Origin of the sequence: Citrobacter sp. C6_1 (assembly GCF_014596835.2) — a bacterium.
Lineage (GTDB): Bacteria > Pseudomonadota > Gammaproteobacteria > Enterobacterales > Enterobacteriaceae > Citrobacter > Citrobacter pasteurii.
In genome coordinates this window covers 2,127,804-2,589,176 of record NZ_CP115031.1, presented here as the reverse complement: position 1 = coordinate 2,589,176, position 461,373 = coordinate 2,127,804, and the positions used below count along the sequence as shown (strand labels likewise).

The window sequence follows — 461,373 nt, the reverse complement described above, 5'->3', positions numbered from 1 at the left end:
GTTTATCACCTCCGCGTGGGGGCTGGGTGAGATGGTGGTGCAGGGGGCAGTGAACCCGGATGAATTCTACGTGCACAAACCGACCCTGGCGGCCAACCGTCCGTCAATCGTGCGTCGTACAATGGGCTCTAAGAAAATCCGCATGGTTTATGCGCCGACTCAGGAGCATGGCAAGCAGGTTACCATTGAAGACGTTCCGCAGGCGCAACGTGACATTTTCTCACTGAGCAACGAGGAAGTGCAGGAGCTGGCGAAGCAGGCGGTGCAAATCGAGAAGCACTACGGTCGTCCGATGGACATCGAATGGGCTAAAGACGGTCATACCGGCAAGCTGTTCATTGTACAGGCTCGTCCGGAAACCGTACGTTCTCGCGGCCAGGTGATGGAGCGTTATACGCTGCATGCGCAGGGTAAAATTATTGCTGAAGGTCGCGCCATCGGTCACCGCATCGGGGCTGGCCCGGTAAAAGTCATTCATGACATCAGCGAAATGAACCGTATCGAGCCAGGCGATGTGCTGGTTACCGACATGACCGACCCGGACTGGGAACCGATCATGAAAAAAGCGGCGGCGATCGTCACCAACCGCGGCGGTCGTACCTGTCATGCGGCGATTATTGCCCGTGAACTGGGAATTCCGGCGGTTGTTGGCTGTGGCGATGCGACCGAACGCATGAAAGACGGCGAGAAAGTCACAGTCTCCTGTGCGGAAGGCGACACCGGCTACGTGTATGCCGACATGCTGGACTTCAGCGTGAAGAGCTCCAGCGTGGAAACCATGCCGGATCTGCCGTTGAAGGTGATGATGAACGTCGGTAACCCGGATCGAGCTTTTGACTTCGCTTGTCTGCCAAACGAAGGTGTCGGCCTGGCGCGTCTCGAATTTATTATCAACCGTATGATTGGCGTGCACCCACGTGCACTGCTGGAATTCGATGATCAAACGCCGGAACTGCAAAACGAAATCCGCGCGATGATGAAAGGGTTTGATTCACCGCGTGAATTCTACGTGGGTCGTCTGACGGAAGGGATTGCGACGCTGGGTGCGGCGTTTTATCCAAAGCGCGTCATCGTGCGCATGTCGGACTTTAAGTCCAACGAATATGCCAACCTCGTCGGCGGTGAGCGTTATGAACCGCATGAAGAGAACCCGATGTTGGGCTTCCGTGGTGCGGGGCGCTATGTTGCGGATAGCTTCCGTGACTGTTTTGCGCTGGAATGTGATGCCGTAAAACGCGTCCGTAACGACATGGGGCTGACTAACGTGGAAGTAATGGTACCGTTTGTTCGTACCGTTGCCCAGGCGAAAGCGGTCGTGGAAGAGCTGGCACGTCAGGGGCTGAAGCGCGGCGAGAACGGGCTGAAGGTAATCATGATGTGTGAGATCCCATCCAACGCCTTGCTGGCTGAACAGTTCCTCGAATATTTCGACGGCTTCTCTATCGGGTCTAACGACATGACACAGCTGGCGTTGGGTCTGGACCGTGACTCTGGTGTGGTTTCTGAACTGTTTGATGAGCGTAACGACGCGGTGAAAGCGCTGCTGTCGATGGCGATTCGTGCAGCCAAGAAACAGGGCAAATACGTGGGTATTTGCGGTCAGGGCCCATCTGACCATGAAGACTTTGCGGCCTGGCTGATGGAAGAGGGGATCGACAGCCTGTCGCTGAACCCGGACACTGTCGTACAGACCTGGCTAAGTCTGGCTGAACTGAACAAGTAACATCATGCCTTATCCGGCCTATTCAACGTAGGCCGGATAAGATGCGCTAGCGTCGCCATCCGGCACTTTATCCTGCAACACTCTCCACGCTCAAACGCTGAATAATATCCTGACGCAGTTGGTATTTTTGTACTTTACCGGACGCTGTGCGCGGTAATTTCTCCACAATCACAATGTGCTCAGGGTATTTGTACTTTGCCACCCGCTTGCGACTAAAAAAGGTTACCACTGACTCCAGTGACAGCGAATGATGCGGCGGTTTTAGCACCACATAGGCACATGACCTTTCACCTAAGCGTACGTCTGGCATCGCGACAACGCAGGCATCGTGAATGTGGGGGTGCTGCAATAAAATATCCTCAACTTCGCGGCTGCTGATGTTTTCTCCACCGCGGACAATGATATCTTTTTTCCGTCCGGTGATTTTGATGTACCCCGCATCGTCCATCCGGCACAAATCGCCGCTGTAATACCAGCCGTCATTATCCAGCGCACGGGCGGTGAGTTCAGGTTCATCAAGGTAGCCCATAAAAACATTGGGCCCGCGGGATGCCTCTTCTCCTTCCATACCCGCAGGCAACGTGTTACGTGCCTCATCGACGACTTTAATTTCCACGCCGGCTGCGGCATATCCGTCGGTGTTCATCATGCGGGAAAGCGAATCATCCAGATTGACCACCGCGTGCGGCGAGCTTTCTGTTGAGCCATAGACGCTTAAAAGTTTAATGCCGAGCTGCTGACAATCGCGGGCTATTTTTTTCGGAATAGTGGTGCCGCCGCATAAGAAAAAGCGTAACGACGAGAGATCGTAGGGATGTTTTTCCACGCTACACAGCATGTCATAGACGAACGGTGTGGCGCCGAGTACGCAGGTACAGCGCTGTTGTACCAGCAATTCGAGACAGGCGGCTGGGGTGAAAATATCTAACAATACGCTGCGTGCGCCAATTAAAAACGGTGCGGTCACGCCATGTAAAAAACCGGTAGCATGGCCAAGTGGCGCGGGCATTAAAAATACATCCAGCCAGGTGAGATTAAGACGGGCACAATAGGCGCGTTCACTGGCCAGGATGTTGTTGTGGGTCAGCATTACCCCTTTGGGCATCCCCTCTGTTCCGGAGGTAAACAGCACCGCAGCCAGCTCATCGGCATGCACACTAATTGGCCGGGTTAATGGTGGTGATAAAAGAAGCTGGCTGAGTGGCAATGAGTCTGTCGCGGGTGCCAGCTTATCGACGGCAACAATCTGTTGCAGATGCGGCAGCTGGTTTTGCAAGGGCAGGATCAGATCTACCGGCCGGGTTTGTTTAAACAGCGTAGGTGCGAAAAAGATCTTTGCCTGGCATTTGTTCAGTACCCATACCAGCTCGGCTTCGCGCCAGGCAGGAAGTAGTGGTACGGAAACCGCCCCGGTTTTCAGACAAGCCAGGTAGATAAGGGTAAATTCACACCAGCCGGGCAGTTGAAAGGCGACGCGGTCACCTGGCTGGATTCCGCAGGCTAACAACCAGGTCGCCAGACGGCTGGCTGCACTGTCGAGCACGGCGTAGGTGTATGAATCGCCGTGATTATCGACCACAGCGATTTTATCCGGCATCGCCTGGGCGGTTTGGCTCCAGTAATCACCCAGCGATGCATCCCCCCAAAACCCTTGTTGTCGATAAGCTTCCCGACGTTCGGCATTAAACGTTAATGTGACACTCATGAGCTATTCCCTGGATAATTTCGGTACACGTCCTGCCGGATAACAGAAGTGCTGTCTCCGGCGTACAACAGGCGATACGTGTTAGCCGTAACGGAAATCCACACCAAATGTCCCAGCCGGGTATTCCCATTGTTCGAGGATAGTGGAACCGCACAGCACCCGGCAGGTACCACATTCCAGGCAGCCTGCGGAATCAAAATGAATATTTCCACTTTCGTCCTGTTTATACAGTCCAGCGGGGCAGGCATTCAGCAGTTTGCGAAATTCTGTCATGTCAGGATGTTCGGCAAGGATGATGTGCGGATGCCCCTCATCGACATTGAATTTGTTAACGCCCAGTTTGACGTCAACATTTACGGTGTTGTCCTGACTCATAGTGCGGTTGCTCCCTTGATGCCGTCTTTCAGTAAATTTATCAGCCCAATCTGCTTCGCGTGGGATAAAATGGTCTTGCGAATTGGCTGGTTTGGACTGCCATCAACGGTGAACATATCGCTCATGATATCGGCCACCATACGGGGATACTGGGTGAACAGGCGTGGGTTTTCCATCAACGCGGGGATCTTACGGAAATGCTGTAAATCACGCATCACACAACCCTGTGCAAGGGTGCGTTTGTAGTCCATCAGGCTGTTGGCTGAATAATCCTGGCGTTCTTTTGCCGCAATGGCCGTCTGTGCTGCGGCTTCTGCGGAGGCTATCGCCAAATCCATGCCACGCACGGTGTAGCCCAGGTTCAGACAAAAACCGGCGGCATCGCCGACGATCATCACCCCGTCATCAACCAGCTTCGGTACCATCGCCAGGCCGCCTTCCGGCACCATGTGCGCGGAATACTCCAGCAATTCACCGTCGGCGATCAGTGGGCGAATAGTGGGGTGCTGTTTAAAATCTTCCAGCATTTGCGGAATGCTTTTTGTCGCATGCCCGATATCGCCCAGACCACATACCAGTCCCAGAGAAACGGAGTCTTTGTTGGTGTACAGGAAACCTCCGCCCATCAGGCCATTAGATGGCGAACCGGCAAACAACCAGGCGGCACCTTCATTTCCTGATAGATTAAAACGATCTGCAATGACTGCTGGCGGCAGGCCGATCAGTTCTTTCACGCCAACGGCATAATGATGTGCTGAAGAGGGCGGTACCATTCCCAGTGAACGTCCCAGCATGGAATTGACACCATCAGCAAGGATAACGATATTGGCCTCCAGGATATCGTCACCCGCCTGCACGCCAGTGACTTTGTTGCCTTCCCGGATCAGGGAATCGACGCGAACGCCCGGAATAAACTGAGCCCCGGCCTGTTCAGCTTTTTCCATCAACCAGGGATCGAGTCTGTTGCGCAATACGGTATAGGAGTCCTGCGCTGGGGTATTTTCTTTTTCACGATGGAAATCTAGGGTGACAGCACTTTCTTCAGTCAGGAAAGAGATTTTTTCGCGGGTCACTTTCCGTTCGACAGGGGCCTCCTCTGCAAAGCCGGGCATAATGTGCTCCAGGCTATGCGTGTAGAGTCGTCCTCCGGTCATGTTTTTGCTGCCAGCACTGTTTCCGCGCTCAATAACCAGCACGTCCAGCCCAGCCTGGGCCATCACGTAACCTGCTACCGCACCCGCCACGCCAGCACCGACCACAATGGCATCAAATTTTTCATCTGACATGTTCTTTGCTCCTTTCCCGCCGCGAATGCAGCGGGATATGTGCGTTAAATGTGGCCGTTAGCGACTGAGCTGTTCGATAAGGGTCGGGACGACTTTGTAAATGTCACCAACCAGACCGTAATCGGCGTAGTTGAAGATCGGGGCTTTTTTATCTTTATTGATGGCGACGATGATCTTCGCGCCGTTCCCGCCGACCATATGTTGAATTTGCCCTGAGATGCCCAGTGTCAGGTACAAATCTGATTTCAATAGCACCCCGGAAACGCCAATATAGCGTTCGCGCTCCATCCAGTTTTCACCTTCGGCAATAGGGCGTGAACAACCCACTTCGGCACCCAGAACGGCGGCAAGATTGCGTACCATCTGCAGATCGCTCTCGGCCACCAGGCCACGACCGACGCCAACCACACGTTTAGCTTTGCTGAGATCCACGCTGCTGAGGGATTTGGCCCGACGTTCCTGGCAAACAATCTCATGAAGTGGTGTGATATACGGTGCTGAGACGACAGGGCAAGTGTGCGCAGGATGGGCTTCTACTGGTTCAAACATGCCAGGGGCAAGCGTGATAATCGCCAGCGCGCTATTCAGTTTTTCTTTACCGAATGCCAGGCCGCCATACATACGGTGTTCTGCAAACAGCGCACCTGCATCGAGAGTGACCGATGTGGCGTCGTTTACCATCGCCGCATTGAGTTGCATGCTTAACCGCGCGCCCAGTGATTTTGCGCGTTTAGACGCAGGCATCAGCAACAGGCCGGTGTGCGCTTGCAGTAAGGCTGAGACAGTCTCGGCGTAGTTTTCAACACGCTGCAGTCCACTGGCGTGTTCGAGCACGATGATGTCATCGGCACCCAGCGCTTTCAGCTGATCGGCCTGTTCGTTGCCCTGCACAATAAGGTGTACCTGCTCGCCCCACTGGCGGGCACCGGTCATTAATTCCGCATAGCGTTCTACGTTATCGCTAAACACCCATACGTTGGCTAATTTACTCATGATGATTGTTCTCCGTTGGGCTTAGTTCAGGGCTTTTTTCAGATGTTCGGCCAGTTCGGCAATGGCTTCTGCTGAGTCATTTTCCAGAATGATGTGCTTACGTTCGGTCTGTGGTGGAACGCTAAGGCTGACTAATTCCGCCAGCGGTGACGCTGGCGTCCAGCCAATATCGCTGGCCTGCCAGTGGGTGACGGTTTTTTTGCCGGCACCAAGAATGGCTTTCATTGACGGAATCCGCGGTGTATTGATATCTGAGGTTACGCACAGCACGGCGGGGAGCGGCAGTTTAATCACTTCAACTTCGTCTTCCAGTGTACGTTCAACCACAATGCGCTCGCCGTTACGTTGGATGTGGCTTACCGCGTTAATCACGGGAAGCTGCAGGAGCTCACCAACCAGTAAACCGACCTGTTGTGCGTAGACATCACCGGACCCTTCCCCGAACAGCATCAGATCGAATTCAATTTTTTTAGCCGCACAAGCCAGTGCCTGGGCGGTATCGCGCGGCAGCGCGTGCTCCAGTTGTGGATCCTGCACCATAAACAGGCTATCCGGACCGCGGGACAGCACGTCTTTACGTACTTTAGAGTTTTGCAACAAGGAGCCGCCCACCGTTAAGGCGACAATCTCATCGCCTTCAGCGGTAAGTTGTGTGGCGGCTTCAATCGCATTCAGATCAAATTGACTGATTTTGGCATCGGCCCGATCAAAGTTAAGCGAGCGCTCTGGGGTAACAACAATGTCCTGTTCTTCAGGCACCAACTTAAAGCAGGTTATTATTTTCATGGCATCTCCAGTGAGTCACGTTCGGATAATGACGGTGCGCGTCATTATCGGCAGTAGGGAAAATTTGACTGAAAATAGTGTGCGGCAGAGTGGAGCCTGTTTTCGACGGGGCAATCTGTTTTCATTCCCAACAATCTTGCAGAAAAATATGCAACGGAGATGCGGGGGTTCTAAGCGAGGGGTAAAGATTGTGTACGCGAGATTACACAGTGAAAACAGTAAATGAGGGTGTAATTGAGAAACGCATCCTATTTTTAAGCGATATTTGCCCGCATTTGTTTCTGATATGTAAATTGTTAATGTTGAATTAATAACATTTATTCTTTTCAATTAGGATAAAACGTAAATAACGCATGCTAACAGCGTTCTTGAGCAAGAAGTGTCATCTTGCAGATGGCGCAAATAATTTTGTTTCGCTTGGACAGAATATCGTTGTATAACGTGGTTAATCGTTATCATTTAACACTATTAATTTTCCGCATATTTACCATCTAAAGGTGGAGGCTGTCATGTATCAACGATGTTTTGATAATGCCATGGAAACCCTTTTTGAGCAGGGGAAGACCCCCAGATTTTCGCGATTCGTCATCAGTGATGATCCTAACTGGGAGTCTGGTCACCATGTTCATGACAATGAAACAGAGCTTATCTATGTCAAAAAAGGTGTCGCGCGATTAATCATTGATTCTTCACTGTACGTCGCTCACGCCGGGGATATTGTGGTGATAGAACAAGGGCGGTTACATACCGTCGCCTCGGATAGCAGCGCGCCTGCCACGACCTACACCTGTGCACTGGATGGTTTTCGTTTCAATGGTTGGCAGGACAATCAGTTGTTGCAGTTACATTCGTGTCCGGTCATCAGCGTCAGCCAGGGAAAGGAGGTTATTAAGAGTATTTTTAATGAACTGAGTATTATGATACCGCAGTGTAAAAATAATCTGTCATCCTCTGCCTATGATGCCTTTGCCTACGCATTAACCGTCTTGTATTACGAAAACTTTAAAAATGCTTATCGTTCGGAGCAGGGGTATATTAAAAAAGACGTGTTAATTAAAGATGTTCTGGTGTATTTGAATAACAACTTTCGCGAAAAAATCACACTTGATCAGTTGTCTAAAAAATTTCGAGCCAGTGTGAGTTATATCTGTCACGAATTCACTAAAGAATATCGTATTTCGCCGATTAATTATGTTATTCAACGGCGGATGACGGAGGCAAAATTTTCGCTGACGAATACGGAGGCGTCGTTAGCGGAAATCTCGTGGCGGGTAGGGTATGAAAATGTTGATCACTTTGCCAAACTCTTTCAGCGACACGTAGGCTGTACTCCCAGCGATTATCGTAAGCAGTTTAAAAATAATCTGACTGAGCAGGACTGCCTGCAGCCGGAAGTCTGATTTTCTGGCGTAAGTCCGGATAGCGTTTATCCGCTATCCGGATGACAGAACGGCTTACTTGTTTTGATAATCTTTCAGGATCTGACGTCCGGCGACGTAGATCATGATTTCATCGGTGCCACCGCCAATGCGTTCGCAGCGCACATCACGCCAGAACCGGGATACACGGGCTTCATCGGTATAACCCAGACCACCCATTATCTGAATTGCGTCGTCGATAACTTCCATCGCTGTGCGCGCACAGTACAGTTTTGCCAGCGCCGCACTGGTACGCAGTGATTGTTCCTGATCGGCCTGCCAGGCGACTTTCAATACCATATTGCGCATGTTTTCGATTTTAACCGCCATCAGCGCCAGTTTTTCCTGGATCATCTGGTTATGACCAATCGGTTTGCCAAAGGCGATACGCTGGTTGGCGTAACGTGCGGCATCCTCGAAAGCGCATTCGGCAAAGCCGGTGCTGCGTGCTGCGTTGATCAATCGCTCCATTTCGAAATTGTACATCACGTTGAGGAAGCCCATACCCTCTTCGCCGACCATATCACTTTCGTCAACTTCAACGTCATCAAGATAGACTTCGCAGGTACTTAACATGTGCCAGCCGATTTTGTGCAGCGGATTAACTTTGATGCCGGGTTTCTTCGAATCCACCCACCACAGGGTAAAGGCTTTCTTCGGATCTTTCGGCTCGGGATCGCGAGCCAGGACCAGCATATACGGGTACTCTTTGGCACCGGTAATAAAGGTTTTTTGCCCGTTAAGGTACACCTTGCCGTTTTTGCGGGTGTAGCTGGTGGTGGCGCTGTTGTTATCTGAGCCAGCTCCCGGTTCGGTTAACGCCAGCGCATAGGCCGGATCGCCCGTTTCCATGGTGCTTTCAGCGGTTTTACGTAGTTGCTCCGCGGAGCCAAAACGGCGCATACTGTGGATACACTGACCGTTAGTGATCAGAAAGGCAGGCGCACCACATTTTGAGACCTCCATCAGCGCCAGCATTTGCGTGACGTAATCTGCCGGAATGCCACCGAACTCTTCCGGAACGCCCAGCATCGAAATGCCGTTATCCGCAAGCGCGCGCATAAATTCTTTAGGGTAGGTGGAGGTTTGATCGCAGGTGCGGAAATATTCTTCCGGGAAATTACTGGTGATCAGTTCCCGAATGCTGGCAAGCAGCAGTTCTTGTTCTTCAGTTAATGAAAAGTCCATCAGGGTACTCCTTTTAATTGGTGGCGTCGGGCAAAACAAAACCCATCGTGGCATCGATAAATAATCTTTCGTCCATCAGTTTCAGGTCTGGAGAAATAACGGGGGTGAATTCCATTTTGTCCAAAATGTCTTCTTGTACAGAAACACCTGGGGCAATTTCCACTAAATGGAGACCATCTTCTTTTAACGTAAATACGGCGCGCTCGGTGATGTAACGCACATCCAGTCCACGTTCGAGGGCAATTTTTCCACTGAAGGTAATTTCAGGTAATTCGCTAACGAATTTCTTCACCCGACCTTCCTGCACGATATTCAATTTGCCGTTGGCAACATCTGTTTTCAGACTTCCGGCTGTCAGGGTGCCGCAGAAAATAATTTTCTTCGAGGTGGCGCTTATATCAATAAAACCGCCAGTGCCCATGATCTTGCCATTGAATTTATGCACACCGACGTTGCCGTGCTGATCGACTTCGGCGAAACTTAAATAGCACACATCCAGGCCGCCACCGTGGTAGAAGTCAAACTGGGAGGTCATGTCCAGAATAGCGCGGGTGTTGACGTTGGCTCCAAAAGCGATGCCCTGCGAGGTAATACCGCCGATTGGCCCGGTTTCAACCGTCAGTATGAAATCATCGGCGCAGCCTTCTTCACGCGCGACGAGACCAATACCATCGGCAATTCCAACGCCAACGTTACCCACTGCACCTTTGCGCATTTCGAACAGCGCACGTCTGGCTACCAGTTTACGTTGGTTAAGCGGTAGGGCAGTTTGCAGGCTGTCATCAAGGATGAAATCGCCTGAAATAAAGCGGTTAACCGGCGCTCCGGCATACAGCTGAGTCTGTTCAGGATCGATAACGACGATATCCACCAGATAGCCAGGGATCCGCACGGCTTTAGGGTGCAGTGTGGCTTTCTTCACCATTTTTTGTACCTGCATCATGACGATGCCGCCGTTGTTATGCACGGCCTGCGCGATGACCAGCGCATCGAGATACATCACTTCATCTTCAAAGGTGGCGTAGCCTTCGCTATCACAGGTGGTGGCGCGAATAAAGGCGATATTCGGCGCAATGGCTTTGTAGTAGAGATACTCTCTGTTATCAATTTCTACCAGTTTGATTAGATCCTCGGTGGTCACTTCATTGAGTTTGCCACCTTGTTGGCGGGGATCGACAAACGTGCCAATACCGATATCACTCAAAATACCTGGCTGATGGGCCGCAGAGGCTCGCAGGGTTTGAGTTAATACGCCTTGTGGATAGTTGTAGGCGGCAATTTTATTTTGTTCCGCAAGGTCGGATATACGTGGGGATTGTCCCCAGTGACCGCACAACGCCCATTTAACTAAACCTTCCTGTGCCAATGGACTAATACCCCGGTCTGCGCGGTCGCCCAGTCCTGTCGGGCTAATTAGCGACAAATTACGTGGGGATTGGCAATTTTTATATTTCTCGGCTAATGCATTAATTAATGTTGTGGCTTCAAGTATCCCACCGCCAGCGCCTAATACGCAGAGGGTGGCTTCATCCGGAATATAATCAATTGCGTCAGCTGCAGATAATACCGGTACCCGACCATTTAGACGTGTTGGTCTTGAAAGTTTCATATAAACTCCAGGTTATATTCGTGCGAATGCCTATCGCTATATTCGGTAATAGTGTTTTGTGCTATTTGAAAATATTTAATCGTCTGCCAGATATTCGTGGTAAAACGAATATCTGGGGCAGGGCATTATTTATTGCAATTTAAAAATATTCGGCTATTAAGCCTGGTGTAATATTGTCAGAACGGTGCGTAGATCGGTTACGGAGATTTGTCCTGGGGCCGAGGCTTTTTTCACCGCACCAAACGTCGCCGCTGAGCCGAAAACTTCGCCGGACAGTCGTGAGATCACACCGGTTTTCGCCATTGACATGGTAATAATTGGGCGGTCGGCGTAGCGTTCCTGCATCTCCAGCGTTGCGCTAAGCAATGTCAGCACATCCGTTTTGCTTTGCGGCATCAACGCGATTTTGGGAATATCTGCACCAAGTTCCTGCATTTTACGCAGTCGCTGGACAATATCATCGGCCGCAGGTGTCTTGTGAAAATCATGGTTCGACATAATAACGAAGACATTTTTCGCGTGCGCATGCTCGACGGTTGCTTTAACCAGGTCATCACCGGTGAAAAGCTCCAGGTCGATCATATCCACCAGACCGCTGTCCACTGCTGCGCGGTTTAATGCAATATAGTTTTCGACGGACAGCGCCTGTTCACCCCCTTCCTGTGCACTACGGAAGGTGAACAGCAACGGTTTATCCGCCATCACATCACGGATCGCACGTGCGGCTTCCAGTACTGCGTCAATGGAAGCGACATCTGCGAAATGGTCAACACGCCATTCCAGGATGTCGAAATCCGCTTCGCGATAGGCCAGTGCTTCGCTTTTTACCGTTGAGATGTCTTTACCCATCAGTGAGACAATGATCTTCGGCGCACCCTCGCCAATCACGAGGTTTCTTACGGTTACGGTTTTCATTGATTACCCTTTAACTATTCACAAATACTGCCCATCAGGCTGCAAAACCCATAACCTGTTTGACATACTCCAGCGGGAAATCTTTCCCGGTCCAGAGCTTGAACTGCTCAGCCCCTTGCCACAACAACATGCCGTAACCATCAATCGTTTTGCAACCGGCATGTTGTGCTTGTTGCAACAACCTGGTCATATGCGGGTTATACACACATTCGGTCACCAGCAGTTCCGGGCGAAGCAGGGAAACGTCAGTCACAATAGATTCGTTATCCAGCGGTTTCATGCCGACTTTCGTGCCGTTGGTCAAAATATCCGCGCTGGCGAGTGCCTCGGCAAAAGCCTGGCGATCGGCAAGGTCGATCACGGTGACAACGCAGTCGGTGTTTTCATTAACACGTTTAGCGAATGCCTGCGCCTTTGCAAAGAACTCATCTTTACGGTTAAAGATCTTAATTTCTTTGATGCCTTCAATGGCTGCCTGAGCGCCAATGGCTGTAGACGCGCCGCCCGCGCCCAACAGTACCATGGTTTTACCTTTAATATCGAAGCCGCTTTCTTTAATCGCGCGAATATGACCGGTGCCGTCGGTGTTGTAACCACGCAGGTAGCCATCATCATTAACGATGGTGTTGATTGCGCCAACCAGTTTGGCGGCAGGTGTTAATTCATCAACGTATTCACAGGCCAGCTGTTTATTGGGCATGGAAACCCCGGTGCCGCGCATTTTTAACGCTTTTAAACCGGCAATTGCATTAGCAAATGTTGAGTTATCGACTTCAAATGCCATGTAGGTAAAAGGCAGACCCGCTTTTTCTAATGCTTTATTTTGCATTTCAGGGGACAGACTGTGTCTGATAGGGTAGGCCATCAGACCAATCAGTTCATATTTTGCAGTTACGTCCATTTGATACTCCTTCTAAACAATTTATTGAAAATAACGTTCGCCCAACCGCACATCATTTTGGGGGATATTAAATACGCGGTAATAGCGAATAAAGACGATGATGGCGGTGGTGAATGCCAGCAGAGCAAATGCAAGGTCCAGCAAAATGATGTATTGCAGGCCGATGTTAGAAAGGTATCCGGTGATCAGTGGGATAATAAAGTTGGCTACACCACCCATCATCATATAAACACTGGTGACTTTGGCTTTGCTCTTCGGGAAAAACTCCGACATCACTGAGACACCGAGCTGTAAAATACCGCCAGCAGCAGAGAAGCCAATCAGAAACGATCCTGCGTTACAAACCAGTGGAGAGGGATACAAATAAATGACCGCAGCGGTAATGCTTGCCAGACCAGCATTAAAAACGTTAGCCCAAATGGGGCGAACCATTTTCTTCAGGAGGGCTGCGAAGATGAATACGCAGACCAGCGATCCCATGCTGTAGTAAGAGATGGTTTTTAGTGCGTCAGTTTCTGCCATACCAGCAAATGCCATAGCATATTTCGGCATCCAGACCACGATGACATAAAAGGTTGAGAATGCGGCAACCCCAAACAGCACGGAAGCGACACCTTCCAACCAGACCAGGGGTTTACTGTTCATTTGTGGCAGATCTTTGGCGAGACCCGCGTCCACCATCTGGCTGGGAAAGCGACTTTTTAACAGCATCAGGGTGATGATCACGAACAGTACACCCGGGATGATGACCGCATAGCCGTACCAGACATGGTTGAGCAGCATGGTACTGACGATGATGGGGTAAATCATCTGGCCAAACGACACCATGGCTTTAACCAAAATAACCGCCGAGCCGGATGCTTTAGGGAAACATTCCATTAACGCCGGATAACCGCCGGTATCCAGCGCTGAATTTGCTACGCCGACGCATACCGCCAGAATAAAGGCAATCATCAGATTGGGGCTGGCGGGAATACCGAAGAAGAACAGCATATATAGAATAACGCCTAACAAAATGATAGCCCGACGACCGAACTTATCTGAGAGAACGCCAAAGAATAGAATACTGACCAGTCGACCAAGACCAATACCGGAAATTAGATAGGCAATCCCTGCATTATCGGTTGAAAATTTTTCAGCCAGGGATGTCATGTTTTGCGCCAGTGTGATGACGCTAATACCGTGTAAAAAATAACTTAAATAAATACAGGTTATCGCCAGAAGAAATGGCGTGTTAAAGGTCTTTTTCTGAGACATTTTTTCACAACTCCTTGCGGATTTTAAAATTATTCTGTGCTCGTCGGTGTAGTTTAAATTTCGGCGACCTTGTGATTAATATACCGGGCAGTAGTTATTGTACCTACATAGCATGGCGTTTAAATTACCAGGTATATTGCATATCAAACTGTGAAACCTAATTCGTCAGACCGACGTTTTGCCGTTATTTTAATAATCCGTCAAATTATTTTGCAGAAGAGGGGAACAATATTGCATCCGCGTTATTGTGCGAGTGGTGCCATGTTTAACTGACGCTTTGCTGCAAGCCGGCTGCGATAACCAATAAACAGTGCCAACAGGAAACCGAGCGCAGCGATACCCGCATCAAACCACATGATGTGCGCAATACTGGTTTCGGAGAGCCTGGCGGTTATCAGTGGGATCGTGAAGGTCGCGATACTGCCCGCGCTGTAGTAAATACCGGTAGCTTTACCTTTCGCCTGCGGAAAGCGAGCGGCCATTAGCGTTAGACCGATTTGCACGACGCCTCCGGCTGATGAGAACCCGATGACAAAGGCGAATGTAATCACGACCCAGGTCGTTGGATGCAGGCAAACCGCCAGCAGCGCGACAAAGGAGATAAAGGTGTACAGCATCAACAGAGACGTTGCACGACCTGCTTTTCTCGCCAGAGGAGCAGTAATGAATACGCACAGCAGCGAACCGCAGGTGTAAATACTTAATAGCTTGATAGATAACGTATACGGCATATCAGCGACAAACTGACCATACTGTGCCAGCCACTGGCTAACCAGATAAAATGTGGCCATCGAGATATAGCCATACAGGGTGTAACTCCCCAGATCGAGAAGGGAACAACGATGCCCCGGATGAATAGGTTCCTGTAAAGCGGATGATGGCGTGATGGAATGCTTCGGCCCCGGATGTGCAGGGAAACGGCAGCGGAACAAAAATATGCCGTTGACCGCCATAATTCCCGCCGCCAGCAAGAAGGACCAGCCAAACCAGAGTTCAGCCCACACCAGCAGGCTGATAACCATCGGCAACAGAAATTGGCCGCTGGACACAAAGGCTTTAATCAGGATATTGGCGGTGCTGGGCGAGCGGGGGAAAGCTTCCATCAGGCTGGGGTAGGTTCCGGCATCAAGAAAACTGTTTGCCATTCCCGCTAAAAAACCAAAGGCGTAGGCAATCACAATGCTGTGAGTATTGATGATGCCAAAAAAGAAGATGAGGTAGCAGATCATGCCAAAAATGATAAACGGTCTGCGGCCATAGCGATCGGAGAGCATGCCTGCAACTAATAAGACGCTTAACCGACCGATACCAAGGGAGGAGATGACAATCGACACCCCCGCTGCATTGGTTTGCCACTGCTGTTCAAGTGAGGACATATTGAGGGACATCAGAATGACCCCCATACCGTGTACCAGGTAATTAAGGTACAGCCCTATCGCAGTGGAGAAATAGGTATTTTTCATAATGTGTTACTCAGCGAAGAGGCTAAATGGATATTGTTTTTTGTGTCGCGTAGGGCGTGTTAGCCTAAATAGTATGCAGACTGCGCATGAGCGAGGGCATAATGTCGGGGGCCCGTGTTGCAACGTAGTGGTGGCGTGATGACCGCCTAACACAAACGCTCGAGGTTGTGTGCATAGAGCTCCACTGCAGCAGATTGGTAGATTTTCCAGTCGAGAAAATGGTCGTGGTGATAAACTGCCTGAAAAGAAACCAGATCGGGGAAAAAACGCATTGTGTTATTACCAATACGATTATTTATTTTTTCGATGATCGCGTTAATTCTTAACTTTCTCTTTGCTTTCATTTCTGCACAAATGCGCGCGATGTTTTCCGGGATTTCTTTTTCCCCACTTTCCCATTGTTGCCAGGCAACAATGTCGCCATCACGCGCGATATACGCGGCGCTTTCTTCCACCGTCATAGCAAAAATATGGCGGATAGCCTGCAATTCTAATGCGTTCATTATTTCATCACTTCATAAAAGACGGTGGAATAGTAATAGCATTGTTGTGGATATTTCGGCTTGAAGAGAGTCACAGTATCTTGTGCAATATTATTTGTTATTAATCTGTGAAGTTGGTGCATTTGGCGTGAGAGTGAAATAAAACAATTGGCTAGCTGATGTGATGTAGGTCGTTAGGGGACGTGGAAATGCAGGACAAAAAAAAGCCCATCGTGGGAGATGGGCAAAGACTACACACAGCAATTCGTTGTTTCACTCAGGGGATTTCCATGCTTATAAATCAAAGTGTTGATCTAAAGCCTTGGGGTAATAGTAGGCATGCTGGTTTTTCACGTCGATCAGATTCATCCCAATAGTTTAAAAACTGTAAAGAATTTGCGACATAAATGAGTACTCCCACAGCGCTGGGATTGGGTTTCGTTCGGGGAGCTGTGATGTGTTTATCAGCAATATTAAACAATCAGGCGGCAATGTTGCCGCCTGATGCTGTATTACTTATTACTTTCGATTTCAGCGATTTCTTCGAGGATTTGTTCCGGGTCAGTGCCCGGTGCAGGGGCTTCATTGACCCATGCGGAGAACAGGCGCCATGAAACAGCCAGTACCACTGGGCCGATAAACAGACCAATCATACCGAATGCAATCAACCCACCGATAACCCCGGAAAGAATAAGGATCAGCGGCAAATCAGCCCCCATACGAATCAGCATGGGACGAATAACGTTATCCAGTGTTCCGACCACGCCACTCCACACCAACAGCACCGTGCCCCAGGTAGAATCACCTGTCCAGTAAAGCCAGATAATGGCCGGAATCAGCACCGGTAAAGGCCCCAGTTGCACCAGACAGGAGAGGATCATCAACACCGCCAGTAGCGTAGCGTAAGGTACCCCCGTTACCGCCAGACCAATACCCCCGAGGACGGCCTGCACCAGCGCGGTGACGACCACGCCTAATGCAACCGCACGAATGGCCTGTGCTGCCAACAGGATTGCAGCGTCACCGCGTTTCGATGCAAGACGGCAGGCGAAGTGGCGAATGCCTAGCGCCACCTGCTCACCGCGCCAGTACAGCAGGGCGCTGAATAGCAACATCAAGCCACAGTGCATCATAAAGCGGCCAATATGCGCGGCCTGACCAACAAACCAGGTGGTTGTGGTACCGATATAGGGACGAACCTTAGCCATGATAGCCGAACCGCCCATATCCAACAGGCTGTGCCATGCGCCATAGAGTTTGGCACCCACCAGAGGAATACTGTTTAACCACGTCAGATCCGGCAGCGTCATATCACCGGCGGTCACTGCATGGATCAGAGGACCACTGCCATCAACGATGCTGTTGACCAACAGGGCGATAGGAATAATGAATAACAGAACTAACAACAGGGTCATCACCAGCACGGCGAGTGAACGGCGTCCCCACAGCAATTTTTGTATACGTATCAGGATGGGCCAGGTCGCAATGACCACCGTACCTGCCCAGGCAAAACCGAGAATAAAGGGTTGCACAATCCAGAGACAGGCCACAATCATGATGGCTAAAAACAGCACCGATAGCAGCACTTGTGCAATATCCCTGGGCTGACGGAAATTTACCATAAATACTTTTCACCTTTGTCTTTGCGTCAGAACGTTGACGCGACGTGAACACGTTAATCACACTCTATAATGATGAGCAATTTCAGCGGTTTTGAACAGGCGGATTCTGCCTGTAAATCTGCTGAGCGTATTAGAAAAAAATGTGATACAACAAACAAAGCAACACGCAAACGATTAAATTCACAACACAGACCGCAGGAAAGGGTCACTATAATGATTCCACAAATTTCTCAGGCGCCAGGTGTCGTTCAACTGGTGCTCAATTTTTTGCAGGCGCTGGAGCAGCAAGGGTTCACGGGCGATACGGCAACGAGCTATGCCGATCGTCTGACAATGTCGACGGATAACAGTATCTATCAGCTTCTGCCTGATGCCGTGGTTTTCCCTCGTTCGACGGCTGATGTGGCGCTTATCGCCCGGCTGGCGTCAGAACCGCTCTTTTCGTCGTTGATTTTTACCCCTCGCGGCGGCGGCACAGGCACCAATGGGCAGGCGCTTAATCAGGGCATTATTGTTGATATGTCCCGTTACATGAGCCGCATCATTGAAATCAATGTGCAGGAAGGTTGGGTGCGGGTAGAGGCGGGGGTGATAAAAGATCAGCTTAACCAATATCTGAAACCCTACGGCTATTTCTTTGCGCCTGAATTGTCCACCAGTAATCGGGCGACGTTGGGGGGAATGATCAACACCGACGCTTCCGGGCAAGGTTCGCTGGTCTACGGTAAAACCTCCGATCACGTGCTGGGTATTCGCGCGGTATTGATGGGCGGGGATATTCTCGATACCCAGCCGATGCCGGTTGAATTTGCCGAAATGCTCGGTAAAAACAATACGGCGATTGGGCGCATCTATAAGACGGTTTATGAACGGTGTCGTGAGAACCGACAGTTGATCATTGACAAGTTTCCAAAGCTCAATCGCTTTTTAACCGGCTACGACCTGCGGCACGTCTTCAATGATGAGATGACCGAGTTTGATTTAACCCGCATCCTTACGGGTTCCGAAGGTACGCTGGCATTTATCACCGAAGCCCGCCTTGATATCACGCCGCTGCCTAAAGTTCGGCGACTGGTCAACGTCAAATACGATTCGTTTGACTCTGCATTGCGTAATGCGCCAGTGATGGTGGAAGCGCGCGCGCTGTCGGTCGAAACCGTCGATTCAAAAGTGCTTAATCTGGCGCGTGAAGATATTGTCTGGCACTCCGTCAGCGAATTGATTACCGATGTCCCGGATAAAGAGATGCTCGGGCTGAATATCGTCGAGTTTGCTGGTGACGATGAAGCATTAATTGATTCTCAGGTCAGTGCGCTGTGTGAACGTCTGGACGGGCTAATTGCCCGGCAGGAAGCCGGCGTAATTGGCTGGCAGCTGTGTACCGAACTAGCTGGTGTCGAGCGCATCTACGCCATGCGGAAAAAGGCCGTTGGTCTGCTGGGTAATGCCAAAGGCTCTGCGAAGCCGATTCCGTTTGCCGAAGATACCTGCGTACCGCCGGAACACCTGGCCGACTATATTGCCGAGTTCCGTGCGCTACTCGATAGTCATGGCCTGAGCTATGGCATGTTTGGTCACGTGGATGCCGGGGTGCTGCACGTCAGACCCGCGCTGGATATGTGCGATCCGCAACAAGAAGTGCTGATGAAGCGCATCTCTGATGATGTGGTGGCGCTGACGGCCAAATACGGTGGTCTGCTATGGGGCGAACACGGGAAAGGTTTCCGTGCTGAGTACAGCCCGGCGTTCTTTGGCAAGGAACTGTATCGCGAACTGCGCAAAGTGAAGTCGGTGTTTGATCCGCAAAACCGGCTCAATCCGGGGAAGATTTGCCCTCCGGAAGCCATCGATGCGCCAATGATGAAAGTGGATGCGGTTAAACGTGGGACTTACGATCGTCAAATCCCGCTGGCCGTTCGCCAGGAGTGGCGTGGGGCAATGGAGTGTAACGGCAACGGGTTATGCTTTAACTTCGATGCCAAAAGCCCGATGTGTCCTTCGATGAAAATTAGCCTCAATCGCATTCACTCGCCAAAAGGGCGGGCAACGCTGGTACGGGAATGGTTGCGTCTGTTGGCCGATCGTGGGATCGACCCCGTGAAACTGGAAAAAGAGTTGCCAGAAAAACGTGCCAGTTTACGTACGCTAATCGCCCGAACCCGGAACAGCTGGCATGCACGTAAGGGCGAATATGATTTCTCGCATGAAGTGAAAGAGGCGATGTCCGGGTGTTTGGCATGTAAAGCCTGTTCTACGCAGTGCCCGATAAAAATTGACGTTCCGGAATTCCGCTCGCGCTTTCTGCAGCTGTATCACACGCGCTATCTGCGCCCGCTCCGCGATCACATGGTCGCCACCGTTGAGAGTTATGCACCGCTGATGGCGCGCGCACCTAAAACGTTCAACTTTTTCATCAATCAACCACTGGTACGTAATCTGGCTAAAAAACACATCGGCATGGTGGATTTGCCGCTGTTGTCTGCGCCATCATTACAACGACAGCTGGTCGGGCATCGTTCGGCCAATATGACGCTGGAACAGCTTGAAGCTCTCAGCAAGGAGCAAAAAGCACGTACGGTGCTGGTGGTGCAGGACCCGTTCACCAGCTATTACGATGCACAGGTAGTGGCTGATTTCATCCGACTGGTAGAAAAATTGGGTTTGCAGCCGGTGCTGTTGCCATTCTCGCCTAACGGCAAAGCGCAGCATATAAAGGGCTTTTTAAACCGGTTTGCGAAAACGGCGAAAAAGACCGCTGAATTCCTCAACCGGGTGGCAAAGCTGAATATCCCGATGGTCGGTGTCGATCCGGCGCTGGTGCTATGTTATCGCGATGAATACACGCTGGCGCTCGGCGAGCAGCGCGGTGATTTCCATGTCTTACTGGTCAATGAGTGGTTATCGGCTGTACTGGCGTCACAACCGCCGGTCGCTATCGGTGGTGAACCGTGGTACTTCTTCGGGCACTGTACCGAAGTGACCGCTCTGCCGGGAGCGCCTGCACAGTGGGCCGCGATTTTTGCCCGTTTTGGCGCAAAGTTGGAAAATGTCAGCGTGGGGTGCTGTGGGATGGCGGGTACCTATGGCCACGAAGTGAAGAATCACCAGAACTCTTTAGGGATCTATGAGTTATCATGGCACCAGGCAATGCAACGATTGCCACGTAACCGTTGTCTGGCTGCCGGGTATTCATGTCGCAGCCAGGTTAAACGCGTAGAAGGCACGGGCGTTCGCCACCCATTACAGGCATTACTGGAGATTATAGGATGATCTGGAAACGTGAAGTCACACTCGAGGCGCTCAACGCCATGGGTGAAGGAAATATGGTAGGGCTGCTCGATATTCGTTTTGTGCATATCGGCGACAATACTCTGGAAGCCACAATGCCTGTGGACCATCGCACCAAACAACCCTTTGGTTTGCTGCACGGCGGGGCGTCTGTCGTGCTGGCTGAGAGCATTGGCTCGGTGGCTGGATACCTGTGTACGATGGGCACTCAAAAAGTGGTGGGCCTTGAGATTAACGCCAACCACGTTCGTTCTGCACGTGAAGGGCTCGTCAGAGGGGTGTGCAGCCCTGTGCATACCGGTTCACGTCATCAGGTGTGGCAAATCGAGATCTTCGATGAGCAGGGTCGGTTATGCTGCACCTCGCGACTGACGACCGCTATTTTGTGATGCATGTTGAGTTTGGTCATTATCTGCGCAGGTAATGGTGTTATACTGTGCAGGTTCTGAACACAAGCGAGGATGATATGTCTACCCAATTAGACCCGGCCCAACTGGCAATAGAATTTTTACGTCGTGATAAAACCGATCTTTCACCGGCTCAGTACCTGAAAAGATTGAAACAATTAGAGCTGGAGTTTGCCGATTTATTAACGCTCTCTTCGACTGAACTGAAAGAAGAGATCTATTTTGCCTGGCGCCTGGGCGTTCATTGATTCCGGTATGCCTGTCGTAATAAAAACCCCGACACATGTTCGGGGTTATTTTTTGCCTTAAATCTTGTTTACCACTTCATCTCACCGGTATTCACTTTCGCACTCAGTTCCAGAGAGCTTTCGTCTGCAAGGCCCGGCCATGCCGCGGTCATGGTTTTAATCACATAATCCGAACCTTTCTTCGCCTCTAATGCCTGCTCAAACGACTGCAAATAATCCTGAGTGAAGCGAATCGCTTTATCACCCGCCGGGCGTTCACCAATATAATGACCCGGGACCACCTGGGTGGGCTGTAAGCTCTGCATTTCGCTCAGTACGTTACGCCATGCACTACGCTGTTCTGCAGACTGAGTATCTGCCGTCCAGACGTGTATACCGGAAGCCACGCCTGTGCCGCCAATAATGGCCCGATTCGCCGGGATCCAGACATACGCCGCATAGTCATTAGGATGGCGTAATTCCAGCGTTTCGCCATCAACCGTAAATTGTGTTTGCGTGGTGGCCTGCGGTACGGTGAGCGATGTTGGCGCGCCATCTTTCATCTGTGGGCCCCAGAACTGTAATTTGGCTTCTTTGGTGGCACGAATATGATCCACCACGTGCGGCGTAGCCAGCACGTTGACGCCGGGGAAGGCTTTGACGAGTGGCTCAAGGCCAAAATAGAAATCCGGATCGCCAGACGTGATCACAATGGCTTTCAGCGTCTTACCGCTGGAGCGAATCATCTGCACCAGCTTTTCGCCATCTTTGGTGCTGAACTGGGCGTCAAACAAAATCGCCTCTTTGGGGCCAGACACCAGCGTCGAAGAGACCGGGAAAATACCCTTCTCCTGCGGATTATAGACATCCAGCTGTAGTGGAGCGGCAAATGCCGAAGAGGCAAACAGGGGTAACAGCATAGCCAGTGTATTGATTTTCATAACGGGGAACCTTGTGCAGGATATTGTCTTTTGATCGTTCCCGTATTTTAAGGAAATTCGGATCTGTTAGAATTCCCATATCAGGACATGCTGAGTTTCATAAAACGATCGGATGGGATGCAATGGACAGAGTGATGGCGGCAACGGTATTTAACCATATCTGTGATTTGGGCAGTCTGAGCGCCGCTGCACGTGCGTTGGGGCTTTCCCGACCCATGGTCAGTCGTTACCTGGACGAAATGGAGAAATGGGCGGGCGCAAGGCTTATCCACCGATCGTCGCGTCGCTTAACGATCACGCCAGCGGGTGAAGAGGCATTAGCAAAGACGCGTTCTCTGGCGCAACTTTCGCTGGATATCGGTGCTGCCAGCGCCGCGCAAACGCCCAGTGGCACGCTACGGGTGGCGTGTGCACATTTTACTGCCCTGCATATTCTGGCACCGGTGCTGCCCGCATTTCTTGCTCGCTATCCTGAACTCCGCATTGAAGTTGAGATCAACAATCAACCGGTAAGCCTGGTTGGGGAGCGTATCGATGTGGCGATCCGCATCACGGAAAATCCCGAACCCGGAACGATTGCCCGGCGCTTAGGGGATTGTGAATCGGTGTTATGTGCCTCCGTGGATTATCTTAACCAGCATGGCATCCCAAAAAACGTCGACGATCTTGCGCAGCATAATTGCCTTTATTACAGCGGGTTCGCCGGAAAGTCATGGCATTTTCTGGATGCGCAAGGGCAAGCCGTCACTGTGGCCATTAAAGGTAATTTAAGCGCCGGTATCTCGTCACTGCTATGTGAATCCGCCCTGGCGGGGATGGGGATTGCGTTGGTTCCTGAGCAGGAGGCGAGAGAAGGGCTGGCGCAGGGGAGATTAATACGACTTCTACCCCAACTACAGCCTAAACGCCTGCCGATTTATGGTTTATATCTTTCCCGCGATCACCAGCCTGCGGGGTTGCGACTGTTGCTGGATACACTGAATAAGACACAGTGCTAACGATGTGATTGAGCGTGTTTATAAAATAGTCAAAGCGCAATTTGTGTTAAAAAAATTTTTTCAGTGTATGAGATTCTTCTTATCGCCCCTTCAAGAGCTAAGCCATTGTGAGTGCCGGAGATAAGCGCCGGATGGGGTCGGAACCCTTAAGTCTGCCAGCATAGCAAGCAGACTTAAGGGTTTTTTATGGCCCACATGCGTTTTGAACCGCATTGCTCCCCGTAGTCATCCCCACCTATCCCTTAAATAGACATTATCTATACATCTTTTAGCATTTCACCTGCCGGAACGATTACACATTCATAATCTATTATTAATCAATGTATTGAATAAAAAAATCCATCCCTGTTAACCCTCGCCGCAGGGTCTATGCTTAATAAAAGTCGTCAAAAATGGCGGTTAACCCGAATGCCCCTGCTGTTGAGGGGTTGAAGTGATAATCATTATCACTAACATGGTGTTATAGCTTGAAAGCTAATGACTCGAGGTAACCCTATGGAATTGCATTCAGGAACATTCAATCCCAACGATTTTGCGTGGCGCGGGCTGACGTTAACGCCTGCGGCAGCGGCGCATATCCGTGAACTGGTGGCAAGGCAACCCGATATGTTGGGCGTGAGGCTAGGCGTGAAACAAACCGGGTGCGCGGGATTTGGCTATGTGCTGGACACCGTCAAGCAACCTGAGAAAGACGATCTGCTCTTTGAAACAGAGGGCGCCAGACTTTATGTCCCGTTACAGGCGATGCCGTTTATCGATGGAACTGAAGTCGATTTCGTGCGTGAAGGATTAAATCAGTTATTTAAATTTCATAACCCGAAAGCCCAGAACGAATGCGGCTGTGGCGAAAGCTTTGGGGTATAGGCGGTACTATGTCTCGTAACACTGAAGCAACTGACGATGTCAACACCTGGGCTGGCGGGCACCTCAATTACAAAGAGGGGTTCTTTACCCAACTCAAAACCGATGAACTGGCGAAAGGGATCAACGAAGAGGTTGTACGGGCAATTTCGGCAAAACGAAATGAACCCGACTGGATGCTGGCGTTCCGTCTGAATGCATTTAACGCGTGGCTGACGATGGAAGAACCACACTGGCTAAAAGCGCACTATGACAAACTGAACTACCAGGATTACAGCTATTACTCTGCACCTTCTTGCGGCAACTGTGATGAAACCTGTGCCTCTGAGCCGGGAGCAGTGCAACAAACGGGCGCGAATGCGTTTTTAAGCAAAGAGGTTGAAGACGCGTTCGAGCAGCTTGGCGTGCCGGTCCGTGAAGGCAAAGAAGTGGCGGTGGATGCCATTTTCGATTCGGTGTCAGTCGCGACGACCTACCGCGATAAGCTGGCGGAACAGGGTATTATTTTCTGCTCGTTCGGCGAGGCCATCCACGATCATCCAGAACTGGTAAAAAAATACCTCGGTACCGTCGTCCCGGGGAATGACAATTTCTTTGCCGCGCTGAATGCGGCGGTGGCATCGGACGGCACGTTTATTTATGTGCCGAAGGGTGTGCGTTGCCCAATGGAACTGTCGACCTATTTCCGTATCAATGCAGAAAAAACCGGACAGTTTGAACGCACGATTCTGGTGGCGGATGAGGGGAGTTACGTCAGCTATATCGAAGGTTGTTCGGCGCCGGTACGTGACAGTTACCAGCTGCATGCGGCGGTGGTTGAGGTGATCATCCATAAAGATGCTGAGGTGAAGTATTCAACGGTACAAAACTGGTTCCCCGGCGATGGCAATACCGGCGGCATCCTGAATTTTGTGACTAAACGTGCGCTGTGCGAAGGCGAAAACAGCAAAATGTCATGGACGCAGTCAGAGACCGGTTCAGCCATTACCTGGAAATACCCGAGCTGTATTCTGCGCGGTGATAATTCGATCGGCGAATTCTACTCCGTTGCGCTGACCAGCGGGCACCAGCAGGCCGATACCGGCACCAAGATGATCCACATCGGCAAAAACACCAAATCGACCATTATCTCGAAAGGGATTTCCGCCGGACATAGCCAGAATAGCTATCGCGGCTTAGTGAAAATTATGCCTACCGCCACTAACGCCCGCAACTATACCCAATGTGACTCAATGCTGATTGGTGCGGACTGTGGGGCACATACCTTCCCGTATGTTGAGTGCCGTAACAACAGCGCTCAGCTTGAACATGAAGCGACGACCTCGCGCATTGGTGAAGACCAACTGTTCTACTGCCTGCAACGTGGCATCAGCGAAGAAGATGCTATTTCAATGATCGTCAATGGCTTCTGTAAAGACGTGTTCTCTGAGCTGCCGCTGGAATTTGCCGTGGAAGCGCAAAAACTTCTCGCCATAAGTCTTGAACACAGCGTCGGCTAAAATTTAAGGAAAGCACATGTTAAGCATTAAAGATTTACAGGTCAGTGTGGAAGAGAAGGCGATCCTGCGTGGGCTGAGTCTTGAGATTCGCCCCGGGGAAGTACACGCCATTATGGGGCCGAACGGTTCCGGGAAAAGCACGTTGTCTGCGACACTCGCCGGACGAGAAGATTATGCAGTCACTGGCGGGACGGTTGAATTTAACGGTAAGAACTTGCTGGAACTGTCACCGGAAGACCGTGCCGGTGAAGGCATCTTCATGGCATTTCAGTATCCGGTGGAGATCCCCGGCGTCAGTAACCAGTTTTTCCTGCAAACGGCACTGAATGCCGTGCGCAGCTACCGTGGCGAAGAATCGCTGGACAGGTTTGACTTCCAGGATCTGATGGAAGAAAAAATTGCGTTGCTGAAGATGCCGGCAGATTTACTCACGCGTTCGGTCAACGTCGGTTTCTCCGGCGGTGAGAAAAAGCGTAATGACATTTTGCAAATGGCGGTGCTGGAGCCTCAGTTGTGCATTCTGGATGAGTCGGACTCCGGGCTGGATATTGACGCGCTGAAAATCGTGGCAGATGGCGTGAACGCATTGCGTGACGGAAAGCGTTCGTTTGTTATTGTCACCCACTACCAGCGAATCCTCGACTATATCAAACCCGATTACGTCCACGTTCTCTACCAGGGGCGCATTGTGAAGTCCGGTGATTTTACGCTGGTTAAACAGCTGGAGGAGCAAGGGTATGGCTGGCTTAGTGAACAGCAGTAACGTGCTCCAACAGTGGCATCATCTGTTTGAAGCGCAGGGTGAGCGTCGCTCACAGCATGCGCAACAACACCTGCAACAGATGTTGCGGCTGGGGTTGCCGACGCGTAAACATGAGGACTGGAAATACACGCCGCTGGAGGGTTTAACCAACAGCCAGTTTGTCAGTCATGTCGCTGAGATAACGTCAGCCCAGTGTGAAGCATTGGCGCCGGCAATTGATGCCATACGACTGGTATTTATCGACGGGCAGTTCTGCCCGACGCTGAGCGACCGCATGGACGGCAGCGGCTTTGACATTACCGTTGATGATGCGCGTCAGACGCTACCGGCCGCCATCCAACCGGAAGTCTTTCTGCACCTGAGCGAAAGCCTGTCGCGTAGCGTCACGCACATTCAGGTGAAGCGTAATCAGCGCCCCGCGAAACCGCTGCTGCTGCTGCACATTACCCAGGGGCTGGCGGGTGATGAGGTGAATACCGCGCACTATCGCCACCATCTGGAGCTGGCGGAAGGCGCAGAAGCCACCGTTATTGAACACTATGTCAGCCTTAGCGAGCTTCGTCATTTCACCGGCGCACGTTTAACCATGAACGTGGCGGTAAATGCCCATTTGCACCATATCAAACTGGCGTTTGAGAATCCGGTTAGCCACCATTTCGCGCATAACGATATCCAGGTAGGGGCAGATGCGACGGCGGTGAGCTACAGCTTCTTACTCGGTGGTGCGGTATTACGCCATAACACCAGTACCCAGCTTAATGGGGAGAACAGCACGCTGCGCCTTAACAGCCTGGCGATGCCGGTGAAAAATGAAGTTTGCGATACCCGAACCTGGCTTGAACACAATAAGGGGTATTGCAACAGCCGCCAGTTACATAAAACGATTGTCAGCGATAAAGGCCGGGCGGTGTTTAATGGCCTGATTAACGTGGCGCAGCATGCCATTAAAACTGATGGTCAGATGACGAACAATAATCTACTGCTCGGTAAACTGGCAGAAGTGGATACCAGGCCGCAACTGGAAATCTACGCTGATGACGTGAAATGCAGCCACGGGGCGACGGTAGGGCGGATCGACGATGAACAGATGTTCTATCTGCGTTCGCGTGGGATTGGTCAGCAGGATGCCCAACAGATGATTCTCTACGCGTTTGCCGCTGAGCTGACGGAAGCCCTGAGCGATGAAACGCTGAAACAACAGGTACTGGCGCGGATAGCCCAACGTCTGCCGGGAGGCGTAGCATGACATTTCCCATTGAAAAAGTGCGGGCCGATTTTCCGGTTCTGACGCGTGAAGTGAATGGTTTACCGTTGGCGTATCTGGACAGCGCGGCGAGCGCGCAAAAACCCAATCAGGTGATTGATGCTGAAGCCGAGTTTTACCGTCACGGCTATGCGGCGGTCCACCGTGGGATCCATACGCTGAGCGCTCAGGCCACGGAAAAAATGGAGAATGTGCGCAAGCTCGCCTCGCTGTTTATTAACGCCCGCTCCGCTGAAGAGCTGGTGTTTGTCCGCGGTACGACGGAAGGGATCAACCTGGTGGCAAACAGCTGGGGCAGCAGCAATGTGCGGGCGGGTGATAACATCATCATCAGCGAAATGGAGCACCATGCCAACATTGTTCCCTGGCAGATGCTGTGTGCCCGCGTCGGGGCTGAACTGCGCGTTATTCCGCTCAATGCCGACGGGACGTTGCAACTGGAAACGCTGCCGACGCTGTTTGATGATCGCACGCAACTGCTGGCGATTACCCACGTATCTAACGTGCTGGGCACGGAAAACCCGCTGCCGGAGATGATCGCGCTGGCGCATCAGCACGGCGCAAAAGTGCTGGTAGATGGCGCACAGGCGGTTATGCATCATCAGGTGGATGTGCAGGCACTGGATTGCGACTTTTATGTCTTCTCCGGGCACAAGCTCTATGGACCCACCGGTATTGGCGTGTTGTATGCCAGAGAGTCGCTGCTGCAGGAAATGCCACCGTGGGAAGGCGGTGGCTCGATGATAGCAACCGTCAGTCTGAGCCAGGGAACGACGTGGGCTAAAGCCCCCTGGCGTTTTGAAGCCGGAACGCCAAACACCGGGGGCATTATTGGGCTCGGTGCGGCTATTGAATATGTTTCAGCGCTCGGGCTGGCAGAAATCAGTGAATATGAGCAGTTCATGATGCGTTATGCATTGGAACAGTTGGCGGATGTGCCGGATTTAACAATCTACGGCCCGGAAAACCGTTTAGGCGTGATCGCCTTTAACCTCGGCAAACATCACGCGTATGACGTCGGTAGCTTTCTTGATAACTATGGAATTGCTGTGCGTACGGGGCATCACTGCGCTATGCCGTTGATGGCTTATTATCACGTTCCCGCGATGTGCCGGGCTTCTATTGCCATGTATAACTCCCATGAAGAAGTGGATCGCCTGGTGACGGGACTCAAGCGTATTCATCACTTGCTGGGATAACAGGGAGGCATTATGGCTGCGCTACCGGATAAAGAAAAACTATTGCGTAATTTTCTGCGTTGCGCTAATTGGGAAGAGAAATACCTGTACATCATTGAACTGGGTCAGCGCCTGCCGGAATTAAATGCCGACGATCGCTGCCCGGAAAATAGCATTCAGGGATGTCAAAGTCAGGTATGGATTGTTATGCGGCAGAATGCTGAAGGTATTATTGAATTACAGGGCGACAGTGATGCGGCAATTGTGAAAGGACTTATCGCCATCGTCTTCATTTTGTATGACCGGATGACGGCTCAGGATATTGTGAATTTTGATGTGCGTCAGTGGTTCGAAAAAATGGCGCTCGCACAGCATCTCACCCCTTCACGTTCACAGGGGCTGGAGGCGATGATTCGGGCTATTCGCGCCAAAGCCGCAACTCTTAGCTAAACTGATAAAACACGTCAACTTTCAGACCGACCTGAAAGCGTTCGTGTAGAACAACGCAGTGACTCGTAGGCCGGATCGGGCGCTCGCCGCCGTCCGGCAAAAACGCCAGGGGGGTGAGTGAGTATGAAACGCGCGTCTGTTATTACGTTAATGCTAATCGGCGCTTACAGCGCTATTCAGGCCGCATGGGCGGTCGATTATCCGTTGCCTCCGGCGAATAGCCGTCTTGTGGGGCACAATCAAACCTACACCGTGCAGGAAGGTGATAAGAATCTCCAGGCGATAGCCCGGCGTTTTGACACCGCTGCCATGCTGATCCTTGAAGCCAATAACACTATTGCCCCCGTCCCTAAACCCGGAACGCTGATTACTATTCCCTCGCAATTATTGCTACCGGATGCGCCACGCGAAGGCATTATTGTGAATCTGGCGGAACTGCGTCTGTATTACTTCCCGCCGGGAGAAAATAGTGTTCAGGTATTCCCGATTGGTATCGGTTTGCAGGGGCTGGAAACGCCGGTGATGGAAACCCGGGTTGGGCAGAAAATACCCAACCCGACCTGGACGCCTACACCGGGCATCCGTAAACGCTCGCTGGAGCGCGGCATCACATTACCGCCGGTAGTGCCAGCCGGGCCAAATAATCCGTTAGGGCGCTTTGCACTGCGTCTGGCGCATGGAAACGGTGAATACCTGATCCATGGCACCAGCGCACCCGACAGTGTTGGTCTGCGCGTAAGCTCTGGTTGTATCCGTATGAACGCGCCGGATATCAAAGCGTTGTTCGAGCAGGTGCGACCAGGTACGCCTGTCAGAGTGATCAACGAGCCGATAAAGTACGCCGTCGAGCCAAATGGTATGCGCTATGTTGAGGTGCACAGGCCATTGTCACCGGAAGAGGAGCAAAACGTTCAGACCATGCCCTATGTTTTACCGGTAGGTTTTAATCAGTTCAAAGGGAATAAGGCCGTCGATAACAGTCTGGTTGAGAGAGCACTGTATCGCCGTGCGGGTTATCCCGTGACCGTTAGTGCCGGGCAGACACCTGTTGTTGCCAACGGACCAGATGTGAAGTCAGCGCAGAATGGTGCGCCAGGGGAGGATGTGCAGATGCGCACAACGCAGTAACAGGGAAGGAAATAACGGGCAAAAAAAATGGCGCACAATGTGCGCCATTTCTATTACACAGATACTATTACTTACGGTATTTAGTAGCTGCGTTGTCCAGACGCTGGTTAGCGCGAGCTGCGTCATCTTTAGCAGCCTGAACGTCGGAACGCATTGCGTTCACGTCGTTGCTCAGCTGGTCAACTTTAGCGTTCAGAGTCTGAACGTCAGAAGACAGCTGATCGATTTTAGCATTGCTGGAGCAACCTGCCAGCAGAGTAGAACCCAGGATTACCGCGCCCAGTACCAGTTTAGTACGATTCATTATTAATACCCTCTAGATTGAGTTAATCTCCATGTAGCGTTACAAGTATTACACAAAGTTTTTTATGTTGAGAATATTTTTTTGATGGGAATGCACTTATTTTTGATCGTTCGCTCAAAGAAGCATCGAATTGGGCAAAAACAGCTAAAAACCCGAGAGAAAACAGAAAGCTTCCATCGGATTCATCTTAGATAATCTCGGATTGGATAGTGAAATCCGATTTGATTTTTTATTAATTGTGGCTATCGATAAAATAAAAAAAGCGCCGCAAGGGCGCTTTTTAAGCAAATTAATTCGCGATGGAATTATTACAGCACGTGAACAGATGCCGTATTGGTCGTGCCGCTCGGAACCAGTGCGCCGGAAACCATCACTACAACGTCGCCTTTCTGAGCCAGACCGCTTTCCAGAGCAACTTCTTTGCCCAGACGGTAGAAATCATCGGTAGAGCTGATTTCTTTAACAACTTGTGCAACAACGCCTTTGCTCAGCACCAGCTGACGCGCGGTAGTTTCATTGGTGGTCAGCGCCAGGATGGTGGCATCCGGGAAGTATTTACGCACAGCACGTGCAGATTTACCGCCCTGAGTTGCGACGACGATCAGCGGCGCATCCAGTTTTTCTGCAGTTTCAACCGCGCCACGGCAAACGGCTTCGGTGATGCGCAGTTTGCGGCTGTCGTTGTTGAAGTCCAGACGGCTGGTCATCACACGGTCGGTACGTTCGCAGATGGTGGCCATGATGGTCACAGCTTCCAGCGGGTATTTGCCTTTCGCGGACTCACCAGACAGCATAACGGCATCGGTGCCGTCGAGGATGGCGTTCGCAACGTCGCCGGCTTCAGCGCGGGTCGGACGTGGGTTTTTGATCATGGAATCCAGCATCTGGGTCGCAGTGATAACGACCTTACGTGCACGGATACATTTCTCGATGATCATCTTCTGCGCGAAGATAACTTCTTCAACCGGGATCTCAACGCCCATGTCGCCACGAGCGACCATGATGCCGTCGGATGCTTCGAGGATTTCGTCGAAGTTGTTCAGGCCTTCCTGGTTTTCAATCTTGGAGATGATCTGGATGTTTTCGCCGCCGTGAGCTTTCAGGTGCTCACGGATTTCAACGACGTCAGAACGTTTACGGATAAAGGATGCCGCAACGAAGTCAACACCTTGCTCACAACCGAAGATCAGGTCCTGCTTGTCTTTTTCAGCCAGTGCTGGCAGGGCAATGGAAACGCCTGGCAGGTTAACGCCTTTGTTTTCGCCCAGATCGCCGTTGTTCAGCACTTTACAGATAACTTTGTTACCTTCGATAGCGGTAACTTCCATACCAATCAGGCCATCATCAACCAGTACGGTGTTGCCGACAGACAGGTCTTTAGTGAAGCCTTCATAGGTAACAGCAACGATTTCGTTGTTGCCCACAACAGATTTGTCGGTAGTGAAAGTGAAAGTCTGACCCGCTTTCAGAGAAACGTCGTTGCCGCCTTCCAGCTTAATGGTACGGATTTCCGGACCTTTGGTGTCGAGCAGAATAGCGGCTTTTTTACCGGTTTTGCTCATGACGTTGCGCAAATTCTTGATGCGCTGACCGTGTTCTGCGTAATCACCGTGGGAGAAGTTCAGACGCATGACGTTCATGCCCGCGTCCAGCATTTTGGTTAACATCTCTTCGGATTCGGTTTTCGGACCGATGGTGCAAACAATTTTCGTCTTTTTCATGACAGTCTTAGTCTTTAAGTTGAGAAGGATATGGAAATCTGGCTTCCATCGCGCACGGATGGAAAGCTAAACCTGAGTTACGAAAGTTGTGATGCCTCGCTCTAAGGATAGGTGACATCGAAAGAGCGTGCAGAGGAATGTGTGCTTGCGTTTCAGCCCAACGGGATGGTGAATTTTGTAGTCGTTGAGTTTTACAGGTCAATGTGCTGAAACCATTCAAGAGACAATTGGCGCGCATTATACGCTGAAAATTATCAAAAAGGAAAATGGAAACAGCGTTTCAAAAGAGTTCTGTGCAGTTTCACAAGAAATATTCACTAATTTGTTCATAGGTATGGATAAAGAGGTCGTCCACCGCCGAGGTTTGTTGCGCAACAGCCTGCATTTGTCCTCTCAGTTGAAGGTTATTCGGTCATCCTGGCTCGAATGTCTTCATATTCCTAAAAGTTATATCAAATTCGTTTTAATTCATTTTAAAAACCAATCTCGCTGATTACACTCATTTGGACATCCATACTGCTAAACAGCCAAAAGCACTAGCAGGATAACAATAAGCAGCAGCGGATACCCAAACGACATGATTGTCCTGAAAAATATTTCGAAAGTGTTTACGCCAGGCAGGCTTTCCATTACCGCTGTCGATGATGTCAACCTGATGGTTGAGCAGGGGCAGATTTACGGAATTATTGGTTACAGTGGGGCGGGAAAAAGCACCTTAATACGTTTGCTTAATGGTCTGGAAAAACCGACCTCCGGCAGCGTAACGATTAACGGCCAGGATATCTCCGCCGCCTGTGGGGAATCGTTGCGTCAGGCACGGTTGAAAATCAGCATGGTGTTTCAGCACTTTAATTTACTGTGGTCACGCACCGTCAGTGAAAATATCGCTTTCTCTATGCAAATTGCCGGTGCGCCGAAAGCGATGATTAAGGCGCGAGTGGCCGAGCTGATTACCCTTGTCGGTCTGAGCGGTCGCGAAAATGCGTATCCATCGCAGCTCAGTGGCGGCCAAAAGCAGCGCGTAGGGATCGCCCGCGCGCTGGCGAATAATCCTGATGTACTGCTCTGTGACGAGGCTACGTCAGCCCTGGATCCGCAAACTACCGATCAGATCCTCGATTTACTGCTCGATATTAACCGTCGCTTCAAATTAACCATCGTGCTGATCACCCATGAAATGCACGTAGTACGCAAGATCTGCGATCGCGTGGCGGTCATGGAAAATGGCAAAGTCGTTGAAGAAGGCGACGTGCTTAGCGTCTTTACTCATCCGCAGCAGGCGATCACCCGACAGTTCGTTCGTCAGGTGAGTCAATACGCCGAGGAAGACGAATTCAACCCGCAGCTAGCCAGCGAACTTGGCGGCGTGGTGATCAAGCTTACGTTTACCGGGCAACGTACGCATCGGCCAGTGGTGGGTGAATTGACCCTACGCTATGGCCTGCCGTTTAACATTTTACACGGCAAGATGACGCAAACCGCACAAGGCGCTTTTGGTCAGCTCTGGGTGCACGTTGTGGCCTCTGAGGAACAATTGAACAATATTTTGGCCGACCTGCGCCAGAGCGACATTGAAGGCGAGGTGATTCAACATGGCTGAAGAACTTTTCCCGCATCTGAAGTGGGAACAACTGCTGGCAGCAACCCAGGAAACGCTCTACATGACAGCCCTTTCAGGCGCAGCGACCTTTATCTTGGGCATCGCGCTTGGTCTGGCATTGTTCCTGACAGCACGCGGTGGACTGTTTCACAATCGCGCGGTGTATAGCGGTATTTCGCTGGTGGTGAATATCTTTCGCTCGATCCCATTCATCATTTTGATCGTGCTGCTGATCCCGTTTACCAAAGCGATGGTCGGCACCATTCTCGGCGCCAATGCCGCGTTGCCTGCGCTGATCGTCGGTGCTGCGCCGTTTTATGCACGTCTGGTCGAAATTGCCCTGCGTGAAGTTGATAAAGGCGTTATTGAAGCGACGCGTTCGATGGGCGCACGTCTGAGCACACTTATTTTTCGGGTTTTACTGCCGGAATCCTCTCCTGCCTTGGTGTCCGGCATCACCGTGACGCTGATTGCGCTGGTTAGCTACAGCGCGATGGCGGGGGTCATTGGCGCCGGTGGTTTAGGGAATTTGGCCTATCTGGAAGGATTCCAGCGCAACCACAGCGACGTCACGCTGGTGGCGACAGTGACGATTTTGCTCATTGTTTTCATCATCCAGCTTTGCGGCGATGTGATCACCTCTCTGTTAGATAAACGCTAATAAAATACGGAAACCATTATCATGAAAAAATCACTGACGTTACTTGCCGCAGCAACCTTAAGCGCCCTGAGCTTTGCCTCGTGGGCAGATACGCTGACCGTTGGCGCGTCCAACGTGCCGCATGCGGAGATCCTCGAGCAGGCTAAGCCAATACTGGCGAAGCAGGGGATTGATCTGGAGATCAAACCTTTCCAGGATTACATTCTGCCGAACACCGCGCTGGCTGGCCGTGAGATTGACGCTAACTACTTCCAGCATATTCCGTACCTGAACAGCGTGATTAAAGATCATGCTGGCGATAAAACGTATGATTTCGTCAGCGCTGGGGCGATCCACATTGAGCCGATTGGTATTTATTCGAAAAAAGTGAAATCGCTTAAAGATTTGCCGGAAGGTGGCAAGGTCATCATGCGCGATGCGGTATCTGAGGAAGGCCGTATTCTGTCGATTTTCGAAAAAGAGGGCGTGATCAAACTGAAGCCGGGCGTAGATAAAGTGACCGCGCGCATTAGCGACATTGTTGAGAACCCGAAAAAACTGCAGTTCCTGCCTAACGTGGAAGCGGCGCTGTTACCGCAGATGTATAACAATGAAGAAGGGGATGCGGTGGTGATTAACGCTAACTACGCCATCGACGCCGGGCTGGATCCGGTGAAAGATCCGATTGCCGTTGAAAGCGGTGAAAACAACCCGTATGCCAACATCATTACCGTGCATCGTGGTGACGAGAAGAAAAAGGATATCGTGGCGCTGGTTGATGTGCTGCACTCCGAAGAGATCCAGGACTGGATCCGTACCAAATATAAAGGCGCGGTGATCCCGGTTAATAACTGATCCGCTTTTTGCTGAGTGGCGTATGAACGGTAACACATTGATGATGTCAACGATTGGTGTGTTGACCAGTTCATACCAGATGGACCGGAACGCTGATGTCTATCGATCCGGTTAACCATATGGCTGGATAGTTGATCAGATATATGGGGCATTGAAATAAAAACTATAAAGGGACTCTGATGGAGTCCCTTTATTTATTCAAGTATGCCATTATCACCAATGCAATAAATGAAATTGCTACGGATATATTAAAATAATGAGTTATCACATAAATTCTTGTTAATTTTTTCGGTAATGATTTTATAAACTTCACATCGCAAGGGTTGGAACTATCTAAGGCCTTTTTATTGAGTATCAAGGGGCTTGTGATAAAATTCGTTTTTATATTATAACCAGTTAAAAAAAATGGTGATGATTTATAAAATAGTATGGTGTTAAATGGCAATTCGCCAAATTCTTTCTTATATAAACCACATATTACATAAAAATTCTTATTGCCAATAAACATTAATATATACATGATTATGACACTGAAAACAACTATTCCAGTTAAAATTAATATGATTAATCCATTGTTAGTCATATACTTCCTTATTATTTAACCATGGCAGAGGAAGCTAATTAATTGCTTCTGATTGGGTATTAATTAGTAGTGTTATATATTGATTCACCTATAAATGTCCCTCCTTCTTCGCCAGCCTTACCAACTCCAAATGATGTTATTGCTGGTACAACAATTTGGCAAGCTAAAGCTCCCACGCCTCCCTCTGTAGCACTTATAGCAGCCAGTACAATTGAACAGACGGCTGTCGATGTTCGTTTAATGGCAAAGTTAAATGCTACCGGAGCAGCTAACCCGCCAGTAAATTTACCAATTTCAGTGTAAGCCGTTTTTTCACAATCTCTACCAATTGTACAGGCATCATAAATAGAATTAGCACCATTCAATGCTGACAAGACAATACCAACTTTATTGAATGTTTTCATCAACTTTACCAGTTTTGCTGATTTTTCTATATAAGTTGCGTAACCTTCAATATCGTCAACCCCGGTCTGATTCCATTTATGAATAATAGACGATGACGACAATATCAGTGCTTTTTTTATATCATCATACTGAGCAAGACCAATATGCTCTCTAAATATTTTTAAAAATATCCCATCCAGCTTTTTGAATAATTGCCTACGTTCTACAAAAAATTGCTCGCCAATTAACATACCACGCGTTGCATATTGATTTTTATATGCATCCTGAATTTGCTTTAACGTACTTTCAATTTCACCAAAATATTTTTCTGACATATCACTAAGAATACCACCATAGTCAGAACCATATGAAGTAAACATGTCTATTGCATGTCTGTTTTGATACAAAAACCTTGCTTCATCTAATGTTAATGGTTCCAGCGCATTATCAATTTTATCTCTGGCTTTCTCGATATGTTTGATTTGATCTGCATCCTGTTTTTCTGGATCTGCAATAATTAAAATTGAACCCGGTTTTTTCTTCATGTCTGGATTTAATTTTTTATATAGTTCGCGCGTTCCCTCTGGCGGATTAATAAAAATATAAGGTTCATATGATGATGGTGTGGCCCCGTAAGGTAATACGCAAAATCCAGCATCTACAGGTTCGCGTGACGGTTCATCTTCATCTTCATCTTCTTCTACTGGACAGGATGGCCCCGGTCTCATAGTTAGCGGGGGTGGTGCGTTCTGTGGCGCTACAGACGCTACTCTGGTTACTGGTTGAGGAGCGGAGACAATTTTGCTTTCGTAATCGTATGACGCATAAATATACGAGTTAATAAATCGACATCTACACAAGCATGTTCCAACACTATGCGCAGTTCCGGCAGCACTTCTGCCATGAATAAAGTAACCAGGTTGTCCCCCCACTATTTGGTAAAGTTGTTTATCTGAGCCACATATATAGTGATCACCTTCACAAGCGGTTGGTTGCCCATTAATAATATGATTTGCACAACCAGTAACAATAGTTCCTCCACACGTTGTTTTATCGCCAACGATTAAAAAATATGCGCGTCCCATTTGCGTACTCCTTATTTTATTAAATTTAAATTCTCTGGGTTACAAAAAATCCATGAGTTTTCCCAGGTTGCCATATAAACACAATCATCTATTCTACTGGACTCCTTTAGTTTTATTCTATTGTATGCAATTAAACTTTGTTCTTTCAAATAATCAATATCATAACTACACAGTGATTTAGTATGATTTATGAAATCAGGAAATCTTTTTCTCCATATTTTACAAAACTCATCTGTTATCTTTTGAGGAATTTGTAATATTGGATGTTCGCTATCCTCAGTTATAATTCCAGGGTTATATTTGGCTGGGATTGTTACTTGAGCTAAATGATAATTTGAACTGATAATTTCATGCTCTTTATTAGCCCACAATCCGGCATGTAATAACAAATAATAATCGTCGGTTTTTTTAATCTGCTGATTATTCATCATCATTTCTTTAATATTGAAATCATCTAATGGATATACATCCCATTTTTCATTAAACCTCTGTGCTAAATATGTTGAATAAAATGCCGCGTCCATTTTTGAATAAAATATAGAAATGCCTTCAATATTCTTATCGTATTTTCGCCATAACGGCTCTAACATCTTTTCATTCTTATGTGTAGTCTTATTATGTATTCCAGTGATCCGACCTAAAACCCATAATTCATGCTCGCTTATGTACTGACAAACTTCTCTATTGCTTTGATAGAAATACATTTCAGAAACTTACTCATCGGTTAAAAGAACAATGAAAAACTAATTTTTATATCAATTATGCGATTCCTGTAGCATAAAACATAAAAAAGCCTGAATCTTTTTTTGAATAATTCAGGCTTTCAATAATTAATTTAATTAAATTTTATTTATGAATGCGTTATAATTTTTTTCCGATGCTTTTATTAACATGATTAACGATTTATACGCTCAATTCTCGCTGGCAACCCCTGACGCACAGCGGCTCCTGAAACCCAATCCAGCCAGGTGTTAGCAACCTTTCGTGTCGGATCCGCAAAGCCCAGATCGTTGATATTGATTCCCGACGTTATCTTTTTATCAAACGGCATCGGCTCACCGTCGAGCGTATGCTGCGCAGCGCCCATCTCTTTATGTCCATAGCCATGCTCAATCGCGATTACCCCAGGCATCACGCCATGCAGTAAGCTGATTTGCGCTTCAACCTGACCGCCAGGTGTGGTGATACGCACGATATCGCCGTGTGCTAAACCATACCGCTTGCCGTCCTGCGGATTGAGCGCCACCAGATTAACCGGCTTCAGATGATGCAGGCGCGGGATCACGGCCGACGCACTGGACATGGTATTGGATTTAAAGGAAATCAGTTTCAGCGGCCACTCTTGTTCCGGGAACAACTCCTCGACCGCACGTCCATCAGACAGGCGCGAAGGATACCAGGCTGGGCAGCCGCTGTAACGCTCGCCGGTAATCGCATGGCGGTGCGCGGCGACGTTCGCATTCCAGATTTGTAGCGGCTTTTCCCACACATTGCCGACACGGTTATCGACCCGCCCGCTGTTATCCGGCGCAAAACGCCCGCCGCGGGAATAGATAAACGCCACCCGACTGATTTCATCTGCTTTCAGCGTTTGGGCGAGCACCGGCAAGATTCGTTGCACCCCAGTCAGCGCGATATCATCTTCCCGCGCCTCTGCAACTGGCGCTTTACCCATAAAGGCAATGTTGGCGGCCAGCCGCAGATAATAATCTTCGGCGCGGTTGAGCGGATACTGATTGCCCTGCGGGTCGGTAATGGCATTGTCACCAAAGCCGGGGAGGCCAATGCGTTTTGCCACCGCGATGCAGAAAGCCTCCATCGAGGCCGGTTGACCGTCTGCGGTATTGCTGGTTGCGGCTCTGACGACCGGCCAACGCGCGGTGGTGGCTTTGCTGGCGACACCCGCCCATGGCGCACTGAATCCCCAGCTTTCGAAGTTATGGGTATCCGGCACGATGTAATCAGCGAGCGCCGTGGTTTCGTTCATAAAGGCGTCAATCGCGATAAACAGCGGTAGACGCGCAGGATCTTTGAGTTTCTCTTCCGCTACGCCGCGCAACCCTGCAATGCCGTAGAACGGGTTGGTCATATTGGAGATCCAGGCTTTCAGCGGATAAGGGTAACCTTCCAGTGCTGAAACCAGTAATTCGGTAAGCTGGCCTGCGACAAACGGATACCAGGGCGCTTTGGCCGGGAAGGGCGACTGCCCGGCGGCGACTTTGTTGCGGTACTCTTCGGAAGACTCATAGGCTGTCTTGCTGCGGGCGATGCTCAGACCTTTAGGTTTCACCCTCCCGGCAAAACTGTCCATATTGTAGCGCGGGCCGTCAGTTGCGCCGTTGAACTTACCGCCGCCGACGAACACGCCGCCTTCGAGGCTCAGGTTCCCGATCAACGCATTGAGCATCATTACCGACCAGGCATTATAAAAACCGTTACCCGCCATCATCCCGCCATGGGTGATCACTGCTGCTTTTCGTCCGTGACGGGTGAAAGCATCGGCCAGCGCGCCAATGTCTGCCTCAGAAACACCACACTGCTGGCTGTATTGCGCCATTGACAGTTTCTCAGCGGATTCTTTAAGACACTGGAAGCCACTTTTTACCGTGACCGTTTGCCCCCCGGCCAGCGTGACTTCACGGGAGATGAACAGTTGGGCACGTTGGCAACTGCTGGCGGCGACGATCTCTCCGGCTTCGTTAATGACTGTTGGTTCGTTGGCGGCGTCTGCGCGTAAATGCGCCAGCGTTAAATGCTGACCGGCGAGCGTTGGAATTTCATCGGTAATGACCAGATGGGTGGCGTTGGTCCAGCTTTTTTCCCCGGCCTGCTTCATGGCCTGTACGTCAGGAATAGCCAGGTAATCAGCGTTATAGCGCTGCTTTTCAATTATCCAGCGGATCATCCCCATCGCCAGTGCGGAGTCCGTCCCTGGGCGTACGGGCTGCCAGTGTCCACGATCGTCGGCAAGCACTGTCGTTAGCGGTAGGGCTGGTGCAACCACAACATAGCGGAAGTCATCACGTAAACGGGCGCTGGCGAGCTGGCGAGCCTGGCGTTTAAACGGGTTGCCGGATTGTGCTGGAGACGTCCCCATAAACAACGCAAATTCGACATTATCCCAGTCGGGTTTTACATGGGTATTTTTATCCAGATCGCCCATCAATGCGCCAGATCCGGCACGATAGGCCAGACCACAGTATGCGCCATGGGCACCGAAGTTTTTGCTGCCGAAACTGTTTAGGGCAAAGCGACGCAAAAATGTATCACGTCCTTCATCACTGGTATTGGTGACCAGTAGCTGATTGGATTTTGGGCCGAAACCAGGGTGTCGGGCATCAATCGGCGTATCGGGATCGTGGATCGCCCGCAGACCGTCAACGTGCCCTTCGCCAAACAGATCGCCGCCTTCCACCACTTCTTTGATCAGTTGCTCAAAGCTGATGCGCTGCCATTTGCCTTCCCCACGTTTACCCACGCGTTTCATCGGCTCCAGAATGCGCAGCGGGCTGTACAGGCCTTCAAGTAAGGTGGCGCCACGGGCGCAGGCAGTGGAGCGGGCATCAAGGCCGGTTTCGCCCGCCAGTTGTTCCATCGCGGCGGCAAAGGGAACAGAGGAGTCAATGTGGTGTTCGTGAGATAGCGGATGGTACGGGTTGCCCGCAATACGCAACACTTTGCCTTGTTCGTTATCAACACGGACACGCACGCCACATTGCGTCCAGCAGCCGAAGCACTGCGTCATGGAGATAACCTGCTGCGGGTTCTGTTGCCAGCGCGTTTGGGCATGTGCTTCGGGGATGAGTGCATTACCAAAGATACGGTTGCGGGTTATTTTTCCTGATGTTCCGTCAAGCAAACCATCAATCGCACGCTTTGCCACGTCCCGATAACTCAGGCCGAAGGTCACCATGCCCCCGACGGCTAGACCGACTTTAAGCCACTGACGACGAGTTAAATTAGCCATGTTGCATTCTCCTTGCGATCGCGTTCAAGGCTTCACGAACCATAATGATCAGTGCGACCCACAGGCCAAAAGTGCCAAGAATAGCCAGCCAGCCATCTGTGCCACCGGGCAGGGTATAGGGGTTAAACTGGGCGTTAAATTTCGGTACGGTCTGTACCTGAATGAGTAATGTCCAGCGCATCAGCCAGCACAATGCCATTGCACTTATTGCCAGCGAAATACGAAATGGCAGTGATAACGGATGGCGTAACGCCAGAGCGCAAAGACCCAGTGAGATAACCCAAAGTGCAATCCAGCCGTTGGCGTAATGCCGCGCGGAAGCCGCCACATCCAGCCACTGGCGAATTGCTGACCCCGATAGCGTGTTGCCACTTGTCCATACCACCACCACGATAGCCAGCGCGCACAGCGTGACTATCTGTCCCCATGCCAGTTTGCGCGGTAATGTTATCCCTGCGGTTTTCACCGTGGCGATAAGCAGAGCAAGGAATGTTTGCAGGGCACTGAGGAACATCGCTACCGGGAAGGCGTAGCTGAACCAGATCGGACGCGCCTCGACAATCGAGACCTCGCGACCGGTATAGACCAACAGTCCAATCGCCGATAGCGCACTTCCCACGGCCAACCATTTAGTGACGCTGTAACTTTTTGCGGTTAATCGCGTAATCTGCTGTGCTATAAACCACAGCCCTAAAAACCCGGTGAACAGCGGTAAAAATAGCGCCCCCCACGGCATCCATGACCATGGCGTCGGAAAGGCATAGAAATGCCAGACGCGTGCCGTCTGGTGTAAATCAGCGGTTAGCGCCAGCGGTGCGGTAATCGCGCAGGTCAGGGCGATTAACAGCGTCAGGTTTTCCAGTTCCGGCGCCTCTTGTTTGCGCCAGTGAAGCACGCAGGCAAACAGTGCGGCGCAGGCGGCAATGCCGATAAAAAAGAAATATTGCACAGCCCAGGGTAACCAGCTTACGTCCTGGGGATGCGTCAGAACCTCTTCGATAATCAGGGTAGGGTTCATTTAAACCTCCTGCCAGAGCGCGGGCTGGGCACGCCCCATTAATGGTGTCACAAAGGCCTCATCCAGGCCCAGATAGAACACGTGCGGCGAGGTGCCACTTTCCGGTTTCAGGACCTTGATGGCGTCATGATGTTGCTGCAGCATTTGAGAAATCCGGCTGTGTGGATCCTTTATATCGCCGATGATGCGTGCGCCGCCAACGCACGACTCCACGCAGGCCGGGAGCAGGCCCGCTTCCAGTCGATGAACGCAAAAAGTGCATTTATCGGCGGTTTGCGTTTCATGGTTGATAAACCGTGCGTCGTATGGGCAGGCCTGCACACAGTAGGCACAGCCAACACAGCGCGTGTTGTCGACAACCACAATGCCATCTTCGCGTTGGAAGGTGGCCTGTACCGGGCAAACGGGGACGCAGGGGGGATTATCACAATGGTTGCACAGGCGCGGCAGCAGGACGTTGGTGACGCTTTGCTGGCCTTCAAGTTGCACCTGATATTGATTAACGTTGGTACGAAACTCACCTTGCGGCGTCTGGTTTTCAATCGCGCAACTCACGGTGCAGGCCTGGCAGCCGATACACCGACGCAGATCGACCAGCATGCCGTAGCGATGCTGAGGTGATCCTTCATGCCGCTCAGGCGAAAAGGGAAACTGGGCCTGTGCCAGGGGAACCAGTGATGCGCCAGCGGTCAGGACGCCAAGTTGCTGGAGAAACTGCCGTTTACTGCTGTCCATATTTTCTCCCGTCACGATGCAACAACGAAACATTGGTCACGCCGTTGATTGCGTGTGATGAATAAAGAACCTCGATGATTTACAGTGTAAAAATCGTGACGGGGAGTACTCTATTGTGGTTAACCACATACCCGGCTAGTTGTTGATCTAAAACAACATAATTGACAGGGATAATTCAGTGGGATGTAACATCGTTCGATGCCTGACGGTATTGGCCTCCGTGTGGATGCTCAGCAGCGTGGCGTGGGCAGATTCGTGGAATGTGGGTGTTTTGGCGATGCGTGGAGAGGTCTCTACACGTACCCACTGGCAACCGCTGGAAACCCTGTTAAATCAGCAAATTCCGGGTGAACAGTTTCATATTCAACCGCTGGATCTGCAGCAGATGCAGGAGGCGGTTAACCGTGGAACCGTCCAGTTTGTGGTCACCAATCCTGCACAATTCGTGCAGCTAAACAGCCATGCCGCGCTTCGCTGGCTGGCGTCATTACGCTCCACACGTGGTGGAAAGGCAACCAGCAACGTGATTGGCAGTGCTGTCCTCGTCAGGCGCGACAGCGGGATTGGGAATGCACACGATCTGATTGGTAAAACGGTAGGTGCCATTGATGCCCAGGCATTTGGCGGGTATTTGCTGGGATACAAAGCACTCAGTGATGCTGGCTTGCGCCCTGAGCGTGATTTACGTCTGACGTTTACCGGTTTTCCTGCCGATGCCTTGCTGTATTTATTACGTGAAAAAGCGGTTCAAGCGGTGATTGTGCCCGTGTGTCTGCTGGAAAAAATGGATGAAGAAGGGCTAATCCGCAAAGCGGACTTTAGGGCTGTGATAACCTATCCAACGTCAATTCCTTGCGTAACCAGCACGCCGCTCTATCCTGACTGGTCGTTTGCTGCCTTGCCCGCGGTCAGTGATGAACTGGCCGATCGTGTCACGCGGGTACTGTTTAATGCGCCACAAAACGCCGTCTTTCGTTGGGGCGCGCCGGCCTCGACCCGCGAAGTAGAAGCCTTGCTGCGTGATGTCCGTCAGCACCCACAGCAGCGCCAGTTGTGGCTGGATGTCAAAAGCTGGTTTATTCAACATCGTCTGGCCATGGGGGCGGCGGGTATCGTCCTGTTGTTGCTGACGCTCAATTACATCTGGGTCATGCTGTTGGTCCGCCGGCGCGGAAGACTGCTTGAGCGTAATAATGTGCTGTTGCGCAAACAGGAACAGGCGCTGGAAACCGCGCGTCAAATGAGTGTGCTGGGGGAAATGACGTCCGGATTCGCTCATGAACTCAACCAACCGCTTTCGGCTATCCGCCATTATGCCCAGGGCAGTCTGATTCGTCTGCGCGGCCAGGATCAGCAGCATCCGTTGTTACCCGCCCTTGAACAGATTGACGTGCAGGCGCAGCGGGGTGCCGATACGCTACGCAATTTACGTCAGTGGGTCAGTCAGGCGCAGGGAAATCCGGTGATGACCGACGACTGGGAGCCCATTAACGTTCATGATGCGATCCATCATGTCTGGCAGTTATTACGCATGGCACAGCAATTCCCGACGGTAGCGTTACAAACGCAGGTCGACAATTCGTTTACGGTTACGCTGCCGACCGTTTTGCTGGAGCAGGTTCTGGCTAATCTGGTACTAAACGCGGCCCAGGCCGGGGCGAAAACGGTGTGGTTCTCAGCGTGCAGTGAGGAGCATGGTGTGCGCATTCTGGTGCAGGATAACGCCGGAGGGATCGACGATGCGCAGTTATATCAGGCATTCCAGCCCTTTATGACCACCCGCAAGGAAGGTATGGGACTCGGGCTGGCCATTTGTCAGCGACTGGTTCGCTATGCAAATGGCGACATTAGCATCAAAAATCACCCAGCACCTGACGGTCTGGTGGGCGTAGTGGTGACATTACATTTTAAGCAAATACAGGAAGGAGGGCGTCGTGGCAATAATTCATCTGTTGGATGACGATGTAGCGGTTACTCAGGCCTGTGCATTTTTACTGGAAAGTATGGGGTATGAGGTACGTTGCTGGGAGCAGGGCGAAACGTTTTTGGCTCAGGCCGATCTGCACCAGGTCGGCGTATTGCTGCTGGATATGCGCATGCCGGTACTGGATGGACATGCCGTGCATGAAGCAATGCGTCAGCGCGAGAGCACCCTGGCGGTGGTATTCCTTACCGGGCATGGTGATGTGCCCATGGCGGTTGAACAAATGAAGCGCGGAGCCGTAGATTTCTTACAGAAGCCGGTTTCAGCCGCGCCGCTACAGGCTGCGCTGGAAAATGCTGTGCAGGCCTCGGCAGCGGCTTTTTCGCGACAGGAAATTGTTGCTTGTTATCAGCAATTTACACCGAAGGAGCGAGAACTGGCGAATCTGGTTGCAAAGGGATTGATAAATCGGGAAATCGCCGATGCCATGAATATTGCCGTTCGCACGGTTGAAGTGCATCGGGCGCGGGTGATGGAAAAAATGCGGGCCGGAAGCCTCGCCGAGCTGGTAAATCGACTTCAGCGGATCCAGTAAAATTGTGACATTTATTTGATTTTCATTGGATTTTGTCTAATTCGCCAGAGTGATATATGCTGTGGGTTTGAGTTAATGACGAGCGGGTGAATATGGGAAATCAGACCAAAGACGACGAGCTGTACCGCGAGATGTGCAGAGTAGTCGGTAAAGTAGTGCTGGAAATGCGCGATCTGGGGCAAGAGCCTAAGCATATCGTCATTGCTGGCGTACTGAGAACAACCCTCGCCAATCAGCGTGTGAAGCGCAGTGAGTTAGAAAAACAGGCCATGGAGACGGTGATTAAAGCATTGGCCGGTTAATCCATAAAAGAGGGCGGTAGAATTATTCTGCCGTCCTCTTATTTTAATCTTCGTTATCTTCCAATAAATATAATTTAGTTCGGTCACTAAAATTACAAATTCCGTTATATATTTTATTGCATATCGATTGGTATATAACACAATATTTGTGATTGCACTCCCAAATATTTTCATGCATATGAAATGTTATTTCAATCTCGCTTAATGATAATAAATATCACTCAACATTAATTATTTTCCTTCCGATTTTTAATTGATAACGATCAAGGTTACAGGGGGGGAATAACCACATTATTTATTCACCTAACCCTAAAGGATTATACCCGAGTTTAGGGTATGGATTGATTCAGTTTAACCACCGTCATCTGTGCGATCAGGTTAGGGCAAAAATTCACGTGTTGTTGGCAACATTTATGGCCGATTTGACCTGATCTGCATTCATTAAAATTAGCCTGGATCTGTTGCTACTACAGCGTTTGCGAAGAGGATGCGAAATAAATGAACCAGGTTGATCGTCCATTTTTAGATTGTGGTTTAACGCGGCTTGAGTTTCTGCGTATATCAGGGAAGGGTCTGGCAGGATTAACGATTGCCCCAGCTCTGCTATCCCTTTTGGGTTGTAAGCAGGAAGATATCGATAGCGGCACCGTCGGACTTATCAATACGCCGAAAGGGGTGCTGGTGACTCAACGAGCCCGCTGTACTGGCTGCCACCGCTGTGAAATTTCCTGTACTAATTATAACGATGGCGCTGTTGGCACCTTTTTTTCCCGCATCAAAATTCATCGTAACTACTTCTTTGGCGATGATGGAGTCGGGTCCGGTGGCGGGTTGTACGGCGATTTAAACTATACAGCAGATACCTGCCGTCAGTGTAAAGATCCCCAGTGCATGAAAGTCTGCCCGATTGGCGCAATTACCTGGAAACAGGAAGACGGTTGCATTGCCGTAGATCATAAACGCTGTATTGGCTGCAGTGCCTGTACCACGGCCTGCCCATGGATGATGGCGACCGTTAATACCGTAACGAAGAAATCCTCAAAATGTGTTTTATGCGGGGAATGCGCTAATGCTTGTCCGACTGGGGCATTAAAAATTATTGAGTGGAAAGATATTACTGTTTGATGGATAGCAGGGCTGCCTGATACGCGTCATTTATTGCCAGAAAAATCGCAGTTTTTGAATAAAAGAACTGCCTGAAAGGTGGCGAGTATATCTATCGGACCTTCTTGCAAAGGAAAACATGATGGCTAATGGTTGGACAGGTAATATTTTACGGGTCAATCTCACCACGGGTAATATCACCGTTGAAGATTCCAGTAAATTTAAGAAATTTGTCGGTGGGATGGGCTTTGGCTATAAAATTATGTACGACGAAGTTCAGCCAGGCACTAAACCTTTTGATGAAGGAAATAAACTGGTTTTCGCGACCGGGCCGCTAACCGGTTCAGGCGCACCCTGCAGTTCTCGTGTCAATATCACCTCATTATCGACATTTACCAAAGGCAATTTAGTGGTCGATGCCCATATGGGCGGTTTCTTTGCCGCACAAATGAAATTCGCGGGTTACGACGCCATTATTATCGAAGGGAAATCACCTTCTCCGGTTTGGATCAACATCAAAGACGATAAGGTCAGCATCGAAAAAGCGGACTTCATATGGGGTAAGGGTACGCGCGCAACCACAGAAGAAATTTGCCGTATCACCAGCCCGGAAACCTGCGTTGCAGCCATTGGTCAGGCGGGTGAAAATCTTGTTCCGCTTTCCTGCATGATTAACAGCCGTAACCACAGTGGCGGGGCCGGTACTGGCGCAGTCATGGGGTCGAAAAACCTGAAGGCCATTGCGGTAGAAGGGACCCAGGGGGTCAATATCGCCGATCGCAAAGAGATGAAGCGGCTTAATGACTACATGATGACCGAACTTATCGGCGCCAACAATAACCATGTTGTGCCGAGCACGCCGCAGGCCTGGGCTGAATACTCTTCACCTAATTCGCGCTGGACGGCTCGCAAAGGGTTGTTCTGGGGCGCTGCGGAAGGTGGGCCAATCGAAACGGGGGAAATTCCACCGGGAAACCAGAATACTGTCGGTTTTCGTACCTATAAATCCGTATTTGATCTCGGCCCGGCCGCTGAGAAGTACACCGTCAAAATGAGTGGCTGCCATTCATGTCCAATTCGCTGTATGTCGCAACTCAATGTTCCCCGTGTGAAAGACTTTGGTGTGCCGAGTACCGGCGGAAATACCTGCGTGGCGAACTTTGTACATACCACTATTTTCCCGAATGGGCCGAAAGATTTTGACGATAAAGACGATGGGCGCGTCGTAGGAAACCTGGTTGGCCTGAACCTGTTTGACGATTATGGCATCTGGTGTAACTACGGGCAGTTGCACCGTGACTTTACTTACTGCTATTCGAAAGGTGTTTTTAAGCGTGTGCTGCCAGCAGAGGAGTATGCAGAGATCCGTTGGGATCAACTGGAGGCAGGCGATCCGAACTTTATCAAAGATTTCTACTATCGACTGGCGCATCGCGTAGGCGAACTTAGCCACCTTGCGGATGGCTCGTATGCCATTGCTGAGCGCTGGGATCTGGGCGAAGAGTACTGGGGTTACGCGAAGAACAAACTGTGGTCGCCGTTTGGTTTCCCTGTTCACCATGCGAACGAAGCCTCGGCGCAGGTGGGGGCGATCACCAACTGTATGTTCAACCGCGACTGTATGGCGCATACCCATATCAACTTTATCGGCTCCGGTTTACCGCTGGCGCTACAGCGTGAAGTGGCGGGCGAACTGTTTGGTTCACAGGATGCATACGATGAAACCAAAAACTACACCCCGATTAATGCCGCCAAAATCAAATACGCCAAATGGACGCTGCTGAAAGTCTGCCTGCACAATGCGGTTACGCTGTGTAACTGGGTCTGGCCAATGACAGTTTCGCCACTGAAGAGCCGAAACTATCGCGGAGACCTCGATCTGGAAGCGAAATTCTTCCAGGCCGTAACGGGGGATGAAACAACTCAGGCGAGTCTGGATTTGGCCGCGGAGCGCATTTTTACCCTGCATCGTGCTTATACAGTCAAGTTGATGCAAACCATGGATATGCGTAATGAGCACGACCTGATCTGCTCCTGGGTGTTCGATAAAGATCCGAAGATCCCGGTCTTTACCGAAGGGACCGACAAGATGGACCGGGAAGATATGCGTCAGTCGCTTACGATGTTCTATCAGGAAATGGGCTGGGACCCGGCGTTGGGCTGCCCAACTCGCGACACCCTTCACCGCCTCGGCCTTGAGGATGTGGCAGCCGACCTGGCTGCACACAATCTGTTGCCGGCGTAAGGAACGCAGATGACGTACGTGAGTAACGACCTGGCCGCTGCAGAGAATGTGCATGGTGACGACGTGGATAGCCAAAAGAGACAGTGGCTGCACGCGTTACGCCAGCCTGCCGCACACCGGAGTTCGTCATTAATTCAGGAACCCACCACCCCGGAGTCGATAGTGGCGGATTTTATCCGCCAGCATTCTGCTTCAGGTCAACTGGTGGCACGCAGCGTGTTTCTGTTGCCACCTTATTCGGTTCCTGAAAGTGACCTGGCGACGCTGCTGGACACGATGTGCCAGCACGCATCCGACGCAGATATTATCTGTATCCAGGGCTCAGAGGATACCTACTTCTACTCGACGCAAACCATGACGGCAAACTATGCCGGGATGTGTGTGCAGGTGGTGGAAAATGATATCTGCCATGCCATTGCAGAAGCGGTACGTTTTGACTGCCAAACGTATCCTCGCCCCTATAAGGTCGCCATGCTGGCGCAGCCGCCATACCACTTTGAACCTGAGCAGGTTACGGCGGCGCTCACGGCAATGGAAACGCATCCTGATTATGCAGACATACGTGCTGTGGAATCGTCGAATGCGGAACCTTATCTGTTTAGCGAGCGCTTTATGAGTTACGGCAAAGCGTATGGCCTGTGCGAATGGCTTGAGGTTGAGCAGTATCAGAACCCCTGAATTTTTCAGGTTGATGTCATGGAACGTGTGGACGATCACTGTCACAGCATTAGAGGATAACCCGATGTCCTTCACCCGACGAAAATTTGTCATTGGCATGGGGACGGTGATTTTTTTCACCGGCCCAGGCCAAAACCTGTTAGCGAGTACGAAGAGTAATAAAAACGTTCGTTATGTCATGATCCACGACGAATCATTGTGCAACGGATGTAATATTTGCGCCCGAGCGTGCAGGAAAACGAATCATGTTCCTGTTCAGGGGAGTCGTTTATCGATAGCCCATATCCCGGTAACGGATAACGATAACGAAACGCTGTATCACTATTTTCGTCAGTCCTGTCAGCATTGTGACGATGCCCCCTGTATTGAGGTGTGTCCTACCGGTGCTTCCTGGCGAGATGAAAACGGGATTGTGCGAGTCGATACCTCTCGTTGTATCGGCTGCAGTTACTGCATTGGCGCATGCCCGTATCAGGTACGCTATCTCAATCCACAAACCAAAGTGGCGGATAAATGCGACTTCTGCGCCGAATCACGTCTGGCGAAAGGTTTCCCGCCAATTTGCGTCAATTCTTGTCCAGAACACGCGTTGATTTTTGGCCGTGAGGACAGCCCGGAAATTCAGACCTGGTTGCGGGAAAACAAGTACTATGAATATCAACTTGCAGGCGCCGGGAAGCCCCATCTGTATCGTCGGTTCGGTCAACATTTGATTAAAAAGGATAATGTATGAACGCGTCGCAGAATGCCGAACAGTTTCACGCACAGCTTGCGCAGTACGTCCCAATGTTTTCGCCGGATTACTGGCCTGTCTGGTTGGTTTTCGCCGGGTTAATGCTGGTGGGGATGTGGCTGGTGCTGGCACTCCACGCAATGTTGCGCTTACGTTCAGCGAATAAAGCGTCCGCAGGACACGGAGAGAAGGTCTATTTATACTCGAAAGCTGTCCGTTTGTGGCACTGGTCGAATGCGCTGTTATTTCTGTTGCTGCTGGCCAGCGGCCTGATAAACCATTTCACCGCTGTCAGTGCCCCAGTGATGAAAAGCCTGCTGACTGTGCATGAGGTTTGTGGCTTTTTGCTGCTTGCCTGCTGGATTGGTTTTGTCCTGATTAACCTTATTGGGGGGAACGGTCATCACTATATTATTCAGCGTCAGGGCTGGATCGGCCGGGCGCAGAGGCAGACGCGATTTTACCTGTTTGGTATTATGCAGGGCGAAGCGCATCCATTCCCGGCATCAACGCGTTCGAAATTCAATCCGTTACAGCAGGCGGCGTATGTCGGCGTGATGTACGGTTTGCTGCCGCTACTGCTGATCTCCGGGTTGCTATCCTTGTACCCACAGGTTGTGGGCGATCTGTTCCCTGGCGTACGTTACTGGTTGCTGCAGGCGCACTTTGCGCTGGCTGTCGTGAGCGTGTTTTTCATTTTTGGACATCTTTATCTCTGCACTACAGGACGCACACCGGGCGAAACCTTTAAGTGCATGGTGGATGGCTATCACCGGCATTAAGAGATGATGATTACGCGTGGTGACTTACGGGCCTGGCGCGTCGGGCCCGTGATGTATCGCTGGTTTCTGCGTGCGTTTCCTGAGGGAGGCAGCTATGCGGAGGTGCACCGTGCACTCCAGCAGGAAGGGTATAGTGACTGGGCAGATAGCCTCGTGGAATACGGCTGGTCAAGATGGCAGGATGAAGAGAATTTTGTCCAGCAGGATATCTGTGCGATGGGCCGTGTTGTCTGCCCGCAGACGGCAGACGACAACGGTAAACAATTGGCGAGCGCGGCTGATGGCGACAGTCTCGGTAGCGCGGGCGATAACATTAAAATCGTCAGCGCCGGGTACGCCGCGCAGATTGCCAGTGCAGGTTACAGCGCACGTATTGGCTGCGTGGGTTATAACGCTCATGTTGCCAGTTCCGGTGAGCGTGGCCGTATTGCCATCGCGGGAAACTCCACCCGTGTCAGTAGTGTGGGAGGCGGTACACGCATGGCCAGCACGGGTATGCGGGTGCGCATCAGTTCGCTGGGCGACAGAAGTCGTATCGCCAGCAGCGGTGATTTAACCCAGATAGCCAGTTTTGGCGCAGAGTCGAAAATCGCCAACTGCGCGGACAACGTGCAGATCATGGCCAACGGAGAAAACACCGTTATTGCCAGTACTGGCGTGGTCGATTCAATAATCCTCGGCCCCGGCGGATGCGCGGCGCTTGCCTATCACGACGGTAAGAGAATGCGCTTTGCGGTGGCTATTGAGGGTGAAAATAACATTCGCGCAGGGGTGAAGTATCGGCTCAACGAAGACCATCAGTTTGTGGCATGTTGAGCCGTGTTGTTATTTCAACGCGAACCGACGCTGAGTGATCTTCTCCAGGCTAAAACACAGCAGGTAATAGACCAGTCCGGTAAAGACAAAAATGGCAGCCGGGTAAATTTGCACCCGGCTGTTAACCTGACCCGCAACCGTCGTGAGTTCAGGCACGTTGACGATAAACGCCAGCGACGTGTCCTTGAGCAGCCCGATAAAAATCCCCGTTAGCGAGGGGAGTACGTTGCGCAGAACCTGCGGCAACAGAATTAACCCGAGCGCCTGGAGCGGACGAAACCCCTGAACGATGGCCGCATCATACTGACCGCCTGGCAGCGCAGTGATACCCGCGTACACAGAATGCATCACCGAGGCGGCGGTAAACCAGGCCAATGCCAGCGTGACGGTTATGGCTCCCGGCAAATCACTGCCTGTGAGCATGGGCAACAGATACCACATCCAGAAAATCACGAAGATTAACGGAATACCACGAATAAACTCTGCCCAGATAAACAGCCCCTTACGTATCGCCCCAGGAAAACGCCAGGCACAGCAGGCGAGTGCGATCCCGGCGGGAAGCGCCAGTGCCGCTGCGCCAATCGCCATCAACAGCGTGAGCAGAACGCCCCCCGGTTGCCCCTCTGCGATCCGTCCCCACAGGAGGTAGTCCAGATTGTCGGTAATAACCGAAATATTAGCGATCATGCAGTAGGCTCCTGAAACGGAATATGCGTGTTTTACGCGCCAACGGTTTACCTGCTGCAGACACAGGGCCAAGACGGGTTAACAACATCCCCAGAACAATACCGGTCAGCAGGTAGAGTGCCGTGCCGACGGCAAAGGCTTCCAACGCATGGGCGTTATAGCTTTCAATTTGCCGCACCTGGTACGTCAGTTCGGCAAAGCCAATGCCGCTGGCCAATGAAGACAACTTCATCAGATTAAGATATTGCCCCACGATCGGCTGCCAGGCATTTGCCAGCCCCTGAGGGAGCAGGATGTGACGAAAAGTCGCCCATGACGAAAACCCCTGTGCTATGGCTGCCTCGCGCTGCCCGCCAGACACAGCCTGCAAACCGGAGGCTACCTCTTCGACCAGAAAGGCCGAGGTAAAGACACCCAGCCCCCATGCGGAGCAGAGAAACTCCGGTGTTAACCACCAGACATCCCCCGGCAGAATGGACCAGGAATGTTCCGCATTAATGAAGGTAATCACGTCGCGAGGAAGAAGATTCCACGCAGCGAAGTACCAGAACATCAGTTGAACGAGTAAAGGGGTATTGCGAAAAACAGAGACCCACACGCTGACCATGGTGGTCGCAAAGCGCTGTCCTGTCAGGCGCAGGCTGAGCAGAAAGATGGCAAACACCGTGGCGAGTACCACGCCGGCTAGCGTGACCCAAAGCGTGGTCAGAAAACCGGAGATTATCCATTGCAGAGGTTGCCCGCTCAGCACCCCCTGCCAGTCCATTGCATGCATTATAACGATGACTCCTGGTGTAACGGGTCGAGCACTTTTTTCAGAAAACGTTGAGTCCTGGGGTGCTGAGGGCGAGTGAAAAACGCCGCAGGAGGCGCGACTTCGAGAATATCGCCGCCATCAATAAACACCACACGATCGGCAATCTCCCTGGCGAAATGCATTTCATGGGTCACGACAATCATGGTGATACCGCTATGAGCCAGACTCTTCATGACCTGCAACACTTCGCCGATCATTTCTGGATCCAGCGCGGAGGTGGGTTCATCGAACAGGATGATTTGCGGCGAGGAGGCCAGTGCGCGGGCGATAGCAACACGTTGTTGCTGTCCGCCGGAAAGTTGGGCGGCATACGCATCGGCTTTCTCGGCCAATCCTACCTGTTCCAGCAGTTCAAGTGCCCGTTGCTCAGCATCCACTTTTTTCCAACCGTGAACATATTCCAGCGCCAGCGTGATGTTCTGCTGTGCCGTCAGGTGGGTGTAGAGATTGAATTGCTGGAACACAAAGCCAATTCGGCTGCGGAGCTGACGCAATGCGGAGCCGCGCAGCTGACCGATCGGTTTGTCATCAATAAAAATATCGCCGCCGCTCAGTGACTCCAGTTGGTTTATCAGGCGAATAAGCGTCGACTTTCCTGAGCCAGAAGGCCCGAGAATGGTGACGACTTCGCCCGGTTCAACCGACAGGCTGACACCGTTAAGCACGGTATGATTGTCATAGTGTTTTATGACATTACGCAGTTCAACACGTGCCTGGCGCAGATGCGTAAAATCCGCAGCCGAAGCTGCGGGACGATTAAAAAGGCCTGTGAGCATATTACTTCGCTTCTATTTTGAAGGCGCGGGGCTGCGGATTTTTGGTTTGCGGACCAAACCAGACATCATAAATTTTGGCTGCCTGACCGGTAGACTCGAGCTTTAACAGCTCGTCGTTCACGGCTTTCAATAGCGCAGGTTCACCTTTTTTCACTCCCACACCAATTTCTTCTTTGCTCAACAGGTCGGGCAAAATTTTGAAATTTGCTTTATCCGGTGCACCGCCTAACAACCCTGCCAGAATGGTGCTGTCCTGGGTGATCGCCTGGACATTACCATTACGCAGGGCGGTTAATGCCAGCGGAATATCGTCATAGGCCAGCACACGTGATTGTGGAAAACGCTGATGCAACGCCTGCTCACCTGTCGTCCCTTTCACCGCACCGATACGAGCCTTACTGTAGTCATCAAGCTTATCCGGCGATTTTGCCGGAACGAGGAATTGCTGTCCGGTAACGAAGTAAGGGGCGGAGAAATCGATAACCTGTGCACGCTCAGGTGTAATAGTGATATCCGCTACGATTAAATCGGCCTTACCGGACTGCAATAACGGTATACGGTTAGCCGGATTGGTGGCGACCAGTTCCAGTTTAACGCCAAGTGATTTAGCCAGCGCTTCTGCGAAATCAACGTCGTAGCCGACAATTTTATGCGTTTTTGCATCAATAGAGCCGAACGGTGGATTGGCGTCAAAGGTGGCGATTTTAACCACGCCTGTGGCTTTGATATCGGCCAGTTGATCGGCCTGAGCGTATGACGCGGCAATGCCTGACGCCAGCAGGACACTGAGTGCCAGCCATGTTTTTTTTGTGCTGTGAATCGTCGTTGCCATCATTTTCTTTGAATCCCTGTTGTTTTGGTTTGTGCTTTTTACGCTCCCATAACTTGCGGCGGTGACCAAATAAGAAAAAATTCTTATCTATATACAAAATGATATTAGTGAAAGAGGTGTTAATTACGGGTGAAAATAATGAAAAATCGAAATGCAAAATAGTGCACAACGTTGGCAAAAATTCGCATTTCATTTTTTACGCATTCTGCGTTGGAATACGTTGTGTCCAACAGACAGAGAAGGCGGAGAAGATGAATGGGGTTAAATATCTTTGGTTGCGTATAAAGAATCGACATCCACAGACTCTACAACATAGTGCGGAACGAAATCTTCAGCGTGTTGTGGAGTCTGTTCTTCCTGTCGCCAGCCTGTATGGGGTGGATATCGCCAACATTGATCCGGAGTGGTTCCGTGATAAAACAACACGCTGAACTTCGCCAGACGCGCGAAGTGTACTGGAATGAAGTGTGCAAAATAATCAGTAATACTACTGAATCCTAATTCTGACCGGTAACATACATCAAAACAGGTTGCGTGATAATTTTAACGATCTCTATTATCTCATTGTCGTTGCCCGTGAACGTAGTTTTACCCGCGCCGCAGCGAAGCCGGAGAACGGCTTATCAACAGTATCAGTCCGCGTTTCGATGACATTGCAACGGATCTACTGGCATTAACTGATATTCGTCAGCGTGTGGCGGGTAATATCCGTCTGACGCTCGGGGAACATGCGTTGCAATTTTTCCCGGTTATTACCTGTACTATCCCAGCCGTAGACAACATACCGCAGCCTTTGCACAGTTGATTGAGGCGTTGCGTTATACGGCGTGAAGCACAGGCTGACTAAAAAAAACCGGCATTGCGCCGGTTCAGAAATTAGATTTTGCAGGCATCGCCGCAGTCATTATCAGCAATAATTTCCTGCGCTTTTTTGTCAGCATCTTCCAGACGTTCAGCATTACGCTCTTGCGCTTCTTCCAGTCCATCAAAGACCAGATTATCGAGATCAATTTCCATCATTCACCTGCTCAGGTTCAGCGTTTAACACCGTTCCATTATATTGCAAAAATGTTGCTGAACAGCAGCGATTATTGCTACTAAGCACGTTCTTATACCAGGTCAGCGTATTTTTCCGGCAGCGTCTCCCACAGATGGCGGTTCGCGGCGCTGAGAATAATATTGCGCATATATTCCCTGGCCGTCGCGCCTTGACGCAGGCGTATTGCTTCCAGCAGCAGACGGTGCTGCTCAACCGCATGCTCGGTTTCCCATACCCCGTCTTCAATCGCGGCCAGATCGCGGGCAGTTACGTTGACGGCGTTGGGCTCAAACATCAGACGGGTGACAACCAGTTGCCAACGTAGCAGGCCTGGTGTTTCCGCCGCTCATGGGACGGTTGAAAGATCTGACAGGAAATTATGATGTGTCTTTGGTTATTGTTGCGTTTGCCCTGGTGAGTGACGGTGGGTTGGCACTGTACGTTCTGTTAATGTTTCCCTCGCGTAACTCGCGAGTCGCTGGAAAAGAAGAAAGCCTGCGTTAACTCAAAAATCGTCGTTTCCACTGATGCGTACCTGGGCAGAAACACTCATCCGGAGGGTATCAACCATCTTACCCCTCACCCCTGAAAACCTCTCATAATTCACCTTTTGTGTTAATTAAATGTTAATAAATTGAGGCGTATCCTTGTTTATTCAGGAACGTGATGTGCGATTTGTTTTAACAAATATGCGACAAAATGACTATACATATAACTTAATATCTTTTATACATTAATTGTTCAACCCTGCGACTATTCCACAAAAGAGAAAGCAATATGGAACAGACACCTGATAAGAAAAACGATAATTTTCAAAAAGATGGCAAAGAACAGTTCAACCGCTCGATCGGGCTTATTTCAAATTTTGCGTTGGGTTTTACCTACCTGTCGCCGCTTACCGCTGTTTATTCGCTGTTCGCGTTGGCAGTGACGCTGGCGGGCCCCCCCGCTGTGTGGTGGATTTTGATCGTCGCGTGTGGGCAGTTGTTAGTCGCCCTGGTGTTTGGTGAGGTTGCGTCTCAATATCCGATCACCGGGGGGCTGTATCCCTGGGCGAGAAGGTTGTGGGGTAAGAAATATGCGTGGATCGCCGCCTGGATCTACCTGTGGGCGCTGGTGGTGACGATTACCTCGATCGCGGAATACACATCAACATTTGTGGAATCACTCTTTCATTATGGCCAGACACCCGCCACCATGCTGGTGACCTCCGTCTTGCTGCTGCTCTTGATGATGGCCGTTAATATGTCCGGGACAAGGAATCTGGCGAGGGTCGCCAAAATTGGTTTCTGGTGTGAAATCGTCAGCGTGATTGCGCTGGGTATTTACCTGCTAATTTTCCACCGTTCACAGCCTTTCTCCGTCATCTTTGATTCGATGGGGGTACTGGCGCATGACGGAAGTTATTCCACCGCCTTTATGTCTGCCGCGTTGATGGGCCTGTTTATGTTCTTTGGCTTTGAGGCGTGCGGTAACGTGGCAGAAGAGGTGCAAAATCCAAGCAAAAAAATTCCGGTAGCCATGGTTTTAAGTATCGTGTTTGGCGCGATCTCCGCCATTATTTCCGTCATGGGCTATCTGTTGGCGTCACCGAACCTGGTAAGTATCGTGAATGGTAAAACCGCCGATCCGATCCCGGCAATCCTCAATGAAGCGCTGGGGGAAACCGGTGCGACGGTCTTTATCGTCGTCGCGATTATCGCGATGCTGTCGTGCATTCTGTCTCTGCAAGCGGCATTAAGTCGTCTTATCTATTCTTTCTCCCGCGACAGAATGCTGCCGGGCAGCGAGTGGATGGCCAAAATTTCTAAAAATGGTGTCCCGGATAATGCCATGGTCGTCAGCTGCGTGTTGCCGGTTATCATTTGTGTCTGGGTCTATTTCCAGCCAGATAACTTATCGCGTATCACCGCATTTGCTGTGATCGGCATTTATATTTCATTCCAGATGGTGGTACTGGCCGCGCTGCGTCAACGCCTGAAAGGCTGGAAACCCGCCGGAGAGTGGACGATTGGAGGTTGGGGGGTGATTGTAAACGTGCTGGCATTGGCTTACGGTCTGTGTGGGATCTGGTTACTGGCACAGCCTGCTGACAGCAGTGATTTCATCGATCGGTGGACAGTACTGTTTGGTCTGGCGATTGTGGTAGGTTCAGGATTGATCTACATGTTCCTTACCCGACCGTTTGGCCGCTCGGCTGCACCGGAAAACGATGCTATTGCCTACGCCACGAAGCTCAATATGGGGCAGGATAACTAAAATTAAGGGCCTTCGGGCCCTTAGTTTCGCACGTTTTGCGCGCCGGATACGACGCTGGCATCCTTATCCGGTAACGCTCAGTCTTGAATTGACTATTTCTGGTAGTGATAAAGGATAAAGTAGTCGCTTTGATACACCACCGTGCTGTGCGCAGGTGACAATAATTCACCGACGCGAAAGCGCGGCCAACTGGAAAAGATGATCCGGTTTTCCAGATTGGTCAGAATGACATAATCAGGGTGAGGGCAGGAGAGCAGTTCGGCTTCTATCTGGCTGACCAGCAGATCGACGGCGGCGACGCCGAGGAACTGATCATGGTAGTAAACCGGAACCGCTGAGGTTAGGGTATAGGAGATGTTACAGATATAGTCGACATACGGGCCATGGATGTACGCTTCACCTGCCGGAGGCGAATGCTTAAACCACTCAAAGGTTCTGAAATCCAGCCGCTGTTGCGTCGCCTGATCCAAATCCAGATGTGCCTGACTCAATCCATTATCTTTTTTATACCACCATTCCAGCAGCCAATATTCTTTGCTGGTTGCTGTACTCTCAATATGGCTGGCGAAACCTGCGCCCGAACAGTAGTGATTGTTGTTCAGTGTGCTCTTGATGTGTTGCTGAACCGTTGATCTGACAGCGGGGTCGAGGACAACTTCGGCTGAGCCCTTTTGCACACCGGCAATGGCCTCGTGAATGCTCCTCGCCAGCGCAACGGTAGACTCTACGGTAGAGACGGTAATATCATCAATTTTACGGATTAATGCGCTTAAGGATGTCGAAGAGCTCATGATCTGTCCTGCCTTCACTGATTGTCAGTTCGAGTTATATTTCAGCTTTTTTTCAATAAGGTAATAGGTAAACGTGTCGATGATCTGCGTGGCGTACTGGACTGACCCGGTCTCGTTATGGGCGGCTAGCGCGTCGGCCAGCGCCGAATAAAGCGCAATAATTTCCGCATGAATATTGTCGGCGCGATAGAGTATTGCCACCAGTGATGCCCACTCGGCCTGGACCTGAAGCTCCTGGTTGGCCAGCCGTGCCGAATGAGAGCTGGCCGCAATTGCCAGCAAACAACGCATATCGGCCTGAGTCATTAGTTCAGGTGAGTCGGCTTTCCTCAGCACGTCTACAAACTCGCGAAATTTGGCAATATCCGCCGCGGTCATGCGTCTGGAGGCTAACCTGGCGCTGTGGCTGATAATGGCGCAATGCATTTCGCCTAAATCCGAAAGGTAATCGGTACTGATCGATTTAAACGGATGCAGGGCGCTATTTTTGCCATCAATATTCTCGCAAACGAAGCTCCCGCCATTACGGCCACGAACCGTATGGATAAGATTATTAGCCCGAAGCGTATTGAGCGCTTCTCTGATAGTGATATGTGAGACACCCATCATTTTTGCCAAATCGGTTTCATTGGGCAGCTGTTCTTTTGGCTCCAGCAACCCGGTAATAATGGCGTTTGAAAGGCGCTGCACTATTTGGTCTGAACGACTGACCTGCCCGATAGGCGCAAATATGACCGCATGAGTAATCATAATCTTTTCTGCACTCAATTCCCTGAAACAACGACCATTTTTAACACATGCCCGCGGGGCACGAAAGGTCAGAATGGCCGCGTTATTTTACCTGCCCATGCGCAACATCGCTGCACAGGCGGATGTGTGTCCCGATAGCGTCAAAACGCACTGCGCGCTGACGATGAAAAGCCTTACCCTGAAAATGTAAAATTTAAGTTAAAAATGCGAGGTTTATCATAGTGTCAATGTTGCGCATTTGAAAAACTTTTACAATATATATATTACATAAGATTCTTTATGTATTAATTGGCGGGAGACAAGCATGAGAACCCTGAAGCATTTTATAAACGGGCAATATGTAGCGGGTAACACAGAAGACATGTTTGAGCTGGTGAGCCCGGTTGACGGTGAAACGTACGCGTTATCGCCTAATGCCGGTGCGACTGAGGTGGAGCTTGCCTACTTGGCGGCCGCGGCGGCCTTTAACACGTGGAAGAAATCGACACCAGCCCAGCGGCAAAAAGCACTGCTGCAACTGGCGGATGAGATAGAAAAAAATGTTGAACGACTGGTCAACGCGCAAAGCCAGGAAACCGGTCAATTGCGTCATTTTATCGAAAAAGAAGAGATCGCAGCCTCGTGCGATGCGATCCGTTTTTTTGCCGGCGCAGCGCGTTGTCTGGAAGGGAAGGCCGCCGGAGAATATTCCGCCGGGTTCACCTCAACGATTCGTCGTGAGCCGTTGGGCATTGTGGGACAAGTTACACCGTGGAACTACCCGTTTATGATGGCAGTGTGGAAGATTGCACCGGCGCTGGCCGCAGGCAATACGGTAGTTTTAAAACCGAGCGATACCACCCCGGTAAGTACGCTGCTCCTGGCTGAACTGGCGGCACCCTTATTTCCGCGCGGGGCGTTTAACGTCGTGTTGGGCAAGGCCAGTACTGGCTCGCTGGTGGTTTCTAACCCGACGGCTTCATTGGTGTCGATTACCGGTTCGGTACGCGCGGGTCTGCAGGTTGCGGCATCAGCAGCAGCGAACCTGACAAAGGCCCATCTTGAACTGGGTGGCAAAGCGCCCGCCGTTGTGTTTGCTGATGCCGATATGGACAAGGCGATTACTGCCATCACAACCGCAGGATTTTTCAATGGCGGACAGGATTGTACTGCCGCCACGCGCATCCTGGTGGAAGATTCTGTCTATGCGACGTTCCTGGAAAAACTGATCCAAAAAACCAAAAGTATCAAGTTTGGTCCTCCGCAGGATCAGGATGCGTTATATGGCGCTCTGAATAGCAAAAACCAGCTTGAGCAGGTGAAGGGGTTTATTGAGCGTTTACCTGCACATGCGAAAATTGAAACAGGTGGTCATGCGGGGCCTGGACCGGGTTTCTACTTTGAGCCAACGATAATTTCCGGCCTGCATCAACATGATGAAGCCATCCAACACGAAGTGTTTGGCCCGGTAATGACCATCCAGTCGTTTTCTGGTGATGAAGACGCGTTGCGCAAGGCGAATGATGTGGAATATGGCCTGGCCGCGAGCGTCTGGACCTGCAATCACAGTCGCGCTCAGCGTTTCAGTATTGATCTCGATTTCGGCACCGTATGGATTAACAGTCATATTCCTCTGTGCGCCGAAATGCCGCACGGTGGATTCAAAAAATCCGGCTACGGAAAAGATCTCTCCTCTTATTCGCTCGATGAGTATACCCGGGTGAAACATATCATGTGTGATATTTCCGAATAACAGGTAATACGATGAAAACATTAAAAATAGCCGCACTTTCATTGGTGATGTTCTCAGGATTCAGCCTGGCAGAAAGCTCACCGCTGAACACGGTAAAAGCGTATATGGCAGCATGGAATGCGCATAATGCGCCGCTGGCTGCCCAGTACCTGGCGGATGATGCCGTTTATTACGATGCCGCCGCAGGAGAGCCGGTAACCGGTCGGGAAAAAGCTGAAAAAGACGTGATCGGTGCATTTATTAAGGCGGTCCCGGATCTGACCTGGAAAATGGTCGGTAAACCTGTCGCTGATGAAGATACCGTGGCATTTCGTTGGGAGTTCTCGGGTAAAAATAGCGGTGAATGGGCGGGAAGCCCGCCGACAAATAATCCGATCAAATTTGAAGGTGTCAGCTATATTCATGTTAAGGCAGGAAAAATCACCTGGCAGGGTGATTATTATGACGCTAAAAAACTGGATGAAGAGCTAAAGCCAGTGAAGTAGTCGGCGGTATCCTCCTTGTATCTGCGAGGGGGAACCTCTCATTTGTAGTGTTTTTTAGGACAATGTGTCAGTGGCAAAAGGACAAAGTTAATGGCAATTACCCGACGTGATTTTCTCAACGGCGTGGCGGTGACTATCGCTGCGGGACTGACCCCTCTGGATCTGGTCAGAGCGGCAGGAAAGGGGCACGAATTTATTGATGGAAGTTATTATCCGCCGGCGTTAACGGGGCTACGCGGTAACCATCCGGGGTCGTTTGAAATGGCCCATGCGTTAGGCCGTGAACATAAGCACTTTGATTTAAGCACTCTGCCCATCGAGGAAGAGTACGATCTGGTGATTGTGGGCGGTGGTATCAGCGGACTGGCCGCGGGTTGTTTCTGGCATGAACTGGCCGGGAAAAACAGCAAGGTGCTGATCCTCGATAACCATGATGATTTTGGTGGTCACGCCAAACGCAACGAATTCACCTCAGCAGGCAAAAAACTTATCGGATATGGCGGGAGTGAAGCTTTTCAGTCACCCGCGCATAATTTCAGCCCCGAAGTGAATAAGCTGATGGAAACCGTCGGCGTGAGCGTCACGCGGTTGAAAAAGAGTTTTGACGTTAATTTCTATCCCGACTGGCAGCTTAGTCGCGGCGTCTTCTTCGATAAAAAGAATTTTGGTGAGACGAAAATAGTCAGCGGCGATCCGGGGCGTGCGGTATCCGATGATATTCCGCCGGATCGGCTCAATGGCCGGAATATCGAAGACTTTATTAACGACTTCCCCTTGAGTGAGGAAGATCGTAAAGCCCTGATCGATCTGCATGTGCATCCGGTTGATTATCTTGCTGGGATGACGGTTGATGAGAAAACGGAATGGCTGGATACACACAGCTATAGTGAGTTTCTTTCCACCAGGGTCGGTTTAAGCAAAATGGCGTTGCTCTATTTCCAGCAGCGTTCCAACGATTTCTTTGCCATCGGTATTGAAGGCATATCCGGTAGTGATGCTCGTGCGTGCGCATTGCCGGGAATGGAAGCGTTAGGGCTGCCGCCGCTGGACGGTGAATCGCTGGCCGACCTCGAAGAGCCATATGTCTATCATTTCCCGGATGGCAATGCGGGTCTGGCACGGTTGCTGGTCAGACACATGCTGCCGGACGCGCTGCCGGGCAATACCATGGAAGATTCTGTCCTCGCCAGACTGGATTATGAAAAGCTCGACCTGCCGGAAAATACCACGCGTTTACGCCTGAACAGCACGGTGATTAATGCGGCAAACGTGGAGGGGGGCGTTGCCGTCACCTGGCTACGCGATGGCAAAATGCATCGCGTGCGCGGTAAGAACGCCATTATGGCGGGCTATAACATGATGATCCCGTATCTGGTACCGGAAACGCCAGAGCAGCAGCAGGCCGATCTCAAACTGAACGTGAAGGCGCCGCTGGTGTACACCAATGTGGTGGTCAAAAACTGGCAAGCGTTTAAGCAACTGGGGGTTCATGAGTTTTATTCACCGGCCGCGCCATACAGCCGAATCAAGCTCGACTATCCGGTCAGTATCGGCGGATATCAACACCCGGCCTCGCCGGACGAGCCAATGGTAATTCATATGGTCTATGTGCCCACGTATCCCGGCAGTAATCTGTCCGCGAGGGAGCAGTTCCGTTTGGGACGCGCTTATTTGCTGGGGACTACGTTTGCCGCGCATGAAGAGATGATCCGTTCTCAGTTGCAGGAAATGTTTGGTTCAACCGGTTTTGACAACCAGCGGGATATCGCGGCCATTACTGTTAACCGCTGGGCGCATGGTTATGCGTATTACGCTAATTCACTGTTCGACGATATGGAAAAAATGCCGGAGATTATTGAGCGGGCGCGTAAACCAATCGGACGTATTGCTATCGCTAACTCTGATGCTGACTGGAGCGCTTATGCTCATGCTGCGATCGATCAGGCATGGCGCGCGGTTAATGAACTCAAGGATATGGGGTGATCTATGCGTAATGTAACCGTTCTAATCACCTGCCTGTTTACCGCTTCTGTCTCGGCCGCTGAATCTAACGGTGAGTACATCGCGAGGATTTCAGACTGCGTGGCATGCCATACCGCGGAAGGCGGCGCAGCGATGGCGGGAGGCAAGAAGTTCCCCACGCCGGTTGGTGATATCTATTCGACGAATATTACCCCGGATAAGACTCACGGTATCGGTAACTATTCTTACGACGATTTTGAGAAGGCCGTGCGCCAGGGGATTGCTAAAGACGGTCATCCGCTGTACCCGGCGATGCCTTATCCTTCTTACTCGAAACTGTCCGACGCAGATGTTCAGGCGCTGTATAGCTATTTCATGCATGATGTTAAGCCGTCAGCAGAGCCCAATAAAGAGAACGCTATTCCCTGGCTGATCTCGGCCCGCTGGCCGCTGCATATCTGGAATTGGTTGTTTACCGATGCACCGACTGCCGCTGTTGAAGACAACAAAGCGGATGATACGGCAGCGCGGGTAAAACGGGGTGCTTATCTGGTGGAAGGTCCGGGGCACTGCGGGTCATGCCATACCCCGAGAGGGATGGCGATGAACGAAAAAGCCTATACCAATGCCGATGCTGAGTACCTGAGCGGGGCGATGATCGACGGCTGGTATGCGCCATCGCTGCGGGGAACCGGGATGTCTGAGCAGGCGTTAACGTCATTGCTGCTGACGGGGAAAAGCAAACATGCTGCAGTATCGGGATCGATGTCTGAAGTCGTCAGCCAGAGCACACAGTATCTGACGGACGAAGATGCCACGGCGATTGCGCAGTATCTGTTGAGCCTGAAAAGCGCGAAGACGGAATCGGCGCGTACGGCAGCCGCTACGGCCTCCTGGTCGAATTCGCCGGAAGCGGGTAAAGTGACCTATAACCGCTACTGCTCGACCTGTCATGGTCTGGAAGGGAAAGGGACCGATGATAATGCACCTTCGCTCATTCACAACCCGTTAGTGATGGTAGATGACCCAACGCCGTTGTTCAGGGTGATTGCCCACGGCGCAGAAACACCGACGACACGGGGGAATGTCTCTTTTAAGATGCCAGCCTATGGCGGGTTGCTCAGCGACAGCGAAATGCGCGATGTGATCAATTACGTGCGTAAAAGCTGGGGTGAAGGTAATGGTGAGGTTAGCCAGGAAGATCTGTCCGGGATTAAAAAAGCCTCACATTAATCTATGCAATGATGCCGGATGGCGCTGCGCTTATCCGGCCTACGAATTACGCATTTTTGTAGGCCGGATGACAGTGCTTACTCGGTGTTTATCCTGATAATACCCGCCAGTCGGGTAAACGCCGCAGCCATCTCATGTTCTTCAATACTGGCAAAGCCCAGCAGCAGACCGCTGCGTTTTTCTTCTTTCACGTAGTACCGTGAAAGCGGGCGAACCAGAAGACCTTGTGCGTTGGCCTGTTGGGCCATGGCGCTATCATCAGTACCCACAGGTAGCTGTAAAATCAGATGTAGTCCGGCGTTGCTGCTGTAAGGTCCCAGATAATCCTCACCAAGCTGGCTGATGATGAGCTCTACCAACGTATGGCGTCGGCGGCTATATAACTGGCGCATTTTACGGATGTGCGCCGCATAGTAACCCTCACGAATAAACTCAGCCAGCGCCGCCTGAATCAGGAGATGACCACCACGATAGAGATCGTTATGTACCTTCATCAGTGGGGCGGCAAGCGGTTTGGGTATCACAACGTACCCGAGCCGCAGTGCCGGATAGAGGGTCTTGCTGAAGGTGCCGATATAGATAACCGGAGCATCTTCTTCCAGTCCCTGCAATGACGGGATGGGTTGGCCGGAAAAACGAAACTCGCTGTCGTAGTCATCTTCCACAATCCAGCTGTGCGTTTCACGAGCCTGATAGAGTAGCTGCCGTCGTCGACCAAGGCTCATTACCGGGCCAAGCGGATATTGATGTGACGGTGTCACAAAAATAAGTTTCGGCGCAGGTTCGACGCAAGCAGGCGGAACCATGCCTTGTTCATCAACCGGGATGGCCGAAAAGTTGACGGCATTGATGCGCAGAATGTTTTTTATTCCCCAGTAACCGGGTTCTTCAATCCACGTATTATCGCCAGGATTACACAACGAGCGGGTTACCAGATCCAACGCCTGGTGAATACCCTCGGTAATCAATATTTGATCTGGCGTACAGCGCACGCCGCGTGCGGTGCGCAGATAATCCGCCAGCGCTTCTTTCAGTTCAATCAAACCACCAGTGGCATCGTAGGTGAGAAACTCCGGGCGTAGCCGCCTTGCCAACCGATCCTGAATCTTTTTCAGTGCGCGATGCGGGAAAGAATGCACGTCCGGTACACCAGGAATAAAAGCCCCCCACTGGCGAGGGCTGGCGCTGGCATGCCCTAGCAGTTCAAGGCTACGGGAGGACAAACTGGCGTGGTCTTCACGTGTCGCAGGTGAAACCGGAGGTTTATTAGGGGCCAGACCGAGATTGTCCAGCACGCTGTCGGTCACAAATGTACCGCTGCTGGTGCGCGCGGAGATATAGCCTTCGGCCTGCAACTGCTCGTAAACCCGCAGGACAGTATTCCGTGATAACGCCAGCTCACTCGCCAGGTCGCGTGAAGGGGGCATGCGGGTAGCGGGTTTCAGGCCCCCCTCAAGGATGCAGCTACAGATGGCGGCATACAGGCGACGATGCAGCTTCTCGTCAGTCTGCTGGCTAAATGCATGCTTGATCACATCTCCGGCAAGTGAACGCATTTGGATCCTTAAAATAAAACGATTTGGCTCTCGATTAAAGTACCAGATGGCGTCTAAATTTAAAGGGTAATTCAACCAATTGTGTCTATGGACAAGGTGTAGAGAATGAACAATAAAAACCTGCAACAACGTCGTCTGGATGCCACCCCACGTGGCGTGGGTGTGATGTGTGATTTTTATGCCCAGTCGGCTGAAAACAGCACGATTACCGATATTGAAGGCAATCAGTATATTGATTTCGCCGCCGGGATTGCCGTGCTGAACACCGGGCATCGCCATCCGCGTCTGGTGCAGGCCGTTGAAGCGCAACTGCAAGCCTTTACCCATACGGCTTATCAGATTGTTCCCTACGAAAGTTATGTATCGCTGGCGGAGAAAATCAACGCCGTGGCGCCAATTGACGGTAAGCGTAAAACGACATTCTTTACCACCGGGGCTGAGGCCGTGGAAAATGCGGTTAAAATTGCCCGCGCTCACACCGGTCGCCCTGGCGTTATCGCCTTTGGCGGTGGTTTCCACGGGCGGACATACATGACGATGGCGTTAACCGGCAAAGTGGCGCCATACAAAAAAGGTTTCGGCCCGTTCCCGGGGTCCGTTTACCATGCGCCGTATCCTTCTGCGCTGCAGGGGATTTCAACTGCAGACTCGATTAAAGCGATAGAGCGTTTGTTTAAAGCGGATATCGATCCGAGCCAGGTCGCGGCGATTATCTTCGAACCCGTCCAGGGTGAAGGCGGCTTTGTTGTCGCACCGGCGGAATTTGTCGCGGCAATTCGCCGTATCTGCGATGAGCATGGCATCGTGATGATTGCCGATGAGGTGCAAAGTGGGTTTGCCCGCACCGGGGAGCTGTTTGCGATGGATCACTATGCTGATAAAGCAGACCTGATGACCATGGCAAAAAGCCTTGCGGGTGGGATGCCGTTGTCGGGTGTCGTAGGCAAAGCCGATATTATGGATGCGCCCGCGCCGGGTGGACTGGGAGGGACTTACGCCGGGAACCCGCTATCGATTGCGGCAGCTCATGCGGTACTGGATATTATCCGTGATGAAAAGCTGTGCCAGCGTGCGGCAGCGCTTGGCGAGCAACTGCGTGCTGTGCTGACCGATGCGCGTGCAGTATGTCCTGAACTTGCCGAAGTGCGGGGATTAGGCTCGATGATTGCCGCTGAATTCTGCGATGCGGCCACGGGTGAACCCAGTGCTACCGCCGCGCAGCGCGTGCAGAAAAAAGCGCTCGAGCAGGGGCTGCTGCTGTTAACCTGCGGCCAGTATGGCAACGTGATCCGCTTCCTTTACCCACTGACTATCCCGCAGGATCAGTTTGCAAAAGCGTTAGAGATAATCAAAACGTCGATGAAGTAATTTCGTTCAGCACCGATCGTGTGTAAAGCCGACAGTAGCCATTACCGTCGGCTTTTTTATTGTCGCCAATTCGTCAGTTCCCATCGTTATATATTTACATATATATCGATTGGGCCTATTCTATTCATCATACAAATATAATAAACGTGCCCCGCAAGAGAAGGCGCTTGTGTTAGCGACCGCCAGTCTTTCTATCTAACGAATTGAATCAACACATGTTAAATTGCAAAACCACCCCAATTGCCTCCGGGTTGCTGACTTTTTCTTGCCTTGCTGCCCCCCTGTCGGCCCATGCTGATGACACCATTACCGTTACTGCCTCCGCGCCTGCTCAATCTTCTTTCCCCGGGCAGGAGCCTGCGGCGGCTGAAAAAAAGGCGACGATCGGTAGCCTGGGCCAGCGAGAGTTAATTGATGTTCCGTGGTCGGTACAAACACTGTCGAAAAAAGTGATTGATCAGCAACAAATCAAAGATGTTAAGGATGTTTATCGCTACATACCGTCCGTGCAGGGAGAGGGTGTTCGACCACAAACCCGTGGCATGCAAGGGAGCGTGGTGCAAAACCATATGATTGATGGGCTGAATGCCGTTTCCACCACCGAATATCCGACAGAGCAGTTCCAGAATATAGACGTACTGAGCGGTATCGCGGGTTCACTGTACGGGTCAGCCAACCCGGCGGGGATGTTTAATCTGGTCTCGAAACGCCCTCTGGATATGCCACTGCATCGGGTTACCGTAGGGCAAGGTACAGGGTCAGGAACGCTGGCATCACTGGATTTCAGCGGGCCTGTCGACGCGGGAGATAGAGTGAAGTACCGCCTCAACCTGATGAATGATGAAGGGCGCAGTTACACCACTGATAGTCATGTTCGCCGACAGTACGCGGGATTGGGCCTGGATTTTCAGCTGACCGATAAAACCGTGCTGGAGAGTAATTTCAGCTATTACCATTATTACGAAAAAGGCATGCCGGGCAGCTTTGCGCTGGCAAAAGGCGTGCAGTTTCCTTCGGCATTCGATCCGACTAACAGTAAATATGGTCAGTCATATGCAGGTCATGATGATGAAACGACCACCGCGGACATGCACATCAAGCATGATTTTGACGGTAACTGGATGCTGGATCTGGGGGCCTTACACCAGGTTGCTGACCGTGAATCGACGGCGGTAACCAACACCCTGACGGATAATTGGGGTCACTACACCACCACGACCTCGAATTCAGCGGCCAGTCGCTTTACGATCAACAGCTATTTAGCGAACCTGACCGGCAACATTGATTCCGGCTGGTTGACGCAGGATATCGCGACCGGAATGCGCGGATTTGTATGGAAAAACTATAACCCGAGAAATGGGGGAACCTTTACGCTGGGGCATTCTTCACTTGATCAGCATCCCGACTATCCGCGCCCGCCTTATCCTGACTTTACTAATCGCTATCATTCGGCGACCACTACGCAGCATGCATTTCTGTTAAGCGATACGCTGCATTTCACTCCGCAATGGAGTTTATTGCTGTCTGGTAGCGAAAACCTGTTTACCGTCAGCAATTATAACAAATCCGGTCATGAAACCAGTCGCCAAAAGGATAACGGCATGAGCGGCTCCGCCAGCCTGATGTATAAACCGGTTGAGAACGTCACGCTGTACACCACCTGGGCTGACAGTTTGCAGCAGGGCGATACCGCACCTGCCGGGGCCAGCAACGCAGGACACGTACTGGATCCGTATCGCAGCCATCAGGTAGAGGTGGGGGCAAAATATGCGCCCGTCAAAGATCTGCTGCTCACCGCGGCGCTATTTGAAGCAAAACGTCCCTTCGCTTATACCAACGACAACGGCGAATTTGCTCAGGACGGTACGCAGAAAAACCGCGGGCTGGAACTGATGGCCGATGGGCATATCACAGAAAATTTACGGGTGTTAGGGGGAGCCGCCTGGTTGGACCCCATGCTGCACAATACTGCCGCCAGTAGTGCAGATGGCAAGCAGGTTGTCGGCTTGCCACGCTTTACCTCGAATGTGCTGGCAGTCTATAGCATTGAACAGGTTCAGGGACTGGATGTGGATGCCAACGTGCATTACGTCGGACGTCGGGCTACCGATAACGCGAATGACACCTGGGTAGGCAGTTATACCACGGTGGATATAGGTAGCCGTTACGCCACCAGACTGTGGAACACACCCACGACTTTCCGGTTTGATATCACTAACCTGACCGACCGCCGCTACTGGACCAATATTGTCCCCGGCGCGTTGACGGGTTATACGGGGGCCGGGGCGGCCAGTGCGCAACTTGGCGCCCCACGTCAGGCGCAGATTTCTGTTCAGGTAGATTTTTAAGGATTGCTGATGAAAACGTGCCACACATGGTTGCTCTGTGTGTGGCTGGCGTTTCCCGCCCTGGCCACGCGTCAGGTTGTGGATGATGCCGGTCACACTGTAACCGTCCCCACACAAGTTCAACGTATTGCGGATAGCTGGTTTGCCCATCACTCGGTGTTGATGACGCTGGGGGCGGGACGTCAGATTGTCGCCACCGTCAACCATCCACAGAGCCAGCCGTGGATGTTCAAAATAAACCCATCGCTGAATCAGGCCTTACAAATTCACGGGACGTCATTCAATAGCGAGGCACTGCTGGCTCTGCATACCGATGTTCTGTTTGTCGCAAAGGGCAAGGGGGATGCGCAGAGTTACAACCAGGCGGGTATCCCGACGCTGGAAATGGCATTTACTGATTATCCTTCGATGGAAAAGTCAGTCACGACCACGGCGGACGTGTTAGGCACGGATCAGGCTCGCGCCAGGGCGGTGGCATATAATCAATTTTTAACCCGCACTATTGCGGATGTTCGCGCGAAAACGGCGACATTAACGGAAAATCAGCGCCCGCGGGTTCTGCACATTCAGTCGCTGAACCCACTGAAAGTCGACGGTAGAAACACGTTGATTGATACCTGGATTGCGCTCTCTGGTGGGCGGAACGTCGCCGGGGAAGTGGGCGGTAACATGAAAGAAGTCTCACCCGAGCGGGTGCTGTATTGGCAGCCGGAGGTGATTATTCTCGGGGCGGGATGTGGCGATATTGCCAGTTCACCTTATGCAGCGTTGTTCAAAGAGCTTAACGCGGTGAAACAGGGCAAAGTCTGGCGCAATCCGGCGGGCGTCTTCCCCTGGGATCGCTATGGAACCGAAAGCGCGTTACAGCTGCTGTGGGCCGCGTCAACGCTGCATCCAACACTGTTTAGCGGTCTGGATATGGTTAACGTAACCCGCGATTTTTACCGCCAGTTTTTTGATTATTCGCTTAGCGAGGCGCAGGCGATGCGGATTTTAGCCGGGCTACCCCCTCAGGGGTAAAGCGGGAAGCGCTGACGGGCAAATGCAGGCCAGTTCAGGGCTACACGCTGTATTTGCCGTGACGGCATGTGTAGCGGTATACCGTGTCTGGCGATATTGGGTTGCCAGTCATTTCGTTATATAATTTAATGCATATCGAATTTTTCTCAGTCCAGATGGTATCTATGTTAACTCTTCGCTCTTTTGTGCTGGTTTGCGCCAGCATGTTTTTTGCCTTTTCCGCACAGGCGGATCGCACTATCACCGATCAGCTTGGGCGTCAGGTCACGATCCCTGACCATATCGATAAGGTGGTTGTGCTGCAACACCAGACGCTGAATATTCTGGTGCAACTGGATGCTGCGCAGGATATCGTCGGCGTGATGTCGAGCTGGAAAAAACAGCTTGGGCCAGAGTTTGCCCGGTTTATGCCGACAATAACTACGCTGCCTACGCCTGGTGATCTCACCAGCGTGAATATCGAAAGTTTGCTGGCGATTCATCCGCAGGTAGTGTTTGTCGCCAACTATGCGCCCGCCGAGATGATCCAGCAGATTCAGAATGCCGGTCTCCCGGTGGTGGCTATCTCGTTACGTCAGGATATTGCCGGGCAACAGAATAAAATGAACCCGACGATGGCTGATGAAGAGCAGGTCTACAACGAAGGCTTAAAGCAGGGGATCCGCCTGATTGCGGATGTGGTAGGGCGTAAAACGCAGGCGGAAACGCTGATCAATTACGTCTTTACGGCGCGAGCAAAATTCAATGCGCCAGTTGCTGCCATACCGGAAGCGCAAAAGGTTCGCATTTATATGGCTAACCCTGACCTTATGACCTACGGTTCCGGGAAATACACTGGCCTGATGATGCAACATGCGGGTGGGTTAAATGTGGCGGCGGCCAGCGTGAAAGGTGCACGTCAGGTGGCGCTTGAGCAGGTGCTGGCGTGGAACCCGCAGGTGATTTTTGTTCAGGACCGATATCCGCAGGTGGTCACAGAGATCCAAAACGATCCTAACTGGCAGGGTATTGATGCGGTGAAAAATCATCGTGTCTGGTTGATGCCTGAATATGCCAAAGCCTGGGGCTATCCGATGCCGGAAGCGTTGGCAATAGGTGAGCTGTGGATGGCCAAAAAACTTTACCCGGATGCCTATAAAAATGTCGATGTGGATGCGCAGGCGCAGGATTACTATCAACGTTTTTATCGTGTGAACTGGCAGTCTGATGCTGCTAAGTAAACGGGGTTTCCCCCTGCAATCGTTACTGATAGCAGGGGTATTGGTGCTGGGGGTCAGTTCGCTGTGTCTTGGACAATATCCGCTGTCGCTACGTGAAGTGTTTTATCAACTCACCCATTTTGGCGATGCGCAGGGTATTGCCAGTCAGGTGATATGGACAGTCAGACTACCGCGTATTCTGATGGCGTTGCTGGCGGGGGGGGCGCTGGGATTGTGCGGCGCTACCTTGCAAGGGGTGTTTCACAACCCATTGGTCGACCCGCACATCATAGGCGTAACCTCGGGGGCGGCCTTCGGCGGGACGCTGGCCATTCTGCTGGGCCTTGAGCCGTGGCTGATGATGGGTTCAACCTTCTTCTTCGGTCTGGCGGCGCTCATTCTGGTGTATGCCATTGCGGCCTTACAAGGGCTGGAAAATACGCTGGTGCTGATCTTGTCTGGCATTATTTTAAGTGGTTTCTTTGCCGCGTTGGTGAGCCTGATTCAATACCAGGCCGATACGGAAGAAACCTTGCCGAACATCGTATTCTGGCTGCTGGGCAGTTTTGCCACGGCTAACTGGCATAAAGTCCTGTTGCTGGCGATCCCGGTATCCATTGCGGCGACGATATTGTACCAGTTGCGCTGGCGGATAAATCTGTTATCGCTCAATGATAAAGATGCTAAAGCGCTGGGCGTGGCGGTGGTTCCGCTGCGGCGTAGCGTGCTGGTATGCTGCGCGTTTTTAGTTGCTGCTCAGGTGGCGGTCAGTGGCAGCATTGCCTGGGTTGGGCTGGTTATTCCCCATCTTGCGCGGCTGCTGGTGGGAGTTGATCATCGTCGCTTGCTCCCGTGTGCTTTTTGGATGGGGGGCGGATTTATGATTGCGGTCGATGATATCGCCCGCACCCTGATGCATGCGGAAATACCGCTGGGGATCATCACCGCGTTGCTCGGCGCACCGCTGTTTACCTTCTTACTCATTCGTACCAGTCGTCGGGGGAAACAATGACATCTGTTGCGCTCAGCGTGAATCAGCTTAGCTATGGCTATCGCTCTCCGCTGTTTGCCCCCCTCACTTTTCAGTGCCAGAAAGGCCAGATCTGGGCGGTGCTTGGGCGCAACGGTCTGGGTAAGAGCACGCTGCTGGATACGCTAACGGGCACGCGACCCGCGCTGGGCGGGAGTATTGACGTTCATGGGGGCATAGGCATTGTGGCCCAGCATTGCCATCTGCCGTTTCCCTATACGGTGAGCGACGTGGTGTTGATGGGGCGGGCGCAGCACGTAAAATTGTTTGCTCAGCCCAGCCGTCAGGATCAACGACGGGCGGAGCAAGCGTTGGAACAGCTAAACATTGCGCATCTCGCCGCCACATCGTTTAGCTCACTTTCTGGTGGTCAGCAGCAACTGGTGATGATTGCCCGTGCTTTGGTTACGGAATGCCAGACGCTGTTGCTTGATGAGCCATGTTCAGCGTTGGATCTTGCCAATCAGCAGGTCGTGCTGCAGCTCATCAGCGATTTGGCACACCGGCAGGGCTGTAGCGTGCTTTTCTCGACGCACGATCCGTTGCACGCCTTACAGATTGCAACTCATACGCTGCTGTTGCTTCCTGAGGGAAAATGGCTGGCAGGGCCGACGGACGGCGTGGTGACAGAAGACAATCTGTTCCAAGCCTATGGCCTGCCATTGAGAAAATTCAGTGTGGAAAACTATCAGACTCCGTTTATTGCGCCGCTGTTTGCGATCAACCGCTAACAGGCAAGAATCCGGCGGCGGTCAGGAATGCCTGACCGTCGTGGGCAAGCATAAATTTAACCAGTCTCATCACCTCTTCAGAAGCATCGAGCACCGCCAGTTGGTATTCACACAAGATGTTCTGTTCAGCAGGAATAGCAACGTAGCGAACATCGGACGGTGAACCGAGTGCTTTTGCATAATGTGCGTAACCAATAAACAGATCGGCCAACCCCTGGCGAAGAAGCCAACAGCTTGCCAATTCGCCAGGCGGGATGCTGAGCGTATCGCGGCCACCAACCAGTTGCAGGGCGCGTGTACGAAGCTGTCGTCCAAGGCCCGGCTCCAGTGCATCCATGTTGTCGAAAAATGCCCAGGTATAATCACCGGAAGGGTCGCAGCCCGGTGTGGATGTGCCAATACGCAGCGCCGGGTCGCGGAGTAAATCCAGCCACTCACCGCGCCGGTTGGTGACCAGACCCAGTTGATTCCAGCACAGTGTATGTGTGGAAACGGCCTGGTGTGTGTCCAGTAGCCGTTGCGGATGTGCCCGATTTGCACTGGCGAACAGTGCGCACGGTTCCCCGGCTTCAATACGCTCGCGCAGCAAGCCTGCCGGGCCATAGCCGACGTTGACCTCAATGCCGCTAAGGCGGGTGAACTGCTTGAGCAGTGGGGTAAATGCCAGTCGTAAACTTCCCGCAGCAAGCAGGGTGATTGAAGAGGGCATAATATCTGATCTCTGGGCTATGGCGGTTATGTGAAGAAGATGAATGGTACGCTCTGCACAAGGGATTTTGAAGGCATCTGATGATGCCATTTCGCTGGCATCATTTGGTGTTGTATTCACTTTCAAAGGGTTATTTGATCCAGCGTGCGGGGGGATGCTGACGCTGTCTTTTTTTTGTTCGATGCTTTGACCGTAATGAAAGATCCTGAACGGGAACGGAAGAGGGCATGCGTACAGGGGGAAGACAAATGACAATCTTGTGTGAGACCTGCGGAATGTCCTGTGACGATACGCAAGGGGCTATAACGCATTATAACGTTGTTACGCCTGGGCGGACATTTTGCGGGGGGGAGTATTATGCATATTGATGATGGGGTGGGGATAATCCTTGTGGGCGATATTCTGCAGGTCGCTCCCGGTGCGGATGCAGTGTCGTTTATGTGGAGCTACCCCAATATGCTGCCATTGCCGGCAAGCGCGGTTATCCACATTATGCGCGCGTTACAGGATGTCAGATTCGACCGACTCTATGGCGCGTTTGAAGGTCAGGATATTAAATCCAATGTCAGACAGATTGTGGTGCGATCGGTGCAGAAGTATCTTGCTTGTCTGCGCAAAGAATAAGATGTGTTTCAGGAGAACGTTTGAGAATTTTCTAAGCTAAAAGGCACCAAATCAAAGGGATATGATTTGGTGCGTCCGAGTGGACTCGAACCACCGACCCCCACCATGTCAAGGTGGTGCTCTAACCAACTGAGCTACGGACGCAAATGGTGCGTTCAATTGGACTCGAACCAACGACCCCCACCATGTCAAGGTGGTGCTCTAACCAACTGAGCTATGAACGCAACGTTGTAGGTGACAACGGGGACGAATATTAGCGGCACAGACCGAATGAGGCAAGAGGGAATTAGCATTTTTCTGCATGTTTTCACGCGATTGCAGAGTAATTAAGCAAGTTGATTATATTTTGTTGATTTTGCAGCGTGTTTTTTATTCAGACAGCGAACTGGAGCATACCAGGGTCGGTTTGAATTACAGGGGCGCTCAGACTTTAAGCGCTGTAAGGATAGTGGTTTCTATTTTCTCTGGGGTAGTGAAAGGGGGAAAACGCTCGAGCGGCTTGCCGTCACGCCCGATCAGGAACTTAGTAAAATTCCACTTGATCCGCCCACCCAGCGCGCCGGGTAATTCGTCTTTCAGGTAACGAAATACCGAGTGCGTAGCGGCACCGTTGACTTCCACTTTCTCAAACATCGGGAAGCCCACACAGTAGTTGATGTGACAGGTTTGCGCAATTTCGTCGGCTCCACCGGGCTCCTGATTACCGAACTGGTGCAGGGCAAAACGAATGAAGCGCATTTGCGCTGGTTTATTCTCGATGATGGCTGTCGCGGCAGTGGATTGGGTAGAAAACTGATTCAAGAGGCGATGAACTTTTGCGAAGAACAGAAATTCTCTGCGGTTCAGTTATGGACATTCCATAATTTATATTAACCAACCTGATGAGCGTTCCATTCGTCGCGCGTGATTTCCCAAAGTTCAGAATCCAGCAAACCGCTGACATACTCTTTCTTTTCCGTCTTGATAAGCCGCATGCCGCTACTGTCTGAAATACGTTTGGAACGGATATTGAGAGAGGCTTTCGGCGCACGCAATACCGTCTTATTTAACGTATTAAACCAGTAATCCGTAGCGACATTACTGGCCTCACGCATAAAACCCTGACCCTGATATTCCGGATCTAACCAAAATCCACGGTTATTATCCTCAACGTCATAAAGGCAAATTAAACCTATGAGAGCGTCAGGGGCCTCACGGAGTCTGATAGTCCAGATCCACGCAATCCCTTTTTTCATATCAGGCAGGGCAATGTTATTGACGTAATTCTCCGCACCGTTATCAGGATAGGGCCAGGGTACTGAGGAAACCATATAGCGAACTATCTCCCAGCGTGGATAAAGTACCTGAATCTGCGAGGCATCTTCGGCTTCTAATGGTTTTAACAGCAAGCGTTCTGTATGGAGTTTTGGTATTTTCATATGCGCTTTTCCTACAAGAGCAAGATAAGAGAATCAATGTGGGGAGGATTTTGAAAAAATATTAATAACCAGAACCCCAGCACAAATAAGAAGCATGCCTGCGATCGCCGGAAAATCAAGTTTTTGCCCACTTACCAACCAGCTCAAAAGGCTGATTAATATGATTCCAGCACCTGACCAAATTGCGTACGCAATACCTGTTGGAATGGTCGACAGAGTCTGGGAGAGAAGATAAAAGGCCGTGCAGTAGCACACAATAGTTGCTACAGATGGCCATAGGCGTGTGAATCCGTCAGAGAACTTCATCAGGGTTGTACCTATGACTTGTATTAGCTCAGACCTGATCTGACAGTTACCGGTTATTTATACAGGTATCTGTCAGATTACATCTGGCTTAAATTTTTCTCAGCCCAGATGCGTTTTCCATCAAGTAATGTTTCCATTGGCGTCCGCCCACAGCACATTTTTCCCTGATGAGTTCGCTCATTATTATAATAAGCCAGCCATTCATCAAGATCCGTTTGTAATGTATCGAGAGCACCATACAGTTTTTTGCGGAACGTTACCTGATAAAATTCCTGCAATATTGTCCTGTGGAACCGCTCGCAGATACCGTTCGTCTGCGGGGACATCGCTTTCTTTTTCGTATGGTCGATATCATTTATCGCCAGATAAAGCTGGTAGTCATGCTGTTCCACCTTACCGCAGAACTCTGTTCCTCTGTCGGTCAGTATTCTCAGCATCGGCAGCCCCTGAGATTCATGAAATGGCAGCACACGATCATTGAGCAGGTCAGCCGCTGTAATTGGTGTTTTAGTGACATAGAGCTTGCAATGGGCAACTTTAGAGTACGTATCAACGAACGTCTGCTGATAAATACGCCCGACGCCTTTCAGGTTACCCACATAGAACGTGTCCTGTGAGCCCAGATAACCCGGATGAGCGGTTTCAATTTCGCCACAGGCCTCGTCATCACTTTCTTTTCGTTCCAGTGCGACTATCTGTGCGTCGGTCAGTTCGATGCCATCACGCGCCACTTTTTCTTCCAGCGCTTTCAGACGTTTTTTGAAGTTCTCAAGGCAGTGTCTCAACCAGACGGAACGGACACCACTTCCGGAGATGAAGACGCCTTGTTTGCGCAGTTCGTTGCTGGTCTGGTGCTGACCATGTGCCGGGAACGCAATGGCGTAATCCACCACGGTGTTTTCAGTGGCATCGTCTGTCCGATTTTTGAGATTGGGCGCACGTCGGCTGCGGTTAATCAGTGCATCCACGCCACCTTCATCAACCAGTTCGCGATAACGGTAAAATGTATCGCGTGAGACGCCCATGATTTTACAGGCTTTCGATACATTACTGAGTTCATCAGCCAGATTGAGCAAACCGGCTTTGTGTTTGATGACGGGATTGTTAGCATGAAGCATGAGAGTTACCTCGTGTTTTGTATAAGGATTCGACACCCATATCAAAACCGGTAACTCTCAACCTTTCAAGGTCCAGTGTCAGATCAAGTCGCGACTAATACGCCAAATCCGCAAATTGAATACGTGGCCTGGCAATAATGTTTCCTGCGATTGAATATGAAACCACTATGTTCGAATTTTTTTCTTCAATCAATGTTTTACTAAACAATGGTTGACACTCTGGTTTAGCCATGTTCTTAATGGATTCGAATAATTTATCGAACTTATCGAACTTATTGAAATTATTGAAATTATTGAAATTATTTGTTTCCAACAACATTATCTCACTCAACTTTTTTGCTGCTTCACGCTGATTATCTTCGCTAAAATTGTCACGTATTAAACTAGTATCAAGTAGTTGCTCAGTTTCTATACTTGTTCTACTTAGATTTGCCCCGGAAAGGTCAGCATTACTCAAATCCAAATCGCTCATATCAAGTTCGCTTAAATCTTCCCCTGATAGATCGAGGCATCCCGTATCAATATATTTTTGTCCGGCTTCTGATAGGTTGTTTTTATCCAGAAAATATATGGTGCTAAAATATCTGGCTCCTGATATGAACTGCGCTTCACTTAATTGTAATTCTAATTGTTCAGATACGTTTTCTTCACTAATCTTCAGTGAGTATGCTCCATCCGTGTCCTTGGTTATACATAGTTCATATTCACCTTGTAGCGATTTTTCTGACTCATCAATAGTGAATCTAATAGACATGCCGGAGTTATGAATAATACTGTTCAGTGTTTTTCGCGGGGATATACCCTCTGAAGCCAAAGAACGCGAGAGACTATTGATGACAGACTTAAGCCGCTTCTCCCCTGAGTCTTTAATTCCCAAAGTAAAAATGTACTTCAGACACTCGCCTACGCCATGCAGTTTAGTTGCTTCTTTGTGCAATGTTTTATCATCTGGGCTCATTGCAGCGTTTACCAGTATATCCATATGTTTTTGTGCTAAAGCATTAATGTTGTCCATTGACATCTCCTTATTGATTGGTTTATCGCTAAGGCGATTCTCTTACTAAGAGACAACGAAAAATATCAAAAAGTGCTCCGGTTTGGCATTAATTTATATTGAATGCATCAATGAATTGATGCATTCAATATAGATTCAATATCTATATTGAGTTTTGATTCTCAGTACCGACAAATCGCTATTAGTGCGCGCCGCCGCCACTCCCTGCACCGAATGGCGGTTTGGCAAACCATACCAGGCCGAGTAGCACGAGGAAAATCCCTGCAGACATCCAGAAGATTTCGTTAGCAGAAATAATCAGGCCCTGGTGAGTAATGCCAGTCAGTTAAGCAACTGACTGGCCCTTTTTGTGCACAGAAAACCCCCAGCCAGGCTGAGGGTTCCGTAAAGCTTTCAGCTTTGGGCCAGTTATTAAAACCCCTTTTGATTTGTTAAAACATCTTGCGGTCTGGCAACTGCAAAAGTTCAACAAGAAATCAAAAGGGGGTTCCAATGGGGGAGGAGAAGAGCTTAGCGCACACCCGATGGAACTGTAAATATCACATAGTTTTTGCGCCCAAATACCGAAGACAAGCATTCTACGGGGAGAAACGCAGGGTGATATCATGCAGGGAATCACCTTGCTTATACCTGTCCCAGATAATCGTTTTCTGCTCTGGCGTGTAGTAAATACGCGTTCTTCGTTTCATGGCAACGTCCCCCTCGATTAAGGATAGCGTTGCATCGACCCGTTGAACTCACAGCACAAAGCGGGCATTCTAAAACAAGTTGATGTGCTCATCGTAAGCGTTCAGAGCCAGTCAGAAAGACACAGCGGCACAGTTCCCGTTTCGTTTAGCCGAGGTTTGCTTCATACGACCTGTACAATCTACATTATCACACACATCGGTCTGCCAGATATCGGCTCGGGATGGATCTCCGTTTCCACGCTGAATACGCTTCTCAGCAATCCAGGATTCATCACTGCTTCCGGTGTGCCTTGTGCCATCACATGTCCGTTGGCCATGACCACCAGATGATCACAGTATCGGCTTGCCTGATTAAGGTCGTGCAGCACTGCGACTACCGTTTTTCCCTGACCTCGGAGTGCGCCCATCAACCGCATCAGTTCCACCTGATGATTGATATCGAGATAGGTAGTTGGCTCATCGAGCAGGACAACGGGCGTATCCTGCGCCAAGACCATCGCCAGAAATGCGCGCTGGCGTTGGCCGCCAGAAAGATCGGTTAACCGTCTGTCGGCAAGATGATGGATTTGGGTCTGGCTCATGGCAACATTGACCCGCGCATTGTCTTGCGCACAAAGACGCCCCCAAAGTGGTAACCACGGGTTGCGGCCGTAGGATACCAGTTCTCGGACGGTGATCCCCTCTGGCGTTAAATGATGCTGCGGCAGCAGTGCCAGCCTGCGGGCAAGCTGGCGCGATGAGAACGTATTGATGGGATTGTCGTCAAGAAATACGGTGCCGGACTGCGGCATTAACAGCCGTGAAAAACAGTTTAACAGCGTCGATTTCCCACAACCGTTAGGGCCAAGTAGGGCAGTAATCTTGCCCACAGGCAGTGTGAGTGATACGCCGTCTAATACCTTGGTTGTACCGTAACTGATCGTCAGTTTTTCCGTTCGTAATGTCATTTATCGCATTCTCACAAGCAGCCAGACAAACCATGGCGCGCCGATAATGGCGGTCAGCACGCCAGCTGGAAGCTCCAGCGGGGGATGAATAATTCGCGCCAGCAGGTCGGCCATCACCAACAGTAACGCACCTGTCAGGGCCGAAACGGGCAGCAGCCAGCGATGACGTCCACCGGTAATGCTGCGCACCATATGTGGCACCACGAGACCAATAAAGCTAATCGGACCGCAGACGGCCACGCCCGTAGACGTCATGGCGACAGCCAGTAGCAAAGCCCGAAACCGGGTGCGCGACACCGACACGCCGAGCGTGGTCGCGCGCGCATCACCCAGCGCCAAGAGATCGAGATTGCGGCAAAAACTCAGGCTCAGCGGCAGAAACAAAATCAGCAGCGGGACGGCAACCTTCACAAAGCTCCAGTCACGACCCCATAAGCTGCCGGTCAGCCACAGCAGGGCGCTGTTCACATCCTGTGGGCGCGAGAGCATCAGATAATCCGTCAGGCTGGCCCAGCAGGCAGAAAGCGCGACACCTGTGAGCGCCAACTTCACCGGCTGGCTGGTGTTCGCCAGCATTTTCAGCAAGATCAGGCCCGTCATACCGCCGGCAAATGCCAGTAGTGGCAGTGCAACCACCGGCAGGGACGGTAAGAGAAGCAGAGTGCCCACAGAGGCAAAACTGGCGGCATGGTTTACGCCGAGAATATCCGGCGATGCCAGAGGGTTACGTACGATCCCCTGTACCAGAACGCCTGCAACCGCGAGGGCGGCACCCACAAACAGCGCCAGTAGTAGTCGCGGCAGGCGGTATGCCGTTAACACGTAATGATATTCGAGTCCGGTCTGCCAGTCGGTTATCAGGGCGCGAAAGGGAACCGAGATCACCCCCATTTGCAACGACAGTACCGAAATTCCTGTCAGCGCGAGGGCGATGAAAATGACTATCGTAATTTTCATCCGCGCCTCCTGACCAGCCAGACAAAGCAGGGCGCGCCAATCAGCGCCAGCACGGCTCCCGCGGGCAATTCGCCGGGGAAGGACAGTGCCCGCGCCAGAACATCCGCCAGTAGCATCAACGTGGCGCCCAAAAGCATGCTCATCGGCAGCACCTTGCGTAGATCGAATCCCACCCAGAAGCGAGCCAGATGCGGCATCAGCAGACCAATAAACGCCACTGGACCCGCCACACTGACGCAGGCGCCGACGAGAAGCAGCAACAGAATATTGATGATCAAACGTAGCCTGGGCAGATTGACCCCCAGCGTGCGGGCGGTGCTATCGCTGACGTTAAGCAGATTCAGTTGATTAGCCAGCAGCAACACCACCGGTACAGCAATCGCCACCATCGGCAAAAGCTGCCAGAGTTCCTGCCAGCGTGCGTGGGATACGCCCCCCGCTAGCCAGTAAAAAATACCGTAGGCGTGATCTTCAGACAGCAGCAGGGTGATACGGGTCAAGGCCATACAAAAAGCCGAGAAGGCGATACCCGCAAGGATCAGTTTGTTTTTGTCTTGGGTATGGCGAAATCCACCGCCTGCGGCCATCACCAACAGCCAGCTTATGCCGCCGCCGCAGGCGGCGATAAAGGCGATGGAGTAACCCGTAACGGGTGTTGGGCTGACGGCGCTGGTGAGCGCCATCGCCAGCGCCGCGCCGCTGTTTATGCCGAGCAATGACGGGGAGGCCATTGAATTATGCGTCAGGGTCTGCAGCAGCGTTCCCGCAAGAGCCAGGCTAGCGCCGATCAAAATGGCGACCAGACTTCGCGGCAGACGAAGGTTTTGCACCAGCGCATGTGCCAGCGTCGGCGTAGAGTCGGGCAGCAAGGCACGAATCGAGTCAACCCCAGAAATAGGAATGGCCGAGTAGCAAAACAGACTCAGCCAGAAAACAACGATAAGCGCGGCAAGAGGAAGCCCCCACTGCAGCGCTGGGTGTCTGAGAACTGTCATTTCACATCAGATAAAGGCTGGTGATGAAAGATTTTTACCGTGTCGCTGGCAATACGTTCGGCCGCAAAAATGCCGCGCATTCGCGCCCAGGCGTTACTATCGACCGAAGCCGTCTGCTGTTTTTGCACAGCCGTTAATATCTGCCATAGCGGGTCTTGCTGCCAGCGTTTCACGATGCTCTCTTCGCGATAGTGTGCGACTAACAACCATGCAGGATTGACTGCCAGCAACTGTTCCAGACCAATGGATGGCATCGACACACCGGCCTTCATCGCGGGCACCGTCAGCCCAAGAGCGGCCAGGACACTCCCGGTATAGGTATCACGCGTGTGCAGATTGAACTGCTGTTCACGGGATGTGCCGAACAAGACCAGCGTGCCTTTTGGCAACTCGCTGGCCCACTTTGACATCCGTTGTTTGTGTTGCTCCAGGCGTGATTGCATCTGTGCCTTTTTGCCGACAACGTCGCCGATGATGGTCGCAGACTGCAGATTTTCAGCATAGGTTTCATTACGAGACTTAAGCAGCAGGACCGGTGCGATTTGCCGCAAGGCGTTGCAAATCCCCGCATGGCGGCTGCTATCGGCAATGATCAGATCCGGTTTTAGCATACTGATGGCTTCTAAACTCGGCTGCGCACGGGTGCCAACAGACTGCCAGGTTTTCAGATGGGCGCGAACCTCTGGAAGAATGCGCGTCGCATCATTATCGTCGGCAATGCCGACCGGACTGACATCGACGGCGGCCAGCGCGTCTGCAAACGACAGTTCCAGCACCACTATCCGCTGTGGCGTTTTATCAAGCGTAAAAATGCCGTGCTCATCCTGTACCGTGGTGGCAAAGGCGTGGCCTGTGACAAGCAGCAGGCCTGCAACAAGAACTCGAAAAAATGTGAACATGGGTGCTCCTGAAAGCCGGGTGGCGCTTCGCTTACCCAGCCCACAAAACAGCATGCAGGCCGGGTAATCGGGGATTAGAACTTCAACGATCCCTGCATGTAGAGTGTGCGCGGCTGGCCGGCGTAAATGCCTTTGTTGTTGTCGTCATAAGAGCGGGTAAAATATTCTTGGTCGAAGATATTTTTCACACCAAACGCAAGGTTCAGATCTGCCATCTGCGGACCGAAGTCATAGGCTATGCGCGCGCCCCAGAGCATGAAACCAGGGATCCGGCCGGTGCTGCCGTCGGCGCTCTCTTTAACGGTGTTGGCGTTATCCGCAAACTGGCTGGACTGGAAATCGCTGTTCAGGTTGAAGGTCCAACTGCCCGGTTTATAGTCCACGCCCAATGTGCCTTTGTGTTTCGGCGAGAACGGCACTTGGTTGCCGTAGGTGTCGCCTTTCTCGCGGATCTCGGCGTTCACATATGCATAGCTTGCGTAGACGGAGATGTTGTCGAGGACTGGCGTCAGCGTGCCAAGGTCATAGCGAGCCTGAGTTTCCAGTCCGGTATGGCGCGTTTTACCGCGTGCGGTCACGGTATCGTTGAGCTGGTTGGAGTCGTACTGATTATTAAAGTTAATCAGGAACAGCCCCATTTCTGCCGTCAGCGCACCATCGTCGTATCGGGTTCCGAGCTCCCAGGTTCGCGCTTTTTCCGGTTCCACATTGCCGCTTTGCACAGCCTTGCCAATTTGGCTGTACTGTACGGTGCCGAACGAGCCTTCAGTGTTTGCATAAAGATTCCAGCTATCAGTTAGGTGATAGAGCACGTTTAGCGCTGGAAGCGGGGCGTTATAGCTCACTTCCTCGTGCGTACGTTTAATGGCGTTGTTTTGGTATGACTCGATATGTTCAAAGCGTATACCCGGCGTGATGGTCCAGTTACCCACGTCGATTTTGTCATCCAGATACCACGCGTGCGCTTCGGTACCGGAACGGGTGTCGCGATCGTAAGGGCTGGCGCTGGTCGGCAGCTGTCCGCTGCTGGTGGTGGTGTAGTAACGCATTTCATGCGTCGATTCACTTACATAGCGGTAGCCGACGCCCACTTCGTGCGCGGAAGAGCCAATCATAAAGCTCTGGCTGTAGCGCGGTTCAATGCCTCGCACCCAGTAGTTACGCGGTGAAAGGGTGGTACGTTTGCCTTGTTCTAAGTAGCCGCTGCGTAGGGTTTCGGTGTAGAAGCCCTGAATGTTGAATTTATGCTGGTTATCCGGCTGGAACTGATAGCCAAGGCTTGCCAGCTTGCGACGACCCCAGAAGCGATCGTTCGGACGCGTGGACTGCCAGCGGTCGGCGTCGTAATCTGCGCGGGACAGGCCGCCGGGCATGTCGGCTTCGCCGTCATAGTATTGCAGCAGGCTGTTGAAAGTGTGCACCTCGTTCGGCGCATATTTACTTTTCAGCATCAGGTCATCGATGCGCGTGGCGCTATGCTCGCGCCAGTCGCTGCCGCGGGTGCCGGAGTAAAGCAAGGCAGTGCCAAAACCATTATCCGCCGTGCCGCCCACCATCAGGTTATGCGTCTCTTTCGGATTATTTTGCGAAGAAGTTGGGCTAAGCTGCCCTTCCATACCTGCTTCGATACCGAAGTCTTGAGGAATGGCGCGGGTGACAAAGTTCACCACACCCCCCACGTTTTGTGGCCCGTAACGCACCGCGCCACCGCCGCGTACCACATCGATGGCGTCCATATTTCCGAGCGAAACAGGCGCCAGTGAAAGCTGCGGCTGACCGTAAGGGGCAAACGGCACCGGAATACCGTCCATCAGCACCGTTGAACGGCTGGCAAGGCGCGGGTTCAGACCGCGAATACCAAAGTTCATCGCCAGGTCGTGGCTGCCAGTCCCGTTGTTTTCCGGGGCGGTGACGCCAGGGATACGGTTGAGCACTTCGCGCATGGTCGTCGCGCCGGTTTTGGCGAAATCCTCACGGCGGATAACGTCACGTGCGCCAGCATGTTCGAAAACGTCATTTTCACGCGCGTCGCCCAGCCAGTCGCCCACCACGGTCAGGGCATCTTCTTTCGGTGCGGGCTCCAGCGTCCAGCTGTTATTGCCCAGCGGTTTTACCTGCAGGCCGCTGCCGCTCAGCAGATGTTGCAGACCGGTTTCGACATCGTAGTCACCGTGAAGGCCGTTGCTCTGTTTGCCGCGTGTCAGGCTGGCGTCCACCGACAGGGTAATTCCGCTGTGTGCGGCATATTGGTTAAGCGCCTTGTCGAGCGCACCTGGGGCAATATCAACCTGCGCTGCGAAGGTTGATAACGAAAGGCCGGCCAGTGGCAGCAGGCACAGGCGAATGGCATTAACCAAAGGTGTTGTTTTGTGCAAAACGCGTGAATGCGTCATACCTTCTCCATCATCATTTTTGTTGTGTTCAGCTATGAGTCGAACGAGAAGGGGAAAATGGACAATAAAAATGAGAATTATTTTTCTTACAACGCTGAGATATTGACCCAGTATCGTGTAACTGACTGAATTTTAACTGGAAGAGTCTGAGCAATAACATTCAGAATTGCATCGGTATTTTTCAGTGGGAAAGTCCCGCTCAGGCGCAGTCCCGCCACTGCCGGATCACAGCGCAGCACACCGTTGCGATAACGGCTCAGCGTGGCAATGACCTCACCCAGCGGTTTATCACTGAAACTCAGAACGCCCTGTGTCCAGACTGCGCTTTCATCATCCGATGTGGCGATTTCAGCAAATTCAGACGCGCTAAACTGCAGGCCCTCGCCAGCGTTGACGATACGTTTTTCCTGCGGATGATTTGCCAGGCGGACTTCAACAGCATGCTGCTGTACGGCTACGCGCGTGATGTTATCGTGCTGAAAGACAGTAAATTCTGTGCCTAATGCGGTGAGCTGACCCTGGAGCGTCATCACGCGGAAAGGTCGCAGTTGGTCGTCTTTGGCTGTAACGATGGCAATTTCACCGTACCAGAGGTGGACGGTACGCTGATGCGCATCAAAACGAACATCAGCGGCGCTTTGTGTGTTGAGCGTCAGCAGTGAACCATCTTCCAGCCGCTCATGGCTGACCACGCCTTTAGCTGTGCGGTAGTCGGCACGCAGACCTTCACCGGCCTCAGATTGCCAGAGCTGCCAGCCGCCGCCCACGCCAAGCAGTAACAGCAGCCCTTTCATGACGTGACGACGGGTTAGGTGCGTATCATGCAGCGCCCGGCTGGCGACATCGCCCGGTACATGGTTGAGCTGGTTGCGTAGGTTTTCAACCTGTTGCCATGCCCACTGATTGTCTTGGTCTAGCTCATACCATTGTTGCCAGCGAGCTTCCTGCTGCGGACTAACGCGATCGCCGCTCAATACCGCATACCAGTGTGATGCTGAGCGCAATGCCTGACGGCGAGAATCGGAGATAGCAGCGTTCACAAGCCGTGCTCCAGACGAAACAGCAGACAATGTTCGATAGCCTTTGCCACATACTTTTTCACCGAGCTGACGGAGACGCCGAGCTTAAGCGCGATCTCGCTGTATTTGAGCCCCTCCAGTTGCGAAAGCAAAAACGCTTCGCGTCTTTTTCCGTTCAGGCCGTCAAGCATGCTGTCGATGAGTTGCAGGGTTTCGAGCTGGCTCTCACGTTCCTCGGGCGAAGGCGCGAGATTTTCCGGCATCAGCGCCAGCATCTCCAGATAGGCTTTTTCCAGCGCGTTTCGACGAAACAGGTCGACCATCACCCGTTTGGCAATAGTACACAGGAAGGAACGAGGGTCACGGACAGTCTTGAGCGAGTCACTGCCCATTACCCGTAAAAATGTGTCCTGGGCAATATCATCAGCATCAAAGGCAGATTGGAGTTTGCGCGTCAGCCAGCTTTTCAGCCAGCCGTGATGTGCGCCATAAAGCGACTCGAGCGTGAAGCAAGCGGTAGTAGTGGCGCGGTCAGACATGCGGATTGCATCAAAAGTTAATTATCACGCGGCTACATTAACATGAGAATGGTTATCATTACAATTGGAAATGAAATGAGATAAAAATGACATTTTAAAGGGGTTATGATTTTGGCATTAATAGCATCCCTTAATGGCTACATACGGCGCTGGCTTTACGCTTACAGCATATGGATATGATCTGTGCAGCATTCCGCTTCCAGGATTCGTACGTTTTTCCACTCGCACAGCTTTCTTAAGATGCTGCCTATCGCCCTGCGTTTCTCCCCGTAGAATGCTTGTCTTCGGTATTTGGGCGCAAAAACTATGTGATATTTACAGTTCCATCGGGTGTGCGCTAAGCTCTTCTCCTCCCCCATTGGGACCCCCTTTTGGTTTCTTGTTGAACTTTTGCAGTTGCCAGACCGCAAGATGTTTTAACAAATCAAAAGGGGTTTTAATAACTGGCCCAAAGCTGAAAGCTTTACGGAACCCCCAGCCTGGCTGGGGGTTTTCTGTGCACAAAAAGGGCCAGTCAGTTGCTTAACTGACTGGCATTACTCACCAGGGCCTGATTATTTCTGCTAACGAAATCTTCTGGATGTCTGCAGGGATTTTCCTCGTGCTACTCGGCCTGGTATCGGTTTGCCAAACCGCCATTCGGTGCAGGGAGTGGCGGCGGCGCGCACTAATAGCGATTTGTCGGTACTGAGAATCAAAACTCAATATAGATATTAAATCTATATTAAAGGCATCTATTCATCGATGTCTTCAATATGAATTAATGCCAAACCGGAGCACTTTTTGATATTTTTCGTTGTCTCTTAGTAAGAGAATCGCCTTAGCGATAAACCAATCAATAAGGAGATGTCAATGGACAACATTAATGCTTTAGCACAAAAACATATGGATATACTGGTAAACGCTGCAATGAGCCCAGATGATAAAACATTGCACAAAGAAGCAACCAGACTGCATGGCGTAGGCGAGTGTCTGAAGTACATTTTTACTTTGGGAATTAAGGACTCAGGGGAGAAGCGGCTTAAGTCTGTCATCAATAGTCTCTCGCGTTCTTTGGCTTCAGAGAATATATCCCCGCGAAAAACACTGAGCAGTATTATTCATAACTCCGGCATGTCTATTAGATTCACTATTGATGAGTCAGAAAAATCGCTACAAGGTGAATATGAGCTATGTATAACCAAGGACACGGATGGAGCATACTTACTGGAGATTAGTGAAGAAAACGTATCTGAACCATTAGAATTACAATTAAGTGAAGCGCAGTTCATATCAGGAGCCAGATATTTTAACACCATATATTTTCTGGATGAATGCAACCTATCAGAAGCCAGACAAAAATATATTGATACGGGATGCCTCGATCTATCAGAGGAAGATTTAAGCGGACGTGATATGAGCGATTTGGATTTGAGTAATGCTGACCTTTCCGGGGCAAATCTAAGTAGGACAAGTATAGAAACTGAGCAACTACTTGGTACTAGTTTAATACGTGACAATTTTAGCGAAGATAATCAGCGTGAAGCAGCAGAAAAGTTGAGTGAGATAATGTTGTTGGGAACAAATGACTTCGATAGGATCGATGAATTATTCGAATCCATTAAACACATGGCTAAACCAAAGTGTCAACAATTGTTTAGTAATAGATCGGCAGAATATGGTACGACCATGCACGCTTCATATTCAATCGCAGAAAACATTATTGTTAGTCTTTACAAAACAATATATACATATGAATGGGAGATAAAGGGTGGTGAAGGAGAGGCCATAGAAATACACCACAAAATACACCACAGCCCCGAATAAATATCCTCCGGCATAGCCGGAGGGAGTATTAGAAATTCTATGTCATTCCAGTAATATACAAACAAAAAGGAATGACACATGTCCCAGCCCTTCGATTTCGATAAAGCGCTTAAGGCCCTCCAGTCCGGCCAGGCATTAACGGGTAAGGATGGTATCTTAACGCCATTAATTAAACAGTTAACTGAAGCTGCTTTGTCTGCTGAACTTGACTCCCATCTGGCTTCGGATGTGGAGGCTAACCGTAAAAATGGTTCAGGCAAAAAGACCATTAAAGCCCCGACCGGCAGTTTTGAACTGGCAACCCCGCGCGATCGTAACGGCACTTTTGAGCCACAACTGGTGAAGAAGCATCAGACCACGCTGTCCGATGAGATCGAACGCAAGATCATTGTATTGCCCGCGCTTGCGCTCCCCATCTCTCCTGAGAGTCATAGATCCCATTGGCGATGGTTTAATTGCCTGCACATTCGCAGGCAATAGCACAATAAAATTACGCCAACGGGATGTCTTCAAGGCGGAAATAAACGGTGAGTCCATGCTTATGTGCGACATCGATGTCCATATCAGCACCTTTAGAAGCGCCTTTAATACGGTAAATCGCATCACATTTGGTGATAAGTCGATGGGCAACGGGGTAGATCATAGATTCGCCGATTTCATCGTCAATAGCCGCAGAACCGGCAGCTTTTGCCAGTGGTAGTGCCAGCCATTCGCCGATTACAGGAATGTGTCCTCTTTGATATACCGCTAACGCTGCATCTTCCAGGCGAGCAAGATTCGCATCGATAAGATTTTGTTTTCCATCCGTACCGCTACGGTAGGGACCAGCAATGAGAATAAGTTGTTTCACAAAGAGAACCTCACAGAATGTTTTTCAGCGCAATGTGATAAAGCAACATAATGGTTTTGCCATCGACGATAAGACCACTTTCAATTGCGGCAAGTGCGCTTGCAAGCGGCCACTCAAGCACTTCGATATCTTCTCCTTCAGCCGCAATTCCACCACCGGCACCTGTCTTGTCGGCAGCATCATATTCCGCGATGTAAAAATAGAGCTTCTCCGTGACCGAGCCTGGGCTCATGTACGCCTCGAAAACCTTCTGTACGCTGGATACACGAAAACCGGTTTCTTCTTCAACTTCGGCTTTGATCCGTTTTTCAGGAGCCATGTTGTCAAGAAGACCTGCAGCTGTTTCAATGAGATAGCCATCGTGACCATTTATAAATACCGGAAAACGAAACTGACGAGTTAAGATCACTGTTTTCCTGTCACGGTTATAGAGCAGTATCGTGGCTCCGTTGCCGCGATCGTAAACTTCACGACTTTGGCGCTGCCAATCACCGTTTCTTCGTTGAATATCAAAAGTGTATTTTTTTAAACAATACCAGTCATCGGATAATGTTAGGTTATCGACGATGCGTATTTCTGCACGTTTAGGTTGCATGAAGACTCCTTGATCCGTAGAGTTGACATCATAATCAGCACTATCGTGCAAATACAAGTATAAACATGCATAAACAGGAACGGTCACATGCTCGCTCATCAACGTAAACACCTTATTCTTGAACAACTGCAGGTTGAAGGGCAGGTCCAATCGAAAAATCTGAGCGATCGATTTGGCGTTTCAGAAGACACCATTCGACGGGATTTACGTGAGCTTGCCGCAGAAGGGCGATTGCAGCGCGTTCATGGTGGTGCTTTGCCATCGTCTTCAGCTGTTGCGACATTTTCCGAGCGTAAATCATTAAAAACAGATGTGAAAATGAAGATCGCGCGCAAAGGCACTGAACTCATTTCTTCGGGACAAGTTGTTATTGTGGATGGTGGCACGACCACATCAGAGCTGATTGCCTGTCTGCCGGAAGATCTGCATATTACCGTGGTGACACACAGTCCCAGCATTGCACTGGGGTTGGTCGATAAACCCGAGGTTGACGTCATTTTGATCGGTGGCCGACTGTACAAACACTCCATTGTCAGTGTAGGGGCGGCCGCTATTGAAGGCATAGGCAATATTCATGCGGATATTTTCTTCATGGGGGTAACGGGTATTCATCCTGAAGCGGGATTAACCACGGGTGATTATGAAGAAGCGTGCATCAAACGTGCATTTTCCGGCAGAGCGGCGGAAACGGTCGTACTGGTGTCGCCGGAGAAGGTCAACGCTGCGTCATCGTTTGTCATCGGTGAGATAGGGCTAATCAATACTATCGTGGTTGATAGTGAAACCGATGATAATTGGCTAAGGAGTATTGAAGGAAAGGGCATCACCATTATCAAAGCGTGATTCTCTGTTAATCGAACATGAGAAATCGCATAAAGAACAGATACAGCCACGCCAGTACACTCCAGCCGATCAGTAACTGTCGCAGATAGCCCAGCACTGTAAGAATCACGTTTTCCATCGTTTTTTCGTGAGAGGGCACATATTTGTAAAGTCGGAGGGAAAGGACAACGAATAGGGGATCTTTGGGAAGGATCTTACTGACTATGGCATTAGTTGGGGTAGGACTAGCGACCGCTTTGAGCGAGAAGCGGACGTCAAAATCATGGCGATAGAGATGTTATGCCACATTAGACATAACATCCCTATTGCGCTCTTGAAGTCAGGCCTGTGAGGTGTTCCCTCACCATATCCGTTAACTCGAAAATACAATCGAGATGTGTACTTCCTGCCACAATTCGACTGATTACATTCGGATTGCAACAGTTCCTGAGAAACTCATCCATTCGGCTAACATTAAACAGTTCATCATGCTCAGCAAGCAGGATTGTTACTGGAATAGAGATCTCCTTAAGTTGCCTTTGGGGATTACGAGGGGTAAGGGCGTTAGCCATATTAACGCTGTATGTCTGAACAAAGTCAGGCCTCGCATTGATAACCTCACAGGGGAAGTTAAGCCTCACTCCAGCACGACGGCCATACAGAAAACCTCCACTCATTGCATTGATTATGAAGTTCAAACGGTTTATCGATGCAAAGGGGGAGGAGAAATCGCGGTTCAGATCAGGAGGTGAAAAAGGACCCAATGCTGGAGCGAGTAAGATCAGGCTTTCAACAATCCTCGATGGAGAGTGTCGAGTAAAGTAATTTATCAGCATGCCGCCACCACTGGAATGGCCAAGCAAGTGAATTCTGGCATCAGGAAAAGAGGTTCGGACATAATCAATGACGGAATCTACATCCCGCCAGATTTGATCAGGGCTGGAAGCTTCCCCCCGGACACCGGCCGAACGACCATGCCCACGGATATCGACGAGAAAAATACAGATGGGCAGAGCGTAACTCAACTGTCGTGCAAGAATGTCGTAGCCGGCGTCAGAGTTTACCCCACCACCATGGTAGACAATAAGAACCTCATCATGAGAGGCCATTGGCTCGTACACCCGGAGATATAAATCATTAATCCGACTTTCGGTGATGTTCTCAGAATGGGGTAACGAGGCGTTAAACTGCTCATAGCGCTCGACAAAGCGGGTGAAGTCAATCACGTCCTAAATTCCTTATTCAATAAGATTCACTATCTGTGAATTTGTGACATGAAGCATGCACCATATTCTGTAGGCACGAGAGACTTTTTAACATAAGACTACTTCCGTCACCGCCGCAGGCGTCCTTAGTACGATCTTACCTTAAGGGGTTTGCTTCCTGCACCTTATATCCCCAGTCTAGATCCCCGATAAACAGCCATGATGATTCCGGAGTGCCTGCACTGCTATGTAGTGGGATCTTTTCTCCACCGAATAGTGCATGTATATGTTAGAAATGTCCGCTTCTGGCACGAAGCGGACGGGGGCGAGGTACTGAGGGGCTGCTTTGAGCGAGTAGCGGACGTCAAAATGATAGTGGCGGCACATTCTGCCAAATTAAACATAACACCCAAGCAGCGAACCACTCATGAATTTGCATCAAAATAAATGAAACGAGAAAAAACAATATGCTATAATAAACATAAATAACAACAAGTTAAAGGAGATTTTTTGTTTGCTTACGAATGGGCTTTCTTTGATAAGAACGGCAATAGGCTTCCCTCGATAGTAACAACCGAACAGCGGACTTATGCTGCAGGTGATGTTAAACACTACAATGGCAAAAACTATAAAATTGTTTACAGGATCATTGATCGAGTGACTACAGATAGTGACCTTAACATTGCTGTTGAAGTTTGATATTTACCACAACGCTTCTTGCCCAACGGACATAAGAAAGCCCGCATAGTGCGGGCTTTTCGTTTTTTGCCTGATAATAGTAAAACCTGTGAAAGTTAATACTATTCCTTACCTGACCGCGAACGACAAGGCTTACAAAGGCTCTGCGGCGCCAGATTACCGTTGAGCATTCTAAAACCAAATTTAGCCTCAAGTTCTGAAGCATTCTCGGCCACGGTATTATCTGGACACCCCTGACCGTTGCGGCAATGGTGAGGCATTTCAATAACATTTGCGTTACTCATTAATTCCACCTCTTTTAAATTTTATTTTGACTTCGCCTACATTTTCGGCACCACGATTGGTTAGAGATTCTTCCCTGAATACTTCTGACACCGAATTGCTCATCAATCTCTTCAAAAGTTGAAGCTATCAGACCACAACAAGGACATTGATGCGGTAACTGAATGCTATTTTTTGGCTCCAGCCGTAGTTTAATTTCCGCCATTAAGACCTCTGTTGGAACAGCAGACAGATTGGGTATGACCTCGTTCCTTTCAACAGAAGAATCAATGTAGGAGGCCAAACATGCTCGGGTCTCTTCACTGAAACGATTACTACTTGTTCCCCTGGCAATAGAGCCAAGAAACTCTGGAGAAATACGCCCAATACGTTCGCTAAATGACTTCCATGTCAAATTCAGACGCAACTTTTCGTCTTTCAGGTAGTCCTGCAGCTCGCTTGTTGCTACATAAACCCCATGCTCAACTTCAATGAAAAATTTACTCATCTTAACCACCATGGTTTGCCAATAACAAACTAGCAAACTGAAATTAATCCTACTTTAAAACATCTTTGTTGGCAAGTGTTCAGATATATATTCGAAACTGCAACAAGTGTTATGACCTCCAATTTTCCATAGCATCTCTCACCCCCACCCAGAAAGGCCCTTAGCGCGCTTTTGCGGCGAACAGGGCGTTTCTGACAGCTTTTTTCCGCCCAAATCCTGAAAAACATCCTTCATAACTCCAGCATGTCAGCATGACTATGTAGTTAGATCCGTTTTCCATGGATTAGTGCATGCAGCTGTCGGAAATGTCTGCTTCTGGCACCACGGCGAATCCGCAGAGATACTCCTTCAAGAGCGAGAGGCTATTGGCATCTCTCTCGACATTTTCTCTGGAAGCAACCAACTCCGTGAGCGTGTGTTGAGCGAATGGGCACCCTATGAAGGCTCAGTGGAACAGATCAATGAGACCGAAGCCACGGCGACACTGACGAATCTTGAGTCTGGGCAATCAGCATTCCTAACAGGCATACCACAACGCTATCTACAAGAAGAGTCGGCGATTCAACACGACCTCTTCAACTGGCCTGGAATGACTCCCATGCATCAAGCCGGGGTATCTATATTCGAGCAAGGTGGGCGCAGGCTGCAAGTCAACTACGCGAATCGGAACGACCTTGAGCACACGCTTGGGGTAGATCTGATTTACTACAACGAACCGTACGAGCTGTTCGTTCTAGTTCAGTACAAACTGATGCGTGAGGAAGGCGATCGGGTCTTGTATCGGCCCGATGCACAGCTTGCTCAAGAGTTGGTGAGGATGGATGACTTTTATAACTTGACCCGATCTGCCGCCGCAATCCGATCACACAACGAATACCGCTTGAGTGACGACGGATTCATGGTGAAATTGGTGCCAAATAAGGGGCTTAGACCTGCATCTGGCGAACTGATAAAGGGCATGTATGTACCGCGTGAGTACATGCATTTTCTCTTAGGCCCAAATGGTCCGAAAGGCCCTCAGGGCGGCTCCCAGATCACCTTCGAAGGAGCGCCCAGGTACCTTACGAACTCGCAGTTCGCAGCGAGCGTCAATGCAGGCTGGATTGGCTCCCGAGGAGTCCAGTCGCAGACTGTTAGAAACATGATTCAAAGCTTCTATGAAACGGGCAAAGCACTCGTGGTCGCTTATGAGTCCGAGTGACTAGCCAAGACCGTGCTGCCTGCAAGTGACCAACCCTTCAATCGAAAGAGCGTAGGCCGATTGCTTTCATACGTCGAATTCGACTAGGCGAACGATAGCACCTGGCACAGGGCTGCTGTTGCAGCCCTGACAACCTTAGACTTCAATCGATTCAGAGATCTCTAACGCATCATCTACTTCAATGCCCAGATAACGGACTGTGCTTTCCAGTTTCTTATGGCCCAACAGAAGTTGGATCACCCGAAGATTCTTGGTTTTCTTGTAGATCAGGTAAGGTTTTGTTCTTCTCATGGAATGTGTGCTGTAAAGCGAATCTTCGAGACCAAGCTTTTCTACCCACCCATGAAAAATTCGGTTGTATTGCCGGGTAGATATGGGCTGGTTAGTTCCGACTCGAGACCGAAACAAGAAGTCTTTACTATGCAAATTGCCAAGCTTTATCAATGCAGCAACAGCTTCTCTTGTTCCTTTGGTTATCTCAAACTGCACAGGGCTACCGGTTTTCTGTTGCAACACCGTAGCTCTGCTTGAAACAGAGCTACCATATGCAACATCAGATACTTTGAGTTTTACCAGGTCACAGCCTCGTAGCTTACTGTCCAAGGCCATATTGAACAGAGCTAAATCGCGCGTTTTACCTTCCAGTTCAAGCCGGATTCGGATCCCCCAGATATGAGATATCTGAAGTGGTCTTTTTTGGCCGATGATACGGTCTTTGTTCCACGGTGACGTGTTCATACTCAAATCTCCTGCAATGTGGGAGATTTGAGTATGGTTGTCCCTTATGAGCGATCAGAGGACGTTCCTAATTCCTTTAAACAATCATCCAGGGAGGATATGATAAAAATATTCAGCTATAAAGCCTAAAGGGAATGGACATGACATTGTTTGAGGAATGTAAGGACCTTCTCAAGACAGATTTTAATGTTATGGAAGGGGATGATTTGAGTGCGGTAATGGATATTTTTCTTCAATATCCATGGTATAGCGGTGATCTCAAATGGTCGGAAATGGACTTTAGCGATTATGAACCTAGTCATGAGATGTTTAACGTGAGCGACTTAGGCAATGAAACTGTATTTGTCGTAGCGGATGATGCGAATGTGCCCGTGTTCAGAACCCATCTACAACTCATTGTCGATAATATCTACGATGTCATCGCCCTGTCACCTAAACTATTTATTTTTAACGATAAGATAATGATTAAGCCTTTATTCCCTCATGATCTTATAAGGGTTGGTCTGCGAAAGTGATGAGTAAAAATGCTAACCAGCTCCCCGTTGCTCAACTAAGACTGTTGTTCTCCACGTCCGCTCCTGCTATGGAGCGGACTAACTGACTGAGCAAAAGTTCCGCTGTGAGCGAGCCGCGGGGTTCGCAATGCATACTTATAACAAAATGCCTTGAGACATAGAGAGCTGGCCACCTAAATACAAACCAGGACTAGTCAGGTATGATGATTTTAATTATGTCTTCGTGCTAAATTAAATTATATTGCAAAAAGACAACTTAAGTAACTGGTGTTTGGAAATATAAGTACTTTTACCTAGTCATAATCATATGGAATTGTACCAATTTTGGGAGAATCGGCAAATGTATTTTTTTCGAAAGATACAAATCCTGGTCTATTAATTGTACTACCTCTAGAGGTATCATAGTGAACCGATAATATGCTTTGAAGTATTCTCTGCAACGTGATATGAGGTCTTTTTGTACAATCCACACCCACATATTGAGCATGACCTTCTACAGTCGTGTTGTCCTTTCTAAGTTTAAATATACAAGTCTTATTTGCAACTATAACTTCGTTAATAAGAGTGGAAAAAGACCCTCCATTCTCCTTTGAAATGCTTGAGAATATTTTCGCATTGAGACCTCTCAATGTTTTGATGTCACTATCAAAAGAAAAAATAGCTGTGTGAGGCGTTCTCTTTTTATTTCCAGAGCATAAGGTGGCAGCATCTCTTAATGCTTTAACCTCATGGTGAATGTCATTTGTCTTTAATTTCTTTTTTACGGATATTATACTCACAACACCTTCAGGTGGGACAATACAGAATTCTTCAAATTTTTCATAGATTGGATAATTGGCAACATCATACACTATAATATCTAATTGCCTTGAATGACGATCTGGAAAGTTTTCAACACGAGTATTATCCTCAATTCCTGTTTTAGTTGAGGGGCTAAGAATAAATCCAGACATGGCTTTTAGATTAGAGGGAAGATGGCTATTAAGAAACGATCTTAACAAGGATTCAATATAACGTCCTTCCTCACCTCGGTGATAAGCGCCTTTGGAATTTGTATTAGGCAATAAAGTTTCTATCACACGATATCTTTCCATGATTTCTTTAGCTTCAATATCAAAAAAATTACGAACTCTTAGACCTTTGCTATTTTTTTCCACAGTGTGTTACTCCTTTCAAAAAAGTGGTTAATAATATCAAATTATAAATCGTCCATTTCACTCAATGTGACTATACAAAGAGTGGGATACGAAAGCAATAATCATTCAAATTGATTCGTATAAAATATAAATCCCCAGACATAACTTAGATAGTTTTGCCTTTATTAATAATATTGACCTTCTCCCCTTAGATTGACACAGTATAGAGTTAGAACATCAGCTTCTGGCACAAAGCGGATGGACATATGTGGAATGTTCGCTATGAGTGGAGTGAGGGAAAAGTTGATGCTGCGCAACATATCATCCCATAATGATTGAAAGGTAACGACACCAGGCGTATCAAAAGAGACGGCAACTTTGCCATTCTTTAAGGAAACAGATATATGGCGGACAGAAGACCTCTTAATCCAGGCGTAGTTGTTCCTAAACCCGGCGGTGGTACGCAGCCCCGTGATCGTAACAATGATGGTAGAGTTCGAGAAAAACGCTCGGATGCCGGGAAGCCGCGCAAATAATGACAAGCCGCCTCAGGGCGGCTTAATCCGCCATACCGTGTTGTCTAACCGGTGCCTGTCGCACCAGTAGGCTCTGAACGTTTTGAGATAACAACACCTAACTTTGCAGATACGCATCGTCAGTTCAGTAATGAGCGTCCAGAAGACATTCATAATTAGGTCGCCATGGATGTCGATAACATCGCCGTGTGTCAATCAACGGAGAACAGGTCAGGCGCGCTATGTTATTTTTGCTATAAGTGAATATTTCCTTATTTAGTTCCTTTCAATACAATACGTTAAGTCAGTTTTCTGTATCTCGATTGAGGTTATTATTTATTTTCTTTATAGCAGACCAATACATACCCTCAAAGTTATCATCAATCACATCAATTGTAATAACCTCAACACCGAATGCCTCAAGCAGTCCTTTTTTTTCATCACTGATAGTATGAGTGTAAAAATATATTTTGTTATTAATTGTTGCTTCAGATGAAAAACGGGCTCGCTTATTTAGCACCCACCATATGTCAGTCTCGCTATAGTCTAATGAAAAGCCGATAATGTGTACATTGCTTGAGAAAAATAGATCCACCCATGATGTGTGACAAAATGAAGCATCTCTAAGTTTTTCTAACATCGGTTTAACAGAAACGTCAGCGCCATTAACTTTATGTGAGTAGTTGCCTTTAACATAAGCATCGATTTTGCTCACTGAACCACAATAATGATCTAAACCAAGCATAATAGATTTGGGGTTGTCTATTTCACCATGTATATTCCACAGGAATTTTGAATTATTCTGTGATTCATACATTCGTTTTCTTCTCAAGCTATAAATTTCCTCTGAACTTAGCTTTACTGGCGAAATATCAAGCGCCTTTTCTAAGGCGTAATCATAATTAGTAGTAAGATAATGCTTAAAAGGTAGCGATGCTAACTCCTCAAGAACATCATTTGACCCTTGCTCTCGTAGTTCGTTAGCTATAACATTTTTTATTTCAAGCTCATCTTTTTTTTCGCTTCTATCTGGCGCATGTTTTTCTAGATAGATTCGCTCATACACCATAGTGTTTGGCAACTGGCCGCTTTCGAACTTATTGATACCTTTTATGTTATCGAGTAAATTACTCCAGGTGACGTGATTTTCAGAAAGTCTGTTTATTCCATTACCAAAAAAAAGAGTGTTTGTCATATGTACCATTTGATTTTAACTCGTAAAATATATTGTTGATTTTTTGTGCTAAACTCATTCACGATCATTGTTGCTCCTTTGTCGAGTGAAGAGTTCAAGTGCTCGTTCGTAATTAATTTTATGTTTTCCGTGTGGTGTCGCCTCGATGAACATCCGCATCTCCTGAGGAGAGAAAGAGAATTTCCTCGGCAGTTTTAGCTTTCTTTTTACTGTTCCATCCGCAGAATTACACTGACCACAAATTAGTGTTTCAGGAAACCGAGGCTCTCCTAAGTTCATGTAATCATTAGAATGGTCGTGATGTTTGTGCAATGCAGCAACCCAATCCATAAAGGCGTCAGGCGTATTCGGGAACCGGAGGGTCCATCTCATGATCTGAAATTTGCTGCGTCCACATCCTGGGCAGATCCAAGAGTCTCCCGTTGCTTTCCAGAGTTTATGATAATGGAGTCCTGTATGGTTCAGATATTCTTCATATGTAGGCGTTTTTTTCATGAAAATTTCACGTGCTCCACTCTACGGCACTTCTGCAGTTAGGGTGCTATTCAGGATGGCTTAATCTATATCAATAGCCCATATGTGAACACAATTATGACGACTCCAGAACCGTCCTAATTTATCATCTATTATGGCTATACACTCGATGACATCGAGCAAGACGGGCCTCTTTGCTACCAATAGAAACCCACAAGACTATAAATTGCAGCTCTTTCCGGGCAAGGATTTGTCCCGGGTTAACAATACGCATCCTACTAGTCAGTGGGTTTTTCACATAGGTAGCGAATAGGTATAGCAAAATTTTATGTTGGTTTCACTATAGCTATACAAATCGACCACTGAAACAATCGCATCTGTATTGGACGCGCTTGCAAAGGCAGCTTCCCTTACCAACAACCATACCGTTTGCCCTGGAGGCAGCGCGGGTGTAAAACATGGCGCACTTTAAACAGCTATGTTTCGGAAACAGCCCCATCACTCCCTGCATATGTGCTCTTTGTAAAGCAAACCATGTGTCCATCTGAAAAAATCGGTGTGCACCTGCCTGAATGATTCGCTAGCGAAAAATTAAACGCGAATACCACGAAGTACATTAAGCAGAGCGGGCTCACGCTCAATAAGCCACAGCATTTTTTATGCAATACCCGAGGGTACGCGCCGCTGTTGTTCCCAGCTACGAATCAAATCGACACTGGTCCCCACAACCTCAGCAAATTCTGCCTGCTTCATCCCCTGAATCGCCACGGGTTTAACAGATACCTCAGAGTCAATTAAGATGACTTAAAGAGAGGTTACCATGAGTGGTTAGCGTTATACCGAAGAGTTTAAAATCGCAGCAGTCAAACAGGTTGTTGATTGCTGTCATTCTGTTTCCAGCGCTGAAACACATCTCGATATGGCCATCCACAGCCTTTACGCATGGTTATCCGGTTCGATAATGCGTCAGCTTTTATTAAGAGCTAGCTTCTGAATCGTCCGCTTTTGGCACTAAGCAGTCGTAAGAGGCGGCACTGTTTTTCACGTGAGATTTGATTAGTTGAAGGTCATAAGTACGGATGATCAAATCGGTGATGAGAATGTGATGTGCAAAAGGCAGGCATACAACAACTCGAAGACTGAACAATGTGCGATGGCTCGAAATGGGCTACGGGAGTATGTATATGAGGGCTGAATGACCTGTGTGGTTATGGAGCGGTTTTACCACACTTGAGGGCGTGATTTCGGGGGCATTTTTAGGGCGGGGACATAAAAAGGGACACACTAATAACTGCTATACCCTGGTATTAACTGTCCCTGCAGTTTCTTATCATACTGATTTATATATATTTTAGTTTTAGGCTGATTGTTTTTTTCTGTATAATTGCAGAGTAATTAAGCAAGTTGGCTATGTTTTGTTGATTTTGCAGCGTGTTTTTCGCGCAAAGGGCGTGACAGGGTGCATGTGGGCGGTGAGTCAAAACACCGAAGCACAGTGCTGCGACTCCTCAACGTTACCCTTTTGCTGATTTCTTACTCTGTGTTCGATCGGATGAAATAACAATGGCTATGCCAGTCAGAACGATCAGTGTGCAAACCAGAATTCTCAAATCAGGCAATTCGCCAAGAAATAGCACCCCACCTACCGCAGCAATACAGGGCACGCTCAACTGCAGCGTGCTGGCGGTTGCGGAAGACATAGTGGCAACAAGTTGGTACCAAAGTACGTAAGCCATACCAGAAGCCAGCCCGCCGGAGAGCAGGGCAAGGATGACGCCGTTGGCGTCAGTATGCACGGGCTCCTGCCGTACCAAACTCAGGATGAAAATAACCGGAAGGCTCAGAATGAAATTTCCTGCAGTCGTCCCGGCAGGAGAGAGGATATTTTTCCCACGCACAGAGTAAGCTCCCCATGCCAGGCCTGAAGCAACCATCGTCAGGGCGGGTATAAAAGGGGGAGCGGTTGCGCCAGGGAGCAGCAGCATAATGATCCCCCCGATGGCAATAACGATCCCGGTGGCTTTGTATCCGCTAAGTGTTTCACCTTTTATTAATCCCCAGCCAATCATGCAGATCTGCACTGCGCCAAACAGCAGTAATGCGCCTGTTGCGGTATTGAGCTGAACATACGCGATTGAGAAGAATAATACATAGGCACACAGCAACAGGGCATCGATGATTTTCCAGCGTATTTCTTTCAGTTTCCCCCGGGCTATATGCCAGAAAAACAGCATTGCTGCACCACCGAGTAATCTCAGAACGCTGAATGTCTCAGGATCCGAATATCCATTCTTTAAGGCGATACGACAGAGGATAGAATTGGCTGCAAATGCAGTTAGCACCAAGAGAACCAGCAACAGCTTTTTCATACCCATCCTTAATGTTGACGATCTGTTGCAGAGTACAGAGTGAGTACATCAGGACAGACATGCTACCGCTGCTTTCGCTTATAATCCAACACGATAACGTTGCGCAGGGGGCTGGCGCTATCCCTCATAGCGGAGGTATTTAATATCACACTGGTGATGAAGTAAGTTTTAAAGAATCCCCGGCAATATGGGAGATTTGAGTACGGTTGTCCTGCGTGAGCGTGACGTGGACACCTGCACGGCGAAGACGGGTGCCCGACTTGTGTTGAAGGGTCAGGTTACTTAATTCGTTTCCCGGTATCGTCGATTACTTTTTCTCCATCCTCTTTGGTAAAAGCGCTTTTCTGACCTTCAGGTAGAATATCCAGCACAATTTCTGAAGGACGACAAAGACGTGTGCCAAGTGGTGTCACGACCACCGGCCGATTAATCAGGATCGGATGCTGAAGCATAAAATCAATCAACTGCTCATCAGAAAATCTGTCTTCACCAAGCCCCAACTGCTCATAAGGTTCAACGTTCTTACGCAGCAATGCGCGTACTGAAATACCCATATCTGAAATCAGTTTGCTAAGTTCATCACGAGTCGGGGGCGTATCCAGATAATAAATAATGGTTGGTTCGCTACTGCTGTTACGGATCATCTCCAGCGTGTTGCGCGAAGTGCCACAGGCCGGATTGTGATAGATGGTAATGTTGCTCATATCAGTATCTCATTACAAAGTGACAGAGAGCCGCCACGCCAGCGCGGCCAGAGTGACGAAAAGCACGGGCAGAGTCATGATTATTCCCGTGCGGAAGTAATAACCCCAGGTGATGGTCATGTTTTTCTGTGCCAACACATGAAGCCACAGCAGGGTTGCCAGACTGCCTATTGGGGTGATTTTAGGACCTAAATCGCAGCCAATCACATTGGCATAAATCATCGCCTCTCTGACGATGCCGGTCGCGGCACTTCCGTCAATGGACAATGCACCAATTAGCACCGTCGGCATATTGTTCATCACAGACGACAGGAAGGCTGTCAGGAAGCCGGTACCAAACGTGGCAACCCATAAACCTTTGTCTGCCAGCATATTGAGTACGGCAGAAAGATACTCAGTGAGTCCTGCATTACGCAGGCCATAAACGACCAGATACATACCCAGCGAGAAAATCACAATCTGCCAGGGTGCCCCGCGCAGTACTTTCCCGGTATTAATGGCATGGCCACGCTTTGCTACCACGAAGAGCACCGTAGCCCCAACGGCTGCTATCGCGCTAACAGGGATCCCCAGCGGCTCCAGAACAAAGAAACCGACCAGCAGAAACAGCAAAACAATCCAGCCCGCCCTGAACGTCGCAGGATCTTTAATCACACTGGCAGGTATTTTTAGCAGTGAAACGTCATATCTGGCTGGAATATCGCGGCGGAAAAAGAGGTGAAGCATGACCAGCGTGGCCGCTATGGCTGCAAGGTTCACAGGAACCATCACGGAGGCGTACTGTGTAAAGCCCAGACCAAAGAAATCCGCCGAGACAATATTGACCAGGTTGGAAACAATCAGCGGCAGGCTGGCGGTATCAGCGATGAATCCTGCAGCCATGACAAAGGCCAGGGTCGTCGCCTGGCTGAACCCCAGTGCGAGCAGCATCGCAATCACAATCGGCGTTAATATCAGTGCTGCACCGTCATTAGCAAACAGTGCAGCAACAGCAGCGCCAAGCAGCACTATCCAGGTAAACAGCAGGCGACCACGCCCGTTACCCCATCGGGAAACGTGCAGCGCGGCCCATTCAAAGAAACCAGACTCATCGAGCAGCAGGCTGATGATGATCACCGCAATGAATGCCGCTGTTGCGTTCCAGACGATATTCCAGACTACAGGGATATCATGAATGTGGATAACCCCCGTTCCCAGCGCCAGTACGGCTCCGATACTTGCGCTCCAGCCAATGCTGAGTCCTCTGGGCTGCCAGATGACGAGGATCAGCGTCAGTATAAATATACTCCCTGCCAAAATCATTTCAGGTTCCTTTATATATGTTTATATGTATATGATAAATTTTTCAGCATGATGTGCAGGCTGATTTTGACAGCCATTTACCTACATCGTCTCTCAGACACTGCCAGGTCGTCGTGATCGTCTCAGCCGCCCATGCTGGCATGTGGGGGGACAGGCGGTAGTGAATCCATTTGCCTTCCCGGCGGTCAAGCACCAGCTCTGCTTCACGCAGAATGGCCATGTGGCGAGAGATCTTGGGCTGTGATTCAGTGGTAGCCGCGCATATATCACATACGCACAGTTCGCCAGACTCCCGGAGAAGCATGACAATGGCGAGGCGGGTTTCATCCGACAGGATTTTAAAAAGCTGAACAGGCTGTAGCATTATTCACTCCGTTCCCTTTAGAATATACATATGGTAAATCATATGTATTTATTTTGAAATAACCAGAGTATTCTGGGGGAGAAATAATGGAACACTTTCCTGCACTGAACGCTGATTGCTTCGATAAGCAGATTTCTGAACGCCTGTAGATCCAGGAACCGCCACGCATTCTGATTCTGTATGGCTCGGTAAGAGAGCGTTCTTACAGCCGTTTTGCAGCAGAAGAAGTGGGTCGCTTACTGACGGCGATGGGAGCGGAGGTCAGGCTGTTTAACCCCTCAGGTTTACCCCTGCCGGATCCCCAATCAATCATCAATTGCCAAAGCCTGGCAGGAATTCGATGAAAACGGGCGGATGAAACCTTCGTCCTGGTATGATCGTATCGTCGATGTCACCGAGGAGTTGTTTAAAATCACGCTGCTGCTCAAGGGGCAAACCGGTTATCTTGCCGATCGCTACAGTGAACGAAAAGAGAGCCATCAGGAGCTTTCATCCCGCGTCAATCAGGAAAGAATATAGCGACCTTTGTTGCTGAACTCAGAAATGTCCGCCCCTGACATGAAGCGAGTGCATGATGAACGCTTTGAGCGAGGTGCAGAAGCCCTGTCTCACTCCAAAAATGGTATTGTTCTATCAGCCACGCTCATAACGAGGTTTTATGAAAATCAGAAGGTTCAAAAATGGAGATGAAAATTCGTTATTTAGCGTATTTTTATCTTCTGTACATACCCTCGCATCCCACTACTACACACATGAACAAATAGATGCCTGGGCCCCATCAGATATCGACCCGGATCACTGGACCAATCGCATGAGGGCACTACGTCCCTTTGTTGTTGAAGTGGGTAGTGAAATAGCTGGATATGCGGATGTTCAGCCCAATGGGTACATTGACCATTTCTATGTCTCGGGAGCCTATCCGAGACAGGGAGTAGGGACGCTACTGATGAACCGCATTCATGAAGAAGCCAGAGAATGTGGTATGGGTGAACTTACTTCAAATGTCAGTAAGGCTGCGGAAGCGTTCTTTCTACGACACGGCTTTCATGTCGTAGAACGAGGTTTCCCTGTGTGTCGTGGCGTGATACTACAAAATGCACTGATGCGGAAATATTTGGCGAAACAATAGAACACTGACTGAAGACCGTCGAACTGATTATGTGAGTATCGTACCAGACCCTGACAATCACACTTCACCGCGAATATTGCCAGACTGCTCATGTAAACATCCCGTATAACCCTGCCATGTGATTTTAGATATCTTGACTGAATGTGTCGTAATGTTCGCAACATCCGCTTATGGCACAGGGCTGCTGTTGCTGTCCTGATAACCTTAGACTTCAATCGATTCAGAGGTCTCTAACTTGTCCATTCTTTATGCAGTAACGCATAGATGCATGTGTCGTCATACTTTGCCTTACCATCCTCGTCCTCAAAGGAGACAAACTCTTTTAAACACCCTTCATGTCGCATATGCAAACGTTCACAGAGTTTTTGAGAGGCCAGATTGTAAACTTCTACCCAGGCATACAAACGCCTGGCATCTTTTACTTTAAATAAATAATCAAACAGTGCAGCAACTGACTCGCTCGCATATCCCTGACGTTCATAACGTTGATTAAAATGCCAGCCCACTGACCAGGTATTGCCGTCTGGCTCGTTGCTATTGTCTGCAAAAAGATGGCCGATCAACTCATCAGTTTCTTTTAAACAAACGGCAAACTGTCCTGGTTCACCGGCCCGCTTAGTCACTTCTGCCTCCGCCTCGGCTATCGAATGTAGTTTTTCCTCATTAAAGCAGGGTACACGTGGTGTAGAGAGATAATCAAAAAGTGCTGCTGCATCTTTTTCCTTAAAAGACCGAATAATTAATCTTTGGGTGAAAATGATGTTCATAGTGTCCTTAACTGTTGAATACCAGCCAGTCAAGCGTTAAGTAAGCTTGTAGCTGGCTGGGCGTATAATTGTTATTAGCCGTTCCGGCTATTATCCTTGCGGCCTTTTCGCATTTCAGTAATTCGGGTAATCACCACGAAAAATACCGGAACGAAGAAAATTGCCAGTAACGTTCCGCTAATCATCCCGCCGAATACACCAGTACCAATCGCATGCTGCGTGCTGTCGCTGGCTCCACTGGCGAGCATCAGCGGAACAACGCCTAATGTGAAAGCCAGAGACGTCATCAGTATTGGCCGTAAGCGTTGTTTTGCTGCCGTCAATGTTGCATCAATAAGGCTCTTTCCTTCTTTCATTAATTGTCTTGCGAACTCGATAACCAGAATCGCATTCTTGGCGGAAAGTCCAATCAGGGTTATCAGGCCCACTTTGAAAAAGACGTCATTCGTCATATTCGCAACGGATACGGCCAGCACGGCACCGAGCAGTCCCAAAGGAACAACGAGCATGACCGCGAAGGGAACGGACCAGCTTTCGTACAGAGCAGCCAGCACCATGAATACCACCAGTACCGAGAGCACAATAAGACCTGGAAGCTGTGATGCGGACTCCTTTTCCTGTAACGAACTTCCCGCCCACTCACCGGCGAACCCCGGAGGTAAGTGCTCAGCCAGCTTGTCTATTGCCGCCATTGCAGTACCCGACGATTTTCCCTGTGCGGCACTCCCGGTTATGCGTATGGCAGGATATCCCTGATAGCGTATCAGTTGCTGTGGTGCAACATTCCACGAAAGCGTCACAAAAGTGGATAACGGAAGCATCTGTCCCAAACGATTTTTGACAGACAAAGCCAAAAGTTGTTCTGGTTGCATTCGGTAGGGAGCATCCGCCTGGACGATAACCTGTTGAACCCGGCCATTATTGGTATAGTCATTAACATAATTGGAACCTGCTGCAACGGAAATTGTTTGATTTATCTCATCAAACGACACACCCATGGCCTCCGCTTTTTCCCTGTCGATATGCAGGGCAAGGCTTGTTCCCTCACCAAGCCCATCAATATAGACATCGGAAAGGTGAGAATTATTATTTGCCTGCATAATAAGCTTATCGGCCGCCTGCTTGAGTGCCTGATAGCCTTTCCCGCCTCTGTCCTGCAAATAGTAAGTGAACCCGGATGATGTTCCCATATCAGAAATGGCCGGAGGCAGCAGGCTCATCGTTACGGCGTCCGGCACGTTTGCCATTTGGGCCTGAATATAGTCGGCTTCCTCTTGCGCCGTGGTTCCTTTGCGTTGCCTCCAGTCCTTGAGGGTGGTGAATGCCATGGCCGAGTTCTGGCCTGAGCCAGAAAAACCGAATCCCAGAATCATAATGTTACTTTCTACCGCCTGCCGGTGGGCGATTTCCTCTTCAAATGTATCGACGACCTTAAGCGTCCGCTGCATCGTGGCATCAGAGGGAAGCTGGATTGAGGACATAAAATAGCCCTGATCTTCATCGGGTAAAAATGATGAAGGTAAGGAAGACAGACCGGCAAACAATGTCAAACATAATGCAGCGTAGATCATTATCACACGGCCAGTACGCTTCAGAAAACAGCCCAGAGCAGTGGTGTAAAACGAAGTCAGACGATAAAAGTGAGCGTTAAACCACGCTGAAAATGCGCTGCTTTTACCCTGATGTCTATCATGCGGCTTGAGCAGGGTTGCACAAAGCGCAGGGGTTAACGTCAGCGCCAGGAATGCCGACAGTAAAATGGATATCGCCATCGAAATGCTGAATTGTTGATAAATAATACCCACGGATCCGCTGGCAAAGGCCATAGGGATAAATACCGCAGTGAGTACTAGCGTAATGCCAATGATGGCCGGCGTAATTTCCCGCATCGCTTCTCGTGTCGCTTCCAGCGGAGACATTTTTTGGTCTTCCATCAGTCGTTCGACGTTCTCTACCACAACAATTGCATCGTCAACAATAATCCCGATGGCCAGCACCATTCCAAACATGGTTAAAATATTGATTGAATAACCGCTTAATAGCATGACGGTAAAGGTGCCGAGTAGCGCCACAGGTGCCACAATCGCTGGAATAAGCGTGCAGCGTATTTTGTGAAGGAAAAGCAGCATAACGAAAAAGACCAGAACCATAGCTTCAACAAATGTCTCAACCACCTTCAATATCGATAGCTTTACGAACGGAGCCGTATCGAAAGGCACGGTGAATGCCATTCCCTCGGGAAGTACACCGGACAATTCTGTTAAGCGCGCGCGGATACCCGACGCGGTACTAATCGCATTTGCACCAGGAGAAAGCTGAATAGCTGCCGCCGTTGCGGGGACGCCATTTTCACGGATTCCAAATGCGTAACTTTGTAACCCGGATTCCACGCGGGCGACGTCTGCCAGCGTCAGCCGGGCGGCGGAGACCTGTGATTTAATCGTGATATTGCGAAATTCTTCAACCGAAGAGAGTTGTCCTTTTACCGTTATAGGATAAGTCACACTTTGCCTGCTAGTCGCAGGTTCATCTCCGGTTCTGCCCGGTGAAACAATCACGTTTTGTTGACTGATGGCACTTAATACATCCGTAACAGAGAGCCCATAGCTGTGTAATTTCATCGGGTCCAACCATATGCGGAGCGCCTTTTCTCCGCCAAAAAGCTGGACTTTACCTACACCAGGTACACGCCGAAGTTCATCAGTAACATTCCTGGCAAAATAATCGCTTAAGTCAGCTTCCTGATATTCTCCGTTTTGAGATTTTAATCCCACCATCATTAAAAATCCGGAATTAGCTGCCTCAACATTGATCCCATTCTGTCTTACCGGCTGCGGCAAGCGAGATTCCACAATCTTAATTTGGTTTTGCAGATCCATCTGGGCGAGTTTGATATCGGTTCCAGGTTTGAAGGTTACGGTAATTGACGCCATCCCCGTCGTGTCGCTGGAGGATTCGAAATAGAGTAAATTGTCAACACTCGCAATTTCACGCTCGATTAAAGACACGACGGACGTGTTCATTACGTCCGGACTCGCGCCAGGGTAACTGACTGAAATGATAATACTCGGTGGAGCAACGGCAGGATATTGCGCAATCGGTAAATGAGGAATAGACAATATTCCTGTCAGGACAATAAACAGCGCGATAACCCATGCAAAAATGGGGCGATCAATAAAAAAATGCGGCATCAGATGTACTTCCAGTCAACGTACGAATGGTCAAAAATCAACATGTATTACCTGATAAAGAGGCCTCATCGTCTGTTGAGACCCGCTTGCCGATCTCCCTGAGCTGGGAGAATTTTTCCAGGAGATGTGGGGCGTCATCCAGGCTGGTTGAAAACATCCACATATACGTCATGACGGAATAAATATGTCCGGCATTAATTCCAGATTCCAGGCTCATCCTGATAATGGCCATGGAAAAGAGAGCAGAAACCAGAATGCCTATGGATAAATATCCCCATGCCTCTCTGTCGGATAGCACCACACGCAGGCGGGCAAGCGTGTCATAGTGTCTTTTCAGAGCTCCAAATGATGCCTTATGAACATAATCGACCTCTTTTTCGAGGCGATTATTAAGACGCCGATATAATGTCTCGTTTTTATGGGCATAGTCGGAGACGAAGCACATCAGTATTGCCACGATGATCAAACAAATTATTCCTGTCCAGAATTCAATCCATAACAGCATTATTGCTGCTCCGAAAAGGGATATGATCGAGGTGATCAATACAGACAGGTGCAGCTCGAAGAAATCCACGAATTCTCGTGATAGCGATACTCTCGCAGCAATAGTCGAGTGATTAAGTGAATATTTTCGCTGGGCTAATACTACAGTCACAGCAAGACTGGCGTAGATACGTGCAAACGTTCGCGTATCTACACTACGTCTGGCGACCCCCATGCACCACATGAACAGAACCATCAGACCATAAAGGACCGCACGTGACATCTGACCTGCCAGGATGGCATTTATCGCCATGCCCGCCAAAACGGGGTAGAGCAGGAATGCAACGTTTTCAGCAATAACCAGCATGAAAGTAATGCACAATTTCTTTCTGTGCCGCCAGGCGAGTCTCTTAAGCGAGATAGCAACCCCGGGAGCCGTAGGTTTGTTGGTGCCTTTATAAATCATGATAAATGTGTCTTAAGCATTGGAGTGAAAAAATATTCTGCCGTTGGTTTATTATTTCAGTTAAGTAACACCAGACGGCATAATAGAGCCGTCATATAAGACATGCGCTAAGTGTAACGTCATGATGTCAATCGTGAATGGATGTTTTATGGAGGATATGTGTACTCACTCCTGAAGATGTGCATTATGCTGACAAGGCATAAGATCAAATCATTCTTATACATAAACACACAGGTAGTCCGCAAAAGAAAACCAATAAAAAGCATTCATAATAAAAAATAAAATCATAAATGTCTGGCAAAGTATTTAAAAGAAGATGTAATGCAGTGATGGTAAATATAAATAGCAAAATCAGACCTAATGTTACTGCAATAAGGTTTTTTAAAACCCCTGGTTTTTTCTGAATAATAAATGATAATGCAGAAATGATTATCAAAACACGAATCAGTAAGGATGAAGGTATAGTTGATTCTACTTTTTCATTGATTGCACGCACAAAATAAAGCCAGGGAGATAATAACCCACATGTAACCATTAAAAATAAAAATGAGGCCATCAAATTCTCACGTCGGAAAATAAATTTAGTCAGCGTCATAGCGTTCCTTACACAACAGTACATGTTGCATGTAACTTTCAACCTGGTCGTATATTATCGCTTAACGATGTTGATTAATTATTTATGGAAAGTGTAGTGAATATGGAGGAAGTGGCCGGTTAAGTTCATAAAAATTTTGTGATGAACTTTTTCAAAAAGTATCTGTCAAACCGAACTAATCTGAAGCTAAGGTTTATAATTGAGTAAAAATCATTATGCATGACAATATAAGAGCCTTTTAGGGTAAAATGCATATTGTCATCAGTACTGTGGAAGAAAATATGAAAAGCAACAATCTGATTATCGTAGCAGAAGACGATGATGACATCTCCGCCATACTGACAGGCTATTTAAATAAGGCTGGCATGAAAACCTTAAGAGCCGAAGATGGTGAGCAGGCAATCAACCTTACCCGTCTAAACAGGCCTGATCTCCTGTTGTTGGACATCAACCTGCCCGTGTACGATGGCTGGAATGTTCTGACAACGTTAAGAAAGGAAACCAACGTACCGGTCATTATGGTTACAGCACTGGATCAAGACGTTGATAAACTGATGGGCTTGCGGCTCGGGGCTGATGACTATGTGATAAAACCCTTTAATCCCTCTGAGGTTGTCGCCAGAGTTGAAGCCGTACTTCGCAGAACAAGATCGGTTGCAGAGCCTACACATTCGCGGCCCTTAAGAACACCTTTTCTTACAATTTATCCTGATGAATTTTACGTTGAAATCGCGGTCCAGGGTGGGGTTTCCTCGCCGGTATTAACTACCACTGAATTTAAGCTTCTAACCTATTTGGCCAGAAATCCAAGGAAAGTATGTTCACGTGATGAGTTACTCGATGCGTGTTTGCCTGAGGGGGATTCGCTCGATCGCACCGTAGACAGTCATATGAGCAAACTCCGGAAAAAGCTTGAACATGCCGGACTTAAAGGTATTCCTGAAAGTATCAGAGGAATAGGCTACCGCTTGGGCGACAAAAAATGAACAAAGAAACAATTCTGAGCCGCCAGATATTGACATATATGCTGTCGTTAACATTCGTTATTATTGCAATTGCTGTCCTGGGCTCCTACTTATTTTATAGTTTCTTGATTGACTACCTCCCGGGAGGGATAAACGCTGGAGATGAAGATGATATGACCTTTCTTGACTGGATATGGATCTTGATCGCTTCATTGACCAGTCTGCTTGTTTCACTATTTTTTACCGTAAAACTATCTGCAAGAATATTAAATCCCCTGAATGATGTGGCATACAGCCTTAAACAAATCTCTCAAGGAAACCTTAGTGCAAGAGCGATTAGCAGCGGTTCTCAGTTGGGGGAAATGAATAAACTCGTTGATGATTTTAATGAAATGGCGGAGAAGTTACAGACGCTGGATGTTCAGCGGAATTTATGGAATGCTGCTATCGCGCATGAACTCCGAACACCAGTTACTATTTTGCGGGGCAGGCTTCAGGGGCTGGTTGATGGCGTATTTGAACCAGAACCGCCGCTCTTTAGAAATCTCCTAAAACAAACTGAAGGTCTGACTAACTTAATCGAGGATCTTCGTGTTGTGAGCTCCTCAGGAGGGGCCGAATATTCCTTGATGCTCAGCGAAGTCGATCTCGCGGCAACGATCTCCAGTGCACTTGATACTTTTTTGCCTGATTTCGAAAAGAATGGCTTCAACATTGTTACTGAGCTTAGCTGTCAGCGTTGCATCTGCGATCCATTACGCATTATTCAGTGCCTCACCGTTCTTTTTGACAATGCCTTAAAGTATTCCACCTCTCAAACACTTTTAGTGAAGAATGGTATTATGGGGAATGATAATTTTATCCTCATTCAGGACAAAGGACCTGGAATTCCTGAAGAACTCCAGAAGTCCTTATTCCAGCCTTTCCAGCGAGGAGAATATGCTAAAAATATTAACCCCGAGGGTTGTGGTTTAGGATTGTCGGTAGTAAAAGCCATTATGCGCGCCCACGGCGGAGACGTTAGCTACAGTGTAACTCAAGAAAATGGCTCGCTTTTCAAACTGTCATGGCCTACTTCAGGACATTAATAAACAGGCTCAAATGAGCCTTTTTTAGCAAGAGACAGATCCCACATACTGCCGAGTTTAGCGTCCCAAATTTCTGGGGTGATTTTAAGTTTGCCTCTATTGGGACTTAATGTTATTTCGCTGAAATAGATATCTTCTCCTTTAAGCATAAGATCGACACGGCAATAGTCTATTTCTTTTGCTAGCTCCTGGGCAGCAATAACGGATTTATGAAATGATTCGGGTTCATCTACTGGCGTTGGAGTATTTGGGTACTCCATCTGAAAGGGTTGTAAATTCCATGCTCTGTCATAGACATTAATGAATCCGCACCCATTGCTGTCAGTAAAGTCAGCCTCAATAAAACATGGTATACCGTGAAAGCAGTGTATCCTTAACATTTCAGGAGTAACGTTCCTGTTTCGATTGGAAAACAGATCCAGGTACATTTCGCAGAGAATAACAGGATATATGTTTTTATACTGCCATTCTCTAGTTGTATAATACATATTCTTTTTAAGTGATAATTTTAATTTTTTTATAGCCTTAGTGGAATCAAACGCCGATTTTTCTGTACAGATAACGGCGCTACCGCTGTCATGATTGCATTTCAAAACAAATTTAGGAGGTAGTTTATCGAAGTCGATATCTTCAACGCGACGATAAACACCAATCAATGGAACAAGCTTAACTAAACTTGTGCTTCTATTCACATATTCCCTGACAGCAAGTTTATCAGCCAATGTTGTAAAAAATGGATTGTGTTCGAATATGAGACGATGACAAATCTTCTCATTAAGCGTTAATGGATTAAGTAGGTCTGGATAGCGCCCCGAAAGTTTATGAAGTCTTTTCGCATGAAATGAAATATCTTTGGTGAAAATTGTTCTGCATTTTTTGAGTAAATACTCAATGTGTTTAATGTGGTAATTTATTTTACTCATAACTCCTCCATTCAGTTCGGTAATTCTGACAGAGGATTATTGATTTATATTTAGCAAATTATGGAGAGTATATGGACCGATATGCTTCTTTATTAACAGAAATTAATCAGGGACATTGCCCGCTCCTGGCACGAAGCGGGCCGCCTGAAGCGCCGCAAGATCTGCTATGAGCGAGGAGCGGAAGTTCGTAATTATTACCATAATAGACGAGTCAATAATATTATCCTCTCATACCTAAACGGAGACGGGTGAGTCTTGCGGATCTGACTTCTGTTCGTATCTCAATAAAAAAGGTCTCAGCGTTCCTTCTCTTCAATCCAGGCAATCAGCTCGGCGAGCCTCTTTTCAGAAAACACGGCTATACCATGTTCGGTGAGTAGCGATGCGGCGATTCCCATTCCTGACTTACGCTGGCCGCTGAATGAACCGTCATAAATGAATTGGCTACCGCATGTTGGACTTCCGTCGGTCAGCAGCGCAGCGGTACAACCTGACTCCTGAGCGGTACGTAACGCCAACCAGGCGGCAAGCTGATAGTGCTCAGTTACATCTTGTCCAGTAATTTCAAGTATTCTGGCCTGAGCCTGCACTGCGTCCTTACCCTCAGCAGAAACAATCTCAGCAGGAGGGCGTGGAATTGGCAAGCCGGCGGCCAGCTCAGGGCAGTGGATCACGAGACGCTGCTCTTTATGCCAGCGCTGCAACTGATTGGTCATTTGCGCTTTCTCGCTTCCGTCATAGCGCACTTTGAACCCCACAAGACAAGCACTCACCAGTATTTTATTTATCATCGTTATCGTATATTATGGGGGCTGGATGCCTAGATTATAACACCTCGCTTTTTATATAGACATGCCTAATGCAGTACCAGCGGGCAGTGGACTTTACAATAGTTGGTTGCGCAATGATTTAATTATCGTTAAATTAGTATGAATTTCAATTAATAGATGTCCGAATGATATTTTTCGATAAATAGCATCGAGGCATGAAAAAAGCAGCGTCAAGCAATGTGGGATAGGTATGTATGACGGTAATCCAGTTCATTCAGAGAGTGAACGTAAGTCTTTCCTGATACCCCAATCCGCTGGCTGTTGATCGTTTAAGTTACTTTGAAACTAAACTAGAATCACTTAATTAATAAAGCAGGATCAACTCTTCAATTATTTTTTTGGGGTTAATTATGAGAGCGCTGAGCGTATATGATGCAATCTCTTCCAGCTCTTTTGGCTCGATAAAGTGCATCATCAGCCGCAGTAATGACTTCAGAAGAAGAGTCCTTTTTCTGTTTGATTGCCACTCCAATGCTTAGAGTGATACTAATACTGCCTTTGTCCTCATCTGAAACCGATGTTTTTATCTTTCTAATGAAGTCCTCAGCATTAGTATCGTCGAAAATTACAATTGCAAATTCTTCGCCACCAGACCTGGAAATAAAAACCTTATCGTTTATATAATGGCTTAGCGTCAATCCTATGTTTCTCAATACATTATCCCCGGCCCCATGACCATATATATCATTGATACTTTTAAAATGGTCAATGTCTGCAATGCATATCATTCCCGCCCTGTTTTCTATCTCTCTGAGTTTAACGTTCAGATGCCGTCTATTTGGTAATCCTGTCAATTCATCTGTTAATGAAAGGTGAACCGCAGATTTATAATTATGATTGGCGTATGATATGAATTTATTAAACGAATAAATAATCATAAGCATGGCTGGGGCGTATAGAAGAGCTGCTATTACAGATGCTATATCTCTCTCTATCAAATTAAGACCTCCAGCCATAGAAGCCAGAGATGAATTCAAAAGCAAAAACAAACTAATTCTTAAAGTTAGTAAATGCCTCTCTCTAGAGTGGATGTTAAACGACTTCCTAATAAACCATGCGGTTACTATTATAGTACAAGTATTTATAAAGAAATAAAAGTTTAGCTTTGATATGTCACCCATGGCCAACGAGAGAGCAATAATTAGCGTAACCATAAAACCGGTATAAATGACTACCATCCGGTAAAGAAGACCTTTTGGGGATTCAACCTCATGAATTAGTTTGTCGTGTATCTTAAAGCTCATCATGCAATCCTGATTTAGTTCATGGGGTGATAGTACCACGTAATCATTCATGATGGTGATGGTTTATGCTGTTCAGGTTGCAGGCTCAGTTGCTGTAAGTGAAGAGACTAGTTGTATAAAAGCGCGACGTGATTAGCAGATTTTTTCTAATTTCTACAAATTCCACATATAAATCATCAAATTCTAGCGAATACTGAACGATAGCTGTTAGATGACTAAGTTGCAGTGTAAACAATTCCTTCCAATAATGTATAAGTCTTCATCACATGAACAAATTCACTACCTATAGGCTATTGAATGTCATTACCTCTAAAAGAGATAAAAATCATTTGACCTAATAACGGCAATAGTATTCATATAAAGATATTGCACTGTTTTTATTGAGTTACTAAGGCTAAAATTTAGCATTAAACGCTTTTAGTTAGGATATTATTCTAAATTCTCTCCAAAGTCCGCTGTTGGCGCTCAGGAAATATTCAAACCATCATGTTTGGCGCGAATCAGCATCATTCTGGGCTGTCATGTCATTCCGTCCAGTCGAATCAGGCTGTGGCAGGTTATCTCAGTAAAAACTGAATCAGCTGAACAAAGATATACACTGCCGCAGTCATGTGTATTGCCCGTCCTCCCCACCTAAGATATCGCCATTCATGACGTTCTCTAGCGTCGGCTTCTTCAATGGCGGGGTCAGAATGCTTTATTTTCTTTGTCCTGAATTCATTCATTACCCACAAAACAAGAATAACGGTAATGACGGTTTTCTGAAGTATGAGATAATCCACAAAGAGTGACTCCCACCTGCTCACTGATGCAAGCAGAATAGATGAACGATCTCCACGTAGCAACCAATTAATTTAGGGGTCTTATTCATTTTAGCCCTTGCTGGACGTTGAGGTGATTCTGTCTATCGCAGTTTCATCGAATGCTGATACGCGGTCGGTAGTGCGAAATATCTGACAGGTTGCTGTGAGCGAACAGGAGATGAATGCTTAAAGCCTTCTGAACTCTATAAAAGTAAGTTTTTTGGCAGACACCAGGACCAGAGCAGTTGTTACTTCTCTGGAAAATGTGAGTTGTGGATAAGGAAATGTTCAATCGAATCGACTAAACCGGGAGCTAATGGTAGCGCTGGTTCAGCGTATGAAGAGATATTCGCCTTGCGATCGTCCGAAGTAACCTCTTTCATAACATGGTTCATATTGGGTAGTAGAACCAGGGATGCTTGAGGATTCGCGGCCTTAAGCATTCTTGCATCCGTTTCTTCCACCTGGAGATCTCGTTGTCCTTGTAGCACTAACACGGGTTTGGAAATGGTCGAAATGAGATGACTTGGATTATATGAAAACGCATTGATCAAAAATCCCTGAACCGAAGGATTAAAGAGATTTTGTAGTGCTGGATGAATATTCGTTGTATCCACCCTCCGGCGATGCTCCAGAGCATCAATTATCGGCAGCGCTTCATTTAATAACAACGCGTTTGCCGGATTAGCTTTAAGTTGTCCCCTTAACACCTCGCCCATCGGCCTCCCGGGCATTGCGATAAGAACCACACCGCATACATCCTGTTCTTGAGCCGCGGCAAGTGCGACTACGCCTCCTTCGCTGTGTCCTAAAACCCAAACACAGGAAGTTTGCATTTCACGTTTAAGTACTTTTAGCCAGGAACGAACGTCGTCAACATAGTCAGCAATCGTCACCGCATTGGCATCTTCCACGGCCATTACGCTAGCGAACATTCCACGTTTATCGATACGAAGTGTTGCAAAGCCTTTCGCAACAAGGGCTTCAGCAAGAAGTCGGTAAGGTGATGCATTCACACCAAGCGGGTTGTTTCCATCCCGATCAGTCGGGCCGGAGCCTGGAACGATAAGAACAATGGCAGTTGGTTTTGAACTTGGAGTGAGCAACGTACCTTTTAAAGGACCCTTTGGGCCAGTGGCATCCAGGGTGGTTTCGGAAAAAGTCACCGGTGCTGCGGCCAAACTCACAAATGGACAAGCGCTCAAAAGTGCAATGGAGGTTGTAATGTTCATCGATGATTTTCCGGTAAAACTCAGAGTACCTGTCGATTTATATTATAAACATGACCTGCTCTCAATTGATTAATTCATCAGTGGCATTAGCAACATCCGCTTCTGGCACCAGGCAGACAATTCAAATGACAAAAATACCTAGATTTCAAGTGCAGCCAGGATGACAGTTTCCATTTTCTCCGGGGTAGTGAACGGCGCAAAACGCTTTAGCGGCTTGCCATCGCGTCCGATCAGGAATTTTGTGAAATTCCATTTTATCCGCCCCCCCAGCATGCCGGGCAACTCGTTTTTTAGATAACGGAATACCGGATGCGTAGCGGCGCCGTTAACCTCCACTTTTTCAAACATCGGGAAGCTTACACCGTAGTTGATGTGGCAGGTCTGCGCGATTTCGTCGGCGTCGCCGGGTTCCTGCCTACCGAACTGGTTGCAGGGGAAACCAAGCACTACCAGTCCGCGAGCTGCGTACTTTTTGTATAGTACTTCCAGACCTGCATATTGTGGCGTGAAGCCACAATGGCTGGCGGTATTTACCACCAGAACCAGCTTTCCAGCATAGTCAGCCATAGGGATACGCTGGCCGTCCAGGCTGGTGGCTGTTAGTTGATAAAAGGTGGTCATAGCGAACTCCTCAGAGCAGGACCTGTCAGACATCGGCATAGCCATACAGCACGGTGCTGCTGGGGCAAGTGAGAAGCGGAGGTGAGTCCGCTCGGTTTAGTGCTGTCAGATTCAGTACCTAATGCTCCAAATCTTCGCGAGTGGGTCCTTGAAAGTAAAGGGTACTAATATGGCAACTCCGCGGTTGAGTCAGCACAAAACGAATTGTTTCCCAGACAGAACGTCCATTCATTAGATGCTCTCCCATTCTGGATTGAGTGTCGACAAGAGGATCTAACCCGGTCAATTCAAAATCCGGTGGGTATAACCCGGTTACCCGGATATTTTCTTTGGATAACTGTTTCGACAGTTTAGTTGTAAAACCACTCATCCCGTGTTTACTGGCAAAAAAAGCGGGATGGGCAATTGAATCCGTAAAATTCGGAATGCCGCATACAGATATAATCGAAACGATGTCAGCACTGTCTGAGCGCCTTAATCCTGGAAGCAATGCCTGTGTTAGTAGAATTGAACCTGTCAGGCCTGAGCTGACGGTATTGTAGATTTCTGAGTCCGGTTGTTCGTCTAAGGTCCCTGACAACCACTGAGCAGCATTGAGGAGTAGAATGTCGATGGACCTGTCTATATCTAAGAGTTGTGAAGCAAACTGAGAAATAGATTCAGGCTGGGTTAAATCACACAGATACCCTTTGGCAACACCACCTTCAGCGGCGATGATGCTGCAGGTTTTGTGAATATCCTCAACCCGCCGGGCAGAAAAATCCACGTTGACGCCTTCTCGAGCCAACCAAACGCACAACGCCTGACCAAATCCTCCGCCGCCGCCGGTGATAACGGCTCTTTTACCTTTCAACATAACGATGCTTCCCTTTCGTGGTGAGTTTGTGTCGCTGGATATATAGCATGGTGATACGGGGTCACATCTTCCCGTTAGTGCCATTTACGGCGGGATAAAAATAGCGGTTTGCATGCGTGAAGGGGGCTCATCCTGGTCGTTGCTTTCAACCTTGTCCCGCGAATGGTGCCAGGTGTCGGGTATCTAAATGGCTGGATCCGATATTTACAATCAGTTGGATAGCACTTAATCACAGCGTCATGTTCCACGTGATGCGGGTACAATGCGGCGCAAAACAGAGTCATCCCTCCCGGTGATTATTCTCCGCCGGGAGGGACACCAATCCAGATTAAAATACCGACAATCCCAATCCTTGTTTTACTTCTCTTAGTGTTTGCTGCGTGATGTCGTAGGCCTGCGCGCTGCCTTTTTTAAGCATCGCCATCAGCATACCTTTATCCTGAATATAGGTTGCCCGACGCTCACGCATGGGCGCGATGAGTTCTTGCAGGCACATTTCCAGCTCATTTTTGCATGCCCGATCACCCAATCCTCCTTGCTGATAATGCGCTTTCATTTCTGCGACTTTGGCTTTATCCGGGTGAAAAGCATCCAGGTAGCTGAACACGACATTACCCTCAATTTGCCCCGGATCGGACACTTTTAGGTGGTTAGGATCAGTGTACATTGCGCTGACGGCGCGATGGATAGTCTCTTCACTTGCTGACAGGAGCAGCGTATTACCGAGTGATTTCGACATCTTGGCGTTGCCGTCAATACCAGGAAGACGACTGGTTTCGCTTAACATAGCTTTACAGTGATGCAGAACGGGGGTCGGTAACAGGCTATTCATCTTGTGCACGATTTCATTAGTCTGTTCGATCATCGGCAACTGATCGTCGCCGACGGGAACCAGACTGGCTTTGAATGCCGTAATATCTGCTGCCTGGCTGATGGGGTAAACCAGGAAACCGACCGGCAGCGAACGGGCGAAACCTTTTTGCGCAATTTCATTTTTGACCGTTGGGTTACGCTCGACGCGAGCCACGGTAACGATATTCATATACAGCGCGGTGAGTTCAGCAAGGGCAGGTAGTGCCGATTGTAAACAAAGGGTGGTGAGTGAGGGATCAATACCTGCAGCGAGATAATCGGCCAACACTTCGGGTATGTTATTTTGGATCTTTTGTGGATTGCTGCCGTTATCGGTCAGACCTTGCAGGTCTGCTACCAGAACAAACTGCTGATAATCGTGTTGCAGTATCGCGCGTTGGCGCAGGGAACCTACATAGTGGCCAAGATGCAGTGGCCCAGTAGGGCGGTCGCCGGTTAGGATGATGGATTTGTTGTTCATAGAAGACTCCTTAAGCATAAAACCGAAAGGGGTCTCAAAATGCAAATAACCGCCTTTCGGCGGTTATTTAAAAATGGATAAACACATTCTGACCGCCTTTAAGAAGGCAGCCACCAACGTTTGTGGTTAAAACCGTTGCAATCGTGTTTTATATTCATCAGTTCAACATATCACTACCAGGAGTAGAGGTAAAGTAATGCTCTGCCCACCCGGAGGGGTCAAGAAGTACCCGTCTGGGTTTACGCACCGCTTGTTAGCTCGCTTCCAGCATCCCAAAGCTCACTATGCGGGAACGCCCCAGCTCTTTTGCGCGATACAGCGCGACATCCGCGGCACGTAACAGGTTATCGCTCTGGGCGTGCTGCGGGTAGCTGGCAACACCAATAGACACATCAACGTGACCGATATCAGAGACGCCAAAGCTGAGCGTCAACTCGCGTACGCCGTTGTAAATGTCCGTCGCGAAGCGATTGGCCGCCTCTTCATCCATACCGGCAAGCAGAACCAGAAACTCTTCACCACCGTAGCGGAAGGCCATTCCGTGGTCGTGAACAACGCGCTGAATAATTGCTGCGATACTTTTTATCACCCCATCACCTGCCTCATGACCAAAACGGTCGTTGATGCTTTTGAAGTGATCGATATCGATCATCAGGCAACTGATCGGTTCCTGGTTGTGGACAGCCTGACTCATCTGGGTGCGCAGAGTGTCTTCAAGGTGATGGCGATTGCGCAGACCTGTCAGTGGATCATAAAGCGCTTTTTCCAGTAGTGCATCGCGCAGACGTTGGTTAGCTAATGCCAGTCCAAGTGCCTCGGCCATCAGCTCCAGATAAGCACGGGAAGGGGCAGAATTGTCGCTGAGATTCTGGAATGAGAGCAGGCCGATGGCTTCCCCCTGGGCGATCAACGGTACGCACAGGGTATGATCCTGACACGACTCAGGCAGGTGGTAGCAGGCGATATCCGGCTCACCTTGCACGGGAGGATGACTTTGCCCACGGCGCACTGCCCAGCAGTCATCCGGATGGAAAGGGTCAGTTTTGCCTTGCGGCGAAAGCCACTCGGCGGCACAGCGCATGTGCCAGGCTTCCCGATCAAGAATGTAGAGCCGTCCGGCAACGCCAGGGGCAATGTTCGGGGCAAAAAGCTGCGCAACATTGATTACATCGGCAAAGTTTTCGCAGCCCTGTAAACGCTGGGTCATACGCGCCAACAGTTCACGGATTGCCCAGTCGGCATCCCGCTCTTTCTCCAGCCGCTGCCGCGCCAGGCCGTTCTCACGAAAAATACGAATGGCTTGCGCCATATCGCCAATCTCATCAATCTGATTAAAGTTAGGCGTTTCTACGGCATAATCCTGCGATGCGAGACGATGAACCACGTCGCTCAGACGCACAACCGGACGCAATACGCGGCGTTTCAAAATAAAGCCGAGGACAAACAAAAACAGCAGTGCGGTTAAACCGACCATAACTTCGGAGAGCGTACGCAGTATGCGGGAGGTCCTGGTGGCATCGTCAATGCTGTTACGTACACGGTTATCGAGCAACTGCCGGAAATGATCTATCCGCACCTGCGCCCGTTCCAGTTCCTGTTCGTAGGCTTTGCCGTAGAGCAGGGTGATTGCCTGTGACGTTTCTCCGCGGGCCATACTGGCGAGCGCGGTTGCTTGCTCTTCCTGCAGCGCATCGACAATTTGTAATCCTTCATGCAGCAGCGCCAGCTCTTCACCTGTTGCGCCGAAGTCCTTTAATTTTGTTAACCGCTGCTCAACCGCTTTTAGCGACGACGCCTTCTGGCGATAGGTATTCAGTGCATCTGGATCTTTGGCGATCACGTACTCGCGAGCTAAATCGGACAGTGACCAGGCATCGAGCTCCACCTCTTCGGTTAGCTGATCAAATTTATATCGCTGCTCTACCACCTGACGTTCAGTATTGTCTGCTCCGGATGCCATCAGCATAACAACGCCGGAGGCAATGGTCAGGCATACCGTCGCACTGTAAGCCCAGTTGGTGATTGTGGCTATTCGCACTTTTTCGTTCCTTCTGCGACGATTAATGAATAAGCATGATTGAAATTATAGGAAACGTATGATTTTGCGTGAAAACAAAAGGCGACCCGCGGCCGCCCTTTGTTATCGTCATGCCATCATAAATCTGGAGGGTTTTTTCCTTCTTCCATGAAGGCTTCATCGATACCTTCTACGTTGCCCTCATGGTCACGTCCGGAGAACAGATTCCAGCTCGCCAAAAACAGTGCAGCGATCAGTGGGCCAATCACAAAGCCGTTGATACCGTAAATCTCCATCCCGCCGAGGGTGGTAATCAATATCAGGTAGTCCGGCATTTTGGTGTCTTTTCCTACCAGTAGCGGACGCAGAATATTGTCCACCAGTCCGACAATAATGACGAAGAATCCGACAATAAACAGTCCTTGCCACAGTTGGTGGGTGGCAAAGAGGAAAATAGCCGCAGGGACCCAGACTATCGCCGAGCCAACCGCAGGCACCAGCGAGAGGAATGCCATTAGCGCGCCCCACAAGATGCTACCGTCGATGTCGACAATGGCGAAAGCAATGCCGCCCAGCGTGCCCTGTACAACAGCGACAACCGCCGTGCCTTTGACAGTCGCCCGCGTGACACCCACGAATTTGGCAAACAAGTGCTGCTTGGCAAAATCAGACAGCGGTAAGGAGTCCAGAATCTGACGCACCAGATACGGTCCATCCTTCAACAGGAAAAACAGCAGGTACAGCATGATGCCAAAGCTGATGGCGAAACCGAAGGTTCCTTTACCAATCAGGAAAGCACTGCCTGCGAGGTACTCTCCGCCCTGGAGCGCAATGTCGGAGAGTTTTTTCTGGATCTGCGCGACATTATCCAGATTGTGTTCTGCGAGGAACCCTCTGGCCCAGTCAGGAAGATACGAAAGAATAGAACTGACCACTTCCGGAAACTGCGTATCGTTTTGCTGCAACTTGGTGTAAACCACATTCAGTTCGATTGCCAACGACGACAGGATCACCATCAGAGGAATAAAGACAATCAAACAGATAATACCTATAGTGATTAACGATGCCAGACCGTTACGTTCGCCAAGCGCACTGCGCAGTTTGTTTTTTACCGGATTAAAGATAGTCGTCAGAATTGCGGCCCACAAGATTGCGGAGAAGTAGGGGGACAACACGTCGAAAAACGCCCAGGTCACGAGGGCAAGAATGAAAATGAAGAAACCTTTGGTCAGTCCGTTAAATCGCATTAGTGAATCCTGTAACTGAGAAACAGTCTCGACTATAGAACTGTTCAGCAGAATTACCAACTGTGGATGTTGATTCCGGCTTAACGCCGCCTTGATGATCAAACAGTGAACTCAGAGCAAAAAATTGCCCCGTGTTGGAAAGATCCAATGCCAGTATGTATAGTACAAAAACGGCTGCTGCATAACGCTATAGGAATGCTTGCCAGAATGCCCTATCTTTGAAGTAATGAGTTTCTTATTTATATTTAAAATACGGCATGCTGATGTTAATGATAATGACAGATAACACAGTCGAGCCATTAAAACCTTCAGTGTAGAGTGCGCAGGGTGAAGTAATGCCGAATAAGCATATAAGCCCCAATACTAGCTGTTTTATTGCAGACATGACGATGGCCGAAGAAAACTGGATGGTTAATGATAATTATTTGTTCAAGATATACAAATGGGAAATATGTGTATTAATGTACACGTTGACCTGAGTCTCACAATTCATATCGGGTATTTAATAGCGGTTCTGCAAAAAAATAGCATGGCATTTATCATATGTTCAACATTATCTCATCGAAAGCAGACAATTTCGAATACCACTGTATTGGGTTAATTATCGTCCATCATGCAGCGAGTTGATTCGCCAGCCAGTTGAAAATTCGTTATGATCCACCCCCACTTTTTAGTCTGGTTGTCTGATGTCTACGATTCTCGATACCTTTGTTGCTCCGCCGTGCCATGACGAAATAGAAATCCTTTACCAGGATGAACATCTGCTGCTTATCAATAAACCCAGTGGGTTGCTGAGTCTGTCGGGGAAAAATCCGCAAAATCTTGATTCGGTGCACTATCGTCTGGTACAGACATACCCGGGCTGTACGCTGGCGCATCGGCTTGATTTTGGTACTTCGGGTCTGATGGTCGTTGCACGCAATAAAGCAATCAATGCTGCGCTCTGTCAGCAGTTCAGCCAGCGCTCGGTGACTAAGGTGTACAGCGCATTGTTATGTGGACACCTGAAACAGGATGACGGTGTGATTGATGCTGCCATTGTCAAAGATCCAGCACTGTTTCCGTTGATGTCGATTAGTGCCAATAGCGGTAAACCTGCGCGTTCCCGTTTTCGGGTGATTGAGCGCTTCAATCAGCTACTGAAGGACGGAAGGTCACTGCCCCTGACGCGGGTGCAACTGATGCCGGAGACCGGACGAACCCATCAGCTACGTCTTCACTGTCAGCATTTGGGTCATCCGATCTGGGGCTGTGATCTTTATGGTGGACGCGAGTGGCCAGGCACGGAGCAGACGTCACGGCTGATGTTACACGCCAGCGAACTGCGGCTGGTACATCCCATCAGCAAAGAACAAATCAACGTCTGCCATGCCAGCCCATTTTAACTCGGCGGCTATTACGGTGTTATCGTGCTGCACGTTGCAGAATGACGGCTGACGGCTGGCGTTGCAGAAAACGCATCCGCAGCATCATCAGCACCGCGGCAGAGGTCAGGCCAATAATAAAGCCCATCCAGAAGCCCGCTGGCCCCATGCGGTCGACGACCAGATCGGTGAGCGCAAGAATATATCCACTTGGCAACCCCAGCACCCAGTACGCTGTGAAGGTGATAAAGAAAATGGAACGCGTATCTTTATAACCACGCAGGATCCCGCTGCCAATAACCTGAATTGAGTCCGAAATCTGGTACACGGCAGCCAGTAACATCAGTTGTGCAGCCAGTGTGACAACTTCAGGATTATTGTTGTAGAGCAGGGCGATGTGCTCGCGCAATGTGACGGTGAAAATGGCGGTCATCATCGCCATACATACGCCGACACCTAAGCCAGTTCTGGCAGCGGTCTGAGCATCCAACGTTGATCCCTGACCCAGGCGGTATCCCACACGAATGGTGACGGCAGCCGCTAAAGACATCGGCAAGACAAACATTAATGAGCTGAAGTTCAGCGCGATCTGGTGTCCGGCCACGTCGACAATCCCCAGCGGGGAGACCAACAGCGCCACCACGGCAAACAGCGTGACTTCAAAAAATAATGCCAGCGCAATGGGCAAACCCAGCTGTACCAGGCGTTTCATCACCGCGATGTCAGGTTTCTGGAAGCCACGCTCATTACGGATATCACGCATTGATCGGGCGCGTTTTACGTAAGAAAGCATGGCGGCAAACATCACCCAATACACCGCTGCCGTTGCCACACCGCAGCCTACACCGCCCAGTTCTGGCATGCCCAAATGGCCATAGATGAAAACATAGTTAACCGGAATGTTCACCAGCAGGCCGAGAAAACCCATTACCATTGCCGGTTTGGTCTTGGCCAGGCCTTCGCACTGGTTACGGGCAACCTGGAAGAACAAATATCCGGGCGCACCCCATAGCAGCGCGCGCAGATAGCCAACGGCTTTGTCGGCCAGTGCAGGATCAATGTTATGCATAGAGCGGATAATGTATCCCGCATTCCAAAGCACAATCATAATCAGAACGGATACGATCCCCGCCAGCCAGAAACCCTGACGTATTTGGTGAGCAATGCGATCGCGGCGCCCGGAACCGTTAAGTTGCGCAATTACTGGCGTCAGCGCCAGCAACAGCCCGTGACCAAACAGAATTGCGGGTAGCCAGATGGACGTACCAATCGCAACGGCTGCCATGTCCGTCGCGCTATATCCGCCGGCCATCACGGTATCGACGAATCCCATTGCGGTTTGAGCGATTTGCGCAAGAATCACCGGAATTGCCAGAGCTAATAACTGACGCGCTTCACTTACATACTTTTGCACGTGTACACCACTATATTGTTGTTATTTGAGAGACTAAAAAAGCCGCCTTATATGGCAGCAAGGAGAAAATGCAGGGGAAATTTCAGTCTATTGTAGCGAGGAATCTGTATTTCTCCAGTGAAAAAATAGGCGGGAGTGGCGCATTGCTGGCAACCTGATTTTCCACCTGCTATTGTGCACAGCAGAGATGTCTTAATTGAGTTCAGGAGTTACAGGTATGTTTACGGGTATTGTGCAGGGCACCGCGAAACTGGTGTCGATTGATGAAAAACCAAATTTTCGCACACATGTAGTGGAGTTACCTGAATACATGTTGGATGGGCTGGAGACCGGCGCATCGGTGGCACACAACGGCTGTTGTCTGACGGTGACCGAAATTAACGGTAACCAGATAAGCTTCGATCTGATGAAAGAGACGCTGCGAATCACCAATTTGGGTGACCTGAAAGTCGGGGAGTTGGTCAACGTTGAACGTGCGGCAAAATTCAGCGATGAGATCGGCGGACATCTGATGTCAGGCCATATTATGACTACCGCTGAAGTATCCAAAATCCTGACCTCTGAAAATAATCGTCAGTTATGGTTTAAAGTTCAGGATCCGTCGCTGATGAAATATATCCTGTACAAAGGATTTATCGGTATTGACGGTATTAGCCTGACGGTAGGCGAAGTCACACCGACACGCTTTTGCGTGCATTTGATCCCGGAAACCCTGGAACGTACGACGCTTGGCAAGAAAAAACTGGGTGCGCGAGTCAATATCGAAATCGACCCGCAAACACAGGCCGTTGTTGATACGGTTGAACGTGTATTGGCCGCACGTGAAAGCGCTATGAGTAATGTTACTGGCGAAGCGGGCGTTTAAATCGGAATAAAAAGCCCCCGGTAGTTCGGGGGCGATGCTGTCTAACGGGGAACACGGAGCCCGTGTTCAACGCCACGAGAGAACACAACCTGCCACAGCTGGATGTCGCGCGCGCGAAATGCGCCAGCACACGCATTCAGGTAATAACTGAACATCCGTTTAAAGCGTTCACTATAGTTGTCGGCAATTTCTGGCCAGGTGGTCATGAAACGCTCATGCCAGGCCATCAGGGTGGTATCGTAATCCGCACCAAAGTTATGCCAGTCTTCCATCACGAAATGTGGCTCGCTGGCGTTGGCAATCTGACGAACTGACGGTAAACAGCCGTTCGGGAAGATGTATTTATTGATCCACGGATCAACATTATTGTCGGTTTTTTTAGAGCCGATGGTATGTAGCAAAAAAAGACCGTCTTGCTTTAAATTACGGTCAACAACGTCAAAATAGGTGTTGTAATTTTTCGGTCCCACATGCTCAAACATACCGACGGAAACGATACGGTCAAACCGGTCATTGAGGTCACGGTAGTCCTGCAGCAAAATCGTGACATCCAGCCCTTCACAGCGCGTCTGCGCCATTTTTTGCTGTTCTGCCGAGATAGTCACGCCAGTCACGCTCACCCCGTATTGTGACGCCATGAACTGGGACAAGCCTCCCCAGCCGCAGCCAATATCGAGTACGCGCATACCTGGTTTCAATTGCAATTTCTCGGCAATCATTTTTAACTTCGCCTGCTGGGCAGATTCCAGGGTATCGGCATCTTTCCAGTAGGCGCAGGAATATTGCATGTAGGGATCAAGCATGCGGGTAAAGAGATCGTTGCCAAGATCGTAGTGTTCCTTGCCAACGACCCAGGCACGTTTTTTGGTTTGTAAATTAAACAGACGGGCCGTTGCGATACGTAGCGTATCTCTGAAGTGGCGGGGGAGTTGGCTTTCAAGACCTGCACGCAGGACTTTGTTAAAAAACATATCCAGCCGATCGCATTCCCACCAGCCGTCCATATAACTTTCACCTAAACCCAACGATCCTTCCTGTAACACGCGTCTGAAAAAGTCGGGGTTTTTAACGCGAATATCTGCCGGTGCCGGGCCATTAATGGTAATGCCTGCACGGCTCAATAACTCATTGGTGATTCGGTACCAGTCATCATCCGGTACGCTGACGTCTTCTATACATGATGAACTCATAGCTTCTCCATCACTGGTCGGTGATCAGAACCTTAAAACAGCGTAGACGCTTTTTTGGGCTTTGTGAGAAATCTCACGGATTTAATCCGCGAATCTATAATCCGACGTAGAACAGAGGAAGGGAGAAACCCTTGCCGAAAAGGCCATCCATGGAAAAACGGGAACCTGCTTGTTCCCGTTACTCTATAAATCTTATCGTTTTATTAACAACCGAAAATTAGTATAGGCCTGAATTTTTGGCTATTCAACCGATAATTGTTAGCGGACTAACTAAGTGCCCACGGCAATGATTAATGTGACTCGCCGTGTGCAATTTGCGCGCTCTCATCCGGCAAGGATGTGTTCTCAGCCTGTGACTGCATTTTGTACCCTACGGCCGCCAGTAGCACCGTAGTCAGCATCACGCTGGTGGTGGTGAGCAGCGGGGTGGCGATCAGCCAGGAAACTACAAGGCTTGCCAGGAAGCATAGCCCCAGTTGCAGCGTATTCTGCAATGCGGCTGCGCGTCCTGTCGCCTGCGGGAACGGCCGTAATGCCTGAGCGACAACGATAGGGTAGATTGCCCCGTTGGCAATCGCCATCACGCAGAATGGGATCAGGATTTCAGCCAGAGCAACATGGTGAATAAAGCCGGTCGCCCAGGTCGCTACGACGCTAATGGCATACAGGATAAGTAACCATGGCAGCAGCTGGCGACCCTGCCATTTTTGCAGTGCCGCGCGGCAGCCGTAACCCCCGATCAAAAATGCAATAGTTTGCGGAACATAGCTCAGACCAATCACTGCCGGGCTGTAGCCCATTTCGCTGAGGATGAACGGGGAGCCCGTCAGCCATGCGAAGAAGCTCGCGGAACAGGCGGCATAAATCAATACGTTCCCACGATAGATTTTCGAGCGCAGCAGGGTGGCGAATGTCAGTTTATCCTGGCTGTCGTCGCGCGCTTTAGTCGTTGGTTTTAAGCGCAGAGCCGGCAGCATCAGGATCAGGGTAATCGCAAAAAGGGTGGCAAAAATGGCCTGCCAGGAAAAATGTACCAGGATCCAACTGCCTAATAACGGTGCAAGTGCAGGAGACAATCCAACCAGCGGCATAATGGTGGCAAAGATACGGTTTACTTTTTGTGACGAATAATAATCGGTGACCAGCGCCTGCCAGATAACCGATGCCGCACAAACCCCAACGGCCTGGACAAAGCGTAGTACCAGCAGGCCTGTGGCGTTTTCAACCCACAGCATGCCCAGACTACCCAGAGCAAAGATAGATAAACCCAGCAGCAAAATCGGTTTGCGACCATAGTGGTCGGAGAGTGGCCCCCACAAAAGTTGTGCGACGGCAAATCCCGCTAAGAACAAACTAAGGCTGGCACTCACGGCAGAGGCGGGTGTCTGTAAATCGGACTGAATTGCGGCGAAGGCGGGCAGATACATATCTGTTGCCAGAAAGCCGAGCACGCTAAGACCCGCCAGCCAGACTAAAAACCCTTTCCCAGGTTGCATCATCATTTCTCTTTTTTAAGCAGTAGAACAATGCCGCTGAGTGTAGTGAGTGAAATTCTTGCTGTGAAACGCTAATATTTGTTTACTGATTTCAAATTTTTTGCAGGCAGAATATGTGGTCGGAATATTCACTTGAGGTGGTTGATGCGGTGGCGCGCAACGGTAGCTTTAGTTCCGCAGCTCAGGAGTTGCACCGCGTACCTTCGGCGGTAAGCTACACTGTGCGTCAACTGGAAGAATGGCTGGCTGTGCCTCTTTTTGAACGTCGTCATCGGGACGTGGAATTAACGCCTGCTGGCGCGTGGTTTTTAAAAGAAGGCCGGTCTGTTATCAAAAAAATGCAGATCACCCGTCAGCAATGTCAACAAATCGCCAATGGCTGGCGAGGACAACTGGCGATTGCGGTAGATAATATTGTGCGTCCAGAACGGACCCGACAGATGATTGTGGATTTCTACCGCCATTTCGATGATGTAGAACTTCTGGTCTTTCAGGAGGTGTTTAATGGCGTCTGGGACGCGCTTTCGGATGGTCGCGTGGAGTTAGCTATCGGAGCAACGCAGGCCATTCCGGTAGGGGGGCGCTATACGTTCCGGGATATGGGAATGCTGAGCTGGAGTTGCGTGGTGGCCAGTCATCATCCGTTGGCGGCAATGCCAGGACCGCTCAGTGACGATACGTTGCGCAACTGGCCATCGCTGGTACGCGAAGATACGTCCCGCACACTGCCGAAACGTATTACATGGCTGCTGGACAACCAAAAACGCGTCGTTGTGCCTGACTGGGAATCCTCGGCTACCTGCTTGTCAGCCGGACTCTGTGTCGGGATGGTGCCGACGCATTTTGCAAAACCGTGGATCGATGGCGGTAAATGGGTGGCGTTACAGCTGGAAAATCCGTTCCCGGATGCCGCTTGTTGCCTGACCTGGCAGCAGAATGATACGTCGCCTGCACTGAGCTGGTTACTGGACTACCTGGGGGATAGTGAGACGCTGAATAAAGAGTGGCTGCGGGAGCCGGATGAGGCTCCCACACAACAGTCTTAACGACGATAATCGCGGAATGGACCGTCGGCAACGGAACGACGCTCTATCAGGCGTGGGTGCACCTCGATAGACTGCGACTCTTCACGTTTATTCACGATTCGGTCTAACAGCATGTTGAAGGCCGTTTCACCCAGTGAATCTTTTGGCTGATGGATGGTTGTCAGCGCAGGGGTGAAGTAACGGGCGTTGCGCACGTTATCGTAACCGATAACTGAGATATCCTGCGGTACGCGCAGCCCCATCTCGTCTGCAGCACACAGCGCACCCATCGCCATAATATCGCCACCACAGAATACGGCGGTTGGGCGATGCGACTGGGAGATGATTTGCTGCATAGCGCGGTAGCCGGATTCAGGTTCGAAATCACCCTGCACAATCCAGTTTTCGGGGACTTTAATCAGCGCTTCTTCCATCGCTTTCATGAAGCCAGCCAGGCGGCCTGCGCCGGTATTACGCTCCATAGGTCCCGGGATCACGCCGATCTCACGATGACCGCGTTCAATCAGATACCGGCCCGCCATGTAACCGCCTTCGAAGGCGTTATCAATGACGGTATCGGTAAAGTCGGCTTTGGCCTCGCCCCAGTCCATGACCACCATCGGGATATGGCGATACTCTTCGAGCATGGAAAGCAGTGATTCCGGATACTCTGAACACATTACCAACAGGCCATCAACGCGCTTTTGCGCCATCATCGACAGATAAGCCTGCTGTTTTTCGAGACTGTTCCAGGCGTTGCCCAGAATCAGCGTGTAGCCTTTCTGGAAACAATTTTTTTCAACTGCCTCAATAATTTCAGCGAAATAGGCCGCTTCGCTGCTGGTTGCCAACAAACCGATCGATTTGGTGTGATTCACCTTCAGGCTACGCGCTACTGCGCTCGGAGAATAGTGCAGTTCTTTAATCGCTGCCCAGACAGCGTTGCGCGTTTCTTCCGCGACAAAGCGCGTTTTGTTAATTACGTGTGATACGGTTGTAGTGGAAACGTTTGCTCGCTTCGCTACATCTTTAATAGTTGCCATTACATCTCACTCCAGACCATATCCTAAGCTCCTGAGAATACTCCAGGTAAACGTTTGCCTTCACACACCCTCAACGCAACGTCAGGGTTGCGGCACGCCGGGAAAACGACACGGAACGTCAGGAAGGGGTCAATGGCCGGTACGCTAATCAAGTAAGCGTGGAATTTTGTCTGATCTTAACGAAAAGGGGAAGAGTTAAAAGCAGTTATCAATATAAATCGTGAGAGATTTTTGCTTTCAAGTGTGTAAAAATGCGCAATATCACTTTTTGTGTGGGAATAAAAAGGAGAAAACTTGATGAGCACCGATCTGAAATTTTCGTTAGTGACGACCATAATTGTTCTGGGCCTGATTGTCGCGGGTGGCCTGACTGCAGCACTGCACTGATTTCCCCCGAGGGAGTTCGCTCTCCCTCATCCTTTCTGCTTACCTTTTTCGTCCTATTTTTTGCAAATAAGCAAAAGTCTTTTGCAGTTTTGTTAACTTTATTAATTTTGCGATCAATGTCATGCTTTTGACTCTTATGATGTGTCGTGCCAAGGCTCGACGTTACGGAGTCGATAGATGAAAATAAATTATCCTTTACTGGCGCTGGCGATCGGAGCGTTTGGCATTGGCACCACCGAATTTTCTCCCATGGGATTGTTACCCGTCATTGCCAAAGGCGTGGATGTTTCAATTCCGGCAGCAGGGATGTTAATCAGCGCGTATGCGGTAGGCGTGATGGTTGGCGCACCGCTGATGACATTACTTCTGTCCCATCGTGCGCGTCGCAATGCGCTTATCTTCCTGATGGCCATTTTTACGTTGGGTAATGTGCTTTCGGCGATATCTCCGGATTACACGACGCTGATGCTGTCGCGCATTTTGACCAGTCTTAACCACGGGGCATTTTTTGGCCTCGGTTCGGTTGTGGCGGCAAGCGTTGTCCCCAAACATAAACAGGCCAGCGCCGTTGCGACGATGTTTATGGGGTTAACTATCGCGAATATTGGCGGTGTTCCCGCGGCAACCTGGCTTGGGGAAACCATCGGCTGGCGAATGTCCTTTATGGCGACGGCGGGACTGGGTGTTATCGCGATGGTCAGCCTGTTCTTCTCGTTACCGCAAGGCGGGGCTGGTGAGCGCCCTGATGTGCGCAAAGAACTGGCGGTGTTAATGCGTCCACAAGTGGTGTCAGCTTTACTGACGACCGTTCTGGGGGCCGGTGCGATGTTTACGCTTTATACCTACATCTCACCCGTGCTGCATAGCATTACTCATGCTACGCCGGCGTTTGTCACCGGTATGCTGGTGCTGATTGGCGTTGGGTTCTCTATCGGTAACTATCTGGGCGGTAAACTGGCTGACCGTTCGGTTAACGGTACACTGAAAGGCTTTTTACTGTTGCTGATGATGATTATGCTGGCGATACCTTTCCTTGCTCGTAATGAGCTGGGTGCGGCCGTGAGTATGGTGGTGTGGGGCGCAGCAACGTTTGCGGTGGTTCCGCCGCTGCAGATGCGTGTGATGCGCGTTGCCAGCGAGGCACCTGGATTGTCATCGTCAGTTAATATTGGCGCGTTTAATCTGGGGAATGCCCTGGGAGCGGCGGCTGGTGGGGCGGTAATTTCCGGAGGGTTGGGCTACAGTTTCGTACCGGTAATGGGGGCGATGGTGGCAGGGCTTGCGCTACTGCTGGTCTTTGTCTCGGCAAGGAAACAAGCGGAAGAAGTCTGCAACGCAACGAATTAAAAACAAAAACGCAGAAGGGAATCCCTTCTGCGCTGTCATTTTATGCTGCGAAGTTTTTCGCAACAAATTCCCAGTTCACCAGTGCCCAGAAGTGTTCCAGGTAGCCAGGACGGGCATTACGATAATCGATGTAGTAAGCATGTTCCCACACGTCAACGGTCATCAGCGGCGTCGCGTCAGTCGTCAGCGGTGTACCTGCGTTGGAGGTGGACACGATAGCCAGTTTGCCATCCGTTCCTTTTACCAGCCAGGTCCAGCCAGAACCGAAATTCTTGATAGCGGCATCGGTGAATTGAGCTTTGAAGTCTGCAAAGCTGCCAAAGGAGGCGGTAATCGCTTCGGCCAGTTTACCGGTCGGCTCGCCACCTGCGTTTGGTGCCAGGCAGTTCCAGTAGAACGTGTGGTTCCATACCTGTGCAGCGTTATTGAATACACCACCTTCAGAGCTACGTACGATCTCTTCCAGTGATTTACCTTCAAACGCGGTGCCTTTAATCAGGTTATTCAGATTAGTCACATAGGTTTGATGGTGTTTGCCATAGTGGTATTCCAGCGTTTCGGCAGAAATGTGCGGTGCCAGAGCATCTTTGGCATACGGTAATGCAGGTAATTCGAACGACATTGCTTCTCTCCTTATTATTTATATTGAGTACACACAATAGCCTCATTGTGAGTAAGGATAGGGTAGCAAATTGAAAGGTTATGCAAAAGAAGAACTTACCCTACAGCATATTCTGTAGGGTAAGTTTTTAGCGAATTGTTTTCGGCGTCATCACACGGCGAGCGCCCACGTAGTGGCGTTGCCAGTAATCTTCGCTCAGAGAGGTTATTTGAATTTCCTGACCGCTGCGTGGAGACTGGATAAATTTACCATTGCCGACATAGACGCCAACGTGGTCGGCGGTACCGCGACCTTGCGTGCGGAAGAAGACCAGATCACCGTTTTTCAGTTCACCACGTTCAATCGGCGCAGCGTCGCGCAGGTGATACATTTCATTAGCGGTACGCGGAATGCGGAATTTCACCAGATCTTTGTATGCGTAATAAACCAGCCCGCTGCAATCAAAACCGGTTCTGGGTGAGGTGCCCCCCCAACGGTAAGGTTTGCCGATTTGGTTCATCAGGGTAGACATGGCGGTTTTGGTCGCTTTCTGTACTTTCACTTTATGTACATCAGCAACGGCTGTTGGCGCAGTCGTCTTCACTTTTACACAACGTGGCTTATGACCTTTGCGCGGGGTACATTTTTCAGTCCAGATGACGGCGGGAGGGTGCATTGCCGCTGTTTTACTGCGACGGTTTGCTGTTTTCGTCGATTTTGCCGGAGTCGCTGTGCGTTTTTTTGAGGAGGAAGCCGTTTTCGTACTGGTTTTACTGGTGTTTTTTGTCGCCGTTTTCTTGTTGGTTTTTGTTGCTTTTTGGCTGGCTGTTGCGCTTTTCTTTTTATCTACCGTCTTGACGGTGTGGGAAGCGGTAGGTGTCGCCCTGGCCTGCTTGGAAGCATGAGCCATAGGCGTAAAAGGCAGTGTGGTAAAAAGTAAAGCACAGAGCGTGATCGAGATTCGGTTTATCCGCGCCACTGAGCAGTCCTCTGGTAAGGCAGGTCTATCGTGCCTGCGTGTGATTTTCAAAACTTGACGATTCTAATCTATAGAAAGAGGGAAAGTTAATAGCTTTTTTCGTTTAAAACTACGTTTCGTAACCGACCGCAAAAAAAAACAGCAATTCAGGGCGTAATTGGTGAACAGATAATCAAATCCACAGGCTTCATGCGGATAAATGAGATTGTGAATGCAACTTTTAACGACAGGCGATAAAATAATATCGCGTAATGAAAATGTTATTTTCCGTTACCTGCCTGACCCGCTACAATGCAGACTACTGCCGTAAAAGAAGTTTAAGGAAGCAAGATAATGAGCACCACTATCGAAAAAATCCAGCGCCAGATCGCTGAAAACCCGATTCTCCTGTACATGAAAGGTTCCCCAAAACTGCCAAGCTGCGGTTTCTCTGCTCAGGCAGTGCAGGCGTTGTCCGCCTGTGGTGAACGTTTTGCTTATGTTGATATTCTGCAGAACCCGGATATTCGCGCCGAGCTGCCGAAATATGCCAACTGGCCGACTTTCCCACAGCTGTGGGTTGATGGTGAACTGGTAGGCGGCTGTGACATTTTAATTGAAATGTACCAGCGCGGTGAGTTGCAGCAGTTGATTAAAGAAACTGCGGCGAAATACAAAACCGAAGAGCCGGACGCTGAGTAATTTTAGCGGAAATAAAAAAGCGACCTGTGATGGTCGCTTTTTTTATGCCGCCGTTACGCCTCTTCGGGCACTGGCAGAGGCCAGCCGCCGAGGCGTTTCCAGCGGTTAACAATTTCGCAAAACAGTACGGCCGTCCGTTCGGTATCATACAGCGCCGAGTGCGCCTGATTCCCGTCAAATTCCATTCCTGCTGCCAGACAGGCTTTTGACAGTACTGTTTGCCCCAACGACAGGCCGCTTAATGCCGCCGTATCAAAGGTGACGAAGGGGTGAAACGGATTACGTTTGAGCGAGGCACGTTCTGCTGCGGCCATCATGAAACTGTGGTCGAAAGTAGCGTTATGCGCCACCATGATCGCCCGATTGCAGCCGCTGTCTTTAATCCCTTTGCGCACCATTTTGAAGATGGCGTGTAGTGCGTCATATTCGCTGACCGCACCACGTAGCGGATTGTTAGGGTCAATACCGTTAAAGGCGAGGGCTTCCGGCTGTAAATTCGCCCCTTCAAACGGCTCTACGTGGAAATGTAACGTCATGTCCGGCATCAGCCAGCCTTGTTCATCCATTTTCAGTGTGATGGCGGCAATTTCAAGCAGCGCATCGGTTTTGGCGTTAAATCCTGCTGTTTCGACATCAATGACGACAGGATAAAAACCACGAAAACGGTCACACAGACCGGAAAGTTGAGCGTTATCGGACATCTGGGTCTCTTAATACGGGAAAATTGCAGCGCGTATTATGGCAAAATGATGAGTATAAAACTACGGGCACAGACGATCTGCGCCCGAGGGGAGGTTAGTCGCCCAGGCCGCGGCCGGCGTCTTTCTCTTCGATCAGCTCAATTTTGTAACCGTCCGGATCTTCAACGAACGCGATCACTGTTGTGCCGCCTTTTACCGGGCCCGCTTCACGCGTCACGTTACCGCCGTTTTGACGAATACGTTCACAGGCCTGTGCCGCGTTATCTACGCTCAGGGCGATATGACCGTAGGCTGTGCCCAGCTCATACTTATCGACACCCCAGTTATAAGTCAGTTCGATCACCGCTTCGCTGGTTTCCGGGCCGTAGCCGACAAAGGCCAGAGAGTACTTGTATTCAGGGTTTTCGCTGGTACGCAGCAGCTTCATGCCCAGCACGTTGGTGTAAAACTCGATGGAACGCTGCAGGTCACCCACGCGCAGCATGGTATGAAGTAAACGCATCTTTTTCCCCTTCGAAAATGGCTAATACATTCAAAATGTTGTTTTAGTATAGCGGCGTTATAACGCCGCTATCAATGGCAGAACTGAGTTTGTGAGGTTACAGGGTAGGATAATCGGTATAGCCTTCAGCACCGCCGCCGTAGAAACTTTCCGCACGCTGTGGATTGAGCTCGGCTTTACGCTGTAGACGGGCAACCAGATCCGGGTTAGCAATGTAAGCACGACCAAAGGCAACAGCATCGATCAGACCTTTCTCGATCAATGATTCGGCTTTCTCTGGCGTATAGGCGCCCGCGCCAATAATCGGACCGTGGAAACGCGCGCGAACTTTCTCGCGAAACGCGTCTGAATACGGTTCTCCGCCAGCCCAGTCTGGCTCGGACATATGCAGATAAGCAATGCCGCGCTTGCCCAATTGTTCGATCAGGTACAGAGCATCAGCCTCTTCATTCGGGCCGTTGTCGACGTTCTGGAACGAGCCGATAGGGGAAACACGGATACCAATGCGATCGGCACCCCATTCTTTAATACCTGCATCGACGACTTCCAGTACCAGACGAGCACGGTTTTCAACGCTACCGCCGTATTGATCGGTACGCTGGTTTGAGGTTGGCGACAAGAACTGGTGCAGTAAGTAACCGTGAGCAGAGTGCAGCTCAACCAGGTCAAAACCGGCTTCACGCGCATTGGCAATCGCCTGGCGGAAATCATTCACGATGCCTGGGATTTCTTCGGTTTCCAGCGCACGTGGCATTGAGGTATCGGCACGTGTGGCCAGTCCATTTTCATCGCGCAGAGAAGTTCGGGTCCCGGCACTGATGGCGGACGGCGCAACCGGAGCCTGACCGTTTGGCTGCAGGCTGGAGTGGGAGATACGCCCGGTATGCCACAGCTGAACGGCAATATGGCCCTGCTCAGCGTGTACAGCCGCCGTAATCTTTTTCCACGCAGCAATTTGTGCATCACTGTGCAAACCTGGCGCTCCGGCATAACCTTTCGCTTGCGCTGAAATCTGTGTAGCTTCGCTAATGATCAGCCCTGCACTGGCACGTTGGCGATAGTACTCGGCCATCAGCGGAGTAGGGATGTCGCCCGGCTCAATGCTGCGCAGACGCGTCAGTGGCGCCATGAATACGCGGTTCGCTGCCGTAATGGCGCCCACTTTCAGTGGGGAAAACAGTTTTTCAGATGACATGTGGCACTCCTGAATAGACCGGTCGTCTAGTAATAAGGGAAATAAAAACGCCTGTTAAACGGCAGGCGTTGTAATGATGGTTTTAACGTGAGCCAGCGCGTTTTCCAGCGGTGTGGCACTACGTGATATTTTGGCCTGCAGGTTGGCGCCCAGCCACAGCGCATACAGCACCTGTGCCTGCTGTAACGGCTCGCCAACAAAGGACAGACAGTGATTGCCCCGACCTTTCTCCAGCGCCTGCGCTAACAGTGCAATAATGTGCCGCGCGCCTTTATCCATCGCCGTGCGCATATCCTCTGATAGATCGCACACTTCGGCAGACAGCTTAACGGTTAAACAGCCGCTGATAATCCCGTGCTGGCTAAACTGGTTCAGGGTTTCCTGATAGTAGGCCAGGATGCGGTCGCGGTAATTCCCCGCCCCTGTGTCAAAATGCGTAGCCAGTCGCTGATGATAGGCCGCATAGTGGCGTTCCAGCATCGCGACGCCGAACGCTTCTTTAGAGCGAAAATAGTGATAAAACGAACCTTTAGGAACTTCAGCGGTTTTCAGTAGTTCGCTTAAGCCCATGCCGGTGAAGCCGCGCTGCATACACAGCAGTTCGCCAGTCGCCAGCAGATGTTCGCGTGTATCGTGTTCAGTGACTTTGTTCATGGGAAGAAGTGTAATAGACCAGTCGGTCTAATGCAATAGCCCTTGCGAGAAATTCAGTTAACGTCTTCAATAAGTATATCAATCTTACTACAGGAGGGGATGTGGCCGAACAGCTGGAGTTTTTCCCCGTCCAGAGCCCATGCCGTGGAATATGTCAGTCCGACGAACGCGGCTTTTGCCGTGGCTGTTTTCGCAGTCGGGATGAGCGTTTCAACTGGCAAAAGATGAGCGATGCCGAGAAGCAGGAAGTGCTGCGGCTTTGTCGCCAGCGCCTGGTGCGTAAATTACGCGCAAACAAATCCAACCCGCCGGAAGAACCGCAACAACCTTCACTCTTTTAACAGCGTAATTGCGTATACTCGATGCACATTCACTTATAAGGAAGCTGCTATGGTTCAGCGTATTACTATTGCGCCGCAAGGCCCGGAATTTTCGCGCTTTGTGATGGGGTACTGGCGTCTGATGGACTGGAATATGTCCGCGCGTCAGCTAGTCAGCTTTATTGAGGAGCATCTCGATCTCGGTGTCACGACAGTCGATCATGCGGATATTTATGGCGGATACCAGTGTGAGGCGGCGTTTGGCGAGGCGATGAAACTGGCGCCGCACCTGCGTGAAAAAATGCAGATTGTTACCAAATGCGGTATTGCTACGACGGCGAAAGAGGAAAACGCGCTGGGTCATTACATCACTGACAGCGCCCATATTATTGCCAGTGCCGAACAGTCTCTGAAGCTGCTGGCAACCGATCGTCTTGATCTGCTGTTGATCCACCGCCCCGATCCGTTAATGGATGCAGACGATGTGGCGGAAGCTTTCAAGACATTACATCATAGCGGTAAGGTGCGCCATTTTGGTGTCTCTAACTTCACGCCATCACAGTTTTCACTGCTGCAATCGCGATTACCCTTTACCCTGGCAACCAATCAGGTCGAAATTTCACCTGTGCATCAACCTCTCCTGTTGGATGGGACGTTAGATCAGCTGCAACAACTGCGTATCCGCCCAATGGCCTGGTCTTGCCTGGGCGGTGGGCGTCTTTTCAATGATGACGCCTTCCAGCCGCTGCGTAATGAACTGACCGTGATAGCAGAAGAACTGAATGCGCAGTCCATAGAACAGGTAGTGTATGCGTGGATCCTGCGTCTGCCGTCGCAGCCACTGCCGATAATTGGCTCGGGGAAAATCGAACGTGTGCGTGCTGCAATTGAATCAGAGTCATTGAACATGTCTCGCCAGCAGTGGTTCCGTATTCGTAAAGCGGCGCTCGGTTACGACGTGCCTTAATCACGTATTCAGCGTTCTGTCGTTCAAATTTATGTCACTGGATTACACTTATCAGTCAGACACCTGGATGACGGAGGTTGTATGAAACGTTTGAGTTTAGCCATCATCACGTTATTGGCCTGTGCAGGTGCACAGGCTGCCAGTGAGAAAGTGGTGATGAATCTGGTGACGTCGCAGGGCGTTGGCCAGGAAATTGGTACTGTCACCATTGCCGAATCCGCAAAAGGGCTGGAGTTTACGCCTGATCTTAAAGCACTGCCGCCAGGTGAACATGGTTTTCATGTGCATGCTAACGGCAGTTGCCAACCCGCTATCAAAGAGGGTAAAGCCTCGGCAGCAGAATCGGCTGGCGGTCATTATGATCCGCATAAAACTGGCAAGCATGAAGGTCCGGAAGGCGCAGGCCACATGGGCGACCTGCCATTGCTGGTGGTAAATAACGAAGGGAATGCGACAACGCCGGTTGTTGCACCGCGGCTCAAAACGCTCGACGAGGTAAAAGGTAAGGCGCTGATGATCCATGTGGGCGGCGATAATATGTCCGATCAACCGAAAGCGCTTGGCGGTGGCGGAGCGCGCTACGCCTGCGGGGTTATCAAGTAATCAACGGCTTAGCGTACCCGGCGGCGGCGCTTGTTCGAGCTGTGAAAGCGAGCAGTGTAGCCGCCAGACAAGCGCAGACAGTTCTTGTGCGGCAGGTTGATGATGGTGGGCGACCGTATCGCAGATGCGCTGGAGTTCATTAAGCGTGGCATTCAGCGGACGTTGCTGCACGCCACGTTCACTCATCACGTCGCGGAGCAGCGAGATACACACGTCTCTGACGCGAGCGAGCGGATCTGAACGCGCCTCCCAGGTGCGCAGTTGCCATACCACGTGTGAGCAGTTCAACAAAACCACCCCCCAACGCAATAGCCAGCGTCGTGCCAGCGCGTCCTGACTATTGCTAAGCTGGCTGACATGATGATAGGTCAGTGACTCAAACTCATTTTCACTGAGTGACGGATGGCGGCTAAGTTGATCGACAAAGTTACGCCGTAACGCGCGAATATGACGGCGGCCTTTTCTCGCATCAGAACCTGGCCGCAGAATGGCAAAAGCCAGCCACGACAGCGCGACGCCCGCGATCTTCGCCGTATTGTCATTCAAAAAACCTGCAAAATCATAGACGGGAGGATTGGTCACCGCGATGAACGATCCCATAAAAACGATCAGCTGTCCCCAAAGCCCCGCCAGTTTCGGCATCTGTAATTTTAACAACTGCATGGTGGCAAGCAGCGGGAAGAGAAACAGAATGAACTGCCAGAGATCGGTAATTTGTACCATCAGACCGAATTTCACCACAAAACTGAACAGCGATAGCAGGATCAGCGTGCGCATCAGCAAAGAGAGTGATTTGAAGGGGGCCGCTACGGCGGAATACAACACGCAGCTGATGGCGGCAAGCGTCAGGGCCCCGGAGCCTGACTCCCATTGTGCGCCAATGCTCCACGCGCCGATCGCCATCAGCGTAATGAAGGTACGCAATCCGCTCCAGAGAGCCTCCGCGTTATCGGTATGACGGGCAAGACCCGGCGTACGCTCAACATTGATAGTATCGACCGTGGCACCCTTTTCCAGTAAGCGCAGATAATGGCTGTTTTTCAGATAGATACGGCAAAAATAGCGCAGACGCTGCCAGAAGGCGACGTGCCGATAGTCATGCTGATCGACGGGGCACAGCGGGGCGATAATCCGCGCGACGGCGTAGCTGTCGGTGTCGGGTTTTACCAATGCGCTCAGCAACTGCTCGATGACATCCCGGGTATTTGCCGGGGGATTGGGCCAGTTCAGTAGCATCCGCCGCAGACTGGAAATTACGCTGGTCAACCGCAACTGTTGGTGTAACAACGCATTGAGCAAGGTATTTTGACGGCGAAAACGGTAGTGGCTCCAGAACGCCTGAATACGTAGCAGATTCATTGTCAGGATTTGGCCGATCACCCCTTCATGGGCGGTGCGGATAGCATCTGTAGTTTCTGGCTGCCAGAGTAAACTGGCATGCTCCAGCAAACGTGCATGCATATTTTTCAATGCGGTCAGCAGCGTGGTGCCATCGGATGTACTGGGCAGGATCATCATCATCAAGCCACCACAGAGGATCCCGACGATGACTTCGCACACACGTGCCTGGGCGATATCCCACAGTTGCGTAACCTCTGTAATATGCACCATTGGAAACGCAATAATCGCCGCGGTATAGCCTGCCAGTTGAAAAGCGTAGGCCACGTTGTTGGTGAAATGCGCGCACGCCCAGGTACAAAAACCGATCCAGACTGACATGCTCAACAGAAACAGCCAGGGTTCATTGAGGGTATGGCCGGCTATAATCAATGCGGCCGTTGCACCAAGTAAACTGCCCGCGATACGCCCCAGGCTTTTGCTTATCACGCCACCAACGGTTGGAAAACTGACTACCGCTGCTGATGTCATCGCCCAGTAGGGTTCGTCCAGATTGAGGTAATAGGCGAAGGTTAGCGCCAGACACATCGCAATGGTATTACGCAGCGCGTAACGCCACTGTCCGCTCGTGGCTTTAAACCACGGCAAACTGGCTGGTGTCAGGTGGGGCAGTTTCATTTTTGCTGACCGATGGACACGCTACAGGTTGTCCCCGAAACCAGCGTAACATCGTGCGGAAGGGTATCAAATTCGATACGAACGGGAACCCGCTGCGCCAGACGAACCCACGGAACGTTTGGTTTAATGTCAGGAACCAGACCGGAATTACTTTCCACACTCTGATCATAAATAGCGCGACCAATGCTGGAAACGTGACCCTGTAACTTGATGTTGCCGCTGTAGAGTGTGATTAGTGCAGGTGCCCCGTCTTGAATGTGGCGTAGCTTGGTTTCTTCGAAATACCCCATGACATAAAAAGAGTGACTGTCGACCAGAGCAAACAGCGGTTTACCCGTTGAGGCGTAGTCTCCGGTACGGGTTGATAGATTGGTGACCCAGCCTGTGACAGGGGCTTTGACTACCGTTTGTGCCAGTTGCCACTGGGCATAGCGCAAGCTGGCCTGGGCTGTGGCAAAGGTCGCCTGCATGGCTTTTACATTGAGTAGTGCGCTGTCCAAATCTTCTGCTGAGATGAAATTTTGCGACAAATTGCGGCGACGTTTGGCTTCATTATCGGCTTTGGTCAGATCGGACTGTGCTTTAGCCAACTGAGCCTGTGCGTTCAGCTCAGCAATTTGGAAAGGGGTCTTGTCGATAACAAAAAGAACATCGCCTTTGTTAACCAGTTGATTATCTTTAATGTTGAGTTCACTAATGCTGCCAGAGATTTGCGGTGTGATGCTGACCTGTTCAGCGCGGACTTTTCCGTCACGCGTCCACGGCGATTGCATATAGTAATTCCACATCCACCACCCGGCGAGGACGGCAATGACAGCGACTATAATAGTGGAGAAGTATTTAACGGTTTTAAGCGACATAATCACCACGCAATCAACATGACAAAGGCCAGACACACGCAAAGCGTAAAGAGGGACAGATCCATTAACAGGGGATGCCAGATTTCGCCAGAATAGATCCAGTCGCGTAGCAGGCGATGAACAACCAGCCAGAGGATAAATCCTGCAACAAACGCCTTGAATATAGGGGGGAAGTAGACAGATGCTCCGATCATTAAATCTTGTAGGGGCAATCCTGTTGCATTAAACATAAACTTCACGGGCAAAATCCTTGGCGAAAAGAGCGTTGCTATAGGTTTAGCAAAAAAAGGGACAATGTGTCTCTGTAACGCATAATGTCTGAAAAAATGTCATCCGGTAAGCAAATTTGGCAATACATTTGTTTTGGGAATACAAATGCTGCACACTATTCTAAAATCAGCACAATAACTTAGCAAGCTAATTATAAGGAGATGAAATTGGAATCGCCATTAGGTTCTGATCTGGCACGGTTGGTGCGCATTTGGCGTGCTCTGATTGACCATCGCCTGAAACCTCTGGAGTTGACGCAGACGCATTGGGTTACGCTGCACAACATTCATCAGTTGCCACCGGATCAATCACAGATTCAACTGGCTAAGGCGATTGGTATTGAGCAGCCTTCATTGGTGCGTACGCTCGACCAGTTAGAAGAAAAGGGACTCATTTCACGACAGACTTGCGCCAGCGATCGTCGGGCAAAGAGAATCAAATTAACGGAGAAGGCCGAACCGCTGATTGCTGATATGGAAGCGGTTATCAACAAAACGCGCGGCGAAATTTTGGAAGGGATTTCAACTGAGGAGATTGATCTGCTGATAAAACTGGTCGCCAGACTGGAACACAATATCATTGAACTGCAGTCGCAGGGATAAAGCGATCAAAACGACGTGTGGCCAGAGGCTGACCACACGTGAATTCTATTAACGTGGAGACACGGTAACCTGGCTACCATTGTTAGCCATAACAACGCGCTGACCCGCAGAGAACTTGGTCGCACCCTGCTTCTGAACCACCATGATGGTATTACCGTCATCCTTACGAATTTCCAGTTCTACGCCCTGGGTTTTATTCATCGCGCCTTGTACGCCCTGGCCTGCTACGCCACCAGCAACCGCACCTGCAGCTGTCGCTAATGAACGACCGGTACCGCCGCCTACGGTGTTACCGAGGAACCCACCCAGCACAGCACCACCAATAGCGCCAATCACGTTTGCGTCGTCACCACCCTGGATTTGCACCGGACGAACATGAACAATCGTACCGTAGGTAACGTTCTGAACTTGTTTCGCTTCGGATGCGGTATACACGTCACCTGAAAGGCTATCATTGTTAACGCAGCCCGCTAAAGATACGCCCATTAATGAAACAATCAGCACACGTTTAATCATTTACAAATCTCCTTTGTCACCACGAAACGCTAATAAAGCACTCCTCATGGCTAAATTATATGGCATTTGTGAGTCTAAGGTCACATGTTCTACTGGAACAATATGAAAATCTTAACCGAAATCGGGTTAACCGAGTATAAACGAATCATTCATCACGGTGATGGAATTTAGCGGTTACTGGAAAGATTAACCTGCAAAAATCATCAAGGAAGCATGGAATTAGTCGACACTTTATGGTGGAGTGTCAAGGCTAATTTGCTAAAAAGGATGACGTATGAAATCGGGCCGTTTTATCGGAGTGATGTCTGGAACCAGTCTTGATGGTGTGGATGTTGTGCTGGCGGCGATAGATGAAACGATGGTTGCGCAGCAGGCAAGTCTGACATGGCCCATCCCCGTTCATGTAAAACAGGCCATTCTGGATATTTGTCAGGGGCAGCAACTGACGCTTTCCCAATACGGTCAACTGGACACGCAGTTGGGGCGTTTGTTCGCTGATGCGGTGAACGCGTTGCTGCAGCAGGAAAAATTAAAACCGCAGGATATTGTCGCGATCGGCTGTCATGGGCAAACCGTGTGGCATGAACCGACAGGAGTTGCGCCACATACGCTACAAATTGGTGATAACAACCAGATTGTAGCGCGTACCGGGGTAACGGTGGTCGGCGATTTTCGTCGGCGCGATATCGCGTTGGGTGGACAGGGGGCACCGCTGGTTCCTGCTTTTCACCAGGCGTTGCTGGCGCATCCAACGGAACGCCGGATGGTGTTAAATATTGGTGGTATTGCCAATCTGTCTCTGCTCATTCCAAAACAACCGGTTCGGGGGTACGACACCGGTCCGGGCAATATGCTGATGGATGCGTGGATTTGGCGGCAATGTGGCCAACCTTATGATAAAGATGCGCAGTGGGCCTGCTCGGGTACAGTGATTCTGCCGCTGTTGCAAACGATGCTTAACGATCCGTATTTTTCTGCACCAGCGCCAAAGAGTACGGGGCGCGAATATTTCAATTATGGCTGGATTGAACGCCATCTGGCGCAGTTTCCGGGAATTAGCCCACGAGACGTACAGGCGACGTTGGCTGAACTGACGGCCGTGACGATTTCCGAGCAGGTCCAGTTGAGCGGTGGGTGTGAACGGTTGATGGTATGTGGCGGCGGTAGTCGCAATCCACTTCTTATGATGCGTCTGGCGGCGCTGCTGCCGGGTACGGAAGTGACCTCCACCGATGAAGCCGGGATCAGTGGTGATGATATGGAAGCGTTAGCCTTTGCCTGGCTGGCGTGGCGTACACTCGCGGGACTGCCGGGCAACCTGCCTTCTGTGACTGGCGCGTCTGAGCCCAGCGTTTTAGGGGCTATTTTCCCCGCCAATCCACGAACTCAGAGTTAACTGAAATTATTTCAGGCGCTATACCGATAAACTAGGGATGTTAGGGAGGGTGTTTTTGCCCTCCGGGACCAGGAAAGTCTTCAGGATATGGCTATGAAAAAACTGTTATTAGTGTGTCTGCCCGTATTGCTTACCGGTTGTAGTGTGTACAACCAATTTGTCGAGCGTATGCAAACGGATACGCTCGAATATCGCTGTGATGAAAAACCGCTTACCGTAAAATTGAATAATACCCGACAGGTGGCGAGCTTTGTTTATGATAATCAACTATTGAATCTCAAACAGGGCGTGTCGGCATCGGGTGCACGCTACACAGATGGTATCTACGTCTTCTGGTCTAAAGGAGACAGCGCGACGGTCTATAAACGAGACAGAATTGTGCTGAATAACTGTCAGTTACAGAACCCGAAGCGTTGAGATTTTCACCTGGGCGGCGCACAATAGCGTCACCCACTGACAATCCGTAGCCCAACATCATGTCTGATAACGACGAATTGCAGCAAATCGCGCATCTGCGCCGTGAATACACGAAAGGCGGTCTTCGCCGCCGCGATCTTCCCGCCGAACCCCTCGCGCTGTTTGAGCGCTGGCTGGGGCAAGCCTGTGATGCCAAACTGGCAGACCCTACCGCTATGGTCGTCGCAACAGTCGATGAAAACGGTCAGCCGTACCAGCGAATCGTGTTGCTCAAACATTATGATGACAAAGGGCTGGTGTTTTATACCAACATGGGCAGCCGTAAGGCGCACCAGATCGAGAACAATCCGCGCATCAGCCTGTTATTCCCCTGGCATACGCTGGAACGGCAGGTGATGGTCATCGGCAAGGCCGAACGCTTGTCCACGCTTGAGGTGGTAAAATATTTCCACAGTCGCCCGCGCGATAGCCAGATTGGCGCCTGGGTTTCTAAGCAGTCCAGTCGGATCTCCGCACGCGGAATTCTGGAAAGTAAATTTCTTGAGCTGAAGCAGAAGTTTCAGCAAGGGGAAGTTCCGTTGCCGAGTTTCTGGGGCGGCTTTCGCGTAAGCATTGAACAAATGGAGTTCTGGCAGGGTGGCGAAAACCGTCTGCACGACCGTTTTTTATACCAACGTGAAGATGACGCGTGGAAAATTGACCGTCTGGCCCCCTAAAGATGCAAAATTCTTGTTTTAAGCGCTGGTGCTGATGAATCCGGCGCTTTATTCTATGTCTCTTTCGCATCAGGCGAAAAGTCGTGTACCGGCAAAGGTGCAGTCGTTTTATACATGGAGATTTTGATGGCAAGCAGTAACTTGATTAAACAATTGCAAGAGCGGGGGCTGGTGGCCCAGGTGACGGACGAGGAAGCGTTAGCAGAGCGACTGGCGCAAGGCCCGATCGCGCTCTATTGCGGCTTCGATCCTACCGCTGACAGCTTGCATTTGGGGCATCTGGTTCCATTGTTATGCCTGAAACGCTTCCAGCAGGCAGGCCATAAGCCTGTTGCGTTGGTAGGCGGTGCAACGGGTCTGATTGGCGATCCGAGCTTTAAAGCCGCCGAGCGTAAACTGAATACTGAAGATACCGTGCAGGAGTGGGTGGATAAAATCCGCAAACAGGTGGCACCGTTCCTCGATTTCGACTGTGGCGACAACTCGGCGATTGCTGCGAACAACTACGACTGGTTTGGCGGTATGAATGTACTGACTTTCCTGCGTGATATCGGCAAACATTTCTCCGTAAACCAGATGATCAACAAAGAAGCGGTGAAGCAGCGTCTGAACCGTGACGATCAGGGGATCTCCTTTACCGAGTTTTCTTATAACCTGCTGCAAGGTTATGATTTTGCCTGCCTGAATAAACTGCATGGCGTGGCATTGCAAATTGGCGGTTCTGACCAGTGGGGTAACATTACCTCTGGTATCGATCTGACCCGCCGTCTGCATCAGAATCAGGTATTTGGCCTGACGGTTCCGCTGATCACTAAAGCTGACGGTACCAAATTCGGTAAAACGGAAGGTGGCGCAGTTTGGCTGGATCCGAAGAAAACCAGCCCATACAAGTTCTACCAGTTCTGGATCAACACGGCTGATGCGGACGTATATCGCTTCCTGAAATTCTTCACCTTTATGGACATTGAAGAGATCAATGCGCTGGAAGAAGAAGATAAGAACAGCGGTAAAGCGCCGCGTGCCCAGTATGTTCTGGCTGAGCAGGTAACGCGTCTGGTTCACGGCGAAGAAGGTTTAGTGGCGGCGAAACGCATTACCGAAAGCCTGTTCAATGGCAACCTGAGCGACCTGAGCGAAGCGGACTTCGAACAGCTGGCGCAGGATGGTGTACCGATGATCGAAATGGACAAGGGTGCTGACCTGATGCAGGCGCTGGTGGATTCTGAACTGCAGCCTTCTCGCGGTCAGGCGCGTAAGACCATTGCGTCGAATGCGGTCACCATTAATGGTGAGAAACAATCTGACCCGGAATATTTCTTCCAGGACAGTGATATTTTGTTCGGACGCTACACCTTACTGCGCCGTGGCAAAAAGAACTACTGTCTGATTTGCTGGAAATAAGTAAAAGTCAGCAGGGGCGTGGGAAACTACGCCCCTTTATTTTTTTAGGGTTGTGGTAAGTAAAATGAAGAATATCCTCGCCATCCAGTCCCACGTTGTTTTTGGCCATGCCGGCAACAGTGCTGCCGAATTTCCGATGCGTCGTCTTGGCGCGAATGTCTGGCCGCTCAACACAGTTCAGTTTTCTAACCACACGCAGTACGGTAAATGGACCGGCTGTGTTATGCCGCCCAGTCACCTGACTGAAATTGTTCAGGGCATTGCTGATATCGATAAACTGCAGACCTGCGATGCGGTGCTGAGTGGTTATCTGGGATCCGCTGAGCAGGGTGAGCATATTCTGGGAATTGTGCGCAAAGTGAAAGCGGCAAATCCTCAGGCGAAATTCTTTTGCGATCCAGTGATGGGTCATCCTGAAAAAGGGTGCATCGTGGCGCCTGGCGTTGCGGAATTTCATGTTCGTCACGCACTTCCGGCCAGCGACATTATCGCGCCAAATCTGATTGAACTCGAAATTCTGTGCGAGCATGCGGTTAACAATGTTGATGAGGCGGTGATGGCGGCCCGTGAACTGATTGCTCAGGGGCCGGAAATTGTGCTGGTTAAGCATCTTGCCCGTGCAGGCATGAGCGCAGATCGCTTTGAGATGCTGTTGGTCACCGCTGATCAGGCGTGGCATATCAGTCGTCCGCTTGTTGATTTTGGCACACGCCAACCGGTTGGCGTTGGTGACGTCACCAGTGGCTTGCTGTTGGTTAAACTGTTGCAGGGAGCTTCATTGCAGCAGGCGCTGGAGCATGTGACTGCGGCAGTGTACGAAATTATGATCGCCACCAAAGAGATGCAGGAGTATGAGCTGCAGGTGGTTGCCGCACAGGATCGTATCGCCAGGCCTGAACACTACTTTAGCGCCACTCAGCTGTAATCAATATGCAATGGCGCTCACGCTTATCGGGCCTGGGGTTGACTGTAGGCCGGGTAAGCGCAAGCGCTACCCGGCAACAACAATTAATTTAATCCTTCCGCTTTAAGCGCTGCGGAAACTGCCGGACGCTCAGCCATGCGCGCCATATACGCTTCGATATGGCTTAATCCTGCCATATTCAACTTAACCGCATACGCCCAACGCAGCACGGTAAACAGATAGGCATCAGCAATGCTGAAGCGTGCGCCGCAAATCCACGGGTTGTCTTTCAGCGATTCGTTCACATACTGCATTTTTTTCTCAAGTAATGCACGTACGGTTGGTTTGTACTCCTCTGGCGTATCCGGGCGGAACAGTGGGGTAAAACCTTTATGTAGCTCTGTAGCGATATAGTTAAGCCATTCGATAGTTTTGTAGCGGGAGAGACTGCTGGTAGGAGCCAGGAGATGACGGTCTGGAACGGTGTCTGCCAGATATTGCATGATGGCGACGCCTTCGGTCAGTAGTGTACCGTCATCCAGCAACAGGGCGGGAACTTGTCCTTTCGGGTTTACCGCGAAAAAATCGTCGCCGTTTTCCAGACGTTTCTTCATCAGATCAACACCATCCAGCGTGAAATCTTTACCGCTCTCACGAAGTGTGATGTGGGAAGCAAGAGAACAAGCGCCCGGTTTGTAGAACAGTTTCATCGGTAACTCCTTTTGGCTGAGGTATACCGTATGGTAGTGCTACCTGGAGCAAAAAAAAAGCCGCTAACAACAGTTAGCGGCCTGAAATTAAGTTTCCCTGAGAATTACGCTGTTGCGGCCTTAGCGGCTTTCTCACTGACGTCATCGTCCTGAGTCATACGATTCAGTTTTGGCGCCGTCAGCAGCATCAGAACAGCGATAACCGCCGTTGCAACACCAATCTGCAGGAACACGCGACCGTAGACTTCGAGGGACATCAACGGATCGGTCACATTCTCCGGAACCGCCATCATGTTAGCCACGTAACCACCGATGATGTTGGCACCGGCAGTGGTCAGGAACCAGCTACCCATAATAAAGCCCATCAAACGTTGTGGAACCAACTGTGCCACCATCGCCAGACCCAGACCAGAAATCATCAGCTCACCGATACTTTGCAGACCGTAGCAGATGATCAGCCAGTTAACGGAAACGATGCCAGCATCGGTCGCGAATTTGGCACCCAGCGGCAGGATCAGGAATGCGCCTGAGCACAGCACCATACCAATTGCAAACTTGGTCGGCATCGGCAGAGTGTCGCCCATCTTGTTATAGATAGCAGCAAGAATTGGGCTACCGATGATGATCCAGAACGGGTTCAGTGCCTGATACTGTTCCGGTTCGAAAGCAATACCCAGAATAGAGTGTTCAACGTTACGAATCGCAAAGAAGTTCAGAGACGTCGGCATCTGGCTGTACAGCACGAAGAAGATAATGGCTTCCAGCATCAGAATGAAGGCGACGATCATTTTACGACGTGCAGCACCCTGCATAGAGAACGCTTCTTTCGCAAAGATAACCACGATACCCATGGCGATAACACCCAGAACCATACGGGCAATGCCCTGGTTGTGCAGCAGCCATGTTGCAATCGCGATAAGCACCACAACACCTGCAATGGTCAGCAGCAGGTTGCGGAAGTTGATGGGTTCAAAGTCAGGCTTGGAACCGTACTGTTTAACCCAGCGCTGGCAGAATGCGAAGTTAACAACGGTAATTAGCATACCCACGACGCTCAGTGCGAACGCGGTGCTCCAGCCGTAACGCGCAGCCAGCCACGGCGTTGCCAGCATCGAGAAGAATGAACCGATGTTGACGGACATATAGTACATGGTAAATGCACCATCAAGACGCGGGTCATCTTTGGCATAGCAGGTAGAGAGCAGAGATGATGGGTTTGCTTTAAACAGACCGTTACCGACCGCGATGGCCGCCATGCCCATATAAACGATACCCGCATCGTGACCAGACCATGCAACCAGCGCATAACCAATGGCCAGGACAACGGCACCCAGCATAATGACGCGTTTTGTACCCAGAACTTTATCACCTAACCAGCCGCCAATCGCAACCAGACCATATACCAGGGCGCTAAAGGAGGAGAAAAGGGTGATGGAATCCGCTTCTGACATGCCCAGTTGTTTAACCAGGTAGACGGCCATAATCCCTTGCAGGCCGTAATAACCAAAACGTTCCCACAGCTCAATTGAGAAAATGAGATAGAACGCTTTTGGTTGTTTGAAGGCGTTTAAACTGACGCTTTCTGTTGGTTTATTGTTTGCAGTAGACACTTTTACCTCTTTTTTTACATCCCATATCAACGGGGGTGTTCAGGTACGTGATGAGTCAAGTTCATCCGTCCGATTGTTATAGTGGGAGGGGAAACGGCAAGTAATGTTCACTATCTTGACCATTCAGACAAGTGGTTTGTAATAATCTGTTACATATATCATGACTGGTGAAATCGTCGGGGCATAGAAATGTTATCCAGCGTTAAATTTCTTCATTTAGAAAATGGCAGGTTTTTACACTGTTTAATTACGGTAAAAACTGCAATGTGGCGATATGTTCTGCTATTTGCGGTTGAATCCAGTGATATAGGCCATTATCTGAAAAATAGCTAGTGTAATGTTTTGTTTAGAAACTGCTCAATTAGGTCATATGATTGTCATATTAACTAAAAAATAAATATTGTTTAACATTGTGTTGGCTGGGTGATCTTGATCACGTATAGATAGAAATTTCTATTACTAAAAAAACGATTAACCTGCTCAGGTGCTAATTCACAAGAATATTACATTAGAGATGGGTAATTGGATGGCATCATTGTCGGGAAAACTATCGCGAGGGAGTGCATAACTAATCGCTATGTATGCGAGGGGCAAAGAGGATGCCCCGGCAGCATCAGATATCAACTTTCTCTTTGAATTCGCAGAGATCTTCGATGATACAGGAACCACAACGTGGCTTTCTGGCTATGCAGGTGTAGCGACCATGAAGAATCAACCAGTGATGGCAATCGACTTTAAATTCACTGGGGACGACTTTCAGTAGCTTTTCTTCTACCTGCTCGACGTTTTTACCTGGGGCAAATTGTGTACGATTACATACCCGGAAAATATGGGTATCTACAGCAATGGTCGGCCAGCCAAAGGCAGTATTCAACACCACATTCGCCGTCTTGCGCCCAACGCCGGGCAGGGCTTCTAATGCAGTCCTGTCTTCCGGAACTTCGCCATTGTGCTGTTCCAGTAAAATGCGGCAGGTTTTAATCACGTTCTCCGCTTTGCTGTTAAACAAACCGATTGTCTTGATGTATGACTTAACACCTTCGACGCCGAGTTCCAGCATCGCGGCGGGCGTATTAGCGACGGGGTAAAGCTTAGCCGTTGCTTTATTGACGCTGACATCGGTGGCCTGAGCGGAAAGCAAGACAGAAATCAGCAGTTCGAAAGGCGATGTAAAATTAAGCTCGGTTGTCGGATGCGGATTGTTATCACGCAGGCGTGTGAGGATTTCCAGCCGTTTTGCTTTATTCATGACACATTCCCTGTTTCACCAGCCGGACTGTCCGCGACAGCCGCCTCGGCACGGCGTTTCTTCATTTTCTCATCAATCAGATACTTAACAGCCAGCATTAAGCCCAGACCAATAAACGCGCCTGGTGGCAGCATGGCCAGCAGAAACGGCGTATCAGTATGGAAAATCTCAACACGCAATACTTTGGCCCAGCTACCCAACAAACCGTCTGCGCCATCAAATAGTGTACCGTTACCAATTATTTCACGCAGCGATCCGAGAACAAACATGGCGCCGGTCGCCCCCATGCCGATGGAAAAACCATCGAGTGCAGATAATGCAGGGCCTTTTTTGGCGGCGAAGGCCTCAGCACGGCCCACGACAATGCAGTTGGTCACAATCAAGGGGATAAAGATACCCAGTGATTGATACAGGCCAAAGGCGTAGGCATTGATCAGCATCTGCACCGCACTCACCACGGAGGCGATGATCATGACATAAATGGGAATACGGATTTCGGGCGGTGTCCAGCGGCGCAGCGCTGAAATCGTCAGGTTGGTCAACGTCAGGACGAGCGTCGTCGCGAGTCCCAGCCCCAGCGCGTTAGTGGCGGTAGAGGTAACGGCCAACAGCGGACACATCCCGAGTAACTGCACAAGCGCGGAGTTATTTTTCCAAAGCCCCTGAACAATAACGTCTTTAATTTCGCTCATGGTTATTCTCCACAGGCGCTAAGTTGAGGAATTTGCGCAGGCAGCGTCTGCGCAAACAGGCCTGCACGTTTCACTGCATTAACCACTGCCCGGGGAGTAATGGTCGCGCCGGTGAACTGATCAAAATCGCCGCCATCTTTTTTCACCGCCCAGTGAGGGTCATTCTCTGCATTAATTGTTTTGCCGCTAAAATGGGTGATCCAGTCAGACAGACGTAACTCAATTTTATCACCGAGTCCTGGTGTTTCGTGATGTTCCGTCACCCGCGTACCCAGCACAGTACCGGTAAAATCGACACCGACCAGCAGTTGAATCGCCCCGGAATAACCATCGGGGGCCGTGGCCTCCAGGATTGCCGCAACCGGACGGTCGTCCTGGCGAGCAATATAGACACGATGTGTACCTTTACCTAATGCCTGAGCATTCACCAGATAGCAACTTTCTGGCAGATTGTTATTGTAGCGATCGCCAGGCAGTACCTGATCAAACAACGCCTTTTGCTGCAGGGCCGCTTGTTCATCAATGGTAGACTTGGTTAACTGATTAATCGCCGCCGTTAACCCTGTAGAGCCCGCGGCAAACAGTGCCAGAGTGATACCGTGTTTACGAATCGTTTTCAGCATACGTTGTCCTTAGCGATGTCCGTACACACGAGGACGGGTGTAATAATCAATCAGTGGAACGGTGATATTCGCCAGTAACACGGCAAAGGCCACGCCATCAGGATATCCACCAAAACTACGAATCAGCCAGACCAACAGACCCGCAAGTGCGCCAAAAATCAGGCGACCACGGTTGGTTGTCGAGGCCGTAACGGGGTCGGTAAGAATAAAGAATGCACCCAGCATGGTGGCACCGGAAAGCAGATGCAGCTGCGGTGATGCCAGCGACGCTGGAGAGAAAAACCAGCCTAACGTTGAACAAACGGCAAGCGACAGCAGAAAACTAACCGGGATGTGCCAACGAATCGCTTTTTGCCATAACAACACGATGCCGCCCGCCAGCCAGGCAAGGTTAACCCACTGCCAACCTGCGCCCGCGAGCATGCCGCTGTAAATCGGATACTGCATCACCTGTTCAACAGTATGTCCCGCGTGCAGGGAGGTCTTAAAGGTGTCCAGCGGAGTAGCCTGACTGATGCCGTCGATCCCTATACGGAGCGTGTTCATATCACCGCCGCCAGCGGTATGTCCGGTAAAGATAACGTTTAAAGCATCAAAAAATCCGGGCACCGTAGCGGCAATTTCATGCGGTGGCAGCCAGCTTGTCATCTGCACCGGGAATGAGATCAACAGAACAACATAACCAATCATTGCCGGATTAAATGGATTCTGACCAAGACCGCCATACAGCTGCTTGGCAATGATAACGGCGAAGACGGTACCCAGGATCACCATCCACCACGGAGCCAGGGGGGGAATACTGACGGCAAGCAGCAACCCTGTAAGCAGGGCGGAGTTGTCTTTCAGGATCGCGGCAACGGGCTGTTTACGTAGTTTAAGCACGCCCGCTTCGGCGGCGATGGCGCTGACCGATGCCAGCGCTATCTGGAACAATGTACCCCAGCCGAAGAACCACCATTGAGCGGCAATCCCTGGCAATGCAGCAATCAGAACCAGCATCATGATACGCGATGTTTGGCGCTGGTTATGGGTATAAGGGGAGCTAGCTATTCTGAATACCATTTATTCCTCGTTTACAACCTGCTGCTGTGCGGCTTTCTTGGCCTGAGCGCGTGCAATAGCGGCCGCAACGGCAGCTTTGCGCGGATCAACCGGTTCGACAGATTCCGTGGTGGCTTGTTGCTCAAGCTTGCGGGCTTTGGCGCGGGCAATAGCGGCTTCGACGGCGACTTTGCGCGAGTCAACCGGCTCGGCTGTTTCCGTCGCTGGTTGCTGCTCAAGCTTGCGGGCTTTGGCGCGGGCAATAGCGGCTTCGACGGCGGCTTTGCGTGGATCCGTACCCGCGCTGCTGCCTTCATCTTTTGACGAATTTTCACTGCGTGCGGCGCGAGCCTGCGCTTTTCGCGCTTCACGTGCGGCAATCACTGCGCTGTTGTCAGGTTGTTCACCCGCCTGGATTACAACCGGCTGCATAGCCTGGGCCTGTTTCTCTTTCACGCGAGCCAGCGCGGCGGCGATGGCATCATGATCTTTCGCTGCAGGCTGTACAACTGCGCTTTTATGCCGTTCAAGACGTGCCGCTTTTTCACGCTCCAGTCGGGCTTGTCGGGCCTCAAAACGGGCTTTTGCTTCTGCAGCGCGTTTTTCTTCCTGACTGATGGCATAAATCTCAGCCTTTTCCTGGCGGAAGTACTGCACCAGAGGAATATTGCTTGGGCATACCCATGCACATGCGCCGCATTCAATGCAGTCAGCAATGTTGTGGGTTGTCGCTTTATCATGCTGTTGGCCTTTACTGAACCAGTAAAGTTGTTGCGGCAGAAGATCGGCAGGGCAGGCATCGGCACAGGCGCTACAGCGAATACAGCCTTTTTCTTCCTGCGGTTCCCCCATTTCACTGGCAGAGGGCGCAAGCAGGCAGTTGCTGATCTTCACAATAGGGACATCCAGCCAGGGCAGGGTAAAGCCCATCAGCGGACCGCCCATGATCACCATCTGGTCAGTAGCAGGACAGAAACCTGCATCGTTGAGCAGGTGACGAACAGGTGTACCCAATCGCGCCCAAACGTTGCCCGGGCGGCTGACTGCTTCGCCCGTTAACGTGACCACACGCTCGGTGATTGGCTCGCCATCAATAACGGCCCGCTTGACAGCATAGGCAGTCCCCACGTTTTGCATCAGCACCCCGATATCGGAGGAACGTCCACCGTGAGGAACCTGCTTGCCGGTCAGGATTTGCGTAAGTTGTTTGGCGCCGCCTGACGGGTATTTCGTGGGGATGACTCGTAAGCTGATATCGTGAGAATCAGCCAACACTGCGCGCAGCATGGAGATAGCCTGCGGTTTGTTATCTTCAATACCCAGCAGGACTTCGCGCGGTTGAAGAATATGTGCAAGTATGCGGATACCTTCGACCACCTGGGCCGCGCAATCTTGCATTAAGCGGTCATCGGCGGTGATGTAGGGTTCACATTCAGCGGCGTTGATGATCAGTGTTTCAATTTTATCACCGCCACCCTGCAATTTGACGCCAGTTGGAAAACCTGCGCCGCCGAGTCCTGCAACACCGAATTGGTGAATACGGGCTATGAGCTCCTCGCGGCTGCGGGCACGATAATTTGCCCAGCCGTCACGCTCAATCCAGCGATCTTCGCCGTCCGCATCAATGATGACGCTAAGTTCAGCTAAAGCCGAAGGATGCGCGGTAGAGTGCGGGGCAATGGCAACAACGGTGCCGGAGGTCGGGGCGTGTACGGGCAACATTCTGCCGCGCCCACGGGTTAGCGCCTGACCACGCAGCACGGTGTCGCCCACATTGACACACAGTTCACCTTCAGCGCCAATATGCTGCTTCAACGGAATAATAAAGCGCGGAGCCAGCGGAACCTGCCGCAGCGGTGTCCCGTTAGACTGGGTTTTCATTTCAGGTGGGTGAATGCCGCCATCAAAGTCCCAGATTTTATTTTTTCTGAATGCGGAGAATAACTTAAGCATGTTGTTCCACAGGAATGATGCGCACAGGAATAGTGTTTAAATCCCACTTCCAGCTGTCAGGTGTCTCGGCTACCGGGCGTAATTCGATACATTGGGTCGGGCACGGATCAACGCACAAATTGCATCCGGTGCACAGATCGCTCATCACCGTGTGCATGGCACGCGTAGCGCCCACGATGGCATCGACCGGGCAGGCCTGAATGCATTTTGTGCAGCCGATACAGTTATTTTCATCAATCACCGCCAGCATACGAACGGGGGTAGCGTCCTGCTCATCACCATCAATAGGTTGCGGATCGACGTTCAACAGGGTCGCAATTTTTAGCATCACCGCTTCGCCACCAGGGGCGCATCGGTTGATTTTTTCGCCCTGACAGCCAATAGCTTCAGCATAAGGACGGCAGCCCGGATAACCGCACTGCCCACACTGGCTTTGCGGGAGAATTTCATCAATTTTCTCCACGACTGGATCATCCTCGACGGCAAATCGACGAGAGGCATAACCCAAAATAGCGCCGAATGCCAGACCCAGCAGACTCACTGCGGCAACGGCAATCCAGATAGCATTCATTACAACTTCACCAAACCACTAAAGCCCATAAAGGCCAAAGACATTAAACCAGCGGTAATCAGCGCAATTGCATTACCGCGGAACGGGGCAGGAACGTCTGCCACGGCGAGGCGTTCGCGAATTGCGGCGAACAGAACCATCACCAGTGAGAAGCCGACGGCGGCAGAAAAACCGTACAGCGCCGACTGTAAAAAATTATGCCCGAGGTTGATGTTCAGCAACGCTACACCTAATACCGCACAGTTAGTGGTGATCAGCGGTAAGAAGATCCCCAGCAGGCGATACAGCGCAGGGCTGGTTTTGCGTACAACCATCTCGGTAAATTGCACCACCACGGCGATGACCAGAATGAAGGCCAGCGTGCGCAGGTAGATGAGATCGAGCGGGATGAGGATCCAGGTGTCAATCAGCCATGCGCAAATGGATGCCAGCGTCATTACAAAGGTCGTGGCGAGGCCCATACCCATTGCGGTTTCCAGTTTTTTGGAAACGCCCATAAAGGGGCATAAGCCCAGAAACTTGACCAGTACAAAGTTATTGACCAGTACAGTTCCGACAAACAGCAGCAGGTAATCAGTCATTTTTCGGCCTGAAATAAAAAAGCCGCCTATTATCTGACAATCTACAACAGGCGACAACAGGTTAACTGTAGGGTTATTACGGATTCACAAACGTCGTCTTAACGCGTTGCGAGCGTTTGAAATAGGGTACCAACAGCGCAGCCGCCAACAAAGGGAACAGCAGTTGACGCACGGCAAACGCATCCGGAACAGGTGAGAATGCAAACGCTTTAATTGCCAGTAACACCGAGATCAGCAGCCATACAATATAGTGTTTTGGCACACAGGCTCTGCGTTTGAAAAACGCGATGGTCAGCCACAGCGTGTAGTACCACATGGCGATAGCGGTAATAAAGGAGACGCCCCATAGCAGCAAATTCGTCGTACTTTGCTCGCTCAGCGTGTGGAATGTCTGCGGTGTGGCCAACGCAGTGACATACAGCAGTAACGCCAGCGAAGCACTTAACAACGCGACTAACAGCCAGGCCAATGGCCCGAGTAGCCAGCCTCCGATACGTTGTGCCGGTGTTGTAGTCATTTCATCTCCAGGTTTACACGCGCGAACAGACATGCCGTTCATTTTGGGGCAATTATTATAAAGCTTTTAACGCCAGGCGCTACTTTCTTGTTTATTGCACGTAATGCCAGACGGACTTGGGCACCTGACCGACATCGAACAGGCGGCCTCCCGAAATGAGCTCAGCACGGCGGTGGTCTGCAGCGCGATACATATTGATAATGTCGCTATCGTCAGTAAGTGTGTAGTTAAGATGATCGAACAATTTTTCCAGACTTTCTAGCGAACTGATTTTGCGGAATTTTAATAAGTAATCCTGAACAGTCATAAAAGGCAATCCATATTAATAAAATAATACTAACGGAGTAGTAAATATTAAAAAACAACCAACGTTGTACAGGTAAACGCGAATTTGCGCGCAAATGTAAGAAGAGTTTTCAACCCTGTGGGAAACCTGGCGCTATTCTCGCCTGCGGAAAGGGTAACGCGCTTCACGATCGCAGGCAATACGCGCTGGAGCGGGATGCGGCATAATTCGCTTTTTTTTGACAAAAATTGATCTTTTACAGCCCTACCCAGCAACTATCGCGGAGTTAACTGCCAGGCTATAACGGGCTGCGTATATTTATTTTTTCTGTACTGCAGCGACGGGTTCCGGTGGTTGGTAGTTGTCAATATGATTGGCAACACCCAACAGGATCACGGAGACCACGAGAACAATCCAACCTGTTAACTCAATAAGACGATTCATTACTGACGACATTTGCTTTGATTTATCCATAAACACAGGTAGCAAATGTTACTTATCAATAAATAATACAGCAAGAGCATTGGGAACGATTTCGATGACTTTTTCGCGGCAAGTTAACTCTAAGTGGCATATGTTTGACTTAAGTTAAGCAACAACCTTTGTAGCGCAAAGGTTATTAAACTATTGTGGCGCTACTATCTATGGTGTGAAATAGGCCAGATCTGAATTGAGAGGCAAAAACATGAGTGACAACATCCGCGTTGGGCTAATCGGTTACGGTTATGCCAGTAAAACTTTCCATGCCCCCCTGATCGTGGGCACTCCGGGTCTGGAACTGGTAGCGGTGTCCAGTAGTGATGAAACAAAAGTGAAGGCGGACTGGCCTTCGGTGGCGGTTGTTACTGAGCCTAAACACCTGTTTAACGATTCGAGTATCGACCTGATTGTGATCCCTACACCCAATGATACACACTTCCCGCTGGCGAAAGCGGCGCTGGAAGCAGGTAAGCATGTGGTTGTTGATAAGCCTTTCACTGTGACACTGTCACAAGCACGCGAACTGGATGCGCTGGCCAGAAGCGTAGGGCGCCTGCTTTCTGTCTTCCATAACCGTCGCTGGGACAGCGATTTTCTGACGCTGAAAGCCTTGCTGGCTGATGGCGCGTTGGGTGAGGTGGCTTATTTTGAATCTCATTTCGATCGCTTCCGCCCGCAGGTCCGTGACCGCTGGCGTGAACAGGGTGGCCCGGGGAGTGGTATCTGGTATGACTTAGGGCCGCATCTTTTAGATCAGGCAATTAACCTGTTTGGCTTGCCCGTGAGCCTGACAGTCGATCTGGCGCAGCTCCGCCCGGGGGCGCAGTCGACAGATTACTTCCATGCCATCCTGACGTATCCGCAGCGTCGCGTGATTCTGCACGGAACGATGCTGGCAGCCGCAGAGTCTGCTCGTTATATCGTTCATGGATCGCGTGGCAGCTATGTGAAGTATGGTCTGGACCCACAAGAGGAACGTCTTAAAAATGGTGAGCGCCTGCCGCAGGAAGACTGGGGTTATGACATGCGTGATGGTGTACTGACACGCATTGAAGGTGATGAGCAGGTGGAAGAAACCTGGTTAACCGTTCCAGGCAATTATCCGGCTTACTATGCGGGTATCCGTGATGCGCTGAATGGTAACGGCGAGAACCCGGTTCCAGCCAGACAAGCCATTCAAATCATGGAACTGATTGAGCTGGGCATTGAATCGGCGAAACACCGATCGACGCTGTGCCTTGCCTGATAATGTCAATGCCGGATGTCGAGGCATCTTATCTGGCCAACAATGCAATGTCGGCCAGATAAGCGTTAGCGCCATCCGGCAATAAAGCCATTACGCTGCGGCGACTTTCTCACGCAGTGCTTGTTTCTCTTCATTGCTCAGGAACGCCATTTCCAGGCCATTTATTTGCGCCTGGCGAATCTGTTCACGCGTCAATCCTGCAGCCGGGGCGGCTACGGTGTACTCGTGAATAATATCCACGCCCTGAACCGCCGGATCGTCCGTATTCAGACTCGCCAGCACACCATGCTCAAGGAACGTTTTCAGCGGATGCATCGTCAGTGAGGCGACGGTACTGGTTTGAATATTCGATGTCAGGCAGGATTCAATGCCGATACGCTGCTCGGCGAGAAAATCCATCAGGGCGCGATCTTCGACGGCTTTTACGCCGTGGCCAATACGCTCTGCTCCCAGTTCTCTGATCGCTTGCCAGATGCTTTCCGGACCTGCCGCTTCACCTGCATGAACTGTGATATGCCAGCCAGCGTCGCGTGCACGGTTGAAATGGGACAGGAACAAACTGCCTGGGAAACCGAGTTCATCGCCGGCTAAATCCAGTGCTGTGATGTGATCACGGTGCGCTAACAGTGCATCCAGTTCCTGCAGACAGGCAGCTTCGCCGAAAGTACGGCTCATGATTCCAATTAAACGGGCTTCAACGCCGAAAGTCTTACAGCCTTCGCGTACGCCTGCAATAACGGCTTCAACCACACCTGCAACGGGGAGTTGATGCGCCATAGCCATGTAGCCTGGAGAAAAGCGTAGTTCAACGTAATGCAGACCATTACGTGCGGCATCCTCAATATTCTCAAATGCGACGCGACGGCAGGCATCCAGCGATGCCAGCACTTTGACACCCCAGTCAAGCTTTGACAAAAAACTGACCAAATCAGGTTCAGTTGACGTTACCTGCACGTGAGGGATCAGCGTTTCAATTGTTTGAGCAGGAAGCGTTAAATTAAACTGACGACCAAGATCCAGGATCGTTTGGGCACGGATGTTCCCATCAAGGTGGCGATGGACGTCGGTTAAAGGAAGGGAAGTATCAATCATGGTCGCACTCATGTTTTTAGGTAAAGTGCGCCGTATTATAAGAATAAATCGGGATAAAAATCTATGTTGCGCAATGATTAATTTCATTGCGCAACTTTAGTTAGCGCAGAGAGCGCAGGGCGTTAATTAATCCCTGAACGCCTTTCTCAAGTTTTGAACGGGGACATCCGGTATTCAGGCGCACAAAACCGTACCCTTCCTCTCCGTAAGTCGATCCCGGCATGATCGCCACTTTTTGCTGATGGATAAGCGCATTTTGTAACGCCTGGTCATCAACCTTGAGCGGACGTAAGTCTATCCAGGCCAGATAGGTGGATTGTGGGATCTGCCAGTTAAGTTCAGGGAACGCAGTATTAAGTTCATCAGCAACGTAATGCAGATTGCCGGCAAGATAATCCCGTAAGGCATCCAACCAACGCTCACCTTGCTGATAGGCGGCAATATGTGCGGTGAGTGCCAGCACCGCAGGAGACGACAGTCCGTCGCGTCCCTTTAGCGCACGGAGATAATCGTTGCGGCTATTGGCGTCTTCGATGATCCCATACGCGCCGGTTAATGCCGGGATATTGAAACTCTTGGAACCGGATGTGAGCAGCGCCCAGCTGTCGCGCGCGACGTTACTCCACGGAATGTGCGGCTGTTCTCCCCATACCATATCCATATGGATTTCATCGGAAATGACGTTGACACCATGTCGCTGGCATAAGTCAGCCATGGTTTCCAGTTCCTCGTGCGTCCACACTTTGCCCGTTGGATTTTGTGGGCTACACAGCAGAAGAATTTTACTCTCTGGCCGTGACAGAGCGGCCTCCAGCTTTGCCATGTCGCAATACCAACCGTCGCTCCGCTTTTCCAGACCGACGGGAAGCACTGTGCGCTGGTTGCCTTCGATGGCCTTGTAGAATGCATCGTAAGCTGGCGTATGGACAACGACCGCGTCGCCCGCAGACGACCACTGGCGGATGAGTTCTGAGACCATATAGATAACGGAGGGGCCATATACCAGCGATTGAGGATCGATCCGGGTATTGTGACGAGTTTGAAACCAGTGGCTAATGGCCGCCAGAAATTCGTCATTTTTCCAGCGGCTGTATCCTAATACACCGTGTGACAGGCGCTGGGTCAGCGCCTCCAGAATGCAAGGGGCCGTAGCAAAATCCATATCAGAGATGGTGAACGGCAGCAGATCGGCAGTGCCAAAACGGTCAGCGACATAATCCCACTGGGTGCACCATGTTCCCTGCCTGTTCACAACCTTTGAAAAATCAAACATGTTGTTGTCCTCACGCCTGTACTGTATTCATCAGAACCGCGATTTCGTCTTTCACTGACTGGACCTGCGGGCCAATAACGACCTGAAGGTTATGTTGATTGAGCTGTACCACGCCAATGGCCCGGTTGTCTTTCAGTGCCTGGACATTTACGCGTGACATATCTTTGACCGACAAACGCAAACGCGTAATGCAGTTATCCAGACTAACGATATTCTCCGCGCCACCCAATGCCGCCAGAATTGCCGGGACATTGTAGCCAGATTTACCGGGTGTGCCTGCCATCACTTTCTCAATATTGCTGGCAACATCGACATCACGGCCCGGGGTCTTCAGATTAAAGCGGGTGATCGCGAAGCGGAAGATAACGTAGTACACCGCAAACCAGATGGCCGCGACAACAGGGACCAGGTACCACTTGGTGGACAACCCGTGCAGGATCCCGAACACCACGAAGTCAATCAGGTTACCGTCTGTGTTGCCGATAGTCACACCGAGTACCGCCATCACGGTAAAGCCGAGGCCGGTCAATAAGGCGTGGATCACGTACAGAACTGGGGCAACAAACAAGAACAAGAATTCCAGTGGTTCGGTGGTACCGCCAATGACGCAGGCAATCAGACCAGAAATTAATAACCCTTTAATTTTATGTCGATTCTCAGGACGAGCACAGTGATACATCGCTAATGCTGCACCCGGCAAACCGCCGAGGAATGCCGGCATTTTGCCCTGAGACAGGAAGCGTGTTGCGCTTTCAGAGAAGCCTTGCGTGGTTGGGCAACTCAGCTGCGCCTGGAAAATAGTGAGTGCGCCACTGACGCTATGACCACACACTTCCTGGGTACCGCCCGCTTCAGTAAAGCGAATGAGGGCCACCAGAATATGGTGCAGGCCAAAAGGCAGCAGAAGACGTTCGCCGGTACCAAACAGCATCGGACCAAATTCACCTGCGCTGTTGATGATATTGCCGAGCCCGGTAATACCCATCGCAAATACAGGCCAGATCAGAGGGATAACTAATCCAACCAGCCCCATGACCAGTGAAGAGATGATAGGGACAAAACGGGTGCCGCCGAAGAAAGCCAACGCATCCGGGAGGCGAATGTTATGGAAGCGCTCGTGCAGCATCCAGACAATGATCCCAGCGATGACTGCACCGAGGATCCCGGTGTCGATCGACTGGATCCCCAGTATGTTTTGTATGTTATTGGCCTTCAGGATTGCCGCATCAGTGGTAGGTAAAATCCCTTTCGCCGTCAACCAGAAGTTAACGGCAAGGTTCATGACCGCATAGCCAACAAACCCAGCAAATGCCGCCACACCTTTGTTCTCGCGTGCCAGACCGAGAGGAATAGCAATACAGAACATCACGGGTAAGAAACTAAATGCGAAAGAGCCGACTTTACTCATCCAGGTAAAAAGAGCCTGAAGCACCGGGTTACCCAATGCGGGGATCAGCGTTAAGACATCGTGACTGCTTAACGAACTGCCGATCCCCAACATGATCCCGCAGAAGGAGAGCAGAGCCACGGGCAACATAAAGGTTTTGCCCAACTGCTGGAAAAATTCCCATAACGTTATTTTTGGTGTGGTTCTCGTCGTCATCTAACGACTCCTCGTGAAAGCTCGGTGACTAATGATGGCGAGAAGATAAAACGTTTTACCTAATTTTAGTGCGGTATAAATCACATTATCGAATGATAATACAGCGTATAACTATAACCGATTGATAAAACGTTTTATCTGTCACGTTATCAGGGAGTTTTCTGTTTTTATGGCTATAGCCAAAAAAATAACCATCCATGATGTTGCGCTGGCTGCCGGGGTTTCGGTCAGTACAGTCTCATTGGTGCTTAGTGGAAAAGGGCGTATCTCATCCGCAACCGGGGAGCGGGTAAACGCTGCCATTGAGCAGTTGGGGTTCGTACGTAATCGTCAGGCATCGGTGCTGCGTGGCGGTCAGAGTGGTGTGGTCGGGCTGATTGTACGCGATCTGTCTGCGCCATTTTATGCTGAACTGACGGCAGGCCTGACGGAAGCATTAGAAGCACAGGGTCGGATGGTCTTTCTTTTACACGGCGGCAAAGACGGTGAGCAATTGGCTCAGCGTTTCGCAATGCTACTTAATCAGGGCGTGGATGGCGTAGTCATTGCAGGTGCAGCTGACAGCAGTGATGCGCTGCGACAGTTGGCTGAAGAAAAAGGGATTCCGGTAGTATTTGCCTCACGAGCCAGTTACCTGGATGACGTCGACACGGTCCGACCCGACAACATGCAGGCAGCACAATTGTTGGTTGAGCATCTCATTCGGCACGGCCACCAGCGCATCGCGTGGCTGGGTGGGCAGAGTTCTTCTTTAACCCGCGCAGAGCGTGTCGGCGGCTATTGTGCGACGCTGCTAAAATATGGTTTACCGTTTCATAGTGATTGGGTTCTGGAGTGTTCATCCAGTCAAAAGCAGGCTGCCGAAGCCGTTACTGCACTGTTACGCCGTAACCCGACGATCAGCGCCGTAGTGTGTTACAACGAAACCATCGCTGTTGGCGCCTGGTTTGGTCTGATGAGAGCGGGGCGTCAGAGCGGCGAAATTGGCGTCGATCGCTATTTTGAACAGCAAGTTTCACTGGCTGGATTTGCGGATGTGGCGGAAAACGCGCTGGATGATATTCCCATTATCTGGGCCAGTACCCCGGCACGCGAAATGGGTTATACCCTGGCTGAACGTATACTGCAGCGCATTGGTAATGATGACAGCCATTCCCGCAATCTGACGCTTTCCGCCCGACTGGTCACGCAGAAGTAGCTTGCCGAAATCAAAAGCCCGATAAGCGGTATTATCGGGCTTGGTTCAGAGAAGAATTACTGTTGTGGAACTGCCGGAACATCCGGTTCGCCAAGGGTCGGCATACCGAACATACCAACAAACTCATCCAGCGGCATTTTCTGCCCGTTGAGCGTTACCTGGCCATTGGTGTACTGCAGGCTGGAGCCGATGGTGTTGTCCTGCATCGTGGTAATGCGGAACATCTGCCCCATCGCAGCCAGACCATTGACCTGCTGTTTCGCCAGACCCGCGGCTTGCTCCTGCTGATAGCCTTCAATTTTGGCTATCTGTGTCATGAACTCAGTCGCCATATCCACAGGAATAGTCAGCTTCGCGTCCAGTGATTTGACGGAACGATCCACTTCCTGAGCCAGCGTTTGTGGCTCTTCTTTGGTCGCGGTTGGATCTTTGAGCAGCAGCGACAGGTTAAACGTCGTTTCGCCTTTCGCATTTTTCCAGCTTAACGGCGCAATGGTGATTACCGGTTCACCCTTCATCAGAATAGGCAGCGCATTAAAGAACGCTTCCGTGACTTTCTGCTGATACAGCTCTGGGTTTTGGACGACATCAATCTGCGACATCAGCGCCTTGGTTTGGGCACTGTACTGCTGGCTGAACTGATGCAGGGCTTCACCGTCAATCTGACCCACTTTCAGCGTCAGCTTACCGCTACCCAAATCCTGACCCTGTAATTTAAGGCTGTTCAGGGTGTAATCCAACTGACTGTTCACGGTTTTTCCATTGTTAATCAGATCGGATTTACCATCAATTCCCATCCCTTCCAGCACGGCCAGCTCTTTGCCTTCGACCGATATCGACAGCTTATCGAGTGCCAGCTTTTGGTCGCCGATGCGTTCACCAAAACTGGCGACGCTGCTGGACCCTTCGGTTGTCAGGTTATTAAAGGTAATTTGTACCTTCTGATCGTATTCGTTGACTGCATTAACCTGACCGCTTTGCGCAGTGCCCGTCAGGGAAACCGCGTTACCGTCTTTATCTGCGGTGAACTGGAATTCGCCACCGCTAAAGGCCACTTTTTCGTCGCCTTTCTCGTAGTTCAACGGTTTGAGGGAGAGATCGGAACGGGTGTCGCCACTATAGCTAATACGGGAGTTGATGACGAAAGGAGACTCGCCTTTGGCTATATCAAACAATGGCTTAGTGACATCGTTATTCACCAGTGTGGTTCTCACCGAAGCCATAGCAGGAATGAGGTTCAATGACTTAAGCTGGGTTAACGGGAAGGGGCCGTGATCCACCGTTTCATCCAGAACGATAGTTTGGCCTGCTTTCAGCCATGCGTTTTCCTGTCCGGCGATGGGTTTCACTACCAGTTGCAGTTGGCTATTGAACACGCCGCGCTGGTAGTTTTGATAACTCAGTTCAATTCCTGCCTCAGGTGAGTAGCGTTTGATCTGATCATTTGCCTGCGTCACCATCTCGGCGAGATGCGTTTCCAGTTTCTTTCCGGTGTACCATGCGCCGCCCGTCCAGACGATACCCAGCGCAACCACCACACCCGCAGCTACCAGCGATTTTTTCATTTCGATATCCATAAAATAAAACCAGGCGTTTGAAGACGCCTGGAGGAGTGACATGTTTTTAACTCTCTACTAGCTTAGCAAGAGTTGTTAAAAATATCAGTATCTTGCTAGAGCTTGTTGTAAACACGCGCTAAACGGCCGACGCCGCTGACACTTATTGGCGATTCATTCGCACTAATAAATACGGATTCCCCCGGTTTTAGTACCAGACGTTGATCGCCTTTGCTCAGTAGCGCTTCACCTTCTATGCAGAACAAAATTGCCGCGCTGTGCTGGCTAATTACGGCTTCCCCGGCGGACAGTTCATGCAGGGAGAAGGCGAAATCATCAACCGGGATCGGGAAGTCGAGTTCACCACCGGTTTTGACCGGCGTGGTCAACAGTTGGTTCGCCGGTTTTGCGACAAATTTAACGTTGGCCACCAGCTCCGGAATATCGATATATTTCGGTGTCAGCCCTGCACGCAGCACGTTATCTGAGTTTGCCATGACCTCAAGTGCCACACCTTGCAGATAGGCGTGCGGCGTTTCGGCGAACAGGAACATCGCTTCGCCAGGATTTAGCTTCACCACATTCAGCAGCAGTGGGGAGAAAAGACCGCTGTCGTTCGGGTAGACATCAGCGATAAGGCGAATAGTCTGCCACGGTTCGCCTTGCTGGCTGTTAAGGGCTGATTTCAGTATTGCCAGTGCATGCGATTTTTCCTGATCCTGCATATTTAACAGGCTGGCGAAAAGGTAGCTCAGGCGCTCGGCACCGGGTTCCTGCAAAAAGTGAGCAATGGCAGGATGCGCGCCCGCAACCGGTTGTAACAACGCAACGATGTCAGAGAACTCGCGAAACGCATTCATCGCCAGGAATGGCGTCAGGGCAAAAACCAGCTCTGGCTTGTGGTTCGGATCTTTGTAGTTACGCTCAGCGGCATCCATTGGGATCCCGGCTGCGTTTTCTTTGGCGAATCCTATCTCAGAGTTGTGTTTGTTCGGATGGACCTGAATCGAAAGGGGTTGCGCGGCGCAGAGCACTTTAAACAGGAAGGGCAGTTCGCCAAAGCGTTTTGCTACGGCATCGCCTAACAGTGCGGATTTATCGTGCTCGATAACATCGCGCAGAGCAACGGGTTGGCCATCGGCCCCTTGAACCTGCGAGCTGCTTTTCGGATGAGCCCCCATCCACAGTTCGGCCATTGGCTGCTGGGTTGGGTTGGCAATGCCATAAAGTTCCGTTAACGCAGTTTTACTTCCCCAGGCGTAGTGTTGCACTGAGTTGATCAGTTTTTGCATTATCAATGCCCTGTTTCAATGTTGAAAAATCTCTGGCTATTAAACCAAGAAACCCCGGACGAAGTAACCTGCACGTGCAAAAAGTCGTACTAGTCTCAGTTTTTGTTAAAAAATTGTGTAGGATATGGTGACTCGCTTTTAATACCCTGAGTAATTCTGGTTGCAGAAAGCCATACCTTCTACAACCCGATCTGCGGCAGGGAAGCAGGGCAATGGAACATCTGCCCAGAGAATAACCAGACCGAGCAGTAAGTGAGAGCACAATGTCAAACAAACCCTTTCATTATCAGCATCCTTTTCCCCTCAAAAAGGATGATACCGAATACTATCTGCTGACCAACGACCATGTTTCCGTTGCCGAATTTGAAGGGCAGGAGATTGTCAAAGTTGCGCCTGAGGCCTTAACTTTGCTGGCTCGCCAGGCGTTTCATGACGCATCGTTTATGTTGCGACCTGCACATCAGCAGCAGGTTGCAGACATTCTGCGTGATCCGGATGCCAGCGAAAACGATAAATATGTCGCCCTGCAATTCCTGCGTAACTCTGATATCGCGGCAAAGGGCATCCTGCCAACATGTCAGGACACTGGCACGGCGATTATCGTGGGTAAAAAAGGACAGCGTGTCTGGACCGGCGGCGGTGACGAAGCGGCGCTGGCGCGTGGGGTTTATAACACCTACATCGAAGATAACCTGCGCTATTCACAAAACGCCGCGCTGGATATGTACAAAGAGGTGAACACCGGTACCAATCTGCCAGCACAGATTGACTTGTATACCGTCGACGGCGATGAATACAAATTCCTGTGTATTGCCAAAGGCGGCGGTTCGGCGAACAAAACCTATCTGTACCAGGAAACCAAAGCGCTGCTCACGCCTGGCAAATTAAAAAATTACCTGGTGGAGAAGATGCGTACGCTGGGAACCGCAGCTTGCCCACCGTACCACATCGCGTTTGTGATTGGCGGAACGTCCGCAGAAGCCACGCTGAAAACGGTGAAACTGGCTTCGGCGAAATACTACGATGAGCTGCCGACCGAAGGTAACGAGCACGGTCAGGCATTCCGTGATGTTGAACTGGAAAAAGAGTTGCTGATTGAAGCGCAGAACCTTGGTTTAGGTGCCCAGTTTGGCGGGAAATATTTCGCGCACGATATCCGTGTGATCCGCTTGCCGCGTCACGGCGCGTCGTGCCCGGTTGGCATGGGCGTTTCTTGTTCAGCGGATCGTAATATTAAAGCCAGGATCAACCGTGAAGGGATCTGGATTGAGAAGCTCGAACACAATCCTGGCAAATATATCCCGGAAGAACTGCGTCAGGCAGGTGAAGGCGAAGCCGTGCGCGTCGACCTGAACCGTCCGATGAAGGATATCCTGGCACAGTTGTCGCAATATCCGGTTTCTACCCGCTTGTCGCTGAATGGTACGATCATCGTTGGACGTGACATAGCGCATGCGAAACTGAAAGAACGTCTGGATAACGGTGAAAGTTTGCCGCAGTATGTTAAAGATCACCCAATCTATTACGCCGGACCGGCAAAAACGCCGGAAGGTTATGCATCTGGCTCGCTTGGTCCAACCACTGCCGGTCGCATGGATTCCTATGTTGATCAGCTTCAGGCCGCGGGCGGGAGTATGATCATGCTGGCAAAAGGAAACCGCAGCCAGCAGGTTACTGACGCTTGCCATAAGCATGGCGGTTTCTACTTAGGCAGCATTGGCGGGCCAGCGGCTGTGCTGGCTCAGGGCAGTATCAAGAGTCTGGAGTGCGTGGAATATCCCGAACTGGGGATGGAAGCCATCTGGAAAATTGAAGTGGAAGATTTCCCGGCGTTTATCCTGGTGGATGACAAAGGGAACGATTTCTTCCAGCAAATTCAGACGTCGCAGTGCGCACGCTGCGTTAAGTAACGTCAGCCGCCCTACGGGGCGGTTTTTTTTACCGCACGAACCACCAAACGACAGTTTTTTCCTCGTTAATACTCATAAGACCAATGCAAGTGGGCAATGTCGAAACATAACCTAATCAATCGTTAATATAAGGAGCAGGTAATGGTAACGGTACGCCGCGAGAATGATTCAATGGGTGCGATCGATGTTCCGGCCGATAAACTCTGGGGCGCGCAAACTCAACGATCGCTGGAGCATTTTCGCATTTCAACAGAGAAAATGCCGGTCTCGCTGATCCACGCGCTGGCGCTGACTAAGCGGGCCGCTGCGAAGGTTAACCAGGATTTGGGGTTGCTGGCTGCGGAGAAAGCCTCCGCCATCATGCAGGCTGCAGACGAGGTGCTGGCAGACAAACATCGTGATGAGTTTCCGCTGGCTATCTGGCAGACTGGCTCCGGCACGCAAAGCAATATGAATATGAATGAGGTGCTGGCAAACCGGGCCAGCGAATTGTTGGGTGGTGTGCGGGGGATGGAGCGAAAAATACATCCGAACGATGACGTCAACAAAAGCCAAAGTTCAAATGATGTTTTTCCCACGGCAATGCATGTCGCCGCGCTGTTGGCTTTGCGTGAGCATCTGATCCCTCAGCTGAATGTGTTGACCACCACGTTACGTGAAAAATCGCATGCCTTCGCCGACATTGTCAAAATCGGCAGAACCCATTTACAGGATGCGACGCCCCTGACGCTGGGCCAGGAAATCTCAGGCTGGGTGGCAATGCTGGAACATAACCTGAAGCATATTGAACATAGTCTGCCGCACGTTGCTGAACTGGCGTTGGGCGGTACGGCGGTAGGGACCGGGCTGAACACCCACCCGGAGTATGCCGGGCGGGTTGCGGATGAACTGGCTGCGTTGACTTCTGCACCTTTTGTTACCGCGCCGAATAAATTCGAAGCGCTAGCCACCTGTGATGCACTGGTACATGCCCACGGTGCGCTCAAAGGCCTGGCTGCATCGCTGATGAAAATCGCCAATGATGTACGCTGGCTGGCATCCGGTCCGCGCTGCGGCATTGGTGAAATTTCTATTCCTGAAAATGAACCGGGCAGTTCCATCATGCCGGGTAAGGTTAACCCGACACAATGTGAAGCCCTGACTATGCTGTGCTGTCAGGTCATGGGTAACGATGTTGCCGTTAATATTGGCGGGGCTTCAGGGAATTTTGAACTGAACGTCTATCGCCCGATGGTTATCCACAACTTCCTGCAATCGGTTCGCCTGTTGGCTGATGGTATGGAAAGCTTCAACGAACACTGTGCGACAGGGATCGAGCCAAATCGTGAACGCATTGATCAGTTGCTCAACGAGTCACTGATGCTGGTAACCGCGCTAAACACCCATATCGGTTACGATAAAGCGGCTGAGATTGCTAAAAAGGCGCATAAAGAAGGACTGACCTTAAAAGCGTCAGCCCTGGCGCTGGGATATTTAACCGAGGCCGAATTCGACAGTTGGGTCCGCCCGGAACTGATGGTCGGTAGCATGCGACCAGGTCGTTAATCCGCTACATACAGGTGCAGCCGTGGGATAATCAGTCTTAACGGTTGCGCCTGAGGTTTAAAACGGTGCTGAACATTATCAGCATCGTAGTTCAGTAATCCTCCGATATCCGGCACCGTCATGCCGTTTTCGTTATTTATTAGCGCAATTAATGGCGTCGGGCAGGCATATTGCACCTGTTTTTGCTGCCCTTTGTACCAGACACGAGCGATGGGTTGTACTTTGACCGGGCGTTTGATCTTCAATTTTGCCTGCTGTGGCAGGGCAGCAATGTCCTGATATTCGCGCTCAAGCCTGGCCTGCCACTCTTCGCGAGTCCACGGATGCACGCTGCGCGGTGATGTCAGGCTCTTTTCCAGTTGTTGCAGTACCTCATCACGTGTCAGGTTCTTAATAATATGCTTGTTGGCCCAGCCAAATCGCAGGGTAGCCGGATCTCTGACGACCGTTAGCGTTCGATAGGCGTTCAACGTAATCAGCCCCGGCAGGTGGCGGTGCACCCATTCAAAACGCGCCGCCGATGGCAGACCAGAATCTACGGTGACAATACGCTCAAAGGTGGTTTTAAGCTGATTAATACGTTGTATTTGCTCTTCCAGCACGGCTTGTGTGCCGGTATTCACCTGATAGCAGAGTACCCCCGGCAGGCGGACAGCCGCTTTGCTACTGCGATTCTCGGACTGCTGTTGAATAAACAGGTGGCGAAAGTGGCGTAGTGCCAGGGTTTCCGCCTCTTTACCCAGGTGCTGTTTAACGTCGATGGTTTCCAGTGGCGCGTGTTCTGCCTCTTTCACCACCTCCGGCAAAGAGAACACGCGAGCAACCAGCAGCGTCTGCTGTTGCAATTGCCCGGTGAGGTGTGCCAGTTGTTGTTCCATCTGGCGAAAGGTTCCGTTTAAGCGTTCGACAAGATCATAGCGAGCCATAGGTTTACCATTTTAGTTACAACATACTTTTTTATAGCACAAGACACTCAGCCTGACCACCGAGCGGTGTAGGTCAGGCAGCTGAAAATTCAGGTATGTTATGCCAGACAGGCCAACTGAAGGAGAAGCGGGCACCACCCAGTTCACTTTCATCACAGATCACAGTACCGCCCATAGCCAGAGCGATGGAGTGGACGATGGCGAGGCCAAGTCCGCAGCCACCTGTCGCCCGGTCACGGCTGGGATCCAGACGTACAAACGGTTCAAAAATTTGCTCGCGCGCAGCTGGCGCGATGCCGGGGCCATCATCTTCGACGATCAGCGTTGCCTGACTCCCATTGAGTTGCAGGCTGGCTTGCACAGTAGACTGGCAGTAACGCAGCGCGTTGTTTAATAAATTATCCAGCACACGCTCCATCAAACGCATATCCAGCGCGCCGTAGTCTCCGATCTGAAGATGGCGCAGGCGTACCGAACGATCGGGATTGACGCTTTGTACATCTTCCAGATGGGTTGTTAGCCACATGGGCAGGTCCGGAACACTGAGTTTTAGCTCATTTTGCGGCCGATCCAGACGAGCATAGGTGAGCAATTCTTCAATTAACGCTTCCAGTTGACCAATATCGCGGTTTAGCGCCTGCGATTCCTGCTCGGTGAGGTTATCGCTCATTTCCAGCCGATAACGTAAACGTACCAGTGGGGTACGAAGCTCATGGGCAATGCCGTCTATCAGCTGTTTTTTACTGGCAATCAGGGCATTGATATTGTCTGCCATTTGGTTAAACGCCACGCCCAGACGCTCAAAGCTTGATCCGCTGTCAAAGTGCAACCGCTCATTAAGATGCCCTTCACCAAAACGCTGCGCAGCGGCCTCCAGTCTGAGCATCTCTTGCCAGTGTGGGCGCATCCAGATCAGCACAGGGAAGGCCAATGAAATAGCAATGAAGGCCATCAGCGCGACGTCCAGCAAGCGCATCTGGTGCAGGAAATAGAGATAAGGTACCGGGCCGACGGCTAGTACATAGTGGCTTCGCGGAATCCGTTGAATAAAGGTGTACTGATCGTCGAGCGCAACGATATCGCCTTCCCGCAAGCGCTGCATGGTGGGAGCATCCAGATGGTATTTATTCAACGATTCTACACGAAGATCAAAAGACAGATTTAAATCCATCTCTTTCAGGGTTTTCCCCCAGTCACGCGGTGGGATTTCGCGTAATTCGCTGCGCATCAGGTACAACGAGCTTTTCATCAAGTCGTCGAGCGACTGTCTGCCTGCACGTTCTGCGGTGAATTTGTACACCAGGCCAACCAGCAGGGTCATCACCAGAAAACAGACAAACAACAAGAGATAAAACTGCACAAACAGCTTTTTCATCAAAATCACCAGACGCTCAAAGGGTTAGCAAATCTCATCGAAAATGTGCGGATGCGGATAACTTTCCGAATGCCATCAAACACACTCAGTGGAGCAGATTACACTGTATCCACTATTTCTGCATTGCCATGCTCCGCTCGGCGCTTTGGCATGTATGACGTATAATGCGGCTTTGATGCATTCTGATCTATTCCACAACGAATAAAATGAACCTCAATCGTTTCTGTTACTTGCTACTGATTTTGGCTGCGTCAGGCAGTATGTTCACCTCACATTCCTTTGTCATGTGGTGCCTGCTTGCTAATGTTTTGACGCTGGTGATTTACGGCGCAGATAAAATGGCGGCGCGTAAGGCCTGGCACAGAGTGCCAGAATCCACTTTGCTGGTGTTTGGCGTGGTGGGCGGGTGGCCTGGTGCGATTGCGGGCCAACAACTCTTTCGCCATAAAACACAAAAACAGCCATTTAAAACCTATTTCATAATCAGTATCTTACTGAGTGTTTCAGCGATGGCAGCTGTTTATTGGCTCTTTGCATTTTCATCTTCCTGAGCATCAATCACGAGCATTAAAAACAGCGGAGACAGGATGATATGAAGATCTATATTATCGACCAGAATGGCGATTTAGCCTTACAAAACGGTCGCAGTATTGTTGTTGAGTTTGCTGATGGCAAATCGCTTGAACTGGCTGGTAGCCCACAACCGTTACCGGAGGGAATCCCTGACGGGATCCATATTTGGGGCGGCAGAATTCCGTATCAAACGTCAGAAGAAGTGAAGACCTCGCAACTGGATTTCAAACCGGTAGCGGCCAATGGCATGATTGTTTCACCGCTCCCGATCAAAGAATCTGATTTCTGTATAACAGGGATGTTTATTGCAGATGATGACGGTTCTCTGCAACTGCTAAAAGTGAGCAGGGTGGTTATCGCGCTTGATAATGGCAAAACCCTGGAGTTCATGGAACATTATGCCAACAATGGGCTGCTGGTATGGGGAGGACGTGAGCCCGATCTGCAACGTCCTCTTGAAGAAGTTAAGCAAAGAACCGAGAGCCTTGGATTGTATCTACTGGCAGGCAACGTTGTTCATGTATTTCCCTATAAAGTGGAGTAACAATATGTTTTATCGCCTCAAGGTTCAATCAAATAAGAGGCCGCATTGGATAAATCTGTAGTCAATGGCTGGCTATCGATCCCAAAGGACTGGTGGGTGAGCGCGGGTTTGATTACGCCAATATCTTTACCAATCCGGATCTTGCCGATCCCGCCAGGCCTGTCGCCATTGAGCCTGAAATATTCACGCAACGCGTGAATATCGTGCGCGAAACTGCCGGGATAGAACGGCAACGTTTGTTGATGTGGATTATTGCCTGGTGTGGACTATCGTCCGCCAGGTTTATGCAAGAGGGGGACAGTGCGACGGTCCCCCTGCGTGTCGCAGAGTTAGCGATTGCGGAACTCGCCTCAGGTAGTCATCAACTTTGATCTACGACACTGGGCTGGTAATTCTTAAGGGTTATCATTAGTCTGGTAAACGTTTTAATAATCAATCAGTGAACGGTGGTGTGTTGGTGAGTTCAAATTTAACGGGCCGTGAACGATGAGCCCATTGCTTTCATTATTAAAAAAACGCCCGAACATTCTTTTGTTGATGGTTATACTCATTGGGGCAAACATCGTCGCGTGGCTATGGGCTTTCACCGCGTTTAGCAACAACACTTCGTTACTGGCGCTGAGCCTGATCGCGTGGTGTTATGGTTTGCGTCATGCAGTCGATGCCGACCATATCGCCGCTATCGATAACGCGACGCGAAAGCTCATGCAGCAGAACAAACGAGCCCTGACGACGGGAGCCTGGTTTTCCCTCGGGCACTCCACCATCGTCGTGCTGGCAAGCATTGGTATTGCTCTGACCACCAGCGTGTTTAAGCAGCATATGGTATGGTTTCAGAATATTGGTGGAATTATCGGAACCACCGTTTCTGCCGCATTTCTGCTTATTCTGGCTACCATCAACCTCATCATTTTCTGTCAGGTCTGGAAGGCGTTCCGCCATCTGAAACGTTCCGGTATTTATGATCTCTCCACGGAAGATGCCACGGTTTCAGGTCCGCTGAATTGGCTATTCCGCTCAGCCTTCAGGTTGGTTGGGAAAGACTGGCACATGTATTTTGTTGGTTTCTTATTTGGCCTGGGCTTTGACACCGCGACTGAAATCTCGTTATTGGGCATATCGGCTTCAAGCGCCTCCAACGGGATGTCTGTCTGGTCCATTTTAGTATTCCCGGCGCTGTTTACTTGCGGTATGGCGCTGATTGACTGCCTCGACAGTATTCTGATGGTTGAGGCCTACGGATGGGCGTTCAATAAGCCGCAGCGTAAGCTCTATTACAATATGACCATTACCGGGACTTCCGTGATCGTTGCGCTATTTATTGGCGGAGTGGAGGCGCTGGGGCTTCTTTCGCAGGCGTTTTCACTGCAGGGAGGGTTGTGGGATGCCGTCAGTGATTTGAGTGACCATATGGGGAATGTCGGGTTTGCCATTATTGGCCTCTTTATCGGCTGCTGGATTATTTCTGCAGTAAATTACCGTTGGAAAAAATACGACGGACTGACGTTTAGTTAATGCAAAAAAGCCTTCCTGTTCACAGAAGGCTTTAATCATACAGAAAGACTGACTAACTCGCGTTGACGCGTTGCGGTTCTTCAGTTCGCTTGTTCAGGAACCTGTTTGCCAGCACGCCTGACATCATAGAACCATTCACGTTTAATGCCGTTCTGGCCATATCGACAACAGGCTCGATGGCGATGAAAATCCCCACCAGTGCGACCGGGAAATTAAGCGTTGAAAGGACGATCAGCGCAGCGAATGTTCCGCCGCCGCCTACGCCAGCAACGCCGATAGAGCCCAGCGCAATTGCAGGCAGCATGGCGAGTAGAAAATGAACCGATAGCGGATCAATCCCAATTGTTGGCGCAATCATCGCTACCATAATGGCAGGGTAGATCCCTGCGCAGCCGTTTTGACCCATGCTTGAGCCAAATGAGGCCGCGATATTGGCAATTGTATTTTGCACGCCAAACTTTTCCTGAGCGGAAATAGCCAGCGGAATAGATGCCGCACTGCTGCGTGAAACAAATGCAAAGGTTAATACCGGCCAGACGGTTTTAAAATAGTGAACAGGATTATTGCCACTCAGCACCAGTATTAGCGCATGAACAATAAACATCACCAGAATTGCAAGATAACAGGCGGCGATAAAGCCTAACAGACTGGCAAATTGCTCCAGGCGATATGCTGAAAATACGCCAGCCATTAATGCCATCACGCCATAAGGGGTGAGGGCAATAACGATGCGTACCATCTTCATCACCCAAATCTGAATGGCGTTAATGCCAGCACTTAATTTTTCACCTTCTTGCGGGGCGTCTTGTTTGACCTTTAATAATGCCACGCCAGCCAGTAGCGTGAAGATAACTATGCCAATAACGGAAACGTTTCTGGCGCCAGTCAGGTCGAGAAAAATGTTGGTAGGTATCAGCGATGTAATTAGTTTTGGCAGCGAAATGGCAGCCGTTTTACTCACATCATCAGCCGTCAGCGTGGACTGCATATGAACAAACGCGCTGGCGTCCAGACCTAATACATGCGCTGTCAGTAGCCCAACAAATCCGGCAATCATCACCAGACAGAGCATACATCCGACGATGGTTAATGACATTTTCCCAATGCCTGCATTGTTTTCAAGCTTATTAATGGCCGAGAGAATAGAGATGAATATCAGCGGAACCGCAACCAGCTTCAGTAAATTCACATAGCCGTTGCCAATAACGTTATACCAGTCGATAACCGTTTTACTGTCGTCAGTTGCAATGAGATGCAGGGATAAGCCGATAATGGCACCTAAAAAAATAGCGATGAAGACACTTTTTGAAAGGGAGTGATTTTTTTGGTTGATTCTGAAAATAGCCCATGAACAAACCAAAAAAAACGCGATATACGCGAACGTAACGAACATAGTGTAGCCTCTTGCCTCATTCAGCACCTGAAATGCCGGAAAGAGAGTTGTCATTGCGAAATAAACCTATGAACCCTAAGGGTTCAGGACCGGAACGGATTATAGGGAGCGAGGAGGTGAGCGGCCATACAAAAAATGTGTAATGGAACTGGATGGCGTTTGTATGCCTGTTATGTAGCCGATTGCATGTGACAGTGTAACGTGAAAGGGTGAGTTTGGCCGATCAACGTGACCGGCCCGGCGGATTACTTCTGAGTCTCGTCGTCCCAGGCGTGCGGCGCGAACAAATAACCTTTGTTGCGTACCGTTTTGATTCGGTAGGGTTCCGTCGCGTTATCGAGCAGTTTTTTACGTAACCGGGAGATCGCGACATCCACGCTGCGATCCATGCCGTCATAACTTACGCCGCGCAGATTCTTTAGCAACGCATCGCGGTCCATAATCTGCCCGGCATGGGTTGCCAGTTCCCAAAGTAACTCAAAATCCGCCGTAGAGAGGGCGACTTGTTCACCGCCGAGCAGCACAGACCGATTTGTTGGGTCAATGGTCAGGGTGCCAAAACGCAGCGTGGTGTGTGGGGTGATGGTGGCAGCCTGAATCCCTTTAGCCTGGGCTGAATGTTCGTTTTGGCGTAAATGCAGGCGCAGGCGAGCGAGCAGCACCGCCGGTGGTGTGGTTTTCAGGATATAATCGCAGGCACCCATTTCGAGGGCCAGAATATGGTTCATGTCACTGTCCAGCGAAGTCAGCAGGACAATTGGACCTTGCCAGCGCCCACGCAAATCACGGCAAATAGTCATACCGTCCTTACCTGGAAGCATAATATCTAACAACACCAGATCGGGTTGCACTTGCAGAATTTTCACTTCGGCCAAATCACCACGAGGTTCAACGATAACCTCAATATCATGCCGGGCCAGATAGGCCGCAATCAGCGAACCTACTTCGGGATCATCTTCAACAAATACGATGGTGTTCATATCATTCATTTTGAATATAAAACGCCAACATACACCGCCATCGTTTTTCCTTCCATTAATCTTTTCTAAACGAGAACGCTTCCGTTATGCTAGAGGCTGATGTTATTGATGTGTTAAGGCAAAACGATGGGGCTCGTAGTAAAAGCGGCGCTGGGCGCGCTGGTAGTGGTGCTGATTGGTTTACTGGCTAAAACAAAGAATTATTATATTGCGGGGTTAATTCCACTGTTCCCGACCTTTGCGCTGATAGCTCACTATATTGTGGCCAGTGAGCGTGGAATAGAGGCATTACGTACAACTATCGTCTTCAGCATGTGGTCGATTATTCCCTATTTTGTCTACCTCATTTCACTGTGGTACTTCACTGGTTTTATGCGTTTACCCGTCGCGCTCATTGGCTCGGTAGTCTGCTGGAGCCTGAGCGCGTGGTTGCTGATCTTTTGTTGGATAAAACTGCACTAGCGCAGGTGGCGACCACCGTCAACGGCAAAGCTGCGGCCGGTGACAAAGCAGCTGGTAAACAGGTAGTCTATTAAATCAATGACTTCTTTTTCACCGGGCGCTGTTTTCATCAATGATTTATTCAGCGCCTGCTGACGATATTCTGCATCGTCACCCTCGTTAAACAGGATTAGCGAGGGGGCGATTGCGTTAACTTTCACTTCCGGAGCCAGTTTGCGGGCGAATGAACGGGTCATGTTATCCAGAGCAGCTTTACTGGCAGCATACGCAATATGCTTGTCACTGCCGCGTTCTACGACGTAATCAGTAAAATGGATAATATCGCTGGCTGCATGCCCATGTCCGCGCAGCAGGCCTTCCAGCGCGTGATTAAGCAGGTAAGGGGTATTCACGTGGATCTGCATCATACTGGACAGCACCTCAGAAAGCGGTAGCCCCGGTTTTTCGGCAAGCCAGGCGCTGGCATTATGCACAATAGCGCGTAAACCTTCGGTACGGGCTTTCACTTCCCTGGCAAAAGCGAGTACACCTTCGTCGGTCGCGAAGTCAGCCTGAATACACAGTGCACCCGCCTCTTGCAGGCCATCAATCGCCGGGTAGTGTGTCCGGTAGCTGACGATCACTGGCTGCTTTTGATTCAGAAAATGCCACGCGATGGCGAGACCGATGCGACGGCCCCCTCCGGTGATAAGTATTGGCAAAGCGGGCTTTTTACCCATCGAGTTCTCCATGAGTCGCAAACGATGGGTCAACTATTTAACCCATCAGCATCCAGGTCGCTGGAACAGCTGCTACAAGAAGCAGGCCGATCAAAGCCATTTCCTGGCGTTTTAATACGTTGTCATGCGCGTGAGTTTTGCGGGCATAAAGGAAAACCAGCAACCCCGGAGCATACAGCACCACGGACAACAACAGGTGCATCGGACCTGACGCGTACAGTAACCATAAGCCATAAATGCATGCACCGACACCAACAGCCTGATGAATTGGGCGGGTCGCTATTTTCAGCAAAAATGCGCCGACGAGGAAATAGGGCACCAGAATCATCTCTGAGGCAATAGTCAGCAACGTATTGTAGTCAGAACCTGTGAGCCAGATCAGCACCAGACAGACCTGTACGCAGATGTTAGTCAGCCACAGTGATGCAGAAGGCGCACCTTGCGCATTCTGACGGGCAAAAATACGCGGGAATGCTTTGTGCGTGGATGCCAGAAACGGGACTTCCGCCGCCATAATCGTCCAGCTCAAATAGGCGCCACAGACAGAGACAATCAAACCCGCGGCGATAATGATTTCGCCCCATGGCCCCATCATTTTAACCATCAGGCCAGCCATTGATGGGTTGCGGATTTCAGCCAGTTCCGGGCGAGCGACCACGCCAAGAGAAAGCAAGGTCACCAGCAGGTAGACGCCAAGAGCGGCAAGTACTGCCAGCAACGTCGCGCGCCCGACATCGCGTTTGTTCCGCGCCCGCGCGGACACCACGACAGCGCCTTCCACACCGATAAACACCCACAGGGTGATAAGCATGGTGTTTTTAACTTGCTCCCAGACAGGAACACCCAGTTTCACACCGGTAAAGTCCAGGCTAAAGGTGTCGAGCTTAAATAACATAAATGCCAGAACGATAAACAGGCCAAGCGGCAGTAGCTTCGCCAGCGTCGCCACCAGATTAATGCTGGCGGCTGTCTGTACACCACGTAACACCAGAAAATGCACGACCCACAGCAGTACCGATGCGCCAACAATAGACTGCCAGGTATTCCCGTCGCCAAACAGACGCAACGCAGGTGTATCGGTAAAGAAGCTAAGTGCGGAAAAGACGATAACCAGATAGGAAACGTTAGCGATAACGGCGCACAGCCAATATCCCCACGCGGAACAGAAACCGATCAGCTCTCCGAAGCCTTCACGCGCGTAGGTAAAGATACCGCCGTCCAGTTCCGGGCGGATACGCGTCAGGATAAGCATGGCAAACGCGAGCAGCAGGATCCCCGCACCCGTAATCGCCCAACCAATCAATAACGCTGCCGGGCTGGCTACCGCAGCCATATTTTGTGGCAGGCTGAAAACACCGGCACCAAGCATGGAGCTTAGAACCAGCGCTGTCAGTGCGCTCAGACCCAATTTCTTTTCCATTTGTATCCAGTTACAAAAACGAGAGTGAGAGAATAATTATTTTGGCAAATCGCATAAAAATGGTGAAAGCGACTCAAGGCGCGGGATTTTACGGAGAGAAGACAACGCATGCAATGGGGATAGGCAGATTTGTGACTAAAAATGCTAAAGGCGGCATAAAGCCGCCTTTTATTGTTACAACTGTCTGTTACTTATACAGGTCGGCGCTGATGGTCATGTTGTTACCACGTTCCGACCACTGGCGGGTAATGTGGTAGTACTTGGCACCTTTTTTCGCTGCACGTTTCGCAACCTGGTAAGATACTTCGGTCATGTTGCCATAGTTACCGGTGAACTTGATGCTGTCGAACGGCACCATCATCGCGGCGGTAGCTTTGTTCAACTCTTCAACTTTAGTACCGTCAGGCAGGGTGACAGTGTAACGTCCGCCTTTAGTTGACTGAGTTTCGAAGAAACGACCCACTTCGGCACTCGGAGACGCGGTTGTTGCCACGCCTGGGATTTCAACTTTCTTCGCGGCTTCGCCGCCGGCTGCTAACGCGGCACGTCCGGCATCAGAATCGGCAGGGATCGCATCAGGGCTTTGAACAACACGTTTTTTCGCATCTTCTTTGTAGATGAATGCGGTAATACGTTGGTTACCCCCCTGGTTGGCATCAACCTGGCGTACGATATAAAAAGAGTAAGCCCCTTTTTCTTTCGCCACTTTGGTGATGGCATCATTTACTTCAGGCTGGCTGCGGTAGAAACCCTGAACCGTAACGGTATCGAAAGGTTCAATCAGAACAGCCTGGTCTTTCGGTAATTCCATAACGCCGTTGATGACGCGATTTTTGGTGACTTCTGCTTTTTCAGCGTCGGCTTTATAGATATCGGCGACGACGCGCCAGTTACCGCCACTGCCAAAATCTGAGGTATCAACAACATAAAAGGAGGCTGCACCGTCTTTATCTGCACGACGGGATACGGCGTCTACCGCATCACCGATAGCATTAAAACGACCGGTAACCACAATGCGGTCATAGGGTTTCAGGGCCGCTGCTTGCTCCGGCGTCAATTCTGTCGCTGCATTTACAGAAAAAGCAGTCGCAGAAAGAAGAGCGGACGCCAGGAGAGTGTTCTTAAGCTTCATAAAAATAATCCTTCGCCTTGCGCAAACCAGGTACTGGTATTGTTATTGACTAGAAACGTGGCTGATTATTGCATTTAAATTGTGTCAGTGTCTGCGTGATTTTTCACTCATCGTGCCACCCATGCTAACAACATCGATAACATTTAGTGATATGTCTAAAAATTCGGCATTTGGCGGCTAAAACTGATAAAGCAGTTGAATTTTATAAGTTAATTTAATGTTAATCAATTGTTCTATGGTGGCGCTTAATCATGTTTTGCCGCTTCGCTTGAGCGAATTATCAGCCTTTGCGGGCTATTTAAAGGGCATTATCCCTGCTTGCGAGTGAATTCATTCCTGTTTTGCAAATTTCATAATAAATACTGTTTTTTGGCGCTAGATCACAGGCGTCATTTTCAGTAGCTTATACAGAGTTTGTTACTGTTTTATTTTATTGAGGTAACACTGAGCTCTCTCGGGAGTGTGCGCATGCCTCTTGCGAACATTGATAAACCATCATCAAAAATACAGATGGAAGGGAACATTATGCGAATTGGCATACCAAAAGAACGGTTAACCAATGAAACCCGTGTTGCAGCCACACCGAAAACGGTTGAGCAGCTGCTGAAGCTGGGTTTTAGCGTCGCGGTTGAAAGCGGCGCAGGTCAACTGGCTAGTTTTGACGATAAGGCGTTTGTGCAAGCAGGCGCAGAAATTGTTGACGGGAATACTGTCTGGCAGTCAGAGATTATCCTGAAGGTCAATGCGCCAGAAGCGTTTGAGATTCCGTTGCTTAATCCGGGTACCACGCTGGTGAGTTTTCTCTGGCCTGCGCAGAACCCTGAACTACTGCAAAAACTCGCAGAGCGAAATGTGACGGTCATGGCGATGGATTCCGTGCCGCGAATTTCGCGCGCGCAGTCACTGGATGCCTTAAGCTCGATGGCCAACATTGCCGGGTATCGTGCAATTGTTGAAGCGGCACATGAGTTCGGACGGTTCTTTACCGGGCAAATTACCGCGGCGGGTAAAGTGCCTCCTGCCAAGGTGATGGTGATCGGTGCTGGCGTGGCGGGATTGGCCGCTATCGGTGCGGCAAACAGCCTCGGGGCGATTGTTCGCGCCTTTGACACACGCCCGGAAGTAAAAGAACAAGTTCAGAGTATGGGCGCTGAGTTCCTCGAACTGGACTTTAAAGAAGAAGCGGGCAGCGGCGATGGCTACGCCAAAGTGATGTCCGAAGCGTTTATAAAAGCGGAGATGGAACTGTTCGCCGCTCAGGCAAAAGACGTCGACATCATCGTTACCACCGCGCTGATCCCGGGGAAACCAGCGCCGAAACTGATCACGCGTGAGATGGTTGATTCGATGAAGCCCGGCAGCGTGATTGTCGATCTCGCCGCGCAAAATGGGGGTAACTGCGAGTATACCGTTGCCAATCAGGTGACCACCACCGAGAACGGCGTCAAGGTTATCGGCTATACCGATTTGCCGGGTCGTTTGCCGACTCAGTCTTCACAATTGTATGGCACCAACCTTGTCAACTTGCTGAAACTGTTATGCAAAGAGAAAGACGGCAACATCACCGTTGATTTTGACGATGTAGTGGTGCGCGGCGTGACAGTGGTTCGCGATGGTGAAATTACGTGGCCTGCACCACCCATCCAGGTTTCTGCTCAGCCACAAGCGGCGCCTAAAGCTGCACCTGCACCACAGGAAGAGAAAAAACCTGCATCCCCATGGCGCAAATATGCGCTGATGGCGTTGGTGGTGATTCTGTTTGGCTGGCTAGCCGATGTTGCGCCAAAAGAGTTCCTCGGACACTTTACGGTGTTCGCTCTTTCTTGCGTGGTGGGTTACTACGTGGTGTGGAATGTCTCGCATGCGTTGCATACCCCGCTGATGTCCGTGACTAACGCTATCTCCGGGATCATCGTCGTGGGGGCATTATTACAAATTGGCCAGGGCGGCTGGGTGAGTTTCCTGAGTTTTATCGCGGTGCTTATTGCCAGCATTAATATTTTCGGTGGCTTCACCGTGACTCAGCGCATGCTGAAAATGTTCCGGAAAAACTAAGGGGTAACATATGTCTGGAGGATTAGTTACAGCTGCATACATTGTTGCCGCAATCCTGTTTATTTTTAGTCTGGCGGGGCTTTCCAAACACGAAACGTCTCAACAGGGTAACAACTACGGCATCGCCGGGATGGCGATTGCGTTGATTGCCACGATTTTTGGCCCGGATACCGGCAACGTCGCCTGGATTCTGGTTGCAATGATCATTGGTGGCGCAATTGGTATTCGTCTGGCGAAAAGAGTCGAGATGACCGAGATGCCGGAGCTGGTGGCGATTCTGCACAGCTTCGTCGGTCTGGCAGCCGTACTGGTTGGTTTCAACAGCTATCTGTATCACGATACCGGTCTGGAACCGATCCTGGTGAACATTCACCTGACTGAAGTGTTCCTCGGCATCTTTATCGGTGCAGTAACCTTCACCGGTTCTATCGTGGCGTTTGGTAAACTGCGCGGCAAGATCTCATCTAAGCCGCTGATGCTGCCGAACCGCCATAAATTGAACCTGGCGGCGCTGGTGGTTTCTTTCCTGCTGCTGGTGGTGTTTGTTCGTACCGAGAGCGTGGGCCTGCAGGTTCTGGCGCTGCTGGTGATGACCATTATCGCACTGGCGTTTGGTTGGCACCTGGTTGCATCCATCGGTGGGGCCGATATGCCGGTCGTCGTCTCTATGCTGAACTCCTATTCAGGATGGGCAGCAGCAGCGGCAGGCTTTATGCTGAGCAACGATCTGCTGATCGTTACGGGTGCGCTGGTCGGTTCCTCGGGTGCGATCCTGTCTTACATTATGTGTAAGGCCATGAACCGTTCTTTCATCAGCGTTATTGCGGGTGGGTTTGGTACTGACGGTTCCTCAACCGGTGATACCGAAGAAGCAGGTGAACATCGCGAGATTAATGCTGAAGATACCGCTGAAATGCTGAAAAACTCGCATTCTGTGATTATCACCCCGGGCTACGGTATGGCGGTGGCGCAGGCGCAGTATCCGGTGGCGGAAATTACTGAGAAACTGCGCGCCCGTGGTATCAAAGTCCGCTTTGGTATTCACCCGGTAGCAGGGCGTTTGCCTGGTCATATGAACGTGCTGTTGGCGGAAGCCAAAGTGCCGTATGACATCGTGTTGGAAATGGATGAGATCAACGATGATTTCGCCGACACCGATACCGTTCTGGTTATTGGCGCGAACGATACGGTGAACCCGGCAGCGCAGGATGATCCGCGCAGCCCGATAGCCGGAATGCCGGTGCTGGAAGTGTGGAAAGCGCAGAATGTTATCGTGTTCAAACGCTCAATGAACACCGGTTATGCAGGTGTGCAGAACCCGCTGTTCTTTAAAGAAAACACCCATATGTTGTTTGGCGATGCCAAAGCCAGCGTGGATGCGATCCTGAAAGCGCTGTAACCGTCAGCAAAAACTGAAACGGCCTCTGCGGAGGCCGTTTTGCATTTTACTCTTTGTTGAGATCGCTCAGTAGTACGGCAATGTTTTGACCGCCATTGGTTTGCTCAAGCGCGATTTTCACAATGATGGTTAGCGGAACAGAAAGCAGCATCCCAACAGGGCCGAGCAGCCAGCCCCAAAAAATCAGCGACAGGAATACCACCAGCGTAGAAAGTCCCAGCCCACGCCCCATGATGCGGGGTTCGAGGATATTGCCGAATACCAGGTTAATCACAAGATAACCAGCCAGCACGAGCAACGCGTCGTAAAAACCACTGAATACCAGTACCTGAGCAATAGGGGGAATCGCTGCCAGCACCGAACCGATGTTAGGGATATAATTCAGGGCAAAGGCCAGTAGTCCCCAGACAAACGCGAAGCGGACATCCAGTGCGGCAAGCATGCCCCAGGCAGCCAGGCCGGTGACGATACTGATGGCGGTTTTTAGCACCAGATAGTGTGAGACACTGTCGATAGCGCGTTGGATTGCGGCCATTCCCTCAAGAGGGCGGCTCATCATTTGTTTTAGTTTTCCGGGGAGTTGCGGTACTTCCAGCAGCATAAAAACCACAGTCAGCAACAGTAGAAATATCGAGGACATCGCATTAGAGAGTTGTGTCAATAAATTGGTGACCAGCGTCATCGCAGCGTTCGGATCGACATATTTCACCAACTCGTCTACGGAAACACCGATCCCCGCACGTTGTAGCCACGGTTCGATATTTTTCAGTGGGATAACCAATGACGAACGATATTGCGGCAGTGTCCGTGCCAGCTCATTTAAGGATGTACCTAAATAAGCCAGAAGCAGCACCATTAGCATGACAATAATAACAACCAGCAATGACACGGCGAATACACGCGGTATGCGGAGCTTAACCATGCGCTGTACTACGGGATTAAGCACGACGGCGATAAATAACGCCAGAATAAACGGTACGATGATATCGGCGGCAAATCGGATACCGGTTAAAATGATAACCAACATGCCAAGCATAATAACTATTTTTAGGCCGTTAAGCGTGATGATCGGTTTTGCCATGTGAATCCCTGAGTTTTTTATCAATATAATAATGTGATCTGCCTCGAGCCGTTATAACAAAAATCAAACGAGCCGGGTAAAGAAGTGAAAAGATTTTGAGTTCGCATTGAACCTATGATACAAATCATCTGTGTTTAACTACCGAGGACAATTATCATCCGCGATGATGAGAAGCAACACTGCGGATAATTGTAATATTATGGACAATACGTTCAGGATGTTTTTGCGTTTACCTACACTTCTTCGTACCTCCTCCACTTTCTTGCTTGCGGGTGAGCAACACTGGCGCAACGCGCTTTAGTCCCTTCTTCTGCCTGAGCTGGCGTTATGCGCTGAGCTATCTGATTCTATTTTTTGGTTTACTGCATGCAGTAGGCCCAAAGGACTATATTCTCAAGCAGGAGAAGCATCATGTTTTACTGGATATTATTAGGTCTGGCCATTGCGGCTGAAATTACCGGTACGCTGTCAATGAAATGGGCCAGCGTAGGCCATGGTAATGCGGGCTTTATTTTAATGCTGGTAATGATCGCCTTATCGTATATTTTTCTCAGTTTTGCCGTTAAAAAAATTGCCCTTGGTGTGGCCTATGCCTTATGGGAAGGTATCGGAATTTTATTTATTACGTTGTTTAGCGTGTTGTTATTTGACGAAACCTTGACCACGATGAAAGTTGCTGGACTGGTCTCGCTGGTGTTAGGCATTGTGTTGATCAAATCGGGTACACGCAAGCCGGCAAAAGCGAGGAGGGAGGTGACCCATGCAGCAGTTTGAGTGGGTTCACGGCGCCTGGCTTGGAATGGCCATCGTTCTTGAAATCGTTGCTAACGTCTTCTTAAAATTTTCCGATGGTTTCCGCCTTAAGGCTTATGGCGTGTTGTCGCTGGTGGCGGTGTTAGCGGCCTTTAGTGCGCTGTCCCAGGCGGTAAAGGGGATCGACCTTTCTGTCGCCTACGCGCTGTGGGGAGGATTCGGGATCGCCGCAACGTTAGCCGCAGGATGGGTGCTTTTTGGTCAGCGCCTGAATAACAAAGGCTGGATTGGCGTCGCCTTGCTTCTGGCCGGAATGATAATGATCAAACTTGCCTAATCTACGTGCTGCCCGCAAACGTGGGCAGCATGCGTCATCCTTTCGCCAGTGCTTCTAGTTTATCGCGAAAACCCGTCACAGAAATGGCGCGATTATCCGCCCGCCAGCGATCTTTTGCTGCTGGAGCGGAGCTTTGCACACCAATCAATTGCCAGCCTGAATCTGTCTTTAACATCAATGGGGAGCCGCTGTCGCCAGGGAGCGTATCGCACTGATGCGACAAGACTGTATTTTGCGCCCAGCCAGTTACCGCGCAATCCTGATGCGTGTACAGGTCATCCAGGTGATCTTCCGGGTACCCCGACTGAGTCACTTTACGGTCCGCAGCTTTTAGCGCAGCGGTTAACGCGGCTTTATCACCGTCAAATAAAGGTAGCGGCGTGATCCCGGAGGGGGGATAACGTAACACCACGAGACCAAAATCCCACGGGGCTGCAGAAGGTGGGACAATCCAGCCGTCACCATCTGCTTTTAAACGCTTGCCGAGAGAGGGATCAACCCGTCCTTCAATGCCGTGAATTTCATAGCGCCAGATACCCTTTTTCGACACAAAACGTAGCGCGACGGCTTTATCCGGCTTGCCTTTTGGTGGGGTGAGTAAGCAGTGCCCGGCGGTCAGGGCCAGGTGGGGTGAAATGAGCGTAGCCGTACACAGGTTACCGCTGGCGGTTTCCAGTTGCCCGATAGCGTCCCACGGTGATTGCGTTGGGTCAGTCACCCTCACACGATCGTCATGACCAAAAAACAGCGTTTTTATGTTATCGGCTTCAGCAATGGTCGTTGCAGGCTGCTCCGCGTGTGCAACGACAGGAAATAGACAAATTGAACCCAGTAATACCGCAATGGTTTTATGCATATCACACTCTGGTGGGGAATTATGATTATTAACAGCAAACCCTCAGTTAATACTATAGACGGGACGGCGGGAAAGTGGGAGTAAAATCAGAGAACTACACTCAGGAAAGATAAAAATGCATGGCGATAAGAGCGCAAATTATCAGGGTAATAAGAATGAACTCAAAGCGGTAATGTGACACCATTTTACCCTCCGAAAAGCGGCGCTAAATCAGTCTGATTTAGCGCCGTATGCTATGGCGTGGGGGACGCCATGGTTGCTACAGATGTTTTATGCAGCCGGTTGAGCAGCTGGTTTAGCGGTTTCGTGTTTTACTGCTTTTTTGGTGTGTTTTTTAGCAGCCTGAGCTTTCTGCTCTGCGGCTGGTTTAGTTGCTGCTTTTTTGGTGTGTTTTTTAGCAGCCTGAGCTTTCTGCTCTACAGCCGGTGTAGCTGCGGATTTTTTAGCGTGCTTTTTAGCGGCCTGTGCTTTCTGCGGAGCTGCTTTGTGCTGTTTTTTATGATGAGTGGTTTTTGCCGGTGCGGCTTTCGTGGTCGCAGCCGCAGCCGCAGCCGCAGTCGGAGCGGTAGTAGCAGTTGTTTCAGCAGCAAATGCAGCGGAAGACAGACCCATAGCAGCGGCAACAACCAGAGCTAATACTTTTTTCATTCTCATACCCTCGATTTGGTTTTTCATTCAACCCCACTGCGGGGCCGTTGAAATAACTATATCGCTGTAATCTCTGGGCTTCCGTGAGTCATTGGTTTCGGCGTGTAACCGTTTGTACAATGACTCACGGTATACGATTACAGATAGCGGGCTTCCAGATGGGCGCGGAAATAGCGGCTGCTCAGCGGCTCTCCGGTTGCCTGGGTAATGAGCTGTTCGGTCGTGAAACGACTGCCATGTTGCCAGATATTCTGGCGCAACCAGTCAAACAAGGCGCTAAAGTCTCCTTGCGCAATGGCGTGGTTTAAGTCTGGCAATGCACGGTTAGCTGCACTGAAAAGCTGGGCTGCATACATCGCCCCCAATGTGTACGAAGGGAAGTAGCCAAAACCACCATCGGTCCAGTGGATATCCTGCATACAGCCGTTACGGTAGTTCCCGATCGTAGAAAGCCCTAACCAGGCCTGCATTTTTTCATTCCACAAGGCAGGAATATCATCAACCTCAATGTCGCCGTTAATCAACGCACGCTCAATTTCATAACGCAGGATCACGTGAGCAGGATAGCTAACTTCGTCAGCGTCAACGCGGATAAAGCCCGGTTTGACCTGCTGGTTCCAGGCGATGAAATTGCTTTCCTCAAAGGCGGGTTGATCGCCAAAATGCCGGGTTACTGCGGGAATTAACCGTTTCAGAAACGCCGGGCTGCGGCCTAATTGCATTTCAAAGAACAGGCTCTGAGATTCATGGATGGCGGTTGATCGTGCCAGAGCAATAGGTTGTCCTGCCCAGTTCTGAGGTAAATTTTGCTCATAACGCGCATGACCTGTCTCATGAATGACGCCAAATAACGCGCTGAGCAGTTCGTTTTCATCATAGCGGGTGGTAATCCGGACATCTTGCGGTACGCCACCGCAGAACGGATGTGCACTGATGTCCAGGCGCCCCGCGGTAAAATCAAAACCTAACTGCGCCATGGTTTCAAGACCCAGCTCACGCTGAACTGCAGTCGGGAAGGGGCCTGTCGGGGCGATAAGTGATTGCTGTGATTGTTTTGCCACCACCTTATTGAGCAATTCGGGTAGCCAGCTCTTGATGTCGGCAAAGAGAATATCCAGCCGGGCGCTGGTCATCTCTGGTTCAAAGACATCCAGCAATGCGTCGTAGGGCAAACATCCTTTCGCTTCTGCACGCAGTCGGGCTTCTTCGCGGCTGTACTTAACCACCTCTTTCAGGTTTTCAGCAAAACCTTCCCAGTCATTGGCAGGGCGTTGGCTGCGCCAGGCATGTTCGCAACGACTACCCGCCAGTGATTTCGCTTCTACCAGTGATTCGGGTAGCAAGGACGCTTGATGATGTAGCCGTGACATTTCGCGCAGATTGGCCTGCTCGACATCGTTCAGGTCTTCCTGCTGTGCGGCGGCGATCCACTTTGCCACGTTGGCATCGGTTAACAGTTGATGTTCAAGCACGCTCAGTTCAGCCAGCGCTTCACCCCGGGCTTTGCTACCGCCAGGCGGCATCATGGTAAACATGTCCCAACTGGCGATTGCCGAGAGGTGGGAAAAGCGAGAGAGGCGCTGGAACGTGCGGGTAAGTTGATGGTAATTATCACTGTTACTCATTTTTTGTTCTCGTTCTGTTGGACCAGATTTCAGAGTCTAACGCGATTTCGCAAATTAACCCATTCATCATAGGTGATGGGAATTTTGGTAGCTTGTAAATGATAATGATACTTTTTATCATGATTGTGTGTTGTTCAGATAACGAGAACATTTCATTTTATCCAAGGAGCAGGTGTGCAACAGGAAGTCAGTAGCGAATATATCGCAAGGACAAAAGCGGTGGCTGGTTGTTTCTCTATGTTTTTGTTGATGTTCGGCCTCACATTTTCCCCATTATTTTTCCCTGCCAGTCACGACTTGCTCGCCAAAGGATTACTTTTCCCGCTGCTGTTTACACTGGAATTCGTCGTCCTGGTGCCGTTGTATTACGTTTTCTTCAGAAAAAGAGACGGTCTCGGGAAAGGAACATTCAACGCCCGGTGGTTTGCCATATTGTTTGTTGCGCTGCTGATTGTGCAGCTAGTCCTGCCCTGGGTATTGGGGATCAGAAAGACCGAAGAATGGGTGACAAGCCAGGTCTCACTGAACAGCTACGCGCTTTGGTTATCCAGTCTAACGCTGATATTGCTTGCACCCGTGTATGAAGAAATCATCTTCAGGGGCTGCCTGTTCAATGCCTTCCAGTACTGGTTCAATAATAAAACAGGATTGTCGTCAGTGGTGGTGTCGGCTATTTTCGCCGTGATGCATACACAGTATGTGGATCTGAGAACGTTATTGTTGTTGTTTATTGTGTCCCAGGTTTTGATCCTGGCGAGGCTGAAAAGTAACGGTTTACTGATGCCGATTATGCTACATATTTTGATGAACGGTACGGTAATTGCTCTGCAGATTAGCGCCCAGACGTTTATGTTATCGTGAGATGTTTATAATGCCCGGTCTTCGGGCATCATTGATTATGCGTGCAGACGTTGGTGCAAACGGGCACCAACCAATAGCGCCAGCACCAACATCAGTGCGATAAACCCGCCCACGCCATTCCAGCCATAGCTATGCCAGAAAACACCCCCTAGTGTACCGGCAATGCTTGAGCCCAGGTAATAGCTGAACAGGTACAGTGAAGAGGCCTGGCCTTTAGCGCGTTTGGCTCGCGGTCCGATCCAACTACTGGCAACGGAATGCGCCGCAAAAAAGCCGGCTGAAAAGAGCAACATACCGGCAAAAATCAGCCATAACGAGGTAAACAGAGTCATTATTAGCCCGAACAACATCACGCCTGTCGAGAACAACATTACCGGGCCGCGCCCATAACGGGTGGTCATGGAACCGGCTTTTGGTGAGCTCCAGGTGCCGGTAAGATAAGCCACAGACAACAAACCGACGACAGCCTGGCTCAGCGCCCAGGGGGACAGCATCAGACGGTAGCCGATGTAGTTAAACAGTGTGACAAACGACCCCATCAGCAAGAACCCTTCTGCGAACAACAGCGGAAGTCCTCTGTCACGCCAGTGCAAACGGAAGTTGATAAATAACGTTTTAGGCCGTAACGATGTTGGTCTGAAGTGCCGTGATTCCGGTAAGATCTTCCAGAACATTAGCGCGGAGGCGAGGGCAAAGCAGCCAATAGCCGCCAGAGCGATTCGCCAGTTAAAAAAGTCAGTAAACACGCCGCTAATCAAACGACCACTCATACCACCAATCGAGTTTCCGCTGATGTATAAACCCATTGAGAATGCAACAAAGCTCGGGTGAATTTCTTCACTCAAATAGGTCATTCCCACGGCCGCTACGCCGCTCAGTGACAGTCCGATCAGCGCACGCATGATTAAAATACCGTGCCAACTGGTCATCATTGTAGAAAGCAGCGTACAGCAGGAGGCCAACAGCAGCGCGGTTACCATTACCGGTTTACGCCCTATGGCGTCGGAAAGTGGGCCGGTAAACAGTAAGCCGATTGCCAGCATGGCCGTTGAGATGGAAAGCGAAATACTGCTGCTGGCAGGCGATACGCCAAACTCATGCGACAGCACGGGCAGTATGGGCTGTACGCAATAAAGAAGGGCAAATGTCGCCAGACCGGCAGAAAAAAGCGCCAGCGTGACGCGCATAAAAGGGGATGTACCGCGTTTAATAAAACCATCCGGCACAGTGACTATCTGTTCGTCAACATCGCTCGCCGGAGCGGTATCGACAGTAGTTGTACGACTCACTTAAAATCCTTGCTCAATCATTTGCATCTATACCCTGCGTATTTCAAGCCGCGCAATGCGACGTGAAATCCATGGGGTCTACAGGACCAGCCTTAAGAGTATGAAAATCACAATATTCTGTCTAATATATTAATAATCTCAAATAATATTTTATAAATATGAATATTGAACTGCGTCACCTACGTTACTTTGTGGCAGTTGCGGAAGAGCTGCATTTTGGTCGTGCAGCGGCACGACTGAATATTTCGCAACCTCCGTTGAGTCAGCAGATCCAGATCCTCGAACAGCAGGTGGGTGCACGGCTACTGGCGCGGACTAACCGCAGCGTGGCGCTTACCGCTGCCGGAAAACAGTTTCTGGCGGACAGCCGGCAAATCCTGGGGCTGGTAAATGAGGCTGCCGCCCGTGCTGAACGATTACATCTGGGAGAGTCAGGGGAACTGCGCATCGGTTTTACGTCATCAGCCCCGTTTATTAAGGCAGTGTCCGATACGCTGTCTTTTTTTCGCCAATGCTATCCTGCGGTGCATCTGCAAACCCGTGAAATGAATACGCGCGAGCAAATTGCCCCGCTCAACGAGGGAACACTGGATTTTGGGCTCCTGCGCAATACGCAACTACCGGACACGCTGGCGCGGGAGGTCATTTTGCATGAGCCGCTGATGGCGATGATCCCACGCGCACATCCTCTGGCGCAAAAGCCGATGGTGACGCTGGCGGAGCTGGCAAACGAGCCGTTTGTCTTTTTTGATCCGCATGTTGGAACGGGGTTGTATGACGATATTCTCGGCCTGATGCGCCGTTATGATCTGAAACCAACCATCGCCCAGGAGGTCGGTGAGGCGATGACCATCATTGGACTGGTGGCAGCAGGGTTGGGGGTTTCCATTTTGCCAGCCTCTTTTAAGCGGGTGCAATTGTATGAAATGTGTTGGATCCCTATTGCCGAAGACGATGCGGTCTCCGAAATGTGGTTGGTGTGGCCGAAGCATCATGAACAAAGCCACGCAGCGCAACGTTTTCGCCAGCAGCTTTTAGCCGCGGTGCAGCGCGGTTAATTTAGTTTAAAAACGGTCGAAAATGTGCAGTAAATCACAAGGCTAAGCAAAAAGTTGACGGAAGCCATTGAAGTGCTTCACCATAGTCTACAGATTATTTCGGAGCGCGAAAATAAAGGGAGTAAGTGGTGGTTGCTGATAGTCAGCCTGGGCATATCGATCAAATTAAGCAGACCAATGCGGGCGCGGTTTATCGTCTGATTGATCAGCTGGGACCGGTATCGCGTATTGATCTCTCTCGCCTGGCACAATTGGCACCTGCCAGTATTACCAAAATTGTCCGAGAAATGCTGGAAGCGCATTTGGTGCAGGAGCTGGAAATAAAAGAAGCCGGTAACCGCGGACGTCCGGCGGTTGGGCTGGTTGTCGAAACAGAAGCCTGGCATTACCTTTCTATTCGTATTAGTCGTGGCGAGATTTTCCTGGCGCTGCGCGATCTGAGCAGCAAACTTGTGGTAGAGGATTGTCTTGAAATGGCGCTGATCAGCGAGACATCGTTACTGGAACGGGTTGTTGCGCAAGTCGATCAGTTTTTTATTCGTCACCAGCAAAAACTCGAACGCCTGACTTCCATCGCAATTACATTACCCGGCATTATTGATACCGAGAACGGTATCGTACATCGTATGCCGTTCTATGATGACGTCAAAGAGATGCCGCTCGGCGAAACGCTGGAGCGGCATACCGGCGTGCCGGTATACATTCAGCACGATATCAGCGCCTGGACCATGGCCGAAGCGCTGTTTGGTGCATCACGCGGGGCGCGTGATGTTATTCAGGTGGTCATCGATCACAACGTGGGTGCAGGGGTGATCACTGATGGTCATTTACTGCATGCAGGCAGCAGCAGCCTGGTCGAAATAGGTCATACGCAGGTGGACCCTTACGGCAAACGTTGCTACTGCGGTAATCATGGGTGTCTGGAAACGATCGCCAGCGTCGACAGCGTGCTGGAACTGGCGCAGGTGCGACTGAAGCAGTCAATGAGCTCCTCTCTGCACGGACAACCGTTGACAGTAGACGCACTGTGTCAGGCGGCCATGCAGGGCGATTTATTGGCGAAAGATATTATTAACGGCGTTGGAACTCATGTCGGTCGTATCCTGGCCATCATGGTGAATTTGTTCAACCCGCAAAAGATATTGATAGGATCTCCACTCAGTAAAGCCGCTGACATTTTGTTCCCGACGATTGCTGACAGCATTCGTCAACAGGCGCTTCCGGCCTACAGCCAGCACATTGTTGTCGAAAGTACGCAATTTTCTAATCAGGGGACGATGGCGGGGGCAGCCCTCGTGAAAGACGCGATGTATAACGGTTCTTTGTTGATTCGTCTATTACAGGGTTAACATTTTTTAACTGTTGTACGAAAAATTGCGCTATCTCAAGCTGGTTCTGGCCGTCATACCTTAGACTTTCTCCACTGTTTTATTTTCCTGACTTATATTTTCAGAGCATACGGTGGAGTTAGTGATGCTGAAGCGTTTCTTTATTACAGGTACAGACACTTCTGTTGGGAAGACCGTGGTTTCCCGCGCATTACTACAAGCGTTAGCGTCAGGGGGTAAACGTGTGGCGGGTTACAAACCCGTCGCCAAAGGCAGCAAAGAGACACCGGAAGGTATGCGCAATAAAGATGCACTGGTGCTGCAAAGCGTGTCATCCATCGAACTGCCGTACGAGGCGATTAACCCTATCGCGCTGAGCGAAGACGAAAGTAGCGTGGCACATAGCGGTCCTGTTAACTACACCCTGTTATCCAATGGACTTGCCAGCCTGAGTGAGAAGGTTGATCACGTTGTTGTTGAAGGCACCGGTGGCTGGCGTAGTTTGATGAACGATCTGCGTCCGTTATCGGAGTGGGTGGTACAGGAGCAACTCCCGGTTCTGATGGTGGTGGGTATTCAGGAAGGCTGTATTAACCATGCCATTCTTACCGCACAGGCGATTGCCAGTGACGGGCTGCCGTTGATTGGCTGGGTAGCGAACCGTATTAACCCAGGATTGGCGCATTATGCCGAAATCATCGACGTGCTAAGCAAAAAATTACCGGCACCGTTGATGGGGGAATTGCCTTATTTGCCACGTGCAGAGCAGCGCGAGCTTTCTCAGTATATTCGTCTGTCAATGCTCGGCAGCGTGTTGTCTGTAGATAGAGTCATGGCGTAACGTTCGCGACAGCACTGACGCCACGACGCAAGCAAGCAACAGGCCGGGGAGCAGTCGATACTCCCCGGTCATTTCACAGACCATCAATGTCGACATAATGGGAGCATGGGTCGTCGCCGCCAGCAGTGTGGCCATTCCTGTTAAACCCAACAGTACCGCTATTTCATCCGTCCCCGGAAGCCAGAATCCCCATACCCGACCCAGTAACATACCGATCGATAAACCGACGAACAGCGTTGGTGTAAACACGCCGCCGGGTGCTCCTGAACCGCTACTGGCGAGTACGGCCAACAATTTGCAAATGAAAATCCCACTGACGACGGCGAGCAAAGGAGGAGAGAGTAAATACGATTGTACCACGCTGTAGCCGTTGCCCCACACCGCAGGCGTAAGTAGCGACAACAGGCCAACGATCAGCCCGCCCAGGGCTAACTGGCCTGGTGGTGCGAGTTTTAAGCGTAAAAAGCCGTTGTGGCTGGTGGTCATAAGCCACATAAAGAGAGGTCCGCAGAGACCCGCTAACAGGCCAGTACTGATAATCATCACATATTCCAGCACATGCAGTTCCCGTGTCAGATGAACGGTATACAGCAGCGCGTTGCTGTCGCTAAGCGCATTGGTGGTTAACAATGCGACGACGGCGGAGACAACCACCGGCCCTAATGAGGCGAGGATCAACGTGCCAAACAGCACTTCGGCAATAAATAAGCTACCCGCCAACGGAGCGTGATACGCACCAGCCATACCCGCAGCCGCCCCGCAGGCAATCCATAATTTCCATTCCGAACGCGGTGTGAAGCGTTGTGCGAAGCATGAGGCCGCCAATGCGGCCAATAAAATCATTGCTCCTTCACGACCAATGGCGCTACCGCTCGCCACCACCACCAAAGAGGCCAGCGATTTCACCAGACTTGCGCTGACGTCGAACTGTCCGTCAGTCTGCAGGGCTTCCATATAATCTGTGGGGGCCTGTGGGCGTAAGCGATTAAATTTTTGCCAGCCCCAGAGCAAAAGTCCAGCCGCCAGACCACCGAGCGCGGGTGTCAGCATGCGTCTGAACGGCGGCAGATTTGTCGCGGCGTTGACCAGACTTCCCGTATCGTTACTCAGGAACAGCCATTCAAGCAATTGCATCGCATGACGAAATCCTGCAACGGCCAGGGCTGAAAGGATACCAATCAGTGCGGCGATCAGTAGACGCCGAAACAGAGTACGCAGATCAGGATAAGCATGTAAACGATGCATGGGTTGCCAGACAGGAAAATTCAGACGGCCTATTTTGCGGGTAATTAGCCGCAGAAGCAAAAGCTCAGCGTGCGAAACTCAGTGGGAAATGGGCAGGAAATATCCTGCCCGTGGGTGACATTAACGGAACAATGGTTTATCTGCCACTGGAACTAATAACTGCGACTGCCATTGCGCCAGCGTCAGGCGTGACAGTTTACCCAACGCCTGGTAGAATGGATGGTTTGCCTTCTCGATAAAAACGTCGAGGAAGCGAGCCGACCATGGCAGCAGATGCCAGGCCAGCAATTGTTCACATTCGGTGTGGCGGCCATTTTCGGCAAGCCAGGCGGTTAGCAGTAACAGCGAGCCAAAGTGATCTTCTGGCTCATTCTGTTGCAGCGCAAACTGAATGCCGTTGTCGCGCATCCATTGACGTAACGCCAGCGTGGAATCACCAAACAACACGTTTTCGCGATCCAGCCAGACCGAACCCCAGGGAGGGGATGGCAAAGCGTAGGGGCCGATAAACAAACGTTGCCAGGCTTGTGGGAGCGTTTCATCGCTATCTGTCTGCATCTGTGCAGCCAGTGGCGACAACGTAGCATCCGGCAGCGGCCACTGTGCTTGCCAGCCATCAGCTTTTAACGCACTGACCATCGCAGATGCTTCAGCGCTATCTGGCGCATAGTAGAACAATGCGCCCAGAACGCGCGCAGCGGTTGAAAAGTTGTCACATTGTGAAAAATGGGTCATGCAAACAATCCTGAACAGTGCGGGTTGCCCCGCACCCGAGAGTTAACCTGCAACAGCCATTCCGACTGTCATATGCAAACCATAAAATAAACCACGACCAATGATTTCACCGGCCAGGACTAAAATTAAACCTAACGCCAGCCCAGCGGCATGCGGGTCTTTACGGCGGATAAGCGGGCATATCCAGCACCCAAGACCTGCGGCCAATAAGACGATGCGCCACACCTGTAAGCGGCCGTAGTCAGGTACCAGCGCATTGGCGAATTGCACCGAACTGTGGATTGTGCCGAGGGAAAGTCCCTGCAGGACAATCACACCCGCACTAACCAGCAACGCCAGCACACTTATCCCCGCGAACACGTTGGCATTAAAAGGAACACCAGCCGCACGCAGTAGCAGACCGGCAAAGAGTGGCCCGCTCAGAAGCATGGTCATGAAAAAGGCCACCGTAGTGTAACCATTATACCAGGTCGGGACGGTATCTATCTGGTAAACGTTAGTCATCGCCCAGACAAACACCACACCCAGCAGCATGCTTACCAGCAGCCATATTTTACCTAATACAGCAGGCATTTTACCGAGAACAGCGACCAGCCACCATAAACCACCGACGGCAAAAAATAGCGAACCGCTGGCAATTTCATTACTTAGCGCTGACTCACCGACTCTGTTCAGCGAATTAAATGCGCGTAACGGAGACCCCAAATGCATAACCGAGGCCAGGAATGCGATGCCCATTACCAGCCAAAGAAAAAACATACTGCGAACAATGCGCTGCCTTACAACATCGTCTTTGGCGGCAAACCAACCCAGCCCACTGACGATTAGCGCGCCTGCCACGCATTGGCCCAGAACCGTGAACAGTACCAACGGCCATTCATGCCATCCATTTCCCATTTTAGACCTCCTTCGGATTAGCCAGATAACCCGTGGTATCCCCGGTCGGGCGGCTATTGGCATTTGGTTTGATGACGATGCTCGGTTTGGTAAAGTGCGCGCCAGGGAGCGGCGCAACCGCGGCCAGGGTGCCGTGTTTTTTACGGAGTTCCTCTATCGGGCCGAAGTCCAGCGCACGCAGCGGGCAGGATTCGACACAGATGGGTTTCTTACCCTCAGCAACACGTTCATGACAGCCATCGCACTTGGTCATGTGTCCTTTGGCGGCATTGTATTGCGGTGCGCCATACGGGCAGGCCATGTGGCAATAGCGACAGCCAATGCACACGTCTTCATCCACGACCACAAAACCATCTTCACGTTTGTGCATCGCGCCGCTTGGACACACCTTGGTACAGGCCGGGTCTTCACAGTGGTTACACGCAATGGAGAGGTAGTAGGCGAAAACGTTCTGGTGCCAGACACCGTTATCTTCCTGCCAGTTACCGCCTGCGTATTCGTAAATACGGCGGAAACTGACGTCCGGCGTTAAATTTTTGAAGTCTTTGCAGGCCAGTTCGCAAGTTTTACAACCGGTGCAACGGGCGGAGTCGATAAAAAATCCGTATTGAGTCGTCATGGATTACACCTTACGCCTTTTCAACCTGAACGAGATTACTGTGGGATGGATTCCCCTTCGCTAACGGAGAAGGACGATGTGACGTGAGAATGTTAATAGAGCCACCGTGATCGATCTGGTCACCAAACATATCAGCATTGAGCCATGCGCCCTGGCCGATGGCTGTCACGCCGGGCAAAATACGCGGTGTGACTTTTGCGGCGATCAGCATCTGACCATTGCTGTTAAACACCCGTACCGTATCGCCGTGATGAATGCCACGTGAACGAGCATCGACGGGGTTAATCCAGATTTCCTGCGGGCATGCCTGTTGTAGAACATCAATGTTGCCGTAGCTTGAGTGAGTTCGCGCCTTATAGTGGAATCCGGTGAGCTGTAGCGGATACGTTTTGCGTTTGGGGTCGTCCCAGCCGTCAAAGCCTGGCGCATAAGCCGGTAGCGGATGCACAATCTCGTCTTGTTTGAGTTCCCATGTCTCGGCAATGGTGGCCAGTCTTTCAGAGTAAATCTCAATTTTTCCTGATGGCGTTTTCAATGGGTTTGCCGCGGGATCTTCGCGGAATGAGCGGAAGGCGACATAGTGTTCCTCCGGGCATTTTTTCTTGAAAATACCGGTCGTTTTCATCTCTTCGTAATCCGGCATTTCCGGGTTACGTTCTTTGGTTTTGGCATGCAGATATTTCACCCACTCGTGTTGGGTGCGGCCTTCCGTGAATTTTTGATAGACGTCCGGGCCCAGGCGTTTAGCGACTTCACTTAACATCCAGTAGATGGGTTTTCGTTCAAATTTAGGTGAGGTAGCGGGCTGTCCGAGGATCACATAGCCCATATTCCCGGCGGACTCATGTGAAATGAGGTCTTCCTGTTCAGTAGGCATCAGATCCGGCAGCAGGATGTCGCAGTACTTCGCCGATGCGGTCATAAAGTGCTCAATGCCGACAATCATTTCGCACTTACTGTCATCCTGTAAAACGTCATGAGTATGAGCAATATTGCCATGCTGGTTGATGAGCGTATTACTGGCATAGCACCAGATAAACTTGATAGGCACATCCAGTTTATCTTTGCCGCGTACACCGTCGCGGGTGGCTGTCATTTCTGCGCCATGATCGATAGCATCCGTCCAGGTGAACACCGATATCTGTGTTTTGACCGGGTTCTCTAACATGGAGAACCATTCAACGCCCAGATCCCAGGTCCCTTCACGCATACCGGAGTTACCGCCGTTAATTCCCACGTTTCCTGTCAAAACAGAGAGCATGGTGATTGCTCGGGCTGTCTGTTCACCGTTGGAATGGCGTTGCGGTCCCCAGCCCTGACAGATGTAAGCAGGTTTTGCCGAACCGATTTCACGCGCTAACTGGATGATTTTGTCTGCAGGGATGCTGGTAATCTGAGATGCCCATTGCGGTGTTTTGGCAATTGCGTCCGGGCCGTCACCTAATATATAGGCCTTGTAGTGCGCATTACGCGGTGCGCTGGCGGGGAGAGTGGTTTCATCGTAGCCGACGCAGTATTTATCAAGGAAAGGTTTATCAATCAGATCTTCTGTGATCAGCACCCAGGCGATTGCGGCGGCCAGTGCAGCATCCGTCCCTGGGCGAATAGGCAGCCATTCATCTTCACGACCTGCGGCGGTGTCGTTGTAGCGTGGATCGATAACGATCATTCTGGCATTTGACCGCTCACGTGCCTGCTCGACATACCAGGTTACGCCACCGCCGCTCATACGCGTTTCGGCTGGATTATTACCAAACATCACAACCAGCTTTGTGTTGGCGATATCGTCGGGGCTGTTACCGTCGTTAGCACCAAACATGTATCCCATGGCGGCGCTGATTTGTGCGGTGCTGTAACTCCCGTAACGGCTTAGATAGCCACCACAGGAATTCATCAAACGGTAGGGGACGTTGGAGTTCGTGATATTACCGCCATCCACACCGGTACCGTAAAGAACGTGAACGGCTTCATTACCGTAATCATGCAAGATACGCTTCAGATTGCCGGCAACGGTATCCAGCGCTTCATCCCAACTGATACGCTCGAATTTACCTTCACCACGTTTACCAACGCGTTTCATCGGGTATTTGAGGCGGTCAGGGTGGTTCATACGACGGCGAATCGAACGACCACGCAAGCAGGCGCGAACCTGGTGGTTACCGTAGGTATCATCACCGGTCGTGTCAGATTCAACCCAGTAGACTGCATCATCTTTCACATGCAGACGTAAAAGGCAACGGCTGCCGCAGTTAACCGTACAGGAACTCCAGACAGCCTTATCTTCAACAGGTTGCACTGATTGCTGTACTGCAGCAGCAGCGGCACGAATACCAAAGGGTAGTGACAGGCCACCGGCAGCAAGTGCCAGTGAACCTATAGCCGAGGATTTCACTAACGTCCTGCGGCTAATACCTCCATATTGCTCATCTTCAGACATAACCCACTCCATTGTAATTGTCGTTATATATATTGTTTTATAACGAAATAACTAGCTTGCTAACAATGAAGTTGAGTCTACCTATTTAGAGGTAAATCTTATTAATGCATATCAAACAGGAGTGACCCTCCGCGAACGGAGGGTAAAATTTATTGCGGCTCAGCCACGTGACCGTCCTGAGAAGGGCTACTGTTTGCGGGCGCGTTACCGCTGTTGGTTCGGGTATAGAGGATCTTGTGCGTATCATTAGCACAATGACCGACCACCAGTGAATCAGGCTGATCGGCCTGATCATTAGGAACAATATTCAACGTGAAACTGGATTCCGCGACACCATTATTAATAATGCGCTGTTCGATATCACTCTTCACGCGCTCACATGACGCGGGCGCCGCCAGGATCTGCGGGGAAGCGACCAGTAATAAGCTCGCGGCAATTCCTGTTATGTATTTCATCATCAACTCCTTTCGTGATCGACATAAACTAAGATTAGCATTTCTGGTGTAAATAACTGTATTTGCTAATATGATTGAGAATTATCTTCTTATCCCGGTGAAAAATGTGAAGAAACAGACCCTGTTAGGTTTCCTGTGTATCGTGTTGGTTGGGTGTGATAACGCCAAAGGGCTGGTGTCCTTTACGCCGGAAATGGCCAGCTTCTCCAATGAATTTGATTTTGATCCGCTACGCGGCCCAGTGAAAGATTTTAGTCAGACACTGCTCAACGACAAAGGCGAAGTGACTAAGCGCGTCACAGGTACGCTCTCACAGGAAGGCTGTTTTGATACGCTGGAATTGCATGATGTCGAAAATAATACGGGTATGGCATTAGTGCTGGATGCGAACTTCTATCGGGACGCCGAAACGCTGGAAAAACGGATCCGTTTACAAGGGAAATGCCAACTGGCGGAACTGCCTTCGGCGGGGGTAGTGTGGGATACCGACGATAACGGTTTTGTTGTGTCCGCCACGGGAAAAGAGATGAAGGTGCAGTACCGGTATGACGCGGAAGGCTACCCGCTCGGTAAAACCACCATCAGTAAGGACAATACGCTGCAGGTTGAGGCTAAACCGTCAGTCGATCCATTGAAAAAACTGGATTACACGGCAGTAAGCATACTGAACGATCACCCTTTAGGTAACGTCAAACAAACCTGTAAGTATGATTCGTATGCTAATCCGGTCAACTGCCAGCTGGTTATCGTTGACGAAAGCGTAAAGCCGGCAGTTGAGCATCATTACTCGATTGAAAACACCATTGATTACTACTAACCGCTTTTACTGAGCGGTAGGTTGTAACAGGCTGGAACCCGGTGTTTTGTGATCGGCCAGATATTGCTGTTGGAAGATACACATACGGATAGTGTTGCGGTATTGGCCGTTGATAAAGAATTCATGAATCAGCTCGCCTTCGACCATAAAGCCGAGTTTACGGTAGATGTGGATAGCTTTTTCGTTCTCTTTATCAACGATCAGATACAGCTTATACAAGTTGAGTACGGTAAAACCGTAATCCATCGCCAGCTTTGCCGCGCGCGTTGCCAGTCCTTTGCCCTGATAATCAGGGGAAATAATGATCTGAAATTCAGCCCGGCGGTGCACATGGTTTATTTCAACCAGCTCCACCAGCCCGGCTTTCTCACCGTCACACTCGACCACAAAACGGCGTTCACTTTGGTCGTGAATGTGTTTGTCATACAGGTCTGACAGCTCAACAAACGCTTCGTAAGGTTCTTCAAACCAGTAGCGCATGACGCTGGCGTTGTTATCAAGCTGATGGACGAAACGTAAATCTTCACGCTCCAGCGGGCGCAGCTTTACACTGAGGGCGCTTGCCATATCGTATCCTTTCAATATCTTCTGGTGAGCACAATGATTATGGGGCAACGGTGCGGCCAGTGCGGCGATCGAGACAACGCAGGGTGTTAGGCTCCCAATACGCATTCAGGTTCGCGCTTTGTTCGCATTTATCACGGTTATCAAAAGCAGCGTCGGCTTTGTCCCACTCTTTCTCTGTACGCTTGTTGACTTTCTGACGCAACTGACGCGTATCGTTCCATTGTTCCTTTTCCATTGCAGCCTGTTGACGACTTTGCGCACTGTCCCCGGACTCTATGACCAGTTTACTGGTTTCAGCAAATACGGAAGAGGTGTACACGGCCGCCGCCAGCGTCAGCATGGCCGTCAGACACAGGCGTTTGGTCAGTGTAATTTTCATGGCGAATTCCTTTAATGAGAAAGGGAAAAAAACGATAAAACAGGGTTAAATTCTACACTATTCCTGCGCTAGGGCATACCCACTGGGCGCATATGGATACGTTGGACATATTCTGTCGTATTATGGTTAAACCGAAGGTAACTGAATAACTCCAATGCTTAAGACAACATTACTTTTCTTCGTCACCGCGTTATGCGAAATCATTGGCTGCTTTTTACCCTGGCTCTGGCTTAAGCGTGGGGCGACGGCCTGGTTGCTGGTTCCCGCTGGGGTGTCATTAGCGCTGTTCGTCTGGTTGCTGACGCTACATCCGGCGGCGAGCGGGCGGGTATATGCCGCGTATGGTGGTGTCTACGTGGTGACTGCACTGCTCTGGTTACGCATTGTCGATGGCGTAAAACTGAGCCTGTACGACTGGTCCGGCGCGTTAGTGGCACTGTGTGGGATGTTGATCATCGTGGCCGGATGGGGGCGCGCATAGCGCCTTTTTTGTGATCGGTGAGCGCTTTTTTGATCTTTATACTTGTATGGTAGTAGTTCAGTTGGGTAAATTTCCTGCATCACAAGAAGAGATGTAAGGATTAAAAAATGAAGATTGTCGGGGCTGAAGTTTTTGTTACCTGTCCAGGACGTAATTTTGTCACGCTGAAAATCACGACAGACGATGGGATCACCGGATTAGGGGATGCCACACTAAACGGGCGTGAATTATCCGTGGCGTCCTACCTGAAAGATCATGTGTGTCCACAGCTAATTGGACGTGATGCGCATCGAATTGAGGATATCTGGCAGTTTTTTTACAAGGGGGCTTACTGGCGTCGCGGCCCGGTAACGATGTCGGCGGTTTCTGCGGTGGATATGGCTCTGTGGGATATCAAAGCGAAGGCGGCGAACATGCCGTTGTACCAGTTGCTGGGGGGCGCATCGCGCGAAGGCGTCATGGTGTACTGTCACACAACGGGTCATTCCATTGATGATGTGCTGGAGGATTACGCGCGTCATAAAGAGATGGGATTTAAAGCGATCCGTGTGCAGTGTGGTGTACCGGGGATGAAGACCACCTACGGTATGTCTAAAGGTAAAGGCCTGGCCTACGAACCGGCGACCAAAGGCCAGTGGCCGGAAGAGCAACTGTGGTCGACGGAGAAATATCTCGATTTCACACCGAAATTGTTTGAAGCCGTCCGCAACAAATTTGGTTTTGATGAACATCTTCTGCATGACATGCATCACCGCCTGACGCCAATTGAAGCGGCCCGTTTTGGCAAAAGCATTGAACAATACCGTTTATTTTGGATGGAAGATCCTACTCCGGCTGAAAATCAGGCGTGCTTCCGCCTGATCCGCCAGCATACGGTCACGCCGATTGCGGTAGGGGAAGTGTTCAACAGTATCTGGGACTGCAAGCAGCTTATTGAAGAACAGCTGATCGACTATATTCGCACCACTATTACCCACGCAGGCGGTATCACCGGTATGCGTCGTATTGCTGATTTTGCCTCACTTTATCAGGTGCGCACGGGTTCTCATGGACCTTCCGATTTGTCGCCAGTCTGCATGGCCGCTGCGCTGCATTTCGATCTGTGGGTACCAAACTTCGGGGTGCAGGAATATATGGGGTACTCAGAACAGATGTTGGAAGTGTTCCCGCATAACTGGACCTTTGATAACGGCTATATGCACCCAGGTGACAAACCCGGTCTCGGTATTGAGTTTGACGAAAAACTTGCAGCGAAATATCCGTACGATCCCGCATATCTGCCGGTCGCCCGTCTTGAAGATGGCACGCTGTGGAACTGGTAAGGAGTGATTTGCTATGAAAAGTATTTTGATTGAAAAACCGAATGTGCTGAATATTGCCGAGCGACCGGTACCTGAACCCTCAGCAGGCGAAGTCCGGGTAAAGGTGAAACTGGCGGGAATTTGTGGTTCTGACAGTCATATTTATCGTGGACACAATCCATTTGCACAATACCCGCGCGTGATTGGCCATGAGTTTTTTGGCGTGATTGATGCAATAGGCGACGGTGTTGAGCCTTCGCGAATGGGGGAGCGGGTGTCCGTTGATCCGGTCATCAGTTGCGGACATTGTTATCCCTGTTCAATTGGTAAACCTAACGTTTGTACATCGCTGGTGGTGCTGGGCGTGCATCGTGATGGCGGTTTCAGCGAGTACGCTGTCGTGCCGGCGAAAAATGCCTGGACGATCCCCGATACCGTGCCCGATGAACATGCCGTTATGGTCGAACCGTTTACCATCGCCGCAAACGTAACCGGGCAAATTAATCCGACAGAAAACGATATTGCTCTGATTTATGGCGCGGGTCCTATGGGGCTGACCACCGTACAGGCACTTAAACGTGTCTATAAAGTAAAAACTGTGGTGATTGCCGACAGAATCGATGAACGATTGGGTATGGCAAAGCAGTGCGGTGCCGACTGGGCAATCAATAATAGTCAGCAATCGTTGCAAGATTTCCTTGCGGAAAAAGGGCTAAAACCGACCATCATCGTGGATGCGGCTTGTCATCCATCCATTTTACAGGAGGCTATCACGCTGGCATCGCCAGCCGCGCGGATTGTTTTGATGGGCTTCTCCAGCGATCCTTGTCAGATTGTTCAACAAGGCATTACCGGGAAAGAACTTTCAATCTATTCTTCAAGATTAAATGCCAATAAATTCCCGGTAGTTATTGATTGGTTGGTCAAAGGACTTATCGACCCTAATAAACTCATTACCCATACTTTTGACTATCACCACGTTACCGACGCAATTGAATTGTTTGAGAAAGATCAGCAGCACTGCTGCAAAGTTTTACTCACATTCACTGAATAATATTAATAACTGCGAGTAAGTGGTACGCATCTTACCTCTTAGAGATAGCCAATATGAATCAAGAAAAACACGAAAGGTCAACGAAAGATCTGGTGAGAGCAGCCGTTTCAGGATGGTTAGGGACAGCTCTCGAATTTATGGATTTCCAGTTATATTCATTGGGTGCCGCACTGGTATTTCATGAAATATTTTTCCCGGAACAATCTGCCGCGATGGCACTCATTCTGGCAATGGGTACCTACGGTGCGGGATATATTGCTCGTATCGTTGGAGCATTTATATTTGGCAAAATGGGCGACAGCATTGGACGTAAAAAGGTGCTGTTTATTACCATTACCATGATGGGGATCTGTACAACATTAATAGGCGTACTGCCAACGTATGCACAAATCGGTATCTTTGCGCCCGTATTACTGGTGACGCTGCGTATTGTGCAGGGTCTCGGTGCAGGGGCCGAAATCTCTGGGGCTGGTACAATGCTCGCTGAGTACGCACCAAAAGGAAAGCGCGGTATCATTTCCTCTCTTGTTGCAATGGGAACTAACTGCGGCACATTAAGTGCTACTGCAATCTGGGCCGTGATGTTCTTTGCCCTTGATCGTGAGGAATTGTTAGCCTGGGGTTGGCGAATTCCGTTTCTGGCGAGTGTAGTGGTTATGGTTTTTGCCATCTGGTTGCGAATGAATCTCAAAGAAAGTCCAGTATTTGAGAAAGTTAATAATGAGGAAAACGCACCTGCATTGAATAACCCGTCAGAAAATACGCTGGGTGCAATGTTTACCAGTAAATCTTTCTGGTTGGCAACCGGCTTACGTTTTGGACAGGCGGGTAACTCAGGTCTAATTCAGACTTTCCTTGCCGGATATTTGGTGCAAACATTGTTGTTTGATAAATCAATACCGACAGATGCCTTAATGATTAGTTCTGTGCTTGGTTTTATTACAATACCCTTACTAGGGTGGTTGTCAGATAAATTTGGTCGCCGTTTACCATATATAATTCTGAATATATCTGCAATTATTCTTGCTTATCCAATGTTATCGATTGTTGTAGATAAAACGTATAGCCCCGGCGTCATTATGACAGCGCTGATTGTTATTCATAATTTTGCGGTGCTGGGATTGTTCGCACTCGAAAATATCACCATGGCTGAAATGTTCGGTGCGCGTAATCGCTTCACCCGAATGGCAATTTCAAAAGAGGCCGGTGGATTGGTGGCCGTTGGTTTTGGTCCTGTTCTGGCCGGTATTTTCTGCAACATGACAAATTCCTGGTGGCCGATTCTGGTGATGGTTATGGCTTACTCGCTCATTGGTTTGGTTTCAGCATTGCTAATGCCTGAAGTGAAAGACCGTGATTTGAGTGTACTGGAAGATGCTGCGGAAGTGAGCAAAACCGAGACGGTTCGTGCTGGAGCCACTCAGGCTGGCTAGTACGGACAGGGTATGGTCAGGTCTGAACTGATGGCCTGATCATGCTATTACACAGCTTTAAATGATGTCATACCAATCATAGAAAGTTTAATGCAAATCAAAACATACAACCATACAGGCGTTACTCTGAGACAATCCTGATTTCATTGATAAGTAGGTCATACAATGCAAAACAAGCTCTTAGCGGCAAAGGCTGCACTTCCTGGCTACGATCGTACAAAACTGGTTCCGCGTATTGTTCATCTGGGGTTCGGTGCTTTCCACCGTGCACACCAGGGGGTATACGCTGACATTCTGGCTGCAGATCACAATAGTGACTGGGGATATTGCGAAGTAAACCTGATTGGTGGAGAGCAGCAGATTGCTGATTTGAAACAGCAAGATAACCTGTACACCGTTGCGGAAATGTCTGCGGATGCCTGGACCGCAAGAGTTGTTGGCGTGGTTAAAAAGGCGTTGCATGCGCAGGTTGATGGTCTGGAAGCTGTACTGGCTGCTCTGTGTGAACCGCAGGTGGCGATCGTTTCCCTGACCATTACTGAGAAGGGGTATTGCCATTCTCCAGCAACCGGACAATTGATGCTGGATAACCCGATGATTGCCGCCGACCTGCAAAACCCAAAACAGCCGAAGACCGCGCCGGGTGTGGTGGTTGAAGCATTGGCTCGCCGTAAAGCCGCTGGTTTAGGTGCGTTTACCGTGATGTCCTGCGACAACATGCCAGAAAACGGCCATGTGATGCGCAATGTTGTCACTGCGTATGCCCGGGCGGTGGATGCTGAGCTGGCGGCATGGATCGAACAACATGTGACGTTCCCGTCAACAATGGTTGATCGTATTGTCCCGGCGGTAACCGCAGATACGCTGGACAAAATTGAACAACTTACCGGGGTACGCGATCCGGCTGGTGTGGCATGTGAACCGTTCCGTCAGTGGGTCATTGAAGATAACTTTGTCGCTGGGCGTCCAGAGTGGGAAAAAGCCGGGGCTGAACTGGTGGCAGATGTTATCCCGTTCGAAGAGATGAAGTTGCGCATGCTTAACGGCAGCCACTCTTTCCTTGCTTACCTCGGCTACCTGGCAGGATATCAACACATCAACGACTGCATGGGTGATGAGAACTATCGTGTCGCTGCCCGCGCGTTGATGCTGCAGGAGCAAGCGCCAACATTAAAAGTGAAAGGGGTGGATCTCCAGCATTATGCCGACTTACTGATTGACCGCTATAGCAACCCTGCGTTGCGCCACCGTACCTGGCAGATTGCCATGGACGGTAGTCAGAAACTGCCGCAACGTATGCTTGACTCTGTGCGTTGGCATATCGTGCACGGTAGTGGTTTTGATCTGCTTGCACTCGGTGTGGCGGGTTGGATGCGCTATGTCGGGGGCGTGGATGAGCAGGGACAAGCCATTGAAATTAGCGATCCGTTGCTGCCAGTGATCCAGCAAGCGGTACAGAACAGTCACGAAGGTGAAGATCGTGTGCAGGCACTATTGGCAATTGACGCTATTTTTGGTGATGAACTGCCGCAAATTGAACTGGTTAAAAAGCGGGTTACAGAAGCGTACCTGACTTTGCTGGCGGAAGGCGCGAAGGCAACGGTTGCGAAATATGCTGCGAAATTACAGTCAGTAAGATAACGCGTTATGTCGCCATCCGGCTTTAACGACAGCCAGATGGCGCATTGTTTTTGGCATTCACACCAATTAGTTCATGCCTAAACGAATCAGTTCGAGGGGGGCATATTTGCCTTCACATCCTTCGATTTCCACTGTTTTACCGCGGCGGATTTGCTCAGCGGTCAGGCCGTCGGTGTCAATGGCTGTAATACGGCCGGTGAGTCCGCTGTCACTAATCATGACGCGGCTGCCAGTGGTGATTGCGTTGCGGTTACGATCGTATGTTTTCATGGTGTTTTCTCCTTTCCAACTTACCGTCAAAGCCCGTGGGCTTTTAGTCCCACGTAACGGGCGCAATATAAATACGCTTCTCGATAATGATTTTTTTTGTTTTCGATCAAAATCACAGCTTTTTTTATAGGGATATGCAGGAGAGGGGATCTTTCGGGGAAACTCACCTCAGTGAGAGGTGAGCTACGTATTAGTCTTCGCTAAACCAGTCGCTATTTTCCTGACGAATAAGCTGAACAGATTCGCTAATTTCCTGTAGATGCAGCATCATTGCATGCCCGACGGCATCGCCATCATGCTTTACTAGCGCCGCAAAGATATCATGGTGCTGACGAAGTAGCATTTCAGGTGGGGAGACGTGATCCAGACTCATATAGCGTACACGGTCAATCGTGGCTTTAATATTCTCGACGGTGTCCCAGGCAAGCTGGCAATCAGCGATTAATGCCAGTTTCTGATGAAATTCATCATCAAGCTGGAAGAAATCGTTGAGCTGTTTACGGTCAATGGCAATGCGTTGCTGATGCAGGTTTTGTTCCAGTTGATAGCACTGGTTATCGGTGATCATCGAGGCGGCGCGGCGGGCCACGGCACACTCAATGGCCTGACGTACAAAACAGCCATTTTGCACCTGCGACAGCGAGATCTTATTCACGTAACTGCCACGTTGTGGACGGATCTGAATCAAACCGTTTTCTGCCAGTTTGATGAATGCCTCTCGTACCGGCTGGCGAGACACGTTAAAGCGTACGGAAACCTCCTTCTCCGACAATGGCGTACCGGGCGCAATCAGACAATGCACGATATCGCTGCGAAGAATACGGTAAATCTGTTGATTTACCGGCTGTGTAGGGTTGAGCTGCGTTTCTACGGTCATTCATTCTTACTTATTAAAGAGTTAACCCGGCTATTTTATCACTTATTGAGCGCTTTCTATACCCGGCACAAGGCCGGGTATCTCATTTAGCTTCGATGCACGCTAAGCCCGGCAAAAGACTGGGTGACTGGCATCATCTCAAGGGTATTGATATTGACATGAGCCGGTAACGAAGCAACCCACCATACGGCTTCAGTGACATCTTGCGGAGTCAGTGCAGTGGTATTTTCGTAGGTTTTACCTGCTTTATCATCGTCGCCTTTGAAACGCACATTAGAGAACTCGGTACCGCCAACGAGTCCGGGTTCAATGTCGGTAACGCGGATTGCTGTGCCGTGTAAGTCTGTACGCAGGTTCAGACTAAACTGACGAACAAACGCTTTGGTTGCACCGTACACGTTCCCGCCAGCGTACGGCCAACTACCGGCGGTAGAACCGATATTAATAATGTGGCCGCGGTTACGCTCGACCATGCCAGGCAGAACGGCACGAGTCATATAAACCAGGCCTTTGTTGTTGGTATCGATCATGGTTTCCCAGTCATCGACATTCGCTTTGTGGGCTGGCTCAAGACCCAGCGCCAGACCGGCATTGTTGACCAGAATATCGATATTGCGCCATTCGGCAGGCAGGGCGTCCAGCATCTCTTCAATGGATGCGCGATTGCGTACGTCAAGCTGGGCGGTATACAGATTATTGCCCAGTTCATCTTTCAGTTCCTGCAGACGTTCCTGGCGGCGTCCGGTGGCAATAACTTTATGCCCACTCTCAATAAAACGACGCGTAATACACTCACCAAAACCTGCTGTTGCTCCGGTTACTAAAACGATCATCTCACTGTTCCTCAACGCTTTTTATGTAGTACTACCATAGCACGTCATTTCTGTTCAGAGCTATTCCTGCTTAACGAGATTGCGGTCGAATCCTGGGAGGCCTACTCTAGTAAACAAATCGTTTTCAGGAGGAAAAGATGTCGTTAACAAATCCTTTTTTGCACCACAGCACATTACCTTACCAGGCACCGCAATTTGATCAGATTGAAGATTGCCATTATCGGCCCGCGTTTGATGAAGGTGTGAAACAAAAACGCGCTGAAATAGCGGCGATTGTGCAAAACCAACAGACTCCTGATTTCACAAATACGTTGCTGGCGCTTGAGCAAAGTGGGGCGTTGTTGACGCGCGTCAACAGCGTTTTCTTTGCGATGACGGCAGCGCATACCAACGATAAGCTGCAGCGTCTTGACGAGGAATTCTCCGCCGAACTGGCCGCGCTGGCCAATGATATCTATCTCAATGACGCACTTTTTGCGCGTATAGATGCCGTCTGGCAGCAACGCTCTTCGCTGGCGCTGGAAGGTGAATCATTGCGTCTGTTGGAGGTGGTTCACCAACGCTTTGTGTTGGCAGGTGCGCGTCTTAATGACGCCGACAAAGCGCGTCTGAAAGCGCTAAATACGGAGTCGGCGACGTTAACCAGCCAGTTCAATCAGCGTCTGCTGGCGGCGAACAAAGCGGGGGCACTGGTCGTGGATGATGTCCGGCAACTTGACGGACTCAGCGCAGAAGAAATTGCCGTTGCGGCGCAAGCCGCCAGCGACAAAGGACTTGAGGTTCGCTGGGTTATCCCACTATTGAACACCACACAACAACCGGCACTTGCTGCGTTACGCGATCGACAGACACGAGAAAACCTGTTTACCCAGGCATGGACGCGAGCGGAAAAAAATGATGCCAACGATACCCGCGCTATCATTAAACGGCTGGTGGAGATCCGCAGAGAGCAGGCAACATTACTGGGTTTTGCGAATTTTGCAGCCTGGAAAATTGCCGATCAGATGGCGAAAACGCCAGAAGCGGCACTTTCTTTTATGCGGGCGATCGTGCCCGCTGCACGTCAACGCGCGCTGAATGAGCAGGCTGAAATTCAGAAAGCGATTAATCAGCAACAGGGACAATTCGAGGTTGAGGCCTGGGACTGGGCATATTATGCCGAGCAGGTGCGTCGTGAAAAATATGCTCTTGATGAAGCTCTGCTTAAACCTTACTTTGCCCTGGATACGGTGCTGAATGAAGGTGTTTTCTGGACGGCAAACCAGCTATTTGGCATTAAATTCATCGAGCGTTTTGACATCCCTGTTTATCATCCGGATGTACGGGTTTGGGAGATTTTCGATCATGATGGCGTAGGACTGGCGCTATTTTATGGTGATTTTTTTGCCCGTGAATCAAAAAGCGGTGGTGCCTGGATGGGAAATTTTGTTGAGCAATCTCTGCAAAATGAAACCAGACCGGTAATTTACAACGTCTGCAATTATCAGAAACCTGCTCAGGGCCAACCCGCCTTGCTGCTGTGGGATGATGTCATCACATTGTTCCATGAGTTCGGACACACGTTACATAGTCTGTTTGCCAGCCAACGGTATGCAACGCTGTCAGGCACGAATACTCCGCGTGATTTCGTCGAGTTCCCGTCGCAGATTAACGAACACTGGGCGAGTGATCCGCAGGTTTTCGCGCGTTATGCTCGCCATGTTGAAACAGGTGAAAAAATGCCCCAGCCATTGCTGGAGAAGATGCAACGGGCCAGCTTGTTTAACAAAGGCTATGATATGACGGAGCTTCTCAGTGCTGCATTGCTGGATATGCGCTGGCACAGCCTGGAGCAGAGTGTGTCATCGCTGTCAGTTGATGAGTTTGAGCAGCAGGCCCTGGCTGCGGAAGGATTGGATCTGCAGGCTGTACCACCGCGTTATCGCAGCAGCTATTTTGCCCATGTCTTCGGTGGTGGCTATGCCGCAGGATATTACGCTTATTTATGGACGCAAATGTTGGCCGATGACGGCTATCAGTGGTTTGTAGAGCAGGGCGGGTTGACCCGTGAAAACGGGCAGAAATTCCGCGAAGCGATTTTGTCCCGTGGTAACAGCACTGATTTAGCTGAGCTTTATCGCCAGTGGAGTGGCCGCGACCCCAAAATGGAGCCAATGCTCAAACACCGTGGTTTGAGCGCTTAAGACATTGTCAGCCAAAAAGTTAAACCGGGCGCGATGCCCGGTTTTTAGCGTGATTTTTTCTTCCCCAAAATGTGAAATGGATGAATGACGATGAGGTTGCCAACAAAGGTCGAGCTGATTTCATTCTGCTTTGCTGTTACCTGGGTTATTTGGTGTGCATGGGCAGACAAAATCACTCATGACACGTACCTTTTTGACGGGGTGCTTTATAAGTCAGTTATTATTGGAATCGCCTTTCTGCCAGGCGTGTTCATGGCCTGGCGCGTGTACCTAAGAAATAAGTACGTAGCAGATAGGGTTAAGCGGCTTTTTGGCGTTTTCCTGACCGTTACGATGTGCCTGAGTTTTACTTTTTGGAACGTTCCAGAATTAATAATGATTTCATCAGCTAATCAGCATGTGAGTGATAATTTCAGATTCAAGATGAAATACCCCATTCAATCTGGAGGAAGAACCCGGTCATGTAAGGCTCGTGTTATCTACTATGACACATATCTGAAGCGTGAAATCGCGCTCTGCCACTGGGATGATGCTCCCTCTTTTTTCTATAAGGATTATATTCGGGTTGATAAGTTGATTTCAGGTATGGGCGGGCAGATTCTTTACCACGAAGCCGTTCATTGAGGAAATCGTCTTCAAGTGTCACATTTCATGCGGTTAATATTATCGTCGTTTTTTGCGATTTAACTCAGAGGTGTTTTGTTTCATTAAATATAAAACAAGAAAAATAACATCCATTCTATCATATTGATTATCAAGGTTATTTTGATTGCGGGTTAATATATTATCATGCAAGGTGATTTTTGTTCGCTTTCTTTAATATTAATTACTATTAAAAAATTTACATAAGTTTTCCTTTTTGGCGCTAAAATGCCCATGTCTAAATGTTCATACAGGGAAGGAAACCGTGATGATCAGAAGAACGCAGGAAATAGATGTAATTTTAATCGAACTTAACAAATCAATTGATGCTCATTATAAGTGGCTAGTGAAAATGTTCCGCTGTGTGGTGTCATCAGATGTTACTCAGCCTGATATTTCGGGCGATGACTCTCACGCTATTTGTCAATTTGGGCAGTGGCTCAAAGACCATCCACAGCACGATGATGATGAATGCAGTTATGTCAGCAATATTCACGCGACACATGAAAAAATGCATTTGTTAGGCAAGGAATTGCTATTGGCAATCGTGGAAGAGCGTAGCCATTCATGGCATTTCGACAGTTTCCAGGATGCGTTACTGGCATTTACGTCTGCGGTCATGGACTACAAAATATATTTACTGACTATCCGCAGTAATATTGATGTGTTAACAGGTTTGCCAGGCAGAAGAATGCTTGATGAGTCGTTTGATCAGCAGTTACTCGATGCTGAGCCGCTTAACCTGTACATATTGTTGCTGGATATCGACCGTTTTAAACATGTTAATGATACCTACGGACATCTGGTTGGTGACAGGGTGTTGCGCAGTCTGGCGTCAAATTTATTAGCATGGACCCGATATGATGAGGTTGCCTATCGCTACGGTGGTGAGGAATTTATTGTCATCATCCGAACCAAAACGGACGAGCAGGCTTGCCAGGCAGGGTTGCGTCTTTGTCATCTGATTGGCCAGAAAAAAATCCCTTATCCAGAAGGCGAAATCGGCATAACGGTAACGGCTGGCATTACCAGAGTTCAACAGGGTGAAACGCTGGACAACGGGCTTGGACGTGCTGACAGAGCCATGTATGAAGGGAAACAGACCGGCAGGAATCGCTGCATGTTTATGGATGAAAAAGAGGAAATCACGTTAGTTGGCACCAATGATCAACTGACACCGCGCGTCAGAGCGTGAATTTTATCAGCGTAGATCTGCTGTAGTTACGTTTCGTTTAACTTCCATTGTGGTTGTCAATGATATGTTAGCTGACTATCCGTTATCTTCGCAGGGAATTGTCAGATAACGTATAAAGCAAAACACAAATCTATCCATGCAAGCATTTACCGCTGGTTTCTCCGGCGGTTTTTTTTATCTGTAATTCAGAGAAATGATTCAGGGAAGGGAAGCCGGTAAAAAAATGGCCCCTTGTGCAGTTACGCGACAAGGGGCCGGTTCGGTGCAGGATTATCTCCGTTCATCAATCATCCCATCTGTGACTAAAATACGCGGCCAGGAAACCGGAAAATAAAATAATTCCCAGAACAGCCATAAAAATATTCATATTACCCAGCATAGTAAATGCTCCTTTATCTATGAGTTTCCTCTCTTACCTTAATTTCACCTCGTTAATGACTATAGTAGCAATTTGAACTTAAACAAAGAGTGAACTGTGTGAATATTTCGTCTGAAATGTAAGATTTTGGCTTTTTCTCGTCGAAGAAAATAAATAAAAGTGACGAAACAGGCGCACCCATCGGCAAATAATCATAATTTTATCTTGTAATCCGCTGCAATTACCGGGTTGTCCGGACACAGGATGTTGCACGTTTATAATGCAACACTGTGTCATGGTGGTTCAATTCTTCGCTCTTGCCGTCATGACGACGCATTCTTTCTATCTGTATTTTATTGGCGATATTTATAGTTTATTGAATTATATGATTTTTTCATATCTGGCACTGTTTTTGCCTTATCCCTTCTGAACACCCTTAATTTGCACCGTTTTGTCTTTCCGGCTGCACCGGAGCTTTCAGCAAATCTACTTTCAGGAGTGAAACTATGCAGCGTCGTACATTATTAAAAGCCTTTGCTCTTTCTGCCTCTGTGGTGGCTATGGGGATGAGTTTTAGCGTTCAGGCCGCCGACACCATTAAAGTTGGCATCATGCATTCGTTGTCCGGGACAATGGCTATTTCTGAAACGCCGCTGAAGGATGTGGCGTTGATGACCATTGATGAGATCAACGCCAAAGGCGGTGTACTGGGGAAAAAACTGGAGCCGGTAGTGGTCGATCCGGCGTCAAACTGGCCGCTGTTTGCCGAAAAAGCCCGTCAGTTGCTAAGCCAGGACAAAGTGGCGGTGGTTTTTGGTTGCTGGACATCGGTTTCGCGCAAATCTGTATTGCCGGTATTTGAAGAGTTAAACGGCCTGTTGTTTTATCCCGTGCAATATGAAGGTGAAGAGATGTCACCTAACGTTTTCTATACTGGCGCCGCGCCCAACCAGCAGGCTATTCCGGCGGTTGAGTATCTGATGAGTGAAGACGGTGGTAGTGCAAAACGTTTCTTCCTGCTGGGCACCGACTACGTCTATCCGCGAACAACCAATAAAATTCTCCGTGCCTGGCTGCATTCAAAAGGCGTTGCGGATAAAGACATTGAAGAGGTTTATACCCCGTTTGGTCACAGCGATTACCAGACCATCGTCGCCAGCATCAAAAAATTCTCCGCAGGGGGGAAAACGGCGGTGGTATCTACCATTAATGGCGACTCTAACGTTCCGTTCTATAAAGAACTGGCTAACCAGGGTCTGAAAGCGACCGATGTTCCGGTTGTTGCGTTCTCTGTTGGAGAAGAGGAGTTGCGCGGTATTGATACCAAACCCCTGGTAGGCAATCTTGCGGCCTGGAACTATTTTGAATCCGTTGATAATGCCACCAATAAGCAATTTATCGCTGATTATCGCGCCTATGCGAAAGCGCACAAATTGCCGAATGCTGATTCTGTGGTCACGAACGATCCGATGGAAGCCACGTATGTTGGCCTGCACATGTGGGCGCAGGCAGTTGAAAAAGCCGGAACGACGGATGTCGATAAAGTTCGCGCAGCCATGGCGGGGCAATCATTCGCGGCACCTTCTGGCTTTACGCTGACAATGGATGCAACGAATCATCACCTGCATAAACCCGTCATGATTGGCGAAATCGAAAGTAACGGTCAGTTTAACGTGGTATGGCAAACGGATGCCCCGGTCCGTGCCCAACCGTGGAGTCCGTATATCGCCGGGAATGATAAGAAATCTGAGCAGCCCGTCAAAACCGCCAGCAACTGATCTTACGCCCTCCTGTGGGAGGGCCCAATTTTGGAGAACGCTATCATGAAAGCCATGCGCTTTATTCGTGGCGTGTTGTTGCTGACGTGGCTTTTGCCGTGGATAGCGCAGGCAACAGATGCCGATACCTTCGCCGCGGCCAGTCGGACACAGCAGGCGACATTACTGGAACAATGGGCGATTAACCCCGATGTTCAGCGTTTACCTTTGCTTAATGCCCTGAGTGGCGAAAACCTGCTGACCGATGACGTTAAAAATGCGTTCACGATGAAAGGTTCACGTGTGCAATCTCTGGGGGCGGCGAGCACACCCAGTGGCGAATTAAAAAAAATCCGCCTGACTAACCGCCTGCGTAACCTGGTGGCTGGCACATTGGCTGTTCATCAGTTGTTAAGTGACAGTGTCACTTTTAGAATGGCTGCTGCCCGGACATTACAACGTGAAGCACTGCCAGTGATGCTGCCATTTTTGCAGCAAAGGCTAATGCAGGAGACGGATGCTGGCGTGAAATCCACCCTCGCGGTTGCTCTGGCAAACCTGCAACTGAACAGCACTTCGCCCGATATCAGACGCCAGGCCATCGAATTGCTGGGCGCATCCAATGATCCTGAAACACAAGCGCGATTACAGCCTTTCACCCAGGTGGAACATGAACCCGATGCGCGCGTACGCGCTGCCGCCAGCGAAAGCCTGAATACCATCGGACATCGAATGAAGGTTGGAGAGCTGCTTGGCCAGGCGTTTATGGGATTATCGCTGGGGTCTATTTTATTGCTGGCGGCGCTGGGGCTGGCCATCACCTACGGACTACTCGGCGTCATTAATATGGCGCACGGTGAAATGCTGATGCTTGGCGCTTACTGTACCTGGATGGTGCAACAGCTGATGAGCCAGTTTTTCCCGCAGTGGTTAGCCTTTTATCCGCTGATTGCGCTGCCGGTTGCCTTCTTGCTGACCGCCGCTATTGGAATGCTGCTGGAACGCACTGTGATCCGCCATTTGTACGGACGCCCACTTGAAACGCTACTGGCAACATGGGGGATTAGTCTGATGCTGATCCAGTTGGTGCGTATGACCTTTGGTGCGCAAAACCTCGAGGTAGCTAACCCGGCGTGGCTGTCGGGTGGTATTCAGGTCTATGCCAATTTGATTTTGCCGTGGAACCGGATTGTGGTGCTGGGATTTGCCATTCTGGTGCTGTTCTTCACGTGGTTGTTGCTGAATAAAACCCGTCTGGGTATGCGCGTGCGGGCGGTGACGCAAAACCGCAGCATGGCTGACTGCTGCGGCGTTCCCACGGGGCGCGTGGATATGTTGGCATTTGGTTTAGGCTCCGGCATTGCCGGACTTGGGGGCGTGGCGCTATCGCAGTTGGGCAACGTGGGACCAGAACTGGGGCAAAGCTACATCATTGATTCATTTTTGGTGGTGGTGCTGGGTGGCGTTGGACAGCTTGCCGGGAGCGTCGCGGCGGCGTTTGGTTTGGGGATTTTCAACAAGATTCTCGAACCGCAGGTTGGGGCCGTCCTCGGCAAAATTATGATTCTGGTGCTGATTATTCTGTTTATTCAAAAACGTCCGCAGGGGCTGTTTGCGCTAAAAGGGAGGGTCATTGACTGATGACGATGCCAATGACATTAACGCTGGCGCGCAAAGCGCCGCGTATTACCTGTGTGCTGGGACTGACTTTACTGCTGGCACTGATTATTCTGCCATTTCTCGCGCTGTTGCCTACGGATCATCCGCTGGCGATATCTGTCTGGACACTGACACTGGTTGGGAAAATTCTCTGTTATGCCATTGTGGCAGTTGCCCTGGATCTGGTGTGGGGATATGCCGGAATGCTGTCGCTGGGCCACGGTATTTTCTTTGCGCTGGGCGGTTATGCGATGGGGATGTACCTGATGCGCCAGGCATCTGGTGAAGGGGTGCCCGCTTTTATGTCGTTCCTGTCGTGGACTGAACTTCCGTGGTTCTGGTGGGGAACGCAGCATTTCCTTTGGGCGATGGTACTGGTTGTTATGGTGCCAGGCTTGCTGGCGTTGATATTTGGCTGGTTTGCCTTCCGCTCAAAAATCAAAGGTGTCTATTTCTCCATCATGACGCAGGCACTGACCTTTGCCGGTATGTTGTTGTTCTTCCGTAACGAAACCGGGTTTGGCGGTAATAACGGATTTACTGGTTTTACCACCATTCTGGGATTTTCGGTGACGGCGACCACGACACGTATTGCGTTGTTCCTGGCGACCGTTGTGCTGCTGACTCTGGCGCTGTGGCTAGGGTGGGCGCTGGCTCGCAGTAAATTTGGCCGTATTTTGACAGCCGTTCGCGACGCTGAAAATCGGTTGATGTTCTGCGGGTATGACCCAAAGGGCTTCAAACTACTGGTGTGGACGCTCTCTGCTGTCCTGTGCGGACTGGCGGGGGCGCTGTATGTTCCGCAGGTGGGTATCATTAACCCCAGTGAAATGTCACCCACCAACTCAATTGAAGCTGCGATTTGGGTCGCACTGGGTGGGCGCGGTACATTGATTGGCCCGGTGTTTGGCGCGGTACTGGTGAATGGCGCTAAAAGTTGGTTTACCGTCATCATGCCTGAATACTGGCAACTGTTTCTCGGCCTGATTTTTATTGGCGTTACGCTGTTTTTGCCTCGTGGCGTGATTGGTCTGTTTCGCAAGGGAGACAAATAATGCAGCCAGATGAAGGGCTTTTTACCCGCCAGATGCCGGGCGATCGTTTTCGCAATCAAACAGATCCCGTGCTCCAACTGGAAAAAATAAACGTTAACTTTGATGGTTTCCAGGCGCTAACGGATTTGACGTTCAATATTGGGGTTGGCGAGTTACGCTGCGTAATTGGACCCAATGGCGCGGGAAAAACCACGTTGATGGATGTCATCACCGGTAAAACGAAGCCACAAAGTGGGCGGGCGATTTACGATCAATCCATTGATTTAACTTCACTCGACGCCATCGCCATTGCTCGCCAGGGCATTGGTCGCAAATTTCAGAAACCGACCGTTTTTGAAGCGTTGACGGTGGAAGAGAACCTCGAGTTGGCGATGAAAAATGATAAATCCGTTTGGGGTTCCTTACGGGCGTGTTTATCGGGAGAACAGCGGGATCGCATCGATGACATGTTGACGCTGTTGCGACTGAGTAACGAACGCGCCCGTCGTGCCGGACGCCTTTCCCATGGACAGAAACAATTTCTGGAGATTGGTATGTTGCTGGTGCAGGAGCCGCATTTGTTGCTACTGGATGAGCCGGCTGCCGGGATGACGGATGCCGAGACGGAATACACCGCTGAACTGTTTCGCCAGCTTGCCGGAAAACATTCTCTGATGGTGGTTGAGCACGATATGGGGTTTGTTGAGAGTATTGCTGATCACGTCACGGTATTGCACCAGGGGCGGGTACTGGCCGAGGGGAGCCTGCGCGATGTTCAGGCCAATGAGCAGGTGATTGAAGTGTATCTCGGACGCTAAGGAGTGCTGATGCTACAGGTAAATGAACTAAATCAATACTATGGCGGCAGCCATATCCTGCGCGGCGTGAGTTTTGAGGCGCGTATCGGTGAAGTAACATGTCTGCTGGGGCGTAATGGGGTTGGCAAAACGACACTGCTGAAGTGTCTGATGGGTCTGATTCCAACCCGCAGTGGCAGCGTTATCTGGCAGGGTAAAAACATTACTCTCCGTAAGCCACATCAGCGGGTGCAGGCGGGGGTAGCGTATGTGCCGCAGGGCCGCGATATTTTTCCTCGCCTGACGGTTGAAGAGAATCTGTTGCTGGGACTCTCCCGGTTTTCAGCACAAGAGGCAAAACGTGTACCGGATGAAATTTATGCGTTGTTTCCGGTATTACAGGAGATGAAATACCGGCGGGGCGGTGATTTGTCGGGCGGGCAACAGCAACAGTTAGCTATTGGCCGGGCGCTGGCCAGTCGCCCGCAGTTGTTGATCCTCGATGAGCCAACAGAGGGGATCCAGCCTTCGGTGATAAAAGAGATTGGCCTGGTTATCAGCCAACTGGCCCATCGTGGTGATATGGCTATATTGCTGGTGGAGCAGTTTTATGACTTTGCCGAACAGCTTGCAGACAAATACCTGTTAATGTCGCGAGGAAGCATTATTCAACGCGGATCAGGTGAAAATATGGCAGCAGAAGGTGTGCGTGGGTTGGTTGCCATTTGAATCAGGCGACAGTGCCGTTTTGGCACTGTCGCAGTAATTTTCAGCAGACTACCGGCTGGCTCCAGGGTTTGGCGCGCATGCCTTTTATCATTAACGTCCAGGCAAGGACAATCGCCACCATTAGTGCGACAAACAGTGACCATGGGGGCAGTGTGGTCAGGATGACCCCGCTGACTAATGGGTTTACCGCCGCGCCAAGCCAGCCCAGTGACTGGGCGGAAAAGTAACTGGCTTTCATGCCTGCCGGTGCGATGTTGTCGATCAGCATGTATTCACCCGGCGCGTAGATGACCTCGCCAATGGTGAAAAAGGCGGCTGAAATCCCCCAGAACAGCAGGCTGTTGCCAGAGAAGGTAAAACCGACCAGACCGATAACAAAAAAAAGTGTACCCGCAGCCATCAGAGGGCGGATGTTTGCAGACGTCAGTCTGCGTCCGACAGCATATTGCAGTGATACCACAATTGCCGCGTTGACGGGCAGGACGACCGCCACCACTTTCTCAGCAAAATCGCCATCGGCAACCACCATCACGTACTGAGAAATACAGGATGCAAATGCACCACCGACAAACGAGGCCAGAAAAGCAGACAACGTAAACCAGCATAATGCTTTATCGCGCAGCAAAACCGAGGGTGACCATACTGTCGCGTTCAAACCTTCAGAGGGGATTACGGAGCGTTTTACCCATGTCTGGATAAACACCAGCGGGAAGGCTGAACATATGGCCGCCAACCAGAACGGCAGGTTAATGCTTTGCATGACCAGTAGCGTGCCCAACGGTGGGCCAACGGTCCAGCCGATGTTCAGCACGGTGTAGTTAAGTGAGAAAATCTTTGTTTTGGTGGTGGCTGAGAGGTTATCGGCAAACCAGGCTTTCAGCACGGTTGCAAACACGGAGTAGGCACAGTTGATCAGCGCGAAGAGCAGCACCACCACCACCACGTTATGCACCAGTGGAATCGCTATAAAGCCGCAAGCAAAGCCCGCGATCGCCAGCAGCATAAAGCGTTTTTTTTCAAATTTATCGGCCAGGATGCCGAATCCAAGACTGAAAACGACGCCAATAGTCAGTGCTACTGTCATTGCATAACCGATCAGATCGACACCCAGGCCATACTGACGACTGAGGTAAATCGTCATGAATGGTAGCGTAGCTCCGCGTCCAATGGTTAATAACAAAGATGACGCGAGTAACGCGAGAGTGGACCTTCTCAGTGAGATATTCATTTTCCTGCCCGACAGTGCATGTTGTTATGTTTTTTTTAGATATCAGAAACAAATAGCATGCTAAAAGTGTGATGTACACTCAATAAGTTGTCTGAAAATGCCCTGTGTGGCCTACCTGAATTAATGATCTGTTACGGTACAACGATTTCCGTTACCTTAACTTGTTTACAAAAATTTAATATTTGTAGGGGCGGTGGTATGTCGCGTAAAGATGGGTTGCTGGCGTTACTGGTTGTTGTAGTTTGGGGGCTGAACTTTGTTGTCATTAAGGTAGGGTTACACAATATGCCACCGTTGATGCTGGCAGGCTTGCGCTTTTTACTGGTGGCGTTTCCCGCAATTCTTTTTGTTGCCCGCCCGAAGATCCCGCTCTCGCTGTTACTTGGCTATGGCCTGACCATCAGCTTCGGTCAGTTCGCTTTTCTGTTTAGCGCCATCAAGTTTGGGATGCCTGCCGGTCTGGCATCGCTGGTTTTACAGGCGCAAGCGTTTTTCACTATCGTGCTGGGCGCGTTCGCCTTTGGCGAGCGTTTGCAGGGGAAGCAACTGGTCGGTATCGCGCTGGCAGTGTTCGGTGTGCTGGTATTGATTGAGGCGAGTCTCAATGGACAACATGTCGGTATGCTTGGCTTTATGCTGACGCTGGCGGCGGCACTGAGTTGGGCCTGCGGCAATATCTTTAACAAGAAAATTATGCAGCATACTTCGCGTCCAGCGGTCATGTCGCTGGTGGTGTGGAGCGCGTTGATCCCAATTGCTCCATTTTTCCTGGCCTCATTACTTCTCGATGGCCCAACGCAAATAACCCAAAGTTTGGTGGCGATAGATTTGACGACCATCCTGTCGCTGGTTTATCTGGCGTTTGTGGCGACCATCGTGGGTTATGGCATCTGGGGTTCTTTACTCGGACGTTATGAGACCTGGCGTGTCGCACCGCTGTCGCTGTTGGTGCCAGTAGTTGGCCTGGCGAGCGCGGCCGTGCTGCTGGATGAAACGTTAACCGGGCTGCAACTGCTTGGCGCGCTGTTGATCATGGCGGGGTTGTATATCAACGTGTTCGGTTTTCGCTTGCGCAAGATTGTGCAGGTGAGGGGTTAAAAAAAAGCCCCGCAGTGACGGGGCAAAATAATTACAGGCTGTGCATATTGTAGTAAGGCACGCCTAATTCATCGGATTTATCGCTGCCGGCACCCATATGATTAAAATCGAACGGAGATTGATCGTGCGCAGGGGGCATAATCATCGCGTCGCGATTATTTTGCGTTGTCGGTTGCGGGGTTTGTTCCGCCATGCTCTGGCCCGACACAACAAGCAGCAGGGCCAGCATCGCATAAGACAGAAGTTTCATGATTTCCTCGGTTACGTCGTTAACTGGCGATTAGCAATTGCATTGATTGAGCGGTAGCAAATACCGGGATTCGCCATGCATATTCGTCATCCGATATTTATGCGGCGGTACATCAAAATAGTTCTTGAATGTCCGGGTCAACGTTTGCTGAGACTCAAAACCGTAACGCTCTGCAAGATAGAGGATCGGTTCGTTACTCTCTTTCAATTTTTGCGCTATTTCAGTCATTTTACGGCTACGGATATATTGACCTAATGAATGGCCGGTTTCTTTTTTGAACATCCGCTGCAGGTGCCATTTGGAGTAACCTGAACGCTCAGACACTTTTTCCAGCGAGAGTGGCGATTCAAGGTTATTTTCGATCCAGTCCAAAATGCTATGAATAGTGATTGTGTCAGTATTGCGTCTGGACATCGTCATACCTCTTTCTGTTTACGGCAGGACTTTCTTAAGCAAATGCTCAAGCGTGGTGACTTCATCCGCCGTTAAGTTTTTTGTTAGTTCCTGGTGCAGGTCTTGCCCTACTAATTGATGACACTGCTCGCAAATTGCTGCGCCGTGCTCGGTGAGTTTCACCAGCACACCGCGCTTGTCATGTGGATTCGGAAGCCTTTCTATCCAGCCTTTACAGGCCAATCTGTCCAGCATCCGCGTCAGGGCGCCAAGATCGACAGACAGCACTTTTTTCAATTCGACAGGGGTAATGCACACCGCACAACGGATGGAGCAGAGCACCTTAAACTGCGATGCCGTGATATCCAGCGGTGACAAATAGTCGTTTAATAAACGATCTTTTTTCTGATTAACCATGTAGATCAAACGACCCAGTGGGATGATTTCATTGAACAGATCACTGGTGCTTTTCACAATGGTTGCCCTGGCAAGTAGTTAGTCACGGCTGATATTATTGCTTAGGCAAATATAAGTCAAATGAATGAGTAGCCGCATGCCACGTTTTGCTAAAACATCAGGAACGCGTTACGCATAGCGTGTTTTTAACGTTCTGATCCGTAGGGGTTATGCGTAAAGAAAACAAATGAATCCTTACATCGACAACATGGCTTAACCCTGGAGTTTGCCCTTATACTTGCCGTTGACGAAAAACGCACAGGAAAGATGACATTATGATGGACTTGTTTAAAGCAATAGGACTGGGGCTGGTAGTCCTGTTACCGCTGGCAAACCCGTTAACCACCGTGGCGCTGTTTCTCGGCCTTGCTGGCAACATGAACAGCGCAGAGCGTAACCGTCAGTCATTAATGGCGTCTGTCTATGTATTTGCCATTATGATGGTCGCGTACTACGCCGGGCAGGTGGTAATGAATACGTTCGGGATTTCGATTCCCGGGTTGCGTATTGCGGGCGGGTTAATCGTTGCGTTTATCGGCTTTCGCATGTTGTTCCCTCAGCAGAAAGCGCATGATTCTCCGGAAGCGAGAAGCAAATCCGAAGAACTGGAGGACGAACCGACGGCTAATATTGCCTTTGTTCCGCTGGCCATGCCGAGTACTGCCGGCCCGGGGACGATTGCCATGATCATCAGTTCTGCCTCTACCGTGCGGCACGGCACCGAATTCCCGGACTGGGTGATCATGGTTGCACCGCCCATTATTTTTGCTGTCGTCGGGGTTATCTTGTGGGGATGCCTGCGCAGTTCTGGCGGAATTATGCGGCTGGTGGGGAAAGGTGGGATCGAAGCTATTTCCCGTCTGATGGGCTTCCTGCTGGTGTGTATGGGTGTGCAGTTTATTATTAACGGCGTGCTGGAAATCATCCAAACCTACCATTAAACAACGTGCCCGGTATGTCTACCGGGCTCTTTTCTTATTGCTGCTGTGGTTGCTCTTCCAGCGTTACCGGCCATTTGCGGAAAATAATCACTGACCAGATCAGCGCTGCAACGGCAGGGAGTGCACCGACGTAACCAATCGTCGACATCGACCAGTGCAGACTTACCTGATTTCCCACCAGTGCCCCCGCGCCAATACCAATATTAAAGATACCGGAGAACAGCGCCATTGCGACGTCAGTGGCATCCGGAGCCAGCGCCAGTACTTTCACCTGCATTCCCAGACCGATCAACATAATGGCGATGCCCCAGAAAATACTCAGGACAGCCAGATGCATTTCGCTGTCAGCGGCGGGGAGTAACAGCACCAGGCATATCGTCAGCAGGGCAATGGCGCTGCTAATCAGTACAGAGGCGTGTTGATTACCCAATTTCCCGAATATGATGCTCCCGACAATACCCGCGCCACCCAGAACCAACAGTAACACGGTGGCAAAGTTTGCGCTCAGCCCGGCGACGGTCTGCACAAAGGGTTCGATATAGCTATAGGCCGTATAATGCGCGGTGACCACGATCACCGTCAGCAGATACAGGCTCATCAACGCCGGACGGCGAAATAACACCGGCAGACTTTTTAATGAACCGGAATGCTCACTGGGTAATTTGGGCAGGAGCTTAATCAGGCAAAGCAGGGTAATTAGCGCGCCCATACCGATGGCAAAGAAGGTGGTGCGCCAGCCAAAATACTGGCCGACGATGCGTCCGATAGGCAGGCCTAATACCATCGCCAGCGCGGTGCCGGTCGCAATCAGACTGAGTGCCTGCGCGCGTTTCCCGGCCGGAGCAAGGCGGATCGCCAGCGATGCAGTGATCGACCAGAAAATGGCGTGTGCGAAAGCAATACCAATACGGCTAATAACCAGCACGGTAAAATTCCATGCCAGGAAAGAGAGTACGTGGCTGGCGATAAACACGACAAACAGGCAGATCAGCAGCTTGCGGCGTTCTACCTGACTGGTGAGCAGCATGAAGGGCAGCGACATCAGGGCCACCACCCAGGCGTAGATCGTCAACATGATCCCAACCTGCGCGGTCTGCATATTAAAACTTTGCGCGATGTCGGACAGCAACCCGACCGGGACAAACTCAGTGGTATTGAAAATAAAACCGGCAATAGCAAGCGTAACTACCCGTAGCCACGCGACCTTACGGGAAACAGTGTCTGTTGTCATATGTATAAATCGGGTTAGCTGCGAAAAGGAGAGGTGGCGATCTTAAAACGTTTACTGGTGAAAATACAATCATTTCGTGATTAAGATCACGCTGCTTTGCGGATGATAATGCGGTGCGTTACGACAAAAAATAAAGCCGGTCAGTACTACTGACTGACCGGAGAATACCGTTACCAGAGCGAGTTTAGTGCAGCTGCGCTTCTTTCATGCACAACGCCTCATGCTCATTGTCGATGATTGGCTCAACTTTACCCATCAAAAATAGATAGTTCAAAATTCCCAGAACCACCAGTGCGGCAGAGAACACCAGCGCCCAGGTAAAGGAGCCAGTGGCTGCAACAATGGCTCCGGTAATAATTGGTCCTACCGCGCCCCCCATATTGGAGACAGTATTCTGTAACCCTGCAACAATCGATACGCTGTTTTTAGGCGCAACGTCACCCGGTAGTGCCCAGACCTGCGAGGCGGCAACCGTGGTGCCTGATTTCGCCACGCACAGTAAAAACACGGTCATAAACACGGAATCAGTAAAAGGGGCAAAACCAATACATAAAGCCATTAACAGACCGATTGTCAGGAATAATTTTCTAGTGGCAGTCAGCGACAGGATCCGCTTATGTACCATACGGTCAGAGGCCCAGCCGGCAAAGACTTCTATCACCATCCCACATAATAATGGCAGGGCGGCAACCATCCCCATTTTGATAAAATCCATTCCTTTATCTTTTACCAGATAAGTGGGTAGCCAGGTAATAAAGAAATAGGATGTATAGTTGATGGTAAAGAAACCGATACACATTGCCCAAATATTACGGTAGCGTAACAGTTTATACCAACGCATCGGTAATACGGATTTGTCGCCATGTTTTTGCTTTTGCCCTTCGCGAATATGTTTAATTTCGCTTGTACTGATCCTTTTATGGTCTTCCGGGTTTTCTGTATAAATAAAATACCAGGCAATGACCCAAAAAATGCCTACACCACCAATAATCAGAAATGTCATCCGCCAGTCAAACTGGTAGATCATCCAGACAATAAGCGGCATCGCAACGGCACCGCCAAATTTAGAGGCACTGTCAAATAATCCTGAGACGGTGGCCCGCTCCCGATCCGGGAACCAGCGCGCAGCGATCCCTGCATTGCTTGGATAGGCGGCGGCTTCACCGACGCCCAGAGCGAGTCTTAATGCGAGTAGAGATTTAAATCCAGTGGCTAAACCCATCATTGAGGTGGCGATTGACCACCACGCGACGGCAAAACCCAGACCTTTTTTCTGACCAAAACGGTCTGCAAACCATCCTGCCGGTATTTGCAGTAAAGAATATGACCAGAAGAACGCCGCCATAATAAACCCCATCATTTCAGGATCGAGTTTTAGCTCATCAATGAGGTGAGGTGCTGCAGCCGATAATACCGTCCGGTCAATATAGTTAATTGCAATAGCAAGCCACATTAATCCCGCAATCCACCAACGAATTCGGGATTTTTCTGCAAAATTATTCATATATCTGGCCCATGGTAGATGTTCATTTTTATTATTGTGGAAAGGGTAGGGTTATCTCCACAATGTTATAATCCGTTCATGATGTTTTTAGGTTTACGCTGATGAATGACATGTTCAATGATGTTATAAACGCATTGCTCGCCTATATTGCTGATCGCGCCCTCGGTATATCCTGCAATATGTGCCGTAGGGATGAAATTATTGAGCGCAAATAAGGGGTGTGAATTGCACGGTTCTTGTAAAAAGACATCGGCGGCAGCACCCTTAATGACACCCTGCGTGAGAGCCAGAAAGAGATCCTCTTCATTAACGACACCACCGCGTGAAACGTTAATGAGATAACTAGTGCTCTTCATTTTTTTCATCTGTGCTAAATCAAAGAGATCTTTGGTTTCTGGCGTCAGCGGAGTGTGTAACGTGATGAAATCACTTTGTTCTGTTAGTTCATCGAGCGAAACGTATTCAATGTGATTATCTGCGGCGAACTGTGCATCCTGCCATGCGTCGTGAGCCAGTACGCGCATATTAAAGCCGCGGGCTCGCAGTGCAACCTGTTTACCGATGTTACCTAACCCAATAATGCCAATCGTTTTTCCATATACATCGGAGGCGAAGATCCGTGGCCAGTTTCCCGCGCGGGTTTGTTCAATCGCGTAGGGAAGCTGACGCGCACAGTTAAGGATCAGGGAAAACGCAAAGTCTGCGACGGCATGTTTATTGGCATCCGGCACATTGGTAACAAAAATACCTTTTTCACGCGTGGCATTGAGGTCGATATTATCGACGCCCACGCCGTGTTTGCAGACGATTTTCAGATTCGGTGCCGCAGCTATTAGTCCGGCATTAACATCGGTAAAAGCGACGATCATTGCCACTGTCTGTTCCAGATGAGGTGCAAGCGCTTCTAAACCGGCATCTGCAGGAAGCATGATTAATTCAAGTCCGGCGTCGTTAAGCAGTTTGATCGGTTGCTGATCGTATTTGGCAAATGAAGGTGATGTACAGATGACGTTCATAATACAATCCTGTTAGTTAAGCGGCGTTGCCGCCGCTGTAAAAGTGTCTATCGTAAATAGTTATTGATAATTTGCTGAATCTGGCGTTCCTGATGAGCATCAAACGTGACAGCGTAACGGCTTGCGCCTACCTCGTGCCCCATGATTTGCAATGCTTTTTTGACTGCGGCGGGCGAGAACGCCACTTTATAGAGCTCGGTTCGCAAACCTGTGACGCTTTCCTGTGCTTCATGCGATCCGACAACATCACCGGCCTTGAATCGCGCCCAGATAGCGTTAATTTCTTTTGGCGCTACGTTCGCCAAACCGGAAATACAGGCTGAACAGCCATCAACAAATCCCTGATGAATGAGTGAATCTGGACCATTCAGCACATCAAATCCCTCGATATCTTTAACTGCATCCAGGAAGCCGCTAAGACTTTCATAACTGCCGGCACTATCTTTGATCCCGATAATGTTCGGGTGTGCCGCCAGCACTCTGGCTGTTTCCGGTTCAATGGTATTTCCCGTACGTGCCGGAATGTTGTAGAGAAATACCGGTACCGATAGCGCGTCGGCAATCGCGGTATAGTGAGCTATCAGTTCCTGTTGTTTGAGCGGAACAAAATACGGGGTAATCACCGATACGGCATCGACGCCCAGTTTTTCTATTTGCTTGCCGAGACGAATGGTTTCACGGGTAGAGATTTCACCAATATGCGCCACTACGTTCGCCCGCCCGGCAACTTCCTCAACGCAGGTGCGGGTCACTGCTATTTTTTCTTCCTCGTTAAGCACAAAAAACTCACCGTTTGTGCCGCCGCAGAAAATACCGTTTCCGGCATTTAACTGGCGGTTTACCTGGTTTCTCAGTTCTTTAAGGTTAAGCCCGCCGTCGTGGTCGAACGGGGTGACGATTGCCGTCAGTACACCACAGATTTTCTTACTCATGATTCACTCCTTTGGTATTCAGTTCTGGAAACAGAGTTTGATAAATGGCCTGAATATCCTCATGGCTCACCTCGCAGGGAGCATTATTCATCAGGCGTTTTACGTTCAGCGCGGCATCGGCCAGTGCGGGAATATCAGTAGACGGTACACCAAGCGTTGCCAGGTTATCGGGCAGGCTCAGTCGTTTCACAAGCGCGGAGAAGTATTCCACCAGCGCGAAAGATTTTTCTTCGGCACTCAGAGTGCGATCGTCATCAGGCAACAGATCCCAGACCTGAGCGAATTTGTCTACCACATTAGGACGGATAGCTTTCATGCAAGGTGCTAACAGAATCGCGTTGGCTACACCATGAGGCAGGTGATAACGCCCCCCGAGCGGGTAAGAAAGTGCATGGACAAGATGAGTTCCGGCATGATTAATCGCTACTCCGCCATAATAGGACGCCCACAGCATTTCCAGTTTAGCCAGCAAATTGTTCGGTTCATTAACCGAAGTTTCGATGTTCTTCAGCAATTTCTGTAACCCGATGAGCGCCGCGTTATCGCTTACCGGATTGGCCACAGTAGCGGTAAAGCACTCAATCAGATGACATAACGCATCAATTCCGGTTGATGACGCAATATGCGCTGGCATGCTGGTAGTCAGTTCAGGCAACAGGGCAACGTAATCTGGTAATAGCACCGGAGCAATGATCCCGACCTTGGTGTTTTGTTCCGGGATTGCCAGAATCGCATTGGGCGTCGCTTCAGAACCCGTACCCGCAGTGGTAGGGATCAGCACTGAAGCTACGCGGTGTAGCGGTTTCTCGCCTGCCAGCATGGCGTCAAGAGAAGGGGATTCGGGATGACATAGGACGGAGAGCAACTTCGCCACATCCAGTACGCTGCCACCGCCAATACCTATCACCATCTCTACGTTAAGACCTTTAACGCTTTCTAACAGTGTCGCAACGTCATGATGACCCGGCTCGGCAGGTACGTTATCAATAAGTGTTACCTGGCGGCCATCGTTACTTAATAAGGCGCGGATATGCGCCACTGCGTCCAGCCTGACGATATTGCTATCCGTCACCAGTAACAGCTGGCGTTTACCTGCCAGTAACGGCTCCAGTGCGGGGATAGCATTCGAACCGCTAATCACGGTGCTATTGATTGTTGCCACAGCATTCTCCTGTTGTTCGAGTGATTGAATTCGCTCACTGAGGTTCAGGAACGATTGCATCATGGGCTAAATTTATAATTTATCTCGGAACTGAATAACTTGAGCTTGCTCACATTTAATCAAATGTGATTGAATATAATCATTATCAATATTCAACAACCCGGAGCATGGATGAGTAGACATGTTGTAAGACCCCAGATCCTTGTCATTGCTGATGACTTTACGGGGGGAAATGATGCGGGAGTGAGTCTGGCGCTGACGGGAATGACGGTGAACGTCGCTTTCACATTGCCCTGTGCCGATGATGCAGATGTGCTGGTCATCAACACTGATAGTCGTGCTCTGGAGGCAGAGCAGGCCGCCGCCAGAGTAAGTGAGCTGGCGCTTGCGAGTCAGTCAGGTCCTCAGACGCAATGGCTCAAGAAAATGGATTCAACATTGCGTGGAAACCCAGGGGCCGAACTGGACGCGTTAATGCGGATTACAGGTAAAAAGCGGGCCATCGTGGCACTGGCTTGTCCCTCAGCAGGGCGAACCACCGAGCAGGGGCAGTGCCTCGTTAACGGTATTCCCGTAACGCAGACTGAATTTGCCAGCGATCCGAAAACGCCGGTCAATAGCGCCGATATCTGTGAGGTGTTACAGGCGCAAACCGCCATTGCGTGTCGGGCCATGTCCCTGAACGACTATCTGCAGCACCTCAGAGAGCCTGCTGCGAAAACGCCACAAATCTGGGTGGTGGATGCCCGCACGCAGACCGATCTTGATGTCATTGCTACGGAAGCGCTGATGCAGGAGGAACCGCCGCTGCTGGTGGGGTCTGCCGGGATCTGTGACGCGCTGGCCCGCCATGTCCGGACACCATCCTCACAGTGCTTACTGGCGGTAGTGGGTTCAATGAGTGAAATCGCTCAACAGCAGATTGCTGCAGTGTGTCAGGACCCGCGGGTGGAGACTGTATTCATTGATATCGAAAATATCTTCAGCGGCATCCTGACAGAGTATGTGCAGCGTATCGCCAGGGTTCTCATCTCAGGTAAACACTGCATCGTTCATACCTGTCCCGACAGCGAATCACGCCATCATATTCCAATGCTGTGCGCGCGCCTGGCGATGAGCCGCGCGCAGCTCGGTGAAACAATCTGCCAGTTTCTTGCACAGCTTACCCGCCAGGTGCTGCAGGAAGTCTCGCCTGGAGCGCTGTATCTTTCCGGCGGTGATGTCGCAATGGCGATCGCAGATGCGCTGGAGGCAACAGGATTCCGTATTACCGACCGTGTGGCCCAGTGTGTGCCGTACGGTCATCTTGCCGATAGCTACTGGCAACGCCCGGTTATGACAAAAGCAGGGGGATTCGGTGACGAAACCACTCTGCGTCAGGTTTTAAATTTCATCGAGGAGAAAATGAGTGAATAACACGATAGCGGTAACCATGGGCGACCCGGCAGGTATTGGACCGGAGATCATTATTAAATCGTTGGTGGAGGGAGAACTGTCTGGCGCGCCGGTCGTCGTTGTGGGTTGTGCACAAACGCTGAGGCGCATCCAGGCATTAAATGTCACGCCGCCTGTGGAACTCCGGGTGATCGATAACGTAACCCAGGCACAATTTGCCCCTGGTGTTATCAACGTAATTGATGAACCTCTTGCCGATCCTACCGCTCTTCAGCCGGGCGTAGTGCAAGCGCAGGCGGGCGATCTGGCCTATCGCTGTATTAAGCACGCCACCGCGCTGGCGCTCAGCGGGGAAGTGAAAGCCATTGCCACTGCGCCGCTGAATAAAGAAGCACTGCACATGGCAGGACATCATTATCCCGGCCATACCGAACTGCTGGCGCAACTGACCAACAGCCAAGACTACGCGATGGTGCTGTATACCGAACAGCTTAAAGTGATTCATGTCACCACGCATATTGCACTACGTAAATTCCTTGATACGCTCAGTGAGCAGCGAGTGAAAACAGTCGTTCAGGTCGCAGATGATTTCCTGCGTCGTGTCGGGTTTGATAATCCACGTATTGCGGTCGCAGGCGTCAACCCCCATGCCGGTGAAAATGGCCTGTTTGGCGAGGAAGAGATAACGATTGTCGGACCCGCGGTGCAGGCAATGCAAGCGAAAGGGTTGAATGTTACGGGACCCTGTCCACCGGATACGGTATTTATGCAGTGCCACGAAGGTATGTATGACATGGTGGTGGCGATGTATCACGATCAGGGCCATATTCCGCTAAAATTGCTGGGATTCTATGATGGGGTGAATATCACCGCCGGATTGCCGTTTATTCGCACCTCTGCGGACCACGGTACGGCGTTTGATATTGCCTGGACAGGTAAAGCCAAGTCTGAGAGCATGGCCGTGTCCATCCAGTTAGCAATGCAAATTACGCGGGATTAAAATGAAGGGATATAATCGGTTAGAACAGATTATGGATTATCTGAAAGGGCATAATCTGGCGACAGTTGAGCAGCTTGTTGCTGTGACTCAGGCCTCTCCGGCGACCATTCGTCGCGACCTGATTAAACTCGATCAGGAAGGTGTTATCAGCCGTACTCACGGCGGTGTGACGCTTAACCGGTTTATCCCTTCGCAACCGACCACGCATGAGAAAATGCAGCGTAGCCTGCTGGAAAAACAGGTTATTGCCAGCGCGGCGGCAAGTCTGGTGAAAGCCGGGGACGCCATTGTCCTGGATGCGGGAACGACGATGATTGAACTGGCGCGCCAGCTTACTCATTTGCCGTTGCGCGTCATCACCAGCGATCTGCACATTGCGCTATTTCTTTCTGAGTTCAAGCAAATTGAAGTGACGATCATCGGGGGGCGTATTGATGACTCCAGCCAGTCCTGTATTGGCGAACACGGGCGAAAACTGCTGCAAAATGTGTGGCCGGATATCGCGTTTCTAAGCTGTAACGGCTGGGACCTGACCCGCGGGATCACCGCACCGACGGAAGAAAAGGCCGGTCTGAAGCGCGACCTGATTGCAAACGCCAAACGTCGCGTACTGCTGGCAGACAGTTCAAAATACGGTGCATGGTCACTTTTCAACGTCACACATCTGGATGCGTTAACGGATATCGTGACCGATGCGCGACTCAATGAAGAGGTACGGCAGCAGCTTGAGCAACTGCCTTGCCATCTGACGTTCGCCAGTTAATCCGCATTTTGCGACAGCTGAGGTTCCAGTATCTCAATAAATGCTTCCAGCTGTCGCGTCATCGCCCCCCGACGCCAGACCAGCCACGTATTTAACCAACGCCAGTTTTCACTTAGCGGCCAGGCATTGACCTGATGGTGGCCGGGCATGCTTTCCAGCATAGAACGTGGAATCAGCGCAATTCCTGCGCCGGCAATCACACAGGCCAGCATGCCGTGGTAGGACTCCATTTCATGGATCGTGCCGGGCATCGCGCGATCGGCGTGAAACCAGCTTTCAAAGTGGCGGCGATAGGAACAGTTGGCGCGAAAGGCATAGATATTGTAACCATTCACATCGCTGGCTCGTTTGATGGGTGGGTGCCCGTGTGGGGTGACAATCATCATCTCTTCACGGTACACCGGCATTCCTTCAAGACCTGGATGGGTAATAGGGCCATCAGCAAAAGCGGCGTTCAGCGTACCGTCCAGCACACCGTCCAGCATGGTACCGGACGGTCCTGTTGCCAGTGCAAACTGGATTTTAGGGTAGCGCTGATTATATTCGGCAAGTGTGGCCGGAATACGCACGGCGGCTGTACTTTCCAGCGACCCCAGAGAGAACAATCCCTGTGGTTCATCACCAGCGACCACCATCCGCGCTTCTTCTACCAGCGCCAGGATCCGCTGGCTGTAACGCAAAAAATTGTGCCCCGAGGGAGAAAGCCGCAGACGTTGATTTTCACGAATAAACAGATCGACGCCAAGGTCAGCTTCAAGCTGGCGAATACGCGTGGTGAGATTGGACGGCACGCGATGCACCTTCGCCGCTGCCTGCGTGATGCTGCCGGTCTCTGCGACGGCATTGAACATTTCCAGTTGCGTCAGATCCATAATTTTCTCTATTCGTGAACGGAATGGTTAATATTATTCATTTTTCAGAAAGAGTAAACCTGCGCATGATATAACCATACCTTGCGAGAAAGAGAGGCACTTATGACCATCACAGCAGCAACACATGCTATTTCCGTTGACCCGACCAGTGGCGAAATGCTGACGGCAATGCCGTGGGCCAGCGCCGATGAGATTACCCACGCGCTGAATCTGGCGGCGACGGGATTCCACGCATGGAAACACACGACCGTCGCCCATCGCGCACAGATGTTGCGCCGGGTCGGACAGGCGCTGCTTGAACGCGCCGAAGAGATGGCGCAGTGTATCTCGCGCGAAATGGGTAAGCCCGTCAGGCAGGCTCGTGCGGAAGTGGCGAAATCTGCGGCATTATGTGACTGGTACGCCGAACATGGGCCAGCGATGCTCAGTACCGAGGCCACGCAGGTTGAGAATAACCAGGCCGTTATTGAGTACCGTCCCCTGGGGACTATTCTGGCGATCATGCCGTGGAACTTTCCGCTCTGGCAGGTTATGCGCGGCGCCGTGCCGATTTTGCTGGCCGGAAATGGCTATCTGTTAAAGCATGCACCGAATGTCACCGGTTGTGCCGCGATTATCGCCCAGGTGTTTAGCGATGCGGAAATACCGGCTGGGGTATATGGCTGGGTGAATGCCGATAACGCCGGGGTGAGTCAGATGATCAATGACCTGCGTATCGCGGCGGTAACGGTGACGGGCAGCGTTCGTGCTGGTGCTGCGATTGGCGCTCAGGCCGGTGCTGCGCTGAAGAAATGCGTGCTTGAGTTAGGCGGTTCCGATCCGTTTATCGTGCTTAATGATGCAGACCTTGATTTAGCCGTCAAAGCAGCAGTGGCAGGGCGTTATCAGAATACCGGGCAGGTTTGTGCCGCAGCGAAACGCTTTATTATTGAACAGGGCATTGCCGCAGAATTCACCCGACGGTTTGTTGCGGCAGCCAGCGCACTGAAAATGGGCGATCCGCTAAATGAAGAGAACGATCTCGGCCCAATGGCTCGTTTTGATCTGCGGGATGAACTGCATCAGCAGGTTGAAGCCTCACTGGCTCAAGGGGCGCGCTTACTCCTCGGCGGGGAAAAAATAGCCGGTCAGGGTAATTACTATGCCGTGACGGTGCTGGGTGATGTTACGCCGGAAATGACGGCATTTCGCCAGGAACTGTTTGGCCCGGTTGCGGCGATTACCGTCGCGAAGGATGCTGAGCACGCATTAGCACTGGCTAATGACAGCGAGTTCGGCTTGTCGGCCACGTTGTTTACTGCGGATGAGGCACTGGCGCAAAATATGGCGGCCCGTCTGGAGTGTGGTGGCGTGTTTATTAATGGTTACAGTGCCAGTGATGCTCGCGTTGCTTTTGGCGGCGTGAAGAAAAGCGGTTTTGGTCGTGAGCTTTCTCACTTTGGTCTGCATGAGTTTTGCAATGTGCAAACCGTCTGGAAAAACCGTCTCTGATAGCCCGGGTGCCTCTGCAGGGGCACCCGTCTTATTTCTGCAATAAATTTGTCATTTACTCTGCGTACACTCGCGCCTAACGCTTTGATACAGAAGAGTAATATGAACATAACGCAAATTTTTCGTCGCCTGATTCCCCGTCAATTTGGTCTGTTAACCGGTATCATTTGTATTATTGCGCTGTTCTCTGTTTTGCAGATTGCATCTTCGCTTATGCTCTCAGTTTCTGTCAGGGACGCGCAGATTAATGAACAGCATAATCAGCAGGTGCTTTTACAACAGTCGAAGATCGATGAAGCAAGGGTGGCGTTGTTATCTGCCAGCGACTTACTTAATCGTGCTGGCGTTTACTTTATGCAGGATGCGGCTACCGGCTCGGAAGGGAGCTGGCGCCCGTTAATGGAAGAGGCTCAGCATGCGTTAACGCAGTCAAAAACGGCATGGGATGCCTGGCTTGCAATGGATCCGCATCAGCCTCCCGACTTGATGGAGAGCTATCGGCGTTTTTATAGCGGTATTCAGGAGCAGGCCGATGGATTAATGCAATCCAATAGCATTGATGCGTTTTTTGCCGTGCCTGTGCAGGCGTTTCAGACAGACTTTAATGAAAATTATGCACGTTTTCAGCAAGACAGTTTCCAGCAGACGGAAAAAGGGCGAGAACAGCTGTTGACCAGTCTTGAACGTTTACAGCACCTCTTTTTATTTATTCCTCTTGTGCTGGTGGTGATTGCGGTACTGGTCTGGCGCAGTATGTCCCGCTGGGTAATCGCGCCGCTGAGACGACTGATCGATCATATTGATGTGTTAGCGGCTGGCGATCTTTCCCGCCCCGCACCGCAAGTGAGCCAGTTTAATCGTGAAGTAACACAACTGAGCTCACGTATCGACGCAATGCAGCAAGGGCTTCGAATGCTGGTACAGCAGGTGAATGATGCTACGACCTCCATGGTGGGAAATATCACTCAGCTTACGCAAAGCAATAAACAGTTATATCAGCAATCCGCGAAACAGAGCGATGAGCTAAATACGGTGACTTCGCATATATCGTTTCTGGAAACACATGTTGAGGATAACAGTGGGTTTGCTCAACTGGCGAATCAACGCGCCGTGCAGGCGCGGGATATTGCTGCGGGTGGCGATCGGATGATGGCAACGGTAAATGCATCGATGCAGGCGATTGTTGCCCGTTCATCAGAGATGCGCGGGATCATCTCACTGATTGACAGCATCGCGTTTCAGACCAATATTCTGGCGTTAAATGCGGCGATTGAAGCTGCGCATGCTGGTGAACAAGGGCGTGGATTTGCGGTTGTTGCAAAAGAGGTTGGCTTGTTGGCGAGAAAAAGCAGTCAGTCCACGCAGAATATTCAGGCGCTGATTCATCATTCATTAGCGGGAATTGACGAGGGATTTCATGCGGTGAACGGACTGGATGACAACTTACAGCAGGTTATATCGCTGGTGGAAAATCTTGGTGCCTTATTGAATGATATTTCTGCTGCGACGATGAATCAAGGAACCCGTATTCACGAGTTGACCAGTCAGCTTCAGGCTCTGAATAACGAAGCCCGTCAGACCAGCGATCTGGTGAACGCCGCGTCTGATTCCTCCCTACAGTTACACCATGAATCTCATCAGCTTATGCAGGCCGTGGCCAGATTCCGTCTTCCGGCCTGACGCGGTGTATTTAGCTCTGTTATACTCGCAGGCCTTTCATACCTGCGAGCAAGGAGCATGTTGTGGCCAGGGCCATGGACAATTCAATTTTAGAGACCATTGTGCAGCAGGTTCGTCCGCTGATTGGTCAGGGAAAAGTTGCCGATTATATTCCTGCATTAGCCTCCGTCGATGGCTCAAAACTGGGTATTGCCATTTGCACCGTTGATGGTCAGCACTATCAGGCGGGGGATGCGCAAGAACGTTTTTCTATTCAGTCGATTTCAAAGGTGCTTAGCCTGGTTGTCGCAATGCGTCATTACGAGGAAGACGAGATCTGGCAACGTGTTGGCAAAGATCCTTCTGGTCACCCGTTTAACTCGCTGGTGCAGTTGGAAATGGAGCAGGGTATACCGCGTAATCCCTTTATCAATGCCGGGGCATTGGTGGTTTGCGATATGCTGCAAGGTCGCCTGAGCGCGCCACGGCAACGAATGCTGGAAGTGGTACGTGCATTAAGCGGCGTTTCAGATATTGCTTATGATGCGACGGTTGCTCGCTCTGAGTTTGACCATTCCGCCCGCAACGCGGCAATTGCCTGGCTGATGAAGTCCTTTGGCAATTTTCATCACGATGTGACGACCGTTCTGCAAAATTACTTTCACTACTGTGCGCTGAAAATGAGTTGCGTGGAACTGGCGCGGACCTTCGTGTTTCTGGCTAATCAAGGGAACGCTTTCCATCTCACCGAGCCGGTAGTCACGCCGATGCAGGCGCGGCAGATTAACGCGCTAATGGCGACCAGCGGTATGTATCAAAATGCCGGGGAGTTTGCCTGGCGGGTAGGTCTGCCGGCGAAATCGGGTGTCGGTGGTGGCATTGTGGCGATCGTGCCGCATGAGATGGCGATTGCGGTCTGGAGTCCGGAGCTGGATCCGGCAGGGAACTCGCTGGCGGGTATTGCGGTACTGGAACAATTAACTCAACAGTTAGGACGCTCGGTTTACTGATGAACACGCTCGACCCGCTTTTTGCCCGACTGGCGAAATCGACTTTCCGATCGCGGTTTCGTCTCGGTCAGAAAGAAAGACAATATTGTCTGGAAAAAGGTGCGCCGGTCATTGAACAACATGCGGCCGATTTTATTGCTAAGCGACTGGCTCCCGCGTTCCCGGCCAATGACGGAAAACAAACGCCGATGCGCGGACATCCGGTGTTTATCGCTCAACATGCCACGGCGACGTGCTGTAGGGGATGTCTGGCCAAATGGCATGATATACCTCAGGGGCAACCGTTGAGCGAGCAACAGCAACGTTACGTTGTCACTGTTATCTACCACTGGTTAGTGCTGCAAATGAATAAGCCATAGATAACATAATCCTATGATTCGACTCCTTGTGTTATGTAATTGTTAATTGCAGTATGAAGGGGTCAATCTAAGGAGACTAAATGGCTACCCACACCCCCTGCTTTATACTGAGCGCGGAACAGATCCTGTCGAGAATCGACGAGCTTAGTGATGTCCTTGAACAGTGCGTGAACGATGGCGCATCTGTCAGTTTTATGCTCCCTTTTAACCGCGATAAGTCACGGCCTTTTTGGACGCGTGTTGCACAAAGTGTCTCTTGTGGAGAACGCATTGTTCTGGGGGCTGAAAATGCGCAGGGGACGCTTGTTGGAACCGTTCAGCTCATTATCGATCAACCCGAAAACCAGCCTCATCGTGCAGACGTTGCCAAACTTCTGGTTCATACCTCCGCACGGCGGTGCGGGATCGCCCGGGAATTGATGAATACACTGGAAATTTGCGCACATCATGAGGGGAAAACCCTCCTGGTTCTTGATACGTCTACTGGCAGCGCCGCAGAGTTGTTCTACCACAATTGTGGATGGCAAAAAGCAGGGGTAATCCCTGGCTATGCAAAAATGCCTGATGGAACACTGGCCGGGACCACACTTTTTTATAAAACGCTCTAATTTGTCACCGGGCATTGATCAAAACAGGGTTTCATTGTATTAAAGTTTGCTAACCTATTAGACCAATTTAATCAGGTTGTATGACTAATCATAAAGGGAACCCATTGTGCAAACACTAAATCGTCGCGATTTCCCCGGTGCTCAGTATCCTGAACGCATTATTCAGTTTGGTGAAGGAAACTTCCTGCGCGCCTTTGTTGACTGGCAAGTTGATCTGCTGAATGAACATACCGATCTGAACTCTGGTGTGGTCATTGTTCGTCCTATCGAAAGTACGTTTCCGCCGTCACTGAGTACCCAGGATGGTCTCTATACCACCATCATTCGTGGTTTGAATGAAAAGGGCGAGGCCGTCAGCGATGCCCGTTTAATTCGTTCGGTTAACCGCGAAATCAGCGTCTATAGCGAATACGATGAGTTCCTGAAGCTGGCGCATAATCCTGACATGCGTTTTGTTTTCTCTAACACCACGGAAGCGGGTATCAGCTACCACGCGGGTGATAAGTTTGATGATGCGCCGGCTGTGAGTTATCCGGCCAAACTGACCCGACTGCTGTTCGAACGCTATAGCCATTTCAACGGTGCGCTTGATAAAGGCTGGATTATCATTCCTTGCGAGCTGATTGATTACAATGGTGAAGCGCTGCATGAACTAGTTCTGCGTTATGCTCAGGAATGGGCGTTGCCGGAAGCATTCGTACAGTGGCTGGACCAGGCAAACGCATTTTGTTCTACGCTGGTGGACCGTATTGTTACCGGTTACCCACGTGACGAAGTTGCGAAGCTTGAAGCTGAACTGGGTTATCATGACGCGTTTCTTGATACCGCAGAACACTTCTATCTGTTTGTTATTCAGGGGCCAAAATCATTAGCCACTGAACTTCGCCTCGATAAATACCCGCTGAATGTTCTGATTGTTGATGACATCAAGCCGTATAAAGAGCGTAAAGTCGCCATTCTCAACGGTGCGCACACAGCCCTGGTACCGGTCGCCTGGCAGGCAGGGCTTGATACCGTGGGTGAAGCAATGAATGATGCTGAAATTCGCGCCTTCGTTGAGAAAGCAATCTATGAAGAGATTATTCCGGTGCTGGATCTGCCGCGTGATGAATTGGCGTCATTTGCCAGTGCAGTGACCGGCCGATTCTGCAACCCGTACATTAAGCATCAGTTATTGTCGATTGCGCTTAATGGCATGACCAAATTCCGCACCCGTATTCTGCCGCAGCTGTTGGCAGGGCAGAAGGCCAGTGGCCAATTGCCGCCGCGTCTGACATTCGCCCTGGCAGCCTTGATTGCTTTCTACCGTGGTGAGCGTAACGGTGAATCTTATCCGGTTCAGGATGATGCGCATTGGATGGAGCGTTTTCAGGTGTTGTGGGCTCAGCATCGTGACCGCCAGATTACTACCGAAGCGCTGGTCAACGCGGTATTGGCCGTAAAAGAGCATTGGGAACAGGATCTGACACAGGTTTCCGGACTGGTCGAACAGGTTTCTGCCGACCTGGATTCTATCCTGGCGAAAGGCATGCGCGAAGCGGTTAAGCCACTGTGCTAATACGTTAACCCGGTTCAGGCCGGGTTTTTTTATCGTCCTTATTTTTAGTTACAACATACAATTTAATTTCTAAAAATGGAGCATGTCTGTAGCTTCAATGCACACTATGGTCAGCAGGAAAAGATGTTTAGATAATGTTGCTATAAGCTTGCAACATTGATCGCGATCACGTTTAATGTCCCGGCTTTCACATTTTCCGAAGATAACCATGATCGTTCGCCCCCAACAACACTGGCTACGCCTGATATTCGTCTGGCATGGCTCAGTATTATCGAAAATCTTTTCACGCTTGCTGCTGAATTTCCTGCTCTCCATTGCTGTTATCATCATGCTGCCATGGTATACGATGCTGGGTATCAAATTTACTCTGGCACCGTTCAGCATTCTTGGTGTCGCAATTGCAATCTTCTTAGGCTTTCGTAACAACGCCTGTTATTCGCGCTATGTTGAAGCCCGACATTTGTGGGGGCAGTTGATGATTGCTTCCCGTTCACTTCTGCGTGAGGTGAAAACGACCTTACCAGACGATGCTGAACTGGGGCAGTTCGTTCGTTTGCAAATCGCATTTGCCCATTGCCTGCGTATGACTTTACGTCGACAACCGCAGGCGGAGCCCCTGGCAAAATATCTCAGCGAGAGCGATTTACAGACCGTTTTTGCGTCTCAATCACCGGCCAACCGCATTCTGCTGCTGATGGGGGAATGGCTGGCCGTTCGCAGACGAAATGGGCAGCTATCTGATATATTATTTCACAGTTTAAACAACAGGTTAAATGATATGTCAGCAGTGCTGGCAGGTTGTGAGCGTATCGCGAACACACCCGTTCCGTTTGCTTACACCTTAATCCTGCATCGCACGGTATATCTGTTTTGCATTATGTTGCCGTTCGCGTTAGTGGTGGATTTACACTATATGACACCGTTCATCTCGGTGCTTATTTCCTATACCTTTATCTCGCTCGATACGCTAGCCGAAGAACTCGAAGATCCGTTTGGTACAGAGAATAATGATCTGCCACTCGATGCGATTTGTAACGCGATTGAAATCGATTTGCTGCAGATGAATGATGAAACCGTTGTGCCGGCGAAACATATGCCAGATAAGCATTACCAGCTGACATAACATCCGGTAGAGCTGGTAGCACGACCAGCTCTTATTGTTTCACTGAAGGAGTAGGTAAGACTTGATACGCCGGTTAGTGCGGCTTTAGCCGAATTCTCTTTGCCACCACGCAGGCTGCATATCGGTAAATGAATGAAACTCGGGAGCCAGATCTTCATCATTGGGGTCATCAAAAACGCCCGCTAATAGTGCTATTACCGGAGCATCATCAATAGCACCAACTGAACTTCCACATTGAGGGCAAAAAGCGCGACTGGAGGTTTCTGAAGAACGCCAGGTAGTCGGTTTACCCGCTTTTCCCGTCCATTCTACATTTTCAGCATTAAATTCAATCCAGACGACGGTTGGTGCACCGGTATGCTTGCGGCAAATATCGCACGAGCAGGTATGCGAATTATTAGGGCTCGTCGCGGTAAAGCGAATAGAGCCACACAGACAACCGCCAAGGTAGACTTTAGACATGACAACCCCCGTCAGTAAACGTTCTCAGACACTAGCAGATGACTGGCTGCATCACTAGATCTTCATCGTAAAAAGGCGAGGGCGCGCATGGGGAATTTACAACAATTATCAGCCCCTGGCATAAAGAGGCTGATACCTGGAGGTCAGTGATTAAGAATTGTGTCTGGCAACGATAAACAACCGCGGAAACGCCAGCAGTATTTTCCCATTCTCTTGCAGCGGATATTGCTCCTGCAGCAATGCATGATAGCGCGCCAGATAGCGATGTTGTTCGCTTTCACTCAGATCCTGCAACCAGGGACGCAACCCCGTAGAACTCACCCAGTCGATAATTGACTGGTGTGAATCCATAACGTGATAGTAGGTTGTACGCCAGATATCGACATCGCAGCCCATGTCAGTCAAAATATCATAGTACGCATGCACTCCGGGAAGAGGTGCACGGCCGCGATCGGGGTAACCCAGTTCATAGGCGACTTCACGCATCAGAACATGCGTTGGCTCCAGCCAGTTATCCGGCATTTGTACTGCCAGTACGCCTTCTTTCCCCAGCAGAGAGACCAGGTGGGGAAACAGCTGATAGTGGTCGGGAACCCATTGCAAAGATGCGTTTGCATACAGCAGATCGACAGGCTCTTCTGTCTGAAATGCGCTAATATCCGCTTCGATAAAATGACAGCCCGGCAATGCGTTGCGCGCTTCGCTCAGCATTGCCGGTGAAGAATCCACGCCAGTTGTTTGCGCTGATGGCCAACGTTGATGTAGCAATGCGGTGCTGTTACCCGGGCCGCAGCCGAGGTCGACGACTGAACGGACATTCTCCAGCGCGACTCTGCTGAGCAATTCAGCTGCGGGCCGCGAACGTTCGGTTTCATATTGCAGATAGAGCGAAGGGTTCCAGTCAGCCATGTTTTTGTATCCTGTGTGCGATGAAATAGTATGATTCTGAGCCAGCAATTTTCATTACGCCCTCAGAATCAGTGATTCTTGTTCCTTCCCAACATAGCAAGTGTAGCTTTAAAGGGTAAAAACAGGACAAATCGCATTACAAAAGATAATAATTCATAATCTTTCTTATACTTCTTTTGCTTTCTCTTCAGGATCGCGATCTCTCTTTGGGCATTCAAAAAACTCTTGATATAACATTCACCATTATTATGGTTGTCGATAAAGTCATCACCGTAGTTGCTTTCATAGAGGCTTATGCAGTATTTTATTTTTTTCTTAATAGACTCAATATCATCAAATTGAATCCAATATTCAGATAATAAGTATGCTATCAACTTCTCCTGGAAAGCAGACATGGTACTGTGTTTATCATTCAAAAATATCGCATCGAAATCTTCTAACACTTCAATTTTATGTGTGGCTTCGTACCATTCGCTTCGGCCAAAGCAATAAACTGGTTTACCTAAAATCAAGGCCTCAATGCTTGTGCCAGAATTACATGCGATAACGGCAGAACTCCCTTCAATTAATTCGTGGATGTTAGCATCAACAGACAAAACATTTTCGTTGGTTGCTAATAGATATGCAATCTTGGCATCAATACCTCTGGATTTACACATCGGATGGCGTTTGATTACCAACGTTCGATTTGTCTTTTTAGCCAATGCCGCAACATAGTCTAATGCCCCCATGGCGCTGATGTTCTCATGATCGGTAACCGAATCAGAGTTGATCTGCATGGGGAAAAACAGGTAATCCGAGGGGAGAGCAACGTGGTTATGTGGCTGTTGATGCTTGGAGAGTTTTGTCTCCCTGAAAAAATCCCGCTTCTCGGCAATGATATTTTTGGCACTGTCGTGATCTATTTTATTTATTTTATCGATATATGAACTGAAGTTGACACAAATATCTGCCCACCCCGAATATCCATTTTCATCTACAGAGTACAACCCATATATAGGTGATTCTTTTATCGAGAAAACATTTTTGTCATTATTATATGAGTGAAAGGAGAATGTAATGGATTCTTTAATTGCCAGTCTTTTAAGACCATAACAAGGGAAATTAGCTGGATTCAGTATTACCTGTAATTGTTCATCATGGAGACAAGATATAAAATTACCAATAAATTGTCGATGAATGCCTTCACTCTTACCGAGCCATTGTGGTAAGTCAAAGTAAAAACGGTTTAAATCATTCATCATAACTCCAGGTGATTAATGTAAATAAAACTTTGGGTCAGGTTAAGCTTTATTTAGTCGTCGGCCGCCCGCTAAACAGTAACGATTATCATTAAAAATGCAGATATCGCATTATATTATTTTCAGAGGAACAATACAATCCGGTACTTTTGAATCGAAGTGGAGACAGAAGGGCATATCGACATATTCAGAAACAAGTATGCTGAATAATATATTTCCCCACATCAACAACTTTATTTGTATCAGGGGCAACATTGAGTACTATAAACCGCATTTGTGGGCAAAACAGTTCCAGGCTTTTTTTACTGCATTCCGTTTGTAACCATTTATGACTGCCACTTTCGGTTTGTACCAGATTGAGGTTTGCATCCTTACTGCACACAAAACCATCCACAATTGCTTTTTGCCTTGCAGCATCCAGATTCAAGCCAATAACTTTTAGCTCATCGACGTCTTTATCATGTGAACTGGCAGAGACGCGGGTCAACGCACAACCAGCCAGCGTGAATGAAAGAATCAATAGAAACGCGACGCGTAAGATAGTGTTGTTATTTTGATGAACATGGATAGTTCTTTGCATTGTGCTGTAGGGTCCGTTGCTGTGAAATTCCAGGGGCACAGGTTTGTGTCGTACCTTGGTTGTACGCGAGAAGGACTGAGTGAGCAATTACAACGTCAACGATTTGACGTATGCGTAAAGTGTATGGTTTGAATGGTAGTCGGTGAACAGCATAAATCCAGGAACAAGCGCTGTTATGCGTTATCAACGACCAGAACAATGATGAACCCAAAATGCCAGGTTTCACTTATCACTATGTAAGTGCGCATAATGTATATTATGTTAAATTGAATTTATCCCGTATTACCGCAGTACTGTATCGTGAAGCAGATCGTCCCCTAACCCTTCCAATACCGAGTGCAATCTCGGCGGCCTAACCTTGACAAAACACCGACGGTGACCGGCTGGTGTAGAACTGCCATGTACTGTTATTGAGTCGCATTATGCTGAAATAAAACGGCTCTTTCGGTTTAAGGTAAAAATCTGGCAGCGTTCTTGCTAACAATGGGTGAATGTTAGTTCCGCCGGAACTTGAGGCGACATTTCCAGACTCCATAAAGTAATCATTATCTTTGCGGGTAAAGGTAAACCAGACATTTTGATTTACCGCCTGATTTTCACCGTTTTTATCAGTTATTTTTCCACGTAAAATAGCCACTCCATGGTTGCCATTAAAAACGTATCTAACTGAAATATCACCACGAATATCTGGATACTCCATTATTAATACTCCGGAACAATCGAAATGCGACCGTTGCCAGTTTTGTATTGCCATCGTGGCTGCAATTGTCAACGCTACTGCTAAAATGATGCCAATACACCATTTTATATTACGTCCCCACATGTCTGGACTCCATGAAATAATAATGAGTAACACAGTCATTATCCTGCCAACGGCTAAATTGCTTTCGACAAGTTAATGCGGAGATCCGCGGAAAATTAGGATACAACGAGAGATAAATCCAGGGATAGCTCTGACAATCCAGCATGCCGGCTTTGATAAACTGTTGGTGCTGATCAAATTTAAGCACATCCTGGTTGGCGTACCAGTGACATCCCTCCCCTACGCTTAAAGGCACATAACGGCTGAGTCGGGGATCAAACTGTGCCTCCCAGGTAACTACTGCGGCTATAAAGCAACAGACGAACCCCGCCAGAAGCCAGCAAAGAGTGCGCATACGCAGTGATTTTTTCGCTGTTTTTACCGACGATAACGATGCTGTTACGGGTTGATCGCTGAGCGGGTCTTCTATCTTCTGTTCCAGCACTTCCAGTTGTGGCTCAAGGCGGATCCCGACTTTCGGTACGGTTACGATAAGTTCTTCATTCAGGCTAAGTTCTTTAAATGCGCGACGCAGCAAGGAGATATTCTGATAGAACGTATTATTGGTGACCTGCGCACCGTTAATATACCAGACATGCTCAAAGAAATAATTACGTTCAATAACCTGCCCCTGTTGTTGAATTAATAATAGTAAACAACGGGTTGCCGGATTGCTTAATGTTATACGTTTGGTCTCATCTGATTTCGCGTAGAGTACGTTCCGCTCTGGCCAGAATACAACGGTACTGTTAAGCAAAAACACGTGTGCCATTATGTTCCCTGAATATGGATTTTTGTCAATTTAGCTGGAGCGAGCACTGCCAGCGTTAATTTACGACAGTTGAAAACCCCCAACGATTTCCTTCATCGTTAATCACAGTAAAGTTTATCTTATTATTCAGCATTTCAGGAGGTGCAGACTTAAAAATTACCTGCCGGGAACGCGGTGAAACCACTATTCCAGTTATGGAATAGTCTCCTGAAACTACATTAGCCAGAGATATGTTCCAGGAACTCTGATTAACAGCGTAAATCCCCCCGCTTTCATGGTGAAAACTTAGAAGATTGATGCTTTTTTCAGTCAACACGCCTGTATTTTTCGGTCTCCATAGGACTTTTAGCTGATTTCTTAACGTTAAGCGCACTTTTTCACCAGTTGAGCTATTTTTCGCTTCCGCTGGAACCTGGTACACGTTGAGCCAGAATAGCGACTCGCGATCGTTGGCAAGCTCCGTACCGGTTGTCATGATCTTTATCTCGCGTTGTTCACCGGGGAGAATTTTTAGCACCGGGGGAAGCACGATAAAAGGCGAGCTGGCCTGGGATGGCCCTTTCTCTGGTGTGCCGTCATCTACCCAGCTTTGAACCACCACCGGATAATTTCCGTCGTTGACCAGCATTACCGTGCGTTGAGTCTCTCCGTGGTTGAAGATGACCCGAGTCGTACTGATGTTAACCGCTGCCTGCACGCCAAATGCCAGCATCCAGAGGCTACTGAATACGTAATAAAACTTGTACATGTGACTGGTAGCTCCCCGCCGTTAGCGTATCCGCGCCAAAACTTGCCAGACGAGCTTCGAAGCTTTCGCTGTAGTAATTGACGCCATCCTGGCTGCCATTTTGCAGCGTATTACTGCCAATGACCGGCATCCAGCCGCCTTCGCTGCCGCTACCGACAGTAGATACCGCCATAAAATTCACTGGACTACCCGCCCGGTAAACACGCACGCCAACGCCGCGAGCTCGACCGGGGGTACCGTATTGCGTATCCAATAGCCAGGTTACGGTTTTACCGGTAATCAAATTAAAACCCCAGGCGCTGTTAACGCTGCTTTCCGGCGCAAGAAGCCCCATTGCGACATTGCTCTTCCCGGTCGCCACACCCGAAACCACCGTTGATTCGCAGGCAAATCCTATCTGGAAGGGAGCTGAGGAATATTCCCCCTGCCTGAGCTGAGCCACGGAAATTGGTGGCAAATGCACTACCGGCGTAAAATCGGTGACCTGACACATTGCCGCACGTTTGACGAAGATCCCGTTATTGTAAAGGCTGATCACTGACGGCCAGTCATTCGCCCAGCCAGCCCAATTTCCTCCACGGTGCGGCTGACCTATCTTGATACCCCACGAAGTTGTACCTGGCGCACGAAAAACCACGTAAGCATTGGGATTCACATAGCTATTGTAAGTAGCAGACTGCGCCTGGTTGGCGTAATAGCGTGTATCCAGCGTTTTGATCAATTCGGCGCTTATCGTCGAGAAGTTCTTGGCCTTAATCAGGAAGTTGCCATTGGTGTCGAGATCCAGGTTTTCCAGTGGGCGTTGCTGCCAGCTGTCGGTAAAGACGCTGCCTGTTGCATCGTGCGTCAAGCGTAATGCGACGTTTTTCATTATGGTCAGATACGCGCCAGGTACATCCGTTGCTTCATACCAGCCAGCCACGGTGTCATCACCGTTAGTTGACCAGGCTTCATAGAGTTGCCCGGCGGTGTCCGGTGTACAACGGAAAAATACCTGCTCAGGATCGTAACCGCCGCCTTTATGGGCATAAGTGGTAAAAGGGATCCCGCCGCTGGAGGTCAGGATCGTCCCTGCCGGCTGAAAACTGCTATTACTGGTGATATCGACAGACTTACTCAATCCCGGCAATAACCCGTTCCAGGCATCGTTGCCGCCGCCGGAGCGCCAGTCATTGGCAATGCCGTCCGTACTTGCACTAAGCCTGTGCGTGCCTTGTGCGCCATTACTTCCTGATTTATATGGATAAATAATGTATTCACAGGCGGCCTGTATCTGACAAGAAAACAGCGCCAGCACCAGAAAAAATAGTCTCATGAGCGCCCTTTTGTTACGCAAGTGACCGTTAATGCAATTAACGGTTCTGTACGTTGTTGTTGGTTAAGTTTCCACGGCAACGAACAATCACTGCTTTCCAGCATCAATAGTCCCTCTTCGTCTTCAACGCGGGCATATACCTGGTTCGCCTGGGCAACCATCCCGACTACACGACCTCGACCGTCGGTCACTGCCGCTCCCATCGGTAACGTCACGTCACTCTTCACAGTGATGAGTAACGGATAGCCAGAGAGCGTTGCAAAACGCAGTTTTACTGCGGCCCCTGCCATTGGTGCAATGCGCCGTTGACTCTCCTGAAGCTCTGCGTTGGTGTTCATTCCGCTACCGTCGAGAGTCACATTGTTATAACGATAAGGTGTCAATGAGGGAACCAGCGCATAACCCCCACTGTTCACAGTTGCACCCTGTCCGCCCCCTACTCTGGCTCCCACAGCGCCTGGCGCTTCCACCAGGGCAAATGTGTCGCCAACCCACGGGCCGGCCACAATGCCATGGCGATGTACAACGAGCGCCCCGCGTACCCCTGCAGACCATTGCTGATAGTTTTGTGACTGTGAGACGCTGCCGTTTAGCGTGCCGAAAGCCGTATTTTTTTGCAGTGAACCACCCCAGTCGGTCACGCTGTTTGACTCACCTTGCCCCTGTTGCCAGCCAGTGGACAGCGCGTAATTAAGGGTTTCATCCTGATCAAGCACACCAGACAATGCCAACTGCGCATTGCGCCCAGCCTGTTGAGCCTGACTCGCCGACAGCGCCAGCGTATGCTCACGTTCGCCTATACCCAAAGGCATTGAGACGGTAAGCGTTGCCATGTTTTCTTTTTGCACCTGTGAACGGTCACCGTTACGCCACCAGGTGTCCTGTCGGCTGAATGACATACCTAACGTCATTCGTCCAAAGGTGGTGTTATACCCAGCCTGCAACTGAGTGCTGCTGCCACGGTCACTGTAGTAATCCATCATTGATCCCGACAGCCATAGGTTTCCGTAGCTGCTCAATGTTTGGTTCACCGTAACGGTAAACTGGTTTTTTTGACGCAGCGTATCCGAGCGCCACTGCGCGTTGCTCCCGCTGACGCTTCGCTCACCCAGAACGTCACCGTAGTCACGATATCCTTCTGTGGAATAGCGATAACCCGCCAGCGCGACGTGAGTTCCTGTCGGAGTGAACGTTTTGCTCCAGTTGGTTTGCAGCCGCCAGCCACTCATGGTTTGAGAAGCAATCCGGGCCCGCGAACCGGTAACATCGACACCCAAAGCGCCCATCGACGTTGCCAGAACGCCTCCCATCAGCAGTGCCTGATAGTCGTCGCCGATCCGCAAAGCGCCATTTGCAGTCAGGAGATTCGTCATCCCGCGCTCCAGCGTGAAATCGGTAAACAGACCATCGGCGGCGCTGTAATCCCGGGTCTTACCTGCCACCAAACCGTAGCGCCAGATGCCGGGACGCAGTGATAAAGGTACGCTGGCGTATGGCACGGTATAGCTACTCTTTTTGTTATCGGCGCCGGTGATTTCAACTTGTAAATCACCGTCCCAGGCTGTATTCGGCAAATCATCAAGTACAAAAGGGCCTTGTGGTACGCTGGTTTCGTAAAGCGTTCGACCATTCTGCTTGACCACAACGCGTGAAGGTGTAGATGCCGTACCACGAATTTCTGGGGCATAGCCGCGTCGCGACTGTGGCCACATTCGTTGATCGGTTTCCAGTTTGACACCTGTAAACGCCATACTGCCAAGCAGATTTCCCGAGGTGTAGCTTTCGCCTACCGTCAGTAAACTTTCCAGAGATGCGACAGGATGTTGAAGCCAGGTTTGCAGCGCATCCCAGCGTTGGCTTTCTCGATTGCCATCGCGCCGCCAGTTGGCAGACGACTGTTGGCGAAATTGCCAACTCCCCATGTTGAAGCCGCTGCTCAGTCCCAGCCAACCATAATCACTTTGCTGACCGTTATTTTTATTGTGATAGGCGTGCAGATTGTAGTTACTGAACAACACGCTCTCGCCGCTTTGCCACTGCGACGGCGGTACATAATCCATGGGGGTACGTTTTAATGCCGCCTGAGGAACGCTGAGATTCAGACGCAATAAGCTCTGGTCAAAATCCCAGCGTCCACCGCTGATCCGAGCTTCAGGGGCGAAGCAATCCTGCCCTTGTTCCGACGCTGCTGTTACGCCCTGTTCATCCCAGAATTTCGCCGGAAGACAGGGTTCGGTACGTCCAGCTGTATTCTGGCGAAACAACACATCATCCCGCCCTACATACCGTCCATTGAGCCAGATATCCACGCTATAACGTCCCGCGACCACCGCATCCGGATCGTTGAGCATTGCCAGGCTTTTTTCGTAACCACTCCCAAGCAACAATGTTTCGTCAAAGGTGTAATCGCTGGCAAAAACAGGCATCGCAGCGGGCAAAAAAAGCCACCACCAGCGTGGATTAGTTTCGGACATTGTCCTGCTTCTCCAACGCCACGCGCCCGCTTAATGAGGCTCCCTGATCGTTAATCCAGCGCATTTGCGCGTCGTTCAATTGCGAAATTTTTGCAGGCCACGACATCGTCGCCCACGGTGCGATTGTTTCGCTCTGAATGCGCTGTTTTTTTCCCGCACCGCTGACGTCAAGTGACGAAAGCGCGAGATAGAAACCACTGTTATTACGTAAATGCAGCCTGCCATTCTGCAGCCAGACCCGGCTGGTATTCGCCATCTCCAGCGGCGAACCCACCAGCCCCTCGGGTCTGACCAATACTTTTACGCGGCTACGCACCAGCACCAGTAGCTGGTTATCGGTTTGCGCATCCTTATTTATGGGCGGGATCTGAATGAAGTTAAACCACCATAGCGATTCCCTGTCCTGTACGACGGGTTTACCGATGTAACGCAGCCGAACAGTTTGCCCCGCGTGGGCAGCCATCCGAAAGACCGGTGGCGTAGTGACAAAAGGAGCGGCCGCAGTTTGTGGTACTGATTGTGCATCGCCATCATCAAGCCAAACCTGAACGACACCAGGGACGTCGCCGCGATTAGTTAATTGCACACTGATTTCCCGGCTGTCTGCCGGATAGATTATCCGGTTGCCGGTCATCACTATGCTTGCCTGCACGCAGAAGCACATCATCATTCCAGCTAAACCAATAGCCAATCCTTTCATCACGCAGATCTCGCTTACAAATAGGAAATGGCGTATTGCACAGTGCCGACAACTGTCCCGGCGGTTGCCCCACCGTTCGGGCTAAAATACTGCACGGCAAAGTCGTGCTCACCGGACGTATTTCCGGCTGCAACGGTGATTCCTGCAACCGGAGTTCCAGTACGCAAATCAATAGGCGTAGTGCCCGCGCTATCGGTCAGCAGTTGTAATTCAACATTTTGCGCTGTACCCGTATTAGCCAGGTTTCCGCGCTCGGTCATATTATTTGCAACAAACACAGTTTTAATATCCAACGCATTAGCATCAACAGTACAACCAGTAACGCCGAGGGTGAATGTTGTCAGGCCTGCTGAAGATGATGCAGCCGCGAGATCGCTTTTCGCAACAGACGGCAGTAATACGACCGGCCGTGCATTTACACCGTTAACCGTGACTTCGCAAGTTTGTTCGGTCACTTCGCCTTTAAAGGTGATGGTATTTGCTGAATCAGCATACGCTATTTGCGCAAATAATAACGCAAGGCCACCAACCGCAAATATGTAACTGGTATGAGGATTATTGATTTTCATATTGTCTGTCCTTAATTAATAAATACATCGGTATCGTAATAAATAATGCAATAGCCCCTCTCCGCTGAGAGCGGAGTATTTATTGAGGGATACAGCGACGCCAGTAATGTCTTATGACTCCGTAGGATTAACCCTACGATGACTGCTAGTTTAAGAATAATCCCAGAGATTAAAACCTTTGTTTTCTCAAATCATATTAGGTCGGTCTTAAATAAGATCTAAATCTCGATGTTTTCGATATAACTCATTGTTTATATTAATTTTTATAGCTAGCGGTAATTTCCCTAAGAAAAATTTTCTTAACCTGAATTAAACACGATAAAGACCATGTTCATCACAGGTTAATGCAGCCATAGCCAACCTTGTGACCGTTTAGTCTTAAAGTTAACCTTCGTTATTACCCGTGTTCGTCCTGGTGTTAACATAAACTTGCCGGGGTTAATTCAACCTGGCAAAGTAGCACATAATTTTAAGATGAGAGGAATATTTAACCGAGATAACGTTATATTTTCCTCATAAATTGAAGCTTCAATGCAGTCTACTCAGCGTTGTCTTCGGTGTAAAAATAAATTGCCCCCCCCTAATGTAAAGAAATGAAAATACAATCTTATTCATAGAAAAGTATGAGTGAAGTCGGCAAAGGAAAAACCATAGTTATGATCATCACAGAAATGTAATGTGAGAAAAAAACAACACATCTAACCCTTACTACGCTCAAACTTGCGACGCAGCAGACCTTGAATATGCCTGATAATTCAAGAGAGCAAGTGTGTCTTTTGCACACCAATAGCAAATTTTTAAACCTGCGAATACATTATTTCGCGATGTGAATATCCGCGAAGATGACGCTAAATACGTCATTGATAATCTGAGTGTTTTATTAAATGGAGTTGTACAAGCAATAACAACCAAGCACTAAATACGACTCATTCTCACATGTTTTTTATAAACATGAGAACGAATGATGATAGCTAATACAAGTAAAGATAGGGGTAATAACTTATGGCCTCACAATATGACTTTACTGTCACCCTGCACGATCTTGCTTTTATTCTTAAGCAGATCAAAATATCCGAAGCGGCAACTAACCCAGACGGGAGCGTTAATGCTGAAATGCTTCGGGAATTAGTCTCCAGTCCACTCTTGCCCTATGGACTTCGCACGGTAGATGGTTCATGGAATAACCTTCTACCGGGCCAGGAGTTATACGGTTCAGCCGATCAGACCATGCCAAGGTTAACAGCTTTAAACTGGCAAGATGCGGATCAAATGACCAGTTATATACAGATTGGCGGCATGGTTATTGATGCCGACCCACGAATTATTAGTAATTTAATTTCAGACCAGACGACCTCAAACCCGGCCGCACTTGAGGTTTTTAACGCATTAAAAGATGCGCCCGGCGGCGGGACTGTTACTGGGGATGGCAGCTTATCCATTCCCAATCAGTCTCCCGATATCGGTCTCTCCCCTGCGTTTAATGGCTGGATGACCTTCTTTGGCCAGTTTTTCGACCACGGTCTGGATTTGATACCGAAAGGAGGCAACGGTATTGTTTTCATTCCGCTCCAGCCCGATGACCCTTTATATGTGGAGGGGTCGGATACAAACTTTATGTTATTAACCCGGGCGACAGTTGATGAGAATCGAGAGACGGTAAACCTTACAACCCCCTTCATCGACCAAAACCAAACCTACACCTCCCATCCTTCACATCAGATTTTCATCCGCGAATACGTCATCATTGATGGGAAACCTGAGCCAACGGGGAATCTGTTAGGCGGCGCTAACGGAGGACTGGCGACCTGGGCTGACGTTAAAAACCAGGCTGAAACCCTGCTTGGCATTAAGCTTACCGATCAGGATGTTTTTAATGTTCCTCTGCTGGCGACGGACCGTTACGGTAATTTGATTTTAAGTGAAAATGGCAAGGTGCAGATTGTTACGACTGCCGGGCTGGTAGAGGCTAATGGCGGTTTGTTACCTGAGGGGACGTTCCGCACCGGTCATGCGTTTCTGGATGATATTGCACATACTGCCGCACCCAAAGCGGGCCTGCTGGCAGATGATGACAGTGCTATCGGCGGCGAAGGACCACAACCTGCAGGAACTTATGATAACGAACTGCTCGACCGTCACTTTATTACCGGCGACGGGCGTGGGAATGAGAATATTGGCTTAACCGCGGTGCATGCCGTTTTTCACAGCGAACATAACCGCCTGGTTGAACAGTATAAAACCACGCTGCTGGAAACCGGTGATATCGATCTGATTAACCAGTGGTTGATGCCGAATCACCAAATCACAGAATTACCTGCCGATACCTCTACTCTGGTCTGGAACGGCGAATACTTATTCCAGGCCGGTCGCTTCTCCACGGAAATGCAGTATCAGCACCTCGTGTTTGAGGAATTTGCCCGTACAGTACAACCCGCCGTCGATCCGTTTGTCTTCTCCAACACAGCGGATATTAACCCTCAGATCTTTGCCGAGTTTGCGCATGTGGTTTACCGTTTCGGGCATTCAATGCTGACAGAAACCGTGGCGCGTACCGACATTGATATGCAAAGCGGCGATCTCGGCCTGATTGCCGCGTTCCTGAATCCCGTGGCATTCAATGACATCAACGGCGCTACCGTTACTGACGATCAGGCCATCGGCGCGATTGTGCGTGGTATGACGCGTCAGGTGGGCAACGAAATTGATGAATTTATTACCGATGCCCTGCGTAATAACCTGATCGGCCTGCCGCTGGATTTAGGCGCGCTTAACATTGCCCGTGGTCGCGATACAGCAATGCCAACGCTAAACCAGGCTCGCGAGCAGTTCTTTGCCTTGAGCGGTGATAGCCAACTACGGCCCTATACCAGTTGGGCTGACTTTACCACCTACCTGAAAAACCCGGCCTCGATCATTAATTTTATGGCCGCTTACGGTCAGCATGAGCTGATCCTCAATGCCACCAGCCTTGAAGGTAAGCGCGCGGCGGTGAACTTCCTGCTGTTTGGCGACGCCAACAACGCCCCACCTGCGGATGCCATGGATTTCTTCAACAGCACCGGTGCGTGGGCAACCAAAGAAACCGGACTGAATATGGTCGATTTCTGGATTGGCGGGCTGGCCGAGCGCAAAAATGAATTTGGCGGCATGCTGGGGTCAACCTTCAACTTTGTTTTTGAAACGCAAATGGAAATGTTGCAGGACGGTGACCGTTTCTACTATCTGAGTCGCGTTCAGGGTCTGAACATGCTCAATGAACTGGAAGCTAACTCGTTTTCCGCGCTGGTAATGCGTAACAGCGATCTCGGCGACGCGGATTCCTCTCACCTGCCCGCCAATCTGTTCCAGACGCCGGACCATATTTTTGAAGTGAACCGTGTGTTGCAAACGGAAATCGATCCGAAATGGGGGAATCCGCTGAAGGATCTGCTCTCGCCGCTGCTGGTGCGTCGCGATCCGGGGGCTGATGTGGATGGCGATGGCTTTGCCGACGGTGGGTATCTGAAATATACCGGCGATGGGCATGTGGTTCTTGGCGGTACGGCAGGCAACGATACGTTAATCGGGGGGAAAGGCATCGACAGCCTGTGGGGCGACGGCGGTGATGATCGTCTGGACGGTGGTGATGAAGCGGATGTGGTTCACGGCGGCGACGGTGACGACATCATTACTGACACCGGTACGCCCGTGGGCGATGCCGACTTCCTGCACGGCGATGCCGGACACGATGTCATCTTCTCCGGTAACGGGAACGATCTGGTCTTTGGCGGCAGCGGCAGCGACTTCGTGGTGGTCGGCGAAGATGCTCAGGAGGTCTTCTCGGGGCAGGATAACGACTTTGCGCTTGGGGGATCGGGCGCTGATTTCCTGATGGGCAACGAAGGAGACGACTGGCTGGAAGGTGGCGACGGATTTGACACCCTCGCCGGAGACAACTCAGAGCTGTTTTTCAACAGTACCATTATTGGTCACGACGTTCTGAATGGTCAGGGCAACGACACTGACTACGATGGAGAAGCCGGTGATGACATTATGGTTCAGGGCGCGGGTATTCAGCGCAATAACGGCATGGCCGGTTTCGACTGGGCTATCCATAAAGGCGACCCGAACGCAGCAAACTCTGACCTCGGGATCCCGATTTTCGTCAACCAGCAGGAATTTATTCTGCGTGACCGTTTCGACCTGGTTGAAGGACTGTCCGGATGGAAACACAACGATATCTTAACCGGTACGGAACAGCCGCTCGGTACGGCACCGGTTCAGGGTGTTCCCCTCTCCAACAATCTCACCCAGGAGGGGGCTGACAGAATTGACGGCCTGCAAGCCATTCTCGGCGTAGAACGCTCGGCGAATCCGAACGCGGTACTGCTGAACCCTGATGATGGTAGCGATATTTTACTCGGCGGCGGCGGTAGCGACCGCATTATGGGTAAAGCGGGGAACGACATCATTGATGGTGATGCCTGGCTCAACGTTCGTATCGCCGTTACCGGCATGGCGGGACTCACCAGCGCCGAAGGCATGGCCGAACTGAAGTCGTACATGCTGGCTGGCACGCTGAAACCCAATCAGTTGTCGATTGTGCGAGAAATCCTTTATGACGGTGATGGCACTGAAACTGATGTGGCAGTCTACCGCGATATCAGTAGCAACTATGCCTTTACCCGTATGGTAGACGGTAGCCTGCGCGTCGATCACGCCACGCCTGATGCCGCGCTGAACCTTAATGACGGCATTGATCGCCTGCTGAACATCGAAAAACTGGAGTTTGGCGATGGTCAGCAACTGTGGGTGACGGCGCAGCAAGCGACGGGCGATCTTACTATCAGCAATCCTAACCCTTCGGTGGGCGACCTGCTGCGCGTCAACGTAGCAAATTTGCTGGATGGTAATGGGCTGGCAGCGGATGTCGCCATCACCATGACCTGGCAGGCATTCGTCAATGGTCAATGGCGGGATCAGGCGACCGGCGTGGAGTTCAGAGTGCCTGGCGCTATTCAGGGCGCGCCGCTGCGCGTAGTTGCCAGTTTTAACGACCGCATGGGCGATGCTGAAACGCTGGTGTCGGCACAAACTCAGTCAATCCTACCGCGAAATCAGGCTACCACCGGTGCGCCGGTGATTAATGACCTTACTCCGACCGAAAGCCTGACGCTGACCGCGGTGGTTTCGGGAATTGCTGATGCCGACGGTCTGAGCGGCGGTAATTTCACGTATCAATGGAGAATGAGTACCCCGACCGGGTTCGTCAACATTAACGGCGCGACATCTGCTACCTATACACCGGGCCAGGCTATGGTCGGTCGGACGCTGCAGGTGGTGGTTACCGTCGTCGACGATGAAGGCAATCCCCCTGTTGTTCTGACGTCGACCACTACTCAGCCTGTGGGTGATCTGATTGTCGGGAACAACGGCGCTAACACGCTCGTCGGTACAGCATGGAGCGATATTCTGCGCGGTGAAGGCGGGAATGACACCTTGCTGGGCGGTACCGGTGACGATCTGCTCGTCGGCGGTGCGGGTAACGACAGCCTGTCTGGTCAGGCGGGGCAAGATATCCTGCAAGGCGACGCGGGTAATGACACACTTGATGGCGGGCTTGGCGCCGACAGCATGACCGGTGGCGCGGGTGACGACACCTACATTGTTGATGATTTCGGCGATGTGGTTATCGAAGGTGTGAATGGCGGTACAGACATTGTGCGCACCAGTCTCAGCAGCTACGACCTTACGGACAACGTGGAAGAACTGGTCTTTATCGGCAGCGGCAGTTTTATCGGCACCGGTAATGCCATTGCAAACACCATTACGGGCGGTTCCGGCAATGACTATCTGTTCGGTATGGGCGGGAATGACCAGCTGTTTGGCGGGATCGGCAATGACTTCCTCGATGGCGGAGATGGCGCTGATAACCTGCAGGGTGGAAACGGCAACGACGTCATGATTGGCGGGGCGGGCGCGGATACCCTTTCCGGCGGTAGCGGCGACGATATTCTCAATGGTCAGGAAGGTAACGACATTCTGGACGGTGGTACCGGGAGCGACATCTTCGCCTTTGGGGCCAACTTTGGGCAGGACCGAATTACCGGTTTTGACAGTAACCCCAACGGCGGGCAGGACTTCCTTGATCTCGTCTTGTTAGGTATCAACGCGGGTAATTTTGCCAGCAGCGTGTCTATTACCGGAAACAATGGCAACACCATTGTGACTATCGGTACAGACACCATCACATTGGTGGGCGTCAATTCGACCACCGTGAATATTGGTGACTTTTATCTGGAAATGCCCACTACCCTTGCCAGCAACAATGGCAATAGTTCATTGATCGTATAAGGAGAAGACTATGTCGCGCCAGCATACGCCAACAGAACTGAATGATGCATTAAAAGGAACGAAACCCACTTTTCTGATGCTGTTGTTTTTTAGTTGTGTGATTAATCTGCTTATGCTGGCGCCGGCAATTTATATGCTACAGGTTTACGATCGCGTGCTGGTCAGTAAAAATACCACCACGCTGCTAATGTTAACCTTATTGATTGTCGGCCTGTACATTGTTATTGCCCTAATTGAATTTGCCCGTGCGCAGGTCATGGTCAGGCTTGGCAACCGGCTGGATATCAAGCTGAGCCAGTTGGTTTTTAACGCGGCATTTAAAAGAAAGATCGCCACCGGCGATAACAATCCGGCACAGTCTTTAGCCGAATTGGATCAGCTCCGTCAGTTTCTTTCCGGGAATAGTCTGTTCGCCTTGCTGGATATTCCCTGGACGCCGATATATTTATTCATCGCTTTTCTTGTTCACCCTCTGCTGGGATATCTCTCACTCGGCGGAATAACGCTATTATTCATTCTGACGCTGGTGTCTGAAATCTCAACCAAACGTCCAATTCAGCAGGCACACGCCTTAACCATTAACAATGCCAGTAAACTGAATAAACAGCTGCAAAACTCCGATGCCATTGAAGCGATGGGAATGCTCTCAACCCTGAAGTCGACCTGGCAGGAACAGCATAACAACGTGCTGGCGCTACAAACTCAAATTGCCGACAAAACGGCCGGATTAAGCAGTCTCAGCCGTTTTGTGCGGGTGTTGCTGCAATCCATTGCGCTGGGCGCTGGCGCTCTACTGGTGATCGGCGGCCATATTACCCCGGGCCTGATGATTGCCGCGTCGATTATTCTGGGCCGCGTCCTCAACCCGGTGGAACAGGTTATCGGCAGTTGGAAGCAGTTTGTGCAGTTTCGTGGCGCATGGCATCAACTCTCAGCCCTGTTGAAAGAGTATCCGGCACCGAAAGAGGTTCTCACCCTGCCTCGTCCGAACGGCAACATCAGCGTTGAAGGTGTTTTCGCGGCGGCGCCGGGCCAGTCTTCACCACTGCTGCGTAATATCTCATTCCAACTGGAACAAGGCGAAGTGCTGGGGATTATCGGCCCCTCGGCCTCAGGAAAAACATCGCTGGCAAAAGTACTGGTTGGCGTCTGGAAGCCGTTATCCGGCAAGGTCAGATTAGACGGGGCAGATATTTGCCAGTGGGATAAAGCACTACTGGGCCCGTCAATTGGCTACCTGCCGCAGGATGTTGAACTGTTTGATGGCACCATCGCGCAAAACATCGCCCGCTTCACGAAAAATGACAGTGAGTTGATCGTCGCTGCCGCGCTGCTGGCGGGCGTGCATGACATGATCCTGCGTTTGCCGCAAGGTTACGACACCCTGCTTGGCGCGGGAGGATACCAACTCTCCGGGGGGCCGCGGCAGCGCATTGGCCTGGCCCGCGCCGTATACAACAACCCGGCGTTTGTCGTGCTGGATGAACCGAATGCCAATCTTGATGATGCAGGCGAGTTTGCGCTCGTAAAAGCCATCAATATCCTGCGTACGCAGGGACAAACCACCGTTATTATCTCGCACCGGCCCACGCTGCTTGGCGTGGTCAATAAGGTCTTGTTGCTTAACGATGGCGCGATACAGGAGTTTGGTACCCGCGATCAGGTTTTCGCCCATTTGCGTCAGGCCAACATATTGAAACCGGTGGCAACGCCGTCTTCACCCACGACTGAACAGCAACGCGAGGCCTGATGATGAAAAAGAAACCTGACAACGTGGCCTCTGCTGACGTAGATACCAATATCTGGTCGCCGATTATCCGGGGCGTGATCGTTATTGTGCTGGGTGTCGGCAGCTTCATTCTCTGGGCAGTACAAGCGCCGCTGGATGCGGGCGTGGTGGCTGATGGTACGGTAACCGTATCGAGTAACCGAAAAACGATCCAACACCTGAGCGGCGGTCGGGTAACGGATATCTTTATTAAAGAAGGCGACGTTGTGAAGAAAAACCAGGTTCTCGTCCGGCTGGATAAAATGCAGCTCGAAATGCGTTTCAGCGCGTTAAATGCGCAGTATATTTCAGCCAAAAGCATTGAAGACCGCCTGTTGGCAGAACGCGATGGACTGGAAGCGATCGGCTTTAATACGACGCTGACGCAGCAGTTCTCCGGCAATAAGCGACTGGCCGAAGTCAGAAATCTGCAGGCCAAACTTTTCGAAACGCGCCGCAAAACCATTCAGGACGAACTTTCAATGATTCAGGAGACGCTCGATGGTCTGGTAGGACAAACGGATAATCTCAATAAAATAAAAGGTTATCGCGATCGCCAGTTCAATCTGATTAACCGGGAATTAGGCGCTATTCGCGCGCTGAGTGAAAAAAACTATTATCCCAAAGCGCAATTACTGGTGCTTGAGCGCGAGGCGGCAGAAATATCCGGCAGCGTTTCAGAAGACATCCTTAACATTGCCAAACTGAAATCCCAACAGAACGAATTAAAAATTAAAGCGTACCAGGTGCGTCATCAATATCTGCGTGAAGTTGAGTCTGAACTGACGGAAAACCAAAAAGAGGTGGCGATGCTGGAGGATGAACTGGTGTCTACCCGTCATGAACTGGATAACACTGAGATCCGCTCGCCGATTAACGGCGTGGTGCTGGATGTTAAGGTCAGCACCGTTGGCGGCGTCATTCAGCCCGGCGAACATCTGATGGATATCGTCGCCGCCGGCCAGCCGATGCAGATTGATGCCAAAATACCGGTACATGCCATTGATAAGCTCGCTCCGGGATTAACTGTAGATGTGTTGTTCCCTGCCCTTAACCACGCGCTGTTACCGTCGGTTCCGGCCCGAGTTTTGACTATCTCGGCGGATCGTTTAACTGATGAGGCCACTCAACAGCCATACTACCTTGCTGAAGTTCAGGTCTCAGCGGAGGGCGCGCGCTTGCTGGGCGATTACAAAATTAAAGCGGGAATGCCTGCCAGCGTGACGATCAAGACCGGTGAACGAACCCTGATGAGTTACCTGTTTAAACCGTTAATTGCCCGTCTGGAACTGGCCTTTAAAGAGTATTGAACCCTCCATTGCCGGTATGGCGTTCGGCTTACCGCGCCATGCCGGTTTCTGCCATTGCTGGCAGCTTTGCTTTCTTGTAACCTTCTTGCCGTCGCACTACTGACAAAATCTGGAACCACTGAACTGGACTTCATATGAATGCTCATATTTCTAAAGACCCTTTGCATGGCGTAACGCTTGAAATGCAGGTCAATGCACTGGTTGATCGTTACGGCTGGGCTGAGCTGGCGCAACGCATTAATATCAACTGTTTTAAAAATGAACCGAGCGTTAAATCCAGTCTGAAGTTTCTGCGCCGTACTCCGTGGGCGCGGGCAGAAGTTGAAGCGCTGTACCTTGATTCTCTGGATGACCTGGCCTCAAATAACACCACTGAACAGGCCATTGATCCCTGGGCTAACAGCCGCAACAAGAAGAAATAAGAGCCAAATCTGATGTCTGCATCCGGTTTTATTTCAGGAAATTATAAGAAAAAACTGGCGGATTTACTCGCCCGTTCCCGCGCCAGGTTGCCGCTAACCAACATGAAATGGTTCGCGCTGCTGGTAGGTAGTATGTTGCTGCTGGGCAGTTGTTCTTCACAGCCGCCGGGATCTAAGGTCACCCCACAGCCTCCGGTAAACAAACCACAGCAGAGCAAAGAGCCAGTGCGCGGTATCTGGTTGGCAACGGTTTCGCGTCTGGACTGGCCGCCGATTTCATCTGTCAACATCAGTTCGCCTGCCGTTCGCATCAGCCAACAGCAAAAAGCGCTGACTGACAAGCTGGACAATCTGAAACGTCTTGGTATCAACACCGTTTTTTTCCAGGTGAAGCCTGATGCCACCGCGCTATGGCAGTCTAAAATCTTGCCGTGGTCTGATACTTTGACGGGAACGATTGGTCAGCATCCGGGGTACGATCCGCTCCAGTTTATGCTTGATGAAGCGCATAAACGCGGCATGAAAGTTCATGCATGGTTTAACCCCTACCGCGTATCCGTGAACACCAAACCTTCGACAATCACCGAATTAAACAACACGCTGTCACAGACGCCTTCCAGCGTTTATGTTCTGCATCGGGACTGGATCCGCACTTCGGGCGAGCGTTTTGTATTAGACCCCGGTATTCCTGAAGTGCGCGACTGGATAACCAGCATCGTGGCTGAAGTGGTTGAGAATTACCCGGTTGACGGCGTGCAGTTTGATGATTACTTCTATACCGAGTCTCCCGGGTCTGCGCTCAACGACAGCCAGACTTTCAGACGATACGGCCAGGGATTCGCTTCCAAAGCAGACTGGCGGCGTGATAACACGCAACGCCTGATCGTCCAGGTTTCACAAACCATCAAGAAACTCAAGCCTGAAGTCGAATTTGGCGTCAGCCCTGCGGGCGTATGGCGCAACCGTTCGCACGATCCGGCGGGGTCCGACACGCGCGGCGCGGCAGCGTATGATGAATCGTACGCCGATACCCGTCGCTGGGTGCAACTGGGTCTGCTGGACTACATCGCCCCGCAGCTGTACTGGCCCTTCGCCCGCGATGCGGCGCGGTACGATGTGCTGGCAAAATGGTGGGCAGATGTCGTGAAATCAACCAACACCCGCCTGTATATTGGGGTGGCGCTGTACAAAGTTGGCGAGCCGTCGCGAAAAGAACCAGACTGGACGGTTAAAGGCGGCGTACCGGAGTTGAAGAAACAGCTCGATCTGAACGAGTCTGAACCGCACATTAACGGCACTATTCTGTTTCGCGAAGATTACCTTAATCAACCGCAAACGCAGGAAGCAGTAACTTATATTCGCAACCGTTGGGGACGTTAATGGTTGCCCTCTGGTCAGTTTAACGAGGAAATGTAGCGGGGAAATTTTTCCCCGCTCAGGCAGACGTCTTCAGTCCGTGTAGCGACTGTCTCTGCATCACCGGGACATTAACCTGCGGACATTATCATTAATCTGTTTCTGTATCGTATTCAGCGTAGTTTGTGTTATCTGATCGGCGTATTTATCTTTGGCTGTAACGCTTAGCGCTGTTGCATGGTGGCAGATCTTGTCGATTATGGCGTTTACATGCTCAGCTGATAGCTCAGCTTCCTGTACGCCAAGCTGCTGCAGGTGCTTTCTTTCGATATCCAGCGCTTCTCCCAGCACGTCCATTTGGTGATACCCGCCGGGCCCTTCGCACCAGGTCACGTCGTAAGCCGGAGCCAAAGTCCAGTTTCCTGCGGCTGACATTAAATAGGCAAAGTTTTTGGGATGGTCATCGCGGTTGTTAAATGCCACGTTGAAAACCACGCGTTCGAACGCTTTCGCTTTTTCTCTGACATCATTGGTACAAATCTGCGTGGCGCGCAGAAAATCCCGGTAATCTAAAGCACCGGGTATCTGGTAATTTGCACCGGTAAATGCCGCCAGGCTCTGCATAGGAATACGGACCGACTGGTCACGGTCGAAACGGCGGGTAGCAAATGCCGCCTGCCCGTCAGGCAGATTAAAATACGTTGTATCGGGCGTGGTAATCCCACATTGCCGCAAACACTCAGCATACACCGCTTCGATGGCACATACCTCAGCATGCTCATGTCTGGCAGGGAATTTAATCAACCAGCTTTCGCTCCCCGGGAGGGGCGCAGTGGTGAACTTTGACGTGACACTGTCACGATAAAGTAACGCTTTTGGCCTGGCCCCTTGCGGTGAGCCGCCCATCTGGAGCAGTTTTTGCAAGAATTCCCCGCCTTCGCCGCTCAGGACTTCCTGAACCTCAGATGCCAGTTGTTCGAGAGGAACATCCTCTTTTGAAAGCGTCTCAACATCTGACTGAACAGGCCGGAACGTCATAGCGCCCATTGCGTTATTACCGACCCAGGTTAACCTCTCCAGAGGACCTATGCGCGCTGCGTTGAGTCCACGGCGTTTAAATAATCGATCCATCAACAGCATACCCCAACCATCAGGTAGCGAATCGTACACGGGTCCAGGTAATCCCAACTGATGAGCCGGGAAATCCCTGCGTAAACGAGGACCGTTCAGCGGTAACGTTAGCCGGGACAGCTCCAGCCCTTTACGTATAGCGTCTTCACTGTATTCAAAGGCGATCAACGGGCGTCCGGTCAGGGCCGTGGAAGACACCAGTTTTCCCCACAACCATTGTTCACCCCAGCCTTCATAAAAGACATCGACTTGTTCAGGCATCAGGATTTTTCCTTTTCACCCGCTGACGTACCGCGCTCTTCTCGTAACGCAAAATATCATCCAGACTGTCGATCCTGGGTTTGAATAAGCCCTCCAGCGCGTCACCATAGCCTAACACCATCGCGACTTTGACCAGATTCTCAAATCCTACATTTTTACCTGCTTCCAGATTCGAAACGGTATTTACACCGACACCTGAACGCGCGGCAACATCTGCCTGCGTCATTTGCTGCGCGAGCCGTTCCTTACGCAATCTGTCGCAAAGTAGTTTGACGATATCGGCTGCTGTATTGAGCGTTAAATCCATAATATTGGCTCTTATTGGGATAAACACGACCTTACACCCAATATTATAGAGTTAAGTGGGGAATGATTCAAAGTGTTGTAAGACACAATAAAGAGGAGTTAAATCGATAAATCACGGTTAAGCCACATTATACTGGAGTTATCCGGGTGCAATGTTTGCACCCGGACATCGTGTCGTTATCAGGCCACTGAAGGTTCAGGCAATCTGAATGACGAGACCAGCAACGCCAACTGCTCCGCCTCTTCTTTCAGCACCTGGGTTCGCGTGGCGGCATCATCAATCAACGATGCGTTTTGTTGCACGGTGCTGTCCATTTCGGTAACGGCGAGCGTGACTTCGGAAACACCCTTACGCTGCTCCTCACCCGCGACACGGATTTCCCCCATCAGTTGGCTAACCTGACGCACGTTGTTGACCAGTTCTTCCAGGCGCTCACCTGCATTGTGGATTTGCTGACTGCTGCTGCCAACATGTGAAACGGACTCATCGATCAACGCTTTGATTTCCTGGGCTGCAGTGGCACTGCGCTGTGCCAGGGTACGAACTTCAGATGCGACAACCGCAAATCCTCTGCCTGCATCCCCCGCTCTGGCGGCTTCAACGGCGGCGTTCAACGCCAGAATATTGGTCTGGAATGCAATGCTGTCGATGACGGCTACAATTTCCACCATTCTACCGGACGAGGCACTGACGTTATCCATTGTCGAAATCACCCCCTGCATCACGTCGCCACAGCGATTCGCCGTTTGCGCAGTGTTGTCGGAAAGTTCATCTGCCAGTTGCGTGTTGCTCGCATTTTGATGCACGGTCGCATTTAACTGTTCCATCGCCGCCGAGCTTTCTTCCAGCGCGGCCGCCTGCTGAGTTACCCGTGAAGAAAGCTCCATGTTACTGTCGGCCAGGCTGACGGCGTTATTGGCTACCACCACGCTACTGCTTCTGACGGTGATCAGAATGGCGGAAATTTTATCGACGAACAGGTTAAACGCTTCGGCGATGGCTGAAATCTCATCTTTGCCACGAACATCCAGACGACGGGTAAGATCACCCTCTCCCTGCGCGATGTCATCAAGAGCCTGACGAGTATCATCGAGACGTGAAATTAGTCGACGAACCACCAGCCATGACCCTACCAGCAACACGGTCATAATCGGGATCAGCACTTCCAGCACATCCTGCATCATGACTTTAGCGAGGCCAACGATGCGCGTTTCCGGTGTCACCAGCCCTACGACCCAGCCAGTATCAGCCATCGGAAACAACATAACGCGTGACGGGGCATTCAGTACGTTGTCGCTTTCCAGCGTAATGGTTTTCACGCCATCAGTCGCGCGCAGCGATTTCAGCCCTGCTTCTACCGGGGCCAGCCAGTGTGCGCTTTGCGCCAGATCGCTAAAGGTTTTGTATTTTGTCTGATCGGCCTGGGGGAAATAGAGGATCTGCCCCTGTTTATCAACCACAAATGCGTAGCCACCGGTGCTGTTGCCCTGCTGCTGCATAAAGGTCGCAACGTTATCCAGACGAATGTCGGTGGTAGCTACACCGGCAAACTTGCCGGCTAATTGATACGGAATACTGCACGTCACCATGTTCACGCCGGAACTGGCATCCTGATAAACATCAGACCACAGGCAACTGTTCTGTGAGTGACCTTTAGCATGCTGATACCAACTTTCATTGTGATAACCGGCAGATCCTTCGGCATTATAATCATTCGAAAAATCAAGCTTGCCCTCAGCATTGCGCGCCCAGAAAAAGCTACGTTTCTCTACTCCCGCGGTGAACGCGTTTGGCTCCGGCCAGATCCCGCCGCCGGTAATAATTGAGTGGCTGTCTTCGCCAATCAGGTGTGGAACCACGCTTTGATACAAAGACTCATCATTAGGTAGTACTTCGGCCAGTCGTGACAGACTGACGGTTTCGCCCTCGATACGAGAGAGCACAGTACTCAGTTGACGGGTTAAACCTTGCCCTGTTTCTTCTATCAGGGCGGTATTGATTTCAACGACGCGCGGCTGACCACGCCAGAGCATAATTGCAACAATAACAAGGGTTGTCACCGCAAGCAGCAGGATGCCGCCAATGGTTAACCGCGTTGAAATACGAGTAGGATACCAGGCCATACAAACTCCTTCTGCAAAAGGCTAACTTTTACCCAGTATCGGCACAGGAGTTTATATCTTTATAACGTTTTCTTAAGTATTACAAAATAAATAAGTGACGTTGTCACAAATAGCAAAACCCAGCACTCTGACTGGGTTTTAATACATAGTTAATCTTATTTAGATAATTCTTTTTTGATTTCTTCTTTTATTTTACTTAATTCACTTTGCGGATGTTTTTTGCAAAGTTCAACGGTCAGAGGCACAGCCGTAGTGATGGTTTCGTTATAGTCAACGAAATCGCCGCCTTTGAAGTCTTCGTCTTCATTCAGCACCCAGAAAGCAACCGGAGCCATAGTTTGCGGGTTCAAATCAATAAACTCCTGGCAGCTCATGCCTTTCGGAGTGACTTCAGTTTTAGCGTTATCAGTTGCTGCATTGACGCTTACACTGGTTAACAGCGCTGCGACCAGGATGCCTGCTGTAGAAAGGGAGAATTTATTCATTGTAGTACTCCATTTATAATCCAGATAATATCTACACTTGCGCTTTAAACCGTTAATGTAGTTCGCAAAAAATAATACTCCCACCGTCAGAAGAATAAATCTTACGGCCATCGATATGGCTGAAATTTATATTTCACATTACTGATTCTGATGTCTGATAAGAAATGTTGCACACAATGTGATCGTTACGACGAAATCAGCAGATTCATCCCTCACTTACCCTACCTTTGCACCAAAACTGAACTACGCTGCACAAATGTTGATCATTGGTTAATGAAAATTGATATTTTTTAACAAAGAACCCCGACGCAGCGCTGTCGCTGACCTGGCACGCGTCCTGCATTGTTAATCCGGTAACAGTGACGCGGTATCTGACAAACAACTAACAGCGAGATGGTAATGACATCAAAACCTGAGTTATTTGCCCGCATAGAACAGACCTTTAGCCAGCTAACGCCCAGCGAAAAGCGCGTTGCCGGTTGGTTGTTAGCGCACGCTGCACAGATCCCTTTTGAAACGGCAGACGGCATCGCGAAAGCAGCAGGAACCAGTGGCATTACCGTCGGGTGTTACCTGCGTAAACTCGGGTTTCGTAACCTGGAAGATGCGAAAGCCAGCCTGCGTGAAATACCCGCTATTCCCTATCAGCCATGGGGAATGAACGAGCGCCTGGACTCCTGGCACCAGCAGCAAAATCTACCTGACCGCGTACAACAGTCGCTGTTGCTGGAGATTGACGCTATCACCCACGTCTACCAACTGGCGCAAAGCGAGACATTTTTACGTATTGCGCAGCAATTGGCGCAGGCAGAAGCCGTTTATATCCTTGGCATCCAGTCCACCCGCGGGATCGCCAACGCCTTTTTTAGCCATCTGGAATATCTGCGCCCGAAAGTGAGTTACTCCGAAGGGCTTTCCGGTAGCTGGGTTGAGTCGCTGAACTCGGGATTTAATCAACCTTATGTCGTGATCACCGATACGCGCGCTTACTCGGCGACATCCCGACTATATTGCCGCGTTGCCAGTGAGCGCGGCATTCCTCTCGCGTTAATTACGGATGTATGGTGCCCCTGGGCCAGAGACTATTCCATTGATTTACTTCAGGTGAAAACGGACACCGGGCACTTCTGGGATTCGCTTGCTCCGGTGAGTTGCCTGTTCAATTTATTACTCTCCGCGGTGGTGGCGCAACTGGGCGACTCCCTCGCGGGACGCCTGCAAACAAATCGCCAGTTACAACAACAATTTGGTCAATTCGAACAATAAACAGGAAACGTGCTATGTCAGATACCCCAGAACTGGTCGATTTGTCGGTGATATTCCCGTCACTGCATATCGATCTGAAATACGCTACAGCCGATAACATTACCGGTGCGCCTATCTACAAGGAAGCGCGCTGCCTGCTGCATTCCGAGGCCGTCACTGCGCTGGCCAAAAGCATCAGCATCGCGCAGCTGGCGGGTTTGTCATTGGTGGTGTATGACGCGTACCGCCCACAGCAGGCGCAGGCGATACTGTGGAATGCCTGTCCGGATCCGCAGTATGTGGTGGATGTGGCGATCGGCTCGAATCACAGCCGGGGTACGGCCATTGACGTCACGCTGATGGACGCTCGCGGTGATGTTCTCGATATGGGAGCCGGTTTTGATGAAATGCATGACCGGTCCCATGCCTGGCACCCTTCAGTACCTCCGGCTGCGCAGCGTAATCGGCTGCTGCTCAATGCCATCATGTTCGGCGGCGGTTTTGTCGGCATCAACAGCGAGTGGTGGCATTTCGAACTGCCGAATGCCGCGCGTTACCCGCTGCTTGACGATCAAATGGCTTGTTACACTGTCACGTCCATAACAACACAACATCCCCTTTAATTCTGGAGCCTGGTTATGAAGACTACACCTGCGTTAACCTCTTTTTTTCGCCCCGCTCTGTTAGCTGTTGCGCTGGCGGTCGCTTTGCCTGCCGCGCAGGCCGCCGTCCCTAAAGATATGCTGGTTATCGGTAAAGCCGCCGATCCACAAACGCTCGACCCCGCTGTAACAATCGATAACAACGACTGGACGGTGACCTATCCCTCATATCAGCGTTTGGTTCAGTACAAAACAGAGGGCGGCAAAGGTTCCACAGAAGTTGAAGGTGATTTGGCCAGCGGCTGGAAAGCGTCTGATGACCAAAAAGAATGGATCTTTACCCTGAAAAGCGACGCAAAATTCGCCGACGGCACGCCAGTGACCGCTGATGCGGTAAAACAATCTTTTGAGCGCCTGCTCAAGATCGGTCAAGGGCCGGCTGAGGCATTTCCGAAAGATTTGAAGGTTGAGGCTATCGATAACAATACGGTGAAGTTCACCCTCAGCCAGCCGTTTGCGCCGTTCCTGTATACGCTGGCAAATGACGGTGCCTCAATTATCAACCCGGCGATCTTAAAAGAGCATGCCGCTGATGATGCCCGTGGATTTCTGGCACAAAATACGGCCGGGTCTGGTCCCTTCATGTTGAAGAGCTGGCAAAAAGGACAACAACTGGTACTGGTACCCAACCCACATTATTCCGGCCCTAAACCCACATTTAAACGCGTATCGGTCAAGATCATCGGAGAAAGCGCTTCCCGTCGTTTGCAACTGTCCCGTGGCGATATTGATATCGCCGATGCACTCCCTGTTGACCAGCTTGCTGCTCTCAAACAGGAAGGTAAAGTCAACGTGGCGGATTATCCCTCGTTGCGCGTGACTTATCTGTATCTGAATAACAGTAAAGCCCCGCTCAATCAGGTGGATTTGCGCCGCGCCATCTCGTGGGCCACCGATTATAAAGGCATGGTAAATGGGATCCTCAGCGGTAACGGCAAACAGATGCGTGGTCCTATTCCTGAAGGGATGTGGGGTTTTGATGACAAGGCCATGCAGTACAGCTTTGATGAAGCGAAAGCAAAAGAAGCATTAGGTAACGTTGCCAACAAACCCGAAACCCTGAGCTTCCTGTATTCCGATAATGATCCTAACTGGGAGCCAATTGCACTCTCCACTCAGGCCAGCCTCGGCAAGTTAGGCATTAAGGTGAAACTGGAAAAACTGGCGAATGCCACCATGCGCGATCGCGTCGGTAAAGGTGACTATGACATTGCCATCGGTAACTGGAGCCCGGACTTTGCTGACCCGTACATGTTCATGAACTACTGGTTCGAGTCGGATAAGAAAGGCTTGCCGGGTAACCGTTCATTCTATGAAAACAGTGAGGTCGATAAGTTGCTGCGTAGCGCGCTGGCCACCACCGACCAGGTCGCCAGAACCAATGATTACCAGCAGGCGCAAACCATCGTCATTGATGAAGCGGCTTACGTCTATTTATTCCAGAAAAACTATCAGTTGGCGATGAATAAAGACGTCAAAGGTTTTGTCTTCAACCCCATGCTGGAACAGGTCTTTAATATCGCCACCATGAGTAAATAAACCACATTAATGCGGAGCCGATTTGGCTCCGCAAGGGGAAGCCAATGACCTTCTGGAGCATTTTACGCCAGCGATGCTGGGGACTTATCCTGGTGGTTGCCGGTGTCTGTGTAATCACTTTTATTATTTCACACCTGATCCCGGGCGACCCCGCACGGCTGCTGGCCGGCGATCGCGCCAGTGATGAAATTGTCGAAAATATTCGCCAACAGCTGGGACTGAATCAGCCGCTGTATATTCAGTTTTTCCGTTACGTCAGCGATATTTTTCAGGGTGATTTAGGCACATCCATTCGCACAGGCCGTCCGGTGCTGGATGAACTGCGCGTATTCTTCCCTGCCACTCTTGAATTGGCCTTCTGCTCTCTGCTGCTGGCGCTGATCATCGGTATCCCGCTGGGTATTTTGTCTGCTGTCTGGCGCAACCGTTGGCTCGACCACCTCGTCCGCCTGATGGCGATCACCGGTATTTCGACCCCGGCATTCTGGTTGGGCCTCGGTGTTATCGTGTTGTTTTATGGCCATTTGCAGATTTTACCCGGCGGCGGACGGCTCGATGACTGGCTCGATCCTCCCACGCACGTCACCGGTTTCTATCTGGTTGATGCGCTGCTGGAAGGCAACGCCGAGGTCTTTTTCAATGCACTGCAGCACCTGATCCTGCCGTCGCTGACGCTGGCCTTTGTACACCTGGGCATTGTCGCCCGACAGATTCGCTCCGCCATGCTGGAACAACTGAGCGAAGATTATATCCGCACCGCGCGTGCCAGTGGTTTACCGGGTTGGTACATCATTTTGTGCTATGCGCTGCCGAATGCGTTGATTCCGTCAATAACCGTGCTGGGTCTGGCCCTGGGCGATCTGCTCTATGGTGCGGTACTGACCGAAACGGTCTTTGCCTGGCCAGGCATGGGCGCCTGGGTTGTGACCTCCATTCAGGCGCTCGATTTCCCGGCAGTCATGGGATTTGCCGTGGTGGTCTCCTTCGCCTATGTGCTGGTTAACCTGGTGGTGGATTTGCTCTATCTGTGGGTAGATCCTCGAATTGGACGTGGAGGTGCACAGTGATGCTCACACAAGAAACGCCAGCGGCCCCGCAGAGCGCCCGCCGTCGCACGGACTGGGCCAAACTGTTCTGGATGATGAAAAGCAGCCCGCTGACGGTGATTGGCGGCGCGATTATTGTACTGATGCTACTGTTAATGGTGCTCTCTCCGTGGATCACCCCTTACGATCCTAACGCCATCGATCTGACTGCACGCCTGTTGCCACCGTCGGCCATCCACTGGTTTGGCACCGATGAAGTGGGTCGTGATCTGTTCAGCCGCGTCCTGGTCGGAAGTCAGCAGTCAATTGTTGCCGGTCTGGTGGTGGTGGGTATCGCTGGCGGGCTGGGCTCGCTGTTGGGATGCCTGTCTGGCGTGATGGGTGGACGTGCCGATGCGATCATCATGCGTATGATGGATGTTATGCTGTCCATTCCTTCGCTGGTACTGACAATGGCGCTGGCCGCCGCATTAGGGCCAAGCCTGTTCAACGCCATGCTGGCGATTGCGATTGTGCGTATTCCTTTCTATGTACGCCTCGCGCGCGGTCAAACGTTGGTCGTTCGTCAGTTTACTTATGTACAGGCCGCGCGAACCTATGGTGCATCACGCTGGCATCTGATCAGCTGGCATATTTTACGCAATTCACTTCCCCCGCTGATTGTGCAGGCATCACTGGATATTGGCAGTGCGATCCTGATGGCCGCCACGCTCGGATTTATTGGCCTCGGCGCCCAACAACCCAGCGCTGAATGGGGCGCAATGGTGGCGATTGGTAGAAACTACGTGCTTGACCAGTGGTGGTATTGCGCATTTCCTGGTGCCGCCATTCTGATTACCGCCGTGGGCTTTAATCTCTTTGGTGATGGTATTCGCGATCTGCTGGATCCGAAAGCCGGAGGAAAACAGTCATGACACAACCTGTCCTGGAGATCGAGAATTTACATCTGAGCTTCCCCGGTTATAAAGCGGATGTGCATGCGCTGAATCATGTGTCGCTGCATATCAACCGGGGTGAAATTGTCGGCGTGGTTGGTGAGTCTGGCTCAGGGAAATCCGTCACAGCCATGCTCGCCATGCGTCTGTTACCCGAAGGAAGCTATCGTATCCATCAGGGGCGCGTTACGCTGTTGGGTGAAGATGTTTTAACTGCCAGCGAAAAACAAATGCGCCAGTGGCGAGGCCAGCGCGTGGCGATGATTTTCCAGGAGCCGATGACGGCGTTGAATCCAACACGTCGAATCGGCCAACAAATGGTGGAGGTCATTCGTCATCATCAGGCATTGAGCCGCACAGATGCCCGGCAGAAAGCCATCGCGTTACTGGAAGAAATGCAAATCCCGGATGCCCCGGAAGTGATGTCCCGCTTCCCGTTTGAGCTTTCTGGTGGTATGCGTCAGCGCGTGATGATTGCGCTCGCGTTTTCCTGCGAGCCAGACCTGATCATTGCCGATGAACCCACCACCGCGCTGGATGTCACGGTACAGCTTCAGGTATTGCGGCTACTGAAGCTTAAAGCGCGGGCCAGCGGTACCGCCGTGTTGTTTATCAGCCATGATATGGCCGTCGTCTCGCAATTGTGTGATCGGTTATACGTTATGTATGCCGGGAGCGTGATTGAAAGCGGCCCCACGCAAACCGTTATTCAGCATCCCACGCATCCCTACTCTATTGGCCTCCTGAAATGTGCGCCTGAGCACGGTGAACCGCGTGCTTTGCTCCCCGCGATTCCGGGTACCGTACCGAATTTAACCTGTTTACCTGTCGGATGCGCATTCCGCGATCGCTGCTTTGCCGCGGGGCCTCGCTGTGAACAAACACCTGATTTATGCAGCCAGGGCGGTGCGGATCAGCAATCCGCCTGCTGGTACCCACAACTGGAGACGACACATGTCTGATATTTTACTGGATCTGCAGGATGTTCATATCAACTTCCCCGCGCGGAAAAACTGGCTCGGCAAAGTAACAGAGCGGGTGCATGCACTCAATGGTCTGGATTTACAAATCCGCCAGGGAGAAACGCTGGGGATTGTTGGCGAATCCGGCTGTGGTAAAAGTACGCTGGCACAACTGCTGATGGGGATGCTTAAGCCAAGCCAGGGGCACTATTCCTGCGGTGGTGGCAAACAACACAACGGTATGCAAATGGTCTTTCAGGACCCGCTTTCATCCCTGGACCCGCGCTTGCCGGTATGGCGAATAATCACTGAACCGGTATGGATCCAAAAGCGTAGCCCTGAACGCGAACGCCGCACCCTGGCCGAGGATTTGGCTCGACAGGTAGGGATTCGTCCGGAATACCTCGATCGCCTGCCGCATGCCTTTTCCGGCGGACAGCGTCAGCGTATTGCCATCGCCCGCGCGCTGTCATCGGAGCCGGATGTGATCGTCCTTGATGAGCCGACGTCGGCACTGGATATTTCAGTACAGGCGCAAATCCTCAATCTGCTGGTTGCATTGCAGGCACGCCGGAATCTGACTTTTGTGCTGATATCGCATAACGTATCGGTCGTACGGCATATGAGCGACCGTGTGGCGGTGATGTATCTTGGGCAAATTGTCGAGCTGGGCGATGCGCAGCAGGTTCTCTCGCATCCGGCGCATCCTTACACCCGTCTGTTGCTGGATTCGGTGCCTACAACGGGTACGCCGCTGGCTGAGGATTTGGTCCTGCGTAAAACCGAACTCCCCGGCAACAGGACGCTACCACAAGGGTGTTTTTTCCGCGACAGATGCCCGCTGGCAACCCACGGATGTGAAAAAAAACAGACATTACTGAAAAATGAAGCCGGACGTGAAGTTCGCTGTTGGCGCGCCATTGATGTCTGTTGACTGCGCATTTTCAGGCGAGATACGCCTTTTTCAGCGCATCCACCAGCATTCCCGACGCGGTTGATAATTTATGGTGTGCCGAACGCAGCACCCCGATCCGCCGCTGGATCACGGGACCGTCAAGCGCTATACAGGTTGCGCCAAGTTCCGTCATTTGTGTTCGACACAGTGCGGGAACTGCGCTGCCGCCTAATCCGTTTGCCACCATACGACCAACGGTCACCAGTTGATGGCTTTCCAGCGCTACGTCCAGCGAATGTCCGCTTTGCACCAATTGCTCTTCCAGCATCAGGCGCACGGCAGATGGGCGTTGCAGCGTAATAAAATCCAGCGTCAGCAGTTCGCGCCACGCAATACGCTCTCGCCCCGCCAGCCTGGACGTTGGCGGGACGATCGCCACAAAACGATCGACACCGAGCGGCGTGAAGTGCAGTTGCCCTGAATAATCAGGCTCGAAGGCGATCCCCATCTCCACCCGCCCTTCACTCACCATTTCAATGACCTGTTCGTTTATGACATCGTGAACCGTCACGTTAATACCGGAATAGCAATCCCGAAAGGTTTTCAGTACCTGTGGCAGGACGTTAGCCGCAAACGAAGGCATGGCAGCAATGGAGATTTTACCGCGTTGCAGTGTAAAGCGCTGACGCATCGCTTCTTCCGTATTCTCCCAGTCCGCCAGCAGTTGTCGCCCCATATTCAGCAGCGTTTCGCCCTCCTGCGTCAGGGTCACTTTGCGGGTGGTTCTCAACAGTAACGCCCCGCCCAGCGAGTCCTCCAGTCCTTTAATCGCCAGGCTTAATGCGGGTTGCGACATATTCAGCCGTTCACTGGCATGAGCAAAATTCAGAGTGTGAGCTACCGCTAAAAACGCGCGTAACTGTTTGATGCTCATTCCCATTTCGCATTTCCTTAACCTATTGAATACCTTTAATTAACATTAAATTGATAAAAAAACCCAATGAGTGAGTCACAAATTTAAAATTAACAAATCATTTTTCACCCCCAATGATGTCGGCAAGGACAACTGGAGGGACAAGTGTATGGCTGGACTGGATAAACGGGTCGCCACGTATCAACAGGCGTTGGCAGGGCTGACCGACAATATGACGCTGCTGGCGGGCGGTTTTGGCTTATGCGGCATTCCTGAAAACCTGATTGCCGAAGTACGCCGTCGGGAGGTTCAGGGACTGACCGTCGTCTCAAACAACTGCGGCGTGGATGGTTTTGGCCTTGGTGTGCTGCTGGAAACACGTCAGGTACGTAAAGTGGTGGCGTCCTATGTTGGCGAAAATGCGCTGTTTGAAAAGCAGGTACTGAGCGGTGAACTGGAAGCCATTCTGACCCCACAGGGCACGCTGGCTGAGCAGTTACGTGCCGGTGGCGCAGGGATCCCGGCGTTTTTCACCGCCACGGGATACGGTACACCCGTCGCCGAAGGCAAAGAGGTGCGTGAATTTAACGGCCGTCCTTACATTATGGAGCAGGCGATTACCGGTGATTTTGCGCTGGTTAAAGGCTGGAAAGCTGACTGGTACGGCAATGTTATTTATCGCCACACCGCACAGAACTTTAATCCACTGATGGCCGCCGCCGGACGTATTACCGTCGTGGAAGTCGAAGAAATTGTCCCTCCCGGCGAGCTGGATCCCGCCGCAATTCACACCCCCGGAATTTTCGTAAACCGCATCATTCAGGGGCAGTTTGAAAAACGCATTGAACAACGCACCCTGCGCCAGAAAGGAGCCTGACCATGTTAACACGTGAACAAATGGCAATGCGTGTCGCTCGCGAACTGCGCGATGGTTATTACGTCAACCTTGGGATTGGTATTCCCACTCTGGTGGCGAACTACATTCCAGATGGCATGGACGTCATGTTGCAATCAGAAAACGGTTTGCTGGGTATGGGTCCGTTCCCCACGGAAGATGAAATTGATGCTGACATGATCAACGCCGGGAAACAGACCGTGACGGCACGTAAAGGCGCGGCGATTTTCGACTCGGCGCAATCCTTCGCCATGATCCGTGGTGGTCACGTTGATCTGACGGTGCTTGGCGCATTTGAGGTGGACACCAATGGCAACATTGCGTCGTGGATGATCCCCGGAAAGATGGTCAAAGGCATGGGCGGCGCAATGGATCTGGTGGCCGGGGCTGACAACATCATTGTGGTGATGACGCATGCGTCCAAAAACGGTGAGTCCAAGCTGCTCCCCGCCTGCACCCTGCCATTAACCGGCGTGGCCTGCATTAAACGCGTGCTTACCGATCTGGCGCTACTGGAGATCGCCGATGGCGCGTTCATTCTGCGTGAGCGTGCGCCGGGCATCAGCGTGGATGAGATTGTCGCCAGAACAGCCGGCAAGCTGATCGTTTCCGGAAACGTCCCCGAAATGCAATTCAACTGAGGAGCTGACCATGCAGGATGTTGTTATTGTCGCCGCAACGCGCACCCCGATTGGCAGTTTTCATGGCGCGTTGGCACCGCTTTCCGCCGTTGAGTTAGGCTCGATGGTGATCCGTTCGCTATTGGAAAAAACCAACCTGGCGCCTGAGCAAATTGATGAAGTGATCTTAGGTCAGGTTCTGACGGCAGGTTGCGGCCAGAATCCGGCCAGACAAACGGCGTTACGCGCAGGACTGCCGGCAACCACGCCGGCGTTAACCATTAATCTGGTGTGCGGCTCGGGCCTGAAGGCGGTGCAACAGGCGGTGCAGGCTATCCGGTGTGGTGATGCGGACATCGTCATTGCCGGAGGTCAGGAAAGCATGAGCAATGCGCCCTATTTTCTCGACGGCGCACGCTCGGGTCTGCGTCTGGGGCATGCCAGTCTGAAAGACAGCGTGGTACACGACGGGTTGTGGGATGCGTTTAACGACTACCACATGGGCATTACTGCTGAAAATCTGGCAGATAAGTTTGTTATCAGCCGCGAACAACAGGATGCCTTTGCCCTGCGCTCCCAGCAAAAAGCGGCTGCCGCCATGGAAGCCGGTCGGTTTATGGCAGAAATCACGCCGGTCAGCGTTCCGCAGGGTAAAAAACCGCCGCGCGTCATGAACCATGACGAACAGCCTCGCCCGGATACTCAGGCCGAGAAGCTGGCGCAGCTCAAGCCAGCGTTTCGCCCAGGTAATGGTACGGTCACCGCCGGGAACGCCTCATCAATCAACGACGGCGCGGCGGCGGTGATGCTGATGAGCGCTACCAAAGCCGCAATGCTCAACCTGCCGATACTGGCCCGGGTCGCGGGTTACGCCGTTTCCGGTGTCGACCCGGCCATTATGGGCATGGGACCGGTAGAGGCCTCGCTCCAGTGTCTGAAACGCGCCGGGTGGACACTCAATAACGTTGATCTTATCGAAGCTAACGAAGCCTTTGCCGCACAAACGCTGGCGGTTGGCGAATCCCTGAACTGGGACTGCAACAAAGTTAACGTCAACGGTGGCGCGATAGCGCTGGGTCATCCGATTGGCGCCTCTGGCTGCCGCATTCTGGTGACCCTGCTGCATGAAATGGCGCGCCGCAACGTCTCCAAAGGGCTGGCTACGTTGTGCGTAGGCGGCGGTCAGGGCGTAGCGCTGGCGGTAGAGCGTTTGCAGGAGATCTCTGATGCAAAGTAAACATATCTGCGTATTGGGCGCGGGTTTAATGGGCGTCGGTATTGCCACCCACTTCGCCCGTTATGGTCACGATGTCTGGCTGTATGACACCGATAGCGAACGAATGGCTGAAATTAGCGCCGTTGCCAGCGGTATCCTGGATGAACTGATTACCACCGAACAGTTTGCCGCAAACGAAAAAGAACGGGTTGTGAGTCGTCTGCACGGCACGACCTCGCTACAAGATATTGCTGCGTGCGGGTTACTGATTGAAGCTATCCCGGAGCGGCTCGGGCTCAAGCACGCGTTGTATGCGCAACTGGAAGAACTGATCGCACCGGAGGCCGTCATTGCCAGCAATACCAGCGGCCTGCCGCCTGATGCGCTGGCAGAAAAGCTCGCCCATCCTGAGCGGCTTCTCATCGCCCATTTCTGGCACCCGCCGCATTTTATTCCGCTGGTCGAAATTGTCCCCGGCACGGCCACCAAAGCGGAATATCTGCGAGAGCTGCAACAGCTGCTGCTCTCGATGCAACTTGAAGCCGTCGTGCTTGACCGCGCCGCACCAGGGTTTGTCGGTAATCGCCTGCAATTTGCGCTGCTGCGTGAAGCATTACATATCGTAAAAAGCGGTATCGCCAGCGCAGAGGTGGTGGATCAGGTCATGCGTGCCTCGCTCGGTCGCCGCTATGCGATGGTCGGTCCGCTGGAGGCGGCAGATATGACCGGACTTTCTACGGTGCAGGACATTTGTCGACATCTGCTCCCGGAACTGGCAACCGGTAGCGACATGATGTCACTTGTTGCTGACAAGGTTGCCAACGGCGACATCGGCTTACGCAGTGGTCAGGGCTTTTATCGCTGGGATGATTCGCGCAAGGAATACATCCAGCAACGCCGTGAACATCAACTGCGCTTTGCCCTGAAGCCATAACGTCTCTTTCTGTACCCCACTATAATAATAAGGAGTCATGATGAGTGTATTAATCGCCCTGGCAGCGCTGGGCTTGCTGATGCTGGCAGCCTATCGCGGATACAGCGTTATCCTGTTTGCCCCCATCGCGGCATTAGGTGCTGTATTGCTGACCGAACCCAGCGCCGTTGGCCCTGCCTTCACCGGCCTGTTTATGGAAAAAATGGTCGGTTTTGTGAAGCTTTACTTCCCGGTATTCTTGCTGGGAGCGGTGTTTGGCAAGTTAATTGAACTATCCGGTTTTTCTCGCTCGATCGTTGCTGCTGCCATTAATATTCTCGGGCGACGTCATGCCATCCCGGTCATTGTGCTGGTATGTGCTCTCCTGACCTACGGCGGCGTGTCACTGTTCGTGGTGGCGTTTGCGGTGTATCCGTTCGCGGCTGAGCTGTTCCGGCAAAGTAATATTCCCAAACGTTTGATCCCGGCAACCGTGGCGCTGGGGGCATTCTCTTTCACCATGGATGCCCTACCCGGCACGCCGCAGATCCAGAATATTATTCCGACCAGCTTCTTCGGAACTAACGCCTGGGCCGCGCCGTGGCTGGGGCTGATAGGTTCCGTGTTTATCATCGTAGTCGGTCTGGTTTATCTCGAACGCCAGCGTCGTAAAGCGCAGGCCAGGAACGAAGGTTACGGCAATGAACTGTTAAATGAGCCGGAAACGCCGGATAACATTAACCTGCCAAACCCGATTATTGCCATCTCGCCGCTGATCCTGGTTGGGGTATTTAACCTGCTGTTTACCCGCTGGATCCCGCAGTGGTATGGCGCAACGCATCAACTGGAGCTTCCGGGTCTTGCCAAACCGATTACCACTGAAGTGGGGAAAATTACGGCTATTTGGGCGGTAGAAGCTGCGTTGATCTCTGGGATCTTGCTGGTGGTGGTGTTCGGCTATCGCAACATCAAAGGTCGCCTGGCGGAAGGCAGCAGAACGGCGGTTGGCGGCGCTATCCTCGCAGCGATGAATACCGCATCAGAATACGGTTTTGGCGCGGTTATCGCCGCCCTGCCAGGATTCCTGGTGTTGTCAAAAGCACTGGCGGCCATTCCCGATCCGTTACTCAATGAAGCGATCAGCATTACTATGCTCGCGGGGATCACCGGCTCGGCATCCGGCGGGATGAGTATTGCGCTCGCGGCGATGTCTGATACGTTTATTGCTGCCGCGCATGCCGCCAATATTCCACTTGAAGTCTTCCACCGCGTGGCATCAATGGCCAGTGGTGGTATGGACACTCTGCCGCATAACGGGGCGGTAATTACCCTGCTGGCCATTACCGGCCTCAGTCATCGTCAGGCGTATGGCGGGATTTTCGCCATTACCATCATTAAAAGTCTGGCCGTACTGTTTGTCATCGGCGTTTTCTACACCACCGGAATTGTTTAAGGAGAATCATCATGAACTTAACGGGAAAAGTTGCCCTGGTTACCGGCTCTACCAGCGGTATCGGATTAGGCATCGCGCAGGTGCTGGCGCAGGCGGGCGCGACGCTGATCCTCAACGGATTTGGTGATGTCGATGCCGCCAAAGATGCCGTTGCGCAATATGGCAAAACGCCAGGCTATCATGGCGCTGACCTAAGCGATGAAGCGCAAATCGCTGACATGATGCGTTATGCCGAAAGCGAATTCGGTGGTGTGGATATTCTGGTCAACAACGCCGGGATCCAGCATGTTTCACCTGTAGAGACTTTTCCGGTTGATAAGTGGAACGCGATTATCGCCATTAACCTCTCTTCTGTTTTTCATACCACACGCCTGGCGCTTCCCGGCATGCGTACGCGTAACTGGGGACGCATCGTTAATATCGCCTCTGTTCACGGCCTGGTGGCGTCAAAAGACAAATCCGCTTATGTGGCAGCCAAGCATGGCGTGGTGGGTTTAACCAAAACTATCGCGCTGGAAACCGCCCAGACGGGAATCACCTGTAATGCACTGTGTCCCGGCTGGGTATTGACCCCGCTGGTCCAGCAGCAGATTGACAAACGTATTGCCGAAGGGGCTGAACCCGATGCGGCGCGTGACGCTCTGCTGGCGGAAAAGCAACCGTCGCGCGAATTCGTTACGCCGGAACAATTAGGTGAGCTGGCGCTGTTTCTGTGCTCAGACGGCGCGGCGCAGGTGCGCGGCGTCGCGTGGAATATGGATGGCGGCTGGGTAGCGCAATAGTGACATTGGCCGGATAAGACCCCGTCGTATCCGGCACATACTCATTAAGACTTCAGTTGATAATCTAGTGTAATTTCCGCGTTCAGCACTTGCGATACCGGGCAACCAGCTTTCGCTTTCTGGATGATCCCGTCAAATGTGGCGGCATCTATCCCCGGGACACTCACCTGGCTGTGCAACGCCACTTTGGTGATAGCAAACCCGGCATCCACTTTATCCAGAGAAACGTCGGCTGTAGTATCAATGGCATCTGGCGTAAAACCTGCTTCACCCAGCATGAGCGAAAGCGCCATCGAGAAACAGGCTGCATGGGCCGCGCCAATCAACTCTTCAGGGTTAGTGCCTTTGACGCCTTCAAAACGTGTATTAAATCCATACGGTTGCTGGTTAAGTACGCCACTTTCTGTCGACACGGTCCCTTTACCCCGTTTGATGTCGCCTTCCCAGTGTGCCTGACCTTTCTTATGGATAGTCATTACCGCTCTCCTGTGTTGTCATCGGAGTAACAAGTATAGGCCTCATGGGGAAATGCATGCTCCTTAATTGAAAGTTCTGCATTTACTGCTTACGCATTGACCTTTCAGATAAAATGACCGACCATCCAGAGAGCCGTTAGTTTACTCATCGGCTTTTTGTCAGGTTGTATTTCGTCCGTTCTTACGCGGGCTCGCCCTTGAAACCAGTAACAGGATTAAGGAGTTAGAATGAAATCGAACCGTCAGGCCCGTCATATTCTTGGACTGGACCACAAAATCTCCAATCAACGTAAAGTCGTGACCGAAGGCGACAAATCCAGCGTGGTCAACAATCCTACCGGAAGAAAACGCCGCGCTGACAGCAAGTAGTTTCCCGCACGACATACTGATTAACGAGATAAACACCATTGCAACCGCAGTGGTGTTTTTGCTTATAAAACCCCTTAACCTATTCACAATGCTTTATACTTCGCCCGTTTCCCTGGCGGACAGGCCCTATACGATCATAAGAGTGCCAGGGACGGTTATTCAAAAAAGAGTGAGTGACATGGAAAACGAAACTAAAAAACTGCGTTCCCTTTACATCCCTTACGCTGGCCCGGTACTGCTGGAATTCCCTCTACTGAATAAAGGGAGCGCTTTCAGTGTGGAAGAACGCCGTAACTTCAACCTGCTGGGGTTACTGCCGGAAGTGGTCGAGACGATTGAAGAACAGGCTGAACGTGCCTGGATCCAATATCAGGGCTTCAAAACCGAAATCGATAAACATATTTACCTGCGCAACATCCAGGACACTAACGAAACCCTGTTTTATCGACTGGTGCATAATCACCTTGATGAGATGATGCCGGTTATTTATACCCCAACGGTAGGCGCGGCCTGTGAGCGTTTCTCTGAGATCTATCGTCGCGCCCGCGGCGTGTTTATCTCTTATCAGAACCGCCACAATATGGACGATATCCTGCAAAACGTTCCTAACCACAATATCAAGGTCATCGTCGTCACCGATGGGGAACGTATTTTGGGTCTTGGCGATCAGGGGATCGGCGGGATGGGTATTCCAATCGGTAAACTGTCGCTGTATACCGCGTGTGGCGGGATTAGCCCGGCTTACACCTTGCCGGTGGTACTTGACGTCGGGACCAACAACCAGCAATTGCTGAACGATCCGCTGTACATGGGTTGGCGTAATCCGCGCATCACCGATGATGAATACTACGAATTTGTTGATGAATTCATCCAGGCCGTGAAGCATCGTTGGCCAGACGTACTGTTGCAGTTTGAAGATTTCGCGCAGAAAAACGCCATGCCGCTACTGACCCGTTATCGTGATGAAATTTGCTCGTTCAACGATGATATTCAGGGCACCGCTGCGGTTACCGTCGGTACGTTGATTGCGGCCAGCCGTGCGGCGGGTAGCCAGTTGAGCGAGCAGAACATCGTCTTCCTCGGGGCAGGTTCCGCTGGTTGCGGGATTGCCGAGCAGATCATCGCGCAAATCCAGCGTGAAGGTTTAAGCGAAGAAGCTGCGCGTCAACGCGTGTTCATGGTCGATCGCTTCGGCCTGTTAACCGATAAAATGCCCAACCTGCTCTCTTTCCAGACCAAACTGGTGCAAAAACGCGAAAATCTTCAGCACTGGGATACGCAAGAAGATGTGCTGTCTCTGCTCGATGTTGTTCGCAACGTCAAGCCGGACATCCTGATCGGCGTTTCCGGACAGGTTGGCCTGTTTACCGAAGAGATCATTCGCGAAATGCACAAGCATTGTCCGCGTCCGATCGTTATGCCGCTGTCTAACCCGACTTCCCGCGTAGAAGCCACGCCGCAGGATATTATCGCCTGGACCGAAGGTAACGCACTGGTTGCGACCGGTAGTCCGTTCGCACCGGTAGTGTGGAAAGAGAAAACTTACCCTATCGCCCAGTGTAATAACGCGTACATCTTCCCGGGTATTGGCCTCGGCGTGATTGCGTCTGGCGCCTCGCGCATCACCGATGAAATGCTGATGTCGGCCAGTGAAACGCTGGCACAGTATTCACCGCTGGTGCTCAACGGAGAAGGACTGGTGTTACCGGAACTGAAAGACATTCAGACCGTGTCCCGCGCCATTGCGTTTGCCGTCGGTAAAATGGCCCAGCAGCAAGGCATGGCGGTGAAAACGTCAGCCGAAGCGCTGCAACAGGCAATCGACGAGAATTTCTGGCAGGCGGAATATCGCGACTACCGTCGTACTTCCATTTGACGGTTTGCCCGGCGGTGCACTGCCGCCGGGTGTTCAACACTTGCGCAATCCAGTAACTTGCGATTACACTTTCACCATTGATTAACATTCGGGAAAAATAAAAGGAGGATACTCATGCTGTACTGTGAACGTTTTATCGTTTCACATGCTTTTGGCGATCGCCAGTGCTCAAGCGTTATCGGTATCGTGCTGCGATAACTTCTGCTTGAGCGAAGCTAACGTCTAAATCCCCTTCTCTCGGGCTTACCGGGTTATCGTCAGCGATGTTTGACGAGGCGTTTTTACGCCTGTAACTCTTGAGTAAGCAACAATGAGCACATTACTAACCGCACAATCCTTACACGTTGATACGGCAGTCGGCACCCTGTTCGACGATCTCTCTTTTACCCTGAAAAAAGGCGACCGCATTGGGCTAATCGGTTACAACGGCTGCGGAAAAAGTACGCTGTTAAAACTGCTTGATGGCACAATCGCCCCCACCAGTGGCACCATTGCACAGGCGAATCACTGCCATCTCGCGCGTGTAGAACAACATCTACCTGACGATATACTGCCTCTTACGCTGCAGGAAGCCGTTCTCGCTCAACTTCCTGAGCATGAGCGTGCGGCTCAACAATGGCGGGTTGAAGCACTGCTTGCCGAAATGGGTTTCACGCCAGAGAATTTATCTCTGACAGCGCAAACGTTGAGCGGTGGCCAGCACACACGCTTGCTATTAGCGCGGGCGCTGATGCGTAATCCTGACCTGCTGCTGCTGGATGAACCGGGTAACCATCTGGATTTGCCGACATTGCTGTGGCTGGAGCAGTTCTTACAGAACTGGTCTGGCAGCTTCGTGGTGGTGTCCCATGATCCACAACTGCTTGATGCCGTCACGCAGGGAACCTGGATCCTGCGCGATCGCACACTGTACGCTTTTGATCTTCCCTGCAGCGCCGCTCGTCAGGCTCTGGTTGAGAGAGATGCCAGCGATGCACTGCGCTATAAGGCGGAACAAAAGGAGATTGATCGCGTTACCGCCAGTGCCAAACGACTGGCAACCTGGGGGCGGGTCTACGACAACGAAGATTTGTCCCGCAAAGCGAAGCAGATGGAAAAGCAGGTGCAGCGCCTGAAGGATGTTCAGACGGAAGTGACTGCAGGAAGTCAGTGGACACTAACATTGCAGGGTGATGCCCTGCGTGCCGACCGTCTGCTGGAAATGACAAACCTGTCGGTCGCACCAGCCCCTGATGCCGCGACGCTATTTTCCATCGCCGGGATCAGGATAAAAAGTGGCGACCGGGTGGCAATTGTTGGGCGTAACGGCTGTGGGAAATCATCGTTGCTACGGCTTATCTGGCAGCAGTATCAGTCGCAAATGGCATCGCGTTCACTGGTGTTGCACCCTCGCGTCACACTGGGGTATTACGATCAGACGCTACACCAGCTCACAGATGACGACACGTTGTTTGATACGCTCGAACCGTTTGCTCCGCAGCCTGATGTTCGCAAGATGGCGCTGATAAGCGCGGGCTTCCCGTGGATTCGTCATGGGCAGAGGGTCAGTACATTAAGCGGCGGAGAGCGCTCCCGGCTGCTGTTTGTGGGGCTGACGCTTGCGCGCTATAGCCTGCTGATGCTCGACGAACCGACCAACCATCTGGATCTGGAAGGTAAAGAGGCGCTGGCAGAAACGCTGCAAAACTACAACGGCGGCGTGTTGCTGGTCAGTCATGACCGTCAGCTCATCCGCCAAAGCTGCAATCGCTTCTGGTTTATCGACGAAGGTGAGCTTAGCGAATGGCACGATCTGGACGCGGTCAATGCGCGTATTCGGGAAACATTCACAGAAATCAATATTCCCAAAACGGTGGTCGAAGCAAGAGTCGAAACAGGATGTGACAGTGATGAAGTACTGGCGCAACTCCTCGATCTTGAGCAACGTCTGGCCGACGACCTCGCACGCAAACCAAAGCATCAGAAACCGCAGTTACAGGCGCAATGGCGTAAGGAGATTGAGCGTCTGAATTCACAACTGGAGTAAAACGAATTGCCGGACAACGGCGTTATGCCCTGTCCGGCAGATCTTGCGTGGCACTTTCCAGATATTCCCCTTCTCGCTTTTTCGCTTAGCGTATTCGCCGCATAATTTTGTAAAACATAGCGATTGATGTTGCGCGCAGCGGAACATTGGTGATGGTGTTCCTCTTGAGGGAACATTGATTACGAGGATTATCATTGATGAAAATGACAAATCATCCCCGCCCCGGGGATAAAGCGTCGATATTTCCCGGCTTCGACGTCTGGTAATACAGTGATAAAAAAATGGCGCTACGTCGGTAGCGCCATTTTTATCAGCAGAACGTTAATGGGTTATTGTAACCCTTCCTCGTTCTCTTTTTTGGCTTCGGCCTTTTCGACGTCACGATACCAGCGCGGGTGGTGTTTCTTCGCCCAGCGACGGCTCACTTTCCCTTCGACCATGCCCTTAATCGAACCTTTCACCCAGAATGCCATATACATATGGATGAGGATCGCGTGCATCAGAATAATGCCCGCCGCAGCATGGATTAACAGGCTGTAGCGTACAACCTGCATCGGGAAGAACTGCGCAAAGTATGGACGCCAGATAATAATGCCGGTAATCAGCAGCACGAAAATCATGCTCATGATCGACCAGAACATCATTTTCTGACCGGCATTGTACTTACCGACATCCGCCACTTTGTGTTCATTGCCCTTCAGCACTTCCACAATGTTTTTCAGCCACGGAATATCTTTCTTATCCGGGATGTTGTGGTGAACAAAGCGCACAAACATGAACATCAGCGCGACGAAGATCAGCAAACCAAAGAAGGGGTGCAGAATACGCCCCATCTGCGGCGTACCGAAAGTTTGCGTCAGCCATTGCAGGGTCGGGAAGAAAAACGAAATCCCCGACAGCGCCACCAGGAAGAAGCAGATCACCACCGTCCAGTGACAGGCGCGGTCGATAAATTTCGTGCGCACAATCATTTTCGACTTACTCATGATGATCCTCCTCGTCGTCGTCCACTTCCTTATTCGGGCCGATGCCAATGTAGTGGTAAATCAGCCCGGCGAAGGTGGCGATAAATCCGGCAGCAGCCAGCGGTTTCAGCGCCCCTTTCCACAGATTGATCGAGGTATCGATCTTAGGCTCTTTCGGCAGACCGTGATACAGCTCCGGCTGGTTGGCATGATGCAGAACGTACATGACGTGCGTGCCTCCCACACCTTCCGGGTTATAGAGACCGGCATATTCATAACCACGTGCTTTCAGTTTTGCCACTCGCTGCTCGCCCATTTCCAGCATTTCCTGCTTAGTGCCGAAATGTATTGCCCCGGTTGGACAGGTCTTCACGCAGGCAGGTTCCTGCCCAACGCTGACGCGATCCACACACAGCGTACATTTATACACGCGGTTATCCTCTTTATTGAGGCGCGGAATATTAAATGGACACCCAGCAATACAGTACCCGCAACCAATGCAATGCTCTGACTGGAAATCAACAATCCCGTTGGCGTACTGGATGATTGCCCCGGCAGACGGGCATGCCTTCAGGCAGCCCGGATCTTCACAGTGCATACAACCGTCTTTACGAATCAACCACTCCAGCTTGCCGTTCTGTTCGGTTTCGGTAAACCGCATGACCGTCCAGGACTTAGCGCTGAGATCGGCGGGGTTGTCATACACCCCGACGCAATGACCCACTTCATCGCGGATATCATTCCACTCTGAGCAGGCCACCTGACAGGCTTTACAGCCTATACAGGTGGAAACGTCGATCAGTTTCGCGACTTCGGCTTTGTAATCACGGGCCTGAGGTGGCGGCGTGATGGAGTTTGTTGCGGACCTTTTGATGATGTCCTGCGTTTCCATAGACATATATTCGCCCCCTTACGCCTTCTCGATGTTAACTAAAAACGCTTTGTATTCCGGCGTTTGCGAGTTTGCATCACCGACGTTCGGCGTCAGGGTGTTGGCGATAAAGCCTTTCCGCGCGACTCCTTCAAAGCCCCAGTGGATCGGGATCCCTACGGTTTCAACCTTCTGACCGTTGACGTTCAGGGTTTGCAGACGACGGGTGACCACCGCAACCGCGCGAATAAATCCGCGTTTGCTGCTGACTTTCACGTAGTCGCCGTTGCCGATACCTTTTGCTGACGCCAGCGTTTCGCTGATTTCCACAAACTGCTCTGGCTGGGCAATCGCATTCAACAATGCGTGTTTGGTCCAGGTGTGGAAATGCTCGGTCAGACGATAGGTGGTTCCGACGTATGGGAAGTCCTGCTTCGTCCCCATGCGCAATGCATCCGCCTCGTACAGACGCGCTGCCGGGTTGGAGATCACGTTCGGGTGCAGCGGGTTAGTACCCAGCGGCGTTTCCATCGGCTCGTAGTGTTCCGGGAACGGCCCTTCCGCCAGCTTATCGATGGCAAACAGACGCCCCAGCCCTTCCGGCTGCATGATAAACGGATTGGTGCCACTGCCCGGTGCGGCGTTGTTGAAGTCAGGGATATCGTTACCGGTCCACTTAGTACCGTTCCACTGGATCAACATCCGTTTCGGATCCCACGGTTTACCCTGCGGGTCTGCCGAAGCGCGGTTGTACAGTACGCGACGGTTCAGTGGCCATGCCCATGCCCAACCCAGCGTATTACCCAGACCTGATGGGTCGGCGTTATCGCGGTTAGCCATTTGGTTGCCCTGCTCGGTCCAGCTACCGGTATAAATCCAGCAGGAGGATGACGTTGTACCGTCGTCACGCAGGAGCGCAAAGCTGTTGAGCAACTGACCTTTTTTCGCCACCAGCACGCCATTGGCATCATAGAGATCTTCCAGCGCATAGCCGTTGTTCTCTTTGGCCACTTCCGCGGAATGCGGTTCGTCCGGTAGCTTATAGTTCCAGCTCATTTTCAGCACCGGCTCTACAGCTTTACCGCCTTCAGTGCGATACATTTCGCGCAGACGATGGTAAATACCGGCCAGAATTTCGCCGTCATTACGCGCTTCACCAGGTGCATCCTGACCTTTCCAGTGCCACTGCAGCCAACGGCCAGAGTTAGCAATCGAGCCGTCTTCTTCTGCAAAGCAGGTGGATGGCAGACGGAAAACTTCAGTCTGAATCGACGCCGGATCGACATCGTTGGATTCGCCGTGGTTTTGCCAGAATGTGGACGTTTCTGTGACCAGCGGATCAATAACCACCAGATACTTCAGTTTGCTGAGGCTCTGTACCACTTTGTTTTTGTCCGGGAAGGACGCAACCGGGTTAAAGCCCTGACAGATGTAGCCAGTGACTTTCCCGCTATCCATCATGTTGAAGTATTTAATGACGTCGTAGGACTGATCCCACTTCGGCAGCCATTCAAAGCCCCAGTCGTTTTCTTTCTGCGCCGCATCGCCGTAGAAAGATTTCATCAAACTGACGAAGAACTTCGGATAGTTACCCCAGTAGTTCACCTGGGAGGCCAGCGTCGCTTTTGGTGTATTGGCAGCCAGATAGGTTTGCAGATCGGTCTGCTTTTCTGACGGCAGCATCAGATAACCGGGCAGGCTGGTCGATAACAGACCTAAGTCGGTTAAGCCCTGAATGTTGGAGTGACCGCGTAATGCGTTTACACCGCCACCGGCCATCCCCATGTTACCGAGCAGCAACTGGATCATCGCCATGGTGCGGATGTTCTGCGCCCCAACGGTATGCTGCGTCCAGCCCAGCGCGTACAGGAAGGTCGTGGTACGATCGGCTGTACTGGTGGAGGCCAGCACTTCACACACTTTCAGGAAGTCGGCTTTCGGCGTACCGCAGATGTTTTCCACCACATCCGGCGTATAACGGGAAACGTGCTGTTTGAGCAAGTTCCACACGCAACGGGGATGGCTTAAGGTTTCATCGCGTTTTGCGTAGCCATTTTCATCGAACTGGTAGTTCCAGGACGACTTATCGTATTGACGTTTTTTGGCGTCGTAACCGCTGAACAGACCGTCTTCAAAAGCAAAATCATCCCGCACCAGCAGGCTGGCGTTGGTGTAGTGCTTAACGTATTCAGCATTGATTTTGTTATTTTCAATCAGATACAGCAAGACACCGGACAGGAACGTAATGTCCGTGCCGGAGCGAATCGGCGCATAGATATCCGCCACCGACGCTGTACGGGTAAAACGGGGATCGACAACAATCAGCGTAGCATCATTGTTGTTTTTAGCTTCCATCGCCCAGCGGAATCCCACCGGATGTGCTTCAGCGGCGTTACCGCCCATCACCATTACGACGTTAGCGTTTTTGATATCAACCCAGTGGTTGGTCATCGCACCGCGACCAAATGTTGGAGCAAGACTTGCTACCGTTGGTCCGTGTCAGACGCGTGCCTGGTTATCTACCGCCAACATGCCGAGTGAGCGCACGAATTTTTGCGTCAGCATGCCGGTTTCATTACTCGCCGCAGATGCACACAGCATCCCGGTTGAAAGCCAGCGGTTTACCGTCACGCCCTGCTCATTCTTCTCAATAAAATTGGCGTCACGGTCTGCTTTCATCAGTTTTGCGATGCGGGAGAAAGCTTCATCCCAGCTGATGCGTTGCCATTTGTCGGAACCGGGAGCGCGATATTCCGGGTAGCGTAAACGATTTTCGCTGTGCACGTAATCCAGTAATCCTGCGCCCTTAGGACAAAGTGCCCCGCGGCTCACCGGATGATCCGGATCCCCTTCGATATGATAAATCGACTCTTTGGCGTTTTTTGCTCCATCACCAAGGCTATACATTAATAGCCCGCAACCTACGGAACAGTATGTGCAGGTGTTTCGGATCTCTTTTGCGCGTAACAGTTTGTAGTTTCGCGCCTGAGCCAGTGCCATTTTGGGTGCAAAACCCAGTGCGGCCACTGTTGTTCCCGCCATACCGCCCGCGCAGATTTTAAAGAATTGTCTGCGGCTGACGTCCATTGCTTTCCTCTTTTTTACAGGGGTTCGTACAAGACATCTTTCACCTTGCCCCAGCGCGGCAGTCTGAAAGATGACATGTACAACTTCGCGACGAAACTAACAGCTATATCCATATTTTTTTTGCGTCAAATCAATAACGAAACGGTTCCGCTACTAAATAGTGCAGTTTGTGTAACCTGTGTACCTACAAGGGGTTAGCTAAAAGCTAATTAGTTAGCCTGTGCTGACGTAAAAGTGCTATAAATTTCAGCTTCATTTTTGCCAGGACGACGGACAGACAAACAGCATGACAAAACAAAAAGCAACGTTAATCGGGCTCATCGCCATTGTGCTGTGGAGCACGATGGTGGGGTTGATTCGTGGGGTAAGCGAAGGTCTCGGGCCAGCGGGGGGCGCAGCGATGATCTTCTCGCTAAGCGGCCTGCTGCTGATATTTACCGTCGGATTTCCAAATATTAGAAAAATACCTGTTCGTTATTTAATCGCCGGTAGCGTGCTTTTTGTCAGCTATGAAATTTGCCTGGCTTTGGCATTAGGTTATGCCGCTACCCGACACCAGGCAATAGAAGTAGGAATGGTCAATTATCTCTGGCCAAGTCTGACGATTTTGTTTGCTATTTTATTTAATGGTCAAAAAACAAACTGGATGATAATTCCAGGATTAATGCTCGCATTGACCGGAGTCTGCTGGGTTTTAGGTGGCGAGAACGGTCTAAATCCAGGTGAAATTATCAGCAACATTGCCAGTAGTCCGCTGAGTTATTTTCTCGCATTTTTGGGTGCTTTTATCTGGGCAACGTATTGCACCGTCACTAATAAATTTGCGAAAGGCTTTAACGGCATCACCGTTTTTGTTTTACTGACAGCGACAAGTTTGTGGGTCTACTATTTTATGACGCCACAACCAGAAATGGTTTTCAGCACACCGGTGACCATTAAGATGTTCACGGCTGCATTAACGCTAGGATTTGCCTATGCAGCATGGAATATCGGAATTTTACACGGTAATGTCACTGTCATGGCGGTAGGGTCTTATTTCACTCCAGTGCTTTCCTCTGCACTGGCTGCTGTATTGCTCAGCGCCCCGCTGTCGTTCTCGTTCTGGCAAGGCGCGCTGATGGTCTGTGCTGGCTCGCTACTGTGCTGGCTGGCAACACGTCGGGTATAGAAATCAGGCCGGGTTTCTGGCATAGAGATAAAACCCGGCTACACTCTGGTCAGTTAACGGATAATAATTGTACATTTCGCTTGTGTTTTATGTTTTTATTTGTTTAATTAAATGTTAAGTAACTGGTAATTAATCAACAGCCGAAAATATTATATGTTTACCTATAACCCTCCGGTTGTATATATTTTACATGGGTTACTAACGATTAGTAAACCATAACCAGCACAATAGTCCCCGCCGAAAATATATTCTTCCAAAAGATCACATATTAATATTAATATAATCAGCTGTATTATGTAGATCTAGATCACACAAATTCAAATATTCCGCAATATTATGAAACTTATTATTGAACTAATACCACATCGTCATTTAAAAATAGTTCGTCATTGATGAACGGCCTCGTTTAGCAATGGTTTAGGAAACACACCAAGAAAAAATTATAAGGATTATTTATAATGAAACTTAAATTAGTTGCAGTGGCAGTGACTACCCTGTTGGCAGCGGGTGCGGTAAACGCAGCTGAGATTTATAACAAAGACGGTAACAAACTGGATCTGTACGGTAAAGTTCACGCTCAGCATTACTTCTCTGACGATACCAGCAGCGATGGTGACAAAACTTACGCGCGTCTGGGCTTCAAAGGCGAAACTCAGATCAACGACCAACTGGTTGGTTTCGGCCAGTGGGAATATGAATTCAAAGGCAACCGTTCTGAAGATCAAGGTTCCGAAGCAGACAAAACCCGTCTGGCATTCGCTGGCCTGAAATTCGCTGAATACGGTTCTTTCGACTACGGTCGTAACTACGGCGTAGCCTATGACATCGGCGCATGGACTGACGTCCTGCCAGAATTCGGTGGTGATACCTGGACCCAGACTGACGTCTTCATGACTCAGCGTGCTACCGGCGTTGCAACTTACCGTAACACTGACTTCTTCGGTCTGGTTGAAGGTCTGAACTTTGCTGCTCAGTATCAGGGCAAAAACGACCGCAGCAACGACGTTGAAGCGAACGGTGACGGTTTCGGTCTGTCTTCTACTTATGAATACGAAGGCTTCGGCATCGGTGCGACTTATGCGAAATCTGACCGTACTGATGACCAGATGCGTAATGGCAACAACGAATTCTACGCTTCCGGTAAAAACGCAGAAGTATGGGCTGCTGGCCTGAAATATGATGCGAACAACATCTACCTGGCAACTACCTACTCTGAAACCCGCAACATGACCAAGTTCGGTAAAGTAGACGGTATTGCTAACAAAGCGCAGAACTTTGAAGCTGTTGCTCAGTACCAGTTCGACTTCGGTCTGCGTCCGTCCATCGCTTACCTGAAATCCAAAGGTAAAGATCTGGGTGTTTACGGCGACCAGGATCTGGTTGAATACATCGATCTGGGTGCGACCTACTACTTCAACAAAAACATGTCTACCTTCGTTGATTACAAAATCAACCTGCTGGACGACAACAAATTCACTTCTGACGCACGTGTTAGCACTGACAACATCGTAGCCGTTGGTCTGAACTACCAGTTCTAATTTTGTTGTAAGTTGAATACAAAGCCAGTCCATCCAGGGCTGGCTTTTTCTCTTGATGTAGACTCGGTCATAAGGAGTATGCCGTGCAGACGTTCACTGGTCGTTGTCTTTGCGGACAGAGTCATTTTACCGTAAACGTCGAAATGCTTGATGTCTATGCCTGCCACTGCACGCTGTGCCAGAAATGGTCCGGTGGTGTCGCCATGTATCTGGAAGCCAGCGGTCATCCACTACTTTCCCCTGATTCAGCAGAACCTTCGCACTTTCCCTCATCAACGCGCGGAGAACGTTTCTTCTGTTCCGGTTGTGGATGCCCCTTGTGGTTTACGCTGACCGATAGCGATCGTTACTTTATTCCGTGGACATTGCTGGAGCTGAATGAGGTGGATCGTCGCCGTCTGATTCTGGCGGCTGAAATCTATACCGAAACACAGCCTGCGTTCTGGCGGTTGACGGGGCAATACGCTCGCCTGAGTGGAAAAGAAGTCGAAGCGATGGATTACCCCTGTCATTTAGCTCACTAGTTATTGACGGTTCACTTTTGCCAGGCTGAACCACATCCCTACCGCTAATACGATAAGCATGCTGCCAGCGCTGCTCAACGCCACGCTGTGTGACCAGGTAAATGCTTCTCTGGCAGCTGCAAGCAACGCGTCGCTAAGAGACGGCGAGAGTGAATGTGCTAATTGCACCGCCTCACCCATTGACGATGCAGCACGTTCCAGCTCCTGCGCATTGAGGCCGGCAGGCGGTAGAATCGACGCGGAAAAACTACGGCTTAGCAAGAGACCAAAAATCGCGATCCCAAGACCGGCCCCCAGTTCATAGGCCATGGTTTCGATAGCCCCCGCAGCAGCGGCTTTTTCAGCCGGGGCTGCCGCCATAATGGCCGCCGTTGAGGCCAGTAGCGCACTGGCGGCACTGAACCCCAGTAACGCCATTAATATCCAGGCCTGGATCTGCTGAGTGCTGAAATCCGTCATTGCCAGACCGTAGAAACTGACTGCACTCAACGCCATACCTGCCGTTGCCACGCAGCGCAATCCCAGCCGTGAAACCAACATACCGGCAATCGGGCCGCTGAAGCCACTCGCCAGCATGACGGGGAGCATAAACAGCCCCGCCTGATACGGCGTTAAACCGTGAACAAACTGTAATTCCTGGGCCATCAACAGCTCAAATCCCACCAGGGTGATCATCGCAGTCATCGCCATTACCACGCCGCTTAAGATAATGCGATGGGTGAACAACCGCATATCAATCATCGGACGTGAGGCCGCGAGCTGAATACGAACAAATTTCCACAGCAGCACTGCTCCGGTTAACAGCGTCAATACGATAACCCCGGTCGCCATATGCCCTTTTAGCGCCGTTTTAGCACTGTAAACCAGCAGTAAAATCGCCACGATCAACATAATCGCATGGCCAAAATTTAACGACTGCTCGCGGCGTCCGGTCTGGCGTGGCACGTAACGTGCGGTCAATGTCATCACCACCAGAACAATGGGCACATTGATTAAGAACACTGAGCCCCAGTAGAAATGCTCCAGCAACATACCACCGACTAAGGGACCAAATGCCGCACCGCCGGAACCGACGGCAGCCCAGACGCCAAGCGCCATATTGCGATGACGTTGTTCAGCAAAGGTGGCGCGAATACCTGCCAGCGTCGCCGGAACGATCATCGCCGCACCAATGGCCAGCACGGCCCGGGTCGCGATTAGCCATCCGGCACTGTGAGCAAACGCGGCAGCCAGCGAAGCCAGACCAAATAGCCCACCACCCAGTATCAGCAAGCGTTTAAAACCGATGCGATCGCCCAACGCCCCCATCGGTAACACCATACCGGCCATCACCAGAGAATAGATATCAATGATCCACAGCAGCTCGTTACCACTGGCACCCAGCGTCATACTCAGCGTGGGCGCGGCAACGTGCAGCACCGTTGCATCAATCGCAACAGGGATGTAGACCAGCACAATAATCACTAACGTTAACCACTGACGAAACATAAAATTCCCTTCGAAACTGAAACTGGACACATGTCCAGCTTCAGCGATCCTACGGAAAATTGAACACATGTCCAACTTTTTGTTACACTGCGTGCTAAACGGGTATGGGAGGAACGATGAGCTATCTGAATCGGGATGAACGTCGGGAAGTAATTCTGCAGGCGGCAATGCGCGTGGCGCTTGAGGAAGGATTTACCGCTATGACAGTGCGACGTATTGCAACGGAGGCTCAGGTGTCCACCGGACAGGTACACCACCACTTTACTTCAGCCGGTGAGTTAAAATCCCTTGCTTTTGTGCAACTGATCCGTACCCTCCTGGATGCCGAACAGGTCAGTGCAAACGCCAGCTTTCGTGAACGGCTTCATGCCATGTTGGGCAGCGAAGACGGCGGATTCGAACCCTATATTAAACTGTGGCGTGAAGCGCAGGTTCTGGCGGATAAAGATCCGGAAATCAAAAGCGCTTACCTGCTGACCATGCGGATGTGGCACGAAGAAACCGCCGCTATCATCGCTCAGGGACAGAAAGCCGGTGAGTTTTCTTCACGCCCGGATGCTGCCGATGTGGCCTGGCGTTTAATTGCCCTGGTATGCGGTCTGGATGGCATCTATGTATTAGGCATTGAGGAAATGGCCGATCCTGCGTTCGAGCGCCATTTGGATCGTATGATTACGTTAGAGTTAGTTAATTGATGTTATAGATGAATTAATAATACATCTTTTATATTTACAATTGGTAACACTTAAGCAACGTGTAATTCCCTCATCACGCCGCGTTATTGCGCTTTTTTATCTATTCTTTCAGTCAATATTCCCAAAACTTTTCAATAGTTTCTAAAAAGAACCCGCGCGGCGCTGTATGCGTTTATTTCTTTTTCATGAACGGCATGTGCATGGAGAATAATATGTCAGCATCAAATGAGAAAAATAATCGTTATCTTTTAACTGACTGGAAACCGGAAAACCCTGCCTTTTGGGAAAATAAAGGTAAGCACATTGCCCGAAGAAACCTATGGATATCAGTGAGTTGTCTGTTGCTGGCGTTCTGCGTCTGGATGTTGTTCAGCGCCGTGGCCGTCAATCTGAATAAAATTGGTTTTAATTTCACCACCGACCAACTGTTTTTATTAACCGCACTGCCTTCTCTTTCTGGCGCAATATTGCGTGTCCCCTACTCCTTTATGGTACCTATATTTGGGGGGCGCCGTTGGACCATTTTTAGCACCATTATTCTGGTCATTCCCTGCGTTTGGCTCGGATTTGCCGTGCAAAATACCGCTACTCCGTTTGGCGTATTTATTATTATTGCGCTGATGTGTGGCTTTGCGGGGGCTAACTTCGCCTCCAGCATGGGCAATATCAGCTTTTTCTTCCCGAAAGCGAAACAAGGTAGCGCGCTAGGTGTTAACGGCGGTCTCGGTAACCTCGGCGTCAGCGTGATGCAGTTAATCGCGCCGTTAGTCATTTTCCTGCCCCTATTTACCTTTTTAGGGGTACAAGGCGTACCGCAGCCTGATGGCTCTTTACTGTCACTGGCAAACGCCGCATGGATTTGGGTTCCGCTGCTGCTGCTCTCAACGCTGGCTGCGGGCATGGGAATGAATGACATCGCCAGTTCGAAGGCCTCAATCGCCTCTCAGCTACCGGTCCTCAAACGCTTTCATCTGTGGCTGTTAAGCTTGTTGTACCTTGCCACTTTCGGTTCGTTTATCGGCTTTTCAGCCGGTTTTGCCATGTTAGCGAAAACCCAGTTCCCTGACGTGAATATTCTGCAACTGGCGTTCTTCGGCCCGTTCATCGGCGCACTGGCACGTTCGGCGGGCGGTGTGATCTCTGACAAGTTCGGCGGTGTACGGGTCACGTTAATCAACTTCATCTTTATGGCGCTGTTTAGTGCCTTGCTGTTTCTTACTCTCCCCGGCTCTGGCGAAGGAAACTTTGTTGCCTTCTACCTGGTGTTTATGGGCTTGTTCCTGACCGCTGGTCTGGGAAGCGGTTCGACCTTCCAGATGATTGCGGTGATCTTTCGCAAAATCACCATTTACCGGGTGAAGCTGCGCGGTGGTACTGAAGAACAGGCTCAGCGTGAAGCGGTAACCGATACCGCAGCCGCCCTGGGATTTATCTCTGCAATTGGCGCTGTCGGGGGCTTCTTTATCCCCAAAGCGTTTGGTTCATCGCTGGCGCTGACCGGTTCTCCGGTAGGCGCCATGAAAATATTCCTCGTGTTTTACATCGTCTGCGTGCTGGTGACCTGGCTGGTCTACGGCCGTAAATCACAAAAAAAATAGTCATCCTTTGGCCTGTGCAGGCAACGTTATTCGAAGCAGGAGTTATGTCATGAGTAAACTGTTAGATCGCTTTCGCTACTTTAAACAAAAGGGTGAGACATTTGCCGAGGGGCACGGGCAAGTGATGCACACCAACCGGGACTGGGAAGACAGCTATCGTCAGCGCTGGCAATTCGACAAAATTGTGCGCTCTACCCACGGCGTTAACTGTACCGGCTCATGCAGCTGGAAAATCTACGTCAAAAACGGACTGGTGACCTGGGAAACACAGCAAACCGACTACCCGCGTACCCGTCCTGACCTGCCAAATCATGAGCCTCGCGGCTGCCCGCGCGGCGCCAGCTACTCCTGGTATCTGTACAGCGCCAACCGCCTGAAATATCCGCTGGTGCGTAAACGTCTAATCGAACTGTGGCGCGACGCCCTGTCCCGCCAGCCCGATCCGGTGCTGGCCTGGGAATCCATTATCAACGACCCGCAAAAATGCCAGAGCTACAAGCAGGTACGCGGTCGCGGCGGGTTTATCCGTTCCAACTGGAAAGAGCTTAATCAGCTGATTGCCGCCGCCAACGTCTGGACGGTAAAAACCTACGGCCCGGATCGCGTGGCCGGATTCTCCCCCATCCCCGCAATGTCGATGGTCTCTTATGCCGCAGGTACACGCTATCTCTCGCTACTGGGCGGAACCTGCCTGAGCTTCTATGACTGGTACTGCGACTTACCGCCTGCATCACCGATGACCTGGGGCGAGCAAACCGATGTTCCGGAATCCGCCGATTGGTATAACTCCAGCTATATCATCGCCTGGGGGTCTAACGTGCCGCAGACCCGCACCCCGGACGCGCACTTTTTTACTGAAGTACGCTACAAAGGCACCAAGACGATTGCCATTACGCCGGATTACTCTGAAGTCGCCAAACTCTGCGACCAGTGGCTGGCGCCCAAACAAGGGACGGACAGCGCACTGGCGATGGCAATGGGCCACGTCATCCTGAAAGAGTTTCACCTCGACAACCCCAGCGATTACTTCCTCAATTACTGTCGCCGCTATACCGACATGCCAATGCTGGTGCTGCTGGATGCCCGCGAAGATGGCAGCTACGTGCCTGGTCGCATGATGCGCGCCTCAGACCTTGTCGATGGTCTCGGCGAAAGCAACAATCCGGAGTGGAAAACGGTGGCGTTTAACAGCAACGGTGAACTGGTCGTGCCGAACGGTTCGATTGGCTTTCGTTGGGGTGAAAAAGGGAAATGGAACCTGGAGCCGCTGGCGGCTGGCGCGGAAACAGAGCTCTCCCTTTCGCTGCTTGGTCAGCATGATGACGTGACCGGCGTGGCATTCCCCTATTTCGGCGGCAACGAAAACCCACATTTTCGCAGCGTGAAGCAGGAGCCGGTGCTGATTCGCCAACTGCCGGTAAAACATCTTACCCTCGCCGATGGCAGCCGTTGCCCGGTGGTGAGCGTCTATGATCTGGTACTGGCAAATTACGGCCTCGACCGTGGTCTGGATGATGTTCATAGCGCACAAGATTACAGCGAAGTGAAAGCCTACACCCCGGCCTGGGGCGAGCAAATTACCGGCGTGCCACGCCGTCATATCGAACAAATCGCCCGTGAGTTTGCTGATACCGCGCACAAAACGCATGGACGTTCGATGATCATCCTCGGGGCGGGCGTTAACCACTGGTACCACATGGACATGAACTACCGTGGGATGATCAACATTCTGGTGTTCTGCGGCTGTGTCGGACAAAGCGGCGGCGGCTGGGCACACTATGTGGGTCAGGAGAAACTGCGGCCGCAAACCGGTTGGTTACCGCTGGCCTTTGCGCTGGACTGGAACCGCCCACCGCGTCAGATGAACAGCACCTCGTTCTTTTACAACCACTCCAGCCAGTGGCGCTATGAAAAACTCACCGCTCAGGAACTTCTCTCTCCGCTGGCCGACGCGTCGAAGTTTAGTGGGCATTTAATTGATTTTAACGTGCGTGCCGAAAGGATGGGCTGGTTGCCGTCCGCGCCGCAGCTAAACCTCAACCCTCTGACCGTCAAGGCAAAGGCAGAACAAGCGGGGTTGTCTGTGGTGGAATACACCACGCAGGCGTTGAAATCGGGTGATATTCGTTTTGCCTGCGAGCAGCCGGATAGCGGCAAAAACCATCCACGCAACCTCTTCGTCTGGCGCTCTAACCTGCTCGGCTCCTCCGGTAAAGGGCATGAATACATGCTCAAATATTTGCTGGGTACCGAAAGCGGGATCCAGGGAGAAGCGCTCGGTTCAAGCGACGGCATTAAACCTGAAGAGGTTGAATGGCAGTCTGCAGCGATTGAGGGCAAGCTCGATCTGCTGGTGACGCTCGACTTCCGCATGTCCAGTACGTGTCTGTTCTCCGATATCGTGTTACCTACCGCCACCTGGTATGAAAAAGACGATATGAACACCTCGGATATGCATCCGTTTATTCATCCGTTGTCAGCGGCGGTCGACCCCGCGTGGGAATCGAAGAGCGATTGGGAAATTTATAAAGGCATCGCCAAAGTCTTCTCCGAAGTTTGCGTCGGGCACCTTGGGCAAGAGACGGATGTGGTATTGCAACCGCTGCAACACGACTCCCCGGCAGAACTGGCACAGCCGTTTGACATTCAGGACTGGCGCAAAGGCGAATGCGATCTCCTGCCGGGGAAAACAGCGCCGAATATTGCCGTTGTGGAACGTGACTACCCCGCCACGTACGAACGTTTCACTTCGCTCGGCCCACTCATGGATAAGCTCGGCAACGGTGGGAAAGGCATTGCGTGGAATACCCAGGCGGAAGTCGATTTCCTCGGCAAGCTGAACTACACCAAACGCGAAGGCCCGGCAAAAGGCCGACCGCTGATTGACACCGCGCTGGATGCCTCGGAAGTGATCCTCGCCCTGGCGCCGGAAACCAACGGACAGGTGGCAGTGAAAGCCTGGGAGGCCCTGGGCGCGATGACCGGACGCGACCATACGCATCTGGCGTTGAACAAAGAAGACGAGAAGATTCGTTTTCGCGATATCCAGGCACAGCCGCGCAAAATTATCTCCAGTCCGACCTGGTCCGGCCTGGAAAGCGAACATGTCTCCTATAACGCAGGCTATACCAACGTCCACGAACTGATCCCATGGCGCACCCTGTCCGGTCGCCAGCAGCTGTATCAGGATCATGCGTGGATGCGTGCGTTTGGTGAAAGTCTGGTGGCGTATCGTCCGCCTATTGATACCCGCAGCGTCAGCGAAATGCGCGAAGTTCCGCCTAACGGCTTCCCGGAAAAAGCGCTCAACTTCCTGACGCCGCATCAGAAATGGGGGATCCACTCAACCTACAGTGAAAACCTGCTGATGCTGACGCTGTCGCGCGGCGGCCCCATTGTCTGGATCAGCGAGACCGATGCCAAAGAGCTGGGCATTGAGGATAACGACTGGATTGAAGCCTTCAACGCCAACGGCGCGCTCACCGCGCGTGCGGTAGTGAGCCAACGCGTGCCGCCGGGAATGACCATGATGTATCACGCCCAGGAGCGAATCATGAACATCCCCGGATCCGAAGTCACCGGGATGCGTGGCGGGATCCACAACTCCGTCACCCGCGTCTGCCCGAAACCCACGCACATGATTGGCGGCTATGCGCAACTGGCATACAGCTTCAACTATTACGGCACGGTCGGCTCTAACCGCGATGAGTTCATCATGATTAGAAAAATGAAAAATATTAACTGGCTGGATGATGAAGGTCGCGATCAGGTACAGGAGGCGAAAAAATGAAAATACGCTCACAGGTAGGCATGGTTCTTAATCTGGATAAGTGCATCGGCTGCCACACCTGCTCCGTCACCTGTAAAAACGTCTGGACCGGGCGTGAAGGGATGGAATATGCGTGGTTTAACAACGTTGAGACCAAGCCGGGCATTGGTTACCCGAAAAACTGGGAAGATCAGGAAGAGTGGCAAGGCGGCTGGGTTCGCGATGTCAACGGTAAGATAAGACCGCGCCTCGGCGGCAAGATGGGCGTGATCACCAAAATTTTCGCCAACCCGGTGATCCCGCAAATCGATGATTACTATGAACCGTTTACCTACGATTATCAGCATCTGCATAGCGCGCCGGAGAGCAAGAATCAGCCCACCGCGCGTCCGCGTTCGCTGATAGATGGTAAACGGATGGACAAGATTATCTGGGGTCCAAACTGGGAAGAACTGCTTGGCGGCGAATTTTCAAAACGTGCCCGCGACCGTAACTTCGAGAAGATGCAAAAGGAGATGTACGGTCAGTTCGAAAACACCTTCATGATGTATTTACCGCGCCTGTGCGAGCACTGTCTGAACCCAAGCTGTGTCGCCACCTGCCCAAGCGGTGCTATCTATAAGCGTGAAGAAGACGGCATTGTGCTGATCGACCAGGACAAATGTCGCGGCTGGCGTTTGTGCATCAGCGGTTGCCCATACAAAAAAATCTACTTTAACTGGAAGAGCGGTAAGTCAGAAAAATGCATTTTCTGCTATCCGCGTATTGAGTCCGGTCAGCCGACGGTGTGTTCAGAAACCTGCGTCGGGCGTATCCGTTATCTCGGCGTATTGCTGTACGACGCCGACCGCATCGAGGAAGCAGCAAGCACCGAGCATGAAACCGATCTCTACGAGCGCCAGTGCGATGTGTTCCTCAACCCGAACGATCCAGCGGTGATTGAAGAAGCGCTGAAACAGGGGATTCCGCATAACGTTATCGAAGCGGCCCAACGTTCACCGGTCTATAAAATGGCGATGGACTGGAAGCTGGCGCTACCGCTGCACCCGGAGTATCGCACCCTGCCGATGGTCTGGTATGTGCCGCCATTGTCACCGATTCAGTCAATTGCTGACGCCGGTGGACTGCCGCACAATGGCAACATTTTGCCTGCGGTTGAGTCGCTGCGAATTCCGGTTCAGTACCTCGCCAATATGCTTAGCGCGGGCGATACCGGCCCGGTACTGCGCGCGCTAAAACGGATGATGGCGATGCGCCACTATATGCGTTCGCAAACCGTCGAAGGTGTCACGGATACCCGTGCGATTGAGGAAGTGGGCCTGAGCGTTGAACAGGTTGAGGAGATGTACCGCTATCTGGCCATCGCCAACTATGAAGACCGCTTTGTGATCCCAACCAGCCATCGCGAAATGGCGCGTGATGCCTTCCCGGAGAAAAACGGCTGCGGCTTTACCTTCGGTGACGGCTGCCATGGCTCAGATACCAAATTCAACCTGTTCAACAGTAGCCGTATTGATGCCATCGACATCACCGAAGTACGCGATAAAGCGGAGGGTGAATAATGCAAATCCTGAAGGTTATCGGCCTGCTGATGGAATATCCCGACGAGATGCTATGGGAGTGCAAAGACGACGCGCTGGCGCTAGTGGCCAGCGATGCACCCATGCTGAGCGATTTTAGCCAGGCGCTGCTCAATGCGCCGTTACTGGATAAACAAGCCGAATGGTGCGAAATCTTTGACCGGGGTCGGGCCACCTCTCTGCTGCTGTTTGAACACGTGCATGCCGAGTCCCGCGATCGTGGCCAGGCAATGGTCGATCTGTTGGCGCAGTATGAAAAGGTCGGGCTGCAACTTAACTGTCGCGAACTGCCGGATCACCTGCCGTTGTATCTTGAGTACTTAAGCGTGTTACCGGAAGCGGAGGCCAAAGAAGGACTGCAGAACGTCGCACCGATTCTGGCGTTGCTTGGCGGGCGCTTAAAACAGCGCGATACGCCGTGGTATCAACTGTTTGATGCGCTGTTGCTGCTTGCCGGAAGCCCTCTTTCAAGTGACAGTGTCACTAAACAAGTTGGCACGGAAACGCGCGACGATACCCGACAGGCGCTGGATGCAGTCTGGGAAGAGGAACAGGTGAAGTTTATCGAAGATAACGCCACCGCCTGTGACAGTTCACCGTTACAAAACTATCAACGACGCTTTAGCCAGGACGTGGCACCTCAATATGTCGACGTCAGCGCGGGAGGTCCGAAATGATACAGTACCTGAACGTCTTTTTTTACGATATCTATCCGTACCTGTGCGGTACGGTGTTTATCCTCGGCAGTTGGCTACGCTACGACTACGGGCAATACACCTGGCGCGCGTCTTCCAGCCAGATGCTGGACAAACGCGGCATGGTGCTATGGTCAAACCTGTTCCACATCGGCATTCTGGGGATCTTTTTCGGACACCTGTTTGGCATGTTAACGCCGCACTGGATGTATGCCTGGTTTCTACCGATTGCGGTAAAACAGCAGATGGCGATGATTGCCGGCGGACTTTGTGGCGTGCTGACGCTGGTGGGTGGCGCGGGTCTGCTGGTGCGGCGACTGACTAACCCGCGCATTCGCGCAACCTCCTCGACCGCCGATATTCTGATCCTCTGCGTTCTGCTGATTCAATGCATCCTCGGTTTAACCACTATCCCGTTCTCTGCACAGCATCCTGACGGCAGTGAAATGCTAAAACTGGTCGGTTGGGCGCAGTCGGTGGTGACCTTCCAGGGCGGTGCGTCTGCGCATCTGGATGGCGTGGCGTGGATTTTCCGTGTGCATCTGGTTCTGGGGATGACCATTTTCCTGCTGTTCCCGTTCACCCGACTAGTCCACGTGTGGAGTGCGCCGTTTGAGTACTTTACCCGCCGTTATCAGATAGTGCGTTCGCGCCGCTAATTTTCTCTGCTGCCCGGTAGCGCTTGCGCTTACCGGGCCTGGATCGCTATCCCGCTTTTTGTACGTTATGATGCTTCTCCATCCCAGGGAGAACGCTAATGAAACCACAGGTTTATCACGTCGATGCATTTACCTCGGTACCCTTTCGCGGCAATTCAGCGGGAGTGGTATTGCATGCTGACGGATTGAGTGACGCCCAGATGCAGTTGATTGCGCGTGAGCTGCGTCATTCGGAAACTGCTTTTCTACTGACCAGTGACGACAGCGATGTTCATATTCGCTACTTCACGCCAACGGTCGAAGTGCCCATCTGTGGGCATGCTACCGTCGCCGCACATTATGTACGCGCCAACGTGTTGGGGCTGGGTGATACGACCGTCTGGCAAACGTCACTCGCCGGTCGTCATCGGGTCGATATTGAAGCGAGTGACAATGACTATCGCATCAGTCTTGAACAAGGCATACCTGGATTCGAAGCTCCGCTGGAAGGTGCTGTACGTGCCGCGATAATCGATGCACTACACCTGAGCGAAGACGATATGCTGCCCGGATTACCCATTCAGGTAGCCACCACCGGACACTCTAAAGTAATGATTGCGCTGAAGCCTGAGGTGGACCTCGACGCCCTTTCCCCGGATTTGCCTGCCCTGACCGCTATCAGCCAGCAAATTGGCTGTAACGGGTTCTTCCCTTTTCAAATTCGCAAGGGCGAAAACGCCACCGATGGCCGCATGTTCTCGCCCGCTATTGGTATTGTGGAAGATCCGGTTACCGGCAATGCCAACGGTCCAATGGGCGCGTGGCTGGTTCAACATGGATTGATGCCGCATGACGGGAAAACGCTACGTGTTCAGGGGCATCAGGGCCGTGCGTTGGGACGCGACGGTATTGTTGATGTGACGGTGACTATCCGTGATAACCAGCCAGAGAAAGTGACGATTTCCGGCTCTGCCGTGATCCTGTTTCACGCCGAATGGGCGATCGATTTTTAAATCTTCACGTAGGCCGGATAAGGCGATAACGCCGCATCCGGCATGACTTCCGATGCCCCTATTTCCCCGCCTCCGGATGCGTGTCAAACGCCGCCATGACCGTCGCCAGCTCATCCGGGGTAAACCCATGCTTCACGTCATCTACACCCAGTCCAAACCGTTCCTGCAACAGCGTATACAGGCTGGCGACGTCAGGCAGATTAATCTGCTCTACCGCGTGACCATCCTGATAATGAGTAAAGTGGAAATTGGTCAACGTCAGCTTGCCGCCGTCGGGTAAATGGCGACACATCAGCAGATGGTGGCGGAAATGCGACTGCGGCCAGTGCGCGGACCAGAAATTGCCCATCAGATAATCGCTGTGATGTTGCACCACCAGATCGAATCGGTACATTGATTGCCAGTGATCGTGATGGCGGAACTGCAGGATCCAGTCGTCCCCCTCCTGAACCAGGCGATATTCGCCGTGTGGCGTTTGCTGCTCAATGTCGGCCTGCAGACGAATCGGTGCCGTCAGCGTTTGTCCGCCGAATCCAACGTCGGCGATCCACTGTTCACCCTGCAATTCAACCAGTAACAGACGATGCGTGCGCGGCGGCAGGCTTGACGGATTCGCCAGCACCACGCGACCGAGCAGGCTGCGTACGTTAAAACCGATTTCGCGTAGCGCCCGCTCAAATACCCCATTTTGTTCAAAGCAATAGCCACCGCGGCGGGCAGTAACCAACTTCTCTTCAAGGGACAAATCGTCAAGCTGCATTTCGCGCGGCAGCAGCACATCAAGATTTTCAAAGGGTATGGCACCGTTATGCAGTAAATGCAGCGATCTCAACGTTTCAATGTCAGCGTTGGGCACATCTGACCAGCCAATACGGGCAAAATAAGCGTTTAAAAAAGGCGTCATACGGGATTCCTGTTTGTTGAATGTTGTACTTATAACGCATTTTTACTTTTACGCCGTCGATTTTGTGCGTTGTTCACCCCGGCGAGGCGACAAAATCGCTAATCCCGTTACTATCTATGTTTATTGTGATGTCATTTTTATGTTGTCGAGGAGTCGCTATGAGTCATTTTCGTCCGGTTGAATTACAACACGCCAGCCGACTGCTTAATCACGGCCCCACCATTTTGATAACCAGCCGTGATGCGAATACAGAACGGCGCAATGTGATGGCGGCCGCGTGGTCAATGCCCGTGGAATTTGCCCCACCGCGGGTGGCCATTGTTGTCGACAAGACCGCCTGGTCGCGCGAACTGATCGAGCGTAGCGGTCAATTTGGTATTGTGATTCCAGGGGTTGCCGCGACAAACTGGACCTATGCCGTCGGGAGTGTTTCTGGCCGAATAGAAGATAAGTTCAACTGCTACGGCATTCCGGTGGTCAACGGCCCGGTATTGGGATTACCGCTAATAGAAGCCAAGTGTCTCGGCTGGATGGAATGCCGCCTGCTTCCTGCCACAGCGGCCCAGGACAAATATGATACCTTGTTTGGCGAAGTGGTTTCTGCCGCTGCCGATGAGCGGGTATTTGTGCAAGGACGCTGGCAGTTTGATGATGGCAAACTCAATACCTTGCATCACCTTGGCGCCGGAACGTTTGTCACCAGCGGGAAACGTATAACAGCGGCTGAATAATACGGGCGCAATAATCGCCCGTTCTCGTTCACATGCTGTAGCCGGGTTTTTTAATCAACGTGTCCATCTGCGGTGCGATTTCCGCATCCCACACGCCCTGCCACGCGTCAGGCTCAATTTCATTGAGCGCTACGCTGACCGAGCTGTCTTTGCTTTGCAAATGACGAATAATGACCTCGGTAATATCCGCCGCCAGCGCGGTTTTTTGTTCGTTGGTAAGGGAGCGAGGAAAACATTTGATATCGACGTGCGGCATAGCAGATTCCTTAATGTTTTGGGATGCAGGTAACTTATGCGGACTCTCGTTCAACCAGGTGAAATCCGACATCAATAATATCGTCTTCACGCGGGATTTGTTCGATACGATCGGCAAGCAGCGAGGCCGCGCGTTGTCCAATGGCCCGTCGGTCGACGCTGATTGTGGTGATAGCAGGCCGGTTACTGGCGGCAAAATCAAGATCGCCAAAACCGATAACCGCTAGCTCCTGCGGCACGCGTAAACCACGGCTTTCGGCTTCCATAATCGCCCCCTGGGCTAAGGTATCTGAGCTACAGACAATGACATCAAAAGTGTGATCAGCCAATAGCTGCGTCAACCCGCTGCGCCCCAATGCCAGAGAAGCCGGAAGCGGGACATCTACCTGTGCGTCAGCCGCAATACCATGACGTCTCAGCGCATCGCACAGTCCTTGTTTACGCTGGCCGGCCCGGCGATCGGCTGTCCATAGCAAACCGGGACGGCGATAACCTTTTTTCAGCAAATAGTCTGCCACCGCCTGACCCACTTTTTCATGTGAAAAACCGACCAGCATATCGATGGGCGTTGGCGTTAAATCCCAGATCTCCACCACCGGAATGGCCGCATTAAGAATCACCTTTTTCAACTCGACGGTATGATGGATACCGGTGAGCACGACGCCATCCGGGCGGCGAGAAAGCAGCGTCGCCACCAGCTCAGCTTCAGTTTGCGGCGTGTAACCTGATACGCAGAGCAAGATGTGGTATCCGCGTTCAGCCAGTTCATCGCTTAATGACTGGATGGTATCGACAAACATATTGTTATTAATTTGCGGGACAACCACGGCGATAAGCTTGCTGCGACGCGACGCCAACCCCCCGGCCAGCGCGTTGGGGATATACCCCGTGGCGCGTACCGCCTGCATCACTTTTTCCACCGTTTTCGGGCGCACCAACTGCGGGCTATTTAGCGCTCTGCTCACCGTCATGGGTGACAATCCTGCAGTACGGGCAACATCTTCCAGCGTGGGTGCTCGCGGAGGTCTGGCGTTTTTCACTGTCGATGCCCTTGTCAAAAATCGCTGATTTACCCTGGCATTATTCATCATGATTTCGGCTATTGCCAGCGCCCCTCCACCATAGCACAGAGAAAACAGCAGCTTAGCGTATTATTACCAAACAAAATGATAGCGCCATCATATAACGTTGTGCATTTTCCCATAAAGTATTGGAATGTGATGCTGTTTGCAAGTTTCCGTCCTTTCATCTCTATATTTGTGAGCAATTGTTCAAATCACAATCAATTCACTGGCGCACTGATTGCGCTAACACTAAAAATGTTAGCGCAATCATTTGTTATCACCAGGAGAAAATACTATGTCTTTAAGCGCTAATTCCGATGCCGTGACCTATGCCAAATCGGCCAATGGAAAAACCGCGGCAGAAACTGGCGACCGTATCGAGTGGGTCAAGCTGTCCCTGGCTTTCCTTCCTCTGGCAACACCGGTAAGCGATGCCAAAGTGCTGACCGGTCGCCAGAAACCCTTAACCGAAGTTGCCATTATCATCGCCGAGATCCGCAGTCGCGACGGATTCGAAGGCGTTGGATTTAGTTACTCCAAGCGGGCTGGCGGCCAGGGAATCTACGCGCATGCCAAAGAAATTGCCGATAACCTGTTAGGCGAAGATCCAAACGATATCGACAAGATCTATACCAAGCTGCTGTGGGCTGGGGCTTCCGTAGGGCGCAGCGGCATGGCGGTTCAGGCTATCTCCCCTATCGATATCGCCTTATGGGATATGAAAGCCAAGCGTGCAGGGTTGCCGCTGGCAAAACTGCTGGGTGCGCATCGGGACTCCGTACAATGCTACAACACCTCCGGTGGGTTCCTGCATACGCCGCTGGATCAAGTACTCAAAAACGTGGTTATTTCACGTGAAAACGGTATTGGCGGCATCAAACTCAAGGTCGGTCAGCCAAACTGCGCCGAGGATATTCGCCGCTTAACCGCGGTACGTGAAGCGCTGGGTGATGACTTCCCGCTGATGGTTGATGCCAATCAGCAGTGGGATCGGGAAACCGCCATCCGCATGGGACGTAAAATGGAGCAGTTCAATCTGATCTGGATTGAAGAGCCGCTCGACGCCTACGATGTAGAAGGCCACGCTCAACTGGCCGCCGCACTGGATACCCCGATTGCTACCGGTGAGATGCTGACCAGCTTCCGCGAACATGAACAACTGATCCTCGGCAATGCCAGTGATTTTGTGCAGCCCGATGCGCCGCGTGTGGGCGGGATTTCTCCGTTCCTTAAAATTATGGACCTGGCGGCAAAACACGGACGCAAACTGGCTCCCCACTTCGCTATGGAAGTTCACCTGCATCTGTCCGCCGCTTATCCGCTTGAGCCATGGCTGGAACATTTCGAATGGCTGAACCCGCTATTTAATGAACAGCTTGAGCTGCGCGACGGGCGGATGTGGGTATCTGACCGTCACGGTCTGGGGTTCAGCATCAGTGAACAAGCGCGCCGCTGGACGCAATTAACCTGCGAGTTTGGTAAACGTCCTTAATTGACTTTGGCGGGTAAATAACACCCGCCCTCTTCCCCTACAGAAACGCTCTCAACCTTATGAAAGGAGTGGGTGATGAACACAATAATAAAGCGCACAAAAGTGCGTTACGGCATTCTGATATTTCTGTTTCTTGCCACCGTATTTAATTACGCCGATCGCGCGACGTTATCCGTGGTGGCTCCGATAATGAGCAAAGAATTAGGTTTTGATCCTGAAGCAATGGGGCTGGCCTTTTCCGCTTTTGGTATTTCTTATGTCATTATGCAGTTGCCTGGCGGCTGGCTACTTGATCGTTACGGTTCTCGTCTGGTTTACGGTTGCGCCCTGATTGGCTGGTCGCTGGTGACCATGTTCCAGGGCACAATTTATCTGTACGCCAGCCCACTGGTCGTATTGATTATCTTACGATTACTGATGGGGGCCATTGAGGCTCCGGCCTTTCCGGCCAACAGCCGATTAAGCGTGCAGTGGTTTCCGAATAACGAACGCGGTTTTGTCACCTCAGTTTATCAGGCCGCGCAATATATCTCGTTAGGGATTATTACGCCGCTCATGACGATTATTTTGCATAATCTCAGTTGGCACTTTGTTTTTTATTACATTGGTGCGATTGGCGTTATTCTTGGCATCTTCTGGCTGGTGAAGGTCAGAGATCCTATGCATCATCCAAAGGTAAACCAACAGGAAATTGACTATATCCGGGAAGGCGGTGGTGAACCGTCACTGGGCAATAAAAAAGAGCCGCAAAAAATTACCTTTACGCAAATTAAGAGCGTCTGCGTCAATCGCATGATGATTGGCGTTTATATCGGGCAGTTCTGCGTGACGTCAATTACCTGGTTCTTCCTGACCTGGTTTCCTACCTATCTGTATCAGGCTAAAGGCATGTCGATCCTCAAAGTGGGATTTGTCGCCAGTATTCCTGCTATTGCCGGTTTTATCGGTGGATTATTAGGTGGCGTGTTCTCCGACTGGCTACTAAAACGCGGCTACAGTCTGACTGTCGCCCGTAAGCTGCCGGTTATCTGCGGAATGTTACTTTCCTGCGTCATCGTTATTGCCAATTATACTTCATCAGAATTTGTGGTTATCGCCGCGATGAGTCTGGCGTTTTTCGCCAAAGGCTTTGGCAATCTGGGATGGTGCGTACTCAGCGATACCTCACCTAAAGAGGTGCTCGGCATTGCTGGCGGCGTATTCAATATGTGCGGCAACATGGCAAGTATCATTACGCCGCTGGTGATCGGCGTGATTCTGGCGAATACCCAGTCATTTGATTACGCCATTCTGTACGTTGGTTCGATGGGGCTGATTGGCCTGATTTCTTATCTGTTTATCGTGGGGCCGTTGGATCGTATTACGCTGACGCCTTCTGCTGCGTAATTTAAACTTATGGCGATAGTTCGCCCGCTGTTCCGGGAATTGCACTCCTGCGGAACAGCGTTTTTTTATTCAAATAATCTTATTGCTTTTCAGGACAGTACGCAGCCGCGGGATTTGACAAACTGCGTCCGCGATGGCGCTAATATTCGGCGTATTATCCTGGAACCAGTCATGTCCGGGCCCCCAGGTGCGCATAACGGCAATATAAACGTCCAGCAACGTGAGCTGCTCGCCGAAGGCGTACGGCTCGGCGCTTAACTGCTCGTTCAGCCACATATAAAGAGATTTACGGTACTCAATACAGCTCTTTTTCAACTGCGCCGGAGCATCTGGCGCCCAGCGTTCGGGATAATCAGCATAGGTAAACGTGGGGTAGACATTTGCCACCAGCCAAATCAGCAGACGCTGAAACTGTTGGCGTTCGGTGCGGCCAACGGGTGGCGCAAATTCAGGACAACGATCGAGTATCATCAGCGCGATCGCCGCCGTTTCCGTCATCACATTGCCATTTTCCAGTACCAGTGTGGGCACCTGGCACAGCGGATTCATTTTTTCTAGCAATGCCCGCGAAGGCCCGTCGCTGTCAAAGCCGTCCACATTAATAAACGTGTAAGGGATCTCCGCCAGTGTAAGCATCACTTCACTGATGGCCGATCCCCAGCCCGGCACCCCATAGACTTTCATCATGCTGCAACCCTCAATGTTAAAACCCTAAGTGTAGAGCAGCATGCGTGAATCTATGCAGTCATCATTATTACTCTCATAATAACAATATCCGTGCCAGAACCAACATCAGGAGAATAAGAGATGCGTTCGAGTATGTTTGAATACATGAGCATTTTTGTGCAGGTCGTGGAGCAAGGGGGATTTGCCAAAGCCGCCGATGTGTTACACCTGCATCGCCCTGCTGTAACCAAAGCGATTCAACATCTTGAAGATGATTTGGGCGTAAAGCTGCTTAACCGTACCACCCGCAAAGTGAGTCTGACGGATGAGGGCGACGCTTTTTATCAGCGCACAAAAATATTACTCGGTGATGTTGATGACATCATGGCCTCTTTCTCCCCCACTCGCCCTCCGCGCGGAAAACTCAGGGTGAATGCCCCCCTGTCGCTGGCGCATTCTGTATTAGTCCCGGCCCTGAACGATTTCCAGTCGCGTTACCCGGATATTGAGATTGTCCTCACCTCCACCGACCGCAGAATCGATCTGCTTGCCGAAGGTATCGACTGCATGATTCGCATTGGCGAGTTACAAGACTCTTCTCTGGTTTCACGACGGCTTGGCGAGGTAAAAATGGTGACATGCGCATCCCCGGACTATTTGCAAAAACACGGCGTACCGCAGACGCCAGAGGATTTATCCCGACATCAGGCACTTAACTTTTTCAGTGAACGTCATCGTGAAGCGCTGGAATGGTCCTTCGTCCGTGAGGGTGAAACCGTGTCGTTCATCCCCACAGGTCACATCAGCGTTGATAACTCCGACATCCTTTTGACAGGCTGTTTATCCGGACTCGGTATCATCCGCGGTGTACACGCGGTACTGGCTCCCTGGATCCAGTCGGGCAAGCTCGTTGAGGTGCTGGGTGACTATGCGGGGGAAGCAAAACCCGTTTCCGTGCTCTACCCGGACAGGCGTCATCTTGCCCCACGCGTGCGGGTGTTTATTGACTGGCTGTGTGCGCTTTTTACTGAGCAAAAACCGCGCCTGCAGGGATTATTACAATCTGAGTAATAGTTAAGTTCCGCAACGGCGGTTTTTCACCCTCATCTGAGCCGTTAAATTGTGCAGACCCAATACAGAACAATTTACAGAGGTTTGCTATGTCAAAGGTCGTGGTTTTTAATCAACGAGGTGACGCTGAGGTTCTGACACTCCAGGATATGCCGGTTCCGGCTCCTCGTGCGGATGAAGTTCAGATACGCGTACGCGCAATCGGCATTAACCGGGCGGAAATTATGTATCGTACCGGCCAGTATATTTACCAACCCAAATTCCCGGCGCGTCTGGGCTATGAGGCTTCCGGCGTTGTTGAATCCGTGGGAGACAACGTGCGTGAGTTTGCGCCCGGCGATAGCGTCAGCGTCATCCCGGCGTTCAGCTTCCATGAGTATGGTATGTACGGTGAAGTCGTCAATGCTCCAGCCCACGCTGTCGTAAAACATCCCGAGAATCTTAGCTTCGAGGAAGCCGCGGCGAGCTGGATGATGTATACCACCGCATTCGGCGCGCTGGTGGAATACGGTGATATTAAACCCGGCGATAACGTGTTGATCAATGCCGCTTCCAGCAGCGTCGGGCTGGCAGCGATACAGATAACCAATATGCTCGGGGCAAAACCGATTGCGATGACGCGTACCAGTGAGAAACGTGCCCAGCTTCTGCAACTTGGCGCGGCAGAGGTTATCGCCAGCCAGGAGCAGGATCTGGTGGCGGAGATTAACCGGATCACTGACGGCAAAGGCACCCGCGTGGTCTTCGACCCGGTCGGTGGCCCTGGCGTGGCAAAAATCGCCCAGGTGATGCCTGCCGGCGGACTCTTTTTCCAGTATGGCTCTCTTGATGCGCGTGATTTATCGATTCCGGTAATTGAGATCCTCGGTCGCCATCTGACCTTTCGTGGTTATGAGATTTTCGAAATCACTACGGATCCGGAAAAACTGTCACGTGCGAAACGGTTTATCGTTGAAGGACTGCAATCCGGTCAGCTCAAGCCACTGATTGATAAAACCTTCGCTTTTGATGACATTGTCAACGCGCATCAGTACATGGAAGCTAACGGTCAGGTGGGCAAAATCGTCGTCACCCTGTAACCCCTGTGCGGCACAGCCTTGTGCCGCAAATTACCCTCACAGCACTTTCGACAAAAACTGCTGCGTGCGCGTATGACGCGGATGATTCAGCACCTGCTCGCTGCTGCCCTGTTCGACGATTTTGCCATCAACCATAAACACCACCTGATCCGCGACTTCCCGGGCAAAACCAATCTCGTGCGTCACCACCACCAGCGTCGTGCCGGACTTTGCCAGCGCTTTGATGACATCCAGGACTTCGCCCACCAGTTCAGGATCGAGTGCGGAAGTCGGTTCATCAAACAGCATCACGCGCGGATTCAACGCCAGCGCACGAGCGATGGCAATACGCTGCTGCTGTCCGCCGGACAGGTGACGCGACCAGGCATCGGCTTTATTTCGCAGCCCAACCGCATCAAGCAGCGTTAATGCCCGTTCGGTAGCGGCTTTACGCGATGCCAGCCCGTGGGCTATTGGCGCTTCAATCAGATTTTCCAGCACCGTCAAATGCGGGAACAAATTAAAGTTCTGAAACACATAGCCCACGTTGACGCGCTGGCGCAGGATTTCAGCTTCTTTCAGCTCATACAGCTTGTCTCCCTGCCGACGATAGCCGATATAGTCGCCATCGATTTGAATAAAGCCTTCGTCAACGCGCTCAAGATGGTTAATGGTTCGCAATAAGGTAGATTTCCCCGACCCCGATGGCCCGAGAATCACCGTTACCGTACCGGGAGGGATCTCCAGCGACACGTCATCGAGCGCTTTATGGCGACCGAAGTACTTGCTGACGCCGGTAATGGAAATATGGCCTTCAGGCGAGTGGGACATGGACGGTCTCCTGCGACGAAATTTGACGGTCGCGTTTAACTGCGCGACTTACCCGGGCGGTGTTAATAGCGGATCGTCGTTCACTGCGTGCCAGCGCGCGTTCAACCAGGTGCTGAATTAATGACAAAACGCTGGTGATCACCAGATACCACACGGCTCCGACCATCAGCAGTGGGATCACCTCCTGGGTGCGGTTGTAGATCATCTGGATGGTGTAAAACAGTTCCGGCATCGCCAGCACGTAAACCATCGCCGTACCTTTCGCCAGACTGATAATTTCATTGAACCCGGCAGGCAAAATGGTACGCAGCGCCTGCGGCAGGATTATGCGCAGCGTACGCCTCCAGGCCGGTAAACCCAGCGCGGCTGCGGCTTCGTACTGACCATGATCAACCCCAAGAAACCCGCCGCGAATAATTTCTGCGGTATAAGCACTTTGCACCAGCGTCAGACCTACCACCGCAGTGGAAAACTGACCCAGTACATTGATGGTCGCGAAACTGCCCCACTGAACGTTGGTAAACGGAATGCCAATCGCCAGCGTGTCGTACAGATACGAGAAGTTATACAAAATGATCAGCACCACGATCAGCGGCAACGAGCGAAACAGCCAGATGTATCCCCATGCCAGGCTATTCAACAACCAGGATGAGGAGAGCCGGGCCAGTGCCAGCAGGCCACCGAACATGATACTCAGCAGCGTGCCGATGAGCGTCAGCAGCAGCGTTTGTCCAAGACCAGACAAAATCACCGGATCGAAGAACCAGCGGGCAAACACGCCCCACTCCCAGCGCGGATTAAACGCCACCGACTGGACAATCACCGCCAGTACAAACAGGGCAATAATCGCCCCTACGGTGCGCAGCGGATAACGTGCCGGGACGACTTTGATGGTTTCCGTCGTTTTCATCTTTTCTCCTCAGGCAATTCTCGCCTGACCGGCGACAGTCAACAGTTTGGTAAAGCGCAGCCGTCCGTCAAACGGTGGCTGGCTGTACTCTTCGGGATCCCGCGCAATATCAAATTGCGGATCGTAGCCCTGACTTAAGTACAGCTGAACCGCCTCCGGCTGACGAAAACCGGTGGTCAGGTAGATACGACTGTAGCCTGCCAGTAGCGCCCGTCGCTCCAGTTCCTGTACCACGCGTGCCGCCAGCCCCTGCTTACGCAGGGTGCTCTGGGTCCAGATACGTTTAATCTCAGCCGTGTCCTGGTCATAAGGTTTGTAGGCTCCGGTAGCAATAATCTTGCCGCCGCGCTCCAGCACCACAAAGATCCCCTGCGGCGCCAGATACCATTCGGTTAGCTCCACTTTAGCATCACGGGAAAAATAATCACCATAGCGGGCGGCATACTCACCAAACAGTCCGTTAAGGATTGGCTGCAGTTCTGCCGCTTCAGGCGAAACAACGCGGAATTGATCGCTCACGTAGCCCCCTTAGTCGCCTAAACCAGCCGGATTGATTTCAGATTGCGGAATGCGTTCCACGCCTTCGCCCCAGCGGTTCAGCACCTTGTCATAGTCGCCATTGCCGATCACACCGTTGAGCGCGGTTTGTACCGGCAGAACCAGACCGCTGTCTTTTTTCAGCGTCACGGCAATATGTGCCGCTTTTGGCCAACCGCCATCAACGCTGCCCACCAGTTGCGTTTTGCCGTTGAGCGCAGCTTTCCACGCGCCGATAACGTTAGGACCGAAATAGGCATCGGCACGACCTGACTGTAGCGCCAGCGTCTGAGCAGCATCATCTTTGGTATACACCGGCGTAAATGCGGGCAATCCTTTCTTCAGGTTCTCTTCGTTCCACGCCAGCAGGATAGCTTCCTGGTTCGTCCCCGAACCGACGATGATACGCAGACCGGCAATATCTTCCGCCTGCTCTATTTTCTTCAGCTTGCTGCCGGTTTTGACGTAAAAACCAAGGGAATCTTTCCGATACGTCGCAAAATCGAATTTTTCTTTGCGCGCTTTGGTGACGGTAATATTGCTGATCGCGGCATCATATTTGCCGGAAGCCACACCCAGCGGCCAGTCCTCCCATGAGGTGGGCACCACGTTCAACTCCAGCCCCAGGCTGTCGGCCACCAGACGTGCGATGTCCGCTTCGCTGCCGATGAGCGTTTTATTATCATCGGCAAACACGGTCAGCGGCGGCTGGCTCAGCCCGGCGATAGCGACCGTGAATTTACCCGGTACAGCAAGGTGCAGGTTGGTGGGCAACTGTGCAATCGCCTGCGGATTTTTTGCTGTGTTGATCGGCGTTTTATTGGCCTCCAGGCTCACGCCGGTACCGTTGATGGTGACGTCATTTGCCCAGACTGTCGCGCTGAAAGCCAGTGACAGCGCAAGAAGTAGTGATTTTTTCTGCATAGCGTTTTTCTCTTATTGTGTGAATTGATTTGCAGGTGTCGCTAATCCCAGGCTTGCGCGCAGAGTCGTACCGGGATAGTCGTGGCGAAATAAACCGCGCGCCTGAAGCACGGGAATAACCTGTTCGACAAACCGTGGGAAGGTATCTGGCGTGCCCCCCTGAATGATGAAACCATCGGCGGCTTGCTCCTCGAACCACTGCTGCAGACCATCAGCAACCTGCGCCGGTGTTCCGCTAAAACGTGGACGTGGACTGGCAGCTTCCTGCGCCACCTGACGCAGGGTTAATCCCCGTTCCCGCGCATTGCGCTTGATCTCGTCAGTGGTACTGCGAAAACTGTTTTCCCCGAGGGTGCCAAGATCCGGGAACGGTGCGTCCAGCGGGTACTGGCTAAAATCATGATGTTCAAAATAGCGTCCCAGGTAATTCAGCGCGTCGGTGATGGAGACCAGCACGGCGGTGGTTTGATATTGCTGTTCAACGTCCTGTTCGCTGTCGCCCACAATAACGCTGACACCCTGGAATATATGCAGTTGATCGGCATGTCGCCCGCTAGTTTCGAGCTGGCTTTTTACATCCTGATAAAACGCTTTGGCCTCTGCCAGCGACGCCTGATGAGTAAAAATAGCGTCAGCATGCTGCGCAGCTAATTTTTTACCATCTTCAGATGCCCCAGCCTGAAATATAATTGGTCGTCCCTGCGGCGTACGGCCAATATTTAAGGGGCCGGCCACCTGAAAATAATCACCATGATGATTGAGTGTGTGCAGCTTTTGGGGGTTAAAGAATTCACCGCTCGCTTTATTACGGGTAAACGCATCGTCTTCCCAGGAATCCCACAGGCCTTTCACCACCTGTAAATATTCATCGGCAATGCGATAACGCTGGGCATGTTCCGGGTGCTGCGCCCGCGAATAGTTTTTTGCCGAGCCTTCCAATGGCGTTGTCACCACATTCCACCCGGCGCGCCCCTGGCTGAGATGGTCCAGGCTGGCGAACTGCCGTGCGGTCGTAAATGGCTCGCTGTATGACGTCGATACCGTGCCCACCAGTCCCAGATTTTTGGTTATGCTCGCCAAAGCGGATAATACCGTGAGCGGTTCAAAACGATTTAAAAAATGTGGAATTGATTTTTCATTAATATACAGTCCGTCGGCGACAAAAATAAAATCCAGCTTTCCTTTTTCCGCAATAAGCGCCGTCTCTTTGACAAAATCAAAATTAATGCTGGCATCGGCCTGAGCCTTCGGATGACGCCATGCGGACATATTTCCCGATGCGCCATGCAGAATCGTGCCGAGCCGTAGTTGTCGATTTCCAGCCATAATAATCCCTACCCAACAGGTAAATTAAAGGTGTGCGAATGCCGTTTTTGCTAAATGTACAAAATAGTGTGCGGCAGGTTCAATTAAACGTTCGTCTGGATTAAATCCCGGATGATGTAATCCATATTCACTGGCGCTGCCAATACTGACAAATGCGCCGGGCGTATTTTGCAGATAGACGGCAAAGTCTTCTCCGCCCATATGCAGGTCGGCATAGTGCGTGGTGTAACCGGAGTTTTTTGCCACTTCGTTAGCAATCTCTGCCCAGCGTGAGTCGTTCACCAGTGCGGTCGGTCCCGCATGCCAGATTACGTCGATTTGAGCGCCAAAGGCGTGGGCAAATCCGGCTGCGATATCGTTGACCCGATTTTTAACCTGCTGCTGCACCTGCGTACGGTGCGTCCGGAGCGTTCCTTCCAGCTCAACGGACTCAGGCAGCACGTTCCATGTATTTCCGCCCTGAATGCGGGTGACGCTGAGCACGACTGAATCCAGCGTGTTAACGTCGCGACTGGCAACGCTTTGCAGCACCGTTACCAGCTGACTGGCGAGCAGGATGGCATCTTTGCCTTCATGCGGACGCGCCGCATGTGCGCCCTTGCCATTAATGCGCAGCACGAAGCGATCGACATTGGCATAAAATGCGCCGCCGCGTGTGGCAAAATCACCTACCTCCAACCCGGGCTCGTTGTGCATGCCAAAGATCGCGGCCACATTTTGCAGGGCTCCGGCGCGGATCAGCGTTTTTGCGCCGCCGAAACTCTCTTCAGCTGGCTGAAACAAAATACGCACGCGTCCCGGTAGTGTGTTTTCTTCCTGCTTAAGTAACAGTGCGGCGCCGAGCATCACGCTAGTGTGAACATCGTGCCCGCAGGCGTGCATCACTCCCGGCGTGAGGGAGCGAAACGGCACATCGGCGCTTTCTTCTATCGGTAACGCATCGATATCCGCTCGTAGCGCGATGACATCTTCTCCCTGACCGATTTCGGCAACCACTCCGGTTTTCAGATTGAACGGCAATAGAGTGACATCTGCAGCATGCAACCAGTCACGAATACGCGCTGTTGTCGCCACTTCCTGGAGAGACAGCTCCGGGTGCTGATGTAGCTCGCGACGCCAGTCGATAAGCTGTGAGGCTAATGACATCAGACAACCTCCATCGTGCTATGGGCTTGCGCTAACAGGCGTAACGATGTCAGGCGCGCCTGACCTTCGGCCACCGGCGTATCGATAATGAATTCATCAATACCGTATTGCACCTGCAGTGAACGCAGTGTTGCCACCACCTCCTGGGCACTACCCTGCAGTAACGCCTGCTCACGCCGGGCAATTGTTCGTGGTGCGCTGCCCGCCTGCGCGGCGAAAGCCAGCGCCTGCTCTTCGCTGGCGACGGTGACGCGTTGTCCATCCTCCAACTCGACGCCCCAGATTTGTACATCTTCCGCCAGTTGCGCAGCCATATCACTGCTGTCAGCCACAATAACCTGCACGGCGACAATCGTTGGACGTGAACTGTTGGCCTGCCAGAAGCTCAGGACCTCATGCAGTAACGCTTTATCGCCGTTCAGGTGCGCCGCGAAAATAAAGTTCCAGTCAGACTCTGCCGCCAGGCGTGCACTTTCTACGCTCGCGCCCAGCACAAATCTTTGTGGAGGTGCAGGCGGGAGCGGTGTCGGGAATACCGTCTGCCCGCTTTCTGTCCCGGTCAGCGCCAGCCAGGCGTTCAGCTGAGCAAGCTGATCAGCGAAACTGCCTTTTTCTTCCTGATGAAGACCCAACTGCAATGCCTGCGTTGACAGCGGTAAGCCGCCTGGCGCTTTGCCAACCCCAAGATCGACACGTCCCGGCGCCAGTGAGGCCAGAAGATTAAAGTTTTCCGCTACTTTGTAGGGGCTATAGTGTTGCAGCATGACGCCACCAGAACCCACGCGAATGCGCTGGGTTTGTCCCAGTATCCAGGCGATCACCAGTTCCGGTGATGGGCTGGCAAGTTGCGGCGTATTGTGATGCTCAGCTATCCAAAAACGATGATATCCCCACTCTTCTGCGCGTTGTGCCAGGCGCAGCGTGCGGGCCAGTGCGGTTGCGGCAGTTTCACCTTCCCCGATGGGGCTTTTATCCAGAATACTCAGGCGGTATGACATGTTGCAGGCCTATATTTGTTAACATGTCAGTATTATTAAATTATCAAATAACCATATAGAAACATTTAATTCACATTTGCTCAGCTAAAAAACAGATAACCAACCCCGCAGCAGTCAGGGATAACCTTCATACCAACAGGAATCAAACTTCCGGTTTTGAACGCGGCACAATGCAGAAAAAATGACTTGTATTTGCATACTACAAAATATAATAGGTTTTTTATTGATACTGGAAAGACGGCAACATCCTTTTCGTTTGATTTATTTTTACGCACGCGTTCAGCAATTAATTTAATTTAAGTCAGACTAAATACCTGCCTGTGTTATGCGCTTGTATTAATTGTTTCATTTTTATGAAAGAGACATGGATTCCACGCATTAATTTTTTTATTTTAAATACTTTCACAGAACTGATGATTAGTAGAGAATGCAGCGTTTCTTATTAAAATGGTTTAAAACAGCTTTTTAATATCCCCTGGTATTATTACGGGGATCTTTGTATGAATTATACATACCATCATGGGGCCTTTATGAAAAGTAACATGCCCGTTACACAAATTGAGCACACACTTAACGGTAAAGCGACGCTGCTATCGACGACAGATAAAGAGAGTCATATTACCTATGCAAACTCCGCGTTTATCGATGCCAGTGGTTTTAACGAAAGTCAATTAATGGGTGAACCGCATAATATTATTCGCCATCCGGATATGCCTCCAGCTGCGTTTGCTGACATGTGGTACACGTTGCAGCAGGGTGACAGTTGGACAGGAATGGTGAAAAACCGGCGTCAAAACGGTGACCACTACTGGGTACGCGCCAACGTCACGCCCGTTTGGCACAATGAAAAGTTAACGGGTTACATCTCAGTGCGTACTGTTCCTTCGCGAGACGAAATATCTCAGAGTGAGCAGTTGTATGAAAAAATAAATAATCAACAACTTAGCGGGTTCCGTCTTTTTAAGGGTATTATCATTCGCCGTGGCATATTGGCATGGACGTCAATGTTTAAATGGTTGAGTATTAGTCAACGCGTCAATTATGCTTTGGGAGTAGTTACCCTGATCTCTTTGTTATTAATCTTCGCCCCCGTAAATCACTTTATTCAATCCGGCGGTTTACTGGCGTTATTTCTGTTATTTGCCATTTACCTTAAGTACCAAATTTGTCAGCCAGTTAATACACTATTGACTCAAATGAAGAAAGTCGTATCCGGGCGAAAACCCGATAACTGCCATTTAAATCGCGTAGATGAAATCGGCATGTTAATGCGACTGGTTAATCAGTCCGGACTTAATCTAAATTCACTGGTTGATGACGTCAGTACGCAAATATCCGGGATTCAGGCCATCAGCCAACGCGTTTCTAAAGAAGGTATCGCGCTGCATACACGTTCTGAAGAAACATCCGCGGATCTTCAGCAAACCGCTGCCGCCATCGAAGAAATTGGTAGTGCAGTGCAGCAAACTGCAGAGACGGCGGCGCATACCATGACGATGGCCGATAAAACCAGCACCAATGCCGCTGAAGGCGGCGATATTATGAAACAAACTATCGCCATGATGCAGGCGATCTCTCGTGATAATGGTCAGATTGTCGACATTATTGGCGTAATTGATAGCATCGCCTTCCAGACAAATATTCTGGCGCTCAACGCGGCTGTTGAGGCGGCGCGTGCCGGAGAGTCAGGGCGTGGTTTTGCCGTCGTGGCCGCGGAGGTGCGCAATCTTGCGCAACACTCTGCATCAGCGGCAAAAGAGATCAAACAGCTTATTGAGAAGAACGTCGCTAACGTCAATACCGGTGTAAAAATGGTTGAACAGACAGAAACGCATCTCACCGGGATGATCAGCGATGTATTACAGATGTCGATGATGATTAAAGACATTAGTCTGGCAACGCGGGAGCAAACCCAGGCGCTGGATCTGATTAATGATTCCATTTCGCGTGTTGGTACTATGACGCACAATAATGCCGAGATGGTGGAGCGTGTCACTGACGCGACTGCCGATTTAACGCAGCGCTCATCGCGATTGCAGCAAGCCGTGCAGGTCTTTGGCGTGTCGGCATAAGGCAAATAGCGCTCATTCTGCTGACGATCAGGATGAGCGCATTCCTTCGCATTTCCCCACCGCCTCTATTTTTACTGAATCGAGTCCACATCCCGTCAATTCAGGTCACAGAACCCTCCCACTTCCCCGTGTCCAGGCTTTGCGTCACTTCTCAATTGAATGTAGGATGCTCGGCCGACAGTTTTCCCACGGTAACACAATGAAGGGTAACGCTGTTTTCGCTGCTGCTGCTGCGGCAAAAAGGATTTTGTAAATTAGTCAGGTTAACAGGAAACGTAATGAACACACACAACACGCAAGCCGCGGAACAACACGCGGCGAAACGACGCTGGTTGAATGCTCACGAAGAGGGGTATCACAAAGCGATGGGTAACCGGCAGGTACAAATGATCGCCATTGGCGGTGCTATTGGTACCGGGTTATTTTTAGGGGCTGGTGCACGTTTACAAATGGCCGGACCGGCTTTAGCACTGGTCTATCTGGTCTGCGGTATTTTTTCATTCTTCATTCTGCGGGCCCTCGGTGAACTGGTTTTACACCGCCCTTCCAGCGGCAGCTTTGTCTCTTATGCCCGCGAATTTTTAGGTGAGAAAGCGGCCTATGTGGCTGGCTGGATGTACTTCATCAACTGGGCGATGACCGGAATCGTGGATATCACAGCCGTGGCCTTGTATATGCACTACTGGGGCGCATTTGGTGATGTACCGCAATGGGTGTTTGCCCTCGGCGCGCTGGCGATTGTCGGCACCATGAACATGATCGGCGTAAAGTGGTTTGCGGAGATGGAGTTCTGGTTTGCACTGGTCAAAGTGCTGGCTATCGTTATCTTCCTGGTCGTCGGGACTGTCTTTTTAGGCTCGGGAAAACCGCTCGATGGTAACGCCACGGGCTTTCATCTGATCACCGACAACGGTGGTTTTTTCCCACATGGCCTGCTGCCAGCGCTGGTACTGGTACAGGGCGTCGTCTTTGCATTTGCTTCCATTGAACTGGTAGGCACTGCGGCGGGTGAGTGCAAAGATCCGCAAACGATGGTGCCAAAAGCGATTAACAGCGTTATCTGGCGAATTGGCCTGTTCTATGTGGGTTCAGTGGTGTTGCTGGTCATGCTGTTACCGTGGAATGCCTATCAGGCAGGTCAAAGCCCGTTTGTTACCTTCTTTTCCAAACTCGGCGTTCCCTATATTGGCAGTATTATGAATATCGTGGTGCTTACCGCTGCGCTTTCCAGCCTCAACTCGGGTTTGTACTGCACTGGCCGTATTTTGCGCTCAATGTCGATGGGCGGTTCTGCGCCAAAATTTATGGCCAAAATGAGCCGTCAACACGTACCTTATGCCGGGATACTTGCCACGCTTGTCGTGTACGTCGTCGGGGTTTTCCTCAACTATCTGGTGCCTTCGCAGGTGTTCGAGATCGTGCTTAACTTTGCCTCGCTGGGCATCATTGCATCGTGGGCCTTCATTATGGTGTGCCAGATGCGTCTGCGTCGGGCCATTAAAGATGGCAAAGCGGCAGACGTTCACTTCAAACTGCCCGGTGCGCCGTTTACGTCCTGGTTAACACTGTTGTTTTTACTGGCTGTGCTGGTGCTGATGGCGTTTGACTATCCGAATGGGACCTACACTATCGCCTCATTACCGCTGATTGCCATTCTGCTGGTCGCTGGCTGGTTTGGTGTACGTAAACGCGTCGCGGAAATCCACCGTACCGCGCCGTAACGCTTTAAGGTAGGTCAGATTTCTGGCCTACCCGTTTGAGCGACTTAGTTTGCTTCAATTAGCTGAGCAACATCATTGCTGTTAATTTCCCGCGCATTCCCGTCCTGATCGGTATAGCTGGTCATTCCCGTATCTTTATCCAGTTTTGGTTTACCCTGGGTGGTAATCGTTTGTCCGCTTTTCGTCGTCATGACGTAATCGGTGCTACAGCCAGCCAGCGTAAACAGCATTACGCCCGCACAAAGACAGATTAATGGCTTTTTCATGGTATTCCCGTGTTATTCAGTTAGCCGTTGAGGGCGTAGTGTAAGTCCCTGAAGTTTGTCAGGCTACCGATGGGATGTAACGAGGCGTATCGTGGAGTATAGAGAAATGACAGGAGGGGTTGCCCCCTCCGAATAATTACAGGGCGATACGAATAACATCGTCCGGTTGAGTCGCTTCCTGCTCGCGTGTGGATTTCTGTTTCACACTTACGTACAGGGTTTTGCCATCGGCAGAGAGCGCCAGGCTGTTTGGGAACGTCGGGGTATCGAAGGTTTTAACCACTTTATAGCTTTTCGCGTCGATCACGCTGACTTTACCGGCCTGACGGTGGGTTACATAGGCTTCATTGCGTGTCGGGTTGAACAGTACGGCCAGAGATTCCGGTGCGGCAACTTTTGCCAGCACGTTGCCGTTACGGGTGTCGACTACCAGCACTTCTGCCGCTTTAGAGTCAGTGACAAATGCGCGGTTACCCGCCGTGTCCAGGCTCAGGTTAATGAAGAAGTGCTCTTTGCCATCGTCCAGCAGCTTTTTGCGGCTGAGGACTTTGTTAGTGGCGGTATCGATGGTAATGAATTCACCATCGGCATTGGCGGTATACAGGCGTTTAGCCTTGCTGTCGACGGCCAGCGCGGTGCTCATTTTACCGGTATTTTGAATCGTGTCCTGAAGTTTGACCGTCTCACCGTCCACAACCCAAATCACGCTCTCCTTACCAATTCCGCTGATGTATACCTTGTTGGTGGCGTCATCAGCGACCAGTTCACGAGGCTGCAGCGGACGGACGTCTTCAGAACGTTTACGCGCATCCAGTACCAGGCGCCCTTTCACCTCACCGCTTTTCGCATCAATCGCCGTCACCGCGCTATTCACGGTATTACCAAACCACAACGTTTGCGTCGCGTTATTGATGGTCGCGCCAAACGGTTTGAGATCGTTATGAATAACCTGAGTCACTTCAAGCGTAACCGGATCAAGACGGTAAACTATCCCACCTTTATCCAGCTTACGACTCTGCGAGGTGGCCAGCCACAGTGCGTTTTCCTGCTGGCTGTACGCCATTTCGTAGGCGCCTTTACCTACGCCTTTGCGCAGCAGTTCTTCCGCAGCCTGCGTGCTAAATGATGATGCAACCAGCAGTGAACCTAACAGTAAAGAACCACGCAGACGCGGTGAAAACAGATGACGTAAAGACATGACGACTCCCTTAGATAAATTCATTTGTTACTGCTTCACATAGCTTCAATGAGCAAAATCATAGTTTTGCCTTTTAAGAATGAGAATAGTAATCATTATTTATCGCAAAGTGGAGTGTTTATTCACTTTCGGTGAAAACCTTCTTATTTTCTCCATGAATACTCGCTTGCGGCGAAATCAATATTCAAACAGATTGGCTCGACAACGCTTGCCGTATGGCGGCGTTGATGCCAAATCTGGCCTACATTTGACACACTATATAGCACTATGTAGGCCAGATAAGCGAAGCGCCATCAGGCAGTTACCCTCTTTAACCTCGCCGCATCACTCTTCAGCAAGGCGAATTACGACCTTGCCAAAGTTTTTCCCGGTCAGCAGACCGATAAAGGTCTCCGGTGCATTTTCCAGCCCCTCTGTGACCTGCTCGCGATAGTGGATCTTGCCTTCCTGAACCCAGCGCCCCATTTCTCGCTGAAATTCATGAATACGGTGACCATAATCCTGACCAATGATAAAGCCCTGCAAGCGGATGCGTTTTTTCAGTAACGTGGCCATAAGCAGCGGTAAACGGTCTGGCCCCGTCGGTAGTGATGTGGCGTTATAACCGCTCACCAGACCACACAGCGGAATACGCGCGGAGGTGTTGAGTAACGGCAAAACGGCATCAAAAACTTTACCGCCGACGTTTTCATAATAGATATCGATACCTTGCGGACAGGCTTGTGCCAGTTGGAGTGCGAAATCAGGGGCATGATGATCAAGGCAGATATCAAAACCCAACACGTCGGTAGCATGGCGACATTTCTCTGCTCCACCAGCCACACCAACGACCCGACAGCCCTTCAGCTTGCCGATCTGGCCCACTGTTGCGCCAACAGGTCCGGTTGCCGCAGCAACAACCAGTGTCTCACCGGCTTTGGGCTGACCAATATCCAGCAGCCCCATATACGCCGTAAAGCCCGGCATACCCAGCAGACCAAGCGCCCAGGAAGGATGCTCAGGGTGATCGCCTAGCTTTACCAAATCAGAACCCTTTGAGATGGCGAAGTCCTGCCAGCCGCTATAGCTCAACACCCATTCACCGGGTTTAAAATCCGAATGATTCGATGCCACGACCCGACTGACCGTGCCGCCCACCATCACTGCGCCAATCTCAACCGGAGGCGAATAAGACGGTTCGTCGCTCATACGCCCACGCATATAGGGATCGAGTGAGAGGTAGACGTTACGCAGTAACACCTCTCCGTCACCGGGCGGCGTGATGGCCTCTTCTTCAAGACGAAAGTTACCGGGAACCGGTGCGCCATGCGGGCGTGACGCCAGAACCCAGCGACGATTGCGTTGCATTTGTTGACCCATTGATGTTCTCCTCAGCTTTTGGCATGAATCCATCAATAGTAGACGTGCTATCTCTGTGATGCTTTCACATTAATTGCCAGCGTGGTTTAACCGCACAACCAGATAAACGCAGGACTGCGCGGTTTCATTGATAAACCGACAGTCGTTTGGTGGACCCAGCTCCAGGCAATCCCCGGCTTTCATTTCATGGCGTGTATCACCTTCCACAAACACCAATTCTCCCTGCTGCAACCAGAGAAGTTGTCGGGCCTGCACGTAGGAAGCGGCGGGCATCGGGATATCACTGCCAGCCGGTAATTCGATTTGCACCAGATCGATAGGCAGATCGCTGCGCGGAGAAACATGGCGGCGTAAATAGTGGCTTTGCGGATCGTGCCAGATCGGCTGATCAGCGAAGCGCAGCAGCTTGCCCTCCTGCATTTCAGCTCGGGCAATCAGCATAGACATGCTGATACCAAAGGCGCCGGAGAGCCTACCCAGCAGCGTGGCCGTTGGGCTGCTTTCACCGCGCTCTATTTTATGGATCATCGCCCGCGACACGCCCGCGCGCTCGGCAAGTTCCGTCAGTGACCAGCCGCGAGATTCCCGCTCAATGCGAATTCTTGCAGCGATCCGTTGATTTATGCTGTCTTCAATAGTATTCATATTGTAATACTATAGTGAACAAGCCCTGAGGTTCAACATGTCAATTCGATTTGCCAGTAAAGAAGACTGTGCCGCTATTGCCGAAATCTACAACCACGCGGTACTGCATACGGCGGCTATCTGGAACGATCAAACGGTCGATGCCGAAAACCGGATTTCCTGGTACGAAGCCCGTCAGTTGATGGGCTATCCGGTGCTGGTAAGTGAAGAGAATGGCGTGGTTACGGGATACGCCTCTTTTGGCGACTGGCGCAACTTTGACGGTTTCCGTCATACCGTCGAACATTCCGTGTACGTACACCCGGAACATCAGGGAAAAGGACTGGGGCGCAGGCTGCTCAGCAGACTCATTGAAGAAGCGCGCGCGTGTGGCAAGCATGTCATGGTGGCAGGAATTGAATCGCAAAATCAGGCATCGCTCCACCTGCATAGCACGCTGGGCTTCAATATTACCGCGCAGATGCCCCAGGTCGGGACTAAATTTGGTCGTTGGCTGGATCTGACCTTTATGCAACTGCAGTTAGACGACCGCAGCGAACCGGATGCCGGCAGATGAACCAGACGCTGACTCTCTCCTTTCTGATTACCGCAGGTATTGGTCTGGTGGTGCAAAATACCTTGATGGTGCGCATTACCCAGACGTCCTCGACAATCCTTATTGCTATGTTGCTTAACTCACTGGTCGGGATCGTCCTGTTTGTCAGCATACTGTGGTTTAAACAAGGTGCGGCAGGGTTTGGCGAACTGGTTTCCAGCGTGCGCTGGTGGACATTGATCCCGGGTTTACTGGGGTCGTTCTTTGTTTTTGCCAGTATCAGCGGATACCAAAACGTAGGCGCTGCCACCACCATCGCGGTGCTGGTCGCCAGCCAGCTTATTGGCGGTCTGGTGCTGGATATTCTGCGTAGCCAGGGTGTACCGCTTCGCGCGCTGGTGGGTCCGGTATGCGGTGCGATATTGCTGGTTGTGGGTGCCTGGCTGGTGGCAAGACGTTCGTTTTAATTGCCTGATGGCGCTTTGCTTATCAGGCCTACAGAACGCCGGATAAGGTGTGAACACCGCCATCCGGCAAGGAAATATCAAAGAATAGAGCCGCCTTTGGTCAACTGCTCACGACGCGCTTCCATATCTTCTTTATGCTGGCGCCCATGATGTGCAATTGCCGTACGCAAACGTTGTTGCTGGGTGTAACGATCTTCCCGGCTCAGCGCAACATCATCGCTCAGTTCAATCAGCAATTCATTCATATGCGTAATGACGCTGTCTTCAATGGCGGCATCAACACGTGCGCTGACCTCATCCAGATGCGACATACTCCCTCCTTAACTCATTAATTTAATTTCGCTTTTGAAAAATCACTGCCCATCAGGCTAACGCTGTATCCGCTGACGTTGCTGCGTGTGGCATAGAAGGTTTTACCATTCGCCAGCGCAATCCACGGAGCCTGCTGATAGAAAATTTCTTGCGACTGCTGGTAAAGTGCGGCGCGCTCTTGCGGTTTGCTTACCAGTTTCGCCTTTTGAACCAGCGAATTATACTCTTTATCACACCAGCGCGCGGCGTTTGATCCGGTTTTAATGCTGTCACAACCCAGCAGAACATCGGCAAAGTTATCCGGGTCACCGTTATCTGACATCCAGCCAAACAACGCAGTATCGTGCTCGCCTTTACGCATCCCGGAGAGATATTCTCCCCATTCCCAGGAGACGATTTTCGCCTTCACACCAACTTTTGCCCAGTCACTTTGGATCATCTCGGCAATACGACGAGAGTTCGGGTTATATGGGCGCTGCACCGGCATAGACCACAGCGTCGCTTCAAAACCGTTTTCCAGCCCCGCTTTCTTCAGCAGTTCTTTCGCTTTCTGCGGGTCGTAAGCGTAATCTTTCAGATCTTTATTGAAGCCCATCATATTCGGCGGGATTGGCGATTTCGCCACCGTTCCGGAACCTAAAAAGACCGCGTTAATAATGGCTTTTTTATCTGTCGCATAGTTCAGCGCCTGGCGCACAAGTACGTTATCAAACGGCTTTTTCTCCGTATTAAACGCCAGATAACCGACGTTCAGCGCTTCGACCGAATGCAGCGTCAGATCCTTGTTCTTTTTGATTTCTTCAAACTGCACCGGTGCTGGCGCGGGAATAATCTGGCATTCGTTGGTTTGCAATTTCGCCAGTCGCGTCTGTACGTTTGGTGTGATGGAGAAAATCAGATGTTTCGTTGGTACCGCACCATCCCAGTAGTTCGGGTTGGCCAGATAGCGGATTTGTGAATCCTGCTTGTACTGTTGCAAGACATAAGGCCCGGTACCAATCGGCCAGTTATCGACGTTTTCCGGCGTGCCTTTTTTCAGCATCTCGTCGGCATATTCTGCCGAAAGAATAGAGGCAAAATCCATTCCCCAGTCAGCAAGAAATGCAGCGTTGGGTTCGTTCAGAACAAACTGAACGTGATAATCATCAACCTTCTTAACCTCTTTGATCAGTTTGTCCAGGCCAACATCGTTGAAATATTCATAGCTACCCTGTGAAACCTTATGGTACGGATGATCGGCATCTTTCTGGCGTAATACTGAGAAAACGACGTCATCAGCATTGAAATCACGTGTAGGTTTAAAGAACTTATTACTATTGAACTTCACGCCCTGACGCAGGGTAAACGTGTAGGTCTTGCCGTCGGGGGAAATTGTCCACTCCGTTGCCAGAGACGGGACAGGGGTATTTTTGACCGGATCGAAGTTGATCAATCGGTTGTACAACACCTGTGAACTGGCGACAAACGACGGACCTGAACTGGCTATTTGGGGGTTAAATGATTCCGGGGATGCTTCAGAACAGTAAACGATGGTATCAGTACTGGCGGCATATGCAGCGCCTGTTGGTAAGACAGCGCTGAGTGCCAGCGCGAGCAGCGTTTTCCTTGCAATCATGGTTATAAACCTTCTTCTTTTGTTATTTACTCGTCTATCAGAGCATAGCTGGCAAAGCCGCACTAATAACAAATCTCTATCAGGTTATTCTAATCTGGCGGGTTTCGCTGATTAATTCATCATCGCAGGTGAAATAATTTACCTTAAGTCTTTTTCAAAACGTCAAGATTTTTCCTAATACTCTATGCCATGAAAATTCGCCCCTTTTTGCCTCTCTTCCGACGTTTGCTTACTTTTATTCCCCGTAAAGTAGATGTGTGAAGAAGTCTAAGGGGCAATTACGTGGCAAAAACTCTCTTGCGCAGCGGCAATTTGGATGACTATCAGGCCGTGGGTGGCGGTGGTCAGGCCGTGTTTGATTCAGCACTACAAATTCGTGAAACGCTTCGTCTGCGTAAACAACAGGCGATGGCGGATTGTCTGGCAATCCCACAAGTTAACGACAGTGGCGATCGGGTGGACTGGTATTCCCCGGTGGAAGGAAAGGCTGTCGCGTGGAAAGCCGCTGATGAAGATGCGCGTTTTCGGGCTCTGCGCTATCTGTCCAGTACGCTGGAGAATGCCGCGGCCCTGAGTCGGAAAAGCCTGCAATCGGGTAAAACTGCTCTGCAACTGTTTGGTTCACTACTCGACAAAGCCATCCAGTTTCCAGGTGAGAACCACGTGTTCCTGGTTGATGGCAAACCCGTCATTACGTTCTGGGGCTTCGTCAATCTGAATGAAAACACCCGTGACGATGTACTCGATTGCCTGCGTCATACCGACGTTCCCCCGGTTGTATTGGCACCTGAACCGGAGCCGGAAGTCGAAGAAATCCCGGCGGAAATCACTTTCGCCGAGGCCGATACCCCGCTGCTGACAACAGCTATTGAGCTACCGAAACCCGCTGAACCCGAACCACAACCCCCGGTCATTGTCAGTGAGCCAGAGATCGTGCCGCGGCCAGTACAGCGTAAGTCCACGCGGCGCCTGCCGCTGTGGAGCCTACCCGTTGCTGCAGCAGTGATTGCCGCCATTGCAGGGCCGCTATTGTGGAAACAACACACGGAATCTCCCGCACCTGCGGTTGCCCCCATTGACGTTGCAAAGGTAGACAGTAAGCCGCTGCCTGAACTAACACCTTCACTACCGCTACATCGGGCTGACGTTATTCCACCAGTGAAAAAAGAGAAGCCCGTAGAAGGACCGGTGGTGATAGCCGCCATCCCGAAAGATGCGCTGGTGATGGATGCCAACCAGATGAAGGCAGGTACAACACGTTTTCTTAACGGCAACTGGCGTGTGCTGGTCGATATAAAAGATCCGATCAGCGGTAAAGCCCCGTCGCTGCGTTATCAAATCCAGGCCAATAAGGGTACTGCGCGCGTGGTGCATGGCGACAATATCGTTTGCCGCGCCGAAATTTTCTCTGGTCTGCATCAATCGGGCGAATTAATGATTAAGAGTCGCGGGAATGCCCGTTGCACGGACGGTTCGCGTTACCCAATGCCTGAAATCACCTGTAAAGCAGGAACAAACGACGTCGCAGCTTGTACCGCACGTTATGACGAACACGCGGAAATCCCATTGACGATCAAAAAGATAGGTGCCTGATTTTATGTTGGTGAATCTGTGTGATTACAAACAGAGCGTAACGCTCATCGCCAATAGCGGTGTGCAATTTCTGGATTTTGGGCTGACACCACAGGAATCTGCGCACCACGGTCGTTTTGTTCGCAAAACGGCAAACGGTCCCCTACTGCGTCTGGATTTTGATCTTGCGTCGGGACGCTATACCCTGCCGGGCAATACCGGCGGCCAACCCGAAGTAGTGAAACCGGAAAGCACGCAGACGCTGCATTATTCTCTGGACGTACTTGACGGTGTCTGGTTGCCGCTGCCGTTCCTGCGTTTTAACCCGCCCCGCACCTTTGTTGAAGGCCCGGATAACTGGGCGCGCGTCCAGGTGCGAAAACTCGCGCAGCCGGACAGTGCCGGCAATACTCACCGTGTCACGGTGGCGCTGGACTGTCAGTTGACTGAAGCCCCGGCAGCATTGACGCCAAATGAGAACGATCTGCTGAATGGCACGCGATTTGCGCTGGCCTGGCACGATAATGAGATCGCAGATTTCCTCGACCAGACGTGGATTGATGGCTGGCTACGCGAGTCCTTTTTGCAGCACGTCACACAGCAAGAAGACCGTTCAGAGCAGGAGATCCAACAAGCTCTACGAAACTTTGAATACCAGGCGCACTGGCTGAATTTGTTGACCCTGTTAGGCGAACAACTTTCCGTCCCGGAAGTGAAGTTGGTGACCCATACGCTCAGCACGCCCGCTATTCCTGTCGATCTCATTCTGGATATTGGCAATACCCACACCTGCGGCGTGTTGATTGAAGATCATGGCGATGCCAATGACGGTTTGCGTCAGACGGCTGAATTGCAGGTGCGTTCATTAAGCGAACCACAGTTCCTCAACGATCCACTGTTCACCAGTCGACTGGAGTTTTCTGAGGCGCGCTTTGGTAAGCAACATTTCTCCGTTGAGAGCGGCCGCGATGATGCTTTTATCTGGCCGTCGATTGTCCGCGTTGGGGATGAAGCCCGTAAGCTGGCGATGCAGCGTATGGGAACGGAAGGCAGTAGTGGGATCTCCAGCCCACGTCGGTATTTATGGGATGAAACCCCCGTTTTACACGACTGGCGCTTTAGCCAGATGAACGGTAAAACGCAGCGCGAGCCGCTGGCTACCGCCTTCCCGCTGATGAATCTGATGAACGATGACGGTCAGCCGCTGTTCAGCCTGCCGCAAGATGACCGGCTGCCGGTGTTCTCACCACAATACAGCCGCAGCACGCTGATGACGCATATGTTGTGTGAGATCCTGGCCCAGGCGCTGGGACAAATTAACAGCGTAGCGACACGGCTGCGTCTCGGGTTCCCGGCCTCTCCACGCCAGTTGCGTACGCTGATCCTCACTCTGCCGTCAGCCATGCCAAAACAGGAGCGCGAGATCTTCCGTCTGCGTATGTTTGAGGCCATTGCGCTAGTCTGGAAAGCAATGGGCTGGCACCCGCAGGACGAGGATTTTACCACCCGCAAACAGCAAGAAAAGAGCGTCGTTCCCGTACCTGAGATCCAGATGGAGTGGGATGAGGCCAGCTGCGGACAGTTGGTTTGGCTGTACAACGAAGCGATTTCACACTATGACGGGCATACAGAATCATTCTTTAACGCCCTTGCCCGTCCGGACCGCCAGCCAGAACCCGGTGAAGTTAAAGGTCGAGCATTGCGCGTCGCCTCCATCGATATTGGCGGCGGCACGACGGATATGGCCGTGGTCCATTATCAGCTGGATGACGGCGTTGGGGCGAATGTCAAAATCACCCCGCATCTGCTGTTTCGTGAAGGCTTCAAAGTCGCCGGGGATGACATGTTGTTGGATGTCATACAACGCTGCATACTGCCCGCCCTGCAAACCCGCTTACAACAGGCTGGCGTGACCGATGCCGCCGCCCTGCTGGCCACACTGTTTGGTGATTCCGGGAGAATCGATACTCAGGCTATTTTGCGACAACAAACCGCGTTGCAGCTCTTTATGCCACTGGGTCATGCGGTGCTCAGTGCCTGGGAGCAAAGCGATATTAACGATCCCGTAGCGGGGTTGCATGCTACCTTTGGCGAACTGCTTTCTCAGCGTCCGACACGCAATGTGATGAACTATATCCAACAGGCTATCGATCATGCATTGCCGTCTGGTTCACCGGCTTTTGATGTGCTGAGCGTTCCGTTGCAGGTGCAGTTCAGACAGTTGCAAGAAGCACTGCTGGCAGGGCAATTTACCCTGACATCCCCTCTGCACGCCGTTTGTGAAGCGATTTCCCACTATCGTTGCGATATTTTGTTAGTCACTGGCAGACCCGCCTGTTTGCCAGGGGTTCAGGCGCTAATCCGCCATCTGCAACCCGTTCCGGTCAACCGCATGATCTGGATGGACAGCTATCGCGTACATGAGTGGTATCCGTTCAGCCAGCAAGGGCGTATCGGCAATCCAAAATCTACCGCTGCCGTTGGCGCGATGCTGTGTAGCCTGGCGCTGGATTTACGCCTGCCGCGCTTTAATTTTAAAGCTGCGGATATCGGCGCGTACTCGACGGTCCGCTACCTTGGTGTACTGGATAATACGGTCAATACGTTGCGCGATGAGAATATCTGGTATCACGACATCGATCTGGATAAACCTGGAGCAAAACTGGATACCCGTCTGCACTTCCCACTGCGCGGCAACGTGACGCTGGGCTTTCGCCAGTTAGCAAACAGCCGCTGGCCAGCCACCCCGCTGTATACGCTGAGCATCAATTCTGCTGAGCTGGCAAAAACGATTGCCGGTGACGGTGTATTAAATGTACGGCTGCAACTGCGCGGCGGCAGCAAAGAGACAGGGCCGGAATTTTTCGTTCTCAGTGATGCCTGGCTACAGGATGGCACGCCCGTTGCCGCCAATGCCCTAACGTTAAAACTGAATACACTGGCAGATCGTCGCCATAGCGGCAGCCATTACTGGATTGATAGCGGGAGTGTGTACCTGAAATGAGTAAGATGTTTAACACAGCACAAGCCGCCATCGAATGGGTGAATGACACACGCCAGCGCGCAGCGCGTCTTGATGATGAGGCGGATTCCCTGCTCGCTCAGCTCACCATCGCCGCGGTTACTGAGTCTGCGCTGAACACGGCGTTTTCATCGCGTGGCTGTGTGGGTCTGTACGGTCATTCACAGCCAGCAAAAGCACATCTGTTGTCCGCACTGTGCAGCAACACTAGTGGGAAATTGAATATTGCTACACCGGATCGCAGTTTTGATTACTTTTCGCATATCAATCCGGGCCATGCGCCGACCAATATGGCGATCCGCTTTACGCGTGAAGACAATCCCGTTGATAGCGAATGGCCTCTGCGCCTGCACCTGCTGAGTGAAGCGGAACTGGTACAGCTGTTTATCACGCAGTTTTGCGCAATGCCTGACAGCCGCCAGGTTGAAAAATCGATTATTGAAGCCCGGTTAGAAAAATGGCAAACGCTGCGTCAACGTCATCCGGTTCAGGGCATCACGGCACATGACGTAGCCGCTATCGGCCGTTTCTGGCGATCTTGTGTTCCTGCGAACCAGCAGCAAATTGATGATGCGCTATGGCATCAATTTGCTACGTTGCTGCCGGCGCTGGATCTGACCACCCGCGCTCACGCCTGGGCGCTGTTGTGGGGAGAACAACCAGAGCTAACGCAGCAATGGCTGGCATTAGCGCATACTTTGCAACAAACCGGACAGGCGCACGAGCTAGCCGCACCGCTGAGTTTGTTGGTCGATCATTTTGGCTTGCCTGCCGAAAGCTTCCTGACCCAGGTCGCATTAACCGGGAACGACGCGCAAAGCGATGTGGTGGTTCATCCTGTTGCAAACCATCAGTTGCTTAACGCGGTCAGTCTGTCGCTGGAATCGCTGGCGCTGCTGACGCGTGAACTGGTGCTGACTGTCGAAGACTCGGTGTTGGAAAACGTCGACCTGCTCGATATTCCCCTCGCACCGGATGCCCACCCCAACCCGCTGTGGCGGGCCAAATTAGGCTGGATGTTGGAACATTACCGCCAGCATCTGCAACCCGATGTCCTGCTGATCTGCAACGCAGTGTCTTCACGCTCGCAGACACCGGCCATCACGCGTAAACTGATGAGCTGGGCCAACGATACCCAACCCGTACATGATGCGGCGTTACCGGGGGTTGTGTGGGCCATTACGCCACAAGATGCTCGTTTTAGCACACAGCAAAACCTTGATGAGGCTGTGCAGCAATTAATGGGCAAGCCCGGGTTGCGCTGGGGGACATTGCAGGCACTGGATAAACACAGCCTGTTGCGCCTTGCTGAATGGCTGTCGCAAGCGACATCCGCTCAACAACGCCAGTCGCGATTAACGTCCCTGCATGAACAACATCAACAACGTGTTCGTGAGGCGCTGATGAGCTGGCTTAACGACAGCGAAAGCATGCCAGACTCCAGCGAGACAGTGATCCGCCAGCTTCAGGCCCAGGCAGCAAAGCATGGTGAACTCCTGGAGGGGTTACTACCACCGATGCGCTGCTTTGAGTCGTTGCTGCGAATCCAGCAGCCGCGTGAAGAACAAGTCAGTGGACTCTTTAATGAAGAGATTGACCTGTTTGCCGACGTCCGGGAACCGTCGCATGCATCCGAAAGCAAAGAGACCGGGTACCAGGCGCACAAAATGTGGATCAACCATGTGCGTCAGTGGTGTCGTGATGACAATAATGCGCGCCGATTGCGGCTTGATCCGCGAACGCTTAGACAGGTAGCCGACATTCTTATCACCACCAGCTATCGGCTGGAGATGCCTCAACGCCTTCAGCAGATTATGCAGCGAGAGAATGTCTGCGGGGCGCAGTTACACGCCGATATCGGTGATTTTATTACCTGGCTCGGCTACGCTAACGTTGCAGAGGCTCAACGCCCTGCCAGCAGGATCCTCAAGGGTGCGGCTATTTTCAGCGCGCCAGTACAACAACCGATGTCGCGCCTGACTCAATTGGATGAGCAGCCGCAGCACGGTGCAAGCCGACACGTTTACGACTGGCTGGTTGCGTTGTACACCCGTGCGAATGAAAACGTGGGATACCAGCATCCTCTGGACGTAACCAAAGACGACAGATTGCGATTAGTCGCTCTGCTGGCCCCCTGAAACGGCACTGACAACGCCATCAGAAAAGAGAAAACAGGAGTGCGACGGGAAAGCTCATCGGCCATGTCGCCCCGACTAATACCGCGCTCAGAAAGCGAATACGTTTTTTATCACGCGACAGAAACCAGGTGGTAATGGCCGCAATTGCAGCCATTACCGCATAAAAAACCAACATTTTTTGATACAGAGACATTTAGGGCATCCAGGCCAGAAGAGAAAATCGCGCGCAATATGCTCTTTTTTATGACCCACATCAAGTTTTATTCATTTATTTAAGAAAGCCGGCTAAATAACGGCCCACTTTCAATATGTTCAGATTTCGTACTATTGCGGATAGCTATAAGCCGTACTATACACAAAGGGGTTAAAACGAAAGGTGGCAAAAATGAATGTTTCCAGTAAGACCGTGGTGCTGATAAATATATTTGCTGCTGTAGGACTTTTCAGCCTGATCTCCGTAAGGTTCGGCTGGTTTGCTTGATGTGACTCTTTTTGATGAATTGCAGCGCCTGCTGGCAGAGAGAAAATCTTCTCTCTGCCATTAGTAAACGATCTTCCCACTCCATCACTGCCCGGTAAATTATCCTTAATATGTAATACCCCTAATCCTTCTGCGGCATTATTCCCCCGTGATAGCGGGTCGGTGTTGTACCTGTTAGCTGCCGAAAAAACACGATGAAAGCACTGGCGCTAACAAATTCCAGCTGTTGCGCCACCTGGCTGATTGCGTCACCCTCCGCCATCTCCATCGCTTTTAACAGCCTGAATTGCTGCCGCCAGGTCTGATAGTTCATCCCTGCATCCCTGATAAAGATGCGGCTGATTGTCCGTTCGCAAGCACCGGCCAGGCGGGGCAACTGATTCAGTCGGGGCGGTAACGCCCTGTTGAATACTATGCTATTCAACTACTACAGCCTGGCCCCGTTTCTTTTCGGACAGTTAGGATGGGTTAGCGGGTATCGTGCAGCAACCGGGACTGGTTCTGACTATCTGTGCGTTCATCGCCTGGCTATGTAGCCTGTGCCATCGTTAGAACAATCACCTAAATAATCAGGCCCCGACATTGTGCCGGGGCCTGATGGTGGGCAAATTAGCCTGACCTCGCGGATATTTCCAACTTACCGCCGTCCGATGGCGACGAGGCCAGTGGCGCGCATAGTATAGCGACACGTTTATCGATATTTAGCTATCCGTGCCCCCTTTTACCGTCCGCGGTTTATGACATTACTCATGCTTGATCATGACATGGCGAATTACCGTGTAATCTTCCAGTCCGTAGACCGACATGTCCTTGCCATAGCCTGATTGTTTTTGTCCCCCATGCGGCATTTCACTCACCAACGTGAAGTGGGTGTTGACCCAGGTACAGCCATACTGCAGGCGGGCGCTCAGTCGGTGCGCGCGACCAACATCCCGCGTCCAGACTGACGATGCCAGTCCATACTTCGAATCATTAGCCCACGCCAGAACCTGATCTTCATCATCAAAGACGGTAACACTGACCACCGGACCAAAGACTTCACGCTGCACAATAGCATCTTCCTGTTTCGCGCCCGCCAGCAACGTTGGCGCAAAATAGTAGCCTGAACCCTCCACTTTTTTGCCGCCGGTGATGACCTTGACGTGTCCGAGCGCTTTCGCGTCATCGACCGCTTTGGCGACCCGGTCAAGATGCGCCTGTGAGCTTAACGGTCCCAGTTCTGTCGTTTCATCATTCGGTGCGCCAATTTTCAGGCTGGCAACTGCGGCGCCGAGTTTTTCGACCAACGCATCATAGATGCCTTTTTGCGCGTAGATTCGACAGGCAGCAGTGCAATCCTGTCCGGCGTTGTAATACCCAAAGGTCCGTACACCACTGACCACCGCATCAAGGTCAGCATCGTCAAAAATAATCACCGGAGCTTTCCCGCCCAGTTCCATATGCGTGCGTTTAATCGAAGGCGCAGTATGCTGGATAATATGTTCCCCGGTCACAATTGAACCGGTCAGTGAAACCATACGTACTTTTTCATGGCCGGTCAGCGGGTCGCCCACTGTTTTACCACGGCCAAACAGGACGTTAATCACTCCTGCCGGGTAAATATCTTTCGCATATTCCGCCAGTTTAAGCGCCGTCAGCGGGGTAATTTCTGAAGGTTTAATCACCACGCAGTTACCGGCGGCCAGCGCAGGAGCCAGCTTCCATGCCGCCATCATTAGCGGATAGTTCCAGGGCGCGATGGAGGCCACCACACCCAGCGGATCGCGACGAATCATGGAAGTATGCCCTTCCAGATATTCCCCGGCGGCCTGTCCTTGCAGGGTGCGCGCAGCCCCCGCGAAGAAACGGAAAACATCCACGATGGCCGGAATTTCATCATTAAGCACACAATGTAGCGGTTTACCGCAGTTGAGCGATTCCAGCTCCGCGAAGGTTTGCGCGTTATCGGCGATAGTGTCCGCCAGTTTCAGCAGTAGCTCGGAGCGGACTTTCGGCGTAGTTTGCCCCCAACTGACAAATGCGCTGTCGGCTGCACGTACCGCAGCATCAACCTGCGCGGCTGACGCCTCAGCAATCTCCAGAATAAGTTCACCAGTGGCAGGGTTATAAACTGGTTGCTTTTCACCTTCACCGCTGACCAGCTCACCGTTAATCAGTAATTGATGTTGCATAGCAATTTCCCATATCGTCGTTTATTTACCGTTTCCGGCGACGGTGTCGCCTTCACGCGTTAGCCACCAGGCCCCTAAAATTGGCAGTGTTGTTACCAGCATTACCAGCAATGCCACAACGTTGGTAACAGGCACATCTCGTGGGCGACCCAGTTGATTGAGCAGCCACAGAGGAAGTGTTCTTTCATGTCCGGCGGTGAACGTTGTCACGATGATTTCATCAAACGACAAGGCAAACGCCAGCATGCCCCCCGCCAGCAGTGCTGATGCCAGATTGGGCAGCACGACATAACGAAAGGTTTGCCAGCCGTTGGCGCCAAGATCCATAGACGCTTCAACCAGACTCCATGAGGTGCGGCGAAAACGCGCCACGACGTTGTTAAAGACAACCACCACGCAAAACGTCGCATGGCCCACCACGATCGTGAGAAAACCCGGTTCCAGATTGATGGTCTTAAATGCCGTCAGCAACGCCAGACCGGTAATAATTCCCGGTAGCGCGATCGGCAACAGCAGCAACAGCGATATTGCGCTTTTACCGAAAAAGTCCCTGCGCCATAGCGCAGCCGCCGCCAGCGTACCCAGAACCAAAGCGATTGCTGTCGACAACGCGGCGATTTTAAGTGACAACGTCACTGATTCAAGAATATCGCTACGCTGCGCCGCCACGCTAAACCAACGCAATGTCAGTCCCTGCGGCGGAAAACTAAAAGCAGCCTCCTCTGTATTAAAAGCATAGGTGCCGATGATGAGGATGGGAAAGTGCAGAAAAAGAACTCCTCCCCATGCAGCCAGTTTGAGTAACCAGGGTGCGCGTTCAGAGTGCATCGAAAGCTCCCAGACGCTTCACGAACGCCAGATACAGTGCAATTAAGACAATGGGCACCAGAGTGAATGCCGCCGCCATTGGCATATTGCCGATAGCCCCTTGTTGCGAATACACCATGTTGCCGATGAAATATCCCGGCGGCCCCACCAGTTGCGGCACAATAAAGTCACCCAGCGTCAGTGAGAAAGTAAAGATTGAACCGGCGGCTATACCGGGTATTGCCAGCGGGAAAACCACATAGCGGAAAGTTTGACGAGGACGCGCGCCCAAATCAGCCGATGCCTGCAAAAGCGAGGGTGGAAGCCGTTCCAGAGCAGCCTGAACCGGCAGGATCATAAAGGGAAGCCAGATGTAGACAAAAACCAAAAAGCGCCCTAATCCCGATGTTGACAGCGTATTACCGCCGACAGCCGGCAAGGTGAGGAAAGCGGTCAACAGTGGCTCCAGCCCGAGATGGGTTAGAAACCACTGCGCCACCCCGTCTTTCGCTAACAGCAGCGTCCACGCATAGGCTTTGACGATATAGCTCGCCCACATCGGCAACATGACGGCAATGTAAAAAAAAGCTTTCATTTTGCCACTGGTATAGCGCGCCATATACCATGCCATCGGGAACGCCAGAATGGCGCTGGCAATCGTCACCGCCACCGCCATTGTCAATGTTCGCACAATGATGTCGTAATTAGCCGGATTAAACAGCGCCTGCAGATTCGCCAGCGTCAGGTCTGGCGTCACCGACATGGTGAAATCGTCGAAGGTGTAAAATCCTTGCCACAACAGCGTCAGCAGCGAGCCAAAGTAGACGATGCCAAACCACATCAACGGCCCGAGCAGCAGTAAAAACAGCCCAAGCCCTGGATTACGCCAGAAGAACCCTGAGATACGGTTCAGCTTTGTCGGCTGTGCTGGCGAATGTATGACGTTCATAGCCATTCACCTCTCCTCAACCAGCGGTACCATGACATCGCGTGACCACGAGGCCATCACCTGCTGACCCGGCGACAGCGTCGACGGCAGCAGTTCTCCCGTCAGGTTCGCCTGGCTCACCAGCAACTTTTCACCGCCAGCAAGTTTCAGCTCAAAACGCGTCGCCGCGCCCTGGTACTGCACCGCCTGAATGATACCCCGAGCCTGAACCTCGCCCGCCATATCATTTAACCGAATGTGTTCCGGGCGCAGCGAGAACATCCCCTGTAACCCACAGACGTTTGCCGACATCGCTTCGTCAAAGACGTTTGACGTCCCCACAAAACTTGCCACAAACGGTGTCCGTGGACGCATGTAGAGTTCTCGTGGTGAATCCACCTGTTCAATGCGACCGTTATTAAACACCGCTACCCGATCGGACATCGACAGGGCTTCCCCCTGATCGTGAGTGACAAAAATGAAGGTGATACCCAGGGATTGCTGTAACTTCTTCAACTCAAGCTGCATCTGTTCACGTAGCTTGAGATCCAATGCCCCGAGCGGCTCATCCAACAGCAGGACGCGTGGCTCATTAACCAGCGCCCGGGCAATCGCTACACGCTGACGCTGTCCACCAGAGAGTTGTGATGGTTTACGCTCATGGACAAAGCCGAGCGCAACCTTGTCTAACGCTTCTCGCGCCCTGGCATGGCGTGTCTTTTTATCAATGCCTTTGACCATCAGCCCGTAGGCAACGTTGTCGAGAATCGACATATGCGGGAACAGCGCGTAATCCTGAAAAACCGTATTGACGTCCCGTTCCCAGGGCGGTAATTCACTGGCTTGCTTACCAAAAATTTTAATTGAACCGCCCGAAAGCTGCTCAAAACCGGCAATCAGGCGCAGACAGGTCGTTTTGCCGGAGCCGGATGGCCCCAGCATAGAGAAAAACTCACCATCATTAATTGCAATACTGACCCCATCAACTGCACGGACATCCCCGTACAGACGCGAGACATTATGAAATTCCACTGCGTACGTCATAAAACCCCCAGCGGAATTAGCGACCGCCCATAATGGCGATGTAATCCTGCGTCCAGCGACTGTAAGGAACGAATTTTCCACCTTCTGCGATTGGCGTTTTCCAGAAAGCAATTTTGTCGAAATAGCTATAGCCGTTGGTTTCACAGCCTTTTTCGCCCAGCAGCGGGCTGGCTTTACAACCTTCAGGGACGACCGGCAGAGATCCAAACCAGGCAGCGACATCGCCCTGAACTTTCGGGGTTAATGACCAGTTCATCCATTTGTAAGCACAGACAGGATGTTTTGCTTCGCTATGCAGCATGGTGGTGTCAGCCCAACCGGTGACGCCCTCTTTCGGGAAAACAGTGGCGATTGGCTGGCCTTCTGCTTTCAGGGCGTTAGCCTGATAAGGCCAGGCGCTTGATGCCACCACACCTTCGTTTTTGAAGTCACTCATTTGCACAGTGGTGTCATGCCAGTAGCGATGAATCAGGGCGTGCTGATCGCTCAGGACTTTGATGACCGCCTGATACTGTTTCTCGGTGAGCTGATAGGGATCGGTGATACCCAACTGCGGCTGAGTGGCTTTGACGAACAGCGCCGCATCGGCGATATAGATCGGGCCATCGTACGCCTGGACTCGCCCTTTATTGCTTTTACCGTCAGGCAGATTTTGTGCAGCGAATACCACGCTCCAGCTGTCCGGCGGCGTTGGGAAGGTTTTGGTATTATACATCAGCAAGTTGGGCCCCCATTGATACGGAGTGCCGTAAACTTTCCCACCGACGTTAAACCATTCCCCTTTGACCACACGCGGATCGATAGTTTTCCAGTTTGGGATAAGCGCAGGATTTATAGGCTGGACACGTTTGCCCATAATCAGGCGCAGTGAAGCATCGCCAGACGCCGTCACCAGGTCATAGCCGCCTTTCGCCATCAGGCTCACCATTTCGTCTGATGTGGCCGCTGTTTTAACATTGACGGCACAACCGGTTTCCTTCTCAAACTGCGAAACCCAGTCATATTGTTTATCGGTTTGTCCGCGTTCGATATAACCCGGCCAGGCAATAATATCCAGGCGCCCTTCCGGTTTATCTAATGATGTTGGGGGTTCGGCTGCATGGGCTGTCATCAGCGTCATACTGAGTGCACACAAGCTACTGAGGGCAAATTGCTTGCTCATAACGTCTTACTCCTGTCGAAAAAATATTGAGCGGCAGCCTTGCCGTAAATATATGTCCTTTCCTAAAAATAGTCGGGGTGTTGAAAGCGTTCCTGCTGGCGCAAGGAAATTTAATCAGGTTGTGAGCTAACGCTCATTACGCCACGGGTTATAGCAAGGTGATTTAATCTTCTGGAGTATAGACAAGGAGTTAGGTGCCAGGGTGGCACCAGGAAGAACTATTGATATTTCGTATGGTGGCACCTGATATAAATAACATCAGGGTTTAACCTCCACTATTTCTAAAATAAGAATGCGCTATTCTTTTATATTGAATAGCACATTCAGTTTTATTTCATCATCTCGCGAATTAATTTTCCAAGCTGCTTAACCGCCTGTTCTTCGCGTTCACCCCAGTGCCATGCGGTATTAAAACGAAAGAAACGTGACCATGTCCCCGAGGTTGAAAACATCTTGCCTGGTGCGATGCTGATGTGGTGCGCCAGCGCCTGGGTACTGAGCTCTCCCGCATCCAGCGGTTCTGGCAGTTCGAGCCACAGAAAATAGCCGCTGTCGTTATGGTGTATTTTGACCTCCGCCGGAAGATGACGCAGCAACGTTTGCCAGGCCTGCTGTTTGCGTTCCGCCAGCTGACGACGTAGCCGTCGCAAATGCGCGTCATAACGCCGGGTCGACAGGTAGTCCACCAGCGCAAGCTGCATTGGGGAACTGGTGGATAAGGTGCTCATCAACTGGAGTCGCTGAATACGACGGGCATGTTTCCCGGCAGCAACCCAGCCGATGCGAAAGCCGGGGACCAGACATTTCGAGAAGGATGAACAGTGCAACACCCTGTCCCCTCGATCCCAGGCTTTAGCCGGCAGTGGTTTCTCCCGGCCAAAATAGAGTTCGCTGTAAACATCATCTTCAATCAGCATCACATTGTATTTTTCCAGTAATGCGACCAGATGGGCTTTTTTCTGTGCGCTAAGCGTAAAACCCAACGGATTTTGGCTGTTGGTCATCAGCCAGCAGGCTTTGACCGGGTACTCCTGTAGTGCCTGTTCCAGTGCGACAAGGTCGATTCCGTCCTTCACGTCGGTGGCAACAGACAACGCCTTCAGGCGCAATCGCTCCAGAGCCTGTAATGCCCCGTAAAAACACGGGTTTTCGACAATCACCCAGTCTCCCGGCTCAGTGACCGCCTGCAGGCTCAGGTTAAGCGCTTCAAGTGCGCCGGTGGTGATCACAATTTCATCCGGGGAAAGGGTCATTCCCTGTTGCGCATATCGACGGGCAATAGCATGACGCAGTTCATCATTTCCCGGCGGCAGGTTTTCGATAACGCTCATGGCGGTAGCCGTTTTACTCACCTGAGCCAGCGAGCGATTAAGCTGCTGAAGCGGAAATAAGCGCGGATCGGGGAAAGCGGATGCAAACGGCATCACGGAAGCATCACGACTGGCCTGCAGCATGTCAAAGATGTAGGTGTTGATATCCACGGCTTCATCACGCATGACCTGTACCGGCGGCACGGCGGCTTCGCGTTCGGGGCGCGCGGCAACATAATAGCCCGACTGCGGCCGGGCGATGATCCGCCCCTGACTTTCCAGCAGTTGGTAGGCATGCCCCACAGTCATAAAACTCATCCCGCTGCTTGCCACCTGCTCGCGCAAAGAGGGCAACCGATCGCCTGGTTGCCATACGCCAGACGCGATTTGATCGCGAATTTGCTCCGCCAGTCGCTGGTACTTTTTCATTTTTCGTCCTGATTACCGGTGTCGGTGACAATCACTGTGTATATCAGTTTACATAATCAGGGTGTTTTTTATAACTGTTATAGTTAACAGTTTTACAACATCGTTAACGCCAGCTCTTTGCCTAAGGCGCGCGCAGCAATCTGTACGGCATCAATTTTTGTCGTGTGCTTTAAATCAAATAAACGGGTGATCTCCTGCTTAGGTCTGCCGATCCTGTTCGCCAGTTCCTGTTGGGTGATTTTTGATTCAAGGAAGGCATTCAGCAAAAGAACCTTAGACGCAACGCTCAGCGGTATTTCCACGTAGTCATCTTCAGCGCCAACCGCCGAGGGGAGAGGAATCGCCTCGTTGTCGTCGAAATAGAATTCAAAAGCGGTAATCAATGCCGCCTGCGCGGCCTGCAAAGCGTCATGGCGGGTATTTCCCTGAGTTAATGCTTCCGGAATATCCGGGAACGAAACCACAAACCCACCTTCCACTGCCGGTGTTAGAGTAACGGGATAACGCATAGGTTTTTCAAAATCTCTCATATAATCAACCTTGTAGTGATGATGATTACAGTAAGTCGAGCTGCTTAATAATCGCTTTTCGCAAGGCTTCTTTTATTTCATCACCTGGATGTCTGGGCATAACGCTACGCCTTCCCTGATATCTCAGTTTCAGATGATTTGAGCCGTTTGTAACAGCGACTCCCTGAGATTCAAGCCAGCGTCTGAACTCACTTTGCTTCACTGCGCCTCCCTGTAGTCTATTATATACACAAAGTAAACATTTATGATTACCTTTTAATTACCTTGCTACTAATATCGCAAAATAACTCACGTGGGGAGGACGCAATTCAATAACAGGAATCCAGCTTCCAGATTTCATATCAGTCTGGCCAACCTATAACAGCAGCACAACTGTTATGGTTAAAAAGAACTGTTCTGTTTCTGCCCCACATTTCGCCTGGGGCTTAGAATTGCGCCAAATCAATTTTGCCTGCGGAGTTAAGCATGTTCGGTCTTGACGCGTTTCACCTGGCGAGGATCCAGTTCGCGTTTACGGTGTCCTTTCACATCATTTTTCCGGCCATTACCATCGGCCTCGCCAGCTATCTGGCGGTGCTGGAAGGTCTCTGGTTGAAAACCAAAAATCCGACCTGGCGTTCGCTGTATCATTTCTGGTCGAAAATATTCGCCGTAAACTTTGGTATGGGCGTAGTGTCCGGGCTGGTGATGGCTTATCAGTTCGGCACCAACTGGAGCGGTTTTTCCGAGTTCGCCGGAAGCATCACCGGGCCGCTGCTGACCTATGAAGTGTTAACCGCCTTCTTCCTCGAAGCGGGCTTCCTCGGCGTAATGCTGTTTGGCTGGAACCGTGTGGGGCCGGGACTTCACTTCTTCGCCACCTGTATGGTTGCACTGGGTACCATTATTTCTACTTTCTGGATACTGGCCTCCAACAGTTGGATGCAAACACCGCAAGGCTATGAAATCGTTAACGGCCAGGTCGTTCCCGTCGACTGGTTCGCCGTTATTTTCAACCCTTCATTCCCATATCGTTTGTTGCATATGTCCGTTGCCGCTTTCCTCAGCAGTGCGCTGTTTGTCGCAGCGTCAGGGGCATGGCATTTATTACGCGGGAATAACACTCCGGCTATTCGAGCCATGTTTTCGATGGCGCTGTGGATGACGTTAATCGTCGCCCCGTTGCAGGCATTGATTGGTGATATGCACGGGTTGAATACGCTGAAGCATCAACCTGCCAAAATTGCCGCCATCGAGGGGCACTGGGAAAACCCGCCCGGCGAACCCACTCCGTTGCTACTGTTCGGCTGGCCGGATATGGCGCAAGAGCGCACCCGCTATGGGCTGGAAATTCCGGCGCTGGGTAGTCTGATCCTGACCCATAGTCTGGATAAACAGGTCCCGGCGCTAAAAGAGTTCCCTAAAGAAGACAGGCCCAACTCCACCATGGTGTTCTGGTCATTTCGCATTATGGCGGGGCTTGGCATGCTGATGATCCTGTTGGGTACATTCGCCTTGTGGTTACGTTACAAGCAACGCCTGTATACCTCACGTCCCTTCCTGCGTTTCGCGCTGTGGATGGGACCGTCTGGTCTGATCGCTATTCTGGCCGGTTGGGTCACCACTGAAGTGGGTCGTCAGCCGTGGGTGGTTTACGGTTTGCAACGCACAGCGGATGCGGTTTCCGCACATGGTGATTTGCATATGAGCATCAGCCTGCTGGCCTTCTTTGTGGTTTACAGTTCGGTCTTCGGTGTGGGTTATAGCTACATGATTCGCCTGATCCGTAAAGGGCCACAGGAAGATGATCCGACCCTCCCGCCAACTGGCACACCTGCACGGCCGCTTTCTGCTGCTGTCCTCGATTCTCAAGCTGAGGCACATCGCTAATGGGTATTGATTTATCAGTTATCTGGTTCGTTATTATCGTGTTCGCCACGCTGATGTATATCGTGATGGACGGCTTTGATCTCGGGATCGGTATCTTATTCCCCGCCATTCAGGATGCTGATGACCGCGATGTGATGGTCAACAGCGTCGCACCGGTATGGGATGGGAATGAAACCTGGCTGGTACTGGGCGGCGCAGGATTGTTTGGTGCATTTCCTCTGGCCTATGCGGTCATTGTCGATGCACTGACGATCCCACTCACCCTGATGCTGATTGGCCTGATTTTTCGCGGCGTTGCCTTTGAGTTTCGTTTCAAAGCCACACCGGCACACCGACCGTTCTGGGATAAAGCCTTTCTGGGCGGTTCAATTCTTGCCACGTTTACCCAGGGAGTGGTCGTGGGTGCGGTCCTCAACGGATTTTCCGTTACTGGCCGCAGCTACAGCGGCGGTCCGTTTGACTGGCTAACGCCTTTCACGCTGTTTTGCGGGCTGGGACTGGTGGTGGCTTACGCCCTGCTGGGGGCAACATGGCTGGTGATGAAAAGCGAAAAACCGCTACAGGATAAAATGCGCAGTGTGGCAAAAAAACTGCTGCTGGCGATGTTGGCTGTCATTGCCATTATCAGCTTGTGGACGCCGCTTGCGCACAGTGCGATTGCCGATCGTTGGTTTAGCCTGCCAAATCTGTGGTTCCTGATGCCGGTTCCGCTGCTGGTCGCACTCATCAGTCTGTTGCTGTGGCGTTCTCTGGGCCAGCAACATAGTCATGCCCCGCCATTTATATTGACGCTGGGTTTAATTTTTCTCGGTTTCAGCGGGTTGGGGATCAGCATCTGGCCACATATTATTCCGCCGTCTATTACCCTTTGGCAGGCCGCGGCGCCGACGCAAAGCCAGGGCTTTATGTTGGTGGGAGCGCTGCTGATTATCCCTATCATTCTGGTGTACACCTTCTGGAGCTACTACGTTTTCCGCGGCAAAGTTCAACATGGTGAGGGGTATCATTGATGCAACAATCTATCTGGAAACGCCTGATGTGGCTGGTCATTCTCTGGGGCGGCAGCGTGCTGGCCCTGGCGGCCGTCGGTTCATTCTTTCGCTTACTGATGACGGCGGCGGGATTTAAGTCCTGATTTTACCCCTGGTAACAACCGGATCGCGCGGCGCTTCCCGGTTGTTACAAATCCTAATGCAGACTAAACAAAAATGTAAAAAACATCGAATTGGCAAAACAGAGATTGCCATTAACCCGATTAAAATATTGAATAGTCACATGGCGAAATTATTGCCGATTCCACAGCTAACGTACCAGAGGGTGCATGATGTTTAAGAAAGGGTTAACGGTGTTATTGCTTGCCAGCGCGCTTTTCTCCGGCCAGCTTTTCGCTACTCATCAGGGACATGAATATCTTCAGGTACAGGATGCCGATCATTTGTTACGCCACACGGCAGACAGCGATGAGCTGAGGGTGACGGCGGAAGAATCCGCCGCCGATCTACGCGAACACCATCACTGGCAAAAATCACGCAAGCCAGATACACACCTGAGTTAGCCCTTCCGCTTCGGCAGTGTTTTCATCAGCTCATCAGGGCTGACAGAAGCCACTACGCTGCCCGGCAATGGCATTTTCAGAATGTGGTGTTTCATCTTGCCGATAACGTGCATTTCGCACGGTCGGCAATCAAATTTCAGCGTCAGCACTTCATCGCCATTCACCAATTGCATCGGAGTGGCTTTCCAGCTTTTGATATTCCCTTTTGCCTGTTTCGGACACAGATTGAATGCAAAACGCAGGCAGTGCTTGGTAATCATCACCGGAACATCGCCCTTTTCTTCATGCGCTTCATAGGCTGCATCAATCAACTGGACGCCATAACGGTGGTAAAACTCACGCGCTTTATGGTTATAGATATTGGCCAGAAAACTCAGATGCGTCTGCGGATAGACCGGCGCCGGCTGGGCAACGGGTTTACGACTGCCGCGTCGGTAGTTTTCCAGACGCGCGGTATCCAGCATGTCGATGGCTTCGCGGCGCAGTTGGTTGAGTTGACCATTCGGAACAAACAGCGCCCCCGGCAGATTCACCTGAATGTCGCGGGCGTAGTACAGCGTCTGTCCAAGTTTTGCCAGACCATCCTGCAAGTTACTCAACGCTTTTTCTGCATTGTTCGCTTCTTCAAACTGACCATCCAGCGTATGGGTGATACTCACACCATCTTCACTGGTTAGCGTCAGGATCAATTGTTCCTGCCAGCCGCCCAATTCAATATCAACCGCGACACGGCGTTCGCTGGACGTCTTAGTTAGCGCCTGCTGCCAGTTATGATCGAGATTGCGATTGAGCGGATGGTGCGGCCGCACTTTGTGCAGGTCCGTTGGCATTTCATTTGGCCATACCCGATAACGATTATTCCCCGTTTTCTCTACAGTATTGGCACGGAATCCAACCACATCACGCTTAATCAATACGTTCAGGCCATCCCCGTTTGCCAGTGGTTCCGACACCTCGACATCAAGATAATCCTTCGCCACCTTCAGTACCTCACCCACTGGTAAGCCAATGAATTTAGGTGAGTCGAATGCACCGATGTCGCCTTTACGGGCATTTACAAAATAGTCAGTGCTGCCGCGGTGGAAGGTTTTCTCTGTAGATGGCGTGAAGAAATGCTCAGTGCGACCTGCGGATGAACGTGCCAGATCGCCGCGTTCTTCGATGATGGCATCCAGTCTCTGCCGATAATGTGCAGTGATGTTCTTCACATAGCTCATGTCTTTGTAGCGCCCTTCAATTTTGAAGGAACGAACTCCGGCATCAATCAACGCACCGAGGTTGGCGGTCTGATCGTTATCTTTCATCGACAGCAGGTGTTTTTCATACGACACCACCCGGCCCTGATCGTCTTTCAGGGTATACGGTAGTCGGCAGGCTTGTGAACAGTCACCGCGGTTAGCGCTGCGCCCGGTTTGCGCATGAGAGATATAACACTGGCCTGAATAAGCAACGCATAACGCACCGTGGATGAAAAACTCGATAGTCGCGTCCGTCGCCTGATGAATCGCGTGAATCTGCTCAAGACTCAGTTCGCGCGCCAGTACAATCTGCGTGAATCCGACGTCAGAAAGAAACTTCGCCTTCTCGACGCTGCGAATATCACACTGGGTGCTGGCATGCAGTTCAATCGGCGGGATATCCAGTTCCATAATCCCCATATCCTGCACAATCAGCGCATCAACGCCGGTCTGATACAACTCGGTAATTAACCGCTGAGCAGATTCCAGTTCATCATCATGCAAAATCGTGTTCAACGTCACAAAGATCTTCGCCCCATATCGATGAGCGAATGGCACCAGTTCAGCGATATCTTTCAGGCTGTTACTGGCGTTGTGACGCGCACCAAAACCCGGGCCGCCAATGTATACGGCATCCGCGCCGTGCAAAATGGCTTCGCGCGCAATGGCGGTATCACGAGCCGGGCTTAACAATTCAAGGTGATGAGGTTGCTGGCGCATACAGTTGTTACCATCCACAAGCGGTAAAAATGGCGGCTATTGTAGTCAGAAGCGCGGCATTTCGGAATAGTTTTCCCGATTAACCACGTGGGTAATGGATCAAGGAGTGAAAGTGAACCGTCTGTTCGCTGCTGTTACGGTAACTATGTGCAGTATCACCCGCAAAACGGACACCCTCACCCGATTTGATGGTTCGCCACTGCCCATCAATGCACATATCCAGCAGACCACTAATCACCACTACGTGCTCAACCACACCGGTTTCATGCGGTGTAGATTCACTCAACGCCCCCGGTGCCAGCAATATTGAAAAATGGTCAAAGCAGAGTTGTGGATCCCACGGAAACAGCGGTGTCACTATCATTGCCTGCTGTTGGGGATCAAAAGTCGCGGTGCCTTCTGACTCTGGTGGTGAAATAAATGTCGAAAACGGCACGTTCAGTCCGGTGGCAATTTTCCATAGCGTCGCCACTGTTGGGCTGGATTCATTGCGTTCTATCTGCCCCAACATGGCTTTGGATACCCCCGTTTCTTCTGCCAGACGCGACAGACTCCATTCCCGCTGATGACGTAATGTCCGGAGCGTGGTAGCCAGATAGTGGGTTAAATTGTCCATTGTCGCCTTCCTCTATCTCCTGTTTCTGCCCATCAGCTTATCACTTGTACGCTATAACGCACAGTGCTACAGTAAATGACCGTTATAACGCACGCGGAGTCGCTATGCGCACATTATTAATCCCTTTACCCACCGTTTTATCGGGTTTTGTTGCCGTGCTGGTCGGCTATGCCAGTTCGGCAGCCATCATCTGGCAAGCGGCGATAGCCGCAGGCGCAACGACCGGGCAGATTGCGGGCTGGATGACCGCGCTGGGAATCGCGATGGGCGTGAGTACGCTGGCATTGTCAGTGTGGTATCGTGCTCCCATCCTGACTGCCTGGTCTACGCCCGGTGCTGCGCTGCTGGTTACGGGTCTGCAGGGCGTGACCATTCAGGATGCTATCGGCGTTTTTATTGTGGCTAACGCGCTGATAGTCCTGTGTGGTGTGACGGGGTTGTTTGCACGTCTGATGCAGATAATCCCACACTCACTGGCATCGGCAATGCTGGCTGGGATCCTGCTGCGTTTTGGTTTGCAGGCATTCAATAGCCTTAATAATGAGCTTATCCTGTGCGGCAGCATGCTGCTGGCGTGGCTGATGTTAAAAGTTGTCGCGCCCAGGTACGCCGTCATTGCTGCCATGCTGGTGGGTATCGCCATCGCACTGCTAAAAGGTGACATTGTCACTTATAACATTAATTTATCTCCGGTGATGCCTGAATTCATCGCCCCCCACTTTTCTCTAGCACACAGTATAAGCATCGCATTGCCGCTCTTCCTGGTTACCATGGCGTCACAAAATGCTCCTGGCATTGCCACCATGAAAGCATCAGGTTATTCCTTGCCCGTTTCACCGCTGATTATTTTCACGGGGCTGCTGGCGTTACTGTTTTCTCCCTTTGGCGTCTACTCCATCTGTATTGCCGCCATCACCGCCGCAATTTGCCAAAGTCCGGATGCGCATCAGGATGCCCGGCGACGCTGGTTAGCCGCTGCTGCTGCCGGGATTTTCTACCTTCTGGCCGGAGTGTTTGGTGGGTCGGTAACCGGATTGATGGCCGCTCTGCCGGCAAGCTGGATCCAGATGCTGGCTGGCCTCGCCTTGCTCGGAACGATTAGCGGTAGTCTGTATCAGGCATTGCTTCATGAAGCGGAGCGAGATGCTGCCATCGTCACCTTTCTGGTTACTGCCAGTGGTTTGACCTTATTGGGGATTAGCTCTGCGTTCTGGGGATTAATTGCCGGAGGGATATGTTATGCCGTGCTGAGATTATCGCGACGCACGTAATTGCGTTGGTGTCTTGCCCGTCACCTGCTTAAACCGGTTGCTAAAATGGCTTGCTGAACTGAATCCACAAGCCATCGCGATATCCGACAAGCTACGTGAAGAATAACGGACCAGTTGCTGCGCCAGCGCCATACGACGCTGCATAACATACTGGTGCGGGGCCATATTCATCGACTGGCGAAACATTCTGGCAAAGTGGAAATCGCTCAGTGCCGCTTCACCTGCCAAATCGCTGAGGGTCATTGGGTAGGCCAGATGCGCGTCAATATAGGCCAGCACATTGCGCAATGTGGCTGGCGCAAGCCCACCCGTTACCACCGGCGGCCGCCATTGAACGTTGCTGTAATGTTGAATCAGATGCGTCAGCAACAGCGAAGATGCCGCGCTGAGCGTTAGGTGATTAGCCGGCTGCTGCCAGTCATTACCCAGTAAAAACTGGCGATAAACCGCCGTGATCCCCGGATCGCTGCCGAACGTATGTTCGTCCAGCGTGAAGCTGTAAGGGCTTTTGTCCCAAACTTTCTCACCCACTTCCCGTAGATGCGCGTCGGTACAATAAAGATGTACAAAGGAGAGATCGTCACGAATATCCCAACTGGATTCGCTCTCTTTCGGCATCAGGCAGAAGCGATCCGGGCCGCCGCCGTTTTTCCAGCCCCCCGCCGTCTTGTGATAACTCTCGTAGCCATCCGCAACATATAGGCTGAGCGTGTGGTGATCGCAATACTGGGTAATGGTGTCGCGTTTGTTTGACCACGCCGCCAGCTGAATCCCTGAATGTAACGCAACCGACTCATGCAGCACGGCATTATGTTTGCGTAAGTTTTCAAAGGCACCGTAGGGCTGAGACATACCATCACATTCAGAATAGGTTAGCAGGCTTTCAGTCTATATCAGCAACATGTTGTTCACAGCCTCCTTTTCATGTTTGCGAGAAAAAAGCGCAAGATTTTGCAAGTCGACCGCAAACCGATGAAAGCCCCCTACCGCCAGGCGTGACACAGTGTGGGTCTGATTACAAAAATGAGAGAGTTGTATGAACGCACTGTTGTACTGTCTGGTCGTCGTTATTTGGGGAACAACATGGATTGCGATTTATTTGCAGCAAGGCCCAGTTTCTGCGCCAGTTTCTATCTTTTGGCGTTTTGCCGTTGCCAGCTCGGTGATGATCCTTATCCTGCTGTTCAGCGGCAAATTGCGTAAACTCTCCCGACGCGACCACCTGTTTTGTCTGTTACAGGGCGGGTGTGTTTTTTGCTTCAATTTCTGGTGTTTTTACACCGCCGCAGCGTGGATTAATACCGGCCTGGAGTCGGTGATTTTCTCGATGGCCGTGCTGTTCAATGCGGTGAATAGTTTTATCTTTTTTGGGCAAAAACCACTGGTACGCTTTTATTTCGCCGCGGCGCTGGGGTTGACGGGTATCATCACCCTGTTCTGGCAGGATTTGCTCAACAGCGGGTTCAACCATTCGCTGCTGCTGGGTATTGGTTTAAGCGCTCTGGGGACGTTTGGTTTTTCCCTGGGCAATATGATAAGCCTGCGTCATCAGAAAAAAGGGCTTGAGGTGATGACCACCAACAGCTGGGCCATGCTGTATGGTACGCTACTGATCGCCGTCATTGCGCTGGTGCGCGGGGACAACTTCACGCCGCAGTGGACTTTCAGCTATCTTAGCGCGCTGTTATATCTGGCTATTTTTGGCTCGGTAATTGCTTTTGGCGCCTATTTCACGCTGGTAGGACGCATCGGTCCGAGTAAGGCGGCCTACAGTACGCTGCTTTTCCCGCTGGTGGCGCTCACGCTGTCAACGCTGTATGAAGGATACGTCTGGCAGGCTAACGCAATTGCTGGATTAGTGCTGATTTTGCTGGGTAATCTGGTGATGTTTGCACGCCCGGAGGCGTTAATGGAGAAACTACTGTACCGTCGTCGGACGGCATAAAAAAAGCGCACCATCCAAAGATGGTGCGCTCAGCGTTACTGTTTTTTGTTGACATCAAACATGGAGGCATCTGTCGCCATGTCATCAACAACTTTCTTCAACGTTTCGAACGCCATCGGCGTACTCTCGTTGTTCAGGTCCTTGCCTTCACCCTGACGTACCACTTTAATCACCGGCTTATTAGTTGCCGCATCGATCAACTCACCTTCAAAATAGAGGTGAGTATCCATGGTACGGTGACCTGTCGCCATTTGTGTCCCCGCGACGAGTAACGCAACCGGGACCACTTCATAGAACTGCAGCCCTTCCTTGCTGGTTGCAACACCGGTAATTGCGCCACGGAATATCAGGCTACGCGGGCCGGGGGTCGTCACCAGAGGTTTACGTTTACTAATGGCGGTTTTCATTTGCGTATTGGTATAGCTCAACAGTTTATCCAGCACCTGTTGCCCAACCTGAGTCGTTGGTTTAGGAATCGGATAATAGGTTATCGGGTTATACACAATACTGTCATATTTGGACTCATTGAAGTTGGGATCAACCCAACGCAGCACAGGCAGTCCTGTTGCCGATTTAGTTTCCTTCAGACCAGAGTAATCTTTCAAAAAACCTGAATATTTATCTGGCTGCGTTATTTTTGACGCACAGCCTGATAACGCCAGTAAACCCGTAAGCACTGCAACTTTAAATAAAGTTTGAGCACGCATGGAACGATCCCTTAGTATTTGCAGATATGCATCTGAAATAGTAGCAAAAGGAAATCATTTTAGATGTGCGAAAAATGGTAAGCGCCGCACAATTTTATTTCTGCGCTCAGCACAAAAAATGCTGAACGCAGAGCGTGGGCCATCAGCCGATTTTGCGGGCCAGCATGGTCGCAAAACGCAGTTTAATACGATTTCCGTTTTCGTCTGTACGATGCAGTTCGCCCACGTCTTCGTTATATTTCAGCAGTTCCCATCCGCGGTAATAGTCGCGTAATTCCCCCGCTTTAAACGCGAACGGGAAGCCAACGGTGCACGGGAAATCATCGGTATCCATCGCCGCAACGATTAAGTTATATCCACCCGGTTTCGTGCAACGCTGCATATTATCGATAAGCCCCGGAATAGTTTTTGCTTCGAGGAACATCAGCACTACGGTAGACAGGATAAAGTCGTATTCACCATCAAAACTCAACGCATTAAGATCCGCGACGCTCGCCTGCAGATGAGTCAACCCTTCGGCTGCTTTGATACGCTCAAGGTTAGCGATGCTCATGGGATTTTTATCCCATGCTGTCACGTCATAGCCGTTTGCCGCAAGGTACAGGCTGTTACGGCCATTGCCGCAGCCCAGGTCTAACGTTTTACCTGGTTTAACAATTTTCGCCGCTTCAACGACATCGGAATGCGTACGGGTTAAATCGTATTTCTCAGTAAAGTAGTTTTCGTCGTAAAGGGTCATTATTTATCCTCAGATTTCAGTAATGCAGCACGCTCCGTGCGGATGAGTAGTTTTCCCTGCATCAGCAATGCAAACGTACGTACCAGTAATAATGCAATGATAAAATTGGTAAAAATAAACAGTGGGATCGACAGCGTATGAAAAAATCCTGATTCGCTACCGTGTCCCAGATGTAGCCCCGTTGTCGCCAGAGCCGACACGCCAAACGAGATGCTCCAGAAAGACGCATTAAAGGGCTGAGACAGATACCACGGCATGAGGCGTAGCATAAAAAGAAGTTGCAGCAGACCATAGCCGAACAGCATTTTCGCCAACGTATCGCCCTCGCCGCCATTGACGCTAAGCCAGGCGCTGCAGGCGACCAGCGCAGGCGCCAGTTGAATGCCAAGTGAAGTACGTAATACCGTTGGCAGCTCGCCGCAACTGCGTAAACGTTGCAGGATCACCGGCTCCAGGCTGAGCCAGGAAAATACCCCTGCCCCCAAAAACACCAATCCAGCGTCGTTGAAACCCAACGCACCACAGGCCATTGCGCTAATAAAGTTATTGGCGACAGTCGGCAGATACAGCCCCGGCGTGGTGGCTTCTTCTGGGTGCTCCCCGCGCCATAATCCCGCGGTTTGCCACGCCGCGTACACCAGTTGGATAACGACCCCAATGCTGAACAAGCCAAGCGCCAGCGGTCGACACCAGGGAACAAAACCAATCGCGACCAGCATGGTTGTGGCCGGAAACAGACTGACAAAGCTACTCATCACCGGATGACGAATCTCCGCCAAAACGCTATGCGGAAAACGCAGTAAGCGACTAAAAAAGGCCAGCGTCAGCAGCCCCCAAATGACCATTGCGAGGATGATCAGACCGTCGCCGATCCAGTGGCTCACAGACCACACCTGGCTGGCATAACGCCACGCAAATCCCATCCCTATGATGCCCAGTACCATGCCAAAATAACCAGCAGGAAGATTGAGGACCTGTTCACTCTGCTTGTTCTTACTCATTTTGTTTATTTTTTAAAGTATATTTGAAATGCATTTTATGGAATTTACGCTGATTTAGCCAGTACGGAAAACTTTGCTACGTTTAACTAAGGTGCGCAACACGGAAATGAGCTATGACCAAATACCGTCTGAGCGACGAACCTCGCTCCTTCAGTTACCAGGATAATGGCAACAAAAGAAGCGTATTACTACGCCAGATAATTGCACTGTTTGATTTTAATGATGTTCCGGCTGGCACGCATGGTGGCTGGATTGATAATGAAGCCGTACTGGCGCAGTGTGGTGATTGCTGGATTTACGATGAGAACGCGATGGCATTTGCGGGGGCAACCATTTCTGGAAATGCCCGCATTACGCAGGCCAGCGTGATCAGAGATGGCGCTCAGATTGGCGATGCCGTATGGATAGATCGGGCTGAAATTAGCCATGGCGCGCAAATACGTGACAATGTCACCATTCAGGATTCTGTTGTACGTGGCGAATGTTTTTTGTCGGGTGATGCACGTATTCTGGGAGGCTCCGAAGTCATCGCCGCTAAAGGGTTAACCCGTGAAAGTGACCAGCCCCTACAAATATATGATCGCGCAACCGTAAACCATTCACGCATTGTGCACCAGGTGCAGATCTATGGCGATGCAACCATTGACTACGCTTTTATTGAACACCGCGCCGAAGTTTTTGATTGTGCTCACATCGAGGGTAATGAGGAAAATAACGTTTGGATCTGCGATTGTGCGAAGGTATACGGCAACGCCCGCATCATCGCTGGTACCGATGAAGATGCGATACCGACCCTGCGCTATAGCTCACAGGTGGCTGAGCATGCAGTGGTTGAAGGTAACTGTATCCTGAAACACCATGTGCTGGTCGGGGGACATGCAAAATTACGCGGCGGGCCACTCTTGCTGGATGGTCACATCCTGATTGAAGGCCACGCCTGTATTCTGGGTGAAGTGCTGATCGAGCATCATATTGAGATAACCGGGCAGGCCCACGTTGAAACCTTTGATGGTGATGCAATCCATCTGCGCGGGCCAAAAGTGATCAACGGCGAACAGCGTATTACGCGCACCCCCCTCGCCGGTTTATTCTGAATCGCTATCAATGATGCGAGCATAGAGATTCACATCATGGTAATCACCATTGAGGAACTCTGCCTGCTTTAAACACCCTTCCAGCTGAAAACCGTTGCGCAGCGCCACCTGGTTACTTTCCTGGTTATCCACACGGCATTTAATAATGAACCGACGGATCTCGCCACGCTGCGCATAATGATGAATCAATGCCTGTAGCGACCGTGACATAATGCCCTGTCCCTGATGAACTTCATCCAACCAGTAGCCAATGTAAGCCGCTTTATTCAGCGGTTCTATTTGGTTAAATGAGATAACGCCAACCACTTCACCTTGTTTGAAGATAAGGAACATTTTGGCGTAGCCACGCTGGTGCAACATCATATTCCCCTGCACATTCTTACGCGTATCGTCCTCAGATTCGACAAGCTGCGGCCAGTTCAGCGACCGCTGGAGCCAAACTTTATTTTTGAGCACCAGTTGATGCAAAGGCGTGACGTATTGTTCTTCTACTGCCCGCAGTTCCAGCGTGTCACTGACGGTAATAATTTCTGACATGTTTATCTCCTTTGCGATTGTAAACGGGGGATATCTGACTGGCAGTAGCCGATATTAATCTGTTTAGCACCGAGAATGTCATATTTTTATGCTGTAACAGCAATCACTTAGAAACAATCTCTGGTGCGGAAGCCGTTACTCTGGATGTCCGGTTATCCCATATCTGGATAGGCCGTAATGATGACAACAACACTTTCATTCTATTGCTAAGGAGCAAGCATGGCAGCACCTTTGGGTCGTTTAGCACTTATTCCGCTTTTACTGATTACCGCCTGTCACCAACCCGTCCCCACCACGCAAGCGGGTCCTGTCCCCTTTGCCGTTAACAAACAACAGGTTGTGGATAATACCACGCTGGAAATTTCCCGTAGCGCGCTGGAATATAACATTCATAAAGTTCAGCAACTGCTGGGAGACAAAACCCGGATGTGCGCCATTCTTAAAGGCGATGCGTATGGCCACGATCTCTCACTGGTTACGCCGGTGATGATGCAAAACGGTGTGCAGTGTATTGGCATCGCCAGCAACGAGGAGATTAGCATTGTTCGTCAGTCAGGCTATACATCGCAGCTAATGCGCGTTCGTAACGCGACGGAAAAAGAGATGCGCCAGGCGGCAGATTTTGATACCGAAGAGCTGATTGGCAATCTGGATATGGCTAAACGTCTGAGTGCAATTGCCCACGAGAAAGGGAAAACGATTCGTATCCATCTGGCACTGAACTCTGGCGGTATGTCACGAAACGGTCTGGAAGTCAGCACCGCGGCAGGCCTGGAAGAGGCCCGCGGCATTTCCATGTTACCCGGTCTGAAAATTGTTGGCATCATGTCGCATTTCCCGGAAGAAGATGCGGCGGTGGTAAAACGCGATCTGGCCCGTTTCAATACGCAATCGGCCCAGGTACTCAAAATTACCGGGCTTAAGCGCGAAGATGTCACCTTGCATGTCGCGAATACGTTCGCCACCCTGACCGTTCCTGAATCCTGGCTCGACATGGTGCGTGTTGGCGGTATTTTTTATGGCGATACCATTGCCAGCACCGAATACAAACGCGTCATGACGTTTAAATCCGCAATCGCGTCGGTAAACCATTACCCCAAAGGAAATACCGTCGGCTATGACAGAACCTATACCCTTAAACGTAATTCCGTTCTTGCCAATATTCCGACGGGTTATGCTGATGGCTATCGTCGTGTGTTCAGTAATGTGGGGCACGTATTGATCCACGGCCAGCGGGTTCCGGTGCTGGGTAAAACATCCATGAATACCGTGGTTGTTGATGTGACCGATCTACCACAGGTTGCCTCCGGCGATGAAGTAGTGTTATTCGGTAAACAGGGAAATGCGCAGGTGAGCGCAGAAGAAGTCGAAGAAATTAGCGGCGCGCTGTTCACTGAAATGTCGATCCTCTGGGGGGCGACAAACAAACGCGTGATGGTCGATTAACGCCTAAAACAGGAAGGGCTTCCTTTTCTCGCTGGAAGCCCTTTTACACAGTGAGCACAGTACTATTTAGCTCTCACTGACACTCTCTCTTTGCAAAATTTTGAGCAAATCTTCCTTCAGGTGGAGTTTCTGTTTCTTAAGACGAACAATGTCCAAACTGTATCCCCGACCATCCGAACCTTCCAGTCTGGAAATCTCATGATCAAGGCTGTTGTGTTTTTCGAATAAGGACAGAAAACGAGGATTCTCGGATTTCAGTCGGGAAATAAGGTCTCTGTATTCTGGAAACATACTTTCTCCCTGTTAGTGGACAAGAACGTGTAGAAGAAATACACACCTTCAGCTTATCGGTTTGAGTCAGGGAAAAATGCGAGCAGGATCGAGTAAATAGCGTACAGAGCTTTTTAAGAAAATGACGAATATGGCTCCCCGTCAGGAGAGCCATAAAGGTGAGGATCAACGCATCTCGCGGTCGTCAACGTACTGGCGTTTATCCGGCGCTGGCGGGAAGTACTGATACAGCCAGGTTTCACTGATGGCATTGCCCTGACAACGCAGGAACATACGCATATCTACCGGATCGGTTGAGTCAGATGTCGGATACCAGTCAAACTGGATCCGGTAGCCATCGATAGGTTCAACGTAGAGGATCTCAATCTGTTTCGCTTCACCACTCGAAAGCGTAATTACCGGTTCAATACCTTTCGGCGCGGCGGCTTTTAAATCGCCACCGACGAAATCAACGGCAAAACGTCGTGCCCATTTTTCCGGGTAGTGCTCGCCCGGCGCCCATCCTTCCGGGAAGCCGCCCATGCCTGTACGGGTCGCCATCACGCGAGCCAGCGGCGAACGCACCGGCGGCTGAGCGCTCCAGTACAGACGGTATTTGAATTCCAGCTCATCGCCAGCTTTGATCTTCTTCTCCGGCTGCCAGAAGCAGACGACGTTATCCAGCGTTTCACCGGTCGTCGGGATCTCCATTAAGCCAATGGTTCCCTTGCCCCACTGGTTACGTGGCTCGACCCACAGGCTTGGGCGCTTGTTGTACCAACCCATGATGTCCTGATAGTGGGAGAAGTCACGATCCAACTGCAGCAGGCCAAATCCGCGCGGGTTGTTATCGGTATAGGCATTAAACTGCAGTTTTTGCGGGTTATTCAGCGGACGGCAGATCCACTCGCCATTGCCTCGCCACATAGCCAGACGGTCGGAATCATGAATTTGCGGGTGAATGGTGTCACACATCCGGCGTTCATTGTTACCACAGCTGAACATGCTGGTCATCGGCGCAATGCCGAGCTGCTTGATGTCTTTACGCGCATAGACATGATTCTGCACATCCATGATCACCTGCGTTTTCTCACAGTGGATCACAAACTTAAACGCGCCGGTTACGCTTGGGCTATCGAGTAGTGCATAAACAGTAAATGAAGTGGCACCCGGTTTAACCGTTTCGAACCAAAATGCGGTGAAGTCCGGAAACTCTTCTTTGCTGTCGGTATACGTATCAACCGCCAGACCACGCGCCGACAAACCGTACTGATAGGTGTCATCTACGGCGCGAAAATAGCTGGCTCCCAGGAAGGACACTACGTCACGACGGGCCAGTTCAGGCGCTTTGAACACGCGAAAACCGGCGAAACCGAGATCAGTTTGCCCTTCCAGCTGTTTGGTATCCACACCGGCATCGTTGTACTTGAAAAGCTCCGGGCGGAAGTGGATCTCACGCGCCATATGCGTACTGTCATCAACCGAGAACATGCGCACGCGGCGACGAAAACCCATGCCTACATGGAAGAATTGCGCGTCAAGCTGACGATTTTCAACGTTGTTCCACAGTGACTGTTCTGCGTCGTACTGAATACTGTTGTAAGCCTGCGGCGTTAGTTTAGCCAGCGTATCCGGCAATGCGCGCGGCGAGCCGCCCCAGGGTTTCTGTGCTAAATCATGGGCCATCGATTGCAGAACGGAAAAATCAAAACGTACGGTTTTTCCGTCTGCAATGTCAGACTCTGCCGCATAGGCAGCGCGGGAAAAGAGTGATGCAATACCACTGGTTCCGCACACGGCGGCCACTGCCATTGAACCTTTAATAAATCGTCTGCGATTCATGCCTGAAAGTGAGTCCTTCTGGTCGTGTAAATGGTCCCGCGCCGGTCAAAATCTGCGGCAAGAGAGTGCACATTTCTGACCGCCCACTCTAGACAAAATTCATTAATAATCCAATTGTTGGTCGCCGATTATCTGTACAAAATCGAAAATATTTTATGTCGATGAGAACAGGCCGAATTCCATGTAAATTCAGTTAAAGTAAACCACACCGCCGTTTACTGCGTTCTTCTGCCTCCTGATACAACGCAAACTCATCATATACTGCGCAGCCCAGCGCCTGTTCAAAGGCATCGCGGCTGGCATTACCGTGGCTGCGCGCCTGCGTTTCATTACCCAGATTAGACTGGAAAATCCCTGCGGCGCTCACCGGCAAGAAATCTTCGTAGGTGATAGGCTGAGCAACCAGCCAGCCCCGCTCGATGAGCGGCTGCGGGTCGTCATCCGGGCGAATAGCCTGGCGATGCGCTTCGCCCGACGGCGTCAGACGATAACGAAACCAGGCAAGTCCTTGCTGGCGCAACAGAAACTCGCTGTCCGGAAACGCCTTAAACACGTCCTGAAGATGCAACTGGTGCGTCAGGTTATCTTTCCCCGTCCCCGCTTTACTCAACAGTTCGTCGTACAACTCCCGGCCTTTTGGCGTCAGCGCCACGCCGCGCTGTTCGATTTCGCCAAAACGTGCCGTGTGAGTTCCACGCATTTCGCCGGCAAACAACACCGGTTCTTCCAGCGCCTTAAAGCTGGTCTGACGCAGCAAGATGGGCACCTCGCGCCGTGGTGGGCCTTCAATGAGAATTTTCGGTGTAATACCGCACTCCGGCATCATCGACTGTACCCGATCGATATCCAGCGTGCGCGGCGTCAGGTGATTGATATGGCAACCGGGAAAACAGACCACATCGGCAATCAGCCGATGCTCGTTATGCAAGGCATGATACGTTTGTTCATCTACGGTGGCGTGTTGATGCCAACGGAACGTTTCCAGCGCCTCATGCACAAACTCTTGCGCCTGCGCCTGCGTAAAACTGCCGTGCGCATCAAACTCATCCAGCAATTCGTGACAACGACGCGTGAAAATATCACGCTTTGCGAGGATCTCCGCGGCCTGCTGGCGCAACACCACGTTCTCGATTAATTCGAGGCGTAGTAGTGACGTAAATACCCGAAACGGGTTGCGCGAAAGCGAGGCATCATCGATGGGTCGAAACGCCGTGGAATGGACGGGGACGCCGGCCTGGGAGAGATCGTAATAGCTGACCGGATACATCCCCATAATGGCAAACATCCGCCGCAGTGTAGACAACTCCTGCGCAGTACCGACCCGAATTGCCCCATGGCGTTCAACATTGAGCCGCGCCAGTTCATCCGCATTAGCCAATTTTTCATGTAGCGTCGGATTATTTTCCAGTACCGCCAGATTCACATCAGCGACAAGTTCCAGCAACGTGCCATACTGCGGGACTTCCTGCTGGTACATTGCTGACATAGCCTGCGAAAATTGTTCCCGAATCTCATCTGCCGTGATGGTGTTCGCCATAATGTCATGCCTCCAGTGAATATTACCTGGAGTGTAGAGAACACCGCTGACTCCGGTGGGAAGAATTTACAAACTGTGATCCCGCATAAATTCCCCCCACCCACCGGGCAGTGAACTGAAGCTTACTGACGTGGTTTTAAATGACTTTCCAGCCATGGCAGCATCTGTTTTTTACGACTGAGCATGCCTTCGACCTTGCAGGGTTGCGGTAACTCTGACAACTCAGATCCAACGAACCACAGGCTGGTATCGCCAAGATTGATGTCCGTCAGCATCAGTACCACCAGCGCAGCCTGATTTTCCTCAGCATAACGGGTCATCTCCTCGCGGAGATCGTCCAGCACACCGTCAACCTGGCGCAGTGCATACAGCTCGAGTTGCGCCACGCAGACTTTATGCCCATGAATGGTGAACGTTTTAATGTCTTTATGCAGCAGCTCACGGGCACTCATGCCTTCGACGCTGGTTTTGGCCGACAACAGATCACGGCTAAAAGCGTCCAGATCCACACCCGCTTTTTGGGCCAGCTCATCCACAGCCTGGCGATCGTCTGGGGTCGTTGTCGGAGAACGGAGCGTGACAGTGTCACTCAGCGCAGCGCCCAGCAGTAAAACGGCCTCGGCGGCAGATAACTGGCTGCGCTCATCTTCCGTCATCAGTTGCCACAACAGCGTCGCACTGCTGCCAACAGGTTTGACCCAGACCTCTGGAGGAAGACGAGTCACTAATCCGCCGAGTCGATGATGGTCGATGATACCGACGACATTGCTCTCAGACAGCGATTCCGGCCCCTGAGCAGGCTCAGTGAAATCGACCAGCCATACATCAAGATCGGTCAGCGGAAACGTCAGCCGCTCAGGCATTGCCAGCCCTGCATGCGCAAAGATAAATTGCGTTTCGCGGTTCGGTTCGCCCAGACGCCATGCCGTCGCCTGCTGGCCGCGTAAAGTAAGCCAACGCGCCGTCATGGCGGCAGTACAAATGGCATCGCTATCGGGGTTAAGGTGCCCTATTACATGTATCATCAATCAGTGCCTTGTGAAGAGAAGGGTTCAAAAGCCAACAATAACGAAAGTATATCGACTGGACACATTCCCTTCCATGATCCCACCACCCCGCCATGATGCTGTACAAAACATAAGCAAAATAAATCAGTTGTAAGTAAAACGCGTTAAATGTTAATAATATTTTGCTATCAAGTTATCAAAAACAAACAACTTCACTTGTCACCAATACGGCTCTGTTTTTAACATCGCTTATGGAAAAAAATGTTCTGTTCAATCAGCGCATTCGCTTGCGCCATCTTCATACCTTTGTCGCCGTTGCCCAACAGGGAACGTTGGGACGTGCGGCCGAAACCCTTAACCTGAGTCAGCCAGCCCTCTCCAAAACGCTGAACGAACTGGAGCAACTAACCGGTACCCGACTCTTTGAACGCGGTCGCCTTGGTGCACAGTTAACATTGCCCGGCGAGCAGTTTCTTACCCATGCGGTAAGAGTGCTTGATGCACTCAACACTGCCGGACAGGCATTAAATCATCGTGAAGAATCTCAGAATGATGTCGTGCGTATTGGTGCCTTGCCAACAGCTGCATTGGGTATTCTTCCGGCTGTCATTGGCTCGTTCCATAAGCAGCAAATGGAAACCACGCTGCAGGTTGCCACCATGAGTAATCCCATGATCCTGGCGGGTTTAAAGTCAGGAGAAATTGATCTCGGCATTGGGCGTATGGCCGATCCGGAATTGATGGTCGGTCTGAACTACGAACTGTTATTTCTGGAATCGCTCAAACTTGTCGTGCGCCCTAACCATCCATTGTTGCAAGAAACCATCACGCTGAGCCGGGTGATTGAGTGGCCAGTGGTGGTTTCGCCGAAAGGAACCGCCCCTCGCCAGCACGCAGAGGCATTGTTGCAAAGTCAGGGCTGTAAAATGCCGTCGGGTTGTATTGAAACGCTGTCAGCATCGCTCTCCCGTCAACTGACGGTTGATTACGACTATGTGTGGTTTGTCCCTTCAGGCGCGGTTAGAGAAGATCTGCGCCAGGCAACGCTGGTGTCATTGCCAATTCCCACCCATGGTGCGGGTGAGCCCATCGGTATTATTACTCGTGTCGATGTGCAACTCTCTCAGGCCGCCCAGATACTTATCGCCGCAATACGCAAAACCGTACCTGTTTAATCGTATTGATGATTGGGTCTGTTATTACCGGCAGGCCCAACCCATGTAAATGTTCAATATATGGACGATAAAACCGTCATAGAACACAGCCAGAAGCTGTATTTTTCCTTACAAGCAAATTAAGCAATACTTATTATCAATGGTATCTCTATCGAATAATGGCGGATGAAATCCCCTACTCAAGCTTACATTTAAAAATTTTCTTTTAGAATTCAATGAGACATAAAAAACCAATCCAATTAAGTTAATACCACAATACATCAAATAATTGGTTATTACCTCTAAACAAACTCTTAAAAAACACCAACCACAACTTCACCCGCTATTCAGTCATAATCTCACGTCATATAATCTTTTCACCATTTAATTTGTTATTAAGGAAAATAACGTGAAATTTGTTAATTGTTTAAGTGCCGCAGCGCTTCTGGTCGCAGGGGCTGCTTTTCAGGTACAAGCGGCTGGTTCTGACTCTGCAAACATTGATTTTGCAGGAAACATTACATCATCAACTTGCGATGTCAGTATTGATGGTGTTTCCGCTTCCAAAGAAGTCAAACTGCCAGATATCACTGTTCCTGCGATGCAAGCAGCTGTCAGCAGTCCTGCGATGAAAACCAAATTTCAGATCACCGTTAAAAACTGCGCCACTGAACCAGCGGGCGGTAAAGTAAAAGGGCAATTTTCAACCTCCGGTAATTACAACAGCACCAGCAAAGCATTGTTAAATACTGCAGCAGGAGACAAAGATGCGGGTTTCCAGGTAGAAGATACCGCAACCAGTACCATTATCGATTTTACATCAGCCACACCGCAATCTGAAGCCGCTTATAGTTCCACCAACGGTGCTGAATTTAATTACACCGTCGGTTATATCTATTCAGGCTCTGGTACGCCGACTGCTGGTGTAGTGAAAGCGAATACCACTTTTGTAACAACCTACCCTTAACAAGTTGTATAAGATCAAGAGTAGTTAATAACTCTGCTGCAACTTTTAATTCAAGGTTGCAGCCATTTACCAAGATATAAATGATATGATTCCAAAAAACACATTCAGATTAATTATATTTTCTGCCGCTATTTCGTTTAGCTATTCGTCAGTCGCCAGTATCGTGATTAACGCTACGCGTGTCATTTACCCTTCCGACGCGAAAGAGGCACTCATTAAAATGGTGAATCAGGGGCAACAACCTTTATTAGTCCAGTCCTGGTTAGACGATGGTCATGAAGATGTTGATCCGCAAACCTTAAACGTTCCTTTTATCGCCTCCCCCCCGGTAAGTCGGGTCGATCCTAAACAGGGACTGACCGTACGCTTAAACTGGGACGGTCAAGCGTTACCCACCGATCGCGAAAGCGTGTATTGGTTTAATGCACTTGAAATCCCCGGCAAAAATAAAGATGCCGCCAAATCGAATCAACTGCAGATAGCGCTGAAAACCCGCATCAAAGTATTTTATCGCCCGGCATCCCTTCCAGGTTCGGCGGATGACGCAATCCAACATCTGAAATGGAGCCTTGCTAACCAAGGGAAGCAAATTTGGGCGACGGCGAAAAATGACTCTCCTTATTTTGTTTCACTTGTTGGCGCTAACATCACTTCCCGGGGGAAAAAATACAAAATTGAGCCCGACATGGTCGCCCCTTTTTCCAGCGCCAGCTATGAAGTGAAAACGCTCACCACCTCTCGTCTTGAATCCGTTTCATGGACAGCAGTCAATGATTACGGGGCTAACGTTGACGTAACGGATAAATAAAAAACACGTGCAAGGATTGCTCTATGTCGATGTCAAAACACCGATTAGCGACCTCGGTATGGGTATTGCTGGTTATTTGTCAGACAGGATTTGCTGACGATAATTACATTGAATTCAACGATGACTTTATCTTCAGCAATGCAGGTAAAAAATCGACAATCGACGTGTCACAATATGCGCGCGGCAACCCGGTGAAACCCGGTATTTATACCGTCTCCGTTTGGATTAACGGTGAGCAACAGCAAACTGCAAAGATCCAGTTTATTGATAACCACACCCCGAATGCGTCTCCCTGCCTGACTCGTGAGGTGCTCGATGAAGCAAACGTTGATGTAAGCAAACTCCCCACGGCAGATGCGGACGAAGGTGAATCGCAATGCTATATACTGGCGGATTATTACCCCTCATCCAGCGTGAGTTACGATCCTAATTCACAGATCCTGATACTCACAATTCCGCAGCTGTTTCTCGTCAGCTACCCCGCGGGTTATGTCAACCCCGCACGTTGGGATGCCGGTATTCCTGCTGCAATACTGAACTGGAGCTTCAGTGGCTACCACAGTGAAAACGACGGTAGCGCCTCTGACAGTGGTTATCTGGGGCTCGGCTATGGTCTCAATCTGGGAGCATGGAGGTTACGCTCCAGCGGCGCGTTGAACTGGGCAAAAGACGATAGCGCGACCTGGGACAACTACGACCTCTATTTGGCTCGCGATTTACCCCCTCTCCGGGCACAAATGGAACTGGGCCAGGTCACCTCTCGCAGCGAAGTCCTGGATAGTATCGGCATTAAAGGCGTACATCTGTATAACGACAAACGCATGGATCCACATGACGGTCGCTACGTTCCAGTCATCAACGGCGTGGCTAACAGTAATGCCAAAATTACCGTACGACAGCAGTCGCGCATCATCTATGAAACCACCGTTCCCCCAGGTCCTTTTGCTCTGAAAGATTATTATGTGGCAATCAACGGCGCTGACCTCGACGTTACCGTGGAAGAAGCTGATGGGTCAAAACGGTTATTCACCGTACCGTATGCCTCTGTTGCTCAGTTAATGACCAAAGGTGAAGTTGACTGGGATTTTGCCGTTGGGACATTAGACAACGATGACAACAGCGATTCTCCCTGGGTGCTCACCACTAACGGTAATTATGGATTGAGCGATATTTTCACGCTGTATGGCGGCATACAGTCAATGGAAGAAGACTATCTGGCGGGGATGCTGGGTCTGGCGATGAATACGCGTCTTGGTGCTATCGCAGTCGATGTTATCCACTCTCGCGCTTCACTTGAAGATATTGGCACTCTGCAGGGGCAGAGTTACCGTGTAAGCTACAGTAATGTGCTGGACGCAACACAGACCAATTTCAGCTTTAGCGCCTATCGATACAGCACCAAAGATTACCTCTCGCTTAATGACGTCATCTCTTTGCAAAATAGCATCGATAGTTATAGCGACGATCACGATACTAACCGTAACGATGCGTATCGCAACAGCTACAGCCATTCCAAAAATGAGCTTCAGGCTAACGTCAATCAACCTATCAACCTTAACGGCGAAGATTACGGTTCATTTTATCTCAGCGGCACCTGGACGAGTTACTGGGGTAGCTCAGACAAAACGTCTCAGTATTCGCTGGGCTACAGCAACACTTTCCGCTCCATCTCGTGGAATATCTCGCTGCAGCGCAGTTATAACGAATGGGGCGATGAAGATGACAGCCTGTACGTTGGGTTGAGTATTCCTTTTGGTAGCAACGCTCAAAACGATCAACCAGCCTTCTCCAGTCTGAACCTCAGCGCCAATAGCGACTTTAGCGGCAACAACGGTTTCACCAGTACGGCCAGCGGCAACAGTAGCAACAATAAATGGAACTACAGCCTCAGCACCACCGCTAACCAGGCCAGTCAGGGAGAAGACACCTATTCCGTCAGCGGATATTCCACCTATAACGGTGCGAATGGAGCAACCAGCGTTTCCGCTACGGTCGATAAAAATCATAACCAGCAGTATTCCCTAAACAATAACGGCGGTGTGCTGTTGCACAGCGGTGGATTGACGCTCTTACCGGGTAATGTCAACGCACAAAGCGCCATCGCCCTTATTGAAGCGCAAGGTGCCGATGGCGCGACCACCACCAATGGATATGGCGAGATTGACAGTGCCGGATATGCAGTTGCCACCAGTCTTTCGCCTTATGCCGAGAATACCGTCGGGCTGGATCTCAGCACCATCAAGGCGGACGTCGAAGTGAAAAACACCTCCGCCGCCGTGGTTCCGCGCGATGGCGCCGTGGTGAAAGTCACCTTCGCTACTCAGCAAGGTCAATCAGTGTTCGTCACGCTCAGACGTAGTGATAACAGTTTCATTCCATTGGGCGCGAACATTCTCAATGAACAGGGAGAATCCGTTGGCGCAATGGGTCAGGCGGGTCGCGCCTTTTTACGCGGTATCGAACAACGTGGCAACCTGAAGGTTATTTGGGGAAGCGACGCGGCAAGCTACTGCGATGTAACCTACCAGATCCCTGACGCACCCGCGATGATCGGAAAATCAATTCGTCTGGAGACGTTAGTTTGCCAGATGCCAGGAGCCGGGAAGTAGCTTATGCGCCAGGTAATGTTTTTTTCTTTTCTATTATGCTGCCCGCACCTCTTTGCAGCGGATGTCGTGGTTAACTTTAAGGCCAATTTGCTTGCGATGACCTGCACCGTCAATATTGTTGTCGGCTCAGGCAAAGCGGTGAACCAAACCATCGATTTTGGTGTATTAACCCGCGCAGAGCTGGAGGCTCAGGGCGCTAATACGCTGAAAAATTTTTCGTTGCAGTACAGCAACTGCACGATTGGCTCCAGTACAAACCAGACGGTTACCTGGATAAAAACGGGAATTAAGGCCTCTTCGTTGTACAGCGGTTATCCAACCGAACTCAAGGGGGGAGATAACGGAGCCGCAGCGGTTTTGTATCGTTCTGGCTCCCCAAATTCTCTGTTGATCCTCAATAGCAGTACGCCGCTTGACTGGACCTCGACTGAGCGCACCAATAAAACCCTGAATCTGGTCTTATCTCTGCGTCCGACGTCTTACTCAACCACCGCGACAAGTGGCACCTTCAACGGTTCGTTGACGTTCACTACCACTTATCAGTAGGAGCCGCCATGAAATTTATCCCAGCAGTCTTATTGCTGATATCCACGCCGCTTTGGGCCGCAATCAGTACCAATACCAATGTATTAACGGTTAAGGCGGAGCTGGTTACCGGTAGCTGTGACATCACCGCCTCCGACGTTAATTTAGGTGATGTGGAGGCGAGTGAATTCGCCGCTGGCGGTGCATGGGCGAACTTATCGGCCACCGCAGTGGGCAACGTACCGACGCAACCGCTGAAGGTCAGCGTACGCTGTGACTCCGGTTCCGTCGCCAAAACGTTAGTACTGAGCTTTAAGCCGCAAAAAGCGCAACTCACTGGCAACCAGATATTCCCGAATGAATATACCGGTCCGATGACTGCGGCTGGAAACGTGGGCGTAGTAGTCTTTGAGGGGAGGACAAGCCCTGCTTATATTAATGTGCTTAATAAAGATAATACTTCCGCCGTCAATATTGTTAACTATAAAGGCTCAACCACCACCTATTCTGATATCACCTTTCAGGCTCGTTTTCAAAAAGTGGACTCAGCAAAAACGGTCACTCCAGGTGGCGTATTAAGTCAGGTGCAAATCAGCGTGAGCTACAAATAATGGATAAACAGCAGGTTAATATGAGTACGATGATTTCACGATCAATTTCTTTAGCGGCATTGCTGTTGAGCGGAATTTATTCATATCAGGTGCAGGCTGTGGAGTGTATTTTTGAAAAGATTAATACCAGCACGATAAGCGCGGGAACGTTAGCCGTGAATAGTTATAACCCATCCCGTACAACACCCGTGCTATTGGGGACGCTCAGTGCGGGCAACTATGCTTACTTAAACTGTAGTACAGGTAATGATGGTTCTGATTTTTATGGAAAGTCCACAACAACAAGTGGTACGCAATCCGATAGTTATACCAGTACCAGCGGTAGTACAAAATATAGCTACAATAGAGTTTTTTTTCCAACAAGCATACCCGGGATATATTATAACATTTACATAGCTAATTCTATTAATGCTAATTATACAGCTTATATTCCATCTAATACGAGTTGGACACGTGAGATCGATAATGCTGAAAATGGAGATTTTCCTGTTGGATTATACATCGAAGTTTGGCAACGTGGGGGGGTTTCCTCAATAGGTAATGGTGAAGCGCATCCGGTCATAAATGGTGAAATAGGCAGGTTTAAAGCAGGGAATGAAAATGTAAGTAGTCAACAGATTATCGCCACAGTAAACGCATCTTCATTCACCGTAAAATTCGCCGCGCCAACCTGCAATTTGTCCGTCTCTCCTGCCACCATCGATTTTGGCGATGTGGGTAATGACAAACCACGAAAAACCTTCACCTTGAAAAATAGCAACTGCGTTAATGCTTCAGGGGTTACCCTTAAACTGACGTCGGCCAAAGCGACTTATGATAATAGCGGATTGTCTATTCTCGCCAATACCACGACTGGCACCTCAGCAGCGGGCGGACGGGGAGTGGCGGTTTCTTACGAAGGTTCGCCCCGACAATATCTGTCGGCGAATGACACAAATTCTTCAGTGACCATCGGCTTTGGTTCCATCGTAACGGCGAAAGATATCACCATGGCCGGATTACTCATCTGCACCTCCGTCAGCAATAACAGTACCTGCGATGACTACACCCCTGGTGCGTTCACCGCAGCGGGAACGATTAGTGCCACGTACAAATAGATAGTAAATCCGGTAATACAAAGGATCGTATTACCGGATGGCTGGCCTGTCAGAATGTTTCCCAGTTATCCGTATTTACCGTGTTTGATTTTGGCAGTGAAACCGATGGATTAACGGCAGGTGTAACGCGTTTAATTGCGCTTGTCCCGGTTAAACGGAATGTGCCGACGGCTTCCGTTAAGCGTGCGGCCTGCTCTTCAAGAGAGGCCGCAGCGGCTGATGCTTCTTCAACCAGCGAAGCGTTTTGCTGCGTGACCTTATCCATCTCTGAAATCGCCTGGCTCACCTGGACGATACCCCGGCTTTGTTCATCAGAGGCCGCCGCAATTTCCAGCATAATGTCGGTGACGCGTTTTACCGCATCGACAATATCCGTCATCGTATTGCCTGCCGCGACCACTTCTCCGGATCCCTGGTCAATCAGTCGGACTGATTCGCTGATCAATCCTTCTATCTCTTTTGCCGCCTGGGCGCTGCGGCTTGCCAACGTACGCACCTCACTGGCTACGACGGCAAACCCTCGCCCCTGTTCTCCAGCCCGCGCCGCTTCGACCGCTGCGTTCAGCGCCAGGATATTGGTCTGGAAGGCAATGCTGTTTATAACGGCGGTAATTTCGGAGATTTTCTTCGAACTTGTTGAGATATTCCCCATGGTTTTAACCACGCCAGAGACCATCTGACCGCCCCGACTGGCCTTGCCGGAAGCATCTTCCGCCAGCGTGCTCGCATGATGCGCGTTGTCGGCGTTTTGCTTCACCGTAGCCGTCAGTTCTTCCATGCTGGCCGCCGTTTGTTCAATCGCCGCGGCCTGTTGTTCAGTACGTGAAGAGAGATCGGTATTGCCCGCAGAAATCTCACTGGTACCGCGGTAGATTTCTTCCGCCCCCTGACGAACCGTGCCCACCGTTTTCCCCAGCGAACGCTGCATTGTTTGCAGATGACGGCTCAGGCGACCAATTTCGCTGCGCCCGGTTGGTTCCTCCGGCATCGTCAGATCCCCTACTGATATTTGCTCAATGCGCTGGGCCGCGCGTAACAGAGGATGAATAACGGTACGGCGCAGAACAATGAACGTCATCAGCGTCAAGGCCAGCGCCAGAATAAATGCACCCAGCATAAAGGCCATGCCGAGTTGCGTACGCTGGTGAGCCTGCTCACTAAGATGGTTCGCCCTGGCGGTACGAATGTCGATCGCCTTTAACAACACCTTGTTGTAAGCAGAGTCCAGCGGTCTGGCCTGTTCATTTTCATGGTTGATGATCGCCTCGAACATGCCGTTTTTAGCGTACTTCAGCATAGGCTGTAAGCCGTCGATATAGGCTTTGAAATTGGCACTCAGTTCAGCGTCTAACGCCTCACCGGCAGTGGTTTTCACCGCACGCGCCATATAGGTATTAAAACCGTCCTGCGATTGCTTAATACGTTTTTCTGCCTCGGCAATATTGGCTTTCATGTCATCCATTTCAGCAATACGGCTCGCCGCACCAGCATGGATCATGTTGATACGCGCGGTGCGTAAGTGGTTAGAGCTGTTAGATAACCCCATCCGAACCTGAATCTCATCGGTTACATCGCGCTGATCGCGATCGGCCTGCATAAGAAAATAACCTGCCAGCCCGGAACTTAAGGCGAACAGCAGAAGGATGCCACCGAGAATGGAGGAAAACAGCGGAACCAGCCGGATTTGATGCAGAAAGCCCAGTTTATGCTGGGCTTGCATCGATGTAGTGTTGTCCATGACCGTCGACTCTCTTGTAGGGTTTATGCGTGAAAACACGCCCGTTAGATAGTCATCGGCAATCCGGGAAGTTTACTTACCGTGAAAAGCGCCGGATTCGTCACACTTTCACAACATAATTCTAAAAAATTCAGGAAAGTGCCAGCGGAGAAATCCGCTGGCCAATGAATCAGTTATCACCAAAATGGATAACGGTACGGATGGATTTACCCTGATGCATTAAATCGAACGCTTCGTTAATCTGCTCCAGCGGCAGGCGATGCGTAATAAACGGATCTAGCTGAATTTTTCCGCTCATTGCTTCTTCGACCATACCCGGCAACTGGGTACGCCCTTTTACGCCGCCAAACGCGGAACCGCGCCACACGCGACCGGTCACTAACTGGAACGGACGTGTTTTGATCTCCTGACCGGCACCCGCCACGCCAATAATGATGCTTTCGCCCCACCCTTTATGGCAGCACTCCAGCGCCGCGCGCATCACGTTAACGTTGCCGATGCACTCAAAGCTAAAGTCCACGCCACCGTCGGTAAGTTCGACAATCACATCCTGCACCGGTTTATCGTAATCGTTCGGGTTGATGAAATCGGTCGCACCCATTTCACCCGCCAGCTTGAATTTTTCCGGGTTAGTATCAACGGCCAGAATACGCCCGGCTTTCGCCTGTACCGCGCCCTGGATCACTGCCAGGCCAATACCGCCCAGGCCAAATACGGCTACGGTATCGCCTTCCTTCACTTTCGCGGTGTTATGAACCGCTCCGATACCGGTGGTCACGCCACACCCCAGCAGACACACTTTATCCAGTGGAGCCTGCGGGTTAACCTTCGCCAGCGAGATCTCTGCGCAAACGGTGTATTCACTGAAGGTACTGGTACCCATATAGTGATAGATGGGTTCGCCGTTATACGAGAAGCGTGTTGTGCCATCCGGCATCAGGCCTTTGCCCTGGGTAGCACGTACGGCCTGACACAAGTTAGTTTTGCCAGACTTACAGAACTTACACTCACCACATTCTGCGGTGTACAACGGGATCACATGGTCGCCCGGTTTCAGACTGGTGACGCCCTCACCCACTTCAACCACAATACCCCCGCCTTCATGACCGAGTACCGCCGGGAACACCCCTTCCGGATCGTCGCCAGAGAGCGTAAAAGCGTCAGTATGGCACACGCCGGTGTGGGTAATTTTAACCAGCACTTCACCTTTCTTTGGCGGTGCGACGTCGATTTCGACAATTTTTAACGGTTGGCCGGGGCCAAATGCAACTGCTGCACGTGATTTCATTTGTCTCTTCCCATTATTGCGAGGTGATGGTGTTATTTTAGATAAGCACGCAGAAGATGGCCGATTTCAGCCATGCGCACAGCACGCTGGTCTGGGGTAGTCTCCCCGCTGACCAGTTCATCTTTCAGATGGATCTCAACCATTTCGCCCATCAGGCCATTGGATGCGCCGCGCACGGCGGCAATTTGTTGCAGGATCGCCAGACACGGTTCGCCGGATTCCAGCGCGCGCTCAAGCGCATCAACCTGACCGCGGATACGGCGTACACGGGTGAGAATGCGTTTTTTATCTTCAGGTGAATGCGGCATACGCCCTCCAAATACTATAGGGGGGTATACTATCAGAATTTTTATGTAATTGTAAAAAATTGACATCTGTTCAGCATTAAGCGTATCCAGATACCTCCATCAGTTTATCGCTGTTACGCCGCGGGAGGTTGTCGTCAAAAAGATTCAGTTCACCGTACGTATTGGCAACCAACCTGACATGATCAATTTTTGATCAATCCATACGCCAGGCTTACAGCACTAATACTCTCTCACGTCAATAACCACTAAAAGTTAATGGTTTATAAAACAATTTAACCTTACAATAACCATACTTTTTCATGTCTTAAGTTTAAGCTGGAGAAAAAAATGGAGCTCAGCCGGAGGCAGTTCTTTCGAATCTGCGCGGGCGGTATGGCAGGAACAACTGTTGCATCTCTCGGATTCTTATCATCTTTTTCCGTTCACGCGGAAACCCGTCAATACAAACTCTTAAAAGCAAAAGAGACACGTAATAACTGTACGTACTGCTCAGTAGGCTGCGGCATGCTGATGTACAGCCTTGGCGATACAGCCAAAAACGTCAAAGAAAGTATCTACCATATTGAGGGCGATCCGGATCATCCGGTGAGCCGTGGATCGTTGTGCCCTAAAGGCGCTGGCGTGCTGGATTATATTCATAGTGAAACCCGTCTGCAGTATCCCGAATATCGTGCACCGGGTTCGGATAAATGGCAGCGTATTAGCTGGGATGATGCGATTAATCGTATTGCCCGACTCATGAAAGATGATCGCGATGCCAACTTTATTGAGAAAAATGCTCAGGGCTTGACCGTCAACCGATGGTCCACCACGGGCATGCTATGTTCCTCTGCGGCAAGTAATGAAACCGGGATCCTCGACGGTAAATTTACTCGCGGATTAGGTATGGTCGCTATCGACTGTCAGGCACGGTTATGTCATGGCCCCACCGTTGCGGCTCTTGCACCAACGTTTGGACGTGGTGCGATGACCAACAACTGGGTCGATATTAAAAATGCCAACGTAGTGCTTATTATGGGCGGCAATGCCGCTGAGGCACATCCGGTAGGCTTTAAATGGGTGGTCGAAGCGCAAACTAAAAACGACGCCACCGTGGTGGTGGTCGACCCGCGCTTTAACCGTAGCGCCGCCGTCGCCGATCTGTATGCGCCAATACGCGCTGGTTCCGACACCGCATTCCTGCTCGGTGTAATCCGTTATCTGCTGGAAAACAACCAGGTGCAGCACGACTATGTGCGCCATTACACCAACGCCAGCCTTATAATACGTGATGACTATCAGTTCAATGACGGTCTGTTTAGTGGCTACGACGACAAGAAACGCCAGTACGATAAATCGAGCTGGTTCTATCAGCTTGACGAACAGGGTAATGCCCTGCGTGATGAAACATTGGCTCACCCACGCTGCGTGTGGAATTTGCTCAAAAACCACGTCGAGCGCTATACCCCGGAAATGGTTAACCGGTTGTGTGGGACATCCGTGGCGGATTTCAATCGTATCTGCGAAATTCTCGCCAGCACCAGCGTGCCTGACCGCACCGCCACTATCCTGTATGCGCTGGGTTGGACTCACCACTCCGCCGGGGCACAGATTATTCGCGCCGCCGCTATGCTCCAGTTGCTACTGGGCAATATAGGCATGGCGGGCGGTGGTGTTAACGCCCTACGTGGCCACTCCAATATTCAGGGCTATACCGATCTTGGCTTGTTGTCAACGAACCTGCCGGGCTATATGCCGCTGCCGTCGGAAAAACAGCCAGACTACCAGACCTATATTTCGCAAATCACGCCACCTGCGCTAGGCGTGAATGAGGTCAATTACTGGCAAAATACGCCGAAGTTCTTTGTTAGCATGATGAAAAGTTTCTGGGGCGACAATGCAACAGTAGAAAATAACTGGGGCTACGACTGGCTACCTAAATGGGATCGCCTGTATGACGTCATGACCCAGGCCGAATTGATGCTCGAAGGTAAGATTAATGGTTACATCGTTCAGGGCTTCAATCCGCTGGCGGCGTTTCCGGATAAAAACAAATCAACGCGCGCGCTTTCAAAACTGAAATATATGGTGGTTATCGATCCGCTGGTCACTGAGTCGTCCAATTTTTGGCAGAATCATGGCGAGATGAACGATGTAAACCCGGCAGATATTCAGACCGAAGTTTTCCGCCTGCCCTCTTCCTGCTTTGCTGAAGAAAATGGTTCAATCGCTAACTCCGGGCGTTGGTTGCAGTGGCACTGGGCTGCGGCAGAACCACCAGGTGAAGCCTTACATGACGGGAAGATCCTTGGGCGTCTGTTTATGCGCCTACGCGAGCTGTATCAACAGGAAGGGGGAGCGAATCCGCAACCCTTGTTGAATATTGCCTGGAATTATAAAGATCCATACGACCCACACCCAGAAGAGATTGCGCGTGAAGCTAATGGCCAGGCGCTTGAAGACCTTTATGATGACAAAGGCCAGCTTATAGCCAAAAAAGGCCAGCAGCTCAGCAGTTTTGCACAGTTGCGCGATGACGGCTCGACCAGCAGTTTCTGCTGGGTCTACTGCGGAAGCTGGACAGAACAAGGCAACCAGATGGCCAATCGCGACAACAGCGATCCGTATGGTCTGGGCTGCACACCGGGCTGGGCGTGGTCATGGCCTGCCAACCGCCGTATTCTCTACAATCGTGCTTCGGCCGATCCATCAGGAAAACCGTGGGATCCCAAACGAGCCCTGCTGCATTGGGATGGCAAAAAATGGGCCGGTATGGACGTAGCCGACTACGGCCAGGCCGCGCCGGGCAGCAACGTTGGTCCGTTTATCATGAACCCGGAAGGTGTAGCGCGTCTGTTCTCCATCGACAAAATGAACGACGGACCATTCCCGGAACATTACGAACCCATTGAGTCGCCTATTGGTACCAACCCGCTGCACCCGGATGTTGTATCCAGCCCGGTTGCGCGTATCTACCATGACGATATCGCCAATATGGGTAAAGCGGATGCCTTCCCGTACGTCGCCACAACTTACTCCATTACTGAACTGTTCCGCCACTGGACCAAACATGCGCTGATCAACGCCATCGCTCAACCCGATCAATTCATCGAAATCGGTGAGGCGCTGGCGAGCAAAAAAGGCATTGCGGCAGGTGATACGGTGAAAGTGATGTCGAAACGCGGCTTTATCAAAGCGAAGGCGGTGGTCACCAAGCGTCTGCAAACGCTGACGATCGATGGTAAGCAGATCGATACTATCGGTATCCCTTGTCACTGGGGCTTTGAAGGCGCTACACGCAAAGGGTTCCTCGCCAATACGTTAACGCCATCGGTGGGTGACGCGAACTCGCAAACACCGGAGTATAAAGCGTTTCTGGTCAACATCGAGCGAGCGTAAGGAAGGGAACTCATGGCTATGCAATCACAAGATATTATTAAACGCTCGGCGACGAACAGCATCACGCCGCCGCCCCAGGCGCGGGATTTCCGTGCTGAAGTGGCGAAACTAATTGATGTCACTACCTGTATTGGCTGTAAAGGCTGTCAGGTCGCCTGCTCAGAGTGGAACGATATTCGCGATGAAGTGGGTTACTGCAACGGTGTCTACGACAACCCGACCGATCTCAGCGCTAAGTCCTGGACGGTGATGCGCTTTAGCGAAACCACCCAGAACGACAAGCTGGAATGGCTGATCCGCAAAGACGGCTGCATGCACTGCGCCGATCCCGGCTGTTTGAAAGCCTGTCCATCCGCTGGAGCAATCATTCAGTATGCCAACGGGATTGTCGACTTTCAGTCCGAGCACTGCATTGGCTGTGGCTACTGCATTGCTGGCTGCCCGTTCAATATTCCGCGACTTAATCCCGAAGATAACCGGGTCTACAAATGTACGCTGTGCGTTGACCGGGTCAGCGTGGGCCAGGAACCGGCCTGCGTGAAAACTTGTCCGACCGGTGCTATCCAGTTTGGCACCAAAAAAGAGATGCTCAATGTGGCGGAAACTCGCGTGGCGCAGTTGAAAAAACGCGGCTATGCCAATGCGGGCATCTACAACCCGCAAGGGGTCGGCGGCACCCACGTGATGTATGTACTTCATCACGCGGATCAACCATCGCTGTACCACAATCTGCCGGATGAGCCAAAAATCGCCGCACCAGTGAACCTCTGGAAGGGGATTTTAAAACCACTCTCCGCCGCCGGATTTATCGCCACCTTTGCCGGGCTGATTTACCACTACGTGGGAGTCGGCCCAAACAAAGAGACGGATGATGATGAAGAGGAGAACGGTCATGAGTAAAAGCAAAATGATTCTGCGCACCAAATTCATCGACCGTGCTTGTCACTGGACGGTGGTAATAAGCTTCTTCCTGGTGTCGCTTTCCGGTATTGCGCTGTTCTTTCCGACGTTGCAATGGCTCACCGAAACCTTCGGTACACCGCAAATGGGGCGAATTCTACATCCGTTTTTCGGGGTGATGATTTTCATCGTGCTGATGTTTATGTTCGTCCGTTTTGTACACCACAACATTCCCGATAAACAGGACCTCCCCTGGATTAAAGGGATCGTTGAAGTACTTAAAGGCAATGAGCATAAAGTTGCTGATGTGGGGAAATACAACGCAGGGCAGAAAATGATGTTCTGGAGCATCATGAGCCTGATTCTGGTATTACTGGTTACCGGCGTTATTATCTGGAGACCCTACTTTGCCCATTATTTCTCAATTGACATAGTTCGTTGGAGTTTGTTAATCCACGCGACAGCAGCCATTGTGCTGATCCACGCCATTCTGATCCATATGTACATGGCGTTTTGGGTAAAAGGTTCAATTAAAGGTATGATCGAAGGGAAAGTGAGTCGACGCTGGGCGAAGAAACACCATCCTCGCTGGTATCGTGAGGTTGAACTTACTGAAGAAAAAGCACCGGAATTAGAGTCTAAATAAAATCAATAAGACCGCTGTTATTCAGCGGTCTTATTCTCTCAATTGTCCAGCGATATGCAGCAGCGCTGCGAGAGCTGAGTATCAGGCGAATTCAATAATGAACCAACCCTACCCCACGCGCAGCAAATCACTGTATCTCGTGGTATAACGCGGCGAAAGCATGTCTCGCTTCATCGCCCACGGTTGCTGTATCCCTTGTCCGGCAAAGTAGATCGTTCCTTTCCCCTTTTCAGCATTAAGCGTATCCAGCACGTTCATCAGTTTATCGCTGTTACACCGTGGGCGGTTGTCATCAAAAAGATTCAGTTGAGCAACGCCAGAGCTAAAAAAATCCCCCAGCATAACGCCCGCTTTCTGATAACGCAGTCCCGCTCGCCAGATGGCATCCAGGCTGCGCGTTGCTGCTGCAATGATTTCCCGACTATCCTGAGTTGGCGTCAGCAGTTTTATCGACGCGCTGTTACCGTAATAAGGTTCATTCAGAACAAACGGACTGGTTTTGATAAACGTAGAGATAAACCGGCAGTACTGGTGCTCTCTGCGCAGCTTCTCCGCGGCACATGAAGCATAAGTGCAAATTGCCTCTCTCATCGCGTTGTAATCCGTGAGTTTTTCACCAAACGATCTTGAGCAGATAATTTCCTGCTTATCTGGCGCAAACTCCTCCAGCGCCAGACAAGGTTCACCACGCAATTCCCGGACGGTTCGCTCAAGCACGACGTTGAAATGTTTACGAATGAAGCGAATGTCGGTATCCGCCAGCTCGAGAACCGTTTTAATGCCCATAGAATCCAGTCTCTTGCTGATACGGCGTCCGACACCCCAGACTTCATCAACCGGAAGTGCGGCCATCAGCTTACGCTGACGTTCCATATTTGAAAGATCCACGACTCCACCGGTTTGCTCCTGCCACTTTTTGGCAGCATGATTCGCCAGTTTAGCCAGCGTTTTGGTCTGGGCAATGCCAACCCCAACCGTGAGACGTGTTTTCTGTAAAATAGTTGCTCTGATTTCCCGACCAAAATCCGTAAGATCCCGGCAGTTTCGCACGCCCGTTAAATCGCAAAAGGCTTCATCAATACTGTACATCTCCACGCGCGGCGACAACTCCTCCAGAATCGACATCACCCTGCTGCTCATATCCGCATACAATTCGTAGTTCGAACTGAAACAGAACACGCCATAGTGCCTGAACAGATCTTTCTGTTTGAAATACGGTGCGCCCATATTAACACCAAGCGCTTTTGCCTCCGTGCTACAGGCAATGACACAGCCATCGTTATTTGAAAGAACGACAACGGGTTTGCCCTTCAGATCGGGCCGGAATGCCGACTCACAGCTGGCATAAAATGAATTAACATCCACCAGGGCAAACATAATCAGCCCGCGGCTTTAACGATAAATGTCACCACACCAAATATATCCAGCGTGTCCTCGCTGCTAATCATGATCGGCGCGTAGGCGCTGTTCTCTGGCTTCAGCATGATAACTGGGTGTAATTGCAGACGTTTAACAGTGAATTCGCCCTCAATAGCGGCAATAACGATGTCTCCATGGGCAGGCTTTCTGGCGCTGTCGACAATCAGCAAATCGCCCTCGCCGATCCCCGCGCCCCTCATGGAGTCGCCAGATGATTTAACAAAATAGGTTGCGCTGGGATGCCGTACCAGCAGGTCATTGAGGTCAATACGTTTCTCAACGTAGTCCTGTGCCGGAGATGGAAAACCGCAAGGCACAAGATCGCTAAATAGCGGAAAGTGTTTAATTTCGCGGCGTTCCGCAGGCTGGAAAAACAACATGATAATCTGCCTCTCATTAACTGTATTTATATACAGTAGTTTTAATAAGGACAGCGATCAAGTATCAAATGTGGCGAATTGAGCGTTGTTTAACCATCTTGTCGATAAGCTTTTATGATGTCTGGAAAAATAAGCGGCTAAAAAAATGCCCCACATTTGCGGGGCATTACCTCAGGAGCGTTTTCGCGGCATCATGCGCAACAACGTATTGTCCTTCCAGAAATAGTGATGCATCAGGGCAGCAGCAGCATGCAGAGCAATGACAAAATAGCCCAGGTTGGCCAGCGTCACGTGCCAGGACTTCAGCATATCCACTAAATCAAAGTTGGCCTCTGCCGCATGCGGCATAACGATGCCAAATGCAATCCACGGGTTACCCCGGTTGTACATCATCACCAGCCCAATAATCGGCAGCACAATAAACAACAGATAGATAACCAGATGCCCCAGATGCGCCATTCCGGTCATCATCGGTTTCGGTTTTGGCACAATCGGCGGTGCTGGATATTTGAGCCTGACCAGCAAGCGCACCACCATCAGTGTTAAAATGGCAATGCCGCAGGAGACGTGCACCATGTTGAACCCGGGACGATAGCTGCGCGGGAAAAATCCGCGAAACTCCATGGCGCTGTAGGCCACAATGACCAACAAAAAGACCAGCCAGTGAATGCCAATTTGCAGGCCAGAATACTTATTCCCCATAACACTTCCCGAATAAAAACAATAATGCGTCAACATAACGGGCTTTTGTTAAAAATTCATTAAGTTTTGTTCACCCATTTTCAGTCAGTTACGTTTAACCGCAAGAACCGCTATTGCCGAGGATGCCTGTCTGGACTAAGCCTGGTAGGGAAAATATGTCGTACCGCCTCATCCTGACAGGAGAAAACCATGAGTAAAATTGGCATTAACGGTTTTGGTCGTATCGGTCGTCTGGTATTGCGTCGGCTACTGGAAGTCAAAAGCAGCGCGGAGGTCGTCGCTATCAATGACCTTACCTCACCGAAAATCCTCGCCTATCTGTTAAAACACGATTCAAACTACGGCCCGTTTCCCTGGAGCGTCGACTTTACCGAGGACGCACTGATTGTCGATGGTAAAAAAATTGCCGTTTACGCCGAAAAAGAGGCCAAAAATATTCCGTGGAAAACTACAGGTGCGGAAATTATCATCGAATGCACCGGTTTTTATACCTCAACAGAAAAATCGCAGGCCCACCTGGATGCCGGCGCCCAAAAAGTCCTGATATCCGCCCCGGCTGGCGATATGAAAACCATTGTCTTTAACGTCAACGACGACACGATGGATGCCAGCGATCGGATTATCTCTGTCGCATCGTGCACCACCAACTGCCTGGCGCCGATGGCAAAAGCGCTGCACGACAGCTTTGGTATTCAGCTTGGCACCATGACCACCATCCATGCCTATACCGGAACGCAGTCACTGGTTGATGGCCCTCGCGGGAAAGATCTGCGCGCCTCACGGGCGGCGGCGGAGAATATCATTCCCCATACCACCGGGGCCGCCAAAGCCATTGGTCTGGTCATTCCGGCATTGAGCGGAAAATTAAAAGGCCACGCTCAGCGAGTACCGGTGAAAACCGGCTCCGTTACGGAACTGGTTTCGATATTGGGGAAAAAAGTCACCGCTGAAGAGGTCAACAATGCGCTGAAAAAAGCCACACAGGATAATGAATCCTTTGGTTATACCGACGAGGAGATTGTCTCGTCAGATGTCATTGGCTCGCATTTTGGTTCCGTATTTGATGCAACACAAACCGAAATTACCGAAGTGGGCGATCTGCAACTGGTAAAAACCGTTGCCTGGTACGATAACGAATACGGTTTTGTCACCCAGCTTATTCGTACGCTGGATAAATTTATCAAACTCTGACGCAGTACTGGCGGAGGGAAACCTCCGCCAGGTGTAGAGTAAAAACTCAGGACTGCAGATAAACCACTTGCGTTTGCAGATATTCATTCAGACCGTGCTTACCGTCCGCCCCGCCAATCCCGGACTTACGCCAGCCCGCATGGAAGCCCTGCATCGCCTCGAAGTTTTCACGATTAATGTAGGTTTCGCCAAACTTCAGCCCTTTAATCGCCTTCATCGCCGTATTCAGATTCTGCGTGTAAATTGATGAGGTCAGACCGTAGTCGCTGTCATTGGCCATCGTCAGCGCCTCTTCCAGCGAGTCAAATGACACTACCGGTAGCACCGGGCCAAATGTCTCTTCGTGCATTATTGCCATCTCCTGGCGCACGTCTAACAGTAACGTCGGTGGGTAATAATAGCCTTTCCCCTCTATGGCTTTACCGCCTAGTACCACCCTGGCGCCCTCCTGCACTGCGCGCGCCACTTTCTGTTCCACACGTGCCAGCGCAGCCGCATTAATGAGCGGCCCCATCGCGATGTCATTACGCTCGGCCGGGTTGCCAAACTGGACGGCTTTCATTGCCTCTCCCAGACGATTCACAAACTGGTCATAGATGCCTTTCTGGACATACACGCGTTCGGCACAGTTGCACACCTGACCGGTGTTAATCACCCGCGAGTCAACAATTGCCTTCACGGCCAGCTCAAGATCGGCATCATCCATGACGATTGCCGGCGCTTTTCCGCCCAGCTCCAGACAAACTTTAGTGATATTTTTAGCCGCTGCGGCCATAATTTTCTCGCCCGCGCCGACGCTGCCGGTCATACTCACCATCGCCACTTTCGGGTTTCCAGCCAGCTCCTGACCGACGGTTTCACCGCGTCCGAGCACCAGATTAAATACGCCGCGCGGCAAACCGATATCATCAACAATTTTGGCAAAAGCGATGGCATTATTCGGCGTGAATTCGCTGGGTTTAATGACAATGGTATTACCCGTCAGCAATGCGGGAGCCAGCTTGCGGGCAATCAGGAAAAACGGAAAGTTCCACGGCAGAATGCCGGTTGTTACACCTAACGCACGCTTAAACAGCAGGATATTCTCACCCGGACGATCGCTTTGCAGGATCTCGCCTTCATAGCGACGCGCCCATTCCGCCATATAATCGATGTAGTCGGCGGTAAATGAGACTTCAACCTCAGCCAGCTGCTGTATTTTTCCACCTTCCGCCACAATCAGCGCACTAATTTCGCTGGCGCGTTGACGGATGCCCGCAGAAATTTTGCGTAGCCAGTTTGCGCGTTCAATAGCAGGCAGGGCTTCCCATTGCGGCTGAGCTCGCTGTGCGGCATCGATCGCTTTACGCGCATCTTCGGCACGGCCATCGGGAATACGTGAGATCAGCTCTTCCGTGGCCGGATTGACGACATCAATCCAGGCGTCATCGTGCCTGGTCACAAACTGCCCATCGATATACATAGGATGTTGTACGGGTACTGACATGCGGCTCTCCTGTGATTGATTTGTTTTTAACAAGTAAAACTATTGTTAATTAATACCAATCATGCATGACGCATTACTGCTGGAATAGTCGTTCTGTGAGCCACTTCATAAAAGCATCTGGCAACATCATGGCGAAGAGAAAAAACAGGCAGGATTTATGCCCGTTTGCGACAAAACATTCACAAACGGGCGGCAGAGATTACAGCGATCGGCTCGCCAGCAAGTCAGTCAGCGCCGTATCGTTTTGCAGATGCAGCCATGCATCCTCAACATTCTGCGGAATATCAACATGGGCGATAAAACCACGACCACGAGGGCCATAGCCGGTTGCATCATCGCGCAGCCTCGGCAATTCGCCGGTAATCAATGAAAGATAGCGATCCACAGACCACAGCCCCTCCGCAGCCGGCGCGAAATCCACACCACCGTTCTGTAGAGTCAACTCAGGGATAAAACCGGGAAAACTCAACCAGCGCGGTGCCTGCAGATCATCACGGGTTACACGCTGGAATGTCGCCATCGTGCGGCGTTGCATTGTAGGGTCCTGCACCACAATGACCGTGTGAATATTTTCTATCGCCTGGTTCAGTAAGGCACAGCTAAAGCGTGCATTCTCACCACAGTTTGTTGACTGGTCTTCCACCCAAATCGTCTCACCCGGAATTTGCCAGAACTGGTGCGCAATATCAGCCAGGATCGCAGCTTCTGCTCGTCCGCTGGTGCGGATGATGTTATAGCGAGGATGCTCTGCAATCGCGTCATACAGAAAGCGCGTAGAATGACCGATGCCACCGCTAATCAATAAGGGAACCTGTTGTTCTTTCGCGATCCGACAAGCGGCGTCGATGGTCGGAATAACCGCGTTGCCCGCCAGAATCACGCAGTCTGACTGAACGGTGATGTTCTCCATAAAATCATTCTGCGCCAACCATCGCCCTACGGTATTTATCGCTGCAAGGGTGGCTGCGGAAAGTATCGGGAACTGACTCATACTCATAACTCCTGGTGTTTATTCTTTACCGGGTACAGATGCCGGATGACGGCTATGCCTTATCCGGTCTACGGCACCACCACGCATTAGCCTGAAATCTGCTCCATCGCCTGCAGAATACGTTTATCGGAGATCGGATATGGCGTGCCGAGCTGCTGGGCAAAGTAGCTGACTCGCAGCTCTTCTATCATCCAGCGGATCTCTTTGACATCATCATCTTCACGCCGCGCGGGCGGCAGTTTATTGAACCACTGCTGCCAGGCCTGCTGCACGCTATCTACTTTCAGCATCTGCGCCCGATCGCGGTGCGGATCAATCGCCAGTTTCTCCAGCCGTTTTTCAATGGCCTGCAAATAACGCAACGTATCGCCCAGACGTTTGAAACCGTTGCCGGTGACAAAACCACGGTACACCAGCCCACCCATTTGCGCTTTGATATCCGAAAGCCCCAGCGCCATGGTCATATCCACACGCCCTTTCAGACGTTTGTTGATGTTAAATACCGCCGTCAGGATCTGTTCGACCTGCTTCGCAATATCGACCACCGTGTCATTCAGCTCAGCCCGCACTTTTTCGTGCAACGCCGCAAAGCCCTCTTCCGTCCACACCGGGCCGCCGTTAGCGTCGATAAGCCTATCCACACCGCAGGAAATACAGTCGTCAATCAAATCCAGCACTTTGCCATACGGATTAAAATACAGCCCCAGCTTGGCTTTGTTGGGCAGTTTCTCGTGTAAGTATTTGATAGGTGATGGAATATTCAGCAGCAACAGACGGCGTAAACCGCACCACATCGCCTGCTGTTGCTCCAGCGGATTATCAAACAGTTTGATGGCAACGCTGTCACGCTCATCCACCAGCGCTGGCCACGCTTTCACTTTATAGTTACCGCGTTTTTGCTCGTAACTTTCCGGCAGTTGACCAAAGCTCCAGATGTGCAGACCGCTCTGTTCAATACCGTCATCCGCCACTGCAGACAATGTTTCCTGAACTTTGCCCTTCAGCGCATCTTTCAGATCCTGCAGTGAGCGTCCTTCCTGCAGCTTTTTGTTCTTATCGTCGACCACCCGGAACGTTATCTTCAGATGATCGGGCACCTGATCCCAATGCCAGTCTTCACGGTCAACGGTGACGCCGGTCATCCGGCGCAGTTCACGCTCCAGCGAATCCAGCAGCGGCAGTTCCAGCGGCGTCACCCGGCCTAAAAACGCTTCCGCATAGTTCGGTGCCGGCACAAAGTTGCGTCGGACCGGTTTCGGTAGCGACTTAATCAGCGCGATCACCAGTTCACGACGCAGCCCCGGGATTTGCCATTCAAAACCGCTCTCTTCAACCTGGTTTAGTAACGGCAGCGGAATATGCACGGTCACGCCATCCGCATCAGCGCCGGGTTCAAACTGGTAGCTTAACCGCAGTTTGAGATTGCCCTGATGCCAGAAGTTTGGGTAATCCAGCTTGCTGATTTTCTCCGCGCCCTCTTTGATAAGCATACTTTTTTCAAAGTTGAGCAGATCCGGTGTCTCGCGGCTGACTCTCTTCCACCAGCTATCAAAGTGGCGGGCGGAAACCACATCATGGCTGATGCGCTGGTCGTAAAATTCAAACAGCGTCTCATCATCGACCAGAATGTCGCGACGACGTGATTTGTGCTCTAACTCTTCCACTTCCGCGCGCAGCTTGAGGTTGTCACGGAAAAACGCATGTCGCGTCTGCCAGTCACCTTCCACCAGCGCATGGCGAATAAACAGTTCACGCGATAGTGCAGGATCGATCTGGCTGTAGTTCACCTTACGGGCGGCTACAATCGGTAAGCCGTAAACAGTGACTTTTTCTGTCGCCATCACTGCCCCCTGGGCACGCTCCCAGTGCGGTTCACTGTATGAACGTTTGATCAGATGCTGGGCAACCGGCTCCACCCACTCGGGATCGATGTGCGCGGCAATACGTCCCCACAGGCGGCTGGTTTCCACCAGCTCCGCCACCATTGTCCATTTCGGCGGTTTTTTAAACAGACCAGAACCGGGGAAGATCGAGAAACGGGCGTTACGCGCGCCGGTAAATTCCTGTTTATCGGCATCTTTCATCCCGATATGCGACAGTAATCCGGTCAGCAGCGCAACGTGGATTTCCCGATACTCAGCAGGTTCACTGTTGACCGGAATACCTAACTCTTTCACCACCTGACGCAGTTGCGTGTAGATATCCTGCCATTCGCGCACGCGCAGATAGTTAAGGAAATCAACCTTACACTGGCGACGGAACTGGTTCGACGACAGCGCTTTTTGCTGCTCGCCGAGATAGTTCCACAGGTTCACAAACGCGAGGAAATCAGACTCTTTGTCGTGGAAACGGCGGTGCTTCTCGTCGGAAGCCTGCTGCTTGTCCATTGGACGCTCGCGCGGATCCTGAATGGACAGCGCCGAGGTAATGATCATCGCCTCACGTACGCAGCCATGTTTTTGCGCTTCCAGCACCATGCGCGCCAGACGCGGGTCCACTGGCAGTTGCGACAGCTGACGACCCAACGGCGTTAACTTATACGCGGTTGCCTGTTCATCGGTGGTTATCGCCCCCAGCTCTTCGAGCAGGCGTACCCCGTCCTGAATATTGCGTTTATCCGGTGCTTCAACGAACGGGAATGCCGCGATATCACCCAGTCCCAGCGCCGTCATCTGCAAAATAACGGATGCCAGGTTGGTACGCAGGATCTCCGGGTCGGTAAACTCCGGGCGCGACAGGAAATCGTCTTCGGAATAGAGACGAATACAGATCCCTTCTGAAACACGACCGCAGCGGCCTTTACGCTGGTTGGCAGAAGCCTGCGACACCGGTTCAATCGGCAAACGCTGGACTTTAGTACGGTAGCTGTAACGGCTGATACGCGCAGTACCCGGGTCAATTACATATTTGATCCCCGGCACGGTCAGCGAGGTTTCCGCCACGTTGGTAGCCAGCACGATACGGCGGCCGCTGTGCGACTGGAATACGCGGTTCTGCTCGCTGTTAGAGAGGCGGGCGTACAGCGGCAACACTTCGGTATGACGTAAATCCAGTTTGTTCAGTGCATCAGCGGTATCGCGAATTTCACGTTCACCACTCATAAAGATCAGAATATCACCCTGGCTTTCACGTCCCAGTTCATCTACGGCATCAAAAATTGCCTGCAGTTGGTCACGTTCCGTGTCATCTGCATCTTCAACAATCGGGCGATAGCGTACTTCTACCGGGTACGTTCGGCCGGAGACTTCGATAATCGGCGCATTATTGAAATGCTTTGAAAAACGCTCCGGGTCGATGGTCGCCGAAGTGATAATAATTTTTAGATCCGGACGGCGCGGCAGGAGTTCTTTCAAATAGCCGAGCAGAAAATCGATATTCAGACTGCGTTCATGCGCTTCATCGATGATGATAGTGTCGTACTGCATCAGCAGTCGATCCTGCTGGATTTCCGCCAGCAAAATACCGTCCGTCATCAGCTTAACCATGGTGTTATCGCTGACATGATCGCTGAAACGCACTTTATAACCGATACAGCCGCCCGGCTCGGTTTGCAACTCTTCCGCAATACGGTTCGCCACGGTGCGCGCAGCCAGACGACGCGGCTGGGTATGACCGATCAGCCCTTTCAACCCGCGCCCCAGCTCCATACAGATCTTCGGTAACTGGGTGGTTTTACCTGAACCGGTTTCCCCGGCAACAATCACCACCTGATGGTCGCGAATGGCGTCCAGAATATCCTGCTTTTTCTGACTAACAGGCAGGTTTTCCGGATAGGTAATTGTCGGTCGAGCGGCTTCACGCAGCACAACCTTACCGGCTGCCTGCTCAATCTCTTTTGCCATCTCCTGGTAAATGGCCTGTTGTGCATCAGGATTTTTAACCTTCTTCACGCCGTGCAGACGGCGGGCAAAGCGCTGTCTGTCGCGCAGCATCAGTGAGTCCAGCTGTTGCTGCAGCATGTTGAAGGTTAATTTTTGTTGTTCTGTCATAGCATTAGAGGGCAGTGCTCTGCCGGGTTAAATCTCTTGTAGATGATAGGTATAGAGTACCACATCGGCGCTTTTCATGTGTTGTTCAATAATTTCGAACATAGGATTCGATATATTGCGCTATCACTGCGGCAGGATTGTGAATAAAGTGTCAACAAGCAACGGGGCACATCCCCTTCAAACACATAAAAGGAAACACCCATGAGCAAGGTATTAGTTCTTAAATCCAGTATTCTGGCAGGGTACTCTCAGTCTGGTCAGTTGTCTGATTATTTTGTTGAACAGTGGCGTGAAAAGCACTCCGCTGATGAAATCACCGTCCGTGACCTGGCTGCAAATCCTGTTCCGGTGCTGGATGGCGAGCTGGTGGGTGCAATGCGCCCGAGCGATACGCCGCTGACGCCACGCCAGCAAGAAGCGCTCGCGCTGTCCGATGAACTGATCGCTGAGTTGAAAGCGCATGATGTGATTGTTATCGCCGCGCCGATGTATAACTTCAACATCCCAACGCAACTGAAAAACTACTTCGACCTGATTGCCCGTGCAGGCGTCACCTTCCGTTATACGGAGAAAGGTCCGGAAGGTCTGGTAACCGGAAAACGTGCTATCGTGCTGACCAGCCGTGGTGGTATCCATAAAGATACGCCGACCGATCTGATCACTCCGTATCTGAACGTATTCCTGGGCTTTATCGGCATTACCGACGTGAACGTCGTCTTTGCTGAAGGCATTGCGTACGGCCCGGAAGTGGCATCCAAAGCACAGTCCGATGCGAAAGCCGCTATCGACAGCGTCGTCGCTGCCTGATGATAGACCCTCTCACTATCCGGTGGGAGGGTACTTACTTCTTTGCCTGCACTCGAACCTGTTTGCCGTGAATGCGGTTAATATCACGCCAGATGGTTGCGTAATCCCTGCACTTCGCCAGATTTTCTTCCCAGCAATGCTGTAAAAATTGTTCCCGCTCGGCGACATCCCGACTTAATAGCTTGAATACCCAACGATTCCAGACATACCACTTGAGAAGCCACATGATTTCACCCCAGGACGCTACCGGAGGGGAACTATATCAACATCGATATCATGCAGTGTGGCAACTATTGCGATGTCGATGAATAATTCATGTGATGCACTACTTGTCAGCGCCTGCTCAGAAATGAATTATTCTTTCCTTAACCATTTCCCATTTATGCCCTGTACATACTCGCCGGGTTTGGCGCGGGCAACCAGCTTTTGTCCGGCCATTTTCGCCACTTCATCAGCCGGAATATTATTGCTCTCAGCCAGTTGCTGATAGCTGGCGCTGCGCGCTTTATTAATTTCACTCACCAGTGTCTGCGTTTCGGCATCGGTTTTCAATGCCACCAGATAACCATTAAGCGTTTCGCCCACCCGCCCCTGAGTTCTGGCTTCACCCAGGGTTAACGCCCACACATTGCCGCTGAGTAGACTCAGAGCGACCAGAATCACTGCAAGCTGTTTTTTCATCGTAACCTCAGAACAGATCGCTGCGCGATTTCAACAAGCTCTCAACGTCTTTATCGACTTTGATATGGATCTCGTGTTCGATTTTGACGTTCATATTAATCGTGATCGGTTCTTTTGGCGCAGCCACTTCGATTCTGGGTGTGCACCCGACCAGCAGAGATGACGCCAATAGACCCAGCATCGCAGCTATCGTTTTCATTGTTGTTCCTCACATTCCTTGCCTTCCGGGCAATGGTTTTCCGGCAACGCTGCATTTTGTTCAAGCCATGCCTGTAAATTGTCGCCAAAACGCAAACTGCGCCATAGCGTAAAGACGTTTTCCTCGTGGGTGTAATTCAAATTAACCGTTCCCACTTTACCATCCACCCGACTGTTGCCAGTCACCGTTGCCTGCATGGTTAAAACACCGAGGTTATCCAGATTTATTTTCGTCCAGGAATGACTTATTTCCATATAACGCAGCCAGTTAATGGCCGCACCCGCCGCCATATTATCTTTGACGACGGCATCCGCCGTGTCCTTATCAATACGCAGCGTCATGGGGCCGGGGTTGGTCAGCCAGCCGTCTTTAATGATCCACTTTTCGTTATCCAGCCATAACGGCAACGCACCGCTAACCGGGCCAGACATGGCGAATTGTTTGGGATTAACCGCGCTGATAAGCTCGCTGGAAGAAATATTCTGCACCCGCAATAATGCTGGATCGTGCTGCGGCATCCGCAGTTGCTGCATGATGACTTTGCCCCCCAGCAGTTCGGCGCTGACATCGCTTAACAGTAACGGATTGTCTTCACTCCAGGGATACGCCCCCTGCAGATCGGCGGCGATATTTTTCACCGTCACCTGATTCACTACTTCCGCGATACGCAGCGAAATAGGCTCACGCGTACCCAGTTGCCACGCACCTTCACTAAATCGAAACGGCAACACAAAATCGACGCCATTGATTTGGTTATCAGGCATCCAGGCGCTACCGCCTTTTAATACCCCATGACCGCCCGCTTCAAACCCCTGATCCGAGGCGGCCGAGAACGCAACCTGCGCATACAGTTCACCTTCGCGTAGCTTCATTTTCCAGTCAGGTGGGATGAGCGGTTGGAAAACGGTGAGCGATTGTTTTGGCCACCAGGCCTGACCGCGCAGACGGATCCCGTCCCACCGGCCATTAAGCTGTACGGGCCCAATCGCCCCCGCGTGAAGCTGGCCTTTGAACTGGAAAACCGTCGGGTCGGTACCTTCCACGCTAAATTTCAGGGTTGATGGCGGTAACACGCTTCCCCCAGTGAAGATGGTGTTCCCGGCGTCCAGCGACAGCGCACCACTGAATGTCGGTTTGCTGGCATCCCGTACCCACACGATCGGCTCATCCATCATCAGACGCGGATTTTCCACCTTCATGGTGCCGTATTGCAGTTGGTCAAATCCGGTCGAGAGGTCGAAAAGTCTCAGGGTGTTGTCGTGCCACTCCCCTTTGCCCGCGACATCCCAAAGCGCATGCATCGGTGTAAAACTGCCTTTGCCCCAATACCGCCACTGCCAACGACCGGCATCAGGAAGAAAATCATTTGCCAGACCATCAAGGTGCAACTCAAAGCCACCCATCTGATTCTCATGCGCCCGTAAAATGGCCTGTAGACGCCCATCCACACCGCGCTGTGTCACTTTAACGCCAGCCAATGGCCAGCGAATTTCGTCTATATCCAGTGAGTCAATCACCCGTCCACGCGAGCGCAGCAGCGCCCCTGGCTCGAAAGCGAGTTGCGGATCGGTCAGGCTTCCGGTAAGTCTGGCGGGTAACTTCGCGTAGAAGATCAGGTCATCCTGTTTCGCCTCGCCGATCAACTGTAACGGCATATCGCTACTATCCACACCGAGCCTACCTGGCCCTAACGTTAATACGGCGTTTCCTTTACCGGCATCGCCTTGCGTCAGAATGTTCAGACGCCCGCTCACCACCGCATTTTCCAGCCCGGCCTGCCAGTTCTCAACTTTCACACCCAACCGCCCGCTGAGCGGGAATCCTTGATAAGGCCAGTTCCAGCGACCGTCGCTAATGGTGAGTTGCTGACGGGTTATTTCCCACGGGAGATCGAGTAGCGGATCGACATTATCCCGCGCCATGACGATCAGTTGTCCGCTGTTTTCTTGCCACTCAAGTTCGGCGTCAACCAGCGTTGGCTCCTGCGGCAAGCTCAGAGTAGCAACCGCATGCCCGCTCACCGGTAGTCCATCAGGAACCAGCGGCATAGTAAATTCACCAACCAGTTTTACCGGCGGCTGCCCTTCAAATGCTGCAACATCCAGCTCATTTACCGTCAGATTTTGCCCGTGCAGACGCCCCTGAAATTTAACTTTTTCACCCTGGTAGCGCAGCTGCTGGGTAGAGGGCGTTAGCGAGAGCGATAGTTTCCCCTGCCACTCCTGCCATGGAGAGAGAATAACGTTGTCGATGTTAATCCAGGTATTGGGTAGCATCGATTGCCATTCAGCCAGCGTTTTTGGCGCTACCGGCGAGGGTTCTGCCTGCGGCAATTTGGCCAGGCAAGCCGAGTCGAGCTCAATTGTCCCAACATTAAGCAACCAGCGGCTGGGGTGAGAGAGGTCTGCCTGAGTAATGCGCGCTAGCGGGCAATCATCGACCAGATAGCGAAGTTCCGGGATATGCAGCCCATGCCGTGTCAGCCGTGGGCTCTCATCCAGCGCGATGCGCGTGCCGACAGGCAACCAGACGCCCACCAGCGTGGGTACCCACAGGCCAAGCGTCATGACCAACGTCAGCGGCACGAGAATCAATAATAAGAGAAGTGCCAGAACGGCTTTATATTTACCCTTCATGGGTAGTTAATATCCTGATTTAGCGAAAATTTAAGCCGGTTTAGGCCAGTATTGTGGCATGTTTAGCTAAACATGCCCACCTTAAGAATAGATCCCATTGAAATATATGTAATATTTATAGGTTGTGAGTAATAAAAAATAGTGGTCTCTCAGTGAGATACCCCTGTACCACATCCGTCAGTAGCGCAGAAAACCGACCATTTTTTCGCCCTATTAGCCCTATGCCGTGCCTCATTTCTGGTGAAAGGCAATGCCCAATAATTTGTCGAGCACAATATTAACCAGCGAAATAGCAATCTTCTCAACCTGAGCTCTTGCTGCAATTTCCGCCGTGTTTTTATATTGTCGCAGCAGTTGATCTCTGGCGTAGAGCAACGCCTCCAGTTCACTGTCACTCAGTTTTCCCTGCCCACGAAGACGCAGCCAGTACGCAATTTTCTTACCGGTATCGTTTATTACCTCATTCGTATCTTTTGCTGCCGAGAGCAAGAGCGCTTTCAGTTGTTCTTTAATGGACTCAGCAACCTCATTTTTAATCGCATTCATGGCATCATCAATATCTGACATTTTTCATCCCCTATTTTACAACAGACCCCACGCGGGAACTTTCTCCCCGAATGGCCAGATCGTAGTTCAACTTAACTACATCGGTTTTTTCATTCACATAGACGACGCTAAATAACTTTTTATCCTTCATCGCCATTTGGCAATCACTCTCAAAGACATTATCGAGGTAATGAATAGCCCGTACACGTGAGTCATCATGTTTGCCTGCAGCATATTCCGTCGCCTCACGGAACTTGAGGTCCCCGGTATCGCAGGTAGCCTTTACCTTAGTTTCATCAAAGGTATTCCCGGGTTTAGCTGTATTATCTTCGAGAAATTTAAGGTGGAACGCCTTCAAATTTGTGAAGTTCTGGTACGCTCCTGCATCGTAGTGTGAAACGAATAAGGCACACCCACTCAGTAAAAGGAAAGTGCAAAACATCAGCGGGGCAGTGTGTTTAAGCACTATATTAGATCGTTTCATTTTTCACTCTCCGCGATATCCCATGATGGCAAACAGCGTTTCCCCTCCTTGTTCATCGCTGGCAAGGAACCCGTCGGCGGTGAGCGCCAACGGGCGTCGTGTCACCGAATTACCAACATTACCGCCAATAATTTCAATCTCATTAGTGCCTACGGAAACAACTAAGTCGGTGTGACTGCTATAGTTGCCCAGATGCTGATGATCGTAATCGACGACTTTGTCGGGGTCTCTGTCCCAACAGACTAAATCCCCCACCTGCGGTTTACGCTCATTCAGCCTGTATCCCCAGTACAACGCTTTGGCATTACCCTGATTTCTGTCGCGGATCGATTTGCTGATGTACGTCGCATGCGAAGCAGAGTAGGAAAAACGCTCCCCCGCGCCAGCCTGACGCATGGCCCATGAAATAAATGCCGCTGACCACGGCCAGTCATGATCTCTCCCGTCCAGATCGTCCCGCCCGATTTTTGCCCAATACAGGCCAACACGTTGCCACCAGCCATCCTCACCCTCTTTGTGTCCGGAATGAAGAAGGCCACCATTGCGGTTGTAGCGCTGTTCGCCAAAAAAATGCCACTCGTCAGTTGCGATCGACGCGGCGTTATCCGCAAAACCAGAGACGGGGGCTTCCTCGCCAAAATACGGAACGCTGGGTTGTTCCACCGGAGGTATCGACGGCTGAGCGATTGATATATCAGGTAAGGGCCCGACGGGTATACCGTTGGCGTTAATGGGGAGCTGCGAAAGATCCCAGTTGCCGCGATCTATTTCAAATCGCAAACATTTTGTACGATAAACGGTAGGATGAAGTTCGGGGTTGCTATGGTTGGCTAACCATGAATTTCTCACTTCAACATACTGGGAAATCCAGGTGTGCTCATCACCGCCACTGGCTGGAGGCACCTCACGAAACTGGGCGCGCAAGAACGTCAAAATAGTGCCGCTATGAACAAATGAGTCATAGATGACCAGAAGTGAGAGCGCATCTTTAAAACCAAAGTCCTGTGCCCATTTCAGCGCAGGCAGATAGTAGCGCTCATCAAAGAACCGATCCTGTACCGATTTCATTATCGGATCATCGCGCCCTGCTCGGCGTAATAAGTCCTTAAACGGCTCATTGTCAACCAGTGCGATATTACCTATCTTTGCAACAAACGGAGCAAGATCGGCACTGAATCGCCCATTTGCATTAACGTAGCGGGTCACCAGATCCTGCAATTTGCTGTATTCCGTAGTTTGTGAACGTCCGTAAGTGATCTGCCTGATCCCGTGAGGACCATCATGGAATATCGCGATAGCCGAGTAATCGCCTTCGGCCGAGCCGGTTTCAAACGCATTCAAAACTCGTTCACAGAGACTTTTCTGTGCGGATGTAAGTATCATGATGCCCTCTCTGTCGATAGTTAACCGCTACACTTCACTTACTTTTCGGACTGTCGGATTTACCCGGTGCTGCTGGTTTTGGGCCAGTTGAACGGACCTGCATAACCCGTTGAAGAATATCGAACCAGAAAGGTCCGCCGAGTGAGACGGCGAAAATAGTCACCAGCAGACCCACCACTTTTGCCAGCCATTCAGCAACCCCTTGCGGCCATCCTTTCCAGCCCAGTTCGAAGCCTGCAGACTGCATAACGTCAATCGCGTGGTTATATTTGCCTTTAGCTATCGCGATGCGCTCCTTGTCCTGAGCCTGATTTTTCGCCTCATTGACTTCCTGCTGCGCGATCGCCACCATTTTTTCTCGAACATCAGGATTGGAGGCCAGCACAGTCGCAAGATTGAGGCTGTCAATATTCCCTCCAAGAACCAGAACGGTGGCGACAATCAACGTGATGGTCTGCATTTTGCGTTTGTACCAACCCGAGGCGCGATCCATTACCGCATCAAACTGTTTTGCAACCGCGTTGCGAAACGTGGCCGCGTTATTGCCCGTCTGCGCCACCACTGTTTCGAGGATGCCTTTGATCCGATTATTTTTGGCATTTCCCGGCATGGCGTTCACTCCAGCGGAGAGCGTTGCCATCGCACTTTTGCTGACAACTAACGCCTCCACGACTTGCGCGAAAATGTCTGGGGGAATATAGGAAGGACGCCCCTGGTTTCCTTTACTTAGGGACTGAATTAACGGATGTTCAAAAAACTGAGTAATAAATTGCTGATTTTGCGACAGATCGCCTGAAAGGAACTCGTTCAGCGCCACATCAAGATTTTGACTACGAATACGGGTCCACGCAGAAATAGCTTCAACAATCGCGGTACATGCTATCCCAAATATGAAATACACAGTCATCATCCCAATTAATATATCAAGCGTTTCAAGTCCAAACATATTGTCTCCCTCATGGTGAAGAGCGTTTGGTCAACCGACAGCAGAAACCATACGGGTTGCGTCCTGAAAATATGAGTCAGAAACAGTGAGTATTCGGTAAGAGGTTCGTAGTAATTACTAGCGCGGTATCAATCAGAAGTCTGATGCCCTTTGGCAAACCACATGCGTTATCTAATAAACAGTCACTAATAAAATATTACTATCCTGCCAGTCCAAATTAAAACCATTTTATTAATGCCATTCCCTGCGGAAATACGTAAATCTTAATTACCCGATTAATTTTAGTCGGTAATATTCAGAAAAAATCAATAAAGGAAAGACACTCCAACTAAATTTAAAGCAAGGTCAAGTAAAATGAAAACATTAAAATACATAGTTTTCAGTATTTTTATAACTATACTAAGTGGTTGCGGCATGTCCAACACTGGTGTTACCAGTATGGCTAGCAGCAATGAAATAAATATATTAGTTCAAAAACCAGATTATGCCATTGTCAAGGTTTTGTATGCCACCGATAGAAATTATAACAGCGGCGCACCACCCAACCAATCATATGGAATCAATCGAGCCTCAATCTCCTATGGATTCTGTGAAGTTAGCATTCCTCGACACCACATTATAGGAGTAACTGAACAACCTTCATTTTTGAAGTTTGAGTTCAAAGAAGATCCCAAAAAACACGTGGCCTTACTTGGTGTAACGCCTTTAGCTAAAAATATTTTTTTCAATTACCTTGTCTCCACAGTAAGCAATATACCAGAGAAAAAGACCTTCATTTTTGTTCATGGGTATAATGTCTCATTCGCCGAGGCAGCCAGAAAAACAGCTCAAATATACTATGATTTAAACATCGATATGGTCCCTGTTTTTTATAGCTGGCCTTCACAGGCCAGAACCTCTGCTTATACCATTGATGAGCAAAATGCTGAGTGGACACAAACCAACCTAAAACATTTCCTTATCGATTTCCTTGAGAAATCCGATTCAAAAAATATTTACCTGATAGCCCACAGCATGGGTAATAGAGTTTTATCGCGGGCGGTTATTGATGTATTGAATACAAATACAGATTATCGAAATCGCATAAAAGAGGTCATTCTAACTGCTCCTGACATAGATGCCGATGTTTTCAAACGAGACATTGCCCCTGCACTGGTGGCACAAGGAGAACCTGTTACTTTATATGCTTCATCAACAGATAAGGCGCTAGCCGCATCCCAGACGATACACCGTTATCCGCGAGCGGGTGATTCGTCTACTGGTTTGATTTATTATCCTGGAATAGAATCGATTGACGCAACCAATGTTGATACTAGCTTTATAGGTCATAGTTACCCAAGCGAAGAACGTTCTGTGCTTTCAGATATTTTTTATCTTATTAATGATAACAAGCGAGCATCCCAACGCATCGGGCTAAGCTACATTGAAGCTGGGCAATACTGGAAAATCAATCAATGAATAAATAATGATTTCGAACATTCTGAATAGCACAAATATACCTTGTTCGGCGATAGTAGACTCCTGGAGACAAGAGTCTACTATCAGTACGAATGTCCATAACCAGGAACGACCAGCTAAAAGCTAACACTCATGTGTCGAGCCAAATTTAACCTTATGTATTTGCTATATTTTTGGTTATGTTAAGACATCCCCCAGGGAAGAATATGACTGTGCCTCACTTTCGTCTGTCCCTCATTCCTCTGCTCACGGCATTTTACCTGCCCACGTTAGCCCATCAGGCAACGTTGAATAAAGTCAAAGAAGCAGAAAGCCAGCTCACCGCACGCGTTTATGCCGAGCTGGATCTCGCCAGCGGCGCGGTGCTATCACGCGTTGACGCCGGGCAAGGGCAGCTCAACCGTCGCATTAAGTACAGCCTGCATGACCTGGTCGAGTACTCGCCGGTAACGGAAAAACATCTTGCGGACGGCATGACCGTCGGCGAATTATACGATGCCGCCATCACCCTATGCTGAGTAAAGTGGTTTAAATCCAGCAATGTGCCCACATTAAGAAGAGATACTCTAGAATTATTCATTATATCTATGACTACCAATAACTTTTTAGATTTTGTAAAATAATTTGAATTGGATTAATGTGACGTCAAAATCACTGGAGAAAGTCTTATGAAACTCGCCATCTATAGTACAAAACAGTACGACAAGAAGTATCTGCAGCAGGTTAACGAGGCTTTTGGTTTTGAACTTGAATTCTTTGACTTTCTGTTGACGGAAAAAACAGCGAAAACCGCCCACGGCTGTGAAGCCGTGTGCATTTTCGTCAACGACGATGGCAGCCGCCCCGTTCTGGAAGAGCTGAAAAAGCACGGTGTGAAATACATCGCGCTGCGCTGCGCCGGGTTCAATAACGTCGATCTGGATGCTGCGAAAGAGTTGGGCTTGCAGGTCGTACGTGTTCCTGCCTATTCACCTGAAGCCGTCGCCGAACATGCAATCGGTATGATGATGACGCTGAACCGCCGTATCCATCGTGCTTATCAGCGTACTCGTGACGCCAACTTCTCACTTGAAGGTCTGACGGGTTTCACTATGTACGGCAAAACTGCCGGGGTGATTGGTACCGGTAAAATCGGTATTGCCGCACTGCGGATCCTGAAAGGGTTTGGTATGCGCCTGCTGGCGTTTGATCCGTATCCCAGCGCCGCCGCCCTTGAGTTAGGGGTTGAATATGTCGATCTTAAAACGCTGTTTGCGGAGTCCGATGTTATCTCCCTGCACTGTCCATTAACGCCGGAGAATTATCATCTGCTCAATCACGAGGCCTTTGAGCAAATGAAAAATGGCGTGATGGTTATCAACACCAGCCGCGGGGCGTTGATCGATTCACAAGCCGCTATCGATGCGCTGAAAAACCAGAAAATTGGGTCTCTGGGTATGGACGTGTATGAAAATGAACGCGACCTGTTCTTTGAAGATAAGTCCAATGACGTGATTCAGGATGATGTGTTCCGTCGCCTGTCGGCCTGTCATAACGTGCTGTTCACCGGGCATCAGGCATTCCTGACTGCCGAAGCGTTGACCAGCATTTCTGAAACAACCTTGCAGAATCTGGCTCAAATCGCCAAAGGCGAAGCCTGCCCGAACACCCTCTTCTAATCATTCCGCTCCCCTGCCTCCGGGGGAGCATTTTCAGATAATCTCCGATGATAAATTTGGCTATATCATTATCATCATGAATGCAATCCCGCCACGAACGTAGAGAAAGTTAATGAAGAAAATTGTCACGCTGATTGCGCTCAGCATGCTTATGGCTGGCTGTGTGAGCAATGGAAAAATTTCCGTCAATCGCGAACAGTTACAGCACCACCGTTTTGTTTTACAGAGCGTCAATGGCAAGCCGGTAACCGTCGCCAACAACCCACCTGAATTAAGTTTCGGTGAAAATATGACGGTGTCGGGAAAAATGTGTAATCAGTTCCATGGTCAGGGCAAGCTGTCCGACGGTGAATTAAAAGTGAAAGACATGGCAATGACGCGCATGATGTGCGCCGATCCACAGCTTAACACGCTCGACGGTATCGTCAGCGAGATGTTTAAGCAAGGCGCACAGGTTGATCTGACTGCTGACCAGCTAACACTGGCTACGGCAGAACAAACGCTGACGTTTAAACTGGCAGATTTAATGTAGGAAAAGCAGTGGCTCAATAATTCCCACAGCTTCCGGCGGCAAGTGACTGCTCACTACAGCGTTTGCCGTTAGGTAATGCACACATGCCGATGGCAGAACCATCCAGTTGACGGGCAACGGATAGCGAACCGCCAATCATGGCACAGTTGGCTTCTCCGGAGCTGGACATTGCGGCCTTCATGCCCGGTGCAACGTGTGCGGCCGTTGCCTGCTGAACAGGTTCACTGCTGCAAGCCGATAATAATAACGCGGCACACCCTACCCAAAACGCTGCGCGCATCTTACTCCCCTCTGAATATTAACCAAACGACACAGCCATAAATAATAGGCAGCGGAAGCACTGCCGTCGAGAGGCAAAATGCGCATTTATGCGTGCTGTTTACATTTTCTGGCAATTTTTTGGCTACTCCTTTGATCAAACCATTCATTCTGATTATTCCCAGGACACAAAAGCGAAAATCTGTCTTTAGCGCTTTTGCTAAAATAGAAAGATAATTACAGGATTCGCTGCGGTTACGTGGGTCCCTCTTTTTGCGCAATGTAAGGGTGTCAGTATGATCACAATTGACGGTAATGGTGCGGTTGCTTCGGTCGCATTTCGTACCAGCGAAGTTATCGCCATCTACCCGATTACGCCCAGTTCGACGATGGCTGAACAGGCAGATGCCTGGGCCGGGAACGGGCTTAAAAACGTCTGGGGAGATACCCCTCGCGTCGTAGAAATGCAGTCAGAAGGCGGCGCAATCGCGACCGTTCACGGCGCATTACAGACTGGTGCGCTCTCTACGTCGTTTACCTCATCGCAGGGTCTGTTGCTAATGATCCCAACGCTGTACAAACTGGCCGGTCAGTTGACGCCATTTGTGCTACACGTTGCCGCGCGTACCATTGCTACTCATGCGCTGTCTATCTTCGGTGACCATTCCGACGTAATGGCAGTGCGCCAAACGGGGTGCGCGATGCTGTGTGCCAGCAGCGTGCAGGAAGCACAGGACTTTGCGCTCATTTCACAAATGGCCACCCTAAAAAGTCGGGTTCCGTTTATTCATTTCTTTGATGGTTTCCGCACATCGCATGAAATCAATAAAATTGCGCCGCTGGCCGATGACACGATCCTCAGCCTGATGCCGCAAGCTGAAATTGATGCGCATCGTGCCCGCGCGCTGAACCCTGAACATCCCGTTATTCGCGGGACGTCTGCCAACCCGGACACTTACTTCCAGTCACGCGAAGCAACAAACCCTTGGTACAACGCGGTTTACGAAAACGTCGAACAGGCGATGAACGATTTCGCCACGGCGACAGGTCGTCAGTACAAACCATTTGAGTATTACGGTCATCCGCAGGCGGAACGTGTCATCATCTTGATGGGTTCTGCGATTGGTACCTGCGAAGAAGTCGTCGAAGAGTTACTTGCTCGTGGAGAGAAAGTTGGCGTCCTGAAAGTTCGGCTGTTCCGCCCCTTCTCCGCCAGACATTTACTGCAGGCATTACCAGAAACGGCGCGTAGCGTTGCCGTTCTGGATCGCACCAAAGAGCCTGGCGCCCAGGCAGAACCGCTGTATCTGGATGTAATGACCGCGTTGGCAGAAGCCTTTAACTGCGGCGAGCGGGAAACTCTACCGCGCGTGATTGGCGGACGTTATGGACTTTCTTCCAAAGAGTTTGGACCGGACTGCGTTATGGCGGTCTTTAATGAGCTGAGTAGCGCTAAGCCGAAACCTCGCTTTACGGTCGGTATCTATGATGATGTCACCAACCTGTCACTACCGCTGCCGGAAAACACCCTGCCCGGTACCGCGAAGCTCGAAGCGCTGTTCTACGGTCTGGGCAGTGACGGTAGCGTGTCGGCCACCAAAAACAATATCAAGATTATCGGTAACTCGACGCCGTGGTATGCGCAAGGTTATTTCGTTTATGACTCGAAAAAAGCAGGCGGTCTGACGGTTTCTCACCTGCGCGTCAGCGAGCAACCTATTCGCTCTGCTTATCTGGTGTCACAAGCCGATTTTGTTGGCTGTCACCAGCTGCAATTTATCGATAAGTATCAGATGGCAGAGCGCCTGAAACCGGGCGGCATCTTCCTGCTTAATACGCCGTACAACGTGGATGAAGTCTGGACTCGCCTGCCACAGGAAGTTCAGGCCGTACTGAATCAGAAGAAATCCCGTTTCTATGTGATTAATGCTGCCAAAATCGCGCGTGAGTGCGGTCTGGCAGCCCGTATTAACACCGTCATGCAAATGGCGTTCTTCCATCTGACGCAAATCTTACCTGGTGACAGCGCCCTGATTGAACTGCAGGGGGCGATTGCCAAAAGCTATAGCAGTAAAGGTCAGGATCTGGTTGAACGTAACTGGCAGGCGCTGGCCCTGGCGCGTGAGTCCGTCGCCGAAGTGGCGCTGCAGCCGGTTGATCCACACAGCGCCAACCGTCCGCCGGTCGTTTCTGATGCCGCGCCTGATTTCGTGAAAACCGTCACCGCGGCAATGCTTGCCGGTCTGGGGGATGCCCTCCCCGTTTCAGCGCTGCCGCCAGACGGCACCTGGCCGATGGGCACCACGCGCTGGGAAAAACGCAATATCGCCGAAGAGATCCCCATCTGGAAAGAAGAGCTGTGTACCCAGTGTAACCACTGTGTTGCCGCCTGCCCGCACTCGGCTATCCGCGCTAAAGTGGTTTCACCAGAAGCGATGGAAAACGCCCCTGCCAGCCTGCATTCGTTGGATGTGAAATCACGCGATATGCGCGGTCAGAAGTACGTACTGCAGGTTGCACCTGAAGATTGCACCGGCTGTAATCTGTGCGTCGAAGTGTGCCCGGCGAAAGACAGGCAAAATCCTGAGATCAAGGCTATCAATATGATGTCTCGCCTTGAACATGTTGAAGAAGAGAAAGTGAATTATGACTTCTTCCTCAATCTGCCGGAGATCGATCGCAGCAAGCTGGAACGCATTGATATTCGTACCTCGCAGTTGATAACGCCGCTGTTTGAATATTCCGGCGCTTGCTCCGGTTGTGGTGAAACGCCGTATATCAAACTGCTTACGCAGCTGTACGGAGACCGCATGCTGATCGCCAATGCCACCGGCTGTTCATCGATTTATGGCGGTAACCTGCCCTCAACACCGTATACCACCGACGCCAACGGTCGTGGGCCCGCGTGGGCGAACTCACTGTTTGAAGATAACGCCGAGTTTGGCCTGGGCTTCCGTCTGACGGTAGATCAGCACCGTGTGCGCGTTATGCGTTTACTGGAACAGTTTGCCGATAACATTCCGGTTGAACTGAATGACGCCCTGCACGCTGAAGCGACGCCAGAGGTGCGCCGTGAGCAAGTTGCCGCGCTGCGCCAGCACCTGAAAGATGTCGACGGCGCACAGCAGCTGTTAACCGATGCCGACGCGCTGGTCGAAAAATCCATCTGGCTGATTGGCGGCGATGGCTGGGCTTACGATATTGGTTTTGGCGGCCTGGATCACGTCCTTAGCCTGACCGAGAACGTCAATATTCTGGTGCTGGATACTCAATGTTACTCCAACACGGGTGGACAAGCGTCGAAAGCCACACCGCTCGGGGCCGTCACCAAATTTGGCGAACACGGTAAGCGCAAGGCGCGTAAAGATCTTGGCGTCAGTATGATGATGTACGGGCACGTGTATGTTGCACAGATCTCTCTGGGCGCACAGTTGAACCAGACGGTGAAAGCGATTCAGGAAGCGGAAGCCTATCCAGGTCCGTCGCTGATTATTGCCTATAGCCCATGTGAGGAGCACGGTTACGATCTCGCGCTAAGCCACGATCAGATGCGCCAGCTCACGGCTACCGGATTCTGGCCGCTGTACCGCTTTGATCCGCGTCGTGCAGATGAAGGTAAATTGCCGCTGGCGCTGGACTCTCGCCCACCGTCAGACGCGCTGGCTGAGACATTGATGAACGAGCAGCGTTTCCGTCGTCTGAACGCACAGCAACCGGAAGTGGCCGAGCAATTGTGGAAGGATGCGACCGCTGATCTGCAAAAACGGTATGACTTCCTGGCCCAACTGGCTGGTAAAGCGGAAAAGAGCAGTACCGAGTAATACGTATCGCTCAGCATTAACCTGGAACCAAAAAAAAGCCCGAACAATTGTTCGGGCTTGTCAATTTATTCGCTGACGAATCAGTATTGCTACCCACCCTCAACAAAAAAATAAAGCGTGACAATAAAGGCATATAACCTGCGCAGAATAGCCCAACACAATTCACTTGTATAATTTTTATTTTATATACTTCCATTTTATATATTCATAGCAATTATCATTATTTCTGTAGAATTATTTATTTAAGGTTTTACTTAAGACGTAACAATTCATATTTATCTCTTTACGGAACTTCTCCTTTAGCATGCTTTTACTCCCTACATGGGTAGTCACAGGTAAATAAAAAAACTAAAGGATTATTTCAATGAACAGAAAAGTACTGGCTCTCGTCATTCCTGCCCTGCTGGCTGCAGGCGCAACTCACGCTGCTGAAGTTTATAATAAAGACGGCAACAAATTAGATCTCTACGGTAAAGTAGACGGTCTGCGTTATTTCTCTGATGACGCGAACAGCGACGGCGATCAGACCTATGTTCGTGGTGGTTTCAAAGGCGAAACTCAGATCAACGATATGCTCACCGGTTATGGTCAGTGGGAATATCAGGTTAATGCCAACACCACTGAAGGTAATCGTAGCAACAACTTTACTCGTCTGGCCTTTGCCGGTCTGAAATTCGGTGACTACGGTTCATTCGACTACGGTCGTAACTACGGCGTACTGTACGACGTAGAAGGCTGGACCGATATGCTGCCAGAGTTCGGCGGCGACTCCTACACTAAAGCTGATAACTTTATGACTGGTCGTGCTAACGGCGTAGCAACCTACCGTAATACTGACTTCTTTGGTCTGGTGAACGGTCTGAACTTTGCACTGCAGTACCAGGGCGCGAACGAACAGTCCAGCAAAGAAAGTGACGCTTTCGATCAGGAAGGCACCGGTAACGGCGGCGACCGCAACGTTCAAAACTCCAACGGTGACGGCTTCGGTATCTCCTCTACCTACGATCTGGGTATGGGCGTAAGCTTCGGTGCGGCGTATACCACTTCTGACCGTACTAACCAGCAGGCTACTGCTGGTGGTACAGTTGCGGGCGGCGATAAAGCTGACGCATGGACTACCGGCCTGAAATACGATGCCAACAACATCTATTTGGCCACTATGTACTCCGAAACCCGTAACATGACTCCATATGGTTCAATGGCTAATAACGATCAGGGTGGTGTTGCTAACAAGACCCAGAACTTTGAAGTGACTGCACAGTATCAATTCGATTTCGGCCTGCGTCCGGCGGTTTCCTTCCTGATGTCTAAAGGCAAGGACCTGACTTACAACGGCAACGCTGGTCAGGATAAAGACTTGGTCAAATATGCTGATATCGGCGCTACCTACTACTTTAACAAAAATATGTCCACCTACGTTGATTACAAAATCAACCTGCTGGACGAAGATGATCAGTTCTACAAAGATACTGGTATTTCTACTGATGACGTAGTTGCAGTAGGTCTGGTTTACCAGTTCTAATCCGTCAGCCCGCTGGCAACAGCGGGCTATCCTTTCTTTGATAACCAATCTGTTTTATCCAGATCGAAATATTATATCTATTGTATTAAAACACGCCTTTGATAGATGATATCTTGCATTAAGACCTGAAGTAGAGGATACCTGCAATGAATCATCATCCTGTAAAATCATCCCGTATTGCATCCGTCGGCTATGACGAATCCTCTCACACGCTGGAAATTCGCTTTCACCAGTTGGCTACCCTGCAATATCAGCATGTCCCTGCGCGTATTTTTCGTGATTTCCTGAGCGTGGTATCTAAAGGACGATTTTACGACGGCGTAATAAGAGGCAAGTTTCCTGAAATCAAAATAAAGTGATGCCAAAATGTGATCTTTGTCATTGTACATAAAGTGCCATTACGCGGTAAGCTTTAGGTGGATACTTAAACAGGAGGTTTTATGAACAGAACGATTCTTGTACCCATCGATATTTCAGACTCAGAATTAACTCAACGCGTTATTGCCCATGTTGAAGCAGAGGCAAAAATTGACGATGCGCAGGTGCATTTTCTGACCGTTATTCCGTCACTGCCCTATTACGCTTCTTTGGGACTGGCCTACTCGGCAGAGTTACCGGCCATGGACGATCTGAAAGCCGAAGCTAAATCTCAACTGGAAGAGATTATCAAGAAGTTCAATATCCCAACGGACAGAGTGCATGTTCACGTTGCTGAAGGTGCACCGAAAGATAAAATCCTGGAGATCGCCAGGAAATTACCTGCAGATATGGTCATTATTGCGTCACACCGACCGGACATCACCACTTATCTGCTGGGCTCTAACGCCGCAGCCGTGGTGCGTCACGCGGAGTGTTCAGTTCTGGTGGTTCGCTAAGCTGTCTGGCCCGCACATCGCTGCGGGCTTTTTGTTTCCCCCTCTTTTACCCCGCGATTCCTGACCTAAATGTGCTGACATTTTTCCCGCTTATCCGTACCATACACGCCACAGTTTTTATATCAGACTTCTTTTGCCGGACTATCCGGCGTGATGCATACTCTTCTGATGCCACACTACGAATTGAGCCTCTATTAAATGTCGCAAAATCAAGATATTAGCAAGAAAGAACAATACAATCTGAACAAATTACAGAAACGCCTGCGTCGTAACGTGGGTGAAGCTATTGCCGATTTCAATATGATCGAAGACGGCGATCGCATTATGGTGTGTCTTTCCGGTGGGAAAGATAGCTACACCATGCTGGAAATACTGCGGAATTTGCAGCAAAGCGCCCCGATCAGTTTCTCTTTGGTCGCCGTAAATTTGGATCAAAAACAACCGGGCTTCCCGGAGCACATCCTGCCGGAGTATCTGGAACAACTTGGTGTTGAGTATAAAATTGTCGAAGAAAATACCTACGGGATCGTCAAAGATAAAATTCCTGAAGGCAAAACGACCTGCTCTCTCTGTTCCCGTCTGCGCCGCGGCATTTTGTACCGCACGGCAACCGAATTAGGCGCCACCAAAATTGCGCTGGGACACCATCGCGACGACATCCTGCAAACACTGTTTTTAAACATGTTCTACGGCGGAAAAATGAAAGGTATGCCGCCGAAGCTGATGAGCGATGATGGGAAGCATATTGTGATCCGTCCGCTGGCCTATTGCCGCGAAAAAGATATCGAGCGCTTCTCTGAAGCGAAAGGTTTCCCGATTATTCCGTGCAACCTGTGTGGTTCTCAGCCTAACCTGCAACGTCAGGTGATCGCTGATATGCTGCGTGACTGGGACAAGCGCTATCCAGGTCGTATTGAAACGATGTTCAGTGCGATGCAGAATGTGGTGCCTTCTCACCTGAGCGATATTAATCTGTTCGATTTTAAAGGCATCAAACACGGCTCAGAAGTGGTAGATGGCGGTGATCTGGCATTCGATCGTGAAGAGATCCCACTGCAACCAGCTGGCTGGCAGCCGGAAGAAGATGAAAACCAGTTAGATGAGTTGCGTCTGAACGTGCTGGAAGTGAAGTAATGTAGAGAATGCCATATCCGGCCTACTGGACAAGGTATTACTTCAGCACCAGTAGGCCTGATAAGCGGAGCGCAATCAGGCACTCCTACGGGCATTTATTTTAATAAACGAACCCGGCAGTTCTTGCCTTTGATCTTACCGTTCTGCAGTTGCTTCCACGCTTTATGTGCCACAGACTGGCGAACGGCCACGTAGACATGCGCCGGATGAACGGCAATCTTGCCGATATCTGCCCCGTCCAGACCAATATCTCCGGTCAACGCCCCTAATACATCACCAGGCCGCATTTTAGCTTTTTTACCGCCATCGATGCACAGCGTCGCCATCTCAGCCTCCAGCGGCAGAATTGAGCCATTACCCGGTGCAGGCAGCCAGTTCAGCTTCAGTTGCAGCATCTCGGACAGAATATTGGCACGTTGCGCTTCTTCCGGCGCACAGAAGCTAATTGCCAGGCCACTGTTACCCGCTCGGGCAGTACGTCCAATACGGTGTACATGAACTTCCGGATCCCATGCCAGCTCAAAGTTAACCACCAGTTCGAGCGATTTAATATCCAGACCACGCGCTGCCACATCGGTGGCCACCAGAACACGAGCACTGCCGTTAGCAAAACGTACCAGCGTCTGGTCGCGATCGCGCTGTTCCAGATCGCCATGCAGTGAAAGTGCGCTTTGCCCCGCCGCATTCAATGCGTCACACACGGCCTGACAGTCTTTTTTGGTGTTGCAAAAAACGACGCATGAAGCCGGCTGATGCTGGCTGAGCAATTTTTGCAGCAGCGGAATTTTACCGTGGCTGGCGGTTTCAAAAAACTGCTGTTCAATCGCCGGTAGCGCATCAACCGTATCAATTTCAATCGCTAATGGATTTTGTTGCACCCGGCCACTGATGGCGGCAATGGCTTCCGGCCAGGTTGCGGAAAACAGCAATGTCTGACGTGACGCTGGTGCAAAGCGGATCACGTCATCAATTGCATCACTAAATCCCATATCCAGCATCCGGTCGGCTTCATCCATTACCAGCGTATTCAACGCATCAAGGGAGACAGTGCCTTTTTGCAGGTGGTCGAGTAAACGTCCCGGCGTGGCAACAATAATATGCGGGGCATGTTGCAGAGAATCACGCTGTGCGCCAAAGGGCTGACCACCGCACAGCGTTAAAATTTTGGTATTTGGCAGAAAACGCGCCAAACGACGCAATTCACCAGCGACCTGGTCAGCCAGTTCGCGGGTTGGGCACAGTACCAGCGACTGAGTCTGAAACAGCGCAGCATCAATGTGTTGTAACAGGCCAAGACCAAACGCGGCCGTTTTGCCACTGCCGGTTTTTGCCTGCACACGAACATCTTTTCCTGCCAGGATCGCCGGCAACGCAGCGGCCTGAACAGGCGTCATTTCAAGATAACCCAGCTCATTAAGATTCTCGAGTTGGGCGGCAGGCAAAACATTCAGGGTTGAAAAAGCGGTCACAATTTAATCTCGCGGTAAAAACTCACATTCAGCAGGCGCGTATCCTCGCAGATCTGCGCCCGTGATGCGACAATTTAATCGGCTCTTCATCCGGTGACGGGTCCGGCATAGGTTGCGGACGAGGTATCGGATCGGGAATCGGAACCGGGTCGGTGGGGACAGTATCGGAACGGGGGCGTTGCAACTGCAACGGGGCGAATAAGCAGGTCATATTACCCTCCTGTGAATCAGACTGACCCTTTTAGGGTAGACGCTGGTTTCCTACAGGCAAAAAAAAGCCGACTAATCTAAGTCGGCGTCGTACGAATCAATTGTGCTATGCAGTAATTCAAAAAAGGAAGTAAGACAATATGGAGCGCAACGCCCATCGCTTGACGTTGCATTCACCTGCGAGAGAGATATTGCCCCGAATAGGTAGATGGTTTATTGACCTCGCTCAAAAACTTCGCCGTTTTCACTCACGAAAGTCGCTAAAAACGTAGTTGTTACAACCATTTACTACGATGCAACCATAAAGTAACACCACCGATCAGGACAACTAACAGAATACAGAATAGTGAAAAACCAAACTGCCAGCCGCCACCGGGAATCCCCCCGAGATTGACGCCAAACAGTCCGGTTAAAAATGTGCTGGGCAGAAAAACCATTGCCATCAACGACATGGTATAGGTTCTTCGCGCCAGAGATTCCTGCATAACCTGAGCAATTTCATCCGCCATAATGCCTGTCCGGGCGATGCACGCGTCGATCTCATCCAGCCCTCTTCCCAACCTGTCGGCGATATCCTGCATCCGACGTCGGTGATCGTCAGTCATCCACGGTAAACGTTCACTCGCCAGGCGCGCATAAGCATCGCGTTGAGGGGCCATATAGCGCCGCATGACTATCAGTTGTTTGCGCAGCAATGCCAGAAAGCCGCGAGGCGGGATCTGCTGGTCCAGCAGGTTGTCTTCCAGATCGATAATTTTGTCATGCAATTGTTCGATAAACTCACTGGCATGATCGGTTAAAGCATCACAAACATCCACAAGCCAGCTACCACAGTCAGACGGTCCCGTCCCTTCCTGCAAGTCACTCACCACATCATCCAGTGCCAGCACTTTACGCTGACGCGTTGAGACAATCAGGCGTTCATCCATATATAAGCGCATGGCGACAAGCTGGTCTGGGCGTTCGTCGGTGCTGCCATTAATACAGCGTAACGTAATCAGCGTCCCTTCTCCGACCCGGCTTACGCGTGGGCGAGTACTTTCTCCCGCCAGTGCATCACGCACATTATTAGGAAGCAGAGGCGTTGTCGCCAGCCATTGCGCGCTATCAGAATGGGTGTAATTAAGATGCAGCCAGCACGGATGTGCACTGTCGATAACATCGTTGTCTTCCAGCGGTTTCACGCCACCGCGACCATCCAGCAGCCAGGCAAACACGGCATCCGGCACATTAACTTCGGTTCCCTTAATGGCTTCCACAGCGCCTCCATAAACATTCAAACTTTTCGTTAGTCTAGTCTTCAGTATATGTTAAGCAATATCGCATTGTCCCATTATGCTGAAATGATTCATAAAAGTGTTCAAAAAAATAAAAAAAGCGCCGACGGATTCGGCGCTGTGGCAAGCAGATGTTGAATCTTAAAATGAAGAACCGTATTTAACCCGTTGGCGTAGTCCGGAGACAGGGGGATCTCGATGCAAGATCGTGGTTGTTTCGACAGGCATATTTTTACTTAAGCGAAATTTATGTGTGCGTGACAGAAGATCATTCACCTGACTTTTCAGGATGCCGGACGAATCAGATAACTCATCGACCATGCTGACATTACTTTGCGTCACGTTTTCCAGTTCGGTCAGAGCCCGGGTAATTCTGGTGATCCCGTTTTCCTGTTCCCGTGTGGTTGTTAATATCTCCGCCATCAGCTGATTTAACTGCCCTGCGCCGCCCACAATATCCTGCATGTTCTTTTCGGCTTCACGTACAACCGCCGCACCCTGCTGGACATTGTGATGCGTTTCATCGATAAGCCGTTTAATACTTTTTGCCGCTTCTGCGCTACGATGTGCCAATATTCTCACTTCACCTGCAACGACAGAAAAACCTTTGCCATGTTCACCAGCCCTCGCCGCCTCAACCGCCGCATTCAATGCCAGAATATTCGTCTGGAATGCAATACCATCTATTAACGCGATAATTTCAGTCATCTGCTGAGCGCAGTCGGTGATCGAGCGCATATTGGTGGCGACCTGCACCATTAAATCGCCCCCCTGGCGAGCAGATTGTGTCGCAATATTGGCCTGGGCGCTCGCCATTTGCGTATTATCTGCATTATTGCGTGTACTAACCGCTATCTCATCCATATTCGCAGCTGTTTGCATTAACGCGCCAGACTGCTGTTCCGTTTTTACTGACAATTCCGCGCTACGCTCCGCGAGCTGTTCAGAAAGCGTCATCACGGTCCGTGAAGAGGATCTGATCTCACTGACTAACGTGGAAATATTACTCGCCAGACTGTTAATTCCCGGAATAAGTCTGCCTGCACAGTTATTACCGAATTCGGGAATACTCATCGCCAGATTCCCTGCGGTCACCTCTTCAATGCTTTTTTTTACCGTATTAATCGGTACGACGAGATATTTTGTCATATACCTCCATAAATATAATAGTGAAATAGTACAAACCACATCAGTGCCGATAATGACATCAAATCCCGCAGATAATATTACCTCTACGATATTGAGGGCCACTACGGTACATACCAGAAATAAAGTAATAAACGTCCTGACGCTTATATTATTTAACATTTTAATCCTGCCTGCCAAAGAATAACGCGGAGTATTATTTTTTATAGCACCTGCAATGCAGATTGCCATTCCGCGATACCGAAAGTTCCACTTTCAATGAGAGCATGCCGCCTTTTCACTTAAAACACACTATCACACCACCAGTTTACATTAGTCTGGTTGTTTATCCCGCATAAGCTAGCGTTCACGCCAGTTGCCAGACTATTGTCACCCAGTGCACAATGCGAACAAAAATACGCCAAATCATAAATTCGGCAAATGTTTTCATAAGTGAAAATTACATATTCCACCGTTATAGCGGCTCAGGCTAATACTGCTAACAGGAAACTAAGGACGCACCTGGTTTTACCAGGTTAACTGGACAGAATCTGCTAGATTTAACATCACGGTTTTTTATCGATGGGTAGTAAGATGTTGCATGTGTCATGGGACCCTGTACTGATTGGGATTTCCTTTGTTGTCGCATTCATTGCTTCGTTTATTGCCCTCGATAGCGCAGGGAAAGTGGCGATCTCTAGTCGTCGGGAATCGACTTTCTGGCGTTTATCTGGCGGGGCAACGCTGGGGATGGGGATCTGGTCGATGCATTTTATTGGCATGCTGGCCATGAAAATGAGTATGCCGATTAATTATCACTTTTCACTCACGGCATTTTCTTTTTTGATCGCACTCATTTCCGCGACGCTTGCCATCAATATTGCAATATCAGGTCAAACGCTTTCGACCAGGCGGCTTATTGTTGCAACAAGCCTGTTAAGCACCGGTGTTGTGACCATGCACTACGTTGGTATGGTCGCTATCGTTGAACATGTTACTATCCGCTGGCAGTTCTCACTCATTTTGCTTTCCGTGGTCATTGCCATTATCGCGTCAGGGATCGGCCTGTGGTTGGCTTTTCATTTGCGGCAAAATACCCGACGCGCATTAATAAACCGACTTATTGCCGCTCTGGTAATGGCACTGGCGATTGCCTCAATGCATTACACCGGGATGGGTGCGGCCACCTTCACGCATTTCGGACACACTGCGCATGATGGACTGAGCACGCTGGAACTCTCTATCTGGGTCTGCGCCGTCACGCTGGTGATTCTGGGTATTATGCTGGTCATTTCGATGGTGGATTCTCAGCTACGCACCTCAAGACTGGCCGATAATCTGCATCAACTGAACTGCCAGCTTGAGCACCAGGTCCACTTCGATGCGCTGACCGGCCTTGCCAACCGAACGCAAATAGACGTCTGCTTACAGACCTGCCTGCGTCATTCCAAACTGCATCAACAACACTTCGCCCTGGTCTTTATCGACCTTGATCGATTCAAAATCGTAAACGACACCTGGGGCCATCACATTGGCGATCAGTTGCTTATCTCCAGCACACAACGCATATACAGCTGCCTCGATGACACCATGACGCTGGCGAGGCTGGGCGGTGATGAATTTATCCTGCTGGTGCCAAACAGCAACCGGGAAGCAATCTCGGTGCTGATGACCCGCATTGCCAGCGCCATCAAAGAGCCTTTTACACTGTTTGGACATACCATTCGTGTTTCGTTAAGCGCGGGAAGCTGTCTTTATCCCGAACACGGCTCAACGTTACATGAGCTAAAAGTAAAAGCCGATACTGCGATGTATCATGTCAAACAGGCTGGCAGAAACGGCTGGGCGATTTATACCCCAGAGATGGAGGCTATCGCCGATACGCCGCCAACGTTCTTGCAGGAACTGTCACAAGCGCTTGAGCGGAATCAATTTGAATTATGGTATCAGCCTAAATACACCGCCGGGGATCACTCTCTGACGGGTTTTGAGGCGTTGTTACGCTGGCATCATCCTGAACGCGGCATTCTGCTGCCGGCTGAATTCCTGCCCGCACTTGAAGAAACAGGCCTGATTATTCCTGTCGGCACCTGGGTTCTCCAGCAGGCATGCCGTCAGTTATATCAATGGAAGTCACAAGGCCACACGGAGTGGACCCTTGCCGTTAATCTGTCACCAGCCCAGTTTGAACAACCTGATATTGTCGATATAGTCTGCAACGCTCTGGCGCAATATCAGCTTTCACCAGCACATCTCACGCTGGAACTGACTGAAAGTACGGCACTTAAAAATTTAAAACGCAGCGTAGAAGTCCTGAACGCGTTTGCCGATTTGGGGATCACCGTTTCTATTGATGATTTTGGCACCGGTTATTCAAATATATTGATGCTGAAATCACTTCCGGCGCGAGAATTAAAAATAGACAGAATATTTGTCAAAGATATTAGTGAGAACGACAAAAATACAAAAATCGTGTCTACTATTATAGACATAGCGCACTCTATGAATATGCGCGTTGTGGCGGAGGGTATAGAGACCCAGGAGCAGGAAACGCTGTTAACCCAGATGGGGTGCGGTGTACTACAAGGCTTCCTGTATGCGAAACCCCTGCCAGCACATAAAATCTATGAATTGATACAAACTGAAAACGCCACAAAAGTAAAACCAACGGTACAACCCTTGTCTCACCGACAATCAATAACATTGTGAGATTGCATAATAAAAAAAATTCGCCAATAAACCGGCAACACAGCATATGAAGATAACGGGATTATCGATGAGCATAAACGAGCTACATTCACTGGATTTATTAACCATTCCGGTCTGGATCGTTTCGCCACATACCGAAGAACTGGTGTTCGCCAATACCGTTGCACGGGAACTGATGCAGGCCCCGAGTTTCCCTTCTCTCAGAAAAGGCACATTCTCCACGCACGCACAAAGTGATTTACCTATGTATCTCAGTGATTTGCGCAATCATCATGACATTGTGGAGATCCTCACGGTTTACCGCGAAAGCGAGGAAATCGCGCTGGCCTGTCGTTTGTCCATCAGGACGCTTCAGGATATAGGTGATGTTATCCTCTATGAAGGCATTGAAACACCGACAGCGCAAGGTCTGAAAGCCAGCCGCTCTGCCACCTATCAGCGGAAAAAACAAGGATTCTATGCCCGTTTTTTCCAGACTAACTCAGCACCCATGTTGCTTATTGATCCGTCACGCGACGGATTGATTGTGGATGCAAACCTCAGCGCCCTGAATTTCTATGGCTATGATCATGACGTGATGTGTCAGAAGCATACCTGGGAAATCAATATGCTGGGGCGCCATATATTGCCGGTAATGCATAAAATTGCGCATCTTCCTGGTGGTCATAAGCCCTTACATTTTGTCCACAGACTTGCCGATGGAAGCACCCGTCACGTACAAACCTATGCCGGTCCTATCGAAATCTACGGCAATAAACTGATGCTGTGCATTGTTCACGATATTACCGAGCAAAAACGTCTGGAACTGGAACTGGAACGCGCCGCCTTGCATGACGCTTTAACCGGGTTACTCAACCGGCGGCATTTTTATCAGATAACTGAGCCAGCGCAGACACACACAACATTGTTAACGCAGGATTACAGTTTGCTGCTAATCGACACCGATCGGTTTAAAAGCATTAACGATCTTTTCGGGCATTTAAAAGGGGATGATGTACTTTGCGCGCTGGCACGTACCCTGGAATCCTGTGCAAGAAAGGACGATCTGGTTTTTCGTTGGGGGGGAGAAGAGTTTGTACTGCTTTTGCCACGAACGTCTTTAGATGCAGCGCTTAATCTCGCTGAAGTAATACGCGCGACGGTAGCCAAGGTGAGCCTCCCTGGCCTTCCCCGCTTTACTGTCAGTATTGGTGTGGCGCGACACGAAGCCAATGAAAGTATTGATGAGTTATTTAAACGCGTGGACGACGCATTGTACAAAGCCAAAAATGAAGGCAGAAACAGAGTGCTGGCTGCCTGATGACTACCCTGTCTAGCGACTACGTTTAGCGTGGCGTTCCCAGTTCTCCTGTTTCGCCTGCGCCGTTTTACGTAACGCCACATAACATGCCCCACTGCCGCCATGATGCGGCAGTGCGGTGCAGAAAGCCTGCACATCATCAAACTCCGTTAACCAACGTGCGACGTAGCTACGAACGATGTTGGCATGGGAGTTATCATCACGCCCTTTACCGTGAATCACCAGGACGTTGCGCAATCCATCCTGCAGCGCCTGTAAAATAAAGCTAAATAGCATCTGGCGGCAGGTTTCAACGGGCTGTCGCACAAGATTAAGGCTTGCTTGTTGCGGATATTTCCCGGTTCGTAGCTTGTCAGTCACGCCATGCTGTAACCCTTCGCGACGAAACTCCAGCGGAACGCTCAGCGGGACGATATCCAGAAAACCTGTCGAGAGAAAATTATCCAGTTGCAGCGTATCAATACGTGCCGGAGCGCGAAGATTACGCGTTGGCTGCCAGTGAACATCGGCGCATCCCTTCAGTGGTTGAACATCCCCCATGGCGTCAAGAAACAGCGATGCATCATCAAGGTTCATGTTTCATCCTCCAGCGATTTTGCGACGGCACTATCATAACCGCGCACTATTATACCGACAACGGTTTACGGTTATTTCCAATAACGCACCGTTCGACATTCCTTTACCTCCATAAGTTAAGATCCGTTTTTGGGGGTATAGATACGACTGTCATTGACATGATAATGTGTAACCCCACCTGTAATGAGAAAAACGGATGCTGAACTTACTTGAAGACATCATTGCAACGCCCCTTGGCCCGCTGTGGGTAATTTGTGATGAGCAATTTCGCCTGCGTGCGGTTGAATGGGATCAACATCGTGATCGTATGGAGCAATTACTGGATATTCATTATCGTTCTGAGGGTTATCAGCGTATTGCTGCCAAAAACCCCGGAGGACTAAGCGATAAGCTGACAGAGTATTTTGCGGGAAATCTCAGCATTATAGATACGCTTGAAACCGCAACAGCGGGAACCCCTTTCCAACGCGAGGTCTGGAAAGCGTTGCGTTCTATACCCTGCGGGCAGGTCATGCATTATGGACAACTGGCTGAGCAGCTGGGGCGCCCCGGAGCCGCCAGAGCCGTTGGCGCGGCTAATGGTTCCAATCCTGTCAGCATCGTCGTCCCATGCCACCGCGTGATTGGACGGAATGGCACAATGACTGGCTATGCGGGTGGCGTGCAGCGAAAAGAGTGGTTATTGCGCCATGAAGGCTATCTGCTACTCTAGAATCCAGGCAATTAATGCCTTATTCATCACACTTCCACACAATACACCCCCAAATAAAGTACGGTTAATCAGATAGATACAAACATTCAACTCGCTTATGCCTGAATTATTCTCTATTGGGAGTAGCTCAGGCTTACGTGCTCACCAAAAAGATGTTAAAATTGACAAATATCAATTACGGCTTGAGCAGACCTATGATCCCGGAAAAGCGAATTATACGGCGCATTCAGTCTGGCGGTTGTGCTATCCATTGCCAGGATTGCAGCATCAGCCAGCTTTGCATCCCGTTCACACTTAACGAGCATGAGCTTGACCAGCTCGATAACATCATCGAGCGCAAAAAGCCTATCCAAAAGGGGCAGACGCTCTTTAAAGCAGGTGACGAGCTTAAGTCACTCTATGCTATCCGTTCCGGAACGATAAAAAGCTATACCATTACCGAACAAGGCGATGAGCAAATCACCGGTTTCCACTTAGCGGGCGACCTGGTTGGTTTTGACGCGATTGGCAGCGGTCATCACCCAAGCTTTGCCCAGGCGCTGGAAACGTCAATGGTATGCGAAATTCCTTTCGAAACTCTGGATGACCTGTCCGGTAAAATGCCGAACCTGCGTCAGCAGATGATGCGTCTGATGAGTGGCGAAATCAAAGGCGACCAGGACATGATCCTGCTGTTGTCGAAGAAGAATGCTGAAGAGCGCCTGGCGGCCTTTATCTACAATCTGTCCCGCCGTTTTGCCCAGCGAGGCTTCTCTCCGCGCGAATTCCGTCTGACAATGACCCGTGGCGATATCGGTAATTACCTCGGTCTGACGGTTGAAACCATTAGCCGCCTGCTGGGTCGCTTCCAGAAAAGCGGTATGCTGGCGGTGAAAGGTAAATATATCACTATTGAGAATAGCGACGCGCTGGCTGTCCTTGCTGGCCACACACGTAACGTTGCGTAGCCTTCTCAGTTAACCTTCTGTCAAATTGCTAAATTACCCCAATTTAATGGTTTGGCAGAAGGCGCTTGTGCTCTGATTTAATTAAAATATAAACACTGTAAGTGTCCTCAATATAAATATCCCCATCATTAATGCTGTCACAATAACTACGGTTAAACACTCTTTCCTGCCTGGTTGCATAAAAAACCGCTGAATGCGATAAGATCGGCAGGGTTTACGGACGCAAAATAAGGTGCGATAAATGCCAGCATGACGCATCCTGGCGATGATTTAAGAACCGCCATCGATAGAACACGCAACAGTTCGCCGCTATGAATTAGCCTTTTCTATTTTAGGTGAGCATCTTTATCACTCCGGGCATCCCACCAGTTTTCATCACTGGTTGCCACTGGCTCGCGAAAGCGTACAGCCGTTCGACGAATCAGCCTTAGCGGCAGGGTTCAAATTGCCGGGCAGTTGAAACGTCCACGCGCCCAAACCTTTTCCGCCTGGCGCGCAAGCACAATAGAAACAACGGAAAATGGTTTAGATTGAGCGTGATGTGGGGAAAAGCTGGAGATTTCCCCAGTTTATTGATCTGGCAAGAGGTTCTCCCCTGTTTCAATCCACATTATTGGGTTACTCTTTTAAATACAAACTGCAGTGACAGTTGTAAGGAGACCCTGTATGGCTATGTATCAAAACATGCTGGTAGTCATCGATCCAAACCAGGACGATCAACCAGCATTACGGCGAGCTGTTTATTTGCATCAACGGATTGGTGGCAAAATTAAAGCCTTTTTGCCGATCTATGACTTTTCCTACGAGATGACTACCCTGCTGTCGCCGGACGAGCGTACGGCAATGCGTCAGGGGGTCATCAGCCAGCGAACAGCATGGATACGTGAACAAGCGAAATACTATATCGAAGCAGGGATCCCGCTTGATATTAAAGTGGTCTGGCACAACCGTCCCTTCGAAGCAATCATCCAGGAAGTAATCAGCGCTAAGCATGACCTGGTGCTCAAAATGGCACACCAGCACGATCGCCTTGAAGCCGTGATTTTCACACCAACCGACTGGCATTTATTGCGTAAATGTCCAAGCCCGGTGTGGATGGTCAAAGATCAGCCGTGGCCGGAAGGTGGTAAAGCGCTGGTGGCGGTGAACCTCGCCAGTGAAGAGGCATATCACAATGCACTCAACGAAAAACTGGTCAAGGAAACGTTGCAGCTCGCAGAACAGGTTAACCATACCGAAGTACACCTGGTCGGCGCCTATCCTGTAACGCCTATCAACATTGCGATTGAGCTACCTGAATTTGATCCCAGCGTGTACAACGACGCCATCCGTGGACAACATCTGCTGGCCATGAAGGCATTACGCCAGAAATTCAGTATTGATGAAAAAGTTACCCACGTTGAAAAAGGATTGCCTGAAGAGGTCATCCCGGATTTAGCTGAGCATTTACAGGCGGGGATCGTGGTACTCGGCACCGTTGGGCGCACCGGCATATCAGCTGCGTTTCTGGGGAATACCGCAGAACAGGTTATCGACCATCTGCGTTGCGATCTGCTGGTTATCAAACCGGATCAGTACCAGACCCCGGTTGAACTGGACGACGAAGAAGACGATTAATCCTGCAGCAAAATGCCGGATGGCGATGTCATCCGGCATGATATGTACTTAGTACTTCTCCTCGCCTCCGAGGAAATAGATACCGAGCGGAATAGCCAGCAAAATAGTAAAAACCATACTGTAGACGCAAATCATTGCGGATTGAATGGCATACATCGAGGCTGTCCAGTCGGAAAGCGGAATGTCATACTGTTCAATGACGCCACCAATCGTCGCGCGCGTCACAACCGATGCCGCAATAATAAATACCCCAAGCAGACATAACAGAAACTTCCGTCCCTTCGCTGTCTTCAGCTTAGCCATGATCATAATATCGTCCTTTTGCAGATGAAAACCGTGTTACTTTGTAGCAACAATACCATGACATCAACTTACTGTCTGCTACATACGCCACACTCAAACTTGACATGCGCACTATTCGCCTGAAAATAACGCTGATTGTATTATTCCTCTCTCCTTTTGATGAATGATCTGACAACCTGAACTGGGTAAAATATCCGCTGATGAAGGATGTCAGATGATATTTAACTAACACGGAGTGACCTGGGAGAATCATGATCGCTGAACTGTTTATAAATAATGCGTTTAATTTAACGGTAATTCTCAGCAGCTGTGCAGCGTTAGTCCTGATGAGCGTCTGGTTTCATCGTAGTGAAAAACACTGCAAAGGACTCATATTCCACGCAGCACAGTTTTTTGTTTATGCCATTATCATTGGTACGTTTGGCACGATTGCGAATAACGTCATCGATAATTATAAGCTGAAATTTATCTCCCCAGGCGTGGTCGACTTTATCTGCACCTCGTTGATAGCGTTGATCCTGACGATAAAACTCTTTCTGGTCATCAATCAGTTTGAAAAAACGCAGATTAACAAGGGCAGAGATATCACCAGCGCGAGGATCATGTCACGCATCATTAAGATTACGATCGTCGTCGCCATCATCTTGCTGTACGGTGAGCATTTCGGCATGAGCCTGTCAGGGCTGTTAACGTTCGGCGGCATCGGCGGTATCGCTGTCGGTATGGCAGGTAAAGATATCCTGAGCAATTTTTTCTCTGGCATTATGCTCTACTTCGACAGACCGTTTAGCATCGGTGACTGGATCCGCTCTCCGGACCGAAATATCGAAGGTACGGTAACGGAAATCGGCTGGAGAATGACCAAAATAAACACCTTCGACCACCGTCCGTTATATGTGCCGAACTCAATTTTCTCTTCCATCAGTGTAGAAAACCCGGGGCGGATGAGTAATCGACGAATCAAAACGGTGATCGGGTTACGTTATGAAGATGCTGATAAAATTGGCACAGTTGTCGAGTCGGTCAGAAAAATGTTGCAAAGTCATCCTGGAATAGATCAAAAACAAACCCTGCTGGTCTATTTTAATGAGTTTGCCGATTCATCGCTGAATATCATGGTGTATTGCTTCACGAAAACCACCGTGTGGCAGGAGTGGCTTGCTGTACAACAAGATGTGTACTTGAAAATTATTACAATAGTTCAGGATAACGGTGCTGACTTTGCGTTCCCCAGTCAGACGTTGTATATGGATAACGCCGAGGTACAACCTTCTGCCCACTAACCAAAATCAAGACGCGGATATCCGCGTCTTTTTTGCATTTACTTCAGTGACGCGATATCAATGACAAAGCGGTATTTCACGTCGCTTTTCAACATCCGTTGCCACGCGGTATTAATATCCTGAATATTGATAACCTCAACATCTCCTGAGTTTCCGCAATCCCCCCAATCACCGAACCCGCAACGGCTCTTTTACCGAGGATCAGCGGAACCGTGTTCAGGAACGGATCCAACGGCCCCAGATGCCCCACCAGCACCAACGTTCCGCTAAGCACCAGCGTTGGAATATAGAGGTTCAGATCATACACGTATGGAACAGTATCAATAATCAGGTCAAACTGATTCGCCGCGGCTTTCATCTGTTCGCTGTCTGTTGAAAGCACAACATGACTGGCCCCATTCGTCTGGCATCAGCTTCTTTGCCTGGCGACCGCGTGAATAACGTAACATCAGCCCCCAATGCTTGAGCGAGCTTGATCGCCATGTGTCCCAGACCACCCAACCCAACAACAGCGACTTTACTCCCCTGCCCAACCTGCCAGTGACGCAACGGCGACCATGTGGTGATACCGGCGCACAACAACGGTGCAGCACCACGTAAGTCGATTCCTTCCGGCACCTTCACGACGAACTTCCCGGTCACGACAATCTTGTCAGAATAACCGCCGAAAGTAGGCAGGCCATCATGACAGTCAGTATCGTTATACGTAAGGGTGCTCCCCTCTTCGCAGTATTGCTCAAGACCCTGCTCGCAGGCGCTACAGTGCTGGTATGAATCATGCCATACACCCCACGCAGGCAAGATCGCCGACCGCGAATTTTGTTTCCGATTTCCCAACATGCACCACGCGGCCTATTATTTCGTGGCCGGGAACCATCGGATACGTAGCGCCGCCCCAGCCATTGTAGGCACTATGGATGTCGGAGTGACACACCCCACTGAATAATATTTCAATGACGACATCATCTTCACGTGGATCCCGACGAACACTACGTATTACGCTACAATCTCGATTAAATTACCGTCTGGGTCCTGAATGACGGCCTCGTAATACCCGTCACCGGTGGTTCGTGGTCCGGAGACCAGGATGCCCTGTTCTTTTGCGCGTATCGCCAGAGCATCAACATGCCCCGCGCCACCAACAGAGAGAGCAAGATGCACCCACCCTGAAGTGTTATTGTCAGGTACAGGGTGGGTCAGTCCCGGTTTGGTCATTAACTCAATCGCAATGTTCCCACCAATGTTGACGAAATAAGATTCAAACCCGGGGTTGGTTTTGCTGCAGTATTTATCGTTTATCACACCATCAAAAAATGACACCCAGAACCGGGCTTGTCGCTCAAGATCCTGGGTCCATAAGGCCATGTGTGCAATTTTCATCGCGATCCTCTTATCGTTTTATTCTGAACGGTACGCCCCCGTTAAGGGATATTGACATCGTGCATTATAATGCACGATCATGCACATTATTGCTCGATGTTTATTTTTATGGAGTTCTCATGCTCGATTACGCTGCGTTCCCGGATCAGCGCCAGGCGCTTATCTATCAGATCCTGCAGGAAAACGGCAGAGTGATCTGTACTGAACTGGCAGCCCGTTTGGGGGTGTCAGAACATACGATCCGCCGCGATTTACATGAGTTGTGTAAAGAAGGTGTTTGCAAGAAAGTCTATGGCGGGGCTGTTATTTCACTACCTGAGTCAGCTGACATCGCAGCACGCAAGAATATTAATACTGCGAAAAAGAGCAGCATCGCGCAAAGATGCGCCCGATTAGTGAAATCCGGGAGCTGTATTTTTATCGATACAGGAACAACCAATCTGGCAATGGCTGAAGCCCTTCCCGCTGAGCTGGCATTGACCGTCGTGACAAATTCACCTGATATTGCCGCCGTACTGCTGAAAAAACCGCTATTCGAGGTCATCATGCTAGGTGGGCCAGTGCAGCGATCGTCCGGTGGATGCGTAGGTCCGACAGCCATTGCCCAGGTACAGGATATTTTATTTGATCAAGGTTTTATTGGTGGTTGTGCGATGGCACCGGAGTCAGGATTAACCGGGTTTGATTACGCCGATTGTGAGTTTAAACAAGCGGTAATTAAGCAGTGTAACGAAACTATCGTCGCACTGACGGCGGATAAGATCCCTGCCGTCGCACGTTATGTTGTCACCGCCAGCAGTAACATCGATGTCATTGTCGTGGAGGAAAACATCAGCAAACAGTACGGCACCGCTTTTCAGGCGCATGACATCCGCATTTACACTGTATAACGGTGGCGCAGCCTTTTGACGTACAGATTCAACGGAATATCACAGTGCTAAAAGTGGCGCCAGCCGTCAATGGAGTAATGGCTGACAGATAGTCCAGGCGAATTCTATGATGGTGTTCATGGCCCCCCACAAGCAAGAATTCCTCTTTGTCTGCTGTGGTACATGTCGTCACGGCCCTGGCATCAAAGTGTCCCCCAGTGGTCAGTTCAATGCGAAGCAAATAGTGATAAAGACAGGCAATCTCCAGATAGTCATGCAGATCACAATCGACAGGATGGTACTTCTCTGCAGTACACATAAATGCCCCCTTCCCCATGCCCACGCCGGTTCGGGAAATAGCTCACGCGACTTCCCGAACATGCGACGCTATTTCAGCGCTTCAATAGGCGCGCCAAAGTTGATATGCAGCACATTGCCGTCGATCACCAGCGCAGGAACAGACTTCACTCCGATTCGTTCCGCCTCTGCAACATGATCGGGTTGTTCTCCCAAATGAATAACCTCGATTTCCACATCCGGGGACAGATGCTGTAACAGTGTTTCTTCTGCGGAAACGCAAACCGGACAACCAGCATGATAAAAACGGGCTTTGGTCATGATACCTCTCCTTTAAATTATAGTATCGATTCGATACTATAATTTATGCTACGCCAGTTTTATGCTTTGTCAATATAGTTTTTAGTCGATACTATATGCCGAGGAGGATTTTGTTATGCATGACATGTCGCTTTTTGACGTACTGGACCGGCTGTCTGGTCTGACGCGGATGTGGTTTCGCCAGCATCCTTTACTGGCGGATCTTCAGCCAGTACAGCTCAGTGCGTTGATGTATCTCGCACGCTGTAACCGCTACTCCAATACACCTCTCGCCGTGACGGACTACCTCGGCCTCACCAAAGGAACGGTTTCACAATCGCTAAAGTTGTTGGAATCAAAAGGACTGGTGGTACGCACGCAGGATGCCAGGGATAAGCGTAGCGTTCATCTGCAGCTCACCGAGTCTGCCAAAAATCTGCTGGATGCCCTGCTTCCCCCCTCATTTTTGGTGACAGGCGAATCTACGATGGGTGAACGCGCGGGTTTACTCAAGGAGCTACTCTTCGAACTACTGCGAGGCATTCAGCGTACCAGTAATGTGCCGGGATTTGGTCTGTGCCAGAGCTGTCGGTTCCACCAAAAGGTGAACGGTCAAGGATTTTGTAATTTAACGAAAGAACCGTTGAGCGAGGATGATTCGATGTTAATTTGTCGGGAGCATCAGCCCCCGGACGTATGATCTTCTCTGTTGTAGTGTCTTCATTGTGGTCGGGTTGCCGCTTTCCAGGATAACCACTCGCGACAGGCATTTGACACGCCGATATCACGGTAGTCGCGTTCCCACGCCATATCGTCAACAATTTCTGCGGATTACGTATTCTGCAGGTGGTTCAGATCCCGTAGCATCCGCTTGAGACATTTGACTTTATTTTTATCGCGTATTGCCGCTGAAAACTTACTGAGCTGAAAAAACGTTTTGTCACCAAAACCATCAATGACTTTGAAACAATATTCCTGGCGCGCAGCATCCCAGGCGTAGACGATGTTTTTACAATGCAGGGAGTTAATAATGACACCGGTACTGACAAACCACGCTAAAAAAACATTCAACTTCTGCAATTTGCTGGCATCAAGTTCTTTGTTCAGGGCAAGCTGATAAAGAGTTTGAGCGATGTGGCCATGCTCATCACACTCCTTCACCGTGAGTTGCCCTATTCCTTTATTTGTTTCAACAAGTCCTTCAATTTTTTGCATATAAAATGCGTCGGTTTGGTGACTCAACTTACATTCTTTGATGTCCCGAAAGACCTCACGTAGCTTGCTTTTATATTTCGCAATGCCTGGAATCACGATTTTGACCAGCAGTTTACTATCCTGTGGGTGCTGGAAGACGTAGCGATCGTTACCTCGTGCCAGTAAGTCTTCATCTTTCAATATAAGCACTTGTTTCATAATGTTTTTTATTTTTACCCTACGTGAAATGGAGTTGCCTCAACGAAGAGTTGTCTCAGCCAAAAAATATTGTGTATCTATCTATTTCAATGGTTGTTAAACAAATAGCGTATTCATCCAATAAACAACTTTTTTCGTGACGTACTGAAGCAAAGTAACGGTGGATGTGAGCAGGTTGAACGCCAGGAAATACTGTTGGAGAAATCCACACCAACTTTGTGTTTTTGATGTTGTTAACGAAGGTTAATAGTGGAAGGTATTCAACTAAGCGTCATTCACCGTGACCTATGGTGCCGCCACCAGAGGCCGCTCGCGAAGGGATGAGGCCGGATGTTGGAGGGAAAGAAGCCGCGGACATTGCGGACGATGGTTTCATGCAGCGGCAAAATTGGTTATAGATAATTCACAATATGAATAATTCATTAGATATGTTTTTATCATTATTTCTAATGAGGTTGATACTGATTGTCTGGAGATGCTGGCGCTGAAGTCAGCGCCAGTTGAAGTGGTTAACGAAGGTTAACAGGAGGGCGTACGCAACTAGTGCTTAACAATATACATAGTGCGACTGTATGCCACATCTTCCGGGTTGGTTATCGGATACCCCTTCAGCCACGGTTTAATTAAACGCCCGTTGGTGTACTGATAAATCGGGGCAATAGGTGCCTGTTCCATCAGGATTTTTTCCGCTGCATTATAATCGGCATTCCGTGCTTTCTCGGTATTTTCCAGCGTCGCCTGAGTCAACACTTTATCGTATGCCGGATTGTTAAAGCGGGAAATATTGCCCGTATGGGTCGAGGTTAACAGCGACAGGAATGTGGATGGCTCGTTGTAATCGCCCACCCAGGATGCACGGATCACATCAAAATTACCGGTATTACGGCTATCGATATACGTTTTCCATTCCTGGTTCTGTAGCTTCACATCCACGCCAAGATTTTTCTTCCACATGGAAGCCACAGCAATAGCAATCTTCTGATGATTTTCAGAGGTGTTATACAACAGCGTCAATTTCAGCGGTTTCTGCGGGCCATAACCGGCCGCACGCAGCAGCGTTTTCGCCTGAGCGTTAAGCTCTTCCTGACTCATTTGTTCAAACGGAGAAGGTTCCGGGATAAATCCTGCCGTCACATCCGGCGTGAAATGCCATGCGGGTTTTTCTCCAGTTCCTAATACTTTCTCCGCCATCAGACGGCGATCGATAGTCATACTAAGCGCCAGACGCACGCGTGAATCGGCAGTCGGCCCTTTTTGCGTGTTAAACGCATAGTAATAAGTACCAAGCTGCGGCGGCGTATAAACCTGGCCCGGAATATCCTTCAATAGCTTCTGATACATATTTTTCGGGAAGGACTCAGTAATATCGATATCGCCAGCAAGATAGCGTTTGGTCGCAGCAGACTCCTGGTTAATCGGCAGGAAAGTCACTTTTTGCAGCACCGTTTTGGCGTTGTCCCAATAATGTGTATTCGGCACAACTTCCAGTTTCTCGTTAACCACACGGTCTTTCAGCACATAGGCACCGTTACCGATAAGGTTGCCTGGCTTCGTCCACTCTTTACCGCTTTCGACATTGGCTTTTTGGACAGGATAAAACGCAAAGCTCGCTGTCAGGTTGGCAAACCAGGGTAGGGGTTTGTCCAACTGCACTTTGAAGGTATGCGCATCCACCGCGCTGACACCTAACTTATCGGGCGCGGCTTTGCCATCGATGATCGCCTGGGCATTGTTGATCCCTGCAAGCGCGGCAAACCAGGCAAACGGCGATAGTGTTTTCGGGTCCACCAGACGCTGCCAACTGTAGACAAAATCCTGTGCCGTTACCGGCGTGCCATCGGCCCATTGCGCATTATTGCGCAACGTAAACGTCCAGATACGGTTATCATTACTCTTCCACTGTGTGGCGACACCGGGAATAATCTCACCCTTTTCATTCTGGTTGACCAGCCCTTCGAATAAATCGCGAATAACCTGAATTTCTGGAAGCCCAACGGCTTTTGCCGGATCGAGTGACGCTGGCTCATCTTTTATATGACGCACCAGTTCTTGCTTTTCTGCCAGTACCGTTCCGCTGGGAACATCAGCAGCCCAGGATAATGAAATGCTGCTAACCAACAGTGCACAACAGGTTACTGAAACAGAATGCTGCATAAGATACCCTCAATTCCGGCTACTAAGTGAATGTGTAATTATTTGTATCGCCAGCAGGAAATGCAATTAACTTCAGACAAGAAAGTGATATTACACCTGAAAAGATAAGTGTGTGAAAACGATTTGATTATCCATACATTTTGCACAACACTGCGAGTAACTATCCAAGCATTCAGAGATGACTATGACCGTTACCCGCCCCCGTGCCGAGCGCGGCGCATTTCCGCCAGGAACCGAACATTACGGACGTTCATTGCTCGGCGCACCGCTGATCTGGTTCCCGGCACCGGCAGCCGATCGTGAAAGCGGTCTGATACTGGCAGGAACGCACGGCGACGAAAACTCATCGGTCGTCACCCTTTCCTGCGCATTGCGTACGCTTAACCCTTCCCTGCGTCGCCATCATGTCGTGCTGGCCGTAAACCCTGACGGTTGCCAGTTGGGTCTGCGTGCCAATGCAAACGGCGTAGATCTAAACCGTAACTTTCCGGCGGCAAACTGGAAATCCGGTGAAACGGTATATCGTTGGAACAGCAGCGCAGAAGAGCGTGATGTGGTGTTATTGACCGGCGATCATCCGGGATCAGAGCCTGAGACCCAGGCACTATGCCAACTTATTCACCACATTCATCCTGCATGGGTAGTTTCTTTCCACGATCCGCTGGCCTGTATTGAAGATCCCAGACACAGCGAATTAGGCGCGTGGTTGGCGCAGTCGTTCGAATTGCCGCTGGTAACCAGCGTCGGTTATGAAACGCCAGGCTCTTTTGGTAGCTGGTGCGCCGATCTAAACCTACATTGCATTACTGCAGAATTTCCGCCCATTTCATCGGATGAAGCGAGCGAAAAATACCTGCTGGCAATGTCTAATCTTTTGCGCTGGCATCCTTGAGATGGAGCTGTCCGGTTGTAAAATGCAAGGCAGGCTCCGCGTCTCGGGCCAGCCAGGTAGGGCCATCCAGATCGGCAAAGCTGACCTGTGGCGTAAGCGGCAATGCAGCGCCGATCGCCCTGGATGTACACAACATACAGCCGAGCATTAACGCGAATCCCTGCTCGCGGGCTTCGGTCGCCAGCGCCAGCGCCTCCGTCAGTCCGCCTGTCTTATCCAGTTTAATATTCACCATTTCATAGCGGCCATGCAGCGCTTTCAGACTGCTGCGGGTATGGCAGCTTTCATCTGCACAGACAGGCAGCGGATGCACGAAATTCTCCAGCGCGGCATCATCATTAGCCGGCAGAGGCTGCTCCAGCATCGCAACGCCTAAATCCGCCATTAACTGGCAGCGTGCGGCCAGCCCTTCAGCACGCCAGGACTCATTCGCATCAACAATGATTGTCGCCTCAGGCACAGCCGCCCGGATCGCAACCATCCTTTCGCTGATTAAGTGTGCATCCAGTTTGACTTTCAGCAATCTGGCACCGTTATCCCATAGCGCAGTCGCACTCGCCGCCATCTGCTCCGGCGTGCCGATCACGACGGTTTGCGCGGTCGTTACTGTTGCATCCAGTTCAGTACCAACGTAGTCGGCCAGAGACTGTTGTTGCTGACGCGCATTGAGATCCCAAAGCGCACAGTCAACGGCATTACGCGCCGCCCCCGCGGGCAGCAATGCCTGCAGCGCTTCACGTGTCACACCGTGTTCCAGTTGCGGCACAACACTCATGATTTGAGCCAGTACCGACGCATCGCTTTCGCCATAGCGAGGATAAGGCGTACATTCTCCAACGCCCTTTACACCATTCTCTTCCAGTTCAACCACCACCACATGCGCTTCGGTCCTGCTCCCGCGGGCAATCACAAAGGGAGTGTGTAACGGCCAGGCTTCCCCATACACCTTAACTGATCTCATTTGTTTTCCTTAATGCAGTCCCTGAAGCGGATATCCGCAAATAGCGTTTGCCGTGTTAACTGCTGATGGCATAAACTAGCCTTGACGTTAACTATATGTAAACAGGAAGATAACCATGTCACAAACCGTTCATTTCCAGGGCAACCCGGTTGCAGTCGCCGGCTCTATTCCTCAGGCTGGAAGCAAAGCTCAGGCTTTTACCCTTGTGGCTAAAGACCTGTCTGACGTTACGCTGGGCCAGTTCGCAGGCAAGCGCAAAGTGCTGAATATTTTCCCAAGCATCGATACCGGCGTGTGCGCGGCATCAGTACGTAAGTTTAACCAACTGGCGACAGAAATCGACAACACCGTCGTACTGTGCATTTCAGCCGATCTGCCATTCGCCCACTCTCGTTTTTGCGGCGCGGAAGGTCTGAGCAACGTTATCACGCTGTCCACCCTGCGCAACGCTGAATTCCTGAAAAACTACGGTGTTGAAATTGCCGAAGGTCCGCTGAAAGGTCTGGCTGCTCGTGCCGTTGTCGTGATCGACGAAAATGACAACATTGTATTCAGCCAACTGGTAAATGAAATTACCAACGAGCCTGACTATGATGCAGCGCTGGCTGTGCTGAAAGCCTAAGTTGCCCTGAATACAAAAATGCCTCCGGATGGAGGCATTTTTATTTGCATCATTACTCTTCGCTTTTTTTCTGCTGACTCAGACCATATTCGCGTAACTTATTGGCAATCGCAGTATGTGAAACCCCCAGGCGTTTAGCCAGTTTACGCGTGCTGGGATAATTCATATAAAGCTGCGTCAACACGGAACGTTCAAAGCGGCTGGTGATTTCATCCAGCGACCCTTCCATCACCTCTTCTCCGACGGCAACTGTCGCTGCATCATAATCCGGCAATAAGATATCCTGCGGACGCAGTTCATAGCCCTCAAGCTGAGTTAACGCCCGATAGATAGCATTTTTAAGCTGACGCACATTACCCGGCCAGCCGTAGCGGGTGAGCACCGTGCTGAGATCGGCAGACAACTTCGGACGCGGTACACCCTGCTCGTCGGCAAAACGCGCCACAAACAGCTCGGTGAGCGGCATAATATCTTGTGGGCAATCGCGTAGCGGCGGCAGATTAAGCGTCAGGACATTCAGACGATAATAGAGATCCTCGCGGAAAAGACCTTTCTGCACCAGTTCCACCAGGTTCTTTTGCGTCGCGCAGATTACGCGGACATCAACATGAACTTCATGATCTTCGCCCACGCGACGGAATGTCCCGTCATTGAGGAAGCGCAGCAATTTCGTCTGCATGCGCGGCGACATTTCGCCAATCTCATCCAACAGCACTGAACCGCCATTCGCCTGCTCAAAGAACCCTTTTTTACCTTCCGGGGCGTGGCCAAACAGTTCGCTTTCTACCGCATCTTCAGGAATAGACGCGCAGTTCAGCGCCAGATAGGGTTTTGACGCACGTGGGCTCGCCAGATGGCAGGCATGCGCAAAGAGATCTTTGCCCGTACCGGTATTTCCGGTGATCAGCAGCGGCGCACTCAGTGTTGCCAGCTTACGCGCCTGTTCCACCACGTGTTTCATTTTGGCACTGACAGCAATAATCTGACTGAATGCGCTCAGATCCTGGGTGGTCATGTTTTGCAACTGACGCCCCATGCGGAGGGTAGAACGCAACATGACAACGGCTCCCGTCAGCATCTGCTCCTGATTTTCGCCCTGCAAATGAACAGGCGTAATTTCCATCAGGAAGTTTTGCCCATTAATCACCACATGTTCGCTATGAGAATCCTGCGGATTGCTTTCGAGCCAGCGCTGGAAGTTAAACCCATTGATTAATTGAGCGGCGGTATGATTGCGCATACGCTCCTGACTGTGAGCGAAAAGCTGACAGCTCGCAGGATTCGCCATCTCGATTTTGCTTTTCATATCCAGAGAAAGGACTGGTTCTGGTAGCGCCTCAAGCAGCGCGCTCAGCGCCAGATGTTCGCGTTCGGAAGGCATCCAGGGCACGGTGCGGACGTCCGTTACCCCTGCGATGCGGCGGATTTCAGCCATCAGGCTGCTGAAGTTAGTGAACTCCAGTTCCGCAAAATTAAGGTAAATTCGCCCGATGGGGTCAATCTCGATACCGCGTAAATCAATGCTTCTCAGCACCAGTAAATCGAGCAATTCGCGGGTCAGACCAAGACGGTCTTCACAAAAGACTTCCAAACGCATAGGAACCTTCACCTGGACAAGGGATCATGTGTTAGATGATAAGCCAGTATTGGGTTAGCAGGAAGGACTCTGTCAACAAATATTGACAGCACGCTGGAAAATTGGGCGCCGGGGCGTAAAGTTATACGATCGGCACCCGTATTTACTCAACTTTCACGCGGGGATTTGTTCTTTTGTAAGGTCTCTTTCACCTGACCGATCAACTGACGGCGGAAATCCCCCAGTCGCGGTTTATCATCATCAATCCACGGTAATGGACGGCACAGTTCCATCGCTTTAATCCCCAAACGCGCTGTTAACAAGCCCGCGCCAATACCCTGCGCGGCACGCGTGGATAACCGGGCCGCTAAATCCTGCGACATCCAGTCCATCCCCACTTCCCGCACCAGCTCGCTGGCCCCGGCAAAAGCGATATTTAACAGCACCAGACGAAACAGGCGCAGGCGACTGTAATAGCCGAGTTCGATGCCATACAGCGTAGCTATACGGTTAATCAACCGCAGATTTCGCCAGGCAATAAACGCCATATCTACCAACGCTAACGGGCTGACGGCAATCATCAGCGTGGACTCCGCCGCTGAACGGCTAATCTCACGTCGGGCCTGCGCATCCAATACCGGCTGCACAAGATGAGCATACAGGCTGACCACTTCGCGATCGTTCTGCGTTTCATGGATAGAGGCATACCAGCGTTGTAGCGCAGGGTGAGACTGATCGATACCCGCCTGTTGTGCCAACTTTTCACAAAATACGCGGCCTTTTCCGGTTCCGTGACTGTGTAACAGATCACGCGCTTCATCACGCTCGTGTGCGCGTTGACGTAAACGCCACAGCCGACGCCACTCGGTTGCCACCGACCCAACGCCTGCGCCAATAATCAGCGCACCCGCAGCACAGCCCCCCAGCGCGACCCAGTCCTGAGTCTGCCAGGCGTTCATCGTCCACTGCACACCCTGAGCTACCACACTGATGCCAAACAGCGCCAACCCGCCCATCACCATTTTGCGCCACAGGCTGCGTTTAGGACGTAATGCGGCATCAATAACGGCTTCAGCCTGACCTTCGTCTTCCAGCGGCTCATCCACTGTCGCCGGAGAAAAAGTCTGCGCTTCCGTATCGTTGAACATTTGCTGTGCTTTAAATGCCGTGTTTGGTTCCACTTCCAGTGGACCTGAGAAATCGATACGCGGTTTTAACGGCTCGCTCATCGCAATTTATCTCCTATCAAAAACTCCAGCGCGGCATCCAGCCGAATATGCGGTAAGGGTTTATCCACATCCATGACCTGCGGGCGAAAGGCTTCAAACTGGAAACCCTGGCGATCCCAAAAAGCCTGGCCCGGTAAACGCGCAGGGACTTCTCCCGGATAGACGGTCAAGGGCTCACCGTCGCTCAGGCGATTGCCGCGCAACGCGGGGATCTTCTCACCCTTCACATCGATCAGACCGCTGGTGGTTGCCTGCACCGATGCCAGTCCCAGACAATCCATGCTGATGCCTTCGAATGCAGCGTTTTGCCAGGCGTCCTGGATCAACTGCTGCAACAACGACACCATATTGGCATGTTGATCGACCGTAACGTGGTCGGCCTTGGTGGCAGCGAACAGCAACTTATCGATTACCGGCGAGAACAACCGGCGGAACAACGTGCGCTGACCGTAATGGAAACTTTGCATCAGTTGGGTCAGCGCCAGACGCATGTCGTTAAACGCCTGTGGTCCGCTGTTAAGCGGTTGCAGGCAATCGACCAACACAATTTGGCGGTCAAAGCGCAGGAAGTGATTCTTGTAGAACCCTTTCACGACCTTTTCGCAGTAGTAATTAAACCTGTCACGCAGCATGCCCGCATTAGTGTGTTTATCTGCCTGCGCCAGCTTCGATTCTCCCCAGGCATCAACGTCCGGCCACGGAAAAAATTGCAGCGCAGGTGCGCCAGCCATGTCCCCCGGCAGCACAAAGCGCCCGGGCTGAATAAAGTGCAGTCCCTGCTGTTTGCACTGATGCAGATAATCTGTCCACGCCGCAGCGATTTCCGCCAGACGGTTTTCGTCAGCAGGTGCTAGTGGATCAAGCCCGTGGCTTAACTGCCGCCATTTTGCCGACCATTCGCCACGCTGCCCCTGCAATAATCCGGTCATTTGCCGCGACCAGCTCAAATAGTCCTGGGCCAGCATCGGTAAATCGAGCAGCCACTCTCCCGGATAATCGACGATTTCCAGGTACAGCGTAGAGGTGTCTTTAAAGTGGCGCAGTAAAGAGTCATTGGACTTGTAACGCAGCGCCAGACGAATTTCACTCACACCGCGCGTTGGTGTCGGCCAGGTCGGCGGAGAGCCATACAGCTGGGCCAGTCCTTCATCATAGGTAAAGCGCGGAATGCCAAAGTCGCGTTGGGGAACCCGCTTAACGCCAAGCAGACGCTCTTCGCGTACGCAACTGAGCAACGGCAGACGCGCACCGGCATGAATATTGAGTAGCTGGTTTACCATCGCGGTGATAAACGCCGTCTTACCGCTGCGGCTAAGTCCGGTGACAGCCAGGCGCAAATGCCGATCTACGCCGCGATTAACCAGCGAGTTGAGTTCATTTTTAAGTCGCTTCATCGCCATCCCGTTTTGCTGAAGGAACCGAATAAATTATAACAAACAGGAAGTAAAGATAGGGGTCAATTCTTACTTATCAACTACCTGAGCGATATCAGGCGGTATAAGTCTTACCGCCTGTAGCAGAAGGAATGCGAACGGTTTATTTATTCTTTACTTTTGGCAGCGCGATCTGATTGATGCCGCCTTCGTTGGTTACCTGTGTATAGCCCATCCCGGTCAGCATATCTTTTGCCATCCCGGATTGACGACCTGAGTTGCAATACAACTTCACGGTGTCCGCCTTATCTGGCACTTCTGCCGCAATTCGTGCCTGCAAATCCTTTAAAGGGATGTTGATGGCCCCCTGAACGTGTTCCTGCTGATATTGTTCAGGAACACGAACATCAATCCAGTGCTCAGCCGCAAATACCGGCATGCCGATGACCAGTGCCAACGCGAATACGCTTTTTTTCAACATAGTATCGTTCCGTTAAATGATAGAAAGTCACCTAACACTATATACTTGATCTTAAGGAAATATTGCGAGCATGCTATCACTGGCCATAGCGTTGGGAAATTTTCCTGGCAACCTTGCTCAATAATGGCTCCAGAACCAACACCAGCAACATTTTTAACGGACGGCGGGCCACGGATTTCACCGCCCACCCCGCAACACCTGCCGGGCCGTAGCGCAGCGCAGTCAAAAGCACCAGCTTGCCTGCTATTTTAAAGCCCGGCTTAACCCTTTGCCCGGCACGTTGCCAGCGATTGTTCATTTCTAACCTCACAGTTGGCGAAAGCGACTGCGTAGTGAAAATGTATCAGACGTCACATAACGCTCCATTTCACGCAAACGCTTTTCACTTGCGGCCAGCTCGCGATCGACGGCGTCCAATAGTTCACCGCTTGAAGGCTGCTGCTCGCCGGAAACCACATTGTCCGGCATCGGGTCTAACACAAATGTCAGCACGATGTAGGCGACGAAGGTGAAAAAGGCCAGACCAAAAAAGACTGACAGCACCACCAGGATCCGTACCAGCTTCACAGGCACATCGAGATAATGCGCAATACCCGCACAAACCCCCTTCACCATGCCCTGCTGCGGGATACGCCACAGTTTTTTGTTCAGGTTAACGCCTCCCATTAACGGTTCCTCCAGTTTGGATGTTCAGCATCAAGGATGTCTTCCAGCGCCTGAATGCGCTCGCGCATCCGCTGTGCGTCATCGTTGAGTTCTACCAGACGTTGCTGTTCACTTTGCGACAGTTCGCCACGGCTGGAACGGTTGCTGTAATGCAGCCACAGCCAAATCGGTAAAACAAACAACACAAAGATGGTTAACGGGATGGCCAGAAATAGCGCGCTCATGAGTACTCCTTACAGGTGATGAGCGGCGGCGCGTTCGGGCGCCGCCAGATGTTATTATTGCTTGTCTTGCTGCATTTTGGCTTTAAGCTGCGCCAGCTGCTCGCTGATTTCATCATCTGCTTTCAGGTCAGCAAATTGCTGATCCAGAGATTTTTGCTTACCGAAGTTATGGCTTTCGGCTTCCGCTTCCATCTGATCAATACGGCGCTCAAAAGATTCAAAGCGGGCCATTGCTTCATCCAGTTTGCCGCTATCCAACTGACGACGGACATCACGGGAAGAACTCGCCGCCTGATGACGCAACATCAATGCCTGCTGACGAGCCCGGGTTTCACTGAGTTTGTTTTCCAGCTCGCCGATCTCTTTTTTCATCCGCGTCAGTGTATCGTCAACCAGCGTCACCTCATGCTCCAGAGAAGCAATCAGGTCGGTCAGTTTCTGTTTTTCGATTAACGCAGAACGCGCCAGATCTTCTTTCTCTTTACGCAGCGCCAGCTCGGCTTTTTCCTGCCACTCTGCCTGCTGCGCACTCGCCTGTTCGATACGACGGGATAACTGTTTCTTTTCTGCCAAAGCGCGGGCGGAGTTTGAACGCACCTCAACCAGCGTATCTTCCATTTCCTGAATCATTAACCGCACCAGCTTCTGCGGATCTTCAGCCTTTTCCAGCAACGCATTAATGTTGGCGTTCACGATGTCGGCAAAACGAGAAAAAATACCCATAATGTAATCCTCACTTACTGTTCTGATATTGGGCTAAGCCCTGCTGCTTTCGTAATGCACATGATGTGCCAACTTTTTATTCTATTGATTTTAAAGATAATATCTAATTTTACCTGACGTGATAATTAGGGTAAATTGGTGAATAACACTAACAAATGGTGAATTTCATCATGGCAGGATACAAAGATACTCTTCTGGGGGAAGCAAACAGCTTCATTGAAGTGCTGGAACAAGTCTCCCATCTGGCCCCCCTGGAAAAACCCGTGTTGGTTATCGGTGAGCGTGGCACAGGAAAAGAGTTAATCGCCAACCGTCTGCACTACCTTTCCACACGCTGGCAAGGACCGTTTATTTCTCTTAATTGTGCGGCGCTGAACGAAAATTTACTCGATTCCGAACTCTTCGGCCACGAAGCTGGCGCTTTTACCGGGGCGCAAAAACGCCATCCGGGTCGCTTCGAGCGTGCCGACGGTGGCACACTTTTTCTTGATGAACTGGCAACCGCACCGATGTTGGTACAGGAGAAATTACTGCGCGTTATTGAGTATGGAGAACTCGAGCGCGTAGGCGGTAGCCAGCCGCTGCAAGTTAACGTGCGCCTGGTCTGTGCCACCAATGCCGACTTACCGAGAATGGTCAGTGAAGGTACTTTCCGCGCAGACCTGTTAGATCGACTTGCCTTTGATGTCGTGCAACTGCCACCTTTACGGGAGCGTAAGAGCGACATCATGTTGATGGCCGAACATTTTGCGATTCAAATGTGCCGCGAGATTGGATTACCGCTGTTTCCCGGTTTTAGCGCACAAGCCAGAGAAACACTTCTCCACTATCGCTGGCCGGGCAATATCCGTGAATTGAAAAACGTTGTTGAACGCTCGGTATACCGACATGGCACCAGCGAATATCCGCTGGACGAGGTAGTGATAGATCCGTTTAAGCGCCACACTACAGACGTTCAGCTGCAGGAAACCCACTCTACAGCGGCAACGTTACCGCTGGATCTGCGCGCATTCCAGCAACAGCAAGAAAAGAGGTTTCTGCAAACCAGCCTGCAACAGGCAAAATTTAACCAGAAAAAGGCCGCCGAACTGCTTGGGCTGACGTACCATCAGCTCCGCGCTTTGCTTAAAAAACACCAGATTTAGCGATGCATTACCGACCGTTTAGCGCCTTCATGTGCAAAATCCTCCACAAAGCACATTGAAATAGTACCGTTTAACGGTTCCCACATATCATCATTCTTGCATAATGTACACTTACTTCAAAAGCAAGGATGAGCTTATTCGGGCAACCGTTCTGGAAGAGCAAAATACTGCGCTGGCTGCCCATAATGAGCCCTGTAGCGGATCGTTTTTTGATCGTCTTTGCAAGCAGATCGTTTCTTGCATAAGCGATGTCGGTTACCCTGTCACGCACCACCTTTGGGTAGAAATCATGGCCGAATCGGCACGCAACCCGGAACTCAGGGAAGCGTTTATCGCCAGTGATAACATCATGCGACAAAGCATTGCGGGAATAATTGCGCAAGGTATCGCCGCAGGAGAGTTTCGTCGGGATATTGACCCGCAAGCGCTAACCATCATTCTGTTTGCATTTATTGACGGACTGATTGCCCGTAAGGCTATTAACCCTGCGTTCTCACTGGAAACAGATGTACCAGCGTTCCCTGATTTAATGTCAAAGCTGCTCAAATAAAATACTTCCCGCGCCTGCTTTCTGATCTTTCCCCTGCCCACTTCGCGCCAGAAGTGGGCATTACGGGCATCGAAAATACCAATACATTATGTATCAACTTATACATCTGACGGTGAATTGCAACTGAGCTCCCGGCCACGACTAAAAGCAAAAAACCATTTCTGCGCTCTCATCATTCCTACCCGACCTCACGGCCATAAATTCTAACGTTATACAAGCATTTCAGCGGATATGCCGAGCGTTTTACGTGGCCCACAAGGCCATGTCGCTGAAAAAAGAGACTGGATGCCTGGATGACGATGGTGTATAAGATAATACAAATAGTATTATTTTATACTAAATGAATCATCAATACTTAAGCTGGAGATTGAACCATGTCCACCAATATTACCCTGAACACAACGACGGATAGCTTCCCGCCAGCAGGCCATTACTCACATAGTGTGACTGCCGGAGGATTCGTTTTCATTTCCGGACAGCTACCTGTCACGACTAATGGCGAAAGAAAAGCGGATGCTTCTTTTGAAGAACAGACCAGACTGGCTCTACAGAATGTTGATGCTTGTCTGGCAGGAGCCGGCGTTTCTCGTCAGCACCTGGTATCGGTACACGTCTATGTCACGGACATTAACCAGTGGCCGACGTTTAATCGGATCTACGGCGAATGGATCGGTGATTCCCGTCCAGCCCGTGCTGTCGCTGGCGTTGCAGAGCTTCATTACGGCTTTGCCGTAGAAATTGAAGCCATTGCGTTAGCACAACAAGTGTGACTATTAACTGCTACAGGTGAACAACAATGACTGAAATAACACTACCTGATTACCACGATGTTGCCGCGGCCGCTGAGCGCATCGCAGGTTATGCGAACAAGACACCGGTTATGACATCGCGAACGGTGAATGAAGAGTTTGGCGCTGACGTTTTCTTTAAATGCGAAAACTACCAGCGGATGGGGGCATTTAAGTTTCGCGGTGCGATGAATGCTTTGCGCCAGTTTACGCCAGAACAGAGAGCAGCCGGCGTCGTGGCTTTTTCATCCGGAAACCATGCTCAGGCAATCGCCCTGTCCGCAAAATTGCTGGGTATTCCGGCGACAATTATCATGCCGCACGACGCGCCAGCCGCTAAAGTTGCTGCCACGAAAGGGTATGGCGGACATGTCGTGATATACGACCGTTACACTGAAGATCGTGAAAAAATTGGCCGGGATCTGGCAGAAAAACAGGGACTGACGCTGATCCCACCTTACGATCACCCACACGTTATTGCAGGCCAGGGCACCGCCACGAAAGAACTGATTGAAGAAGTTGGTGCTCTGGATGCCCTTTTTGTTAGTCTGGGCGGTGGCGGTCTTCTATCTGGTTCCGCCCTGGCCGCACGGCACTTGTCCCCTGATTGTCTTATCTATGGTGTAGAACCTGAGGCAGGCAACGACGGTCAACAGTCGTTTCGCAGTGGCAAAATTGTGCACATCGATACGCCGAAAACCATTGCAGATGGCGCGCAAACCCAACATCTTGGACAGCATACCTTTCCACTGATCCAGAAACATGTTAACGATATCCTGACGGTTTCAGATGATGAATTAATTGCCGCAATGAAATTTATCGCGGAACGAATGAAAATGGTCGTGGAGCCAACAGGCTGCCTTGGTTTTGCCGCCGCAAGAGCGCAAAAAGCGAGCCTTCGAGGAAAGAGAATCGGCATTATCATCAGTGGTGGCAATGTTGATATCAACCGCTACAGTGAATTTCTTGCAGAGTAATCTCATTAAGGTATCTGCGGTGCGGATACCTTATCGCTATGCCGCCTGTTCCAGTCTGGAAAAGAAGCCCCAGGACGCTGTAAACTGGCCGCCAAAATGGCAACAGGCATCACTGCAGGAGACTGGCATGCCAAAAACCAACGATAACTCGCTACTCAATCAAATTGAAACCATCGCCAAAGGACTGAGCGATACCTTCTCTCCGTTTTGCGAGGTTGTGGTTCATGACCTCAAGAACCCTGAGCATGCGATCTTATCCATATACAATAATCTGTCCGGTCGCAAAGCTGGCCAGCCCGCAACGGAGCTTGGACTGGCGCGGATCGCATCACCTGATTTTCCTAACATCGTTGCCAACTACAGCAATCAGTTTGCTGATGGTCGCCCGGTAAAAAGTACCTCTATTGGCATCAAGGACGAACAAGGAAAATACGTCGCGGCGCTATGCCTGAATGTTGATATGACGCTATTTCGCGGGATGCAGAGTGCGCTGGCACGGTTTACTGAAACCGAGTGCTCACCTGTCAGCGAACACCTCGATCCTGGCAGTAATGAAGTGATTCGCCAGCGTATTGATGACTTTGCGGCTAAACGTGCGACAACGGCGCGAGCGCTGAAAACAGAAGACAGAAAGGTACTGATTCAACAATTGCGTAAGGAAGGTTTACTGAACGTACGAAAATCCATGGATACGGTGGCGCAGCATCTGGGAGTGTCCAGAGCAACCGCATACCTGTATGCCCGTCAGGCTAACGCTATCGGCGAATAAGTGGGTCGTTTGACGCGACGACTTGAATCAGTTTACCATGATGCAAATACTGTATAAAAAAACAGGATTAGCATTATGGCTCTAGCGTTAGTGGGCGAAAAAATTGACAGGAACCGCTTTACCGGGGCGAAAATTGAAAACAGTACGTTTTTTAACTGCGACTTTTCTGGCACCGACCTGAGTGGCACTGAATTTATCGGTTGTCAGTTTTACGACCGTGAGAGCCAAAAAGGGTGTCATTTCAGCCGGGCCATCCTGAAGGATGCCATCTTTAAAAGCTGTGATTTATCAATGGCAGACTTCAGAAATGTCAGCGCACTGGGTGTTGAAATCCGCGGATGCCGCGCTCAAGGTGCGGATTTTCGCGGCGCAAGTTTTATGAATATGATAACCACACGCACCTGGTTCTGCAGCGCATATATCACCAACACCAACCTGAGTTACGCCAATTTTTCAAAAGTGGTGTTAGAAAAGTGTGAGCTGTGGGAAAACCGCTGGATTGGCACGCAGATTCTCGGCGCAACATTTAGCGGCTCCGATCTCTCTGGTGGTGAGTTTACGTCGTTTGACTGGCGGGCGGCGAACTTCACGCATTGCGATCTGACCAATTCTGAACTGGGGGATTTAGATGTTCGGGGCGTCGATTTACAAGGTGTTAAGATAGATAGTTACCAGGCCTCTTTGATCATGGAACGGCTTGGGATTGCCATTATCGGTTAGCCCTGGCTAATCAAGCCCGCAATACACCCGGGAGCGGTGAATCCCCGCCCCCTACGTATCTGTTCTGTTACCCCTCAGGCATTGCTGAAGAGTGGTGGGTGGAAATTTTCCACGCCTTCCCATCCCACGCGTAAGTAAACGTATAACGTGCCGAAACAGTCGATTTGTCTGCGAAGGTGAAGGTATAGGTGCCTGCATCAACCGCCTTATTACAGCCAAGGCGAATGGTACGACTGTCAATTTTCCCGGTCGGTTTCTTCGCCAGAAAATGTTCAAAATAATCCTCACGTTCAGCATCTGTTAAACGGGCCTTATTCGATACCGTGGGAAGTAATACTGCATCACTAAGATAATTTTCAGATACTGTCTTCGCATTACCCGTTTTCACTGATTCATTCCACTTGTCGAATAGCGCTTCGATTTGCGCTTTGTTCACCTTCACACATTCTGGGGCCGGAGTTGCAAAAACGGGGGCCGATAAAAGGATCAGTGAAACAGCAAAACCAAGTAATTTCTTCATAGTAATCATTCCATTAATGGTTAGATGGCCACAAGAAGGTCATTGATAACCGGATAGTCAAATCACCTGTCATAACCAATAGAAACCATTAACATACGCCGAGTGTAGAAAATAAAGACGTCAAAAAAAATGGGTAAGTAATGCAATGAAATAATTAGATATTTTGGCATTGATGCTCTGTATTTAACATAAACTACTACCTGAATGATTATAGTTCAGTATGCATATGATTTCTGTCCCCCTTCCAGAACCTCTTTAACGCTATCCCGTCCTTACGTTTTGGCACTTGCGACACCCCAGCGCATAAATTTGGCATAGCTATACCCTCATGAAACTCACGCTTCGTTTATTACGGGTCAGATGAGGCATGAAAATGCTAAGATAGTTTATGAGTTATATTCAAAGTGGAGCGCTGGTATGAATATTGACCAGGCCGCAACGTTGAATTTGCAACTAACTGTGTGGTTGCCCCCAAACTCAAACGGTAATGGCGAATGTCATTAAATATTAGTAAGATAGCTTCTTTATTCATAGTCCCTTAAAATTATGCGCCTGGTTTTATCAACTCTGATCGTGATGGCTGGACTTCTGAGTGGTCAGGCTGTTGCCGCGCCTCTGCAGACCACGCACGTTGATATTCGTGACAGCGGCTTTGTCTATTGCGTCAGCGGGCAAGTCAATACATTCAACCCACAGAAGGCGAGCAGCGGCCTGATTGTCGACACTCTGGCTGCCCAACTCTATGACCGGCTGCTTGATGTGGACCCATACACCTACCGACTGGTGCCAGAACTGGCTGAGAGCTGGGAAGTGCTGGACAACGGTGCAACCTACCGTTTCCACTTGCGCCGCGACGTCTCGTTTCAAAAGACGGCCTGGTTTAAGCCTACCCGTAAGCTAAATGCAGATGATGTGGTATTTACCTTCGAGCGCATATTTGACCGCCACCATCCGTGGCACAACGTCAATGGCAACAGCTTTCCCTACTTTGATAGCCTGCAATTCGCTGACAACGTGCAAAGCGTGCGCAAGCTGGATAACAATACGGTTGAATTTCGCCTGACTCAGCCAGATGCCTCCTTCCTGTGGCATCTGGCTACACACTATGCCTCCGTAATGTCGGCTGAATATGCCACACAACTGGCCAAACAGGATCGCCAGGAATTACTCGACAGACAGCCCGTCGGCACCGGACCGTTCCTGCTTTCAGAAAACCGCGCGGGACAATATATTCGTCTACAACGTCACGAAAAATTCTGGCGCGGCACCCCCCTGATGCCACAGATCGTTGTGGATCTCGGTTCAGGCGGCACCGGACGGTTATCAAAGCTCCTGACCGGGGAGTGCGACGTTCTGGCCTGGCCCGCGGCCAGTCAGCTCACCATATTACGTGATGACCCACGTCTGCGCCTGACGCTGCGTCCTGGAATGAACATTGCCTATCTGGCATTCAACACCAATAAACCGCCGCTGGATAACCCCGCAGTGCGGCATGCGCTGGCGTTGGCCATTAACAACCAGCGTCTGATGCAGTCTATCTACTACGGTACGGCAGAAACTGCAGCATCTATTTTGCCCCGCGCCTCGTGGGCTTATGACAACGAAGCTAAGATTACTGAATACAACCCGGCTAAATCCCGTGAGCAGCTAAAAGCACTGGGACTTGAGAATCTGACGTTGCAACTGTGGGTACCGACCAGCTCTCAGGCCTGGAACCCGAGTCCGCTGAAAACAGCGGAACTGATCCAGGCAGATATGGCGCAGGTGGGTGTGAAAGTGAAGATCATCCCGGTTGAAGGTCGTTTTCAGGAGGCGCGATTAATGGATATGAACCATGATCTGACGTTGTCCGGTTGGGCGACGGACAGTAACGATCCTGACAGCTTTTTCCGACCGCTGCTCAGTTGTGCCGCCATCAACTCACAGACTAACTTCGCGCACTGGTGCAATCCGCAGTTCGACAGCATATTACGCAAAGCGCTGTCTTCGCAGCAGCTCTCCTCGCGTATTGACGCCTATGACGAAGCACAACATATCCTGGCGCAAGAGTTGCCGATCCTGCCGTTGGCCTCATCATTGCGTCTACAGGCTTACCGCTATGACATCAAAGGTCTGGTGCTAAGTCCGTTCGGGAATGCTTCCTTTGCCGGGGTTTCCAGGGAAAAGACTGATGAGGTGAAAAAACCATGATTATCTTCACCCTGCGTCGCTTTTTATTGCTGCTGGTCACCCTGTTCTTCCTGACATTCATTGGGTTCAGCCTGAGCTACTTCACCCCCCATGCGCCGTTACAAGGCGCATCGCTGTGGAACGCCTGGATATTCTGGTTCAACGGTCTGATTCACTGGGATTTTGGCGTTTCCAGTATTAACGGCCAGTTAATCTCAGAACAGCTGAAAGAGGTTTTCCCAGCCACGATGGAGCTGTGTATTCTTGCCTTTGGGTTTGCGCTGATGGTCGGGATCCCCATCGGCATGCTGGCCGGCATCACACGCAATAAATGGCAGGATCGCTGCATCAGCGCATTGGCTCTGATGGGGTTTTCCATTCCCGTTTTTTGGCTGGCGCTGCTGCTGACACTCCTCTTCTCACTGACTCTCGGCTGGTTACCCGTTTCGGGACGCTTCGATTTACTTTACGAAGTAAAACCAGTGACCGGTTTCGCCATTATTGATGCGTGGATCTCTGACTCCCCCTGGCGCGACGAAATGTTGGTCAGCGCAATCCGTCATATGGTGCTTCCGGTATTGACGCTTTCCGTCGCGCCCACCACGGAGGTCATTCGCCTGATGCGCATCAGCACCATTGAGGTCTTCGATCAGAACTATGTCAAAGCGGCAGCCACGCGCGGTTTGTCACGCTTCACCATTCTGCGTCGCCACGTACTGCACAACGCCCTGCCGCCGGTCATTCCTCGTCTTGGATTACAGTTTTCCACCATGCTGACGCTGGCGATGATCACCGAGATGGTCTTTAGCTGGCCAGGGCTGGGACGCTGGTTGATTAACGCGATTCGCCAGCAAGACTATGCCGCTATTTCGGCGGGAGTGATGGTGATTGGCTCCCTGGTTATTATCGTTAACGTCATCTCTGATATTTTGGGTGCTATGGCTAACCCTCTGAAACATAAGGAATGGTATGCCTTACGATAGCGTATATAGCGAGAAGCGCCCACCCGGAACGCTACGCACCGCATGGCGTAATTTTTATGGCGATGCTTCTGCGATGGTGGGTCTGTACGGTTGTGCGGGACTGGTCATTCTGTGTGTGTTTGGTGGCTGGTTTGCCCCTTACGGCATCGATCAGCAATTTCTTGGCTACCAACTGTTGCCACCGTCCTGGTCACGCTATGGCGAAGTGTCATTCTTCCTCGGAACCGACGATCTCGGCCGCGACGTATTAAGCCGTCTGCTCAGCGGCGCGGCCCCTACTGTAGGCGGTGCGTTTGTCGTTACCCTCGCCGCCACACTCTGCGGTCTGTTGCTGGGCGTGGTTGCCGGGGCAACGCACGGACTACGCTCAGCGGTGCTGAACCATATTCTGGATACCCTGCTGTCAATTCCCTCGCTACTGCTGGCCATTATTGTGGTGGCTTTTGCCGGGCCACATCTGACGCATGCGATGTTCGCCGTCTGGCTGGCTTTATTGCCGCGTATGGTGCGCTCCGTCTACAGCATGGTGCATGATGAGCTGGAAAAAGAGTATGTCATTGCCGCTCGTCTGGATGGCGCGAGCACGCTCAATATCCTGTGGTTTGCGATTCTGCCGAATATCACTGCTGGTCTTATCACTGAAATCACCCGAGCACTGTCAATGGCGATTCTGGATATCGCCGCCCTGGGCTTCCTTGATCTCGGCGCACAACTGCCATCCCCAGAGTGGGGCGCCATGCTCGGCGATGCGCTGGAGTTGATCTATGTTGCGCCATGGACAGTCATGCTGCCCGGCGCGGCAATTATGATAAGTGTGCTGCTGGTAAACCTGTTAGGTGACGGCGTACGCCGCGCAATTATTGCGGGGGTGGAATAATGCCATTACTGGATATCCGCAACCTGACTATCGAGTTCAGGACCGGTGACGACTGGGTGAAAGCAGTGGACCGCGTCAGCATGACGCTAAACGAAGGTGAGATCCGTGGACTGGTCGGTGAATCGGGTTCAGGTAAAAGTTTGATCGCTAAGGCCATCTGCGGCGTAGCCAAAGATAACTGGCGCGTTACCGCGGACCGCATGCGTTTTGATGATATCGACCTGTTACGCCTTTCCGCCCGTGAACGACGTAAACTGGTCGGCCATAACGTGTCCATGATCTTTCAGGAGCCGCAGTCTTGTCTGGATCCGTCAGAACGTATTGGACGCCAACTGATGCAAAACATTCCCGCCTGGACTTACAAGGGCCGCTGGTGGCAACGTATTGGCTGGCGCAAACGCCGCGCGATTGAACTGCTGCACCGCGTCGGGATAAAAGATCATAAAGATGCAATGCGCAGTTTCCCTTATGAGCTGACCGACGGCGAGTGCCAGAAGGTCATGATCGCCATCGCACTGGCAAACCAACCTCGCCTGCTGATTGCAGATGAACCCACCAATGCGATGGAACCCACAACCCAGGCGCAAATTTTTCGTCTGCTGACCCGACTGAATCAAAACAGCAATACCACCATTTTGTTAATCAGCCATGACCTGCAAATGCTCAGCCAATGGGCAGACAAAATCAACGTAATGTACTGCGGACAAACGGTGGAAACCGCACCCAGTAAAGATTTGGTGACAATACCCCACCACCCTTATACACAAGCGTTGATTCGCGCCATTCCTGATTTTGGTAGCGCAATGCCGCATAAAAGCCGCCTGAATACCATGCCAGGAGCAATTCCGTTGTTAGAACAGTTGCCCATCGGCTGTCGTCTGGGGCCGCGTTGCCCTTATGCACAGCGCGAATGCATTGAAACCCCAAGACTGACCGGAGCAAAGAATCATCTCTACGCCTGTCATTTCCCCCTGAATATGGAGAGAGAGTGAGATGGTAGAAACCCTGCTCGAAGTTCGCAATCTGAGCAAAACCTTTCGCTACCGGACGGGATTATTTCGCCGCCAGACCGTCGAAGCCGTTAAACCGCTGAGCTTTACGCTGCGTGAACGTCAAACGCTCGCCATTATTGGCGAGAACGGCTCAGGCAAGTCCACGCTGGCAAAAATGCTGGCTGGGATGGTTGAGCCGAGCAGCGGCGAGCTGCTGATTGACGATCATCCGCTAAAATATGGCGATTATTCATTTCGTAGTCAGCGTATTCGCATGATTTTCCAGGATCCTTCCACGTCGCTTAATCCGCGCCAACGTATTTCGCAGATCCTCGATTTTCCATTACGCCTGAATACCGATCTGGAGCCTGAACAGCGCCGCAAACAGATTGTGGAAACCATGCGTATGGTGGGTCTGCTACCCGATCATGTTAGCTACTATCCGCATATGCTTGCGCCAGGGCAAAAACAACGCCTGGGACTTGCCCGTGCGCTAATTTTGCGCCCCAAAGTGATTATCGCCGATGAAGCGCTGGCCTCTCTGGATATGTCGATGCGCTCGCAGCTCATCAACCTGATGCTGGAATTACAGGAAAAACAGGGGATTTCGTATATCTATGTGACCCAACACATTGGGATGATGAAACACATCAGCGACCAGGTGTTAGTCATGCATCAGGGCGAAGTTGTCGAGCGCGGCAGTACAGCGGATGTTCTGGCCTCTCCGCTGCATGAGCTGACTCGTCGTCTTATTGCAGGGCATTTTGGCGAGGCGCTTACCGCCGATGCCTGGCGGAAAGATCGTTAATGAGATAATAGCCCGCCAGGACGGCAGGGCTATCCGTTCTGTCATTAGTGACAAAACCGGGGCAAAAGTAGCGCGTCAACCTCAGAAAACGTGACTGACGGGAAAATTTCACCCTGCATCGCCCAAACACCGGCGGTGCGGAGCTCCCCGATAAGACGGGTCGTATCTACCCCATCAACCACAACGCGGTCGCAATACCCCCTGATATTTTTAATCAACACCGGGAATATTGTTTTTTCTACCAGTGACAGGAAGAAGTCGCGCTCCATTTTCACAACGTCAAAACGGCCGCACACCAGCGGACTCGCGCCAATACTGCCAGAGCCGAGATCGCCCAGCCACAAGGCATTTGGGCCATCACTCAGCGAATTAATCAACAGGTTGTTCAGGCAAACTGTATTCGACAGAAAGCGTTCTGAGAGTTCCAGCGCAATAAAGGGCATGGAATGCAAGGCCGACTTAATGACAGGATCACCAATTGCTAATAGCGCCATTTCATCAATAAGGCTTAGCGTACAGAGTAGATTATTGTTTTCGAACCAATTACGCTTTTCTGCAATTAACCGAATTTGCTCAAGCATGAAATTACGTTTTTGTTCACTACTCCATGCCGAAATGATGGAATCTGCATGTAACGGATGAACCGTCTCAGAGGTGAAGCGGGCGAGCATCTCAACACCCAGCAACTTATCTGTTGTGTCTCTCATCGGTTCCGCGATGAAATGATAGTGCATAAGACCACTCCAATTGATCATAACGTCCTGATAATGCACTTCTAATCATAATCAATCAATAATATCGATCAATGAATCGATATTGATCGATAAAAACAATATATCATAACTAAATGAATGTGGTCATATTTTTTGTTTTAAGAATGTTCTTACATTGATATGTGTTAAAACATCGACTAGAGGTCAGATCATACCATTTTAACCCTCTGACGCCTTGTATTTTCACCTTATCCCCCGGCTCTTCTCTGGTTGGATGAGGCAGAACCAGGGGGGAGTGATATACTCCTCACGTGCAATGAATAATGACAGGCCACCAGGTGCTGACAACGATTCCCTGCCCTCTGAAACACCGTTTACTGCTGCTCGCCGACTGGTGAATAGCAGAGAAAGATCGTGACACAAGGGGCAAAGAGTGGGATATAATTTCACACCAATTTCGAGTGACCTTGAAATTGCAATCATAACTCATTGATTGCTAAAAAAAATAAGTAATGACTATAAGGATTAAAGCTATGGGTTTTCTTTCCGGTAAGCGCATTCTGGTGACCGGTCTTGCCAGTAAACTGTCCATCGCCTATGGTATCGCTCAGGCGATGCACCGCGAAGGCGCTGAACTGGCATTCACCTACCAGAACGACAAACTGAAAGGCCGCGTGGAAGAATTTGCAGCTCAGCTGGGTTCCAACATCGTACTGCAGTGTGATGTGGCTGAAGACGCCAGCATCGACACCATGTTCGCTGAACTGGGTAAAGTCTGGCCGAAATTCGACGGTTTCGTACACTCCATCGGTTTCGCACCTGCTGACCAGCTGGATGGCGACTACGTGAATGCGGTCACCCGCGAAGGCTTTAAAATTGCTCATGACATCAGCGCGTACAGCTTTGTTGCAATGGCAAAAGCATGCCGTTCCATGCTGAACCCTGGTTCTGCACTGCTGACGCTGTCCTACCTGGGCGCAGAACGCGCGATCCCGAACTACAACGTAATGGGTCTGGCGAAAGCCTCTCTGGAAGCTAACGTTCGTTATATGGCTAATGCGATGGGTCCTGAAGGCGTACGTGTGAACGCCATTTCCGCCGGCCCAATCCGTACTCTGGCAGCTTCCGGTATCAAAGATTTCCGTAAAATGCTGGCACATTGTGAAGCGGTTACGCCAATTCGTCGTACCGTTACCATTGAAGATGTGGGCAACTCTGCGGCATTCCTGTGCTCAGACCTGTCCGCCGGTATCTCCGGTGAAGTCGTTCACGTCGATGGCGGCTTCAGCATCGCCGCAATGAACGAACTGGAACTGAAATAATCTTTCAGACTTCCTCTATGGGCGACGCTCCGTCGCCCATTATTCTCCTCTCCCTTTGCCCTCG

The 461,373-nt window shown here is 50.7% G+C and carries 425 protein-coding genes, 2 tRNA genes, 1 other RNA gene and 19 pseudogenes (1 of these 447 cut by a window edge); 208 read left to right on the top strand and 239 right to left on the bottom strand.

What is annotated here, in order from left to right:
• Window positions 1-1,723, top strand: partial view of a phosphoenolpyruvate synthase gene (ppsA, locus tag IB196_RS12620; RefSeq protein ID WP_005120283.1) — the 3' portion only. Its footprint begins 656 nt before the window's first position; only the last 1,723 of its 2,379 coding nucleotides appear in the window; its start codon lies off the left edge, out of view; its stop codon occupies window positions 1,721-1,723.
• A 67-nt stretch (window positions 1,724-1,790) separates the two neighbouring features.
• On the opposite strand, the gene fadK is transcribed toward ppsA, so the two are convergent.
• The 5 genes from fadK to IB196_RS12595 form a co-directional block, all read right to left on the bottom strand.
• Entirely contained in the window at window positions 1,791-3,428 is a 1,638-nt protein-coding gene (fadK, locus tag IB196_RS12615) for a medium-chain fatty-acid--CoA ligase (protein WP_005120282.1), read from the bottom strand.
• A gap of 81 nt (window positions 3,429-3,509) precedes the next feature.
• Entirely contained in the window at window positions 3,510-3,803 is a 294-nt protein-coding gene (locus IB196_RS12610) for a hypothetical protein (RefSeq protein WP_005120280.1), read from the bottom strand.
• On the bottom strand, window positions 3,800-5,089 hold the full coding sequence (locus IB196_RS12605) for an FAD-dependent oxidoreductase (RefSeq protein ID WP_005120278.1): 1,290 nt from the start codon (window positions 5,087-5,089) through the stop codon (window positions 3,800-3,802). The genes IB196_RS12610 and IB196_RS12605 overlap by 4 nt, the downstream gene beginning before the upstream one ends.
• A gap of 57 nt (window positions 5,090-5,146) precedes the next feature.
• Complete coding sequence (locus tag IB196_RS12600; protein WP_005120276.1) at window positions 5,147-6,082, bottom strand: electron transfer flavoprotein subunit alpha; 936 nt, start codon at window positions 6,080-6,082, stop codon at window positions 5,147-5,149.
• Between the two features lie 21 nt (window positions 6,083-6,103).
• Window positions 6,104-6,868 carry an electron transfer flavoprotein gene (locus IB196_RS12595; RefSeq protein WP_188232112.1) on the bottom strand — a complete coding sequence of 255 codons (765 nt, stop codon included), beginning with the start codon at window positions 6,866-6,868 and terminating at the stop codon, window positions 6,104-6,106.
• A gap of 509 nt (window positions 6,869-7,377) precedes the next feature.
• Here IB196_RS12595 and IB196_RS12590 point away from each other — a divergent pair.
• Window positions 7,378-8,268 (top strand): AraC family transcriptional regulator, encoded by an 891-nt coding sequence (locus IB196_RS12590; protein ID WP_005120270.1) that lies wholly within the window; start codon window positions 7,378-7,380, stop codon window positions 8,266-8,268.
• Between the two features lie 54 nt (window positions 8,269-8,322).
• Here IB196_RS12590 and IB196_RS12585 read toward each other — a convergent pair whose 3' ends face one another.
• The 9 genes from IB196_RS12585 to ydiK form a co-directional block, all read right to left on the bottom strand.
• On the bottom strand, window positions 8,323-9,474 hold the full coding sequence (locus tag IB196_RS12585) for an acyl-CoA dehydrogenase (RefSeq protein ID WP_040233722.1): 1,152 nt from the start codon (window positions 9,472-9,474) through the stop codon (window positions 8,323-8,325).
• 13 nt (window positions 9,475-9,487) lie between these two features.
• Entirely contained in the window at window positions 9,488-11,083 is a 1,596-nt protein-coding gene (locus tag IB196_RS12580) for an acyl CoA:acetate/3-ketoacid CoA transferase (protein ID WP_005120264.1), read from the bottom strand.
• Window positions 11,084-11,239: 156 nt separating this feature from the next.
• On the bottom strand, window positions 11,240-11,998 hold the full coding sequence (gene aroD, locus IB196_RS12575) for a type I 3-dehydroquinate dehydratase (RefSeq protein WP_005120262.1): 759 nt from the start codon (window positions 11,996-11,998) through the stop codon (window positions 11,240-11,242).
• Between the two features lie 34 nt (window positions 11,999-12,032).
• Window positions 12,033-12,899, bottom strand: coding sequence for a quinate/shikimate dehydrogenase (gene ydiB / locus IB196_RS12570; protein ID WP_005120260.1), 867 nt, complete (start codon window positions 12,897-12,899; stop codon window positions 12,033-12,035).
• Window positions 12,900-12,920: 21 nt separating this feature from the next.
• Complete coding sequence (locus IB196_RS12565; RefSeq protein ID WP_005120258.1) at window positions 12,921-14,156, bottom strand: MFS transporter; 1,236 nt, start codon at window positions 14,154-14,156, stop codon at window positions 12,921-12,923.
• A gap of 242 nt (window positions 14,157-14,398) precedes the next feature.
• Window positions 14,399-15,619: an MFS transporter gene (locus IB196_RS12560; RefSeq protein ID WP_005120257.1), complete on the bottom strand. Its 1,221-nt coding sequence runs from the start codon at window positions 15,617-15,619 to the stop codon at window positions 14,399-14,401.
• Window positions 15,620-15,765: 146 nt separating this feature from the next.
• The gene (locus tag IB196_RS12555) at window positions 15,766-16,122 is read right to left on the bottom strand and encodes a YdiL family protein (RefSeq protein WP_005120255.1); all 357 of its coding nucleotides are present in this window, start codon (window positions 16,120-16,122) and stop codon (window positions 15,766-15,768) included.
• A gap of 195 nt (window positions 16,123-16,317) precedes the next feature.
• An RNA gene (rprA, locus tag IB196_RS12550) (antisense sRNA RprA) lies at window positions 16,318-16,425 on the bottom strand.
• 188 nt (window positions 16,426-16,613) lie between these two features.
• Window positions 16,614-17,723, bottom strand: a complete 1,110-nt coding sequence (gene ydiK, locus IB196_RS12545; protein WP_040233726.1) for an AI-2E family transporter YdiK — start codon at window positions 17,721-17,723, stop codon at window positions 16,614-16,616.
• 213 nt (window positions 17,724-17,936) lie between these two features.
• Between ydiK and IB196_RS12540 the strand changes: the two genes are divergently transcribed.
• The 3 genes from IB196_RS12540 to IB196_RS12530 all read left to right on the top strand — a co-directional run bounded on the left by IB196_RS12540 (window position 17,937) and on the right by IB196_RS12530 (window position 21,666).
• Entirely contained in the window at window positions 17,937-20,993 is a 3,057-nt protein-coding gene (locus IB196_RS12540) for an FAD-binding and (Fe-S)-binding domain-containing protein (RefSeq protein WP_005120252.1), read from the top strand.
• Window positions 20,990-21,400, top strand: a complete 411-nt coding sequence (gene menI, locus IB196_RS12535; protein WP_005120251.1) for a 1,4-dihydroxy-2-naphthoyl-CoA hydrolase — start codon at window positions 20,990-20,992, stop codon at window positions 21,398-21,400. The genes IB196_RS12540 and menI overlap by 4 nt, the downstream gene beginning before the upstream one ends.
• 77 nt (window positions 21,401-21,477) lie before the next feature.
• Window positions 21,478-21,666, top strand: coding sequence for a YdiH family protein (locus IB196_RS12530; RefSeq protein WP_005120249.1), 189 nt, complete (start codon window positions 21,478-21,480; stop codon window positions 21,664-21,666).
• A 68-nt stretch (window positions 21,667-21,734) separates the two neighbouring features.
• Here IB196_RS12530 and IB196_RS12525 read toward each other — a convergent pair whose 3' ends face one another.
• Entirely contained in the window at window positions 21,735-22,586 is an 852-nt protein-coding gene (locus tag IB196_RS12525; RefSeq protein WP_155020988.1) for a Vmh family MBL fold metallo-hydrolase, read from the bottom strand.
• A gap of 122 nt (window positions 22,587-22,708) precedes the next feature.
• Between IB196_RS12525 and IB196_RS12520 the strand changes: the two genes are divergently transcribed.
• The 8 genes from IB196_RS12520 (at window position 22,709) to IB196_RS12485 (ending at window position 30,727) form a co-directional block, all read left to right on the top strand.
• Window positions 22,709-23,584: a LysR family transcriptional regulator gene (locus IB196_RS12520; protein WP_188232113.1), complete on the top strand. Its 876-nt coding sequence runs from the start codon at window positions 22,709-22,711 to the stop codon at window positions 23,582-23,584.
• A 495-nt stretch (window positions 23,585-24,079) separates the two neighbouring features.
• Window positions 24,080-24,448 (top strand): Fe-S cluster assembly scaffold SufA, encoded by a 369-nt coding sequence (sufA, locus tag IB196_RS12515; RefSeq protein ID WP_005120243.1) that lies wholly within the window; start codon window positions 24,080-24,082, stop codon window positions 24,446-24,448.
• An 8-nt stretch (window positions 24,449-24,456) separates the two neighbouring features.
• Complete coding sequence (gene sufB, locus IB196_RS12510) at window positions 24,457-25,944, top strand: Fe-S cluster assembly protein SufB (protein ID WP_005120241.1); 1,488 nt, start codon at window positions 24,457-24,459, stop codon at window positions 25,942-25,944.
• Between the two features lie 16 nt (window positions 25,945-25,960).
• Window positions 25,961-26,707: a Fe-S cluster assembly ATPase SufC gene (gene sufC / locus IB196_RS12505; protein WP_005120239.1), complete on the top strand. Its 747-nt coding sequence runs from the start codon at window positions 25,961-25,963 to the stop codon at window positions 26,705-26,707.
• Window positions 26,682-27,953, top strand: coding sequence for a Fe-S cluster assembly protein SufD (gene sufD, locus IB196_RS12500; RefSeq protein ID WP_155020990.1), 1,272 nt, complete (start codon window positions 26,682-26,684; stop codon window positions 27,951-27,953). Before sufC ends, sufD begins: the two co-directional genes overlap by 26 nt.
• Entirely contained in the window at window positions 27,950-29,170 is a 1,221-nt protein-coding gene (sufS, locus tag IB196_RS12495) for a cysteine desulfurase SufS (protein ID WP_188232114.1), read from the top strand. Before sufD ends, sufS begins: the two co-directional genes overlap by 4 nt.
• 12 nt (window positions 29,171-29,182) lie before the next feature.
• Window positions 29,183-29,599 carry a cysteine desulfuration protein SufE gene (sufE, locus tag IB196_RS12490; protein ID WP_005120233.1) on the top strand — a complete coding sequence of 139 codons (417 nt, stop codon included), beginning with the start codon at window positions 29,183-29,185 and terminating at the stop codon, window positions 29,597-29,599.
• Window positions 29,600-29,722: 123 nt separating this feature from the next.
• Entirely contained in the window at window positions 29,723-30,727 is a 1,005-nt protein-coding gene (locus IB196_RS12485) for a L,D-transpeptidase family protein (protein WP_005120231.1), read from the top strand.
• 67 nt (window positions 30,728-30,794) lie between these two features.
• Here the strand turns inward: IB196_RS12485 and lpp are convergent, their stop codons facing one another.
• The 3 genes from lpp to IB196_RS12470 form a co-directional block, all read right to left on the bottom strand.
• Entirely contained in the window at window positions 30,795-31,031 is a 237-nt protein-coding gene (lpp, locus tag IB196_RS12480; RefSeq protein WP_003029373.1) for a murein lipoprotein Lpp, read from the bottom strand.
• 308 nt (window positions 31,032-31,339) lie between these two features.
• Window positions 31,340-32,752 (bottom strand): pyruvate kinase PykF, encoded by a 1,413-nt coding sequence (pykF, locus tag IB196_RS12475; RefSeq protein ID WP_003029366.1) that lies wholly within the window; start codon window positions 32,750-32,752, stop codon window positions 31,340-31,342.
• A gap of 7 nt (window positions 32,753-32,759) precedes the next feature.
• A complete protein-coding gene (locus IB196_RS12470; RefSeq protein ID WP_245163452.1) occupies window positions 32,760-32,954 on the bottom strand; it encodes a hypothetical protein in 195 nt (64 codons plus the stop codon).
• A 375-nt stretch (window positions 32,955-33,329) separates the two neighbouring features.
• Between IB196_RS12470 and IB196_RS12465 the strand changes: the two genes are divergently transcribed.
• The 4 genes and pseudogenes from IB196_RS12465 to IB196_RS12450 all read left to right on the top strand — a co-directional run.
• Window positions 33,330-34,352 (top strand): ATP-binding cassette domain-containing protein, encoded by a 1,023-nt coding sequence (locus tag IB196_RS12465; RefSeq protein WP_005120225.1) that lies wholly within the window; start codon window positions 33,330-33,332, stop codon window positions 34,350-34,352.
• Window positions 34,345-35,013, top strand: a complete 669-nt coding sequence (locus tag IB196_RS12460; RefSeq protein ID WP_005120223.1) for a methionine ABC transporter permease — start codon at window positions 34,345-34,347, stop codon at window positions 35,011-35,013. The genes IB196_RS12465 and IB196_RS12460 overlap by 8 nt, the downstream gene beginning before the upstream one ends.
• Window positions 35,014-35,034: 21 nt before the next feature.
• On the top strand, window positions 35,035-35,847 hold the full coding sequence (locus tag IB196_RS12455) for a MetQ/NlpA family ABC transporter substrate-binding protein (protein WP_188232115.1): 813 nt from the start codon (window positions 35,035-35,037) through the stop codon (window positions 35,845-35,847).
• Window positions 35,848-35,863: 16 nt separating this feature from the next.
• Window positions 35,864-36,007: pseudogene (locus tag IB196_RS12450) on the top strand (penicillin binding protein PBP4B); the annotation flags it as partial.
• A gap of 482 nt (window positions 36,008-36,489) precedes the next feature.
• Here IB196_RS12450 and IB196_RS12445 read toward each other — a convergent pair.
• From IB196_RS12445 to ttrB, 5 genes are all read right to left on the bottom strand, one after another.
• Complete coding sequence (locus IB196_RS12445; protein WP_188232116.1) at window positions 36,490-37,899, bottom strand: PAAR domain-containing protein; 1,410 nt, start codon at window positions 37,897-37,899, stop codon at window positions 36,490-36,492.
• Between the two features lie 11 nt (window positions 37,900-37,910).
• A complete protein-coding gene (locus IB196_RS12440; RefSeq protein ID WP_223236937.1) occupies window positions 37,911-38,489 on the bottom strand; it encodes a hypothetical protein in 579 nt (192 codons plus the stop codon).
• Between the two features lie 305 nt (window positions 38,490-38,794).
• Window positions 38,795-41,866, bottom strand: a complete 3,072-nt coding sequence (gene ttrA / locus IB196_RS12435; RefSeq protein WP_188232117.1) for a tetrathionate reductase subunit TtrA — start codon at window positions 41,864-41,866, stop codon at window positions 38,795-38,797.
• On the bottom strand, window positions 41,859-42,884 hold the full coding sequence (gene ttrC, locus IB196_RS12430) for a tetrathionate reductase subunit TtrC (RefSeq protein WP_188232118.1): 1,026 nt from the start codon (window positions 42,882-42,884) through the stop codon (window positions 41,859-41,861). Before ttrC ends, ttrA begins: the two co-directional genes overlap by 8 nt.
• The gene (ttrB, locus tag IB196_RS12425; protein WP_005122827.1) at window positions 42,885-43,619 is read right to left on the bottom strand and encodes a tetrathionate reductase subunit TtrB; all 735 of its coding nucleotides are present in this window, start codon (window positions 43,617-43,619) and stop codon (window positions 42,885-42,887) included.
• Between the two features lie 226 nt (window positions 43,620-43,845).
• Here ttrB and ttrS point away from each other — a divergent pair, with 226 nt between their 5' ends.
• The 9 genes from ttrS to ydhT all read left to right on the top strand — a co-directional run bounded on the left by ttrS (window position 43,846) and on the right by ydhT (window position 52,798).
• Entirely contained in the window at window positions 43,846-45,579 is a 1,734-nt protein-coding gene (gene ttrS, locus IB196_RS12420; protein ID WP_188232129.1) for a tetrathionate respiration histidine kinase TtrS, read from the top strand.
• On the top strand, window positions 45,554-46,138 hold the full coding sequence (gene ttrR / locus IB196_RS12415; protein ID WP_188232119.1) for a tetrathionate respiration response regulator TtrR: 585 nt from the start codon (window positions 45,554-45,556) through the stop codon (window positions 46,136-46,138). Before ttrS ends, ttrR begins: the two co-directional genes overlap by 26 nt.
• Before the next feature lie 92 nt (window positions 46,139-46,230).
• On the top strand, window positions 46,231-46,440 hold the full coding sequence (fumD, locus tag IB196_RS12410) for a fumarate hydratase FumD (protein WP_040233753.1): 210 nt from the start codon (window positions 46,231-46,233) through the stop codon (window positions 46,438-46,440).
• 498 nt (window positions 46,441-46,938) lie between these two features.
• Complete coding sequence (locus IB196_RS12405; RefSeq protein WP_005122832.1) at window positions 46,939-47,565, top strand: ferredoxin-like protein; 627 nt, start codon at window positions 46,939-46,941, stop codon at window positions 47,563-47,565.
• Window positions 47,566-47,686: 121 nt separating this feature from the next.
• Window positions 47,687-49,789, top strand: a complete 2,103-nt coding sequence (locus IB196_RS12400) for an aldehyde ferredoxin oxidoreductase (RefSeq protein WP_005122834.1) — start codon at window positions 47,687-47,689, stop codon at window positions 49,787-49,789.
• Window positions 49,790-49,798: 9 nt separating this feature from the next.
• Complete coding sequence (locus tag IB196_RS12395; RefSeq protein WP_005122835.1) at window positions 49,799-50,467, top strand: YdhW family putative oxidoreductase system protein; 669 nt, start codon at window positions 49,799-49,801, stop codon at window positions 50,465-50,467.
• Between the two features lie 64 nt (window positions 50,468-50,531).
• Window positions 50,532-51,200, top strand: coding sequence for a 4Fe-4S dicluster domain-containing protein (locus IB196_RS12390; protein WP_005122836.1), 669 nt, complete (start codon window positions 50,532-50,534; stop codon window positions 51,198-51,200).
• On the top strand, window positions 51,197-51,982 hold the full coding sequence (phsC, locus tag IB196_RS12385; protein WP_005122837.1) for a thiosulfate reductase cytochrome B subunit: 786 nt from the start codon (window positions 51,197-51,199) through the stop codon (window positions 51,980-51,982). Before IB196_RS12390 ends, phsC begins: the two co-directional genes overlap by 4 nt.
• A gap of 3 nt (window positions 51,983-51,985) precedes the next feature.
• Window positions 51,986-52,798 carry a protein YdhT gene (gene ydhT / locus IB196_RS12380; protein ID WP_061067814.1) on the top strand — a complete coding sequence of 271 codons (813 nt, stop codon included), beginning with the start codon at window positions 51,986-51,988 and terminating at the stop codon, window positions 52,796-52,798.
• Window positions 52,799-52,807: 9 nt separating this feature from the next.
• On the opposite strand, the gene IB196_RS12375 is transcribed toward ydhT, so the two are convergent.
• The 4 genes from IB196_RS12375 to IB196_RS12360 are packed head-to-tail and all read right to left on the bottom strand — an operon-like array spanning window position 52,808 to window position 55,913.
• Window positions 52,808-53,485 carry an ABC transporter permease subunit gene (locus tag IB196_RS12375; RefSeq protein WP_005122840.1) on the bottom strand — a complete coding sequence of 226 codons (678 nt, stop codon included), beginning with the start codon at window positions 53,483-53,485 and terminating at the stop codon, window positions 52,808-52,810.
• The gene (locus IB196_RS12370; protein ID WP_040233756.1) at window positions 53,475-54,260 is read right to left on the bottom strand and encodes an amino acid ABC transporter permease; all 786 of its coding nucleotides are present in this window, start codon (window positions 54,258-54,260) and stop codon (window positions 53,475-53,477) included. Before IB196_RS12370 ends, IB196_RS12375 begins: the two co-directional genes overlap by 11 nt.
• Entirely contained in the window at window positions 54,260-55,078 is an 819-nt protein-coding gene (locus IB196_RS12365; protein ID WP_188232120.1) for an amino acid ABC transporter ATP-binding protein, read from the bottom strand. Before IB196_RS12365 ends, IB196_RS12370 begins: the two co-directional genes overlap by 1 nt.
• 1 nt (window position 55,079) lies before the next feature.
• Window positions 55,080-55,913, bottom strand: coding sequence for an ABC transporter substrate-binding protein (locus IB196_RS12360; protein ID WP_188232121.1), 834 nt, complete (start codon window positions 55,911-55,913; stop codon window positions 55,080-55,082).
• A 248-nt stretch (window positions 55,914-56,161) separates the two neighbouring features.
• Here IB196_RS12360 and IB196_RS12355 point away from each other — a divergent pair, with 248 nt between their 5' ends.
• Together IB196_RS12355 and IB196_RS12350 are read left to right on the top strand one after the other, a co-directional pair.
• Complete coding sequence (locus tag IB196_RS12355) at window positions 56,162-56,341, top strand: hypothetical protein (RefSeq protein WP_223236938.1); 180 nt, start codon at window positions 56,162-56,164, stop codon at window positions 56,339-56,341.
• Window positions 56,342-56,440: 99 nt separating this feature from the next.
• Window positions 56,441-56,649, top strand: a pseudogene (locus tag IB196_RS12350) (LysR family transcriptional regulator); the annotation flags it as partial.
• A gap of 137 nt (window positions 56,650-56,786) precedes the next feature.
• On the opposite strand, the gene IB196_RS12345 reads toward IB196_RS12350, so the two are convergent.
• Together IB196_RS12345 and IB196_RS12340 are read right to left on the bottom strand one after the other, a co-directional pair.
• On the bottom strand, window positions 56,787-56,927 hold the full coding sequence (locus tag IB196_RS12345; RefSeq protein ID WP_003832695.1) for a hypothetical protein: 141 nt from the start codon (window positions 56,925-56,927) through the stop codon (window positions 56,787-56,789).
• Between the two features lie 92 nt (window positions 56,928-57,019).
• Entirely contained in the window at window positions 57,020-57,244 is a 225-nt protein-coding gene (locus tag IB196_RS12340; protein WP_188232122.1) for a hypothetical protein, read from the bottom strand.
• A gap of 482 nt (window positions 57,245-57,726) precedes the next feature.
• Here IB196_RS12340 and IB196_RS12335 point away from each other — a divergent pair, with 482 nt between their 5' ends.
• Window positions 57,727-59,208 (top strand): APC family permease, encoded by a 1,482-nt coding sequence (locus tag IB196_RS12335; RefSeq protein ID WP_188232123.1) that lies wholly within the window; start codon window positions 57,727-57,729, stop codon window positions 59,206-59,208.
• Between the two features lie 92 nt (window positions 59,209-59,300).
• On the opposite strand, the gene IB196_RS12330 is transcribed toward IB196_RS12335, so the two are convergent.
• Entirely contained in the window at window positions 59,301-59,999 is a 699-nt protein-coding gene (locus tag IB196_RS12330; protein WP_149691603.1) for a cache domain-containing protein, read from the bottom strand.
• Window positions 60,000-60,023: 24 nt separating this feature from the next.
• Window positions 60,024-60,749 (bottom strand): GntR family transcriptional regulator, encoded by a 726-nt coding sequence (locus IB196_RS12325; RefSeq protein ID WP_040233767.1) that lies wholly within the window; start codon window positions 60,747-60,749, stop codon window positions 60,024-60,026.
• Between the two features lie 304 nt (window positions 60,750-61,053).
• On the opposite strand from IB196_RS12325, the gene IB196_RS12320 reads away from it, so the two are divergent.
• The 4 genes from IB196_RS12320 to IB196_RS12305 all read left to right on the top strand — a co-directional run bounded on the left by IB196_RS12320 (window position 61,054) and on the right by IB196_RS12305 (window position 66,161).
• Window positions 61,054-62,481, top strand: coding sequence for a gamma-aminobutyraldehyde dehydrogenase (locus IB196_RS12320; protein WP_149691602.1), 1,428 nt, complete (start codon window positions 61,054-61,056; stop codon window positions 62,479-62,481).
• A gap of 11 nt (window positions 62,482-62,492) precedes the next feature.
• Window positions 62,493-62,966 carry an ester cyclase gene (locus tag IB196_RS12315; protein ID WP_005121279.1) on the top strand — a complete coding sequence of 158 codons (474 nt, stop codon included), beginning with the start codon at window positions 62,493-62,495 and terminating at the stop codon, window positions 62,964-62,966.
• 90 nt (window positions 62,967-63,056) lie between these two features.
• Window positions 63,057-64,949: an FAD/NAD(P)-binding protein gene (locus IB196_RS12310; RefSeq protein ID WP_040233771.1), complete on the top strand. Its 1,893-nt coding sequence runs from the start codon at window positions 63,057-63,059 to the stop codon at window positions 64,947-64,949.
• A gap of 3 nt (window positions 64,950-64,952) precedes the next feature.
• Window positions 64,953-66,161 carry a cytochrome c gene (locus tag IB196_RS12305; protein ID WP_149691600.1) on the top strand — a complete coding sequence of 403 codons (1,209 nt, stop codon included), beginning with the start codon at window positions 64,953-64,955 and terminating at the stop codon, window positions 66,159-66,161.
• Between the two features lie 77 nt (window positions 66,162-66,238).
• Here the strand turns inward: IB196_RS12305 and IB196_RS12300 are convergent, their stop codons facing one another.
• Entirely contained in the window at window positions 66,239-67,717 is a 1,479-nt protein-coding gene (locus tag IB196_RS12300) for a PLP-dependent aminotransferase family protein (protein ID WP_188232124.1), read from the bottom strand.
• 105 nt (window positions 67,718-67,822) lie between these two features.
• On the opposite strand from IB196_RS12300, the gene puuE reads away from it, so the two are divergent.
• The 6 genes from puuE (at window position 67,823) to IB196_RS12270 (ending at window position 75,413) form a co-directional block, all read left to right on the top strand.
• Window positions 67,823-69,085 carry a 4-aminobutyrate transaminase gene (gene puuE, locus IB196_RS12295; protein WP_005121273.1) on the top strand — a complete coding sequence of 421 codons (1,263 nt, stop codon included), beginning with the start codon at window positions 67,823-67,825 and terminating at the stop codon, window positions 69,083-69,085.
• Window positions 69,086-69,300: 215 nt separating this feature from the next.
• Window positions 69,301-71,433 carry a TonB-dependent siderophore receptor gene (locus IB196_RS12290; RefSeq protein ID WP_188232125.1) on the top strand — a complete coding sequence of 711 codons (2,133 nt, stop codon included), beginning with the start codon at window positions 69,301-69,303 and terminating at the stop codon, window positions 71,431-71,433.
• 9 nt (window positions 71,434-71,442) lie between these two features.
• Window positions 71,443-72,453, top strand: a complete 1,011-nt coding sequence (locus IB196_RS12285; RefSeq protein ID WP_188232126.1) for an ABC transporter substrate-binding protein — start codon at window positions 71,443-71,445, stop codon at window positions 72,451-72,453.
• Window positions 72,454-72,617: 164 nt separating this feature from the next.
• Window positions 72,618-73,673, top strand: coding sequence for an ABC transporter substrate-binding protein (locus IB196_RS12280; protein WP_040233781.1), 1,056 nt, complete (start codon window positions 72,618-72,620; stop codon window positions 73,671-73,673).
• Window positions 73,660-74,664: an iron ABC transporter permease gene (locus tag IB196_RS12275; protein WP_040233783.1), complete on the top strand. Its 1,005-nt coding sequence runs from the start codon at window positions 73,660-73,662 to the stop codon at window positions 74,662-74,664. Before IB196_RS12280 ends, IB196_RS12275 begins: the two co-directional genes overlap by 14 nt.
• Window positions 74,661-75,413 carry an ABC transporter ATP-binding protein gene (locus tag IB196_RS12270; RefSeq protein WP_005121267.1) on the top strand — a complete coding sequence of 251 codons (753 nt, stop codon included), beginning with the start codon at window positions 74,661-74,663 and terminating at the stop codon, window positions 75,411-75,413. Before IB196_RS12275 ends, IB196_RS12270 begins: the two co-directional genes overlap by 4 nt.
• Here the strand turns inward: IB196_RS12270 and IB196_RS12265 are convergent.
• Entirely contained in the window at window positions 75,403-76,122 is a 720-nt protein-coding gene (locus IB196_RS12265; RefSeq protein WP_005121266.1) for a substrate-binding domain-containing protein, read from the bottom strand. The genes IB196_RS12270 and IB196_RS12265 overlap by 11 nt on opposite strands.
• Before the next feature lie 312 nt (window positions 76,123-76,434).
• Between IB196_RS12265 and IB196_RS12260 the strand changes: the two are divergent.
• Window positions 76,435-76,746, top strand: a pseudogene (locus IB196_RS12260) (MBL fold metallo-hydrolase); the annotation flags it as partial.
• A 67-nt stretch (window positions 76,747-76,813) separates the two neighbouring features.
• On the opposite strand, the gene IB196_RS12255 reads toward IB196_RS12260, so the two are convergent.
• The 3 genes and pseudogenes from IB196_RS12255 to IB196_RS12245 form a co-directional block, all read right to left on the bottom strand.
• Window positions 76,814-76,890 (bottom strand) — tRNA-Val (locus IB196_RS12255).
• Window positions 76,891-76,893: 3 nt separating this feature from the next.
• Window positions 76,894-76,970, bottom strand: a tRNA-Val gene (locus IB196_RS12250).
• Between the two features lie 199 nt (window positions 76,971-77,169).
• Window positions 77,170-77,460: pseudogene (locus IB196_RS12245) on the bottom strand (glutathione peroxidase); the annotation flags it as partial.
• Between IB196_RS12245 and IB196_RS12240 the strand changes: the two are divergent.
• Window positions 77,341-77,604 (top strand): annotated as a pseudogene (locus tag IB196_RS12240) (GNAT family N-acetyltransferase); the annotation flags it as partial. The pseudogenes IB196_RS12245 and IB196_RS12240 overlap by 120 nt on opposite strands.
• Window positions 77,605-77,615: 11 nt before the next feature.
• Here IB196_RS12240 and IB196_RS12235 read toward each other — a convergent pair.
• The 5 genes and pseudogenes from IB196_RS12235 to IB196_RS12215 all read right to left on the bottom strand — a co-directional run.
• Window positions 77,616-78,164: a GNAT family N-acetyltransferase gene (locus IB196_RS12235; protein WP_005121261.1), complete on the bottom strand. Its 549-nt coding sequence runs from the start codon at window positions 78,162-78,164 to the stop codon at window positions 77,616-77,618.
• A 33-nt stretch (window positions 78,165-78,197) separates the two neighbouring features.
• A complete protein-coding gene (locus IB196_RS12230; RefSeq protein ID WP_137378465.1) occupies window positions 78,198-78,470 on the bottom strand; it encodes an EmrE family multidrug efflux SMR transporter in 273 nt (90 codons plus the stop codon).
• A 77-nt stretch (window positions 78,471-78,547) separates the two neighbouring features.
• Entirely contained in the window at window positions 78,548-79,588 is a 1,041-nt protein-coding gene (locus tag IB196_RS12225; RefSeq protein WP_188232127.1) for an IS481 family transposase, read from the bottom strand.
• Between the two features lie 94 nt (window positions 79,589-79,682).
• Window positions 79,683-80,603 (bottom strand): pentapeptide repeat-containing protein, encoded by a 921-nt coding sequence (locus IB196_RS12220; protein ID WP_348936024.1) that lies wholly within the window; start codon window positions 80,601-80,603, stop codon window positions 79,683-79,685.
• Window positions 80,604-80,784: 181 nt separating this feature from the next.
• Window positions 80,785-80,919 (bottom strand): annotated as a pseudogene (locus IB196_RS12215) (hypothetical protein); the annotation flags it as partial.
• A 176-nt stretch (window positions 80,920-81,095) separates the two neighbouring features.
• On the opposite strand from IB196_RS12215, the pseudogene IB196_RS12210 reads away from it, so the two are divergent.
• Window positions 81,096-81,206, top strand: a pseudogene (locus IB196_RS12210) (transposase); the annotation flags it as partial.
• Window positions 81,207-81,471: 265 nt separating this feature from the next.
• Here the strand turns inward: IB196_RS12210 and fecE are convergent.
• The 8 genes and pseudogenes from fecE to tnpA all read right to left on the bottom strand — a co-directional run.
• The gene (fecE, locus tag IB196_RS12205; RefSeq protein ID WP_005121257.1) at window positions 81,472-82,239 is read right to left on the bottom strand and encodes a Fe(3+) dicitrate ABC transporter ATP-binding protein FecE; all 768 of its coding nucleotides are present in this window, start codon (window positions 82,237-82,239) and stop codon (window positions 81,472-81,474) included.
• Window positions 82,240-83,196 carry a Fe(3+) dicitrate ABC transporter permease subunit FecD gene (fecD, locus tag IB196_RS12200; RefSeq protein WP_005121256.1) on the bottom strand — a complete coding sequence of 319 codons (957 nt, stop codon included), beginning with the start codon at window positions 83,194-83,196 and terminating at the stop codon, window positions 82,240-82,242.
• The gene (gene fecC, locus IB196_RS12195) at window positions 83,193-84,191 is read right to left on the bottom strand and encodes an iron-dicitrate ABC transporter permease FecC (RefSeq protein ID WP_188232191.1); all 999 of its coding nucleotides are present in this window, start codon (window positions 84,189-84,191) and stop codon (window positions 83,193-83,195) included. Before fecC ends, fecD begins: the two co-directional genes overlap by 4 nt.
• Window positions 84,188-85,090: a Fe(3+) dicitrate ABC transporter substrate-binding protein FecB gene (locus tag IB196_RS12190; RefSeq protein ID WP_005121253.1), complete on the bottom strand. Its 903-nt coding sequence runs from the start codon at window positions 85,088-85,090 to the stop codon at window positions 84,188-84,190. The genes fecC and IB196_RS12190 overlap by 4 nt, the downstream gene beginning before the upstream one ends.
• 74 nt (window positions 85,091-85,164) lie before the next feature.
• On the bottom strand, window positions 85,165-87,483 hold the full coding sequence (gene fecA, locus IB196_RS12185) for a TonB-dependent Fe(3+) dicitrate receptor FecA (protein WP_005121252.1): 2,319 nt from the start codon (window positions 87,481-87,483) through the stop codon (window positions 85,165-85,167).
• Window positions 87,484-87,569: 86 nt separating this feature from the next.
• Window positions 87,570-88,523, bottom strand: a complete 954-nt coding sequence (gene fecR, locus IB196_RS12180; protein ID WP_188232190.1) for a ferric citrate uptake sigma factor regulator FecR — start codon at window positions 88,521-88,523, stop codon at window positions 87,570-87,572.
• Window positions 88,520-89,041, bottom strand: a complete 522-nt coding sequence (fecI, locus tag IB196_RS12175; protein WP_005121249.1) for a ferric citrate uptake sigma factor FecI — start codon at window positions 89,039-89,041, stop codon at window positions 88,520-88,522. Before fecI ends, fecR begins: the two co-directional genes overlap by 4 nt.
• Before the next feature lie 164 nt (window positions 89,042-89,205).
• Window positions 89,206-89,400, bottom strand: a pseudogene (tnpA, locus tag IB196_RS12170) (IS200/IS605 family transposase); the annotation flags it as partial.
• A gap of 176 nt (window positions 89,401-89,576) precedes the next feature.
• Between tnpA and IB196_RS12165 the strand changes: the two are divergent.
• The 3 genes and pseudogenes from IB196_RS12165 to IB196_RS12155 all read left to right on the top strand — a co-directional run.
• Window positions 89,577-89,712, top strand: a pseudogene (locus IB196_RS12165) (hypothetical protein); the annotation flags it as partial.
• Window positions 89,713-89,893: 181 nt separating this feature from the next.
• Entirely contained in the window at window positions 89,894-90,847 is a 954-nt protein-coding gene (locus tag IB196_RS12160) for a pentapeptide repeat-containing protein (RefSeq protein ID WP_276683636.1), read from the top strand.
• 78 nt (window positions 90,848-90,925) lie between these two features.
• Window positions 90,926-91,243: pseudogene (locus IB196_RS12155) on the top strand (transposase); the annotation flags it as partial.
• 94 nt (window positions 91,244-91,337) lie between these two features.
• On the opposite strand, the gene IB196_RS12150 reads toward IB196_RS12155, so the two are convergent.
• Both IB196_RS12150 and IB196_RS12145 read right to left on the bottom strand, forming a co-directional pair.
• Window positions 91,338-91,697: a DUF4406 domain-containing protein gene (locus IB196_RS12150; RefSeq protein ID WP_040233798.1), complete on the bottom strand. Its 360-nt coding sequence runs from the start codon at window positions 91,695-91,697 to the stop codon at window positions 91,338-91,340.
• 10 nt (window positions 91,698-91,707) lie between these two features.
• Window positions 91,708-92,292 carry an NUDIX domain-containing protein gene (locus IB196_RS12145; RefSeq protein ID WP_040233800.1) on the bottom strand — a complete coding sequence of 195 codons (585 nt, stop codon included), beginning with the start codon at window positions 92,290-92,292 and terminating at the stop codon, window positions 91,708-91,710.
• A gap of 87 nt (window positions 92,293-92,379) precedes the next feature.
• On the opposite strand from IB196_RS12145, the gene IB196_RS12140 reads away from it, so the two are divergent.
• Window positions 92,380-93,135 carry a DeoR/GlpR family DNA-binding transcription regulator gene (locus IB196_RS12140; RefSeq protein WP_005121244.1) on the top strand — a complete coding sequence of 252 codons (756 nt, stop codon included), beginning with the start codon at window positions 92,380-92,382 and terminating at the stop codon, window positions 93,133-93,135.
• A 302-nt stretch (window positions 93,136-93,437) separates the two neighbouring features.
• Here the strand turns inward: IB196_RS12140 and IB196_RS12135 are convergent, their stop codons facing one another.
• Window positions 93,438-94,340 carry an alpha/beta fold hydrolase gene (locus tag IB196_RS12135; protein WP_005121242.1) on the bottom strand — a complete coding sequence of 301 codons (903 nt, stop codon included), beginning with the start codon at window positions 94,338-94,340 and terminating at the stop codon, window positions 93,438-93,440.
• A gap of 489 nt (window positions 94,341-94,829) precedes the next feature.
• On the opposite strand from IB196_RS12135, the gene IB196_RS12130 reads away from it, so the two are divergent.
• Window positions 94,830-95,018: a hypothetical protein gene (locus IB196_RS12130; protein ID WP_094169440.1), complete on the top strand. Its 189-nt coding sequence runs from the start codon at window positions 94,830-94,832 to the stop codon at window positions 95,016-95,018.
• A 298-nt stretch (window positions 95,019-95,316) separates the two neighbouring features.
• Here IB196_RS12130 and IB196_RS12125 read toward each other — a convergent pair whose 3' ends face one another.
• Window positions 95,317-95,787, bottom strand: a complete 471-nt coding sequence (locus tag IB196_RS12125) for a hypothetical protein (RefSeq protein ID WP_094169439.1) — start codon at window positions 95,785-95,787, stop codon at window positions 95,317-95,319.
• Between the two features lie 448 nt (window positions 95,788-96,235).
• Between IB196_RS12125 and IB196_RS12120 the strand changes: the two genes are divergently transcribed.
• Window positions 96,236-96,988: a hypothetical protein gene (locus IB196_RS12120; protein ID WP_185963967.1), complete on the top strand. Its 753-nt coding sequence runs from the start codon at window positions 96,236-96,238 to the stop codon at window positions 96,986-96,988.
• Between the two features lie 135 nt (window positions 96,989-97,123).
• Here IB196_RS12120 and IB196_RS12115 read toward each other — a convergent pair whose 3' ends face one another.
• Window positions 97,124-97,726, bottom strand: a complete 603-nt coding sequence (locus IB196_RS12115) for a site-specific integrase (protein WP_039316117.1) — start codon at window positions 97,724-97,726, stop codon at window positions 97,124-97,126.
• A gap of 140 nt (window positions 97,727-97,866) precedes the next feature.
• Here IB196_RS12115 and IB196_RS12110 point away from each other — a divergent pair, with 140 nt between their 5' ends.
• Complete coding sequence (locus IB196_RS12110) at window positions 97,867-98,241, top strand: hypothetical protein (RefSeq protein WP_048216548.1); 375 nt, start codon at window positions 97,867-97,869, stop codon at window positions 98,239-98,241.
• Window positions 98,242-98,534: 293 nt separating this feature from the next.
• Here IB196_RS12110 and IB196_RS12105 read toward each other — a convergent pair whose 3' ends face one another.
• From IB196_RS12105 to IB196_RS12095, 3 genes are all read right to left on the bottom strand, one after another.
• Window positions 98,535-99,398 (bottom strand): DUF6602 domain-containing protein, encoded by an 864-nt coding sequence (locus IB196_RS12105; protein ID WP_127341218.1) that lies wholly within the window; start codon window positions 99,396-99,398, stop codon window positions 98,535-98,537.
• A 798-nt stretch (window positions 99,399-100,196) separates the two neighbouring features.
• Window positions 100,197-101,087 carry an SIR2 family protein gene (locus IB196_RS12100; protein WP_059444175.1) on the bottom strand — a complete coding sequence of 297 codons (891 nt, stop codon included), beginning with the start codon at window positions 101,085-101,087 and terminating at the stop codon, window positions 100,197-100,199.
• Between the two features lie 54 nt (window positions 101,088-101,141).
• Window positions 101,142-101,582 carry a hypothetical protein gene (locus IB196_RS12095; RefSeq protein ID WP_220132810.1) on the bottom strand — a complete coding sequence of 147 codons (441 nt, stop codon included), beginning with the start codon at window positions 101,580-101,582 and terminating at the stop codon, window positions 101,142-101,144.
• 832 nt (window positions 101,583-102,414) lie between these two features.
• Between IB196_RS12095 and IB196_RS12090 the strand changes: the two are divergent.
• Window positions 102,415-102,510, top strand: a pseudogene (locus IB196_RS12090) (hypothetical protein); the annotation flags it as partial.
• Window positions 102,511-103,075: 565 nt separating this feature from the next.
• On the opposite strand, the gene IB196_RS12085 reads toward IB196_RS12090, so the two are convergent.
• From IB196_RS12085 to IB196_RS12070, 4 genes are all read right to left on the bottom strand, one after another.
• On the bottom strand, window positions 103,076-103,930 hold the full coding sequence (locus IB196_RS12085; RefSeq protein WP_040233802.1) for a DMT family transporter: 855 nt from the start codon (window positions 103,928-103,930) through the stop codon (window positions 103,076-103,078).
• A gap of 278 nt (window positions 103,931-104,208) precedes the next feature.
• Window positions 104,209-104,634 (bottom strand): glutaredoxin-dependent arsenate reductase, encoded by a 426-nt coding sequence (gene arsC, locus IB196_RS12080; protein ID WP_188232199.1) that lies wholly within the window; start codon window positions 104,632-104,634, stop codon window positions 104,209-104,211.
• 12 nt (window positions 104,635-104,646) lie between these two features.
• A complete protein-coding gene (locus IB196_RS12075) occupies window positions 104,647-105,936 on the bottom strand; it encodes an arsenic transporter (RefSeq protein WP_005121238.1) in 1,290 nt (429 codons plus the stop codon).
• Window positions 105,937-105,979: 43 nt separating this feature from the next.
• The gene (locus tag IB196_RS12070) at window positions 105,980-106,300 is read right to left on the bottom strand and encodes a transcriptional regulator (RefSeq protein WP_149691571.1); all 321 of its coding nucleotides are present in this window, start codon (window positions 106,298-106,300) and stop codon (window positions 105,980-105,982) included.
• 86 nt (window positions 106,301-106,386) lie between these two features.
• Here IB196_RS12070 and IB196_RS12065 point away from each other — a divergent pair.
• Both IB196_RS12065 and IB196_RS12060 read left to right on the top strand, forming a co-directional pair.
• A pseudogene (locus tag IB196_RS12065) lies at window positions 106,387-106,819 on the top strand (NAD(P)H-dependent oxidoreductase).
• 139 nt (window positions 106,820-106,958) lie between these two features.
• Window positions 106,959-107,429 carry a GNAT family N-acetyltransferase gene (locus tag IB196_RS12060; RefSeq protein WP_188232200.1) on the top strand — a complete coding sequence of 157 codons (471 nt, stop codon included), beginning with the start codon at window positions 106,959-106,961 and terminating at the stop codon, window positions 107,427-107,429.
• A 230-nt stretch (window positions 107,430-107,659) separates the two neighbouring features.
• Here IB196_RS12060 and IB196_RS12055 read toward each other — a convergent pair whose 3' ends face one another.
• The 4 genes from IB196_RS12055 to IB196_RS12040 all read right to left on the bottom strand — a co-directional run bounded on the left by IB196_RS12055 (window position 107,660) and on the right by IB196_RS12040 (window position 112,931).
• Window positions 107,660-108,196, bottom strand: coding sequence for a GNAT family protein (locus IB196_RS12055; protein ID WP_188232201.1), 537 nt, complete (start codon window positions 108,194-108,196; stop codon window positions 107,660-107,662).
• Window positions 108,197-108,270: 74 nt separating this feature from the next.
• On the bottom strand, window positions 108,271-111,387 hold the full coding sequence (gene kexD / locus IB196_RS12050; RefSeq protein ID WP_188232202.1) for a multidrug efflux RND transporter permease subunit KexD: 3,117 nt from the start codon (window positions 111,385-111,387) through the stop codon (window positions 108,271-108,273).
• A 37-nt stretch (window positions 111,388-111,424) separates the two neighbouring features.
• A complete protein-coding gene (locus IB196_RS12045; RefSeq protein ID WP_188232203.1) occupies window positions 111,425-112,336 on the bottom strand; it encodes an ABC transporter six-transmembrane domain-containing protein in 912 nt (303 codons plus the stop codon).
• Between the two features lie 205 nt (window positions 112,337-112,541).
• A complete protein-coding gene (locus IB196_RS12040) occupies window positions 112,542-112,931 on the bottom strand; it encodes a transporter (RefSeq protein WP_149691574.1) in 390 nt (129 codons plus the stop codon).
• Between the two features lie 281 nt (window positions 112,932-113,212).
• Here IB196_RS12040 and IB196_RS12035 point away from each other — a divergent pair, with 281 nt between their 5' ends.
• Window positions 113,213-113,917, top strand: a complete 705-nt coding sequence (locus IB196_RS12035; RefSeq protein ID WP_040233812.1) for a response regulator — start codon at window positions 113,213-113,215, stop codon at window positions 113,915-113,917.
• Complete coding sequence (locus IB196_RS12030; protein WP_005121228.1) at window positions 113,914-114,984, top strand: ATP-binding protein; 1,071 nt, start codon at window positions 113,914-113,916, stop codon at window positions 114,982-114,984. The genes IB196_RS12035 and IB196_RS12030 overlap by 4 nt, the downstream gene beginning before the upstream one ends.
• Here IB196_RS12030 and IB196_RS12025 read toward each other — a convergent pair.
• From IB196_RS12025 to IB196_RS11980, 10 genes are all read right to left on the bottom strand, one after another.
• On the bottom strand, window positions 114,981-115,907 hold the full coding sequence (locus IB196_RS12025) for an ATP-grasp fold amidoligase family protein (protein WP_149691575.1): 927 nt from the start codon (window positions 115,905-115,907) through the stop codon (window positions 114,981-114,983). The two genes, IB196_RS12030 and IB196_RS12025, sit on opposite strands and share 4 nt — an antisense overlap.
• A 296-nt stretch (window positions 115,908-116,203) precedes the next feature.
• Window positions 116,204-116,698 carry a DUF523 domain-containing protein gene (locus IB196_RS12020; protein ID WP_040233817.1) on the bottom strand — a complete coding sequence of 165 codons (495 nt, stop codon included), beginning with the start codon at window positions 116,696-116,698 and terminating at the stop codon, window positions 116,204-116,206.
• A 383-nt stretch (window positions 116,699-117,081) separates the two neighbouring features.
• Window positions 117,082-117,984, bottom strand: coding sequence for a GGDEF domain-containing protein (locus tag IB196_RS12015; protein WP_223236966.1), 903 nt, complete (start codon window positions 117,982-117,984; stop codon window positions 117,082-117,084).
• A gap of 554 nt (window positions 117,985-118,538) precedes the next feature.
• Window positions 118,539-118,763, bottom strand: a complete 225-nt coding sequence (locus IB196_RS12010; protein ID WP_040233900.1) for a hypothetical protein — start codon at window positions 118,761-118,763, stop codon at window positions 118,539-118,541.
• Window positions 118,764-119,032: 269 nt separating this feature from the next.
• On the bottom strand, window positions 119,033-120,016 hold the full coding sequence (locus IB196_RS12005) for an alpha/beta fold hydrolase (RefSeq protein WP_005127203.1): 984 nt from the start codon (window positions 120,014-120,016) through the stop codon (window positions 119,033-119,035).
• Between the two features lie 138 nt (window positions 120,017-120,154).
• Entirely contained in the window at window positions 120,155-120,637 is a 483-nt protein-coding gene (locus tag IB196_RS12000; protein WP_005127202.1) for a glutathione peroxidase, read from the bottom strand.
• A gap of 118 nt (window positions 120,638-120,755) precedes the next feature.
• Window positions 120,756-121,493 (bottom strand): SDR family oxidoreductase, encoded by a 738-nt coding sequence (locus IB196_RS11995; RefSeq protein ID WP_040233821.1) that lies wholly within the window; start codon window positions 121,491-121,493, stop codon window positions 120,756-120,758.
• A gap of 328 nt (window positions 121,494-121,821) precedes the next feature.
• Window positions 121,822-122,826: a tryptophan--tRNA ligase gene (trpS, locus tag IB196_RS11990; protein ID WP_005127200.1), complete on the bottom strand. Its 1,005-nt coding sequence runs from the start codon at window positions 122,824-122,826 to the stop codon at window positions 121,822-121,824.
• A 253-nt stretch (window positions 122,827-123,079) separates the two neighbouring features.
• Window positions 123,080-124,864 (bottom strand): diguanylate cyclase, encoded by a 1,785-nt coding sequence (locus IB196_RS11985; protein ID WP_188232204.1) that lies wholly within the window; start codon window positions 124,862-124,864, stop codon window positions 123,080-123,082.
• A gap of 116 nt (window positions 124,865-124,980) precedes the next feature.
• On the bottom strand, window positions 124,981-126,090 hold the full coding sequence (locus IB196_RS11980; RefSeq protein ID WP_188232205.1) for an AI-2E family transporter: 1,110 nt from the start codon (window positions 126,088-126,090) through the stop codon (window positions 124,981-124,983).
• Window positions 126,091-126,776: 686 nt separating this feature from the next.
• Between IB196_RS11980 and IB196_RS11975 the strand changes: the two genes are divergently transcribed.
• The gene (locus IB196_RS11975; RefSeq protein WP_005127196.1) at window positions 126,777-127,475 is read left to right on the top strand and encodes an RluA family pseudouridine synthase; all 699 of its coding nucleotides are present in this window, start codon (window positions 126,777-126,779) and stop codon (window positions 127,473-127,475) included.
• A 19-nt stretch (window positions 127,476-127,494) separates the two neighbouring features.
• Here the strand turns inward: IB196_RS11975 and mdtK are convergent, their stop codons facing one another.
• Window positions 127,495-128,868, bottom strand: coding sequence for a multidrug efflux MATE transporter MdtK (gene mdtK, locus IB196_RS11970; protein WP_005127195.1), 1,374 nt, complete (start codon window positions 128,866-128,868; stop codon window positions 127,495-127,497).
• Between the two features lie 217 nt (window positions 128,869-129,085).
• On the opposite strand from mdtK, the gene IB196_RS11965 reads away from it, so the two are divergent.
• Window positions 129,086-129,733: a riboflavin synthase subunit alpha gene (locus tag IB196_RS11965; protein WP_188232206.1), complete on the top strand. Its 648-nt coding sequence runs from the start codon at window positions 129,086-129,088 to the stop codon at window positions 129,731-129,733.
• 41 nt (window positions 129,734-129,774) lie between these two features.
• Here the strand turns inward: IB196_RS11965 and cfa are convergent, their stop codons facing one another.
• Both cfa and punC read right to left on the bottom strand, forming a co-directional pair.
• Entirely contained in the window at window positions 129,775-130,923 is a 1,149-nt protein-coding gene (cfa, locus tag IB196_RS11960) for a cyclopropane fatty acyl phospholipid synthase (RefSeq protein WP_005127193.1), read from the bottom strand.
• A gap of 290 nt (window positions 130,924-131,213) precedes the next feature.
• Window positions 131,214-132,419 carry a purine nucleoside transporter PunC gene (gene punC, locus IB196_RS11955; protein ID WP_188232221.1) on the bottom strand — a complete coding sequence of 402 codons (1,206 nt, stop codon included), beginning with the start codon at window positions 132,417-132,419 and terminating at the stop codon, window positions 131,214-131,216.
• A gap of 113 nt (window positions 132,420-132,532) precedes the next feature.
• Between punC and punR the strand changes: the two genes are divergently transcribed.
• Window positions 132,533-133,465, top strand: a complete 933-nt coding sequence (punR, locus tag IB196_RS11950; protein WP_005127191.1) for a DNA-binding transcriptional activator PunR — start codon at window positions 132,533-132,535, stop codon at window positions 133,463-133,465.
• Here punR and purR read toward each other — a convergent pair.
• Window positions 133,462-134,487, bottom strand: a complete 1,026-nt coding sequence (purR, locus tag IB196_RS11945) for an HTH-type transcriptional repressor PurR (RefSeq protein WP_005127190.1) — start codon at window positions 134,485-134,487, stop codon at window positions 133,462-133,464. The genes punR and purR overlap by 4 nt on opposite strands.
• Before the next feature lie 297 nt (window positions 134,488-134,784).
• On the opposite strand from purR, the gene cydH reads away from it, so the two are divergent.
• Together cydH and IB196_RS11935 are read left to right on the top strand one after the other, a co-directional pair.
• Window positions 134,785-134,874, top strand: a complete 90-nt coding sequence (cydH, locus tag IB196_RS11940) for a cytochrome bd-I accessory subunit CydH (RefSeq protein ID WP_003029209.1) — start codon at window positions 134,785-134,787, stop codon at window positions 134,872-134,874.
• A 177-nt stretch (window positions 134,875-135,051) separates the two neighbouring features.
• A complete protein-coding gene (locus IB196_RS11935; RefSeq protein WP_005127189.1) occupies window positions 135,052-136,221 on the top strand; it encodes an MFS transporter in 1,170 nt (389 codons plus the stop codon).
• 40 nt (window positions 136,222-136,261) lie between these two features.
• Here the strand turns inward: IB196_RS11935 and sodB are convergent, their stop codons facing one another.
• Both sodB and IB196_RS11925 read right to left on the bottom strand, forming a co-directional pair.
• Complete coding sequence (sodB, locus tag IB196_RS11930; protein WP_005127188.1) at window positions 136,262-136,843, bottom strand: superoxide dismutase [Fe]; 582 nt, start codon at window positions 136,841-136,843, stop codon at window positions 136,262-136,264.
• A gap of 127 nt (window positions 136,844-136,970) precedes the next feature.
• Entirely contained in the window at window positions 136,971-137,801 is an 831-nt protein-coding gene (locus IB196_RS11925; protein ID WP_005127187.1) for a C40 family peptidase, read from the bottom strand.
• Between the two features lie 333 nt (window positions 137,802-138,134).
• Here IB196_RS11925 and grxD point away from each other — a divergent pair, with 333 nt between their 5' ends.
• Window positions 138,135-138,482, top strand: coding sequence for a monothiol glutaredoxin 4 (grxD, locus tag IB196_RS11920; RefSeq protein WP_003832760.1), 348 nt, complete (start codon window positions 138,135-138,137; stop codon window positions 138,480-138,482).
• 53 nt (window positions 138,483-138,535) lie between these two features.
• Here grxD and rnt read toward each other — a convergent pair whose 3' ends face one another.
• The 4 genes from rnt to IB196_RS11900 form a co-directional block, all read right to left on the bottom strand.
• Window positions 138,536-139,183 carry a ribonuclease T gene (rnt, locus tag IB196_RS11915; RefSeq protein WP_005127186.1) on the bottom strand — a complete coding sequence of 216 codons (648 nt, stop codon included), beginning with the start codon at window positions 139,181-139,183 and terminating at the stop codon, window positions 138,536-138,538.
• Between the two features lie 94 nt (window positions 139,184-139,277).
• Window positions 139,278-139,685, bottom strand: coding sequence for a lactoylglutathione lyase (gloA, locus tag IB196_RS11910; RefSeq protein WP_005127185.1), 408 nt, complete (start codon window positions 139,683-139,685; stop codon window positions 139,278-139,280).
• 97 nt (window positions 139,686-139,782) lie between these two features.
• The gene (locus IB196_RS11905) at window positions 139,783-140,880 is read right to left on the bottom strand and encodes an alkene reductase (protein WP_005127184.1); all 1,098 of its coding nucleotides are present in this window, start codon (window positions 140,878-140,880) and stop codon (window positions 139,783-139,785) included.
• A 54-nt stretch (window positions 140,881-140,934) separates the two neighbouring features.
• Window positions 140,935-141,534, bottom strand: coding sequence for a TetR/AcrR family transcriptional regulator (locus IB196_RS11900; RefSeq protein ID WP_040233830.1), 600 nt, complete (start codon window positions 141,532-141,534; stop codon window positions 140,935-140,937).
• Window positions 141,535-141,635: 101 nt separating this feature from the next.
• On the opposite strand from IB196_RS11900, the gene IB196_RS11895 reads away from it, so the two are divergent.
• The 3 genes from IB196_RS11895 to sodC all read left to right on the top strand — a co-directional run bounded on the left by IB196_RS11895 (window position 141,636) and on the right by sodC (window position 143,424).
• Entirely contained in the window at window positions 141,636-141,875 is a 240-nt protein-coding gene (locus IB196_RS11895) for a DUF1289 domain-containing protein (protein ID WP_040233832.1), read from the top strand.
• Between the two features lie 49 nt (window positions 141,876-141,924).
• The gene (locus tag IB196_RS11890) at window positions 141,925-142,821 is read left to right on the top strand and encodes an aldo/keto reductase family oxidoreductase (protein ID WP_040233834.1); all 897 of its coding nucleotides are present in this window, start codon (window positions 141,925-141,927) and stop codon (window positions 142,819-142,821) included.
• Window positions 142,822-142,902: 81 nt separating this feature from the next.
• The gene (gene sodC / locus IB196_RS11885; protein WP_182290520.1) at window positions 142,903-143,424 is read left to right on the top strand and encodes a superoxide dismutase [Cu-Zn] SodC; all 522 of its coding nucleotides are present in this window, start codon (window positions 142,903-142,905) and stop codon (window positions 143,422-143,424) included.
• On the opposite strand, the pseudogene IB196_RS11880 reads toward sodC, so the two are convergent.
• From IB196_RS11880 to IB196_RS11870, 3 genes and pseudogenes are all read right to left on the bottom strand, one after another.
• Window positions 143,400-145,440: pseudogene (locus IB196_RS11880) on the bottom strand (FUSC family protein). The gene sodC and the pseudogene IB196_RS11880 sit on opposite strands and share 25 nt — an antisense overlap.
• A complete protein-coding gene (locus tag IB196_RS11875) occupies window positions 145,437-146,300 on the bottom strand; it encodes an HlyD family secretion protein (protein WP_005127178.1) in 864 nt (287 codons plus the stop codon). Before IB196_RS11875 ends, IB196_RS11880 begins: the two are co-directional and overlap by 4 nt.
• A gap of 2 nt (window positions 146,301-146,302) precedes the next feature.
• A complete protein-coding gene (locus IB196_RS11870; RefSeq protein WP_005127177.1) occupies window positions 146,303-146,539 on the bottom strand; it encodes a DUF1656 domain-containing protein in 237 nt (78 codons plus the stop codon).
• Window positions 146,540-146,731: 192 nt separating this feature from the next.
• Between IB196_RS11870 and slyA the strand changes: the two genes are divergently transcribed.
• On the top strand, window positions 146,732-147,172 hold the full coding sequence (gene slyA / locus IB196_RS11865; RefSeq protein ID WP_040233837.1) for a transcriptional regulator SlyA: 441 nt from the start codon (window positions 146,732-146,734) through the stop codon (window positions 147,170-147,172).
• Window positions 147,173-147,220: 48 nt separating this feature from the next.
• Here slyA and slyB read toward each other — a convergent pair whose 3' ends face one another.
• Window positions 147,221-147,688, bottom strand: a complete 468-nt coding sequence (gene slyB / locus IB196_RS11860) for an outer membrane lipoprotein SlyB (RefSeq protein ID WP_003029175.1) — start codon at window positions 147,686-147,688, stop codon at window positions 147,221-147,223.
• Window positions 147,689-147,962: 274 nt separating this feature from the next.
• Here slyB and anmK point away from each other — a divergent pair, with 274 nt between their 5' ends.
• From anmK to pdxY, 5 genes are all read left to right on the top strand, one after another.
• Complete coding sequence (gene anmK / locus IB196_RS11855; protein ID WP_005127175.1) at window positions 147,963-149,084, top strand: anhydro-N-acetylmuramic acid kinase; 1,122 nt, start codon at window positions 147,963-147,965, stop codon at window positions 149,082-149,084.
• An 87-nt stretch (window positions 149,085-149,171) separates the two neighbouring features.
• Entirely contained in the window at window positions 149,172-149,501 is a 330-nt protein-coding gene (gene mliC / locus IB196_RS11850; RefSeq protein WP_005127174.1) for a C-type lysozyme inhibitor, read from the top strand.
• Between the two features lie 59 nt (window positions 149,502-149,560).
• Window positions 149,561-150,217 (top strand): pyridoxamine 5'-phosphate oxidase, encoded by a 657-nt coding sequence (pdxH, locus tag IB196_RS11845; protein WP_005127173.1) that lies wholly within the window; start codon window positions 149,561-149,563, stop codon window positions 150,215-150,217.
• Between the two features lie 126 nt (window positions 150,218-150,343).
• On the top strand, window positions 150,344-151,618 hold the full coding sequence (gene tyrS / locus IB196_RS11840) for a tyrosine--tRNA ligase (RefSeq protein WP_020996426.1): 1,275 nt from the start codon (window positions 150,344-150,346) through the stop codon (window positions 151,616-151,618).
• A 64-nt stretch (window positions 151,619-151,682) separates the two neighbouring features.
• A complete protein-coding gene (pdxY, locus tag IB196_RS11835; protein ID WP_182290516.1) occupies window positions 151,683-152,543 on the top strand; it encodes a pyridoxal kinase PdxY in 861 nt (286 codons plus the stop codon).
• An 83-nt stretch (window positions 152,544-152,626) separates the two neighbouring features.
• On the opposite strand, the gene gstA is transcribed toward pdxY, so the two are convergent.
• From gstA to blr, 12 genes are all read right to left on the bottom strand, one after another.
• Window positions 152,627-153,232 carry a glutathione transferase GstA gene (gene gstA / locus IB196_RS11830; RefSeq protein WP_005127170.1) on the bottom strand — a complete coding sequence of 202 codons (606 nt, stop codon included), beginning with the start codon at window positions 153,230-153,232 and terminating at the stop codon, window positions 152,627-152,629.
• A gap of 104 nt (window positions 153,233-153,336) precedes the next feature.
• Complete coding sequence (dtpA, locus tag IB196_RS11825; protein WP_040233842.1) at window positions 153,337-154,842, bottom strand: dipeptide/tripeptide permease DtpA; 1,506 nt, start codon at window positions 154,840-154,842, stop codon at window positions 153,337-153,339.
• A gap of 613 nt (window positions 154,843-155,455) precedes the next feature.
• The gene (nth, locus tag IB196_RS11820; RefSeq protein ID WP_149691580.1) at window positions 155,456-156,091 is read right to left on the bottom strand and encodes an endonuclease III; all 636 of its coding nucleotides are present in this window, start codon (window positions 156,089-156,091) and stop codon (window positions 155,456-155,458) included.
• Window positions 156,088-156,783 carry an electron transport complex subunit E gene (locus tag IB196_RS11815; RefSeq protein ID WP_005121204.1) on the bottom strand — a complete coding sequence of 232 codons (696 nt, stop codon included), beginning with the start codon at window positions 156,781-156,783 and terminating at the stop codon, window positions 156,088-156,090. Before IB196_RS11815 ends, nth begins: the two co-directional genes overlap by 4 nt.
• A 2-nt stretch (window positions 156,784-156,785) precedes the next feature.
• Complete coding sequence (gene rsxG / locus IB196_RS11810; protein ID WP_188232208.1) at window positions 156,786-157,406, bottom strand: electron transport complex subunit RsxG; 621 nt, start codon at window positions 157,404-157,406, stop codon at window positions 156,786-156,788.
• A 9-nt stretch (window positions 157,407-157,415) separates the two neighbouring features.
• On the bottom strand, window positions 157,416-158,468 hold the full coding sequence (gene rsxD, locus IB196_RS11805) for an electron transport complex subunit RsxD (protein ID WP_040233846.1): 1,053 nt from the start codon (window positions 158,466-158,468) through the stop codon (window positions 157,416-157,418).
• On the bottom strand, window positions 158,469-160,400 hold the full coding sequence (rsxC, locus tag IB196_RS11800) for an electron transport complex subunit RsxC (RefSeq protein ID WP_182290514.1): 1,932 nt from the start codon (window positions 160,398-160,400) through the stop codon (window positions 158,469-158,471). It abuts the gene before it with no gap.
• Window positions 160,393-160,971 (bottom strand): electron transport complex subunit RsxB, encoded by a 579-nt coding sequence (gene rsxB, locus IB196_RS11795; RefSeq protein WP_005121200.1) that lies wholly within the window; start codon window positions 160,969-160,971, stop codon window positions 160,393-160,395. Before rsxB ends, rsxC begins: the two co-directional genes overlap by 8 nt.
• Window positions 160,971-161,552, bottom strand: a complete 582-nt coding sequence (rsxA, locus tag IB196_RS11790) for an electron transport complex subunit RsxA (RefSeq protein WP_005121199.1) — start codon at window positions 161,550-161,552, stop codon at window positions 160,971-160,973. The genes rsxB and rsxA overlap by 1 nt, the downstream gene beginning before the upstream one ends.
• A 76-nt stretch (window positions 161,553-161,628) precedes the next feature.
• Entirely contained in the window at window positions 161,629-162,069 is a 441-nt protein-coding gene (locus IB196_RS11785) for a DUF2569 domain-containing protein (RefSeq protein WP_155021024.1), read from the bottom strand.
• Window positions 162,070-162,160: 91 nt separating this feature from the next.
• Window positions 162,161-162,376: a transcription modulator YdgT gene (ydgT, locus tag IB196_RS11780; protein WP_003832804.1), complete on the bottom strand. Its 216-nt coding sequence runs from the start codon at window positions 162,374-162,376 to the stop codon at window positions 162,161-162,163.
• Window positions 162,377-162,673: 297 nt separating this feature from the next.
• Entirely contained in the window at window positions 162,674-162,799 is a 126-nt protein-coding gene (blr, locus tag IB196_RS11775; protein WP_040233850.1) for a division septum protein Blr, read from the bottom strand.
• A 241-nt stretch (window positions 162,800-163,040) separates the two neighbouring features.
• Between blr and IB196_RS11770 the strand changes: the two genes are divergently transcribed.
• Window positions 163,041-164,081, top strand: coding sequence for an oxidoreductase (locus IB196_RS11770; protein ID WP_188232209.1), 1,041 nt, complete (start codon window positions 163,041-163,043; stop codon window positions 164,079-164,081).
• A gap of 90 nt (window positions 164,082-164,171) precedes the next feature.
• Here IB196_RS11770 and add read toward each other — a convergent pair whose 3' ends face one another.
• The 3 genes from add to malX form a co-directional block, all read right to left on the bottom strand.
• Window positions 164,172-165,173 (bottom strand): adenosine deaminase, encoded by a 1,002-nt coding sequence (gene add, locus IB196_RS11765; RefSeq protein ID WP_188232210.1) that lies wholly within the window; start codon window positions 165,171-165,173, stop codon window positions 164,172-164,174.
• A gap of 100 nt (window positions 165,174-165,273) precedes the next feature.
• Window positions 165,274-166,446, bottom strand: a complete 1,173-nt coding sequence (locus tag IB196_RS11760; RefSeq protein ID WP_005121194.1) for a MalY/PatB family protein — start codon at window positions 166,444-166,446, stop codon at window positions 165,274-165,276.
• Window positions 166,447-166,456: 10 nt separating this feature from the next.
• Window positions 166,457-168,049 carry a maltose/glucose-specific PTS transporter subunit IIBC gene (gene malX / locus IB196_RS11755; protein WP_040233853.1) on the bottom strand — a complete coding sequence of 531 codons (1,593 nt, stop codon included), beginning with the start codon at window positions 168,047-168,049 and terminating at the stop codon, window positions 166,457-166,459.
• A gap of 169 nt (window positions 168,050-168,218) precedes the next feature.
• Here malX and IB196_RS11750 point away from each other — a divergent pair, with 169 nt between their 5' ends.
• Window positions 168,219-169,247 (top strand): Mal regulon transcriptional regulator MalI, encoded by a 1,029-nt coding sequence (locus IB196_RS11750; protein WP_040233854.1) that lies wholly within the window; start codon window positions 168,219-168,221, stop codon window positions 169,245-169,247.
• Between the two features lie 56 nt (window positions 169,248-169,303).
• Here the strand turns inward: IB196_RS11750 and IB196_RS11745 are convergent, their stop codons facing one another.
• Together IB196_RS11745 and manA are read right to left on the bottom strand one after the other, a co-directional pair.
• Window positions 169,304-170,812: a YdgA family protein gene (locus IB196_RS11745; protein WP_005121191.1), complete on the bottom strand. Its 1,509-nt coding sequence runs from the start codon at window positions 170,810-170,812 to the stop codon at window positions 169,304-169,306.
• 107 nt (window positions 170,813-170,919) lie between these two features.
• On the bottom strand, window positions 170,920-172,095 hold the full coding sequence (gene manA, locus IB196_RS11740) for a mannose-6-phosphate isomerase (protein ID WP_188232211.1): 1,176 nt from the start codon (window positions 172,093-172,095) through the stop codon (window positions 170,920-170,922).
• A gap of 263 nt (window positions 172,096-172,358) precedes the next feature.
• On the opposite strand from manA, the gene fumB reads away from it, so the two are divergent.
• Window positions 172,359-174,005 carry a class I fumarate hydratase gene (gene fumB / locus IB196_RS11735; protein ID WP_005121189.1) on the top strand — a complete coding sequence of 549 codons (1,647 nt, stop codon included), beginning with the start codon at window positions 172,359-172,361 and terminating at the stop codon, window positions 174,003-174,005.
• 141 nt (window positions 174,006-174,146) lie between these two features.
• On the top strand, window positions 174,147-175,550 hold the full coding sequence (fumC, locus tag IB196_RS11730; protein ID WP_005121188.1) for a class II fumarate hydratase: 1,404 nt from the start codon (window positions 174,147-174,149) through the stop codon (window positions 175,548-175,550).
• On the opposite strand, the gene tus is transcribed toward fumC, so the two are convergent.
• Both tus and rstB read right to left on the bottom strand, forming a co-directional pair.
• On the bottom strand, window positions 175,547-176,476 hold the full coding sequence (tus, locus tag IB196_RS11725; protein ID WP_040233857.1) for a DNA replication terminus site-binding protein: 930 nt from the start codon (window positions 176,474-176,476) through the stop codon (window positions 175,547-175,549). The two genes, fumC and tus, sit on opposite strands and share 4 nt — an antisense overlap.
• A gap of 73 nt (window positions 176,477-176,549) precedes the next feature.
• Window positions 176,550-177,851, bottom strand: a complete 1,302-nt coding sequence (gene rstB, locus IB196_RS11720; protein WP_188232212.1) for a two-component system sensor histidine kinase RstB — start codon at window positions 177,849-177,851, stop codon at window positions 176,550-176,552.
• A 206-nt stretch (window positions 177,852-178,057) separates the two neighbouring features.
• On the opposite strand from rstB, the gene IB196_RS11715 reads away from it, so the two are divergent.
• The 4 genes and pseudogenes from IB196_RS11715 (at window position 178,058) to IB196_RS11700 (ending at window position 180,483) form a co-directional block, all read left to right on the top strand.
• Window positions 178,058-178,402, top strand: coding sequence for a DUF1294 domain-containing protein (locus tag IB196_RS11715; RefSeq protein WP_188232213.1), 345 nt, complete (start codon window positions 178,058-178,060; stop codon window positions 178,400-178,402).
• Between the two features lie 41 nt (window positions 178,403-178,443).
• The gene (locus tag IB196_RS11710) at window positions 178,444-178,968 is read left to right on the top strand and encodes a hypothetical protein (protein ID WP_005121183.1); all 525 of its coding nucleotides are present in this window, start codon (window positions 178,444-178,446) and stop codon (window positions 178,966-178,968) included.
• A 59-nt stretch (window positions 178,969-179,027) separates the two neighbouring features.
• Window positions 179,028-179,339: pseudogene (locus tag IB196_RS11705) on the top strand (aminoglycoside phosphotransferase family protein); the annotation flags it as partial.
• 115 nt (window positions 179,340-179,454) lie between these two features.
• Entirely contained in the window at window positions 179,455-180,483 is a 1,029-nt protein-coding gene (locus IB196_RS11700; RefSeq protein WP_149691587.1) for a HoxN/HupN/NixA family nickel/cobalt transporter, read from the top strand.
• A gap of 52 nt (window positions 180,484-180,535) precedes the next feature.
• Here IB196_RS11700 and IB196_RS11695 read toward each other — a convergent pair whose 3' ends face one another.
• A complete protein-coding gene (locus IB196_RS11695; protein ID WP_188232214.1) occupies window positions 180,536-181,876 on the bottom strand; it encodes an L-cystine transporter in 1,341 nt (446 codons plus the stop codon).
• Between the two features lie 245 nt (window positions 181,877-182,121).
• Entirely contained in the window at window positions 182,122-182,856 is a 735-nt protein-coding gene (gene rstA, locus IB196_RS11690; RefSeq protein ID WP_040233906.1) for a two-component system response regulator RstA, read from the bottom strand.
• A gap of 126 nt (window positions 182,857-182,982) precedes the next feature.
• Between rstA and IB196_RS11685 the strand changes: the two genes are divergently transcribed.
• Complete coding sequence (locus IB196_RS11685; protein ID WP_005121178.1) at window positions 182,983-183,318, top strand: GlpM family protein; 336 nt, start codon at window positions 182,983-182,985, stop codon at window positions 183,316-183,318.
• On the opposite strand, the gene folM is transcribed toward IB196_RS11685, so the two are convergent.
• The 3 genes from folM to ydgH form a co-directional block, all read right to left on the bottom strand.
• Window positions 183,315-184,037 (bottom strand): dihydromonapterin reductase, encoded by a 723-nt coding sequence (folM, locus tag IB196_RS11680; protein WP_188232215.1) that lies wholly within the window; start codon window positions 184,035-184,037, stop codon window positions 183,315-183,317. The genes IB196_RS11685 and folM overlap by 4 nt on opposite strands.
• A gap of 37 nt (window positions 184,038-184,074) precedes the next feature.
• Window positions 184,075-185,457 carry an amino acid permease gene (locus IB196_RS11675; protein ID WP_048211728.1) on the bottom strand — a complete coding sequence of 461 codons (1,383 nt, stop codon included), beginning with the start codon at window positions 185,455-185,457 and terminating at the stop codon, window positions 184,075-184,077.
• Between the two features lie 187 nt (window positions 185,458-185,644).
• Window positions 185,645-186,589: a DUF1471 family protein YdgH gene (gene ydgH, locus IB196_RS11670; protein WP_005121175.1), complete on the bottom strand. Its 945-nt coding sequence runs from the start codon at window positions 186,587-186,589 to the stop codon at window positions 185,645-185,647.
• Between the two features lie 525 nt (window positions 186,590-187,114).
• Between ydgH and pntA the strand changes: the two genes are divergently transcribed.
• Together pntA and pntB are read left to right on the top strand one after the other, a co-directional pair.
• Window positions 187,115-188,644 (top strand): Re/Si-specific NAD(P)(+) transhydrogenase subunit alpha, encoded by a 1,530-nt coding sequence (gene pntA / locus IB196_RS11665; protein ID WP_005121174.1) that lies wholly within the window; start codon window positions 187,115-187,117, stop codon window positions 188,642-188,644.
• Between the two features lie 10 nt (window positions 188,645-188,654).
• A complete protein-coding gene (gene pntB, locus IB196_RS11660) occupies window positions 188,655-190,043 on the top strand; it encodes a Re/Si-specific NAD(P)(+) transhydrogenase subunit beta (RefSeq protein ID WP_005121173.1) in 1,389 nt (462 codons plus the stop codon).
• Window positions 190,044-190,089: 46 nt separating this feature from the next.
• Here pntB and IB196_RS11655 read toward each other — a convergent pair whose 3' ends face one another.
• Complete coding sequence (locus IB196_RS11655) at window positions 190,090-191,124, bottom strand: AI-2E family transporter (RefSeq protein ID WP_188232216.1); 1,035 nt, start codon at window positions 191,122-191,124, stop codon at window positions 190,090-190,092.
• 408 nt (window positions 191,125-191,532) lie between these two features.
• Between IB196_RS11655 and mdtJ the strand changes: the two genes are divergently transcribed.
• Both mdtJ and mdtI read left to right on the top strand, forming a co-directional pair.
• Entirely contained in the window at window positions 191,533-191,898 is a 366-nt protein-coding gene (mdtJ, locus tag IB196_RS11650; RefSeq protein WP_161958620.1) for a multidrug/spermidine efflux SMR transporter subunit MdtJ, read from the top strand.
• Window positions 191,885-192,214: a multidrug/spermidine efflux SMR transporter subunit MdtI gene (gene mdtI, locus IB196_RS11645; RefSeq protein WP_188232217.1), complete on the top strand. Its 330-nt coding sequence runs from the start codon at window positions 191,885-191,887 to the stop codon at window positions 192,212-192,214. Before mdtJ ends, mdtI begins: the two co-directional genes overlap by 14 nt.
• Window positions 192,215-192,248: 34 nt before the next feature.
• Here mdtI and IB196_RS11640 read toward each other — a convergent pair whose 3' ends face one another.
• The 3 genes from IB196_RS11640 to IB196_RS11630 form a co-directional block, all read right to left on the bottom strand.
• Entirely contained in the window at window positions 192,249-193,070 is an 822-nt protein-coding gene (locus IB196_RS11640) for a serine protease (RefSeq protein WP_005121169.1), read from the bottom strand.
• 270 nt (window positions 193,071-193,340) lie between these two features.
• Window positions 193,341-193,718, bottom strand: coding sequence for an acid resistance repetitive basic protein Asr (gene asr / locus IB196_RS11635; RefSeq protein ID WP_188232222.1), 378 nt, complete (start codon window positions 193,716-193,718; stop codon window positions 193,341-193,343).
• 137 nt (window positions 193,719-193,855) lie between these two features.
• Window positions 193,856-195,343, bottom strand: a complete 1,488-nt coding sequence (locus tag IB196_RS11630) for a carboxypeptidase M32 (RefSeq protein ID WP_005121167.1) — start codon at window positions 195,341-195,343, stop codon at window positions 193,856-193,858.
• Between the two features lie 174 nt (window positions 195,344-195,517).
• Here IB196_RS11630 and IB196_RS11625 point away from each other — a divergent pair, with 174 nt between their 5' ends.
• Window positions 195,518-196,204 (top strand): type II CAAX endopeptidase family protein, encoded by a 687-nt coding sequence (locus tag IB196_RS11625; protein ID WP_149691591.1) that lies wholly within the window; start codon window positions 195,518-195,520, stop codon window positions 196,202-196,204.
• Window positions 196,205-196,239: 35 nt separating this feature from the next.
• Here IB196_RS11625 and IB196_RS11620 read toward each other — a convergent pair whose 3' ends face one another.
• Window positions 196,240-197,493: an MFS transporter gene (locus IB196_RS11620; RefSeq protein WP_005121165.1), complete on the bottom strand. Its 1,254-nt coding sequence runs from the start codon at window positions 197,491-197,493 to the stop codon at window positions 196,240-196,242.
• A 158-nt stretch (window positions 197,494-197,651) separates the two neighbouring features.
• On the opposite strand from IB196_RS11620, the gene IB196_RS11615 reads away from it, so the two are divergent.
• The 3 genes from IB196_RS11615 to bioD all read left to right on the top strand — a co-directional run bounded on the left by IB196_RS11615 (window position 197,652) and on the right by bioD (window position 200,720).
• Window positions 197,652-198,551, top strand: coding sequence for a LysR family transcriptional regulator (locus tag IB196_RS11615; RefSeq protein WP_155021033.1), 900 nt, complete (start codon window positions 197,652-197,654; stop codon window positions 198,549-198,551).
• Window positions 198,552-198,679: 128 nt separating this feature from the next.
• A complete protein-coding gene (gene mlc / locus IB196_RS11610) occupies window positions 198,680-199,900 on the top strand; it encodes a sugar metabolism global transcriptional regulator Mlc (protein ID WP_005121162.1) in 1,221 nt (406 codons plus the stop codon).
• Between the two features lie 124 nt (window positions 199,901-200,024).
• The gene (bioD, locus tag IB196_RS11605) at window positions 200,025-200,720 is read left to right on the top strand and encodes a dethiobiotin synthase (RefSeq protein WP_005121161.1); all 696 of its coding nucleotides are present in this window, start codon (window positions 200,025-200,027) and stop codon (window positions 200,718-200,720) included.
• Here the strand turns inward: bioD and clcB are convergent.
• The 6 genes from clcB to IB196_RS11575 form a co-directional block, all read right to left on the bottom strand.
• Entirely contained in the window at window positions 200,676-201,965 is a 1,290-nt protein-coding gene (gene clcB / locus IB196_RS11600) for a voltage-gated ClC-type chloride channel ClcB (protein ID WP_188232218.1), read from the bottom strand. The genes bioD and clcB overlap by 45 nt on opposite strands.
• A 120-nt stretch (window positions 201,966-202,085) precedes the next feature.
• Window positions 202,086-202,700 carry a Tat proofreading chaperone DmsD gene (gene dmsD / locus IB196_RS11595; RefSeq protein WP_188232219.1) on the bottom strand — a complete coding sequence of 205 codons (615 nt, stop codon included), beginning with the start codon at window positions 202,698-202,700 and terminating at the stop codon, window positions 202,086-202,088.
• 42 nt (window positions 202,701-202,742) lie between these two features.
• The gene (locus IB196_RS11590; RefSeq protein WP_040233876.1) at window positions 202,743-203,597 is read right to left on the bottom strand and encodes a dimethyl sulfoxide reductase anchor subunit family protein; all 855 of its coding nucleotides are present in this window, start codon (window positions 203,595-203,597) and stop codon (window positions 202,743-202,745) included.
• Window position 203,598: 1 nt separating this feature from the next.
• Window positions 203,599-204,216 carry a DMSO/selenate family reductase complex B subunit gene (locus IB196_RS11585; protein ID WP_155021037.1) on the bottom strand — a complete coding sequence of 206 codons (618 nt, stop codon included), beginning with the start codon at window positions 204,214-204,216 and terminating at the stop codon, window positions 203,599-203,601.
• 10 nt (window positions 204,217-204,226) lie between these two features.
• Window positions 204,227-206,653, bottom strand: a complete 2,427-nt coding sequence (gene ynfF, locus IB196_RS11580) for a selenate/tellurate reductase subunit YnfF (protein WP_005121154.1) — start codon at window positions 206,651-206,653, stop codon at window positions 204,227-204,229.
• 149 nt (window positions 206,654-206,802) lie between these two features.
• Complete coding sequence (locus IB196_RS11575) at window positions 206,803-207,111, bottom strand: DUF1161 domain-containing protein (RefSeq protein WP_137378523.1); 309 nt, start codon at window positions 207,109-207,111, stop codon at window positions 206,803-206,805.
• A gap of 103 nt (window positions 207,112-207,214) precedes the next feature.
• Between IB196_RS11575 and IB196_RS11570 the strand changes: the two genes are divergently transcribed.
• Window positions 207,215-207,925, top strand: a complete 711-nt coding sequence (locus tag IB196_RS11570) for a YnfC family lipoprotein (protein ID WP_005121152.1) — start codon at window positions 207,215-207,217, stop codon at window positions 207,923-207,925.
• 6 nt (window positions 207,926-207,931) lie between these two features.
• Here IB196_RS11570 and speG read toward each other — a convergent pair whose 3' ends face one another.
• Both speG and IB196_RS11560 read right to left on the bottom strand, forming a co-directional pair.
• On the bottom strand, window positions 207,932-208,492 hold the full coding sequence (speG, locus tag IB196_RS11565; protein ID WP_005121151.1) for a spermidine N1-acetyltransferase: 561 nt from the start codon (window positions 208,490-208,492) through the stop codon (window positions 207,932-207,934).
• 37 nt (window positions 208,493-208,529) lie between these two features.
• Complete coding sequence (locus tag IB196_RS11560; protein ID WP_005121150.1) at window positions 208,530-208,871, bottom strand: DUF1283 family protein; 342 nt, start codon at window positions 208,869-208,871, stop codon at window positions 208,530-208,532.
• 154 nt (window positions 208,872-209,025) lie between these two features.
• Here IB196_RS11560 and IB196_RS11555 point away from each other — a divergent pair, with 154 nt between their 5' ends.
• From IB196_RS11555 to IB196_RS11535, 5 genes are all read left to right on the top strand, one after another.
• The gene (locus IB196_RS11555; RefSeq protein WP_005121149.1) at window positions 209,026-209,352 is read left to right on the top strand and encodes a YnfA family protein; all 327 of its coding nucleotides are present in this window, start codon (window positions 209,026-209,028) and stop codon (window positions 209,350-209,352) included.
• A gap of 107 nt (window positions 209,353-209,459) precedes the next feature.
• Window positions 209,460-210,674 (top strand): starvation-sensing protein RspA, encoded by a 1,215-nt coding sequence (gene rspA / locus IB196_RS11550; protein WP_155021038.1) that lies wholly within the window; start codon window positions 209,460-209,462, stop codon window positions 210,672-210,674.
• A gap of 13 nt (window positions 210,675-210,687) precedes the next feature.
• Entirely contained in the window at window positions 210,688-211,707 is a 1,020-nt protein-coding gene (locus IB196_RS11545) for a Zn-dependent oxidoreductase (protein WP_040231131.1), read from the top strand.
• 53 nt (window positions 211,708-211,760) lie between these two features.
• Window positions 211,761-213,140, top strand: coding sequence for an MFS transporter (locus tag IB196_RS11540; RefSeq protein WP_040231128.1), 1,380 nt, complete (start codon window positions 211,761-211,763; stop codon window positions 213,138-213,140).
• Between the two features lie 165 nt (window positions 213,141-213,305).
• Window positions 213,306-214,781, top strand: coding sequence for a mannitol dehydrogenase family protein (locus tag IB196_RS11535; RefSeq protein WP_005121145.1), 1,476 nt, complete (start codon window positions 213,306-213,308; stop codon window positions 214,779-214,781).
• 66 nt (window positions 214,782-214,847) lie between these two features.
• Here the strand turns inward: IB196_RS11535 and ydfZ are convergent, their stop codons facing one another.
• From ydfZ to ydfG, 3 genes are all read right to left on the bottom strand, one after another.
• On the bottom strand, window positions 214,848-215,051 hold the full coding sequence (gene ydfZ / locus IB196_RS11530; protein WP_005121144.1) for a putative selenium delivery protein YdfZ: 204 nt from the start codon (window positions 215,049-215,051) through the stop codon (window positions 214,848-214,850).
• A 190-nt stretch (window positions 215,052-215,241) separates the two neighbouring features.
• Window positions 215,242-215,928, bottom strand: a complete 687-nt coding sequence (locus IB196_RS11525) for a GntR family transcriptional regulator (RefSeq protein WP_005121143.1) — start codon at window positions 215,926-215,928, stop codon at window positions 215,242-215,244.
• Between the two features lie 86 nt (window positions 215,929-216,014).
• Window positions 216,015-216,761 carry a bifunctional NADP-dependent 3-hydroxy acid dehydrogenase/3-hydroxypropionate dehydrogenase YdfG gene (gene ydfG / locus IB196_RS11520; protein WP_005121142.1) on the bottom strand — a complete coding sequence of 249 codons (747 nt, stop codon included), beginning with the start codon at window positions 216,759-216,761 and terminating at the stop codon, window positions 216,015-216,017.
• A 137-nt stretch (window positions 216,762-216,898) separates the two neighbouring features.
• On the opposite strand from ydfG, the gene dcp reads away from it, so the two are divergent.
• The 3 genes from dcp (at window position 216,899) to IB196_RS11505 (ending at window position 220,781) form a co-directional block, all read left to right on the top strand.
• A complete protein-coding gene (gene dcp, locus IB196_RS11515) occupies window positions 216,899-218,944 on the top strand; it encodes a peptidyl-dipeptidase Dcp (protein WP_188231610.1) in 2,046 nt (681 codons plus the stop codon).
• 84 nt (window positions 218,945-219,028) lie between these two features.
• Entirely contained in the window at window positions 219,029-219,568 is a 540-nt protein-coding gene (locus IB196_RS11510) for a hypothetical protein (protein ID WP_137378524.1), read from the top strand.
• A 286-nt stretch (window positions 219,569-219,854) separates the two neighbouring features.
• Window positions 219,855-220,781, top strand: a complete 927-nt coding sequence (locus IB196_RS11505) for a diguanylate cyclase (protein ID WP_188231611.1) — start codon at window positions 219,855-219,857, stop codon at window positions 220,779-220,781.
• Between the two features lie 283 nt (window positions 220,782-221,064).
• Here IB196_RS11505 and mgtS read toward each other — a convergent pair whose 3' ends face one another.
• Complete coding sequence (gene mgtS, locus IB196_RS11500) at window positions 221,065-221,160, bottom strand: protein MgtS (RefSeq protein WP_003032406.1); 96 nt, start codon at window positions 221,158-221,160, stop codon at window positions 221,065-221,067.
• A 485-nt stretch (window positions 221,161-221,645) separates the two neighbouring features.
• Here mgtS and urtA point away from each other — a divergent pair, with 485 nt between their 5' ends.
• Genes urtA through urtE form a run of 5 tightly spaced genes read left to right on the top strand, consistent with a single transcriptional unit; the run spans window position 221,646 to window position 227,115 of the window.
• Complete coding sequence (urtA, locus tag IB196_RS11495) at window positions 221,646-222,917, top strand: urea ABC transporter substrate-binding protein (protein ID WP_149692311.1); 1,272 nt, start codon at window positions 221,646-221,648, stop codon at window positions 222,915-222,917.
• 45 nt (window positions 222,918-222,962) lie between these two features.
• Window positions 222,963-224,537, top strand: a complete 1,575-nt coding sequence (urtB, locus tag IB196_RS11490; RefSeq protein WP_188231708.1) for an urea ABC transporter permease subunit UrtB — start codon at window positions 222,963-222,965, stop codon at window positions 224,535-224,537.
• On the top strand, window positions 224,537-225,610 hold the full coding sequence (gene urtC, locus IB196_RS11485) for an urea ABC transporter permease subunit UrtC (protein ID WP_005122757.1): 1,074 nt from the start codon (window positions 224,537-224,539) through the stop codon (window positions 225,608-225,610). The genes urtB and urtC overlap by 1 nt, the downstream gene beginning before the upstream one ends.
• A complete protein-coding gene (urtD, locus tag IB196_RS11480) occupies window positions 225,610-226,407 on the top strand; it encodes an urea ABC transporter ATP-binding protein UrtD (protein WP_188231612.1) in 798 nt (265 codons plus the stop codon). Before urtC ends, urtD begins: the two co-directional genes overlap by 1 nt.
• 9 nt (window positions 226,408-226,416) lie before the next feature.
• Entirely contained in the window at window positions 226,417-227,115 is a 699-nt protein-coding gene (gene urtE, locus IB196_RS11475) for an urea ABC transporter ATP-binding subunit UrtE (RefSeq protein WP_005122752.1), read from the top strand.
• A gap of 40 nt (window positions 227,116-227,155) precedes the next feature.
• On the opposite strand, the gene ydeE is transcribed toward urtE, so the two are convergent.
• On the bottom strand, window positions 227,156-228,343 hold the full coding sequence (ydeE, locus tag IB196_RS11470) for an efflux MFS transporter YdeE (protein ID WP_040231112.1): 1,188 nt from the start codon (window positions 228,341-228,343) through the stop codon (window positions 227,156-227,158).
• Window positions 228,344-228,541: 198 nt separating this feature from the next.
• Between ydeE and eamA the strand changes: the two genes are divergently transcribed.
• The gene (eamA, locus tag IB196_RS11465) at window positions 228,542-229,441 is read left to right on the top strand and encodes an O-acetylserine/cysteine exporter (protein ID WP_005122748.1); all 900 of its coding nucleotides are present in this window, start codon (window positions 228,542-228,544) and stop codon (window positions 229,439-229,441) included.
• A gap of 31 nt (window positions 229,442-229,472) precedes the next feature.
• Here eamA and marB read toward each other — a convergent pair whose 3' ends face one another.
• Genes marB through marR form a run of 3 tightly spaced genes read right to left on the bottom strand, consistent with a single transcriptional unit; the run spans window position 229,473 to window position 230,558 of the window.
• A complete protein-coding gene (gene marB / locus IB196_RS11460) occupies window positions 229,473-229,691 on the bottom strand; it encodes a multiple antibiotic resistance protein MarB (RefSeq protein ID WP_005122747.1) in 219 nt (72 codons plus the stop codon).
• A gap of 30 nt (window positions 229,692-229,721) precedes the next feature.
• Window positions 229,722-230,105, bottom strand: a complete 384-nt coding sequence (marA, locus tag IB196_RS11455) for an MDR efflux pump AcrAB transcriptional activator MarA (protein ID WP_003032424.1) — start codon at window positions 230,103-230,105, stop codon at window positions 229,722-229,724.
• A gap of 18 nt (window positions 230,106-230,123) precedes the next feature.
• Complete coding sequence (gene marR / locus IB196_RS11450; RefSeq protein WP_040231108.1) at window positions 230,124-230,558, bottom strand: multiple antibiotic resistance transcriptional regulator MarR; 435 nt, start codon at window positions 230,556-230,558, stop codon at window positions 230,124-230,126.
• A gap of 257 nt (window positions 230,559-230,815) precedes the next feature.
• Between marR and IB196_RS11445 the strand changes: the two genes are divergently transcribed.
• Complete coding sequence (locus IB196_RS11445) at window positions 230,816-231,481, top strand: MarC family NAAT transporter (protein WP_040231106.1); 666 nt, start codon at window positions 230,816-230,818, stop codon at window positions 231,479-231,481.
• A gap of 34 nt (window positions 231,482-231,515) precedes the next feature.
• Here the strand turns inward: IB196_RS11445 and IB196_RS11440 are convergent, their stop codons facing one another.
• From IB196_RS11440 to IB196_RS11420, 5 genes are all read right to left on the bottom strand, one after another.
• Window positions 231,516-232,712 carry a sugar transporter gene (locus tag IB196_RS11440; protein ID WP_040231104.1) on the bottom strand — a complete coding sequence of 399 codons (1,197 nt, stop codon included), beginning with the start codon at window positions 232,710-232,712 and terminating at the stop codon, window positions 231,516-231,518.
• A gap of 184 nt (window positions 232,713-232,896) precedes the next feature.
• Window positions 232,897-234,216, bottom strand: coding sequence for an MFS transporter (locus IB196_RS11435; protein WP_005122737.1), 1,320 nt, complete (start codon window positions 234,214-234,216; stop codon window positions 232,897-232,899).
• A gap of 65 nt (window positions 234,217-234,281) precedes the next feature.
• Window positions 234,282-235,232, bottom strand: coding sequence for a phosphoglycerate dehydrogenase (locus IB196_RS11430; protein ID WP_005122736.1), 951 nt, complete (start codon window positions 235,230-235,232; stop codon window positions 234,282-234,284).
• A 47-nt stretch (window positions 235,233-235,279) separates the two neighbouring features.
• On the bottom strand, window positions 235,280-236,164 hold the full coding sequence (locus tag IB196_RS11425; protein ID WP_188231613.1) for a dihydrodipicolinate synthase family protein: 885 nt from the start codon (window positions 236,162-236,164) through the stop codon (window positions 235,280-235,282).
• On the bottom strand, window positions 236,157-237,326 hold the full coding sequence (locus IB196_RS11420; protein ID WP_149692306.1) for an iron-containing alcohol dehydrogenase: 1,170 nt from the start codon (window positions 237,324-237,326) through the stop codon (window positions 236,157-236,159). The genes IB196_RS11425 and IB196_RS11420 overlap by 8 nt, the downstream gene beginning before the upstream one ends.
• A 171-nt stretch (window positions 237,327-237,497) precedes the next feature.
• Between IB196_RS11420 and IB196_RS11415 the strand changes: the two genes are divergently transcribed.
• From IB196_RS11415 to IB196_RS11405, 3 genes are read left to right on the top strand one after another with little or no spacing between them, the layout of a single operon-like run.
• A complete protein-coding gene (locus IB196_RS11415) occupies window positions 237,498-238,742 on the top strand; it encodes a four-carbon acid sugar kinase family protein (protein WP_040231100.1) in 1,245 nt (414 codons plus the stop codon).
• On the top strand, window positions 238,735-239,721 hold the full coding sequence (locus IB196_RS11410) for a D-threonate 4-phosphate dehydrogenase (protein ID WP_188231614.1): 987 nt from the start codon (window positions 238,735-238,737) through the stop codon (window positions 239,719-239,721). Before IB196_RS11415 ends, IB196_RS11410 begins: the two co-directional genes overlap by 8 nt.
• A 1-nt stretch (window position 239,722) precedes the next feature.
• On the top strand, window positions 239,723-240,484 hold the full coding sequence (locus IB196_RS11405; RefSeq protein WP_005122722.1) for a DeoR/GlpR family DNA-binding transcription regulator: 762 nt from the start codon (window positions 239,723-239,725) through the stop codon (window positions 240,482-240,484).
• Here IB196_RS11405 and IB196_RS11400 read toward each other — a convergent pair.
• Window positions 240,481-241,356: a LysR family transcriptional regulator gene (locus tag IB196_RS11400; protein ID WP_005122720.1), complete on the bottom strand. Its 876-nt coding sequence runs from the start codon at window positions 241,354-241,356 to the stop codon at window positions 240,481-240,483. The two genes, IB196_RS11405 and IB196_RS11400, sit on opposite strands and share 4 nt — an antisense overlap.
• A gap of 102 nt (window positions 241,357-241,458) precedes the next feature.
• Between IB196_RS11400 and sad the strand changes: the two genes are divergently transcribed.
• The 7 genes from sad to IB196_RS11365 all read left to right on the top strand — a co-directional run bounded on the left by sad (window position 241,459) and on the right by IB196_RS11365 (window position 249,164).
• Entirely contained in the window at window positions 241,459-242,847 is a 1,389-nt protein-coding gene (gene sad / locus IB196_RS11395) for a succinate-semialdehyde dehydrogenase (protein WP_188231615.1), read from the top strand.
• Between the two features lie 102 nt (window positions 242,848-242,949).
• Window positions 242,950-244,527: a methyl-accepting chemotaxis protein gene (locus tag IB196_RS11390; RefSeq protein WP_040231093.1), complete on the top strand. Its 1,578-nt coding sequence runs from the start codon at window positions 242,950-242,952 to the stop codon at window positions 244,525-244,527.
• A gap of 62 nt (window positions 244,528-244,589) precedes the next feature.
• Complete coding sequence (glsB, locus tag IB196_RS11385; protein WP_005122714.1) at window positions 244,590-245,516, top strand: glutaminase B; 927 nt, start codon at window positions 244,590-244,592, stop codon at window positions 245,514-245,516.
• Window positions 245,516-245,875: a DUF4186 domain-containing protein gene (locus IB196_RS11380; RefSeq protein WP_005122713.1), complete on the top strand. Its 360-nt coding sequence runs from the start codon at window positions 245,516-245,518 to the stop codon at window positions 245,873-245,875. Before glsB ends, IB196_RS11380 begins: the two co-directional genes overlap by 1 nt.
• An 80-nt stretch (window positions 245,876-245,955) precedes the next feature.
• Window positions 245,956-246,483, top strand: a complete 528-nt coding sequence (locus IB196_RS11375) for a GNAT family N-acetyltransferase (RefSeq protein ID WP_005122711.1) — start codon at window positions 245,956-245,958, stop codon at window positions 246,481-246,483.
• A 106-nt stretch (window positions 246,484-246,589) separates the two neighbouring features.
• Window positions 246,590-248,041: a tagaturonate reductase gene (locus tag IB196_RS11370; protein ID WP_005122710.1), complete on the top strand. Its 1,452-nt coding sequence runs from the start codon at window positions 246,590-246,592 to the stop codon at window positions 248,039-248,041.
• Window positions 248,042-248,249: 208 nt separating this feature from the next.
• Complete coding sequence (locus IB196_RS11365) at window positions 248,250-249,164, top strand: bestrophin family protein (protein ID WP_005122709.1); 915 nt, start codon at window positions 248,250-248,252, stop codon at window positions 249,162-249,164.
• A gap of 84 nt (window positions 249,165-249,248) precedes the next feature.
• On the opposite strand, the gene IB196_RS11360 is transcribed toward IB196_RS11365, so the two are convergent.
• The 11 genes from IB196_RS11360 to IB196_RS11310 all read right to left on the bottom strand — a co-directional run bounded on the left by IB196_RS11360 (window position 249,249) and on the right by IB196_RS11310 (window position 259,736).
• Window positions 249,249-249,626: a GFA family protein gene (locus tag IB196_RS11360; RefSeq protein ID WP_005122708.1), complete on the bottom strand. Its 378-nt coding sequence runs from the start codon at window positions 249,624-249,626 to the stop codon at window positions 249,249-249,251.
• Between the two features lie 150 nt (window positions 249,627-249,776).
• Window positions 249,777-250,535, bottom strand: a complete 759-nt coding sequence (gene tam / locus IB196_RS11355) for a trans-aconitate 2-methyltransferase (RefSeq protein ID WP_188231616.1) — start codon at window positions 250,533-250,535, stop codon at window positions 249,777-249,779.
• Between the two features lie 68 nt (window positions 250,536-250,603).
• The gene (locus IB196_RS11350) at window positions 250,604-251,779 is read right to left on the bottom strand and encodes a hypothetical protein (RefSeq protein ID WP_082031722.1); all 1,176 of its coding nucleotides are present in this window, start codon (window positions 251,777-251,779) and stop codon (window positions 250,604-250,606) included.
• Window positions 251,780-251,963: 184 nt separating this feature from the next.
• The gene (locus tag IB196_RS11345) at window positions 251,964-252,356 is read right to left on the bottom strand and encodes a hypothetical protein (RefSeq protein ID WP_155021053.1); all 393 of its coding nucleotides are present in this window, start codon (window positions 252,354-252,356) and stop codon (window positions 251,964-251,966) included.
• A gap of 352 nt (window positions 252,357-252,708) precedes the next feature.
• Entirely contained in the window at window positions 252,709-253,179 is a 471-nt protein-coding gene (locus IB196_RS11340; protein WP_040231088.1) for a hypothetical protein, read from the bottom strand.
• Entirely contained in the window at window positions 253,166-253,930 is a 765-nt protein-coding gene (locus IB196_RS11335; RefSeq protein ID WP_149692301.1) for a winged helix-turn-helix domain-containing protein, read from the bottom strand. The genes IB196_RS11340 and IB196_RS11335 overlap by 14 nt, the downstream gene beginning before the upstream one ends.
• Before the next feature lie 55 nt (window positions 253,931-253,985).
• Window positions 253,986-254,678, bottom strand: coding sequence for a molecular chaperone (locus tag IB196_RS11330; protein WP_223236797.1), 693 nt, complete (start codon window positions 254,676-254,678; stop codon window positions 253,986-253,988).
• Window positions 254,650-255,993 (bottom strand): fimbrial protein, encoded by a 1,344-nt coding sequence (locus tag IB196_RS11325; RefSeq protein ID WP_149692300.1) that lies wholly within the window; start codon window positions 255,991-255,993, stop codon window positions 254,650-254,652. Before IB196_RS11325 ends, IB196_RS11330 begins: the two co-directional genes overlap by 29 nt.
• A complete protein-coding gene (locus IB196_RS11320; protein WP_188231617.1) occupies window positions 255,990-258,467 on the bottom strand; it encodes a fimbria/pilus outer membrane usher protein in 2,478 nt (825 codons plus the stop codon). The genes IB196_RS11325 and IB196_RS11320 overlap by 4 nt, the downstream gene beginning before the upstream one ends.
• Entirely contained in the window at window positions 258,454-259,167 is a 714-nt protein-coding gene (locus tag IB196_RS11315; protein ID WP_223236807.1) for a molecular chaperone, read from the bottom strand. Before IB196_RS11315 ends, IB196_RS11320 begins: the two co-directional genes overlap by 14 nt.
• Before the next feature lie 14 nt (window positions 259,168-259,181).
• Window positions 259,182-259,736 (bottom strand): fimbrial protein, encoded by a 555-nt coding sequence (locus IB196_RS11310; RefSeq protein WP_040231077.1) that lies wholly within the window; start codon window positions 259,734-259,736, stop codon window positions 259,182-259,184.
• A 1,002-nt stretch (window positions 259,737-260,738) separates the two neighbouring features.
• On the opposite strand from IB196_RS11310, the gene IB196_RS11305 reads away from it, so the two are divergent.
• The 5 genes from IB196_RS11305 to IB196_RS11285 all read left to right on the top strand — a co-directional run bounded on the left by IB196_RS11305 (window position 260,739) and on the right by IB196_RS11285 (window position 270,949).
• Window positions 260,739-266,069 (top strand): peroxidase family protein, encoded by a 5,331-nt coding sequence (locus tag IB196_RS11305; protein WP_188231618.1) that lies wholly within the window; start codon window positions 260,739-260,741, stop codon window positions 266,067-266,069.
• A 10-nt stretch (window positions 266,070-266,079) separates the two neighbouring features.
• Window positions 266,080-267,819, top strand: coding sequence for a type I secretion system permease/ATPase (locus IB196_RS11300; protein ID WP_188231619.1), 1,740 nt, complete (start codon window positions 266,080-266,082; stop codon window positions 267,817-267,819).
• On the top strand, window positions 267,819-269,147 hold the full coding sequence (locus IB196_RS11295) for an HlyD family type I secretion periplasmic adaptor subunit (RefSeq protein WP_188231620.1): 1,329 nt from the start codon (window positions 267,819-267,821) through the stop codon (window positions 269,145-269,147). The genes IB196_RS11300 and IB196_RS11295 overlap by 1 nt, the downstream gene beginning before the upstream one ends.
• Window positions 269,148-269,281: 134 nt before the next feature.
• Complete coding sequence (locus IB196_RS11290; RefSeq protein WP_188231621.1) at window positions 269,282-269,569, top strand: VF530 family protein; 288 nt, start codon at window positions 269,282-269,284, stop codon at window positions 269,567-269,569.
• Window positions 269,570-269,581: 12 nt separating this feature from the next.
• Window positions 269,582-270,949 carry a glycoside hydrolase family 10 protein gene (locus IB196_RS11285; RefSeq protein ID WP_149692294.1) on the top strand — a complete coding sequence of 456 codons (1,368 nt, stop codon included), beginning with the start codon at window positions 269,582-269,584 and terminating at the stop codon, window positions 270,947-270,949.
• Between the two features lie 96 nt (window positions 270,950-271,045).
• Here the strand turns inward: IB196_RS11285 and IB196_RS11280 are convergent, their stop codons facing one another.
• From IB196_RS11280 to hdeB, 4 genes are all read right to left on the bottom strand, one after another.
• Window positions 271,046-272,317 (bottom strand): type II toxin-antitoxin system HipA family toxin, encoded by a 1,272-nt coding sequence (locus IB196_RS11280; RefSeq protein WP_188231622.1) that lies wholly within the window; start codon window positions 272,315-272,317, stop codon window positions 271,046-271,048.
• Window positions 272,310-272,624, bottom strand: a complete 315-nt coding sequence (locus IB196_RS11275) for a helix-turn-helix transcriptional regulator (protein ID WP_005122664.1) — start codon at window positions 272,622-272,624, stop codon at window positions 272,310-272,312. Before IB196_RS11275 ends, IB196_RS11280 begins: the two co-directional genes overlap by 8 nt.
• A gap of 179 nt (window positions 272,625-272,803) precedes the next feature.
• Window positions 272,804-274,747, bottom strand: a complete 1,944-nt coding sequence (locus tag IB196_RS11270) for a methyl-accepting chemotaxis protein (protein WP_188231623.1) — start codon at window positions 274,745-274,747, stop codon at window positions 272,804-272,806.
• A gap of 155 nt (window positions 274,748-274,902) precedes the next feature.
• On the bottom strand, window positions 274,903-275,232 hold the full coding sequence (gene hdeB / locus IB196_RS11265; RefSeq protein ID WP_005122660.1) for an acid-activated periplasmic chaperone HdeB: 330 nt from the start codon (window positions 275,230-275,232) through the stop codon (window positions 274,903-274,905).
• A gap of 399 nt (window positions 275,233-275,631) precedes the next feature.
• Here hdeB and IB196_RS11260 point away from each other — a divergent pair, with 399 nt between their 5' ends.
• From IB196_RS11260 to IB196_RS11230, 7 genes are read left to right on the top strand one after another with little or no spacing between them, the layout of a single operon-like run.
• Window positions 275,632-276,498 (top strand): MurR/RpiR family transcriptional regulator, encoded by an 867-nt coding sequence (locus IB196_RS11260; protein WP_188231624.1) that lies wholly within the window; start codon window positions 275,632-275,634, stop codon window positions 276,496-276,498.
• Between the two features lie 14 nt (window positions 276,499-276,512).
• On the top strand, window positions 276,513-277,100 hold the full coding sequence (gene ddpX / locus IB196_RS11255) for a D-alanyl-D-alanine dipeptidase (RefSeq protein ID WP_005122656.1): 588 nt from the start codon (window positions 276,513-276,515) through the stop codon (window positions 277,098-277,100).
• A gap of 15 nt (window positions 277,101-277,115) precedes the next feature.
• Window positions 277,116-278,678, top strand: coding sequence for an ABC transporter substrate-binding protein (locus IB196_RS11250; RefSeq protein WP_188231625.1), 1,563 nt, complete (start codon window positions 277,116-277,118; stop codon window positions 278,676-278,678).
• Window positions 278,679-278,722: 44 nt separating this feature from the next.
• Window positions 278,723-279,745, top strand: coding sequence for an ABC transporter permease (locus tag IB196_RS11245; protein WP_005122653.1), 1,023 nt, complete (start codon window positions 278,723-278,725; stop codon window positions 279,743-279,745).
• Window positions 279,742-280,638, top strand: a complete 897-nt coding sequence (ddpC, locus tag IB196_RS11240) for a D,D-dipeptide ABC transporter permease (RefSeq protein WP_040231054.1) — start codon at window positions 279,742-279,744, stop codon at window positions 280,636-280,638. The genes IB196_RS11245 and ddpC overlap by 4 nt, the downstream gene beginning before the upstream one ends.
• On the top strand, window positions 280,635-281,621 hold the full coding sequence (locus IB196_RS11235) for an ABC transporter ATP-binding protein (protein ID WP_040231052.1): 987 nt from the start codon (window positions 280,635-280,637) through the stop codon (window positions 281,619-281,621). The genes ddpC and IB196_RS11235 overlap by 4 nt, the downstream gene beginning before the upstream one ends.
• Window positions 281,614-282,555, top strand: a complete 942-nt coding sequence (locus tag IB196_RS11230; protein ID WP_040231051.1) for an ABC transporter ATP-binding protein — start codon at window positions 281,614-281,616, stop codon at window positions 282,553-282,555. The genes IB196_RS11235 and IB196_RS11230 overlap by 8 nt, the downstream gene beginning before the upstream one ends.
• Before the next feature lie 10 nt (window positions 282,556-282,565).
• On the opposite strand, the gene IB196_RS11225 is transcribed toward IB196_RS11230, so the two are convergent.
• Window positions 282,566-283,456 (bottom strand): LysR family transcriptional regulator, encoded by an 891-nt coding sequence (locus tag IB196_RS11225; protein ID WP_149692292.1) that lies wholly within the window; start codon window positions 283,454-283,456, stop codon window positions 282,566-282,568.
• 142 nt (window positions 283,457-283,598) lie between these two features.
• Between IB196_RS11225 and IB196_RS11220 the strand changes: the two genes are divergently transcribed.
• From IB196_RS11220 to IB196_RS11195, 6 genes are read left to right on the top strand one after another with little or no spacing between them, the layout of a single operon-like run.
• Window positions 283,599-284,306, top strand: a complete 708-nt coding sequence (locus tag IB196_RS11220) for a CoA transferase subunit A (protein ID WP_005122644.1) — start codon at window positions 283,599-283,601, stop codon at window positions 284,304-284,306.
• A gap of 2 nt (window positions 284,307-284,308) precedes the next feature.
• Complete coding sequence (locus tag IB196_RS11215; RefSeq protein ID WP_188231626.1) at window positions 284,309-284,965, top strand: CoA transferase subunit B; 657 nt, start codon at window positions 284,309-284,311, stop codon at window positions 284,963-284,965.
• Window positions 284,966-284,975: 10 nt separating this feature from the next.
• Window positions 284,976-286,181 (top strand): acetyl-CoA C-acetyltransferase, encoded by a 1,206-nt coding sequence (locus IB196_RS11210; RefSeq protein ID WP_188231627.1) that lies wholly within the window; start codon window positions 284,976-284,978, stop codon window positions 286,179-286,181.
• On the top strand, window positions 286,171-287,094 hold the full coding sequence (locus tag IB196_RS11205; protein ID WP_149692290.1) for a 3-hydroxyacyl-CoA dehydrogenase family protein: 924 nt from the start codon (window positions 286,171-286,173) through the stop codon (window positions 287,092-287,094). The genes IB196_RS11210 and IB196_RS11205 overlap by 11 nt, the downstream gene beginning before the upstream one ends.
• 37 nt (window positions 287,095-287,131) lie before the next feature.
• Window positions 287,132-288,526, top strand: coding sequence for a GntP family permease (locus IB196_RS11200; RefSeq protein WP_223236799.1), 1,395 nt, complete (start codon window positions 287,132-287,134; stop codon window positions 288,524-288,526).
• Between the two features lie 11 nt (window positions 288,527-288,537).
• Window positions 288,538-289,308 (top strand): 3-hydroxybutyrate dehydrogenase, encoded by a 771-nt coding sequence (locus IB196_RS11195; RefSeq protein ID WP_040231045.1) that lies wholly within the window; start codon window positions 288,538-288,540, stop codon window positions 289,306-289,308.
• A gap of 44 nt (window positions 289,309-289,352) precedes the next feature.
• On the opposite strand, the gene IB196_RS11190 is transcribed toward IB196_RS11195, so the two are convergent.
• Window positions 289,353-289,784 carry an OsmC family protein gene (locus IB196_RS11190; protein WP_005126807.1) on the bottom strand — a complete coding sequence of 144 codons (432 nt, stop codon included), beginning with the start codon at window positions 289,782-289,784 and terminating at the stop codon, window positions 289,353-289,355.
• Window positions 289,785-290,012: 228 nt separating this feature from the next.
• On the opposite strand from IB196_RS11190, the gene sra reads away from it, so the two are divergent.
• From sra to IB196_RS11175, 3 genes are all read left to right on the top strand, one after another.
• Window positions 290,013-290,153, top strand: a complete 141-nt coding sequence (sra, locus tag IB196_RS11185) for a stationary-phase-induced ribosome-associated protein (RefSeq protein ID WP_005126806.1) — start codon at window positions 290,013-290,015, stop codon at window positions 290,151-290,153.
• A gap of 178 nt (window positions 290,154-290,331) precedes the next feature.
• A complete protein-coding gene (gene maeA / locus IB196_RS11180) occupies window positions 290,332-292,029 on the top strand; it encodes a malate dehydrogenase (protein ID WP_005126805.1) in 1,698 nt (565 codons plus the stop codon).
• A 310-nt stretch (window positions 292,030-292,339) separates the two neighbouring features.
• On the top strand, window positions 292,340-294,055 hold the full coding sequence (locus IB196_RS11175) for an ABC-F family ATP-binding cassette domain-containing protein (RefSeq protein WP_188231628.1): 1,716 nt from the start codon (window positions 292,340-292,342) through the stop codon (window positions 294,053-294,055).
• Between the two features lie 329 nt (window positions 294,056-294,384).
• Here the strand turns inward: IB196_RS11175 and fdnI (IB196_RS11170) are convergent, their stop codons facing one another.
• Genes fdnI (IB196_RS11170) through fdnG (IB196_RS11160) form a run of 3 tightly spaced genes read right to left on the bottom strand, consistent with a single transcriptional unit; the run spans window position 294,385 to window position 298,978 of the window.
• Entirely contained in the window at window positions 294,385-295,041 is a 657-nt protein-coding gene (gene fdnI, locus IB196_RS11170; protein WP_188231629.1) for a formate dehydrogenase-N subunit gamma, read from the bottom strand.
• Window positions 295,034-295,918 carry a formate dehydrogenase N subunit beta gene (fdnH, locus tag IB196_RS11165; RefSeq protein ID WP_005126801.1) on the bottom strand — a complete coding sequence of 295 codons (885 nt, stop codon included), beginning with the start codon at window positions 295,916-295,918 and terminating at the stop codon, window positions 295,034-295,036. Before fdnH ends, fdnI (IB196_RS11170) begins: the two co-directional genes overlap by 8 nt.
• A gap of 12 nt (window positions 295,919-295,930) precedes the next feature.
• Window positions 295,931-298,978 (bottom strand): formate dehydrogenase-N subunit alpha, encoded by a 3,048-nt coding sequence (gene fdnG / locus IB196_RS11160; protein ID WP_149692289.1) that lies wholly within the window; start codon window positions 298,976-298,978, stop codon window positions 295,931-295,933.
• Between the two features lie 286 nt (window positions 298,979-299,264).
• Here fdnG (IB196_RS11160) and yddG point away from each other — a divergent pair, with 286 nt between their 5' ends.
• From yddG to IB196_RS11145, 3 genes are all read left to right on the top strand, one after another.
• Window positions 299,265-300,146 (top strand): aromatic amino acid efflux DMT transporter YddG, encoded by an 882-nt coding sequence (yddG, locus tag IB196_RS11155; protein ID WP_149692288.1) that lies wholly within the window; start codon window positions 299,265-299,267, stop codon window positions 300,144-300,146.
• A gap of 458 nt (window positions 300,147-300,604) precedes the next feature.
• Window positions 300,605-301,684 carry a porin OmpD gene (gene ompD / locus IB196_RS11150; protein ID WP_005126796.1) on the top strand — a complete coding sequence of 360 codons (1,080 nt, stop codon included), beginning with the start codon at window positions 300,605-300,607 and terminating at the stop codon, window positions 301,682-301,684.
• A 143-nt stretch (window positions 301,685-301,827) separates the two neighbouring features.
• The gene (locus IB196_RS11145) at window positions 301,828-302,208 is read left to right on the top strand and encodes a GFA family protein (RefSeq protein ID WP_086523677.1); all 381 of its coding nucleotides are present in this window, start codon (window positions 301,828-301,830) and stop codon (window positions 302,206-302,208) included.
• Here IB196_RS11145 and IB196_RS11140 read toward each other — a convergent pair whose 3' ends face one another.
• Window positions 302,209-303,696 carry an MFS transporter gene (locus IB196_RS11140; protein WP_005126794.1) on the bottom strand — a complete coding sequence of 496 codons (1,488 nt, stop codon included), beginning with the start codon at window positions 303,694-303,696 and terminating at the stop codon, window positions 302,209-302,211.
• A gap of 116 nt (window positions 303,697-303,812) precedes the next feature.
• Here IB196_RS11140 and IB196_RS11135 point away from each other — a divergent pair, with 116 nt between their 5' ends.
• The 7 genes from IB196_RS11135 to IB196_RS11105 all read left to right on the top strand — a co-directional run bounded on the left by IB196_RS11135 (window position 303,813) and on the right by IB196_RS11105 (window position 313,684).
• On the top strand, window positions 303,813-304,391 hold the full coding sequence (locus IB196_RS11135; RefSeq protein WP_005126793.1) for a TetR family transcriptional regulator: 579 nt from the start codon (window positions 303,813-303,815) through the stop codon (window positions 304,389-304,391).
• Between the two features lie 212 nt (window positions 304,392-304,603).
• Window positions 304,604-305,989, top strand: coding sequence for a NarK family nitrate/nitrite MFS transporter (locus IB196_RS11130; RefSeq protein WP_149692287.1), 1,386 nt, complete (start codon window positions 304,604-304,606; stop codon window positions 305,987-305,989).
• Between the two features lie 49 nt (window positions 305,990-306,038).
• Window positions 306,039-309,779, top strand: a complete 3,741-nt coding sequence (locus IB196_RS11125) for a nitrate reductase subunit alpha (RefSeq protein ID WP_155021065.1) — start codon at window positions 306,039-306,041, stop codon at window positions 309,777-309,779.
• On the top strand, window positions 309,776-311,320 hold the full coding sequence (gene narH, locus IB196_RS11120) for a nitrate reductase subunit beta (protein ID WP_151219257.1): 1,545 nt from the start codon (window positions 309,776-309,778) through the stop codon (window positions 311,318-311,320). The genes IB196_RS11125 and narH overlap by 4 nt, the downstream gene beginning before the upstream one ends.
• Window positions 311,320-312,015: a nitrate reductase molybdenum cofactor assembly chaperone gene (gene narW, locus IB196_RS11115; protein WP_040231033.1), complete on the top strand. Its 696-nt coding sequence runs from the start codon at window positions 311,320-311,322 to the stop codon at window positions 312,013-312,015. The genes narH and narW overlap by 1 nt, the downstream gene beginning before the upstream one ends.
• Window positions 312,012-312,692 (top strand): respiratory nitrate reductase subunit gamma, encoded by a 681-nt coding sequence (narI, locus tag IB196_RS11110; RefSeq protein WP_003020109.1) that lies wholly within the window; start codon window positions 312,012-312,014, stop codon window positions 312,690-312,692. Before narW ends, narI begins: the two co-directional genes overlap by 4 nt.
• A gap of 98 nt (window positions 312,693-312,790) precedes the next feature.
• Window positions 312,791-313,684, top strand: coding sequence for a PhzF family isomerase (locus IB196_RS11105; RefSeq protein WP_005126789.1), 894 nt, complete (start codon window positions 312,791-312,793; stop codon window positions 313,682-313,684).
• 58 nt (window positions 313,685-313,742) lie between these two features.
• Here IB196_RS11105 and nhoA read toward each other — a convergent pair whose 3' ends face one another.
• Window positions 313,743-314,588 (bottom strand): N-hydroxyarylamine O-acetyltransferase, encoded by an 846-nt coding sequence (nhoA, locus tag IB196_RS11100; protein ID WP_188231630.1) that lies wholly within the window; start codon window positions 314,586-314,588, stop codon window positions 313,743-313,745.
• Between the two features lie 158 nt (window positions 314,589-314,746).
• Here nhoA and IB196_RS11095 point away from each other — a divergent pair, with 158 nt between their 5' ends.
• Window positions 314,747-315,319, top strand: coding sequence for a flavin reductase family protein (locus tag IB196_RS11095; RefSeq protein ID WP_149692284.1), 573 nt, complete (start codon window positions 314,747-314,749; stop codon window positions 315,317-315,319).
• A 28-nt stretch (window positions 315,320-315,347) separates the two neighbouring features.
• On the opposite strand, the gene pptA is transcribed toward IB196_RS11095, so the two are convergent.
• A complete protein-coding gene (pptA, locus tag IB196_RS11090; protein ID WP_005126786.1) occupies window positions 315,348-315,575 on the bottom strand; it encodes a tautomerase PptA in 228 nt (75 codons plus the stop codon).
• A gap of 34 nt (window positions 315,576-315,609) precedes the next feature.
• Window positions 315,610-316,614 carry a LacI family DNA-binding transcriptional regulator gene (locus IB196_RS11085; protein ID WP_167335591.1) on the bottom strand — a complete coding sequence of 335 codons (1,005 nt, stop codon included), beginning with the start codon at window positions 316,612-316,614 and terminating at the stop codon, window positions 315,610-315,612.
• Between the two features lie 319 nt (window positions 316,615-316,933).
• On the opposite strand from IB196_RS11085, the gene IB196_RS11080 reads away from it, so the two are divergent.
• Window positions 316,934-318,130, top strand: coding sequence for an L-talarate/galactarate dehydratase (locus IB196_RS11080; RefSeq protein ID WP_182290467.1), 1,197 nt, complete (start codon window positions 316,934-316,936; stop codon window positions 318,128-318,130).
• A 75-nt stretch (window positions 318,131-318,205) separates the two neighbouring features.
• Window positions 318,206-319,516 carry an MFS transporter gene (locus tag IB196_RS11075; RefSeq protein ID WP_040231023.1) on the top strand — a complete coding sequence of 437 codons (1,311 nt, stop codon included), beginning with the start codon at window positions 318,206-318,208 and terminating at the stop codon, window positions 319,514-319,516.
• Between the two features lie 69 nt (window positions 319,517-319,585).
• On the opposite strand, the gene IB196_RS11070 is transcribed toward IB196_RS11075, so the two are convergent.
• Window positions 319,586-320,203: a glutathione S-transferase family protein gene (locus IB196_RS11070; RefSeq protein WP_188231631.1), complete on the bottom strand. Its 618-nt coding sequence runs from the start codon at window positions 320,201-320,203 to the stop codon at window positions 319,586-319,588.
• A gap of 120 nt (window positions 320,204-320,323) precedes the next feature.
• Between IB196_RS11070 and IB196_RS11065 the strand changes: the two genes are divergently transcribed.
• On the top strand, window positions 320,324-321,253 hold the full coding sequence (locus tag IB196_RS11065) for a LysR family transcriptional regulator (protein WP_040231018.1): 930 nt from the start codon (window positions 320,324-320,326) through the stop codon (window positions 321,251-321,253).
• An 89-nt stretch (window positions 321,254-321,342) separates the two neighbouring features.
• Window positions 321,343-322,332, top strand: coding sequence for a zinc-dependent alcohol dehydrogenase family protein (locus tag IB196_RS11060; protein WP_005126779.1), 990 nt, complete (start codon window positions 321,343-321,345; stop codon window positions 322,330-322,332).
• A 36-nt stretch (window positions 322,333-322,368) separates the two neighbouring features.
• Here IB196_RS11060 and IB196_RS11055 read toward each other — a convergent pair whose 3' ends face one another.
• From IB196_RS11055 to IB196_RS11030, 6 genes and pseudogenes are all read right to left on the bottom strand, one after another.
• On the bottom strand, window positions 322,369-323,142 hold the full coding sequence (locus tag IB196_RS11055; RefSeq protein WP_005126776.1) for an amino acid ABC transporter ATP-binding protein: 774 nt from the start codon (window positions 323,140-323,142) through the stop codon (window positions 322,369-322,371).
• Entirely contained in the window at window positions 323,126-324,052 is a 927-nt protein-coding gene (locus IB196_RS11050) for an amino acid ABC transporter permease (protein ID WP_005126775.1), read from the bottom strand. The genes IB196_RS11055 and IB196_RS11050 overlap by 17 nt, the downstream gene beginning before the upstream one ends.
• Window positions 324,053-324,061: 9 nt before the next feature.
• Window positions 324,062-324,571, bottom strand: coding sequence for a GNAT family N-acetyltransferase (locus IB196_RS11045; protein WP_188231632.1), 510 nt, complete (start codon window positions 324,569-324,571; stop codon window positions 324,062-324,064).
• 9 nt (window positions 324,572-324,580) lie between these two features.
• Window positions 324,581-326,839: pseudogene (locus IB196_RS11040) on the bottom strand (NtaA/DmoA family FMN-dependent monooxygenase).
• 24 nt (window positions 326,840-326,863) lie between these two features.
• A complete protein-coding gene (locus tag IB196_RS11035) occupies window positions 326,864-327,985 on the bottom strand; it encodes an amidohydrolase (RefSeq protein WP_005126771.1) in 1,122 nt (373 codons plus the stop codon).
• Window positions 327,985-328,983: an MsnO8 family LLM class oxidoreductase gene (locus tag IB196_RS11030; protein WP_005126770.1), complete on the bottom strand. Its 999-nt coding sequence runs from the start codon at window positions 328,981-328,983 to the stop codon at window positions 327,985-327,987. Before IB196_RS11030 ends, IB196_RS11035 begins: the two co-directional genes overlap by 1 nt.
• 530 nt (window positions 328,984-329,513) lie before the next feature.
• Between IB196_RS11030 and IB196_RS11025 the strand changes: the two genes are divergently transcribed.
• Together IB196_RS11025 and ansP are read left to right on the top strand one after the other, a co-directional pair.
• Complete coding sequence (locus IB196_RS11025; RefSeq protein WP_005126769.1) at window positions 329,514-331,055, top strand: PAS domain-containing methyl-accepting chemotaxis protein; 1,542 nt, start codon at window positions 329,514-329,516, stop codon at window positions 331,053-331,055.
• A gap of 278 nt (window positions 331,056-331,333) precedes the next feature.
• Window positions 331,334-332,776, top strand: a complete 1,443-nt coding sequence (gene ansP, locus IB196_RS11020) for an L-asparagine permease (RefSeq protein ID WP_040231004.1) — start codon at window positions 331,334-331,336, stop codon at window positions 332,774-332,776.
• A 44-nt stretch (window positions 332,777-332,820) separates the two neighbouring features.
• On the opposite strand, the gene IB196_RS11015 is transcribed toward ansP, so the two are convergent.
• The 4 genes from IB196_RS11015 to IB196_RS11000 form a co-directional block, all read right to left on the bottom strand.
• Complete coding sequence (locus IB196_RS11015) at window positions 332,821-333,042, bottom strand: YgdI/YgdR family lipoprotein (RefSeq protein WP_005126766.1); 222 nt, start codon at window positions 333,040-333,042, stop codon at window positions 332,821-332,823.
• Between the two features lie 136 nt (window positions 333,043-333,178).
• Window positions 333,179-334,240: a YncE family protein gene (locus IB196_RS11010; protein ID WP_005126765.1), complete on the bottom strand. Its 1,062-nt coding sequence runs from the start codon at window positions 334,238-334,240 to the stop codon at window positions 333,179-333,181.
• Window positions 334,241-334,564: 324 nt separating this feature from the next.
• The gene (locus IB196_RS11005; RefSeq protein ID WP_005126764.1) at window positions 334,565-335,599 is read right to left on the bottom strand and encodes an NADP-dependent oxidoreductase; all 1,035 of its coding nucleotides are present in this window, start codon (window positions 335,597-335,599) and stop codon (window positions 334,565-334,567) included.
• 69 nt (window positions 335,600-335,668) lie between these two features.
• A complete protein-coding gene (locus IB196_RS11000; protein WP_188231633.1) occupies window positions 335,669-336,244 on the bottom strand; it encodes an XRE family transcriptional regulator in 576 nt (191 codons plus the stop codon).
• A 37-nt stretch (window positions 336,245-336,281) separates the two neighbouring features.
• Between IB196_RS11000 and mddA the strand changes: the two genes are divergently transcribed.
• Both mddA and IB196_RS10990 read left to right on the top strand, forming a co-directional pair.
• On the top strand, window positions 336,282-336,800 hold the full coding sequence (gene mddA, locus IB196_RS10995) for an L-methionine sulfoximine/L-methionine sulfone acetyltransferase (protein ID WP_005126762.1): 519 nt from the start codon (window positions 336,282-336,284) through the stop codon (window positions 336,798-336,800).
• Window positions 336,797-337,246, top strand: a complete 450-nt coding sequence (locus IB196_RS10990) for a DMT family transporter (RefSeq protein WP_040231001.1) — start codon at window positions 336,797-336,799, stop codon at window positions 337,244-337,246. Before mddA ends, IB196_RS10990 begins: the two co-directional genes overlap by 4 nt.
• Before the next feature lie 77 nt (window positions 337,247-337,323).
• On the opposite strand, the gene IB196_RS10985 is transcribed toward IB196_RS10990, so the two are convergent.
• Together IB196_RS10985 and IB196_RS10980 are read right to left on the bottom strand one after the other, a co-directional pair.
• Window positions 337,324-337,557, bottom strand: coding sequence for a YdcY family protein (locus IB196_RS10985; protein ID WP_005126760.1), 234 nt, complete (start codon window positions 337,555-337,557; stop codon window positions 337,324-337,326).
• Between the two features lie 17 nt (window positions 337,558-337,574).
• Window positions 337,575-339,173 carry an ABC transporter substrate-binding protein gene (locus tag IB196_RS10980; protein WP_005126759.1) on the bottom strand — a complete coding sequence of 533 codons (1,599 nt, stop codon included), beginning with the start codon at window positions 339,171-339,173 and terminating at the stop codon, window positions 337,575-337,577.
• 282 nt (window positions 339,174-339,455) lie between these two features.
• Between IB196_RS10980 and IB196_RS10975 the strand changes: the two genes are divergently transcribed.
• The 3 genes from IB196_RS10975 to IB196_RS10965 are packed head-to-tail and all read left to right on the top strand — an operon-like array spanning window position 339,456 to window position 345,905.
• Entirely contained in the window at window positions 339,456-340,766 is a 1,311-nt protein-coding gene (locus tag IB196_RS10975) for an SrfA family protein (RefSeq protein ID WP_040231000.1), read from the top strand.
• A gap of 4 nt (window positions 340,767-340,770) precedes the next feature.
• Complete coding sequence (locus IB196_RS10970) at window positions 340,771-343,749, top strand: virulence factor SrfB (RefSeq protein ID WP_188231634.1); 2,979 nt, start codon at window positions 340,771-340,773, stop codon at window positions 343,747-343,749.
• On the top strand, window positions 343,746-345,905 hold the full coding sequence (locus tag IB196_RS10965) for a virulence factor SrfC family protein (RefSeq protein ID WP_040230998.1): 2,160 nt from the start codon (window positions 343,746-343,748) through the stop codon (window positions 345,903-345,905). Before IB196_RS10970 ends, IB196_RS10965 begins: the two co-directional genes overlap by 4 nt.
• Before the next feature lie 19 nt (window positions 345,906-345,924).
• On the opposite strand, the gene IB196_RS10960 is transcribed toward IB196_RS10965, so the two are convergent.
• On the bottom strand, window positions 345,925-346,098 hold the full coding sequence (locus IB196_RS10960) for a GhoT/OrtT family toxin (protein ID WP_072041437.1): 174 nt from the start codon (window positions 346,096-346,098) through the stop codon (window positions 345,925-345,927).
• Between the two features lie 192 nt (window positions 346,099-346,290).
• Between IB196_RS10960 and yncL the strand changes: the two genes are divergently transcribed.
• The gene (gene yncL / locus IB196_RS10955; protein ID WP_071828932.1) at window positions 346,291-346,386 is read left to right on the top strand and encodes a stress response membrane protein YncL; all 96 of its coding nucleotides are present in this window, start codon (window positions 346,291-346,293) and stop codon (window positions 346,384-346,386) included.
• 121 nt (window positions 346,387-346,507) lie between these two features.
• On the opposite strand, the pseudogene IB196_RS10950 reads toward yncL, so the two are convergent.
• From IB196_RS10950 to IB196_RS10910, 9 genes and pseudogenes are all read right to left on the bottom strand, one after another.
• A pseudogene (locus IB196_RS10950) lies at window positions 346,508-346,783 on the bottom strand (helix-turn-helix domain-containing protein); the annotation flags it as partial.
• 346 nt (window positions 346,784-347,129) lie between these two features.
• Entirely contained in the window at window positions 347,130-348,557 is a 1,428-nt protein-coding gene (patD, locus tag IB196_RS10945; protein ID WP_005126752.1) for an aminobutyraldehyde dehydrogenase, read from the bottom strand.
• A 21-nt stretch (window positions 348,558-348,578) separates the two neighbouring features.
• A complete protein-coding gene (locus IB196_RS10940) occupies window positions 348,579-349,385 on the bottom strand; it encodes an ABC transporter permease (RefSeq protein ID WP_005126751.1) in 807 nt (268 codons plus the stop codon).
• Window positions 349,375-350,319: an ABC transporter permease gene (locus IB196_RS10935; protein ID WP_005126750.1), complete on the bottom strand. Its 945-nt coding sequence runs from the start codon at window positions 350,317-350,319 to the stop codon at window positions 349,375-349,377. Before IB196_RS10935 ends, IB196_RS10940 begins: the two co-directional genes overlap by 11 nt.
• Window positions 350,320-351,336, bottom strand: coding sequence for an ABC transporter ATP-binding protein (locus IB196_RS10930; protein WP_149692276.1), 1,017 nt, complete (start codon window positions 351,334-351,336; stop codon window positions 350,320-350,322).
• A 16-nt stretch (window positions 351,337-351,352) separates the two neighbouring features.
• A complete protein-coding gene (gene ydcS / locus IB196_RS10925) occupies window positions 351,353-352,498 on the bottom strand; it encodes a putative ABC transporter substrate-binding protein YdcS (RefSeq protein WP_005126748.1) in 1,146 nt (381 codons plus the stop codon).
• 329 nt (window positions 352,499-352,827) lie between these two features.
• The gene (locus tag IB196_RS10920) at window positions 352,828-354,237 is read right to left on the bottom strand and encodes a PLP-dependent aminotransferase family protein (protein WP_005126747.1); all 1,410 of its coding nucleotides are present in this window, start codon (window positions 354,235-354,237) and stop codon (window positions 352,828-352,830) included.
• 92 nt (window positions 354,238-354,329) lie between these two features.
• The gene (locus tag IB196_RS10915) at window positions 354,330-354,746 is read right to left on the bottom strand and encodes a type II toxin-antitoxin system HicB family antitoxin (protein ID WP_005126746.1); all 417 of its coding nucleotides are present in this window, start codon (window positions 354,744-354,746) and stop codon (window positions 354,330-354,332) included.
• A gap of 46 nt (window positions 354,747-354,792) precedes the next feature.
• Window positions 354,793-354,969: a type II toxin-antitoxin system HicA family toxin gene (locus tag IB196_RS10910; protein WP_005126745.1), complete on the bottom strand. Its 177-nt coding sequence runs from the start codon at window positions 354,967-354,969 to the stop codon at window positions 354,793-354,795.
• Window positions 354,970-355,232: 263 nt separating this feature from the next.
• Here IB196_RS10910 and IB196_RS10905 point away from each other — a divergent pair, with 263 nt between their 5' ends.
• The 4 genes from IB196_RS10905 (at window position 355,233) to IB196_RS10890 (ending at window position 358,191) form a co-directional block, all read left to right on the top strand.
• Window positions 355,233-356,636 (top strand): cytochrome ubiquinol oxidase subunit I, encoded by a 1,404-nt coding sequence (locus IB196_RS10905; protein ID WP_040230988.1) that lies wholly within the window; start codon window positions 355,233-355,235, stop codon window positions 356,634-356,636.
• Window positions 356,636-357,646 (top strand): cytochrome d ubiquinol oxidase subunit II, encoded by a 1,011-nt coding sequence (gene cydB / locus IB196_RS10900; RefSeq protein ID WP_040230985.1) that lies wholly within the window; start codon window positions 356,636-356,638, stop codon window positions 357,644-357,646. Before IB196_RS10905 ends, cydB begins: the two co-directional genes overlap by 1 nt.
• Window positions 357,646-357,771 (top strand): DUF2474 domain-containing protein, encoded by a 126-nt coding sequence (locus IB196_RS10895; protein ID WP_005126742.1) that lies wholly within the window; start codon window positions 357,646-357,648, stop codon window positions 357,769-357,771. Before cydB ends, IB196_RS10895 begins: the two co-directional genes overlap by 1 nt.
• A 189-nt stretch (window positions 357,772-357,960) precedes the next feature.
• Window positions 357,961-358,191: a DUF2554 family protein gene (locus IB196_RS10890; RefSeq protein ID WP_005126741.1), complete on the top strand. Its 231-nt coding sequence runs from the start codon at window positions 357,961-357,963 to the stop codon at window positions 358,189-358,191.
• Here the strand turns inward: IB196_RS10890 and IB196_RS10885 are convergent.
• On the bottom strand, window positions 358,188-360,149 hold the full coding sequence (locus IB196_RS10885) for a U32 family peptidase (protein WP_155021076.1): 1,962 nt from the start codon (window positions 360,147-360,149) through the stop codon (window positions 358,188-358,190). The genes IB196_RS10890 and IB196_RS10885 overlap by 4 nt on opposite strands.
• Window positions 360,150-360,228: 79 nt before the next feature.
• The gene (locus IB196_RS10880) at window positions 360,229-360,765 is read right to left on the bottom strand and encodes an XRE family transcriptional regulator (RefSeq protein WP_005126739.1); all 537 of its coding nucleotides are present in this window, start codon (window positions 360,763-360,765) and stop codon (window positions 360,229-360,231) included.
• A 104-nt stretch (window positions 360,766-360,869) separates the two neighbouring features.
• Between IB196_RS10880 and IB196_RS10875 the strand changes: the two genes are divergently transcribed.
• Window positions 360,870-362,036, top strand: a complete 1,167-nt coding sequence (locus IB196_RS10875) for a benzoate/H(+) symporter BenE family transporter (RefSeq protein ID WP_155021077.1) — start codon at window positions 360,870-360,872, stop codon at window positions 362,034-362,036.
• Here the strand turns inward: IB196_RS10875 and IB196_RS10870 are convergent.
• Window positions 362,019-362,888 carry an AraC family transcriptional regulator gene (locus IB196_RS10870; RefSeq protein WP_040230980.1) on the bottom strand — a complete coding sequence of 290 codons (870 nt, stop codon included), beginning with the start codon at window positions 362,886-362,888 and terminating at the stop codon, window positions 362,019-362,021. The two genes, IB196_RS10875 and IB196_RS10870, sit on opposite strands and share 18 nt — an antisense overlap.
• Before the next feature lie 184 nt (window positions 362,889-363,072).
• On the opposite strand from IB196_RS10870, the gene IB196_RS10865 reads away from it, so the two are divergent.
• On the top strand, window positions 363,073-363,981 hold the full coding sequence (locus tag IB196_RS10865; protein ID WP_155021078.1) for a DMT family transporter: 909 nt from the start codon (window positions 363,073-363,075) through the stop codon (window positions 363,979-363,981).
• A gap of 35 nt (window positions 363,982-364,016) precedes the next feature.
• On the opposite strand, the gene IB196_RS10860 is transcribed toward IB196_RS10865, so the two are convergent.
• From IB196_RS10860 to tehA, 3 genes are all read right to left on the bottom strand, one after another.
• On the bottom strand, window positions 364,017-364,688 hold the full coding sequence (locus IB196_RS10860; RefSeq protein WP_005126733.1) for a DUF3313 domain-containing protein: 672 nt from the start codon (window positions 364,686-364,688) through the stop codon (window positions 364,017-364,019).
• A 142-nt stretch (window positions 364,689-364,830) separates the two neighbouring features.
• Window positions 364,831-365,427, bottom strand: coding sequence for a tellurite resistance methyltransferase TehB (gene tehB / locus IB196_RS10855; protein WP_188231635.1), 597 nt, complete (start codon window positions 365,425-365,427; stop codon window positions 364,831-364,833).
• Window positions 365,427-366,428, bottom strand: coding sequence for a dicarboxylate transporter/tellurite-resistance protein TehA (tehA, locus tag IB196_RS10850; protein ID WP_188231636.1), 1,002 nt, complete (start codon window positions 366,426-366,428; stop codon window positions 365,427-365,429). The genes tehB and tehA overlap by 1 nt, the downstream gene beginning before the upstream one ends.
• 113 nt (window positions 366,429-366,541) lie before the next feature.
• Between tehA and ydcK the strand changes: the two genes are divergently transcribed.
• Window positions 366,542-367,522 carry a YdcK family protein gene (gene ydcK, locus IB196_RS10845; RefSeq protein WP_040230975.1) on the top strand — a complete coding sequence of 327 codons (981 nt, stop codon included), beginning with the start codon at window positions 366,542-366,544 and terminating at the stop codon, window positions 367,520-367,522.
• On the opposite strand, the gene rimL is transcribed toward ydcK, so the two are convergent.
• Window positions 367,514-368,059 (bottom strand): 50S ribosomal protein L7/L12-serine acetyltransferase, encoded by a 546-nt coding sequence (gene rimL / locus IB196_RS10840; RefSeq protein WP_040230972.1) that lies wholly within the window; start codon window positions 368,057-368,059, stop codon window positions 367,514-367,516. The two genes, ydcK and rimL, sit on opposite strands and share 9 nt — an antisense overlap.
• 219 nt (window positions 368,060-368,278) lie before the next feature.
• Here rimL and alr point away from each other — a divergent pair, with 219 nt between their 5' ends.
• Entirely contained in the window at window positions 368,279-369,505 is a 1,227-nt protein-coding gene (gene alr / locus IB196_RS10835; protein WP_188231637.1) for an alanine racemase, read from the top strand.
• 66 nt (window positions 369,506-369,571) lie between these two features.
• On the opposite strand, the gene IB196_RS10830 is transcribed toward alr, so the two are convergent.
• The 4 genes from IB196_RS10830 to IB196_RS10815 all read right to left on the bottom strand — a co-directional run bounded on the left by IB196_RS10830 (window position 369,572) and on the right by IB196_RS10815 (window position 374,179).
• On the bottom strand, window positions 369,572-369,796 hold the full coding sequence (locus IB196_RS10830; protein ID WP_003020276.1) for a YdcH family protein: 225 nt from the start codon (window positions 369,794-369,796) through the stop codon (window positions 369,572-369,574).
• 165 nt (window positions 369,797-369,961) lie between these two features.
• Complete coding sequence (locus IB196_RS10825; RefSeq protein ID WP_188231638.1) at window positions 369,962-371,617, bottom strand: glucan biosynthesis protein; 1,656 nt, start codon at window positions 371,615-371,617, stop codon at window positions 369,962-369,964.
• 193 nt (window positions 371,618-371,810) lie between these two features.
• A complete protein-coding gene (locus IB196_RS10820) occupies window positions 371,811-373,154 on the bottom strand; it encodes a VOC family protein (protein WP_005126726.1) in 1,344 nt (447 codons plus the stop codon).
• Window positions 373,155-373,276: 122 nt separating this feature from the next.
• Window positions 373,277-374,179: a manganese-dependent inorganic pyrophosphatase gene (locus tag IB196_RS10815; protein WP_005126725.1), complete on the bottom strand. Its 903-nt coding sequence runs from the start codon at window positions 374,177-374,179 to the stop codon at window positions 373,277-373,279.
• A 233-nt stretch (window positions 374,180-374,412) separates the two neighbouring features.
• On the opposite strand from IB196_RS10815, the gene IB196_RS10810 reads away from it, so the two are divergent.
• The 7 genes from IB196_RS10810 (at window position 374,413) to IB196_RS10780 (ending at window position 381,932) form a co-directional block, all read left to right on the top strand.
• A complete protein-coding gene (locus tag IB196_RS10810; protein WP_005126724.1) occupies window positions 374,413-375,336 on the top strand; it encodes a LysR substrate-binding domain-containing protein in 924 nt (307 codons plus the stop codon).
• A 388-nt stretch (window positions 375,337-375,724) separates the two neighbouring features.
• On the top strand, window positions 375,725-376,282 hold the full coding sequence (locus tag IB196_RS10805; RefSeq protein ID WP_005126723.1) for a fimbrial protein: 558 nt from the start codon (window positions 375,725-375,727) through the stop codon (window positions 376,280-376,282).
• Between the two features lie 85 nt (window positions 376,283-376,367).
• Window positions 376,368-377,090, top strand: a complete 723-nt coding sequence (locus IB196_RS10800) for a fimbria/pilus periplasmic chaperone (protein ID WP_040230966.1) — start codon at window positions 376,368-376,370, stop codon at window positions 377,088-377,090.
• Between the two features lie 23 nt (window positions 377,091-377,113).
• Entirely contained in the window at window positions 377,114-379,699 is a 2,586-nt protein-coding gene (locus IB196_RS10795) for an outer membrane usher protein (RefSeq protein ID WP_188231639.1), read from the top strand.
• A 66-nt stretch (window positions 379,700-379,765) separates the two neighbouring features.
• Window positions 379,766-380,245: a fimbrial protein gene (locus IB196_RS10790; RefSeq protein WP_005126718.1), complete on the top strand. Its 480-nt coding sequence runs from the start codon at window positions 379,766-379,768 to the stop codon at window positions 380,243-380,245.
• A gap of 8 nt (window positions 380,246-380,253) precedes the next feature.
• Window positions 380,254-380,835 carry a fimbrial protein gene (locus tag IB196_RS10785; RefSeq protein WP_005126717.1) on the top strand — a complete coding sequence of 194 codons (582 nt, stop codon included), beginning with the start codon at window positions 380,254-380,256 and terminating at the stop codon, window positions 380,833-380,835.
• On the top strand, window positions 380,835-381,932 hold the full coding sequence (locus tag IB196_RS10780) for a pilus assembly protein FimA (protein ID WP_188231640.1): 1,098 nt from the start codon (window positions 380,835-380,837) through the stop codon (window positions 381,930-381,932). The genes IB196_RS10785 and IB196_RS10780 overlap by 1 nt, the downstream gene beginning before the upstream one ends.
• A 49-nt stretch (window positions 381,933-381,981) precedes the next feature.
• Here the strand turns inward: IB196_RS10780 and IB196_RS10775 are convergent, their stop codons facing one another.
• From IB196_RS10775 to IB196_RS10765, 3 genes are all read right to left on the bottom strand, one after another.
• Window positions 381,982-383,670 (bottom strand): methyl-accepting chemotaxis protein, encoded by a 1,689-nt coding sequence (locus IB196_RS10775; RefSeq protein ID WP_040230955.1) that lies wholly within the window; start codon window positions 383,668-383,670, stop codon window positions 381,982-381,984.
• Window positions 383,671-383,839: 169 nt separating this feature from the next.
• Entirely contained in the window at window positions 383,840-384,958 is a 1,119-nt protein-coding gene (locus IB196_RS10770; RefSeq protein ID WP_003020293.1) for an S-(hydroxymethyl)glutathione dehydrogenase/class III alcohol dehydrogenase, read from the bottom strand.
• Window positions 384,959-384,990: 32 nt separating this feature from the next.
• Window positions 384,991-385,266 (bottom strand): metal/formaldehyde-sensitive transcriptional repressor, encoded by a 276-nt coding sequence (locus IB196_RS10765; RefSeq protein WP_003833178.1) that lies wholly within the window; start codon window positions 385,264-385,266, stop codon window positions 384,991-384,993.
• A gap of 327 nt (window positions 385,267-385,593) precedes the next feature.
• Between IB196_RS10765 and fdnG (IB196_RS10760) the strand changes: the two genes are divergently transcribed.
• The 3 genes from fdnG (IB196_RS10760) to fdnI (IB196_RS10750) are packed head-to-tail and all read left to right on the top strand — an operon-like array spanning window position 385,594 to window position 390,190.
• The gene (gene fdnG / locus IB196_RS10760; protein ID WP_149692268.1) at window positions 385,594-388,644 is read left to right on the top strand and encodes a formate dehydrogenase-N subunit alpha; all 3,051 of its coding nucleotides are present in this window, start codon (window positions 385,594-385,596) and stop codon (window positions 388,642-388,644) included.
• 12 nt (window positions 388,645-388,656) lie between these two features.
• A complete protein-coding gene (gene fdxH, locus IB196_RS10755; RefSeq protein ID WP_005126712.1) occupies window positions 388,657-389,544 on the top strand; it encodes a formate dehydrogenase subunit beta in 888 nt (295 codons plus the stop codon).
• Entirely contained in the window at window positions 389,537-390,190 is a 654-nt protein-coding gene (gene fdnI / locus IB196_RS10750) for a formate dehydrogenase-N subunit gamma (RefSeq protein WP_005126711.1), read from the top strand. The genes fdxH and fdnI (IB196_RS10750) overlap by 8 nt, the downstream gene beginning before the upstream one ends.
• 108 nt (window positions 390,191-390,298) lie before the next feature.
• Here the strand turns inward: fdnI (IB196_RS10750) and IB196_RS10745 are convergent, their stop codons facing one another.
• From IB196_RS10745 to cybB, 3 genes are all read right to left on the bottom strand, one after another.
• Complete coding sequence (locus IB196_RS10745) at window positions 390,299-391,567, bottom strand: Y-family DNA polymerase (protein WP_040230951.1); 1,269 nt, start codon at window positions 391,565-391,567, stop codon at window positions 390,299-390,301.
• 2 nt (window positions 391,568-391,569) lie between these two features.
• Window positions 391,570-391,989 (bottom strand): translesion error-prone DNA polymerase V autoproteolytic subunit, encoded by a 420-nt coding sequence (locus tag IB196_RS10740; protein WP_005126708.1) that lies wholly within the window; start codon window positions 391,987-391,989, stop codon window positions 391,570-391,572.
• A gap of 171 nt (window positions 391,990-392,160) precedes the next feature.
• Window positions 392,161-392,691, bottom strand: coding sequence for a cytochrome b561 (gene cybB, locus IB196_RS10735; protein ID WP_005126707.1), 531 nt, complete (start codon window positions 392,689-392,691; stop codon window positions 392,161-392,163).
• Between the two features lie 189 nt (window positions 392,692-392,880).
• Here cybB and gap point away from each other — a divergent pair, with 189 nt between their 5' ends.
• Window positions 392,881-393,882: a type I glyceraldehyde-3-phosphate dehydrogenase gene (gene gap / locus IB196_RS10730; RefSeq protein WP_005126706.1), complete on the top strand. Its 1,002-nt coding sequence runs from the start codon at window positions 392,881-392,883 to the stop codon at window positions 393,880-393,882.
• A 46-nt stretch (window positions 393,883-393,928) separates the two neighbouring features.
• Here the strand turns inward: gap and aldA are convergent, their stop codons facing one another.
• The 3 genes from aldA to hrpA form a co-directional block, all read right to left on the bottom strand.
• On the bottom strand, window positions 393,929-395,368 hold the full coding sequence (gene aldA, locus IB196_RS10725) for an aldehyde dehydrogenase (protein ID WP_188231641.1): 1,440 nt from the start codon (window positions 395,366-395,368) through the stop codon (window positions 393,929-393,931).
• 199 nt (window positions 395,369-395,567) lie between these two features.
• A complete protein-coding gene (locus tag IB196_RS10720; protein WP_040230948.1) occupies window positions 395,568-396,365 on the bottom strand; it encodes a YdcF family protein in 798 nt (265 codons plus the stop codon).
• Between the two features lie 80 nt (window positions 396,366-396,445).
• Complete coding sequence (gene hrpA, locus IB196_RS10715; RefSeq protein WP_188231642.1) at window positions 396,446-400,348, bottom strand: ATP-dependent RNA helicase HrpA; 3,903 nt, start codon at window positions 400,346-400,348, stop codon at window positions 396,446-396,448.
• A gap of 201 nt (window positions 400,349-400,549) precedes the next feature.
• Here hrpA and azoR point away from each other — a divergent pair, with 201 nt between their 5' ends.
• Window positions 400,550-401,155 carry an FMN-dependent NADH-azoreductase gene (gene azoR, locus IB196_RS10710; RefSeq protein WP_005126702.1) on the top strand — a complete coding sequence of 202 codons (606 nt, stop codon included), beginning with the start codon at window positions 400,550-400,552 and terminating at the stop codon, window positions 401,153-401,155.
• Window positions 401,156-401,189: 34 nt separating this feature from the next.
• On the opposite strand, the gene IB196_RS10705 is transcribed toward azoR, so the two are convergent.
• From IB196_RS10705 to IB196_RS10670, 8 genes are all read right to left on the bottom strand, one after another.
• Complete coding sequence (locus tag IB196_RS10705; RefSeq protein ID WP_005126701.1) at window positions 401,190-401,381, bottom strand: hypothetical protein; 192 nt, start codon at window positions 401,379-401,381, stop codon at window positions 401,190-401,192.
• A 128-nt stretch (window positions 401,382-401,509) separates the two neighbouring features.
• Entirely contained in the window at window positions 401,510-401,836 is a 327-nt protein-coding gene (locus IB196_RS10700; RefSeq protein ID WP_188231643.1) for a YdbL family protein, read from the bottom strand.
• 7 nt (window positions 401,837-401,843) lie between these two features.
• Window positions 401,844-402,035, bottom strand: a complete 192-nt coding sequence (locus tag IB196_RS10695) for a YnbE family lipoprotein (protein WP_003020350.1) — start codon at window positions 402,033-402,035, stop codon at window positions 401,844-401,846.
• Window positions 402,032-404,671: a YdbH family protein gene (locus IB196_RS10690; protein ID WP_188231644.1), complete on the bottom strand. Its 2,640-nt coding sequence runs from the start codon at window positions 404,669-404,671 to the stop codon at window positions 402,032-402,034. The genes IB196_RS10695 and IB196_RS10690 overlap by 4 nt, the downstream gene beginning before the upstream one ends.
• A gap of 231 nt (window positions 404,672-404,902) precedes the next feature.
• Window positions 404,903-405,238, bottom strand: coding sequence for a hypothetical protein (locus IB196_RS10685; protein WP_005120922.1), 336 nt, complete (start codon window positions 405,236-405,238; stop codon window positions 404,903-404,905).
• A 10-nt stretch (window positions 405,239-405,248) separates the two neighbouring features.
• The gene (locus tag IB196_RS10680) at window positions 405,249-405,701 is read right to left on the bottom strand and encodes a hypothetical protein (protein ID WP_155021088.1); all 453 of its coding nucleotides are present in this window, start codon (window positions 405,699-405,701) and stop codon (window positions 405,249-405,251) included.
• A 3-nt stretch (window positions 405,702-405,704) separates the two neighbouring features.
• A complete protein-coding gene (locus tag IB196_RS10675) occupies window positions 405,705-407,084 on the bottom strand; it encodes a DUF2272 domain-containing protein (RefSeq protein ID WP_188231645.1) in 1,380 nt (459 codons plus the stop codon).
• 34 nt (window positions 407,085-407,118) lie between these two features.
• Window positions 407,119-408,030 carry a hypothetical protein gene (locus tag IB196_RS10670; RefSeq protein WP_188231646.1) on the bottom strand — a complete coding sequence of 304 codons (912 nt, stop codon included), beginning with the start codon at window positions 408,028-408,030 and terminating at the stop codon, window positions 407,119-407,121.
• Between the two features lie 354 nt (window positions 408,031-408,384).
• On the opposite strand from IB196_RS10670, the gene IB196_RS10665 reads away from it, so the two are divergent.
• The 4 genes and pseudogenes from IB196_RS10665 (at window position 408,385) to hslJ (ending at window position 411,678) form a co-directional block, all read left to right on the top strand.
• Window positions 408,385-409,488, top strand: a complete 1,104-nt coding sequence (locus tag IB196_RS10665; RefSeq protein WP_005126672.1) for an alpha/beta hydrolase — start codon at window positions 408,385-408,387, stop codon at window positions 409,486-409,488.
• A gap of 206 nt (window positions 409,489-409,694) precedes the next feature.
• Window positions 409,695-410,000 (top strand): annotated as a pseudogene (locus IB196_RS10660) (class A beta-lactamase LEN-27); the annotation flags it as partial.
• Window positions 410,001-410,156: 156 nt separating this feature from the next.
• Entirely contained in the window at window positions 410,157-411,146 is a 990-nt protein-coding gene (locus IB196_RS10655; RefSeq protein WP_040230919.1) for a 2-hydroxyacid dehydrogenase, read from the top strand.
• A gap of 112 nt (window positions 411,147-411,258) precedes the next feature.
• Window positions 411,259-411,678 carry a heat shock protein HslJ gene (hslJ, locus tag IB196_RS10650; protein ID WP_005126664.1) on the top strand — a complete coding sequence of 140 codons (420 nt, stop codon included), beginning with the start codon at window positions 411,259-411,261 and terminating at the stop codon, window positions 411,676-411,678.
• Window positions 411,679-411,691: 13 nt separating this feature from the next.
• Here the strand turns inward: hslJ and IB196_RS10645 are convergent, their stop codons facing one another.
• Window positions 411,692-411,958, bottom strand: a complete 267-nt coding sequence (locus IB196_RS10645; protein ID WP_003020360.1) for a DUF333 domain-containing protein — start codon at window positions 411,956-411,958, stop codon at window positions 411,692-411,694.
• Between the two features lie 274 nt (window positions 411,959-412,232).
• Between IB196_RS10645 and nifJ the strand changes: the two genes are divergently transcribed.
• From nifJ to ttcA, 5 genes are all read left to right on the top strand, one after another.
• Window positions 412,233-415,757 (top strand): pyruvate:ferredoxin (flavodoxin) oxidoreductase, encoded by a 3,525-nt coding sequence (gene nifJ, locus IB196_RS10640; protein ID WP_188231647.1) that lies wholly within the window; start codon window positions 412,233-412,235, stop codon window positions 415,755-415,757.
• Window positions 415,758-416,121: 364 nt separating this feature from the next.
• The gene (gene ompC, locus IB196_RS10635; protein ID WP_005126658.1) at window positions 416,122-417,279 is read left to right on the top strand and encodes a porin OmpC; all 1,158 of its coding nucleotides are present in this window, start codon (window positions 416,122-416,124) and stop codon (window positions 417,277-417,279) included.
• 146 nt (window positions 417,280-417,425) lie between these two features.
• A complete protein-coding gene (locus tag IB196_RS10630; RefSeq protein ID WP_005126657.1) occupies window positions 417,426-417,638 on the top strand; it encodes a KTSC domain-containing protein in 213 nt (70 codons plus the stop codon).
• 81 nt (window positions 417,639-417,719) lie between these two features.
• Complete coding sequence (uspF, locus tag IB196_RS10625; protein ID WP_005126652.1) at window positions 417,720-418,154, top strand: universal stress protein UspF; 435 nt, start codon at window positions 417,720-417,722, stop codon at window positions 418,152-418,154.
• A 198-nt stretch (window positions 418,155-418,352) separates the two neighbouring features.
• Window positions 418,353-419,288, top strand: coding sequence for a tRNA 2-thiocytidine(32) synthetase TtcA (gene ttcA, locus IB196_RS10620; RefSeq protein ID WP_005126647.1), 936 nt, complete (start codon window positions 418,353-418,355; stop codon window positions 419,286-419,288).
• A 95-nt stretch (window positions 419,289-419,383) separates the two neighbouring features.
• Here ttcA and dbpA read toward each other — a convergent pair whose 3' ends face one another.
• From dbpA to IB196_RS10600, 4 genes are all read right to left on the bottom strand, one after another.
• Window positions 419,384-420,757, bottom strand: a complete 1,374-nt coding sequence (gene dbpA, locus IB196_RS10615; protein ID WP_005126646.1) for an ATP-dependent RNA helicase DbpA — start codon at window positions 420,755-420,757, stop codon at window positions 419,384-419,386.
• A gap of 28 nt (window positions 420,758-420,785) precedes the next feature.
• A complete protein-coding gene (locus tag IB196_RS10610; RefSeq protein ID WP_149692260.1) occupies window positions 420,786-420,968 on the bottom strand; it encodes a hypothetical protein in 183 nt (60 codons plus the stop codon).
• 274 nt (window positions 420,969-421,242) lie between these two features.
• Window positions 421,243-422,226, bottom strand: a complete 984-nt coding sequence (gene zntB / locus IB196_RS10605) for a zinc transporter ZntB (RefSeq protein ID WP_005126644.1) — start codon at window positions 422,224-422,226, stop codon at window positions 421,243-421,245.
• 159 nt (window positions 422,227-422,385) lie between these two features.
• On the bottom strand, window positions 422,386-423,552 hold the full coding sequence (locus IB196_RS10600; RefSeq protein ID WP_188231710.1) for a methyl-accepting chemotaxis protein: 1,167 nt from the start codon (window positions 423,550-423,552) through the stop codon (window positions 422,386-422,388).
• 411 nt (window positions 423,553-423,963) lie between these two features.
• On the opposite strand from IB196_RS10600, the gene IB196_RS10595 reads away from it, so the two are divergent.
• Both IB196_RS10595 and IB196_RS10590 read left to right on the top strand, forming a co-directional pair.
• Window positions 423,964-426,078: a bifunctional diguanylate cyclase/phosphodiesterase gene (locus IB196_RS10595; RefSeq protein ID WP_188231648.1), complete on the top strand. Its 2,115-nt coding sequence runs from the start codon at window positions 423,964-423,966 to the stop codon at window positions 426,076-426,078.
• Between the two features lie 67 nt (window positions 426,079-426,145).
• Window positions 426,146-427,378, top strand: coding sequence for a sensor domain-containing diguanylate cyclase (locus IB196_RS10590; protein ID WP_040230911.1), 1,233 nt, complete (start codon window positions 426,146-426,148; stop codon window positions 427,376-427,378).
• A 12-nt stretch (window positions 427,379-427,390) separates the two neighbouring features.
• Here IB196_RS10590 and smrA read toward each other — a convergent pair whose 3' ends face one another.
• Complete coding sequence (gene smrA / locus IB196_RS10585) at window positions 427,391-427,954, bottom strand: DNA endonuclease SmrA (RefSeq protein ID WP_005126632.1); 564 nt, start codon at window positions 427,952-427,954, stop codon at window positions 427,391-427,393.
• Window positions 427,955-428,150: 196 nt separating this feature from the next.
• Here smrA and ogt point away from each other — a divergent pair, with 196 nt between their 5' ends.
• The 3 genes from ogt to uspE all read left to right on the top strand — a co-directional run bounded on the left by ogt (window position 428,151) and on the right by uspE (window position 431,230).
• Window positions 428,151-428,666: a methylated-DNA--[protein]-cysteine S-methyltransferase gene (ogt, locus tag IB196_RS10580; RefSeq protein ID WP_005126630.1), complete on the top strand. Its 516-nt coding sequence runs from the start codon at window positions 428,151-428,153 to the stop codon at window positions 428,664-428,666.
• A 194-nt stretch (window positions 428,667-428,860) separates the two neighbouring features.
• A complete protein-coding gene (fnr, locus tag IB196_RS10575; protein ID WP_003020397.1) occupies window positions 428,861-429,613 on the top strand; it encodes a fumarate/nitrate reduction transcriptional regulator Fnr in 753 nt (250 codons plus the stop codon).
• Window positions 429,614-430,279: 666 nt separating this feature from the next.
• The gene (gene uspE, locus IB196_RS10570) at window positions 430,280-431,230 is read left to right on the top strand and encodes a universal stress protein UspE (protein WP_005126626.1); all 951 of its coding nucleotides are present in this window, start codon (window positions 430,280-430,282) and stop codon (window positions 431,228-431,230) included.
• 48 nt (window positions 431,231-431,278) lie between these two features.
• Here uspE and IB196_RS10565 read toward each other — a convergent pair whose 3' ends face one another.
• Window positions 431,279-431,539 (bottom strand): DUF2534 family protein, encoded by a 261-nt coding sequence (locus IB196_RS10565; RefSeq protein WP_005126625.1) that lies wholly within the window; start codon window positions 431,537-431,539, stop codon window positions 431,279-431,281.
• A 245-nt stretch (window positions 431,540-431,784) separates the two neighbouring features.
• On the opposite strand from IB196_RS10565, the gene IB196_RS10560 reads away from it, so the two are divergent.
• On the top strand, window positions 431,785-432,816 hold the full coding sequence (locus IB196_RS10560; protein WP_188231649.1) for a mechanosensitive ion channel family protein: 1,032 nt from the start codon (window positions 431,785-431,787) through the stop codon (window positions 432,814-432,816).
• 38 nt (window positions 432,817-432,854) lie between these two features.
• Here IB196_RS10560 and IB196_RS10555 read toward each other — a convergent pair.
• Window positions 432,855-433,813, bottom strand: a pseudogene (locus IB196_RS10555) (NAD(P)-dependent alcohol dehydrogenase).
• Window positions 433,813-434,196, bottom strand: a complete 384-nt coding sequence (locus IB196_RS10550) for a VOC family protein (protein WP_040230908.1) — start codon at window positions 434,194-434,196, stop codon at window positions 433,813-433,815. The pseudogene IB196_RS10555 and the gene IB196_RS10550 overlap by 1 nt, the downstream one beginning before the upstream one ends.
• A gap of 119 nt (window positions 434,197-434,315) precedes the next feature.
• Between IB196_RS10550 and IB196_RS10545 the strand changes: the two genes are divergently transcribed.
• Complete coding sequence (locus IB196_RS10545; RefSeq protein WP_188231650.1) at window positions 434,316-435,086, top strand: DeoR/GlpR family DNA-binding transcription regulator; 771 nt, start codon at window positions 434,316-434,318, stop codon at window positions 435,084-435,086.
• A 28-nt stretch (window positions 435,087-435,114) separates the two neighbouring features.
• On the opposite strand, the gene IB196_RS10540 is transcribed toward IB196_RS10545, so the two are convergent.
• Window positions 435,115-435,384, bottom strand: a complete 270-nt coding sequence (locus tag IB196_RS10540; protein WP_155021093.1) for a Rho-binding antiterminator — start codon at window positions 435,382-435,384, stop codon at window positions 435,115-435,117.
• Between the two features lie 68 nt (window positions 435,385-435,452).
• Window positions 435,453-435,683 carry a glutaredoxin domain-containing protein gene (locus IB196_RS10535; RefSeq protein WP_005126617.1) on the bottom strand — a complete coding sequence of 77 codons (231 nt, stop codon included), beginning with the start codon at window positions 435,681-435,683 and terminating at the stop codon, window positions 435,453-435,455.
• A 115-nt stretch (window positions 435,684-435,798) separates the two neighbouring features.
• Between IB196_RS10535 and IB196_RS10530 the strand changes: the two genes are divergently transcribed.
• The gene (locus tag IB196_RS10530; RefSeq protein WP_040230905.1) at window positions 435,799-436,362 is read left to right on the top strand and encodes a MarR family transcriptional regulator; all 564 of its coding nucleotides are present in this window, start codon (window positions 435,799-435,801) and stop codon (window positions 436,360-436,362) included.
• Window positions 436,363-436,493: 131 nt separating this feature from the next.
• On the opposite strand, the gene IB196_RS10525 is transcribed toward IB196_RS10530, so the two are convergent.
• On the bottom strand, window positions 436,494-437,075 hold the full coding sequence (locus tag IB196_RS10525) for a YrbL family protein (protein WP_005126519.1): 582 nt from the start codon (window positions 437,073-437,075) through the stop codon (window positions 436,494-436,496).
• Between the two features lie 284 nt (window positions 437,076-437,359).
• Between IB196_RS10525 and IB196_RS10520 the strand changes: the two are divergent.
• Window positions 437,360-437,446 (top strand): annotated as a pseudogene (locus IB196_RS10520) (SOS response-associated peptidase); the annotation flags it as partial.
• 169 nt (window positions 437,447-437,615) lie between these two features.
• Here IB196_RS10520 and mppA read toward each other — a convergent pair.
• On the bottom strand, window positions 437,616-439,229 hold the full coding sequence (gene mppA / locus IB196_RS10515) for a murein tripeptide ABC transporter substrate-binding protein MppA (protein WP_005126516.1): 1,614 nt from the start codon (window positions 439,227-439,229) through the stop codon (window positions 437,616-437,618).
• 184 nt (window positions 439,230-439,413) lie between these two features.
• Between mppA and mpaA the strand changes: the two genes are divergently transcribed.
• Window positions 439,414-440,121 (top strand): murein tripeptide amidase MpaA, encoded by a 708-nt coding sequence (mpaA, locus tag IB196_RS10510; protein ID WP_048211525.1) that lies wholly within the window; start codon window positions 439,414-439,416, stop codon window positions 440,119-440,121.
• Here mpaA and ycjG read toward each other — a convergent pair.
• Entirely contained in the window at window positions 440,096-441,082 is a 987-nt protein-coding gene (gene ycjG, locus IB196_RS10505; RefSeq protein ID WP_040230899.1) for an L-Ala-D/L-Glu epimerase, read from the bottom strand. The genes mpaA and ycjG overlap by 26 nt on opposite strands.
• A 115-nt stretch (window positions 441,083-441,197) precedes the next feature.
• On the opposite strand from ycjG, the gene tpx reads away from it, so the two are divergent.
• Window positions 441,198-441,704, top strand: a complete 507-nt coding sequence (gene tpx / locus IB196_RS10500; RefSeq protein ID WP_040230898.1) for a thiol peroxidase — start codon at window positions 441,198-441,200, stop codon at window positions 441,702-441,704.
• 52 nt (window positions 441,705-441,756) lie between these two features.
• Here tpx and tyrR read toward each other — a convergent pair whose 3' ends face one another.
• The 8 genes from tyrR to pspA all read right to left on the bottom strand — a co-directional run bounded on the left by tyrR (window position 441,757) and on the right by pspA (window position 447,976).
• Complete coding sequence (gene tyrR / locus IB196_RS10495) at window positions 441,757-443,301, bottom strand: transcriptional regulator TyrR (RefSeq protein ID WP_155021096.1); 1,545 nt, start codon at window positions 443,299-443,301, stop codon at window positions 441,757-441,759.
• A gap of 146 nt (window positions 443,302-443,447) precedes the next feature.
• Window positions 443,448-444,509, bottom strand: a complete 1,062-nt coding sequence (locus IB196_RS10490; protein ID WP_005126511.1) for a YcjF family protein — start codon at window positions 444,507-444,509, stop codon at window positions 443,448-443,450.
• A complete protein-coding gene (locus tag IB196_RS10485) occupies window positions 444,506-445,903 on the bottom strand; it encodes a YcjX family protein (RefSeq protein ID WP_005126510.1) in 1,398 nt (465 codons plus the stop codon). Before IB196_RS10485 ends, IB196_RS10490 begins: the two co-directional genes overlap by 4 nt.
• Before the next feature lie 142 nt (window positions 445,904-446,045).
• On the bottom strand, window positions 446,046-446,363 hold the full coding sequence (pspE, locus tag IB196_RS10480; protein ID WP_188231651.1) for a thiosulfate sulfurtransferase PspE: 318 nt from the start codon (window positions 446,361-446,363) through the stop codon (window positions 446,046-446,048).
• Between the two features lie 76 nt (window positions 446,364-446,439).
• A complete protein-coding gene (gene pspD / locus IB196_RS10475; protein ID WP_040230893.1) occupies window positions 446,440-446,661 on the bottom strand; it encodes a phage shock protein PspD in 222 nt (73 codons plus the stop codon).
• 8 nt (window positions 446,662-446,669) lie between these two features.
• Complete coding sequence (pspC, locus tag IB196_RS10470) at window positions 446,670-447,029, bottom strand: envelope stress response membrane protein PspC (protein WP_003020497.1); 360 nt, start codon at window positions 447,027-447,029, stop codon at window positions 446,670-446,672.
• Complete coding sequence (gene pspB, locus IB196_RS10465) at window positions 447,029-447,253, bottom strand: envelope stress response membrane protein PspB (RefSeq protein ID WP_005126505.1); 225 nt, start codon at window positions 447,251-447,253, stop codon at window positions 447,029-447,031. Before pspB ends, pspC begins: the two co-directional genes overlap by 1 nt.
• A 54-nt stretch (window positions 447,254-447,307) precedes the next feature.
• Window positions 447,308-447,976: a phage shock protein PspA gene (gene pspA, locus IB196_RS10460; protein WP_005126503.1), complete on the bottom strand. Its 669-nt coding sequence runs from the start codon at window positions 447,974-447,976 to the stop codon at window positions 447,308-447,310.
• 155 nt (window positions 447,977-448,131) lie between these two features.
• Here pspA and pspF point away from each other — a divergent pair, with 155 nt between their 5' ends.
• The 6 genes from pspF to IB196_RS10430 all read left to right on the top strand — a co-directional run bounded on the left by pspF (window position 448,132) and on the right by IB196_RS10430 (window position 452,925).
• Window positions 448,132-449,121: a phage shock protein operon transcriptional activator gene (pspF, locus tag IB196_RS10455; RefSeq protein WP_162873155.1), complete on the top strand. Its 990-nt coding sequence runs from the start codon at window positions 448,132-448,134 to the stop codon at window positions 449,119-449,121.
• Window positions 449,122-449,224: 103 nt separating this feature from the next.
• Window positions 449,225-449,671: a TetR family transcriptional regulator C-terminal domain-containing protein gene (locus IB196_RS10450; protein ID WP_188231652.1), complete on the top strand. Its 447-nt coding sequence runs from the start codon at window positions 449,225-449,227 to the stop codon at window positions 449,669-449,671.
• Between the two features lie 374 nt (window positions 449,672-450,045).
• Window positions 450,046-450,441, top strand: coding sequence for a RidA family protein (locus IB196_RS10445; protein ID WP_005126495.1), 396 nt, complete (start codon window positions 450,046-450,048; stop codon window positions 450,439-450,441).
• 26 nt (window positions 450,442-450,467) lie between these two features.
• Entirely contained in the window at window positions 450,468-451,436 is a 969-nt protein-coding gene (locus IB196_RS10440; protein WP_188231653.1) for a threo-3-hydroxy-L-aspartate ammonia-lyase, read from the top strand.
• Window positions 451,437-451,563: 127 nt separating this feature from the next.
• Window positions 451,564-452,205, top strand: a complete 642-nt coding sequence (locus IB196_RS10435) for a PAS domain-containing protein (protein ID WP_005126490.1) — start codon at window positions 451,564-451,566, stop codon at window positions 452,203-452,205.
• A gap of 75 nt (window positions 452,206-452,280) precedes the next feature.
• Complete coding sequence (locus IB196_RS10430; RefSeq protein ID WP_188231654.1) at window positions 452,281-452,925, top strand: QnrB family quinolone resistance pentapeptide repeat protein; 645 nt, start codon at window positions 452,281-452,283, stop codon at window positions 452,923-452,925.
• Window positions 452,926-452,992: 67 nt separating this feature from the next.
• On the opposite strand, the gene IB196_RS10425 is transcribed toward IB196_RS10430, so the two are convergent.
• Window positions 452,993-453,445, bottom strand: coding sequence for an SgcJ/EcaC family oxidoreductase (locus IB196_RS10425; protein WP_188231655.1), 453 nt, complete (start codon window positions 453,443-453,445; stop codon window positions 452,993-452,995).
• Between the two features lie 546 nt (window positions 453,446-453,991).
• Here IB196_RS10425 and sapA point away from each other — a divergent pair.
• The 5 genes from sapA to sapF are packed head-to-tail and all read left to right on the top strand — an operon-like array spanning window position 453,992 to window position 459,274.
• Entirely contained in the window at window positions 453,992-455,635 is a 1,644-nt protein-coding gene (gene sapA, locus IB196_RS10420) for an ABC transporter substrate-binding protein SapA (protein ID WP_005126483.1), read from the top strand.
• The gene (sapB, locus tag IB196_RS10415; RefSeq protein ID WP_005126482.1) at window positions 455,632-456,597 is read left to right on the top strand and encodes a peptide ABC transporter permease SapB; all 966 of its coding nucleotides are present in this window, start codon (window positions 455,632-455,634) and stop codon (window positions 456,595-456,597) included. The genes sapA and sapB overlap by 4 nt, the downstream gene beginning before the upstream one ends.
• Complete coding sequence (sapC, locus tag IB196_RS10410; RefSeq protein WP_005126480.1) at window positions 456,584-457,474, top strand: peptide ABC transporter permease SapC; 891 nt, start codon at window positions 456,584-456,586, stop codon at window positions 457,472-457,474. Before sapB ends, sapC begins: the two co-directional genes overlap by 14 nt.
• Complete coding sequence (gene sapD / locus IB196_RS10405) at window positions 457,474-458,466, top strand: peptide ABC transporter ATP-binding protein SapD (RefSeq protein WP_003020556.1); 993 nt, start codon at window positions 457,474-457,476, stop codon at window positions 458,464-458,466. The genes sapC and sapD overlap by 1 nt, the downstream gene beginning before the upstream one ends.
• A 1-nt stretch (window position 458,467) precedes the next feature.
• Window positions 458,468-459,274, top strand: a complete 807-nt coding sequence (sapF, locus tag IB196_RS10400; RefSeq protein ID WP_005126478.1) for a peptide ABC transporter ATP-binding protein SapF — start codon at window positions 458,468-458,470, stop codon at window positions 459,272-459,274.
• 44 nt (window positions 459,275-459,318) lie between these two features.
• On the opposite strand, the gene IB196_RS10395 is transcribed toward sapF, so the two are convergent.
• Complete coding sequence (locus tag IB196_RS10395) at window positions 459,319-460,008, bottom strand: EAL domain-containing protein (protein ID WP_188231711.1); 690 nt, start codon at window positions 460,006-460,008, stop codon at window positions 459,319-459,321.
• A gap of 512 nt (window positions 460,009-460,520) precedes the next feature.
• On the opposite strand from IB196_RS10395, the gene fabI reads away from it, so the two are divergent.
• Entirely contained in the window at window positions 460,521-461,309 is a 789-nt protein-coding gene (fabI, locus tag IB196_RS10390; protein ID WP_005126472.1) for an enoyl-ACP reductase FabI, read from the top strand.
• Window positions 461,310-461,373: the final 64 nt, after the last annotated feature.

What these genes read in the sequence shown, in the direction of transcription:
- IB196_RS12565 (WP_005120258.1), bottom strand. Translation starts at nt 14,156, where the DNA reads ATGTCTCAGAAAAAGACCTTTAACACGCCATTTCTTCTGGCGATAACC.
- ttcA (WP_005126647.1), top strand. Translation starts at nt 418,353, where the DNA reads ATGTCGCAAAATCAAGATATTAGCAAGAAAGAACAATACAATCTGAAC.
- fdnI (WP_188231629.1), bottom strand. Translation starts at nt 295,041, where the DNA reads ATGAGTAAGTCGAAAATGATTGTGCGCACGAAATTTATCGACCGCGCC.
- IB196_RS10785 (WP_005126717.1), top strand. Translation starts at nt 380,254, where the DNA reads ATGAAATTTATCCCAGCAGTCTTATTGCTGATATCCACGCCGCTTTGG.
- IB196_RS12600 (WP_005120276.1), bottom strand. Translation starts at nt 6,082, where the DNA reads ATGAGTAAATTAGCCAACGTATGGGTGTTTAGCGATAACGTAGAACGC.
- IB196_RS11685 (WP_005121178.1), top strand. Translation starts at nt 182,983, where the DNA reads ATGGGGCTCGTAGTAAAAGCGGCGCTGGGCGCGCTGGTAGTGGTGCTG.
- sufA (WP_005120243.1), top strand. Translation starts at nt 24,080, where the DNA reads ATGGAATTGCATTCAGGAACATTCAATCCCAACGATTTTGCGTGGCGC.
- rstA (WP_040233906.1), bottom strand. Translation starts at nt 182,856, where the DNA reads ATGAACACCATCGTATTTGTTGAAGATGATCCCGAAGTAGGTTCGCTG.
- IB196_RS11035 (WP_005126771.1), bottom strand. Translation starts at nt 327,985, where the DNA reads ATGTCATTAGCCTCACAGCTTATCGACTGGCGTCGCGAGCTACATCAG.
- IB196_RS12335 (WP_188232123.1), top strand. Translation starts at nt 57,727, where the DNA reads ATGGAACAGACACCTGATAAGAAAAACGATAATTTTCAAAAAGATGGC.
- tam (WP_188231616.1), bottom strand. Translation starts at nt 250,535, where the DNA reads ATGGCTGACTGGAACCCTTCGCTCTATCTGCAATATGAAACCGAACGT.
- IB196_RS11380 (WP_005122713.1), top strand. Translation starts at nt 245,516, where the DNA reads ATGAACACGCTCGACCCGCTTTTTGCCCGACTGGCGAAATCGACTTTC.
- menI (WP_005120251.1), top strand. Translation starts at nt 20,990, where the DNA reads ATGATCTGGAAACGTGAAGTCACACTCGAGGCGCTCAACGCCATGGGT.
- IB196_RS11015 (WP_005126766.1), bottom strand. Translation starts at nt 333,042, where the DNA reads ATGAAAAAGCCATTAATCTGTCTTTGTGCGGGCGTAATGCTGTTTACG.
- mpaA (WP_048211525.1), top strand. Translation starts at nt 439,414, where the DNA reads ATGACCGTTACCCGCCCCCGTGCCGAGCGCGGCGCATTTCCGCCAGGA.
- IB196_RS12605 (WP_005120278.1), bottom strand. Translation starts at nt 5,089, where the DNA reads ATGTCAGATGAAAAATTTGATGCCATTGTGGTCGGTGCTGGCGTGGCG.
- IB196_RS10705 (WP_005126701.1), bottom strand. Translation starts at nt 401,381, where the DNA reads ATGTGGCTTCTCAAGTGGTATGTCTGGAATCGTTGGGTATTCAAGCTA.
- sufB (WP_005120241.1), top strand. Translation starts at nt 24,457, where the DNA reads ATGTCTCGTAACACTGAAGCAACTGACGATGTCAACACCTGGGCTGGC.
- IB196_RS10445 (WP_005126495.1), top strand. Translation starts at nt 450,046, where the DNA reads ATGTCCACCAATATTACCCTGAACACAACGACGGATAGCTTCCCGCCA.
- fdnI (WP_005126711.1), top strand. Translation starts at nt 389,537, where the DNA reads ATGAGTAAAAGCAAAATGATTCTGCGCACCAAATTCATCGACCGTGCT.
- IB196_RS11615 (WP_155021033.1), top strand. Translation starts at nt 197,652, where the DNA reads ATGAATATTGAACTGCGTCACCTACGTTACTTTGTGGCAGTTGCGGAA.
- narH (WP_151219257.1), top strand. Translation starts at nt 309,776, where the DNA reads ATGAAAATACGCTCACAGGTAGGCATGGTTCTTAATCTGGATAAGTGC.
- rnt (WP_005127186.1), bottom strand. Translation starts at nt 139,183, where the DNA reads ATGTCCGATAACGCTCAACTTTCCGGTCTGTGTGACCGTTTTCGTGGT.
- uspF (WP_005126652.1), top strand. Translation starts at nt 417,720, where the DNA reads ATGAACAGAACGATTCTTGTACCCATCGATATTTCAGACTCAGAATTA.
- ttrC (WP_188232118.1), bottom strand. Translation starts at nt 42,884, where the DNA reads ATGAACCCTACCCTGATTATCGAAGAGGTTCTGACGCATCCCCAGGAC.
- IB196_RS11290 (WP_188231621.1), top strand. Translation starts at nt 269,282, where the DNA reads ATGAATGCTCATATTTCTAAAGACCCTTTGCATGGCGTAACGCTTGAA.
- IB196_RS10600 (WP_188231710.1), bottom strand. Translation starts at nt 423,552, where the DNA reads ATGTTAAATAATATAAGCGTCAGGACGTTTATTACTTTATTTCTGGTA.
- sodC (WP_182290520.1), top strand. Translation starts at nt 142,903, where the DNA reads ATGAAACGTTTGAGTTTAGCCATCATCACGTTATTGGCCTGTGCAGGT.
- IB196_RS11390 (WP_040231093.1), top strand. Translation starts at nt 242,950, where the DNA reads ATGAACATAACGCAAATTTTTCGTCGCCTGATTCCCCGTCAATTTGGT.
- IB196_RS10895 (WP_005126742.1), top strand. Translation starts at nt 357,646, where the DNA reads ATGCAACAATCTATCTGGAAACGCCTGATGTGGCTGGTCATTCTCTGG.
- IB196_RS12375 (WP_005122840.1), bottom strand. Translation starts at nt 53,485, where the DNA reads ATGATCGCTAATATTTCGGTTATTACCGACAATCTGGACTACCTCCTG.
- IB196_RS11210 (WP_188231627.1), top strand. Translation starts at nt 284,976, where the DNA reads ATGCAGGATGTTGTTATTGTCGCCGCAACGCGCACCCCGATTGGCAGT.
- ydfZ (WP_005121144.1), bottom strand. Translation starts at nt 215,051, where the DNA reads ATGAAAACATACGATCGTAACCGCAACGCAATCACCACTGGCAGCCGC.
- malX (WP_040233853.1), bottom strand. Translation starts at nt 168,049, where the DNA reads ATGACGACGAGAACCACACCAAAAATAACGTTATGGGAATTTTTCCAG.
- IB196_RS12275 (WP_040233783.1), top strand. Translation starts at nt 73,660, where the DNA reads ATGCTGCTAAGTAAACGGGGTTTCCCCCTGCAATCGTTACTGATAGCA.
- IB196_RS10810 (WP_005126724.1), top strand. Translation starts at nt 374,413, where the DNA reads ATGGAAAAAAATGTTCTGTTCAATCAGCGCATTCGCTTGCGCCATCTT.
- IB196_RS11060 (WP_005126779.1), top strand. Translation starts at nt 321,343, where the DNA reads ATGTCAAAGGTCGTGGTTTTTAATCAACGAGGTGACGCTGAGGTTCTG.
- nhoA (WP_188231630.1), bottom strand. Translation starts at nt 314,588, where the DNA reads ATGACGCCTTTTTTAAACGCTTATTTTGCCCGTATTGGCTGGTCAGAT.
- IB196_RS10875 (WP_155021077.1), top strand. Translation starts at nt 360,870, where the DNA reads ATGCGCACATTATTAATCCCTTTACCCACCGTTTTATCGGGTTTTGTT.
- ttrA (WP_188232117.1), bottom strand. Translation starts at nt 41,866, where the DNA reads ATGGCTAATTTAACTCGTCGTCAGTGGCTTAAAGTCGGTCTAGCCGTC.
- fecA (WP_005121252.1), bottom strand. Translation starts at nt 87,483, where the DNA reads ATGACGCATTCACGCGTTTTGCACAAAACAACACCTTTGGTTAATGCC.
- IB196_RS12340 (WP_188232122.1), bottom strand. Translation starts at nt 57,244, where the DNA reads ATGTTTGAGCCCAACGCCGTCAACGTAACTGCCCGCGATCTGGCCGCG.
- IB196_RS11230 (WP_040231051.1), top strand. Translation starts at nt 281,614, where the DNA reads ATGTCTGATATTTTACTGGATCTGCAGGATGTTCATATCAACTTCCCC.
- IB196_RS11425 (WP_188231613.1), bottom strand. Translation starts at nt 236,164, where the DNA reads ATGAGTAAGAAAATCTGTGGTGTACTGACGGCAATCGTCACCCCGTTC.
- IB196_RS10860 (WP_005126733.1), bottom strand. Translation starts at nt 364,688, where the DNA reads ATGCGTGCTCAAACTTTATTTAAAGTTGCAGTGCTTACGGGTTTACTG.
- IB196_RS11295 (WP_188231620.1), top strand. Translation starts at nt 267,819, where the DNA reads ATGATGAAAAAGAAACCTGACAACGTGGCCTCTGCTGACGTAGATACC.
- IB196_RS10915 (WP_005126746.1), bottom strand. Translation starts at nt 354,746, where the DNA reads ATGCGTTATCCCGTTACTCTAACACCGGCAGTGGAAGGTGGGTTTGTG.
- clcB (WP_188232218.1), bottom strand. Translation starts at nt 201,965, where the DNA reads ATGCATCGTTTACATGCTTATCCTGATCTGCGTACTCTGTTTCGGCGT.
- rsxB (WP_005121200.1), bottom strand. Translation starts at nt 160,971, where the DNA reads ATGAATGCTATCTGGATTGCCGTTGCCGCAGTGAGTCTGCTGGGTCTG.
- IB196_RS10745 (WP_040230951.1), bottom strand. Translation starts at nt 391,567, where the DNA reads ATGTTTGCCCTGGTGGATGTTAATTCATTTTATGCCAGCTGTGAGTCG.
- alr (WP_188231637.1), top strand. Translation starts at nt 368,279, where the DNA reads ATGGCAGCACCTTTGGGTCGTTTAGCACTTATTCCGCTTTTACTGATT.
- IB196_RS12115 (WP_039316117.1), bottom strand. Translation starts at nt 97,726, where the DNA reads ATGAACACGTCACCGTGGAACAAAGACCGTATCATCGGCCAAAAAAGA.
- IB196_RS12110 (WP_048216548.1), top strand. Translation starts at nt 97,867, where the DNA reads ATGACATTGTTTGAGGAATGTAAGGACCTTCTCAAGACAGATTTTAAT.
- IB196_RS12290 (WP_188232125.1), top strand. Translation starts at nt 69,301, where the DNA reads ATGTTAAATTGCAAAACCACCCCAATTGCCTCCGGGTTGCTGACTTTT.
- IB196_RS12025 (WP_149691575.1), bottom strand. Translation starts at nt 115,907, where the DNA reads ATGAGTAAAATAAATTACCACATTAAACACATTGAGTATTTACTCAAA.
- IB196_RS12070 (WP_149691571.1), bottom strand. Translation starts at nt 106,300, where the DNA reads ATGCTACAGCCTGTTCAGCTTTTTAAAATCCTGTCGGATGAAACCCGC.
- mdtI (WP_188232217.1), top strand. Translation starts at nt 191,885, where the DNA reads ATGCAGCAGTTTGAGTGGGTTCACGGCGCCTGGCTTGGAATGGCCATC.
- IB196_RS10560 (WP_188231649.1), top strand. Translation starts at nt 431,785, where the DNA reads ATGATCGCTGAACTGTTTATAAATAATGCGTTTAATTTAACGGTAATT.
- IB196_RS11300 (WP_188231619.1), top strand. Translation starts at nt 266,080, where the DNA reads ATGTCGCGCCAGCATACGCCAACAGAACTGAATGATGCATTAAAAGGA.
- ompD (WP_005126796.1), top strand. Translation starts at nt 300,605, where the DNA reads ATGAAACTTAAATTAGTTGCAGTGGCAGTGACTACCCTGTTGGCAGCG.
- IB196_RS11545 (WP_040231131.1), top strand. Translation starts at nt 210,688, where the DNA reads ATGAAAAGTATTTTGATTGAAAAACCGAATGTGCTGAATATTGCCGAG.
- urtD (WP_188231612.1), top strand. Translation starts at nt 225,610, where the DNA reads ATGCAGCCAGATGAAGGGCTTTTTACCCGCCAGATGCCGGGCGATCGT.
- IB196_RS11225 (WP_149692292.1), bottom strand. Translation starts at nt 283,456, where the DNA reads ATGGGAATGAGCATCAAACAGTTACGCGCGTTTTTAGCGGTAGCTCAC.
- IB196_RS11130 (WP_149692287.1), top strand. Translation starts at nt 304,604, where the DNA reads ATGTCAGCATCAAATGAGAAAAATAATCGTTATCTTTTAACTGACTGG.
- sufS (WP_188232114.1), top strand. Translation starts at nt 27,950, where the DNA reads ATGACATTTCCCATTGAAAAAGTGCGGGCCGATTTTCCGGTTCTGACG.
- grxD (WP_003832760.1), top strand. Translation starts at nt 138,135, where the DNA reads ATGAGCACCACTATCGAAAAAATCCAGCGCCAGATCGCTGAAAACCCG.
- IB196_RS12305 (WP_149691600.1), top strand. Translation starts at nt 64,953, where the DNA reads ATGCGTAATGTAACCGTTCTAATCACCTGCCTGTTTACCGCTTCTGTC.
- IB196_RS12560 (WP_005120257.1), bottom strand. Translation starts at nt 15,619, where the DNA reads ATGAAAAATACCTATTTCTCCACTGCGATAGGGCTGTACCTTAATTAC.
- narW (WP_040231033.1), top strand. Translation starts at nt 311,320, where the DNA reads ATGCAAATCCTGAAGGTTATCGGCCTGCTGATGGAATATCCCGACGAG.
- IB196_RS11050 (WP_005126775.1), bottom strand. Translation starts at nt 324,052, where the DNA reads ATGAAAACGACGGAAACCATCAAAGTCGTCCCGGCACGTTATCCGCTG.
- IB196_RS11055 (WP_005126776.1), bottom strand. Translation starts at nt 323,142, where the DNA reads ATGTCCCACTCGCCTGAAGGCCATATTTCCATTACCGGCGTCAGCAAG.
- hslJ (WP_005126664.1), top strand. Translation starts at nt 411,259, where the DNA reads ATGAAGAAAATTGTCACGCTGATTGCGCTCAGCATGCTTATGGCTGGC.
- fabI (WP_005126472.1), top strand. Translation starts at nt 460,521, where the DNA reads ATGGGTTTTCTTTCCGGTAAGCGCATTCTGGTGACCGGTCTTGCCAGT.
- IB196_RS12230 (WP_137378465.1), bottom strand. Translation starts at nt 78,470, where the DNA reads ATGAAGTTCTCTGACGGATTCACACGCCTATGGCCATCTGTAGCAACT.
- tyrR (WP_155021096.1), bottom strand. Translation starts at nt 443,301, where the DNA reads ATGCGTTTGGAAGTCTTTTGTGAAGACCGTCTTGGTCTGACCCGCGAA.
- IB196_RS12440 (WP_223236937.1), bottom strand. Translation starts at nt 38,489, where the DNA reads ATGTTAGAGCCGTTATGGCGAAAATACGATAAGAATATTGAAGGCATT.
- sapD (WP_003020556.1), top strand. Translation starts at nt 457,474, where the DNA reads ATGCCATTACTGGATATCCGCAACCTGACTATCGAGTTCAGGACCGGT.
- IB196_RS11575 (WP_137378523.1), bottom strand. Translation starts at nt 207,111, where the DNA reads ATGATGAAATACATAACAGGAATTGCCGCGAGCTTATTACTGGTCGCT.
- IB196_RS12315 (WP_005121279.1), top strand. Translation starts at nt 62,493, where the DNA reads ATGAAAACATTAAAAATAGCCGCACTTTCATTGGTGATGTTCTCAGGA.
- IB196_RS12325 (WP_040233767.1), bottom strand. Translation starts at nt 60,749, where the DNA reads ATGATTACTCATGCGGTCATATTTGCGCCTATCGGGCAGGTCAGTCGT.
- ddpX (WP_005122656.1), top strand. Translation starts at nt 276,513, where the DNA reads ATGTCAGATACCCCAGAACTGGTCGATTTGTCGGTGATATTCCCGTCA.
- urtC (WP_005122757.1), top strand. Translation starts at nt 224,537, where the DNA reads ATGACGATGCCAATGACATTAACGCTGGCGCGCAAAGCGCCGCGTATT.
- IB196_RS10700 (WP_188231643.1), bottom strand. Translation starts at nt 401,836, where the DNA reads ATGAAAAAACAGCTTGCAGTGATTCTGGTCGCTCTGAGTCTACTCAGC.
- ydfG (WP_005121142.1), bottom strand. Translation starts at nt 216,761, where the DNA reads ATGATCGTTTTAGTAACCGGAGCAACAGCAGGTTTTGGTGAGTGTATT.
- IB196_RS11195 (WP_040231045.1), top strand. Translation starts at nt 288,538, where the DNA reads ATGAACTTAACGGGAAAAGTTGCCCTGGTTACCGGCTCTACCAGCGGT.
- IB196_RS12355 (WP_223236938.1), top strand. Translation starts at nt 56,162, where the DNA reads ATGAATGGGGTTAAATATCTTTGGTTGCGTATAAAGAATCGACATCCA.
- ydeE (WP_040231112.1), bottom strand. Translation starts at nt 228,343, where the DNA reads ATGAATATCTCACTGAGAAGGTCCACTCTCGCGTTACTCGCGTCATCT.
- fdxH (WP_005126712.1), top strand. Translation starts at nt 388,657, where the DNA reads ATGGCTATGCAATCACAAGATATTATTAAACGCTCGGCGACGAACAGC.
- IB196_RS10775 (WP_040230955.1), bottom strand. Translation starts at nt 383,670, where the DNA reads ATGGACAACACTACATCGATGCAAGCCCAGCATAAACTGGGCTTTCTG.
- IB196_RS12530 (WP_005120249.1), top strand. Translation starts at nt 21,478, where the DNA reads ATGTCTACCCAATTAGACCCGGCCCAACTGGCAATAGAATTTTTACGT.
- fumB (WP_005121189.1), top strand. Translation starts at nt 172,359, where the DNA reads ATGTCAAACAAACCCTTTCATTATCAGCATCCTTTTCCCCTCAAAAAG.
- tehB (WP_188231635.1), bottom strand. Translation starts at nt 365,427, where the DNA reads ATGACCCTTTACGACGAAAACTACTTTACTGAGAAATACGATTTAACC.
- IB196_RS12225 (WP_188232127.1), bottom strand. Translation starts at nt 79,588, where the DNA reads ATGCTTCATGCTAACAATCCCGTCATCAAACACAAAGCCGGTTTGCTC.
- gap (WP_005126706.1), top strand. Translation starts at nt 392,881, where the DNA reads ATGAGTAAAATTGGCATTAACGGTTTTGGTCGTATCGGTCGTCTGGTA.
- IB196_RS10685 (WP_005120922.1), bottom strand. Translation starts at nt 405,238, where the DNA reads ATGTCAGATATTGATGATGCCATGAATGCGATTAAAAATGAGGTTGCT.
- IB196_RS12345 (WP_003832695.1), bottom strand. Translation starts at nt 56,927, where the DNA reads ATGGAAATTGATCTCGATAATCTGGTCTTTGATGGACTGGAAGAAGCG.
- IB196_RS10830 (WP_003020276.1), bottom strand. Translation starts at nt 369,796, where the DNA reads ATGTTTCCAGAATACAGAGACCTTATTTCCCGACTGAAATCCGAGAAT.
- urtB (WP_188231708.1), top strand. Translation starts at nt 222,963, where the DNA reads ATGAAAGCCATGCGCTTTATTCGTGGCGTGTTGTTGCTGACGTGGCTT.
- IB196_RS11205 (WP_149692290.1), top strand. Translation starts at nt 286,171, where the DNA reads ATGCAAAGTAAACATATCTGCGTATTGGGCGCGGGTTTAATGGGCGTC.
- IB196_RS10990 (WP_040231001.1), top strand. Translation starts at nt 336,797, where the DNA reads ATGAACCAGACGCTGACTCTCTCCTTTCTGATTACCGCAGGTATTGGT.
- IB196_RS12320 (WP_149691602.1), top strand. Translation starts at nt 61,054, where the DNA reads ATGAGAACCCTGAAGCATTTTATAAACGGGCAATATGTAGCGGGTAAC.
- IB196_RS10630 (WP_005126657.1), top strand. Translation starts at nt 417,426, where the DNA reads ATGAATCATCATCCTGTAAAATCATCCCGTATTGCATCCGTCGGCTAT.
- phsC (WP_005122837.1), top strand. Translation starts at nt 51,197, where the DNA reads ATGAACGCGTCGCAGAATGCCGAACAGTTTCACGCACAGCTTGCGCAG.
- maeA (WP_005126805.1), top strand. Translation starts at nt 290,332, where the DNA reads ATGGAAAACGAAACTAAAAAACTGCGTTCCCTTTACATCCCTTACGCT.
- IB196_RS11105 (WP_005126789.1), top strand. Translation starts at nt 312,791, where the DNA reads ATGAAACCACAGGTTTATCACGTCGATGCATTTACCTCGGTACCCTTT.
- IB196_RS10680 (WP_155021088.1), bottom strand. Translation starts at nt 405,701, where the DNA reads ATGAAACGATCTAATATAGTGCTTAAACACACTGCCCCGCTGATGTTT.
- fdnH (WP_005126801.1), bottom strand. Translation starts at nt 295,918, where the DNA reads ATGTCTATGGAAACGCAGGACATCATCAAAAGGTCCGCAACAAACTCC.
- IB196_RS10985 (WP_005126760.1), bottom strand. Translation starts at nt 337,557, where the DNA reads ATGTCGCATCTGGATGAGGTCAGCGCACGTGTTGATGCCGCCATTGAA.
- IB196_RS12310 (WP_040233771.1), top strand. Translation starts at nt 63,057, where the DNA reads ATGGCAATTACCCGACGTGATTTTCTCAACGGCGTGGCGGTGACTATC.
- mgtS (WP_003032406.1), bottom strand. Translation starts at nt 221,160, where the DNA reads ATGCTGGGTAATATGAATATTTTTATGGCTGTTCTGGGAATTATTTTA.
- IB196_RS12330 (WP_149691603.1), bottom strand. Translation starts at nt 59,999, where the DNA reads ATGAGCTCTTCGACATCCTTAAGCGCATTAATCCGTAAAATTGATGAT.
- IB196_RS10960 (WP_072041437.1), bottom strand. Translation starts at nt 346,098, where the DNA reads ATGTCTCTGTATCAAAAAATGTTGGTTTTTTATGCGGTAATGGCTGCA.
- IB196_RS11400 (WP_005122720.1), bottom strand. Translation starts at nt 241,356, where the DNA reads ATGGATCTGACGCAACTGGAAATGTTCAATGCCGTCGCAGAGACCGGC.
- rimL (WP_040230972.1), bottom strand. Translation starts at nt 368,059, where the DNA reads ATGTCAGAAATTATTACCGTCAGTGACACGCTGGAACTGCGGGCAGTA.
- manA (WP_188232211.1), bottom strand. Translation starts at nt 172,095, where the DNA reads ATGCAAAAACTGATCAACTCAGTGCAACACTACGCCTGGGGAAGTAAA.
- IB196_RS10430 (WP_188231654.1), top strand. Translation starts at nt 452,281, where the DNA reads ATGGCTCTAGCGTTAGTGGGCGAAAAAATTGACAGGAACCGCTTTACC.
- cydH (WP_003029209.1), top strand. Translation starts at nt 134,785, where the DNA reads ATGAGCACCGATCTGAAATTTTCGTTAGTGACGACCATAATTGTTCTG.
- nth (WP_149691580.1), bottom strand. Translation starts at nt 156,091, where the DNA reads ATGAATAAAGCAAAACGGCTGGAAATCCTCACACGCCTGCGTGATAAC.
- aroD (WP_005120262.1), bottom strand. Translation starts at nt 11,998, where the DNA reads ATGAAAACCGTAACCGTAAGAAACCTCGTGATTGGCGAGGGTGCGCCG.
- gstA (WP_005127170.1), bottom strand. Translation starts at nt 153,232, where the DNA reads ATGAAACTGTTCTACAAACCGGGCGCTTGTTCTCTTGCTTCCCACATC.
- fdnG (WP_149692268.1), top strand. Translation starts at nt 385,594, where the DNA reads ATGGAGCTCAGCCGGAGGCAGTTCTTTCGAATCTGCGCGGGCGGTATG.
- IB196_RS11175 (WP_188231628.1), top strand. Translation starts at nt 292,340, where the DNA reads ATGAGCACATTACTAACCGCACAATCCTTACACGTTGATACGGCAGTC.
- IB196_RS10545 (WP_188231650.1), top strand. Translation starts at nt 434,316, where the DNA reads ATGCTCGATTACGCTGCGTTCCCGGATCAGCGCCAGGCGCTTATCTAT.
- fumD (WP_040233753.1), top strand. Translation starts at nt 46,231, where the DNA reads ATGGGAAATCAGACCAAAGACGACGAGCTGTACCGCGAGATGTGCAGA.
- IB196_RS11220 (WP_005122644.1), top strand. Translation starts at nt 283,599, where the DNA reads ATGGCTGGACTGGATAAACGGGTCGCCACGTATCAACAGGCGTTGGCA.
- pykF (WP_003029366.1), bottom strand. Translation starts at nt 32,752, where the DNA reads ATGAAAAAGACGAAAATTGTTTGCACCATCGGTCCGAAAACCGAATCC.
- IB196_RS11025 (WP_005126769.1), top strand. Translation starts at nt 329,514, where the DNA reads ATGAAAAGTAACATGCCCGTTACACAAATTGAGCACACACTTAACGGT.
- IB196_RS11630 (WP_005121167.1), bottom strand. Translation starts at nt 195,343, where the DNA reads ATGAGTAACAGTGATAATTACCATCAACTTACCCGCACGTTCCAGCGC.
- IB196_RS12055 (WP_188232201.1), bottom strand. Translation starts at nt 108,196, where the DNA reads ATGAACATCATTTTCACCCAAAGATTAATTATTCGGTCTTTTAAGGAA.
- rsxD (WP_040233846.1), bottom strand. Translation starts at nt 158,468, where the DNA reads ATGGTATTCAGAATAGCTAGCTCCCCTTATACCCATAACCAGCGCCAA.
- IB196_RS11675 (WP_048211728.1), bottom strand. Translation starts at nt 185,457, where the DNA reads ATGGAAAAGAAATTGGGTCTGAGCGCACTGACAGCGCTGGTTCTAAGC.
- IB196_RS12610 (WP_005120280.1), bottom strand. Translation starts at nt 3,803, where the DNA reads ATGAGTCAGGACAACACCGTAAATGTTGACGTCAAACTGGGCGTTAAC.
- sufE (WP_005120233.1), top strand. Translation starts at nt 29,183, where the DNA reads ATGGCTGCGCTACCGGATAAAGAAAAACTATTGCGTAATTTTCTGCGT.
- IB196_RS12125 (WP_094169439.1), bottom strand. Translation starts at nt 95,787, where the DNA reads ATGAGTAAATTTTTCATTGAAGTTGAGCATGGGGTTTATGTAGCAACA.
- IB196_RS12100 (WP_059444175.1), bottom strand. Translation starts at nt 101,087, where the DNA reads ATGACAAACACTCTTTTTTTTGGTAATGGAATAAACAGACTTTCTGAA.
- IB196_RS11505 (WP_188231611.1), top strand. Translation starts at nt 219,855, where the DNA reads ATGATCAGAAGAACGCAGGAAATAGATGTAATTTTAATCGAACTTAAC.
- rstB (WP_188232212.1), bottom strand. Translation starts at nt 177,851, where the DNA reads ATGAAAAAGCTGTTTGTGCAGTTTTATCTCTTGTTGTTTGTCTGTTTT.
- IB196_RS11695 (WP_188232214.1), bottom strand. Translation starts at nt 181,876, where the DNA reads ATGTTCGTTACGTTCGCGTATATCGCGTTTTTTTTGGTTTGTTCATGG.
- IB196_RS12555 (WP_005120255.1), bottom strand. Translation starts at nt 16,122, where the DNA reads ATGAACGCATTAGAATTGCAGGCTATCCGCCATATTTTTGCTATGACG.
- IB196_RS10610 (WP_149692260.1), bottom strand. Translation starts at nt 420,968, where the DNA reads ATGACCTGCTTATTCGCCCCGTTGCAGTTGCAACGCCCCCGTTCCGAT.
- cydB (WP_040230985.1), top strand. Translation starts at nt 356,636, where the DNA reads ATGGGTATTGATTTATCAGTTATCTGGTTCGTTATTATCGTGTTCGCC.
- ydcS (WP_005126748.1), bottom strand. Translation starts at nt 352,498, where the DNA reads ATGAGCAAGCAATTTGCCCTCAGTAGCTTGTGTGCACTCAGTATGACG.
- IB196_RS11285 (WP_149692294.1), top strand. Translation starts at nt 269,582, where the DNA reads ATGTCTGCATCCGGTTTTATTTCAGGAAATTATAAGAAAAAACTGGCG.
- IB196_RS10590 (WP_040230911.1), top strand. Translation starts at nt 426,146, where the DNA reads ATGAGCATAAACGAGCTACATTCACTGGATTTATTAACCATTCCGGTC.
- IB196_RS11310 (WP_040231077.1), bottom strand. Translation starts at nt 259,736, where the DNA reads ATGAAAATCAATAATCCTCATACCAGTTACATATTTGCGGTTGGTGGC.
- IB196_RS12485 (WP_005120231.1), top strand. Translation starts at nt 29,723, where the DNA reads ATGAAACGCGCGTCTGTTATTACGTTAATGCTAATCGGCGCTTACAGC.
- IB196_RS10930 (WP_149692276.1), bottom strand. Translation starts at nt 351,336, where the DNA reads ATGACGTACGCAGTGGAATTTCATAATGTCTCGCGTCTGTACGGGGAT.
- folM (WP_188232215.1), bottom strand. Translation starts at nt 184,037, where the DNA reads ATGGGTAAAAAGCCCGCTTTGCCAATACTTATCACCGGAGGGGGCCGT.
- IB196_RS11260 (WP_188231624.1), top strand. Translation starts at nt 275,632, where the DNA reads ATGACATCAAAACCTGAGTTATTTGCCCGCATAGAACAGACCTTTAGC.
- IB196_RS10740 (WP_005126708.1), bottom strand. Translation starts at nt 391,989, where the DNA reads ATGTTGTTTTTCCAGCCTGCGGAACGCCGCGAAATTAAACACTTTCCG.
- IB196_RS10765 (WP_003833178.1), bottom strand. Translation starts at nt 385,266, where the DNA reads ATGCCGCATTCACCTGAAGATAAAAAACGCATTCTCACCCGTGTACGC.
- azoR (WP_005126702.1), top strand. Translation starts at nt 400,550, where the DNA reads ATGAGCAAGGTATTAGTTCTTAAATCCAGTATTCTGGCAGGGTACTCT.
- IB196_RS10550 (WP_040230908.1), bottom strand. Translation starts at nt 434,196, where the DNA reads ATGAAAATTGCACACATGGCCTTATGGACCCAGGATCTTGAGCGACAA.
- IB196_RS12390 (WP_005122836.1), top strand. Translation starts at nt 50,532, where the DNA reads ATGTCCTTCACCCGACGAAAATTTGTCATTGGCATGGGGACGGTGATT.
- IB196_RS10490 (WP_005126511.1), bottom strand. Translation starts at nt 444,509, where the DNA reads ATGAGCGAGCCGTTAAAACCGCGTATCGATTTCTCAGGTCCACTGGAA.
- ydgT (WP_003832804.1), bottom strand. Translation starts at nt 162,376, where the DNA reads ATGACTGTTCAGGATTACTTATTAAAATTCCGCAAAATCAGTTCGCTA.
- IB196_RS12085 (WP_040233802.1), bottom strand. Translation starts at nt 103,930, where the DNA reads ATGAAAAAGCTGTTGCTGGTTCTCTTGGTGCTAACTGCATTTGCAGCC.
- IB196_RS10595 (WP_188231648.1), top strand. Translation starts at nt 423,964, where the DNA reads ATGTTGCATGTGTCATGGGACCCTGTACTGATTGGGATTTCCTTTGTT.
- IB196_RS11030 (WP_005126770.1), bottom strand. Translation starts at nt 328,983, where the DNA reads ATGTCATACCGCCTGAGTATTCTGGATAAAAGCCCCATCGGGGAAGGT.
- IB196_RS11965 (WP_188232206.1), top strand. Translation starts at nt 129,086, where the DNA reads ATGTTTACGGGTATTGTGCAGGGCACCGCGAAACTGGTGTCGATTGAT.
- mliC (WP_005127174.1), top strand. Translation starts at nt 149,172, where the DNA reads ATGGCTATGAAAAAACTGTTATTAGTGTGTCTGCCCGTATTGCTTACC.
- IB196_RS11135 (WP_005126793.1), top strand. Translation starts at nt 303,813, where the DNA reads ATGAGCTATCTGAATCGGGATGAACGTCGGGAAGTAATTCTGCAGGCG.
- IB196_RS12395 (WP_005122835.1), top strand. Translation starts at nt 49,799, where the DNA reads ATGACGTACGTGAGTAACGACCTGGCCGCTGCAGAGAATGTGCATGGT.
- ycjG (WP_040230899.1), bottom strand. Translation starts at nt 441,082, where the DNA reads ATGAGATCAGTTAAGGTGTATGGGGAAGCCTGGCCGTTACACACTCCC.
- IB196_RS12580 (WP_005120264.1), bottom strand. Translation starts at nt 11,083, where the DNA reads ATGAAACTTTCAAGACCAACACGTCTAAATGGTCGGGTACCGGTATTA.
- IB196_RS12445 (WP_188232116.1), bottom strand. Translation starts at nt 37,899, where the DNA reads ATGGGACGCGCATATTTTTTAATCGTTGGCGATAAAACAACGTGTGGA.
- uspE (WP_005126626.1), top strand. Translation starts at nt 430,280, where the DNA reads ATGGCTATGTATCAAAACATGCTGGTAGTCATCGATCCAAACCAGGAC.
- IB196_RS11335 (WP_149692301.1), bottom strand. Translation starts at nt 253,930, where the DNA reads ATGGCACACGTGTTTTTGCTTAACAGTACCGTTGTATTCTGGCCAGAG.
- IB196_RS11655 (WP_188232216.1), bottom strand. Translation starts at nt 191,124, where the DNA reads ATGGCAAAACCGATCATCACGCTTAACGGCCTAAAAATAGTTATTATG.
- IB196_RS12035 (WP_040233812.1), top strand. Translation starts at nt 113,213, where the DNA reads ATGAAAAGCAACAATCTGATTATCGTAGCAGAAGACGATGATGACATC.
- IB196_RS12405 (WP_005122832.1), top strand. Translation starts at nt 46,939, where the DNA reads ATGAACCAGGTTGATCGTCCATTTTTAGATTGTGGTTTAACGCGGCTT.
- IB196_RS12300 (WP_188232124.1), bottom strand. Translation starts at nt 67,717, where the DNA reads ATGCGTTCACTTGCCGGAGATGTGATCAAGCATGCATTTAGCCAGCAG.
- IB196_RS11770 (WP_188232209.1), top strand. Translation starts at nt 163,041, where the DNA reads ATGAGTGACAACATCCGCGTTGGGCTAATCGGTTACGGTTATGCCAGT.
- IB196_RS11330 (WP_223236797.1), bottom strand. Translation starts at nt 254,678, where the DNA reads ATGTACAAGTTTTATTACGTATTCAGTAGCCTCTGGATGCTGGCATTT.
- IB196_RS11980 (WP_188232205.1), bottom strand. Translation starts at nt 126,090, where the DNA reads ATGCGATTTAACGGACTGACCAAAGGTTTCTTCATTTTCATTCTTGCC.
- IB196_RS11905 (WP_005127184.1), bottom strand. Translation starts at nt 140,880, where the DNA reads ATGTCATCTGAAAAACTGTTTTCCCCACTGAAAGTGGGCGCCATTACG.
- punC (WP_188232221.1), bottom strand. Translation starts at nt 132,419, where the DNA reads ATGCAACCTGGGAAAGGGTTTTTAGTCTGGCTGGCGGGTCTTAGCGTG.
- IB196_RS11510 (WP_137378524.1), top strand. Translation starts at nt 219,029, where the DNA reads ATGACGATGAGGTTGCCAACAAAGGTCGAGCTGATTTCATTCTGCTTT.
- IB196_RS10815 (WP_005126725.1), bottom strand. Translation starts at nt 374,179, where the DNA reads ATGATACATGTAATAGGGCACCTTAACCCCGATAGCGATGCCATTTGT.
- IB196_RS11145 (WP_086523677.1), top strand. Translation starts at nt 301,828, where the DNA reads ATGCTTGATGTCTATGCCTGCCACTGCACGCTGTGCCAGAAATGGTCC.
- IB196_RS10780 (WP_188231640.1), top strand. Translation starts at nt 380,835, where the DNA reads ATGGATAAACAGCAGGTTAATATGAGTACGATGATTTCACGATCAATT.
- IB196_RS11325 (WP_149692300.1), bottom strand. Translation starts at nt 255,993, where the DNA reads ATGAGACTATTTTTTCTGGTGCTGGCGCTGTTTTCTTGTCAGATACAG.
- IB196_RS11235 (WP_040231052.1), top strand. Translation starts at nt 280,635, where the DNA reads ATGACACAACCTGTCCTGGAGATCGAGAATTTACATCTGAGCTTCCCC.
- IB196_RS11125 (WP_155021065.1), top strand. Translation starts at nt 306,039, where the DNA reads ATGAGTAAACTGTTAGATCGCTTTCGCTACTTTAAACAAAAGGGTGAG.
- ogt (WP_005126630.1), top strand. Translation starts at nt 428,151, where the DNA reads ATGCTGAACTTACTTGAAGACATCATTGCAACGCCCCTTGGCCCGCTG.
- bioD (WP_005121161.1), top strand. Translation starts at nt 200,025, where the DNA reads ATGCTGAAGCGTTTCTTTATTACAGGTACAGACACTTCTGTTGGGAAG.
- tus (WP_040233857.1), bottom strand. Translation starts at nt 176,476, where the DNA reads ATGGCTCGCTATGATCTTGTCGAACGCTTAAACGGAACCTTTCGCCAG.
- IB196_RS10820 (WP_005126726.1), bottom strand. Translation starts at nt 373,154, where the DNA reads ATGGCGAACACCATCACGGCAGATGAGATTCGGGAACAATTTTCGCAG.
- IB196_RS10435 (WP_005126490.1), top strand. Translation starts at nt 451,564, where the DNA reads ATGCCAAAAACCAACGATAACTCGCTACTCAATCAAATTGAAACCATC.
- IB196_RS11710 (WP_005121183.1), top strand. Translation starts at nt 178,444, where the DNA reads ATGAAGATCTATATTATCGACCAGAATGGCGATTTAGCCTTACAAAAC.
- pspB (WP_005126505.1), bottom strand. Translation starts at nt 447,253, where the DNA reads ATGAGCGCGCTATTTCTGGCCATCCCGTTAACCATCTTTGTGTTGTTT.
- IB196_RS10940 (WP_005126751.1), bottom strand. Translation starts at nt 349,385, where the DNA reads ATGCACTCTGAACGCGCACCCTGGTTACTCAAACTGGCTGCATGGGGA.
- tyrS (WP_020996426.1), top strand. Translation starts at nt 150,344, where the DNA reads ATGGCAAGCAGTAACTTGATTAAACAATTGCAAGAGCGGGGGCTGGTG.
- marA (WP_003032424.1), bottom strand. Translation starts at nt 230,105, where the DNA reads ATGTCCAGACGCAATACTGACACAATCACTATTCATAGCATTTTGGAC.
- IB196_RS12000 (WP_005127202.1), bottom strand. Translation starts at nt 120,637, where the DNA reads ATGACCACCTTTTATCAACTAACAGCCACCAGCCTGGACGGCCAGCGT.
- IB196_RS11270 (WP_188231623.1), bottom strand. Translation starts at nt 274,747, where the DNA reads ATGGCCTGGTATCCTACTCGTATTTCAACGCGGTTAACCATTGGCGGC.
- sufC (WP_005120239.1), top strand. Translation starts at nt 25,961, where the DNA reads ATGTTAAGCATTAAAGATTTACAGGTCAGTGTGGAAGAGAAGGCGATC.
- IB196_RS11275 (WP_005122664.1), bottom strand. Translation starts at nt 272,624, where the DNA reads ATGGATTTAACGCTCAATACAGCAGCCGATATCGTCAAACTACTTTGC.
- IB196_RS10450 (WP_188231652.1), top strand. Translation starts at nt 449,225, where the DNA reads ATGTACACTTACTTCAAAAGCAAGGATGAGCTTATTCGGGCAACCGTT.
- sufD (WP_155020990.1), top strand. Translation starts at nt 26,682, where the DNA reads ATGGCTGGCTTAGTGAACAGCAGTAACGTGCTCCAACAGTGGCATCAT.
- ydcK (WP_040230975.1), top strand. Translation starts at nt 366,542, where the DNA reads ATGACCAAATACCGTCTGAGCGACGAACCTCGCTCCTTCAGTTACCAG.
- IB196_RS12030 (WP_005121228.1), top strand. Translation starts at nt 113,914, where the DNA reads ATGAACAAAGAAACAATTCTGAGCCGCCAGATATTGACATATATGCTG.
- fecC (WP_188232191.1), bottom strand. Translation starts at nt 84,191, where the DNA reads ATGACAGTTCTCAGACACCCAGCGCTGCAGTGGGGGCTTCCTCTTGCC.
- IB196_RS10535 (WP_005126617.1), bottom strand. Translation starts at nt 435,683, where the DNA reads ATGACCAAAGCCCGTTTTTATCATGCTGGTTGTCCGGTTTGCGTTTCC.
- IB196_RS10920 (WP_005126747.1), bottom strand. Translation starts at nt 354,237, where the DNA reads ATGAAAAAGTACCAGCGACTGGCGGAGCAAATTCGCGATCAAATCGCG.
- IB196_RS11440 (WP_040231104.1), bottom strand. Translation starts at nt 232,712, where the DNA reads ATGACAACAGACACTGTTTCCCGTAAGGTCGCGTGGCTACGGGTAGTT.
- IB196_RS12075 (WP_005121238.1), bottom strand. Translation starts at nt 105,936, where the DNA reads ATGATTTTGGCAGGGAGTATATTTATACTGACGCTGATCCTCGTCATC.
- IB196_RS11360 (WP_005122708.1), bottom strand. Translation starts at nt 249,626, where the DNA reads ATGTCTAAAGTCTACCTTGGCGGTTGTCTGTGTGGCTCTATTCGCTTT.
- yddG (WP_149692288.1), top strand. Translation starts at nt 299,265, where the DNA reads ATGACAAAACAAAAAGCAACGTTAATCGGGCTCATCGCCATTGTGCTG.
- mppA (WP_005126516.1), bottom strand. Translation starts at nt 439,229, where the DNA reads ATGCAGCATTCTGTTTCAGTAACCTGTTGTGCACTGTTGGTTAGCAGC.
- IB196_RS10395 (WP_188231711.1), bottom strand. Translation starts at nt 460,008, where the DNA reads ATGCACTATCATTTCATCGCGGAACCGATGAGAGACACAACAGATAAG.
- IB196_RS11010 (WP_005126765.1), bottom strand. Translation starts at nt 334,240, where the DNA reads ATGTCTTTACGTCATCTGTTTTCACCGCGTCTGCGTGGTTCTTTACTG.
- purR (WP_005127190.1), bottom strand. Translation starts at nt 134,487, where the DNA reads ATGGCAACTATTAAAGATGTAGCGAAGCGAGCAAACGTTTCCACTACA.
- IB196_RS10870 (WP_040230980.1), bottom strand. Translation starts at nt 362,888, where the DNA reads ATGTCTCAGCCCTACGGTGCCTTTGAAAACTTACGCAAACATAATGCC.
- IB196_RS11700 (WP_149691587.1), top strand. Translation starts at nt 179,455, where the DNA reads ATGAGCCCATTGCTTTCATTATTAAAAAAACGCCCGAACATTCTTTTG.
- ompC (WP_005126658.1), top strand. Translation starts at nt 416,122, where the DNA reads ATGAACAGAAAAGTACTGGCTCTCGTCATTCCTGCCCTGCTGGCTGCA.
- IB196_RS12365 (WP_188232120.1), bottom strand. Translation starts at nt 55,078, where the DNA reads ATGCTCACAGGCCTTTTTAATCGTCCCGCAGCTTCGGCTGCGGATTTT.
- IB196_RS12005 (WP_005127203.1), bottom strand. Translation starts at nt 120,016, where the DNA reads ATGAACATTACAACCTCCATTGCACTTTTGAGCGCTTGTCCATTTGTG.
- IB196_RS11365 (WP_005122709.1), top strand. Translation starts at nt 248,250, where the DNA reads ATGATCGTTCGCCCCCAACAACACTGGCTACGCCTGATATTCGTCTGG.
- IB196_RS11405 (WP_005122722.1), top strand. Translation starts at nt 239,723, where the DNA reads ATGAAGGGATATAATCGGTTAGAACAGATTATGGATTATCTGAAAGGG.
- IB196_RS10525 (WP_005126519.1), bottom strand. Translation starts at nt 437,075, where the DNA reads ATGAAACAAGTGCTTATATTGAAAGATGAAGACTTACTGGCACGAGGT.
- hrpA (WP_188231642.1), bottom strand. Translation starts at nt 400,348, where the DNA reads ATGACAGAACAACAAAAATTAACCTTCAACATGCTGCAGCAACAGCTG.
- IB196_RS11350 (WP_082031722.1), bottom strand. Translation starts at nt 251,779, where the DNA reads ATGATGAATGATTTAAACCGTTTTTACTTTGACTTACCACAATGGCTC.
- smrA (WP_005126632.1), bottom strand. Translation starts at nt 427,954, where the DNA reads ATGAACCTTGATGATGCATCGCTGTTTCTTGACGCCATGGGGGATGTT.
- IB196_RS12045 (WP_188232203.1), bottom strand. Translation starts at nt 112,336, where the DNA reads ATGATTTATAAAGGCACCAACAAACCTACGGCTCCCGGGGTTGCTATC.
- eamA (WP_005122748.1), top strand. Translation starts at nt 228,542, where the DNA reads ATGTCGCGTAAAGATGGGTTGCTGGCGTTACTGGTTGTTGTAGTTTGG.
- fecE (WP_005121257.1), bottom strand. Translation starts at nt 82,239, where the DNA reads ATGACATTACGAACGGAAAAACTGACGATCAGTTACGGTACAACCAAG.
- IB196_RS11590 (WP_040233876.1), bottom strand. Translation starts at nt 203,597, where the DNA reads ATGGGAAATGGATGGCATGAATGGCCGTTGGTACTGTTCACGGTTCTG.
- IB196_RS11315 (WP_223236807.1), bottom strand. Translation starts at nt 259,167, where the DNA reads ATGAAAGGATTGGCTATTGGTTTAGCTGGAATGATGATGTGCTTCTGC.
- marB (WP_005122747.1), bottom strand. Translation starts at nt 229,691, where the DNA reads ATGAAACTTCTGTCTTATGCGATGCTGGCCCTGCTGCTTGTTGTGTCG.
- fnr (WP_003020397.1), top strand. Translation starts at nt 428,861, where the DNA reads ATGATCCCGGAAAAGCGAATTATACGGCGCATTCAGTCTGGCGGTTGT.
- IB196_RS11200 (WP_223236799.1), top strand. Translation starts at nt 287,132, where the DNA reads ATGATGAGTGTATTAATCGCCCTGGCAGCGCTGGGCTTGCTGATGCTG.
- IB196_RS11250 (WP_188231625.1), top strand. Translation starts at nt 277,116, where the DNA reads ATGAAGACTACACCTGCGTTAACCTCTTTTTTTCGCCCCGCTCTGTTA.
- IB196_RS10565 (WP_005126625.1), bottom strand. Translation starts at nt 431,539, where the DNA reads ATGATCATGGCTAAGCTGAAGACAGCGAAGGGACGGAAGTTTCTGTTA.
- rspA (WP_155021038.1), top strand. Translation starts at nt 209,460, where the DNA reads ATGAAGATTGTCGGGGCTGAAGTTTTTGTTACCTGTCCAGGACGTAAT.
- pdxH (WP_005127173.1), top strand. Translation starts at nt 149,561, where the DNA reads ATGTCTGATAACGACGAATTGCAGCAAATCGCGCATCTGCGCCGTGAA.
- slyA (WP_040233837.1), top strand. Translation starts at nt 146,732, where the DNA reads ATGAAATTGGAATCGCCATTAGGTTCTGATCTGGCACGGTTGGTGCGC.
- IB196_RS10935 (WP_005126750.1), bottom strand. Translation starts at nt 350,319, where the DNA reads ATGGCTATGAACGTCATACATTCGCCAGCACAGCCGACAAAGCTGAAC.
- IB196_RS11995 (WP_040233821.1), bottom strand. Translation starts at nt 121,493, where the DNA reads ATGTTGAAAGGTAAAAGAGCCGTTATCACCGGCGGCGGCGGAGGATTT.
- IB196_RS11065 (WP_040231018.1), top strand. Translation starts at nt 320,324, where the DNA reads ATGCGTTCGAGTATGTTTGAATACATGAGCATTTTTGTGCAGGTCGTG.
- IB196_RS11750 (WP_040233854.1), top strand. Translation starts at nt 168,219, where the DNA reads ATGGCTATAGCCAAAAAAATAACCATCCATGATGTTGCGCTGGCTGCC.
- IB196_RS12590 (WP_005120270.1), top strand. Translation starts at nt 7,378, where the DNA reads ATGTATCAACGATGTTTTGATAATGCCATGGAAACCCTTTTTGAGCAG.
- IB196_RS11585 (WP_155021037.1), bottom strand. Translation starts at nt 204,216, where the DNA reads ATGACGACTCAATACGGATTTTTTATCGACTCCGCCCGTTGCACCGGT.
- IB196_RS12020 (WP_040233817.1), bottom strand. Translation starts at nt 116,698, where the DNA reads ATGATAAATAAAATACTGGTGAGTGCTTGTCTTGTGGGGTTCAAAGTG.
- IB196_RS10965 (WP_040230998.1), top strand. Translation starts at nt 343,746, where the DNA reads ATGAGTAAGATGTTTAACACAGCACAAGCCGCCATCGAATGGGTGAAT.
- IB196_RS11560 (WP_005121150.1), bottom strand. Translation starts at nt 208,871, where the DNA reads ATGAAAATTACACTGACCAAACGCCTGTGTCTGACGGCCATGCTGACG.
- IB196_RS12160 (WP_276683636.1), top strand. Translation starts at nt 89,894, where the DNA reads ATGGACAACATTAATGCTTTAGCACAAAAACATATGGATATACTGGTA.
- IB196_RS12220 (WP_348936024.1), bottom strand. Translation starts at nt 80,603, where the DNA reads ATGGACAACATTAATGCTTTAGCACAAAAACATATGGATATACTGGTA.
- IB196_RS10695 (WP_003020350.1), bottom strand. Translation starts at nt 402,035, where the DNA reads ATGAAAACGATAGCTGCGATGCTGGGTCTATTGGCGTCATCTCTGCTG.
- sapA (WP_005126483.1), top strand. Translation starts at nt 453,992, where the DNA reads ATGCGCCTGGTTTTATCAACTCTGATCGTGATGGCTGGACTTCTGAGT.
- IB196_RS11435 (WP_005122737.1), bottom strand. Translation starts at nt 234,216, where the DNA reads ATGAATAATTTTGCAGAAAAATCCCGAATTCGTTGGTGGATTGCGGGA.
- cybB (WP_005126707.1), bottom strand. Translation starts at nt 392,691, where the DNA reads ATGGGGAATAAGTATTCTGGCCTGCAAATTGGCATTCACTGGCTGGTC.
- IB196_RS12595 (WP_188232112.1), bottom strand. Translation starts at nt 6,868, where the DNA reads ATGAAAATAATAACCTGCTTTAAGTTGGTGCCTGAAGAACAGGACATT.
- IB196_RS12270 (WP_005121267.1), top strand. Translation starts at nt 74,661, where the DNA reads ATGACATCTGTTGCGCTCAGCGTGAATCAGCTTAGCTATGGCTATCGC.
- IB196_RS12145 (WP_040233800.1), bottom strand. Translation starts at nt 92,292, where the DNA reads ATGCAACCTAAACGTGCAGAAATACGCATCGTCGATAACCTAACATTA.
- urtA (WP_149692311.1), top strand. Translation starts at nt 221,646, where the DNA reads ATGCAGCGTCGTACATTATTAAAAGCCTTTGCTCTTTCTGCCTCTGTG.
- tehA (WP_188231636.1), bottom strand. Translation starts at nt 366,428, where the DNA reads ATGAGTAAGAACAAGCAGAGTGAACAGGTCCTCAATCTTCCTGCTGGT.
- IB196_RS11540 (WP_040231128.1), top strand. Translation starts at nt 211,761, where the DNA reads ATGAATCAAGAAAAACACGAAAGGTCAACGAAAGATCTGGTGAGAGCA.
- IB196_RS10885 (WP_155021076.1), bottom strand. Translation starts at nt 360,149, where the DNA reads ATGCGCCAGCAACCTCATCACCTTGAATTGTTAAGCCCGGCTCGTGAT.
- IB196_RS11080 (WP_182290467.1), top strand. Translation starts at nt 316,934, where the DNA reads ATGTCTTTAAGCGCTAATTCCGATGCCGTGACCTATGCCAAATCGGCC.
- IB196_RS10690 (WP_188231644.1), bottom strand. Translation starts at nt 404,671, where the DNA reads ATGAAGGGTAAATATAAAGCCGTTCTGGCACTTCTCTTATTATTGATT.
- sad (WP_188231615.1), top strand. Translation starts at nt 241,459, where the DNA reads ATGACCATCACAGCAGCAACACATGCTATTTCCGTTGACCCGACCAGT.
- sodB (WP_005127188.1), bottom strand. Translation starts at nt 136,843, where the DNA reads ATGTCGTTCGAATTACCTGCATTACCGTATGCCAAAGATGCTCTGGCA.
- add (WP_188232210.1), bottom strand. Translation starts at nt 165,173, where the DNA reads ATGATTGATACTTCCCTTCCTTTAACCGACGTCCATCGCCACCTTGAT.
- IB196_RS10795 (WP_188231639.1), top strand. Translation starts at nt 377,114, where the DNA reads ATGTCGATGTCAAAACACCGATTAGCGACCTCGGTATGGGTATTGCTG.
- IB196_RS10905 (WP_040230988.1), top strand. Translation starts at nt 355,233, where the DNA reads ATGTTCGGTCTTGACGCGTTTCACCTGGCGAGGATCCAGTTCGCGTTT.
- IB196_RS12140 (WP_005121244.1), top strand. Translation starts at nt 92,380, where the DNA reads ATGCTCGCTCATCAACGTAAACACCTTATTCTTGAACAACTGCAGGTT.
- IB196_RS11785 (WP_155021024.1), bottom strand. Translation starts at nt 162,069, where the DNA reads ATGACTACAACACCGGCACAACGTATCGGAGGCTGGCTACTCGGGCCA.
- kexD (WP_188232202.1), bottom strand. Translation starts at nt 111,387, where the DNA reads ATGCCGCATTTTTTTATTGATCGCCCCATTTTTGCATGGGTTATCGCG.
- asr (WP_188232222.1), bottom strand. Translation starts at nt 193,718, where the DNA reads ATGAAAAAAGTATTAGCTCTGGTTGTTGCCGCTGCTATGGGTCTGTCT.
- IB196_RS12235 (WP_005121261.1), bottom strand. Translation starts at nt 78,164, where the DNA reads ATGAAAATACCAAAACTCCATACAGAACGCTTGCTGTTAAAACCATTA.
- pntB (WP_005121173.1), top strand. Translation starts at nt 188,655, where the DNA reads ATGTCTGGAGGATTAGTTACAGCTGCATACATTGTTGCCGCAATCCTG.
- nifJ (WP_188231647.1), top strand. Translation starts at nt 412,233, where the DNA reads ATGATCACAATTGACGGTAATGGTGCGGTTGCTTCGGTCGCATTTCGT.
- IB196_RS11760 (WP_005121194.1), bottom strand. Translation starts at nt 166,446, where the DNA reads ATGTTTGATTTTTCAAAGGTTGTGAACAGGCAGGGAACATGGTGCACC.
- IB196_RS11000 (WP_188231633.1), bottom strand. Translation starts at nt 336,244, where the DNA reads ATGAATACTATTGAAGACAGCATAAATCAACGGATCGCTGCAAGAATT.
- ansP (WP_040231004.1), top strand. Translation starts at nt 331,334, where the DNA reads ATGAACACACACAACACGCAAGCCGCGGAACAACACGCGGCGAAACGA.
- sapC (WP_005126480.1), top strand. Translation starts at nt 456,584, where the DNA reads ATGCCTTACGATAGCGTATATAGCGAGAAGCGCCCACCCGGAACGCTA.
- IB196_RS10485 (WP_005126510.1), bottom strand. Translation starts at nt 445,903, where the DNA reads ATGAAGCGACTTAAAAATGAACTCAACTCGCTGGTTAATCGCGGCGTA.
- hdeB (WP_005122660.1), bottom strand. Translation starts at nt 275,232, where the DNA reads ATGAATAAATTCTCCCTTTCTACAGCAGGCATCCTGGTCGCAGCGCTG.
- IB196_RS10440 (WP_188231653.1), top strand. Translation starts at nt 450,468, where the DNA reads ATGACTGAAATAACACTACCTGATTACCACGATGTTGCCGCGGCCGCT.
- rsxG (WP_188232208.1), bottom strand. Translation starts at nt 157,406, where the DNA reads ATGCTGAAAACGATTCGTAAACACGGTATCACTCTGGCACTGTTTGCC.
- IB196_RS11430 (WP_005122736.1), bottom strand. Translation starts at nt 235,232, where the DNA reads ATGAACGTCATCTGTACATCACCTTCATTTGCCAAATACGATCAGCAA.
- lpp (WP_003029373.1), bottom strand. Translation starts at nt 31,031, where the DNA reads ATGAATCGTACTAAACTGGTACTGGGCGCGGTAATCCTGGGTTCTACT.
- ydgH (WP_005121175.1), bottom strand. Translation starts at nt 186,589, where the DNA reads ATGAAGCTTAAGAACACTCTCCTGGCGTCCGCTCTTCTTTCTGCGACT.
- IB196_RS11745 (WP_005121191.1), bottom strand. Translation starts at nt 170,812, where the DNA reads ATGAAAAAATCGCTGGTAGCTGCGGGTGTGGTGGTTGCGCTGGGTATC.
- IB196_RS11375 (WP_005122711.1), top strand. Translation starts at nt 245,956, where the DNA reads ATGGCTACCCACACCCCCTGCTTTATACTGAGCGCGGAACAGATCCTG.
- pspA (WP_005126503.1), bottom strand. Translation starts at nt 447,976, where the DNA reads ATGGGTATTTTTTCTCGTTTTGCCGACATCGTGAACGCCAACATTAAT.
- anmK (WP_005127175.1), top strand. Translation starts at nt 147,963, where the DNA reads ATGAAATCGGGCCGTTTTATCGGAGTGATGTCTGGAACCAGTCTTGAT.
- gloA (WP_005127185.1), bottom strand. Translation starts at nt 139,685, where the DNA reads ATGCGTTTACTTCATACCATGCTGCGCGTGGGTGACCTGCAGCGTTCC.
- narI (WP_003020109.1), top strand. Translation starts at nt 312,012, where the DNA reads ATGATACAGTACCTGAACGTCTTTTTTTACGATATCTATCCGTACCTG.
- rsxA (WP_005121199.1), bottom strand. Translation starts at nt 161,552, where the DNA reads ATGACTGATTACCTGCTGCTGTTTGTCGGAACTGTACTGGTCAATAAC.
- IB196_RS11445 (WP_040231106.1), top strand. Translation starts at nt 230,816, where the DNA reads ATGATGGACTTGTTTAAAGCAATAGGACTGGGGCTGGTAGTCCTGTTA.
- sapF (WP_005126478.1), top strand. Translation starts at nt 458,468, where the DNA reads ATGGTAGAAACCCTGCTCGAAGTTCGCAATCTGAGCAAAACCTTTCGC.
- ttrS (WP_188232129.1), top strand. Translation starts at nt 43,846, where the DNA reads ATGCTCAGCAGCGTGGCGTGGGCAGATTCGTGGAATGTGGGTGTTTTG.
- IB196_RS11320 (WP_188231617.1), bottom strand. Translation starts at nt 258,467, where the DNA reads ATGTCCGAAACTAATCCACGCTGGTGGTGGCTTTTTTTGCCCGCTGCG.
- IB196_RS11095 (WP_149692284.1), top strand. Translation starts at nt 314,747, where the DNA reads ATGAGTCATTTTCGTCCGGTTGAATTACAACACGCCAGCCGACTGCTT.
- IB196_RS12360 (WP_188232121.1), bottom strand. Translation starts at nt 55,913, where the DNA reads ATGATGGCAACGACGATTCACAGCACAAAAAAAACATGGCTGGCACTC.
- IB196_RS12400 (WP_005122834.1), top strand. Translation starts at nt 47,687, where the DNA reads ATGGCTAATGGTTGGACAGGTAATATTTTACGGGTCAATCTCACCACG.
- IB196_RS12285 (WP_188232126.1), top strand. Translation starts at nt 71,443, where the DNA reads ATGAAAACGTGCCACACATGGTTGCTCTGTGTGTGGCTGGCGTTTCCC.
- IB196_RS12465 (WP_005120225.1), top strand. Translation starts at nt 33,330, where the DNA reads ATGATTGTCCTGAAAAATATTTCGAAAGTGTTTACGCCAGGCAGGCTT.
- IB196_RS11900 (WP_040233830.1), bottom strand. Translation starts at nt 141,534, where the DNA reads ATGAACAAAGTCACTGAACACGATACACGCGAACATCTGCTGGCGACT.
- slyB (WP_003029175.1), bottom strand. Translation starts at nt 147,688, where the DNA reads ATGATTAAACGTGTGCTGATTGTTTCATTAATGGGCGTATCTTTAGCG.
- IB196_RS11640 (WP_005121169.1), bottom strand. Translation starts at nt 193,070, where the DNA reads ATGCATAAAACCATTGCGGTATTACTGGGTTCAATTTGTCTATTTCCT.
- yncL (WP_071828932.1), top strand. Translation starts at nt 346,291, where the DNA reads ATGAATGTTTCCAGTAAGACCGTGGTGCTGATAAATATATTTGCTGCT.
- IB196_RS10970 (WP_188231634.1), top strand. Translation starts at nt 340,771, where the DNA reads ATGTTGGTGAATCTGTGTGATTACAAACAGAGCGTAACGCTCATCGCC.
- IB196_RS10980 (WP_005126759.1), bottom strand. Translation starts at nt 339,173, where the DNA reads ATGATTGCAAGGAAAACGCTGCTCGCGCTGGCACTCAGCGCTGTCTTA.
- pspF (WP_162873155.1), top strand. Translation starts at nt 448,132, where the DNA reads ATGGTGAATTTCATCATGGCAGGATACAAAGATACTCTTCTGGGGGAA.
- IB196_RS11140 (WP_005126794.1), bottom strand. Translation starts at nt 303,696, where the DNA reads ATGTTTCGTCAGTGGTTAACGTTAGTGATTATTGTGCTGGTCTACATC.
- IB196_RS12095 (WP_220132810.1), bottom strand. Translation starts at nt 101,582, where the DNA reads ATGAAAAAAACGCCTACATATGAAGAATATCTGAACCATACAGGACTC.
- fumC (WP_005121188.1), top strand. Translation starts at nt 174,147, where the DNA reads ATGGTAACGGTACGCCGCGAGAATGATTCAATGGGTGCGATCGATGTT.
- IB196_RS11280 (WP_188231622.1), bottom strand. Translation starts at nt 272,317, where the DNA reads ATGCCTGAACAAGTCGATGTCTTTTATGAAGGCTGGGGTGAACAATGG.
- IB196_RS11525 (WP_005121143.1), bottom strand. Translation starts at nt 215,928, where the DNA reads ATGACCGTAGAAACGCAGCTCAACCCTACACAGCCGGTAAATCAACAG.
- pspE (WP_188231651.1), bottom strand. Translation starts at nt 446,363, where the DNA reads ATGTTGAAAAAAAGCGTATTCGCGTTGGCACTGGTCATCGGCATGCCG.
- sra (WP_005126806.1), top strand. Translation starts at nt 290,013, where the DNA reads ATGAAATCGAACCGTCAGGCCCGTCATATTCTTGGACTGGACCACAAA.
- IB196_RS12040 (WP_149691574.1), bottom strand. Translation starts at nt 112,931, where the DNA reads ATGACGCTGACTAAATTTATTTTCCGACGTGAGAATTTGATGGCCTCA.
- IB196_RS11890 (WP_040233834.1), top strand. Translation starts at nt 141,925, where the DNA reads ATGGTTCAGCGTATTACTATTGCGCCGCAAGGCCCGGAATTTTCGCGC.
- IB196_RS12585 (WP_040233722.1), bottom strand. Translation starts at nt 9,474, where the DNA reads ATGGACTTTTCATTAACTGAAGAACAAGAACTGCTGCTTGCCAGCATT.
- sapB (WP_005126482.1), top strand. Translation starts at nt 455,632, where the DNA reads ATGATTATCTTCACCCTGCGTCGCTTTTTATTGCTGCTGGTCACCCTG.
- IB196_RS11715 (WP_188232213.1), top strand. Translation starts at nt 178,058, where the DNA reads ATGAACCTCAATCGTTTCTGTTACTTGCTACTGATTTTGGCTGCGTCA.
- fecD (WP_005121256.1), bottom strand. Translation starts at nt 83,196, where the DNA reads ATGAAAATTACGATAGTCATTTTCATCGCCCTCGCGCTGACAGGAATT.
- fecI (WP_005121249.1), bottom strand. Translation starts at nt 89,041, where the DNA reads ATGTCTGACCGCGCCACTACTACCGCTTGCTTCACGCTCGAGTCGCTT.
- IB196_RS10720 (WP_040230948.1), bottom strand. Translation starts at nt 396,365, where the DNA reads ATGAGTATGAGTCAGTTCCCGATACTTTCCGCAGCCACCCTTGCAGCG.
- IB196_RS11340 (WP_040231088.1), bottom strand. Translation starts at nt 253,179, where the DNA reads ATGTGGGGACGTAATATAAAATGGTGTATTGGCATCATTTTAGCAGTA.
- blr (WP_040233850.1), bottom strand. Translation starts at nt 162,799, where the DNA reads ATGAATCGTCTTATTGAGTTAACAGGTTGGATTGTTCTCGTGGTCTCC.
- IB196_RS10800 (WP_040230966.1), top strand. Translation starts at nt 376,368, where the DNA reads ATGATTCCAAAAAACACATTCAGATTAATTATATTTTCTGCCGCTATT.
- IB196_RS11305 (WP_188231618.1), top strand. Translation starts at nt 260,739, where the DNA reads ATGGCCTCACAATATGACTTTACTGTCACCCTGCACGATCTTGCTTTT.
- rsxC (WP_182290514.1), bottom strand. Translation starts at nt 160,400, where the DNA reads ATGCTTAAGTTATTCTCCGCATTCAGAAAAAATAAAATCTGGGACTTT.
- IB196_RS11555 (WP_005121149.1), top strand. Translation starts at nt 209,026, where the DNA reads ATGCTTAAGACAACATTACTTTTCTTCGTCACCGCGTTATGCGAAATC.
- IB196_RS11935 (WP_005127189.1), top strand. Translation starts at nt 135,052, where the DNA reads ATGAAAATAAATTATCCTTTACTGGCGCTGGCGATCGGAGCGTTTGGC.
- IB196_RS10890 (WP_005126741.1), top strand. Translation starts at nt 357,961, where the DNA reads ATGTTTAAGAAAGGGTTAACGGTGTTATTGCTTGCCAGCGCGCTTTTC.
- ydiB (WP_005120260.1), bottom strand. Translation starts at nt 12,899, where the DNA reads ATGGACGTAACTGCAAAATATGAACTGATTGGTCTGATGGCCTACCCT.
- IB196_RS12455 (WP_188232115.1), top strand. Translation starts at nt 35,035, where the DNA reads ATGAAAAAATCACTGACGTTACTTGCCGCAGCAACCTTAAGCGCCCTG.
- cfa (WP_005127193.1), bottom strand. Translation starts at nt 130,923, where the DNA reads ATGAGTTCATCATGTATAGAAGACGTCAGCGTACCGGATGATGACTGG.
- IB196_RS10770 (WP_003020293.1), bottom strand. Translation starts at nt 384,958, where the DNA reads ATGAAATCACGTGCAGCAGTTGCATTTGGCCCCGGCCAACCGTTAAAA.
- IB196_RS11075 (WP_040231023.1), top strand. Translation starts at nt 318,206, where the DNA reads ATGAACACAATAATAAAGCGCACAAAAGTGCGTTACGGCATTCTGATA.
- aldA (WP_188231641.1), bottom strand. Translation starts at nt 395,368, where the DNA reads ATGTCAGTACCCGTACAACATCCTATGTATATCGATGGGCAGTTTGTG.
- pntA (WP_005121174.1), top strand. Translation starts at nt 187,115, where the DNA reads ATGCGAATTGGCATACCAAAAGAACGGTTAACCAATGAAACCCGTGTT.
- mddA (WP_005126762.1), top strand. Translation starts at nt 336,282, where the DNA reads ATGTCAATTCGATTTGCCAGTAAAGAAGACTGTGCCGCTATTGCCGAA.
- IB196_RS11005 (WP_005126764.1), bottom strand. Translation starts at nt 335,599, where the DNA reads ATGGGTCAACAAATGCAACGCAATCGTCGCTGGGTTCTGGCGTCACGC.
- IB196_RS10645 (WP_003020360.1), bottom strand. Translation starts at nt 411,958, where the DNA reads ATGCGCGCAGCGTTTTGGGTAGGGTGTGCCGCGTTATTATTATCGGCT.
- trpS (WP_005127200.1), bottom strand. Translation starts at nt 122,826, where the DNA reads ATGAACAACAAATCCATCATCCTAACCGGCGACCGCCCTACTGGGCCA.
- IB196_RS10665 (WP_005126672.1), top strand. Translation starts at nt 408,385, where the DNA reads ATGAAAACATTAAAATACATAGTTTTCAGTATTTTTATAACTATACTA.
- IB196_RS10865 (WP_155021078.1), top strand. Translation starts at nt 363,073, where the DNA reads ATGAACGCACTGTTGTACTGTCTGGTCGTCGTTATTTGGGGAACAACA.
- arsC (WP_188232199.1), bottom strand. Translation starts at nt 104,634, where the DNA reads ATGAGCAACATTACCATCTATCACAATCCGGCCTGTGGCACTTCGCGC.
- tpx (WP_040230898.1), top strand. Translation starts at nt 441,198, where the DNA reads ATGTCACAAACCGTTCATTTCCAGGGCAACCCGGTTGCAGTCGCCGGC.
- dmsD (WP_188232219.1), bottom strand. Translation starts at nt 202,700, where the DNA reads ATGACCCATTTTTCACAATGTGACAACTTTTCAACCGCTGCGCGCGTT.
- punR (WP_005127191.1), top strand. Translation starts at nt 132,533, where the DNA reads ATGTGGTCGGAATATTCACTTGAGGTGGTTGATGCGGTGGCGCGCAAC.
- ydiK (WP_040233726.1), bottom strand. Translation starts at nt 17,723, where the DNA reads ATGGTAAATTTCCGTCAGCCCAGGGATATTGCACAAGTGCTGCTATCG.
- IB196_RS11535 (WP_005121145.1), top strand. Translation starts at nt 213,306, where the DNA reads ATGCAAAACAAGCTCTTAGCGGCAAAGGCTGCACTTCCTGGCTACGAT.
- pspC (WP_003020497.1), bottom strand. Translation starts at nt 447,029, where the DNA reads ATGGGAGGCGTTAACCTGAACAAAAAACTGTGGCGTATCCCGCAGCAG.
- ynfF (WP_005121154.1), bottom strand. Translation starts at nt 206,653, where the DNA reads ATGTCTGAAGATGAGCAATATGGAGGTATTAGCCGCAGGACGTTAGTG.
- IB196_RS12015 (WP_223236966.1), bottom strand. Translation starts at nt 117,984, where the DNA reads ATGATGAGCTTTAAGATACACGACAAACTAATTCATGAGGTTGAATCC.
- fadK (WP_005120282.1), bottom strand. Translation starts at nt 3,428, where the DNA reads ATGAGTGTCACATTAACGTTTAATGCCGAACGTCGGGAAGCTTATCGA.
- IB196_RS11815 (WP_005121204.1), bottom strand. Translation starts at nt 156,783, where the DNA reads ATGAGCGAAATTAAAGACGTTATTGTTCAGGGGCTTTGGAAAAATAAC.
- IB196_RS11245 (WP_005122653.1), top strand. Translation starts at nt 278,723, where the DNA reads ATGACCTTCTGGAGCATTTTACGCCAGCGATGCTGGGGACTTATCCTG.
- IB196_RS11345 (WP_155021053.1), bottom strand. Translation starts at nt 252,356, where the DNA reads ATGCAAAGAACTATCCATGTTCATCAAAATAACAACACTATCTTACGC.
- IB196_RS12520 (WP_188232113.1), top strand. Translation starts at nt 22,709, where the DNA reads ATGGACAGAGTGATGGCGGCAACGGTATTTAACCATATCTGTGATTTG.
- ttrB (WP_005122827.1), bottom strand. Translation starts at nt 43,619, where the DNA reads ATGGACAGCAGTAAACGGCAGTTTCTCCAGCAACTTGGCGTCCTGACC.
- IB196_RS11190 (WP_005126807.1), bottom strand. Translation starts at nt 289,784, where the DNA reads ATGACTATCCATAAGAAAGGTCAGGCACACTGGGAAGGCGACATCAAA.
- patD (WP_005126752.1), bottom strand. Translation starts at nt 348,557, where the DNA reads ATGCAACATCAATTACTGATTAACGGTGAGCTGGTCAGCGGTGAAGGT.
- IB196_RS10825 (WP_188231638.1), bottom strand. Translation starts at nt 371,617, where the DNA reads ATGAATCGCAGACGATTTATTAAAGGTTCAATGGCAGTGGCCGCCGTG.
- puuE (WP_005121273.1), top strand. Translation starts at nt 67,823, where the DNA reads ATGAACAATAAAAACCTGCAACAACGTCGTCTGGATGCCACCCCACGT.
- IB196_RS10655 (WP_040230919.1), top strand. Translation starts at nt 410,157, where the DNA reads ATGAAACTCGCCATCTATAGTACAAAACAGTACGACAAGAAGTATCTG.
- IB196_RS10530 (WP_040230905.1), top strand. Translation starts at nt 435,799, where the DNA reads ATGCATGACATGTCGCTTTTTGACGTACTGGACCGGCTGTCTGGTCTG.
- pspD (WP_040230893.1), bottom strand. Translation starts at nt 446,661, where the DNA reads ATGAACAATCGCTGGCAACGTGCCGGGCAAAGGGTTAAGCCGGGCTTT.
- IB196_RS12280 (WP_040233781.1), top strand. Translation starts at nt 72,618, where the DNA reads ATGTTAACTCTTCGCTCTTTTGTGCTGGTTTGCGCCAGCATGTTTTTT.
- speG (WP_005121151.1), bottom strand. Translation starts at nt 208,492, where the DNA reads ATGGCAAGCGCCCTCAGTGTAAAGCTGCGCCCGCTGGAGCGTGAAGAT.
- IB196_RS12525 (WP_155020988.1), bottom strand. Translation starts at nt 22,586, where the DNA reads ATGAAAATCAATACACTGGCTATGCTGTTACCCCTGTTTGCCTCTTCG.
- IB196_RS10675 (WP_188231645.1), bottom strand. Translation starts at nt 407,084, where the DNA reads ATGATACTTACATCCGCACAGAAAAGTCTCTGTGAACGAGTTTTGAAT.
- IB196_RS12460 (WP_005120223.1), top strand. Translation starts at nt 34,345, where the DNA reads ATGGCTGAAGAACTTTTCCCGCATCTGAAGTGGGAACAACTGCTGGCA.
- IB196_RS10880 (WP_005126739.1), bottom strand. Translation starts at nt 360,765, where the DNA reads ATGGACAATTTAACCCACTATCTGGCTACCACGCTCCGGACATTACGT.
- IB196_RS12265 (WP_005121266.1), bottom strand. Translation starts at nt 76,122, where the DNA reads ATGCCCTCTTCAATCACCCTGCTTGCTGCGGGAAGTTTACGACTGGCA.
- IB196_RS10670 (WP_188231646.1), bottom strand. Translation starts at nt 408,030, where the DNA reads ATGTTTGGACTTGAAACGCTTGATATATTAATTGGGATGATGACTGTG.
- IB196_RS11975 (WP_005127196.1), top strand. Translation starts at nt 126,777, where the DNA reads ATGTCTACGATTCTCGATACCTTTGTTGCTCCGCCGTGCCATGACGAA.
- IB196_RS12370 (WP_040233756.1), bottom strand. Translation starts at nt 54,260, where the DNA reads ATGCATGCAATGGACTGGCAGGGGGTGCTGAGCGGGCAACCTCTGCAA.
- urtE (WP_005122752.1), top strand. Translation starts at nt 226,417, where the DNA reads ATGCTACAGGTAAATGAACTAAATCAATACTATGGCGGCAGCCATATC.
- IB196_RS11875 (WP_005127178.1), bottom strand. Translation starts at nt 146,300, where the DNA reads ATGTCGCTTAAAACCGTTAAATACTTCTCCACTATTATAGTCGCTGTC.
- pdxY (WP_182290516.1), top strand. Translation starts at nt 151,683, where the DNA reads ATGAAGAATATCCTCGCCATCCAGTCCCACGTTGTTTTTGGCCATGCC.
- IB196_RS12190 (WP_005121253.1), bottom strand. Translation starts at nt 85,090, where the DNA reads ATGTTCACATTTTTTCGAGTTCTTGTTGCAGGCCTGCTGCTTGTCACA.
- dcp (WP_188231610.1), top strand. Translation starts at nt 216,899, where the DNA reads ATGTCGTTAACAAATCCTTTTTTGCACCACAGCACATTACCTTACCAG.
- ydhT (WP_061067814.1), top strand. Translation starts at nt 51,986, where the DNA reads ATGATGATTACGCGTGGTGACTTACGGGCCTGGCGCGTCGGGCCCGTG.
- pptA (WP_005126786.1), bottom strand. Translation starts at nt 315,575, where the DNA reads ATGCCGCACGTCGATATCAAATGTTTTCCTCGCTCCCTTACCAACGAA.
- IB196_RS11215 (WP_188231626.1), top strand. Translation starts at nt 284,309, where the DNA reads ATGTTAACACGTGAACAAATGGCAATGCGTGTCGCTCGCGAACTGCGC.
- IB196_RS12060 (WP_188232200.1), top strand. Translation starts at nt 106,959, where the DNA reads ATGAAAATCAGAAGGTTCAAAAATGGAGATGAAAATTCGTTATTTAGC.
- IB196_RS10425 (WP_188231655.1), bottom strand. Translation starts at nt 453,445, where the DNA reads ATGAAGAAATTACTTGGTTTTGCTGTTTCACTGATCCTTTTATCGGCC.
- IB196_RS12540 (WP_005120252.1), top strand. Translation starts at nt 17,937, where the DNA reads ATGATTCCACAAATTTCTCAGGCGCCAGGTGTCGTTCAACTGGTGCTC.
- IB196_RS10540 (WP_155021093.1), bottom strand. Translation starts at nt 435,384, where the DNA reads ATGTGTACTGCAGAGAAGTACCATCCTGTCGATTGTGATCTGCATGAC.
- IB196_RS11415 (WP_040231100.1), top strand. Translation starts at nt 237,498, where the DNA reads ATGAGTAGACATGTTGTAAGACCCCAGATCCTTGTCATTGCTGATGAC.
- IB196_RS11070 (WP_188231631.1), bottom strand. Translation starts at nt 320,203, where the DNA reads ATGATGAAAGTCTATGGGGTGCCGGGCTGGGGATCGGCCATCAGTGAA.